The 389,340-nt window shown below is 71.6% G+C and carries 322 protein-coding genes, 5 pseudogenes and 1 riboswitch; of the genes and pseudogenes, 164 read left to right on the top strand and 163 right to left on the bottom strand.

Features of this window, described 5'->3' with window-relative positions; all coding sequences use genetic code 11:
* The 3 genes from DEIGR_RS15535 to DEIGR_RS15545 all read left to right on the top strand — a co-directional run.
* The coding region (locus tag DEIGR_RS15535) for a GGDEF domain-containing protein (protein WP_236704890.1) at positions 1 to 1,369 on the top strand (1,369 nt) is incomplete at its 5' end.
* A 705-nt stretch (positions 1,370 to 2,074) separates the two neighbouring features.
* Positions 2,075 to 3,133, top strand: a complete 1,059-nt coding sequence (locus tag DEIGR_RS15540) for an ABC transporter permease (RefSeq protein ID WP_058978830.1) — start codon at positions 2,075 to 2,077, stop codon at positions 3,131 to 3,133.
* A gap of 17 nt (positions 3,134 to 3,150) precedes the next feature.
* Positions 3,151 to 3,870, top strand: coding sequence for an ABC transporter ATP-binding protein (locus DEIGR_RS15545; protein ID WP_201785766.1), 720 nt, complete (start codon positions 3,151 to 3,153; stop codon positions 3,868 to 3,870).
* 84 nt (positions 3,871 to 3,954) lie between these two features.
* Here DEIGR_RS15545 and topA read toward each other — a convergent pair whose 3' ends face one another.
* The gene (gene topA, locus DEIGR_RS15550) at positions 3,955 to 5,895 is read right to left on the bottom strand and encodes a type I DNA topoisomerase (RefSeq protein WP_160329949.1); all 1,941 of its coding nucleotides are present in this window, start codon (positions 5,893 to 5,895) and stop codon (positions 3,955 to 3,957) included.
* A gap of 269 nt (positions 5,896 to 6,164) precedes the next feature.
* On the opposite strand from topA, the gene DEIGR_RS15555 reads away from it, so the two are divergent.
* Together DEIGR_RS15555 and DEIGR_RS15560 are read left to right on the top strand one after the other, a co-directional pair.
* Positions 6,165 to 7,436, top strand: coding sequence for a hypothetical protein (locus DEIGR_RS15555; protein ID WP_058978834.1), 1,272 nt, complete (start codon positions 6,165 to 6,167; stop codon positions 7,434 to 7,436).
* A complete protein-coding gene (locus DEIGR_RS15560; RefSeq protein ID WP_058978836.1) occupies positions 7,433 to 8,221 on the top strand; it encodes a hypothetical protein in 789 nt (262 codons plus the stop codon). The genes DEIGR_RS15555 and DEIGR_RS15560 overlap by 4 nt, the downstream gene beginning before the upstream one ends.
* A 93-nt stretch (positions 8,222 to 8,314) precedes the next feature.
* On the opposite strand, the gene urtE is transcribed toward DEIGR_RS15560, so the two are convergent.
* The 3 genes from urtE to DEIGR_RS15575 all read right to left on the bottom strand — a co-directional run bounded on the left by urtE (position 8,315) and on the right by DEIGR_RS15575 (position 10,379).
* Positions 8,315 to 9,019 (bottom strand): urea ABC transporter ATP-binding subunit UrtE, encoded by a 705-nt coding sequence (gene urtE / locus DEIGR_RS15565; protein ID WP_058978838.1) that lies wholly within the window; start codon positions 9,017 to 9,019, stop codon positions 8,315 to 8,317.
* Positions 9,020 to 9,094: 75 nt separating this feature from the next.
* Positions 9,095 to 9,865, bottom strand: a complete 771-nt coding sequence (urtD, locus tag DEIGR_RS15570; RefSeq protein ID WP_058978840.1) for an urea ABC transporter ATP-binding protein UrtD — start codon at positions 9,863 to 9,865, stop codon at positions 9,095 to 9,097.
* Positions 9,855 to 10,379, bottom strand: a complete 525-nt coding sequence (locus DEIGR_RS15575; protein ID WP_236704894.1) for an ABC transporter permease subunit — start codon at positions 10,377 to 10,379, stop codon at positions 9,855 to 9,857. The genes urtD and DEIGR_RS15575 overlap by 11 nt, the downstream gene beginning before the upstream one ends.
* A 76-nt stretch (positions 10,380 to 10,455) precedes the next feature.
* On the opposite strand from DEIGR_RS15575, the gene DEIGR_RS15580 reads away from it, so the two are divergent.
* Positions 10,456 to 10,803, top strand: a complete 348-nt coding sequence (locus tag DEIGR_RS15580) for a transposase (RefSeq protein ID WP_058978842.1) — start codon at positions 10,456 to 10,458, stop codon at positions 10,801 to 10,803.
* Between the two features lie 47 nt (positions 10,804 to 10,850).
* Positions 10,851 to 11,666, top strand: coding sequence for an IS3 family transposase (locus tag DEIGR_RS15585; RefSeq protein WP_083524014.1), 816 nt, complete (start codon positions 10,851 to 10,853; stop codon positions 11,664 to 11,666).
* A gap of 23 nt (positions 11,667 to 11,689) precedes the next feature.
* Here DEIGR_RS15585 and DEIGR_RS20490 read toward each other — a convergent pair whose 3' ends face one another.
* Both DEIGR_RS20490 and DEIGR_RS15595 read right to left on the bottom strand, forming a co-directional pair.
* Positions 11,690 to 12,364: an IS3 family transposase gene (locus DEIGR_RS20490; RefSeq protein WP_160329950.1), complete on the bottom strand. Its 675-nt coding sequence runs from the start codon at positions 12,362 to 12,364 to the stop codon at positions 11,690 to 11,692.
* A 61-nt stretch (positions 12,365 to 12,425) separates the two neighbouring features.
* A complete protein-coding gene (locus tag DEIGR_RS15595) occupies positions 12,426 to 12,668 on the bottom strand; it encodes a transposase (protein WP_160329951.1) in 243 nt (80 codons plus the stop codon).
* A gap of 111 nt (positions 12,669 to 12,779) precedes the next feature.
* Here DEIGR_RS15595 and DEIGR_RS15600 point away from each other — a divergent pair, with 111 nt between their 5' ends.
* From DEIGR_RS15600 to DEIGR_RS15615, 4 genes are all read left to right on the top strand, one after another.
* Positions 12,780 to 13,376, top strand: a complete 597-nt coding sequence (locus tag DEIGR_RS15600) for an ISAs1 family transposase (RefSeq protein WP_058978845.1) — start codon at positions 12,780 to 12,782, stop codon at positions 13,374 to 13,376.
* A 131-nt stretch (positions 13,377 to 13,507) separates the two neighbouring features.
* The gene (ilvD, locus tag DEIGR_RS15605; RefSeq protein ID WP_058978847.1) at positions 13,508 to 15,337 is read left to right on the top strand and encodes a dihydroxy-acid dehydratase; all 1,830 of its coding nucleotides are present in this window, start codon (positions 13,508 to 13,510) and stop codon (positions 15,335 to 15,337) included.
* Between the two features lie 310 nt (positions 15,338 to 15,647).
* Positions 15,648 to 17,306, top strand: a complete 1,659-nt coding sequence (locus tag DEIGR_RS15610) for a GGDEF domain-containing protein (RefSeq protein ID WP_058978849.1) — start codon at positions 15,648 to 15,650, stop codon at positions 17,304 to 17,306.
* Between the two features lie 255 nt (positions 17,307 to 17,561).
* Positions 17,562 to 18,722, top strand: coding sequence for an acyl-CoA dehydrogenase family protein (locus DEIGR_RS15615; protein WP_058978851.1), 1,161 nt, complete (start codon positions 17,562 to 17,564; stop codon positions 18,720 to 18,722).
* Between the two features lie 80 nt (positions 18,723 to 18,802).
* Here DEIGR_RS15615 and trxC read toward each other — a convergent pair whose 3' ends face one another.
* Entirely contained in the window at positions 18,803 to 19,219 is a 417-nt protein-coding gene (trxC, locus tag DEIGR_RS15620) for a thioredoxin TrxC (protein ID WP_058978853.1), read from the bottom strand.
* Between the two features lie 74 nt (positions 19,220 to 19,293).
* Between trxC and DEIGR_RS15625 the strand changes: the two genes are divergently transcribed.
* From DEIGR_RS15625 to DEIGR_RS15650, 7 genes are all read left to right on the top strand, one after another.
* Complete coding sequence (locus DEIGR_RS15625) at positions 19,294 to 19,863, top strand: DUF305 domain-containing protein (RefSeq protein ID WP_058978854.1); 570 nt, start codon at positions 19,294 to 19,296, stop codon at positions 19,861 to 19,863.
* A 16-nt stretch (positions 19,864 to 19,879) separates the two neighbouring features.
* Positions 19,880 to 20,548, top strand: a complete 669-nt coding sequence (locus DEIGR_RS15630; protein ID WP_058978857.1) for a response regulator — start codon at positions 19,880 to 19,882, stop codon at positions 20,546 to 20,548.
* A complete protein-coding gene (locus DEIGR_RS15635) occupies positions 20,545 to 21,663 on the top strand; it encodes a sensor histidine kinase (RefSeq protein WP_058978858.1) in 1,119 nt (372 codons plus the stop codon). The genes DEIGR_RS15630 and DEIGR_RS15635 overlap by 4 nt, the downstream gene beginning before the upstream one ends.
* Before the next feature lie 5 nt (positions 21,664 to 21,668).
* Entirely contained in the window at positions 21,669 to 21,818 is a 150-nt protein-coding gene (locus DEIGR_RS20920) for a hypothetical protein (protein WP_160329952.1), read from the top strand.
* A 58-nt stretch (positions 21,819 to 21,876) separates the two neighbouring features.
* Positions 21,877 to 23,100: a kynureninase gene (kynU, locus tag DEIGR_RS15640; RefSeq protein ID WP_083524208.1), complete on the top strand. Its 1,224-nt coding sequence runs from the start codon at positions 21,877 to 21,879 to the stop codon at positions 23,098 to 23,100.
* A complete protein-coding gene (locus DEIGR_RS15645; RefSeq protein ID WP_153013875.1) occupies positions 23,097 to 23,957 on the top strand; it encodes a tryptophan 2,3-dioxygenase in 861 nt (286 codons plus the stop codon). Before kynU ends, DEIGR_RS15645 begins: the two co-directional genes overlap by 4 nt.
* A 159-nt stretch (positions 23,958 to 24,116) precedes the next feature.
* A complete protein-coding gene (locus DEIGR_RS15650; RefSeq protein ID WP_058978860.1) occupies positions 24,117 to 24,923 on the top strand; it encodes a CopD family protein in 807 nt (268 codons plus the stop codon).
* Here DEIGR_RS15650 and DEIGR_RS15655 read toward each other — a convergent pair.
* Positions 24,892 to 25,443 (bottom strand): hypothetical protein, encoded by a 552-nt coding sequence (locus tag DEIGR_RS15655; protein ID WP_058978862.1) that lies wholly within the window; start codon positions 25,441 to 25,443, stop codon positions 24,892 to 24,894. The genes DEIGR_RS15650 and DEIGR_RS15655 overlap by 32 nt on opposite strands.
* A 105-nt stretch (positions 25,444 to 25,548) precedes the next feature.
* Positions 25,549 to 25,980 carry an Ohr family peroxiredoxin gene (locus DEIGR_RS15660; RefSeq protein ID WP_058978865.1) on the bottom strand — a complete coding sequence of 144 codons (432 nt, stop codon included), beginning with the start codon at positions 25,978 to 25,980 and terminating at the stop codon, positions 25,549 to 25,551.
* 81 nt (positions 25,981 to 26,061) lie between these two features.
* On the opposite strand from DEIGR_RS15660, the gene DEIGR_RS15665 reads away from it, so the two are divergent.
* Entirely contained in the window at positions 26,062 to 26,946 is an 885-nt protein-coding gene (locus DEIGR_RS15665; protein WP_058978867.1) for a LysR family transcriptional regulator, read from the top strand.
* Between the two features lie 81 nt (positions 26,947 to 27,027).
* On the opposite strand, the gene DEIGR_RS15670 is transcribed toward DEIGR_RS15665, so the two are convergent.
* The gene (locus DEIGR_RS15670; RefSeq protein WP_058978869.1) at positions 27,028 to 28,221 is read right to left on the bottom strand and encodes a S8 family peptidase; all 1,194 of its coding nucleotides are present in this window, start codon (positions 28,219 to 28,221) and stop codon (positions 27,028 to 27,030) included.
* A 271-nt stretch (positions 28,222 to 28,492) separates the two neighbouring features.
* Positions 28,493 to 29,482, bottom strand: a complete 990-nt coding sequence (gene rsgA / locus DEIGR_RS15675) for a ribosome small subunit-dependent GTPase A (RefSeq protein ID WP_236704898.1) — start codon at positions 29,480 to 29,482, stop codon at positions 28,493 to 28,495.
* Between the two features lie 173 nt (positions 29,483 to 29,655).
* On the opposite strand from rsgA, the gene DEIGR_RS15680 reads away from it, so the two are divergent.
* A complete protein-coding gene (locus tag DEIGR_RS15680; protein WP_058978872.1) occupies positions 29,656 to 31,473 on the top strand; it encodes an ABC transporter ATP-binding protein in 1,818 nt (605 codons plus the stop codon).
* Between the two features lie 4 nt (positions 31,474 to 31,477).
* On the opposite strand, the gene DEIGR_RS15685 is transcribed toward DEIGR_RS15680, so the two are convergent.
* Positions 31,478 to 31,699 (bottom strand): hypothetical protein, encoded by a 222-nt coding sequence (locus tag DEIGR_RS15685; RefSeq protein ID WP_058978874.1) that lies wholly within the window; start codon positions 31,697 to 31,699, stop codon positions 31,478 to 31,480.
* Positions 31,700 to 32,089, bottom strand: coding sequence for an SMI1/KNR4 family protein (locus DEIGR_RS15690; protein WP_058978876.1), 390 nt, complete (start codon positions 32,087 to 32,089; stop codon positions 31,700 to 31,702). It abuts the gene before it with no gap.
* A gap of 135 nt (positions 32,090 to 32,224) precedes the next feature.
* Here DEIGR_RS15690 and DEIGR_RS15695 point away from each other — a divergent pair, with 135 nt between their 5' ends.
* Positions 32,225 to 33,472: an MFS transporter gene (locus tag DEIGR_RS15695; RefSeq protein WP_058978878.1), complete on the top strand. Its 1,248-nt coding sequence runs from the start codon at positions 32,225 to 32,227 to the stop codon at positions 33,470 to 33,472.
* Between the two features lie 4 nt (positions 33,473 to 33,476).
* Here the strand turns inward: DEIGR_RS15695 and DEIGR_RS20495 are convergent, their stop codons facing one another.
* A complete protein-coding gene (locus DEIGR_RS20495) occupies positions 33,477 to 33,683 on the bottom strand; it encodes a hypothetical protein (RefSeq protein WP_153013876.1) in 207 nt (68 codons plus the stop codon).
* A gap of 456 nt (positions 33,684 to 34,139) precedes the next feature.
* Between DEIGR_RS20495 and DEIGR_RS21630 the strand changes: the two genes are divergently transcribed.
* From DEIGR_RS21630 to DEIGR_RS15700, 3 genes are read left to right on the top strand one after another with little or no spacing between them, the layout of a single operon-like run.
* Entirely contained in the window at positions 34,140 to 34,514 is a 375-nt protein-coding gene (locus DEIGR_RS21630; RefSeq protein WP_407638338.1) for a helix-turn-helix domain-containing protein, read from the top strand.
* Positions 34,435 to 34,611 (top strand): helix-turn-helix domain-containing protein, encoded by a 177-nt coding sequence (locus DEIGR_RS21635; RefSeq protein WP_407638339.1) that lies wholly within the window; start codon positions 34,435 to 34,437, stop codon positions 34,609 to 34,611. Before DEIGR_RS21630 ends, DEIGR_RS21635 begins: the two co-directional genes overlap by 80 nt.
* Complete coding sequence (locus DEIGR_RS15700) at positions 34,611 to 35,174, top strand: IS630 family transposase (protein WP_269083807.1); 564 nt, start codon at positions 34,611 to 34,613, stop codon at positions 35,172 to 35,174. The genes DEIGR_RS21635 and DEIGR_RS15700 overlap by 1 nt, the downstream gene beginning before the upstream one ends.
* A 311-nt stretch (positions 35,175 to 35,485) precedes the next feature.
* On the opposite strand, the gene tal is transcribed toward DEIGR_RS15700, so the two are convergent.
* A complete protein-coding gene (tal, locus tag DEIGR_RS15710) occupies positions 35,486 to 36,400 on the bottom strand; it encodes a transaldolase (protein WP_058979330.1) in 915 nt (304 codons plus the stop codon).
* A 168-nt stretch (positions 36,401 to 36,568) separates the two neighbouring features.
* Here tal and DEIGR_RS15715 point away from each other — a divergent pair, with 168 nt between their 5' ends.
* Together DEIGR_RS15715 and DEIGR_RS15720 are read left to right on the top strand one after the other, a co-directional pair.
* The gene (locus DEIGR_RS15715; protein WP_058978882.1) at positions 36,569 to 37,726 is read left to right on the top strand and encodes an acyl-CoA dehydrogenase family protein; all 1,158 of its coding nucleotides are present in this window, start codon (positions 36,569 to 36,571) and stop codon (positions 37,724 to 37,726) included.
* A gap of 48 nt (positions 37,727 to 37,774) precedes the next feature.
* A complete protein-coding gene (locus tag DEIGR_RS15720; RefSeq protein ID WP_083524211.1) occupies positions 37,775 to 38,410 on the top strand; it encodes a nucleoside/nucleotide kinase family protein in 636 nt (211 codons plus the stop codon).
* Between the two features lie 3 nt (positions 38,411 to 38,413).
* Here the strand turns inward: DEIGR_RS15720 and DEIGR_RS20925 are convergent, their stop codons facing one another.
* The 13 genes from DEIGR_RS20925 to hpaE all read right to left on the bottom strand — a co-directional run bounded on the left by DEIGR_RS20925 (position 38,414) and on the right by hpaE (position 50,542).
* Positions 38,414 to 38,575, bottom strand: coding sequence for a hypothetical protein (locus tag DEIGR_RS20925; protein ID WP_160329953.1), 162 nt, complete (start codon positions 38,573 to 38,575; stop codon positions 38,414 to 38,416).
* 150 nt (positions 38,576 to 38,725) lie between these two features.
* Positions 38,726 to 39,484, bottom strand: coding sequence for a phosphate ABC transporter ATP-binding protein PstB (gene pstB / locus DEIGR_RS15725; RefSeq protein WP_058978884.1), 759 nt, complete (start codon positions 39,482 to 39,484; stop codon positions 38,726 to 38,728).
* A gap of 96 nt (positions 39,485 to 39,580) precedes the next feature.
* A complete protein-coding gene (pstA, locus tag DEIGR_RS15730) occupies positions 39,581 to 40,441 on the bottom strand; it encodes a phosphate ABC transporter permease PstA (RefSeq protein ID WP_058978886.1) in 861 nt (286 codons plus the stop codon).
* Positions 40,441 to 41,436 (bottom strand): phosphate ABC transporter permease subunit PstC, encoded by a 996-nt coding sequence (gene pstC / locus DEIGR_RS15735; RefSeq protein ID WP_058978888.1) that lies wholly within the window; start codon positions 41,434 to 41,436, stop codon positions 40,441 to 40,443. Before pstC ends, pstA begins: the two co-directional genes overlap by 1 nt.
* A 146-nt stretch (positions 41,437 to 41,582) precedes the next feature.
* Entirely contained in the window at positions 41,583 to 42,608 is a 1,026-nt protein-coding gene (gene pstS, locus DEIGR_RS15740) for a phosphate ABC transporter substrate-binding protein PstS (RefSeq protein WP_058978891.1), read from the bottom strand.
* A gap of 295 nt (positions 42,609 to 42,903) precedes the next feature.
* Positions 42,904 to 43,692 carry a 4-hydroxy-2-oxoheptanedioate aldolase gene (hpaI, locus tag DEIGR_RS15745; protein WP_058978893.1) on the bottom strand — a complete coding sequence of 263 codons (789 nt, stop codon included), beginning with the start codon at positions 43,690 to 43,692 and terminating at the stop codon, positions 42,904 to 42,906.
* Entirely contained in the window at positions 43,689 to 44,501 is an 813-nt protein-coding gene (hpaH, locus tag DEIGR_RS15750) for a 2-oxo-hept-4-ene-1,7-dioate hydratase (protein ID WP_058978895.1), read from the bottom strand. The genes hpaI and hpaH overlap by 4 nt, the downstream gene beginning before the upstream one ends.
* Positions 44,502 to 44,631: 130 nt before the next feature.
* Positions 44,632 to 45,024, bottom strand: coding sequence for a 5-carboxymethyl-2-hydroxymuconate Delta-isomerase (locus DEIGR_RS15755; protein WP_058978897.1), 393 nt, complete (start codon positions 45,022 to 45,024; stop codon positions 44,632 to 44,634).
* Entirely contained in the window at positions 45,024 to 45,809 is a 786-nt protein-coding gene (locus DEIGR_RS15760) for a fumarylacetoacetate hydrolase family protein (RefSeq protein ID WP_058978899.1), read from the bottom strand. Before DEIGR_RS15760 ends, DEIGR_RS15755 begins: the two co-directional genes overlap by 1 nt.
* A 155-nt stretch (positions 45,810 to 45,964) precedes the next feature.
* A complete protein-coding gene (gene hpaD / locus DEIGR_RS15765) occupies positions 45,965 to 46,933 on the bottom strand; it encodes a 3,4-dihydroxyphenylacetate 2,3-dioxygenase (protein ID WP_058978901.1) in 969 nt (322 codons plus the stop codon).
* A gap of 1 nt (position 46,934) precedes the next feature.
* On the bottom strand, positions 46,935 to 48,428 hold the full coding sequence (gene hpaB, locus DEIGR_RS15770; protein ID WP_058978903.1) for a 4-hydroxyphenylacetate 3-monooxygenase, oxygenase component: 1,494 nt from the start codon (positions 48,426 to 48,428) through the stop codon (positions 46,935 to 46,937).
* 33 nt (positions 48,429 to 48,461) lie between these two features.
* Positions 48,462 to 49,025 carry an SMI1/KNR4 family protein gene (locus DEIGR_RS15775; protein ID WP_058978905.1) on the bottom strand — a complete coding sequence of 188 codons (564 nt, stop codon included), beginning with the start codon at positions 49,023 to 49,025 and terminating at the stop codon, positions 48,462 to 48,464.
* On the bottom strand, positions 49,022 to 50,542 hold the full coding sequence (gene hpaE, locus DEIGR_RS15780; protein ID WP_058978910.1) for a 5-carboxymethyl-2-hydroxymuconate semialdehyde dehydrogenase: 1,521 nt from the start codon (positions 50,540 to 50,542) through the stop codon (positions 49,022 to 49,024). The genes DEIGR_RS15775 and hpaE overlap by 4 nt, the downstream gene beginning before the upstream one ends.
* A gap of 172 nt (positions 50,543 to 50,714) precedes the next feature.
* Between hpaE and DEIGR_RS15785 the strand changes: the two genes are divergently transcribed.
* Positions 50,715 to 51,926, top strand: a complete 1,212-nt coding sequence (locus tag DEIGR_RS15785) for a PucR family transcriptional regulator (RefSeq protein WP_058978912.1) — start codon at positions 50,715 to 50,717, stop codon at positions 51,924 to 51,926.
* A gap of 263 nt (positions 51,927 to 52,189) precedes the next feature.
* On the opposite strand, the gene DEIGR_RS15790 is transcribed toward DEIGR_RS15785, so the two are convergent.
* Positions 52,190 to 52,942 (bottom strand): ABC transporter substrate-binding protein, encoded by a 753-nt coding sequence (locus tag DEIGR_RS15790; protein WP_058978914.1) that lies wholly within the window; start codon positions 52,940 to 52,942, stop codon positions 52,190 to 52,192.
* A 501-nt stretch (positions 52,943 to 53,443) separates the two neighbouring features.
* Entirely contained in the window at positions 53,444 to 53,833 is a 390-nt protein-coding gene (locus DEIGR_RS20500) for a hypothetical protein (protein ID WP_153013877.1), read from the bottom strand.
* Positions 53,834 to 54,150: 317 nt separating this feature from the next.
* Between DEIGR_RS20500 and DEIGR_RS15800 the strand changes: the two are divergent.
* Positions 54,151 to 55,361, top strand: a pseudogene (locus tag DEIGR_RS15800) (IS3 family transposase).
* Positions 55,362 to 55,999: 638 nt separating this feature from the next.
* Here DEIGR_RS15800 and DEIGR_RS19840 read toward each other — a convergent pair.
* Positions 56,000 to 57,007: a transposase family protein gene (locus tag DEIGR_RS19840; RefSeq protein ID WP_083524256.1), complete on the bottom strand. Its 1,008-nt coding sequence runs from the start codon at positions 57,005 to 57,007 to the stop codon at positions 56,000 to 56,002.
* A gap of 228 nt (positions 57,008 to 57,235) precedes the next feature.
* Here DEIGR_RS19840 and DEIGR_RS15810 point away from each other — a divergent pair, with 228 nt between their 5' ends.
* Positions 57,236 to 58,081 carry an IS5 family transposase gene (locus tag DEIGR_RS15810; RefSeq protein ID WP_058978918.1) on the top strand — a complete coding sequence of 282 codons (846 nt, stop codon included), beginning with the start codon at positions 57,236 to 57,238 and terminating at the stop codon, positions 58,079 to 58,081.
* A gap of 74 nt (positions 58,082 to 58,155) precedes the next feature.
* On the opposite strand, the gene DEIGR_RS15815 is transcribed toward DEIGR_RS15810, so the two are convergent.
* The 13 genes from DEIGR_RS15815 to DEIGR_RS15875 form a co-directional block, all read right to left on the bottom strand.
* Positions 58,156 to 59,829 (bottom strand): two-component system response regulator, encoded by a 1,674-nt coding sequence (locus tag DEIGR_RS15815; protein WP_058978920.1) that lies wholly within the window; start codon positions 59,827 to 59,829, stop codon positions 58,156 to 58,158.
* Positions 59,830 to 60,006: 177 nt separating this feature from the next.
* Complete coding sequence (gene pdxR, locus DEIGR_RS15820; protein ID WP_083524213.1) at positions 60,007 to 61,467, bottom strand: MocR-like pyridoxine biosynthesis transcription factor PdxR; 1,461 nt, start codon at positions 61,465 to 61,467, stop codon at positions 60,007 to 60,009.
* 74 nt (positions 61,468 to 61,541) lie between these two features.
* Positions 61,542 to 63,050 (bottom strand): CoA-acylating methylmalonate-semialdehyde dehydrogenase, encoded by a 1,509-nt coding sequence (locus DEIGR_RS15825; RefSeq protein WP_058978922.1) that lies wholly within the window; start codon positions 63,048 to 63,050, stop codon positions 61,542 to 61,544.
* Between the two features lie 67 nt (positions 63,051 to 63,117).
* The gene (locus tag DEIGR_RS15830) at positions 63,118 to 64,464 is read right to left on the bottom strand and encodes an aminotransferase class III-fold pyridoxal phosphate-dependent enzyme (RefSeq protein WP_058978924.1); all 1,347 of its coding nucleotides are present in this window, start codon (positions 64,462 to 64,464) and stop codon (positions 63,118 to 63,120) included.
* 143 nt (positions 64,465 to 64,607) lie between these two features.
* The gene (locus DEIGR_RS15835; RefSeq protein ID WP_229777937.1) at positions 64,608 to 65,375 is read right to left on the bottom strand and encodes a PucR family transcriptional regulator; all 768 of its coding nucleotides are present in this window, start codon (positions 65,373 to 65,375) and stop codon (positions 64,608 to 64,610) included.
* Between the two features lie 34 nt (positions 65,376 to 65,409).
* Positions 65,410 to 66,648: a hydantoinase/carbamoylase family amidase gene (locus tag DEIGR_RS15840; protein ID WP_058978927.1), complete on the bottom strand. Its 1,239-nt coding sequence runs from the start codon at positions 66,646 to 66,648 to the stop codon at positions 65,410 to 65,412.
* Positions 66,649 to 66,878: 230 nt separating this feature from the next.
* Positions 66,879 to 67,940 carry an ABC transporter substrate-binding protein gene (locus DEIGR_RS15845; RefSeq protein ID WP_058978928.1) on the bottom strand — a complete coding sequence of 354 codons (1,062 nt, stop codon included), beginning with the start codon at positions 67,938 to 67,940 and terminating at the stop codon, positions 66,879 to 66,881.
* A 47-nt stretch (positions 67,941 to 67,987) separates the two neighbouring features.
* Positions 67,988 to 68,962 (bottom strand): ABC transporter permease, encoded by a 975-nt coding sequence (locus DEIGR_RS15850; protein ID WP_058979336.1) that lies wholly within the window; start codon positions 68,960 to 68,962, stop codon positions 67,988 to 67,990.
* Entirely contained in the window at positions 68,947 to 69,819 is an 873-nt protein-coding gene (locus DEIGR_RS15855; protein ID WP_236704901.1) for an ABC transporter permease, read from the bottom strand. The genes DEIGR_RS15850 and DEIGR_RS15855 overlap by 16 nt, the downstream gene beginning before the upstream one ends.
* An 88-nt stretch (positions 69,820 to 69,907) precedes the next feature.
* Positions 69,908 to 70,750, bottom strand: coding sequence for an ABC transporter ATP-binding protein (locus tag DEIGR_RS15860; RefSeq protein WP_236704903.1), 843 nt, complete (start codon positions 70,748 to 70,750; stop codon positions 69,908 to 69,910).
* Positions 70,751 to 70,814: 64 nt separating this feature from the next.
* Positions 70,815 to 72,179 (bottom strand): dihydropyrimidinase, encoded by a 1,365-nt coding sequence (hydA, locus tag DEIGR_RS15865; protein ID WP_058978932.1) that lies wholly within the window; start codon positions 72,177 to 72,179, stop codon positions 70,815 to 70,817.
* 53 nt (positions 72,180 to 72,232) lie between these two features.
* Positions 72,233 to 73,612, bottom strand: a complete 1,380-nt coding sequence (preA, locus tag DEIGR_RS15870) for an NAD-dependent dihydropyrimidine dehydrogenase subunit PreA (protein WP_058978934.1) — start codon at positions 73,610 to 73,612, stop codon at positions 72,233 to 72,235.
* A complete protein-coding gene (locus DEIGR_RS15875; RefSeq protein ID WP_083524214.1) occupies positions 73,605 to 75,053 on the bottom strand; it encodes an NAD(P)-dependent oxidoreductase in 1,449 nt (482 codons plus the stop codon). Before DEIGR_RS15875 ends, preA begins: the two co-directional genes overlap by 8 nt.
* Positions 75,054 to 75,648: 595 nt before the next feature.
* Between DEIGR_RS15875 and DEIGR_RS15880 the strand changes: the two genes are divergently transcribed.
* Positions 75,649 to 76,356 carry a response regulator transcription factor gene (locus DEIGR_RS15880; protein ID WP_058978936.1) on the top strand — a complete coding sequence of 236 codons (708 nt, stop codon included), beginning with the start codon at positions 75,649 to 75,651 and terminating at the stop codon, positions 76,354 to 76,356.
* 170 nt (positions 76,357 to 76,526) lie between these two features.
* On the opposite strand, the gene DEIGR_RS15885 is transcribed toward DEIGR_RS15880, so the two are convergent.
* Both DEIGR_RS15885 and DEIGR_RS15890 read right to left on the bottom strand, forming a co-directional pair.
* Positions 76,527 to 78,683, bottom strand: a complete 2,157-nt coding sequence (locus DEIGR_RS15885) for a hypothetical protein (protein WP_058978938.1) — start codon at positions 78,681 to 78,683, stop codon at positions 76,527 to 76,529.
* A 45-nt stretch (positions 78,684 to 78,728) separates the two neighbouring features.
* Entirely contained in the window at positions 78,729 to 78,923 is a 195-nt protein-coding gene (locus tag DEIGR_RS15890) for a hypothetical protein (protein ID WP_058978940.1), read from the bottom strand.
* 304 nt (positions 78,924 to 79,227) lie between these two features.
* Here DEIGR_RS15890 and pelF point away from each other — a divergent pair, with 304 nt between their 5' ends.
* The 6 genes from pelF (at position 79,228) to DEIGR_RS15920 (ending at position 87,074) form a co-directional block, all read left to right on the top strand.
* Positions 79,228 to 80,688 (top strand): GT4 family glycosyltransferase PelF, encoded by a 1,461-nt coding sequence (pelF, locus tag DEIGR_RS15895; RefSeq protein WP_058978941.1) that lies wholly within the window; start codon positions 79,228 to 79,230, stop codon positions 80,686 to 80,688.
* Entirely contained in the window at positions 80,685 to 82,127 is a 1,443-nt protein-coding gene (locus DEIGR_RS15900) for a hypothetical protein (protein ID WP_058978943.1), read from the top strand. Before pelF ends, DEIGR_RS15900 begins: the two co-directional genes overlap by 4 nt.
* A 114-nt stretch (positions 82,128 to 82,241) precedes the next feature.
* The gene (locus DEIGR_RS15905; RefSeq protein ID WP_058978945.1) at positions 82,242 to 83,237 is read left to right on the top strand and encodes a GDP-mannose 4,6-dehydratase; all 996 of its coding nucleotides are present in this window, start codon (positions 82,242 to 82,244) and stop codon (positions 83,235 to 83,237) included.
* A gap of 67 nt (positions 83,238 to 83,304) precedes the next feature.
* Positions 83,305 to 84,072: a nucleotidyltransferase family protein gene (locus DEIGR_RS15910; RefSeq protein WP_058978947.1), complete on the top strand. Its 768-nt coding sequence runs from the start codon at positions 83,305 to 83,307 to the stop codon at positions 84,070 to 84,072.
* Between the two features lie 16 nt (positions 84,073 to 84,088).
* Positions 84,089 to 86,188: an Agd3-related carbohydrate deacetylase gene (locus DEIGR_RS15915; RefSeq protein ID WP_058978949.1), complete on the top strand. Its 2,100-nt coding sequence runs from the start codon at positions 84,089 to 84,091 to the stop codon at positions 86,186 to 86,188.
* Between the two features lie 70 nt (positions 86,189 to 86,258).
* Complete coding sequence (locus DEIGR_RS15920; RefSeq protein WP_058978950.1) at positions 86,259 to 87,074, top strand: endo alpha-1,4 polygalactosaminidase; 816 nt, start codon at positions 86,259 to 86,261, stop codon at positions 87,072 to 87,074.
* Positions 87,075 to 87,102: 28 nt separating this feature from the next.
* On the opposite strand, the gene DEIGR_RS15925 is transcribed toward DEIGR_RS15920, so the two are convergent.
* The 13 genes from DEIGR_RS15925 to DEIGR_RS15985 all read right to left on the bottom strand — a co-directional run bounded on the left by DEIGR_RS15925 (position 87,103) and on the right by DEIGR_RS15985 (position 95,979).
* Complete coding sequence (locus tag DEIGR_RS15925; protein ID WP_058978952.1) at positions 87,103 to 87,678, bottom strand: hypothetical protein; 576 nt, start codon at positions 87,676 to 87,678, stop codon at positions 87,103 to 87,105.
* Positions 87,679 to 87,787: 109 nt separating this feature from the next.
* Complete coding sequence (locus tag DEIGR_RS15930; RefSeq protein ID WP_058978954.1) at positions 87,788 to 88,486, bottom strand: histidine phosphatase family protein; 699 nt, start codon at positions 88,484 to 88,486, stop codon at positions 87,788 to 87,790.
* Complete coding sequence (locus tag DEIGR_RS15935) at positions 88,479 to 89,573, bottom strand: phosphotransferase family protein (protein ID WP_058978956.1); 1,095 nt, start codon at positions 89,571 to 89,573, stop codon at positions 88,479 to 88,481. The genes DEIGR_RS15930 and DEIGR_RS15935 overlap by 8 nt, the downstream gene beginning before the upstream one ends.
* Entirely contained in the window at positions 89,570 to 90,370 is an 801-nt protein-coding gene (locus DEIGR_RS15940) for an SDR family oxidoreductase (RefSeq protein WP_058978958.1), read from the bottom strand. Before DEIGR_RS15940 ends, DEIGR_RS15935 begins: the two co-directional genes overlap by 4 nt.
* A gap of 1 nt (position 90,371) precedes the next feature.
* Entirely contained in the window at positions 90,372 to 91,166 is a 795-nt protein-coding gene (locus tag DEIGR_RS15945) for an SDR family NAD(P)-dependent oxidoreductase (RefSeq protein ID WP_058978960.1), read from the bottom strand.
* 16 nt (positions 91,167 to 91,182) lie between these two features.
* Positions 91,183 to 91,581 carry a type II toxin-antitoxin system death-on-curing family toxin gene (locus DEIGR_RS15950; protein ID WP_083524215.1) on the bottom strand — a complete coding sequence of 133 codons (399 nt, stop codon included), beginning with the start codon at positions 91,579 to 91,581 and terminating at the stop codon, positions 91,183 to 91,185.
* On the bottom strand, positions 91,578 to 91,793 hold the full coding sequence (locus tag DEIGR_RS15955) for an AbrB/MazE/SpoVT family DNA-binding domain-containing protein (protein ID WP_058978961.1): 216 nt from the start codon (positions 91,791 to 91,793) through the stop codon (positions 91,578 to 91,580). The genes DEIGR_RS15950 and DEIGR_RS15955 overlap by 4 nt, the downstream gene beginning before the upstream one ends.
* Before the next feature lie 25 nt (positions 91,794 to 91,818).
* Positions 91,819 to 93,054 (bottom strand): acyl-CoA dehydrogenase family protein, encoded by a 1,236-nt coding sequence (locus tag DEIGR_RS15960; protein WP_058978963.1) that lies wholly within the window; start codon positions 93,052 to 93,054, stop codon positions 91,819 to 91,821.
* Entirely contained in the window at positions 93,051 to 93,401 is a 351-nt protein-coding gene (locus tag DEIGR_RS15965; RefSeq protein ID WP_058978964.1) for a hypothetical protein, read from the bottom strand. The genes DEIGR_RS15960 and DEIGR_RS15965 overlap by 4 nt, the downstream gene beginning before the upstream one ends.
* The gene (locus DEIGR_RS15970) at positions 93,398 to 93,823 is read right to left on the bottom strand and encodes a PaaI family thioesterase (RefSeq protein ID WP_236704905.1); all 426 of its coding nucleotides are present in this window, start codon (positions 93,821 to 93,823) and stop codon (positions 93,398 to 93,400) included. Before DEIGR_RS15970 ends, DEIGR_RS15965 begins: the two co-directional genes overlap by 4 nt.
* The gene (locus tag DEIGR_RS15975) at positions 93,820 to 94,287 is read right to left on the bottom strand and encodes a MaoC family dehydratase (RefSeq protein ID WP_058978968.1); all 468 of its coding nucleotides are present in this window, start codon (positions 94,285 to 94,287) and stop codon (positions 93,820 to 93,822) included. The genes DEIGR_RS15970 and DEIGR_RS15975 overlap by 4 nt, the downstream gene beginning before the upstream one ends.
* Complete coding sequence (locus DEIGR_RS15980; protein ID WP_058978970.1) at positions 94,284 to 95,060, bottom strand: SDR family oxidoreductase; 777 nt, start codon at positions 95,058 to 95,060, stop codon at positions 94,284 to 94,286. Before DEIGR_RS15980 ends, DEIGR_RS15975 begins: the two co-directional genes overlap by 4 nt.
* Before the next feature lie 130 nt (positions 95,061 to 95,190).
* Positions 95,191 to 95,979: a hypothetical protein gene (locus tag DEIGR_RS15985; RefSeq protein WP_058978972.1), complete on the bottom strand. Its 789-nt coding sequence runs from the start codon at positions 95,977 to 95,979 to the stop codon at positions 95,191 to 95,193.
* A 197-nt stretch (positions 95,980 to 96,176) separates the two neighbouring features.
* On the opposite strand from DEIGR_RS15985, the gene DEIGR_RS15990 reads away from it, so the two are divergent.
* From DEIGR_RS15990 to DEIGR_RS16030, 9 genes are all read left to right on the top strand, one after another.
* Positions 96,177 to 97,370 (top strand): hypothetical protein, encoded by a 1,194-nt coding sequence (locus DEIGR_RS15990; protein WP_058978973.1) that lies wholly within the window; start codon positions 96,177 to 96,179, stop codon positions 97,368 to 97,370.
* Positions 97,351 to 99,303, top strand: a complete 1,953-nt coding sequence (locus DEIGR_RS19845) for a glycosyltransferase (RefSeq protein ID WP_083524216.1) — start codon at positions 97,351 to 97,353, stop codon at positions 99,301 to 99,303. Before DEIGR_RS15990 ends, DEIGR_RS19845 begins: the two co-directional genes overlap by 20 nt.
* Entirely contained in the window at positions 99,300 to 99,611 is a 312-nt protein-coding gene (locus DEIGR_RS16000) for an STAS domain-containing protein (protein WP_058978975.1), read from the top strand. Before DEIGR_RS19845 ends, DEIGR_RS16000 begins: the two co-directional genes overlap by 4 nt.
* A gap of 8 nt (positions 99,612 to 99,619) precedes the next feature.
* Positions 99,620 to 101,167, top strand: coding sequence for an ATP-binding SpoIIE family protein phosphatase (locus DEIGR_RS16005; protein ID WP_058978977.1), 1,548 nt, complete (start codon positions 99,620 to 99,622; stop codon positions 101,165 to 101,167).
* 26 nt (positions 101,168 to 101,193) lie between these two features.
* Positions 101,194 to 101,496 (top strand): STAS domain-containing protein, encoded by a 303-nt coding sequence (locus DEIGR_RS16010; protein WP_058978979.1) that lies wholly within the window; start codon positions 101,194 to 101,196, stop codon positions 101,494 to 101,496.
* Positions 101,493 to 101,903, top strand: coding sequence for a response regulator (locus DEIGR_RS16015; protein ID WP_058978981.1), 411 nt, complete (start codon positions 101,493 to 101,495; stop codon positions 101,901 to 101,903). Before DEIGR_RS16010 ends, DEIGR_RS16015 begins: the two co-directional genes overlap by 4 nt.
* Positions 101,904 to 102,079: 176 nt before the next feature.
* Positions 102,080 to 105,151, top strand: coding sequence for a 6-pyruvoyl-tetrahydropterin synthase-related protein (locus DEIGR_RS16020; RefSeq protein ID WP_058978983.1), 3,072 nt, complete (start codon positions 102,080 to 102,082; stop codon positions 105,149 to 105,151).
* Entirely contained in the window at positions 105,148 to 106,110 is a 963-nt protein-coding gene (locus DEIGR_RS16025) for a hypothetical protein (protein ID WP_153013879.1), read from the top strand. The genes DEIGR_RS16020 and DEIGR_RS16025 overlap by 4 nt, the downstream gene beginning before the upstream one ends.
* Before the next feature lie 133 nt (positions 106,111 to 106,243).
* Positions 106,244 to 107,500, top strand: coding sequence for a hypothetical protein (locus DEIGR_RS16030; RefSeq protein ID WP_058978986.1), 1,257 nt, complete (start codon positions 106,244 to 106,246; stop codon positions 107,498 to 107,500).
* Between the two features lie 316 nt (positions 107,501 to 107,816).
* Here DEIGR_RS16030 and DEIGR_RS16035 read toward each other — a convergent pair whose 3' ends face one another.
* A complete protein-coding gene (locus DEIGR_RS16035; RefSeq protein WP_058978988.1) occupies positions 107,817 to 110,357 on the bottom strand; it encodes an ATP-binding protein in 2,541 nt (846 codons plus the stop codon).
* 279 nt (positions 110,358 to 110,636) lie between these two features.
* Between DEIGR_RS16035 and DEIGR_RS16040 the strand changes: the two genes are divergently transcribed.
* The 4 genes from DEIGR_RS16040 to DEIGR_RS16055 all read left to right on the top strand — a co-directional run bounded on the left by DEIGR_RS16040 (position 110,637) and on the right by DEIGR_RS16055 (position 116,532).
* A complete protein-coding gene (locus tag DEIGR_RS16040) occupies positions 110,637 to 111,497 on the top strand; it encodes a hypothetical protein (RefSeq protein ID WP_058978990.1) in 861 nt (286 codons plus the stop codon).
* 258 nt (positions 111,498 to 111,755) lie between these two features.
* Positions 111,756 to 112,685 carry a BadF/BadG/BcrA/BcrD ATPase family protein gene (locus DEIGR_RS16045; protein ID WP_236704907.1) on the top strand — a complete coding sequence of 310 codons (930 nt, stop codon included), beginning with the start codon at positions 111,756 to 111,758 and terminating at the stop codon, positions 112,683 to 112,685.
* Between the two features lie 187 nt (positions 112,686 to 112,872).
* Positions 112,873 to 114,099: a S8 family serine peptidase gene (locus DEIGR_RS16050; RefSeq protein WP_058978993.1), complete on the top strand. Its 1,227-nt coding sequence runs from the start codon at positions 112,873 to 112,875 to the stop codon at positions 114,097 to 114,099.
* Between the two features lie 9 nt (positions 114,100 to 114,108).
* A complete protein-coding gene (locus DEIGR_RS16055; RefSeq protein ID WP_058978995.1) occupies positions 114,109 to 116,532 on the top strand; it encodes a bifunctional diguanylate cyclase/phosphodiesterase in 2,424 nt (807 codons plus the stop codon).
* 33 nt (positions 116,533 to 116,565) lie between these two features.
* Here the strand turns inward: DEIGR_RS16055 and DEIGR_RS16060 are convergent, their stop codons facing one another.
* On the bottom strand, positions 116,566 to 117,537 hold the full coding sequence (locus DEIGR_RS16060; RefSeq protein ID WP_229782167.1) for a sugar-binding transcriptional regulator: 972 nt from the start codon (positions 117,535 to 117,537) through the stop codon (positions 116,566 to 116,568).
* 240 nt (positions 117,538 to 117,777) lie between these two features.
* Here DEIGR_RS16060 and DEIGR_RS16065 point away from each other — a divergent pair, with 240 nt between their 5' ends.
* The 3 genes from DEIGR_RS16065 to DEIGR_RS16075 all read left to right on the top strand — a co-directional run bounded on the left by DEIGR_RS16065 (position 117,778) and on the right by DEIGR_RS16075 (position 121,904).
* The gene (locus DEIGR_RS16065) at positions 117,778 to 118,608 is read left to right on the top strand and encodes an MIP/aquaporin family protein (protein WP_058978999.1); all 831 of its coding nucleotides are present in this window, start codon (positions 117,778 to 117,780) and stop codon (positions 118,606 to 118,608) included.
* 45 nt (positions 118,609 to 118,653) lie between these two features.
* A complete protein-coding gene (glpK, locus tag DEIGR_RS16070; protein ID WP_058979000.1) occupies positions 118,654 to 120,153 on the top strand; it encodes a glycerol kinase GlpK in 1,500 nt (499 codons plus the stop codon).
* Between the two features lie 200 nt (positions 120,154 to 120,353).
* Complete coding sequence (locus DEIGR_RS16075) at positions 120,354 to 121,904, top strand: glycerol-3-phosphate dehydrogenase/oxidase (RefSeq protein ID WP_058979002.1); 1,551 nt, start codon at positions 120,354 to 120,356, stop codon at positions 121,902 to 121,904.
* A gap of 336 nt (positions 121,905 to 122,240) precedes the next feature.
* Here the strand turns inward: DEIGR_RS16075 and DEIGR_RS16080 are convergent, their stop codons facing one another.
* Positions 122,241 to 124,367 carry a heavy metal translocating P-type ATPase gene (locus DEIGR_RS16080; RefSeq protein WP_058979004.1) on the bottom strand — a complete coding sequence of 709 codons (2,127 nt, stop codon included), beginning with the start codon at positions 124,365 to 124,367 and terminating at the stop codon, positions 122,241 to 122,243.
* Positions 124,368 to 124,490: 123 nt separating this feature from the next.
* On the opposite strand from DEIGR_RS16080, the gene DEIGR_RS16085 reads away from it, so the two are divergent.
* Positions 124,491 to 124,778, top strand: coding sequence for a PAAR domain-containing protein (locus DEIGR_RS16085; RefSeq protein WP_058979007.1), 288 nt, complete (start codon positions 124,491 to 124,493; stop codon positions 124,776 to 124,778).
* Between the two features lie 171 nt (positions 124,779 to 124,949).
* Here DEIGR_RS16085 and DEIGR_RS16090 read toward each other — a convergent pair whose 3' ends face one another.
* Positions 124,950 to 126,437, bottom strand: a complete 1,488-nt coding sequence (locus DEIGR_RS16090) for a sensor domain-containing diguanylate cyclase (RefSeq protein ID WP_058979008.1) — start codon at positions 126,435 to 126,437, stop codon at positions 124,950 to 124,952.
* Positions 126,438 to 126,531: 94 nt separating this feature from the next.
* Between DEIGR_RS16090 and DEIGR_RS16095 the strand changes: the two genes are divergently transcribed.
* The 5 genes from DEIGR_RS16095 to DEIGR_RS16115 all read left to right on the top strand — a co-directional run bounded on the left by DEIGR_RS16095 (position 126,532) and on the right by DEIGR_RS16115 (position 133,383).
* Positions 126,532 to 127,641: a substrate-binding domain-containing protein gene (locus DEIGR_RS16095; RefSeq protein ID WP_058979010.1), complete on the top strand. Its 1,110-nt coding sequence runs from the start codon at positions 126,532 to 126,534 to the stop codon at positions 127,639 to 127,641.
* The gene (modA, locus tag DEIGR_RS16100; RefSeq protein WP_058979013.1) at positions 127,638 to 128,438 is read left to right on the top strand and encodes a molybdate ABC transporter substrate-binding protein; all 801 of its coding nucleotides are present in this window, start codon (positions 127,638 to 127,640) and stop codon (positions 128,436 to 128,438) included. The genes DEIGR_RS16095 and modA overlap by 4 nt, the downstream gene beginning before the upstream one ends.
* Positions 128,439 to 128,657: 219 nt before the next feature.
* A complete protein-coding gene (locus tag DEIGR_RS16105) occupies positions 128,658 to 129,464 on the top strand; it encodes an ABC transporter permease (RefSeq protein ID WP_058979015.1) in 807 nt (268 codons plus the stop codon).
* 380 nt (positions 129,465 to 129,844) lie between these two features.
* Positions 129,845 to 131,809, top strand: a complete 1,965-nt coding sequence (locus DEIGR_RS19850; protein WP_083524220.1) for an HD domain-containing phosphohydrolase — start codon at positions 129,845 to 129,847, stop codon at positions 131,807 to 131,809.
* Positions 131,806 to 133,383 carry a GGDEF domain-containing protein gene (locus DEIGR_RS16115; protein WP_058979017.1) on the top strand — a complete coding sequence of 526 codons (1,578 nt, stop codon included), beginning with the start codon at positions 131,806 to 131,808 and terminating at the stop codon, positions 133,381 to 133,383. Before DEIGR_RS19850 ends, DEIGR_RS16115 begins: the two co-directional genes overlap by 4 nt.
* A 52-nt stretch (positions 133,384 to 133,435) precedes the next feature.
* Here the strand turns inward: DEIGR_RS16115 and DEIGR_RS16120 are convergent, their stop codons facing one another.
* From DEIGR_RS16120 to DEIGR_RS16130, 3 genes are all read right to left on the bottom strand, one after another.
* A complete protein-coding gene (locus DEIGR_RS16120; RefSeq protein WP_058979019.1) occupies positions 133,436 to 134,554 on the bottom strand; it encodes an ABC transporter permease in 1,119 nt (372 codons plus the stop codon).
* Complete coding sequence (locus DEIGR_RS16125; RefSeq protein WP_058979020.1) at positions 134,551 to 135,522, bottom strand: ABC transporter permease; 972 nt, start codon at positions 135,520 to 135,522, stop codon at positions 134,551 to 134,553. Before DEIGR_RS16125 ends, DEIGR_RS16120 begins: the two co-directional genes overlap by 4 nt.
* A gap of 127 nt (positions 135,523 to 135,649) precedes the next feature.
* Entirely contained in the window at positions 135,650 to 137,401 is a 1,752-nt protein-coding gene (locus DEIGR_RS16130; protein WP_058979022.1) for an ABC transporter substrate-binding protein, read from the bottom strand.
* Positions 137,402 to 137,520: 119 nt separating this feature from the next.
* Between DEIGR_RS16130 and DEIGR_RS16135 the strand changes: the two genes are divergently transcribed.
* Genes DEIGR_RS16135 through DEIGR_RS16150 form a run of 4 tightly spaced genes read left to right on the top strand, consistent with a single transcriptional unit; the run spans position 137,521 to position 141,417 of the window.
* Entirely contained in the window at positions 137,521 to 138,294 is a 774-nt protein-coding gene (locus tag DEIGR_RS16135) for a GntR family transcriptional regulator (RefSeq protein ID WP_058979025.1), read from the top strand.
* Positions 138,291 to 139,457 carry an anhydro-N-acetylmuramic acid kinase gene (locus DEIGR_RS16140; RefSeq protein ID WP_269083809.1) on the top strand — a complete coding sequence of 389 codons (1,167 nt, stop codon included), beginning with the start codon at positions 138,291 to 138,293 and terminating at the stop codon, positions 139,455 to 139,457. The genes DEIGR_RS16135 and DEIGR_RS16140 overlap by 4 nt, the downstream gene beginning before the upstream one ends.
* Complete coding sequence (gene murQ, locus DEIGR_RS16145) at positions 139,454 to 140,413, top strand: N-acetylmuramic acid 6-phosphate etherase (protein WP_083524221.1); 960 nt, start codon at positions 139,454 to 139,456, stop codon at positions 140,411 to 140,413. The genes DEIGR_RS16140 and murQ overlap by 4 nt, the downstream gene beginning before the upstream one ends.
* Positions 140,410 to 141,417 (top strand): serine hydrolase domain-containing protein, encoded by a 1,008-nt coding sequence (locus DEIGR_RS16150; protein ID WP_058979026.1) that lies wholly within the window; start codon positions 140,410 to 140,412, stop codon positions 141,415 to 141,417. The genes murQ and DEIGR_RS16150 overlap by 4 nt, the downstream gene beginning before the upstream one ends.
* A gap of 72 nt (positions 141,418 to 141,489) precedes the next feature.
* Here DEIGR_RS16150 and DEIGR_RS16155 read toward each other — a convergent pair whose 3' ends face one another.
* From DEIGR_RS16155 to DEIGR_RS19855, 8 genes are all read right to left on the bottom strand, one after another.
* A complete protein-coding gene (locus DEIGR_RS16155) occupies positions 141,490 to 141,792 on the bottom strand; it encodes a metal-sensitive transcriptional regulator (protein ID WP_058979028.1) in 303 nt (100 codons plus the stop codon).
* A 1-nt stretch (position 141,793) separates the two neighbouring features.
* Positions 141,794 to 141,997 carry a CopZ family metallochaperone gene (locus DEIGR_RS16160; RefSeq protein ID WP_058979031.1) on the bottom strand — a complete coding sequence of 68 codons (204 nt, stop codon included), beginning with the start codon at positions 141,995 to 141,997 and terminating at the stop codon, positions 141,794 to 141,796.
* Between the two features lie 295 nt (positions 141,998 to 142,292).
* Complete coding sequence (locus DEIGR_RS16165; RefSeq protein WP_058979033.1) at positions 142,293 to 147,503, bottom strand: DNA repair ATPase; 5,211 nt, start codon at positions 147,501 to 147,503, stop codon at positions 142,293 to 142,295.
* 135 nt (positions 147,504 to 147,638) lie between these two features.
* Positions 147,639 to 149,597: a hypothetical protein gene (locus DEIGR_RS16170; RefSeq protein WP_083524222.1), complete on the bottom strand. Its 1,959-nt coding sequence runs from the start codon at positions 149,595 to 149,597 to the stop codon at positions 147,639 to 147,641.
* Positions 149,598 to 149,654: 57 nt separating this feature from the next.
* Positions 149,655 to 150,251 carry an NfeD family protein gene (locus DEIGR_RS16175; RefSeq protein WP_058979035.1) on the bottom strand — a complete coding sequence of 199 codons (597 nt, stop codon included), beginning with the start codon at positions 150,249 to 150,251 and terminating at the stop codon, positions 149,655 to 149,657.
* A gap of 210 nt (positions 150,252 to 150,461) precedes the next feature.
* On the bottom strand, positions 150,462 to 152,027 hold the full coding sequence (locus tag DEIGR_RS16180; RefSeq protein WP_058979036.1) for a GGDEF domain-containing protein: 1,566 nt from the start codon (positions 152,025 to 152,027) through the stop codon (positions 150,462 to 150,464).
* 89 nt (positions 152,028 to 152,116) lie between these two features.
* Positions 152,117 to 152,626: a transposase gene (locus DEIGR_RS16185; RefSeq protein ID WP_083524025.1), complete on the bottom strand. Its 510-nt coding sequence runs from the start codon at positions 152,624 to 152,626 to the stop codon at positions 152,117 to 152,119.
* Positions 152,602 to 153,006, bottom strand: a complete 405-nt coding sequence (locus DEIGR_RS19855) for a transposase (protein WP_083524224.1) — start codon at positions 153,004 to 153,006, stop codon at positions 152,602 to 152,604. The genes DEIGR_RS16185 and DEIGR_RS19855 overlap by 25 nt, the downstream gene beginning before the upstream one ends.
* Positions 153,007 to 153,262: 256 nt before the next feature.
* Positions 153,263 to 153,339, top strand: a riboswitch (cobalamin riboswitch).
* 180 nt (positions 153,340 to 153,519) lie between these two features.
* On the opposite strand from DEIGR_RS19855, the gene DEIGR_RS16190 reads away from it, so the two are divergent.
* The 3 genes from DEIGR_RS16190 to DEIGR_RS16200 all read left to right on the top strand — a co-directional run bounded on the left by DEIGR_RS16190 (position 153,520) and on the right by DEIGR_RS16200 (position 155,620).
* Positions 153,520 to 154,389 carry an ABC transporter substrate-binding protein gene (locus DEIGR_RS16190; protein ID WP_058979038.1) on the top strand — a complete coding sequence of 290 codons (870 nt, stop codon included), beginning with the start codon at positions 153,520 to 153,522 and terminating at the stop codon, positions 154,387 to 154,389.
* Positions 154,390 to 154,499: 110 nt separating this feature from the next.
* On the top strand, positions 154,500 to 155,075 hold the full coding sequence (gene cobO, locus DEIGR_RS16195; protein WP_058979349.1) for a cob(I)yrinic acid a,c-diamide adenosyltransferase: 576 nt from the start codon (positions 154,500 to 154,502) through the stop codon (positions 155,073 to 155,075).
* Positions 155,076 to 155,281: 206 nt separating this feature from the next.
* On the top strand, positions 155,282 to 155,620 hold the full coding sequence (locus DEIGR_RS16200; protein WP_058979041.1) for a hypothetical protein: 339 nt from the start codon (positions 155,282 to 155,284) through the stop codon (positions 155,618 to 155,620).
* A 209-nt stretch (positions 155,621 to 155,829) separates the two neighbouring features.
* Here DEIGR_RS16200 and DEIGR_RS20505 read toward each other — a convergent pair whose 3' ends face one another.
* Complete coding sequence (locus DEIGR_RS20505; RefSeq protein WP_058979043.1) at positions 155,830 to 156,879, bottom strand: GAF domain-containing protein; 1,050 nt, start codon at positions 156,877 to 156,879, stop codon at positions 155,830 to 155,832.
* A 146-nt stretch (positions 156,880 to 157,025) separates the two neighbouring features.
* Here DEIGR_RS20505 and DEIGR_RS16210 point away from each other — a divergent pair, with 146 nt between their 5' ends.
* The 3 genes from DEIGR_RS16210 (at position 157,026) to DEIGR_RS19865 (ending at position 158,525) form a co-directional block, all read left to right on the top strand.
* A complete protein-coding gene (locus DEIGR_RS16210; RefSeq protein WP_058979045.1) occupies positions 157,026 to 157,388 on the top strand; it encodes an Hpt domain-containing protein in 363 nt (120 codons plus the stop codon).
* Positions 157,385 to 157,792, top strand: coding sequence for a response regulator (locus tag DEIGR_RS16215; protein WP_058979047.1), 408 nt, complete (start codon positions 157,385 to 157,387; stop codon positions 157,790 to 157,792). Before DEIGR_RS16210 ends, DEIGR_RS16215 begins: the two co-directional genes overlap by 4 nt.
* A gap of 64 nt (positions 157,793 to 157,856) precedes the next feature.
* A complete protein-coding gene (locus DEIGR_RS19865) occupies positions 157,857 to 158,525 on the top strand; it encodes a diguanylate cyclase (RefSeq protein ID WP_269083810.1) in 669 nt (222 codons plus the stop codon).
* Here the strand turns inward: DEIGR_RS19865 and DEIGR_RS16220 are convergent.
* Positions 158,431 to 159,654: an MFS transporter gene (locus DEIGR_RS16220; protein WP_058979049.1), complete on the bottom strand. Its 1,224-nt coding sequence runs from the start codon at positions 159,652 to 159,654 to the stop codon at positions 158,431 to 158,433. The two genes, DEIGR_RS19865 and DEIGR_RS16220, sit on opposite strands and share 95 nt — an antisense overlap.
* Before the next feature lie 166 nt (positions 159,655 to 159,820).
* Positions 159,821 to 161,920 carry a molybdopterin oxidoreductase family protein gene (locus DEIGR_RS16225; protein ID WP_058979051.1) on the bottom strand — a complete coding sequence of 700 codons (2,100 nt, stop codon included), beginning with the start codon at positions 161,918 to 161,920 and terminating at the stop codon, positions 159,821 to 159,823.
* Positions 161,921 to 162,150: 230 nt separating this feature from the next.
* Here DEIGR_RS16225 and nirB point away from each other — a divergent pair, with 230 nt between their 5' ends.
* The 3 genes from nirB (at position 162,151) to DEIGR_RS16240 (ending at position 165,965) form a co-directional block, all read left to right on the top strand.
* A complete protein-coding gene (gene nirB / locus DEIGR_RS16230; RefSeq protein ID WP_236704910.1) occupies positions 162,151 to 164,688 on the top strand; it encodes a nitrite reductase large subunit NirB in 2,538 nt (845 codons plus the stop codon).
* 96 nt (positions 164,689 to 164,784) lie between these two features.
* On the top strand, positions 164,785 to 165,153 hold the full coding sequence (gene nirD / locus DEIGR_RS16235) for a nitrite reductase small subunit NirD (protein WP_058979053.1): 369 nt from the start codon (positions 164,785 to 164,787) through the stop codon (positions 165,151 to 165,153).
* A complete protein-coding gene (locus DEIGR_RS16240; RefSeq protein WP_058979055.1) occupies positions 165,132 to 165,965 on the top strand; it encodes a uroporphyrinogen-III synthase in 834 nt (277 codons plus the stop codon). Before nirD ends, DEIGR_RS16240 begins: the two co-directional genes overlap by 22 nt.
* Positions 165,966 to 166,039: 74 nt before the next feature.
* Here the strand turns inward: DEIGR_RS16240 and DEIGR_RS16245 are convergent, their stop codons facing one another.
* Together DEIGR_RS16245 and DEIGR_RS16250 are read right to left on the bottom strand one after the other, a co-directional pair.
* Positions 166,040 to 168,562: a heavy metal translocating P-type ATPase gene (locus tag DEIGR_RS16245; RefSeq protein ID WP_269083811.1), complete on the bottom strand. Its 2,523-nt coding sequence runs from the start codon at positions 168,560 to 168,562 to the stop codon at positions 166,040 to 166,042.
* Between the two features lie 397 nt (positions 168,563 to 168,959).
* Positions 168,960 to 170,240 (bottom strand): AMP-binding protein, encoded by a 1,281-nt coding sequence (locus DEIGR_RS16250; protein ID WP_058979353.1) that lies wholly within the window; start codon positions 170,238 to 170,240, stop codon positions 168,960 to 168,962.
* Positions 170,241 to 170,460: 220 nt separating this feature from the next.
* Here DEIGR_RS16250 and pucL point away from each other — a divergent pair, with 220 nt between their 5' ends.
* Genes pucL through DEIGR_RS16265 form a run of 3 tightly spaced genes read left to right on the top strand, consistent with a single transcriptional unit; the run spans position 170,461 to position 172,735 of the window.
* Entirely contained in the window at positions 170,461 to 171,867 is a 1,407-nt protein-coding gene (gene pucL / locus DEIGR_RS19870; RefSeq protein WP_236704912.1) for a factor-independent urate hydroxylase, read from the top strand.
* Positions 171,864 to 172,217 carry a hydroxyisourate hydrolase gene (gene uraH, locus DEIGR_RS16260; RefSeq protein WP_058979059.1) on the top strand — a complete coding sequence of 118 codons (354 nt, stop codon included), beginning with the start codon at positions 171,864 to 171,866 and terminating at the stop codon, positions 172,215 to 172,217. Before pucL ends, uraH begins: the two co-directional genes overlap by 4 nt.
* Positions 172,218 to 172,222: 5 nt before the next feature.
* Positions 172,223 to 172,735: a MarR family winged helix-turn-helix transcriptional regulator gene (locus DEIGR_RS16265; protein ID WP_153013882.1), complete on the top strand. Its 513-nt coding sequence runs from the start codon at positions 172,223 to 172,225 to the stop codon at positions 172,733 to 172,735.
* A 740-nt stretch (positions 172,736 to 173,475) separates the two neighbouring features.
* Here DEIGR_RS16265 and DEIGR_RS16270 read toward each other — a convergent pair.
* The gene (locus DEIGR_RS16270) at positions 173,476 to 174,378 is read right to left on the bottom strand and encodes a ParB/RepB/Spo0J family partition protein (protein ID WP_058979063.1); all 903 of its coding nucleotides are present in this window, start codon (positions 174,376 to 174,378) and stop codon (positions 173,476 to 173,478) included.
* Positions 174,375 to 175,403 carry a type II toxin-antitoxin system prevent-host-death family antitoxin gene (locus DEIGR_RS16275; RefSeq protein WP_058979064.1) on the bottom strand — a complete coding sequence of 343 codons (1,029 nt, stop codon included), beginning with the start codon at positions 175,401 to 175,403 and terminating at the stop codon, positions 174,375 to 174,377. The genes DEIGR_RS16270 and DEIGR_RS16275 overlap by 4 nt, the downstream gene beginning before the upstream one ends.
* Positions 175,404 to 175,866: 463 nt before the next feature.
* Here DEIGR_RS16275 and lexA point away from each other — a divergent pair, with 463 nt between their 5' ends.
* From lexA to dnaE, 4 genes are all read left to right on the top strand, one after another.
* Complete coding sequence (lexA, locus tag DEIGR_RS16280; protein ID WP_058979356.1) at positions 175,867 to 176,502, top strand: transcriptional repressor LexA; 636 nt, start codon at positions 175,867 to 175,869, stop codon at positions 176,500 to 176,502.
* A gap of 2 nt (positions 176,503 to 176,504) precedes the next feature.
* Complete coding sequence (locus tag DEIGR_RS16285) at positions 176,505 to 177,749, top strand: Y-family DNA polymerase (RefSeq protein ID WP_058979066.1); 1,245 nt, start codon at positions 176,505 to 176,507, stop codon at positions 177,747 to 177,749.
* Complete coding sequence (locus DEIGR_RS16290; protein WP_058979068.1) at positions 177,746 to 177,988, top strand: DUF6504 family protein; 243 nt, start codon at positions 177,746 to 177,748, stop codon at positions 177,986 to 177,988. The genes DEIGR_RS16285 and DEIGR_RS16290 overlap by 4 nt, the downstream gene beginning before the upstream one ends.
* 85 nt (positions 177,989 to 178,073) lie before the next feature.
* Positions 178,074 to 181,211, top strand: a complete 3,138-nt coding sequence (gene dnaE / locus DEIGR_RS16295) for a DNA polymerase III subunit alpha (protein WP_058979070.1) — start codon at positions 178,074 to 178,076, stop codon at positions 181,209 to 181,211.
* Between the two features lie 20 nt (positions 181,212 to 181,231).
* On the opposite strand, the gene DEIGR_RS16300 is transcribed toward dnaE, so the two are convergent.
* On the bottom strand, positions 181,232 to 182,650 hold the full coding sequence (locus tag DEIGR_RS16300; RefSeq protein WP_058979072.1) for a replication initiator protein A: 1,419 nt from the start codon (positions 182,648 to 182,650) through the stop codon (positions 181,232 to 181,234).
* A 634-nt stretch (positions 182,651 to 183,284) separates the two neighbouring features.
* Here DEIGR_RS16300 and DEIGR_RS16305 point away from each other — a divergent pair.
* Complete coding sequence (locus tag DEIGR_RS16305; RefSeq protein WP_058979074.1) at positions 183,285 to 183,671, top strand: ArsR/SmtB family transcription factor; 387 nt, start codon at positions 183,285 to 183,287, stop codon at positions 183,669 to 183,671.
* 534 nt (positions 183,672 to 184,205) lie between these two features.
* Here DEIGR_RS16305 and DEIGR_RS16310 read toward each other — a convergent pair.
* A complete protein-coding gene (locus DEIGR_RS16310) occupies positions 184,206 to 185,879 on the bottom strand; it encodes an FAD-dependent oxidoreductase (protein ID WP_058979075.1) in 1,674 nt (557 codons plus the stop codon).
* A gap of 148 nt (positions 185,880 to 186,027) precedes the next feature.
* Positions 186,028 to 186,777, bottom strand: coding sequence for a FadR/GntR family transcriptional regulator (locus DEIGR_RS16315; protein ID WP_058979077.1), 750 nt, complete (start codon positions 186,775 to 186,777; stop codon positions 186,028 to 186,030).
* Positions 186,778 to 186,830: 53 nt separating this feature from the next.
* Here DEIGR_RS16315 and DEIGR_RS16320 point away from each other — a divergent pair, with 53 nt between their 5' ends.
* The gene (locus DEIGR_RS16320; RefSeq protein ID WP_058979079.1) at positions 186,831 to 188,492 is read left to right on the top strand and encodes an FAD-binding dehydrogenase; all 1,662 of its coding nucleotides are present in this window, start codon (positions 186,831 to 186,833) and stop codon (positions 188,490 to 188,492) included.
* Between the two features lie 13 nt (positions 188,493 to 188,505).
* Here the strand turns inward: DEIGR_RS16320 and nagZ are convergent, their stop codons facing one another.
* The 6 genes from nagZ to DEIGR_RS16350 all read right to left on the bottom strand — a co-directional run bounded on the left by nagZ (position 188,506) and on the right by DEIGR_RS16350 (position 194,990).
* Positions 188,506 to 189,966: a beta-N-acetylhexosaminidase gene (nagZ, locus tag DEIGR_RS16325; RefSeq protein WP_058979081.1), complete on the bottom strand. Its 1,461-nt coding sequence runs from the start codon at positions 189,964 to 189,966 to the stop codon at positions 188,506 to 188,508.
* Positions 189,963 to 190,997 carry an SIS domain-containing protein gene (locus DEIGR_RS16330; RefSeq protein WP_058979083.1) on the bottom strand — a complete coding sequence of 345 codons (1,035 nt, stop codon included), beginning with the start codon at positions 190,995 to 190,997 and terminating at the stop codon, positions 189,963 to 189,965. Before DEIGR_RS16330 ends, nagZ begins: the two co-directional genes overlap by 4 nt.
* Entirely contained in the window at positions 190,994 to 191,872 is an 879-nt protein-coding gene (locus DEIGR_RS16335; RefSeq protein WP_058979085.1) for a carbohydrate ABC transporter permease, read from the bottom strand. Before DEIGR_RS16335 ends, DEIGR_RS16330 begins: the two co-directional genes overlap by 4 nt.
* Entirely contained in the window at positions 191,869 to 192,768 is a 900-nt protein-coding gene (locus DEIGR_RS16340) for a carbohydrate ABC transporter permease (RefSeq protein WP_058979087.1), read from the bottom strand. Before DEIGR_RS16340 ends, DEIGR_RS16335 begins: the two co-directional genes overlap by 4 nt.
* Before the next feature lie 80 nt (positions 192,769 to 192,848).
* Positions 192,849 to 194,099 carry an ABC transporter substrate-binding protein gene (locus DEIGR_RS16345; protein ID WP_058979089.1) on the bottom strand — a complete coding sequence of 417 codons (1,251 nt, stop codon included), beginning with the start codon at positions 194,097 to 194,099 and terminating at the stop codon, positions 192,849 to 192,851.
* A gap of 33 nt (positions 194,100 to 194,132) precedes the next feature.
* A complete protein-coding gene (locus DEIGR_RS16350) occupies positions 194,133 to 194,990 on the bottom strand; it encodes a MurR/RpiR family transcriptional regulator (protein WP_058979091.1) in 858 nt (285 codons plus the stop codon).
* Positions 194,991 to 195,378: 388 nt separating this feature from the next.
* Between DEIGR_RS16350 and DEIGR_RS16355 the strand changes: the two genes are divergently transcribed.
* The gene (locus DEIGR_RS16355) at positions 195,379 to 197,490 is read left to right on the top strand and encodes a glycosyl hydrolase family 18 protein (RefSeq protein ID WP_083524229.1); all 2,112 of its coding nucleotides are present in this window, start codon (positions 195,379 to 195,381) and stop codon (positions 197,488 to 197,490) included.
* A gap of 54 nt (positions 197,491 to 197,544) precedes the next feature.
* Here DEIGR_RS16355 and DEIGR_RS16360 read toward each other — a convergent pair whose 3' ends face one another.
* The 4 genes from DEIGR_RS16360 to DEIGR_RS16375 all read right to left on the bottom strand — a co-directional run bounded on the left by DEIGR_RS16360 (position 197,545) and on the right by DEIGR_RS16375 (position 202,774).
* Positions 197,545 to 199,752 carry a xanthine dehydrogenase family protein molybdopterin-binding subunit gene (locus tag DEIGR_RS16360; protein ID WP_058979093.1) on the bottom strand — a complete coding sequence of 736 codons (2,208 nt, stop codon included), beginning with the start codon at positions 199,750 to 199,752 and terminating at the stop codon, positions 197,545 to 197,547.
* Positions 199,749 to 200,720: an FAD binding domain-containing protein gene (locus tag DEIGR_RS16365; protein WP_058979095.1), complete on the bottom strand. Its 972-nt coding sequence runs from the start codon at positions 200,718 to 200,720 to the stop codon at positions 199,749 to 199,751. The genes DEIGR_RS16360 and DEIGR_RS16365 overlap by 4 nt, the downstream gene beginning before the upstream one ends.
* Positions 200,717 to 201,271, bottom strand: a complete 555-nt coding sequence (locus DEIGR_RS16370; protein WP_083524230.1) for a 2Fe-2S iron-sulfur cluster-binding protein — start codon at positions 201,269 to 201,271, stop codon at positions 200,717 to 200,719. Before DEIGR_RS16370 ends, DEIGR_RS16365 begins: the two co-directional genes overlap by 4 nt.
* Before the next feature lie 138 nt (positions 201,272 to 201,409).
* On the bottom strand, positions 201,410 to 202,774 hold the full coding sequence (locus DEIGR_RS16375) for an MATE family efflux transporter (protein ID WP_058979097.1): 1,365 nt from the start codon (positions 202,772 to 202,774) through the stop codon (positions 201,410 to 201,412).
* A 110-nt stretch (positions 202,775 to 202,884) separates the two neighbouring features.
* Between DEIGR_RS16375 and DEIGR_RS16380 the strand changes: the two genes are divergently transcribed.
* The gene (locus DEIGR_RS16380) at positions 202,885 to 204,087 is read left to right on the top strand and encodes a trans-sulfuration enzyme family protein (RefSeq protein ID WP_058979099.1); all 1,203 of its coding nucleotides are present in this window, start codon (positions 202,885 to 202,887) and stop codon (positions 204,085 to 204,087) included.
* 54 nt (positions 204,088 to 204,141) lie between these two features.
* Here the strand turns inward: DEIGR_RS16380 and DEIGR_RS16385 are convergent, their stop codons facing one another.
* A complete protein-coding gene (locus DEIGR_RS16385) occupies positions 204,142 to 205,548 on the bottom strand; it encodes a phosphohexomutase domain-containing protein (RefSeq protein ID WP_058979101.1) in 1,407 nt (468 codons plus the stop codon).
* A 90-nt stretch (positions 205,549 to 205,638) separates the two neighbouring features.
* Between DEIGR_RS16385 and DEIGR_RS16390 the strand changes: the two genes are divergently transcribed.
* The gene (locus DEIGR_RS16390; protein WP_058979102.1) at positions 205,639 to 206,700 is read left to right on the top strand and encodes a mannose-1-phosphate guanylyltransferase; all 1,062 of its coding nucleotides are present in this window, start codon (positions 205,639 to 205,641) and stop codon (positions 206,698 to 206,700) included.
* Between the two features lie 275 nt (positions 206,701 to 206,975).
* Here the strand turns inward: DEIGR_RS16390 and DEIGR_RS16395 are convergent, their stop codons facing one another.
* Together DEIGR_RS16395 and DEIGR_RS16400 are read right to left on the bottom strand one after the other, a co-directional pair.
* The gene (locus DEIGR_RS16395; protein ID WP_160329954.1) at positions 206,976 to 207,977 is read right to left on the bottom strand and encodes a GGDEF domain-containing protein; all 1,002 of its coding nucleotides are present in this window, start codon (positions 207,975 to 207,977) and stop codon (positions 206,976 to 206,978) included.
* A gap of 266 nt (positions 207,978 to 208,243) precedes the next feature.
* Positions 208,244 to 209,188: a DUF808 domain-containing protein gene (locus tag DEIGR_RS16400; RefSeq protein ID WP_058979106.1), complete on the bottom strand. Its 945-nt coding sequence runs from the start codon at positions 209,186 to 209,188 to the stop codon at positions 208,244 to 208,246.
* Positions 209,189 to 209,519: 331 nt separating this feature from the next.
* On the opposite strand from DEIGR_RS16400, the gene DEIGR_RS16405 reads away from it, so the two are divergent.
* The 5 genes from DEIGR_RS16405 to guaD are packed head-to-tail and all read left to right on the top strand — an operon-like array spanning position 209,520 to position 215,662.
* On the top strand, positions 209,520 to 210,929 hold the full coding sequence (locus DEIGR_RS16405; RefSeq protein WP_058979108.1) for a xanthine dehydrogenase small subunit: 1,410 nt from the start codon (positions 209,520 to 209,522) through the stop codon (positions 210,927 to 210,929).
* Positions 210,926 to 213,295: a xanthine dehydrogenase molybdopterin binding subunit gene (gene xdhB, locus DEIGR_RS16410; protein WP_058979110.1), complete on the top strand. Its 2,370-nt coding sequence runs from the start codon at positions 210,926 to 210,928 to the stop codon at positions 213,293 to 213,295. The genes DEIGR_RS16405 and xdhB overlap by 4 nt, the downstream gene beginning before the upstream one ends.
* Positions 213,292 to 213,510 carry a hypothetical protein gene (locus DEIGR_RS16415; RefSeq protein ID WP_058979112.1) on the top strand — a complete coding sequence of 73 codons (219 nt, stop codon included), beginning with the start codon at positions 213,292 to 213,294 and terminating at the stop codon, positions 213,508 to 213,510. Before xdhB ends, DEIGR_RS16415 begins: the two co-directional genes overlap by 4 nt.
* Positions 213,492 to 214,373, top strand: a complete 882-nt coding sequence (xdhC, locus tag DEIGR_RS16420; protein WP_058979113.1) for a xanthine dehydrogenase accessory protein XdhC — start codon at positions 213,492 to 213,494, stop codon at positions 214,371 to 214,373. Before DEIGR_RS16415 ends, xdhC begins: the two co-directional genes overlap by 19 nt.
* Positions 214,370 to 215,662, top strand: coding sequence for a guanine deaminase (gene guaD / locus DEIGR_RS16425; RefSeq protein ID WP_058979115.1), 1,293 nt, complete (start codon positions 214,370 to 214,372; stop codon positions 215,660 to 215,662). The genes xdhC and guaD overlap by 4 nt, the downstream gene beginning before the upstream one ends.
* A 61-nt stretch (positions 215,663 to 215,723) precedes the next feature.
* Here the strand turns inward: guaD and DEIGR_RS16430 are convergent, their stop codons facing one another.
* Complete coding sequence (locus tag DEIGR_RS16430) at positions 215,724 to 216,152, bottom strand: response regulator (RefSeq protein ID WP_083524259.1); 429 nt, start codon at positions 216,150 to 216,152, stop codon at positions 215,724 to 215,726.
* Between the two features lie 161 nt (positions 216,153 to 216,313).
* Between DEIGR_RS16430 and DEIGR_RS16435 the strand changes: the two genes are divergently transcribed.
* The 10 genes from DEIGR_RS16435 (at position 216,314) to DEIGR_RS16480 (ending at position 224,643) form a co-directional block, all read left to right on the top strand.
* Positions 216,314 to 216,841 carry a molybdopterin-dependent oxidoreductase gene (locus tag DEIGR_RS16435; RefSeq protein ID WP_058979117.1) on the top strand — a complete coding sequence of 176 codons (528 nt, stop codon included), beginning with the start codon at positions 216,314 to 216,316 and terminating at the stop codon, positions 216,839 to 216,841.
* Between the two features lie 10 nt (positions 216,842 to 216,851).
* Positions 216,852 to 217,574, top strand: coding sequence for a hypothetical protein (locus DEIGR_RS16440; RefSeq protein ID WP_153013883.1), 723 nt, complete (start codon positions 216,852 to 216,854; stop codon positions 217,572 to 217,574).
* A gap of 3 nt (positions 217,575 to 217,577) precedes the next feature.
* Positions 217,578 to 219,677, top strand: coding sequence for a sensor histidine kinase (locus DEIGR_RS16445; protein WP_058979121.1), 2,100 nt, complete (start codon positions 217,578 to 217,580; stop codon positions 219,675 to 219,677).
* Complete coding sequence (locus tag DEIGR_RS16450) at positions 219,649 to 220,026, top strand: response regulator transcription factor (protein WP_058979362.1); 378 nt, start codon at positions 219,649 to 219,651, stop codon at positions 220,024 to 220,026. Before DEIGR_RS16445 ends, DEIGR_RS16450 begins: the two co-directional genes overlap by 29 nt.
* A 445-nt stretch (positions 220,027 to 220,471) precedes the next feature.
* Positions 220,472 to 221,860, top strand: coding sequence for an MBL fold metallo-hydrolase (locus DEIGR_RS16455; RefSeq protein ID WP_058979124.1), 1,389 nt, complete (start codon positions 220,472 to 220,474; stop codon positions 221,858 to 221,860).
* A gap of 2 nt (positions 221,861 to 221,862) precedes the next feature.
* Entirely contained in the window at positions 221,863 to 222,207 is a 345-nt protein-coding gene (locus tag DEIGR_RS16460; protein ID WP_236704914.1) for a rhodanese-like domain-containing protein, read from the top strand.
* Positions 222,204 to 222,521, top strand: coding sequence for a rhodanese-like domain-containing protein (locus DEIGR_RS16465; RefSeq protein ID WP_058979126.1), 318 nt, complete (start codon positions 222,204 to 222,206; stop codon positions 222,519 to 222,521). Before DEIGR_RS16460 ends, DEIGR_RS16465 begins: the two co-directional genes overlap by 4 nt.
* Positions 222,518 to 223,312 (top strand): sulfite exporter TauE/SafE family protein, encoded by a 795-nt coding sequence (locus DEIGR_RS16470; RefSeq protein WP_058979128.1) that lies wholly within the window; start codon positions 222,518 to 222,520, stop codon positions 223,310 to 223,312. The genes DEIGR_RS16465 and DEIGR_RS16470 overlap by 4 nt, the downstream gene beginning before the upstream one ends.
* A gap of 288 nt (positions 223,313 to 223,600) precedes the next feature.
* Positions 223,601 to 224,176 (top strand): YeeE/YedE family protein, encoded by a 576-nt coding sequence (locus tag DEIGR_RS16475; RefSeq protein WP_058979368.1) that lies wholly within the window; start codon positions 223,601 to 223,603, stop codon positions 224,174 to 224,176.
* Complete coding sequence (locus DEIGR_RS16480) at positions 224,173 to 224,643, top strand: YeeE/YedE family protein (RefSeq protein WP_058979130.1); 471 nt, start codon at positions 224,173 to 224,175, stop codon at positions 224,641 to 224,643. The genes DEIGR_RS16475 and DEIGR_RS16480 overlap by 4 nt, the downstream gene beginning before the upstream one ends.
* A gap of 36 nt (positions 224,644 to 224,679) precedes the next feature.
* Here DEIGR_RS16480 and DEIGR_RS16485 read toward each other — a convergent pair whose 3' ends face one another.
* From DEIGR_RS16485 to DEIGR_RS16505, 5 genes are all read right to left on the bottom strand, one after another.
* A complete protein-coding gene (locus tag DEIGR_RS16485) occupies positions 224,680 to 226,791 on the bottom strand; it encodes a fimbria/pilus outer membrane usher protein (protein ID WP_153013884.1) in 2,112 nt (703 codons plus the stop codon).
* Position 226,792: 1 nt separating this feature from the next.
* Entirely contained in the window at positions 226,793 to 227,500 is a 708-nt protein-coding gene (locus DEIGR_RS16490; protein ID WP_058979134.1) for a fimbrial biogenesis chaperone, read from the bottom strand.
* 54 nt (positions 227,501 to 227,554) lie between these two features.
* Positions 227,555 to 227,881, bottom strand: a complete 327-nt coding sequence (locus DEIGR_RS16495; protein WP_153013885.1) for a hypothetical protein — start codon at positions 227,879 to 227,881, stop codon at positions 227,555 to 227,557.
* A 147-nt stretch (positions 227,882 to 228,028) separates the two neighbouring features.
* Complete coding sequence (locus tag DEIGR_RS16500; RefSeq protein ID WP_153013886.1) at positions 228,029 to 228,523, bottom strand: hypothetical protein; 495 nt, start codon at positions 228,521 to 228,523, stop codon at positions 228,029 to 228,031.
* Between the two features lie 97 nt (positions 228,524 to 228,620).
* Positions 228,621 to 229,055 carry a hypothetical protein gene (locus DEIGR_RS16505; RefSeq protein ID WP_058979140.1) on the bottom strand — a complete coding sequence of 145 codons (435 nt, stop codon included), beginning with the start codon at positions 229,053 to 229,055 and terminating at the stop codon, positions 228,621 to 228,623.
* A 350-nt stretch (positions 229,056 to 229,405) separates the two neighbouring features.
* Here DEIGR_RS16505 and DEIGR_RS16510 point away from each other — a divergent pair, with 350 nt between their 5' ends.
* A complete protein-coding gene (locus DEIGR_RS16510; protein ID WP_058979142.1) occupies positions 229,406 to 231,442 on the top strand; it encodes a hypothetical protein in 2,037 nt (678 codons plus the stop codon).
* Positions 231,443 to 231,495: 53 nt separating this feature from the next.
* Here the strand turns inward: DEIGR_RS16510 and DEIGR_RS16515 are convergent, their stop codons facing one another.
* The 3 genes from DEIGR_RS16515 to DEIGR_RS16525 form a co-directional block, all read right to left on the bottom strand.
* On the bottom strand, positions 231,496 to 232,671 hold the full coding sequence (locus DEIGR_RS16515; protein ID WP_058979143.1) for an N-acetylglucosamine-6-phosphate deacetylase: 1,176 nt from the start codon (positions 232,669 to 232,671) through the stop codon (positions 231,496 to 231,498).
* 200 nt (positions 232,672 to 232,871) lie between these two features.
* Positions 232,872 to 235,148, bottom strand: coding sequence for a sensor domain-containing protein (locus DEIGR_RS16520; RefSeq protein WP_153013887.1), 2,277 nt, complete (start codon positions 235,146 to 235,148; stop codon positions 232,872 to 232,874).
* Positions 235,141 to 235,719, bottom strand: coding sequence for a PAS domain-containing protein (locus DEIGR_RS16525; protein WP_058979147.1), 579 nt, complete (start codon positions 235,717 to 235,719; stop codon positions 235,141 to 235,143). Before DEIGR_RS16525 ends, DEIGR_RS16520 begins: the two co-directional genes overlap by 8 nt.
* 240 nt (positions 235,720 to 235,959) lie before the next feature.
* On the opposite strand from DEIGR_RS16525, the gene DEIGR_RS16530 reads away from it, so the two are divergent.
* A complete protein-coding gene (locus DEIGR_RS16530; protein ID WP_058979149.1) occupies positions 235,960 to 238,092 on the top strand; it encodes a molybdopterin-dependent oxidoreductase in 2,133 nt (710 codons plus the stop codon).
* Between the two features lie 61 nt (positions 238,093 to 238,153).
* On the opposite strand, the gene DEIGR_RS16535 is transcribed toward DEIGR_RS16530, so the two are convergent.
* The gene (locus tag DEIGR_RS16535; RefSeq protein WP_058979151.1) at positions 238,154 to 240,595 is read right to left on the bottom strand and encodes a sensor domain-containing protein; all 2,442 of its coding nucleotides are present in this window, start codon (positions 240,593 to 240,595) and stop codon (positions 238,154 to 238,156) included.
* Positions 240,596 to 240,702: 107 nt separating this feature from the next.
* Here DEIGR_RS16535 and DEIGR_RS16540 point away from each other — a divergent pair, with 107 nt between their 5' ends.
* Positions 240,703 to 242,133 carry a hypothetical protein gene (locus DEIGR_RS16540; RefSeq protein WP_058979153.1) on the top strand — a complete coding sequence of 477 codons (1,431 nt, stop codon included), beginning with the start codon at positions 240,703 to 240,705 and terminating at the stop codon, positions 242,131 to 242,133.
* 29 nt (positions 242,134 to 242,162) lie between these two features.
* Here the strand turns inward: DEIGR_RS16540 and rocD are convergent, their stop codons facing one another.
* Positions 242,163 to 243,380 (bottom strand): ornithine--oxo-acid transaminase, encoded by a 1,218-nt coding sequence (rocD, locus tag DEIGR_RS16545; protein ID WP_058979155.1) that lies wholly within the window; start codon positions 243,378 to 243,380, stop codon positions 242,163 to 242,165.
* Positions 243,381 to 243,615: 235 nt separating this feature from the next.
* Between rocD and DEIGR_RS16550 the strand changes: the two genes are divergently transcribed.
* From DEIGR_RS16550 to DEIGR_RS16560, 3 genes are all read left to right on the top strand, one after another.
* The gene (locus DEIGR_RS16550) at positions 243,616 to 243,885 is read left to right on the top strand and encodes a hypothetical protein (protein ID WP_058979157.1); all 270 of its coding nucleotides are present in this window, start codon (positions 243,616 to 243,618) and stop codon (positions 243,883 to 243,885) included.
* A complete protein-coding gene (locus DEIGR_RS16555; protein WP_058979159.1) occupies positions 243,882 to 244,307 on the top strand; it encodes a GGDEF domain-containing protein in 426 nt (141 codons plus the stop codon). Before DEIGR_RS16550 ends, DEIGR_RS16555 begins: the two co-directional genes overlap by 4 nt.
* A 499-nt stretch (positions 244,308 to 244,806) precedes the next feature.
* On the top strand, positions 244,807 to 246,222 hold the full coding sequence (locus DEIGR_RS16560; RefSeq protein ID WP_058979161.1) for an endo alpha-1,4 polygalactosaminidase: 1,416 nt from the start codon (positions 244,807 to 244,809) through the stop codon (positions 246,220 to 246,222).
* 194 nt (positions 246,223 to 246,416) lie between these two features.
* Here DEIGR_RS16560 and DEIGR_RS16565 read toward each other — a convergent pair whose 3' ends face one another.
* Positions 246,417 to 247,814 carry an NCS2 family permease gene (locus DEIGR_RS16565; protein ID WP_058979370.1) on the bottom strand — a complete coding sequence of 466 codons (1,398 nt, stop codon included), beginning with the start codon at positions 247,812 to 247,814 and terminating at the stop codon, positions 246,417 to 246,419.
* 222 nt (positions 247,815 to 248,036) lie between these two features.
* On the opposite strand from DEIGR_RS16565, the gene DEIGR_RS16570 reads away from it, so the two are divergent.
* Positions 248,037 to 250,343, top strand: coding sequence for an HD domain-containing phosphohydrolase (locus DEIGR_RS16570; RefSeq protein WP_058979163.1), 2,307 nt, complete (start codon positions 248,037 to 248,039; stop codon positions 250,341 to 250,343).
* Between the two features lie 280 nt (positions 250,344 to 250,623).
* On the opposite strand, the gene DEIGR_RS16575 is transcribed toward DEIGR_RS16570, so the two are convergent.
* From DEIGR_RS16575 to DEIGR_RS16605, 7 genes are all read right to left on the bottom strand, one after another.
* Positions 250,624 to 251,460 carry an ABC transporter ATP-binding protein gene (locus DEIGR_RS16575; protein ID WP_058979165.1) on the bottom strand — a complete coding sequence of 279 codons (837 nt, stop codon included), beginning with the start codon at positions 251,458 to 251,460 and terminating at the stop codon, positions 250,624 to 250,626.
* The gene (locus tag DEIGR_RS16580; protein ID WP_058979371.1) at positions 251,457 to 252,461 is read right to left on the bottom strand and encodes a FecCD family ABC transporter permease; all 1,005 of its coding nucleotides are present in this window, start codon (positions 252,459 to 252,461) and stop codon (positions 251,457 to 251,459) included. The genes DEIGR_RS16575 and DEIGR_RS16580 overlap by 4 nt, the downstream gene beginning before the upstream one ends.
* Before the next feature lie 5 nt (positions 252,462 to 252,466).
* Positions 252,467 to 253,423, bottom strand: coding sequence for an ABC transporter substrate-binding protein (locus tag DEIGR_RS16585; RefSeq protein ID WP_153013889.1), 957 nt, complete (start codon positions 253,421 to 253,423; stop codon positions 252,467 to 252,469).
* Between the two features lie 15 nt (positions 253,424 to 253,438).
* Positions 253,439 to 254,416 (bottom strand): FecCD family ABC transporter permease, encoded by a 978-nt coding sequence (locus DEIGR_RS16590; protein ID WP_058979167.1) that lies wholly within the window; start codon positions 254,414 to 254,416, stop codon positions 253,439 to 253,441.
* Between the two features lie 88 nt (positions 254,417 to 254,504).
* Positions 254,505 to 255,455, bottom strand: coding sequence for a sucrase ferredoxin (locus DEIGR_RS16595; RefSeq protein ID WP_058979170.1), 951 nt, complete (start codon positions 255,453 to 255,455; stop codon positions 254,505 to 254,507).
* 2 nt (positions 255,456 to 255,457) lie between these two features.
* On the bottom strand, positions 255,458 to 256,399 hold the full coding sequence (locus tag DEIGR_RS16600; protein WP_083524234.1) for an ABC transporter substrate-binding protein: 942 nt from the start codon (positions 256,397 to 256,399) through the stop codon (positions 255,458 to 255,460).
* Positions 256,396 to 257,352, bottom strand: a complete 957-nt coding sequence (locus DEIGR_RS16605; RefSeq protein WP_058979171.1) for an ABC transporter substrate-binding protein — start codon at positions 257,350 to 257,352, stop codon at positions 256,396 to 256,398. Before DEIGR_RS16605 ends, DEIGR_RS16600 begins: the two co-directional genes overlap by 4 nt.
* A 129-nt stretch (positions 257,353 to 257,481) precedes the next feature.
* Between DEIGR_RS16605 and DEIGR_RS16610 the strand changes: the two genes are divergently transcribed.
* Positions 257,482 to 257,724, top strand: a complete 243-nt coding sequence (locus DEIGR_RS16610) for a hypothetical protein (protein WP_058979172.1) — start codon at positions 257,482 to 257,484, stop codon at positions 257,722 to 257,724.
* A gap of 58 nt (positions 257,725 to 257,782) precedes the next feature.
* On the opposite strand, the gene DEIGR_RS16615 is transcribed toward DEIGR_RS16610, so the two are convergent.
* From DEIGR_RS16615 to DEIGR_RS16630, 4 genes are all read right to left on the bottom strand, one after another.
* Positions 257,783 to 259,828 (bottom strand): beta-galactosidase, encoded by a 2,046-nt coding sequence (locus DEIGR_RS16615; RefSeq protein ID WP_058979174.1) that lies wholly within the window; start codon positions 259,826 to 259,828, stop codon positions 257,783 to 257,785.
* A gap of 1 nt (position 259,829) precedes the next feature.
* Positions 259,830 to 260,711: a carbohydrate ABC transporter permease gene (locus tag DEIGR_RS16620; protein ID WP_236704915.1), complete on the bottom strand. Its 882-nt coding sequence runs from the start codon at positions 260,709 to 260,711 to the stop codon at positions 259,830 to 259,832.
* Positions 260,708 to 261,598: a carbohydrate ABC transporter permease gene (locus tag DEIGR_RS16625; RefSeq protein WP_058979175.1), complete on the bottom strand. Its 891-nt coding sequence runs from the start codon at positions 261,596 to 261,598 to the stop codon at positions 260,708 to 260,710. Before DEIGR_RS16625 ends, DEIGR_RS16620 begins: the two co-directional genes overlap by 4 nt.
* Before the next feature lie 279 nt (positions 261,599 to 261,877).
* Positions 261,878 to 263,146: an ABC transporter substrate-binding protein gene (locus tag DEIGR_RS16630; protein ID WP_058979177.1), complete on the bottom strand. Its 1,269-nt coding sequence runs from the start codon at positions 263,144 to 263,146 to the stop codon at positions 261,878 to 261,880.
* Positions 263,147 to 263,408: 262 nt separating this feature from the next.
* Between DEIGR_RS16630 and DEIGR_RS16635 the strand changes: the two genes are divergently transcribed.
* Positions 263,409 to 264,410 (top strand): LacI family DNA-binding transcriptional regulator, encoded by a 1,002-nt coding sequence (locus DEIGR_RS16635; RefSeq protein ID WP_269083812.1) that lies wholly within the window; start codon positions 263,409 to 263,411, stop codon positions 264,408 to 264,410.
* A gap of 172 nt (positions 264,411 to 264,582) precedes the next feature.
* Here the strand turns inward: DEIGR_RS16635 and DEIGR_RS16640 are convergent, their stop codons facing one another.
* The 10 genes and pseudogenes from DEIGR_RS16640 to aceB all read right to left on the bottom strand — a co-directional run bounded on the left by DEIGR_RS16640 (position 264,583) and on the right by aceB (position 274,825).
* Positions 264,583 to 265,053 carry a hypothetical protein gene (locus DEIGR_RS16640; RefSeq protein WP_058979179.1) on the bottom strand — a complete coding sequence of 157 codons (471 nt, stop codon included), beginning with the start codon at positions 265,051 to 265,053 and terminating at the stop codon, positions 264,583 to 264,585.
* A gap of 46 nt (positions 265,054 to 265,099) precedes the next feature.
* Complete coding sequence (locus tag DEIGR_RS16645) at positions 265,100 to 265,858, bottom strand: HD-GYP domain-containing protein (RefSeq protein WP_058979181.1); 759 nt, start codon at positions 265,856 to 265,858, stop codon at positions 265,100 to 265,102.
* 74 nt (positions 265,859 to 265,932) lie between these two features.
* Entirely contained in the window at positions 265,933 to 267,660 is a 1,728-nt protein-coding gene (locus tag DEIGR_RS16650; protein ID WP_153013890.1) for an NAD-dependent malic enzyme, read from the bottom strand.
* Positions 267,657 to 268,421, bottom strand: a complete 765-nt coding sequence (gene allE, locus DEIGR_RS16655) for a (S)-ureidoglycine aminohydrolase (RefSeq protein WP_058979183.1) — start codon at positions 268,419 to 268,421, stop codon at positions 267,657 to 267,659. Before allE ends, DEIGR_RS16650 begins: the two co-directional genes overlap by 4 nt.
* A complete protein-coding gene (locus DEIGR_RS16660) occupies positions 268,418 to 269,782 on the bottom strand; it encodes an allantoinase (RefSeq protein WP_058979184.1) in 1,365 nt (454 codons plus the stop codon). The genes allE and DEIGR_RS16660 overlap by 4 nt, the downstream gene beginning before the upstream one ends.
* On the bottom strand, positions 269,782 to 271,017 hold the full coding sequence (locus tag DEIGR_RS16665) for an allantoate amidohydrolase (protein WP_058979186.1): 1,236 nt from the start codon (positions 271,015 to 271,017) through the stop codon (positions 269,782 to 269,784). The genes DEIGR_RS16660 and DEIGR_RS16665 overlap by 1 nt, the downstream gene beginning before the upstream one ends.
* A complete protein-coding gene (locus DEIGR_RS21640) occupies positions 271,010 to 271,447 on the bottom strand; it encodes a hypothetical protein (protein ID WP_407638340.1) in 438 nt (145 codons plus the stop codon). Before DEIGR_RS21640 ends, DEIGR_RS16665 begins: the two co-directional genes overlap by 8 nt.
* A 54-nt stretch (positions 271,448 to 271,501) precedes the next feature.
* Positions 271,502 to 272,410 (bottom strand): annotated as a pseudogene (locus DEIGR_RS21645) (malate synthase A); the annotation flags it as partial.
* A gap of 31 nt (positions 272,411 to 272,441) precedes the next feature.
* The gene (locus tag DEIGR_RS16675) at positions 272,442 to 273,260 is read right to left on the bottom strand and encodes an IclR family transcriptional regulator (protein ID WP_058979188.1); all 819 of its coding nucleotides are present in this window, start codon (positions 273,258 to 273,260) and stop codon (positions 272,442 to 272,444) included.
* Between the two features lie 2 nt (positions 273,261 to 273,262).
* On the bottom strand, positions 273,263 to 274,825 hold the full coding sequence (aceB, locus tag DEIGR_RS16680; RefSeq protein ID WP_058979190.1) for a malate synthase A: 1,563 nt from the start codon (positions 274,823 to 274,825) through the stop codon (positions 273,263 to 273,265).
* A gap of 178 nt (positions 274,826 to 275,003) precedes the next feature.
* Here aceB and DEIGR_RS16685 point away from each other — a divergent pair, with 178 nt between their 5' ends.
* Positions 275,004 to 275,744 (top strand): hypothetical protein, encoded by a 741-nt coding sequence (locus DEIGR_RS16685; RefSeq protein WP_058979192.1) that lies wholly within the window; start codon positions 275,004 to 275,006, stop codon positions 275,742 to 275,744.
* Between the two features lie 42 nt (positions 275,745 to 275,786).
* Complete coding sequence (locus tag DEIGR_RS16690) at positions 275,787 to 276,746, top strand: PIG-L deacetylase family protein (protein ID WP_058979194.1); 960 nt, start codon at positions 275,787 to 275,789, stop codon at positions 276,744 to 276,746.
* 25 nt (positions 276,747 to 276,771) lie between these two features.
* Here DEIGR_RS16690 and DEIGR_RS16695 read toward each other — a convergent pair whose 3' ends face one another.
* On the bottom strand, positions 276,772 to 277,044 hold the full coding sequence (locus DEIGR_RS16695) for a metal-sensitive transcriptional regulator (RefSeq protein WP_058979195.1): 273 nt from the start codon (positions 277,042 to 277,044) through the stop codon (positions 276,772 to 276,774).
* Positions 277,045 to 277,181: 137 nt separating this feature from the next.
* On the opposite strand from DEIGR_RS16695, the gene DEIGR_RS16700 reads away from it, so the two are divergent.
* On the top strand, positions 277,182 to 277,484 hold the full coding sequence (locus DEIGR_RS16700) for a GNAT family N-acetyltransferase (RefSeq protein ID WP_058979197.1): 303 nt from the start codon (positions 277,182 to 277,184) through the stop codon (positions 277,482 to 277,484).
* A gap of 96 nt (positions 277,485 to 277,580) precedes the next feature.
* Entirely contained in the window at positions 277,581 to 278,516 is a 936-nt protein-coding gene (locus tag DEIGR_RS16705; RefSeq protein ID WP_058979198.1) for a type I phosphomannose isomerase catalytic subunit, read from the top strand.
* Positions 278,517 to 278,653: 137 nt separating this feature from the next.
* On the opposite strand, the gene DEIGR_RS16710 is transcribed toward DEIGR_RS16705, so the two are convergent.
* Positions 278,654 to 279,028: an HU family DNA-binding protein gene (locus DEIGR_RS16710; RefSeq protein ID WP_058979200.1), complete on the bottom strand. Its 375-nt coding sequence runs from the start codon at positions 279,026 to 279,028 to the stop codon at positions 278,654 to 278,656.
* 300 nt (positions 279,029 to 279,328) lie between these two features.
* On the opposite strand from DEIGR_RS16710, the gene DEIGR_RS16715 reads away from it, so the two are divergent.
* The gene (locus DEIGR_RS16715; RefSeq protein ID WP_058979201.1) at positions 279,329 to 280,963 is read left to right on the top strand and encodes a long-chain-fatty-acid--CoA ligase; all 1,635 of its coding nucleotides are present in this window, start codon (positions 279,329 to 279,331) and stop codon (positions 280,961 to 280,963) included.
* 168 nt (positions 280,964 to 281,131) lie between these two features.
* Positions 281,132 to 282,134 (top strand): IS630 family transposase gene (locus tag DEIGR_RS19880; RefSeq protein WP_153013568.1). Its coding sequence is split into 2 segments (ribosomal slippage): positions 281,132 to 281,602 and positions 281,604 to 282,134, totalling 1,002 coding nucleotides; the frame shifts between segments, so codons are not numbered across the junction.
* Positions 282,135 to 282,179: 45 nt separating this feature from the next.
* Here the strand turns inward: DEIGR_RS19880 and DEIGR_RS16725 are convergent.
* The 5 genes from DEIGR_RS16725 to DEIGR_RS16745 are packed head-to-tail and all read right to left on the bottom strand — an operon-like array spanning position 282,180 to position 287,817.
* Positions 282,180 to 284,093 (bottom strand): ATP-binding protein, encoded by a 1,914-nt coding sequence (locus tag DEIGR_RS16725; protein WP_058979203.1) that lies wholly within the window; start codon positions 284,091 to 284,093, stop codon positions 282,180 to 282,182.
* Positions 284,090 to 284,515, bottom strand: coding sequence for a response regulator (locus DEIGR_RS16730; protein WP_058979205.1), 426 nt, complete (start codon positions 284,513 to 284,515; stop codon positions 284,090 to 284,092). The genes DEIGR_RS16725 and DEIGR_RS16730 overlap by 4 nt, the downstream gene beginning before the upstream one ends.
* Complete coding sequence (locus DEIGR_RS16735; RefSeq protein ID WP_058979207.1) at positions 284,512 to 286,812, bottom strand: ATP-binding protein; 2,301 nt, start codon at positions 286,810 to 286,812, stop codon at positions 284,512 to 284,514. The genes DEIGR_RS16730 and DEIGR_RS16735 overlap by 4 nt, the downstream gene beginning before the upstream one ends.
* A complete protein-coding gene (locus tag DEIGR_RS16740) occupies positions 286,809 to 287,420 on the bottom strand; it encodes a biliverdin-producing heme oxygenase (protein ID WP_058979208.1) in 612 nt (203 codons plus the stop codon). The genes DEIGR_RS16735 and DEIGR_RS16740 overlap by 4 nt, the downstream gene beginning before the upstream one ends.
* On the bottom strand, positions 287,398 to 287,817 hold the full coding sequence (locus tag DEIGR_RS16745; RefSeq protein ID WP_058979210.1) for a response regulator: 420 nt from the start codon (positions 287,815 to 287,817) through the stop codon (positions 287,398 to 287,400). The genes DEIGR_RS16740 and DEIGR_RS16745 overlap by 23 nt, the downstream gene beginning before the upstream one ends.
* A gap of 299 nt (positions 287,818 to 288,116) precedes the next feature.
* Here DEIGR_RS16745 and DEIGR_RS16750 point away from each other — a divergent pair, with 299 nt between their 5' ends.
* Complete coding sequence (locus DEIGR_RS16750; protein ID WP_058979212.1) at positions 288,117 to 290,858, top strand: EAL domain-containing protein; 2,742 nt, start codon at positions 288,117 to 288,119, stop codon at positions 290,856 to 290,858.
* An 84-nt stretch (positions 290,859 to 290,942) separates the two neighbouring features.
* Positions 290,943 to 292,154, top strand: a complete 1,212-nt coding sequence (locus tag DEIGR_RS16755; protein WP_058979214.1) for a sensor histidine kinase — start codon at positions 290,943 to 290,945, stop codon at positions 292,152 to 292,154.
* An 80-nt stretch (positions 292,155 to 292,234) separates the two neighbouring features.
* On the opposite strand, the gene DEIGR_RS16760 is transcribed toward DEIGR_RS16755, so the two are convergent.
* The 3 genes from DEIGR_RS16760 to ptsP form a co-directional block, all read right to left on the bottom strand.
* On the bottom strand, positions 292,235 to 294,046 hold the full coding sequence (locus tag DEIGR_RS16760; RefSeq protein ID WP_058979215.1) for a PTS fructose-like transporter subunit IIB: 1,812 nt from the start codon (positions 294,044 to 294,046) through the stop codon (positions 292,235 to 292,237).
* Positions 294,047 to 294,116: 70 nt separating this feature from the next.
* The gene (pfkB, locus tag DEIGR_RS16765) at positions 294,117 to 295,082 is read right to left on the bottom strand and encodes a 1-phosphofructokinase (RefSeq protein WP_236704916.1); all 966 of its coding nucleotides are present in this window, start codon (positions 295,080 to 295,082) and stop codon (positions 294,117 to 294,119) included.
* Positions 295,079 to 297,571, bottom strand: coding sequence for a phosphoenolpyruvate--protein phosphotransferase (gene ptsP / locus DEIGR_RS16770; protein ID WP_058979217.1), 2,493 nt, complete (start codon positions 297,569 to 297,571; stop codon positions 295,079 to 295,081). The genes pfkB and ptsP overlap by 4 nt, the downstream gene beginning before the upstream one ends.
* 207 nt (positions 297,572 to 297,778) lie before the next feature.
* On the opposite strand from ptsP, the gene DEIGR_RS16775 reads away from it, so the two are divergent.
* Entirely contained in the window at positions 297,779 to 298,546 is a 768-nt protein-coding gene (locus DEIGR_RS16775; protein ID WP_058979219.1) for a DeoR/GlpR family DNA-binding transcription regulator, read from the top strand.
* 77 nt (positions 298,547 to 298,623) lie between these two features.
* Positions 298,624 to 299,694: a hypothetical protein gene (locus tag DEIGR_RS16780; protein WP_058979221.1), complete on the top strand. Its 1,071-nt coding sequence runs from the start codon at positions 298,624 to 298,626 to the stop codon at positions 299,692 to 299,694.
* 51 nt (positions 299,695 to 299,745) lie between these two features.
* Here DEIGR_RS16780 and DEIGR_RS19885 read toward each other — a convergent pair whose 3' ends face one another.
* The 6 genes from DEIGR_RS19885 to DEIGR_RS16815 form a co-directional block, all read right to left on the bottom strand.
* Positions 299,746 to 305,097 carry an eCIS core domain-containing protein gene (locus tag DEIGR_RS19885; protein ID WP_083524239.1) on the bottom strand — a complete coding sequence of 1,784 codons (5,352 nt, stop codon included), beginning with the start codon at positions 305,095 to 305,097 and terminating at the stop codon, positions 299,746 to 299,748.
* A 54-nt stretch (positions 305,098 to 305,151) separates the two neighbouring features.
* A complete protein-coding gene (locus tag DEIGR_RS16795; RefSeq protein WP_236704917.1) occupies positions 305,152 to 305,754 on the bottom strand; it encodes a phage tail protein in 603 nt (200 codons plus the stop codon).
* Entirely contained in the window at positions 305,751 to 305,933 is a 183-nt protein-coding gene (locus DEIGR_RS16800; RefSeq protein WP_058979229.1) for a hypothetical protein, read from the bottom strand. Before DEIGR_RS16800 ends, DEIGR_RS16795 begins: the two co-directional genes overlap by 4 nt.
* Complete coding sequence (locus tag DEIGR_RS16805; protein WP_058979231.1) at positions 305,930 to 306,367, bottom strand: hypothetical protein; 438 nt, start codon at positions 306,365 to 306,367, stop codon at positions 305,930 to 305,932. Before DEIGR_RS16805 ends, DEIGR_RS16800 begins: the two co-directional genes overlap by 4 nt.
* Before the next feature lie 107 nt (positions 306,368 to 306,474).
* Positions 306,475 to 306,933 carry a phage tail protein gene (locus DEIGR_RS16810; RefSeq protein WP_058979232.1) on the bottom strand — a complete coding sequence of 153 codons (459 nt, stop codon included), beginning with the start codon at positions 306,931 to 306,933 and terminating at the stop codon, positions 306,475 to 306,477.
* Between the two features lie 54 nt (positions 306,934 to 306,987).
* Positions 306,988 to 308,607: a phage tail sheath family protein gene (locus DEIGR_RS16815; protein ID WP_058979233.1), complete on the bottom strand. Its 1,620-nt coding sequence runs from the start codon at positions 308,605 to 308,607 to the stop codon at positions 306,988 to 306,990.
* Positions 308,608 to 308,911: 304 nt separating this feature from the next.
* On the opposite strand from DEIGR_RS16815, the gene DEIGR_RS16820 reads away from it, so the two are divergent.
* The 9 genes from DEIGR_RS16820 to DEIGR_RS16860 all read left to right on the top strand — a co-directional run bounded on the left by DEIGR_RS16820 (position 308,912) and on the right by DEIGR_RS16860 (position 324,980).
* A complete protein-coding gene (locus DEIGR_RS16820; protein ID WP_083524240.1) occupies positions 308,912 to 309,745 on the top strand; it encodes a Pvc16 family protein in 834 nt (277 codons plus the stop codon).
* Complete coding sequence (locus DEIGR_RS16825) at positions 309,742 to 310,155, top strand: GPW/gp25 family protein (protein ID WP_058979234.1); 414 nt, start codon at positions 309,742 to 309,744, stop codon at positions 310,153 to 310,155. Before DEIGR_RS16820 ends, DEIGR_RS16825 begins: the two co-directional genes overlap by 4 nt.
* Before the next feature lie 20 nt (positions 310,156 to 310,175).
* A complete protein-coding gene (locus tag DEIGR_RS16830) occupies positions 310,176 to 312,245 on the top strand; it encodes a putative baseplate assembly protein (protein ID WP_058979235.1) in 2,070 nt (689 codons plus the stop codon).
* A gap of 133 nt (positions 312,246 to 312,378) precedes the next feature.
* Entirely contained in the window at positions 312,379 to 313,386 is a 1,008-nt protein-coding gene (locus tag DEIGR_RS16835) for a phage tail protein (protein ID WP_083524241.1), read from the top strand.
* On the top strand, positions 313,383 to 318,191 hold the full coding sequence (locus DEIGR_RS16840; RefSeq protein ID WP_058979237.1) for a serine/threonine protein kinase: 4,809 nt from the start codon (positions 313,383 to 313,385) through the stop codon (positions 318,189 to 318,191). Before DEIGR_RS16835 ends, DEIGR_RS16840 begins: the two co-directional genes overlap by 4 nt.
* A 208-nt stretch (positions 318,192 to 318,399) precedes the next feature.
* Positions 318,400 to 319,035 carry a CIS tube protein gene (locus tag DEIGR_RS16845; protein WP_058979240.1) on the top strand — a complete coding sequence of 212 codons (636 nt, stop codon included), beginning with the start codon at positions 318,400 to 318,402 and terminating at the stop codon, positions 319,033 to 319,035.
* Complete coding sequence (locus DEIGR_RS16850; RefSeq protein WP_058979242.1) at positions 319,032 to 320,831, top strand: VgrG-related protein; 1,800 nt, start codon at positions 319,032 to 319,034, stop codon at positions 320,829 to 320,831. Before DEIGR_RS16845 ends, DEIGR_RS16850 begins: the two co-directional genes overlap by 4 nt.
* Positions 320,831 to 322,753, top strand: a complete 1,923-nt coding sequence (locus DEIGR_RS16855) for an ATP-binding protein (RefSeq protein ID WP_236704918.1) — start codon at positions 320,831 to 320,833, stop codon at positions 322,751 to 322,753. The genes DEIGR_RS16850 and DEIGR_RS16855 overlap by 1 nt, the downstream gene beginning before the upstream one ends.
* Positions 322,754 to 322,997: 244 nt before the next feature.
* Positions 322,998 to 324,980 carry a hypothetical protein gene (locus DEIGR_RS16860; protein ID WP_058979244.1) on the top strand — a complete coding sequence of 661 codons (1,983 nt, stop codon included), beginning with the start codon at positions 322,998 to 323,000 and terminating at the stop codon, positions 324,978 to 324,980.
* 14 nt (positions 324,981 to 324,994) lie between these two features.
* Here DEIGR_RS16860 and DEIGR_RS20510 read toward each other — a convergent pair whose 3' ends face one another.
* The gene (locus tag DEIGR_RS20510; RefSeq protein ID WP_058979246.1) at positions 324,995 to 325,603 is read right to left on the bottom strand and encodes a winged helix-turn-helix domain-containing protein; all 609 of its coding nucleotides are present in this window, start codon (positions 325,601 to 325,603) and stop codon (positions 324,995 to 324,997) included.
* Positions 325,604 to 325,657: 54 nt separating this feature from the next.
* Between DEIGR_RS20510 and DEIGR_RS16870 the strand changes: the two genes are divergently transcribed.
* Positions 325,658 to 326,731: a serine hydrolase domain-containing protein gene (locus tag DEIGR_RS16870; protein ID WP_058979248.1), complete on the top strand. Its 1,074-nt coding sequence runs from the start codon at positions 325,658 to 325,660 to the stop codon at positions 326,729 to 326,731.
* 4 nt (positions 326,732 to 326,735) lie between these two features.
* On the opposite strand, the gene DEIGR_RS16875 is transcribed toward DEIGR_RS16870, so the two are convergent.
* Complete coding sequence (locus DEIGR_RS16875) at positions 326,736 to 328,529, bottom strand: acyl-CoA dehydrogenase (RefSeq protein WP_058979250.1); 1,794 nt, start codon at positions 328,527 to 328,529, stop codon at positions 326,736 to 326,738.
* A gap of 143 nt (positions 328,530 to 328,672) precedes the next feature.
* Here DEIGR_RS16875 and DEIGR_RS16880 point away from each other — a divergent pair, with 143 nt between their 5' ends.
* Both DEIGR_RS16880 and DEIGR_RS16885 read left to right on the top strand, forming a co-directional pair.
* The gene (locus DEIGR_RS16880; RefSeq protein ID WP_058979252.1) at positions 328,673 to 329,647 is read left to right on the top strand and encodes an NADPH:quinone oxidoreductase family protein; all 975 of its coding nucleotides are present in this window, start codon (positions 328,673 to 328,675) and stop codon (positions 329,645 to 329,647) included.
* Positions 329,644 to 330,186: a MerR family transcriptional regulator gene (locus DEIGR_RS16885; RefSeq protein WP_083524245.1), complete on the top strand. Its 543-nt coding sequence runs from the start codon at positions 329,644 to 329,646 to the stop codon at positions 330,184 to 330,186. Before DEIGR_RS16880 ends, DEIGR_RS16885 begins: the two co-directional genes overlap by 4 nt.
* Positions 330,187 to 330,349: 163 nt before the next feature.
* Here the strand turns inward: DEIGR_RS16885 and DEIGR_RS21345 are convergent.
* Positions 330,350 to 331,126 (bottom strand): annotated as a pseudogene (locus DEIGR_RS21345) (SDR family NAD(P)-dependent oxidoreductase); the annotation flags it as partial.
* On the opposite strand from DEIGR_RS21345, the gene DEIGR_RS16895 reads away from it, so the two are divergent.
* Positions 331,025 to 331,372, top strand: coding sequence for an ATP-binding cassette domain-containing protein (locus tag DEIGR_RS16895; protein ID WP_201785770.1), 348 nt, complete (start codon positions 331,025 to 331,027; stop codon positions 331,370 to 331,372). The pseudogene DEIGR_RS21345 and the gene DEIGR_RS16895 overlap by 102 nt on opposite strands.
* Before the next feature lie 3 nt (positions 331,373 to 331,375).
* Here the strand turns inward: DEIGR_RS16895 and DEIGR_RS16900 are convergent, their stop codons facing one another.
* A complete protein-coding gene (locus DEIGR_RS16900; protein WP_058979254.1) occupies positions 331,376 to 333,625 on the bottom strand; it encodes a putative bifunctional diguanylate cyclase/phosphodiesterase in 2,250 nt (749 codons plus the stop codon).
* A 215-nt stretch (positions 333,626 to 333,840) separates the two neighbouring features.
* On the opposite strand from DEIGR_RS16900, the gene DEIGR_RS16905 reads away from it, so the two are divergent.
* The 14 genes from DEIGR_RS16905 (at position 333,841) to DEIGR_RS16965 (ending at position 349,462) form a co-directional block, all read left to right on the top strand.
* Positions 333,841 to 334,431: a TetR/AcrR family transcriptional regulator gene (locus tag DEIGR_RS16905; RefSeq protein WP_058979256.1), complete on the top strand. Its 591-nt coding sequence runs from the start codon at positions 333,841 to 333,843 to the stop codon at positions 334,429 to 334,431.
* A gap of 207 nt (positions 334,432 to 334,638) precedes the next feature.
* Positions 334,639 to 336,147 carry a TolC family protein gene (locus DEIGR_RS16910; protein ID WP_083524247.1) on the top strand — a complete coding sequence of 503 codons (1,509 nt, stop codon included), beginning with the start codon at positions 334,639 to 334,641 and terminating at the stop codon, positions 336,145 to 336,147.
* Positions 336,144 to 337,205 (top strand): TolC family protein, encoded by a 1,062-nt coding sequence (locus DEIGR_RS16915; RefSeq protein WP_083524248.1) that lies wholly within the window; start codon positions 336,144 to 336,146, stop codon positions 337,203 to 337,205. Before DEIGR_RS16910 ends, DEIGR_RS16915 begins: the two co-directional genes overlap by 4 nt.
* A gap of 2 nt (positions 337,206 to 337,207) precedes the next feature.
* Entirely contained in the window at positions 337,208 to 338,449 is a 1,242-nt protein-coding gene (locus tag DEIGR_RS16920) for an efflux RND transporter periplasmic adaptor subunit (protein ID WP_058979260.1), read from the top strand.
* Positions 338,446 to 341,874, top strand: coding sequence for an efflux RND transporter permease subunit (locus DEIGR_RS16925; protein ID WP_058979261.1), 3,429 nt, complete (start codon positions 338,446 to 338,448; stop codon positions 341,872 to 341,874). Before DEIGR_RS16920 ends, DEIGR_RS16925 begins: the two co-directional genes overlap by 4 nt.
* Positions 341,875 to 342,067: 193 nt before the next feature.
* Positions 342,068 to 342,472 carry a transposase gene (locus tag DEIGR_RS19895; protein WP_083524026.1) on the top strand — a complete coding sequence of 135 codons (405 nt, stop codon included), beginning with the start codon at positions 342,068 to 342,070 and terminating at the stop codon, positions 342,470 to 342,472.
* Positions 342,472 to 342,957: a transposase gene (locus tag DEIGR_RS16930; RefSeq protein WP_236704801.1), complete on the top strand. Its 486-nt coding sequence runs from the start codon at positions 342,472 to 342,474 to the stop codon at positions 342,955 to 342,957. The genes DEIGR_RS19895 and DEIGR_RS16930 overlap by 1 nt, the downstream gene beginning before the upstream one ends.
* Positions 342,958 to 343,221: 264 nt before the next feature.
* Positions 343,222 to 344,592 (top strand): cobyrinate a,c-diamide synthase, encoded by a 1,371-nt coding sequence (locus tag DEIGR_RS16935; protein WP_058979263.1) that lies wholly within the window; start codon positions 343,222 to 343,224, stop codon positions 344,590 to 344,592.
* Entirely contained in the window at positions 344,589 to 345,491 is a 903-nt protein-coding gene (cbiB, locus tag DEIGR_RS16940) for an adenosylcobinamide-phosphate synthase CbiB (RefSeq protein WP_058979264.1), read from the top strand. Before DEIGR_RS16935 ends, cbiB begins: the two co-directional genes overlap by 4 nt.
* Positions 345,488 to 346,498: a pyridoxal phosphate-dependent aminotransferase gene (locus DEIGR_RS16945; RefSeq protein ID WP_058979265.1), complete on the top strand. Its 1,011-nt coding sequence runs from the start codon at positions 345,488 to 345,490 to the stop codon at positions 346,496 to 346,498. The genes cbiB and DEIGR_RS16945 overlap by 4 nt, the downstream gene beginning before the upstream one ends.
* Positions 346,491 to 347,900, top strand: coding sequence for a cobyric acid synthase (locus DEIGR_RS16950; RefSeq protein WP_153013893.1), 1,410 nt, complete (start codon positions 346,491 to 346,493; stop codon positions 347,898 to 347,900). The genes DEIGR_RS16945 and DEIGR_RS16950 overlap by 8 nt, the downstream gene beginning before the upstream one ends.
* On the top strand, positions 347,897 to 348,403 hold the full coding sequence (gene cobU, locus DEIGR_RS16955; RefSeq protein WP_058979267.1) for a bifunctional adenosylcobinamide kinase/adenosylcobinamide-phosphate guanylyltransferase: 507 nt from the start codon (positions 347,897 to 347,899) through the stop codon (positions 348,401 to 348,403). The genes DEIGR_RS16950 and cobU overlap by 4 nt, the downstream gene beginning before the upstream one ends.
* A gap of 80 nt (positions 348,404 to 348,483) precedes the next feature.
* A complete protein-coding gene (locus DEIGR_RS16960; RefSeq protein ID WP_058979269.1) occupies positions 348,484 to 348,852 on the top strand; it encodes a rhodanese-like domain-containing protein in 369 nt (122 codons plus the stop codon).
* A gap of 46 nt (positions 348,853 to 348,898) precedes the next feature.
* Positions 348,899 to 349,462 (top strand): methyltransferase domain-containing protein, encoded by a 564-nt coding sequence (locus tag DEIGR_RS16965; protein ID WP_058979270.1) that lies wholly within the window; start codon positions 348,899 to 348,901, stop codon positions 349,460 to 349,462.
* A 181-nt stretch (positions 349,463 to 349,643) separates the two neighbouring features.
* On the opposite strand, the gene cydB is transcribed toward DEIGR_RS16965, so the two are convergent.
* Genes cydB through DEIGR_RS16985 form a run of 4 tightly spaced genes read right to left on the bottom strand, consistent with a single transcriptional unit; the run spans position 349,644 to position 355,367 of the window.
* Positions 349,644 to 350,678, bottom strand: coding sequence for a cytochrome d ubiquinol oxidase subunit II (cydB, locus tag DEIGR_RS16970; RefSeq protein WP_058979272.1), 1,035 nt, complete (start codon positions 350,676 to 350,678; stop codon positions 349,644 to 349,646).
* Positions 350,675 to 352,090 (bottom strand): cytochrome ubiquinol oxidase subunit I, encoded by a 1,416-nt coding sequence (locus tag DEIGR_RS16975; protein ID WP_058979274.1) that lies wholly within the window; start codon positions 352,088 to 352,090, stop codon positions 350,675 to 350,677. The genes cydB and DEIGR_RS16975 overlap by 4 nt, the downstream gene beginning before the upstream one ends.
* The gene (locus DEIGR_RS16980) at positions 352,087 to 353,721 is read right to left on the bottom strand and encodes an amino acid ABC transporter ATP-binding/permease protein (protein ID WP_236704920.1); all 1,635 of its coding nucleotides are present in this window, start codon (positions 353,719 to 353,721) and stop codon (positions 352,087 to 352,089) included. The genes DEIGR_RS16975 and DEIGR_RS16980 overlap by 4 nt, the downstream gene beginning before the upstream one ends.
* Positions 353,718 to 355,367, bottom strand: coding sequence for an ABC transporter ATP-binding protein/permease (locus tag DEIGR_RS16985; RefSeq protein ID WP_058979276.1), 1,650 nt, complete (start codon positions 355,365 to 355,367; stop codon positions 353,718 to 353,720). Before DEIGR_RS16985 ends, DEIGR_RS16980 begins: the two co-directional genes overlap by 4 nt.
* Positions 355,368 to 355,506: 139 nt before the next feature.
* Between DEIGR_RS16985 and DEIGR_RS16990 the strand changes: the two genes are divergently transcribed.
* Positions 355,507 to 356,127: a GNAT family N-acetyltransferase gene (locus tag DEIGR_RS16990; protein WP_058979278.1), complete on the top strand. Its 621-nt coding sequence runs from the start codon at positions 355,507 to 355,509 to the stop codon at positions 356,125 to 356,127.
* Positions 356,128 to 356,173: 46 nt separating this feature from the next.
* Here the strand turns inward: DEIGR_RS16990 and DEIGR_RS16995 are convergent, their stop codons facing one another.
* The 3 genes from DEIGR_RS16995 to DEIGR_RS20515 are packed head-to-tail and all read right to left on the bottom strand — an operon-like array spanning position 356,174 to position 360,029.
* Entirely contained in the window at positions 356,174 to 357,022 is an 849-nt protein-coding gene (locus DEIGR_RS16995) for a hypothetical protein (protein ID WP_153013894.1), read from the bottom strand.
* Positions 357,019 to 359,823 carry a hypothetical protein gene (locus DEIGR_RS20930; protein WP_058979282.1) on the bottom strand — a complete coding sequence of 935 codons (2,805 nt, stop codon included), beginning with the start codon at positions 359,821 to 359,823 and terminating at the stop codon, positions 357,019 to 357,021. The genes DEIGR_RS16995 and DEIGR_RS20930 overlap by 4 nt, the downstream gene beginning before the upstream one ends.
* On the bottom strand, positions 359,820 to 360,029 hold the full coding sequence (locus DEIGR_RS20515; protein ID WP_153013895.1) for a hypothetical protein: 210 nt from the start codon (positions 360,027 to 360,029) through the stop codon (positions 359,820 to 359,822). Before DEIGR_RS20515 ends, DEIGR_RS20930 begins: the two co-directional genes overlap by 4 nt.
* Before the next feature lie 378 nt (positions 360,030 to 360,407).
* Here DEIGR_RS20515 and DEIGR_RS17005 point away from each other — a divergent pair, with 378 nt between their 5' ends.
* Positions 360,408 to 361,547: a GGDEF domain-containing protein gene (locus tag DEIGR_RS17005; RefSeq protein WP_058979284.1), complete on the top strand. Its 1,140-nt coding sequence runs from the start codon at positions 360,408 to 360,410 to the stop codon at positions 361,545 to 361,547.
* Between the two features lie 154 nt (positions 361,548 to 361,701).
* Here DEIGR_RS17005 and DEIGR_RS17010 read toward each other — a convergent pair whose 3' ends face one another.
* On the bottom strand, positions 361,702 to 364,026 hold the full coding sequence (locus tag DEIGR_RS17010; RefSeq protein WP_058979286.1) for a beta strand repeat-containing protein: 2,325 nt from the start codon (positions 364,024 to 364,026) through the stop codon (positions 361,702 to 361,704).
* Positions 364,027 to 364,188: 162 nt separating this feature from the next.
* Here DEIGR_RS17010 and DEIGR_RS17015 point away from each other — a divergent pair, with 162 nt between their 5' ends.
* Genes DEIGR_RS17015 through DEIGR_RS17050 form a run of 8 tightly spaced genes read left to right on the top strand, consistent with a single transcriptional unit; the run spans position 364,189 to position 372,438 of the window.
* Entirely contained in the window at positions 364,189 to 364,530 is a 342-nt protein-coding gene (locus DEIGR_RS17015) for a chemotaxis protein CheW (protein ID WP_058979288.1), read from the top strand.
* Complete coding sequence (locus DEIGR_RS17020) at positions 364,527 to 365,585, top strand: CheR family methyltransferase (RefSeq protein WP_058979290.1); 1,059 nt, start codon at positions 364,527 to 364,529, stop codon at positions 365,583 to 365,585. Before DEIGR_RS17015 ends, DEIGR_RS17020 begins: the two co-directional genes overlap by 4 nt.
* Positions 365,582 to 366,067 carry a chemotaxis protein CheW gene (locus DEIGR_RS17025; RefSeq protein WP_058979292.1) on the top strand — a complete coding sequence of 162 codons (486 nt, stop codon included), beginning with the start codon at positions 365,582 to 365,584 and terminating at the stop codon, positions 366,065 to 366,067. The genes DEIGR_RS17020 and DEIGR_RS17025 overlap by 4 nt, the downstream gene beginning before the upstream one ends.
* 55 nt (positions 366,068 to 366,122) lie before the next feature.
* On the top strand, positions 366,123 to 367,922 hold the full coding sequence (locus DEIGR_RS17030; protein ID WP_153013896.1) for a methyl-accepting chemotaxis protein: 1,800 nt from the start codon (positions 366,123 to 366,125) through the stop codon (positions 367,920 to 367,922).
* The gene (locus tag DEIGR_RS17035) at positions 367,900 to 369,687 is read left to right on the top strand and encodes a hybrid sensor histidine kinase/response regulator (RefSeq protein ID WP_058979297.1); all 1,788 of its coding nucleotides are present in this window, start codon (positions 367,900 to 367,902) and stop codon (positions 369,685 to 369,687) included. The genes DEIGR_RS17030 and DEIGR_RS17035 overlap by 23 nt, the downstream gene beginning before the upstream one ends.
* Entirely contained in the window at positions 369,684 to 370,625 is a 942-nt protein-coding gene (locus tag DEIGR_RS17040; protein ID WP_058979299.1) for a chemotaxis protein CheB, read from the top strand. The genes DEIGR_RS17035 and DEIGR_RS17040 overlap by 4 nt, the downstream gene beginning before the upstream one ends.
* Complete coding sequence (locus tag DEIGR_RS17045; protein ID WP_058979301.1) at positions 370,622 to 371,518, top strand: Hpt domain-containing protein; 897 nt, start codon at positions 370,622 to 370,624, stop codon at positions 371,516 to 371,518. Before DEIGR_RS17040 ends, DEIGR_RS17045 begins: the two co-directional genes overlap by 4 nt.
* On the top strand, positions 371,515 to 372,438 hold the full coding sequence (locus DEIGR_RS17050; RefSeq protein WP_153013897.1) for a diguanylate cyclase: 924 nt from the start codon (positions 371,515 to 371,517) through the stop codon (positions 372,436 to 372,438). Before DEIGR_RS17045 ends, DEIGR_RS17050 begins: the two co-directional genes overlap by 4 nt.
* Positions 372,439 to 372,754: 316 nt before the next feature.
* Here the strand turns inward: DEIGR_RS17050 and DEIGR_RS17055 are convergent, their stop codons facing one another.
* Positions 372,755 to 373,795 (bottom strand): zinc-dependent alcohol dehydrogenase family protein, encoded by a 1,041-nt coding sequence (locus DEIGR_RS17055; RefSeq protein WP_058979303.1) that lies wholly within the window; start codon positions 373,793 to 373,795, stop codon positions 372,755 to 372,757.
* A 133-nt stretch (positions 373,796 to 373,928) separates the two neighbouring features.
* Here DEIGR_RS17055 and DEIGR_RS17060 point away from each other — a divergent pair, with 133 nt between their 5' ends.
* Both DEIGR_RS17060 and DEIGR_RS17065 read left to right on the top strand, forming a co-directional pair.
* Positions 373,929 to 375,071, top strand: a complete 1,143-nt coding sequence (locus DEIGR_RS17060; protein WP_058979305.1) for an NADH-dependent flavin oxidoreductase — start codon at positions 373,929 to 373,931, stop codon at positions 375,069 to 375,071.
* 429 nt (positions 375,072 to 375,500) lie between these two features.
* Positions 375,501 to 376,529: a helix-turn-helix transcriptional regulator gene (locus DEIGR_RS17065; RefSeq protein ID WP_058979306.1), complete on the top strand. Its 1,029-nt coding sequence runs from the start codon at positions 375,501 to 375,503 to the stop codon at positions 376,527 to 376,529.
* Positions 376,530 to 376,607: 78 nt separating this feature from the next.
* Here DEIGR_RS17065 and DEIGR_RS17070 read toward each other — a convergent pair whose 3' ends face one another.
* Together DEIGR_RS17070 and DEIGR_RS19900 are read right to left on the bottom strand one after the other, a co-directional pair.
* Positions 376,608 to 378,275 carry a tetratricopeptide repeat protein gene (locus DEIGR_RS17070; RefSeq protein ID WP_058979307.1) on the bottom strand — a complete coding sequence of 556 codons (1,668 nt, stop codon included), beginning with the start codon at positions 378,273 to 378,275 and terminating at the stop codon, positions 376,608 to 376,610.
* A gap of 119 nt (positions 378,276 to 378,394) precedes the next feature.
* A protein-coding gene (locus DEIGR_RS19900) for an IS630 family transposase (RefSeq protein WP_153013898.1) occupies positions 378,395 to 379,403 on the bottom strand; the annotation gives its coding sequence in 2 pieces (ribosomal slippage) (positions 378,395 to 378,934 and positions 378,936 to 379,403; 1,008 coding nt in all).
* 150 nt (positions 379,404 to 379,553) lie between these two features.
* On the opposite strand from DEIGR_RS19900, the gene DEIGR_RS17080 reads away from it, so the two are divergent.
* The 5 genes and pseudogenes from DEIGR_RS17080 (at position 379,554) to DEIGR_RS17095 (ending at position 384,251) form a co-directional block, all read left to right on the top strand.
* A complete protein-coding gene (locus DEIGR_RS17080) occupies positions 379,554 to 380,741 on the top strand; it encodes an ATP-binding protein (protein WP_058979310.1) in 1,188 nt (395 codons plus the stop codon).
* A gap of 215 nt (positions 380,742 to 380,956) precedes the next feature.
* Positions 380,957 to 382,522: an IS21 family transposase gene (gene istA, locus DEIGR_RS17085; protein WP_153013899.1), complete on the top strand. Its 1,566-nt coding sequence runs from the start codon at positions 380,957 to 380,959 to the stop codon at positions 382,520 to 382,522.
* 7 nt (positions 382,523 to 382,529) lie between these two features.
* Positions 382,530 to 383,288, top strand: coding sequence for an IS21-like element helper ATPase IstB (gene istB / locus DEIGR_RS17090; protein ID WP_058979396.1), 759 nt, complete (start codon positions 382,530 to 382,532; stop codon positions 383,286 to 383,288).
* Between the two features lie 98 nt (positions 383,289 to 383,386).
* Positions 383,387 to 383,714: pseudogene (locus DEIGR_RS21350) on the top strand (helix-turn-helix domain-containing protein); the annotation flags it as partial.
* 225 nt (positions 383,715 to 383,939) lie between these two features.
* Positions 383,940 to 384,251, top strand: a complete 312-nt coding sequence (locus DEIGR_RS17095; protein ID WP_147363315.1) for a hypothetical protein — start codon at positions 383,940 to 383,942, stop codon at positions 384,249 to 384,251.
* Positions 384,252 to 384,263: 12 nt separating this feature from the next.
* Here DEIGR_RS17095 and DEIGR_RS17100 read toward each other — a convergent pair whose 3' ends face one another.
* Positions 384,264 to 384,932, bottom strand: a complete 669-nt coding sequence (locus DEIGR_RS17100; RefSeq protein WP_236704921.1) for a recombinase family protein — start codon at positions 384,930 to 384,932, stop codon at positions 384,264 to 384,266.
* Between the two features lie 42 nt (positions 384,933 to 384,974).
* Here DEIGR_RS17100 and DEIGR_RS19910 point away from each other — a divergent pair, with 42 nt between their 5' ends.
* From DEIGR_RS19910 to DEIGR_RS17115, 3 genes are all read left to right on the top strand, one after another.
* A complete protein-coding gene (locus tag DEIGR_RS19910; protein ID WP_083524265.1) occupies positions 384,975 to 386,573 on the top strand; it encodes a DUF4158 domain-containing protein in 1,599 nt (532 codons plus the stop codon).
* A complete protein-coding gene (locus DEIGR_RS17110) occupies positions 386,461 to 387,336 on the top strand; it encodes a Tn3 family transposase (RefSeq protein ID WP_058979317.1) in 876 nt (291 codons plus the stop codon). Before DEIGR_RS19910 ends, DEIGR_RS17110 begins: the two co-directional genes overlap by 113 nt.
* Positions 387,337 to 387,423: 87 nt before the next feature.
* Positions 387,424 to 387,654 carry a helix-turn-helix domain-containing protein gene (locus tag DEIGR_RS17115; RefSeq protein ID WP_058979319.1) on the top strand — a complete coding sequence of 77 codons (231 nt, stop codon included), beginning with the start codon at positions 387,424 to 387,426 and terminating at the stop codon, positions 387,652 to 387,654.
* A 23-nt stretch (positions 387,655 to 387,677) separates the two neighbouring features.
* Here the strand turns inward: DEIGR_RS17115 and DEIGR_RS17120 are convergent.
* Positions 387,678 to 388,888, bottom strand: a pseudogene (locus tag DEIGR_RS17120) (IS3 family transposase).
* Between the last annotated feature and the right edge of the window lie 452 nt (positions 388,889 to 389,340).

Consider the following 389,340-nt stretch of genomic DNA (forward strand, 5'->3'; position numbering starts at 1 on the left):
GCTGTCCTCCCATGACGCGTCCATCCGCCCGCCCAGCCCCACTCAGCCCAGCACCGACTCCCTCCTGCGCTTCCGCCCGTCCACCGACCCGGTGTCACCTGTGACGGCTGAGGAGCACGTGGCACCCAGGGCTGATGACCGTCTGGACGTGCTGTGCCAGCATCTCCTGCTCGACACGCCCGACGCACCGGTCGTTCAGCGTCCGCTGACCTGGGCGCAGACGCTGCTGCCGGACCACAGGGTGAAGATCACCGCTCCGGACGCCGACCCTCACACCGCCGGGCCTGCCGAGCCCCTCACCGGCCCCGGCCGAACGACCCTCGCCACTCTGCACGCCGACGGGACGCACCTCACACCAGCGCAGCGCCAGATCCTGCGCGGCGCGGCGCAGGCCCTCATGGACAGCGTTACCCGCCACGTCCTCCACGATCAACTGGCGCAGGCCACGACGTTCACGGCCGCCATGACGGACATCCACGCACTCAGCGCCGACCAGCACACACCCACCGAGACCGCCGCGGCCGCCATGCATGTCCTGCACCGCAGCATGCGCGTCGACTGGAGCGGCCTGCTGCACGTCCAGGACGGTCATCTCACCCTCGTGACCGACGCCGCCACACCACGCGGGGAGCACCTCACGGCCCTGCTCACCCGGCGTCTCGCGTACGGCGAGCCTCACACGCTGCCCACCACGCACACCTTTCACGACGACTACACGGACTCCGACGGCGCCATCGACCACCTGCTGAATGCCGGAGTCCGCAGCGCCGCGTGGCTGCCGCTGAGCAACGACAGTGATCAGGACCGGTTCGTGCTGCTGTTCACGCGCCAGGACGAGCCGGCCATCTGGACCGCGCAGGAACAACGCCTCCTGAGCGCCGCGGCCCGCAGCGTCAGCATCGCCCTCGAACGTGACGCGGCCATGCAGCACCTCGAACGCCTCGCGCAGACCGACCCGCTGACCGGACTCGGCAACCGCCGCGCACTTGACGAGACCCTGCAGACCCTCGAAGGGCAGGCCTTCACCCTGGGCGTCATCGACCTGAACGGTATGAAACGCGTCAACGACGAACACGGACACGCCAGTGGCGACGACCTGCTCCGGACCTTCGCGCGGCACCTGTGGCACGACACGGTCCGCGCGTTCCGCCTCGGCGGGGACGAGTACGCCCTGATCGACCCCGAAGGCACGCCCGACCGGTTGCAGCACCTGACCGATCACGCCGTGCGCGCCACGCAGGCCGCCGGATTCCCGATTACCGCCGCGCTCGGTACGGCGGGCGTACCCACCGATACCCGCAGCCCCAGCCGGGCGCTGCGACTCGCGGACACACGCATGTACGCCCACAAACGCGACGACGACCGCTGACGGAAACGACCCGCCTGTGCAGTTTGACCATTCGTCATCCATCGTTTTGGCAGTGCATCCGAACAACCGCGTCCAGCACACCCGGAAAAACACAGGCTCACAGGAAGGCCAGGAAGCCCCCTCAAAAACATTCTGAGGGGTAGAGGATAGGGCAAAACCACCAGGGTTCTTCTGGGCGCGAGATCTGATCAGACGTCTGCCCAGGCAGAGTACCAACGTTCTAGCTCCCAGATTATTACTAATCTGACTTAGTGCGAAATTTTCAGCCATCCTCAGTGTCGTACAGCACAGTGACACCCTCGGCCTGGCGAATCTGACCGATCAGGCCCTGCGGGTCCGGGCGGCGACCAGCACCAGGATCCTCGCCACCTAGCCCATGCCCTCGCTGTTCGCGCCTACGTCCCCTGGGCCCAGGCCACCACAACGCCGCAGCATGGTCTGGGGTACCACCTGCCAGAGCACGCGTCCCAGTACGTACGGCCAGTCTCGTCCTGCATGAGGTCACCCTCTTCATGTTGGACTTGACCTTTGGCCTTTGGCGGCAAGTGACTCGGGTGATCATATCTATTTTTTACATACAAGTTTCGGCACCTTCACAACCTGACAGAAAAAATGCCGTCGGGATAAATGTCCTTCCCGAACACTCCCGTCTTACCGTACGGTCAGGAGACTACTTACCGACCGGTAAGTAGGACAGGAGGTTCCATGTATCTGGCCCTGCGCGAACTCACCCACCACCGCCTCCGCTCCCTCCTCGTCGGGGGCATCGTCGCCCTGATCGCCTTCATGGTGTTCATGCTCACCGGCCTCACCCGCGGCCTCGCCCACGACAACGCCGCCCTGCTCATCGAAACCCCCGCCACGCACTTCGTCACCACACAGGACGCCGAAGGGGTCTTCAGCCGCTCCTTCATCACCACCTCCGACCTGCGCGCCCTGACCGGCACGCTCGGCCCGGACGCCACACCCCTCGCCCAGACCTTCACGAGCCTCAGCGCCCACACCCGGCAACTCAGCGCCGTGCTCATCGGCGTGGACCCCCGCGGCTTCCTGGCCCCCGCCCCCACCCAGGGCGCGCCCCTGTCCACCGGGAACGGAGCCGTGGTGGACGAGTCCCTGCAGGGCGACGGCGTGCGCCTGGGCGACACGCTCACCCTCCGCCCCGGCGGCGAGACCGTGCAGGTCACCGGGTTCACGCGCAGCGCCCGCCTGAACCACCAGCCAGTCATCTTCATCGACCTGGACCGCTGGCACGCCCTGAACCCACGCGCCACCGGCACCGTCAACGCCGTCGCCCTGCGCGGCCCGGCCGCCACACTGCCAGCCACCCTGACGCAGCGGACCCGCGCGCAGACCCTTCAGGCGCTGCCCGGCTACCGCGAAGAGCAGGGCAGCCTGACCATGATCCAGGGATTCCTGATCGTCGTGGCGGCGTTCGTGATGGCCGCGTTCTTCTACGTCCTGACCCTGCAGAAGACCCCTCAGTTCGGCCTGCTCAAGGCCATCGGCGCCAGCACCCGCACGCTGGCCGCCGCCCTCGTCACGCAGATGCTGCTGCTCACGGCCCTCGCCACCGCGGCCGCCACGCTCGGCACGCTGGGCGCCACCGCGCTGCTGCCCGAAGGACTGCCCTTCACCCTCACCCCAGGCGCCCTGCTCGGCGCGTCCGGTCTGCTGATCGCCGTCGCCGCCCTGAGCAGCCTGCTGAGCCTGCGCCGCATCGCCCACGTCGACCCGCTGATCGCCATCGGCGCGGCCAGCTGAACCCCTCAGGAGCGCCCGTGATCACTCCCCTGCACACGCCCGACCGACCGACGCCCTCCCCTGCCCCACTGCTGTCGCTGCGCGGCGTCACCCGCACCTACGGCGACGGCGCGGGCCGCGTCACCGCCCTGCACCCCACCACCCTCGACGTGCGCCCCGGCGAACTCGTGGCCATCCGCGGACCCAGCGGCAGCGGCAAGAGCACCCTCCTGGCCATCGCCGGAGCGCTGCTGCAGCCCACCGCCGGGCAGGTCCTCATCGCCGGAGAGGACGTCACCGCCCTGCCCGGCGCCGCGCGGCCCGCGTTCCGGCTCGCGCACCTCGGCTTCGTGCTCCAGAGCAGCAACCTGATTCCCTACCTGACGGTCCGTGAGCAGCTCACCCTCATTCCACACCTGGCACGCCGCGACGCCCGCGCCGCCACGCAGCAGGCCGACGCACTACTCGCCCGACTCGGCCTGTCGGACCGCGCCGACCATCACCCCGACGCGCTCAGCGGCGGCCAACGCCAGCGGGTCGCCATTGCCCGCGCGCTGATGAACGACCCGCAGCTCATCCTCGCCGACGAACCCACCGCCAGCCTCGACGGGCCCCGCGGACGTGAGGTCGTCGAGATGCTCGCGCGTGAAGTCCACGGGCGCGGCCGCGCCGCCGTCATGGTCACGCACGACGAGCGCGTGCTGGACCTGTGCGACCGGACCGTGCACATCACCGACGGGCACGTGCACGAGGACTGACAGCGGTTGCCAGGTGCTCGCTCCGCTCGGTCAGGAGTCTTGAAGGTGCCCTTCAAGACTCCTGAATTCTGCGGTGACCCGCCGTCAGGACCGCCCGGATGCCTTGCGGGGGAGGGCGGCGCGCCTCTTGCGGGGCGCCCCGCCCTCATCCGCAGGCCGCTCCCGCGCCGACCGGGCCTTCTTCGCCGTCCAGGTGCCCTGCAGGACCGCGTCCGCCTGCGCGGCGTCCAGGTCAGCGGGAATCACCGCCGGGGGCAGCGGCACGCTCTGCCCGCCCCGCACGAGGTGCGGCCCGCTGCCCGTCGCGCGCAGGCGCGTGCCTTCCAGGTGCGGGAGCGGCAGGGACGGCGCGTCCCGGGACGCCCGGCGGATCGTCTGCGACAGGCCCTCGGTCCAGAAGCGCGTCAGGTACGCCACCCGCGTGGTGCCGCCGGCGGCCACGTCGTCCAGTCCGGCCTCCATGGTCGCCGTGAAGTCCTTCTGCATGACCTCCGGCACCTGCCGCGCGAGGTACGTCGCCACGAGCAGCCCCACGGCGGTCACGGCCAGGTGCCGGCCCGTCAGGCGGACGTACTCCCGCGTCTGGAGCGTCGCGAGCGTCTGCGCGTACGTGCTGGGCCGCCCGATCCCGGCCTTCTCCATGGCCTGCACCAGCGTCGCCTCGGTGAAGCGGGCCGGCGCCGACGTCTTCTTGCCTTCCGGCGGCCGGGCCTTCAGGGGCACCTGCTGCCCCGGCTGCAGAGGCGGGAGCCGCTGGTCGTCCGGCTCGGCGTCCTCCTCCTGGAGAAGCTGCAGGAAACCCGGCTCCTTCAGGACGCGGCCCTGCGCGCCCAGGGTGGCCGCGCCGCAGGTCAGGGTCACGGCCGTCCGGTCGAACACGGCGTCGGTCATCTGGGAGGCCACCGTGCGCTGGTAGATCAGGGTGTACACCTCCAGATCGGCGCCACTCAGGCCTGCGGCGTCCGGGGCCCGCCAGATGGTCCCGGCTGGCCGGATCGCCTCGTGCGCCTCCTGGGCGGTCCGGTTGCGGGTCGCGTACTGCCTGGGCTGCGCGGGCACGGCGGCCGGGCCGAACAGGCGCGTGGCCTCCCGGCGCGCCTCCCTCAGCGCCTCCGCCTCGTCCGACAGGGCCGGAGAGTCGGTGCGCATGTACGTGATGAAGCCCCCCTCATACAGCCGCTGGGCGGTGTCCATGACCTGTTTCGCGCTGAGGTTCAGCCGCCCGCCCGCCTGCTGCAGCGTGCTCGTGATGAAGGGCGGCGCAGGCCGCGAGCGGGTCTCCGTGACCTTCACCGCGCTGACGGTGGCCTCCCGGCCGTCCAGGTAGGCGCTCAGGGCGCGGGCCTGCTCGTCCGTCATCTCCAGCACCTGCACGCTGCCCTTCAGCGCGCCGCCCTGGGTGTAGTCCCCGGCCCGCGCGATGGGGCGCCCCTGCGGGAACTCGCTGCTGCGCACGTGCGTGACGGTCGCCGTGAACCTCGGGCGGGTCAGGAGGTCCGCGCGGATCGACCAGAACGTCGCGGGCGTGAAGCGCATGCGGGCCATCTCCCGCTGCGCGGCGAGCATCAGCGCCGCGCTCTGCACGCGACCTGCGCTGAGTTTCCCACCCACGCTGCCCCACAGGAGCGGACTGACCCCGTACCCCACCAGCCGGTCGATGACCCGACGGGCCTCCTGCGCCGCGACGAGGTGCAGGTCCAGCGGCCGGGTGGCCCGCAGCGCGGCCTGCAGGGCGTCCCCGGTGATCTCCGTGAACACCATCCGCACCGGCTGCGCCACCCCGAGCAGCCGGCCGAGGTGATACGAGATCGCCTCGCCCTCGCGGTCCATGTCGGACGCGAACAGCACCCGGTCGGCCTTCGCCGCCAGCTGCCGCAGGTCCCGGACGGTCGCCTGCTTGCCGGCCGGCACGACGTAGATGGGCGCGAACGTCTCCGGGTTCACCCCCAGGTGCGCCCACGGCTCGGCCCGGTTCTCCGCCTTCGAGCCCGGCAGGTCCCGCACGTGCCCCAGCGACGCGCGCACCGTGAACCCCGCCCCGAGCAGCCCCACGATCTTGCGGGCCTCTCGACAATCACCAGGGTCGCCATGCCGCCCAGACTAACGGGACGCGGTGAGGCTGCTAGTCACAGCGGTATCCAGTTTCATTGAGGGGCCGACACCACGCCCTTCGATTCCACGTCCAACCGCTGGTGTTATCAGGTGCTCGCTCCGCTCGTTCAGGCGTATTACTCCTGAATGCTGCTGGTCAGATCAGCGCGCGTCCGGCCGGGAGCCGCGCTAGCCTGCGCGGCGTGACCCGCCCGCCACCCGACCTGATGACCCGCCTGCGCGCCCGACTGCGCGGCGAGATCAGCACCGAGATCCTCGAGGCGTACCAGCGGGCCGGGGCGAGCATCCACCCCATGCTGGACGAGGCCGAATCGCGGCGCTTCATGTTGCGCGGCACCGACCGCTCCTGGTGGGATCAGCCCCGGCATGAGCAGCTGGCCACCCTGTGCCTGTGGAACGCGTTCATCCTGCAGACGCTCGGCGACACGCTGCTGGAAGCGGACGCGGCGGCCGACCCGGACACGGTCGGCTTCGCGCCGCGCGTCACGACCGATCAGGCGCGGGCCTACTACGCGCAGGTCGCCGTCTGGCTCGAACGCAGCGTCCTCGCGCAGCGTGACCCGGCCTACGACCTGAATGTCGCCCTGCCGGTGAACCTCCCCGACTGGTCACCGGCCGAACCATGCCCTCGGGAGCATCTCGCGGCGCTCATGGCCGCCCTCGAACGGGCGCAGGCGCACCTGACGGGCGTGATGGTGGCCTTCGACGCCCAGCCGGTCCTCCCGGCGCACGCGGCGCACGCCACGCGCCTGCGTGCCCTGTTCGCGTCCACCGAGCTCGAAAGCCGCGCCCTGACGCAGATGTACGCCCCGAACGCCTCGGCCGAACTGCACGAACTGATCGAGGACCGGACCCGGAACCTGATGGCCGACATCTACCGCCTGGGGCAGTGGCTGTCCATGCCCATCCTGACGACCGCCGAACCGGCAGCGGCGCTGGACCGGACCCCAGCCGCGCCTCCGCCCCCCAGGGCAGCGGCACCTGCCGCGAGCCCGGCGCCCCCCCCATCCCCAGCCGCGTCCCAGGCGACGCCCGCAGCGGCCCCGGACACGCCTGGCCGGTGGCTGAAAGAGCCGTGGTGCGGCTCCGACGTCCGCATCCGTGACCAGCTCAAGCGCGACCCGCGCGCCATGCGCGCCCTCACCCGCTTCTGGCAGGCGCTCAAGAACCCAGGCGAGGCGCTGGCCCTGCTGAGGGAAGCCGAACGGTATTACAGCAGCGCCACCGCGGATCTCACGTACGCCACCCGTCCGGACGGGACGGCCCTGGGACACAGTGACGAGCCGCCCTACGCGCCGATCTACCGCGCCGTGAACACCTGCGAGATCGGCGTGTTCACGGTCAACCCGGGCGACGAGTTCACGCTGCTGCGGCGCGGCGCGCACCTCACCGTCGTGACCGGCCGGTTCGACTCGACGCCGGAACTCATCACCGACGCTCCGGAGCGCCCGTGACCTTCCCGTACCTGCACCCGGTGTCCTTCATCAGTGCGGCCCTGCTGGTCGCTGTGGGCCGCGTCCTGTACCGCCGCTCAGCGGACCAGCAGATCATGGCCCTGTACACGGTCGGCTGTGGCGGTGCATTCGCCGTCCTGATGGCCGTGCCGGTGGTGTTCAGTGTCGCGGCCCTGTACACCGATCCGGGCCGCAACGGCGTCATCAACGTGCTGCTCGCGCAGATCACGACCCTGCCCCTCTACCTCGCGGCCCTGATCGCGACCGACGGCAGCGGCACCCGGCGCGAACGGCTCGCCCGCCCCCTGAGCGGGTACCGCCCAGCGCGACTGGTCCGCGAAGGCCCGGCGGCCAGGACGCGCCCGAACCGGCCCTGGAGCGCCGCGCTGCTGCTCTGCGTGCTGATGTGCGCCGTGTTCGGCGTGCGCTTCGGCGAGCACCTGCGCGCCCGGACCCTGGTGGCCGATCAGGCGGGCAACGTGGGCCCCGTGACCGTGCTGAACGCCGAGGGGGCGCAGGTCGGCCGGATTCCCAGCGCGGGCCTCCTGCGTCCCGGCGAGAGTGTCTGCCCCAGCATCTCCGTCACCTTCACGGCGCCGGACGGCACGCGCATTCCACTGCAGATCGAGACGAACAGCGGGGACACGCTCCCGTCCTGGTCCGCGGGCAACATCATCGAGAACTCGTGGGTGTGCGACCTGTACGCGAACGAGCCGCTGACGGCACGCCTGCCCGACGCGCTGCGCGCCACCTGGATGGGCGCCACGCCACCTTCCGGGAACTGACCACGGACGCCGCCCCGGCGCCCCACCTCACGTCTGGTGGGGGTAGGGAAGCGCAGCTCCCTCCTGCGCCTCCCCACCCCCGCGCGGCCGCCTTTACACCCCCAGGTAGCGCTGGACGGCGTGGGTCGGCGTGTCGGCGGTGGCCCCGGTCTCGACGACGCGGCCCTTCTGCATGACGTAGTAGCGGTCGGCGAAGGCCCACGCGAAGTCGAGGTACTGCTCGACGAGCAGCACGGCGACACGCAGTTCGGTGCGGATGCGGGTCAGGGCCACTTCGATCTCCTGCACGACGCTGGGCTGGATGCCCTCGGTGGGTTCGTCGAGCAGCAGGTAGCGTGGTTGCGTGACCAGGGCGCGGCCGATGGCGACCTGCTGCTGCTGCCCGCCGGACAGGTTTCCGGCGCGGCGGCCGGCCATGTCGCGGCAGATGGGAAAGAGGTCGTACACGAGTTCGGGAATCTCACGCCGGGTGACCGGTCGGCCCGACAGTGCCGGGAGGCCCATCAGGAGGTTCTCCTCGACGGTCAGGTGCCCGAACAGGCCGCGCCCCTGCGGCACGTACGCCAGCCCGCTGCGGGCGCGGGTGAACGCGGCTTCCCGCTCGACCTGCGCGCCGTTCAGGCGCACCCCGCCGCCCGTGACCGGGTGCAGGCCGGTGATGGCGCGCAGCAGGGTGGTCTTGCCCACGCCGTTGCGGCCGATCAGGGTGACGGCCTCGGCGTCGGCGACGGTCAGGTCGACGCCGAACAGGACGGGGCTCTGTCCGTACGCGGCGGTGACGCCTTCCAGTTTCAGCATGGGGGCTCCTTTGAAGGGCGGATGACAGCAGGCGGATGGCAGAGGGCCGACAGGGGCGGGAGGAGCCCTGCGCGTTCAGTCATGGGCCACCAGTTCCCTGGGTCGGCCCAGGTAGATCTCCATGACGTCCGGGTCGGCGCGCAGGGCGTGCAGGTCGCCCTCGCGGAACACCTGTCCCTGGTGCAGCACCGTGATCGGGGCGTTCAGGAGTTCCACGAAGTGCATGTCGTGGTCGATCACGAGCACGGTGTGCCGCCCGGCCAGGGTGTGGATCAGGGCGGCGGTCTGCGCGGTCTCCTGCGCGGTCATGCCGGCGGTGGGTTCGTCCAGCAGCAGCAGTTGCGGGTCGGCGGCGACGACCATGCCGATCTCCAGCCACTGCTTCTCGCCGTGCGCCAGCGAGGCGGCGGGCACGTCGGCCCGTGCGGCCAGGCCGGTCAGGCGCAGCAGTTCGTCGGCGCGGTCCTGCTCGGCGCGGGTGGGGGATTTGAGGATGCCCAGCACACCCTTGTCGCGGCGGGCGGTGAGCAGCAGGTTCTCGCGGACGCTCAGGCCTTCCAGCACGCCGGGCGCCTGGAACTTGCGGCAGATGCCGAGAGCAGCGATGCGGTGTTCCGGCAGCTTCGAGATGACCTGCCCGGCGAAGCGCACCTCGCCAGTGTCGGGGCGTACCTTGCCGATCACGGTGTCGAGCAGGGTGCTCTTGCCCGCGCCGTTCGGCCCGATCAGGACGCGCAGGCTGCCTTTCGGGATGGACAGGCTCAGGTTCGTGATGGCCTTGAAGCCGTCGAAGGACACCGTGATGTCCCGCACGTCCAGCAGCGCTTCATGGGTGTCAGACGGCATCGCTCACCTCGCGTGTGATCGGGTTCTGGGGCATGGGGGCGGGCGCGCGGCGGCGGTTCCGGATCAGCCCGGCCACGCCCTGCGGCATGACCAGCACGACCAGCACGAACAGCGATCCCATGACGTACAGCCACGCGTCCGGCGCGGCGCTGGAGATCCGGTCTTTCGCGAGTTGCCCCAGCACCAGCCCGGCCGCCGCGCCGATCAGGCTCGCGCGGCCGCCCAGCGCCACCCACACGACGAGTTCGATGCTGAACGCCGTGCCGATCATGGCGGGCGAGATGGTGCCCAGGTGCAGCGTGTACAGCGCGCCGGACACGCCGGCGAGCAGGCCGCCCAGCATGAACGCCGCAATCTTGAACGCCGCCGGGTTGAAACCCAGGAAGCGCGTGCGGTTCTCGTTGTCGCGGATGGCGGTCAGAATCGCCCCGAACGGCGTGCGCAGCAGCAGCGCCGTGCCGCCCAGCGCGAGCGCCACGAACAGCAGCGTCACCCAGTACAGGCCGTTCGCCACGTCCGCGCCACGCAGGTTTGAACTGGATAGAGTTTGGTGGAGGGTAAGTTCAGTGTGATCCACACTGGAGGACAGAATGTCCGTACCCAAGCAGCAATTCACCGCTGAGTTCAAACAAGAAGCCGTCCGGTTGGTTCGCACGACCGGAAAGAGTTGCGCCCAGATTGCCCGCGATCTCGGCGTTCCCCCTCACTACGTCSTCCGGTGGAAGCAGCAGCAGGACACCCAGACGGCCTCCGGCCGCCCAGCCTTCACCGGGSGGGGAATCCCCGCCCTTTCACCACAGGAGGCTCGCCTTAAGGAACTGGAGCGGGAGCTGGAAATTGCRCGACMGGAACGGGATATCCTGAAAAAAGCSCTGGSCTGKCTTGGCCAGAACAGCMCCCGTATGGGGCTTGGCCGCTTCTTCGCCAAGCAACCCTGATCTTCAGGTTCATCGAGCGGCACCACGACGAGTTTCCAGTCGAGCTGATGTGCCGGATTCTGGACGTGAGCATCAGCGGGTACTACGCTGCGCGGGGAAGGCCGGAGAGCAAGAGGATCTCAAAAGACCGCGTGCTGATCGAGAAAATCAGGACCAGCTTCGAGGAAAGCCGGGGAACATACGGGGCGCTGCGCATCCAAGCCGACCTGAAGGCACAGGGAGAGCAGGTCAGTCGTCAGCGGATCAGGCGGCTCATGCGACAAGCACAGCTTGTCGCGCGTGGAAAGCGGAAGTTCCGGACGACGACGAAGGCGAAATCTTCGCGCCCAGTCGCAGAAAACATTCTTGATCGGGTGTTCACTGCGGACGGCCCGAATCAGAAGTGGGTCACGGACATCACGTATGTCCCCACCCGTGAAGGCTGGTTGTACCTGGCGACGGTCATGGACCTGTACTCGAGGAAAATTGTCGGCTGGGCGCTGAATGAGCGACTTCAGACGCCGCTGGTCACAGCGGCGTTGGAGATGGCGGTGGCTCGTCGGAACCCACCAGGCGGACTCCTGCATCATTCGGATCGAGGGAGCCAGTATACGAGCGATGTGTACCAGCAGGCGCTGGACAGATTGCAGGCCGTTCAGAGTATGAGCGAGGCAGGAGAATGCTGGGATAACGCTGTCCAGGAAAGCTTTTTTGCGACATTGAAGACGGAGATGGGGCTTGGCGAAGCGCAGTGGGACCGTGCCCAGACACGGACAGAGGTGTTCGAGTGGATTGAAGTGTTCTATAACCGTCGCCGTCGTCACTCGTCGTTGGGGTATCAGTCACCGACGGCCTTCGAGGAGCAGGCTTACATCCTGAACTGAGGCTCCACCAAACCCTTGACAGATCACCAGTTCAAAATGAATCTGGGTGCACCACGCGCCGCGATGACGTCCTGAAGCACGTCCTTCACATCCAGGGATGTGAAGGACTCCGCCACCCGCAGCGCCAGGGATTCACAAGTGAACTCGTCGGTCAGCGTCAGGATCTTCAGCGTTGTCCCCCCGAACGTCTGGTCGAACAGGAAGTCATACGGACTCCGATTGAATGGCTGACAAAGCCGTTCAATCCGAGCGGAGCGAGTGGGAGAAAAACGGGTTCCGGGCGTGGAGTTGGCAACCCGGTGTGGTTCCGGGTTGTCAACGAAACAGACGGAATCCGTATCATACGTCCACACGTGGTCGGGGTACGCGGCCTGCATGGGAACACTCGCCCCAGTGCGGATCTTCTTCCGGCGTGTGGTCGTGACCGTCAGGTGCTCCTCGCGCCAGATGCGCCGGACCTTCTTCCGGTTGATGCGATGTCCCTCCTGGACGAGCAGCGCGTGAATGAACCGGTACCCGCGTCGAGGATGCACAAGGGCCAGGTCGCGAATGCGCTGCCGGAGATCCCCATCGTGACGCGGCTTCGGACGGTCGTACCAGGTGGATCTGGGAATGCCCACTAGGAGGCAAGCCCGTTCGGGCTTGACCTGGGCGGCAACGAGTTGCCTCGCTGCTGCCCGTCTCTCGGCGGGCGTCACCGCTTTTTCTGGATCACCTCCTTCATGGCATCGATTTCCAGGCGTTGCTACCCGACTATGTTCAGCAGGCGGGCGTTCTCTTTCTCGAGCTGGCGAAGCGGCCAAGCCCCATACGGGTGCTGTTCTGGCCAAGACGCCGTTTGGCTTCGCCAGCGGTGGTCTCGCCGTACTTCTTCTTCCAGGCGTAAAAGGACGCCGGACTGCAGCCGAAGTCACGGCACAGGTCCTCGACTGACTTCTCGCCCTTTTTGGCGTCCTGGAGCAATTTGATGATCTGATCTTCGCTGAACTGCCGGTTTTTCATGGGGGCCTCGCTTCCCAGCCTACGGCTGGCGGGGGCGAGCCTGACGCTCTCCTTCATCCCGTCCAGTTTTCGGGGGCAGACCACACGACCCTCTTAGGTACAGGGTGGCTCGTGACGTTGGACGCCGCCTACACCGAGCGGGAACTCACCACTCGAAGCGACGAGGCAGGCGGAGCCTACCTCGTCCCCCTCAAGAACAACACCCGCTCGCTCAAGGAATGGGCGATGTTCGCGTTCACGTACCTGGCGCACGATCACGTCGTGGACGTCGAGCGGAGCAGTGGAGAAGTCTGGGAGCGGCGTACGTCAGTGATCACCCACGCGCAGGTCCCGGACGACATCAGGGAAGGGTTGTGTGGCGTGCAGACGTTGATCCGTCGTGAGCATCAGGTCACGCGCCGCGATGGCACACGACGGGTCGAGGTGCGGTATGCCGTCAGCAGCCGGCTGCTGACGGCTCAGGAAGCGGAGCGCATCTGGCGCGGTCACTGGGGCATCAAGAATGGAAGCCACCATTGCCGGGATGTCGTGCCGCACGAGGATGCGTGTCGGTTGCGCAAAGAAGCACAGGGACGGGCGATGCTCAATGGCGTGATGGTCGCGCTACTCAGTGGACAGACCCGTCAGGTGACGGCACTGGTGCGTCGCTTGACCCTTGATCCGCTGCTCGCTCTTCAACTCCTGATTCCAGACCTCGCGTCAAGATAAAAGCCTGGAACACTCTGCCCCCACTCCTGCCCGTTCCCCTGCGGCAACCCAGACCGAACGTGACCCTGACCGGCACCTGTTTGGATGCCTGCACGCCGCCACCCCGCGTAGAGCGCATCATCGGGAGCACGATGCCCACGTACCGTTCCCGCACCACCACCGAAGGCCGCAACATGGCCGGAGCCCGCGCGCTGTGGCGGGCCACCGGCATGCAGGAAGGCGACTTCCAGAAACCGATCATCGCGGTCGTCAACTCGTTCACGCAGTTCGTGCCCGGCCACGTGCACCTCAAGGACCTCGGGCAGCTGGTCGCTCGGGAGATCGAGGCGGCGGGCGGCGTCGCCAAGGAATTCAACACGATCGCCGTGGACGACGGGATCGCCATGGGTCACGACGGCATGCTGTACTCCCTGCCCAGCCGGGAACTGATCGCCGACAGCGTCGAGTACATGGTGAACGCCCACTGCGCCGACGCGATGGTGTGCATCAGCAACTGCGACAAGATCACCCCCGGCATGCTGATGGCCGCGCTGCGCCTGAACATCCCCGTGGTGTTCGTGTCCGGCGGGCCCATGGAAGCCGGGAAGATCCTCCTGAAGGACACGATGCACTCGCTGGACCTCGTGGACGCCATGGTCATGGCCGCCGACGACAGCGTCAGCGACGAGGAGGTCCTGAGCGTCGAGCGTAGCGCCTGCCCCACCTGCGGGTCCTGCTCGGGGATGTTCACCGCGAACTCCATGAACTGCCTGACCGAGGCGCTGGGCCTGTCCCTGCCCGGCAACGGGTCGGTGCTCGCCACGCACGCCGACCGGCAGGCGCTGTTCAAACGCGCCGGACACGTCATCGTGGACCTCGCCAAGCGCTACTACGAGGGCGACGACGAGTCCGCGCTGCCGCGCAACATCGCCACCTTCCAGGCCTTCGAGAACGCCATGACGCTGGATATCGCCATGGGCGGCAGCACCAACACCGTGCTGCACCTGCTGGCGGCCGCGCACGAGGCGGGCGTGGACTTCACCATGCAGGACATCGACCGCCTGTCGCGCCGCGTGCCGGTGCTGTGCAAGGTCGCGCCCGCCAAGAACGACGTGCACATGGAAGACGTGCACCGCGCCGGGGGCATCATGGGCATCCTGGGCCAGCTGGACGACGCGGGCCTGCTGAACCGCGACGTACACAGCGTCCACGCGCCCAGCCTGACGGACGCCCTGAACCGCTGGGACGTCAAGCGCACGGATGACGAGGCGACGCACACCTTCTTCCGCGCCGCGCCCGGCGGGGTGCCCACCCAGCTGGCGTTCTCGCAGGCCCGGCGGTACACCGCGCTGGACCTCGACCGCGAGAAGGGCGTCATCCGCAGCGCCGAGCACGCCTTCTCGCAGGACGGCGGGCTGGCCGTGCTGTACGGCAACCTCGCCGAGGACGGCTGCATCGTCAAGACCGCCGGGGTGGACGAGAGCATCCTGAAATTCACCGGGACCGCCCGCGTGTTCGAGTCGCAGGACGCCGCCGTGGACGCGATCCTCGACGGCACGGTGACCGCTGGCGAGGTCGTCCTGATCCGCTACGAGGGCCCCAAGGGCGGCCCCGGCATGCAGGAGATGCTGTACCCCACCAGCTACCTGAAATCCAAGGGCCTGGGCAAGGACTGCGCGCTCGTCACGGACGGCCGCTTCTCGGGCGGGTCGTCGGGCCTGTCCATCGGGCACGTGTCCCCCGAGGCGGCCGAGGGCGGCACCATCGGTCTGGTGCAGACCGGGGACGTGATCGAGATCGACATCCCCGAGCGGCGCATTCACCTCGCGGTGGACGACGCCGAACTCGCCGCGCGGCGCCAGCGGCAGCAGGAACTCGGCTGGCACCCCGCCGAGGCGCGCCCCCGCAAGATCACCGGTGCGCTGCGCGCCTACGCCAGCATGACCACCAGCGCGGCACGCGGCGCCGTCCGGAACATCTGACAGCGGGCGGTCTTCAGGTGTGGCGAGGGGCTCCCTCAGCCCACCTGGGCGCGACCGACCGGCTGAGCAGGCCGTCTGCCGCCTCGTCCGTCGGCGTGGCAGGCGGCCGCTGCGGTGACGGGCGGCTGGGCATGCCGTCACGTGGACGCCCCGCGCGGCTTACGCTGGGGGCATGATACGGATTCCGTTTGTTTCGCCAACAATCCGGAACTTCACCGGATTGCCGGCTGTACGTCCGGAGGGGCGTTTCTTTCCTTCTCGCCTCCGCTCGGGTTGAACCGGCTGTGCAGCCCATTCGATCGGGGTCCGCATGAGTGACGCGGCGCCCGCTCCAGGGTCAGGCACAGCGCAGGCCGTTCAGAACCTGACGCGGCACGTCGCGCGGGTCGCGCTGCAGTACGCCGGCCCCCAGGGCCTGCTGGACGAGGTCCGCGCGCGCCTGGACGGACTGGGCGGTCACCTGGGGCGCCCCGGACAGCCGGGCGGCACGCTGGTCGTGGCGCGGGGCGTGCCCGTCGCGCGGCTGTGCCTGCCGGACCCGGACGCCGCCACCGAGGCCGCACTGGAGGACCTGGCGCTGTTCCTCACCCCGCTGCTGGAGGCGCTGGCCCTCCGCGCTCTGGCGGCGGACCTGGGCCGCGTGAACAGCTGGGTGGCGCGCCAGGACGATCCCGAGGCGGCCCTGGACCGCGTGACGGACTTCCTGTGCACGCTGGGCGCCGCTGGCCTGCCCGCGGGAGTTGCGGGCGTGGAGGTCCGGCTCGTGCCGCATCCCGCCCCGACCCCCCTGAGTGGCCTGCTTCTCCCGCTGACCGGGCGGTACCGGGCGCGGCAGGCCCTGCAGGTGACCCCGGCGCCCCACTGGACGCTGGAGGAGCAGCGGGCCGCGGCGGCCGCCACCCGGCAACTCGCGCTGGTCACCGAGCGGCTGTCGGCCGAGCGGCGCCTGGAGACCCTGCTGAGCCTACAGCGGCAGCTGGACAGCGTGCCGGCCGAGGACCTGTACCAGCCGCTGCTGGACGCGGCGGTGCAGCTCGTGCCCGGCGCGCAGGGCGGCAGTCTGCTCGTGCGGCGGGGCGACACCTTTCATTTCGGGGCGGTGTCCGGGTACGACACGGGCCCGCTGCGGGACGTGACGTTTCCGTGGCAGCACACCCGTGACACCTGGTACGGCCTGGGCGCCGACGCGTGGCGCCGGGGCGTGCCGCGCGTTCTGGGGCGGGAGGGCGTGATCCGCAACGGCGTCGGGTACGACCGCGAGGGTGAACGGGTGGAGGGGCTCCTGCCGGAGGTCGAGCACCTGCAGAGCGTGGTGGCGGTCCCGGTCCTGTTCGGCGACGAGGTGTACGCCCTGATCAACCTGGATTCGTTCACGGACCCCGACGCGTTCGACGCGGACGCGCTGCGCGTCACGCAGGCGTTCGGGAGCATGGCGTCCCTGCTGATCCACGAGGCGCAGCGGCACGCGCAGATTCAGGCGGCGGCCCGCACCGACGCCCTGACCGGCCTGGGCAACCGCCGCGCGTTCAACGAGGCCCTCGAGCAGGCCGTGCAGGCCGCCGGGCGGGACGCGGCCCCGGCGCTGGCGCTGCTCGTGCTGGACCTGCGGGGCTTCAAGGGCATCAACGATCAGCTGGGGCACGCCCGGGGTGACGAGGGACTGCGCCGGGTCGCGGCGCTGCTGCGCGAGGAGGTGCGCGGCAGCGACCAGTTGTTCCGCTGGGGCGGCGACGAGTTCGCGGCGCTGCTGCCCGGCAGTGACCTGACGCAGGGACTGGGCGCCGCGCGGCGCGTGACGCAGGCGATGAACGCCCTGAGTATCGGGAGGTTGCCGCTGCGCGCCACGATCGGCGTGGCGTCCCTGCGCCCGGGCGGCACCGCCGAAACGCTGCTGCAGGACGCCGACGCCGCCATGTACGCCGCCAAGGCACGCGGCGAGCCGATCGCCGTGGCCGGAAGGAGCGACTGATACGGGATTCAATTGACCTGCTTCCGACTTGAACACGTTCCGTTGTCCCCTCTCCCCCTGTGGGACTCGGAGAGCTGCGCAGCAGAGAGGGAGGGACTCGAAGAGCTGCGCAGCAGAGGCGCGACAGGGCGGAAGGGTGAGGGGGCCACCGGTCGACTCCGGATGATGTGGACTCACTTGAACCCCGTATTACACAGGGGCCCCCGGACAGCAGCCCCGTCAGGCGCGGCGCGGGCGGGTGTGGTATCAACAACCATGTTCGATGAATTCGCCGTGCATGACCTCCTCTCGTCCGAGGAACGCCTGATCCGCGAGAGTGTCCGTGCGTTCTGCGAAGCGGAACTGCTGCCGCAGGTGGCGGACTGGTGGGATGAGGGCTCACTGCCGGTGCGGGACGTCATGCGCCGTTTCGGGGGGATGGGCCTGCTGGGGCCCACCACGCCCGAGGCGTACGGCGGGGCGGGCGCGTCCTACAGCGCGTACGGCGCGATGATGTACGAACTCGAACGGGTGGACAGTGGGCTGCGCAGCGCGGCGAGCGTGCAGGGCAGCCTCGTGATGCATCCCATCCACGCGTTCGGCAGCGAGGAGCAGCGCACGCGCTGGCTGCCGGGCCTGGCGAGCGGGGAACTGATCGGCTGCTTCGGCCTGACCGAACCCGACGGTGGCAGTGATCCCGGCGCGATGCGCACCCGCGCCCGCCGCGACGGGAGCGACTTCGTCCTGAGGGGCAACAAGATGTGGATCACGAACAGCCCCGAGGCGGACGTGGCGGTCGTGTGGGCCAAGGACGACGAGGGCGTCGTGCGGGGCTTCATCGTGCCGACCGACACGCCGGGGTTCAGCGCCCCGAAGATCCACCGCAAGCAGAGCCTGCGCGCCAGCGTCACCGGGGAGATCGTGCTGGACGAGTGCCGCATTCCCGCCGCGAACCTGCTGCCCGGCAGCGCCGGCCTGAAGAGCCCGCTGTCGTGCCTGACCTCGGCGCGGTTCGGGATCGCGTGGGGCGCCATGGGCGCGCTGGAAGCCGTGTTGCAGGCCACGCTGGACTACGCGGGCAGCCGCGTGACCTTCGGGCAGCCCATCGCGGCGCGGCAGCTCGTGCAGGACAAACTGGCCCGCATGGCCACCGACCACAGCCTGGGCCTGCTGATGGCGTGGCGACTGGGCGCGCTGAAGGACGCCGGGCGCATGAACTACGCGCAGGTCAGTTACGCCAAACGCAACAACGTCCGCGTGGCGCTGCAGGGCGCGCGACTGGCCCGTGAACTGCACGGCGGGAACGGCATCACGACCGAGTACCCGGTGATCCGCCACATGCTGAACCTGGAAACGGTGGACACGTACGAGGGCACGCACGACATCCACACGCTGATCATCGGGCGGCACCTGACCGGTCAGAGCGCGCTGGGCTGACCCGCAGGCCTCCACGGTGGGCCTCCAGCGGGCGGGCGCCGGAAGGGGACGGCCCGACGTGGCCCTGGGGGTCGGCGTGGTCAGTTCGCGTCGATCCAGGCGCTCAGCGTGGCTTTCGGCACGGCCCCCACCTGGCGCCCCACCAGCTTCCCGCCCCGGAACAGCAGCAGGGTGGGGATGCCCTGCACGGCGTGGTCGCCCGGCGCGCGGGGGTGCTCGTCCACGTTCACCTTCACGATCTTCAGCTTCCCGGCGCGTTCCCGGGCGAGGTCCTCCAGGACGGGGCCGATCACGCGGCACGGGCCGCACCAGGGCGCCCAGAAGTCCACCACGACCGGCACGTCCGCCTGCACGTCCCCAGCGAAGGTGGCGTCGGTGCCGTTGATCAGCCACGGCAGTGACGCGCCGCAGCGGGCACAGCCCGGCACCTGTCCGGCGGGAACGGTCGTCACGCGGTTCTTCGCGCCGCACGCGGCGCAGGTCAGCACGTCGCTCATGCCCCGAGTATGCGCGCCGCCCGGCCCCGGCACGCTTTACCCAAACTGAACACAGGCCCGCTAGGGTGCGCGGCATGAAACTGATGACCGTCCTGCTGGCCGCCGCGCTGTCCGTCTCGCCTGCCCTGGCGCAGACCGGTCACTCCGGTCACTCCGGTCACGCCATGCCCGGCATGACCGCCCCGCAGGGACCGAACCTGAACGCGCTGAGTGGTCAGGCCTTCGACCGGGCGTACCTGAGCATGATGATCGCGCACCACCAGGGGGCGCTGGACATGGCGCGCGCCGCGCAGCCGCGCCTGAAGGACAGGCAGGTGAAGACCTGGGCGGCGGCGGTCGTGAAGGATCAGACCCGCGAGATCACCCTGATGACCGGCTGGCTGAAGGCCCTGGGCGGCGTGGACCCTGCGGCCCGCTCGCACATGCAGGGCATGATGGCGGGCATGGTCGCCCCGCTGAAGACGGCGGCGGACGCCGACCGGGCGTTCGTGCAGGGCATGCTGCCGCACCACCAGGGGGCGCTGGAGATGGCGGGCGTGGCCCTGGCGCGCAGCGGCGACGCGCGGGTGCTGAAGCTCTCGCGGGACATCGTGCGGGCCCAGGCGGACGAGATGTACGCCTACCGGCTGTGGCTGCGGCGCTGAGCTACCCTGGGGCGGTATGGCACGCGTCCTGATCGTGGATGACGACCCGGCGATCCTGGAGATCCTGGGCGCATACCTGCGGGCCGACGGGCACGACGTGCGCGAGGCCGCGACGGGCGTTCAGGCGCGGGCGCTGCTGCCGGAGGTGGATCTCGCGGTGCTGGACTGGATGCTGCCGGGCGTGAGCGGGCTGGACGTGGCGCGCGAGCAGCGCCGCGCGCACCCGGACTTCCCGTTGATCCTTCTCAGCGCGCGCGGCGAGGAGGAGGACCGCCTGCGGGGCCTGGATGTCGGCGCGGACGATTACGTGACCAAGCCGTTCTCGCCGCGGGAGGTCGCCGCGCGCGTGCGGGCGCTGCTGCGGCGCAGTGGCGTGCGGGACGTGGTGGGGGGCGCGGGCCTGAGCGTGAACGCCCGCACGCGCGAGGTGACGCTGGACGGCGCGCCCCTGACCCTCACGCGACTGGAGTTCGAGCTGCTGCTGACCCTGGCCGGTCACCCCGGCATGGTCTGGACGCGGGAGCGGCTGCTCGACCGGGTGTGGGGCGCGGACGACCCGGTCGTGGAACGCGTGGTGGACGTGCATCTGGCGGGCCTGCGGCGCAAGCTGGGTGAGGACGCCGCCCGCCCGCGCTTCATCGAGACGGTGCGCGGCGTCGGGTACCGGTTCCGGGACGGCGCGTGAAGCTGTTCCCCCGGCTGCTGCTGGCGCACCTGCTCGCCGTGCTGGTGGCGCTGGGGGCGCTGCTGCTCGTGGCGGAACTCACGCTGCCGGGCGTGTACCAGCATCACGTGGATCAGATGGTGCGGGCCATGGGCGAGCCGGGCCGGGCGCTGCGGCCGGATCTGGAGGCCGGGATGCGCGGGGCGCTGACGGGCGCGCTGCTGCTGGCCCTGCCGTTCGCGGCGCTCGCGGCGGCGCTGTCGGCGCTGCTCACGTCCCGGCGGGTGGTGCGGTCCGTGGCGCTGCTGGGGCAGGGCAGCCGCGACCTGGCGGGCGGGGCGTACGCGCGGCGGCTGCCCGAGGGCGGGCGGGATGAGCTGGCGGATCTGGCGCGGAACTTCAACCGGCTCGCGGCGGCGCTGGAACGGGTCGAGCAGGACCGCGTGACGCTCATCGGCGAGGTCGGCCACGAGTTGCGCACGCCCCTGGCGGCCCTGCGCGGGTACAGCGAGGCGCTCAGTGACGGGATGCTGCCGCCCGCGCAGGTCGCCCCGGCGATCGAGCGGGAGGTGCGCTTTCTCGAGCGGCTGGCGCAGGACCTGAGTCTGGTGTCGCGCGCCGAGGCGGGCCACGTGGACCTGCACCTGGAGGCGGTACCTGTGCAGGCGCTGCTGGACGCGGCGCGCGAGCGCTTCGCGGACGGGTACGCCGCGCGCGGGGTGACGCTGCGGGTGGGTGGGTCCGGCGCGTGGGTGCAGGCCGATCCGGAGCGGGCCGGCCAGGTGCTGGCGAACCTGCTGCACAACGCCGCGCGGCACACCCCGCCGGGGGGCGTTGTGACGCTGGAGGTGGAGGTCTCCGGGCGGCAGGTCGCGCTGGTGGTGCGCGACACGGGCTGCGGGATCGCCCCGCAGCACCTGGAGCGGATCTTCGAGCGCTTCTACCGCGTGGACGAGGCCCGCACGCGTGACGAGGCGGGCGGCGTGGGCAGTGGCGTGGGCCTGACGGTCGCGCGGGCGCTGGCGCGGCGCATGGACGGCGACCTGCGGGCCGAGTCCGGCGCGGGCGGCAGCACCTTCACGTTGACGCTGCCCGGCGTCCCGGTGGGCGGGGCGGGGCCGGACACGCTAGATTAGCGGGCATGCCACCGCTGCCCGACCCGAACCTCCCCGCCCTGCTGAGGGTTCGGCTGGGTCGGGGCCGGGCGGCGGCGAACGAGATCGCCCCGAACCTGCACGGGTGGTGGTGCGCGAACCTGGGGCGCCCGCTGCGCCTCCTCCGGACGGACTGATTCCCGGCCGTGCCCCTGACAGCGCGACCAGCCTCTTTCCCCTGTCCCGGAGGACCCCATGACCACCCTGACCATTCCCGACCACCTGCTCGCCCTCGATGCCCGTGACCCCCTGGCGCACAAGCGCGGGGCGTTCCACCTGCCGCGCGGGGTGGTGTACCTCGACGGCAACAGCCTGGGCGCGCTGCCCCGCGGCGTGCCCGAGCGCTTGGCGCGCGCTGCGCAGACCGAGTGGGGCGAGGCGCTGATCCGCTCCTGGACTGCCGGGGCCGACGCCGGGCAGGACTGGATGGCGCTGCCCGACCGCGTGGCCGCCAAGATCGCCCGGCTGATCGGCGCCCGCCCGCACGAGGTCGCGGTGGGCGATTCCACCAGCGTGAACACCTTCAAGGTGCTCGTCGCGGCGCTGGGCGTGGCGCAGCCGGGCCGCCGCGTGATCCTGACCGACGCGGACAACTTCCCCACCGACCTGTACGTCGCGCAGGGCCTGAACGCGCTGCTGGGCGGCACGCTGGAGCTGCGCCGCGTGCCCGCCGACGACATCGAGGCGCACCTGACGGAGGACGTCGCGGCGCTGCTGCTCACGCAGGTGGACTACCGCACCGGGCGCAAACTGGACCTTGAAGCGATCACCGCGCAGGCGCGCGCGCAGGGCATCGTGACCGTGTGGGACCTCGCGCACTCCGCCGGGGCGTTCCCGGTGGACCTCAGTGGCGCGGGGGCGGACTTCGCGGTGGGCTGCGGGTACAAGTTCCTGAACGGCGGCCCCGGCGCGCCCGCGTTCCTGTACGCCGCCGAACGGCACCACGCTGCGGCCCCGGTGGCGATCAGCGGCTGGATGGGGCACGCCGACCCCTTCGAGATGGCCCGCGACTTCACTCCGGCCCCCGGCGCGCGCCGCTTCGTGGCCGGCACGCCGATGGTGCTGAGCCTCAGCGCGCTGGACGAGGCGCTCGACGTGTTCGCCGACGTGGACCTGGACGCGCTGCGCGCCAAGAGCCTGTCGCTGACCGACACCTTCATCGACCTGATGGAACCGCTGGCCGCGCGGTTCCCGCTGACGCTGGTCACGCCCCGCGAGCACGCCCGGCGCGGCTCGCAGGTCAGTTACCGCCACCCGCAGGCGCGCGAGGTCATGACTGACCTGATCCAGGCGGGCATCATCGGGGACTACCGCACGCCGGACATCCTGCGCTTCGGGTTCACGCCGCTGTACCACTCGCACGCGGACGTGTGGCAGGCCGCGCGGGGCGTGCAGGCGGTGCTGGAGGCCCGCGCGTGACCGCGCCGCTGCCGGACCGCCCCGGCGCGCCCGACCGCGACGCACCCGAGCAGGCGTACACCGACTTCACCCGCAGTCTCAGCTACGGCGACTACCTGCAACTCGATGTGCTGAAAAGCGCGCACCGCCCGGTCACGACCGCGCACGACGAGCACCTCTTCATCGCCGTGCATCACGTCTCGGAGGTCTGGCTGGACCTGATCATCCGTGAGCTGCGCGCCGCGATGGACCAGCTCGCGCGCGGCATCACCGACGCGCCGCAGAAGGGCCTCTCGCGCGTCGTGCGCGCCCAGGAGCAGCTCACGAACGCCTGGGAGGTCCTCAAGACCATGACCCCCGCCGACTACCTGCAGTTCCGCGACGCGTTCGGGCAGGCGTCGGGCTTCCAGAGCGCGTCGTACCGCATGGTGGAGTTCCTGCTCGGGAACCGACACGCGGTGCTGCTGCGCCCGCACGAGCACCGCCCGGACCTGATCGGGCCGCTGCGGGAGGCCATCGAGGCGCCCAGCGTGTACGACCTGACGCTGCGCCTGATGCACGCGCGCGGCCTGAGCGTGCCGGACGACGTCCTCAGCCGCGACCTGACGCTGCCCCCGGTGCTGAACGAGACGGTGCTGGAGCACTGGCTGACCGTGTACCGCCACCCCGAGACGTACTGGGACCTGTACGAACTCGCCGAGAAACTGCTGGACGTCGAGGACAACTTCCGCCGCTGGCGCTTCAACCACCTGACGACCGTGGAGCGCACCATCGGCTTCAAGCGCGGCTCGGGCGGCACGAGCGGCGCCGGGTACCTGCGCCGCGCGCTGGAGACCGTGCTGTTCCCGGAACTGTGGGAAGTCCGCACCCGCCTGTGATCCGGATTCCGTTTGTTTCGTTGACAGTTCGGAAGACCACCGATCTGTCAACTCCACGACCGGAACCCGTTTCTCTCCTACTCGCTCCGCTCGGGTCGAAAGATTTTGCAAACCTTTCAACCGGAGTCCGTATCATACGGACTCCGGTGAGGGCCTAGCGTGCCGCTGCTGGCCGCGCTGGCCTTCCTGGGTCTGAGCCTGCTGCTGGGCACCACGCTCGCCCTCGCCGCGCTGGACGTCCCGGTGCGGCTGCGCCTCCCGACGCTGGGGCTGACGCTGCTGGCGCTGGGCTGGGCGGGACAGGTGGCCGTGACGCTGGGCGCGCTGGGCCTGGGCTGGGCGGACGCTCCCGCGTTCCTGACCGACACGCTGACCGGTCGCGCGGTGCTGACCGGGCTGCTGGGGGGGGCGCTGCTCCTCGCGGCGCGGGTGGCGGGGGCGCCTGCGCCGCTGCTGCTGCCGGGCGCGCTGCTGCTCGTGTGGGGCGCGTCCGGTGTCGGGCACGGCGCGGGGCACACGCTGGGCGTGCGCGCCCTGCACGCCGCGCACCTGACCGCCATGAGCGCCTGGGTGGGCGGCGTGCTGGCCCTGACGGTCGCGCGGCCCCTCGCGGCGCGGGCCGCGGCGCGCTTCACGCCACTGGCCGCCGGGAGCGTGGCGGTCCTGGCCGTGACGGGCCTGCTGCTGGGCGCGGAGCACCTGCCCACCCTGGCCGAATGGACTGGCACCCGTTACGGGCAGACGCTGCTGCTCAAGCTCGCGCTGGTCGCGCTGGCGCTGGGCGCGGCGACGCTGGTCCGGCGGGCCTTCGCCGGGCGGGACCGGCGGGTGCGGACGCTGCTGGCACGCGAGGCGCTGCTGCTGCTGGCGGTGCTGGGCGTCACGGGCGTGCTCAGCACCACCGACCCGCACGAGCACCCGCCGCAGGCGACGCTCAGGGCTGCGCCTGCCCGTAGTTCAGGCTGAGGTCCAGCGTCTGCCGGGCGTTCAGCGTGACCGTCTGCGCGGTCGGGGCGCGCCAGGGCAGGGCGTCCACGCCGGTCACGGTGTACGTGCCGGGTTCCAGCATGACGCTGCGGCCCGCGGACGTGACGCCCGTCAGGGTCTGATCGAAGCCCGGGCCCTGCACGCGCACGTCCGCGCTGGCCGGTCCGGTCACGAGGACAGTCAGGACCGCGCGGATCGCCTGCCCGGCCGGCTGGTACGTGAAGGTCACCTCGCCGCCCCCGGTCACGCCCAGCTGCCGCGCGCCCGGCGTGTCCCAGCCGTCCACCGGCTGCGGCGTGAGGGTGTACGGACCGGGATCGACCGTGAGCGTCTCGCTGCCGCGCACCGTGACGGTGCGGACCGTGCCGCCGTTCTCGACGCGGACGCTGGCCTGCGCGGGACCCTCGACGCGCAGGGTGAGGGGCACGCCACTGTTCAGGCTGGCACAGGCGCTCAGGGCGAGGGACAGGGCCAGCGAGGCCGTCAGATGTAGACGCATGGCAGCAGAGTACCCTGCCCGCTACCGCAGTCCCGTCTTCACAGCAATGGGCAGAGGCGCCTCGGGAATCACCCCTGCGGCGCCTCTGCTGGCCTGCCTGTCCGGTCAGAAGGGCTGGGCGTGCAGTTCGAGTTCCACCGGGACGTTCCCGGCGACGGCGCGGCTGTAGGGGCACACGGCGTGCGCGGCGCGCAGCAGGGCCTCGCCGGTGTCCAGGGGGGTGTCGGGCAGGTATACCTGCATGAGGACCTTCAGGCCGTAGCCCTGCGCGTCCTGCAGGAGGCTGACGTGCGCGCGGGCCTGGGGCGTGCCGCCCACGGTGACGCCGTCGCGGCGGGCGACGCTCTGCAGGGCGCTCAGGAAGCAGGAGGCGTACCCGGCGGCAAAGAGTTCCTCGGGGTCGGCGCCCTGGGTGCTGGCGTTCGCGGGGCGCAGGGTGACCGGCAGGCGGTCGCGGCCGATCTGGGCCTCGCCGGTGCGGCCCCCCTGCACGTCGGAGGTGGCGGTGAAGAGGACCTTCGGTTCGGTGGCAGTCATGCGTGAATCGTAAGCCGCACATTGCCGGGATTCAAGGCGTCAATCTTCACGGATTTCGACCGGAATCGGTATAATACCGGGATGGATCTCCGGCACCTTCAGGCATTCATCACCGTGGCCGAGGAACGTCACTTCGGACGGGCCGCCGAGCGGCTCAACCTCGCGGCGTCCCCGCTGGGCCGGGTCATCCGCGCCCTGGAGGACGAGGTCGGCACGCCCCTGCTGACCCGCACGACCCGCCGGGTGGACCTGACGGCCGCGGGCGCGGCGTTCCTACCGCAGGCCCAGGCCATCCTGGCGCAGCTGGAACAGGCCGCGAGCCTCGCGCGGCGCACCGCGCAGGGCGAATCGGGCCGCGTGCGGCTGGGGTACATGGGGGCAGCGCAGGCCGCGCTGCTGCCCCGCCTGTGGCGCACCCTGCGGGCCACGCACCCGGACGTGCAGCTCGACGTGACCGAGCTGTGCACCCCGGACCAGCGGCAGGCCCTGCTGGCCGGGGAGCTCGACGCCGGGCTGATGGCGCTGCCCGTGTGGCACGACGACCTGCGTGCCCGCCCCCTGGCGAGCATTCCGCTGCTGGCCGCCCTGCCGCAGGAACATCCGCTGGCCGACCGGCCCAGCCTGTCCCTGCGGGAACTGGCGCAGGAGGACTGGCTGACCTGCACGCCCTACGCGACGACCCTGCCGCCCGAGCAGGTGCAGGCGCTGTGCATGGCCTTCGGTCTGGTGCCGCGCACCCGCGCCGTGGGCGGCAGCGAGAGCGCGGTCGTGGCGCGCGTGGCGGCCGGCGTGGGCGTCACGCTGGTGCCGCAGACCCTGCTCAACCCCCGGCAGGAGGGCGTGCGCTTCGTGCCGCTCGAGGACGGCGTGACGCTGGACGTGGGGCTGGTCACCCGCGCCGAACCGGGCAACCCGGCGGTGGGCGCGCTCCTGCTGGCCGCGCAGCACCTGACCACCCCCGCCTGATCCGGGCGGGGGTGGTCAACGTGGCTCAGGCGGAGTCGCCTGGATTGACCGGCCTGTGCAGACCGGTCAACCGGAATCGGATCAGCGGGTGTAGAGCAGGCGGTTGGGGCTGCCGTTCACGCCACTGACCACGTTGGTGGTGGCGCTGCTGATCACGGCGCTCGTCACGGCGCTGTTGGTGCTGCTGCCGGCGGCGATACGCAGGACGGCGGCGCCCGCGACGTGCGGGGAGGCCATGGAGGTGCCGCTGATGGTGTTCGTGGCGGTCGTGGACCCGATCCAGGTGCTGGTGATGGAGCTGCCGGGCGCGAACAGGTCCACGCAGGTGCCGTAGTTGCTGAAGCTGGAGCGCGCGTCGGTGTTCGTGGTACTGCCGACCGTGATGGCGCTGGCGGCACTGGCCGGGGAGACGTTACAGGCGTTCTGGTTCTCGTTCCCGGCGGCGACGACCATCACGAGGTTCTTGCTCGCGGCGGTGTTCACGGCGTCGTTCACGGCCTGGCTGAAGCCGCCCCCGAGGCTCATGTTGGCGACGGCGGTGGCGCTGCCCTTGTTGGTCACGGCCCAGTTCACGCCGGCGATCACGCCGGAGTTCGTGCCGCTGCCGGAGCAGTTCAGGACCTTCACGGCGACCAGGGTGACGCCCTTGGCGACGCCCCAGGTGGCGCTGCCGACGGTGCCCGCGACGTGCGTGCCGTGGCCCTGGCAGTCGCTGTTGTTGCCGTCGCCGGTGGTGTTCGTGCCCCAGATGGCGCGCCCGCCGAAGCTGGTGTGCGCGGTGTTGATCCCGGTGTCGATGATGTACGCCCTGACGCCACTGCCGGTGTAGTTGTAGATGTAGCTGCCGTCTGTGGGGCGGCTGCGCTGGTCGACGCGGTCGAGACCCCAGGTGGCGCCGGTCTGGGTGGCCGTGGCGTGCATCATGGCGTCCTGCTCGATGTACTTGACGCGCTTGTCGGCCTGCAGGCGGGCGAGGTTCTGGCTGCTGAGTTTGGCGGCGAAGCCGTTCAGGGCGGCGCCGTACACCTGCTGCACCTGCACGCCCTGCGGGTCGAGGCCGAGCGCGCCGATGAAGTCGCTCTGCGCGGTGAAGTCGGTCTGGACGTCGTCGTTGAAGACCACGACGTACTGCCCGGGGATCGCCTCGGGGTTGGAGGTGCCCAGGAGGGGCGCGCCGGTCTGCGGCTGGCTGGCCTGGGGGGCGGCGGTCTGCTGACCGCAGGCGGCGAGGAGCAGGCTGAGCGCGATCGGAACGAGAAGGGGACGTGCGTTCATGTGGGCCTCCGGTGGTCGCCTCGGGGTGGGATGGACTGCCATGAACGGCGCCGCCAGGACGCTGTTCAGGAGTGTGTGTTGTGAGGAACCTCCGGCATCATACGGAGTCGTGACGCCGGAACAGAGGAGAGCCCGACCCGAGCCGTGACGCCTGCTGGATCAGATGACTCCAACAGTCGTTTGGGTCCGTCCAGATCAGCCTGGAGTCGTGTCCGGATATGCCGAACAGCATGTTGGGTGGGGTACGAATTCACCCCACGCCCCCCCGGGCTTACTTCCTGCGTTTCGCTTTCGGCCGCCCCGTGGCGAACCCCTGCGCCGCGCGGTACGCCTCCACCCGCTCCTCGCTGATCTGGCCGCGCGCCACGGCACGCACGACGGCGCAGCCCGGCTCGCTGCCGTGCGTGCACTTGCGGAACCGGCAGTCGGCCGCCAGCGCCTCGATGTCCTCGAAGCCCGCCGCCGCGTCCTCCCGCCAGACCTCGATGTCCCGCAGACCCGGATTGTCCACCAGCACGCCGCCGCCCGGCAGGCGGTACAGCGTGCGCGCCGTCGTCGTGTGCCGCCCCTCGCGGGTGGCGCCCACCTCGCCCGTCTGCGCGGCCTCGCGGCCCAGCAGCGCGTTCGTCAGGGTGCTCTTGCCCATCCCGCTCGACCCGATCAGCGCCGCCGTCTCACCGGGACCGATCAGGGCGCGCACCCCGGCCACACCCTCTCCCTCCTTCGCGCGCAGGGGCAGCACCGGCACCGCCGGATCGAGCGCCCGCAGCTGCGCGAGCACCGCCTCGGGTTTGCGGGTCAGGTCCACCTTGTTCAGCAGCAGCGCCGCCCGCGCACCGCCCGCCCGGACCGCCTCCAGGTACCGCGACAGCCGCGCCTCGTCGATGTCCCCGTCCGGGGCCGTCATCACGAGCACCACGTCCACGTTCGCGCTGAGCAGCTGCATCCCGGACTGCACCGCGCGGGCCAGCTGGGTGCGCCGGGGCAGCACCGCGTGCACCCGCAGCGGCGCGTCCGGCACCGGCTCGGCCAGCACCCAGTCGCCCACCACGGGCGTCACGTCCGCCTGCCGCAGCGTCCCGGCGAACACGGACTCCTGCGCGCCGCCCTGCGTCCACAGGGTCGCCGTGTTGCGCCCCACGCCCGCCACCCGCCCCGGCAGCAGGGTCAGGCCGGGCGCGCCGAGCCGCACCTCCTGCGCGGCCTGCTCGAACTCCGGCGTCCAGCCGATCTCGCTGAGGTTCAGTTCCGGCCCGTTCAACGGGCACTCCGGGCGGCAACGGACAGGAAGGCAGTCATGCGGCCCAGGGTAGCCGCTGCGCCCGCCCCGTGCCCAGTCAGGTGGCACACTGTCCCACCCCGGCCGTCCGGCCAGGGGCCTCCCCCACCCTCTGGCGGGCGCACAGGGCCAGCGCGGTGCGGCATCCTGTACCGGTGAGGTTCGACGCACCACGCCCCCCCCTGCCCGACGAGAAACTCAGTCCGCGCGAGCGGCTGCGTGACCTGCGCGCCACGCTGGCGCTGGTGTGGCAGGCCAGTCCGCTGCACGCCGGGACGTACGCGGCGACCAGCCTCGCCGGGAGCGCGCTGCCCGCCGCGAACCTGTACGTCGGCAAACTGCTGCTGGACGAGGTCGCGCGCGCCGCGCAGGGTCAGGTCACGTACCGGGCGCTGCTGACCCTGCTGGCCGTGCAGGTCGCGCTGGTTGTCGTGGGGAACCTGATCAGCACCGTGCAGAACGCCTCGCAGCAGCTGCTCGGGGACGCCCTGCAGCACTCGGTCAGCCGCCGCATCCTCGACAAGGCCACCACCCTGAGCGTCGAGGCCTTCGAGAACGCCGACACCTACGACCGCCTCCAGCAGGCGTGGCGGGAGGTCGGCTCGCGGCCCCTGGGGGTCGCCACGCAGCTCGTGTCCCTGGCGGGCGCGGTCGTGACGCTGGGCTCGGTGGGCGCCCTGATGAGCACGCTGGGCCCCTGGGTGCTGCCGCTGGTGATCCTGGCGAGCATTCCCGGCGTGATCGTCAGCAACCGCTTCGGGGTGGAAGGCTACCGGATGCTGCGCCGCCAGACGCACGACTCGCGCGTGCAGAACTACCTGGGCAGCCTCCTGACGAGCGACGCGCTGGTCAAGGAGGTGCGCCTCTTCGGCTTCGAGGGGTACCTGCTGGGCCGCTGGCGCGAGTACTACCTGGGCTTCCGCCGCCAGCTCGTCACGCTGGTGCGGCGCCGCTCGGCGTGGGGCTTCGGGGCGGGGCTGCTGAGCGCCCTGCTGATCGGGCTGGCCAGCGCGCTGATCCTGCGCCGCGCCGCCGACGGGCAGATCAGCGTCGGGGATTTCAGCGTGTTCGTGCTCGGCATCACGCAGATCCAGGGCACGGTCAGCAGCCTGCTGAACGGCTTTTCCGCCATCTACCAGAACCTGCTGTACATGCGCAACCTCTTCGCGTTCCTGGAACTGCCCACCCGCGACCTCGACGCCGGGGAGGTCTGGAGCGGCCCGATCCATACCATCGAGTTCCGGGACGTCAGCTTCCGCTACCCCCTGACCGAGCGGGACGTCCTGCGGGGCGTGAACTTCACCGTGCGGCGCGGCGAGGCCCTCGCTCTGGTCGGCGAGAACGGCGCGGGCAAGACCACCATCGTGAAACTCCTGACGCTGCTGTTCGCCCCGACCGGCGGGCAGATCCTCCTGAACGGCATGGACGCCGCGCGGTTCAGTCCCCGCAGCGTGCAGAAGGAGATGAGCATCATCTTCCAGGATTTCGGGCAGTACCAGATGACCGCCCGCGACAACGTCGCCCTGGCCGAGGTGAGCCGCCTGGACGACGCGGCGGGCGTCGAGGCCGCCACCGACCGCGCCGGGGCCGAATTCGTCGGCACCCTCCCACAGGGCCTGGACACCCCGCTGGGGCGCCTGTTCCAGGGCGGGCGGCAGCTGTCCGGCGGGCAGTGGCAGCGCCTCGCCCTGGCCCGGCTGTACTTCCGCGACGCATCCGTGCTCGTGTTCGACGAACCCACCGCCGCCCTCGACGCCCGCGCGGAATTCGAGACCATCCAGGCGCTGCGTGAACAGACCCGGGAACGCATCACGCTGCTCATCTCGCACCGCTTCTCCACCGTCCGCCTCGCCGACCAGATCGTCGTCCTGAACGGCGGCGAGATCGTCGAGAGCGGCAGCCACGAGGACCTGATGACCCTCGGCGGGCGTTACGCCACGCTGTACGACCTCCAGGCGCGCGGGTACGCCTGAACGCTCAACTCCGCCGCAGGGCCGCCGCCCCACGCTGAAGGCAAAGGTCGATGGGGTGGGTGATCTCCGGATCGGTGAACCAGACGTCCACCCGTCCCGCCCCCCGCTCGACCTGCACCGTGCCGCGCGCCGCGTGCCACAGCAGGTCCGTCAGGAACTCGGTCAGGCTGACCGCCAGCTGCAGCCGCCGGGTTTCACGTGGGCCGCAGGAGATGATCTGCCCCACCTACCCGGCGGGGCCGGGACGCAGGTCCGCCGCGAGGTACGCGCCGCCGTGGTCATGCGCGAGCAGCACCCAGGCCGGGTCGAAGGGAACGGGCCGCAGCGTCCCCGGCGGCTCCACGGCCTCCACCGGCGGCCAGTCGGCACTGGCCTGCACCAGCTCACCGCTCCAGCCGGAATCCAGCGGCAGGGCACTCATGCCGTAGAACAGGCCGTGCTCTGCCCGCGTCAGGTATGGGCCGATCACCCGGAAGTACCGGCGCAGGTCGTCGGGCACCGGCACATTCAGGGTGTCCTCCAGTTCATCCAGGGCCGGACTGGTCGGCTGCTCGGGGAGCGCCTCACCGACGGCAATGGTGAGCCAGTCGCGCAGGACGGAGATCGGGTCGGTCATCGCGCACCAGTGTGGCGCGCGCAGCGGGGCTGGGGCGCCACACCTGCGCCAGGGATCGGTGGCGGGCGGGACAGAGCCGCGTGAGCATCGGGTTTCCCCATGTCCCACCGTCCGGGCGCGGCCTACACTGCGCTCATGCTTTCAGCGCGTGCGCGGTGGTACCCGGTGGTGGTCGTGGTGGTGACGGTGCTGGCGCTGCTGCTGGCGGCGGGGGCACGCAGCGCGCCGGGGGTGTTCCTGCTGCCCATGCAGGAGTCGCTGGGCCTCAGCCGGGGGACGCTGTCGCTGACGGCCAGCCTGGGCCTGCTGGTGTTCGGGCTGGCCGCGCCGCTGTCGGGCCGCCTGATGGACCGCTTCGGGCCGAGGCGCGTGGCGGGCGCGGGCCTGCTGCTCGTGGCGGTCAGTTTCGCGCTGAGTACGCGGGTGGGCAGCGCGCTGGGCCTGCACCTGACGTGGGGCCTGCTGAGTGGGCTGGGGACGGGACTGGTGGGGAGCGTGCTGGGCGCGACGGTCGCGACGCGCTGGTTCGTGCGCCGCCGGGGGCTGGTGGTGGGCCTGTCCGGCGCGGCGACGAGCGCGGGGCAGTTGCTGTTCATTCCGCTGCTGACCCGCTGGGCGCAGACGGTGGGCTGGGCGCAGGCGACGCTGATCGTGGCGGGCGCCGCGCTGCTGCTCGCGCCATTGCTATTTGCACTGCTGCGCGACCGCCCGGAGGACGTGGGCCTGCGCCCGGACGGGGAGGTGGCGGCCCCGGACGCCCCGCCCGCGGCGCCGCCCGTGCCGGACCCGGGCGTGATGGCGCGGGCGCTGCGGCACCGGGATTTCTGGCTGCTGAGCGTCACGTTCTTCGCGTGCGGCTTCACGAGCAACGGCATCATCGGCACGCACTTCATCGCATACTGCGGCGACCTGGGGCTGGGGGCGACGTTCGCGGCGGGCACGCTGGCGCTGATGGGCGCGTTCAACTTCGTGGGCACGCTGGCCAGCGGGTACCTGACCGACCGGGTGGATCCCCGGCTGCTGCTCGCGTCGTACTACGTGGTGCGCGGCCTGAGCCTGGCGCTGCTGCCGCTGGTGCCACCCGGCGCGGCCTTCACGCTCTTTGCGGTACTGTTCGGCCTAGACTACATCGCAACCGTGCCGCCCACCACCGCGCTGACCGCCGACACCTTCGGCCGGGCGAACGTCGGCACGGTGTACGGCTGGATCTTCTGCGCGCATCAGGTCGGCGCGGCCCTGGCGTCCTGGCTGGGCGGCGTGACCCGCGACGCGCTGGGCAGCTACGCCCCGGCGTTCCTGGCCTCGGCGGTACTGGCGGTCGCGGCGGGCGCGCTGGCCCTGCGCGTCACGCCTCCGGCACGGCGGGCGGTGCAGGCGGGCTGATGTTTCAGCGGTGCGCCTCCCCGGCCGCCGTGCGCAGCGTGCCGGGGGACGTTCCCGCCTGTTCGGCGGCCGGGTGGGGCAGGGCGTGCGAGAGGGCCAGCAGGGTCACCAGCAGCGTCCAGACGCCCACCAGGGCGCGCGCCGAGGGAGACAGGCCGGAAATCTGAGCAGCGGACTGGGCAGCGGGGGAAGCGGGAGCGCGGTGGGTCATGGGGCCCAGCCGGCGCGCTGGTGGCGCGACTGGCCATCCGCCGGGTGGCCCGGGTGGGCTGGTCAGTCGGCCGCCCGGCCCCGCCAGTCCGCCAGTACCGCCGCCCGCGCGCCGGGCGCACGCTCGGGCCATGCTCAGCCGCGCTCCCCAGTCGTCTGCCCGCGCCACCGCTCCGTCGGCCACGCTGCCCGCGTGGCAGGGCCGCGCCCTGACGTCCCTGATCATGGGCGCGGCCCTGGTGGGGGCGCTGCTCGCGCCGCACGCCAGCCCCGCCGCGTGGAACGCGCGGGAGGGTGGCATCGAGGCCTGCCTGGACGCCCTGACAGCGGTTTCCAGTCACATTGAAGGGCCAACACCACGCCCTTCAATTCCACTTCCAACCGCTGCCGGTGTCATACGGACTCCGATTAAAAGGTTTATGATTGTCAGATCAAACAGACACTCCTGACGGCTCCCCTGGCGCATGACGCCGACACTTTCTGGCACCTCTACACGACCAGCACCTGCGCCGTCGAGCGGCGCAGAGCCCAATTCATGGCCCTCCTCGCTGAAGGACGCCCCCTCCCAGAGATTCTCCAAGTGACCCGGTACAGCCGGGTCACCGCCTACGATCTGGTGAACCGCTACCGCGACCGGGGACTTGCCGGGCTGTGTGACGGGCGCCACACGAATCAGGGTGCACCCCGGCTATTGAGCGCTGAGCAACAACAGACCCTGGCGACCCGACTACACGCCGACTTCGAAGCAGGACATCGTCTGGTCTGGGAAAGACGTTCAGAACTGGCTTCAGGAGCAGTACGGACTGTCCGTTCACCTCGGGCGCACCTATGAATTCCTTCGAGCGGCTGGCTTTACCCCCCAACGACCCCGCCCCCGGCACGTTGGGGGCGATGAGGCCGCGAAGGAAGCATTCAAATCAAAGTCCTGATCGAGACGCTCCGCCAGGCGGAGCGTCTCTCACCGCGCGTCTCCCTGTGGTGTATGGACGAACATCGGATCGGGCTCAAGCCAATCCGCCGTCCAGTCTGGGCACCAACTGGGCAGCCGTTGACCTGTCCGGTTCAGCCTGGGTACGAGTGGCTCTACGTGTACGCGTTTGCCAATCCGGAGAGCGGCAAGAGCCTGTTTTGGTTGATCCCAGTCGTCAACAAACAGGCGTATGTGGCCGTCATGGCTGCGTTTGCCCGCATGGTCGGCGCCAGCGCCGACCATCGTGTGCTGGTCGTTCAGGATGGGGCCGGTTTCCACGTGCCACCCGATGATGGGCATCCGGAGGGCATTCAGACCGTGACGCTCCCGCCGTATTCGCCGGAATTGCAGCCAGCAGAACGGCTCTGGGCGTTGACGGATGTACCAATCGCGAACCGGGCGTTCGACAGCATTGAAGAGGTGGAATTGGCACTCTCCGAACGCTGCGTGTGGTTGGAAGCTCAACCTGATCTCATCACTCAGCAGACCCTCTTTCACTGGTGGCCTTTGTTAGCGAATTAATCGGAATCCGTATCAGGTGCTCGCTCCGCTCGTTCAGGAGTATTGAAGGGCACCTTCGATACTCCTGAATTCTGCTGTGAGTGGCCGCACGGATCTGGACGGGCGCCGGCTGGTTCCCTCCAGCGTGACGGTGGGCGAGGGGACGTTCAGCGCGCAGGTTCAGGCGGTGCGTACCTCGGCAGCCGGGTTCAACCGGGGCGAGCCGGTCACACTGACCTGCACGGTGCAGGGGTCGCACGTTCAGGTGACGAAGAGGCCGTCATGAGGCGGCGGCCCGTCCTGTCGGGAACGGGCCGCCGGGTGGGGTGGGCTCAGCCGCGCAGCAGCGCGCGGAGTTTCTCGGTGTCGGCGTGGAAGCCGCGGATGCCCTCGGCGAGCTTCTCGGTGGCCATGGGGTCGCTGGCGAGCGCCCAGCGGAAGTCCGCCTGCGTGAGGGTGGGTTCGGTCTGCGTGGCGCTCTCGGGGCTCAGGACGCGTTCGAGTTTCCCCTCGTCGGCGGCGAGTTCCCCGAGCAGCTGGGGGCTGACGGTCAGGCGGTCGCAGCCCGCGAGGGCCTTGACCTGCTCGGCGCTGCGGAAGGACGCGCCCATCACGATGGTCTCGTATCCGTGGGATTTGAAGTGGTGGTAGATCTCGCGCACGGATTTCACGCCGGGGTCCTCGTCGACGGGGTAGCTGTCCTTGCCCTCGGCCTTCTTGTACCAGTCGGTGATGCGGCCCACGAAGGGCGAGAGCAGGTACGCCCCGGCCTGCGCGGCGGCGATGGCCTGCGCGAGGTTGAACACCAGGGTCAGGTTGCAGTGGATGCCCTCGGCTTCCAGGACGCGCGCGGCCTGCACGCCTTCCCAGGTGGTGGCGAGCTTGATCAGGATGCGGTCCTTGCCCACGCCCTGCTGCGAGTACAGGTCGATGAGGTGGCGGGCCTTGGTGACCATGGCGTCCGCGTCGAAGGACAGGCGGGCGTCCACCTCGGTGCTGACGTAGCCGGGCACGAGCTTGGTGAGTTCGGTGCCGATGCGCACGGTCAGGAAGTCGATGGCGGCTTCCACGTCGCCCATGGCGCGCGCTTCTTCCAGGAGGTGCGCGTAGCCGCTGAGGGACGCGGCCTTGAGGATCAGGCTGGGGTTGGTGGTGCAGTCCTGCGGCTGGTACTGGCGGATGGCGTCCAGGTCGCCGGTGTCGGCCACGACGACCGTCATCTGCTTGAGCTGCTCGAGTGCGTTCATGGGTCTCTCCTTCCGGGCGCGCGACCGGGGGATGTCGGCGCGCGCGCGGCACACCACTGAGGGTGGCGCGTTTCCGAGCTTTCCACCCTACAGCAACTCTTCACGCATGCGCCCTGGACAGGCGGGGCGGGCCGCGCGTCCCCCCGGGTGCGGCGTAGCCTGCCGGACATGACCGCACCCGATTCCATCCTCAGCGAGGCCCAGGCGGCCGTGGTGGCGCGCGCCGCGCAGGCGATCCGGGAGCATGGCCCGGCGTGCGAGGCGGCGCAGGACGTGACCCCGCCGGCCGCACAGGCCCTGTCGGAGAGTGGCTACACGCGCCTGACGCTGCCCGAAGCGCGTGGGGGGCTGGGCGCCACGCTGACGCAGTTCGCCGGGGCGCAGCGGACGCTGGGCGAGGCTGGGGCGGGGCTGGCGCTGGTGCTGGCGATGCACGGGCACGTGACGGGCGCGGCCTTCCAGGGACGCACGCTGCCGGAGCCGCTGCTGGAGGCCCTGGCGCTGGCGAGTGTGCGCGGTGAGCTGCTGAACGCCCTGGCGAGCGAGCCGGAACTGGGCAGCCCGTCACGCGGTGGCCTGCCCCGCACCCGCGCGGAGGCGGACGGGACGGGCTTCGAGAGCGGCGGGTGGCGCGTCACGGGCCGCAAGACCTGGAGCACCGGCTCGCGCGCGCTGACCTGGGCGCTCGTCACGGCGGCCACACCGGACGGGCAGGTGGGCCGGTACTTCGTGAATCTGCGCGGGCCGGGCGTGCGGACAGAAGCGACCTGGGTGGACGCGCTGGCCCTGCGCGGCAGCGGCAGTCACGACGTGGTGTTCGAGGGGGCGCCCGCGCGGCTGCACGCGCCGCCGGCCCCGGCGCACCCGGCGAGCAGCGCGTGGTTCTGGGCGGCGGTGGCCGGGACGTACCTGGGGGTGGGCTTCGCGGCGCTTCACGCCCTGCGCGCCTACGCGCACGAGCGCACGCCCACCGCGCTGGGCGCCCCGATCGCCACACTGCCGCGCGTGCAGGAGCAGGTGGGGCGGATCGGGGCGGAACTGCTCGCCGCGCACACCTTCCTCCTGCACGCCACCCGCGCGTGGGACGAACAGCCCGGGCCGGGCGCCGTCCCGCTGATCGGCGCGGCGAAGGCGATCTGCACGAACGCCGCCGTGACCGCCACCGACCTCGCGGTGCGGACGGCCGGGGGCGCGGCCCTGACGGCGGGCCTGCCGCTGGAGCAGCTGCTGCGCGACGCCCGCGCGGGCCTGACCCACCCCCCGGGGGACGACAGCGCCTTCACGGCGTACGGCGCAGCGCTGCTGCGCGGCGACATCCCGGCCTGACGCAGACAGCGCGCCCGGAACAGCCGGCACACCGCTCTACGCTGGGGCATGCCTGAACCCGTGACCCTGACCCTGCCGCAGCTGGTGGACCGCGCCCGCACGCTGTTGATCCCCGGCGAGCGGCGCCTGCTGGGCCTGACCGGCAGTCCCGGCGCCGGGAAGTCCACGCTGGCGGCGGCCCTCCAGGCGGCGCTGGGGGAAGGGGCGGCGCTGCTGCCCATGGACGGCTTCCACCTCGCGAACGAGGAACTGCGCCGCCTGGGCCGCGCCGGACGCAAGGGCGCGCCGGACACCTTCGACGTGGGCGGCTGCGCGGCGCTGCTCGCCCGCGTCCGGGCGCAGGAGAGGGACGTGGTGTACGCGCCCCGCTTCGACCGGCACCTGGAGGAGAGTATCGGCAGCGCCCTGCCCATTCCGCGCGCGGCGCCGCTGGTGATCACGGAGGGCAACTACCTGCTGCTGGACGGCCCGTGGCAGGCCGCGTGCGAGCACATGGACGAGGTGTGGTTCCTGGCCCCGCCGGACGATCTGCGCCGCGCGCAGCTGATCGCGCGGCACGAGGCACACGGACGGGACGCGCAGGCCGCGCGGGACTGGGTGCAGGACGTGGACGACGCGAACGCCCGCCTGATCGAGGCGACGCGGGACCGGGCCGATCTGATCGTGACGCTGGACTGGACCTGATGGTCAGTGCAGGTCGTCGGGTTCGGTGGTCACGTCCAGCTCCGGTGCCGGGGTGTCGGGGCTGGGTGGGGGCGTGAGCGGCTGGCCCTGCGCCTGGGTGTCGGCCAGTGCGCCGAGCAGCCATTCGATCTGCTGGACGTTCGCCTGCTCGTGAGGGTCAGACATGCCCGCATGGTCGCACCGGACCGCGCGGCGCGTTGCCTCAGGTGACGCAAACGGGCCGCGCCGACCCTTCAGCCGGTCTTCATGACGGCCGCGCGGCCCCGACCGTGATGGTGGGGGCCGCGCGGGAACGCCGTTCATGAAGGGGGTGGGTCAGCCGAAGCGGCCCGTGACGTACGCCTCGGTGCGCTCGTCGCGCGGCGCGGTGAAGATCTGATCCGTGACGCCGTGCTCGACGAGGTCGCCGTTCAGGAAGAAGCTGGTCGTATCGCTGACGCGGGCCGCCTGGTGCATGTTGTGCGTGACGATGATGATGGTCGTGACCTTCTTCAGGTCGGTCATCAGGTCCTCGATCTTGGCGGTGCTGGCGGGGTCCAGGGCGCTGGTGGGTTCGTCCATCAGCAGGATCTCGGGTTCCACGGCCAGCGCGCGGGCGATGCACAGGCGCTGCTGCTGCCCGCCGCTCAGGCCGGTGGCGGGGGTCTTGAGGCGATCCTTGACTTCCTCCCATAGGGCCGCGCCGCGCAGGGAGCGCTCGGCGATCTCCATCAGGCGTTTCTGGTCGCGCATCCCGGCGAGTTTCAGGCCCGACACGACGTTCTCGAAGACGCTCATGGTCGGGAAGGGGTTGGGTTTCTGGAACACCATGCCGACGCGGCGGCGCATGGTGACGGGGTCCACGCCGCTGCCGTACACGTTCTCGCCGTCGAGCAGGATGGTGCCCTCGACGCGCGCGCCGGGCGTGAGGTCATGCATGCGGTTGATGGCACGCAGGAAGGTGGTCTTCCCGCAGCCGCTGGGGCCGATCAGGGCGTTGACGCTGCCGCGTTCCACGCGGAGGTTGACGTTCCGCACGGCCTGCTTGTCGCCGTAGTAGATGTTGACGTTCTGGGCGTCCAGGATGGGGGTCACGGAATTCTCCTTGTCACTTCGGTTGAACGGTGTTCAACCCGAGCGGATGCGAGTGGGAGGGGCTGGGGGCTGGCCACGGAGCAGACGGACGCCAGCTTATCTGCGGCGGCTGGCGCGGCGGGCCAGCAGACTGGTGAGGAAGATCAGGGTGATCAGCAGCAGCGCGCCGGCCTTGGCGAGACGCTGGTTCTCGTCGTAGGCGCTGGTGGCGCCGCGGTAGATCTCCAGGGGCAGGGCGCTCATGGGTTTGGTCGGGTCGAGGTTGATCTGGCTGTTGCCGAACGCGGTGAACAGCAGCGGCGCGGCCTCCCCGGCCACGCGGGCCAGGGCCAGCATCACGCCGGTCACGATGCCGCCGGCGGCGGCGGGCAGCACGATCCGCAGCGTGACGAGCCACTTGGGGAGACCCAGGGCCAGTCCGGCCTCCCGGACGGTCTGCGGGACGAGTTTCAGGACTTCCTCGGTGGTGCGCACGACGATGGGGATCATCAGGAAGCCCAGCGCGACGGCGCCCGCGAGGCCGCTGAAGCCGAATTTCAGGACGATCAGGCCGTACGCGACGAGACCCATGACGATCGCGGGAATCCCGGCGAGCACGTCGCTGATCATGCGGATGGTGGGCATCAGCGGGTGGCGGGGGTACTCGGCCAGGAAGATCCCGCCGGACACGCCGACCAGCACGCCCAGGACGCTGGCCATGGCGAGCATCTCGATGCTGCCCAGGATGGCGTTGGCGAGGCCGCCGCCGGTTTCCCCTTCGGGCGCGGGGACCTTGGTGAAGAAGTCGAGGTTCATGGCGCCCAGGCCCTCGCGGATCAGGTAAGCGAAGATCAGGATCAGCGGCGCGACGACGATCGCGGTGGCCAGGACGATCAGGCCGCCCATGACGAGGTTCTGGACGCGCCGCGCGGGGCTCAGCTGGTGCCGGGCGCGGCTGGGGGTGGTGGCGGCGCTCATCACTGGATCCCCTTAGGCGTCAGGCGCGCGATGATCAGGCGGGCGACGTAGTTCACGACGACACTCAGGAAGAACAGGCTCAGGCCGAGCGTGACGACGCTGGAGCGGTGCAGGGCTTCCTGCGCGTCCCCGAACTGGTTGGCGATCACGGAGGCCATGGTGCTGGCGTTGCCCCAGATGCTCTTGAGGATGTCCTGGCTGTCCCCGATGACCATGGCGACGGCCAGCGTCTCGCCCAGCGCGCGGCCCAGCGCGAGAATCACGCCGCCCATGATGCCCGCACGGGCGTACGGGAGGATCGCCCGCGAGATGACTTCCCATTTCGTGGCGCCCAGCGCGTACATCGCTTCACGCTGGTCCTGCGGCACGAGCCGGATGACGTCCCGCGCGACGGACGCGGTGTAGGGCAGGATCATGACGGTCAGGATGATGATCGCCAGGGCCAGGCCGCGCCCGGCGGCGCTGCTGGGCACGAAGAAGCATTCCAGGCTGGTCTGGTTGTTGTTCCACAGTTCGGTGCAGCGCGTCAGCGTCTGGACGTTCTCGGGGCTGGTGAAGAAGTTCGTCTGCCACCTGCCGAGGATCGGGGCGATCACGAACAGCGCCCACAGGCCGTACACGACGCTGGGCACCGCGGCGAGCAGTTCGATCAGGTATCCGACCGGGTTGGCGAGCCATTTGGGGGCGTACTCGGCGACGAACAGCGCGCTGGCGATCGCCAGGGGCACGCTGATGGCCAGCGCGGCGATGCTGGTCACCAGCGTGCCCGCGATCATGGCGGCCGCGCCGAACTCGCCGGTGACGGGATTCCAGACGCGGCTGGTGAAGAAGTTCAGCCCGAACTTCTGCAGGGCGGGCCAGGATTCGGTGCCGAGCTGGTAGACGCTCAGGACGAACACCAGCACGATCACGGCGGCCAGGGCGAGGATCAGGCCCTCGAACACCCGGTCACTGCCGCTGCTCAGCTGGCGTGGGGAGGCGGTACGTTTGCTCATGGTTTCGTGACCCCTTCGGGACTCATGGACCCAGTTCACCCGGTTTTCGTCAGGCGCAGGTCAGCCCGCACCATTGGGCCTCCGGGGCGGCAGACGAACGCGGCGTGCCCGGTGGGGGGGCACGCCGCGCGGTCAAGCGTGAATGCTCAGATCTTCTTGCCGCCGAAGGTCATCTTGCCGATGATGCTCTTGGCCTTGTTCACCACGGTGTCGGGCAGCTTGGCGTAGTCCAGGGGCTCGTTGTACTGCTGGCCGCTCGTGACCATCCAGGTCAGCAGTTTCTTCAGGGCGGCGGCCTGCGCCTGGCTGCGGCCGCTGTAGTTCTGCTCCTTGTAGAAGATCAGGTACGTGAAGCTGGCGATGGGGTACGCGTCGGCGTTGGCGCTGTTCGTCAGGCTCACGCGGGTGTCCGCCGGGATCACGACGCCCTTGGCGGCCAGTGCGGCGGGACCGTTGTCGGCCAGCACGAACTTCCCGGCGCGGTTCTGCACCAGACCGAAGGGCAGCTTGTTCTGCTTGGCGTACACGAGTTCCACGTACCCGATCGCGCCCGGGGTGCTCTTCACGACGCCTGCGACGCCGTCGTTGCCCTTGGCGCCGGTCCCGACGGGCCACTGCAGGCTGTTGCCCACGCCCACCTTGCTCTTCCACTCGCTGCTCACCTTGCTCAGGTAGTCGGCGAACACGTAGGTGGTGCCGGACCCGTCACTGCGGCGCGCGACCGTGATGGGCAGCGGAGGGATGGTCACGCCGGGGTTCAGCGCGGCGATGGTCTTGTCGTTCCAGGTCTTGATCTTGCCGAGGTAGATGTCGGCCAGGACCTTGCCGGTGAACTTCAGCGGCGCGGTCACGCCGGGGAGGTTGTAGGCGGGCACCACGGCGCCGATGGCGGTGGGGATGTGCAGCAGCGCGGCGGGCGCGGCCTTCATGCTCTCGTCGCTCATGGGGTTGTCACTGCCCGCGAAGTCGACGGTGCGTTCGGTGATCTGCTTCTGCCCGGCGCCACTGCCGACGGACTGGTAGTTCACGCTGACGCCGGTGTCACCCTTGTACTCGGCGAACATCTTGCTGTAGAGGGGGAAGGGGAAGCTGGCCCCGGCGCCCGTCAGGCTGGACTGCGCGCTGGCGGTGGTCACGGCGAGGGCGGCGGCGAGGACGAAGATCTTCTTCATGGGCCGCAGTCTGCCCGGCGATTGTCAGCCCCACGTCACGCGGTTTCCGGGTGCCTCATACGGACTCCGATTGAAAGGTTTGCAAAATCTTTCAACCCGAGCGGATGCGAGAAGGAGCAAAGCGGGTTCCGGGCGTGGAGTTGGCAACCCGGTGCAGTTCCGGGTTGTCAACGAAACAGACGGAATCCGTGTCAACCATCTTCCGGGCCCCCCAGAAGGCGCCGGACACGCGTCTGCACAGTGTGGCAGCGCGTGTCCGGCACGTCAGGAATGCATCAGGCCCCGCCCGGGCTGGTCAGTACGGGCCGCCCTCCTCTGTTTTTTGCCGTCCAGCCAAATCACGGGCGGCGCGGGCGAGCAGGGTGGTGTCCACGCCCGCCGCGATGAACGTGCAGCCTGCCGCGCGGTACTGGTCGACCTGAGCCTCGGTGCAGAGGATGCCCGCCGCCTTCCCGGCCGCGCGGGTGCGGGTCACGGCATCCAGAATCGCGGCCTGCACGTCCGGATGCGCGGGGTTGCCCAGGTGGCCCAGGCTGGCGCTCAGGTCCGCCGGGCCGATGAACACGCCGTCCACACCCTCGACGGCCAGGATGTCGTCCAGCGCGGCGAGTCCGGCGGCACTCTCGACCTGCACCAGCAGGCACACCTGCTCGTCGGCGCGGTGCAGGTAGTCCGGCACGGCGTTCCAGCGGGACGCGCGGGCGATCGCGCTGCCCACGCCCCGCACGCCACGCGGCGGGTAGCGGGTCGCGGCGACCAGTTCGCGGGCCTGCGCGCCGCTCTCGACCATGGGGACCAGCAGGGTTTGCACGCCCAGGTCGAGGTACTGCTTGATCAGGTGCGTCTGCCCGACCGGGGGCCGCACGATGGGGGTCACCGGGTACGCCGCAAGGGCCTGAACCACCGCCAGGGTGCTGCGCACGTCGTTCGGGGCGTGCTCGCCGTCGATCAGCAGCCAGTCGAAGCCCGCCCCGGCGACGATCTCGGCGCTATACGGGTCGGCCAGCGCCAGCCAGAGGCCCAGCTGGAACTCCCCGCGCGCCAGGGCCGCCTTGAAGGGATTGTGCAGGTCCGGGGCGCTCACCGCGCGAACCTCAGGGTGACGCTGCCCAGCGGGCCGTAATCCGCGTGGAAGATGTCACCGGGCGCGGCGTCCACCGGGCGCACGAACGAACCGGCCAGCACCGTCTCCCCCGCCCGCAGCGTGACGCCGTGCGGCGCGAGGCGGTTTGCCAGCCACGCCACGCCCTCGGCCGGGTGGTTCAGCACGCCCGCCGCCACGCCGGTCTCCTCGATCACGCCGTTGCGGAACAGCAGCGCGCCCACCCAGCGCAGGTCCACGTCGGTGGGCCGCACGGGCCGCCCGCCCAGCACGATCCCGGCGTTCGCGGCGTTGTCGCTGATGGTGTCCGTCACTTTCCGGGTCGCGCCCGTCTCGCGGTCCACGCGTTCGATGCGCGCGTCGATGATCTCGGCGGCGGGCACCACCCAGCGCGTGGCGTCCAGCACGTCCATCACGGTCACGTTCGGCCCGCGCAGGTCCTTCCCGATGATGAACGCCAGTTCCACCTCCACGCGCGGCACGATGAAACGCCCCGACGGGATGGGCTGGAGTTCGCTGAGCACCATGTCGTCGAGCAGGGTGCCGTAGTCGGGTTCGTCGATGTTCACGGCCTGCTGCATGGCGCGCGACGTCAGGCCGATCTTGTGGCCGATCACCCGGCGGCCCTGAGTGAGCTTGTGGCTGACCCAGGCGTCCTGCACCCGATACGCGTCCGCGATCGTCAGGCCGGGGTACTGGCCGGACAGCTGCCGCATGGGCACGCGGGACTGCTCGGCGGCGTGCAGGCGGCGCGCGGCGTCCTGCACCTGCGCGTCACTGAGGCCGCTCATTTCCCCTCCGGTTGCGTGGTGCCATCACCATGCAACCCGAGCAGAGCGAGTAGGAGACAGACGGCTCCCGGGCGTGGAGTGGATAAGTCGGTGAAGTTCCGACTTGTCCACGAAACAGACGGGAGCCGTTTCACGCGCCCACCCTGCGGTAGCGGGCGTGAATGTTGTTGTGCTTGAACGTGCCCGCCTCGCTGAACTCCGCGATCTCCAGCGACAGGGCCAGGGTGCGGGAGTCGAAGTCGGCGGCGAAGTGGCTTTTCAGCACCTCGAACAGTGCCGCGCCCGTCTCGGCCTGCACGGCCTCGCTGCGCCCGGCGGCGATCTTCAGGGTCACGTGCACAAAGGCGTCATCGTGCGCCCCCTCGGCCACCACGTACTCCGTCAGGCGGTGCGCGCGGGCGCGGATGCCGCCCGGCGGGTACACATCCGGACGGGCCAGCAGCACCCCGTTCAGGGCACGCAGCAGCTCCGGCACGCGCGGCGCCGTCAGGTTATCGGTGTACTCGACGGTCAGGTGCGGCATCAGATGCGCTGCCCTTCCTGCGCGATCAGCGGCTCGGCGTCCTCCGACTCCCACCCCACGTCGTTCTCCAGGGCGCCCAGCCCGTCGATCTCCAGGCGCATCACGTCGCCCGGCTTCACGTGCGACACGCCCTTCGGTGTGCCGGTCAGGATCACGTCGCCCGCCTGCAGGGTCATGAAGCGGCTCATGAACTCGATCAGTTCCGGCCCACGCAGGATCATGTCGCGCGTGTTCCCCTCCTGGCGCAGCTCCCCGTTCACGAAGGCCCGCAGGCCCAGGTTGTACGGGTCCGGCACCTCGTCCGCCGACACGAGGTACGGCCCCAGCGGCCCGAAGGTATCCCAGCCCTTGGCGCGCATGGGCGGACGGTAGTAGTTGCTCACGTAATCCCGCACCACCAGATCGTTCGCGATGGTGTACCCACCGATGTAGTCTTCGGCGTCCTTCGCCTTCACGCGCCGCGCGTCCCGCCCGATCACGATGCCCAGTTCCACCTCATAGTGCATGAACTGCGCCCCACGCGGGTACTCCACCGTCCCGCCGTGCGGCAGCAGACTCGTGTTCGGCTTCAGGAACATCACCGGCTCCTCCGGCGTCTTGAAGCCCAGTTCCGCATTGTGATCGGCGTAATTCAGCGCCAGCGCGATCACCTTCCCGGGAGTCACCGGCAGCAGGAACTGCACCTCGTCCGGACGGTGCGCCTCACCGGCCGCGTCGATCAACATGCCATCCCGGAGCACGCCACGGTGCTGCCGGCCACGGGCCATAAAATTCGCAGTTTTCATTGGGAACCTCGATTGGGAACGGAGTCGCGGGCGGACCCCTCAGTCCGCTGCGCGGCCAGCTCCCCTCAAGGGGAGCCAGAACAGCGCAGGAGAGTTTTTTAGCCTCCCCTTCGAGGGGAGGTGCCCCCGTCAGGGGGCGGAGGGGTTCACTCAACTTAAATCACGTGGACGGGCAGGCCCTTGAGGTCGCTCTCGCGGGGCTGCACCCAGCCGCCCTCGTAGGCTTCGAGCAGGGAGCCCTCCTCGAACCAGCTTTTCGGGGTTTTGGCGCCCCAGAGGGTCTGGCGGCGGGGGTCGTCGAGGTGCCAGCGGATCGGTTCGAAGTCCGGGTCGACGGTCAGGTAGTCGCAGGTGTACAGCTCGATGCGGTGCCCGTCGGGGTCGCGGATGTACAGGAAGAAGGCGTTGCTGACGCCGTGGCGGCCGGGGCCGCGTTCGATGTGTTCGGGCATGCGCGCGCCGGCGAGGATGTCGCAGGTGCGGATGATGCTCTGCATATCGGGCATCCAGTACGCGAAGTGATGCAGCCTCGGCCCCATGCCGTTGGTCAGGGCGAGGTCGTGCACACTGCCGCGCCGCTGGATCCAGGCCGCCCAGATGCGCCCGTGGTCGTCCTCGGTGTACTCGCTGAGGCGGAAGCCGAGGTGATCCATGTACCAGCGCATCACGCCCTCCACGTCGGGCGTCATGACGTTGATGTGGTCGATGCGTTGCAGGCCCGCGCCGCGGTGCAGGTGGTAGTCCTGCAGCAGCCAGGGGTGCTTGACGGACTGCGCGTAGAACGCGACGGGCACGCCGTACGGGTCCTGGAAGCGCAGCAGGCGCGGCCGGTCGAGTTCGGTCTCCCAGCGCCAGGGGATGCCCTGCGTATCGAGGAACGCGGTCAGGGCGTCCAGGTCGGCGTCCGTGCCGACACGGTACGCGAGGTGTTTGACGCCCGCCTCGGGGGCGAGTTCGAGTTTCAGCGTCCACTCGCGGTCCTCGTTGGCGCGCAGGTACAGAGCACCCTCGGTCTCGTGCAGGACGTTCAGGCCCAGCAGGTCCACGTAGAAGTGCCGGGAGGCGGCGAGGTCCGTCACGTAGAAGATGCCGTGCGCGATGCGGATGGTGTTCGGCGTCTGCATGTCAGTCCGCCGCCACGGTTTTGGACTGGTTGGGTTGAGGCTGGTGGATGAACTCGCGGATGCGCTGCACGTACGGTTTCTTGTCGTACACCTCGTACAGGGCGCTGTGCATGCGGATGGGGTCGCCGAAGAAGTGCTTCTCGTACAGGTTCTGCCGCGCGCCGAAGCTGCTCAGGGTCAGGTCCCACGCCAGCCGGAAGAGTTTCAGCCGCTCCTCGGCGCTGGCGTTCGTGGCCTGCAGGTGCTTCTCGATGAACGCCCCCAGCGGTCCCTCGCGGTCGGCCTTGCCGGGCATCATGATGATCCCGGACGCGCCGAGGAGCTGAATGATCTCGTTCAGGCGCGGGTAGATCGCCGGGTAGTAGTTCCGCGCGGCGTCCAGCGGGCCGCGTGCGGGCGTCATGACGCCGTACGCGTTGAGCTGCGCGCCTTCCACGGCGGCCACCTCCAGCGCCTTCATGATCTCCAGGGTCACGATGATCTCGCTGACCTTGCTCTGCACGTGCTGGAACCCCCCGCTGCCGACGGTGTCCACGATGCTCTGCGCGAGACCCAGGAACGCCTCGGTCTTGCTGACCTTCTGGTTCACGACCTGGTACGCCATGTGCAGCACGGCGTCGGTCCTGGCGTAGGCCTGGTTGGCGAGGGTCATGTCGTACATCAGGAACACGCGTTCCCACGGCACGAGGACGTCGTCGAAGATCACGAACGCATCCTGCTCGTCGAAGCGGCTGGACAGCGGGTGGTCTTCCACGTCGCGGCCCAGGTCGAAGGGTTCGCGGCACTGGAAGTACAGGCCCGGCGTGTTCGTGGGCAGCCCGAAGCCGATGGCGTAGCGGCTGCGGTCGCCGTTCTCCCGGATGACGGTCGAGGGGAAGATCAGGATCTCATCGGCAATCGGGAGGGTGGCGAGCATCCGCGCGCCGCGCACGATCACACCATCTGAAGTTTCCTCGACGATGCCCATGGCGATGTACGGGTCGGGCAGTTCGGACGCCTGCTTGCCGCGGTTCACCTGCGGGTTCGTCAGGGCGTGCGTGAGGCACAGGTCGTGGTCGCGCACGTACTCGAAGTAGCGGCGCATGTTCTCGCTGAAGTTCCGGCCCGAGCCCGGCTCGCCGCTGGACTCGCACCCGTCGAAGTACGCGCTCGCCATCCCGGCGGCCATGACGTTCGTGTTCATGTAGTCCGGCGCGCGGCCCAGCGTGCCCAGCGAGTAGTTCGCGCGAATGCGGTGCGCCTCGCCGATCCGGCGCAGGTCCTCCCTGGTGCGGGGCACCATGAACGCGGTCGCGTGGCGCTCACCGCCCTCCTCGAAGGTCAGGACGTCACGGTAGCGCGCGTCGTGTTGCAGGTCGTACAGCCCGGCCAGGGAATGGGCGATGTTGCGCGTGGCGGGGTGGGTGGTGGCGTCCTCCACCCGCTGCCCGTCGATGTACAGGTTGGGCGGGTTGTGGCGCAGGCGGTCGAGGAACTGCTGTCCGGTACGGGCCATGTCGGTACTCCTTGGGGTATGGGGGGCGTGCGTTCAGGTGCCGGGCGCTTCGGTCAGTTCGCCCGCGTCCATGACGAGTTCACCGGCGTCCAGCCGGTCGGCGAGGGCGTGCAGGTACGCGGCCAGGGTGGGGTGCTGCGGGCCGCTGGGGCCGACCTCGTGGTCCATGTCGATGACCTGCCCGGCCCGGCCGGCGGGACCCGGAGTGGTGTCGATGGCCGCGCCGTTGCCCGCGCCGTCGGCGTCCAGGGGAATCCAGCCGTGCGCCCACCAGCCGCGCCGGATCTCGTCGCGGCCCTCCGAGGCGTCGTGGTCGGCGTTCCCGGCGAACACCCCTCTGCCCAGCAGGTCGCGCCACGTGTCCGCCTCGGACTGGATGCCCGCCGTGCCGAGCAGCGTGCCGGTCGGCCACCCGCCCTCCTGGCTGCCGTCGTGGCGCAGCAGGGACTCGCTCAGTTCGGCGGGCAGCGCGAATCCCAGGAACCCTTCGAGCGCGGTGATCTGTTCCGGGGTCGCGCCGGGAAGGAGTCGGTCGGCGGCGTCCTGCGCGGCGTACCACGCCTCGATGCGCTCCCAGGCGCGCGCGAGCTCGCTCACGACTCCCCCGGTCCCGGCATCCCGAGCTGCTGGGCGCGGTGCCCGTTCAGGTTGATGGCGACGTTCTTCGTCTCCATGTAGAAGTCGAACGAGTAGTCGCCGCCGTCACGGCCGATGCCGCTGGCCTTCATGCCGCCGAACGGGGTGGGCAGGTGGCGGACGTTCTCGCTGTTCACCCAGATCATGCCGCTGTCCAGGCCGTGCGCGAAGGTGTGCGCGCGGGTCAGGTCGTTCGTCCACAGGTACGCCGCGAGGCCGTACGGCACGTCGTTCGCGAGGCGCAGGGCGTCCCCGTCCGTATCGAACGGGATGACGGTCAGGACCGGGCCGAAGATCTCCTCCTGCGCGATGCGCATGTCGTTGCGCGCGTCGGTGAGGAGGGTGGGGCGCACGTAGTTCCCGGTCTCCCCGATCCGCTCGCCGCCGACCTTGATGGTCGCGCCGTCCGCGCGGGCCGCGTCGAAGTACGAGCAGACCTTCTCGAACTGCCGGGGGTGGATCAGCGGGCCGACCTCGGTGGCGGGGTCGAGGGGATCGCCGACGCGGATGTTCGCCACGCGCGCCGCGAGCTGCTCGACGAAGGCGTCGTGCACGCCGCGCTGGACGAGCAGGCGGCTGGAACTGGTGCAGCGCTGACCGTTCAGGGAGTAGATCATGAAGATCGCGGCGTCCAGCGCGCGGCTCAGGTCGGCGTCGTCGAACACCACGACCGGGTTCTTCCCGCCCAGTTCGAGGTGCACGCGTTTGAGGGTGTCCGCGCCCTGTTTCTGGATCAGGCTGCCGGTGCGGCTCTCCCCGATGAACGCGATGGCTCTGATCAGGGGGTGCTCGGTCAGGGCCTTCCCGGCGCTCTCGCCGAAACCGTGCACGAGGTTCACCACCCCGGCAGGAATGCCCGCCTCGTGTATGATCTCCGCGAGGATCGTGGCGGTCACGGGGCTCCACTCGGCGGGCTTGTGCACGACCGTGCACCCGGCGGCCAGCGCGGGCGCGATCTTCCAGGAACTCAGCATGAACGGCGTGTTCCAGGGGGTAATCACGCCGACCGGCCCGATGGGCTGGCGGACGGTGTAGTTCAGGAAGCCGTCGGTGGGCAGGCTCAGGCCGTCCTGCGCGCCCTCGGCGCGGTCCGCGAAGAAGCGGAAGTTCTCGGCGGCGCGCACGGCGGCACTCTTCATGAAGCGGATGGGCTGCCCGGTGTCGGTGCTCTCGGCGACGGCGATGTCGTGCGCGCGAGCCTCGATCAGGTCGGCCACGCGGTACAGCAGCGCGCGGCGCTTCTTGCCGCTCAGGGCTTTCCAGGCGGGGAAGGCGGCGTGCGCGGCCTGCGCGGCGCGGTCGATGTCACGGGCGTCGCCGCTGGCCGCGCGGCCGAGCACGCGGTTGTCGGCGGGCGCGTGGAACTCGAAGGTGTCGCCGGACTGCGCGGGCACCCACTGCCCGCCGATGAAGTGGGGCAGGGGTGCGCGCAGCCGCTCGTGCAGGGCGTCCACGGGGGACGGAGTCGTGACGGTCATGAACCCTCCAGGGAAAGGCGCGACGGTGTGCGCCCGGAACGCGAATGGAACTGTCGTGAAGTGAGCTTCCCCGTAGCGTAGGCCCGCGCGCGGCGGCGGCTCAACGGCAGGGCGCACAGAAACCACAAGGTCTTTTGTATGATTCGACAATGCATGGGCCGGGAGGAACCGGGTGAGCGTGACGCTCGCCGCGCTGCGCGTGGCGCTGGGCCTCTCCGCGACCCCCGACCTCGACCCCCTGCCGGACGCGGAGGCGGCCGTGCGGGCCTTACCCGGCGCTCCGGCGGCGGACGTGCGCGCCGCGTTCGCGCGCCTCCAGGCAGCCGCGCTCCGCCCGCACCTGCCGGGCCTGCGGGCGCTGCTGGACGGCGCGCAGCGCGCCCTGAACCACCCGCAGCCGGAGGCGGCGCTGGCGCGCTGGCTGGCCGGCGTCACAGGAGGCGAGGTGACGGTGCGGGCCAGCTGGGGCGACGTGGTGGCGCACGCCGGGCGCGTTCCGGAGGAGGCAGCGGGGGCGGCGGTGCTCACCGAGGTCCCGCTGGCCTTCGAGCGCCGGCCGGTGGGCACCCTCCAGCTGCGCGCCGCGCCCGGCTGGGCGGATCTGGCCGCGCTGATCGCTGATCTGCTGCGCCTCGCGCGGCTGCAGGCGGCGGCGGCGGGCGCGGCGCGGCGGCGGGTGGGCGAGCGGCAATTCGAGGCGCTGCTCGCGGGGGACGCGGCGCACCTGCCGCCCGGCGAGGGCTTCACGGTGGCCGCGCTGCGCCTGGACGGCCCGCCGCCCCGCTCGGCCCGCGCGCGCGAGGCCCGCACGGCGCAGCTGGACGTGCTGTGCAGCGTCGGCGAGGGCTTCTTCTACCGCCGGGGCGTGACCTGCCTGACCGCCGTGCGCGCCCAGGACGACGGGGACGTGGCCGCGTGGCTGTGGCCCGGGCTGGACAGCGGCCTCCCGCAGGGCCTGCACGACGCGCTGCTGAACGCCACCCGGTCCGCTTTCCGCCTGGGCGTGAGCCGCCCGCACGCCGACGCCGGCGCAGTCGGGACGGCGCTGCGGGAGGCCACCCAGGCCCTGACCGCAGCCCCGCTGCGCGGCGCGGCCACCTTCGCGCAGCCCGACCCGCTGCAACCGCTGCTCGACAGCCCGGAGCGGGCCGCGCACGCTGCCGAGTGGCAGGCCCGGCTGCGCGCCGGTGACCCCGACGGCAAGCTGGCCGCCACCCTGCGCGCCTACCTGGGCCACGTCGGCCCGCTGGGGACCCTGGCGCAGGAGCTGAACCTGCACCTGAACACCCTGCGCTACCGCCTGCGCCGCGCCGAGGAGCTGCTGGGGGGAGGGCTGAACGACCCGGCGTTCGTCGCGCGGGTGTACCTCGCGTTCGGACCGTGAGCCGAGTGTCGGGTCCCGGGGACACTCACGCAGATCATCGCGGGGGTTGCCAACTCCGTTGAGGAGCGTGTCGGTGGTCCCAGAGTGAGCTGAACACCCCCGTAAAGACGCCCAGCAGGCATTGCCTTCCAGATGGACAGTGGCCCTCGACATGGGCGGAGGCGCACATGAAGCAGGGAAGCCCCTCACAGGGAACTGGGCAGAGGCCTAACAGGCGACTCCGGATGACGTGGAATCACCCGGAGCCCCTCGTCAGGCGGCGCTCAGCGGCAGCGGATGTCCTGACCGAAGTACGACTTGCTGATCTTGGCGTACGTGCCGTTGCCCTGCACGGTCTTCAGGGCGCCGTTCACGGCCTTCAGCAGGCTACTGTTTCCCTTGGCGACGGCCATGCCGAGCTTCTCCTGGAACAGCAGGTCACCCTGCTGCAGCTTGCCTTTGGCGGTCTTGAGCGCTTCGAGGCTGTAGAAGCGTTCGTTCACCATGGCGTCCACGCGGCCCGCACGCAGGGCCTGCAGGGCGTCGGCGTTGTTCGGGAAGGTGCGGACGTTCTTCGTGCCGACCACCTTGGCGATCTGACCGACGTAGGTGGTGCCGACCTGCGTGGCGACCGTCGTGCCCTTGAGCTGCGCGGCCGTTTTCGGGCCGCCGGGGCGGCTGACGATCACGCCGCCGCTGCAGTAGTGGGGCGTGCTGAAATCCACGGCCTTCTGGCGTTCGGGCGTGATGCCGTGCGAGGAGATCACGAGATCGAAACGGTCGCCGTTCAGGCTGATCAGCAGGTTGTCGAACGGCTGGCTGCTCCATTCGGCGCGCACGCCGAGCTGCGAGGCCACGGCGTTGCCGAGGTCGTACTCGAAGCCGCGCATGCTCAGGCCCTCGAAGTACGTGAAGGGTTTGAATTCGGCGTTCGTGCCGATGCGGATCACGCCCGCCTTCTTGATCTCGGCGAGGGTGCGGGCCTGGGCGCTGCCCAGCAGGGCGGCGCCGATCATCACGGGAAGCAGTCGGTTCATGGGGTCCTCCGCCGGAGCCGGTGTGGGCGCGGCGTCCGGGTGACATGCAGGGAATGGGCGGGGCGTCGCGTCCACGGCGCGGCCGGGACGCGAAGGGGGGATGATAGCTCACGGGCTGCGCGCGTGGCAGGGGACGAAAGGCTCACCGGGCCGTCACCCGATCAGGCCAGAGGGGATTCAGGTGGTGCCACGTCGTTCGGGGTTGCCCGGTGGCCCCCTCGCCCTTCCGCCCTGTCGCTCCACTGCTGCGCGGCTCCGCGTGCCTCAGAAGGCAAGCGGGGACGACGGAACGTGGACAACACGTCAATTCCATCCCGTATCCGGCGTGTCCCGCGCAACACTGTGGCGCCCCGGGTCAGGGGAGTGGACCGGGGAGGTGCCCAGCGGGTAGGGTGGCGGGGGGGCCAGTCAGTGCAGCGCAGTGGAATTGGTGAAGTCTGACAGCGGTTTCCAGTTCCATTGAAGGGCCAAGGTAGGACCACAGGACAGCGTGGAGTTGAATCATGCGGCTTGAACACATGGTTCGATCCGACGGCGGAGCAATTCCGCGACCGTCCAGGCGTGATCCGTCACACCTGCGGCCATCCCCGGCGTTCGATCCACCCACCGACCATTCACCTGCACCCGAAGTGACCGATGTGGACGAATGAGGTTGTACGCCGCCAACACCAGGAAGAAGTGACGTTCCAGTCGCTCGCCGTCGCTCCCGGCATGCCGGGAGCGACGGACCAGGGCCGGCAACCACGTCCGGAGGGTCGCATCCAACCGTTCCACGAAGGCGGTGTTCACGGTACCCGGCCGACCTTGCGATGCTTCGATCAGGTGCAGCGCCTCGAAGAGGTCACCGAACGCGATACGTCGCTCGATTCGGTCACGGGAGGTTCGTTTCACGACCTGCACGATGTGCAACTCCGCCCAGGGCACCAACGCTGGGCGCCCACGGCGCCCAGGGTGCCGCGGCGTCCGGAACATCCTGAGCACCTGTGTTTTCCACGCGCCGTATCCATCTGTTGCCCACAGCACCGGCGATTGAAGCTGTGCAGCGCAGTGCACCTGATTCACGACCTCGGCGATCAGGGCGTGCGTTCGCTCAGCAGCCAACGCACCCCACAGGAGCAGTCGTGAGGAGACACAGACGGCCGTTGCCAGCTGAACTGGATAGAGTTTGGTGGAGGGTAAGTTCAGTGTGATCCACACTGGAGGACAGAATGTCCGTACCCAAGCAGCAATTCACCGCTGAGTTCAAACAAGAAGCCGTCCGGTTGGTTCGCACGACCGGAAAGAGTTGCGCCCAGATTGCCCGCGATCTCGGCGTTCCCCCTCACTACGTCGTCCGGTGGAAGCAGCAGCAGGACACCCAGACGGCCTCCGGCCGCCCAGCCTTCACCGGGCGGGGAATCCCCGCCCTTTCACCACAGGAGGCTCGCCTTAAGGAACTGGAGCGGGAGCTGGAAATTGCACGACAGGAACGGGATATCCTGAAAAAAGCGCTGGCCTGTCTTGGCCAGAACAGCACCCGTATGGGGCTTGGCCGCTTCTTCGCCAAGCAACCCTGATCTTCAGGTTCATCGAGCGGCACCACGACGAGTTTCCAGTCGAGCTGATGTGCCGGATTCTGGACGTGAGCATCAGCGGGTACTACGCTGCGCGGGGAAGGCCGGAGAGCAAGAGGATCTCAAAAGACCGCGTGCTGATCGAGAAAATCAGGACCAGCTTCGAGGAAAGCCGGGGAACATACGGGGCGCTGCGCATCCAAGCCGACCTGAAGGCACAGGGAGAGCAGGTCAGTCGTCAGCGGATCAGGCGGCTCATGCGACAAGCACAGCTTGTCGCGCGTGGAAAGCGGAAGTTCCGGACGACGACGAAGGCGAAATCTTCGCGCCCAGTCGCAGAAAACATTCTTGATCGGGTGTTCACTGCGGACGGCCCGAATCAGAAGTGGGTCACGGACATCACGTATGTCCCCACCCGTGAAGGCTGGTTGTACCTGGCGACGGTCATGGACCTGTACTCGAGGAAAATTGTCGGCTGGGCGCTGAATGAGCGACTTCAGACGCCGCTGGTCACAGCGGCGTTGGAGATGGCGGTGGCTCGTCGGAACCCACCAGGCGGACTCCTGCATCATTCGGATCGAGGGAGCCAGTATACGAGCGATGTGTACCAGCAGGCGCTGGACAGATTGCAGGCCGTTCAGAGTATGAGCGAGGCAGGAGAATGCTGGGATAACGCTGTCCAGGAAAGCTTTTTTGCGACATTGAAGACGGAGATGGGGCTTGGCGAAGCGCAGTGGGACCGTGCCCAGACACGGACAGAGGTGTTCGAGTGGATTGAAGTGTTCTATAACCGTCGCCGTCGTCACTCGTCGTTGGGGTATCAGTCACCGACGGCCTTCGAGGAGCAGGCTTACATCCTGAACTGAGGCTCCACCAAACCCTTGACAGATCAAGCCACCGCACGCCCCGTTGGGTCCGACACCAGAGTTCGTCCGCCTGCACCTGCCCGAGATGCAACTGGCCCTGACAGACGAGGTGCTCGTGAACACGCTGCGCGTGTTCACCGGCTGTCCTCACCCAGTCGGCCAGTGTGCGCTCGTCGATCTTGAAGGCCATGACCACTGCTGGGATGGGGCAACCGAAGGTGAGGAGGGTCAGGACCAGTTGGACGATGTTCGGATCGGTCTTGAGTCGATAGAGCGGTGTGCCGTGCGTCGCGGTGAACGTCGTGTGGCAGCGATGACAGCGGTATCGAGCGTCGCGACGGGAATGAACGCCCACTCTGGTGGGCGACGGGCAATACGGGCATCGGGGCGTATCATCAGTGCGTCGGGAAGAGGGAGTTGGCTGCAGACCACTCCATCTTCCCGATCTCGTTGCTCATCACTCCACGCTGTCCTGTGGTTCTACCAGGGCCAACACCACGCCCTTCAATTCCACTTCCGACCGCTGGTGTTGTCAGGTGCTCGCTCCGCTCGTTCAGGAGTATTGAAGACCTGTTGCGCAGTAGCTGAAGGGTCGGCAGGGAGTCGGTCCACGACTCCCTGCTGAGCTGTCCCTGTGCTCAGGGCGTGCAGAGGTGGTGGCGGCGTTGCCAACGGAGATTGACGAGCCCAGCGACACACCCCCACATCACGCCGTGCTGTGAGGTCTGATTCCTGAAAAACTCCTTGCAGACGCGAAATTTCTTGATGCGGCCGATGGCATTCTCAGCGCTGATCCGCACCTTGGAGATCAGCCGATTCAGCTCACGTTGCTCCTTGCTCAACTCGCCGTTCTTCGGTCGTTTGGCGGGCACGATGGTTTCCCAGTCCGGATAGACCTTCTCCATTCCGGTATAGCCCCGGTCTCCCCACACCCGGACGTGCCTGGGCAGTCGGTTCATCAGTCGGGAACGTCGCAGCACCTTCATGTCGTGGGTGCGACCGCTGGCGGTCGCACTGAGGTGCACGATCTGTCCTTCGGGCGTCACCGCCACCTGAGTTTTCAGGGTGTGGGTCCTTTTCTTGACGCTGTAAAAGCGCTTCTTGTCCTTGGGCCGCCCGACCGCCTTCTTGCCGGGGTTCTCCCCCTTCTTCACTTTCGGCTGCCCGCGAGGTTGCTCAGTCCCATCCACGATCACGTCGGTCAGTTCGGGGAAGATATCCAGAAACTCCTCCAGCGAGCGTATTTTCCTCGGGTTCCTGCTCACCCCTCCAGGAGCGTTATCCGGCTCGGCCTGGAGCGTCCGGGGACGGAGGGGAGCAGGCAACGCCTGCTCCAGGACCGGCAGCAGGGCGTGGATGTTCCGGCAGATGTTCGCCGCGTCCAGATTGAACAGGATGCCCAGAACATGCATGGTGAAGGACTGTCGCAGATAGAGCAGCGTCACCAGCAGCCGCTGGCTGAGGTCGAGCTTGAAGGTGTTGCCCGCTCCGATGCGCCGGACCCGTCCGGCGCGGGCAAGGGAGCGGTGATGACTCCGTTCCCACAAGGGCTCCAGTTCAATCAGCAGCTGGTCGAACTCGGCAGGACTCAACCCCACCAGCCGTTCAAAGGACCGCCCCCTGGATTTCAGCTTCTCAAGCCGCAACACCCTTGAACCTACCTGCTCCGACCTCTACTGCGCAACAGGTCTTGAATTCTGCTTTGACTGTTCGGTCAGCGGACTGGGCGTGAGGACCTGCCGTTCGAAGTCCGCGGCGGGGAGGGGGCGGGCGAGCAGATAGCCCTGGAGGTAAAGTGCGTCTGAAAAACGTGCTGGCGCAGGTTTTCCCAAAGGCGTCGTGCGCGCACGGTAGAGGTCGGAGGTGGGGTACCCATGACCCGAGCTGCGTATCCAAACGATCTGACCGATGCCGAGTGGAGCGTACTTTTTCCCCTTCTGCCTCAAACGTCATCCGTTGGTCGTCCACGGAAGTGGTCACTGCGAGAGATCCTGGACGGGATCTTCTCCGTCCTGCGGGGCGGAATCGCTTGGCGGGCGACGCCACACGACCTCCCTCCAGGGCAGACGATCTACCACGATCACCGTCTGTGGCGAATTCATGGTGTCTGGCAAGCACTCCACACCACCCTGCGAGAGCTCGTCCGTCAGCATGAGGGTCGCCCAGCGACCCCCAGCGCCGCGATCATCGACAGCCGATCGGTGAAAACGACCGAAGCCGGTGGACCCCGCGGCTACGACGGTGGAAAGAAAGTCGATGGCCGTAAGCGTCACCTGCTCGTCGACACCCTGGGACTCGTCATGGCGATCAAAGTCCATGAGGCCGATATCCAGGACCGCACCGGTGCGGTCCTCCTGCTGCGCGACCTGCCCAATGTGTTCCCACGCATGGAGCACGTGTGGGCGGATGCGGGGTACACCGGTAAGCTGGCGAGCGACATCAAGACCCATCTGGGTTGGACGATGGAGATCGTCACACATCCTTGGTCCGGGTGGCAGGGGACCTGGGCACCAAAGGACGCACCTCCACGCGTCGTGGAGGTGCCAAAAGGGTTTGTGGTGCTGAAGCGGCGTTGGGTGGTGGAGCGAACCTTCGCCTGGTTGGGGAAGTCGCGGCGGATGGCCAAGGACTACGAAGCGCTGATCGAAACCGCCGAGAACTTGGTCTACGAAGTCATGATTCGGTTGATGGTGCGTCGCCTGGCAAAAGATACACCCTGACGGTTTTCAGACGCACTTTAATGACGAGCGTATCCACGCTGACAGGTCGGCGCTCGCCCGCAGCGGGCCGCCGGTCATCCGGTCTGCCCGGCCCGCTCCGGACTGAGGCGCACGCTCCCCCCGGCCCGCTTGGCGAGGTACATCGCGCGGTCCGCGAGGTGCAGCAGCGCGTCCACGGACCGCGCGTGCAGCGGCGCGACCGCCACCCCCAGACTGAACCGCACCTGCACCTCCGCCGCGCCCACCCGGAACGGCCGCTCGAGCACCTGCCGCAGGCGGCGGCGCAGGTCCAGCTCCAGGCTGTCGGTGTCGGGCCAGTCGGGGAGCAGCAGCGTGAACTCGTCGCCGCCCACCCGCGCCACGAGGTCCGACGCGCGGAACGCCAGGCGCAGGCGCCGCGCGACCTCGATCAGCAGTTCGTCACCACCCGCGTGCCCGTACGTGTCGTTCACCCGCTTGAAGCCGTCCAGGTCCAGCACCCCCACCGCCAGCAGCGACCCGCCCCGCTCGGCGCCGTTCAGTGCCCGCGCGAGCTGGTCCATGAACACCGAACGGTTCGGCAGGCCCGTCAGCGCGTCCTGCCACGCCTGCATCTGCAGCCGCGACTGATCCCGCGCCTGCATGAGCAGCAGCGTGACCAGCCCCACGACGTCGTCCAGCTGCGCCGGGACGGACTCGTCGCCCGGCGCGTCCACCAGCAGCGCCCCCAGCAGTTCCTGACCGTCGTCCGGCGCCACGAGCGGCAGGGCCCAGCAGCCGCCCCGGTCGTCCGGCACGAACGCGCGGCGCGCGCCGCGCCCGGTCACGTGCGGATACGTGGCCGTACTCACGCCCAGCGCGGACAGGTGCGGCCACGTCAGGAGCACCTGCCCGGCCAGGACCCGGCCCGTCACGCCCGGCAGGGTCGCGCCGATCAGGTCCTGCACGCCGCGCAGCACCTCCGCCAGGGGCCGCGACTCCACGAACCGCTGCAGCACCTCGTGCCGCGCCTGATCGAGCCGCGCGCGCGCCCCCTCGCCCGTCACGTCGCGGACCGTCACCGTGAACCCGTCCGCGCCGGGCGCGCACTCCAGGTCCAGTGCCCGGGGCGCGCGCTGCACCGACACCCGCTGGGTGACGCCCAGGTGCAGCGTGCGGTCCAGCAGCGCCAGCAGGTCCGCGGCGCCCTGCGTCAGGGGGCCCGCCTCGATGCCCAGCAGGCGCGATGCCGCCGGGTTCAGGTACTCCACCAGCCACTGCTGCCACTGCTGCCGGTCGTGCCGTGCGAACACCATGCCGTGCGCGGTGCTTTCCAGCACGGCCTGCATGCGCCGCCGCTCCAGGTTCACCTGCTCGCGCAGCGCGTGCTCGCGCAGGCTCTCGGTGATGTGCGCGTGCAGGATCTCCGGGCTGAGCTCACCCTTGTTCAGCAGGCGGGTCGCGCCGGCCTGCAGCACCCCGGCCGCCTCGGCGTGCTCGGCCGAACCCGTGATCACCAGCACCGGCACCCCGGGGCGGAACTGCTCCAGGAATTCCTGACCGGTCATGTCCGGCAGGTGAAAGTCCAGCAGCACGCAGTCGGGTTGCAGTTCACGCAGCATCCGCGCGCCCAGGTCACCCACCTCGACGTGATGACAGCGGATCCCGGCGTCCACCCGGGCCAGCAGCTGCTGGTAGTGCCAGGCGTCCTCCGGGCAGTCCTCCACGATCAGCAGGTTCAGACCCGCGGCGGGTCCGGACCTCGGTGCAGAGGCTGACGTCAGTGACATGACCCATGCTACTGACCGGCAGGTCGGCTCCGTACCACACATGCCCCACCCCCAGGGAGCCGCCGCCGCAGAGATGAGCCTGGCAGCGTCCTGGAGGTCGGAAACCCACCAGCAGACAGACTTGAGCGTTCGTTCATGGAACCCCGGGACATGACATCGCACGCCCCGGGGCAACGTTCACGCCTCCGATCCGCCCCCCGTGACCGCCGCGACCACCACCCGGGCGGCGCGCGTCACCTCCGGCACGCTCAGCCCACCGAACCCCAGCAGCACCCCATGCCGGTCGGGCCGACCCGCGTACAGATCGTCCACGGGCGTGACCAGCACCCCACGCGCCGCGCACGCCGCGACCACGCCCGGCACGTCCAGCCGCGCGTCCAGTTCCAGGAGTGCGTGCAGTCCGGCCTCCAGGCCCAGCAGGCGCGCGTGCGGGGACAGGGGTGCCAGGATCTCGCCCAGCGCCGCGCGGCGCCGCGCGTACTCGCGCCGCATCCGCCGGATGTGCGCCTCCAGGTGCCCGCCCGCGATCAGGTACGCCAGCGCCCGCTGCACCGGCCAGGACGTGTGCGCGTCCGCGCGGGTCTTCAGCGCCAGCAGCCGCTCCCGCAGCGCCGCGGGTGCCACGACGTACCCCACGCGCACCGACGGGCTGAGCACCTTGCTGAACGTGCCCAGGTACGCCACCCGGCCCGCCCGGTCCAGGGACGCCAGCGCGGGCAGCGGCGCCGCCCCGTAGCGGTACTCGCTGTCGTAATCGTCCTCCAGGATCAGCGCGTCCGCCTGCGCCGCCCAGTCCAGCAGCGCTAGGCGGCGCGGCAGGGACAGCCGCACGCCCAGCGGAAACTGGTGGCTGGGCGTCGTGTACGCCAGCAGCGGCGCGTCCGCCCCGACCGGCAGCGCCGACACGAGCAGCCCGTCCTCGTCCACAGGGACGGGCAGCAGCCGCGCGCCCCGCTCCGTGAAGATCTGCCGCGCCAGCCGGTACCCCGGGTCCTCGATGGCGACCGCGTCCCCGGGGGTCAGGACCGCCTGCGTGATCAGGTCCACGCCCTGCACGGCGCCCGACGTGATCAGCACATCCTGCGGGCCGCACACCAGCCCCCGCGCGCGGCGCAGGTACGCGGCGACCTCCGCGCGCAGCAGCGCGTCCCCCGCCGGGTCCGCGTAGTCGTCCGGCAGGTCGTCCAGCGCCGCCGCGCGCCACACCCGCCGCCACGCCTGCGTGTTCAGGAACGACGTGTCCGTCTGCCCCACCCGGAACGCCAGCGTGCCCGGCGGGGTGGGCGGCTCGACCAGCGCCGCCGGGACGTCGCGGCGCAACCAGCGGGCCGCCGCGACCGGCGCGGCCGTCACCCCGCCCGGCTCGGGCGGCAGGTCAGAGGCGACGAACGTCCCGGACCGGTCGCGGCCCACGAGGTACCCCTCGGCGAGCAGCGCATCGAAGGCGTCGAACACCACGCCCCGCCCGACGTCCAGCGCGCCCGCCAGCGCCCGCGTGGACGGCATCCGCTGCCCCGGCGCGAGCACCCCCGCGCGGACCGCGCCGCGCAGCTGCCGCGCCAGCTGCCGCGCCAGCCCGCCCGCCGCGCGGTCCAGGGTCACGGGCAGGTTCACGGGCGGGGCAGGCGAACGCGGCATGGAGGGTCATGCTCGCGCGGCCCGCCCCGCCCGGTCAATGGGTACAGTCAGAAGGGATGGTCAGCGGTTCTGGATCAGCGGTTCTGGGGGAAGCCGAGGTCCACGCGGCTGGTCGCCGGGTCGGGCCAGCGGGACGTGACGACCTTCGTGCGAGTGTAGAACTTGATGCCGTCCGGGCCGTACATGTGCGTGTCGCCGAACAGGCTGGCCTTCCAGCCGCCGAAGGAGTAGTAGGCGACCGGGACGGGAATCGGCACGTTGATACCGACCATGCCGACCTGACAGTCGAACTGGAACTGCCGGGCGGCGCCGCCGTCGCGCGTGAAGATCGCGGTGCCGTTCCCGAACTCGTTGTCGTTGATGAGCTTCAGGCCCGCCTCGTAGGTGGGCACGCGCACCACGCACAGGACCGGCCCGAAGATCTCGTCGCGGTAGGCGTCCATGTCGGGCGTGACGTGATCGAGCAGCGACACGCCCAGGAAGAACCCATTCCCGTCGAACGTCTGCGCCCGGCCGTCCACGACGACCGTCGCGCCCTGGTCGGCGGCGCTGCCGATGTACCCGGCGACCCGGTCGCGGTGCTCGCGGCTGATCAGCGGCCCCATCTCGTTCGCGGCGTCACTGCCGGGGCCGACCTTCAGGGCAGGCAGGCGCGAGGCGATGGCGTCCACCAGCCCGTCCGCCACGTCCCCGACGGCCAGCACCACGCTGATCGCCATGCAGCGCTCCCCGGCGGACCCGTACGCGGCGCTGACGGCGGCGTCGGCGGCCATGTTCACGTCCGCGTCCGGCAGGACCAGCATGTGGTTCTTCGCGCCGCCCAGCGCCTGCACGCGCTTGCCGTGCTCGGTGCCCTTCTGGTAGATGTACCGGGCAATCGGGGTGGACCCGACGAAACTGACCGCTGCGATGTCCGGGTGCTCCAGCAGCGCGTCCACCGCCTCCTTATCGCCGTGCAGGACCGTGAACACGCCGTCCGGGAGGCCCGCCTGCTGCAGCAGGTCCGCGATGAACAGGCTCGCCGAGGGGTCCTTCTCGCTGGGTTTCAGGATGAAGGCGTTCCCGCAGGCCAGCGCGTTCGCGATCATCCACAGCGGCACCATCGCCGGGAAGTTGAACGGCGTGATGCCCGCCACCACGCCCAGCGGCTGCTGGATGGAGTACACGTCCACGCCGGTACTCGCGCCCTCCGAGTACCCGCCCTTCAGGAGATTCGGAATGCCGCACGCGAAGTCCACGTTCTCGATGCCGCGCGCGATCTCGCCCAGCGCGTCCGCGTGCACCTTCCCGTGCTCACGGGTCAGGATGCGGGCCAGGTCGTCCCGGCGGGCGTCCAGCAGCGCCCGGAATCGGAACATGATCTCAGCCCGTCGGCTCAGCGGCACCGTACGCCACGACCGCGCCGTCTGCGCGGCCGCCGCGACCGCCGCGTCCACCTCGGCGCGGCTGGCGAGGTCCACGAGCCCTTGCACCTCCCCGGTCGCCGGGTTGAACACCTTCGCAGTGCGGCCCGACGTGCCGGGCGTCAACTTGCCCCCCAGCCAGTGGTTGATGGGAGCGGGCTTGGTCATCGTGTTCGTCATTGGGAATACCTCGGGGTGTGGGTTGTGGGAAACAGCCGGAGGGCGGTTCAGAGCTCACCGCCCCTCATCAGTCGGCGGCGACGGGTGAACCGATCATCTCGTCCACCAGGGCGAGGGCTTCCTCGTACGCGGCGAGGCCCTCGTCGAGTTCCTCGCGGGTGACGACGAGGGGCGGGCAGACCCACAGGAAGTTGAAGCGGCTGTACGCGTACACGTGCCTGCTTTTCAGGTGCGCGGCGAGGCGGCCCATCTCCGGCGAGGTGCCGTTGAACGGCGCCAGCGGCTCCTTGGTGGCCTTGTCCCGCACGAGTTCGAGGACGCTGAACAGGCCCTTGTAACGCACGTCGCCCACGCAGGCGTACCGCGCCTTCATGGCTTCCAGGCACTGCCCGAGGTACTCGCCCAGCTCGCGGGTGTGCTCGAACAGCCCCTCGTCCTCGTAGACCTTCAGGTTGGCGACGGCGGCGGCCAGCGAGACCGGATGCCCGCTGTAGGTCAGGCCTCCCGCCAGGAAGTGCGTCTCGAAGTACTCGGCGATGGCGTCACTGACGACCACCGCGCCCAGCGGCATGTACCCGCTGGTCAGGCCCTTGGCGCAGGTGACGATGTCGGGCTTGATGCCGTAATGCTGCGTGGCGAGCCACGTGCCGGTGCGGCCGAAGCCGCTCATGACCTCGTCGTCGATCAGGAGAATGCCGTACCGGTCGCACAGGGCGCGCAGTTTCGGGTAGTAGTCGTCCGGCGGGACGAGCAGACCGTTGCTGCCGGTGATGCCCTCGACCATGATCGCGGCGATGGTGTGCGGCCCTTCCATCTGGATGATCTCCTCGATGTGCGACACGCACTCGCGCCCGCAACTGTCCGGCGTCTTCCCGAACGGGCAGCGGTAGCAGTACGGGTCGAAGGCGCGCACGATGCCGGGCACGCCGGGTTCGACCGGCCAGCGCCGGGGGTCGCCGCTGGCGGTCATGCTGCCCATCGTCGCCCCGTGGTAGGAACGGTAGCGGGTGATGATCTTGTCGCGGCCGGTGTACAGGCGGGCCATCTTCATGGCGTTCTCGTTCGCCTCGCTGCCGCCCAGCGTGAAGAAGCTCTTGCCCAGGCCCGTGACCTCACGCAGTTTCTGCCCCAGTTGCGCGCGGACGTCCGTGGCGAAGCTCGGCCCGGCGAAGCACATGGTGTCCACCTGCGCCTTGATGGCGTCCAGCACGGCCGGATGCTGGTGCCCGACGTTGATGTTGATCAGCTGACTGGAGAAGTCCAGCCACGCGTTCCCGTCGCCGTCGAAGAAGTGGCTGCCCTTCCCGCCGGTCATGTGGATGGGGTTCGTCTGGGTCTGCACGCTCCACGAGAACAGGGTGTGGTCACGGTTCGCCTGGATGATGTCGTGCGTGTCGGGATGCGGGTCGGGCATGTGGGGCAACCTCCAGAATGACAGGGCGAACCCGGCAGTGTGCAGGGCGCAGACTTCAGAAAGAAGAGCGGAAACCGAATGTTACCCGAAGTGTAGTTTTATGCGTGCCAGCGCGGCAAGAGACAGTCTGTCCAGTCGCCCGCCTACGTCCGCTCGGCGGCGCTGAGCGCCTCGCCCGCCTCGCTGCGCGTCAGTTCCAGCGCCAGATGCAGACCCAGCTGCCGCCGGGGTTCGTCCAGGTCAGGCAGCATGGCGCGCAGCTGCTCCAGGCGGTAGTACACCGTCTGCCGCCGCACGCCCAGCCGCCGGGCGGTTTCGGCCATGTTGAAGTTCGTGGTCAACAGGGCGTCCAGCGTGCCCAGCAGCGTCGAGCGGGGCCGGGCGGGCAGGTTCAGCAGCGGCCCCAGCTGCGCGCGCAGGAACGCCACGCTGCGGCCCGTCTCGGCCAGCGCGTCGAGCAGCGGCGCGAGGCTCGGGTCCAGCGCCGGGCCGCCGTGGTTCAGGATGCGGGCGTGCGCCGCGCGGGTCAGGGCCGCGAAACTCACCTCGGACCGGAACACGATCAGCGGCAGCCCGTGCAGGCGCGACGCGCCCAGCAGCGCGGGCGGCACGTCGCGGAACACCTGCACGAGTTCCAGCGCCAGCCCGTGCGCGCCCCGCTGCGCCAGCGACGCCACGAAGCCCTCCAGTTCGCCGTCGTTCATGCGGGCCAGCAGCGACCCGGTCGAGAGGAGCAGTTCCCCGCCCGTCAGGAAGCGCGCGGCGTCCGCCACCTCCGACACATGCACCCAGGTCACGGGTTGCGTCAGGTGCGCGTGCCCGCTCACGACCTCCGCGCCCGCGAACGCTGGAAGCGTCAACAGTTCCGCCAGCGTCGGCAACATCGGATCCTCCAGTCGAACAGGGGTCATGGTGACTTCAGTGTGCGTCATGGCGGATGAGCTGTCAGATGCCTTTCGCAATCCAGTCCATGGTGCGGGTGGTGAGTTCATCCAGGGCCTGCACGCTCAGGGCGAGGTGGTCCTCGCGGGTGTCCTCGATCCTGTTGTGGCTGATGCCGCGCAGGGACTGCACGAACAGCATGACGGTGGGCACGCCCGCGCGGGCGACCTCGGCGGCGTCATGGAGCGGCCCGCTGGGCAGGCGGTGCGAGGTGGGCGTGACGGTCAGGATGCTGGCCTCGGCCGCGTCGATGAGCATGGGGTGGAACGGGATGGGTTCGATGTTCCAGAGATACCCGAAGGTGACGGTGCAGCCTGCGTCCTGTGCGAACTGCGTGGCGGCGTCCTGCGCGTCCTGCCACATGGCGGCCAGCTTGTCCGCGTCGAGGTGCCGCTGGTCGAGGGTGAGTTCGCAGGTCTCGACGACGCTGGTGACGATGCCGGGCAGGGTCCTGACGCTGCCGACCGTGCACACGCCCCCGTGCCGCGCGGCGATGTCGTAGATGGCCTGCCCGAAGCGTCCGGCGGCGAGGAACGCGTCCCTGCGGACGTTCATGGGGGTGCTGCCGCTGTGCGCGGCCTGCCCGTGGAAGGTGACCGTGTGCCGTTCGACGCCGACGGTGCCGAGGACCGCGCCGAGGGGCAGGTCCAGGTGTTCGAGGACGGGCCCCTGTTCGATGTGCAGTTCGAGGTACGCGGCGGCGTCCCTCAGTTCCGCGCGGGCGTCCGGGGCATCCGCGAGGGTGATTCCGACGCGGCTCAGGGCGTCTTCGAGGCTCACGCCGTCGCGGTCTTTCAGTTTGCGCATCTCGGTCACGTCGAGTTTGCCGCCGGCAGCGCTGGACCCGTACAGGCTGCGGCCGAAGCGCGCGCCTTCCTCGTCGGCCCAGTCCACGAGTTTCAGCGTGACGGGCGGCCGCCCGGCGTACTGCTCATTGACACGGCGCAGGACCTCCAGGCCCGCCAGGACGTTCAGGCACCCGTCCAGCCACCCGCCGTTCGGGACCGAATCGAGGTGCCCGCCGATCAAAAGGGCGCGGTCACTCTCGCCGGGCAGGGTCGCCCACCAGTTCCCGGCGGCGTCCATGTGCTGCGTGACGGGCAGCGCGTCCAGTTTCTCCTTCAGGAACGCGCGGGCGGCGACCCAGGTGTCCGTGAACGCCACCCGCTGCGCGCCGTGCTCGTCCCCGGTCAATTCACGCAGGGCTTTCAGTTCGTCGATGGTCCGTTGTGGATCAAGCATGCGTCTCCTTCGGAGACAGTTGAAAGTTGACGGTTGACAGGTGATGGAACCACCCTCTAGGAGCTCTGGGCTTCCGTTACACGTGTCCGGGAAAAGCGCCAGAACCCGCTCCACTTCTGCCCAGAGCTCCTCTTGCCTTCTCGCCCTGCTGCGCAGCTCTGCGAGTCCGCTCGGGGTGCTGATTGCATCATCACCCGGCAGCGACTTATCAACTTTCAACCATCAACCATCTACTTCTTCCCGGTGGCTTTTTCCCAGACCTTGTACGTGACGGCGGCGGGGGCCGGGTCGGCTTTCAGGATGCCGAGGCTCTTGAGCAGGGTCACGTTGGCTTTGTACGTGGCGGGGTCGAGGTACCCGGCGCGGCCCTTCAGGGTGGGTCCGGCGTTGTACAGCTTGGCGACCTCGGTCATCTGCCACGTCTGGTGGCTGGCGGCGCTGGAGCGCGTGCCGGAGCCCTTGCAGGTGTTGCCGCAGTTCACGAGGACGGTCTGCACGGCTTCCTTCTGGTTCTTCACGGCGTAGTTCCAGCCTTTCAGGGTGGCGCGCACGAGTTTGGCGGCGACATCCTCGCCGCTCATGCCGCTGCCCTTGAAGTTCCTGTTCGCCAGGGTGCGTTCGGTGGTGAACATCAGGTCCTCGAGGAGGTTGATGCCGTAGTCGCTGGCGTGGAAGATCTGGAGTTTGTCCAGCGGGTACCCGAGGCCGACGATCTGGTACACCTCGTTGTAGGTCATGGCGCTGACCAGGTCGACCTTGTCGGGGAAGACGATGCTGGGGTCGAAGGGGTACGTGACGGCCTGCACGCTGGGGTTGCTGACCGAGGAGTCGAGGCTGGTGGTCAGGCCGTACTTCTTCAGCAGGGCCACCGCCGGGTACTCGTTGCCGCTGGGCCACACGCCCACGCGTTTGCCCTTGAAATCGGCCGGGGTCTTGAGACCGGCGGATTTCAGGGACACGAGGGTGTACCCACTCTTCTGGAACAGCTGCGCGATGTGCACGACCGGGATGCCCTGCTGCCGGGCGGTCAGGAGGTCGGTGATCCAGGTGGTGCCGAAGTCGGCGGTGCCGGTGGCGACCGTCTGGATGGGGCTCTGGTCGCCGGTCGGGAGGAACTGCACGTCCAGCCCTTCGGCTTTGTAGTAGCCCTTGGCCTGCGCGACGAAGAACCCGGCGAACTGCGCCTGCGGGAACCACTTGAGCTGCACCTTGACGGGCACGAGTTTCTGCGCGGAAGCGGGACTGGCGGCGGCGAGGAGCAGGGTGGCCAGGATCAGGGTGCTGCGTTTCATGGGAACCTCCGGGGAGTGGGGAGCGCGTTCGGGTGAAACGGGATCGGTCAGGAGCGGCGGGGCAGCAGCCGCGCCTCGGCGGAGCTGACGAGCGCGAAGAAGGCGATACCGGCAATGGACGCCAGGACGATGGCGGCCCAGACGATGTCCAGCCCGAAGCGGCCCACCTCGATCTGAATGCGGAAGCCCAGGCCGTGCCCGTTCGTGCCGAAGAACTCGGCGACGATGGCGGAGATCAGGGCCAGGGTGCTGGCGACTTTCAGGGCGCCGAACACGAACGGCAGCGCGCCGGGCACGCGGACGTCCCGGAAGGTCTGCACGGGCGTGGCCGCGTAGGTGTGCATCAGGTCGAGGTGCAGTCGCGACGCGCTCTGGAGGCCGCGCACGGCGCCCACCACGACGGGGAACAGGACGGTGACGGCCACGACGACCGTCTTGCTGGGCCAGTCCAGCCCGACGGCTTTCACAATGACGGGTGCGAGCGCCACGATGGGAATCGAGGAGAACAGCGCGGCGTACGGCAGCAGGCCGCGTTCCAGGAACCGGAATCGCACGACGAGCAGCGCCAGCGCCAGCCCCAGCACCGTGCCCGCCAGGAAGCCCAGCAGGGCCTCCAGCACGAAGGTGGTGTACGTGTCCTGAAGCAGGACGGAGCGGGCGGTCCACAGGGCGCTCAGGACGCGGCCCGGCGTGGGGATCAGTCCGGCGGGAACGGCGTAGGCGCGCAGCAGCGCCTCGGTGCCCAGCACGGCCAGGATCAGCGTGAACGCGGCGGGCAGGGTGCGGGCGGCACGGGATTCGCCCTGCGCCGCGCCGCGCACGCCCACAGCGCCCACGGCCAGCAGGGCGAGGATGCCCGCCAGCCACGCCCGCGCGTCCGGGGGCGTGCCCTCGCCGGGGGCGGGGAGGGTCAGCGCGGCGAGCAGCAGGCCCCCCACGCCGACGAGCAGCGCGGCGGCGGTCAGCAGGGCCGCGCCGGGCCGGGCGGCGAGGGTGCGGGCGGGGGTCATCGTCTGGTCCATGGCGTCACCCACCTCTCCAGCGCGTTCACGAGGGCGACCAGCGTGACGCCCAGCAGCGCGCCGTACGCCATGATCACCCACAGGGCGACCGTGTCACTGGCGCGCGAGTTCTCGGCGAGCATCTTGCCCAGCCCGGAGAACGAGATGGTGCTGATCTCCGCGACGATGCTGCCCACCAGCGCGGACGTGACCGCCACCTTCAGCGCCGTGAACAGGTGCGGGAGGCTGGCCGGGAAGCGCAGCAGCCGGTACGTCTGCGCGGGGCTGGCATGGTACGTGCGCATCAGGTCCAGGTGCAACGGATCGGCGCTGCGCAGGCCCCGGCTCATGCCGACCGCGACCGGGAAGAACGCGATGTACGCCGCGATGATCGCCTTGGGCAGGAAGCCCTGCACGCCGTACTGCCCGAGCAGCACCGCCAGCATGGGCGCGATCGCCACGACCGGGACGGTCTGCGACGCGACCAGCCACGGCAGCGTGGCCCGCTCGAACGCGCGGCTGGCAACCAGCAGCAGCGCCAGCCCGATCCCGGTCACGGTCGCCAGCAGCAGGCCCAGCAGCGTCTCCCCGGCGGTGACGCCCACGTTGTACGGCAGCGCCAGGGGCGACGTGACCGGCGTACTCAGGCGCACGAAGCCCTGCGCGAGCTGCGCCGGGGCGGGCACCACCGGGTTGCGCAACTGCGAGGCGCAGGCCAGCGCCGTCCGGCAGTTCAGTTCCGCGCCGCTCGCCAGGGTCCGCCCCGCCGGGCCGACGTTCGCGGCGAGCATCAGCGGCCAGTACAGCGCCGCCGCGATCAACGCCACGATCAGCATCGGGCCCAGACCCGCCACGCGTGAGGGCCGCAGGGTGGTCACGGCGTTCCTCTGTGAGTGGGCAGTGGTGAGTGGTGAGTGGAACAGACCCACGGCCCACTCCCCACTTCCCACTTGCCACTCCCCCCGTTCACGCGTGCCCCTTCTTGAGCAGTTCGCGGATCTCGGTGGCGAGCGTGAAGAAGCGGGGGTCCTCGCGGGTGTCGTCGCTGCGGGGGTGGGGCAGGTCGATGTCCACGACGCCCTCGATGCGGCCGGGGCGGGCGGTCATGACGACCACGCGCGTGCTGAGGAACACCGCTTCCGGGATGGAGTGCGTCACGAAGATCACGGTCTTGCCGGTCTCGCGCCACAGCCGCAGCAGTTCCAGGTTCAGGTGCTCGCGGGTGATCTCGTCCAGCGCGCCGAAGGGTTCGTCCATGAACAGCAGGGGCGGGTCGAACGCCAGCGCGCGGGCGATACTCACGCGCTGCTGCATTCCGCCGGACAGCTGCCAGGGGTAGTTCCGCTCGAATTTCTCCAGGCCGACCAGTTTCAGCATCTCGCGGGCGCGGCCCAGGCGGTCCCCGGGGACGTTCATGACCTCCAGCGGCAGCAGCACGTTCCTGAGCACCGTGCGCCACTCCATCAGCGCGGGCGCCTGGAACACGTACCCGTACTGCCGTTCCCGCCGGGCCTCGTCGGCGGGGCGGCCCGCGATGAGCAGTTCCCCACCGGTCGGTTGTTCCAGGTCGGCCATCAGGCGCAGCAGGGTGGTCTTCCCGCAGCCGCTCGGGCCGATCAGGCTGATGAACTCCCCCTTTTGGATGCTGAGGTTGGCGTCCTTCAGCGCGACCGTCTCCCCGCCGGGCACAGGGAAGACCTTCTGCAGGTCGCGGATGGACACGATGGGCGGCTCGTTCGGAGGCGGACTGACCTGCGACGGGCTGGTCTGCGCCGCACTGGTCTGGGGGGTGGGGCTGGTGTACGTCACGGTTCCTCCTTGAAACTCCGGTCAACCTCGGGCCTGAACCCACTCACCACTTCCGACTTCCCACTTACCGCCTGAGCAACTGCCCGCGCGACGGGTCGCCCACGAACTCGCCCCCCTGCACGGCCACCTGACCGCGCACGGTGACGACCTCGGGCCGCCCGTCGATCTCCCAGCCCTCGTAGCCGCTGTAGTCGTTGTTCATGTGGCTGGTCTGCGCGCTGATGGTGCCGCGGTACGCCGGGTCGTAGATCACGAGGTCGGCGTCGCTGCCCACGCTGACCGTGCCCTTGCGGGGGTACAGGCCGAAGATCTGCGCGGCGCGGGTGCTGGCAGCGTCCACGAAGCGCTCGACGCTCAGGTTGCCCCGGCTGACGCCCTGGGTGTACAGGACGTTCACGCGGTCCTCGATGGCCGGAATGCCGTTCGGGATGAGGGTGAAGTTCCCGTCGCCCATGTGCTTCTGCTGCACGTCGAAGGGGCAGTGGTCGGTGGCGACGGTGGCGATGTCCCCGCGTTCCAGCGCCGCCCAGAGTTTCGGCTGGTTGCCCTTCTCGCGCAGCGGGGGCGACATCACGTACTTCGCGCCCTCCACGCCGGGCCGCTCGGCGTACGTCCTGTCGAGCGTCAGGTGCGGAATGACGACCTCCACGTCCAGGTTCACGCCGCGTGCGCGGGCGTCCAGCGCCGCCTGCAACGCGCGGGCGTTGCTGAGGTGCACCACGTACCCGTGCGCGCCCGTCATCTCCACGAACGTCGCGAAGTGCGCCGTGCCCTCCGCCTCCACGCTCTCCGGACGGCTCGGCTCGTGCCACTCCGGGCCGGTCTTGCCTTCCGCGAGGAGCTTCTGCTGCAATTCCGCGACCAGATCCGCGTTCTCGCAGTGCGCGGTCACGACCACGCCCATTTCCGCCGCCAGGCGGCACACCCGGTACAGCGCCGCGTCGTCGATCCCGAACGCGCCCCGGTACGCCAGGAACACCTTGAACGACCGCATGCCCTGACCCACCAGCTCGCGCAGGGTCGCCTCGGTCCGGTCATCCCAGCGGGTCACGCCGATGTGGAAGGTGTAATCGCAGGCGCTGTTCCCCTCCGCCATGCCCGTCCAGGTGCGCCAGCCGTCCATCAGGTCCTCACTGCCCGCCGGGGCGAGCATCTCGATGAACGTCGTCGTCCCGCCGATCAATGCCGCCTGCGACCCGGTCGCGTGCGTGTCCTTCGCGAACGTCCCCATGAACGGCAGGTGGATATGCACGTGCGGGTCGATGAAGCCGGGGAACACGAACTTCCCGCTCGCGTCGATCACGGTGGCCCCCTCGGGCACCGGGAGGTTCTCGCCGATCTGGGCGATGGTCTCCCCTTCCACGAGCACGTCCGCCCTGAAGCGTTTGCCGTCCGTGACGATCTCGCCGTGTTGAATCAGTAGGGTCATGTGTGCAGCCTCTCAGTGGGTGGGGTATGGACAGTGCTCGACCGGAGTCCGCCTCAGTGGATCTCGATGCCGACTTCTTCGCGGTAGGCCTGCATGGCGGCCCAGCTCTGGGCGATGTCGGGGCGCTGGGCGGTCAGTTCGTCCCAGGTGATGCTCTGGCGGCCGCTGGGGACGGTGACCATGGTGATGCAGCCGTCGACGGGGCAGACGTTGGCGCACAGGGCGCAGCCGACGCAGTCGTTTTCGCGGACGACGGGGCGGGGGCGGGTGTCGGCGACCTGTCGTCCGTTGGTTCTCATGTCGTAGCCGGGGTCGACGGTGACGCCGTCGGGGCTGACGAGGTCGATGCACTGGTGGGCGGTGTCGTTGCAGGCGGCGTAGCAGAGGTCGCAGCCGATGCATTTGTTCTGGTCGATGCGCGCGACGGACTGGTGGGACAGGTCGAGGCCGCCGAAGGTGCTCATCTGCGGCAGTGATTTGCCGGTCACGTCGGCGATGGTGTTGAAGCCGTGGTCGTCCATCCAGTTGCCCAGGCCGTCGGTGAGGTCCTCGATGATGCGGTAGCCGTGTTGCATGGCGGCGGTGCAGACCTGCAACGAGGTGGCGCCGAGGAGGAGGAATTCGGCGGCGTCGCGCCAGGTGGCGATGCCGCCCATGCCGCTGATGGGGACGCCGCTGCGCAGGACCTGGGGGTCGGTCATGAGTTCGGTCAGCATGTTCAGCGCGATGGGTTTGACGGCGGGCCCCGCGTAGCCGCCGTGCGTGCCGCGCCCGCCGATGCTGGGAGAGACGAGCAGGGTGTCGAGGTCAACGCGGGTGACGGAGTTGATGGTGTTGATGAGCGAGAGGGCGTGGGCGCCTCCGGCCAGGGCCGCGTGGGCGGGGTCGACGATGTGGGTGATGTTCGGCGTGAGTTTCACGATGACGGGCAGCCGGGTGACGCTGGTGACCCAGTGGGTGTTCAGCTGGCACATCTCGGGCACCTGGCCGACGGCGGCGCCCATGCCGCGTTCGCTCATGCCCTGCGGGCAGCCGTAGTTGAGTTCGATGCCGTCGGCGCCGGTGTCCTCGATCATCATGACGATGTCCTTCCAGGCCTGCGGGTCGGCGTCGACCATGGCGGACACGATGACGGCCCGGTCGGGCCAGAGGCGTTTGATCTCGGCGATCTCACGCAGGTTGACGTCCAGGGGGCGGTCGCTGATGAGTTCGACGTTGTTGATGGCGAGCATGCGCCGCCCGCCCAGCGTGAGGCTGCCGTAGCGGTTGCTGATGTTCAGGACGGGCGCGCCGATGGTCTTCCAGACGGCGCCGCCCCAGCCGTACTCGAAGGCGCGGTGGATCTGCGCGCCACTGTTGGTGGGGGGCGCCGAGGCGAGCCAGAAGGGGTTGGGGGAGCGGATGCCCGCGAAGTCGATGCTCAGGTCAGCCATGGTGGGCCTCCGTGACGGGCGCGTGGGCCAGGGGGGCGGTCTGGTTGGGTCCGGTGGGGACGGGACCGTGTGCCTCGATGTACAGCGGGTGCTCGCGGACCTCGGCGGGCGGCGTGGGTTTCAGGGTGACGTGGGGCGTGCGTCCCAGGGCGCGTTCGATGCTGGCGGCGGCGATCTTGCCGTCCTGCACGGCCATGACGGTGCTGGCGTTGCCGCGTGCGCGCACGCAGTCCCCGGCGGCGTACACGCGCGGGAGGCTGGTCTGCAGGGTGTCGTCCACGCGGATGTACCCGCCGTCCAGTTCCAGGCCCAGCGTGGCGGCCAGCGCGGGTTTCTCCTGCCCGATGGCGCTGATGACGGTGTCGCAGGGGATGACGAAGTCGCTGCCGGGGATGGGTTCGGGTCGGGCGCGGCCAGAGGCGTCCGGTGCGCCGAGGCCCATGCGGACGCAGCGCAGGCCCGTGACCTGCCCGCCTTCGTGCAGGACTTCCACGGGCTGGGTCAGGAAGCTGAAGGTGATGCCCTCGCTCAGCGCGAAGAGGTACTCGTGGTGGTAGGCGGTCATCTCGCGTTCGGTGCGGCGGTACACCATCAGGGTGTCGGCGCCGGAGCGGCGGGCGATGGTGGCGGCGTCCACGGCGGTGTTCCCCGCGCCGATGATGACGGCGCGCCTGCCGACGCCGGTGGGACGCTCCATCTTGCTGGCCTCGATGACCTGCAACCCGTCGAGGATGTGTTCCTCGCCGGGAATGCCCAGGGCGGGGACGGCGCCCAGGCCCAGCGCGAGGATCACGGCGTCGTGGGTGGTCAGCAGGTCGTCGAGGCCCGCGCGGGTGGTCAGTTCGTGTCCGGTGACGACGGTCACGCCCAGGTCGCGGGCGGCCTGCACCTCGCGCAGCGCGACCTCGACCGGTTCGCGCAGCACGATGATGCCGTAGGTGCTCAGGCCGCCGCCCAGCTCGCGTTTCTCGTACAGCGTGACCTCGTGCCCGGCCCTGGCGAGTTCGGCACTGGCGCTGATCCCGGCGGGGCCGCTGCCAACCACGGCGACGCGGCGCCCGCTGGCGGGGGCGGGCGTGAACAATTGAATGCCGCGTTCCTGCACGTGGTCGACGGCGTGGCGTTGCAGGCGGCCGATCTGGATGGGCGTGTGGTCCGGGCCGAGCACGCACGCACCCTCGCAGAGTTCCTGCACGGGGCAGACGCGGGCGCAGGTGCCACCCAGGAAGTTGCTCTCCAGGATGGTGCGGGCCGAGCCGCGCAGGTTCCCGGTGGCGATCTTGCGGATGAAGGTCGGGATGTCGATGTGGGTGGGGCAGGCCTGCAGGCACGGCGCGTCGTAGCAGTACAGGCAGCGGTTCGCCTCGACGCTCGCCTCGTGCGCGGTCATGGGCGGGAGGAGTTCCTGGAACGTGAGCTGCGGTGGGCGGGCGTCTTCCATGACTGACCTCTCTTCACGGCGGGGCGTGGGGAAGCGGGGTCGGTTCGCACCCTCACTGGAGTCGATTTAACCGAAGTGAAGATGAGCTTAAGCGAGCGGTGTGCATAAGGTCAAGCCTCGTCAGAATTTTTATGAACACGGGACGGCGGCGGTGGATTGGGGAATCAGATCTTATTCGATGCTTAGAAGGGAGAATTAGGACAGTCTGTCCAAACGAGACGGGGCCGGTTCGCGTAGTGCTATACTTCCTAATATGTATTTTTATGCATCTTTTTGAGATAGCCATTCTCGGTGTACGCTGAGGATGTCCTCCACATCGCCTCCGGCCGTTCGCGCGACATTCAGCTTTGCATGGTCACACTGAATTTTTACTCAGTACGCACCAAGATGCCTGTGTTATGGCACAGCCGTGCGCTGGAAGTGCTTTTTGTTCCAAATTTTCCGGACACTCTGCACGTCAGCCTTTTCGGAAACCCCCATACGAACGTCAAGACTTCCGATAGGTCAGGTCAACGTCAACTTCCAGCGCGCCCCATCCGCCAGCGGCGGGCCCGTGACACCGTGAGGGCAACGCCCTGCGCGCCGGAGCCCTCCCATGACCCAGACCAGCCCCAGCACCGATCACCTCCAGCGCCCTCATCTCCTGCTGATCGAGGACGACCGCGACGTGCGCCGCGTCCTGTGCGACGAACTGAGCCTGGAGGGCTTCCACATCCACGCCGAGGCCAGCGGGCAGCAGGGCCTCACGTACACCGCGCAGCACCCGCCCGACCTGATCCTCCTCGATCTGGGCCTGCCGGACCTGCCCGGCGCGGAGGTCACGCGGCGCCTGCGTGAACTCACCGACGCGCCCATCGTCGTCCTGACCGCCACCGACGCCCTGCAGGAACGCGTGCACCAGCTGTCCCTGGGCGCCAACGACTTCGTGATGAAACCCTACGATCCGCGCGAACTGCTCGCGCGGGTGCAGGCCCACCTGCGCCGCCACGGCCGCAGCGCCCCGCTGCGCATCGGGCGTTTCTGCCTGGACCGCCAGCAGCACCGCCTGAGCCTCGACGGGCGCGACCTGCACCTCTCCCCCACGGAACTGCAGATCGCGGCCGTGCTGCTCAGGGAACCGGGGCAGCTGTTCTCCCGCGCGTTCCTGGAACAGCAGCTGTGGCCGGGCACGCCCTACCGCAACGCCCTGAACGTGCACGTGTGCCACCTGCGGGCCAAACTCACCGCGGCGGGCGCCGGGGACCTGCTCGTCAGCGTTCGCCGGGGTGGGCTGGCCCTGCTCGGCGAGCGTGCCGACCCCTGACCGTCCTGTGGCCCTGCGTGCCCCGCGTGGGGTCATACGGAATCCGATTGAATGGGCTGCAAAGCCCGCTGGGTCCGAGCGGATGCGAGAAGGAGAGAAACGCCCCTCCGGACGTGCAGCCGGCAATCCGGTGAAGTTCCGGATTGTTGGCGAAACAAACGGAATCCGTATCAGTCGCGGCCAAGTTGCAGCAGCAGCGCCGAGCCCGCCCGCAGGTGCGTGACGGTCACGGCGACGTCCATGGCCTGCACCTGCAGTTCCGCCGGGCCGCCCGGACCGTCGCCCCGCACGGTCACCCAGCGGCCCTGCGGCGCCACGTAGTACGCGCCCCGCGTACCCGGCGGAACGTCCAGCGTGGGCGTGGTCCCCAGCAGGACGCTGCTGCCGCCCACCTGCCAGCCCAGCGCGAAGGACGCCTGCGGGCCCAGGTCCGGTCCGGCGCGCAGGGCGTCGATCCGCGCCGTCAGCTGCCACGGTCCGGGCGGCACCGGTCCCCAGGGCAGACGCAGGGTGGCCGGCCGGCCGAACAGGCCGTGCCGCAGGACCTGCAGGCTGCCCCCTTCGAGAATCACGCGGTAACCGCTGCCCGTGCGGCATTCCTGCCGCGGCCCGGACGGGGTGGGGGGGGCGGGGTCGCTCAGGGGCGCGGCCGCTCCGGCCAGCGTGATGCCCGCGCCGGTCGCGACGGGCGCGGCGTCCAGGCCGGACAGGCGCGCGTAGTGCGCGGCGAGGCGCGCGTCGGTGCTGGCGCGGGCCAGCCGCTCACGCACCTGCTGCCGTTCGGCGCGGCTGAGGGTCGCGGCGAGCGCCACCCGCAGCGGTTCGCTGGCGAAACACAGCGTCTCGTTGCGGTCCGACGGTCGGTAGTGCAGGTGCGGCAGGTGCACGGTCTCGACCGGGTCGCACGGGCGCAGCAGTTTCAGGTGCTCGGCGTGGGCCAGCAGGCCGGGGGCGTCGTCGAGCAGGGCCGCCGCGACCGCCGGTTCGATCGGGGCGTGCGCGACGGCCAGCCGGGCCATGGCGTCACGGAGCGTGTCCGGCAGCCAGCCCAGGTCGCGCAGCAGCAGGTCGCGCGCCTCGTGCAGCAGCGCCGGGCGTGAACTGCCCAGGTCGGCGTGATCGGCCAGCAGGCTGCGCGCCAGGGGTTCCCACCCGTCGGAATCCATGGCGACCCGCGCGGCGTACGCGTAGCGGCGTTCCTCCGGCCAGGCGTGCTGGCGGCTCGCGAGGGCGTCCATGATCTCGGTGGTGCCCAGGGGCGGCAGGTGCAGGGCGTGCACGCGGGACTGGTCGGTTCCGCTGAGGGCGGCGTGCGTGTCACGCAGCGCCGCGTCGTGCGCCGGGCACAGCACGAGCAGCAGGTCCACCGGGAGGTTCAGCGCGACGTGCACGTGCGGCAGGATCAGCCCGGGGTCCACGACGTCGTTCAGGACGACGATCAGCGGCTGGTTCAGGGGCGGCAGCAGGGACCACAGCCGCACGACGTTGTGCCGCGTGGCGTGCGGGGCGCGCAGCAACTCGAGCCGTTCGGCCGAGTCGGGCAGCAGGCTGCCGAGCTGGTGCAGCAGCGCCGCGAGCAGCAGGTCCGGGTCCGGCGGGCACGCCACGTGCAGGCTCTGCCACTGCCCCTGCGCGAGTCCGCTGATGACCTCGCGGCGGGCCTGGGCGCTGCGGCCGCTGAGCAGCGCCACCTGCGGGCAGCCGCGCGCGGCGCGCAGGGCGCCCAGCAGTGGGCGGTGCAGGTCCGGGCCGGTGAAACTCAGGTCCGGGCCGCTGGTGGGCGCGGCGCGCAGCGCCCAGCCGAGCTGCTCGGCCCGCGCGGAGATCAGGTCGGCGGCGTCGTGCTGCCCGGCGCGCTGCAGACGGGCGTGGGCGCTGCTCAGCTGGGTTTCGACGACCTGCGTGATCCGCCAGCGCTGGCCGTCCACCCAGGCGCGCAGGTCCGGGCTGCCCAGGTCCTCCAGGCCGCTCAGGGGCACGCCGGTGCCCAGGGACAGCCACTCGCCGACCTCGTCGGGGTGAATGCTGGCGGCGCGTTCGGTCCAGTGGTCGAGGTCGCTGGGCAGCGTGAGTTCCAGCATGGGTTGCCGTTCGGGGATCAGGTCCGGCAGGAGGTGACGCAGGCGGTTGAGTTCCACCCGCAGGTTGCGCAGCGCGTCCCCGGACTGCCACAGCAGTTCCGCGAGATGCTCGCGGTGGAAGGGGCGGCGTTCCAGCGTCAGGTACGCGAGCAGCGCGGCGCCCTTGGCGGACACCGGGACGGGCTTGGCGGCGCGGCTGAGGTACGTGTGGCCGAGGACGTGCAGGGTCAGGTCACGGGCAGGCATGTCTTCTCCCTCCGGAAGGCGCGCTGGGGGGGAAGCGCCGGGTGGTCAGGGTTTGCGGGGCGGGTCTGCGGGCGTGGTCAGGATCTCGTACAGTTCACGGATGTACCGGGCGCGGGCGCGGGTCCAGTCCTCGCCGGTGCGGCCGCCGTGATCGAGACTGCCGATGCTGGACAGGTCGGTCGCGATCTCGAGCGCGCGGGTATTGAAATCCGTCGTCACCAGATTCAACTTTTCGCTCATGTTTCATGCTATCAGAGTCCGCCGCCCCCCCCGCCAAGGGGACAGGCCCGGTGGCGTTGCAGGGCCGGCAGCGCCCGCCAGAGGCACTCCGGGACGCATTCGCCCGCCACGCGGCGGGTGGGGCGTTAACGCCCGTGTAGCGGCGCAGCGACCGGATTAACGTTCGTGAACGGCCCTCATAAATACCATGCGGCCATCATCTTCGCCTGATCACGACCGGCCCCCCGAGTCCCACCCGGTCGTGCGGAGGCCCGTATGACCCGCGCCCTCACTGACCCGGTCTCGTCTGCCCACTGGAGGCCACATGCACGTTGCTCTGCTCTGTGAAGGCACGTACCCGCACGCTGGCGGCGGCGTGAGCGTCTGGTGCGACCAGCTGATCCGCGGTCTGCCCGAACACCGCTTCCAGGTGTACGCCCTGACCGCCCAGCACGAGGTCACGCCCGGCGACCTGCCGGAAAACGTCCAGCGGCTCGAGAGCGTGCCGCTGTGGTCGCTGCAGCCGCTGCCGCGGCGCGCCCGGACAGGAGCGGGCCACGCCGACCGGCGGGACGCGCTGGACGGCTTCGCGCAGCTCATGTACGCGCTGTTCACGCCCGGCAGTGACCCGGAGGTGATGCTGGGCGGCCTGCGCCGGCTGCACACCTACGCGCAGGCCACGGACCTGGAGGCACTGCTGACCGGTCGGGGCCGCGCCGAGCAGATCTACGACCTCTGGAGCCGCGCCGCGCAGCCCACCCGCAGCCAGCAGCGCCCGGAGGGGGACCTGCTGCTGCAACCCACCCTGGCGGACGCCGTGCAGGCGACGCTGTGGCTGTCGCGCTTCCTGCGGCCGCTGAGCGTGCGCCCCCCGGCGGCGGACCTGACCCACGCGACCGGGAACGGCCTGTCGACGCTGCTGGCCTTCACGGCGAAATGGGCGTACGGCACGCCGTTCGTGCTGACCGAGCACGGCATCTACCTGCGCGAACGCTACCTGGAGCTGCGGTTCACGAGCCACAGCCCGGCGTTCAAGTCGTTCCTGCTGCGCTTCTACGGCTGCCTGACCCGCGCGGCATACCGCATGGCGGACCTGATCACGCCCGGCTCGCGGTACAACGAACGCTGGGAGGTCCGCGAGGGCGCCGACCCGGCGCGGATCATGGCGGTGTACAACGGCGTGAACCCGGCGGCCTTCCCGCCCAGCGCGGCCGAACCCGCGCAGCCCACCATCAGCTGGGTGGGCCGCATCGATCCCCTGAAGGATCTCGAGACGCTGATCCGGGCGTTCGCGCTGGTGCGGGAGCAGCTGCCCGGCGCGCAGCTGCGCATGTTCGGGTCCGTGCCGCGCGGCAACGAGGACTACGCCCGGTTCTGCCACTCACTGACGCAGGAGGTCGGGGTGCAGGGCAGCGCCACCTTCGAGGGGCACGTCCCGGCGGTCGTGGACGCGTATCACGCCGGTCACATGGTCGCCCTGACCAGCATCAGCGAGGGCTTCCCGTACACCCTGATCGAGGCGATGGCGACCGGCCGCGCGACCGTGTCCACCGACGTGGGCGGCGTGAGCGAGGCCGTCGGGGAAGCCGGGCTGGTCGTGCCGTCCCGCGATCCGCACGCCGTCGCGCGGGCGTGCGTGCAGCTGCTGTCCAGCGCGCCGCTGCGCGAGCGGCTGGGCCGCGCCGCGCGCCAGCGGGTGCTGTCGCAGTTCACGCTGGACTCGTTCCTGGACGTGTACCGCGGGCTGTACCCGCAGGTCGCGCGGCCCGCGCGGGTGCCCGCGTGAGCGCCACGCTGCGCCGCACGCCGGACACCGAGCGGCGCGAGCGCCTGCCCGCCGCGTGGTCGGGCCGGGACCGCCGCGCACCGGACCCGCTGGCGCAGCTGTCCCGCCGCCTGGAGGGCGCCTGCCAGGGCGCGGTGCAGCCGCTGGAACTCGCCGCGATCCTGGAAGCCGAGGGGTACACCGATCAGCTGGTCCGCACGCGCTTCGGCACGCCGGACGTGTTCGCGTGCGCGCAGCTGCTGTACCGGCGCGTGCCGTTCCGCCCGCCGGACGTGACGGCCAGCACCCTGCCGCGCCCCGTGCCGCTGGGACGCGACCTGACGCGCGGCGTGATCTACCTGATGCCCGCCCTGTGGACCCCGTTCGCGCTGCCGCTGACGCCCGGCATGGGCGCGGCGCAGGTCACGACCGCCGGACTGCTGACCGCCACGCTGTTCGGCTGGGGCTGGATGCAGGGCGTCGCGTACCGGGGTTACCAGGCGCTCGTGCGCGGCCCGGCGCCCGCCGCGCGGACCCTGGCGGTCGCGGGCGTGCAGGCGACGGTCCTGACGGCGGCGCTGGCCGCCGGGGTGGCCTGGATGCTGGACCTGCCGGTCCTGCTCACGGCGGGCGTGGCCCTGGCGATGGGCACGTACCTCGCGAGTGCCACGGCGCTGCTCGTGCTGGGGCAGGAGGCGCGGCTGCTGCTGACGGCCCTGCCGGTCGCGGCGCTGATCCTGGCGGACCTGAGCGGCGTGGTGCAGGCGCCGCAGTGGCTGACGCTGCTGCTCGCCGTGGGCGGCCCGCTGCTGGCGGCCGCTCAGACCGTGATCCGCGCGGGGCGGCCCGCGGCGGCGGTCGCCACCCGGTCCGGGCGGGCGCTGCTGTACGCGACGTACGGCTGGCTGTGCGCGGCGTTCCTGGCGGCGCGGCTGCTCAATCCGTGGCAGCCGGGCGGGGCGGACCTGAGCGGCATGATGGGCCTGTCCTGGAGTGTCGCGCCGCTGGTGCTGGGCATGGGGGTGCTGGAGTTCACGCTGCGCGGCCTGCACCGCGGCCTGGGCGACTGCGCGCGCCGCACCGACCCGGTGGGCGTGATCCGCGCGCGCGCCGCGCGGTTCCTGAGCGGCCGGGTCGCGCTGTTCACCGCCGGGCTGGCCCTGACGTACCTGCTCGTGGCGCTGCTGTCGCCGCGCCTGGGCGGTCCGGTGCTGGCGCCCGAACTGCTGACCGGGCACGTGCTGGTGGGCGGGGCGCTGCTGCTCAGCGGGTACCTGATCAACGTGTCGCTGCTGGGCGGGGCGCTGCTGGCCTGGGCGGGCGCGCTGGGCGCGCAGGTGGCGGTGCGGGAGGCGGGACTCGCGCCGGACCCGGCGTACCTGCTGGGCGCGGTGGTGGCGGCGCTGCTGTGCGGGCTGCTGACCACCTGGGCGGTGAGGGACGCGCGTCACCTCACGTAAGACCCACGCCGGACCTGCTGGCATGACGTGACAACGAAGTCTTGATGGCCGCGGCCCCTGGGGAGGTGCGCCGCGCCAGGTGGGTGCGTGCGCCCGTCGGAAGGGGGGAGGAACATGGGAAAACTGGTCGCCGTGACCGGAGCCGAGGGCTTCATCGGCTCGCACCTCGTGGAGACGCTCGTGCGCGGTGGCGCGCGGGTGCGGGCGATGGTGCTGTACAACAGCTTCGGCAGCTGGGGCTGGCTGGACGACCTGCCGCCCGAGATTCTGGAGCACGTCGAGGTCGTGCTGGGTGACGTCCGTGACCCGGTCAGCGTGCGGGAATTCATGCGTGGCGCGGACGTGGTCTACCACCTGGCGGCGCTGATCGCCATTCCGTACTCGTACGCGGCGCCGCACTCGTACGTGCAGACGAACGTGGTGGGCACCCTGAACGTGCTGGAGGCCGCCCGGGACCTGCAGACGCCCCGGCTGGTGCACACGAGCACCAGCGAGGTGTACGGCACGGCGCGCAGCGTGCCCATCACCGAGCGGCACCCGCTGCAGGGGCAGTCGCCGTACTCCGCGACGAAGATCGCGGCGGACAAGCTGGTCGAGGCCTACCACCTGAGTTTCGGCCTGCCGGTCGTGACGCTGCGGCCCTTCAACACGTACGGGCCGCGCCAGTCGGCGCGCGCGGTGATTCCCACGATCATCTCCCAGATCGCCGCGCGCCGCCCGGTCGTGCGGGTGGGGGCGCTGCGGCCCACGCGGGACTTCAACTACGTGCGGGACACCGCCCGGTCCTTCCAGGCGGTCGGGGACGCCCCGGCCGAGCGGGTCGTGGGCCGCACCCTGAACACCGGGACCGGCGTGGAGGTCAGTGTCGGGGACCTGATCCGCGTGATCGCCGACGTGATGGGCCAGCAGGTGCAGGTCGAGGAGGAGCAGCAGCGCCTGCGCCCCGAGGGCAGCGAGGTCATGCGCCTGGTCGGGGACAACAGCGAGCTGCGCGCCGCGACCGGCTGGGCCCCGCACTTCGACCTGCACGCCGGGCTGGAGGCCACCAGCCAGTGGTTCCTGGAGCCGCGCAACCTCGCGCACTACCGGCCCGATCAGTACACCATCTGACGCGCTCCCCTGCCCCCCCCGACGCCCTCTTTCGACGCGGGTCCGCGTGACCCGAGGAGGTCTGACCATGCACGCAGTGATCCTGGCTGGCGGTAAAGGCACCCGGCTGCGGCCGTACACCACCTGCGTTCCCAAACCCCTGGTGCCCATCGGGGACCGCTACTCGATCCTGGAGATCGTGATGCACCAGCTGGCCCACTACGGGTTCACGCACGTGACCCTGGCCATCGGGCATATGGGCACCCTGATCCGGTCGTTCGTGGGGGACGGCAGCCGCTTCGGGCTGCAGGTCACCTACCTGGAGGAAGCGACGCCGCTGGGCACCATCGGGCCGCTGCTGGGCGCGCTGGACAGCCTGCCCGAGCACTTCCTGGTCATGAACGGCGACGTCCTGACGAACCTGAACTACGCCAAGCTGCTGCGCGGCCACGCGGCGAGCAGCGCGCCCGTCACCGTCGCCACGTACGCCCGCGAGGTCCGCAGCGAGTTCGGTGTGCTGGACATCGACGGCGGGACCATCACCCACTTCCGCGAGAAGCCGGTGTTCAACTTCATGGTCAGCATGGGCATCTACGGCTTCAGCCGCGAGACGCTGGAGCGGTACCCGGCCGGGCGGCCCTTCGGCTTCGACGACCTAGTGCTGGATCTGCTCTCCCGCGAGACGCGCCCCGCCAGCTTCCCCTTCGACGGGTACTGGCTGGACATCGGCCGGCCCGAGGACTACGACCGCGCGAACGCCGACTTCGACCGCTACATCGGCATGCTGATGCCCGGCATGACCCTCGGCACGCCCGTCCCCACCCCCGACGCGTACCTGAACGGCGCGCCCGCCTGACCCCCGGAGGACCGTGATGAAGCACCTGAAACTCCTGGCGCTGAGCGTCCTGCTGGCCGCCTGCGCGACCCGCACCGCACCCAGCCCGGCGCCCGCCGAGGCGGAACTGCCCGTCACCGGGGATCACGTGGCCGCCACCCACGAAGGGCACGAGATCCACGAGCCGCTGCGTCCCGGCGCGGCCGGACCGCGCGGGGAGAACCTGCGGCCCCTGCCGGACCTCAGCGGGCCGCGCACGCCGCTGCCGCTGCGACCGCTGGCCGTCACGCCGAACACCGACGTGGTCGCCCTGCGCGTCCTGATCCTCGCGGGCAGCGCCGACAGCAACCTCGACACCGCGCGCGCCATGCTGGACCAGGCGGGCGTCCCGTACGACGTGACCTTCCCCGCGCAGACCCCCCTGACGCCGGACACGCTGGTCGCCCCGGACGGCAGCGGCCGTTACCAGGGCGTGATCCTCACCACCGGGAACCTCGCGTACGAGGCCAGTCCCGGCGTGTTCCAGAGCGCGCTGGACTGGGCCGGATGGAACCTGCTGTGGCAGTACCAGAAGGACTACCGCGCCCGGCAGCTGTCGCTGTACACCTACCCCGGCACCTGGCCGGAAGATTACGGCCTGCGCGACGCCGGCGTGGCGAGCAGCGCCGCGGACGTGAAACCCACCGCCGCCGCCGCCGGGGTGCTCAGCGACCTGCGGCAGGTGAACATCCCGGTGCGCTACGCGTACAACTACCCGTCCACGCTGGCCACCGTGACCGGCGTGACCACCACGCCACTGCTGCGCGACGCCAACGGCCGGGTGCTGGGCGTGCAGTCCACCACGGACGGCCGCGAGCGGGTCGCGCTGACCTTCGCGCAGAACCCGTACCTGCTGCACAGCACCCTGCTGGGGTACTCCCTGACGAACTGGCTGACCCGCGGCGTGCGCCTGGGCGAGTACCGCCGCTTCGCGCAGCTGGACATCGACGACTGGTTCCTGCCGGGCGACGTGTACAACGCCACGACCGGCGCGATCAAACCCGACGGGTTCCGCATCGCCGCCGTGGACGCCATGAACCTCCCCACGCAACTGGCGAACCTGCGGGCCCTGTACCCGGTCGCCCCGGCGCTGAACTTCACCATCGCGTACAACGGGGGCGGCGCGAACGCCAGCGCGCCCGCCAGCTGCGCCTCGTACCCCCTGGGCACGCCCGACACGCTGTCCAGCGCCACGAAATGCCTCGCGAACAGTTTCGACTGGGTCAGCCACACCCTCGACCACGAGTACATGGACTTCCTGACGTACGACCAGTCCATGGCGCAACTCGCCCCGAATCTGAGCGTCGCGCAGGCGTTCGGCCTGAAACTCAGCGCGCAGGGCCTCGTGACCGGCGACATGTCCGGCCTGGGCTACTACAACCCCGCCGGGGACGGCCCCAAGACGAACTTCGGGCTGGGGGCGTCGAACCTCGCCTTCCTGAACGCCGCGCAGGCGACCGGAGTGCGGTACCTCGCGTCGAACCGCTCGGTGGACGGCCAGTGGGACCCCAGCTGCACGAACTGCGGCCTGTACCACCCGCTGAACCCCTCTGTCTTCCTGGTGCCCCGCTGGCCCACGAACGTCTTCTACCACGTCACCAACCCCACCCAGGCCGTCACGGCGTACAACAGCGTGTACGGCCCGAACGGCACCGCCCCGTACTGGGACCACAACCTGACGTACAGCGAGTACCTGGACAAGGAAAGCGATCTGGCGCTGGGTCACGTGCTGTCCGGCAGCGCCTTCCCGCACTACATGCACCAGAACAACCTGCGGCAGTACGCCATCAACAAGAGCCTCGCCAGCGACTGGCTGGGCGCCATGCTGAAGAAATACGCCCGGTACTCCACGCTGCCGCTGAACACCTGGCGCTGGGACGACCTGGGCCCGTACATGCGCGACCGGACCCTGGCCCTGAAATCCGGCGTGAGCGGCCGCTGGAACCGCGCCACGAACAGCGTCACCCTCACCTCCGAACGCGGCGGTCCGGCCTTCGTGACCGGCGCGCTGGGCGGCACGCAGACGAGTTACGCCGGGCGGACCATCAGTCTCGTGACCCTGGGTGCCGGTCAGAGCGTCACCCTGCCCGTTCAGTGAGGCGGGCCGCGCCCGCCCGCGCCGGGGCCACGCCCGCGCACCTCCCGCCGCCCTGCCCCCCGGAGGCCCCATGACCGGACACCTCCGCCACCCCCTGACGTACCTGCAGCCGCCCGCCCGGCCGACCGGGACGCCGGACCGGCGCGCCCTGAGCGTGTACTACGGCCCGAACGCCCTGAACGTCCTGTGCCGCTACCGGCGCGTGATCGTGCAGCCCGGCCACTACCGCGTGGACGCCGTGCGCTGGCTGCAGGCACGCGGCGTGCAGGTCCTGGCGTACCTGAGCCTGGGCATGGACAGCAGCCCGCACGGCGACTGGCTGCGCGGCGCGCCCGACCCGCACTGGCACCTGCGGCCCGTGGACGCCCGTCACCCGGAGTGGCGCGCGCGGATCGAGGCGCAGGTCCTGGCGCACAGGGCCGTGTTCGACGGGTTCCTGCTCGACACGCTCGACAGCGCCAGCGACCCGGTGCAGGTGCGCGCCATGCTCAAGCTCGTGCGGCAGGTGCGGCAGTGGGCGGGCCCCTGCTACCTGATGGCCAACCGCGGCTTCGGGCTGCTGCCGCGCCTGGGCGGGACCATCAACGGCGTGCTGATCGAGGCGCTCTCGACGACCTGGGCGGACGGGTACCGCATGTACGAACGGCACGAGCTGGAGTACACGGCCGCGCTGGTCGCCCAGGCCCGCCGCCTGCACCTGGAGGTGTACGGCCTGGACTACGCCGTCACCACCCGCGCGCGGCGGTTCGCGCTGCGCCGCGCCGAGGCGCTGGGCGTCCCCACGTTCGTCAGCAACCGCGAACTGACCCTGCCCGGCGGCCTGCTGCCGCGCCTGGCCGCGCCGGAACGGCACGCGCACGGGTCCCTGAGCAGCACGTCCGCCTGAACGGACGTGCCTGCCGGGGGTCAGGGGGTCACAGGGCCGCGTCGATGCTGACGTCGTCCCAGTCCAGGGCGACGTCCTCGAGCGTCACGACCGGCACCTCGGCCAGCAGGGCGCGCAGGTGCTCGATCTGCTCGGTGATCTTCGGTGAGGACGGCGCGACCTCCTCGGGTTCCGCCTGACGCGCCCGGAACCAGAAGCGCGGCTTGCCGGGCTGCCTGGCCTGCGCGGTCCGTTCGTCCAGCAGCGCCACGAGTGCCTGCGTGGCCTGCACGATCTGCTCGTCCAGCGGCGTGGAGAGCAGTTCGGCGACCTTCTGGGTCTGCAGCAGGCCGCTGAGGGTCGCGGGATCGGCGCCCAGGTCCGCCACGCAGCGGGTCGTGAGGTGCTGGGTGTGGCCCATGTTCGACGCGAGCCCGACCGTGTTGCCGGGGCGGCGCACCCGGTCGCCCTGCACGGCGATCAGTTCGGGCAGGGCGTCGCGGCGCGGCACGGCGATCAGGCGCAGCCAGGGGCCACGGGCCCGGTGAGAGTGCAGGACCGTGATGACCTGCGCAGTGCGGTAGACCGCGTCGTCAGTGGCAGTCAGGGCCTCGCGGACGTTCATGCGCCCACCCTAGCGGGTGGGGCGGCACAAATCTCTTTCACTTGGGGGAACACGCTGCTGAGGATAGCGGCACTGTCGCGGCGCGTCACGTGCCTTGCTACGCGGCCGGTCACCGCCATGACCGCCCGGCGGGCGGCAGGTGCGCCTCCTCGTTGAAGCTGTCCAGGCTGACGCGCCCGGCCCCGAAGGTCAGGCGGGTGACGCTGGCGTTGCGCACCCGCCAGTTCAGGCGCAGGGCAGTGGCGTCCGGGGCGTCCAGCACGCGGGCGAGCGTCAGGCCGATCACGCCGCCGCTCGTGAACACCGCCACGCGGCTCCCGCCGGGTAGGGCCAGCGTGTCCGCCAGGGCCGCGAGGACCCGCGCGCGGAACGCCGCCCACGTCTCCACGTCCGGGTGGGTCAGGGTGCCCGCCTGCCATGCGGCCGCCACCGTCTCCAGCAGCGCCTGAAAGGTGCGGTTGCGCGCCTGGGGATCACTGGCGCGGAAGGCGGCGACCTGCGCGGCGAACGCCTCGTTCCGCGCGGCCAGCAGCGGCGCCAGCGTACGGATCAGGCCGTCCCCGTCGAACTCGGCCAGCCGGGCGTCCTGCACGGCGGCAGGCCAGCCGCTCGCCTGTTCGGCCGCCAGCTCCGCGCTGCGCCGCTGCCGCACGAGCGGACCGTGCAGGACGTGCGTGGGCACCCAGCCCTCAGCCCCGAACGCCGCGCCGACCGCGCGGGCCTGCGTCTCACCCAGCGGGGACAGCCGGTCGGTGTCCGCCTCGAACGGCGTGGCCTGCCCGTGGCGGATCAGGCGCAGTTCACTCACGCGCGTCCTGCGTCCGGATCAGCTCCCAGGCGCGGCGCATCAGCCACGCGGCCTGCTTGGCCAGCGGCGCGAACCGCGGATCCTGCGTCTGCCCCAGGCGGTAGCGCGCGAAGATCTGAATGACGATCACCGCGAGCTTGAAGTGCCCCAGCACCTCGAACCACGGCAGGGCGTCCGCCACGCGCCGCCCGCTGCGGGCCTCGTAGCGGGCCACGAGCGCGTCGCGGTCCGGGAAGCCCGGCGCGGCCGCCCCGACGCGGTTGGGCGCGCCGCCGGGCAGTTCCGGCATCGTCCAGTACGTCAGGGTCAGGCCCAGGTCCACCAGCGGGTCGCCCAGCGTGGTCATCTCCCAGTCCAGCAGCGCCACCACGCGGCCCGGGTCACGGGGGTCGAGCATCAGGTTGTCCAGCTTGAAGTCGTTGTGCACCAGCGCATGCGCCGTCTCATTGGGCGTGTGCGCCTCCAGCCACGCGATCACCAGTTCGTCGCGCAGCTCGGCGGGCGGGGGCAGGTCCCCGGTGTCTTTCAGCGCTTCGCGCGCGCGGCGCCAGCGGCCCGCCCAGCCGTCCACCTGACGGCGGTTGAAGCCCTCGGGTTTCCCCAGGTCGCGCAGGCCCGCCGCGTCGATATCCACCGCGTGCAGGTCGGCCAGCGTGTCGATCAAGGCTGCGCCCAGCCGCTCCGGGGCGCCGGGCAGCTCGCGGTACTCGGGCGGGAGGCTGGTCCGCACGACCGTCCCGCGCCGCCGCTCCATCAGGTAGAACGGGCTGCCGATCACGCCCGCGTCCTCCACGACCAGCAGCGGCTCCGGGGCCACCGGCAGCACCGGATGGATGCGCGAGAGCAGGTTCGCCTCGCGGGTCATGTCGTGCGCGCCCTTCGGGAGTGGCCCCAGCGGCGCGCGGCGCAGCACGTACTCCTGCTCGCCCAGCCGCAGCAGGTAAGTGAGGTTCGAGAAGCCGCCGGGGAACTGCAACACCTCCAGTGCGTCCACGTCGCCGGGCACCCGGCCCCGCAGAGCCTCCCGCAGCGCCTCCAGTGGCAGTTCCTCGCCGGGGCGGACAGGCGCGGCGTCCGGCGCGGTCAACGGCTCGCCTCCCCCGCCTCTGCCCCGCCTTGCTGGACGTGCAGCAGCGCCATGGCCTTGCCGCGCAGGTGTCGCATCTTCCCGATCCAGCCGTCGTAATCGGCGGCCTTGAGCTGAAATCCTTTCAGGGTGCTGGGGTGCGTGGTGATCAGGAACCCGCCTTCGCGCAGCACCTCCAGCGTCCTCGCGACCAGTTCGTCCGTCGTGATGGCCGTCTGCTGCAGCAGCGGCGCGTTCTGGATCATGGGCGTCCAGACACCTTCCGGGCACAGCGCGGCGACCTTGATGCCCCGGTCACCGTACGTGATGCTCAGCCACTCCGCGAACGCCAGCGCCGCGTGCTTGGTCACGGCGTACGGCGCGGAGTGCAGTTCCGTCAGCAGGCCCGCCGCCGACGCGGTGTTCAGCAGATACCCGTCGCCGCGTTCGAGCATGTGCGGCAGCACGTGCCGGGCCGCCCAGACGTGACTCATCACGTTCACGCGCTGGATCAGGTCCCACACGCGGTCCGGGGTGTCCGGCCCCTCGCCCACCGCGATGCCCGCGTTCGAGCAGAAGAGGTCGATACGGCCTTCATGCGCCAGCACGTCGTCGATCAGGCTCTTCACGCCCGCCTCCTGGCCCACGTCCGCCGGGATGAAGCGCGCGCCGATCGCGGCCGCCTCCTGCGCGCCCAGCTCCGCGTTGCGGTCCGACGCCACCACCGTCGCGCCCTCCTGCACGAACGCCGCCGCCAGCGCCTTCCCGATCCCCGACGCCGCGCCCGTCACCACGATCACCTTGCGTTCAAACTCCATGTCAGCCCTCCAGTGAATCCGGGAACGCGTGGCCCCCGGCAAGTTGTTCGGTCGTCTGCCGCGACAGGGCCCGCACGCGGCCCAGCCAGCGGTCATGCGAATTCGCGCGCGCCTGGAACGCCCGTACGGTCATCGGATGCGTCGTGATCAGGAACTGCCCCGACAGCAGGCCATTCACGGCCGCCTCCGCGACCTCCTCGGGCGTGATCGCCCCGGCCTGCAGGTGCGGCGCGCCCGCGATCAGGGGCGTCTGCACCCACTCCGGGCACAGCGCCGCCACGCCGATCCCCCGTTCGCCATACGTGATTGCCAGCCACTCCGCGAAGGCCAGCGCCTCATGCTTCGTCACCGCGTACGGCGCGGAATGCACCTCGGTCAGCAGGCCCGCCGCCGACACCGTCTGCAGCAGCGTGCCGCTCCCGCGCGCGAGCATGTGCGGCAGGACGTGCCGCGCGCCCCACACGTGACTCAGGACATTCACGCGCCACGACACGTCCCACAGCGCGTCGTCCGGCTCCAGGCCGTTCCCGACCGCCAGACCCGCGTTCGAGCACAGCAGGTCGACGCGGCCCTCGCGCGCCAGCACGTCGTCGATCAGGGCCTTCACCCCGGCCTCCTGCCCCACGTCAGCGGGCACGAACCGCGCACCGATCGCCGCCGCCTCACGCGCCCCGGCCTCCGCGTTCCGGTCGGACGCCACCACGACCGCGCCCTCCTGCACCAGACGCGCCGCCAGCGCCCGACCGATCCCGGACGCCGACCCCGTCACCACCGCCACCGCCTGATTCAAGTCCATGTGTACGCTCCTCGGTTCATCCCTCGGCCATCGGCACAACGAGTTGAGCCAGTCGAACCTCGACCTCGCGCGGATCGCTCAGTCTGCCCTGCGCCGTGTCCAGCACCAGGGTGAAGACGTCATCGTCTGAACCGCCCAGCAGCCAACCATTCATCGCCAGGAAGGTGTACGCCGCTGCGTACGCGGTGCGTTTGTTCCCGTCGACGAAGGCGTGATTGCGGGACAGGAAGTACAGGTACGCGGCCGCCTTGTCGGTCAGGCCGGGGTACAGTTCGACCCCGAACGCTTCCATCGCCGGTTGAGCGACCGCCGAGGCCAGCGCGCCCGCGTCCCGCAGGCCGGGCGTCCCGCCGAAATCGGCCAGTGCCTCGTCATGCAGGTCGGTGACGTCCTCCACCCTCAGATATGTCGTCACGCGTCACTCAATCGGGCCAGCAGCGCACGTTTCTCGGTCAGCAGCTTCGCCTTCGCCTCCTGAAAGAACAGCCCCCGGGCGGCGGGTTTGATGATCAGGCCGCCAGCGGACGGTTCGATCTCGATCTCGTCGCCGAATCCGTACAGTTCAAGGAGTTCCTTCGGGATGATCAGCGCCCTGGAGTTGCCGATGGTCGTGAGCTTCTTTCGCATGATCAATTATAACGGCGTTATAATCTCAGCGGCGTCCGCTGACGCCGTGGCGGCGCAGTTCTTCCTTGGCGACCGTCTCGGCGTGCACGATGTCCGGGCCGTCCGCGAGGCGCAGGGTGCGCGCCTGGGCGTACATCATCGCCAGGGGCGTGTCCTGGCTGACGCCCGCCCCGCCGAACACCTGGATGGCGCGGTCGATGACGCGCAGCGCGACGTTCGGCGCGACGACCTTGATCGCCGCGATCGGCCCGCGCGCCTCCTTGTTGCCGACGGTGTCCATCATGTGCGCGGCGTGCAGGGTCAGGAGTCGGGCCTGGTCGATCTCCATGCGGCTCGCGGCGATGGCCTCGCGGACGTGCTGGTGCCCGGTGAGGGGCTTGCCGAAGGCGGTGCGGGACGCGGCGCGCTGCACCATGAGGTCCAGGGCGCGTTCGGCCTGCCCGATCAGGCGCATGCAGTGGTGGATGCGGCCCGGCCCGAGGCGGCCCTGAGCGATCTCGAAGCCGCGCCCCTCGCCGAGCAGGAGGTTCGCGGCGGGCACGCGCACGTCCCGGAACGTCATCTGCGCGTGGCCGTGCGGCGCGTCGTCGTACCCGAACACGGTCAGCATGCGTTCCTTCGTGACGCCCGGCGCGTCCAGGGGAACGAGGATCATGCTCTGCTGGCGGTGCCGTTCGGCGTTCGGGTCAGTTTTGCCCATGAAGATGCTGATCTTGCAGCGGGGATCCCCCGCGCCGCTCGTCCACCACTTGTCGCCGTTCACGACGTACTCGTCCCCGTCGCGGGTGATGCTGGACTGGATGTTCGTCGCGTCGCTTGAGGCGACGTCGGGTTCGGTCATGGAGAACGCGCTGCGGATCTCGCCGTTCAGCAGCGGGATCAGCCACTGCTCCTGCTGCTCGGGCGTGCCGTAACGGGCCAGGACCTCCATGTTCCCGGTGTCGGGCGCGGAGCAGTTGAACACCTCGGGTGCCCACCACACGCGGCCCATGACCTCGCACAGGCCCGCGTACTCCAGGTTCGACAGGCCCGGCCCGAACGTGCCGTCCGGATCACTGGCGGGCGGCAGGAACAGGTTCCACAGGCCCTCGGCGCGCGCTTTGGGCTTCAGCTCGTCGATGATCGGGAGGTGCTCCCAGCGGTTCCCCGCGTCGATCTGCCGGGCGACCTCGGCCTCGTTGGGGTAGATGTGGGCGTCCATGAACGCGGTGAGGCGCGCGTGCAGGTCACGGGCGCGGGGGGACACGTCGAACATCGTCATAGGGGGACCTCCTCGGGGGTCAGGGGGCGGAAGCTGGCCTCGTCACCGTCGATGCCCAGCAGGAAGTCTCGGTAGCCCCGCCCGGACTCGCCGCGCAGGATCAGGCCCAGCGACATCAGACCGTCCAGGACCGCCTCGGCGCGCTCCAGCAGCTCCGGGTCGGGGTCCTCGGCGAGTTGCCGGGCCAGCCGGGCGTCCTCGTCGAACAGTGGGCGGTACGGGTCGAAGGCGGGCGAGGCGACGAAGGTGCCCGCCACGGCGAACATCTCCGTGTCGGTGACGGTCAGGGTGCCGAGCACCTCGCCCGTCGTGGGGCGTTCCAGGGTGTAGCGGCTGCCGATCTTCATGGCACGTCCGCGCGGACGATGGTGCCCAGCGCCGTGGCAACGAGTTTCTCCTGGCCGTCCTGCGCGGCGTAGAGGTCGCAGCGGGTCACAGCCTGCCGTTTCCCGGCGCTCAGGACGCTGCCGCGCCCGATCAGGGTGTCGCCCTGCGCGGGCCGCAGAAAGTTGATCTTGAACTCGCTCGTCAGGACGCTGGGACCCAGCGCGGCGGCCCCCATGAACGTCAGGGTGATATCCGCCAGGGTCGCCTGGAGGCCACCGTGCGCGAAGCCGTGATGCTGCGTCAGGTCGGGCCGCAGCGCGAGGCTCACCTCGACCCCTTCGGGCGTGAAGCGGGTCGCGCGGGCGCCCACGAGGGTGCTGAACGGCTGGGCGTCCAGCACACCCTGCGCCATGGCGAGCATGTCGGCGGGGGCAGTCGTCACAGGTACACCCGGAAGACGCTCTCGGCGGTGCAGGCGGGCTTGTCGGCCCCTTCGATCTCGATGGTGTTGGCGACCGTGATCTGCACGAACCCCTGGCCCGGCTCGGCGGACTGGAGGACGGCGCGGTTGCGCAGGCGTGACCCGGCGCGGACGGGCGTGATGAAGCGCACGCGGTTCAGGCCGTAGTTGACAGTCAGGCGCGCGCCGTCGATGTGTGGGGCACCGCCGTGGGTCATGAACTCCCCGGCCAGCAGCGACAGGGTCAGGAAGCCGTGGGCGATGGTGCCGCCGAACGGTCCCTGCGCGGCCTTCTCCTGGTCCACGTGAATGAACTGGTGGTCGCCGGTGGCGTGCGCGAAGGCGTCGATGCGGGTCTGGTCGACGGTGATCCAGTCGGACAGCGCGACTTCCTGCCCGACGTGCGCGGCCAGCTCGTCAGGCCGGATTCCGGCGGGCGCGGTCATACCACGCCAGCGCCGCCGTCCACGGCGATGTTCTGGCCGGTCATGTAGGCGCTGGCGTCGCTGGACAGCAGCAGCGCGAGGCCCTTGAGGTCCTGGTCAGTGCCGAGGCGGTGCATGGGCGTGGATTCCAGGATGGACTGCTCGCCGTACGCCAGGGTGCCCTTGGTCATCTTGGTGGGGAAGTAGCCGGGGCAGATGCTGTTCACGGTGACGCCCTTGTCGGCCATCTCGGCGGCCAGCGCGCGGGTGAAGTTCACGACGGCGCCCTTGCTGGTGTTGTACGCGACGGTGGGGGACATGCGGGGGTCGTTGCCCTGCAGCCCGGCGACGGACGCGACGTTCACGATGCGGCCCTTCCCGGCGGGGAGCATGCAGCGTTTCAGGACGCTCTGGGTGATGAGGAACAGGCCGTTCACGTTGACGTTCATGACCTTCATCCACGCGTCCAGGGGGTGGTCGACGGTGGGGGCGCCCCAGGTGGCCCCGGCGTTGTTCACGAGGATGTCGATCGGGCCGACCTCGGCGTGAATCTGCTCGATCAGGGGGTCGATGGTGTCGAAGGCGCCCAGGTCGTTGGGGTACACGTGCGCGGTGATGCCCAGACCCTGAAGGTGGGTTTTCGCCTCGTCGAGTTCGTGGGCCTTGCGGGCGGTCAGGACGACGGTCGCGCCGTACTCGCCGAGGGCTTCGGCGATCTGGAGGCCGAGGCCGCGGCTGCCGCCGGTGATGAGGGCGACCTTGCCGGTCAGGTTGAACAGGTCTTTCAGGGCCATGCGGGGTGAACCTCCGGGTGAGGGGACGTGCGGGGGGGGTTGAGGCCACCAGCATAGGCAGAAATGTACGTGAACGTCAATTTTGAACGCGAACGGACGCTGTGGGCGGGAGCGGTGTCACGGCCGGGGGTCAGGGCCGCCAGTCCAGCGTCGCCTCACGCGCGGCCCGCAGGCCCGCCACGTCCAGTTCCGCCCGCAGGCGGTAGCGTCCCGCCGGGAGGCCGTCCAGCACCGGCAGGAACGGCGCGGCGAGCAAGACCTCGCCCGGCCACAGGATGACTGGCGGACCGCCCGCGCACGCCTCGTCGTCCCGCAGGACCGTCACGTCCCGCCCCCGCGCATCCAGCACCCGCAACCGCACCACGAAGCAGTCCCAGTCGAGACGCAGCGGCCAGCGTCCGGTGTTCACGACGCGCACGTCGGCCGCCAGTGCCCCCCGCGCCGGGGAGGTGGGGCGCACGAAGACACTCAAGCGGGACTCGCGGGCCACCTCCCCGGCCGTGACCGTGACCCCGTCCGGACCGACCGCCGCTGACCCGGGCGACACCACCACCCGGTTCAGGAGGGGGTCGAGCCGCCCAGCGCCGTTCAGAGTGCGCTGGGCGTCCAGCAGCCGCTCCAGCGTGAACGCCGCCGGACGGACCTGGGTGACACCGGTCCGCGCGGCCTCGCGGGCCTCCCCACCTAGAGCCCCGCCCAGCGCGTCGGCCAGGGCACGCACGGGGGGCTGCCCCGGCCCGGCCCACAGCAGCGTCAGGCGCAGGCGGCCCGCGTGCACGTCCACGGCCGCGCCTGCGAACCCCGGAAAGCGGGACGCGAGGGCCGCCCAGTCCGGCGGCACGTCACTCCGGGCCTGCGCGCCCGGGTCAGTCGGGAGACACAGGCCGGTCAGGAGGATCAGGGCGTGCAGACGTCGCATGGTCACAGTGTCTCCGATCCGGCGTCCGGGGAAGTGCAGAGGTGCCCAGACCCGGCGCTCTGTTCTCTGTCAGAAGTCCCGCTCCGTGGACCGCATCCAAGGTTAAGGCATCTCTCATTTCGCGTCCCAGACGACTTTCCACCTGCATACCACCTCGTGAAAGCTCCCGGTGATGACCGGCGCGGCAGCATGAACACGTGAACGGACGCCGTGAATCCACGCAGGGCCTGCTGACGGTGGCGGCCATTCTGCTCAGCAGCGCGCTGAACTACGCGTTCACGCTGCTGCTGGGCCGCTGGCTGGACGCCGCGCAGTACGGGGCGTTCGCGTCGTTCACGTCGCTGTTCATGCTGTCGGCGGCGCTGCCGATCGCGTTCCAGCAGGCCACGTCCCGCCGCGCGCAGGGCGCGAACACCGCCGCGGCGCTGCGCGCCGGTGGGCTACTGGGCGCGGCGCTGCTGCTGCTCTCGCCACTGGCGGGCCTGCTGGGGTTGCAGCCCGCGTGGGTGGCCGCGTTCGCGCTGACCGTGCCACCGCTGGCGCTGCTGGGCGCGTGGCGCGGCGCGGCCCAGCGGGACGGCCGGGCCGCCGCGTTCGGCCTGAGCCTGCTGGCCGAGCACGGCCTGAAGATCGCGCTGACGGCGCCGCTGCTGCTGGTCCTGCCGGGCGCGGCGGCGGCGGTCGCGGCGACACTGCTGGGCATGCTGCTGGCGCTGCCGCTGGTCCGGCCCCGCCCGGCCCCTGGCGCGGCGGCCCCGGCCGCGGGGGCGGAAGGCAAGCGGCTGCTGGCGCTGGTCGCCGCCGCGCAGAGCGGGCTGCTGTACGGGGACGTGCTGCTGGCCGGGGCGCTGCTCGCCCCCGGTGACGCCGGGGCGTTCGCGGCGGCGGCGACCCTGGCGCGCGTGGTGTTCTTCGCCGGGTGGGCGGTGCAGGTCGCGGCGTTCCCGCTCGTGGCCCGCCGCGCCGCCGCCGGGGAGCCGCTGCGGCCCCTGCTGCTGGGTGCGCTGGGCGCGACGCTGCTCGTGGCGGGCGTCCCGGCGGCGCTGCTGGCGCTCGCGCCGGAGCTGTGCGCCCGCGTGGCGTTCGGCGGGGCGCTGCCGGGCGCGGCGGCGCTGCTGCCCGGCGCGGCGCTGGGCACCCTGGCGCTGACGGTGGCGGGCACGGCGCTCAATCATCTGCTCGCGTCGGGCGGGCGCGGCGCGCAGCTGCTGGCGGCGCGGGCGTACCTGCTGTCCGGCGCGGCGCTGATGCTGCTGGCCCTGGCGTCCGGTCATCAGGCCGCGCATCTGACGTTTCTCGCGGCGGTCGGCAAGGGTACGCTCCTGCTGAGCGCCGCGTCTCTCCTCATCCCTCACCCCTGGAGGTTCACCCGTGTCGTACCCCGCGTTTGAGCAGTGGCGTGACGTGCCACTGCCCCGAGTCACCCTGAGTATCGTCGTGCCCGCCTACAACGAGTCCGAGCGGATCCTGCCGACCGTGGCGGCGTTCGCGGTGGCGGTCAGCGCTACCGGCGAGCCGTGGGAACTGATCGTCAGTGACGACGGCAGCCGCGACGGGACCGCCGATCTGGTCGGGGCGCTGCCGTGGGCGAACCTGCGGGTGCTGCGGCACACGAACACCGGTAAGGGCGGCGCGGTGCGCCGGGGCGTCCGCGCGGCGCGCGGGGACCTGATCCTGTTCGCGGACGCGGACAACAGCACGCCCATCGAGGAACTGCCGCGCCTGATCGCGGCGGTCCGCGCCGGGGCGCACGTCGCGATCGGGTCGCGGGCCGCCGAGGGCGCCGAGGAGGTCGGCAAGAGCCCCCTGCGGCGCCTGGTGTCGGGGGGCCTGCGGCGCGTGACGCGGCTGCTGACCGGCGTGACGGCCGAGGACACCCAGTGCGGCTTCAAGCTGTTCCGGGGCGAGGTGGCCCGCGACCTGTTCCGGCGCGGGGTGCTCGACGGGTTCTCCTTCGACCTGGAACTGCTGTACCTCGCGGCGCGTGACGGTCTGCGGGTCGTGGAGGTCCCGGTCCGCTGGGTGGACGCCCCGGACAGCAAGGTGGACCCCGTGAAGGATTCCGTGAAGTTCCTCAAGGACGTGCTGATGCTGCGCCGCCTGCATGGCAGCGGCCACCCGCGCGCGGACGGGCTGCACCTGGCGGTCGTCACGGCGTACCCGCCGGGGCGGCGCAGCCTGAACGAGTACGGCCTGCACCTGTCGCGGGTCCTGGCGGACAAGCCCGAGGTGGGGCACATGACCATCCTGGCCGACCGGCTGCCAGATGGGCAGGAGGCCGCCGACGCCCCGAACGTGCGGCGCGTGTGGGACTTCAACGATCCCCTGTCGGCGCTGCGGGTGCTGCTGGCGCTGCGCCGCGCGCGGCCCGACGCGGTGATCTTCAACCTGCAGATGGCGAGCTTCGGGGACCGGCGCGTCCCGGCGGCGCTGGGGTTGCTGACGCCCGCCCTGGCGCGCGCGTTCGGGACGCCCAGCGTGACGCTGCTGCACAACCTGTTCGAGACGGTGGACCTGGACCGCGCGGGTTTCGGCGGGAACGCGCTGAAGGTGAAGGTGACGCGGGCGTTCGGGCGGCTGTTCACGCGGGCGCTGCTCGGCTCGAATCTCGTGGCGACGACCCTGCCGCGCTACGTGAAGCTGCTGCGCGACGAGTATGGCGCGCAGAACGTGTTCCTGGCGCCGCACGGGACGTTCCAGCTGCCCCTGCCGCCGCAGCCGTTCCCGGAGGTGCCGACCGTGATGACCTTCGGGAAGTTCGGGACGTACAAGCGCGTGGAGGTGCTCATCGAGGCGCACCGGGAGCTGCTCACGCGGGATCCGCGCGCGCGGCTGGTGATCGCCGGGAGCGACACGCCGAACGCGCCGGGGTACCTGGCGGGCGTGCAGGCGCAGTTCGCGGACGTGCCGAACATCACCTTCACCGGCTACGTGGCCGAGGAGGACGTGCCGCGCGTGTTCAGTGACTGCACGGTGGTGGCCTTCCCGTACAACGCCACGACCGGCAGCAGCGGCGTGCTGCATCAGGCCGGGGAATTCGGGCGTGGGGCGGTCATGCCGAACATCGGGGACCTCGCGGACCTGATCCAGGACGAGGGCTACCGCGCCGAATTCTTCGAACCCGAGGACCCGCAGTCCCTGGCGGACGCGCTGTGGCGGGTGCTGAGCGACCCGCGTCAGGCGGCGGCCCTGGGCGACGCGAACTGGCGGGTGGCGTCCAGCCTGCCCCTCTCCGACGTGGCAGACTGGTATCTGCTTCATATTGAAGACCTCACGGGCACCGCGCCCGGTCCCTCACCCCGCGCCCAGGAGGCCCAGGCATGACCCGTCCCCCCACCACCCTCGACATCCTGGTGCGCCGCGACGCGGACGACCTGCACCTGTCGCTCAGCGGTCGCCTGGACGCGCATCAGGTGCCCGGGTTCCTCGCGGCGGCCGAACCGCTCGCGGCGCGCACGACCCTGGACCTGGGCGGCGTGACGTTCATGGATTCCAGCGGGCTGGCGGCGCTGGTGCGGCTGGTCCGCACGGCGCGCGCCGCCGGGCAGGACCTCGGGATCGTGAACATTCAGGACGGCGTGCGGCTGGCCATGGAGATCACGGGCCTGTACGCCGTGCTGCCGATCCGCTGAGCGCGGCCATGGACGTGACTGCGCCCGACCCGTTCACAGAACTCCTCGATCAGGTCGCGGACCTGAGTGACCAGCTGGTGTTCCTGCAGCGCCTGATCCCGCAGGCGCTGGCCCTGACCGACGAGGCGCAGGCGACCGGACTGGTGCAGCAGGCGGCGGCGCTGATCAACACGCCGGGCGCCGCGCTGCACGTGCGGGGCGAGTGGCTGGGCGAGACGCCGGGCTGGCTGCGGGGCGTGCAGCCGCCCGGTCACGCGGCGGTCCTCCCGGCGGGCGCGGTGCATACCGGCGCGCCGTTCTGCGGGGCGTGGCGGCTGACGGCCGTGCTGGCGGTGCCGCTGGAGCAGGGGTGGCTGGCGCTGTGGGGCAAGCGGGACTTCCAGGCGGGCGAGCGGGAGCTGATCAGCACGCTGGCGCAGCTACTCGACGCGGCGCTGCGGGCCATGCAGGGGCGGCGCGAGGCGGCCCGGTACGCGATGCAGGAACGCGACCGGCGGCAGGCGCAGGCGGTGTGGCGCGCGGTGACGCCCGAGGCGCTGAGCACGCCGCCCGGGTATCACCTGCACCTGCATTCGCAGCCGGCCAGTGATTTCGGCGGGGATTTCCAGTTTCAGGAGGCCGAGTGGATCGTGGCGGGCGACGTGAGCGGCAAGGGCCTGCCGGCGGCGATCATCACGGCGATGTTCGCGTCGGCGTTCACGGTCGCGGCGCGGTCGGCGTCGCTGAACAGCACGCTGGGCGAGGCCCTGCACGATCACCTGGAACGCTCGGGGGCGTTCTGCACGCTCGCGGCGATGCAGGTGCGGCCCGACGGGCAGCTGCGCGTGCTGAACATCGGGCATCCGCCGGTGCTGCTGCGCCGCGCCGACGGGCGCCTGGAGGAGGTGCGGGCGTCGGCGCCGCCGCTGGGGACCTTCCCGCTGCTGCACGTGGACGTCGAGCGGGTGTGGCTGCATCCGGGCGACGCGCTGCTGGTGTACAGCGACGGTCTGTTCGAGGCCGAGGACGCCTCGGGCGTGCCGTTCGGCCTGGAGCGCACGCGGCAGCTCGCGTCGGAGGTGGCGCCCACCGCGTTCATCCGGCAGGCGGTGGCGGGCCTGCGCGGCTTCGAGGTGGGCGACGACCTGACGCTGCTCGTGCTGCAGCGGGACCCGGCGGCGCGCGGGGTGCAGCGGCGCCTGCCGGGCGACCTGCAGGCCCTGGCGACCCTCAGCGAGGCGCTGCGCGAGGCGGTGCCGCCGGACCACCCGGCGCTGATGCCGGCGGAACTGGCGATCACGGAACTGTTCGTGAACGCGGTGCGGCACGGCGGGGCGCGCGAGGTGACGCTGCGGGCGCACACCTCCGGCGCGGACATTCTGGTGACCCTGATGGACGACGGGTCACCGTTCGATCCACGCAGCGCCGCGCCGCAGGAGGGCGGGGAGCTGCGCGAGCACGGGTACGGGCTGCTGATCGCGCAGCGCTGCGCGCGGGAATGGCATTATGCTCGCAAGGCACAGTTCAACCGCCAGACGCTGCGACTGCGCGCACCCGACCTCTCCGCCCTCATCTGACCACGCCTGAAAGGATGCTGCCCCCGATGCCCCTGACCTACACCGTGAACGGCCCTGAACTGATCCTCTCCGGACGCCTGGACGCCCAGAACGCCCTGGATTTACGCGCCGCGCTCGCGGAGCACGCCGGGCAGACCGGTGACCTGCGCGTGGACATGGCGGACGTGCCGTTCATGGACAGCAGCGCCCTCGCGGCGCTGGTCAGCGCCCTGAAGGACCGGCGCCGCGAGGGCCGGTCGCTGCGCCTGACCCGCGCGAGTCCGGCGGTGCATGAACTGATGTCCCTGACCATGCTGGGCCGGGTCTTCGGTCTGGAGGATCCCAGGTGACGCGGCACCTGCCGGCGAACGTGACCCTGTTCGGGCACGTGCCGTCCAAGCACGTCCTGATCGTGGAGGACGCGCCGGGCATGCGGCTGCTGGTGCGGCACATCCTGCAGCAGGGTGGGCACAAGCCGCTGGAGGCCGAATCGGTCGAGGCGGCCTTCGGTGAGCTGTCGCGCGGCCCGGTGGACGTGATCGTCACGGACCTGATGCTGCCGGGCCGCTCCGGGCTGGACCTGCTGCGGGACCTGCGGGACCTGCCGGACGCGCCGCCGGTGATCGTCCTGACCGGCAGCGGCGAGGAGGTGCTGCGCGAGCAGGCCCTGAGCCTGGGGGCGCGCAGCGTCCTGTTCAAACCCTTCAGCCGGTACGAGCTGCTGGACGCCGTGTTCGCCGCCGGGATGGGCGGCTGACCGGAAGGCGGGTCGCCTTGACCCTGACGGGTCGGCTGACCCGGCTCCTGCGGCCGCGCCCCGGCTGGGCGCGTTCCGCTTGGCCGCCGCTCGTCTGGTCGCGGCCTGACGTCGCGCCGCCCGGGTCACCGGCTGGACCACCCGGTGGTCCAGCCGGTGACCCGGCGGGCGGGCCGGTGGAGCCACATCCCGGCGCGCGGCCCAGCCTGACCCTGCCGGGCGCGCTGCTGCCGCCGGGCGAGGACGAGCGGGCCGGGGGGCGGCTGCTGGCCTTCGCGCTGCTGCTGATGCTGGTCCTGCACGGCACGCAACTGATCAGCGGGTCGTTCACCCGCACCTACGACGCGCTGATTCACGTGTACTTCGGCGCGCACTACGCGAAGTCGTTCTTCGACCCGTGGGAGGCCGGGTGGTACACCGGGTTCTCGCTGACGTCGTACCCGCCGCTCAGTCACTACCTGATCGCGCTGCTGAGTGTCCCGCTGGGCCTGATGGGCGCGTTCGCCGCCACGCAGATCCTGGCGCTGACGGGCCTGACGGTCGGCATGTACCGCTTCGGGAAGGTGTTTGTCACGGCCCGCGCGGCCGGGTACGGCGCGGTACTGCTGGTCCTGTCGAGCGCCATCGCGGAGACCGTGCAGGTCTTCGGGCAGCTGCCCACCACCCTCAGCCTGGGGCTGCTGCTGAACGCCATTCCGTTCGCGGTGCGCTGGGTGCGGACCGGGCAGAAGACGTACCTGATCCGCGCGGCCATGTGGACGGCTGCGACCACCGCGGCGCACCACGTCACCACGCTGTTCGGCAGCGTGTTCTTCATCGCGCCGGTGCTGCTGGCCGTGGTGCTCGAGAGTGCCTCGCGGCCCCGCCCGGCCGAGGGCACGGGCAGCTGGTGGCGGGTCTGGCGGCGCCTCTACCGGGTGGCGCCGCGCGTGTACCGCGGCGGCCTGTACGGCGTGTCCGCCATCATGGCGCTGGTGCTGGTCGTGCTGCCCTACTGGCTCTGGAGCCGCGCCGATCCGATCACGCAGGTCCCGATCCCGCACGGCAGCCGCGCGAACTTCCTGGAACGGCGCGACTTCGGGTTCATGTTCTGGCTGGTGCCGTGGGCGACGCTGCTGCCCATCTACTGGGACGCGGTGCGGCGCGGCCTGTTCACGCACCGGGGGCTGCCCCGCTGGCCGATCATGGCCAGCATCCTGCTGCTGAGCCTGCTGGGTACCGGCGGCACGACGCCCATCCCGAAGGCGCTGCTGCGCGGCGCGTTCGACATCCTGACGCTGGACCGCTTCACGTTCTGGGCCTGCATGCTGATCCTGCCGCTGGCCGGTCTGGTCATCGAGTCGTGGCGGCACGGGGCGTGGCGGGTGTTCGTGCAGGCCCGCCTCGGCGCGCGGGTGCATCACGCGCTGGGCCTGCTGTTCGTGGCGGCCGCGCTGGCCCTGTCAGTGGGCGTGAGTTCCCTGACGTACTACCGCAAGTTCCAGCCGGACCGGATCGACGTGCGGCCCATCGTGCAGTTCCTGGAATCCGGCGGACGGGACCGCTACCGGTACATGGTGCTGGGCTTCGGGGATCAGATGGCGTGGCTCAGCGCGAACACCCGCGCGACCACCCCGGACGGGAACTACCACAGCGCGCGGCGCCTGCCGGAACTGACCGCCACGCCCGTGGAGCGCCTGGAGGGCGCCAAGTACACCGGCGTGCCGGGCCTGGGCAGCCTGCGGCAGTTCATGACGACCCCCGCGAAGTACAACCTGCGCTTCATGCTCAGCAACGACGCGTTCTACGACCCGGCGCTGCACATGCTCGGCTGGGTGCGGCTGGGGACCCTGCCGGGCGGGATCATGGTGTGGGAACGCCCGGACATCCCCGAGGTGCAGCCCCGCCTGCCCCGGCGGGAACTGCCGGTCTGGCAGCGGCTGATGTGGGCGCTGCTGCCGTCCGGCGCGCCGGTCCTGGCGCTGCTGTCGCTGCTGCTGCCGGTCCGCGCGCCGCGGGGCCGCTCGCGCTGGCCGTGGGTGCGGCTGCTGGCCGAGGACAGCCTGGACCCGCCGCCGCAGCAGGGGGCGTGGTGGCACTCCTGGGTGCGGCGACTGCCGTTCCGGTCGTGGCGTACGGCCCGGCTGCGCGCCCGGCGGCGCCCCCTGGCCCAGCGGCTGCTGAACACGGGGCTGCTGCTGACGCTGGTCCTGGGCGGCGCGGCGTTCACGTACCGCAGCCTCCAGCCGCCCGAGACGCCGCAGCGGGCCGTGCTGGGCTACTGGGACGACCTGGACTTCAAACGTTTCGGCGCGGCCTACAGCTGGATTGACCCGCAGGATGGCCTGACCGAGGAACGCTGGCGGCTGGACCTGTCGGTGGTGGGGGGCCTGCGCAGCGGGTACGCGAAACTCGATTCGCTGCGCATCCTGGACGTGACGTACAGCGGTCCGCCGGAGGCGCCGGACACGGTCGCCACCGTCCGGTCGCGCCTGACGTGGTTCACGTCCCTTGGCGACGTGACCGAGGAGGTCAGTCAGGACCTGCGCCGCACCGCGCGCGGCTGGCGACTGCTGGTCTCCCCCACCCTGAATGTCCGGCCGCCGCTGCGCTTCCAGGCGGTGCCGGGCGTGCAGCTGGCCGCGCCCCCCGCCCTGGACATGCCGGTGCCGCTGCGGGTGATCAGTCGGCGGCTGGTCGCGTTCCGCGCCGCGCCGGGCGCGCCGGAGCAGGTGGCGGTGGTGGGCGAGGTGCAGAACGCGGGCCGGACCGGGGCGTCGCTGACCATCTCGGCCAGTGTCACGGACGCCAGCGGGCAGGAACTCGCCCGGAACGACGCGACCGAGACGTTCCTGCCGTGGCTGAATCCCGGCGAGCGCACCCCGTTCCTGATCACCTTCGACGGACCCGGCATGACCGTGGACGTCCGGGACGTGGCGAGCTTCGCCGTGCGGGCCAGCGGCGTGGCGACCAGCCGGAACCTCGCGCGGGACCTGAACCTGTGGCGGCGCGGCGGGGCCGTGCGGGTGGAGAACACCGGTCCCGCCGAGGCGACCCTGACGAACGTGATCGGCACGCTCGACGACGCGGGCGGCGTGGCGTGGGTGACCCGCACCTACCTGATGGAGGCGGTGCCGCCCATGCAGTCGCGCGAGGCGACCCTGCCCCTGGCGCGGCCCGGCGGGTACCGCGTGCTGCTCGGCGCGGGCGGGGGGCGCGTGACGGCCTCGCGGCTGTTCGCGCACGCCTTCCACCGGGAGGAACCGTGAGAGGCTCCCGCAGCAGGAAGTGGGGCGCGCTGCTGGCCGTGCCGGGCAGCAGGAGGCTGACCGGGCTGGTACTGGGCAGGCTGGTGCTGGCCGGACTGGTGCTGGGCGGGCTGCTGGGCGGCTGCGCGCGGCCGCCGCAGGACGACCTGCGCCTCACACCCCTGCCGACGCTGACCCTTCAGGAAGGTCGGCTGCGTGTGACGGGCGAGGGACCGCTGCGCTTGGCCTGCGACACCCCGGCCGGGCCGGTCGTGCACATGCTGGCACGGGCGGGGCAGGTGCCGGTCCCACCCGGCGCGCTGGCCTGCGAGGCGTCCCGGCCCGGTCACGCCGAGGGCCGGGTGACCGTGGCCCTCACGCCCACGCCGACACCATCAACGCCCCCGTCAGCGCCGACACCTCTGCCCCCCATCCCTGCGGCGCGCGGCACCCTGCGCGTCACCCCTGTCACCCTGCGACTGGGACAGCGCGAGGTGTGGACAGTCACCGCCGACCTGCGCGGCCCGGACGGTCGCGTGGCACCCGACGGCACGCCGGTCACGCTGAGCGCCGCCTCCGGCGCCGAGCGGCTCAGCGCGGTGCGCCTGACCGTCAACGGCGTCGCCCGCTGGCAGCTCACGCCCGGCGCGCCCGGCCCGTTCACGTTCACCGCCCGGAGTGGCGACTGGCAGGGCCGCGCCGCCGCCGTCGCCGCCACCGGGGTGCTCGGCGGGCGGCCGCGCGCGGTGTTCACCGGGCAGGTCCTGACCCTCGGGCCGCTGCGCTGGCAGGACGGCGCCCTCCCGGACGACGGAACCCCGGTGCGGCTGCGCGCCCTGACCCGCGCGGGGACCGTGGTGTGGTCCGCGGACGTGACGGTCGCCGCCGGGCAGGTCCGCGCCAAGGTGCCCCGGGTGCGCGGCGCCGTGACCCTCAGCGCGGAACTCGCGGGCAGCGAGGTGAGGTTCGCGTGGCCCTGATACGGATTCCGTTTGTTTCGCCAACAATCCGGAACTTCACCGGATTGTTGGCTCCACGTCCGGAACCCGTTTTTCTCCTTCTCGCATCCGCTCGGATTGAACGGGCTGTGCAGCCCATTCAATCGGAGTCCGTATGAGACCCAGACCGCGCGCCGGTCGGGCCACGCGCCTCAAACGGCTGGCGTTCGTGCTGCTCGTGCTGGGCAGCGTGGGCGGCGCGCTCGGCGCCCTGCTGCTGTCCGCGCAGGTCTTCGACCGCCTGAGCCGCGCCTCCGCGCAGGTGGACGCCCTGAGCCTCGCGCGGCGCCCCGCGTCGAGCGCGACCCTGAGCTGGCAGGCGCCGCCGCCCGGCACGCGCCAGCCGGACGGCGTGACGCTCGAGGACCTGCGACAGGCGTACCTGCTGGCCTTCAGTGAACTGACGTACGCGCATGGCAGCGGAGACACCACCGGCCTGCCGGGCCGTTTCGGTGGCCGCGCCTTGCAGGAGGCGGTGGCGGCCACCACGCCACGCACCGGGGCGCTCGTACTCGACTGGGGGCACCGCGCCACGCCGCTGGGGCTGCTGGACGACCGGACCTTCCAGCTGCGGGACGACCTGTGGACGCTGCGCGCCCTGCCCGGCCCGGACGGCTGGCAGGAGCCGGTGGTGCGGCGGGAGACCCGCTCGGTGACCCTCCAGCAGAGCGGCGGGGTGTGGCGGGTCACGCACTGGCGCGTCACCGACTGGCGCGCCCCGCAGGCGCGTCCCGCGACGCCGCTCGCGCTGCGCGGCTGGCGCGCCGTGACCTTCCAGGACTGGAGCGACTGGACGCGGGACGAGTGGACGGCCACGCTGCGGCGCGTCCGGCAGGCCGGGCTGGGCCCGGTGGCGCTGGCCATGCCGGACGCGCCGACGCTGAACACCGGACGCGCCCTGGGCCTGGGCGTGCGGCTGGCCCGGCAGTCCGGGCTGGACGTCGTCGTGACCTTCGACACGCCCCTGACGCTGGCGTCCCTGCCGTCCCGGGTCACGGCGGCGGCGCAGGCGCGCGGCGCGCTCGCCCTGCTGCCCGGCCCGCTGCCAGACAGCTCGCTGAACACTGCCCGGGCGCTCGGGATCCTGCGGGCCGCGCAGCCCCTGCCGCTCGTCACGGGGGGCGCACCCGTCCGGACCGACGTCGCGGCGCTGATCGCCGGGACGCTCACCGACGCCCCCCCGGTCGGCCCGTCCGCGCCCGGCGTGGCGTTCCGCCTCCCGGCGCCCCCACGGCTGCCATGGAAGCAGGCCGCGTTCCTGGAGGCCGCGTCGGCCCTGCCCGACCGGGGCTGGCTCGCGCCCAGCCTGGACGCCCTGACCGACACCAGCGGGACGCTCACGCCGCTGGGCCGCGCGCTCCTGCGACGCTGAACGCGGGAGCGCGCGGCCGCTCAGAGCAGCATGCATACAGGATGAAAATGACTCGCCTGCGACTTGGACACGTTCCGTTGTCCCCTCTCCCCTGTGGGACTCGTAGAGCTGCGCAGCAGAGAGGGAGGGAGGAGCGAAGCGACGGAAGGGTGAGGGGGCCACCGGGCGACTCCGAACGCTGTAGAATCACTTGAATCCCGTATGAACGGACCGTCACTCCGCCTGGACGTGCAGAGCGAGCACCTCACCACACCAGCGGTTGGAAGTCGAATGGAGGGGCCGACATCACGCCCTTCCATGGAACTGGACCCCGCTGTCAGAGCGGGTCGGTGCGGGGCAGGGTGAAGGAGAAGGTGGCGCCCTGGTCGGGTTCGCTCTCGGCGTGGACCTGCCCGCCGTGGCGCTGGATGATGCGGCGGACGTTCGCGAGGCCGACGCCGGTCCCGCCGAAGTCCTCGGCGCGGTGCAGCCGCTGGAAGACGCCGAACAGCTTGTGGGCGTATGCGGGGTCGAAGCCCACGCCGTTGTCCCGGACGTTCACGCGCCACTCGCCGGGCAGCGCGTCGGCCCACACCTCGATCAGGGGTGCGGTGCGGGTCGCGGAGTACTTCACGGCGTTGGACAGCAGGTTGGTCATGACCTGGCGTAGCAGCGCGGCGTCGGCCTGCACGGTCGGGAGGGGCGAGACGCGCAGGGTGACGTCGCGGCCCTCGAGTTCGGGGGCGAGGCTGACCTGCACGCTGCCGACCAGGGCGCCGAGGTCCACGTCGCGCAGGTGCAGTTCCTGGCGGGTGACGCGGGACAGGAGCAGCATGGCGTCGATCAGGGCGTTCATCTGCGTGGCGGAGTCGCCGATGATGTTCAGGTACCGTTCGGCCTTGGGTTGGCCGCTCAGGTCGCCGAGGGTGCGGCGCAGCAGGTCGGTGAAGCCCGCGATGTGCCGCACGGGGGCGCGCAGGTCGTGGCTGACGGAGTACGCGAAGGCCTCGAGTTCCTCGTTGGCGACCTGCAGCGCGGCGTTGCTGCGGGCGGTGTCCTGCGAGGTGCGGCGCAGTTCGGTGACGCTCGCGGCGCGGTCCAGGGCGAGTTGCAGGCTGCGGGTGACGCCCTCGATCAGCGCGCGTTCGGAGGTCGTCCACTGCCGCGCCTCGTACTGGACGACGGCGAACACGCCGATCAGTTCACCGGCCTGCCGCAGGGGGACGGTGGCGGTGGCGCCCACGACGCGCGCGGCGGGTTCCAGGCGGTCGGTGTCCGGGTCGTAGCTGTCCTGGTAGTACGGCTGGCCGCTCTGCCAGGGAATCAGGAGGTTGCGGGTGTCCTCGAGGGGCAGGCCTCGGTCGACGGCGGCCTGCAGGTCCGGGTCGCGCAGGCTGCCCACCTGGGCGCGCAGGCGCCAGAGGTCCCCTTCGGGTTCGTAGTACACCGCGAAGCCTGCCGGGAGGAGGCTCAGGGTGATCTCCTGCGCGCGGCGGATCAGGGCGTAGCGGTCTTCCTGGGCGCCCAGGTCGCGGCTGAGCTGCGCGAAGGCCTGCAGGGAGCGGGCCTGCACCTGCAGTTCGGCGTGCTGGCTGGCCAGTCGGCGCTCGCGGGTGTCGCGGTCCACCGCCTGCGCGAGGCTGCGGCCCACGGCGCGGAACACGCTGCGTTCCCGCGCGGTCCAGTCCGGGGCGCGGCGGGTGCCCATGGCGAGCACGCCGACCGGGTGGCCCTGGTCCATGACGGGGTACAGGGCGAGGGCGCCGAACGCGTCGGCGCCGCCGACACCGGTGGTGAGTTCGCTGACGTTCGGGATGAAGTGCGGCTGGCCCTGCGCGAACGCGGCGTTCAGGCCGTCGCCGGTCAGGGTGACGCCGGTCCGCAGGTGCTGCGCGAGCCGGGCCGGGAGTTCGCCCTGGGTGACCTCGGCGCGCCAGGTGTCGCCCTGCGGGACGAGGTACGCGACCGTGAGACGCTCGAAGGTGTCGCGCAGGACCTGCGCGGCCTGCCCGGCGATGTCGGCGACGTTTCTGGAGTGCGCGGCGCGTTCCTTGAAGTCCACGAGGGCCAGCAGGGTGGCGCGTTCCACGGCCAGCTGGTGCGCGCGGGCCACGCGTTCGAGCGCCTGGCCGTAGGCGAGTGCCGCGCCGGTGAAGGCGCCGCGTTCGCTGGCGGTCCAGTGCAGGCGGTCGCGGCAGCCGACACTCAGGACCGTGATGGGCCATTCCGGGACGTGGAAGGCCTGCAGGGCCGCCACGCGGTAGTCGGCGCTGGCGGGAATGTGCTGATCGGCGGCGTTCCAGTCGTCGATGAACAGCGGGCCTGGGTGCGCCTCGGCGGCGCGCAGCGCCGGGGAGTCCCCGAGCAGACCGTCGGGGAGGGGGGCCTGGACGGCGCTGGTGGCGTTGTCCGACACGAACCGGACGGCCCCGCGGACACCGGCGCATTCGAGGACGCTGACGGTCACGTCGGGCAGCAGGGCGCGCAGGATGTCGGCCGCGCGGCGGTTGAGGTCACCGACCTCCAGGGCGGACCCGAGGCGCTCGGTGACCTGCAGGAACGCGCTGACCGCGCCGTCCGCGCCGAGGCTGGGGGGCAGCGCGCCGACGATGCGGGTGAGGCTCTGGTCGAGCAGGTCCGTCAGGGCCGCGCGGGCCGGGCCCGGGCCCGTGACCTGCAGGGTGGCGACCGGGGTGCCCTGCGTGGGCAGCGGCTGCCCCGGCTGGCCAGGGGCCCAGGGGCTGAGATGGGCGTGCAGGCCCGCCTCGCGGGTGCGGGGGTGGTCGAGGACTGACTGGAGGTCGTCCAGCGTCGCGGCCCGGGTGAGGGCCAGGATCAGATCTGGCCAGGGATCGGCGGGGCCGCGGGCGGTACTCATCTCCGTTCACGATACCGCGTGGGTGGGCGGCCGGGGCGCTGCGTGGCGGACAGGTGAAGGGTCGGGGGCGGGGTGGTCGCGCGCTCCGGTCCGGGCAACGGGCCGTCCCCGCACCTTCACACTGGTCCGTGGGTGAGTGTGGCGTGGCGTGCGGAGGGCGCCTCATTCCGTCCGGCGCGAAGCCTGACCGGGTCGGCCCTGCGGCGGGGTGGGCGTGCGGTGCGCTATGGTGTGCCAGGAACACACCATCCGCTCTGTTCAGGGCAGAATATGAACACTATGGCCAGAACCAAGACCAGAACCGAGACCACCCCCGCCCCCAGCCTGCACCTCAGCTTCGACGCGCTGATGGCCACCGCGGCCGTCGACAGCCAGATCGGCGCGCTGGTCGAGAGTGGCGCCGACGTCCAGACCATCGATCAGGCCCTGACCGGGGCGCTCGTCACCGCGCAGGGCCGCTGGGGTCTGGGCCTGCATCACCTGCGACACGAGGCCCGCCAGGACGGCGAGGACATCGTGTTTCTGGTGGACGGCCGCCCCGCCGCGCGCCTCAGTGAAGGGTCCGCCGCCCTGGCCGCCGCGTACGAGGCGATGCGCGCCACGGACGAGCGCGGCCTGAGCCTGTGGGGCGCGCTCGGCGACGGCTGGCGCGTGCCGGGCGACGCGCCCGCCGCCCGCCTGAAGGTCCTGATCGAGGACGCCCGCGATTTCGAGACCCACTGGACGGCCGCCCGCGGCGACGCCCACCACCGCACGTGGCGTCACGGCGACACGTTGACCGTCGAGGTCGCGCGGCCCGCCAGCGCCGAGGCGGCCCTGTCGGACGCGGCGTGGGACGTCATCACGAGCATCAAGGACCGGACCTTCCAGCGGGAACTGATGCGCCGCAGCGAGGAACTGGGCATGCTGGGCGCGCTGCTGGGCGCGCGGCACGCCGGGGCGCGCGGGAACCTGAACCTGATGCCGGACGCGCACTTCACCGTGCAGGCGGCCGTGCACAGCGTCACCGGCCCCGACGGCCGCAACGCCGAGACGCACCGGACCCTGCTGCGCGCCGCGACCGCCGAACTCGACGAGTTGCAGTCGCACACGACGCGTCAGCTGGCCGAGGTGCTGCGTCACGGCCTGAACAACCGCTGACCGCGCCCGTGACCGCAGAGGCGCGCAGGGAATCCCCCTGCGCCTCCGCTGCCGCTCTCCGGCGCTGAACCCGGTGGATCCGCTGGCCGGTGGGCGGTGTGGACCACCGGTCCGGGCCGTGGGGGGGCGCGGATGCCAGAATGCGCGCGTGATGCGGTGTCCGTCTGGTCTGTTGAGGTCTGTGCCGGGCCCTGGGTGCCCGTCTCCCCGGCCCGCCGGGGTCCGGTGCCGGTCGTGCGGCGCGCTCCGGGGGCGCGTGTGACCCCGCTGGTCGTGGGGTTGGACCTGGGGGGCAGCAGCAGCAAGTGGCAGGTACGCCGGGGCGCAGAGGTGCTCGGGGCGGGGGCGGGGCCGCCCGTGACGGCCACGCTGCTGGCCACGGAGGCCGGGCGCGTGAACCTGCGGGCGCTGCGGGAGGCGCTCCCGGCGGGGATCGGGGCGGTGTGGGCGGGCCTGCCGGGGTTCGGGGGGTCACGGCCGGACGCGGCGGCCCTGCACGCGCAGCTGGCGGCGGGCCTCGGGGTAGAGGCCGGGCGGCTGCATCTGGAGAGTGATCTGGATCTGGCGTTCCGCGCGCACCTGCGTCCGGGCGGGGGCGTGCTGGTGTATGCCGGGACCGGGAGCGTGGCGTATCACGTCGCGGTGGGGGGGCAGGTGCTGCGCGCGGGTGGGCACGGGTTCCACATCGATGACGACGGCGCGGGGTACGCGCTGGGCCGGGCGGCGCTGCGCCGGGTGACCGGGCAGCTCGACCGGGGGGACGCGCCGGGTGGGGCGCTGGCGCTGGAGGTGCGGGCCGTGACGGGCGGGCTGGACTGGGACGCGTTGCGGCAGTTCACGTACGGGCAGCCGGGCGCGGCGGCGGTGGCGCGGCTGGCGCCGGCGGTGGGTCGCGCGGCGGACGCGGGTGACGTGGTGGCGCGCGCGATTCTGCGGGACGCGGCGCAGGCGCTGGCGGCGCTGGCGGTGACGGTGCAGCGGCGCCTGCCGGAGGCGGTGCCGGTGGTGGCGACCGGGGGGGCGCTGCGGGTCAGTCCGCTGTTCGGGGCCGAGGTGCGCCGCGCGTGTCCGGGGGTGGTGATCCAGCAGCGGGATCACGCGGCGATGGCGGCCCTGGCGGCCGCGCAGCTGGTGCCCGAGGCGTGGGGCGGCGCCGCGATGCCCCCGGGCTTCACCCCTGGATCATGAAGGTCTCATGGGGGGAGTGGTCTTCACCAGAGCGTCATGTGCGCGAAATGTGTGAGATCGCCGCGCAGACTCCTGATACAACTGACGGTGTTCAGTCGGCTGGACCCTTCATCCGGATATCCGCGTTTATGAAGGTTCGCTCAAGCGTGTATACTCAGGACCACCCCCATTTCCGAAGGAGATCACCATGCGTAGAACCCTCACCTGCGCCGCCCTCACCCTGAGCCTTCTCGCCGCCTGCGGCACCACCTCCACGCCCGGCGTGCAGGCCGCGCGCCCCAGCACCCTCCTGACCGTCAGCGTGGACGCCAGCGTCAGCGACGCCACGCTGGCCCGGAAGTACGGCGGCACCGTGCAGCTGCGCACCGAGACCTTCGCCGTGATCGGCAACCCCCGCAGCCTCAGCGCCAGCGACCTGGGCGGCCAGACCGAGCAGAACGCCCAGGTCGTGCACGACCCCAGCAGCCTGTCCGCCGTCGCCAAGGCCATCTGGCCCGTGGCCATCAACGACTGGGCGGCCGTGAACGGCTACGCCGCCAGCGACTTCCACGACATGGCCGGTCAGACCGCGCAGCTCTGGAGCGGCGGCACCTTCCTGCCCTTCAGCGGCAACAGCCTCGCTTTCGGGAACGTCGCGCTGGACCACGCGCACCGCGCCGTCAGCGGCGGGCGCGAGGCCACCATCGCCATCATTGACGGACCGATGGACCTGGACCACAGCGCGCTGCGCGACTCCCTGACCGGCCAGAGCGACTGGCGTGACTTCGCGGGCAACGACAGCCTGCCCGGCCTGACCGGCGCGGAGAGCGGCGCCATCTACGGCCACGCGACGGCCGTCGCGGGCATGGCCCTGCAGGTCGCGCCCTTCGCGAAGATCATGCCCGTGCAGGTGCTCGACAGCGCGGGCAGCGGCGACCTGCTGAACCTCGCGTCCGGCATCGTCTGGGCCGTCAACCGCGGCGCGGACGTCATCAACCTCAGCCTGGGCACCACCGGCCAGTCTCCGGCCGTGAAGCAGGCGTTGCAGTACGCCAACCAGAAGGGCGTCATGGTCGTCGCCGCGTCCGGCAACGACGGCGCGAGCAGCATGCTCTACCCCGCGTCCCTGCTGGCGCAGGACAGCCTGGGCGTCGCGGTGGGCAGCGTCACCGCCGGTGGTCAGATCAGCAGCTTCAGCTCGACCGGCCCGCAGGCGATGACCTTCGCGCCCGGCGAGGACGTCTTCACGCTGTTCCCCGGCAACCGCGCCGCGCAGTGGTCCGGCACGTCCCTGGCCGCCCCGGTCGTCGCCGGGCAGCTGGCGTACCTGAGTGCCGGTGGCGTCAGCGTGAACAGCGCCTACGCGGCGGTGCGCAGCGCCGGGACCCCGCTGTCCGGTGCGTGGGGTACGGTCAACTTCGGCACAATTGAGTAAGCTCTTCTCATGCTCGACCCCGCGGCAGACTTCGGGCAGCTGATCCGCATCATCCAGTCCGGCGATCCGGACGCAGCTGCTCAGGCCATCCAGCATTACGACTTCTCCCGCCAGGGTCAGGAACACCGGTTCTACGCCCACGCTCTGCTGCATTACTACGCTCACCGCCACCAGCTGGCGGCCAGGGAGGCCGAACAGGCGGTCTCCCTGGCCCTCATTGCGCAGGATCACGAGCTGTACGCCAGCGCGCTGATCCTGCAAGGCACCTGCAGCGCCATCCTGTTCGCGACGGACGCCGCCACCGAGTCCTTCCACCGGGCGCTGGAGGTCTTCGACCGCAGTGACGATCAGGCGGGCCGGGCGCGGGCGCTGGTCAGCCTGGCGAACATCCACGCGGTGCGGGGCGAGAATCACAGCGCGCTGAATTTCGCCCAGCAGGCCCTGAGTGCCCTGAGTACCCCGAGGACCGGCGACCCCGGTTCTGGGCTGGCGATCACGATCAACAACGTGCTGGGCATGGTGTACTCGAACCTCGAGGCTTTCGAGACGGCCGAGCGGTACTTCCGGACCTGCGCGGCGCTGACGCTGGAGCAGGGTCACGCCTCGGCGTTCGTGACCGCCTCGGTGAACCTGCTGGAGTGCCTGTCCCGCGGCGGACGCAACGACGAGGCCTGCCGCGAGATCGAGCGGCTGATCGCCCACCCGGACTACCGGACGCTCATCACGCCGCACGTGCTGAACACCGCCGGGGAGATCGCGCTGCGGGCCGGGCGGCAGGCGCAGGCCGTGGCGCACCTGCAGGCGGCCCGGCAGGCGAGCGCGGCCACGCAGGACTACGAGGAGTACTGCCGGTCGATCATCACGCTCGCGCAGGTGGACGGGCAGCTGATCAGCGGGGAGGACATCCGGGAGGTCATCCGGATCAGCGAGACCGATTCGCGCGCCGATCTGCTCGAGCAGGGCCTGCAGGCCGCGGTGGGCTTCGGGGGCTTCAGTGACGACGAGAAGGTCCGCCGCTTCTACCCGCAGCTCGTGCGGGCGCTGCACCACCGCGCCGTGACGCTGCGAGAGCAGACCATCGGGGACCTGACGAAGAAGGCCGAGCTGGACAACGCCCGGCACCTCGCCGGGTACGAGCAGCAGCTGCGCGTCGCGGCCGAGGAGACCATCCAGCGGCAGGTGGAGGAACTCGAACGTGGGCGCCTGTCGGACGTGCTGACCGGCCTGCCCAACCGGATCATGCTCATGGCGCAGATGCTGGGCCAGACGCGGGAGGACGCGCCGTTCCTGCTCGTGACGCTGGACGTCAACCGCTTCCAGCTCGTGAACGACATGTACGGGCACGATCTCGCGGACGAGCTGCTGCGGGTGCTGGCGCAGCGCCTGAGCGGCAGCCTGCGTTCCGGCGAGCTGGTCGCGCGGGTGGGCGGGGACGAGTTTGCGCTGCTGCTCGAGCCGGGCGCGAACGCGCGCGCGCAGGTGGACCGGGTGCTGGCGGTCGTCACGCAGCCTGTCTCGCTGGGCGGGCAGTCGGTGCGGGTGTCGGTCTCGGCGGGGGCGGCGCTGTGGCCGCAGGACGCCAGGAGTGCCGAGGCGCTGCGCCGCGCGTCGGAACTGGCGCTGCTGGACGCCAAGGCGAACGCGGACGCCGTGCGGTTCTTCGACGCGCGCGCGCACGCCCACGCGGGGCTGGAGAGCGCCCTGGCGCACGCCCTGACCCGCGGGGAGTACGTGCTGCACTACCAGCCGCTGGTCGACACCCGGCACCGGCGGGTGGTGAGTGCCGAGGCGCTGCTGCGCTGGGAGAGCCCCGAGCACGGCCTGCAGTCACCGGCCGCGTTCATGCCGATCCTGGAACGCGGTGATCACATCATCGAGGTGGGCGCCTGGGTGCTGCGTGAGGCCTGCCGCGCCGCGCAGTCGTGGGGTGGGACGGACGTGCGCGTGGCAGTGAACCTGTCCGCGCGGCAGTTCACGAGCCCGGGGCTGCTCGACACGGTCCGGCAGGCGCTGCGGGAGACCGGTCTGCCGCCGCACCGGCTGGAACTGGAGATCACCGAGACGCTCATGATGCTCAACCCTGAACGCACCGAACGCGTCCTGCGGGACCTGCGCTCGGACGGCGTGCGGGTCATGCTGGACGACTTCGGGACCGGGTACAGCAGCCTGGGGTACCTGGCGCGCTTTCCGCTGAGCGGCCTGAAGATCGACCGGTCGTTCGTGCGGCAGATGATGCAGGACCCGCAGGGCAAGAGTGCCGCGATCGTCCGGGCGATGGTCAGCCTGAGCCGCGACCTGAACCTGGAACTGGTCGCCGAGGGCATCGAGAGCCTTCAGGATCTGGATGTGGTCATGGCCGAGGGAATCTGCGTCGTGCAGGGCTACCACTTCGCGCGGCCCGCGCCGGACTGGCGGCCGCCCGGCGCCGGGTGACGGCAGGCCCGCACTGGCGGGGTCCGGTGGCGGTCAGGGGCCGGGGGCGAGGAGGGTCCGGGCGGTGACCTCGTCGATCACGAGGGTGGTCATGAGTTCCCCGGCCAGCGCGGCGCGCAGCGCCTGCACCTTGCCCAGGCCGCTGACGACGCAGATGGCGTGCTGGGCGCGGCGGGTCAGGCCCAGGTCCGGGCCGCTGCTGCGGGCGTTGATGGGCAGGCCCGCGTGGCTGCCGTCCCCGCGGAAGAACACGGTGGCGATGTCCCCGGCGACGCCCTGGTCGCGCAGCGCGTGCAGGTCCGCGTCGTCGAGGTACCCGGCGGCGTACACGTGGCTGGGCACCTGCGCGCTGGCCGCGCCGACGGAGTACAGCAGCACGTCGGCGTGGTCCTGCAGGTCCAGGACGTGGCGCACGCTGCGTTCGCGCCACATGGCGGCGCGCGTGGCGGGGTCGTCGAAGAAGGTGGGGACCGGGAACAGGTGGGCGCGGGCGCCGTAGTTCGCGGCGAAGCGGGTGATGGTGTCGGTCACGAAGCCGCTCATGAAGTCCAGGGCGTTGGCGCTGCCGTTGAGCTGCACGAACTGGAGGTTGGTGACCGGGCGGGGCGTGAGGGCGCGGGAGACGGCGTCGAGGGTGGTGCCCCAGGCGAGGCCCACGATCTGCCCGGGGCGCAGGACCTGCCCGAGCAGGCGGGCGGCGGCCACCGCGACCCGTTCGAGCCAGACGTTCTCGGGGCTGCCGGGGGGGACGCTGACGACCTGGGGGTGCAGGAAGGGGTAGCGGGCGCGCAGCTGGGCCTCGAGGCTCTGCGGCTGGGCCTGGGGGTCGTGGATGCGGATCTCGACGAGGCCGGTGCGGCGGGCCAGGGTGAGCAGGCGGCTGACCTTGGGGCGGGACAGGCCGAGTTCGCGGGCGATGGCGTCGGTGGTGAGGCCCTGGTGGTAGTAGAGGCGGGCGACCTGCACGGCCTGCGCGGCGGTGTCGTCCGGGGTGGGGTCGGTCACGCGCCTGAGCATACCCCTGGCGGGCCGGGGCGGCGCGGCCGGGTGGGCCGGGGGGCGCGCTTCACACCGGGCGTCGAACAAATGTTCACGCTTGCTTGACATTCGTTCATAGCTTGGTGATGATACCCGTATCGACAACCCGATCCGCGCGGCGTCCGGCCGCGCCCACCCCACGTCCGGCCTCCAGCCGCCCCGCGCGCTGGCAGCCACCCCTGCAGGCGCACCGCCCGGAGGTCTAGCATGACATTCAAACCCTCACAGGAATTCATGGCCGAACTGCTCGGCACCATGGTCCTCATCCTGCTCGGCTGCGGCGTGGTCGCCATGGTCGTGCTCTTCCAGGCGACCGACCCGGCCATCCCCGGGCAGATCGTCAACGGCGGCTACACCAACATCACGCTCGGCTGGGGCTTCGCCGTCCTGATGGGCATCTTCATCGCGGGCACCATCAGCGGCGCGCACCTGAACCCGGCCGTGACCATCGCCCTGGCCCTGACCGGCCGGTTCCCCTGGGCGAAGGCGCCGCACTACATCGCCGGGCAGTTCATCGGGGCGTTCCTGGGCGCCGCGATCGTGTTCGCGGTGTACCACGCCAAGTGGCTGGGCTTCGACCCGGCGCTGGCGAACACCGCCGGGATCTTCAGCACCTTCCCGGCCGTGCCCGGCTTCTGGCCCGGCTTCATCGACCAGGTGGTCGGCACCGCGCTGCTCATGGCGCTGATCCTGGCTATCGGCGACAAGCTGAACAACCCGGCCGGGGCCGCCTGGGGCGCGCTGGCGGTGGCGTTCGTGGTCATGGCGATCGGCATCAGCTTCGGCGGGATGCACGGCTACGCCATCAACCCCGCCCGTGACCTGGGCCCGCGCCTGTTCGCGCTCGTGGCCGGATTCAGGAACACCGGCTTCGAGAACGGCGTGTGGCTGGTGCCCGTCATCGGTCCCATCGTGGGCGCCATCGTGGGCGCCCTGATCTACGACACGTTCATCGGCAAGCCTCTGCTGCGCGCCGGGGAGGCGCTGCCCGGCATCAAGGGCACCGACCCCGCGTACAACGCCGAACACCAGCGCTGAGCCCAGCTCCCCCGTCCCCGCCCCCCACCCATCCGGAGGTACCGCATGACCCAGTCCAAGTTCATCCTCGCGCTCGACCAGGGCACCACCAGCAGCCGCGCCATCGTCTTCGACCACACCGGGGACATCAAGGCCGTCGGGCAGAAGGAATTCCGGCAGATCTTCCCCCGCCCCGGCTGGGTCGAGCACGACGCGACCGAGATCTGGAGCACCCAGATCGGCGTGGCGCAGGAGGCGCTGTCCAAGGCCGGAATCCGCGCGTCGGACGTGGCCGCGATCGGGATCACCAACCAGCGTGAAACCACGCTGATCTGGGACCGTCAGACCGGGCGGCCCATCCACAACGCGATCGTGTGGCAGGACCGCCGCACCGCGCCCTACTGCGACGAGATCCGCGCGCAGCACGAGGCGACCTTCCAGCAGAAGACCGGACTGGTGCTCGACGCGTACTTCAGCGGCACGAAGGTCAGGTGGCTGCTCGACAACGTCGAGGGGGCCCGCGAACGCGCCAAGAAGGGCGAACTGGCCTTCGGCACCATCGACTCCTGGCTGGTGTACAACCTGACGGGCGGCGAACTGCACATCACGGACGCCACGAACGCCAGCCGCACCCTGCTGTACAACATCCACACCGGTGAGTGGGACGACGAACTGCTCTCGATCCTGAACGTGCCGCGCAGCGTGCTGCCCGAGGTGCGCAACTCCTCCGAGGTGTACGGTCAGACCGCCGAGGGCCTGCTGGGCGCGCGGATTCCCATCGCCGGGATCGGCGGGGACCAGCAGGCCGCGACCTTCGGGCAGGCCTGCCTGGACAAGGGCATGGCGAAGAACACCTACGGCACCGGCTGCTTCATGCTGATGAACACCGCGCAGGAGGCCGTGCCCAGCCAGAACAAGCTGCTGACCACCGTGGCGTGGCAGCTCGGCGGGCAGCGCACCTACGCGCTGGAGGGCAGCGTGTTCATCGCGGGGGCCGTGGTGCAGTGGCTGCGCGACGGGCTGGGCATCATCCGGGACAGCGGCGAGGTCGAGGCGCTGGCCCGCACGGTGGACAGCAGCGAGGGCGTGATGCTGGTGCCGGCGTTCGTGGGCCTGGGCGCGCCGTACTGGGACAGCTACGCGCGCGGCACGATGGTGGGCATCACGCGCGGCACGACGAAGGCGCACATCGCGCGCGCCGCGCTGGAGAGCGTGGCCTACCAGTCGGCCGAGCTGCTCGAGGCCATGCAGAAGGACGCGGGCGCGCCCCTGAAGGAACTGCGCGTGGACGGCGGGGCCAGCAACAACGACCTGATGATGCAGTTCCAGGCGGACATCCTGGGCGTACCGGTCGTGCGGCCTAAGGTGACCGAGACGACCGCGCTGGGCGCCGCGTACCTGGCGGGTCTGGCCGTGGGCTACTGGCAGAGCACGGACGAGATCGCCGGGCAGTGGCAGGAAGGCAAGCGTTTCGAGCCGCAGATGGAGGCGGGCGAGCGCGAGCGCCTGATGACCCGCTGGAAGAAGGCGGTCAGCCGCGCCCGCGACTGGGAAGACGAGCGCTGAATCTGCTCCCCTGACAGGACGGATGCGGCCGGGACGGGCACAGTGGTGCGTTCCGGCCGTTCCTGTCCCGGCCAAAATCTCGCGCCTTCAGGCGCCTGAATGAACCGTCGATGTAGTCGAGCCCACTGAACATCCGTTCACAACATGCGAACATGTGTTCATCCGGTGGACGCTCTCTCACCGCAAGGAAGGTTGACACCATGACCACAGACCCCCGCCAAGCCGCCCTGACCGCCGCCACCACGCCCGAACCCTGGGACATCCTCGTCATCGGGGGCGGCGCTTCCGGCCTGGGCACCGCTGTGGAAGCCGCCACGCGCGGCTACCGCACCCTGCTGCTCGAAGCGCACGACTACGCCAAGGGCACCAGCAGCCGCTCGACCAAACTCGTGCACGGCGGCGTGCGCTACCTCGCACAGGGCAACGTGTCCCTGGTGCGCGAGGCGCTGCACGAACGCGGCCTCTTGAAGCGCAACGCCCCGCACCTCGTGCGCGACCTGGGCTTCCTGATCGCCGCGTACAAGTGGTGGGCCGCGCCCTTCTACGGCATCGGCCTGAAGATGTACGACCTGCTCGCCGGGAAACTGAACCTCCAGGCCAGCCGCTACGTGAACAAGGCCCAGGCGCTGGCCCGCACGCCCACCCTGAAACAGGCCGGGCTGAAGGGCGGCATCCTCTACTTCGACGGGCAGTTCGACGACTCCCGGCTGGCGATCACGCTGATGCGCAGCCTCGAAGACCACGGCGGCGTCACCCTGAACCACGCGCCCGTCGTCGGCCTGATCAAGGAGGGCGGCCGCGTCGTCGGCGCCCGCTTCCGCGACGACGAGACCGGCCAGGAACACGAGGTGCGCGCCAAGGCCATCGTGAATGCCACCGGGGTGTTCGTGGACGATATCCGCCGCATGGAACGCAGCGACGTCAAACCCATGCTCTCCCCCAGTCAGGGCGTGCACGTCGTCGTGGACCGCCGCTTCCTGCCCGGCGACAGCGCCATCATGGTGCCGCGCACCGACGACGGCCGCGTGCTGTTCGCCGTGCCCTGGCACGACCACGTCGTGATCGGCACCACCGACACCCCCGTCCCCGAGACCAGCCTGGAACCCCGCGCGCTGCCCGAGGAGATCGACTTCATCCTGCGCACCGCCGCGCAGTACATGGACCCCGCCCCCACCCGCGCGGACGTCCGCAGCGTGTACGTGGGCCTGCGCCCCCTGGTGAAGGCCGCCGAGGGGACGGATACCAAGAGCCTGTCGCGCGACCACGTGATCCGCATCAGCGACGGCGGGCTGATCACCCTGACCGGCGGCAAGTGGACCACCTACCGCCGCATGGGCGAGGATACCGTCAACCGCGCCGCCGCGCAGGCCGGACTGCCCGAACGCCTGAGCCTCACGGCGGGCCTGAAACTGCACGGCGCGACCCAGGCGGACCTCCCGGACCACTGGAAGGTGTACGGCACGGACGCCGAGTGGGTGCAGACGCTGCCCGGCGCCAACCAGAAGATCCATCAGGCCCTCCCGTACACCGAGGCGGAGGTCCGCTGGGCCGCCCGCGCCGAGCAGGCCCGCACCGTCGAGGACATCCTGTCCCGCCGCCTGCGCGCCCTGCTGCTGAACGCGCAGGCCAGCATCGAGGCCGCGCCCCGCGTCGCCGCGATCCTCGCGGAGGAACTCGGCCGGGATCAGGCGTGGCAGGCCGGGCAGGTCCGCGCCTACACCGACGTCGCGCAGGGCTACGTGCTGCGCTGACCGCTTTCGCAGGAGGGGCCGCCCAGTGTGCCGGGCGGCCCCTCCTGCGGTCCCCTGCCCCGCCGTTCATACGGATTCCGTTTGTTTCGTTGACAGCTCGGAACACCACCGATCTGTCAACGACACGTCCGGAACCCGTTCTGCTCCTACTCGCTCCGCTCGGATTGAACGGCTTTGCAAGCCATTCAACCGGAGTCCGTCTCATACGGATTCCGTTTATTTCGTTGACAGATCGGAACGCCACCGATCTGTCAACTCCACGTCCGGAATCCGTTTCTCTCCCACTCGCTCCGCTCGGATTGAACGGCTTTGTAAGCCATTCAATCGGAGTCCGTATCAGTCCTGTTCACTTCCCCGGAAGCGCAGCAGGCGCAGCGCGTTCGCAGTGACGAGGGCCGTGGCGCCGGTATCGGACAGCACCGCGGGCCACAGGCCGGTGAGGCCCAGCAGTGTGGTGATCAGGAACACCAGTTTCAGTCCCACCGCGAACGCGACGTTCTGGCGGATGACGCGCATGGTGGCGCGCGACAGGCGGATCAGGTCGGCTGCGGCGCGCACCTGCGGGCGCAGCAGGGCCACGTGCGCGGTCTCCAGCGCCACGTCGGTGCCGCCCCCCATGGCCACGCCGACGTCCGCGGCGGCCAGGGCGGGCGCGTCGTTGATGCCGTCGCCGATCATGACCACCCCGCCCTGGCGTTGCAGGTCGCGGATCAGGCGCAGTTTGTCTTCCGGCAGCAGCTGCGCGTGGACCTCCAGCCCGAGGGTCCGGGCGACCGCCTGCCCGGTCCGGGTGTTGTCCCCGGTCAGCATGACGGGCGTGACGCCCAGCGCGCGCAGGTCCTGGATGGCGGCCTGCGCGTCGGGGCGCGGTTCGTCCCGCAGGGCGATCAGGCCCCGGACGGCGCCGTCCACGAGGAGCACCACGACCGTCTTGCCCTGGTCTTCCAGCTGCGCGACGCGGGCCTCGGCGGCGCTCAGGTCGGCGTGCTCGCGGGCGTAGCGGGGCGAGCCGACGGCGACGTCGGTGCCGTCCACGCGGGCCAGGGCGGCCTGACCCGGGAGGGCGCGGGCGTCCTGCGCGGCGGGCAGCGGAGTGCCCAGGGCAGCGTGCGCGGCCAGCAGCGCGCGCCCCAGTGGGTGGCTGCTGCCCTGCTCGGCGGCGGCGGCCAGCGTAAGCACCCCGGCGTCGTCCAGGCCGATGCCGGTCACGTCGGTGACCTGCGGGTGCCCGGCGGTCAGGGTGCCGGTCTTGTCGAACGCGGCGGTGCGGACGTTGCCGAGCGCCTCCAGGGCGGCGCCGCCCTTGATGAGCAGGCCGCGCCGGGCGCCGGCGCTGACGGCGCTGGTGATGGCCGCCGGGACGCTCAGGACCAGCGCGCAGGGGCAGCCGATGAGCAGCAGGGCGACGCCTTTGTACACCCACTCGGTCAGCGGGGCGCCCAGCAGGGGCGGGATGAACGCGGTGGCCGCCGCGACGAGCACCACCAGGGGGGTGTACACGCGGGAGAAGCGGTCGATGAAGCGCGCGACGGGCGCGCGGCTGGCCTCGGCCTGCTCGACGAGGTGGATGATCTGCGCGATGGTGTTGTCCTGCGCGGCGCGGTCCACCCGGACGCGCAGCACGCCGCCCGCGTTGATGCTGCCCGCGTACACCGTGTCGCCGGGCCCCTTGCCCACGGGGACGCTCTCGCCGGTGACGGGCGAGTCGTCGAGGCTGGACTGGCCGTCCAGAATGGTGCCGTCGGCGGGAACCCGGCCGCCGGGCTGGACCTGCACGGTCTGCCCGACCTTCAGCGCGTCGGCGGGGACATCCAGGACGCGGTCGCCGCGCAGCAGCAGCGCGGTCTTCGGGGCCAGCGCCGCGAGCGCCTGGATGCCGCTGCGGGCGCGGCCCACCGCGACGCCCTCGAGCAGTTCCCCGACGGCGAACAGGAACACGACGACGGCGGCCTCGGCCTGCTCGCCGATGAGCAGTGCGCCCGCGGCGGCCAGCGTGACCAGGGTGTTGATGCTGAAGGGATCACCGGCGCGCGCGGCGGCGAGGGCCTTGCGGGCCAGCGGGGCGGCGCCGAGCAGCGTGGCGGCGCCGTACAGCCACGGCGCGAGGGTCGGGAGGAGCTGCCCGAGAAGCACCGCGGCGCCGAGCAGCGCGCCGGTCGTGAGGACCAGTCGGCCCTGCGCCGCCCGGTACCACGCGGGGGGCGCGGGGGGCGCGGCGCCGGGACCGCCGAGGGCGTGGGCGGGGTGGCCCAGGTCGCGCAGGGTGGCTTCCAGGGTGCTGCGGCTGGTGCGGGTCTCGTCGAGGGTCAGGGTCAGCGACTGGCGGGTGAGGTTGGTGCGTGCGCCGTGTGCGCCGGGCAGGCGGTCCAGGGCGCCCTCGATGCGGCGCACGCAGGAGGGGCAGTCCATGCCCTCGACGAAGTAGTCGAGTTCGGTGGGCGTGGCGGGCCGGGCGCTGGTCATGCCTCACCATATCTGAGCAGATGCTCAGATGTCCATCCGGGCTGGAACCCACCCTCCCGCCCTTACCGCGCCTGCGCCACACCTGCGCCGCGCCCGGGCCGCCCGCCCCGTTACACTGCCCGCATGCCCCCAGCCGCCCGCGTCGGTGACCACCACACCTGCCCGCTGTACGACGGCAAGTCGCCGCACGTGGGCGGCCCCGTCAGCGCCGGCAGTCCCACCGTCCTGATCGGCGGCAGGCCCGCCGCGCGGGTGGGCGACCAGTGCGTGTGCGCCGGACCGCCCGACACGATCGCGCGCGGCAGCGCCACCGTCCGCATCGGCGGGAAACCCGCCGCGCGACTGGGCGACACCACCGCGCACGGGGGGCAGATCGTCGCCGGGGCGCCCACGGTCAACATCGGCGGCTGACCCGCTCCCGTCGGCCCGAACCCGCAGAGGTGATCATACGGACTCCGTCTGTTTCGCCAACAATCCGGAACCTCACCGGATTGCCGGCTCCACGTCCGGAGGGGTGTTTCTCTCCTTCTCGCATCCGCTCGGACCCAGCGGGCTTTGCAGCCCATTCAATCGGAATCCGCATCAGAGGCGGTGGACCGCGCGGCGGCGTTTGCTGTCGTACATGCGGGCGTCGGCCAGCTCCAGCAGTGCCGCGCGGTCGGCCTCGCTGCTGTGGGCGACGCCGACGCTCACGCCGACCAGCGGACTCAGCTGCCGGGTGGCCAGCACGGCGGCGTCCACGTATTCGAGCAGGTGATCGTCGCTGAGCGGATCTGCGATCACGACGAACTCGTCCCCGCCATAGCGGTACGCGGCGCCGCTGCGGCCCAGTTCGGCGGCCAGCGCGGCCGCGAAGATCCGCAGCAGCTTGTCGCCCTGCGCGTGACCCTGCGTGTCGTTCAGCTGTTTCAGGCCGTCCAGGTCCAGCAGGGCCAGCGTGAACGGCACCTCGGTCAGCGCGGCGTAGTCCTCGTCGAAGGCGCGGCGGTTCAAGATGCCGGTCAGGGCGTCACGGCGGGCCCAGGCGCGCGCCTGGTGGTGGTCTAGGGTCTGCTGCGCGGCGCGCCCCGCCGCCTCGAGCAGGCTGCGGTCGGCGGGCCGCCACTCGGGGACGGGGTGGTCGCGGCGGCGCGTGACGATCAGGTGCGTGACGCCCTGCGGGTCCTGCCCGGCGGGAATGACGGCCACCTGCGTGATGTCGCCGCTGACCGGCACGCCCTCCCGCGCGGCCAGCGCCGGAAGGTCATGGATGTAGAGCGGTGCGGGCGCGCGGTTGAGCCCCAGGGCGCTGATCGCGGCGGGCGCGCCGGGCGCGGCGGGCTGGTGCTGCGCGGGCAGGTCGGGGCGGACGTGGCTGACCTGCACCTCCACGTCGTCGCCCTGCGTGCGGCAGATGCCCGCCTGATCGGCGTCCAGGGCGTCGCCGAGGAGTGCGGCGACGGCCAGCAGCGCGTCGCGGGGTTCGAGTTCCAGGTCCAGCAGCTGGTGCACGCCGCTGAGCGCCTGCGCCTGCTCGAGGCTGCGCTGCAGTTCGGCGCTGTGTTCCCGCTGGGCGTGCAAGGAGAGGCTCAGGCGCTGCTGGTACGCGCGCAGTTCCAGTTCGGTCACGACGATCGCCGCGAGGTCCTGCAGGGCCTGCAGGTCGTCGGCGCTGAGCGGGTGGGGCTGGTGGTCGCTGACGCACAGCGTGCCGATCCGCTGCCCGCTGGGCATGACCAGCGGCGCGCCGGCGTACATGTGGATGTGGGGGTCGCCGGTCACCATGGGGTTGCGGGCGAAGCGCGGGTCGGCGGGTGCGTTCTCGATGACGGTGGGGTGGTCGTGCAGGATCGTCCAGGCGCAGAAGGAGTCCTGCCGATGCACGGCGCCGTCGACCAGGCCGACGCTGGCCTTGCTCCACTGGCGGGTCTGGTCGACGAAGTTGATGGTCGCGACCGGGGTGCGCAGCAGGTGCGCGGCGAGCCGCACGATCCGGTCGAACTGCGCCTCGCGGGGCGTGTCGAGGATGCCGTAGTACGAGAGCGCCATCAGGCGCTGGGCCTCGTCGGGTGGGAGTGGTGCACCGCTCATGCCGTCCCACTCTATGCGCTGCGCGCGGCGGATGCCACGGCGCCCGCCGTCACGTCCGGTTGACATGCTGTCACGTGAGCTTTACGCTCGGGGCATGAGCGACGCAGCGCACGGCCCGGGAATCGGCCCCCCGCGCAGCGGGGTCGCGGTGCGCTGCGCCGTGCGGGAGCGGCGCGAGGCGGCAGGCCTGAGCGTCTCGGCGCTCGCGGCGCAGGTGGGCCTCTCGCGGCAGGCGCTCAGCCGCGTCGAGTCGGGCGCGGCCGTGCCGGGCACGCGGCAGGCGCTGCTGCTGGCGCGCGCGCTGCGCTGCCGGGTGGAGGACCTGTTCAGTCTGGGCGCGGCGCACGTGCCGGCGCGCGTGCCGCCCGGCACCCCGTCCGGCACGCGGGTGCGGCTGGCCGACGTGGACGGCGCGTGGCAGGCGCTGCCGCTGTCGGGCGAGGCCGGGCTGCGCCTGACAGCGGACGGTGTGCTGCTGGCGTCCGGCGCGGTGGAGGTCCCGGGATCCCTGGACGACGCGCGGCGCACGGCGCTCGTGGCGGGCTGCGATCCGGCGCTGGGTCTGCTGTGCACGGCGCTGGGTGCGGAGGCCCGCGCGGCGTGGGTGCCGCGCGCCAGCCTGGACGCCGTGCAGGCCGCCGCCCGTGGCGAGGTGCACGCGGCGGGCCTGCACCTGGGCAGCCTGGCGCGGCACCGCGAGGTCGTGGCGCGTGACCTGCCGGGCGCGCGGCTGCTGCGGCTGTGGCACGCCGAGCAGGGACTGATCGTCGCGGCGGGCAATCCGCTGGGGGTGCGCGGCCCGGCGGACCTCAGGCGCGCGCGGCTGGTGACCCGCCCGGCGGGCGCGGGAGGCCGGGCGCTGCTGGACGGCTGGCTGCGCGAGGCCGGTCTGGACACGGCGGCGCGTGAGGCGCGGCACGCCCAGTCACGCCTGGCCGCCTCACCGCTGGAGGCGGCGGCGGCTGTGGCGCGCGGCGAGGCGGACGTCGCGCCCGGGCCGCGCTCCGCGGCGGGCGCGCACGGCCTGTCGTTCATTCCGCTGGTCGTGGAGGCCTTCGATCTGGCCATTCCTGAGCGGCACCTCGCGCATCCGGGCGTGCAGGTGCTGATCGCCGCGGCGGGCAGCGCGGCGTTCCAGGCAGACCTGCGCAGCCTGGGCGGGTACGACCCGGCCGATCCCACCCACCCCCTGGAGACCCCATGAACGTCACCCCGACCCGACCCGCATCCCGTCCTCGTTCCCGGAGTCATACCCGGCTGGCACTGCTGGCCGCGCTGCTGCTCGCGCCACCGGCGGGCGCGGCGTCCCTGACGGTGTTCGCCGCGTCGTCCCTGACCGACGCCTTCACCGAGATCGGCCGGGCCTTCGACGCGCGGACCGGGCACCGCACGACCTTCCAGTTCGCGGGGTCGCAGGTGCTGCGCGCGCAGCTGGAGGGCGGCGCCCGGGCGGACGTGTTCGCCAGCGCGAACGACGCGCAGTTCACGCCGCTGCTGGGGTCGGTGGTCGCGGCGCGTGAGGTGTTCGCCCGCAACCGCCTGACCGTGATCGCCCCGGCGGGCAGCGCCCGGGTGCGGTCCCTGCGTGACCTGACGGGCCCGGGGGTGCGACTGGTGCTGGCCGCGCCGAACGTCCCGGTCGGGGACTACACCCGGCGGATGCTCGCGGCGGTGGACCGCTCGGGCACGTACGGGAAGGACTTCGCGGCGCGCGCCCTGCGGAACGTCGTCAGCGAGGAGGGGAACGTGCGGCAGGTGGCGCTGAAGGTCAGTCTGGGCGAGGCGGACGCGGCGGTCGTGTATGCCAGCGACGTGACCCCCGCCCTGAAGAAGACCGTGCGGGTGGTGCCGCTGCCCACCCGCTTCAACCAGACGGCGGCGTACCCGCTGGGCGTGGTGCGGGGCAGCGCGAATGCCGACGCGGCGCGGTCCTTCGCGGCCTTCGTACAGGGGAAGGAGGGACAGGCGATCCTGCGCCGCTGGGGGTTCCTGAGTCCGTGATGAGCCCGTCGTCCGTGTCCCCCGCCGCCGTGTCCACTGCCGCCCAGCTGAACCGGCGGCCCGTCCTTCGCCGGGACGTCAGGTGAGACGGATTCCGTTTGTTTCGCCAACAATCCGGAACTTCACCGGATTGCCGGCTCCACGTCCGGAACCCGTTTCTCTCTTACTCGCCTCCGCTCGGACCCAGCGGGCTTTGCAGCCCATTCAACCGGAGTCCGTATGAGACGCGCGGGGCTGCCGTGGCCGGGCGTGCTGCTGGGGGCGCTGTTCGCGGCGTTCCTGCTGCTGCCCACGCTGGTGCTGCTCTCGCGCGGGCTGGGCGCGGATTTCTGGGTGACGCTGCGCAGCCCGGCGGTGCTGGACGCGCTGCGGGTGAGCCTGTGGACGACCGGGGTGACGCTGCTCGTCACGGTGGTGACGGGCACGCCCCTGGCGTTCCTGCTGGCCCGGCGGGAGTTTCCCGGGCGGGCGCTGCTGGACGCGCTGCTGGACCTGCCGGTGGTGCTGCCGCCCGTCGTGGCGGGCCTGGGGCTGCTGCTGACCTTCGGGCGGGGCGGGCTGCTGGGCCCGGGGCTGGAACTGGCGGGCGTCAGTCTGGCGTTCTCCCCGGCGGCGGTGGTGCTCGCGCAGCTGTTCACGGCGGCGCCGTTCTACCTGCGCGCGGCGAAGGCGGGATTCGCGGCCGTAGACCGGGACGCCGAGGCGGCGGCCCTGACGGACGGCGCGGGCCGCTGGGCGGCGTTCCGGTTCATCACGTGGCCGCTGGCGTTCCCGTTCCTGCTGGAGGGGCTGGTCCTGACCTGGGCGCGGGCGCTGGGGGAGTTCGGCGCGACGATCCTGTTCGCCGGGTCGCTGCAGGGCCGCACGCGGACGGTGACGCTGGCGATCTACGGGGCGCTGGACAGCGACCTGGGGCCCGCGCTGGTGCTGTCGGCGGTGATGGTGGTGGTGGCGTTCTCGGTGCTGCTCGCCGTGCGGGTGCTGGCGGCGCGGCGCGACCGGCTGGACACCAGCAGCCCAGGATGACCCACCCCCACGGCGGCGTGAAGGTGCTCCGGCCGCCACAGTCACCGCGGTTCTCCGGTGTGTCGAGGGGCTCCCTCGGGCCACCTGAAACGAGCTGATACGGATTCCGTTTGTTTCGTTGACAGATCGGAACACCACCGATCTGCCAACTCCACGTCCGGAACCCGTTTCTCTCCTGCTCGCTCCGCTCGGGTTGAAAGATTTTGCAAACCTTTCAACCGGAGTCCGTATGAGTCGCGGAGCTGCGGAGCAACGCGAGCAGCAGCGAACCGGGTCGCGGGTTCTGAACGGTGCCAGTGGAATCCGTATGCTCCCCCCCGACGCCCGGGGCGGAGTTTGCGCATGGCGTGGCCCGCGCGAGGGGCTACGATGTGGGCGGCATGACCGACTCCTTCGCGCATGACCTCCTGCTGAGCACCACGCGGTTCCTGCTGGCCCGGTCGGACCCGGACAGCCTGTGCCGCGACGGCCTGAGCTTCCTGGCGGGACAGCTGGGCGCGGCGCTGGGCATGCTGTACCTGCGCGAGACGGACGTCACGTACCGCCTGCACAGCCGAGTCGGCACGCACCCGCTGCTGCACGTCCACGAGTTGCAGATCATGGAACCCGGCTGGGAGGACCTGTTGCAGGCTGGCACGTGGATCAGCACGCCGGTGCCCGCCCCGGACTGGACCGGGCCGGAGGACCGCAACTACGCGCGGCTGGGCGCGCGGCACCTCGTGAATTTCGGCCTGTACAGCGGGCCGCGCCTGATCGGTACCGTGAACCTGCTGTTCGGCGAGCCGCGCCCGGACCTGGCGGACCTGGAGGTGCTGGGCACGGTGGGGGCGCTGTGGGGAACGCTGCTGGCGCGGCTGCAGGCGCAGCGGGAACTCGCGGGCCGCGAGGCGATGCTGCGCATGATCACCGACCAGGGCAGCGACCTGCTGAGCGTCGTGGACGAGCAGGGGGTCATCACGTACCAGGGGGCCGCCTCGGAGGCGCTGATCGGGTACCCGGCGGACTTCCTGATCGGCAGGCCCTATGACGGCGCGATCCACCGAGCGGACCTGCCGGGTGTCACGGCGGCGCTGGAGAACCTGCGGCGCGTGCCGGGCAGTTCCGTGAGCCTCTCGTTCCGGATCCGGCACGCGCAGGGCAAGCTGGTGTGGCTGGAAGCGAACGCCCGCAACCTCCTGCACGAACCGGCCGTGCGCGGCGTCGTGATCCACATGCGGGACGTGACGGCCGCGCAGGCCACGCAGCGGTACCTGGAGCGGCGCGTGCAGGACCTGACACTGATGCACGACACGGGGAGGCTGCTGCACCTGAGTCGCACGGTGCCCGAGGTGGCCGAGGGCCTGGTGGACCTGATCCAGGGGCGGCTGGGGTACCCGCACGTGCAGGTGGGCCGCGTGCTGGAGGACGGCAGTGTCGAGGCGGTCGCGCGGGAGCCCGGGGTGCGCGCCGCGCCGATCACCCGCCTCGGGCCCGGCGAGGGCCTGATCGGCGCGGCGGTGCAGGCCGGGCAGACGCTGTATGTCGCGGACGTGCGTCAGGACGCCCGCTACGCCGAACGGCACGCGGGCATGCGCAGCGAGGTGATCGTGCCCATCCACGTCGGCGGGCAGCTGTGGGGCGTACTGAACGTCGAGGCGCCGCAGGTCAACGCCTTTGACCACCGGGACATCCAGACGCTGGAGACGGTGGCCGGGCAGGCCGGCGCGGTCCTGGCGAACGTGTCTCTGCTGGACGACCTGCGCCGCAGCCGGGACGAACTGCGCGCCGCGTACGACGAGACGCTGGCCGGCTGGGCGCGCGCGCTGGACCTGCGTGACCGCGAGACCGAGGGCCACAGCCAGCGCGTGACGGACCTGACGCTGGCCCTGGCGCGGCGCCTGGGCGTCCCGCAGGAGGACCTGATCCACCTGTGGCGCGGCGCGCTGCTGCACGACATCGGCAAGGTCGGCATTCCCGACGCGATCCTGCACAAGCCCGGCCCGCTGACCGACGAGGAGTGGCAGGTCATGCGTCAGCACCCGCAGATGGCCTTCGACGTGCTGCGGCCCATCCGGTTCCTGCACCCGGCGCTGGACGTCCCGCTGGCGCACCACGAGCACTGGGACGGCGGCGGGTACCCGCACAGCCTGCGTGGCGAGCAGATCCCGCTGGCCGCGCGGATCTTCTCGATCGTGGACGTCTGGGACGCGCTGCGCAGCGACCGGCCCTACCGCCGGGCCTGGACGGCCGAGCGGGCGCTCGCGCACCTGGAGGCGCAGTCCGGGCGGCAGTTCGACCCGCAGGTCGTGCGGGCCTTCATGGCGCTGCTGGCCGATCAGCAGCCCGTGGACGGGGAGAGCGCGTGAGTGCCGTCACCGCCCAGGCCCTGCGGGAGGAACTCGAGGCGCTCGCGCGGGCCGCGCTGGACACCGACGACCTGGCCGAGCGGACCACGTACCTGCGGGACGCGGCGTACCTCGCGCTGGACCTGGGGGACGCGCCCCAGGCGATGACGCACGCCCTGGCGTGCCTGGACGCCGCGCGGCGCACGGCGGACCTGGCCCTTCAGGCGCGCGCGCACATGACGATCGCCCTGGTGATGGGCGACGTGCACGACGACGTGGGCGCCGCCACGCACTTCCGCGAGGCGGAGGGCCTGGCGCGCAGCGCCCGCGACGCGCGGGGCGTGGCCGCCACGAACGTGAACGCCGCTCACTACGATCAGGAACGCGGGCATTTCGCGTCCAGCGTGCTGCGCCTGCTGACGCTGCGGCGCTCGCCGTACGCGGCGGCACTGGAACACGACGAGCAGGGCAAGGGGCTCGATCAGGTGTTCCACGTGAATTTCGTGCGGGGCGCGGCGAGCGCGCTGCTGGGCCTCGGCGTGGACGCCGAACTGCGCGCCTCGCTGGAGGCCCGCCGGGACGAGATGAACGCGCAACTGCAGGAATCGGCCGCGGCGCTGCGGCGCCTGCACCGCCGCGAGGTGCCGCTCACGAATTCCCGTTGGCTGACCGACGTGCTCGAGTCGCTGCTCATCCACGCCCGCCTGACGGGGGACCCGCCACTGGCGCGGCAGCTGGCCGACGAGTGGGTGCAGCTCGCCGGGGACTGGAACGTGACGGCGCAGCTGGGGCGGGCGCTATTGGGCCGCGCGGAACTGCGCGCGCAACTGGGCGAGTGGCCCGAGGTCCGCGTGGACGCGGCGCGCGCTGCCGAGCTGTTCGGGGATGACCATCCCAGCCGGGCGCTGTCGGCGCGGCAGCTGCTGGCGCGGGCGTTCGCGGCGCAGGGCGAGTGGCGTGCGGCGTTCGAGGTGCAGCAGGCCCTCTCGGCGCAGGCCGAGCGGATCTACCGGGCGTTCATGCAGCAGAGTGCGCGGCTGCGCATCATCGAGCGGCAGGCGATCGAGGCGGAGGTCCGCGCGGCGGCGTTCGCGGAGGCGGCGCTGCGCGACCCGCTGACCGGCATTCCCAACCGGGCGGGGGCGCTGCGGCGACTGGATCAGCTGGTCCGCGCGGCGCGGCGCGGCCGGCCGTGCGCGGTGGCGCTGCTGGACATCGATCATTTCAAGTCGGTGAACGACCGGTTCGGTCACGCGGCGGGGGACGAGGCGCTGCGGCGCGTAGCGGCCACCGTGACCCGCTCGATCCGTGAGGTGGATCAGCTGGCCCGCTACGGCGGTGAGGAGTTCCTGCTGCTTCTGGACGGCCTGACCCTGCCGGAGGCGCGCCGCGCGTGCCGCCGCGTGGGGCAGCTGATCACCGAGATCGACTGGGAGGACGTCGCGCCGGGCCTGCGCGTGACGGCCAGTATCGGCCTGGCGGCCCTCCGCCCGGGCCTGGACCGCGAGGTGATCCTGCGCGAGGCGGACGCCGCCATGTACGCCGCGAAGGCCGCCGGGCGCAACACCGTGCGCCTCTCGGTCACGTCCGGCTGAGCCTCAGGCCGCGCGGGGGACCTGAACCGGGCCGCACGCCCGCGGGCGTGGCTCAGCGGCTCTGGGTGTCGGCGGCGTCGCGCAGGGCGTCCCCGACGAAGTTGAAGGCCAGGACGCTGATCACGATCAGCACGCCGGGCAGCAGCAGCCAGGGGTGCTGGCTGAGCGTCTCGAAGTTCTGCGCGTCTTTCAGCAGCAGGCCCCAGCTCGTCATGGGTTCCTTGATGCCCAGGCCCAGGAAGCTCAGGGCGCTCTCGCCCAGGATGTAGCCGGGCAGGGCGAGGGTGGCGGTGACGATCAGGAAGGAGCTGAGGTTGGGCATGATGTGCCGCAGGATCACGCGCAGGTCCGGCGCGCCGATGGCCCGGGCGGCCTGCACGTAGTCCAGGCCGCGCGCGCCCATGACCTGACCGCGCACCACGCGCGCCAGTCCGGCCCAGCCGATCAGGGCGAGCACCGCCACGATGCCCAGGTACACCCAGGTACTGGGCCACCTGGCGGGAATGATGGTGCTCAGGGCGAGCAGGATGGGCAGGCGCGGGAACGACAGCAGCACCTCCACCAGCCGCTGGATGAGGTTGTCCACCCAGCCGCCGAAGTACCCGCTGACGCCGCCCAGCACGATCCCGATGGTGAAGCTGATCAGGATGCCGATCAGTCCGACCGTGAGGCTCACCTGCGAGCCGACCAGCATGCGCGAGAGCAGGTCGCGGCCGAACTTGTCGGTGCCCAGCGGGAAGTAGTACCCGTCCCGCACGCCGAACAGGTGCCACTGGCTCCTGAAGACGCCCAGCAGCGAGTGGCGGCTCTCGGCCGGATCGTCGCCCCGCACGAGGAACAGGATGGGAATGGGCCGGGTGCGGTCCTCACTGAACGTGCTGGCGAAGGTCACGGGGTCGCGGGTTTTCCTGAATCCGTACACGAAGGGCCGCGTGAGCTGGCCGTCGTGCACGACGTGCACCGCCTGGGGCCGCTGGTAGGGGTACTCCTCGTGCTGGGCGGTGATGGAGTACGGCGCCAGGAAGCCGGAGAGCAGGGCCATCAGGTACAGCGCGGCGAGCACCCAGGCGCTGAGCACGCCAGCGCGGGAGCGGCGGAAGCGGCGCAGGGCCAGCTGGGCGGGCGTGAGGCGGGCGGGCGCGCGGGTCGGTGCGGCGGGCAGGGCAGTCATTCGAACCTCACGCGCGGGTCGGCCCAGGCCAGGGCCAGGTCGCTCAGGAGGTTGCCGATCAGGAGCAGCAGGGCGCTGAACATCAGCAGGGTCATGGCCACGAACTGGTCCTTGTTCAGCAGGGCGTCGTACAGGTACGGGCCGATGGTCGGGAGGTTCAGGACGATGCTGGCGATGATCGTGCCACTGATCAGGCTGGGCAGGCTCAGGCCCGCGAGGCTGATCAGGGGGTTCACGGCGTTGCGGACCGCGTGCCCCCACAGGACCCGCCGGCCGCCAGCGCCCTTGGCGCGCGCGGTGCGGATGAAGTCCTGCGACAGGACGTCCAGCATGGAGGCGCGCATCTGCCGCATCAGGCCCGCCACGCCTTCCAGGCCGATGGCGATCATGGGAATCCACAGGTGCGCGAGCAGATCCAGCACGCGGGCGACACTCCAGGGCGCGTCGATCATGTCCGGGCTGAACAGGCCGCCCACGTTCGTGCCGCCCAGGGCGAGCACCAGCGCGATCAGGAGCAGCGCCACCAGGAAGTCCGGCGTGGCGAGGCTCAGGTACCCCAGGAAGTTCAGGGCGGCGCTGCGTTTGCGGTGGCGGTGCAGCGCGGTGTAGATACCTAGCGGGACCGCCACCACCCAGGAGACCAACAGGGTCAGCACGGCCAGGAAGACCGTCCAGCCCAGCCGTTCCCAGATCAGGCTGCTCACGGGGCGGCTGTTGGCGAACGAGTACCCGAAGTCACCGTGGAGCACGATGCCCTTCACCCAGTTCAGGTACTGCATCCAGACCGGCTGATCCAGGCCCAGCTGCCGGGTCATGGCCTGCAGGGCCTCGGGAGTCACGCGCGGATCCTCGCGGTACTGGTCGAGGAAACTGCCGGGTTGCAGCTGGATGACCGCGAAACACACCACGCTGATGAGCAGCAGCGTGGGAATCATGCCCAGCACGCGGCGGACGGTGTACGTCAGCATTGCGGGGGAGTGGGGAGTGGGATGTGGGGAGTGGGTCGCATGGAAACCTCCGGGAATTCAAAGCGAGGGGGTGGGTGCAGGTCTGGCCACTCACGGCCGGTCACCCGCACGCCACCCCCCACACCCTCTATTTCTGGTAGATCAGCGGGACGGGGTTGTACCCGGGAATCACGCCGAGGTTATACACGTAGTTGCCGTACTTGTTACTGACGGCCCCGATGTTCTCGGGCTTGGCGATGGGCGTGACCGGCAGGTTCTGCGCGAAGATCAGCTGCCAGCGGGTGTACAGCGCCTTGCGGGTGGCGGCGTTGGGTTCCACGGCGGCCTTGTTGAAGATGTCGTAGATCTCCTTTTCCCACGGGGCCATCCTGGCGGTGTTGGCGGGGTCGCCGTCCCTGGCGGGCTGCGGCGCGCGGTGCCAGTAGTAGAGGCTGCCCCCGGGCTGCCAGATGGGGCGGCGCAGTTCCGGGTCGGGCTGGTCGCCGAAGGCGTGCAGGATCATCTCCCAGTCGCCGCTCTGGCCGGTGGCGAGCAGGCGGCTGCTGAGGATGCCCTTGAGGTTGACCTTCACGCCGACCTTGGCGAAGTCGCTCTGGAGGATCGTGGCGATGGGCGGGTACACGGCGCTGTCGGTGCCGTACGTCAGGTCGAGTTCGAGAGGCTGCCCGTTCGGGAGCAGACGGATGCCGGCCGCGTTGCGTTTCTTGAGGCCCATCGCGTCGAGCGCGCTGTTGGCGCCTTCGAGGCTGAAGCTGCCGAGCTGGCGGGTGGTGTTCGCGTAGAAGGCCTTGTTGGCCGGGGCGACGCCGTGCCCGGGCAGGCTGGCCAGTCCGTTGTACACGGTGTCGATGATGCGTTCGCGGTTCACGGCGCTCTGCATGGCGCGGCGGAAGCGCACGTCGCTGAAGACCTTGGCCAGGGCTGGATTCTTCGCGTCGAAGTTGTAAGCCACGAAGGGCGGGCTGCCGAACAGGGCGGTGGAGCGGTTGACCTTGAAGGGCGCGCCCGCGACTTCCTTCTGCTTCAGGTCGGGGAACTGCGCGCCGGTGACGTTCAACTGGTCGAGGTTCCCGGCCAGGAACTGCGCCACCTGCGCCTGCGGGTCGCGGATGATCAGGAATTCCAGTTTGTCCAGGTACGGCAGCTGCTTCCCGGCGGCGTCCACCTTCCAGTAGTTGGGGTTGCGGGTCAGGGTGACCTTCTGACCGGCCGTGTAGTTGCTCAGTTTGAAGGGGCCGGTGCCGACCACCTCGGTTTCCGCGACGTTCGTGGGCCAGGCGCTGTTGATGTCGCCGGGTTTGGCGCCGCTCTCCTGGCCATACTTGGCGAGTTTGTGCTGCGGCATGATGAAGTAGCGCTGCTGGAGCAGGAAGGCGGGTGCGGGGCGCGGCAGCGTGAAGCGCACGGTCATGGCGTCCACCCGGCTGATGGTGACGTTCTGGCCGCCCAGTTTGAAGTTCCCGGGGTCCCCGGCGCGGGACTCGGGGTTCATGATCATGTTCCGGTACGTGAAGATCACGTCGTCGGCGTTGAAGGCCTGCCCGTCGCTCCACTTGACGCCCTGGCGGAGCTTGAAGGTGTAGACGGTGCCGCCTTCGGTGATCGTCCAGCTCTCGGCCAGGGCGGGCTCGATCTTGTAGGTGGCGAGGTTGAATTCCACGAGGCCGTCGAACAGCTGCTGGGAGATCAGGCCCAGGTTGTTGTCGATGGCGCCGTAGTAGAAGAGGCTCTGGGGGCTGTCACCCAGGGGCAGGGTGTAGGTGCCGCCGCTCTTGCCGCTGACGACGCCCAGGCTGCCGTAGCCGGTGACCTTCTTGGGGGCGGCGTGGGCGGCGCCGAGCAGGGCGAGGGTGAGCAGGGTCAGGGTGCGTGCGTGCATAGGGAACCTCCGGGGGGCGGGGGTGGGCGCGTGGACATTGATTCCCGACAGCCTAAGACCAGTTGGCCGCCACTTGCAACCCTCTTGCAAAGTGGCATGGCAGTGGTACGCTGCGGGGGATGCCGCCCACGTCCGTCCACTGGACCATCCCGCTCGACAGCGCCAGCGCCACACCCGTCTACGTGCAGGTGGCACAGGGCCTCACGCAGCGCATCGAGAGCGGCCAGCTGCGCCCCGGCAGCGCCCTGCCGGCCGAACGCGACCTCGCCGCGCACCTGGGCGTCTCGCGCGTCACCGTGCGGCAGGCACTCGGGCTGCTCGCGCAGCAGGGGCTGCTCACGCGGCGGCACGGCAGCGGCACCTTCGTCACGCCGCCGCCCCGCCCCGGCGACCTCCCGGCCCGCACGCTGGGCCTCCTGTCCTCGTTCTCCGAGGACGTCCGCTCGCGCGGGCAGCGGCCCGGGGCCCGCATCCTGAACTTCGAACGGACCCGCCCCACCGCGCAGGAAGCCATGAGTCTGGCCCTGTCCCCCAGCGAGGCCGTGTACCGCATCCGTCGCGTCCGCACCGCCGACGGGGAACCGCTGGCGGTCGAGGACTCCACCCTGCCCGCCGCGCTGGTCGGCCCGCTCAGCGAGGCCGACGTGCACGACGCCAGCCTGTACGCCCTGCTCGCCGCGCGCGGCCTGAGCCCGGCGCGCGCCATCCGCCACCTGCGCGCCGTGAACGCCGACCTGACGCTGGCGCCGCTGCTGAACGTCACGGTGGGCGCCGCCCTGCTGACCACCGACCGCGTCTCCTGGCTGCAGGGAGGCCGCCCCATCGAGTACGCCCGCGCCCACTACCGCGGCGACCGCTACGACTTCGTGATGGAACTCCAGGGCGGCGCGTGACCGCCCCGCGCGTGCTGGGCCTGATGAGCGGCACCAGCGCCGACGGCATCGACGCGGCCCTGCTGGAACTGCCCGGCTGGCCGGCGCTGGGCGGGGGCGCGCCCCTGAAGCTGCCCGGCGGCGCGCCCCGCGGCCGGGTGGTGGCGCACACCTTCACGCCGTACCCGCCGGACCTGCGCGCCGCCGTGCTGCGCGCCATGCGGGACGAGGGCACGCCGGGCGAACTGACCCAGCTGCACTGGGCACTGGGTGAGGCCTTCGCGCAGGCGGCCGCGCCGCTGGCCCGCGACGCCGACCTGATCGCCAGTCACGGCCAGACCGTACAGCACCACCCCCGGCCGGACGCGGCGCGCGGCTGGCACCGCCCCGCCACGCTGCAACTGGGCGAGGCGGCCCTGATCGCGCAGGCCACCGGCCGGGCGGTCGTGAGCGACTTCCGCCCGGCCGACCTGGCCGCCGGGGGGGTGGGGGCGCCGCTGGTGCCGTTCGCGGACTGGGCGCTGTTCTCGCAGCCCGGCGTGACCCGGCTGCTGCTGAACCTGGGCGGGATCGCCAACCTGACCCTGCTGCCCGGCACCGATCCGGCGCGCGTGCAGGCCTTCGACACCGGCCCCGCCAACTGCCTGCTGGACGAGATCGCCGCCCGGGCGGGCCTCCCCTGCGACGAGGGCGGCGCGCTGGCCCGCGCGGGCCAGGTGCATGAACCCACCCTGCGCGCGTGGCTGGCCCACCCGGAACTCACCGCGCCCCCACCGAAAGCCACCGGGCGGGAGGTCTGGACGCTGCCGCGCCTGCCCGCCCCCGCCCCCCTGAGCACCGAGGATCTCGCCGCCACCGCCACCGAGTTCACGGCCCGGACGGTCACCGCCGCACTGCGCTGGCTGCCCGCCGCCCCGCATGAGGTGATCGTGGCGGGCGGCGGGGCGCGGAACCCGGCGCTGCGCGCGGCTCTGACGCGCACCCTGGCCCCGGCCCCGCTGATCACGTTCGCGGACCTGGGCTGGGACGCCCGGGGCTTCACCGACGCCACCCGCGAGGCGGCCGCCTTCGCGTTCCTGGGCTACGCGCACGCGCAGGGCTGGCCCAGCACCCTCCCCCACACGACCGGAGCGGCGCACGCCGCCCGCACCGGCAAGTGGAGCCCTGCTCCCGGAGCGTCATGACGCACCCGACGAACCCCGATGCCCGCCTGCCCAATCCCGGCCTGCCCGATCCTCACCTGCCCGGTCCCGCCAGCCTGCGGACCGAGGCCGTGAATGCCGCCCACCCGGACCTGGACCAGCTGGGCACCGCCGACCTCGTGCAGGCGCTGCTGGACGACCAGCGGCACGCCGTGGACGCCGCCCGCCGCGCCGGTCCGGCCCTGGGATCGGCCGCCGACGCCGCGCTGCCCCGGCTGCGCCGCGGGGGACGACTGCTGTACGCCGGGGCGGGCACCAGCGGCCGCCTGGGTGTCCTGGACGCCACCGAACTGACTCCCACCTTCTCCTGGCCGCCCGCGCGGGCCGTGCCGCTGATCGCCGGGGGTGAGCGCGCCATCCGCGAGGCGGTCGAGGGCGCCGAGGACGACCGCGAGGACGGGTACGCCGCCCTGCGGGGAGTCGGGGCGGGGCCGGACGACGTGCTGATCGCCGTGGCGGCCAGCGGCACCACGCCCTGGGTGCTGGGCGCCATGCAGGCCGCGCGGGAGTCCGGCACGCTCGTGATCGGCCTGGCGAACAACGCGGGCACACCCGTCCTGACCGGGGCCGACTGCGCGGTGCTGCTCGACACGGGACCGGAGATCATCAGCGGCTCGACCCGCCTGAAGGCCGGAACCGCGCAGAAGATCGCCCTGAATGCCCTCTCGAGCGCGCTGATGGTGCGGCTGGGCAAGGTGTACGGCAACCTGATGGTGGACCTGAAGGCCACGAACGCCAAGCTGGAGGCCCGCGCCGTGCGGCTGGTGCAGCACGCCACCGGCTGCGAGGAGCCCCGGGCCCGCGCCGCGCTGGTCGAGGCCGGTGGGCAGGTGAAGACCGCCATCGTCGCGCTGCGCCTGGGCATTCCCGCCGACGAGGCCCGCGCCCGCCTGGACGCCGCGGGTGGGCAGGCCCGCGCCGCCCTGGACGCCCGGTGATCCCGGACCGCACCGCGGCGCTGCTGCGCGCCGCCGTCGGGCCCGGCGGGCCCAGCGCGGCGGCCCTGGGGGTCGTCACGGCCAGCGGCGAGCGGGACACCCTGATCGTGGGCCACACCCGGCACGGCGGTCCGGCGCTGACCGGGGGCGAGTGGTGGGATCTGGCCAGCCTGACCAAACCGCTGTTCACCGCGCGCGAGGTGTTGCGTGCCGCCGAGGAGGGCCTGCTCGACCTGGACGATCCCCTATCGCGGCACCTGCCGGACCTGGGGTGGATGCAGGAGACGCCGCTGCGGGAGCGCACGCTGCGGCAGCTGCTCACCCACACCGCCGGGCTGCCGGCCTGGACACCGATGTACACCTGGGGCGACGCCGCGACCATCCGCGCCCGCTTCCTTCAGGAACCCTGGGCCATGACCGACCCCGGTTCCGTCCGGTACTCGGACCTGGGCTACGGCCTGCTGGGCCGCGTGCTGGAACGCGTCCGCACCTCCTCCCTGCGTGCCTTTCACCTCGACCCCGGCCTGACCTTCACGCCGGACGCCGGGCAGACGGTATCCACGGAAGTCTGCGCGTGGCGCGAGCGGCTCCTGACCGGCGAGACCCACGACGAGAATGCCGCCGCGCTGGGCGGCGTGGCCGGGCACGCGGGCCTGTTCGGCACCCTGAACGGCACGCTGGCGCAGGCCGAGCGGCTCCTGCGTGGCGGGTGGCTGTCCCCGGCGGCTCAGCAGCTCGCCATGACGCCGCAGGTGCCGGAACGGACCCTGGCGTTCGTGCACGCCTGCCCCGGCTGGAGCGGCGGCAGCCTGTGCAGCCCGCAAGCGGCCGGGCACACGGGCTTCACCGGCACCGGCCTGTGGATCGATCCGACGCGTGGGCTGGCGTGGGTGCTGCTCACGAACCGCGTGCACCCAACCCGCCATACCACGTTCGACATCCAGGGCCTGCGGCGCGCGGTGGGTAACACCCTGGCCGCGCAGGACACGCCCAGAGTCACGTGATACGGACTCCGATTGAACGGACTTTGCAGCCCATTCAATCGGAGTCCGTATCAGTCCCCCTGAAAACCGCTGTCAGGTGTACTTGAGGGCTTCCATGAGTTCCTCGATGATCTCCTCGCTGTCGCCGCGCTGGGCGGCGGTGGCGACGTGGGCCTGCAGGTGCCCGCGCAGCACGACCTCACCCGCGCCGCTCAGGGCGCCCTGCACGGCCTTGATCTGACGCAGGACGTCCACGCAGTAGGCGTCCGGGTCGTCGAGCATCCGGATGATGCTCTCGAGGTGGCCGCGCGCGATGTTCAGTCGGCGTGCGGCGCGCTTGCGGGCGTCCTCGGGCATGCACAGGTGCTGGGGTTCGTGGCAGGCGGGCTGGGGCATGTCAGGCGCGGACCTGCGCGGCGTAGCCTTCCTCGGTGACGGCGTGCACGAGGGCCTGCGGGTCGGCGTCGCCGGTGACGGTGGCGTGTCCGGCGGCGCGGTCGACCTGGACGGTCTGGACGCCGGGGACGTTCTGAAGTGCTTCGCGGACGGCTTTCTCGCAGTGGCCGCAGGTCATGCCGGTGACGGTCAGTTCAGTGGTCATGGCCGCATCGTAGGACCCCTGGGGGGGGGAGGTCAAGATGAGATGACGTCCGCTCGACTCGGTACAACATTGAACGTGTTTCAGATGGACTCGAGCCGGTGTCGCCCGGGCAGCGTGGCGACATCACCCGCCGGATCCCCCCTGGGGGGATTCGGGTTGAGTGGCCGTCTCCGTAGACTCACCCGCGACGGCCGGGCCGACCCCCCGGTTGCACGGGGACGTCGGGCCTGCCCGGCAGCGGGCCTCCGGGTACCCCCACGTCGGGGCGGCACGCCCCCTTCCGGCCTCGCGCCGTTCAGCGGTCCTCGCGCCGACCACCGGACGGGCCGGGGGCACTGACGGGCCGCGTCAGGTTCTGCCGCCGGCGGATGACCTCCGCGAGGTCCTGCACGGCGGCGTTCGTGGCCTGCTGCCCCTGCACGACGCTGGCCAGCGCGGTGAGCAGGGGCGTGACGACTCCGGTCAGCGGGTCGGAGTCGCCCGTAACGGGTGCGGGCGCCGGGCGGTCGCGCAGCGCGGCCAGGAGTGGGGCGAGCAGGGGTTCAAGTTGCGCGGCCAGCGGCTCGGCCGGAGCGGTGGGCGCCGCCGCCTGGGGAGCCGGAGCCGGTGCGGCTTGGGGCAGACTCAGGCGGTCCAGGCCGCCCGCGATGTCCGCGAGCTGCGCCACCATGCGCGCGCCGGTGTCTCCGTCGGCGGCGCCCATGCGGCGTTCGCGGGCGAAGTTCTCACGGATCTGCGCCCAGCGCGCCGCCTGCTCGGGGGTCAGCGTGCCGCGCAGTTCGGCGAGTTTCAGGAGGTTCTCCTCGGCGCCGGTCGTGAGGAGCTGCGCCTCGCCGCGGTAGTGGTCGCCGATCACGCCGTCGAGTTCCGCGTCGTTCATGACGGGGCTGAGCTTCTCGGCGACCTTGTTCATGTTGCGGTAGCTGCCCTGGAGCTTGAAGGGCGGTTCGGTGCGGTCGCGGTCGGCCTGGGCGGCGCTGGTGATGTAAGCGGCGTTCACGCGGGCCAGCGTGTCGCGGGCGCGCAGCAGCAGGCGCAGCGTGGCGAGAATCTCGGTGAGTTCCGCCTCGCTGTACGGGTGCGACAGCTCGCCGGGATACTCGTGACCCTGGGCGCGGGCGACGAGTTTCGGGACGTCGCTCAGGTCCCGTCCGGCCAGCGGCGCGAGCACCGCGTTGCTGGTCAGGCTGTTCTCCACGTACGAGAGCAGGAAGGCGTCCTCCATGCCGCCGAGCACGTCACCGAGGTTGTAGACGTCGGCGCGGTTGGCGAGCATGTCGGGGATGCGGAACACCTCGCCGGTCTCGGTGTACGGGTTCCCGGCCATGACGACCGCGAAGCGCCGCCCGCGCAGGTCGTAGGTGCGCGGCTCGCCGTTCCAGACGCCCTCGATGCGGCGGGTGCCGTCGGTCAGGGCGATGAACTTCTGCAGGAATTCCGGGTGGGTGTGCTGTATGTCGTCCACGTACAGCATGACGTTCCCGCCCATCTCCAGCGCGAGGTTGAGTTTCTCCAGTTCCTGCCGACTGGCCGCGTCCGGCGCCTGCGCCGGGTCCAGCGAGCGCACGGCGTGACCGAGGCTGGGGCCGTTCACGCGCACGAACACGAGGCCCAGGCGGTGCGCGACGTATTCCATCAGGGTGGTCTTGCCGTAGCCGGGCGGGGAGATGAGCAGCAGCAGGCCCATCAGGTCGCTGCGTTTGCCGTCCCCGGCCGCGCCGATCTGCTTGGCGAGGTTGTCCCCGATCAGGGGGAGGTACACGTCGGTGATCAGGCGGTTGCGCACGAAGGACGTCAGCGGGCGCGGCTGGAATTCCGCGAGGCGCAGCCGGGCCCGCTCGCGGGTCAGCACCGTCTGCCGCTGCGCCTGGAAGGCCTGCAGGCCGGGCAGGAACGTGCGGGCGTGCGCGGCGAGCCGCGCGAGCAGGTCGTCCGCCTGGAGGTGCAGCGTGCCGCCCTGGAGGCGCGGGTGGTCGCTCAGGAGGCCCGTGACGGTCGCGTCCAGCGTGACCGCGCGCGGCTGGGCGCGCAGGGCGTCCCCGGACAGGCGCAGGGCGACCGCCTCAGGCACGAAGCGAGCGTGGGCGTGCCACTCGGGCCGGGTGGTCAGGGCGTCCAGCCACGCGCACGTGAGCGTCCAGGCCTGGACCGGGTCGTCCCGCAGGGCGTCCAGGCTGACGCGCAGGGCGTCGGGGTGCCCGGCGGCGCGCAGCTGCCCGTCCAGCGCGGCGTTCAGGTCGGCAGCGGCCTGCGTGAACGGGAACGCCCCGCCCACGTCCGGTGCGGCCTCAGTCAGGAACGCGGCGGCCTCCGGGATCACGGTGTCGGGAACGGGCAGCGGCACGCGGGTCAGGAAGTCACGCAGCGCGCCCTCCAGCGCCGTGCGGGCGTCCGCGAGGGCCGCGCCGCTGCCCAGCAGGGCCTGCACCGCCCGCGCGGAGGTCAGGCGCGCCGTCCAGGTCGCGTCGGCCTGCGCCCAGAACGCGGCGCCCAGCGCGCGGGCCTCCGGCGGGGCGACGAGCGGCCCCGCGGCGTCCAGCAGCGGCAACAGCGCGTTCAGGATCAGCGCGGCGTCGTGATCGTGCACGCCCCGCTGGAACCCCTGGCGGTAGCGGGCAGCGGCGAAGGTGGCGACCAGTCCGGCCCGCGCGTCCGGCGTCAGGCCGCGCAGGGCGTCCAGGGTCAGGCCCTCCTGCCCCGCCCGCGCGGCGGCCAGGACCTCCCCGGCCAGGAATTCCGCGCGGGACAGGTCCGGGGATTCGCTCTCCACCGTCACGTCCCAGAACGCGCGGCCCGCGTCGAGCGCCGGGTCGCGCAGCGGCTCCATGAACTGCGTGCCGGTCAGGTGCAGCGCCAGGTGATCCCCGCGCGGCAGCAGCGTCAGGTCCAGCGCCTGGGTGTTCACGCTGAAGCGGTGGCGGCCCAGGCGGATCAGGGCGCCGCCGTCCCCTTCGAGGTCGGCGCGGTCGCGCAGGGTCCGCAGCGCCTGATCGCGCGCGGCCTTCAGGCGGGCCTCGATGTCCCCGGCGCGGACGCTGTCGCCCAGCTCGGTCAGTTTCAGGGTCAGGTCGCGCAGTTTCAGCACGAGCGCGTCCCCGGCGAAGAAGCCGTTCAGGGCGTCCTGATCGGTCAGGCGCGCCGCGCGCGCCGGGAGGCCTGCCAGGATGCGGTCGGCAGCGTCGGCGACGCCCTGCGCGCGGCGCTGCCGCTCGTCGAGCAGCGCCTGACGGCGGGACTCGAAGGCCTCCACGGTCTCCTCGCGCCGGGCGAGGATGTCCGGCAGGAACGCCTCATGCTCCCCGAACTGCCCCTCGAGTTCCTCCAGGGCCAGCAGCGCGCGGGACAGGCCCTCCTCGGCCTTCTCGGGCGTGTCGGCGGTGCCCAGCGCGCCCGTGACGGTCTGCGCGAGCAGGGCCAGCTGCGCCGCGAAGCGCGCGGTGAGTTCCCCGCTTCCCAGGCTGCGGCGCTGTCCCTCGGCGCGGGCGCGCACGCCGTTCAGGCGGCCGTACAGCGCCGAGACCCCCTCGACGACCTGGGTGCGCTGCACCGGGTCCTCGGCGGGCAGCGAGCCCAGCAGGTCCGACAGGACGTCCAGTTCGGTCGCCAGGGTGCCCAGCGCCTCCAGCGCCGCGGCGAGCTCGCGGGTGGTCCCTGCCGCCTCCACCTGCGTGTTCAGCGTGTCCAGCTGCGCGTGGAACGGGGCCAGGGCGGCCGGGTCGGCCAGGTAGCTGCCGGTCGCGCCGCCCACCCGCGCGTGCGCGGCCTGCACCTCCGCGAGCAGGGCGTCCACGGCGACCACGTCGATGGAACGGGTCTCGCGCACCGTCAGCAGCCGGGCGCGCAGCGCGGTCAGTTCCGCCAGGGCGGTCACGAACTCCGGCAGGCTGCGCCACCCCTCCGGGTCGAGGGTCGTCAGGCGGCGGCGGACCGCGCCCTGCACGTCCGCGAGGGTCTGGGCCGCCTGGGCGCGCAGGGCCTGCACCTTCTCGAACTCGTCGAGCACCGCCTCGGCGGCGGCGGTGACGTCACGCAGCAGCGTGCGCGCGCCGCCCGTGTGCTCGTCGTCGAGCCAGTGGTGCGTGTCCGGCAGGCGGCGGGCCTGCTCGGCCAGGGCGGCGTACTGGGCAGCGGTGACCTCCGGCGTCTGGGCGGCTCTCGCCAGGGCGAGGAGGTTCGACACGCCCCGCACGAGTTCCGCGTTCCCCAGCCGCCCCAGGAACGACGTGCCGGGCGGGCGCTGCGCGGCGAACACGTCACTCGTGAAGGGCGTCTGCCACACCTGCACCGCGTGCACCTGCGTGGGCTCGGCCTCGGCCTGGAACAGCACCATCCGCCCGTCGGGCAGCGCGGCGTCCCCATGGGCGCTGATGGGCGTCTGCACCTCGCGGCGGATCAGGTTGTACACGAGAAACGCGCTGCGGCCCGAATCCTGATCGTAGAAGACGAACAGCACGTCCTCCCCGTTCGGGCTGCGCACGACCCGGTCCAGGGCCATGCCGGGCGTGAAGCCCTCGAAGGCGCGGTGCTCGCCGCCCGGCAGGTAGTATCCGCCGGGGAAGACGATGCCGTGCTCCTCGGGCAGCTGCACGCAGCCGCGCGTGAGGGCGTCCTCGCGCGTGACCCGCCCGGTCAGCGTGTCGAAGATCAGGCCGCGCCACGTCTTCTCCCGGTACGGCAGGACGCGCAGCAGGATCAGGCGGCCCACCCGCGCGAACTCGAAGGTCGCGTCGTCCAGACCCTGGGTGCGCTCCTCGACCGGCTCGCTGTAGATGCCTTCACCGGTCTCGGTGTTGTTCTCGACCTTCACGGTCAGCGTGCCGCCCGCCGTCTCCACGAACAGCGTGTCCAGGATGTTCAGGTGCGGGAAGCGCCCACTGACCTCCTGGTCGCGCCCGGCGCGGGTCCACTCGAAATCGAAGGGCGGCAGCGGACTGAGGTCCCGTTCGCCGCGCGCATCGAGGTACCGCGCGCCCTCCCCGGTCAGGTCCCAGCGGAACACCCGCCGGTCGGTCAGGCGCTCCCCGATCTGGAACGACGCCAGCAGCCGCCCCGCGCGGATCTCCAGTTGCAGCAGCCGCGCGTGCCGGTAGTAGGCGTACAGTTCCTCGAAGTCCCGCACGAACGCCGAATCGGTCAGGAACGACCCCTCCAGCGCGGCGGGCTGCACGTCGAACGCGCCCCCCTCATGCGTCAGGCGGTACAGCGCGAACACGTCCGCCAGTTCCGTGCGGGCCTTCAGGCCGTGCGTGACGTTGAAACCGAACAGCATCACGTCCCCGACCTGCACCAGATCCCGCCCGACGCTGGCCTGCGCGGTGCGGATGTGCGCCCGGCCCAGCAGACTCAGGCGACTGTCGCCGTACTCCGCGACGCGCGCGGCGTTCAGGCCCTCGGCGGCCGCGCGGACCTGCGCGCCCAGCGCGTCCAGGCGGCGGCGCAGCACCTCGAAACTGCCGCCCGTCTCGGTGCCGGGCGTGCCCGCTCCGGCCAGTGGTTCCTGCGTCATCCTCTCCCCCATTCACTCCGGCGCGTTCGCCCCTCTCCCACGCCCGGTCTTCCGTGGGCGTGAGCCTGCCACGGTCCTCTCCTGCAGTCACTCAGCGGGGAGGTAGGCACCTGGCCCGCCCCCCGATCATCCGCCTCAGTTCGGGCGGTTCTCCCGCTGCACGTTCACGCCGAAGCGGCCCAGGACGCTCTGGAACAGCGGGCTCTTCTGCGTGAAGCCCTCCACGGCCTTGCCGAGGCTCAGGGCCCTGGTGAGGGCCTCGAACATGCCGCCCTCGCCGCCCACGAGGTCGATCCTGGCGTTCTTCAGGGCGGCGGCGATCACCTCGGCGTTCTCGCGGCTGATCTCCTTGCCGGCCTCGATGGACGCCAGGGCCTGCTGGAGGCTGGTTTCGAGCGCCATGCGGTATTCCTCGTGGCTGCGGGCGTCGGCGCTCATGCGGTCCATCGCGCCGAACTTGGCGGTCAGGCCCTCGGCCTCGGCGTTCATGCGGTCGCGGGTGGCACTCGCCTCGGCGGCGCCCAGGGCCTCTGTGGCGGTGGCTTTCGCCTGACCGAGGCGGGTTTCGCCGTCGGCCTGCGCGCCCAGCCGCTCGGCGAGGACGCGGGCCTCGTTCTGCCCCAGCTTGAGGTTCGCGTCGGCCTTGACCTCGATCACGCGGGCTTCGGCCACGCCGGTCTTCTCCAGGGCGCTGGCGTTCGCTTCCTGCACCATGACCTGCGCGAGGCCCGGCGCGGCCTGCTCGACCTTGACGGCGTCCGCAAGGATCTTCTTCGCCTCGGCCTGCCGGGACGCGGCGTCGAATTCCGCCTGCGCGATGGTGGTCAGCTCCGCCGCGCGGTGACGGGCGGCGGTCTCGGCAGCCTCGGCGGCCTTGACCTCCTGCACGAGCTGTTCCTGCGCCTGCGCCTCGGCCTGCATGACGCGCACCTGCTTGGCGCGGTCGGCGGCGCTCACCTCGCGCACCTCGTTGATGCGCTCCTCCTCGACAGCGACCGTCTTGTCGATGGCGATGCGCTCGCGGGTAATGTTCGCCACGTCCATGACGCCCTGCTCGACGTTCTTGTCGCGTTCGATCTCCTGGAGTTTCACCTCGCGGTCGGTGGTGACGGCTTCCATCTTCGCGGCGCGGGCGACGCGCTCGGCCTCGATGGCGATGGCGCGTAGCCTCGCCTGCTCGGCGATCTCGACCTGCCGCTGGCGTTCCTGCTCGCGGATCTCGACCTGTTCGGTCGTCTGGATGCGGGCCTGCTCGGAGATGAGGCGCTGTTCCTCGCGTACGCGCTGCGTCTCGGCGTTCTCGCGGGCCTGGATGGTCTCGATCTCGCGTTTCTGCCGCGCCTCGGCCTCGGCCTGCTGGCGCTCGAGGGCCAGGGTAGCCTCGCGGGTCTCGACGTTCTTCTTCGTGACGGCGAGGTGCTCGTTCTGCGAGAGTTCGTTCGTGACGACGTTCTGCGCGGCGGTCAGCTGCGTGATCTTGCGGATGCCCTCGGCGTCCATGATGTTGTTCTGGTCGAGCATGCTCTTGGGCGTCTGCTCCAGGTAGTCGATGGCGACGTCCTCGAGCACGTAGCCGTTCAGGTCGCGGCCGATCACGGCGACGACCGCGTCGCGGAACTCCTCGCGCTTCTCGAACAGTTCGATGAAGTCGAACTTCTTGCCGACCGTCTTCAGCGCCTCGCTGAACTTCGCGTTGAACAGTTCGTCCACGGCCTTGAGGTCGCTGGCGCGGTTGGCGCCGATGGATTTGGCGACCTTCAGGACGTCCTCGGTGGTCTCGTTGACGCGCAGGTAGTACGCGACGGTGATGTCCGCGCGGATGTTGTCCTTGCAGATCAGGCCTTCCTTGCCGCGCCGGTCGACCTGCAGGGTGATCAGGCTGATGCGCATGACCTCGGCCTTGTACAGCACGGGGATGACCAGCGCGCCGGTGAAGCGCACCTTGGGCCGCGCGGAGAGGTCGTTCACGATCAGCGCGGTGCCCTGCTCGACTTTCATGTAAAAGCCGCGCACGAGCGCCACGAGCACCATCAGGGCGACGAGCACGACCGCCAGGCCGATCAGGAAGGGCAGAACTACGGAAAGGTCAGGCATACGTCCTCCAGGCAGGAAAAGGGAAGTTCAGGGTCGGGAATCTAAGAGGTTGAGGGGTCAGGAATCGGTCGGGTCCGCGCGGCGGACGGTGAAGATGTGGGTGGCCGGGTCGTGCTCGACGAGGATCACGCGTTCGCCGCGCCGCAGGGTGTCGCCGTCGCTGCGGGCGTCGAGCATCAGGCCCGCGCCGCCGTCCTGAACGCTCACGCGACCGGTCGAGGCGAGGGTGCCGGATTCGACGACCGCCACGCGGCCCAGCAGCTGCGTGCGGGCTAGGGCGTCCTGCCCCTGCACGAAGCGCCGCAGGGGACGGGCGACCGCCCGCGCGGCCAGCGCGCCGAGGGCCGCGGAACCGAACAGCAGCGCAACGGCCACAGGGCCGCGCCCCGCGGGGGCGACGAGCGGCAGGAGCAGCAGCTGGCCCAGGTAGCAGCTCAGCCAGCCGGTCAGGGTCAGGGCCAGCGCGACGGGCAGCAGCGGCACGCCGTTCAGGCCGACCCGCACGAGCAGACTGTCGAGCAGGCCCTCACCCCCGCCGGAGATCCCGTCGATGGCGCCCAGCAGGGCCAGCAGCGCCGCCGCCGCGATCAGCGTCAGCAGGGCCGTCCAGGGCGCGGTCGGGAACGACAGCGCCACGTGCAGGAACTCGGTCACGCCGGGTCGCCAGGGGGAGCCATGCCGGGCACCCTAGCGTCCGGCGCGGCGCGGCGTTGCCTCATCTGAGCACCCACGGCAGGTGGGTCCGTGGCCAGGGAGGGCCAGAACTTCAGGAACCGCCACCGTGGGATGCTCATGCTCCTCAGTACGGTCTCATGTCCCCGGGGGTTCCCGGACTGCTCCGCCGAGCGGTGTCCTGCCCTGGGATCAGAGGGCCGCCGCGTCCAGCGGGCGCAGCAGCCCCCCCAGGTCCGCGCCGGGCGCGGCCCCCGGCGTCAGCGGCCAGCGGCACACGCGGTTGCGGCCCGCGCGCTTGGCGGCGTACAGCGCCTCGTCCGCGCCGCGCAGCAGCGTCTCACCGGAGAGCTCCGCGGCGCGCGCCGCGCCGATCGAGACGGTCAGCGTCCACGGGACGTCCGGGAAGACGCTGCGTTCCACCGCCGCCCGGACTCGCTCGGCGACGCCGTCCAGCGCGTGCGGGGGCAGGCCGCGCAGGATCAGCGCGAATTCCTCGCCGCCGTAGCGGTACGCGCGGTCCTCGCCGCGGCTGGCGCTGGCCAGCAGCCGCCCCAGCTGCGCCAGCACGGCGTCCCCGGTGGGATGGCCCAGCGTGTCGTTCACGCGCTTGAAGTGATCGAGGTCCACCAGCAGCAGCGCGTCGTGACCCGTGAGGGTCTGGAGGTCCTCCTGGAACTGACGGCGGTTGCCCAGGCCCGTGAGGGGATCGGTCAGGCTCTGGCGCTGCGCCTGCGCGTGCAGGGTGCGCAGTTCGTTCAGGTGGCGTTCCAGCGCGGCGTTGCGGGCGCGGGTGTCGTCCATGCCGCGCAGGACGTCCATCAGGCGCGCGGCGTGACGGGTCTGCCCGGCGTGCGCGTGCCGCTCGTGCTGCCGCGCGAGTTTCAGGTGCCGCAGCGCCCCCCGGTCATCCCCGGTGGCCTCCAGCGCCCCCGAGAGCTGCTCGTGCAGCAGCCCGGCGCGGTAGTGGCTGCCCAGGTCGGCGCGGTCCAGGACGCCCCGCAGCAGCCCCGCGGCGTCCCCGGGCGGCAGGTGCAGGCTCAGCGCCGCGACGACCTCCACCTGCACGTCCAGGTGCGGGGACGCCAGGAGCTCCCGCAGACGCGCGAGTTCCGCCTGCGGGGCCGGATAGCCGCCCAGCGCCGAGGCGCGCACGACGCCGTGCAGCGTCCAAGCCTCGATGCTGGGATGCTGCGCGATCATCGGGTCGGCCTGCGCCGCGCGGTAGCGGGCCAGGGCCGAATCGAACTGCCCGGCCTCCCGGTCGAGATCGCCGAAGTTGCCGTTCACGAGCAGGTCCCCGATCGGGTACCGGCAGCGCCGGAAGGCGTCCTGCGCCTGCAGCAGCAGCTCACGCGACCGCGCGGGATTCAGCTCGCGCAGCTGCACGGCCAGGTCGTGAATGCCCGACGCCCACAGTTCCGTCAGGTCCAGCGCCTCGCACAGCTGGATCTGCTCGTCCAGCAGGGCCAGCGCGAGATCCGGTTCGTTCAGGTCCCCGGCCAGGCACGACAGGACGCTCGCGGCGCGCGCCTGCCACACGCTAGGCCCCTCGGTCCGCAGGGTGCTGAGCGCCGCGGCGAGGTTCAGCGACGCCCGCTCGAAGGTCCCACTGCGCCAGTCGAGGTACGCGAGCACGACCTGCGCCTCGAGAACCGCGCGGCCCTCGGCGCTGCGGCAGGCCAGGTCGCGGGCCCGGTCGGGGTCCAGGTCGCGCAGGGTCCAGGCATGATCGGCGAGGTGCAGACTTGACGGCACGGGGTCCTCCGGCGGGACGTGGGCGGCGGGTGAGGGCAGGTCCTGATCCGAGTGTGCCGCGCCGCGCCTCTCAGAGGCTGTCTGGAAAGTCATTTTCGAGCTGGTGACGGCTGTTCACCAGCGAACGCCGCGAGTCTGCGAATCATAAGCCGAACAAACGACACAACGATGAACGCCGCCGTTGTACTCGGCAGCAGGTCATACTCCCGGTTCAAGCGACGATCAAACGACAACCACGCGAAGCTCCGCTCCACCACCCACCGCTTGCGCAGCACCTTGAACGTCCGATACCCCCTGAACGTCTTGATCTGTTCCTCCGTCAATTCCTGTCCCACAGGCAGCCAATACCTTCGGGTGTTGGCATCCGCACGCCGTACCACTTCCACGCTGAACCCCAGRGTGGTCTTCACCCACGCCTCCCACGGCCCGGCATACCCTCCATCCACGAACAGATGGAGTGACCACTGCGGCTGCGACAGGTGCACCTGTCGCAGCAACACCTTCCCACCCTCGCGGTCGCTGATGTTCGCTGCCGTGACGGTGACACCCAGCAACAACCCCTGCGTATCCACGATCAGGTGATGCTTTCGTCCGTTGATCTTCTTGCCCCCGTCGTACCCTCTGACCCCCCTTTTTGGGAGGTCCTCACACTCCGGGAATCCACGACGCCCGCCGTTGGGCGGGCGTTGCGGCCCATGGCCGTTCGAGTCTGGGTGCGCAGCGCGTCATTGACGCGCAGCCAGACGCCATCGAGCTTCCACTGCCGGAAGTAGCTGTACACCGTCTTCCAGTGCGGAAAATCGGCAGGCAACATGCGCCAGGACACGCCGCCACGTGTGATGTAGAAGATGGCATCAACGACATCCCGGCGATGGATGCGTGCTGGACGTCCGCCTGGTTTAGGCGCGGGAATCAGTGGGCAGAGGATGGCCCATTCAGCGTCACTGGTATCGCTGGGGTAGTGTCGGTGCCGAGTCATAAAAAACAGTACGCTGTTTTCGACACCACTCCCTCAACCCTCTTTCCAGACAGCCTCTCATACGGATTCCGTTTGTTTCGCTGACAATCCGGAACTTCACCGGATCGCCAGCTCCACGTCCGGAACCCGCTTTGCTCCTTCTCGCATCCGCTCGGGTTGAAAGATTTTGCAAACCTTTCAACCGGAGTCCGTATCAGGTCCCTTGCGGCGCGGCAGGTAAAGGTGGGCTGTGCTACCTTCATTCTCACCTGAGTGCGGGGAAGTCCGGTGAGAATCCGGCGCTGTCGCGCAGCGGTAAGCGTCGTTCTATGGAACGCGCGAGCCCGAATGCCCCTCAGGGACGCCCACCGACGTGGGCACCTCTCGCCGTCAGAGGGCCACTTTCAGGACGCCTGCGCCGCCCGGACACCGGGCGCGGAGCCGCTCCGGGCCCCACCGGGCGCCAGCGGCTCTGGAGCGTGCCGGTGCTGGCTGCCCGGGCCGCCCCACCCGCGCACCCGCCGGAGTTCTTTCATGCATATCCGCTTCCTGCTGGCCCTGGGCCTGCCGCTGTCCACGGCCGCCGCTGCCTCCTACCCGCTGACCGTCACGGACGACCTGGGCCGCAGCGTGACCCTGAAGGCCGAACCGCGCCGCATCATCGCCATGCTGCCCAGCCACACCGAGACGCTCGCCGCGCTGGGCCTCGCCGACCGACTGGTCGCCGTGGACGTCTACAGCAACTACCCGCAGGCGGTCGTGACGCGCCTGCCGAAGGTCGGCAGCGCCTACCAGCCGGACCTCGAGGCGATCCTGGCGCTGAAACCGGACCTGGTGCTCGCCGACGAGTCCGCCGGGTCACGCCTGACGCAGAAGCTCGCGCAGGCGGGCCTGACCGTGTACGGCGGGACGGCCCAGACGTACGGCGAGGTCTTCGAGAAGATCGCCACGCTGGGGAAACTCACGAACCGCGAGGCGAACGCCACGCGCCTGACCACGTCCATGCGCGCCGACCTGAACGCCCTGCAGCGCAGCGTGGCGGGCCTGCCGAAGGTCAGCACGTACTACGAGATCGACCCCAGCCCGTACTCGGTCGGACCGAACTCGTTCATCGGCACGCTGATCACCAAGGCGGGCGGGCAGACGATCGTCCCAGCCACGCTGGGTGACTTCCCGAAACTCGACCCGGAACTCATCGTGCAGCGCAACCCGCAGGTCATGGTGGGCCTCACGCTGGACGACGCCCGACTCCGGCCCGGCTGGGCGGGCCTGCGGGCCGTGACCGGCGGCCGGGTGTTCCGCCCCACCCCGGAAGAACGGGACGCCCTGAGCCGCCCGGGGCCGCGCCTGCCGCAGGCGCTGCGCGCCCTGATCCGCTACCTGCACCCGGAGGCGCGCCCATGACCGACCAGCCGCCCCCCGCACCGGACCGTCCCACCGGGCACCCCGCCACGCCCACGACCCCCGACCCGAGCACCGAGCACCTGAGCACCGAGGACCGTCGCGCGCGCGCCATGCGCGAGCTGACCGAGCAGCGCGACGCGTACCGCAAACCCGAGGGCGTCAGCAAGGGCCGCCGCGGCCTGCTGATCGTGAACACCGGGCACGGCAAGGGCAAGACCACCGCCGCGCTGGGCCTGATGATCCGCGCGCACGGCCGCGGCCTGCGCGTCCGGATGTTCCAGTTCCTGAAGCACGACACCGCGAAGTTCGGCGAGCACCGCACCCTGGACCTGCTGGGCATCCCGTACCAGGGTCTCGGCGACGGCTGGACGTGGCGCAGCCGCGACCTGGAGAACTCGGCGGCGCTGGCCGAGCACGGCTGGGCACTCGCCCGGGCCGCCATCCAGTCCGGCGAGCACGACCTGATCGTCCTGGACGAATTCACGTACCCCCTCAAGTACGGCTGGGTCCCCTGGGCCGACGTGGAAGCCACCCTGCGCGCCCGCGACCCCCGCCTGCACGTGGTCATCACCGGACGTGACGCCCTGCCGGAACTCGTGGCCCTCGCCGACACCGTCAGCGAGATCCAGCCGGTCAGGCACGCCTACGAGCAAGGCATCGGCGGGCAGACCGGCATCGAGTACTGACCGCGGCCACTCCGGCAGGGACGGGGCCGGGCACCGGGCCGACGCACGACGGTGGGGCTCCGGGTCCGCTCTGTGAGCGCCGCCCGGTCGGTCGCCCCCACCCGGGGGCAGGTGACGTGAAGGGAACGTACACACACTCACGCGTGAAAAAAACTACACTGCGTGGGCCGCTCCGTGAAGTTCACCTCATCTCACCGGAGGATTCCATGTTCAGAACCCTGACCCTGCTCGCTGCCCTCGGCCTCGGCTCCGCCCTGGCCGACCGGCCCGACACCGTGACCCTGCCCGACGGCGTGGTCGTCAAGGCCGACCTGCCCGGCTACCCACGCGGGAACGGCGGCAGCTACGGCGAGAACCACCCCAACAAGGTCCTGATCTGCCACGCCACCAGCGCCGTGGACACCAACGGCTACGTCGTGATCAGCGTCTCCCAGCAGGCCTACGACGCTCACATGGCGCACGAGCACCTGAACCAGAACGGCAACAAGCAGGAGCGGGACGAACTGTACTTCAACGGCTTCACCTGCACCCGCCCCCCCACCTGACCGGCCCCAGGACTCATCAGCGCAGCGGCGCGGGAGACGCTCAAGCCCTCCCCACGCCGCTGCGTTCGGCTGTCACAGCGGTGTTCAGAGGTGTTGAGGGGTGTGCTCAATGCCTCTGAACCGAGCAGAGCGAGAAGCCGTCAACAGCAGCGGTTGGAAGTGGAGCCCAGGGCGTGCCGTTGGCCCTTCAATGGAACTGGAAACCGCTGTCAGTGGACCGGCACGGGGACTTCCCGCTGGTGGCGGTTCCGCATGGCCTGCCGCACGATGCCCGCCGAGGCCTCCAGCAGCTCCCGCTGCCGCGCCGACCAGACGCGGTCCGCGCCGACCAGCGCGTACGCCGCCACGTACCGCGCGCCGCAGAACGACCCCAGCGGCACCCACGCCATGGCGTCCGCGCCGGCCTGCGCGACCGTCGTGGACGCCCCGTCGTGCCGGGCGTAGTCCTGCACGTACTGCGGCGCGTCCCGGTCCGCGACCTGCCACGCGACGCCCTCGCCACGCGGGAGTTCCCGGGGGAGCGCGGCGAGGAACGCCTCACCGGCCGCGCCGCCCGTCCATTGCGTCAGGGCCGTCATGCGGTCGTCGAGCCGCAGCAGCGCCGCGCAGTCCACCCCGGCACTCTGCGCGATCATCGGCAGGGCGAACGACGCGGTCTCCTCGACCGGGAGGTCCAGCGTCGTCAACTGACTGACGCCCAGCAGCGCCTCCGAGAGCGTCTGGGCGTCCTGCACGGACCGCAGCAGGCGCGCGTTGGCCTGCGCTTCCTGGATCAGGGTGCGCTGCGTGAAGCGCAGCTCGAGTTCCGACACGACCGACTGCGCCAGGTCGGTCAGCAGCGCCCGGTCGGCGTCCGGGAAGTGCTCGCGGGGCCGCTGGTCGATCACGCACAGGCTGCCCAGCCGGAAGCCGTCCGGGGTGACCAGCGGCGCGCCCGCGTAGAAGCGGATGTGCGGCGCGCCGGTCACGAGCGGGTTGTGTTCGAACAGCGGGTCGCGCGTGGCGTCCAGGATGACCATGACCCCCTCGGACTGGATGGTGTACGTGCAGAACGACACCGACCGGTCCGTCTGGCGCAGGTCCAGCCCGAAGCAGGCCTTGAACCACTGGCGATCCTGGTCGACCAGCGTGACCAGCGCGATCGGCGCGTTGAACAGCCGCGCGGCGATGCGGGTCACGCGGTCGAAGGCGTTCTCCGGCAGGGTGTCCAGCACGGCGTACCGCGCCAGTGCCGTCAAGCGGTCCGCTTCAGTGGTCATGCGGGCATCATGACACCGCGCGCCGGGCCGCTGCCGTGCAGTTTTCACCGCAGCGCGTCAATGAACCTGCGCGTGAGAAGTCTGCAAGAGTTGCGGCCGCACAGTCGGACCATGCCAGCAGACCTCTGCCACACGGGCGGGCGACGGTGACCGCCGCGGACTTCACCGAGCTGTCCGGGGCCGAAGCGGCCGGTCACCTCGCGCAGCTGCGGCGCCTGTGCCACGAGCCGGTCGCAGGGTGGCACGCGGCGTTCGTGGCGGCGCACACCCTCAAGGGCAGCGCCGCGATGCTGGACCTGCGCGGCATCCGGGACGTCGCGGCGCACCTCGAGCGGCTGCTGGGCGGCGGCGCGCCGGCCGGGCCCCCGGCGTGGCTCGCGGACGCCCGCGACGCCTGCGCGTGCCTGGAAGCGGAGCTGCTGGACCTGCGGCCCGGCGCGGCGCCCAGCGCGCCCGCCGAGCAGGTCGCGGCGCGCCTGGCACGCCACCCGGGCGGCACCCGCGCGTGAGTGCCGAGCCGCTGCACGTCCTGATCGTGGACGACAGCGCCCTGATGCGCGCCATGCTGCGTCAGGCGCTGCGGGACCTCGGGGCGCGCGGGGAGGCCCCGGCGACGCGGGATGAGGCGCGCGAGGCGCTGGGCCTGCGCGGTGGGCACACGGACGTGGACGTGCTCCTGCTGGACCTCGTGATGCCCGGCACGGACGGCCTGACGTTCCTGCGGGAACTGCGCGCGCACGCGCACCTGCAGGACCTGAGCGTGATCATGGTCACGGCGCTGCAGGAGGACGACCGGCTGGACGAGGCCTTCGCGGCGGGCGCGAACGACTACGTCACGAAACCCGTGCGGCCCACGGTGCTGTGCGCGCGGACCCTGCACGCGGCGCGGCTGACCCGGGCGGGCGCGGCGTGAACGCGAGGCGCAACTGGAGCACCTGACCGGATCGCTGCGCGCCCTGAACGACCAGCTGACCGCCCTGAGCGTCACGGACGCCCTGACGGGACTCGCCAACCGCCGCGCGTTCGACGCGCACCTGGACCGCGCGCTGTACCTGCACGCCCGCAGCGGCCTGAACGTCACGCTGATCATGCTGGACATCGATCACTTCAAGCGGTACAACGACACGCTCGGTCACCCGGCCGGGGACGCGTGCCTGCAGGAGGTCGCGGCGCTGCTGCGGGAGTGCACGCCGCACCGCACGGACCTGACCGCCCGGTACGGCGGGGAGGAATTCGCGCTGCTGCTGCTCGACACGGACCTGGCGGGTGGCCTGACGGTCGCGCGGCGCGTGGTGTCCGCGCTGACAGCGCGCCGCCTGCCGCACCCGGGCAGCCCGCTGGGGTTCGTGACGGTCAGCCTGGGGGTGGCATGTACGGCCGACACGCCCGACCTGCCGCTGGCCGAGGCGGCAGATCAGGCGCTGTACCGCGCCAAGCAGGCGGGCCGCCACCGCGCGCTGGCCTGGACGGTGGGCGTCCCGGGCGAGCCGACCTGCCCCGCAGTGAGGCCCGCCCGGACGGCGTCCAGGCAGGCCTGCGGGAGGGATCGGGTCAGGCGAAGTCCGGTACGCGGCCCAGCACCTTCAGGCGGACCATGTTCGCCACGAAGATCACGGTGCTCAGGGCGGTCAGGGCGAACAGGGTGACGAAGGCGGTCTGGCCGCCCAGGGTGGGTTTCAGTGCCGCGAAGGCGAGTGGGAGGATGAAGCCGCCCAGGCCGCCGAGCAGGCCGACGAGTCCGCCGACGACGCCCATCTGGCCGGGGTTCCACTGGGCGACGAGGGTGTAGGTGCTGGCCTTGCCGACGCCCATGCCGATGCCGACGATGGTGGTGAGCAGCATGAACGGCGTGACGCTCAGGTCGCGCAGCAGGGGCAGCAGTCCGGCCAGCATGACGGCGAACGCGGCGACGGTCACGGCGCGCGGCCCGAAGCGGTCGGAGAGGTAGCCGCCCAGGGGGCGCAGGAGGCTGGCGGGGAAGATGAACAGCGCGGTGAGCAGGCCCGCCTGCGCCAGCGGAATGCCATAGTGGTCGACGTAGTACTTGGGCAGGTAGAGGCTGTAGGCGACGTACGCGCCGAAGAAGATGACGTAGTACAGCCCGAAGCGCCACACCTGCGCGCGGGCCAGCGGGCGCAGCCAGTCGCCCAGGGTGCGGCTGGTGGGCGTGGTCCGGTCGGCGGGCGTGAGGCGGGCGGTGAGGGCAGCGCACACGAGCAGGGCGAGGCCGAACACGAACGGCACGAAGTGCCACCCGCCGGGAATGAGCAGGCCTGCCGGGACCAGGGTGATCATCAGCGGCGCGAGGAGCTTGGTGATGCTCGCCCCGGCGTTCCCGGCGCCGAAGGTGCCGAGCGCGAGGCCCTGACGTGAGACCGGCACCCACTGCGCGATCCAGGCGTTCCCGACGGCGAAGCTGACGCCCGCGAGACCCACGCCGAGCGCGAGGGCCAGCAGGGTGGTGTAGCCGTCCGCCCAGGCGAGCGCCAGGGCGAAGGCGGCGGTGATCAGGGTGGTCGCCAGGAAGACCCGTTTGCCGCCGTAGCGGTCGGCCCAGATCCCTGCCGGGAGGCGCAGCAGCGAGCCGGTCAGGACCGGGATGGCGGTCAGCAGCGTGAACTGCGCGTCGGTCAGGCCCAGTTCCTTGCGGATGGGCAGGCCGACGATGGCGAACATGACCCACACGGCGAACATCAGCGTGAAGCCCAGGGTGGCGGCGGTGACGACCCGGCGGGCGTCGGCGGTCAGGGGCGGAGCGGCGGGGGTGGTGGTCATGCGGGGCCTCCTGTGGGCAGTGCGGGCGGCAGGCAATAGGCGGGCGGGACCGGCGCGGAACGCGGGTCGGGGGGGGCCGTGCGGGACGGTGGGTGCGGGCAACCTGGGGTGGGCTCAGCGGCTGGGTGGCGGCATGGCGGGCTCCTTGGGGCTGGGGCGGGTGGGGTCAGGACACCGGGCTGAGGCTCGGGCGGGTGGGCAGCGGCAGGGTCAGGTGCGCGGGGTGCAGCGTGACGGGCGTGGTCTTGAAGCCGGGCATCCGCGAGTGCGGGTCCAGCGCGTGCGGGTCGGTCAGGAGGTTGGCGCTGTCGGGCCAGTGGAAGGAGATGAACACCGTGTCGCGCCGCAGGCCCGGCGTGAGGGCGACGGGCGCGGTAGCCTGCCCGTGCGCGGTGCGCAGCGTGACGAGGTCCCCGGCGTTCAGGCCGTGTTCGCGGGCGGTGTCGGGGTGGATCTGCACGGTCTGCTCGGCTTTCAGGGCGGGGTTGCGGCGGGTCTGGGTGCCGCTCTGGTACTGGTTGCCGAGTCGTCCGGTGGTGAGGTGCAGGGCGCGCGGGGCCAGGGTGGGGGCGCGCAGCTGCGGGACGTGCAGGGTGGCCAGCCCGTCGGGCGTGAGGAACGGCGGGGCGTAGACGTGCGGGGTGTCCGGCCCGGCGGCGCTCGTCACGGGCCACTGGGCGCTGGCGCGGTCGAGACGGTCGGCGCTCAGGCCGCTGTAGTCGGCCTTGCCGCCGCGCGTGGCGCGGAAGAATTCGTCCTGCAGCGCGCGGAAGTCGGGGTACGTAAAGCCGTGGGGGCGGCCCAGCGCGGCGGCGAGGTCGCACAGGATGCGCCAGTCCTCGCGGGCGGCGCCGGGGGGCGTGACGGCGCGGCGGCGGCGCTGCACGCGGCCCTCGAGGTTGGTGGTGGTGCCGTCCTCCTCGCACCACATGCTGCCGGGCAGGACCAGCGTGGCGATCTGCGCGGTCTCGCTGGGCAGGAAGTCGATCACGATCAGGTGCCTGAGTGCCTTCAGGTTCTGCGTGACCTGTCCGGCGCCGGCGGCGCTGACGACCGGGTTGCTGCCGATGACGATCAGGGCGTCCAGGCCACCCTCGCCCGGCTGGCCGCAGGCGTTCAGGAGTTCCTGGGCGCTGTGGCCGGGCTGCGGCAGCGCCTCAGCGGGTACGTTCCACAGGGCGGCGATCTCGGCGCGGTGGCGGTGGTCGCGCAGGCTGCGCGCGCCGGGCAGCTGGTCGTTCTTCTGCCCGTGTTCGCGCCCGCCCTGGCCGTTGCCCTGCCCGGTCAGGGGGGCGTAGCCGCCGCCGACCTTCCCGAAGTGCCCGGTCAGGAAGGCGAGGTTCAGCCACGCCTGGACGGTGTCGGTGCCCTGGGTGTGCTGTTCGGGGCCGCGTCCGGTGAGGATCAGTGGGGTGCGGGACTCGGCGTAGGCGCGGCCCAGCGTGAAGATGTCCTCCTCGGTCAGGCCGCAGTCGTGCGCGACGCGGGCGGGGTGGTAGTCGTCGGCGTGCGCGAGGACCTGCGCCATGCCGTGCGCGGGCGCGGTGGGGCGGATGCGGCCCCACTGTTTCATGAGGTGCAGCAGGCCCAGCGCGAGGATGCCGTCCGTGCCGGGGCGCGGCGCGAGGTGCCGCCCGGCGACCTTGCTGGTCGTGGTGGCGCGCGGGTCGATGGCGTAGATGGTCCCGCCTCGGTCCTTGATGCCCTTGAGGTACTGCATCAGGGGCGGGAGGGTCTCGGCGACGTTGGCACCCACCAGCAGCAGCAGGTCGCTGCGGATCAGGTCGTCCGCCGGGAAGCCCAGGCCGCGGTCGTACCCGACGGTGCGGTTCAGGGCCGCACTGGCGCTGGCCATGCAGTAGCGGCCGTTGTAGTCGATGTGGGGGGTGCGCAGGGCGACGCGGGCGAACTTGCCGAGCAGGTACGTCTTCTCGTTCGTCAGGCTGCCGCTGCCGAACACGCCGATCCGTTCGGGGGGCAGGCTGCCCAGGGCGTCCCGGACGTACGCGAGGGCCTCGTCCCAGCCGACCGGCGTGAGTTCGCCGCCTTTGCGCAGCAGCGGCGTGGTGAGGCGCTCGGGGTGGCGCAGGTCGTTCAGCGCGGCGAGTCCCTTCTTGCAGACGGTGCCGTGCGCGACCGGGCAGTCCTTCGTGGGCGTGACCTTCACGGGCAGGCCGCGTTCGAGGTGCAGGTCGAAGGTGCACTGCACGGCGCAGTAGGGACACGTCGTGCGGACGGTGGGCGTGTGCAGGGTCGCCTGACTCATGCGGTCACGGTGGCGGACCCCGAGCAGGAAGTCAAGGCCAAAATTCGATCTGTGTTCAACTTTTTCTGAACGATCTGCAGATTTTATCCAGTTTCACCAATTTGTCTGGTCGAATTTTGACCCTGTGTCCATTTTTCCTTGACAAATTGCATAAAGGCTCGTTAACTGTGGCGCAGCAGCCCCACCCGCCCCACCCCGGCGGCTGCCCAGTCCCTGACGGAGGCTTCACCGTGTCCACCCCCATCCCCCACCTCGTGATCGTCGGCAACGGCATGGTCGGCCACCGCCTGACCGAACAGCTGCGCCAGCACGCCTCTCACGACGCCCTGCGCCTGACCGTGATCAGCGAGGAGAGCCGCCTCGCGTATGACCGCGTGCACCTGTCGAGCCACCTCGACGATCCCCGCCCCGACCTGTCCCTGGCGACCGCCGAGGGCTACCGCGACTCGGGCGTGAGCGTCGTGACGGGCCGCGCCGACGCCGTGAACCTGCGTGCCAAGACCGTGCAGGTCGCCGGGCAGACCCTCGCGTACGACGCGCTGGTGTTCGCCACCGGCTCCTTCCCCTTCGTGCCGCCCGTCCCCGGCCGGGACGCCCGCGGGTGCTTCGTGTACCGCACGCTGGACGACCTGGACGCCATCCGCGAGGCCGCCCGCGGGGCGCGCAGCGGCGCCGTGATCGGCGGCGGGCTGCTGGGCCTGGAGGCCGCCGGGGCGCTGCGCAAGCTGGGCTTAGAGACGCACGTCGTGGAGTTCGCCCCGCACCTGATGCCCGCCCAGCTCGACGCCGAGGGCGGCGCGGCCCTGCGCCGCACCATCGAGGCCATGGGTATCGGCGTGCACCTGGGCAGGAACACGCGGCAGGTCAGCGTGGACGCACAGGGGCGCGTGACCGGCCTGGACTTCGAAGGCGGCACCCGTCTGGACGCGGACCTCGTGGTGTTCAGCGCGGGCATCCGCCCCCGCGACGATCTGGCCCGCGCCGCCGGGCTGAGCGTCGGCGAGCGCGGCGGCATCCTGATCGACGACGCCTGCCGCACGAGCGACCCGCACACCTACGCGGTCGGCGAGTGCGCCCTGCACGACGGGCGCGTGTACGGCCTGGTCGCGCCCGGCTACCAGATGGCGAAGGTCGCGGCCGTGAACGTCCTGCGTGACCTGGGCGTGCTGGACGCCCCTCCCGCGCACTTCCGCGGCGCGGACCTCAGCACCAGGCTGAAACTGCTGGGGGTGGAGGTCGGGTCCTTCGGCGACGCCAGGGGCGTGACGCCCGGCGCGCGCAGCGTGTCCCTGAGCGACAACGTGCGCGGCACGTACAGCAAGGTCGTCGTGTCCGAGGACGGACGCGTGCTGGGCGGCCTGCTGGTGGGCGACACCGCCCGCTACGCGGACCTGCTCGACCTGACCATGTCCGGCACGCCCCTGAGCGTCCCGCCCGAGACTTTGATCGTGCCCCCGCTGCCCGGCGGCGCGGTGACGACGTCCTCCGACGCGCTGCTGTGCTCCTGCGAGAACGTCCGCGAGAGCGCCCTGTGCGCCGCGATTCAGGGGGGCGCGCGGGACGTCGCCAGCTTGAAGAAGTGCACCGGCGCGGGCACCGGCTGCGGCGGGTGCGTGCCCAGCCTGCACGGGCTGCTGCAGACCGAACTGCGCCGCCTGGGCGAGACGGTCACCACCCACCTGTGCGAGCACTACCCGTACTCCCGGCAGGAACTGTTCGACCTGATCCGCGTCCGGGGGCACGCCACCTGGGACGAGGTGCTCGCCGCGCACGGCTCGGGTCTGGGCTGCGAGATCTGCAAGCCCGCCGTGGGCAGCATCCTGGCCAGCCTGCATGGCGAACTGGTCGTCGCGCCGCAGCACGCGCCGCTGCAGGACACGAACGACGCGTTCCTGGCGAACATCCAGAAGAACGGCACGTACTCGGTCATGCCGCGCGTGCCGGGCGGCGAGATCACCGCCGAGGGCCTGATCGCCATCGGCGCGGTCGCCAAACGCTACGGGCTGTACTGCAAGATCACCGGCGGGCAGCGCATCGACCTGCTCGGCGCGCACGTGGGCGACCTGCCCGCCATCTGGGAGGAACTGATCGCCGCCGGGTTCGAGAGCGGGCACGCGTACGGCAAGAGCCTGCGCACCGTCAAGAGCTGCGTGGGAAGCACGTGGTGCCGCTACGGCGTGCAGGACTCCACCAGTCTCGCCGTGCGCCTGGAACTGCGCTACCGGGGCCTGCGCAGCCCCCACAAGCTGAAAAGTGGCGTGTCCGGCTGCACCCGCGAGTGCGCCGAGGCCCGCAGCAAGGACTTCGGGATCATCGCCACCGAGAAGGGCTGGAACGTGTACGTCGGCGGGAACGGCGGCGTGACGCCCAAGCACGCCGTGCTGCTCGCCAGCGACCTCAGCGAGGACGAGGTCATCACCCTGCTCGACCGCTACCTGATGTTCTACGTCCGCACCGCCGACCGCCTGCAGCGCACCAGCACCTGGCTGGAAAACCTGGAGGGCGGCCTGGACTACCTGCGCGGCGTGATCATCGACGACCGCCTGGGCCTGTGCGCCGACCTGGACGCCGAGATGGCCCGCCACGTCGGCACGTACCGGGACGAGTGGGCGGCCGCCGTGGCGGACCCCGCGATCCGCGCCCGCTTCCGCACCTTCGTGAACAGCGACGCCCGCGACGAGGGCGTGCAGTGGGTCGACGAACGCGGCCAGATCCGCCCGGCCGACGCGCCGCACCTCTACCCCCTGCCGATGCTCGGCGGCGACTGACCCCCGGCCCCCGCTACCCGCGCACCCCGTGACCTGACACGCCACTGAACTCCGCCCCGCACCCTGAACCCCGCAGCCCCCGCAAGGAGACGCGCCATGACCCTCACCGCCCCCACCACCCACCCCCCGATCCCCTGGACGCGCGTGTGTGCCCTGCAGGACATCCTGCCCGGCACCGGCGTGTGCGCCCTGATTCAGGGCCAGCAGGTCGCGGTGTTTCGCGTCGGCGGGCGCGTCTACGCCACCGGCAACCGCGACCCGTACACCGGCGCGAACGTCCTGTCGCGCGGCCTGACCGGCAGCTACACCGTCAGCGGCGAGACGCGCGTGAAGGTCGCCTCTCCCCTGCTCAAGCACGCCTTCGACCTGGAAAGCGGCCTGAGCCTCGACGACCCCAGCGTGAGCGTCCCCGTGTACGCCACGCGCACCGAAGGAGGTGACGTATGGACTGGTTCGCTGGCTTAAGTGTCCTGAGTCTGGAATCCCGCCGCAGCGAGGAGATGGAAACCCTGATCCGCAAGTACGGCGGCGTGCCCCACGTCGCGCCGAGCATGCGCGAGATGAAACTGGACCTCACCGGCCCCCTCGCGCAGTTCGAACGCGACCTGCTGGCCGGGGACATCCACGCCGTCGCGTGCCTCACCGGCGTCGGCACCCGCATGTTCCTCAAGGAACTCGCCGCCCGTGATCCCCGCCACCTCGAAACCCTGCAGGGCGTGCCGTTCGTGTCGCGCGGCAACAAGCCCGCCCAGGCACTGAAGACCTTCGGTCTGAGCAGCGTGCAGGTGCCCAAGCCCAGCACCTGGCACGAGGTCACCGAGCACCTCCTGGCGACCCTGACCCGCGGTCAGCACGCCGTGATCCTCGAGTACGGCGAGGCGATCCCCGGCGCGATGCTGCGCGAACTCGGCTACGCGGGCATCCGCGTGACCAGCGTCCCCGTGTACCGCTGCGCCTTCCCGCAGGACCCCACCCCGCTGGCGAAGGCCGTGCGGGACGTGGTCCTGGGCGGGCCGGACATCCTGCTGCTGTCCAGCGGCACGCAGATCCTGCACTTCCTGAAGTACGCCGAGAAACTGGGCCTGCTGGAGGAAGCCCGCGCGGGTCTGAACCGCCTGGTCGTCGTCAGCATCGGCCCGGCGTGCAGCGAGGCCGCCGCCGACCTGGGCCTGAGAATCGACCTGGAAGCCAACCCGCACAAGATGGGCATCCTGGTCCGCATGGCCGCCGAGCACGCCCCCGGCATCATCGCCGCGCGCCTGGGCCGCGCGGGCTGACCAAGCCGGAGGCCCGGCCCCCGAGCAGGTGGGGGGCCGGGCCTCTGGTGTTTCCTTTCCCTGTTGCGTTGCCGTCAGGCCGTGGCCGTCTGCGCGGTCGTCCGGGGCGCGGCGTGCGGCGCCCGGAAGCCGCGCAGGCGCAGCGCGTTGCTCAGGACCAGCACGCTGGACAGGCCCATGGCGGCGGCGGCCAGCACCGGGCTGAGCTGCCAGCCCAGCAGCGGGAACAGCGCCCCCGCCGCGACGGGGATCAGCAGCACGTTGTACCCGAAGGCCCACAGCAGGTTCAGGCGGATGTTCGACAGGGTCGCGCGGCTCAGGGCGCGGGCGGTAGGCACGCCGCGCAGGTCGCCGCTCATGAGGATCACGTCCGCGCTCTCGGCGGCGACGTCCGTGCCGGTCCCGATGGCGACGCCCACGTCCGCCTGCGCCAGCGCCGGGGCGTCGTTGATGCCGTCCCCGACGAACGCCACGCGCGCCCCGCCCGCCTGGAGGGCCTGCACGACCCGCTGCTTGTCCTCCGGGAGCACCTCGGCCCGGACGTCCGTGATGCCGAGCGTGTGGGCGACGGCCTGCGCGGTGCGGCGGTCGTCCCCGGTGACCATCACGACCCGCAGTCCGGCCGCCTGGAGGGCCTGCACCGCCTCGGGCGTGCCGGGCTTGACGGGGTCCACGGCGGTCAGGAGCGCCGCCAACCGCCCGTCCACCGCGGCGAACATGGGGGTGTGCCCGGCGTCGGCCAGCGCCTGCGCCTCGGGGTCCAGCGCGGCCGTGTCCACGCCCAGGCGGGCCATGAACCGCGCGGCGCCCACCTGCACGCGCCGCCCCGCCACGGTGCCCTCGACCCCGAAGCCCGGCACGGCCTGCACGTCCGAAGCAATCGGCAGCGTCTGGCCCCCGGCGCGGGCCGCGTCCACGAGCGCGCGCGCCACCGGGTGCTCGCTGCCCGCCTCGACGGCCCCGACCAGGGCCAGCACCTCGTCCCGCGTGAACGCGGCCAGCGGGCGCACCTCGCCCAGCGCCGGGCGGCCCAGCGTCAGGGTGCCGGTCTTGTCCAGCGCGACCACCTGCACGCCCTGCAGGCCCTCCAGCGCCGCGCCGCCCCGGAACAGCACGCCCAGCTCGGCGGCGCGGCCCGTACCGACCATCACGCTGGTGGGCGTCGCCAGGCCCATCGCGCAGGGGCAGGCGATGATCAGCACCGCCACCGCACTGACGAGCGCGCGCGGCAGCGCGTCCGGGCCGCCCAGCAGCAGCCACGCCAGGAACGTCACGGCGGTGATGACCAGCACCACCGGCACGAACACCGCCACCACCCGGTCCGCGAGCCCCTGGATGGGCGGCTTGCTGCCCTGCGCCCGCTCGACCAGCCGGATAATCCCGGCCAGCGCGGTGTCCGCCCCGACCCGCTCGGCGCGGTAGTGCAGCGCCCCGCGCCCGTTCAGGGTGCCGCCCGTCAGTGCCGCGCCCGCCTCCTTGAGCACCGGGACGCTCTCGCCGGTCAGCATGCTCTCGTCCACGAACGACGAGCCGCGCTCCACGGCGCCGTCTACCGGGATCTTCTCGCCGGGCCGCACCAGGATCAGGTCCCCGACCCGCAGGGCCGCCAGCGGCACGTCCGTCTCGGCGTCGCCACGCAGGACGTGCGCGACCGGCGGCTGGAGGTTCAGCAGGGCGCGCATCGCGTCACTGGACCGCCCCTTTGCGACCGACTCGAAGTACTTGCCGAGCAGCACCAGCGTGATCACCACGCCGGACGCCTCGAAGTACACGTGCCGGGTCCCCGCCGGGAACAGCTGCGGCGCGAGCGTCACGAGCAGGCTGTACCCGAACGCGGCGGTCGTGCCGATCATGACCAGGGTGTTCATGTCCGGACTGCGGTGGCGCAGCGCCGCCCAGCCCTGCCGGTAGAATCGCCGCCCCGGCCCGAACTGCACGGGCGCGGCCAGCAGCAGCATCAGCACGTTCAGGGCTCGTTCGCCCACGGCCGCCATCAGGGCCATGTGCAGCGGCATGATCAGCATGGGCAGCATCGCGAGGAGCAGCAGCGGGACGGCGAACAGCGCGCTGAATCCCACGTCGCGGCGCAGCGCGGCCGTCTCGCGGGCGCGGGCGTCCTGCGGATCGGCGGCCCCGGCGTCCGTGACCGTGGCGGCCATCCCCGTGGCGTCCGGCGCCGCGGCGGGCGGTGGAACGCTGTACCCGGCGTCCGTGACGACCGCGTGCAGCGCCCCCGGCGAGGTCGTCCCCGGCAGGAACGTGACGGTGGCCCGCTCGGTCGCCAGATTCACACTGGCCGACAGCACGCCCGGCGCGCGCTTCAGGGCGCGTTCCACGCGGGACGAGCAGTTCGCGCAGGTCATGCCGCCCACGGCGAACTCCGCCTCCTGCGTCAGCGGTTCGTACCCGGCGTCCCGGACGGTGTCCACCAGGGCCTGCGGACCGACCTGCGCCGGATCGAAGGTCACGGTGGCCCGCTCGGTCGCCAGATTCACGCTGGCCTCCTGCACGCCCCCGACCCGCTTCAGGCTGCGCTCCACCCGCGACGAGCAGTTCGCGCAGGTCATGCCGCCCACCCCCAGTTCCACCGTCTGCACCTGACTCACATCGCCTCCCATCCCCCCAGGGGGGATACAGGAACAGCATAGGCCGAAGGGTGCAGGACCGCAAGAGCGCGCCTCTGATTCCAGAAGCCGTCACAGACCATCCGTCAGGCGGACCGGGTCGGCCGACAGCAGAGCGGCCGACACTCCCAGGCACCCTGAATGCCGCCTTCACGATCTGCACAGAAGGTCGTTCAGGTGGCCAGGCGCGCTGCGGGCGTTCAGGGACGCCCCAGGTGCAGCGCTGAATGGACTGATCAGACCGAAGACACCCGATGGTTCTGAACCGCGATCCCCCCCAGGGGGATTGAATGATCGCAGGGGAATCGGTGCACTCCGGACGGCGTGGCCCGCCCCGGACTCGGAACGGACCATGACCTGACGTCGCCGTTCAGCGGGGTGGGCGGTGATCGGTCACGCGGCGCAGTTTGCCGCCCTCGCTGCGGGGCAGGCTGCCGGGGTCGCACAGTTCGCAGCGGACGGTCACGCCCACCTGCGCCTTGATCTGCCGTTCGATCTCACCGCGCAGCGCGGCGCTGGCCTGCGGGACCTCCAGCTGCAGGGTCAGGTCGTCCAGCGTGCCGCTGCGGGTCAGGACGACGTGGTAGTGCGGACTGACGTGACCCAGGGTCAGCAGGACCGCCTCGAGCTGCGTGGGGTACACGTTCACGCCGCGCAGGATGATCAGGTCGTCACTGCGCCCCCGGACGATGTCCATGCGGCGCACGGTGCGCCCGGTGCTGTTCGCTTCGGGCAGGAGGCGGGTGATGTCGCCGGTCCAGTAGCGCAGGAGCGGCAGCGCCGTGCGGGTCATGGAGGTCAGGACCAGCACGCCCCACTCGCCGTCCGGGAGGGGCTCGCCGGTCTCGGGGTGGACGATCTCGGGGTAGAAGTGATCCTCCCAGAGGTAACTGCCGCGCTGCTCGCGGGCGTCCTCGTTGCTCACGCCGGGCCCGATGATCTCCGACAGGCCGTAGATATTCGTCGCGGTGACGCCCAGGCCCTCCTGCACGGCGGCGCGGGTCTTCTCTGCCCAGGGTTCGGCGCCCAGCACCGCGCAGCGCAGGCTGAGGTCGCCGGGGGGGACGCCGCGCCGCCGGAAGCCCTCGGCGAGGACCAGCGCGTAGCTGGGCGTGCAGGCGATCACCTCGGGTTGCAGGTCGAGGATCAGGTCCAGTTGCCGTTCCGTGCCGCCGCCGGACACCGGGACCGTGCACAGACCCAGCCGCTCGGCCCCGGCGTGCGTGCCCAGTCCCCCGGTGAACAGCCCGTAGCCGTAGGCGTTGTGGAAGGTCATGCCGGGGCGCGCGCCCGCCGCGTGCAGGCTGCGGGCGACGACCTCGGCGAACACGTCCAGGTCGTGCTGGTCGTACGCGACGACCGTGGGTTTGCCGCTGGTGCCGCTGCTGGCGTGGATGCGGCGCAGTGCAGCGCGCGGCGCGGCCACCAGTCCCAGCGGGTAGTAGTCGCGCAGGTCCGCCTTGCGGGTGAACGGGAACGCCGCGAGGTCCGGCAGGCGGCGCAGGTCGTCCGGGTGCAGTCCGGCCTGTTCCAGCCGGGCGCGCATGGGCGGCACCTGGGCCCACTGCAGGGCCAGCAGATCACGCAGCCGCTGCAGTTGCAGGTCGCGCAGCCCATCGGTGGGCAGGCATTCGAATTCGGGCTGGAACACGTCCGGCGCGGAGAGCGGCTGGTCGGCATGGGTCACGGGTCCTCCAGGGGTCGGCAGGCTGGGAGCGACTGGGTGGGTTGTGCTGCGGTCAGGCCGCAGTGTACGCCGCGCCGATCCAGGCAGCAGAACGGATTGGCATTGACAGGCAAGGGGGCGGGGACTACGCTGCACCTCACATCATTTCGCCGTCGAAATAATTCCGAATTCCCGGAGGTCCCCTGTGCCCACGCGGTCCATCGACCAGATCAATACCCTCAGCGACGCCGAGTTTCAGGCGCACTTCGCGGGGGTGCTCGAACACTCCCCACACTACGCCGCGCAGGTCGCCCGGGGCCGCCCCTACCCCGGCGCCGAGGCGCTGGCCGCCGCGTTCACCCGCGCGGCCCGGAGTGGCACGCCCGACGAGCAGCGCGCCCTGATCCGCGCCCACCCGGACCTCGCCGGGAAGGCCGCGCGGGCCGGTGACCTGACCCGCGAGAGCGCCCACGAGCAGGCCAGCGCGGGCCTCGACCGCCTGAGCGACGCCGAGTACGCCGAATTCCACGCCCTGAACGCCGCGTACCACGAGAAGTTCGGCCTGCCGTACGTCGTGTGCGTGCGCGAGCACGACAAAGCCAGCATCTTCGAAGGGGCCCGGCGCCGCCTGACGCACACCCCCGAACAGGAGGTCGAGGCGGCCCTGCACGAGATCGGCCGGATCGCCCGCCTGCGCGTGCTGGACCTGGTTGATCAGTCCACCGCTCTCTCCCCCACCCCGGAGGTTCCCATGGTCAAGGTCAGACTCGGCGACAACAACTACGGCAAGGCCGACGTGCGCCTGTTCAAGGTGTTCCGCGACCAGCCCCGCCACGACATCAAGGACGTGCAGGTACGCGTCGCCATGCAGGGCGACTTCGAGGCCGCGCACGTGAGCGGCGACAACACCGACCTCGTGGCGACCGACACGGTCCGCAACACCATCTACGCCCTGGCGCGCGACGGCCTGACCGGCAGCGTCGAGGCGTTCGGCAAGCACCTGATCCGGCACTTCGTGGAGCGCGGCCCGCGCGTCACGCACGCCCGCGCCACGTTCGTGGAACATACCTGGGACCGCATGCGCAGCGGCGGCGAGGCGCACGACCACGCCTTCGTGCGCCAGATGCCCAAGCACACCGCGACCGTCAGCGGCGACGGGCGGACCTTCACCGTCGAGAGCGGCATCGACGAGCTGTACATCCTCAAGACCACCCGGAGCGGCTGGGCCGGGTTCCACCGCGACCAGTTCACGACGCTGCCCGACACCACCGACCGCGTCCTGGCGACGACCGTCACCGCCCGCTGGACGTACCGCACCGAAGAACCCGACTCCGACGAGCCCGACTACGACGCCGTCTGGGCGCGGGTGTACCAGACGCTGCTGGACGTGTTTCCCGATCACTACTCGCACAGCATGCAGCAGACCCTCTACCGCCTGGGCGAGGCGGTCCTGACCCGCTGCGACGAGATCGACCGCATCCACTTCTCGTTCCCGAACCGGCACCACATCCTCTACCCGCTGGACCGCTTCGGGATGGACAACCCGGGCGTGATCTTCCACGCGGACGCCGAACCGTACGGCGTGATCGAGGGCTGGGTGGAACGCGCGTGAGCGGCGCGGGCCTGAGCACCCACGTCCTCGACACCGCGCGGGGCCGCCCGGCCGGGGGCATTCCGGTGACCCTGCAGCGGGTGGACGGCAGCGGGGAACGGGTTCTGCTGAAGCGGACGGTCACGAATGCCGACGGCCGCACCGACGAGCCGCTGATCGCGCGCGGCGAACTCCGGACCGGCACGTACGAGCTGACCTTCATCGTCGCCGCGTACTTCGCCGACCTCACCAGCCCGGACCCCTTTCTGGACGAGGTGACCCTGCGTTTCACCGTCGCGGACGCCTCAGCCCACTACCACGTCCCGCTGCTCGTCAGCCCCTGGTCCTACAGCACCTACCGGGGCAGTTGACGGGCGTGAACTCCCGGGCGTTCCTGACCCGTGTCGAGGAGGACTGGCAGGTGCGGCGACCCGACCTGGACGCCAGCCCCATGCTGCGCGTCCTGCGCCTGACCCGACTGGGCGGGCAATTGCAGGCGCAGCTCGACCGTCTACTGGCCGCGCACGGCCTGAACGCCGCCGGGTGGGACCTGCTGCTCACCCTGTACCGCAGCGCCCCCCCGCAGGGCCTGCGACCCGGCGACCTGCTCGACCGCTGCGCCGTGAACGGCCCCGCCACCTCCAACCGCATCGCGCGGCTGTCGGCACTGGGCCTGATCACGCGAGTGCCCCACCCGACCGACCGCCGACAGGCCTACGTCCGCCTGAACGCCGCCGGAACCGCACTGGTCGAGACCCTGCTACCCGAATTCCTGACACTGGAAGCCGGTCTCCTGCGGGTTCTGAATCCAGCCCAGCTGACTGAACTCGACCGGCTGAGCGACGTGCTCCTCGATCACCTCGAGCACCAGGACGCGCAACACACCTGAACGCAGCGGGCTCGCACAGACCGGACCACCGGGTGGTTCACCGTGCCGGAGGCCCCGCCAAGACGATCCGGTGGCAGGGGCCGACAGGTCATCCCCAGCCATGCGGCCAGCCGCCTCGGGTGTGGACCACCGGGTGGTCCAAGCATTCATGTCAGGCATGCAGAGGCGTTGAAGAGCAGTCCCGACGACCCTCCCCGAGTCGACGGACAGCGCCATGCGGGCGCGTGGGCACGCGGCATTCCACCTGGTCAAACGCGGGCGTGAGGACAATGCGCAGGGCGGGATGCGCATTCAAGGTCCATACACGCCCGGTCAACAGGGCCGTAGGTTCCGGCTCGCTGCTCACGCACAGCTCAGGGTGACTGGACCACCCGGTGGTCCACGCCCGGGCACGCACACGGTCCGACGAATCGCTGGTCCACAGAAGGGGTCTGCCTCGCGCTTCACGGATCAGCCGGGCCAGCTTTCCGCTCCATTTCTGACCGGGGATACATGCACCCGCAACTGGACCACCGGGTGGTCCACGGAACAGAAAGGGCTGTCGACCCCCTCCCTGCGGCTGTTCCAATCCCGGGCTCGGAACATGACCAGACCCATCACCGCTCACCCTCCACGTCATCGCCAGATCTGGACCACCCGGTGGTCCAGCCTGGGGCTGGTTCGTCTACGCACAGGCCGCAGCCAAGAGAAAGGCCTCCCGCGCATCCCAGCGGGAGGCCTTTCAGGACGTTCTCGTGGGGTCAGCGGGGGGCGGGATCGAGCAGGTCACGCAGTTCGTTCAGGAGCTGCTCGGCCCGCCGGGCGTCCGGGCCTTTCAGGCGGCTCAGGCGGGGCAGCAGGCGCCGCATCTGGTCGCCCTGCACGGCCAGCGCGGGCCGGGAAGGCTGGGTGGCCTGCTGCTCGGTCCGCACGAGGTCCCTAACCTGCCGCGCGGTGAGGCCCTCCTGCGCGGCGCGTTCCAGCAGGGCGCTGCGGATGTCCCCCTCGGGCAGCGGCACGAGTTCCGCGCAGACCTTGGCGTCCACGCGGCGCGCCTGGATGGCCTCGCGTTCGGCGGCGGTCATGCGCAGGATCAGGGCGCGCTGCTGGCCCCACACGCTGATCCCGGTGCCGTACATGTCGCGCAGGAGCCGCTCGACGCCCAGGTCGTCCTCGCGGCGACCCTTTCGGACGTGGTGCAGGTAGCTGACGATCTCGTCGGTACCGAGGTTCAGGCGGCGCGACAGGAACTGGAAGCCGACCAGAGTCTCGGTGACGAGGTCGAGGTCGTTGCGCTGCGCGTTCTCGATGATGGCGATCTCGTAGGCGCGGGCGTCGTCGGCGTCCACGTAGATGACGGGCACCTGCGTGAGCCCGGCCAGCGCCGCGGCGCGCAGGCGCCGCTCCCCGGCGACGAGCAGGATCTCGGCGCGGCGGCGGCGCACCAGCACGGGCTGCAGCACGCCGTACGTGCGGATGTTCTGCGCCAGGTCGGTCAGTGCCTCGTCGGTGAAGGCCTGGTCGCCCAGCAGGCGGCGGGGGTTGAATTCCGGCAGGACGCGGATGGACGCGGTGGGCAGCTGGGCGTCGGCGCTGCGGTCGCGCAGTTCCTCCATCATGTCCAGCGCGCCGAACGCGGCGGCGCTCACGCCGGGGCGGGTCATGGGGTCACCCCGGTCGCCTGGGGCTGCACGCCCAGTTCGTTCAGCAGGTCGCGGGTGACGTTGCGGATGTCCTGCGCGATGTCCGAGCCGGGCTTGTGGCGGACCAGGGGGCGGCGGGCGCGCTGGGCGTCCATCATCAGGACGCTGTCGCGGATCTGGCTGGAGACCGGCGCGACGCTCTGGTACTGCTTCATCATCTCGAGCAGGTCCTTGTAGACGTTGGTGCTGCTGCGCACGCGGTTGGGAATGAACATCCGCACGCCCAGTCCGGGCGCGTAGGGCCGCGCGCCCTTGACGAGTTTCACGATCTTGTCGAGGTTCTCGAAACCCTTGTCCCCGGAGATCGGGACGATCAGGTGGTCGGCGGCGGCCACGGCGGCGTTCAGCAGGGGCGTGATGCCAGGCTTGGTGTCGATCAGGATGAAGTCGTACTGCGGGGCGATATGGTCGACGGCCTCGCGCAGGTTGCCCATCTTGGTGAGGTCCGCGCCGATGCGCTGGTCGACCTCGTACAGGGCGTCGTTGGACACCCAGACGTCCACGCCGAGCACCGGTACCGGGGGGCCCAGGCGCGGTTCGGTGTCCTCGTCGAAGACGCTCAGGATGGTGTGCTCGCGGCGGTAGCCGGGCAGGTCGGCGCGGGCGACGCCCTCGACCGGGTCGTGCAGGCCGAGGTTCTTGGTCAGGGAGCCCTGGGGGTCGGTGTCGATGATCGCCACGCGGTAGCCCTGGTCGGCGAGGGTCAGGGCGAGTTCGCGGGTGATGGAGGTCTTGCCTTCACCTCCGGAAATGTTGCTGGTCACGATGCGGTGGGCCATGCGGGGCTCCTTGTCACTGGGGTCGGCGCGCGTGGCGCACAGGCGGCGGAGGGTCAGGTAGTCGCTCATGGGGATGATCGCGGCGACGGGATCGTTGTACTTCTCGACGATGACCCGGCCGCCCCGTTCGACCTGCCCGAGCACCTCGGCGAGGCTGCTGCGCAGGTCCCGTGTCTTGACGCTGGTGTCGCGCCCCGGTTGAGCCATAGGGGAACTATAAAAAGATGTACACCTTTTTTCAAGCTGAAATTCAGGTGAAACGGCTTCCGTTTGCTCCGCAACCCCACCGGAGCACCCGCTCGACGTCCGGAACCCGTGTTGCTCCCACGCGCCTCGCTCGGATGGAACGGGCTGCGCAGCCCGTGCAGTCGACGTCCGTCGGCGAGCAGGCCCAGGCCGGGCGAGTGGACCACCGGGTGGTCCAGCCCCAGACGGGTGGCCGCCACCCTGGAACATCCGCCTGGGACTGGCCGGGCATCCGCCGGGGCGAGCGACCCACCAGTGCAGCCTCGCCGCGGAGCGAACCGTCTGCGCACGCGCACATTCCATTCGTGCATGAGGGGCCGCCTCAGCACTGCTAAAGAGCGGGGCGTCTTGACGGGGAATCCTGTCATGGGTCACGATACGGGTAACTATCTAAGGATTCTTCGATAGTCGAGGAGTGACCCTGATGCCCCCCCGCCTGACCCCACTGCGCCTGAACCTCCTGCGCCTCGCCGCGCAGCTCACCCGTGCCGGGGGGCCGCCCAGCGCCGCCGAACTCGCCCGCGCCGCCGGACTCACCGAGGCGACCATGTCCTTTCACCTGCGGGCACTGGCCGAACTCGGGATGGTCGAACGCCGCGGCGCGCGGGGCCGCCTGCACCTGAGCGATCAGGCCCGCGCGGCCATTCAGGACGGCATTCCCATCTACGGTCAGGTGGCGGCCGGCGCGCCGATCCTGGCCGAGCAGGCGCCGGATCACGTCACGCCCAGCCTCGACCAGCTGCTCGGCGTGCGCGAGGGTGACTTCCTGCTGCAGGTGCGCGGCGACTCCATGACCGGCATCGGCGTGATGGACGGCGATTACGTGCTCGTGCGGCCCGCGCCGCAGGTACTCGACGGCGAGGTGGCGGTCGTGCTGATCCCCGGCGAGAACGCCGCGACCCTCAAGCGGGTGTACGTGTTCGGGGACGAGGTCGTGCTCGTCAGCGAGAACCCGGACCATCCCCGCCGGACGTACCCGGCGGCGGACGTGCGGGTGCAGGGGCGGATGGTGGCCCGGCTGGGGCTCGCCGGGCCGCGCCCCCTGACCCGGAGGGCCTGAGCGTGGCCGGGGCGCGGACGGTCGCCTGCGTCCTGCTGAGCCCCTGGCCGCTGGCGCACGTGCAGCGGCAGCACCCCGGCGTGCCGGTCGCGGTACTGGGCGAGGACCGGCGGGTCCGGCAGGCCTGCGCGGACGCCCGGGCAGCCGGTGTGCGGCCCGGGATGCGGGAGGCGGCCGCCCTGTCCCGCTGCCCGGAGCTGCACGCCGCGGTCGTGCCCGCCCCCGAGGCGCAGGCGGTCTGGGCTGAACTGCTCGAGCAGCTGTACGCCCGCTTCAGTGACCGCGTGGAGGGCCGTGAGGCGGGCCGCGCGTTCCTGACCCTCGGCGCGGCGGGCGCCCGTGACCTCGCCGCGGCGCTCCACGCCCCGGCAGGACTGGCCGCCAGCCGGGAAGTGGCGCTGCTGGCCGCGCTGCGCGCCCCGCCCGGCGAGCTGCGGACCGTGCCCGCAGGGGACGCGGCCGAGCAGGCGGTCCTGCGGACGACGCCACTGGCCCAGCTGGACGCCCTGGGCGTGCCGCCCGCCGCGCTGGAGCGGCTGCACTTCCTGGGCGTGCGGCACCTCGGGGACCTGATGGCCTGGAGTGCCGCGCAGCGCGAGGCGTTCCTGGGTGTGGACGTCGGGCGGCGCCTGAACCGCTTCCTGGCAGGGGAGAGGTCGGCCCTGGTGGACCGGTACCGGCCGGGGCAGGTCCTGGCGGCTGATCTGACCTTCGGCGCGCCCCTGATGGACGCCACGCAGGTGGACGCGGCCCTGCGGGACCTCACGGGCGACCTGATGACCGCGTTGCGGGGACGGGTGGCCGCCACCCTGACCGTGCAGGCCGACACGCTGGGCGGTCGCCTGGAAGCCACCCGGCAGCTGAAATGGCCGCTGGACGCGGCGGGAATGGCGCGCGTGGCAGGCCTGGCCCTGCACGGCACGGGCGCGCTCGCGCTGGGCCTCGACCGGCTGGGCGTGCAGCTGGGCGGCCTCGCGCACCCGGCGCGGATGGTGGGCCTGTGGGCGGGCGCCGCGGAACTGGAGGTCACGAAGGCGCTCCTGGCGCGCTTCCCGGACGGGCTGGTGCGGGTCGAGTGGCTGGACCCCTGGGCGTACGCCACGGACGCGCAGTACGCCTGGGTGGACTGGCTGACCGGAGAGGTGCGGGCCCGCGACCTGACACCCCGCCCGAACTGGAGGCCCCGGCCCGCCGCGCGGCGTGAGCAGGCGGTGCAGCGGGTCCTGGCCTTCTTCGAGGGCGCGTGAAGGCGTACGGGCAGGCCCTTCAGGTCGAGACCTGCGGGGACCGCCCGGCCCGCCTGATCTGGCGGGGGCGGACGTACCCGGTGGGGGCCGTCCTGGACGAGTGGCGGTTCGGGGGCCGCTGGTGGCTGGGCGAGCGGTCCCGCAGCTGCTTTCTGGTGCAGGCGGGCGCCCTGACGGCCGAACTGCAACGTGAGGACGGACCGGAGGGCCGCTGGTGGCTGGCGCGACTGGTGGACTGACCCGGGCTACGGGTGACCGCGCTGCCCGGCAGCCCCCCGGACGGCCGGTGCCGCGCCCGGGGGCCACGCGCCGTCTGGGGGCCGCGTGACGCCCGCGCGGCTGGAGGCCCTGCTGGCCTGCCAGTCGTTCTTCTCGGAGGGCCGCAGCACGGTCGGTCCGCGGCGACTGGTCCGCACGGCGAAGGCCGCCGGGTTCTCAGCCGTCGGTCTGGCGGACTGGTGCAGCGTCGCCGGAGCCGTGGACCTGTGCGACGAGGCGCGGGCGCAGGGACTGGCGGCCGTCGTCGGCGTGACCCTGCCCGTGCTGTTCCCGAATCCACCCAGGTCCTCCACCCCGGCCACGGCGTTCCCGATCGTGCTGCTCGCCCGCAGCCGCGAGGGGTACGAGAAGCTCTGTGAACTGATCACGGCCGTGAACCTGACGTGTCCGGACGGCATGCCGCTGGACGTCCTGCGGCACTCCGGCGGAGACCACCACCTCGTGTGCCTGACCGGCGGCCGGGCGGGTTTCCCGACCGTGCTGGGCGAGGGGCGGGAACTGGCCCGCGCCGCGATGTACCTGCGGCTGCTGCGGGGCATCTTCCCGTCCGCGCTGTACGTGCAGCTGTTCCACGGGCAGGCGCCGGGCGAGCAGCGGCGCCTCTCGTACCTGCGCGGTCTGGCGCGTGACCTGGAACTCCCCGTGGTCGCCGCACCCGACGTCAGCATGGGCACCCCGGACGAGTACCCGCTGCTGGACGCGCTGAGCTGCGCGCGGCTGGGCATCGACGTGGGCATCCCGCATGCCGGGCGGCCCCGCAACGACGCCCGGCACGTCGGTACGCCGGACGGGTGGGGGAGACTGCTGCCGTTCGGGGACGCGCTGCTGAACGCGGGGACGCTCGCGGCGCAGTGCGCGCTGGATCTCCTCCCGGAGCGGCTCAGCGTGCCCGAGCCGGCGCTGCCCGCGGGCCGGACGGCGCAGGAGGTGCTGGAGGACCGGGCCTTCGCGGCCATCCCGGCGCGTTACCTGCCGGACGCCCGGCCGGCCGCGCTCGAGCGGCTCAGGACCGAGCTGCAGACCGTGGCGGCGCTGGACCTGGCGGGCTTCTTCCTGACGGCGGCCGAGGTGACCGACTACTGCCGCGCGCACGGCATTCTCGCGGCGGGGCGCGGCAGCGCGGCGGGCAGCGTCCTGTGTTTCGTGCTGGGCATCACCCTGAGCGATCCGCTGGCGCATGGCCTGCTGTTCGAGCGTTTCCTGCACACGGGGCGCAGCAGCATGCCGGACGTGGACATCGACATCGCCAGTTCCCGGCGGGATCAGGTGCTGCGCTGGGTGGAGGACCGCTGGGGCCTGACCGGCACCGGGGAGGCGATGGTCGCCAACCGCGTCACGTACCGCCTGAAGAGTGCCGTTCAGGATCTCGGGCGGGCGCTGGGTCTCCCGCCGGAGTTGAGAGACCGCCTGAGTCGCTCGCTGGGGCGGGATTACGGGCACCTGCGGCCCCACCGGGCGCGTGAGGCGGCGGCGGTGTTCACGGAGGTGCTCGGGGACGCCCCGGTCAGGGACGCCCTGCTGACGCTGCTCGAACAGGTGGAGCCCGGCTTCACCCGGCATCTCGCGCCGCACAGTGGCGGGGTGGTCCTCAGCAGTGAGGCGCTGACCCGGTACAGTCCCCTGATGCGGTCCAGTGGCGGCATCCGCATGCTGACCTTCGACAAGGACGACGTGGAGCGACTGGGCCTGATCAAGCTGGACCTGCTGGGCCTGCGGATGCTCGCCGCGCTGGAACGGGCGCGCGAGGAGGTCCTGCGCCTGAGCGGCGAGTGGGTCGAGTACGGGCAGCTCCCGGACGATCCCGGCGTGTGGCGTGAGCTGGGCACCGGGGACACCATGGCCCTGTTCCAGATCGAGAGCCCGGCGCAGGTGCAGATGACGGCGCGGCTGCAACCGAAGACCATGACGCAGCTGGCGCACCAGATCGCCCTGATCCGCCCCGGGCCCATCCAGAGCGGCACCGTGCACCCGTACGTCCGCCGCGCCAGGGGAGAGGAGACGGCGCCCGACCTTCCGGAACCCCTGCGCTCGATCCTGGCTCCCACGCACGGCACGCTGATGTTCCAGGAGCAGATCCTCAGAATCGCCGCGCAGTACGCCGGGATGGACTGGCCGGACGCCGACCGCTTCCGGAGTCGCCTGAGCAGGGTCGAGGACGAGGCGGACCGCGCGCAGCTCCGGACGGCGTTCGTGGACGGGGCCGCCGCGACCGTCGGGGCGTTCCCCTGGGAGGCGGAGGCGGTGTTCGAGCAGTGCGCGGCGTTCCGGGGCTACGGCTTCGCGGAGAGTCACGCGCACGCCTTCGCGCAGCACAGTTACGCGAGTGCGTTCATGCGCCGCCACCACCCCGCGGCGTACTTCGCGGCGTTCCTGACCGAGGCGCCCGGCATGTGGCCCGCGAGCACCGTCGCGGCCGAGGCCGCCCGGCGGGGCGTGCGCCTGGCGGGTGTGGACGTGAACCGCTCCAGCACGGCGTACCGGGCGGAAACGGCGCAAGTTGTCCGTGTCCCCCTGACCGCCGTGGAGGGCGTCAGTCTGGACACGGCCCGCTCGGTCGTGCAGGACCGGCTGACGAACGGCCGGTTCACTGGCGTGGAGGACCTGTATGGCCGGGTGACGCTCAGCCGGGAGGCGCTGGAGGCGCTGGTGAAGGCCGGGGCGCTCGACACGCTGGACCGGCGGCGCAACCGGCGCGAGGCGTACTTCGTGCTGCAGACGGTCGCGCACGCGCGGCCACCGGGCACCCGGGCCCTGCTGACCCCGGCAGCGGCGCCGCCGGACCTGCCGGACCTGAGTGCCGACGTGCAGGCCGAGCTGGACGTGCGGCTGACCGGCACCACCCCGACCGGACGGCATCCGCTGGACGCGCACCGGACGCGCCTGCGGGACCTGGGCTGCGAACCTCTGGCCCACGTCAGGCACGGGACGGACGCGTGGATGGCCGGGGTGATCGTGGCCCGGCAGCGGCCCCCGACGGCAAAGGGGTTCGCGTTCTACGTGCTGGAGGACGCTGGCGCCCGGGTGCAGGTCGTCATCAGCCCGGACCTGTGGGAGGTCCACCGTGTCCTGCTGCGGGACGCGCGGGCGCTGGTGATGCGCGGCCAGGTGACCCGGCAGGGAGGCGCGGTGACCGTCCGGGCCGGAGCGCTGGCGGAACTGCGCCTGACGTTCGACCCGGCCTGACGTTCAACGGGGCCCGACGCTCAGCGCGGCGGATCGGACGGCTGTGCCAGCGAGAGGCTCAGGCGGGCGCGCAGGTCGCGGACCACGGAACTCTTCTGGCCGCTGCTGATCCCGCGGATCGCCCAGGCCTTGATCTCCAGCGGGTCCTCGAGGCCCTCGTCGAGCGCGAGGCGCAGGGTGTCGAGTTCCTGAAGCTTGAGGTCGTTGCGCAGCAGGAACGTCAGGGTGCGCATGACTTCCTCGACCTGCTTCTCGCGTGGCATGGCCCGCAGGCGTGCCTCTCCGTCCACTTCCTCCTCAGAGGCCCCAGAAGGCCCCTCGAACAGGTTGGGCTGGGGTGATGGGCGGGCAGGGGCCTGCTGAGTCTTCACGGGGGCTTTCAGGGCCGCTGCGGGCTCCTGCGGCAGCTCGTACTTGCCCGGGTTGCGCAGGACGTCCACGAAGAAGGCGGGTCTCGACCTGGGTTTGAATCCCGTGGAGAGCACGGCGCGGCAGCGGCTCACGGCTTCCTCGACGGTCTTCTCGCCGTGCTCACGGACGAGCTGCAGCGCGCGTGTCTGCGTGACGCCCAGGTCCGCGAGGTCCTGCAGCAGCGCCGGGTCCGGCGGGATGAACGCCTCACCGAAGGTGTAGTGCAGGAGTTTCTTCTTGCCGCGCCCCACGTACTCGACGTTCTTCAGGAAGCCCTTCTCGATCAGTTCCTCGTGCGCGGCGTCCAGCGTGCGCTGCGCCATGCTGGGCCGGTCGGTGACGATCTTGCACGCCTGCGCCCACTCCATCAGGCCCACCTGGTAGGCCATGGCGACCGCGTCGGGATTTTCTGGGTCACGCCGCTGGGCGTCCAGCAGGCGGTACAGGGCGCGGGTGGGGGGGCGCCGGAGGGTCTGCATGAACGACAGGTCCAGCGACTTGATGTACCCGGCGCGGACACTGCGGGAGATCTCCTGCGGCAGCGTGACCCGCAGGATGCTGCTGGCGTCCAGGCGGTCGGCCTCACCGGACGTGAACTCGATGCGGTCGATGTACCGGAAGTTCACGTTGGTCCAGCGCCCCCGCGGGTGGTCGCGCCAGCCCTCGGCGATGAAGTACGTGGTGGTCGTCAGGCGTTTGAGACTCTCGTCCAGCGCGGCGTAGTACCGGCCGCTGGTGTCGAGTCCGGCCATCTGCAGCAGCTGGTAGGGCGTGCAGGTCACGACGCCGTCCGGCGGGGAGCCCTGGTCGATGTACAGGTTCACGAGCGCCGCGCTGATGTCGGTGTCGATGCCGTGTGGTACGCCGTACTCGGGGAGGGCCTGACAGGTCACGCGGTAGCGGCGGTCGCCGTCCTCGAGTTCGACGGTCCAGTCCCGGTAGTCGGCCGGGATGCGTTCCTGCACGCTGATGAGGCTCAGCCGCGCGATGTTGAGCTCGTCGAATCGTTTGATGCCTTTGTCTGTCACTGCTCCCCCGGGTACCGTGTGTTGTTGTTTTTTATCTTTTAGATAATTCTTTTTTAAATATATATGTTGTCAACACCAAGCGGCTCGCCGCCATGCGTTCCATACAGCAGAAAATAGGGTTTTCGGCGCAAGTTGTCCGATAGTTTGGCGCAAGTTGTCCGATAGTTTGCCCCCCCGAACGGCGCAAGTTGACCGATAGTCGGCACCCGAACGGCGCAAGTTGTCCGATAGTTTCGGCGCAAGTTGTCCGATACCTAGGCAGGTCGAATAGCGCAAGTTGTCCGATACCTGTGGATAAAAACGGCGCAAGTTGTCCGATAGTTTGGGGCCAAACGGCGCAAGTTGTCCGATAGTGGGGCCGTACAGAAAATCCCTGCTGGAATATTGCGTCTCAGTGAAGGTCGATCGTAAGAACGGCGCAAGTTGTCCGATAGTGGGTGGTGACAAAACGGCGCAAGTTGTCCGATAGGTAGATGTAATGTTTCTGGCAGAATGGATTCAAATTTTTATCCTACATGCCAAATAATGGGCGCATTGATCGCAGATGCCGTTGTCAGACCGACGGCTCCGGATCCTACCCGTTGACCGTCGCCGCGAAGAATGCCCAGCCCGGTGACCGCGCTAGGATGACAGCATGAGTGCCCCCGCCCCTGTCGCCCTCGACGCGACCTGCGCCGAGGATTGCCTGCATCCGGACGCTGTTGCCCGCGCCCGGGCCGCGCAGCCCCCCGCGGCGTGCGTGGAGGAGGCCAGTGCGCTGCTCAAGGCCGTGGCGGATCCCACGCGACTGCGCCTGCTGACCGCGCTGTCGACCGGGGACCTGTGCGTGCATGATCTCGCCCTCGTGGCGGGCATCAGCGAGAGCGCCACCAGCCACCAGCTGCGCCTGCTGCGTGACCACCGGCTGGTCACGGCCCACCGGGACGGCCGCACGGTCTTCTACCGGCTGGCTGACCAGCACGTGACCCTGCTGCTCACGAACGCCATCGAGCACGCCAGAGAGCGGCCCGGTCTGCGCTGACCCCTGACCCGGGCGCCTGGAATGAAGAACACGCCACTGATACGGACTCCGATTGAATGGGCTGCAAAGCCCATTCAATCCGAGCGGACGCGAGAAGGAGCAACACGGGTTCCGGACGTGGAGCCGGCAATCCGGTGAAGTTCCGGATTGTTGGCGAAATAAACGGAATCCGTATGGGTCGGCATGCCCGTGCCCTGCGCGAACTGGGCCTGGACCACCCGGTGGTCCACGCGGCCTCCCCCTGCATCTCCAGCTGATACGGACTCCGGTTGAAAGGTTTGCAAAACCTTTCAACCCGAGCGGAGCGAGGAGGAGAGAAGCGGGTTCCGGGCGTGGAGTTGACAGATTGGTGGTCTTCCAATCTGTCAACGAAACAAACGGAATCCGTATGAGTTCGGGTCAGGGTATTCGGAATGACGTTCCGTGGTTGGTGCTGTGTGGAACGTCGGTGCCGGCATTCTGGCCAGGGCGGGAAGGCGCGGCGGGAGGTATCGGACAACTTGCGCCGTTTTCCGGTCCGGGGCGCTGCCGGGGTCAGGGGGCGCCGGTCCGGTCGTGGGTGGCCAGCGCCAGATACTGGTGCACGAGGGCGATGCTCATGCTCCCCTCGCCGACACTGCTCGCCACGCGCTTGACCGAGCCGCGCCGCACGTCCCCCGCGACGAACACGCCGGGCACGCTGGTCTCCAGCGGGAACGGGTCGCGCTTGAGGGGCCACACCCCTTCCGGCGCGAGATCCAGACCCGAGCAGACGTAGCCGCGTTCGTCGCGCAGCAGCGTGTCGCCCAGCCAGTCGGTGCGGGCGTCCGCGCCGATCAGCACGAACAGTGAATCGGTCTCCACATGCTCGTCCTCGCCGGTGGCCGAGTGGTGCACCGTCAGGGCCTTCAGGTGCGCGTCGCCGTGCAGGGCCGTGACCTCGCAGCACTCGCAGATCCGCACGTTCTCACGGGCGCGCAGCTGGTCGATCAGGTACTGCGACATGCCCTTCTCGACGTGATCGGCGCGGATCAGGATCGAGACGCGCCGGGCGTAGTTCGAGAAGAACATCGCCGCCTGCCCCGCCGAGTTCCCGCCGCCGATCAGGTAGACGTCCTTGCCGCGCGTGCCGGGCGCCTCGGTACGGGCCGCGCCGTACCACACGCCGCGGCCCACGAAGCGCTCCGTGCCGGGCAGGGGCAGCGTGCGCCACGACACGCCCATGGTGAGTACCACGCTGCGCGCCCGGACCCGCGTGCCGCCGTCGAGGAGCACCTCGTGCGTGCCCTGACCGGGACGAATCCCGGCGACCTCGCGGGTGGTGACCACCTCCGCGCCGAAGCGGCGCGCCTGCCGCAGCGCCCGCGCGCTCAGTTCCCCGCCGGACAGCCCGGTCGGGAAGCCCAGGTAGTTCTCGATGCGGCTGCTCGTACCGGCCTGTCCACCCGGTGCTTCCTTCTCGATCAGCAGCGTGCACAGGCCCTCAGAGGCGCCGTACACCGCCGCGGCCAGCCCGGCCGGGCCGCCCCCCACGATCACCACGTCGTACTCGGGTAGGGTCGGCTCGATCTGCAGGCCCACCTGCGCGGCCACGTCGCGCACGCTGGGCTGGCGCAGCACCGCGCCGCCGGGCAGGACCACCGCCGGCAGCGGGCCGCCGAGCACGCCCGCGGGCAGCGCACACGTCAGGGCAGAGGACGCCGGGTCCAGCCAGCGGAACACCACCTGGTTGCGAGACAGGAAGTCCCGCAGGCCGAAGCAGTGCAGGTCGTCGGCCGAGCCCACCAGCATCGTCACGGCCTGCGGGGTGTCCAGGGTGACGCGCTGCAGGTTCCCGACCCGGCGGGACATGTTCGCCAGGACCCGGCCCGCGAGTTCCTCGGCGTGCGCGAGGAGCGTCAGGAACTCCGGCCCCTCGATCCGCATGGCCCGGACGGGCGACTGCGCGCGCAGATCGACGGTCGCGGCGGTGCCCAGCAGCAGGGGCAGTTCACCGAACGAGTCCCCGGGGCGGTACGTGTCCACCGGCCGGGTCGCGCCCGCGACTTCCTTCGTGACGGCCAGTTCGCCGTCCAGCAGCACGAAGAAGGCGGCGGTGTCGCCCTCGCGGATCAGGTACTCGCCCTCGTTGACGTGCACGTCCGCGGCGTCCTGCGCGGCGGCGTGCAGCAGGGCCTCGGGAACCCCGTCGAACAGCGGCAGGTGCCGCAGGCAGTCGGTGGTGATCATGCGCCCGCCCCCCGGTGCGGGGCCTGAGGGGACGGGGCGGCGCGCTTCGGGCAGGTCGGCGGGACAGACGCAGTCCGGATCATGCCGCGCAGTGTACCCAGCGCGGGGCGCCGCAACTGTCGCCGGGCGCCCGGGGCAGGGGGGATCCTCAGGGCGCCGGTTGCCCTGCCGGGGCGACCGTACCGGCGAGGCTGACCGCCAGTTCCGCCAGTGCGAAATGCTCACGCATCCGCTCGGTGGCGGCCTCCGCGTCGCCGGTCTCGACGGCCTGCGCCAGTCGGTCGTGGACGGCGATGAGCGCGCCGAAGTGGGCGGGGTCGGCGTAGTGGGGGAGACCGCCGCGGATCGAGCGGGCCAGCAGCGCGTGCAGGGCGCCCACGAGCACGCCGTGCAGGGGGTTGCCGGTCGCGCCCGCCAGGAGGGTGTGGAAGTGCAGGTCGTGTTCGATGAAGGCGTCGGTGCCCGGTCCGGCCTGCCTCATGGCGCTGACGCTGCGGCGCAGCGCGGCCGCCTGCGCACCGGTGCGGTGCGTGGCGGCCAGGGCGGCGACCTGGAGTTCGAGGGCGCGGCGGATCTCGAGCACCTGCGCGGCGCTGGCGGGCTGACCGAGCAGGGCGTGTTCCAGCACGGCGGTCAGGGGGTCCGGGTGGGGCGCGGCGACGCGGGGCGCGCGGCCGTTGGCGACGCTGACCACGCCGCGGGCGGCCAGGGCGCGGTAGGCCTCGCGGATCATGCCGCGGCTGATGCCGAGCTGCGCGCTGAGCTGTCCCTCGGAGGGCAGGGGCGTGCCGGGCGGCAGGGCGTGGTCGCGGATCAGGGCCAGGAGGTGCGTTTCGGCCTGCTGGGCGCGGCCCGGTGCGGTGGGGGCGTCCGGCAGGTCAGGGGGCCGCGGGGTCATGGGGGCAGCATACCGCCCCTTGACGGCCCCACCGTCAACCTATTGAATAGGTCATGACGACCGTGCAGGCAGATGTGATCGTGGTGGGCGCCGGACTGGCGGGACTGGTCGCCGCGACCGAACTCGCGGGGGCCGGGCGGCGCGTCCTCGTGCTCGACCAGGAAGGCGAGCAGAACCTCGGTGGGCAGGCCTTCTGGTCGCTGGGCGGCCTGTTCCTGATCGACTCGCCCGAGCAGCGCCGCCTGGGCATCCGCGATTCGCTGGACCTCGCGCGGCGCGACTGGCTCACCACGGCCGCCTTCGACCGCCCCGAGGATCACTGGCCGCGGCAGTGGGCCGACGCGTACCTGCAGTTCGCCGCCGGGGAGAAACGCGCCTGGCTGCACGGGCTGGGCATGCGCTGGTTCCCGGCGGTCGGCTGGGCCGAGCGGGGCGGGGCCGGGGCGGACGCGCCCGGCAACAGCGTCCCGCGTTTCCACCTGACCTGGGGCACCGGGCCGGGGGTGCTCGAACCCTTCGAGCGGCGCGCCCGCGAGTACGCCCGCACGGGCCGCCTGAGTTTCGCGTTCCGGCACCGCGTGACCGGCCTGGTCCAGAGCGGCGGGGCCGTGACCGGCGTGCGCGGCGAGGTGCTGGAACCCAGCGGCGCCGCGCGGGGCGAGCGCAGCAGCCGCGTCGTGACCGGTGACTTCGAGTTCAGCGCACAGGCGGTGATCCTCACGAGCGGCGGGATCGGCGGGAACCACGACCTCGTGCGGCGGCACTGGCCCACCGAACGGCTGGGGGCCGCCCCGGCGTTCATGGTGAGCGGCGTGCCCGCCCACGTGGACGGCTTCATGCAGCAGGCCGCGCACGCCGCCGGGGCGAACCTCATCAACGCCGACCGCATGTGGCACTACACCGAGGGCCTGCGCAACTGGAATCCCATCTGGGAGAACCACGGCATCCGCATCCTGCCGGGGCCCAGCAGCCTGTGGCTCGACCCGTCGGGCCGCCGCCTGCCCTACCCGCACATTCCCGGCGGGAGCAGCCTGGACACCCTGGCGCACATCACCCGCAGCGGGTACCCGCACACGTGGTTCCTGCTCAACCGCGCGGTCATCAAACGCGAGTTCGCCCTGAGCGGCAGCGAACAGAACCCGGACCTGACCGGCCGGGACCTGCGCCTGACGCTGCGCCGCGCGGGGAAGGCCGTGCAGGCGCCGGTGCAGGCGTTCATGGACCACGGGCCGGACTTCGTGGTGCGTGGCACCCTGCCGGATCTCGTGGCGGGCATGACGGCCCTGACCCCCGACCATCCCGTGGACCTCGCGGCCGTGCATGCCGAGGTGGAAGGCCGTGACCTCCAGCTGCGCAACCCGGCCGGGAAGGACCCGCAGCTGGCCATCGTGCGCGGCGCGCGGGCCTTCTTGCAGGAGCGCCTGATCCGCGTGGCGAAACCCGCGCCGTTCCTCGATCCGGCGGGTGGCCCGCTGATCGCCGTGAAACTGAACGTCCTGACCCGTAAGTCCCTGGGCGGCCTGGAGACCGACCTGCACGGCCGCGTGCTGCGCGCGGGCGGTGAGGTGATGCCCGGCCTGTACGCCGCCGGGGAGGTCGCGGGTTTCGGTGGCGGCGGCTACCACGGGTACCGCGCGCTGGAGGGCACGTTCCTGGGCGGCTGCCTGTTCAGCGGGCGCGTGGCGGGCCGTGCCGCGGCCGAGGCGACCTGCTGACCACGCGGGCCGGTCAGCGGGTCGCCAGCATCTCCGCGAGCGCCTGAAGGTTCGGCCGGCGGAACCCGTGCGTGACCACGGCCGGCAGCGTCAGCGCGTGCGCGTCGTCCGGGTTCCACAGGCACAGGTGCCACGCGCGGCCCATGACGGTGGGGGCCAGCGCCCGGGCCTGCGCCGTCACGCCCCAGCGGCCCGTGCTCGCCAGCAGGACCGGAGCCTGCGGGTGGGCGTTCAGGACGCGGTCCGTGGCCGCCGGGTCGAGCAGGTCGGCGGTGACCAGCGCGGGAAGGTGCGGGCGCAGCGCGGCGTGCAGGTCGTCCAGGGTCACGACGTCGCCGTACGGGCCGCCCAGCGCCGTACCGGACGGCGCCAGGAGCAGCGTGGTCGCCCCGGGGTCGAGGTGGGGCCCCTGGCCCTGCACCCGCAGCGCCCGGCGTGCCCAGTCCAGCAGGGCCGCGTCGTCCGCCTGCCGCTGCGGCGCCGGGTACGGGCGCGGCTGGCCCGGGAAGCGCGCCCCGGCGGCGCGCAGGCGGCCCAGGGCCTCGTGCAGGCGCTCCCCGGGGACGATGCCGTCCGCCTGCGCGGCCCGCAGCGCCCGGACGTGCGCGTCCGTCACGGCCCGGTCGCCGTGCCCGCACACGAGCACCGCGTCGGCCCCGGCCGCCAGGGCCAGGCCCGCCGCGCGGCCCTGCGGCCAGCGCCGCGCGATGGCGCCCATGTCCATCGCGTCGGTCACGATCACGCCGCCGTACCCCCACTCGCCGCGCAGCACCCCGTCCAGCAGCGTCCGCGACAGCGTGGCGGGCCGCGCGGGGTCCAGCTGCGGGTACAGGATGTGTGCGGTCATCACGCTGCCCAGGCCCGCCTGCGCGGCGGCGCGGAACGGCACCCACTCGGCCTCCTCCAGGGCCGCGCGGGTCTTGTCCACCACCGGCAGGTCCTCGTGACTGTCCACGCGGGTGTCCCCGTGCCCTGGGTAGTGCTTCACGGCGCTCAGGACACCTGCCGCCTCGCTGCCCTGCGCCCAGGCGACTCCCAGCTGCGCCACGCGCTGCGGATCGGGCCCGAAGGACCGCTCGCCGATCACCGGGTTCAGGGGGTCCACGTTCACGTCCAGGCTGGGCGCGAAATTCCAGTTGATGCCCAGCTCCAGCAGGCCGCGCGCGGCGATCTGCCCGGCGTGGAACGCGGCGGCCTCTTCGCCCAGTTCGCCCAGCGCCTGCGGGGTGGGGGGCGGCGGCACGTCCAGGCGGCGCAGCACCGCCCCGCCTTCCTGATCGGTGGCGATCAGCACGTCGCGGCCCAGCGCGTCGCGGATGTCGGCGGTCAGGCGCGCGGTGCGCTGCGGCGTGGTGATGTTCCGCGCGAACAGACACACGCCCCCGACAGGATGGTCCCGCAGCCAGCGGGCGTCCTGTTGGGTCAGGTCCGCGCCCGCGAGGTCGATGATCAGCGTCGCTTCCGGCCGGGTCATCGGGTGCGGGTGACCTTGCTCAGGCGCGGGGGCGCGTCCGGATTCTCGCCGCGCTGCACGGCCAGATGCGCGGTGAGCAGCTGCGCGGCCAGCGCGGAGACCGCCGGGTCGGTCAGCGGGTGCCCGCTGTCCGGGGTGGGCAGGTCCGCCGCGCGGTCCGGGGTGCCCGCGCCGATCACGGTGACGGGCGTGCCGTACCCGCCCAGGGTGCGCAGCGTGTCCGCCGTGAAGGGCGCGGTCGCGTCGCGCGCCTGGAAGAACAGCGCGGGTGTCATGGGGTCGGCCAGCCGCGCCGGGCCGTGCGCGAATTCCGCCGTGGAGAACGGCAGCGCCGCCAGCCCCGCCGTCTCCTGGAACTTCAGGGCGACCTCGGCGGCCACGCCCGCGTGCAGGCCGCGCCCGAGCACCAGCAGCCGGTGCGGCACGTCACGGGCCAGCTGCGCCGCGAGGTCACGCGCCCGCGCCTCGGCCCGCAGGGTGGCCTCCAGCGTACCGGGCAGCGCGTCCAGGGCGCGGGCCAGCGCCGGGTCGGGCTGCCAGGCCTGCACGAGCCGCGCGCCCAGCACGAGCGCCGCGACGTAACTCTTCGTGGCGGCCACGGCGCGTTCCTCGCCCGCCTGCAGCGGCACGACCAGATCGGCCGCCTGCGCCAGCGGACTGCCCTCCACGTTCACCAGGGCGCAGGTGAGCGCCCCGGCGGCGCGGGCGCGGGTCAGCGCCTCGACCAGATCCGGACTGCCGCCCGACTGGCTGATCGCCAGGACCAGCGCCCCGCGCAGGTCGAGGTCGGCGCCGTACACGCCGCTGACGCTGGGCGCGGCGCTCATGACCGGGAGGCGCACCTGGGTTTCCAGCGCGTACTTCAGGGTGGTGGCGGCGTGGTCGGACGAGCCGCGCGCCAGCGTGACCACGTAGCTGGGAGCGAAAGCGCGGATGGCGCGCGCGGCGGCGTCCAGCGCGGCGCTGCCCGCCTGCCGCTGGGCGACCTGCGGGGCCTCGCGGGCCTCGGTCAGCATCAGGGGTTCGGTCATTTCACGGCTCCTTCCATGCCGCGCAGGAACAGCCGCTGCGCCGCCAGGAACACCAGCAGGACGGGCAGCATCATGATGATCGACCCGGCGGCGATGTTGAACGGGTCGTAGTTGAACTGCCCCTTGAGTTTCAGCACGGCCACCGCCAGCGGGGCCTTGTCGGGCGCGCCGGACAGGACCAGCATGGGCCAGAAGTACGCGTTCCAGGTGGTGACGGTCGTGAAGATGCCCAGCGCCGCGAGGCTCGGGCGGGTCAGGGGCAGCATGATCCGCGTGAGGATCGTCAGTTCGCTGGCCCCGTCCAGGCGGGCAGCTTCCAGCAGCGCCGCCGGGATGGCCAGGAACGCCTGCCGCATCAGGAAGATGCCGAACGCACCGGCGATGGTGGGCAGCACCACGCCCGCGTGCGTGCCCAGCAGGCCCAGGTTCTTCAGGGTCAGGGTGTTCACGATGAAGGTGGTCTCGCCCGGCAGCACCAGGGTCAGGACGATCAGGCCGAAGATCGCGCCCCGCCCGGGGAAGCGGAAGCGGGCCAGCGGGTACGCCGCCAGCGCGGAGACCAGCAGCGTGCCCAGGACGGTCAGGCCCGTGATGACCACCGAGTTCCACAGGTATTTGCCGAGGCTGAAGGTGCGGTACACGTCCACGAAGTTGTGCAGCGTGACGCGGCGGGGCAGCAGGCTCTGCGGGAACGCGTAGATGCTGCTCCCGGCGGTCTTGTCGGTCAGGGCGATGGCCAGCGTCCACACGAACGGGAACACCGCGAAGATCAGGATGACGCCCAGCAGCGCGTAGCGCAGCGCGGTGTTCACGGGCCGCCGCCAGGAGACCGGGCGGGCCACCCGGGCGGGGGCCGCGGCGGTGCGCGCGCTCACGCCTGCTCCTCGCGGTGGAAGAAGCGGAAGTTCAGCGCCGAGAGCAGCAGGGCCACGAGCGCCACGACCAGCCCGGCGGCGCTGGCCACCCCGTAGTCGAAGTCGAAGCCCTGGAAGGCCTTGGCGTACACGTACATCAGGGCGGTGTACGTGCTGTTCAGCGGTCCGCCGTTCGTGAGGACCAGCACCTCCTCCAGCACGCGCAGCGCGGCGATGGTCGAGAGCAGCGTGCACAGCAGGATGGTGGGCCGCATCAGCGGCACCGTCACCCGCCAGAAACGCTGCCAGGCGCTCGCGCCGTCGAGGATCGCGGCTTCCTCCAGTTCCTCGGGAATGGCCTGGAGGCCCGCCAGGTACAGCACCATGTAGTACCCGAAGCCGCGCCAGAACGTGACCAGCATGACCGCCCAGAACGCCCAGTGCTCGCTGTTCAGCCAGCCGAACGCCGCCTCGGGCGTGGTCAGGTGCAGCGCCTTCAGGAGCCAGTTCAGGGTGCCCTCGCGGTTGAACACCCATTCCCACATCACGGCGGCCAGGGACACGCTGGTGATCACGGGCACGTAGTACGCCGCGCGGAACAGCGCGATGCCCGGAATGTTCTTCGCGACCAGCACCGCGACCGCCAGGGACGCCAGTTGCAGGGCGGGCACGACCAGCAGGTACTTCACGCTGTTGGCCAGCGCCGTGCGGAACAGCGGGTCCCCCAGCACGGTCTCGAAGTTCCTGAGGCCCACCCACTGCGGCGGCAGGTGGTTGGCGAAGCGCGCGCCGCTGTACTCGGTGAAGCCCAGGTACGCGCCGTACAGCAGCGGGTAGAAGGTGAACACCGCCAGCAGGATCAGCGCCGGGGCCAGGAACGTGTAGGACATCAGCGACTGACGCCAGTGAACTTGCATGGAAAGCCATCCTTTGCGCGCGGCGGACAGGGGTGCGGGTGGCCGGCCCACGGTCGCGGGCGGGCCACCCGGATCAGGTTTTACTTCTTCAGGTTGGCGTTCCAGTACGTGGCGGCGTCCGCCAAGGCCTGCTGCGCGGTCTTCTTGCCCAGCAGCGCCGCCTCGATGTTGTCGTTGAAGTTCTTGTACAGGTCGTCGCTGTTGCCCGGCGCGCGGTAGCCGGGGTTGATCAGGCGGCCCGAGGCGCCCACCAGGGCGGTGGCGCGGGCGACGGGGTCACTGCCGCTGGTCTTGAACTGCGTGCTGGTCTGCGCGCCTTTGGTGGTGGGGACCACGGGCACGACCCGGGCGAAGGCCAGCTGGTTGGCGTTGTTCGTGAAGAACGCGGCGAGTTTCGCGGCGGCCTGCGGGTTCCTGCTGGCCTTGGGAATCACGAGGCCCATGCTGCCGCCGGTCTGCACGCCGGCCTTGCCGAGCGGGGCCTGCGTGACGACCGTCCTGGCGTACAGGGCGGGGTTGGTGTCCTTGATGCGGGTCAGGGCCTGCGGGCCGCCGATGATCATGGCCACGCGGTTTTGCGCGTACAGTTCGGTGGCGAGCTGGAAGGCCTCGCGGCGCACGGCGTCCTCGGGAACGTAACCGCCGCGGTAGAGGGTCACGTACTGCGCGAGCAGGCTGGCGTGCGCGGGAGTGTTGAAGGCCGCCTTCCCGCTGGCGTCGGTGACGGGGAGCCCCTCGGCGTAGAAGTAGCCCAGGAAGGACGCGGTATTGGGGTCTTTCAGGGCGGGTACCCAGGCGTACGCGCCGGTCTTGTCCTTGATGGTCTTGGCGTAGGTCAGCATCTCGCTGGCGGTGCGGGGGGCGCGGGTCAGCCCGGCTTTCTTGAACAGGTCCGGGTTGTACAGCAGGACGCCCTCGTTCAGCCAGCCATACCAGGGGTAGGCGTAGGTGTTCGAGCCGGACGTGAAGTTGCTCAGGCTCTGCGGGTAGAAGGTGCTGCGCAGCGTGGCGGGGCTGGTCAGGGTGTTCACGGCGGTCAGGAAGCCGTTCTGCGCGGCCTTCTGCGTCTCGTCGATGTTCAGGTTCACCACGTCTGGCGCGTTGCCGAGGTTCACGCTGGCGATGAAGTCCTGCACCATCGAGTCCTGCTTGTCGAACCACTGCACCTTGATGCCGGGGTTGGCCTTCTCGAACGCGTTGATGGTGTCCTTGATGTACCCGTCGAATTTGGGGCTGAGGTACCACGTCCAGAAGGTGACGGTGGTCTGCGCGCTGGCAGTCGAGGCGACGAGGGCGAGGCCGAGGGTCAGGGCTTTCACGCTACGTTTCATGGGGCTCTCCTTGTGGGTCGGGACGGGGCAGGGTCAGTACTTCTTCTCGACCACACTCTCGGCCGTGACGCGCAGCATGGCGGCGGCCTCGGGGCGGCGGGCGAGCAGGGCGGTGTACAGCAGTTCCAGCACCAGCGTCTGGCTGATCAGGGTGTCCATGACGGCGTCGGTCAGGGGGTCTTCCTGCCGGGACGTGAACAGCACGCGGCTGGCGTAGCGGGTGATGGGCGAGGAGGCGCGGTGCGTGATGGCGACCGTGTAGTGCCCGTGGCTCTGCGCCAGGCGCAGGTGCTGCACGGTGTCGATGGTGCTGCCGGAACTCGTCAGGCCGATCACGACGCCGCCGCGCGGCAGGGTGGAGATGCTGACGGCCGCGACGTGCGGGTCGGTGAAGGCCTGCGCGGTGATGCCCAGGCGCAGCAGGCGGTGCGCGAACAGCTGCGCGATCATGCCGCTGTTGCCCTGCCCGGTCAGGTCCACTCGGGGCGCGCGGGCCAGTTGCTCGGCGACCGCCTCGATGGCGTCGGGCGCGAGGAGCCGTCCGGTGTCTTCCAGGGTCAGCGCGGCCTGTTTGACCAGCCGGGCGGTGTGCCCTTCGAGGTTGGTGGGCCGGTCGCTGGTCGTGTCGCGGCCCGCGACGTCGGCGGCCAGCGCGATCTTGAACGCGTGGAAGCCCGCGAAGTCCAGTTTGCGGCACAGGCGGGTGATGGTGGCCTCGCCGACGCCGGCGCTCGTGGCGAGTTCGGTGATGGTCTGGTGGATGACGGTGTCGGCCTCGCGCAGGACGTGGTCGGCGACCTGCCGCAGGGACGGGGAGAGGCTGTGGGCGTGCAGGCGGATACGGCTGATGGCTCCCGGCGTCTGGGCCGGGCGCGTGGTGGTCTGACTCATGCGACTCCTGGGGGGGGCCTTGGTGGTGATGACCCACTGTAGATCCTGAAAATTATTTTTGTCAAGTTGGCCGTTTTTGTGATCAGGATTTTCAGCTTCGGGACGGGCCGGGATGCGAGCGGTCGCTCCATTCGCGGTGTCTGCACGCTTCCGCGGGTTGTCCGTTGCTGAAAAACACCGCACTGAAAGGTCGTGAAACGAGTCTGGACGGTGGAATAGGCCTGCGTGGCGGTGGGCGGCGGCCCTCTCGGCCGCCTTCCTGCTAGGTGCAATTTCTGAATGTGAAAAAAATTCCCTCCGAATCTTGACAGAATGAAAATCGATCCGCATGATGCTGGTGTTCCCTCAACCTGCCGCCCGCCCCCCCCATTCCCCCACGAGGTGAGGTATGCCCAAGACTGCCCTGTCGATCTCCGCTCTGTTCGCCCTGACGCTGGCCCTGAGTGCCTGCGGCGAGTCACCCCAGGCCAGCGACGTCCTGCGCTCCCAGGCCGTCTGCACCGCCTGGACCGAGGGCCCCACCTACACCGCCGGGCAGGTCGTCACCTACCAGGGCCTGACCTACACCGCCATCCAGACGCACACCGCGTACGCCGGGACCAACTGGAACCCCAGGGACACCCCCAGCCTGTGGACGGCAGGCGGCACCTGCGACAGCGGCAGCACCGACACCACCGCCCCCACCGTCAGCGTCAGCAGCAGCGCGGGCAGCGTGACGACCGCCTCGACCATCACCCTGACGGCCACGGCCAGCGACAACGTCGGCGTCACCAGGGTCGAGTTCTACGACGGCGCGACCCTGATCGGCACCGACACCACCTCGCCCTACACCCAGGCCGTCTCGCTGACCGCCGCGAACAACGGCACCCACAGCTACACCGCCAGGGCCTTCGACGCCGCCGGGAACAGCCGGGTCAGCGCCGCCACCAGCGTCACCGTGAACATCGCGGGCAGCGGCGACACGACCGCGCCCACCGTGAGCGTCACCGCCAGCCCCACCAGCGTCACCGCCGCCGGGAACGTCACCCTGACCGCCACCGCCAGCGACAACGTCGGCGTGACCAGGGTCGAGTTCTATCAGGGCACCACCCTCCTCGCCACCGACACCACCGCGCCGTACAGCGCCACGGACGCCGTCACCAGCGCGCAGAACGGCACCCGCAGCTACACCGCCAAGGCGTTCGACGCCGCGGGCAACAGCCGGGTCAGCGCCGCCGCCAGCGTCACCGTCAACATCGGCACCACCCCGCCCCCCAGCAGCGGCTTCAAGCGCGTCGCGTACTTCGCGCAGTGGGGCATCTACGGCCGGGGCTACCAGGTGAAGAACATCGACACCAGCGGCACCGCCGCCACCCTCACCCACATCAACTACGCGTTCGGGAACGTGTACAACGCGGGCGGCACCTACAAGTGCGACATGGTCACCCGCGCCGAGAGCGGCAGCGGCGACGGCGGCGACGCCTACGCCGACTACGGCAAGAGCTTCGATGCCGCCACCAGCGTCGACGGCGTCGCCGACGTCTGGAGCCAGCCCATCAAGGGCAACTTCAACCAGCTGAAGAAACTCAAGGCCAGATACCCGGGCCTGAAGACCCTGATCTCCCTGGGCGGCTGGACCTGGAGCCGCTACTTCAGCGCCGCCGCCAGCACCGACGCGTCCCGCAGGGCCCTGGTCAGCTCCTGCATCGACCTGTACATCAAGGGAAACCTCCCGGCCACGCCCGACGCCTCGGCCGGACCGGGCTCCGCCGCCGGGGTCTTCGACGGGATCGACATCGACTGGGAATACCCGGGCGGCGGCGGGCTGGCGTACAACACCGTCAGCGCCGCCGACCGGCAGAACTTCACGCTGCTCCTGCAGGAATTCCGCCGGCAGCTCGACGCGGTGCGCCCCGGACTGCTGCTGACCATCGCCGCGCCCGGCGGACCCGACAAGATCGCCAACCAGGACCCCGCCGGGTACAGGGCCGCCGTGGACTGGGTGAACATCATGACCTACGACTTCCGCGGCGCCTGGGACGCTGGCGGCCCCACCAACTTCCACAGCAACCTGTACACCGACCCGAACGGCCCGGGCAGCGGCCCCGCGAAGACCTACTCGGTGGACACCGCCGTGAACGCCTTCCTGAGCGCCGGGATGCCCGCGAACAAGATCGTCATCGGCGTGCCCTTCTACGGACGCGGCTGGACCGGCGTGCCCGGCAGCAACAACGGCCTGTACCAGAGTGCCAGCGGCCCCGCGCGCGGCACGTACGAGGCCGGGATCGAGGACTACAAGGTGCTGAAAAACGCCCCGGGCACCGTGTTCCGCAACGCCACCACCGGCCAGATGTGGAAGTACGACGGCACGACCTTCTGGAGTTACGACGACGAGCAGGTCATCGCCGCGAAGATGGCGTATGTCAAGAGCAGGGGCCTGGGCGGCGCGATGGCGTGGTCGCTGGACGGCGACGACGCGCGGGGCACCCTGGCGAAAGCCGTGGCGAACGGCCTGAAATAGGCGGCAGCGCAGGCGGGACGCCCAGGTCAGGGGCGTCCCGCTTCTCCTGCCGTCTTACGCTTCCCAGCCCGCCAGGATCTTGTCCAGCGTGATCGGGAAGTCCCGGACGCGCACGCCGCTGGCGTTGTACACGGCGTTCGCCACGGCGGCGCCCACCCCGCTGATGCCCAGTTCGCCGACGCCCTTGGCGCGCAGCGGGCTGGACTGGTCATCGAGTTCATCCAGGAACAGCACGTCCAGATCCGGGATGTCCGCGTGGACCGGCACGTGGTACTCGCCCAGGTCGTGGTTCACGAACAGGCCCAGGTCGTGGTCCACGTGCAGGGCCTCCATCAGGGCGCTGCCGATGCCCATGGTCATGCCGCCCAGGCACTGGCTGCGCGCGGTGACGGGGTTCAGGATCCGTCCGGCCGCGACGACGCTCAGGGCGCGGCGCACGCGGACCTCGCCGGTGTGGGCGTTCACGCCGACCTCCACGAAGTGCGCGCCGAAGCTCGCCTGCATGAACTGCTCGGTCAGGTCGCCGTAGGTCATGCGGGCCGTGGCCTCCACGCCCTCCTTCCCGGCCAGCTCGCTCAGTTCGGTGCATTCGGCGCCCTGCCAGACCTTGCCGCCCCGGAACACGGCGCTGGCGTTCTGGTACCCGGCCTTCTGCGCCAGGTCCCGCCGCAGTTCGTCGCACGCGGCGTACACCCCGGCGGAGCTGCTGTTCGCGCCCCACGAACCACCGGACCCGCTGGAGGCGGGGAAGTCCGAGTCGCCCAGCTTCACCTCGACCTGATGCAGGTCCAGGCCGAGCATCTCGGCGGCGACCTGTCCCAGGACGGTGTAGCTGCCGGTGCCGATGTCGGTCATCTGCGTCTCGACGGTCAGGGTGCCGCCCGGATTCAGGCGGACGGTCGCGCCGGACGGCATGACGAGGTTCGTGCGAAACGCCGACGCCACGCCGTACCCGACGTACCACTCGCCGTCCTGCCGTTCGCGGGGCGCGCGGGGCCGGTCGTCCCAGCCGAACGCCTTCGCGCCGGTCCGCAGCGCCGCCGCGAGTCGCCGGGACGAGAAGGGCCGCTTGGGGCCTTTTTCCGGGTCGAACTGCACGTCGTTGCGCAGGCGCAGCTCGACCGGGTCCAGACCCAGTTTCTCGGCGAGTTCGTCCATCGCGCCTTCCAGCGCGAGCATCCCGACCGCCTCGCCGGGGGCGCGCATGCTCGCGCCGGGCGGCAGGTCCAGCTCGCTCTGCCGGGTGCGGATCTGGCGGTGCTCGCCGCCGTACAGGTACTTGGTCTGCTCGCAGGCGGGTTCGCTGTCCCCGCCGGGCAGGTTCCCGGTCCAGGTGTCGTGCCCGACGGCGTGCAGCGTCCCGTCGGGGTCGGCGCCCAGGCGGACGCGCTGGATGGTCGCCGAGCGGTGCGAGGTGTTGTTGAAGATCAGCGGGCGCTGCAGGGTGGTCTTGACCGGGCGGCCCAGCATCCGGGCGGCGGCGGCGGACAGCACCGCGTCGGAGAAGAACAGCAGCTTCGTGCCGAAGCCCCCGCCCACGTACGCCGCGACGACCCGCACGTCCTTCTGCGGGATGTTCAGCGTCAGCGCCAGCCCGCGCCGCACCCAGTGCACGACCTGATGCGAGGTGTGCACGGTGAGCTGGTCGCCGTCCCACTGCGCGATGGTCGCGTGCGGCTCCATGGGCGCCTGCGACTGGTCGGGGGTGGTGAAGGTCAGGTCCACGCTGACCGCCGCGTCCGCGAAGGCGGAGTCGAAGTCGCCCACGACGCTGTCCACGGCGTCCTTGGGTTCCTTGCCGCTGTCCACCGTGTCGGCCAGCGTGAACTGCCCGGGTGTCACCTCGTACTCGACCTCAATGAGATTGGCGGCGGCGCGGGCCTGCTCGAAGGTCTCGGCCACCACGAACGCGACCGCCTGATGGTAGTGGCGGATCTCGGGGCCGCTCAGCTGCGGGGAGGCTTCCCGCTGCTGGGGGACGGGCGTGTCGCTCCTGGCCTGGGCGGGCATGTTCTCGTGCGTGAGGACCAGCAGAACGCCCGGCGCGGCCTCCGCCTGCGTGGTGTCGAGGCGCGTCACGCGGCCGTGCGCGATGCCCGCGCCCAGCACGAAGCCGTAGGTGGGCGCCTCGGGCAACTGGTACTCGTAGGCGTAGGGGGCCTGACCGCTGACCTTCAGCGGGCCCTCGATGCGGGTGAAGGGCCGCGTGACCACGCGCTCCTGATCGATGGGGTTGGGGGGGGACGCCTGCTCGAACTTCATGCCTGGGCCTCCTGGCCCGCCTGGGCCAGCACGGCCTTCAGGGTGCGGCGCAGCAGCGGCACCTTGAAGGCGTTTTCCTCGGTGGGACGCGCGCCCTCGAAGGCGCGGTCGATCAGGGCGTCGGCCCGCCCGTCCGCCCTGGCCCGGGCGTAGGCGTCCTCGGCGTCCGGGACGCGCCAGGGGCGCGGGGCGACCCCGCCGAAGGCCACGCGGACCCGGTCGCCGTCCACGATGGCCGCCACCGACACCAGCGCGAACGCGTACGACGCGCGGTCGCGGACCTTACGGTACAGGTGCGTGCCGCCCACCGGGGGGGGCAGGGTCACGCCGGTGATCAGCTCGCCGGGTTCGAGGGTGGTTTCGAGGTGCGGGGTGTCCTCCGGCAGGCGGTAGAACTCGTCCAGCGTCAGGGTGCGCGCCGTGCCGTCGGGTTTCAGGGTGTTCACCGTGGCGTCCAGCACGCGCAGCGCGACGGCCATGTCGGACGGGTGCTGCGCGATGCAGGCGTCGCTCGTGCCGATCACGGCCAGCGTGCGGCTCAGGCCGCGCAGCGCCGCGCAGCCCGTGCCGGGATCGCGTTTGTTGCACGGGAGGTTCGTGTCGTAGAAGTACGGGCAGCGCGCGCGCTGCAGGAGGTTCCCGCCGGTCGTGGCCTTGTTGCGGATCTGCCCCGACGCGCCCGCCACGATGGCGCGGGTCAGCACGGCGTAGTCGGATTTGACCCGCGGGTGGTTCGCCAGATCGGTGTTCGTGACCAGGGCGCCCACGTGCAGCCCGCCGTCCGGGGTGTCGGTCACGTCGCGCAGGTTCAGGCGGCTGACGTCCACGAGGCGGCTGGGCTGCTCGATGTCGAGTTTCATCAGGTCCAGAAGGTTCGTGCCGCCCGCGATGAATTTCGTGCCGGTGGCCTCGGCGGCCTGCGCGGCGGCCCGGGGCGTGTCGGCGCGGGTGTACGCGAAGGCCCTCACGCGCCGTCTCCGGCGGCGTGGACTTCGGTCACGGCCGCGATGATGTTCGGGTACGCGGCGCAGCGGCAGATGTTGCCGCTCAGGCGCTCGCGGAGTTCCTCGGCGCTGAACCTCACGGCGTCCAGGTCGGCGGTCACGTGGCTGGGCACGCCCCGCGCGATCTCGTCGAGCGTGCCGACCGAGGAGCACAGCTGCCCCGGCGTGCAGTATCCGCACTGGTAGCCGTCGTGGCGGACGAAGGCGTCCTGCAGCGGGTGCAGGTGGTCCGGGGTGCCCAGCCCCTCGACGGTGGTGACGCTCTGCCCGTCGTGCATGACCGCCAGGGTCAGGCAGCTCAGGACGCGCTGGCCGTCCAGCAGGACGGTGCAGGCGCCGCACTGGCCGTGGTCGCAGCCTTTCTTCGTGCCGGTCAGGTGCAGGTGCTCACGCAGGGTGTCCAGCAGGGTCACGCGCGGGTCGATGGTCAGTTCGTGCGTCTCGCCGTTCACGCTCAGCGTGACGGGCAGGCGCGGCAGGTCGGCGCCACTGGGGGCCTGGGGGGACTGGGTCATGCGGGTGAAACCTCCGGGAACTGGGGGGGACGGTCCGGCCGATCGCGCGGCGGACCCACAGCAGAGTCAGGCTGTCCCCCCACCATCCCTGATTTCCGCTCTGACTGCACCAGGACACGGTTCACCGTGACTTTATGCTCAGCCTGCCGGGGTGGCCCGGCCCGCGCCCGTGCGCCGCAGGAAGCGCGCGAGCAGCGTCATGCCCGCGAAGCACAGCCCGGCGGTCAGCCCGAACCACAGCCCGCGTGGCCCCAGGCCCAGCCCGAAGGCCAGTGCGGCGCCGCTGCCCAGGCCCAGCGCCCAGTAGGCGACCAGCGAGATCATCAGGGGCCAGCGTGTGTCCTGCAGGCCGCGCAACGCGGCGTTCGCGGTCACCTGCAGTCCGTCGAAGGCCTGGAACAGCGTGGCGATCAGCAGCAGGGCTGCCGCGCTCCCCACGAGCGCCGCGTTCGCCGGGTCGCGGACGTTCACGAACACGCCGATCACCAGTTCCGGCGTCAGGACGTACGTCAGGCTGACGAGCAGCATCACCGCGATCGCCAGCGCCATACCCAGCAGGCCCGCGCGGCGCGAGAGGCGCAGCTGCCCCGCCCCGGCGTGCTGCGCTACCCGGATGCCGGTCGCGGTCGCCAGTCCCAGCGGCACCATGAACACCGCCGTGATGACCTGCAGTGCCACGTTGTGTGCGGCCAGGGCCTGCGGCCCGAAGCGGGCCATCAGGAGGCTGGTCACCGTGAACAGGCCCCCCTCGGCCCCCAGGGTCAGGCCGATCGGCCAGCCCAGGCGCAGCAGGGCGCGCAGTTCGCCCATCACCTCGGCGCGCGGGAGGGCCGGGCGGGGCAGGCGGCGCCGCGCCACCCAAGCCAGCGTCAGGGCGCTGCCCCACGACGCGGTGATCGTCGCCAGGGCCGCGCCGCTCAGGCCCAGCGCGGGCAGCGCGCCCCACCCGTAACTGAGTGCCGGGCTGAGGAGTCCCGCCACGCCGACGGCGCCCAGCGCGACCGCCGTGACCACGCGCGGCTGCCCGGTGCCCTCCAGCGCGCCGCGCAGCGCACTGAACGCCAGCGTGGCGGGCATACCCAGCGCGTACAGCCGCAGGTAGGTGCCCGCCAGGTCCCCGTCGATCCCGGCCGGGGCGGCGCGCGCGATCAGATGCGCGGCCAGGAACGCGACCGGCAGGAACAGCGCCGAGAGGAGCCCGGCCAGCCACAGGCCGGCGTGGGCGGCGCGCGCCACGCCGCGCGTGTCCCCGGCGCCGTGCGCGGCGGCCACGCGCGGGGCGACCGCGAGCATGATGCCCACGAGCACGATGAAGCCCAGGTAGTACGTGGCGCTGCCGTACGCGACGGCGGCCAGCGGTCCGGCGCCCAGGCGGCCGATCACGGCGGTGCTGATCAGCGCCAGGGCGTTGAGGCTGAACTGCGACACGATCACGGGCGCGGCGAGGCGCAGCAGCTGAGCGGTCTCGGCCCGCAGGCCCGGTGGGGGAGGGAGGGCGGTCACCGCGCCAGGATAGCCGTCCGCCGGTCGCGGGCCGATCGGCTGCGCGGGACGGCGCGCGGCCCGGGCCGGACTGAACAAACGTCCGTTAGGCGCGCGCGGTACAGTGGGCCATGACCCACAACCCAGACCGCGCGTTCCGCACGCGCGCCGTGCACGCCGGGCACGGCCTCGACCCCGCCACCGGGGCGCACGCCACACCCATCTACGCGACCTCCACCTTCGGGTACGGCAGCGCCGAACGCGGCGCGCGCCTCTTCGCGGGCGAGGAGCAGGGCTACTTCTACTCGCGCCTGACCAACCCCACCGTCCGCGCTTTCGAGGAGAAGGTCGCCAGTCTGGAGGGCCTGCCCGACGCGGTCGCCTTCGCCAGCGGTATGGGCGCCGTGTCCGCGCTGTGCCTCACGCTCCTGAAGCCCGGCGACGAGGTGATCTTCGTCGCGCCGCTGTACGGCGGCACCACCGGCTTCCTGCACGAGGTCGCCGCGAAGTTCGGCGTGAGGGTTCACGAGGCCCCCGACGAGGCCGGGGTGGAGGCCCTGACCGGCCCCCGGACCCGCCTGATCTGGGTGGAGACGCCCACCAACCCCGCGCTGGGCATCGTGGACCTCGCGCGGATCGCCCGCGCCGCCCAGGCCTGCGGCGCCCTGAGCGTCGCGGACAACACCTTCAGTACGCCCGCCCTGACCCGCCCCGCCGAACACGGCATCGACCTCGTCATGCACAGCGCCACCAAGTACCTCGGCGGGCACGGGGACGCCATCGGCGGCGTCGTCGCGGGCCCCGAGGACCTGCTGGCCGAACTGCGCGGCATCGGCCTGCGGCACGTCGGCGCGTCGCTGGGCCCCTTCGAGGCGTACCTGTTCCTGCGCGGCATGAAGACCCTCCCGCTGCGCATGCACGCCCACTGTGAGGGCGCCGCTGCCCTGGCACAGGCGCTGGACGGCCACCCGGCCCTGACGGCCCTCCACTACCCCGGCCTGCGCACCCACCCCGGCCACGCGGTCGCCGCGCGGCAGATGAGCGGCTTCGGCGGCCTGCTCAGCATCGACCTGGGCACCCAGGCCGCCGCGTCCGCGTTCCTGAACCACCTGACGCTGTTCACGCAGGCCGTCAGCCTCGGCGACGTGGAAAGCCTCTCGTGCCACCCGGGCAGCACCACCCACCACCTCCTGGGCGAGGAAGCCCTGCGCCGCCAGGGCGTCACGCCCGGCCTCGTGCGTCTGAGTGTCGGGATCGAGGACCCCCGCGACCTCGTGGACGACATCCTGGGCGCGCTGGAGCACGTCCGGGCCGGGCAGCTCCAGCCCGGCTGAAGCAAGGAGATGAGGCGGCCCGGCAGATCGCACCGGGCCGCCTCTTTGCCGGGTTCAGCTCAGGTGCCTCATCGTCAGGGTCCGCAGTTGCCCCAGGATGCCCTGCACCTCGTCGGGACTCGGCGCTTCCACGTACAGCCGCACCACGGGTTCCGTTCCCGACGCGCGCACCATCCCGTACCCCCCGTCGAAGGCCAGCTTCACGCCGTCGAGGGTGATCACGTCCCGCACCGCGTGCGCGCCCAGGTGCGCGGTGTTCGCCACGTCGTCCATCAGCGCCGCGCGGTTCACCGGCCCCGGCAGGTGCAGGTCAATGCGGTCGTAGTGATGCCGGAAGTCCAGCAGCGCCTCGATCTGCCGGAACTGCTCGTCCAGCCCCAGCCCCGTCGCCGCGACCGTCTCCTGCAGCAGCAGCCCGTTCAGCAGCCCGTCCCGCTCGGGCACGTGGCCCTGCACGCCGATCCCGCCGGACTCCTCCCCGCCGATCAGCACCTGCCGCGCCGGGTCCGCCTCGCCCTCCAGGAAGTGATCGGTGATGTACTTGAAGCCCACCGGGGTCTGCACGACCTCCAGCCCGTGATGCTGCGCCAGGCGCTCGATGATGCCGCTCGTGGACACCGTCCGCACCACCCGCCCCCGCAGCCCCCGCCGCGCGAGGTGATGCAGCAGCACCGCGAAGATCTGATGACTGTTGAAGAACGCCCCGCCGGCCAGCACCGCCCCGATACGGTCCGCGTCGCCGTCCGTGACCATCGCGAACGCCGGACCCGACACACCCCGCATGACCTGCGCGGTCGCCTCCAGATTCGCCCCGATCGGCTCGGGGTTCACCCCGCCGAACAGCGGGTCCGGCGCCTGCCGCAGCCCGTGGAACGGCACGCCCAGGTGCTCCCGCGTGAACTGCTCGATCCAGCCGCCGGCCGCGCCGTGCATCGCGTCGTGGTACACCGGCAGGCCCGACGCGCGGATCGCCCCCGTGTCCACCAGCCCGGCCAGCGCCGACAGGTACGCCTCCCGCGCGCTGCCGTCCGTCAGCGAGCCCACAGCGCCCGCGGTCAGTGGCGTGTCGATGCGCGACTCCACCTCCTGCACGAGCGCGGGCGTGGCGCTCCCCCCGTACGGTCCCTTGAGCTTGTACCCCTGGTACTGACCGGGGTTATGACTCGCGGTGATCATCACGCCCCCGGCGTGCCCACCGTCCCGCGTCGCGTGCGACAGCGCCGGGGTGGGCGTCGGCCCGCCCAGCAGCGTCACGTCCAGACCCGAGTCCGCCAGGGTCCGCGCCGCCGCGCCCGCGAACGCCCCACCCAGGAAGCGCGTGTCGTGCGCCACCACCGCGCTGCGCCCGCCACCCGCCAGGAGTGCCGCTGCGTGCGCCTGCGCCACCCGCCGCACGTTCGCGAACGTGAACTCGTCGGCGATCACGCCGCGCCAGCCGTCCGTGCCGAAAGAGAGCTTCATGCGCGCAGCGTACCCTCCCGGGCGCGCGCAACTGAATTCATTTCCACCCGCGTGACGACCCTGTCAGGCGCCGCGCGACATAAGTGACCCATGACCTTCTACCCCGTGATCCTGGCCGGCGGCAGCGGTGAACGGTTCTGGCCCCTGTCCCGCAAGAGCAAACCCAAGCAGTTCCTCACGCTGGAAAGCAGCGGCCGCAGCCTCCTGCAGACCACCGCCGAGCGCCTCACCGCCGGGCAGGGCGGCCTGGAACGCCTGATGATCGTCACCGCCAACGAGCACCGCGGTCACGTCCTGGAACACCTGCCGGACCTGCCACTGGAGAACCTGCTCGTGGAACCCACCCCGCGCGACACGGCCGCCGCGATCCTGTACGGCGCGCTGACCGTCCACCGCGACGACCCGGACGCCGTCATGGGCGTCTTCCCCGCCGACCACCGCGTGGACGACCCGGACGCCTTCCACGCCGTCCTGGCCCGCGCCGTCGAGTACGCCCGCACCCACGACGCGCTCGTCACGCTGGGCATGACCCCCTCGTACCCCGCCACCGGCTACGGCTACATCGAACAGGGCGACGAGGACGGAGGCAGCGGCGTGTACCGCGTGCAGCGCTTCACCGAGAAACCCGACGCGGACCTCGCGCGGGACTTCCTGAACACCGGGCGGTACCTGTGGAACTCCGGGATGTTCATCTGGCGCGCCGAGGTGATCCTGAACGCCTTCGAGACGCTGGTCCCCGAACTGTACGGCCCGATGCTCGAGGCGTCCAGGCAGCGCGGCGGGCTGCGGCACGTGTACCCGACCCTCCCGAAGATCAGCGTGGACTACGCCATCCTGGAACGCGCCCGGAACGTCGCCGTGATTCCCGCCAGTTTCGGCTGGGACGACCTGGGCGACTGGAACGCCCTGGAACGCCTGCTCAAGGGCGACGGTGGGAACGTCGCCGTGGGCCGCCACGTCAGCCTGGATACCGGCGGCGCGATCATGTACACCACGGGCGGCGAGGACCTGATCGCCACCATCGGCCTGGAGGACGTGGTCGTCGTGCGCGCCGGGGACGTGACCCTGGTCGTCCGCAAGGACCGCACGCAGGACATCAAGAAGGTCGTCGCGCAGCTCAAGGACAACCCGGAACTGGCCCGCTTCGCCTGATACGGGACTCAAGTGATTCCACATCATTCGGAGTCGCCCGGTGGCCCCCTCACCCTTCCGTCGCTTCGCTCCTCCCTCCCTCTCCCACACGGGGAGAGGGAAAAACGGAACGCGATCACGGTGCAAGCAAGTCAATTTAATCCCGTATGAGGCGCGCACGATCAGGCTCAGGGGGCCACGGGGGAGAGCTCCGGTGGCCCCCGCTTCGCTGGCCTGTCACCGCCGTTCAGAGCGGGTGCCGGGCGGTTCGTGAAGGAGGAAGACGGCCGTCCGGTTCAGTGACCTGCGGGGACGGGCGTGGAGTCCTCCGCGGCGTGCAGGTGCACGCGGTTCTTGCCGCTGCGTTTGGCGCGGTACAGCGCCCGGTCGGCGCGGGCGAAGGCGTCCCGGAACGGTTCCCCGGCGGCCCAGTGCGTGCCCCCCAGGCTCAGCGTGACGTGCTGACCGGCCAGTGGGGTGGTGGCCACGGCGGCGCGCAGCGTTTCCCCCAGCGCCGCCGCGCCCCGCAGGTCGCCGGGGCTGACGAGCACGAATTCCTCGCCGCCCCAGCGGGCCAGCAGACTGCCGGGCGGCAGGTGTTCCTGCACGGTGCGGGCCAGCTGACGCAGCACGTCGTCGCCCATCGCGTGCCCGTGCGTGTCGTTCACGAGCTTGAAGTCGTCCGCGTCGAGCACCAGCAGGTTTTGCCCGGCGTGCGCCTGATCCTCGAACCCGCGGCGGTTGAGCAGCCCGGTCAGCGGGTCGTGCGTGGCGAGGTACGCGAGCAGATGCGCGCGCTCGACCACCTGTCCCAGCGTCTGGCGCATGACCACCCCGACGGCCAGCAGCGCGAACATGCCCAGGTTCACCCACTGCGTCAGCTGCCGCGTGCCGGGCGCCTCGCCGCTGAGCAGGTTCACCTCCAGCAGGTACGCGCCGAGCAGCAGGACCGCCAGACCCAGCGACCAGGCGGGCGGGAGGACCAGCAGCAGGCCCGTCACGATGAACAGCAGCACGCTGCCGAGCAGGTCCGCGTCCAGCGGCGCGCCGGGGTTCAGGGCGTACCCGATCAGGAAGTGCACGCCGCTGAGCAGCAGCAGCCCCGCGAAGATCCGCTCGGCGCGCGGGAGTCGCCGGGCGTCCTGCCAGACGAGCGCGGTCAGTACCGCGCCGCTCAGCATGACCGCGCCGTGCGTGACGGCCAGTCTAGTCGCGCCGGACCGGATCAGGTGCAGCAGCAGCAGGGTCAGTCCGGGCGCGGCGAACAGCAGGGCCAGCAGGTAACCGCGCAGTTTCACCCGTGTCACCTCGGCCGGTGGGCCGGTGGGTCGGGCGGAAGGTGCGGGTGGCGGTCTGGTCATGGCAGGCTCGTGCGCTCATGCTGGGCTGCGTCCTCTGACGGGAACCTGTCGTGCACGGCACGACCGGCCCGGTCAGGAGGACGCGTCCGGGCGACGCCGCCGGGTGGGACGGGGGAGCTCAGCCCGGCCGGTTCAGGACGGCCAGGGTCAGCCCGGCCGGGGTCAGCTCGGCCGGGGTCAGGTCGGGACGCTGCTCCCTGACGTCAGTGGGCGGCGGCGCCCCGGCGCGGGATCAGGTGCACGATTCCCGCGACGATCAGCCCCACGATCAGGCCCACGACGGCGCTGACGAGCGTATCGACCAGCCACGTGACCAGACCGGCGGCGGCCGGGATGGCCTCGGCAGCGCCGTGGGACAGGTCGTGCAGCAGGTCCTCCAGGGCGTGCCAGCCGAAGTCGGCGAGGCCCGCGATGATGATGTGGCCGCCCACCCACAGCATGGCGGCGGTGCCGATGACGCCCAGGGCGCCCAGGATGATGGGCATGCCCTTGACGAGGCCGCGGCCGATGGCGCGTCCGGTGCCGGTGCGGGCCTGGGCGAGGCGCAGGCCGATGTCGTCCATCTTCACGATCAGCGCGACCACGCCGTACACGAGCGCGGTGATGACCAGCGCCACGACGATCAGGATCAGGGCGCGTTCGAAGAGCGGTTCGCTGGCGACCTCGCCCAGCGAGATGGCCATGATTTCCGCCGAGAGGATGAAGTCGGTGCGGATCGCGCCGCTGATCATCTGTTTCTCGTGGTCGGCGCTGCTCAGCCGGGCCTCGGTGGCGGCCGCCTCCTCGTGCCCGCCGCGGACGGCCTCGATGAGTTTCTCGGCGCCCTCGAAGCACAGGTACGCGCCGCCGAGCATCAGGATGGGCGGCATGGCCTGCGGCAGGAACTCGCTGAGCAGCAGCGCGACCGGCAGGATGAACACGACCTTGTTGCGCAGCGAGCCGCGCGCGATGCGCCAGATGATCGGCAGTTCGCGGTCCGGGGTAAAGCCCGTGACGTAACGGGGCGTGACGGCGGTGTCGTCCACGACCACCCCGACGGCCTTCACACTGGCCTTCGCGGCGGCGGCGCCGATGTCGTCAATGGACGCGGCGGCGAGGCGGGCGATCGCGGCCACGTCGTCGAGCAGCGCGACAAGGCCGCCACTCATGGGCGGGCTCCGGCAGTGGGGGTGAGGTGCAGCATTCCCGCCCAGCGTAGCAGGGGCGCGCGCCCGGACACCGCAGGATCAAGGCTTCGTGGGGATGCCGCCCGGGCGGGTCCCCGCGACTCCACTGCACTGTCCTTTGCCTGCCCAGACACCTGCGCGGCCTGTGTGGTCCGGGGTGTATCCTGGGGCATCGGACAATCAGGCTGTCGTTCTGCATGGATAACCGTCAGCCCGCCCCCCAGTTCGCACGTCAGGCGTCAACCATGCGCGGTGTCCTCCATCCGGAGGTGCGGCGCAGTGTCTGGTGAGTTCAACGGGAGGGAAAGCGGTGATGGTGGAACTGACGATCAACGGAACGGCGCGGCAGCTGCCCAGCGCGGCGCACACGACGCTGCTGGGCGCGCTGCGCGCCGAGGGGCTGACCGGCTGCAAGGAGGGTTGCGCGGAGGGTGAGTGCGGCGCGTGCGCGGTGCTCGTCGCCCGCGCGGATGGTGAGGGCACGCGCTGGGAGAGCGTGAACGCCTGCCTGGCGCTGCTGCCCGCGCTGGACGGCGCGGAGGTCGTGACGAGCGAGGGCCTGGGCACCCCGCAGGACCTGCACCCCGCGCAGGAGGAACTGGCGGTGCGGGGCGGCTCGCAGTGCGGGTACTGCACGCCGGGCTTCGTGGTGAGCCTCGCGGCGGAGTACCTGCGGCCCGAGCGCACGCCGGGAGAGCACGGCGAGGCGAACGGCTTCGACGTGCATTCGCTGAGCGGGAACCTGTGCCGCTGCACCGGGTACCAGCCCATCGTGGACGCCGCCCGCGCGCTGGGCACGCCCGTGGAGGGTGACCCGCTGGCGGCGCGGCAGTCACAGCCCGCCCCCAGTGCGCGCCCCACGCGGCTGGAGGCGGCAGACGGCACCTTCCACCGCCCCGCGACGCTGGCCGAGGCGCTGGCCCTGCTCGCCGCGCACCCGGACGCGCGCGTGCTCGCGGGCGGGACGGACTGGGGCGTGGACGTGAACCTGCGCCGTGCCCGCGCGTCCGTGACAGTTGCGGTGGACGCGCTGCCGGAACTCCGCGCCTTCGAGACTGGCGGGGACGTAATCCGCCTGGGTGCGGCCCTGACCCTCAGCGACCTGGAACGCCGCCTGGGGGACCGGGTGCCGCTCCTGCAGGCGTGGTTCCCGCAGTTCGCGTCGCGGCTGATCCGCAATTCCGCCACGCTGGGCGGGAACCTGGGGACCGCCTCGCCCATCGGGGACAGCCCGCCGGTGCTGCTGGCACTGAACGCGGAGCTGGAACTCGTCGGGCCGGGCGGCGTGCGGGTCGTGCCGCTGCGCGACTACTTCACCGGGTACCGGCAGACGGTGCGCGCGCCAGGCGAGCTGATCCAGGCGGTGCGGATTCCCACGCCGCTGGCTCCCGTGACGGCGTTCCACAAGATCGCCAGGCGGCGCTTCGACGACATCTCCAGCGTGGCGGTCGGCTACGCCCTGCGGGTGGAGGGCGGCGTGGTCACGCAGGCCCGCATCGGGCTGGGCGGGGTGGCCGCCACGCCCCTGCGCGCGTATGACGCCGAGGCGGCGCTGGAGGGGCAGCCGTGGACGGCCGACACCGCCCGGCGCGCCGCCCGCATCCTGGGCGGCACCGGCACGCCCCTGAGTGACCACCGCGCCAGTGCCGGGTACCGCGCGGCGATGCTGGAGCAGAGCCTGCTGAAGTTCCACTGGGAGACCCGGGCGGAGGTGACGGCGTGAGCGGCCACGAGGTTCCCCCGGGCGCGGCCGTGGGGCGGGCGCTGGCGCACGAGAGCGCCGCGCTGCACGTGACCGGGCAGGCGCTGTACACCGACGACCTGGGCGTCCGGATGGCGGGGTTGCTGCACGCCTGGCCGGTCGGGTCGCCGCACGCGCACGCGCGGGTGCTGAGCCTGGACGTCTCGCCTGCGTTGCACGTGCAGGGCGTGGCGCGGGTCCTGACGCGCGCGGACGTGCCCGGCGTGAACGACGCGGGCGTCAAGGGCGACGAGCCCCTCTTCCCGGAGGAGGTGATGTTCGTCGGGCACGCCGTGTGCTGGGTCCTGGCCGACAGTGAGGACGCCGCCCGGCAGGGCGCGGCTGCCGTGCAGGTCACGTACGAGCCGCTGCCGTCGCTGATCTCACTGCGCGAGGCGATGGACGCGTCCTCCTTCCAGGGGGCGCAGTCCACCCTGCGGCGCGGAGACGTGACGGTGGGGTTCGCTCAGGCCGCGCACGTCTTCGAGGGCGAGTTCGAGCTGGGCGGGCAGGAGCACTTCTACCTCGAGACACACGCCTCACTGGCGCACGTCGATGAGTCGGGCCAGGTGTTCATCCAGTGCAGCACGCAGCACCCCAGCGAGACGCAGGACATCACGGCGCACGTGCTGGGCCTGGATGCGAACGAGGTGACGGTGCAGTGCCTGCGCATGGGCGGCGGCTTCGGCGGGAAGGAGATGCAGCCGCACGGCTTCGCGGCGATCGCGGCGCTGGGCGCGGTCCTCACCGGGCGACCCGTCCGGCTGCGGCTCAACCGCACGCTGGACCTCACCATGACCGGCAAACGCCACCCCTTCCACGCGGCCTGGACGGCGGGCTTCGACGCGGACGGACGCTTCACGGCGCTGCAGGTGCAGCTGACCAGCGACGGCGGCTGGAGCCTGGACCTGTCCGAGCCGGTCATGGCCCGCGCGCTGTGCCACGTGGACAACGCGTACTTCATCCCGCACGTCGAGGCCCGCGGGCGGATCGCGCGGACGAACAAGACCTCCCAGACGGCCTTCCGGGGCTTCGGCGGACCGCAGGGCATGCTGGTCGTCGAGGACCTGCTGGGCCGCGTGGCGCCGCTGCTGGGTCTGGACCCGCACGAACTGCGGCAGCGGAACTTCTACCGCCCGGGCGAGTGCACGCCGTACGGGCAGCCCGTCCGGCACGCCGAGCGCCTGGAGACGATCTGGACCGAACTGCTCGCCAGCAGCGACTTCCACGCCCGCCGCGATCAGGTGGCGGCCTTCAACGCCGCGCACGAGCACGTCAAGCGGGGACTGGCGGTCACGCCGGTGAAGTTCGGGATCTCCTTCAACTTCACGGCGTACAACCAGGCGGGCGCCCTGGTGCACGTGTACAAGGACGGCTCGGTGCTCGTGAACCACGGCGGAACCGAGATGGGCCAGGGCCTGCACACGAAGATGCTGCAGGTCGCCGCGACCGCGCTGGGCGTGCCGCTCGCCTCGGTTCGCCTCGCGCCGACGCGGACGGACAAGGTCCCGAACACCAGTGCCACGGCCGCGAGCAGCGGCGCGGACCTGAACGGCGGCGCGGTGAAGGACGCCTGCGACCAGATCCGCGCCCGCCTGTCGGAGGTCGCCGCCGGGCGGCTGGCCGTCCACCCGGACGACGTGCGCTTCGAGGCGGGCCGGGTGTTCCCGCTGGGTCACCCCGAACGGGGCCTGACGTTCCGGGAACTCGTGCACGACGCGTACCACCGCCGCACGCAGCTGTGGGCGGCGGGCTTCTACCGCACGCCGGACCTGCACTGGGACCGCGAGGCGATGCAGGGCGAGCCGTTCAAGTACTTCAGTTACGGCGCGAGCGTCACAGAGGTGGAACTCGACGGCTTCACCGGCGCGTACCGCGTCCTGCGCGCGGACCTGCTGCACGACGTGGGGGACAGCCTCTCCCCGCTGATCGACCTGGGTCAGGTCGAGGGTGGGTACCTGCAGGGCCTGGGCTGGCTGACGCTGGAGGAACTGAAGTGGGACGAGTCCACCGGAGCGGGACGGGGGCGCTTGCTCACGCAGGCGGCCAGCACGTATAAATTGCCTTCGCTCTCGGAGCTGCCCGCGGACTTCCGCGCCGCGCTCCTGCGGCAGGCCACCGAGACGGGCGTGGTGTACGGCAGCAAGGCGGTGGGGGAACCCCCGCTGATGCTGGCGATCTCCGCCCGCGAGGCCATCCGCGCCGCGTGCGCCGCCTTCGGCCCGCCCGGCACCCCCACCCTCCTCGCGTCCCCGGCCACGCCGGAGGCCGCGTTCTGGGCGCTGCACGCCGCCCGCACCCCCTCACCCCCCGACGCGCCCCGCGCGACCGAAGGAGTCCAGACATGACCGAAGCTGCCCTGCTCATCACGGCCCCCCTGCCCGCCAGCGCCCTGAGCGCCGCCGACCTCCAGTTCCTGCACGCCGACCTGCCCGTGGACGGCCCGCGCTTCCTGGAAGACGAGCAGTGGGACGCCGACGCGCTGGCGCTGCTGGAATGGGACGCCGAACTGCCCCTGAGCCCGCAGGACCTGCTGCCGCTGGAATGGACCCGCACGCCCTGAGTCCGGGTGCGGGCGGCCCGGCGTGGCTCGCGGCCCTCACGCGGCTCTCCGCGCGGGGCGAGGCGGCCGTGCTCGTGACCGTCACGGCGGCGCGTGGGCACACGCCGCGCGAGGCGGGCGCACGGATGGTCGTCAGCCTCAGCGGTGCGTGGGGCAGCGTGGGCGGCGGGAACCTGGAGGCGACCGCTGCGGAACGCGCCCGCGCGCTGATCCGCGCGCAGGCCCAGGCCCCCGAGACGCTGACGCTGCGCCTGACCGACCGCGCCGCGAACGAGCACGGGCGGCAGTGCTGCGGCGGCGAGGTCACGCTGCACCTCGACCCCGTCCTGCACGCGCGCGCTCAGGTGGCCGTGTTCGGCGCCGGGCACGTCGGTCTGGAACTCGCGCGGCTGCTCGCCCGGCATCCGGTCGGGCTGCACCTGATCGATTCACGCGCCGCGCAGCTGACCCCCGAGCGCCTGCTGCCCCTGCAGGACGCCGAGGCGCACGTCACCGCGCACCACGCGCCCATCCCGGAACTCGTGCTGGAGGACCTGCCGCCCGGCACGCACGTGCTGATCCTCACGCACGACCACGCCGAGGACGCCGCGATCCTCGACGCGGCGCTGCGCCGCCCCGGCTCCTGCTTCCTGGGCCTGATCGGGTCGGGCGCCAAGTGGATCCGCTTCCAGGCGCAGTTGCGCGACCTGGGCCACAGCCCGGAGGCGCTGGCGCGGGTGACCTCCCCGATCGGCCTGCCCGAGCTGAACGCCGGACCTCACCGCAAGCACCCGGCGGTGATCGCGCTGAGTGTCGCTGCGCAGCTGCTTCCCTACCTCACGCCCACGCCGGACCTGACCCCGGCGCCCGAAAGGACCCCATGACCACGCTGTACCGCGCCACCTTCCTGCACACTCCCGAAAACCCCTTCACGCACGCGGACGCGCTGCGCGCCGAATCCGACGGTGGCCTGCTCGTCGAAGGCGGCGTGATCCGCGCCCGTGGCGCGTTCGCGGACCTGCGCGCCGCGCACCCGCACGCGCCCGTCACCGACCTGCGCGGCGGGTTGCTGCTGCCGGGCTTCATCGACACGCACGTGCACCTGCCGCAGGTCCGGGTGATCGGTGGGCTGGGCCTGCCGCTGCTGGACTGGCTGGACCAGTGCGCGCTGCCCGAGGAGGCCCGCATGGCCGACGTCGCCTACGCGCGCGGCGTCGCGCGGGACTTCACGCGCGGCCTGCTCGGGGCGGGCACCACGACCGCGCTGGTGTTCGGGTCGCATTTCGCCGGGGCGGTGGACGCCTTCTTCGAGGAGGCCGCGCAGACCGGCCTGCGCGCCGTGGCGGGCCTGGTCGTCAGCGACCGCCTGCTGCGGAACGAACTGCACACCACCCCCGAACGGGCCTACGCCGAGGGCAAGGTCCTGATCGACCGCTGGCACGGCGTGGGCCGCGCCCTGTACGCGGTGACGCCCCGCTTCAGCCTCTCGGCGTCCGAGGGCATCCTGGACGCCTGCGCCGCGCTGATGCGCGAACAGCCCGGCGTGCGCTTCACGAGTCACATCAACGAGAACACCCGCGAGATCGAGGTGGTCCGCGAGCTGTTCCCCGGCGCGCGCGACTACCTCGACACCTACGAGCGGGCCGGGCTGATCGGCCGCCACAGCGTCCTGGCGCACAACGTGCACCCCAGCGACCGGGAACTGGGCGTGATGGCCGCCGCGCGCTGCACGGCCGCGCACTGCCCGTGCAGCAACTCCGCGCTCGGCAGTGGGTTCTTCCCGCTGCGCCGCCACCTCGCTGCGGGCGTGCACGTGGCCCTGGGCAGCGACGTGGGCGGCGGCACCGGCTTCAGCCTCCTCAAGGAGGGCCTGCAGGCGCACTTCATGCAGAACCTCATGCCGGGCGGCGTGCCCCTGAGCCCCGCGCACCTGCTGTACCTCGCCACGAAGGCGGGCGCCGAGGCGCTGGACCTGCCCGAGGTCGGCGCGTTCGAGCCGGGCCAGCAGTTCGACGCCCTGCACCTCGCGCCCGTGCCGGGCACGCCGCTGGACGCCGTGTTCCGCCACGCCGCCAGCCCCGAGCGCGCCCTGGCCGCCGCGTTCGCCACCGGCACCCCCGGCGACGTCGCGCAGGTCTGGATCGGCGGGGACGTGGCGCACACCCGCGCCTGATCCCGATCCCACCGTGAGGCGCGCCCCCGGGTTGTCCCTGGGGGCGCGCCTCACGGACCGGTCAGGCGCCGGACCGGTCGGGCCAGCTGGGCGTGCGGCTTTCCCGCCAGAACGACACGAAGGCGTCCACCTGATCCACGAACTTCTGGAAGCTGTTGCTCTTGACCATGTACGAACTGGCGTGCAGGGTGTACGCCCGGGCGACGTCACCCGGCTGGGAGGACGTGGAGAGCATCACGACCGGGATGGACAGCAGCGCCGGGTCGTCCTTGATGGCCTGCAGCACCTCGAAGCCCGACATGACCGGCATGTTCACGTCGAGGATCACCACGTCCGGCAGCGGCCCGCCGCGCAGTGCCCGCAGGGCCTCCTCGCCGCTGGCGCAGGTGCTGACGGTCAGGCGCTCGCCGTGCTCGGCGAAGACCTCCTGGGCGAGCATCAGGTCGGCGGGGTTGTCATCGACCAGCAGCACGCGGAACGGGCGGCTCACGCGCAACCCCGGGGGAAGGACCAGTGACTCATTCCCGCCAGTATACGAACTAGCGTGGGCGCGGCGCCGTGCGTTCCGGGGTGCCGCCGCCCCGGCTGCAAGAAAACTGCACGAGTGTTCCGGGTACGCTGCTGGAAACCCCGCACCGAAGGAGTGAACCCATGCGCCGTCTCCTGCTGTCCCTGACCCTGCTGACCCTGTGTGCCTGCGCGCGGCCCGCGTCCAGCCTGTACACCCCGGTGGAGGCCGACCCGCAGCTGGCCGCGCCGGGCCCGGTGGTCCTGACGGTCGTGAACGCCGCCGGGAAGGAGTTCACGTTCACGCGTGCCCGGCTGGCCGCGCTGGGCCTGGTGAGTTTCAGCACGCCGGACCCGTCGCGGAAGAACGAGGCGCACGAGTACACCGGTCCGCTCCTGAGCGCCGTGCTGCGCGAGGCCGGGATCGCGCAGGCGGCCACGCTGCACCTCGTGGCGCTCGACAAGTACAGGACCGACCTGAAGCTCGCGCCGATCCGGGACGTGCCGGTCATTCTGGCGCTGAAATCCGACGGGCAGCTGCTCGAACCCCGGAACTTCGGCCCGGTGTACATGACCTTCCCGTACGGCGGCGTGAAACTCGACCCGAACATCTACAACGCCGCGTGGGTGTGGCAGCTGTACCGGATCGAGGAGCGGCCGGGCGGCGCCTGAGAGGCCGGGCGTGACGGACAATCCGGCGCCGGGCGCCCCGCGGGAGCGGCGCTGGTCGGTGAGCCTGCTGCTGCTGAGCGTCGTGCTGGTCGTGACGCTGGGCGCGTTCGCGTTCACGTTCGTGCGCCTCAACCGCGTGGCGGGCCTGAGCAGCGTGTCCATCACCGGCTGGTCCTACGCGGAGTTCGTGCGGCAGGCGGCGGAACTGCGCGTGCTCGTGGCGGGCGCACCCGCGACGGACGCGGCGGACCTGGAGGTGCCGCTGGCGGTGCTGCAGTCCAAGGCGACGGTCGTGAGTGGCGAGCCGCTGCTGGACCGGATCGATCAGGCGCGCCGCGAGCGGCTGCTGGGCGCGGTCGAGCAGGCGCAGGCGCTGACCGTGGCTGACCTGCGCGGCCCGGGCGCGGCGCGGCAGCTGTCGGCGATCATGGACGGCGCCCAGGAGGGCTACGCGGGCGCGGTGGACCTGCTGGGCCGCGAGCGCAGCGGGATCGCGCGCGACCTGCGACTGGCCGAGGTGACCCTGGCCGCCCTGGCGGCGCTGCTGGCCCTGACCATCACGACCGTGATCCTGCAGGTGCAGGCGCGCGCGCGGCGGGACCTGCACCTCGAAACCGAGCGGCGCACCGAGTCCGAGCGGGCGCGGGCGGCGCTGGAACGCACCGCGCAGGACCTCCGGGCGGCCGAGGGGGCCCTGCAGCGCGAGCGGGATTTCGCGGTGCAGGTCATGTAGGCGATGGGCGAGGGCCTGTACGTGACCGGCGCGGACGGCACCTTCGAGTACGTGAACCCGGCGCTGGCGCGCATGGTGGGACAGCCGGCCGGGACGCTGGTGGGCCGCGCGGAGTCGGACGTGCTGGGCGAGCAGCCGGCGCAGGGCGGCGCGCGGGTGACGGCGGAGGTGTCGCTGCGCCGCCCGGACGGGGCGAGCACGCCCACCCTGCTGACGCGCGTGGCGCGGGGCGCGGGGGGCGTCACGGCGGTCCTGACGGACCTGAGCGCCCCGAAGGAGGCCGAGGCGCGCCTGCGGGAACTGTACGAGGTGACCGCGCGCGGCGCGCCGGACACGCGGCATGAACTGCTGGAGGTCGCCAGCCGCACCTTCCGCGCGCCGGGCGCGTTCGTGCGGGGCGGGGTGATCGTGGCGCGCGCCGGTCCACTGTCGGAAGGTCGGGCGCTGGAACTCGCGGCGCAGCCGCACGACCGCACGCCGGACACGCTGCGCGTCGCGGTGCGCACCCCGGGCGGGACCGGCACGCTGGTGTTCTGCCGCGCGGCGACCGGTCAGCCGTTCACGGCCGCCGACGAGGATTTCCTGCGGCTGATCGGGCAGTGGCTGGAGCAGGACGCCGCGCGGGAGGAGACGGCGCGGCAGCTGCGGCGCAGCGAGGAACTGAACAAGGCCGTGATCCGCTCCTCACTGGACGCGATCATCACCTGCGACGAGCGCGGCGTGATCACCGAGTTCAACCCGGCGGCCGAGCAGATCTTCGGCCGGTCGCGCGCCGAGGCGCTCGGGGAGTCCCTGGACGCGATGATCATTCCCGAGCGGATGCGCGCCGCGCACGGCCTGAGTCTGCAGCGCCTGTCGGAGGGCGGGCCCGGGCGCATCCTGGGGCAGCGGCTGGAACTGCCTGCCGTGCGCCGGGACGGGCAGGAATTCCCGGTGGAACTGTCGGTGGTGCGCCTGCCGACCGACATGCCCGAGTACGCCGGGTTCGTCCGCGACATCACCGAGCGGCGCGCGGCGGAGGCGCGGCTGCACCACCGGACCACGCAGCTGGACTCGGTGTTCAACGTCAGTCCGGACGGGTTCGTGACCTTCGGCGGCCAGGGTCAGGTGGTGGAGGTCAACCCGGCGTTCCTGGCCCTGACCGGCACCCGCCGTGAGGAACTGCTCGGGCTGAGTGAAGCGCAGTTCGAGCGGGCGCTGCAATCCCGGTGCGAGGTCGCGCGTCCCGCGAGCCGCCCGCCGCCCGGCGTGGACGTGCTGCAGGTGGTGCGTCCGGCGCGGCGGGTCCTGAAGCGCACGCGCCGCCCCATGGACGCCGGGGACGGCGTGGTGCTCGGGCACGTGATGTACTTCCGGGACATCACGCACGAGGCCGAGATCAGCAACATGAAGAGTGAATTCATGTCCACCGCCGCGCATGAACTGCGCACGCCCATGACGTCCATCTACGGCTTCACGGAACTCCTCCTGACGCGTGAACTGGACCCCGAGACCACCCGGGACCTGCTGGAGACCATCTACCGGCAGGCGGGGCAGTTGATCCTGTTGCTGACCGAACTGCTGGATCTCGCGCGGATCGAGGCGCGCGCCGGGCAGGACTTCCGCATCGCGCACGAGGCGGTCCGGCCGCTGATCGAGAACACCGTGCGGGCCTTCACGCCGCCGCACGAGCGTTCGCGCGTGTGGGTGCAGGTCGCGCCGAACCTGCCGCTGCTGCCGGTGGACGCCACGAAGTTCAATCAGGCGCTCGGGAACGTGCTGTCCAACGCGTTCAAGTACTCCCCGCAGGGCGGCGAGGTGCTCGTGCACGCCTGGATGGACCCGCTGCACCCGCTGCTGCACGTCTCGGTCACGGACCAGGGGATCGGCATGACGGCCGAGCAGCGGCACCGGGCGTTCGAGCGGTTCTACCGCGCCGACAGTTCCGGCAGCATTCCCGGGACGGGCCTGGGCCTGAGTCTCGTGCAGGAGATCATGCACTGCCACGGCGGACGTGCCACGCTGAGCAGCGAGCCGGGGCAGGGCAGTGTCGTCACGCTGACCTTCCCGGTCAATCCCGCCCCTCTGGAGAGCCATGCCCAAGAAAATACTGATCGTGGATGACCACGCCGACCTGCGCAAACTGATCCGCCTGACGCTGCTGGGCCCCGATTACCAGTTGCAGGAGGCCGCGAGTGGTGACGAGGCGCTCACGCGCACGCGCGAGTGGCGGCCGGACCTGCTGATCCTGGACGTCATGATGCCCGGCAGTCTGAACGGGTTTCAGGTGTGCGAGACGCTGAAGGCCGACCCTGACCTGCGCGGCACGGCCGTGATGCTCGTCACGGCCCGCGCGCAGAAGAGTGACCTGCAGGAGGGCGTCGCGGTGGGCGCCGACGCGTACCTGGTCAAACCGTTCAGTCCGATGGAACTGCTCGAGCGGGTGGGGACGCTGCTGGACCGCCGGGGCTGACCGGCGGACCCCGCAGGGCGTGGGGTGGGTGCCCACCGTCTGGATGCGGTCCGGTGTGTCCGTCGTGTGTGGTGCTCGCGGAGGGACCGGGGGCGGTGACGGTGGTGCGGCCCTCCGGCCTTCGTTGCGGGCTGGGGTGAGGGGCGTCGGAGGGGATGTTCTGCGCGGCGTTCGGTGGGGGAGGCGGTGGGGTCATCCGGACTCCGGTTGAAAGGTTTGCAAAATCTTTCAACCCGAGCGGATGCGAGAAGGAGCAAAGCGGGTTCCGGACGTGGAGCTGGCAATCCGGTGAAGTTCCGGATTGTCAGCGAAACAAACGGAATCCGTATCATCCGGTCCGGTGATGTGCGGTATCGCCCGTGCCGATAAGGCTGGCCGCACCCTTGCTGGATACCCTTGGGGGGTATACGATCCGTGCAGTTGTATCCCCCAAGGAGGGCCACCCATGTTCTTCGAACGCTTCTACGACACGGACCTCGCCCAGGCGTCCTACCTGATCGGCTGCCAGAAGACCGGCGAGAGCCTCGTCCTCGACCCCGTCCGCGACGTCCAGACCTACCTGGGCCGCGCCGCCCGCGAGGGCCTGCGCGTCACGCACGTCACCGAGACGCACATCCACGCCGACTACCTCTCCGGCAGCCGCGAACTCGCCGCCCACACCGGCGCCCAACTCCTCCTCTCCGATGAAGGGAACGCCGACTGGAAATACGCCTTCGCCGCCACGCCGCTCCACCACGGCGACACCTTCATGGTCGGTAACCTCCGCGTCGAAGTGCGCCACACGCCCGGTCACACTCCCGAGAGCGTCTCGTTCCTCGTGACCGATACCCCCCGGGGCGACACGCCCGTCATGTACTTCACGGGTGACTTCGTGTTCGTCGGCGACATCGGCCGCCCCGACCTGCTCGACGAGGCCGCCGGAGGCGTGGACACCCGTTTTGTCGGTGCCCGGCAGCTGTTCGCCAGCCTGCGCGACCAGTTCCTGACCCTGCCCGACGGCGTGCAGGTCTGGCCCGGCCACGGCGCGGGCAGCGCCTGCGGGAAGGCCCTGGGCGCCGTCCCGACGACCACCGTCGGCTACGAACGCGCCCTGGCGTGGTGGGCGCCCTACGTGGCCGCCGGGGACGAGGCGGGCTTCACGGCCGAGCTGCTCAGCGGCCAGCCGGACGCGCCGCTGTACTACGGACGCATGAAGATGCAGAACAGAGCCGGTCCGGCCCTGCTCGGGGACGTCACGCCGCTCGCGCCGCTCAGCGCCGCCGACCTGAAGGCCCGGATGGCCGCCGGTACGGTCCTGATCGACACCCGCCCCCGGACCGCCCATCAGGCGGACGCGGTGCCCGGCAGCGTGAACATTCCCGACGGAAACACCTTCGAGACGTGGTCCGGCTGGCTGCTGCGCCCCGAGGACGCCGCGTACGTCCTGCTGGCCCGCGACGCCGCGCACGCCGAGACACTGCGCCGCCGCCTGTGGATGGTGGGCCTGGATCAGGTGACCGGATTCGTGACGTCCACGGCGGGACTGGAGACCACGCCCGCCCAGCCGTTCCCGGCGGCGGAACTCGCTCAGCATGATGGGGCACTGATCCTCGACGTGCGGAACAAGACCGAACACCAGGCGGGGGCGATTCCGGGGGCGCAGCAACTGCATGCCGGTCGCCTCGCGTGGCAGCTGGACGCGCTGCCGCGGGATCAGGAGATCGTCGTGCACTGCCAGGGGGGCGCGCGGAGCGCGGCGGCGGCGAGCTTCCTGCGCGCCCGGGGCTTCCAGGTGAGCGAACTCGCCGGCGGGTACGACGCCTACACCCGCGAACGCGACGCGCAGCCGGTCTGACCGTGTTCCGCTTCCTGAAGACACTGCTGGGCTCGCCGGTCCCGGCGCTGACTCCCCGCGAAGCGCAGGACCTCACCCGGCAGGGCGCCCTGATCCTCGACGTCCGCGAACCCGTCGAACGCGCCCGGGGCTTCATTCCCGGCAGTCGACACGTTTCTCTGGGTGACCTGGGCCGCGCCGACCTTCCGCAGGGGCAGGTGCTGATCTGCCAGTGCGCCAGCGGGCACCGCAGCGCCCTGGCCGCCCGGCAGCTCCAGGCGCGCGGCTTCGACGTCCGCAATCTCCAGGGGGGCCTCCAGGCCTGGCAGGCCGCCGGGCTCCCCACCCGCAGAGGCAAACAGACATGACCTACACGGACCTCTTCCCGAACGAACTCGACATCCACCGCCGCGCGGGCGCCGCCCTGATCGACGTGCGCGAACCCGACGAGTACGCCCAGGGGCACGTCCCCGGCGCGATCAACCTCCCCCTGTCCGAACTCCAGGGCCGCGAGACCGAGGTGCCCGACGGTGCCGTCCTGATCTGCGCCAGCGGCAACCGGTCCTCACAGGCCGCCGCGTACCTCGCCGGACTGGGCCACCAGAAGCTCAAGAACCTGATGGGCGGCACCTTCGGCTGGATGCGCGAGGGCCGCGACCTGGCGACCGGCGACCGGCCATGATCCTCGCGTGGATCGGCGCGGCCCTGATCGGCTTGAGCCTCGGCCTGCTCGGCTCCGGTGGCAGCATCCTGACCGTCCCGGTGCTGGTGTACCTCGTCGGTGAGGACAGCAAGCTCGCCATTGCCGAGAGCCTCGCCATCGTGGGCGGCATCAGCCTGTTCGGGGCCATTCCCTACGCCCTGAAACGCCAGATCGACTGGCGCAGCGTTCTGTACTTCGGGGTGCCCGGCGTGACCGGCACGTACCTGGGCGCCGCGCTCAGCGTGTACCTCAGCGGCGTCGTGCAACTGACGCTCTTCGCGGCCGTGATGCTCCTCGCGTCCATCATGATGTTCCGCCCGGCCGCAGCGGGCTCCGGTCCGGCGCACGCCCGCTCGCCGCTGAAGATCGCCGCCGAGGGCCTCGGCGTGGGCGTCCTCACCGGCCTGGTCGGGGTGGGCGGCGGCTTCCTGATCATCCCGGCGCTGGTGCTGCTCGGCGGGCTGCCCATGAGTCTCGCGGTGGGCACCAGCCTGCTGATCATCGCCGCCAAGAGCTTCGCCGGGTTCTCCAAGTACCTGCATGTCCTGCAGGAGCAGAACCTCGCGGTGCACTGGCACCTGATCCTGATCTTCACCGTGATCGGCATCGCCGGGAGCTTCCTGGGCGCCCGCGTCGGCAAGAACGTGTCCAACGACGCGCTCAAGCGGGGCTTCGCGTCCTTCCTGGTCGTGATGGGCCTGTACGTCCTCGCCACAAACGTCCCCAAGGTGCTCAACCCACCCCCGACCGTGGAGAGCCGCGCCCACTGACCACCCCCACGCTCCGGAGGCGGCGAGGTCGGACAGGCCCCGCCGCCTCATCCATGCCTATCCATTGGGCTGCGCCCCGCTTCCCGGCGGTCCCACTGCACGCCACTCCATTCCACTGAGTTCGTTCCACTGAACGTCTCATACGGATTCCGTTTGTTTCGCTGACAATCCGGAACCTCACCGGATTGCCAGCTCCACGTCCTGAACCCGCTTTTCTCCCACTCGCTCTGCTCGGATTGAACGGCTTTGTCAGCCATTCAATCGGAATCCGTCTCATCCGAGGTGACCATGACTGACCTGCTCGACCTTCTGCGTTCCCCCTGGCCCTGGTGGCTGTCCGGACCCCTGATTGGCCTGACCGTCCCCCTTCTGCTGTGGATCGGCAACAGGGGCTTCGGCGTCTCCGCCAACCTGCGCCACGCCTGCGCCGTCCTGCTCCCCGACGCCGCCAAACCCAGCTTCTTCCGCTACGACTGGCGCGCCGAGCGGTGGAACCTGACCTTCGCCGCTGGACTGATCCTGGGCGGCACGCTGGCCGGACTGCTGCTCGCCAGTCCAGAACCCACCCGCCTGAGCGCAGCGGGCGTCGCGTCCGTGAACGCGCTGGGCGTGCAGGTCCGGCCCGGGCTGGTCCCGGCCGAACTGGGCGACCTCTCGAACCCTGGCGTGTGGCTGCTGCTGGGCGTGTCCGGCCTGCTGGTCGGGTTCGGCACGCGCTACGGCGGCGGCTGCACCAGCGGGCACGCCATCACCGGCCTGAGCACCCTGCAGGCGCCCAGCCTGATCGCCACCGTCTCCTTCTTCGCCGGGGGGATCCTCAGCGCGAACCTGCTGCTCCCCGCGTTTATGGCGGTGATCGCGTGAGCGCCCCCGCCCGCATTCCCGGCGTGCATGAGCAGCCCGCCGTCCGGGCCGCCGCCGGGCTGCTCGTGTACCTGATGATCGGCGTGTACTTCGGGGTGGTGCTGATCCGGTCCGAGGCGGCCAGCTGGTACCGCATTCAGGAGATGTTTCGCTTCCAGTCGTTCCACATGTATGGCCTGATCGGCTCGGCAGTGCTGACCGGGATGCTCACGACGTGGCTGCTGCGGCGCAGTGGCGCCCGCAGCCTGGACGGTCAGACGATCACGGTGACGCCGAAGGAACGCGGCTGGGCGCGCTACGTGCTGGGCGGCGCGACGTTCGGGATCGGGTGGGGCCTGGCGGGCGTGTGCCCCGGGCCGATCTTCACGCTGCTCGGCGCGGGCGTGTGGCCGATGCTGGTCGTGCTGGCCTTCGCCCTGCTGGGCACGTGGCTGTACGGCGCGCTGCGCAGACACCTGCCTCACTGACGTCGGCGGCGGGAACGGACCCGGAGCGCCGCCGGGTCACGGGCTGGACTGGCAGCGGACCTGCTCGGCGTCCGGCGCGATCTTCACCGCGCAGCGCCGCCCGTCCGGCCACACCAGCTCCCCGGTCAGGGTCACCGCCGCGCCGGGCAGCAACCCCGTCCCGAAGCTGTTCAGGTCCACCTGCTCCCCACCCTCCAGGAACAGGGTCGCGCCGGTCGCGTCCTCCCCGGACGCCGTCTGGAAATCCACGAAGCGCTGCCGCGTGAAATTCCCCGTCCAGTCCACCAGCAGCGCCCGGTCCGCCGTGCCCCCCACGATCAGGACGGCCTGCTTCACCCCGACCTCCAGGGGCAGCCGGGCCACGTCCACGCTGATCGCCACCGCCTGACCGGCCGGAGAGGAGAACACCAGGTCACCCCGCCCGTCCGTGCGGCCCCTGAACTGCCCGCCCGCGTACACCGCGAGGTTCGGCACGCCCGTACGCAGCAGGACGTACGTGTCGGTGCCCGGCGCGGCGCTGGCGTACACCCGGCCCGCCGCGACCACCACGCTGCCCTGCGCGCCCGCGCCCAGCTGACCGTCGGTGCTGCCACTGACCGTCACGTTCACCGGGCCGTCCGACTGCGTGTACGACCCGGACACCGCGCCGCCCGCGTACGCCACGCTGGCCCGGCGGCCCGGCGCGAACACGTACGACCCGCTCACGCTGCGCTCCCCGGTGGTGGACACCGCCCCGGCCACGCTCAGGCGACTGTCGGGCGTGAAGCCCACGTTCAGCCGCGCCTGACGCACGTTCGGACCGGCCGCGCCGCTCAGGGTGGCGGTCAGCTGCGGCGTCAGGCGACCCGTGACGGACGCGCGGCCCGACCAGCCCTGCACGCCGTCCACGCCAGCACCCAGCGACGCCGATCCGCCGGTGAACGCGTAGCCCAGCGTGGCCTCGGCCGCGCCGGACGCCCAGCGGTTCAGCGGCACCTGCGCGGCAAGTCCCAGTGACCACGGCCCGCGCGCCACGCGGTAGTTCGCCAGGCCCACCCACGGGTCCGTCGCGGCCTGCGCGTACTGCACGCCGCCACTCAGCACGTACTCGCCGCGCACGCCGGACGTGACCAGCAGCGCCCGCACGCGCGAATTCCCGCTCTGCACGCTGGCGTCCGCATCCAGCGTCACGGACGGCGTCACGCCGAACGCGACCCGGCCACCCGCGTACGGCGCGCCGTCCAGCTGCCCGACCTCCGCCGCCGCCCGCACCGCACCGGGCGGCAGCAGCGCCGCCGGGAACTCGTACTCGACCGTCACCTCGCGCGAACCGGCGGCGTCCTTCACCACGGCCCGCACCGATCCCCGCGCGCCCAGCAGCGGGATGTCCGTGAACCGCTGCCGTCCCGCGCCCAGCGTCCACGCGCCCAGCAGCTGCGCGTCACTGAACAGCTGAACCTCCGCCGGAAGCGGCAGGTCCACGCTCAACGCCGGGAGGTACCGCACCCCACCCCCGACCGTCTCCGCCTGCACGCCCCGGAACGCGCCGCCGCGCCCCCCGGTGAGTGCAGGCGCGTTCCACACCCCCTGCACGTACGTGTCCCGCGTCGGCTGGTACCGCACGCTGCCGCCCACCTGCACGTCCCGGTCCCGCGCGGCACTCACGTCCAGGCGCGCACTCAGCGGCCCGCGCGACCCGGTCAGCCCGACCACGCCGCCCGCCGCGACCCGCCCGTCCGGCGCGCGCGACACGGTCAGGTCATACGCGACCGCCCCGACCGGCAGACCCACCCCCACGCCGACCACCTCCGGCCGCGTCACCGCCTGCGACCGGCGCGGCAGCAGCTCCAGGTTCGGCGTGACCGTCAACACCTGCGCCTCCAGATCCAGGTTCACGCTCAGGTCAGCGCGCAGCAACGCCAGCTCCCCTTCCGGGCAGGTCACGCGCTCCTGCACGTACCCGTCCTCGCCGTCGCGCAGCGCGGCCGGGTCCAGCCACACCCGCCCGTCCGGCGTCTGCCGCAGCAGCGTCACGCCGCGACTCGCGCCGCCCACCTGCACGTCCACCAGCGACTCCGGCGCGGCGCACGCGGCCTCCTGCGCCGCCGCCACGCCGGTCAGCAGCGCCCCCAGCAGCACCCACCACGCCGCGCGGGTCACCCGGGTCACGTCAGGGGACATTCACGTTCACGCGCGTGACCTTCTGATCCGCATCCTGCCCGGTCAGCACCAGGGACGGCACGCCCGAGAGTTCCGCCGGGAGCGGCACCACCATCGTCGAGCCCGGCAGTACGTACTGATTCCCCAGATCCGCGCGGCGCTCCCCGGCCGTCACCTGCATCTGCCGCAACACCGCGTACCCCGAACCCGCATTCCGGAACACCAGCTGCACCCGGCCGTCCAGGCGCTGCGCCGTCACGCTCAGCGCCGGACGCGCCTCCAGCTTCTCCACGAACACCGGCAGGCTGAACACGTACCGCGGCGTCACGCTCGACCGGCCCTCGGGCGCCGCCTCGGGCTGCAGTTCCTGACGCAGCACCAGGCGGTACGTCACGGACGGCACTTTCGGCGTGCTCCGCAACGCGATCCGCACCACCTGCGACTTCCCGGGCGCCACCTTGAACCGCATGGGACTGACCAGCGCGTCCCGCGCGGGAGTCAGCACCTCCTTGCCGTCCTTCTGCGTCCACAGCATGACCTCCGCCGTGAACTCCACCGGTTTCTCCTCGGCGTTCGTGACCGTCGTGAACGTCGAGAGCGACTCGGCAGGATTTACCGCCATCGTCACCGGACTGAGCACGAACCCCGCCGCTGCGGCCCCCCCGACCCCAACCAGGGCCGCCACGACCACCAGCACCGCCAACACCTGTTTCCTCATGAGCGAAAACTCCCTTCCCTTGCCCGGACCGGGCCAAATGAATCGTCTCTTGTTTCAGAACGTGAACGTCAGGGTCAACGTGTCGCTGTACGCCCCACTGACCACGTTCCACTGACCCGCCGGGACCGTCACGCCGAACGTCACGCCGCTCAGGTTCCCCTGCACGGACAACCGGTCCGCGCCGGACACCGTGTACCGCAGTCTCGCCGCGCCGCGCCGCATGAACCCCGTGAACACCCCCGACGCGGACAGGCTGCCGTCCACGCTGGACAGCGTCACCCGCGCCCCATTGCAGTTGCCGGTCGTCTTGACCCCTACCGACCCCAGCAGCGGCGACACGATCGGGTACGGCCCGAGCGCCGTCCCTTCTGCACTGGCCACTCTGCACGTCGAACCCGACGACTGCGCCGCCCCCCCACCGGCCAGCAGCGCAGCCCCCAGCAGCACCGCGCGCCGGGCGCCGCGCCCGTCAGGCCGCGCCGGAACGCGGGCGACCTGACCAGAAACGCAACGTGAATGCATCTCGACTCAGAACTCCACGGAGAAGACCACCGAACCGGCATACTGCCCGGACGGCGCGTTGAACTGGGGCGTGCTGGGCCAGCCAGCGCGGACTTTCGTCGGGTACACCTGAGCACCGTTGAATGGCGACGCATTGTCGTTCATCACAGACGTCGAGAGGTGCACCATCCAGACGCGACTGTCGAGCGTTCCCCCAGCACTGCGGGTCAAGGTGGTGGTCAGTGCCGTACCGTAATTCAGGGCGACCGCACTCCCGTTGATTTTCCGGGTGGGCGCTGACGAGCCCCGGTTGCAGTACACGTCGATGGTCACTTCACCGACGAAGTTCGTGCCGTACGACACCGTCGCGTCGTAGTCACCCATGTTGATCTTTGGGTTCTGGTTGGCCGTGGCGATGACGCAGGCGCGGTTGACCTGCGCGCCGACCTGCACCGTCTGGGGAGTTCCGGCGGCCTGGGCGGGCAGCAGGAGCAGCGGGAAGAGCACACTGTATCTACGCATGTCAGTTCCTCATGAGGCGGATGGCATGGCCCCTGAACTGCTGTGCTGACAGCCCGCACCGCCGCTGGGCGGATGCGGGCCATCAGTTCACTGTGAATTAGAAGGTGACGTTGATGTCCAGGGTGGCGCTGTACGTGTTATTGGCCACTGCCCACTGACCGGTGGCAGCGGCCGCAGTGACGGAGAACGTCGTATCGGTTCCGCCAGCAGCGTTAACGAGGCCGTTATCGCTGCCAATGCTGTAGGTGGCCACCAGACCGTTCGCTCCGAAGTTCAGGGCGCCGGTTTGAGGGGTCAAGGTGGTGTCGAGGGTGGGCACCGTCCCGAGGTTGCATTTGAATTTTGCCGTGGCATTGGTGGCGCTGTTGGCCGCAATGCCGTTGATGGCGTCGTAGGTGAACGAACCGCGAGTCACGCCATCAACCTGGCAGGCGGAGACGACGGTGGCCGTCACCGTCACAGTCTGCATGAGGCTGGCGGCGCTGGCGGTGGTGGTGGTGAGGGCGGCGGCGATGAGCAGGAGTTTCTTCATGGGATCCTTCCTTCGGTCAATGGGGCGCCGCCCAGCTTCTCCCCTGAAGCTGTGACTGGAAGCGGACACCCCGTGGCCTGACCTGTGCCTCGCACTGTATGAGCGGATGCTGAATGCGGTCAAATGCCGTGCTGGACGGCACATTAAAGCTGGCGTTAAATGCTGGGGGCCGGGCGTTAAGGCGACAGGGCCGGGCGTGAATGCGGCGCTCAGGTGAGGCAGTGCCGCGTGGCGGAAATGCTTAGCATGAAAGCCTCTTGGTATCGAACGACGCTCAACTCGCTGCGGTGAATGTGACATTAACGGCGCTTGGCGCGACACGGGTGTGTCGTGACGCGACGGTGGTGCCCATGTCCCGGAAGTCCCTCATGCTGCTCACGTACCTGACGCTGAGCGGGCAGGCGCAGCACCGGGCGGCGGTCGCGCGGCTGCTGTGGCCGCAGGCGCACGGCCTGCAGAACCTGCGGGTGGACCTGACCATGCTGCGCCGTCAGGGGATCGAGGTGGCCCCGCCGAAGGCGCCGTTGCTGCACGCGGTCCTCCCGACCGACCTGGACGTCTGGGAGGCGGATCTGCATGCGCCGCTGGAGGAGTGGCTGGCGCGGGCACACGCGCCGCTGGATGGCCTGGACGACCCGACCCTGCCGGAGTGGACGGCGTGGCTGGCCGGGCAGCGGGAGGCGCTGCTGGGCCGTGTCCGGGCGGCGCTGACGCGGCGGCTGACGCGGGAAAGCCCGGACGCGGCCCGCGCGGCGCTCGTGCTCGCGGCCGCGGCGCGGCTGGGCGTGACCCTGGACGCGCCGCCGCACGGGCTGGGCGCGCCGGGTCCGGTGGCGGCGCTGCCGGACCGCGCCGCGCGGGACCCGCAGGTGCTGATGCAGGTGGGGCGTCCCGGCAGCGGGCGCTTCCCGGCCGTGCGGGCAGCACTGGACGCGGCGGGCTGGACGGCAGTGACGGTGACGGGCACCCCGTCGAGCGCGCACCTGCTGGCGGGACTGGTGTTGCAGGTGCGGTCCCACCTGCCCGCGGCGGCGCAGGCGGACGCGGACAGTCTGCTGCGCGGCGCGAGCGACCCGGAGCAGGACGTGGTGCGCCTGAGTCCGCTGCTGCTGCGCCTAGCGTGTCCGGTGGCGTTCGTGGTGCGGCGCGCCGAGTGCCTGGACGAGGCGGGCGTGCGCCTGCTGGCGTTCCTGCTGGGTACGTCCGCGCCGGTCACGGTGGCCCTGATCACCGCGCCGCACGCGGAGGCGGACCTGCGCCGCCAGCTGGAACGGCTGGGGGCCGGGCCGCGCCTGCTGGTGCAGCGCAGCCTCCCGCCTGCCCCGGACGCCTTCGGGCCGCTGCTGCCGGGCGGGGCGCCCGCCGGGGCGGCGCTGGAGGTCTGGCGGCAGTCGGAGGGCTGGTGGCCGGCCGCGCGGGCCATCGCGAGGCAGGTGGGCGCCTGGAACCGCCGGGTGCGGCTGCCGGCGGACCTGCGGGAGACACTGCTCGCCGAGGTTCACGCGGCGGTCGGGCCGGACCTGGCGGCGCACCTGTCGAGACTGGCGGGCCTGCCGTCACCGTTTGCGCTGGACGCCGCGGCCGCGGCGCTGGGTGAGGCTGGCGTGGGCGGCCTGGACGGGCGGACCCTGGCACGCCGGACGGCGCGGGCGGCCGTGCGCGCCGGTCTGCTGGAGCCCGTGCCGGAGCGCGTCGTGGCGACCTTGCCGGGGTTGCCGGTGACCCGCGCGGCGGACCGCGCGTTGCCGCTGGCGTTCCGCAGTGAACTGCACCGCGCGGCCCTCGCCGGGCAGCTCAGTGCGGCCGAGCGGCTGCACCTGCGGTCACTGCCGGGGGCGTCGGACGTGTGGGCGCGACCGGACGACCAGCCGCACGACCAGCCACGGGGACCGCGCGGCGCGCCGGAGGCCCGGGGTGGACAGGACCGGCCCGCGCTGTCCAGGCCAGCCGACGCCTCGGCCCTGGCGGCGCCGGATGAGACGGGCGCGTCTGACGTGCCGGGCAGCGTGTACCTGGGGGGCGGATACCACCTGCTGCGCGCGGCCGGGCAGATCAGCGTGGTGCGGCTGGGTGACCCGCACGGCCCGGCGCCCACCCTGCACCTGCGCCTGCCGGGCCCTGGCGCGCCGGGCCTGCACCGCTGGTCCCTGAGCGTCCACGTCCGGGCCGACGGCGCGCCGGACGCGGTGACGCTGCTGGCGCCCACGCCCGGCACGCCCGTTCCCGGGCGGTTCCGGTGCCTGCCGGACGCCTGGACGGACCTGAGCGGCCTGAGTGACGGGCCGGGCCTCGAACTGGTGTGCGGCGCGCGCAACCTCACGCTCACGGTGACGGACGTGTCGTACCACCCGGCGCTGGCGCTGTGCGCGGAGGACGAATCCGCCTGATCTCTGCTGCGTGGCTGTTCGCGGGGGGGGAGACCCACCGTCCGCCCCGCGGGTCAGGGGGAGAGGGTGCCAGGGGTGTGCGTGGCGCCGGGCACGTGGGCGGGGTGAACGCGCTGCCCGCCCACCCACACGTCCTGCACCTCCAGCGCGGCGTTCAGGGTCACGAGGTCGGCACGGAGCCCCACGCGCAGTTCGCCGCGGTCGTGCAGGCCCACCGAGCGGGCCGGAGTCAGGCTGGCCATGCGGCTCGCCTGGGGCAGCGGAATTCCGGCGGCGACCGCGCGGCGCAGCGCGGCGTCCATGGTCAGGACGCTGCCGGCCAGCGTTCCGTCGGGCAGCGTCGCGAGCGGGCCGCGGACCGTGACCGGCTGGCCGCCCAGTTCACTCTGCCCGTCGCCCAGACCGGCGGCGCGCATGGCGTCGGTGATCAGCATGACCCGCTCCGGCGCGGCGGCGCAGGCCAGCCGGAAGGCGGTGTCGTGCACGTGAACGCCGTCCAGGATGATTTCCAGGGTGGCCAGCGGGTCGCTCATCAGGGCGCCTGCGGGTCCGGGGGCGCGGCCCTCGACGCCGCCCATCGCGTTGAACAGGTGCGTGGCGGCCGCCTGCCCGCCGCTGGCGTGCACGGCCGCCAGCAGGCCGCTGACGGTGTCCGCGTCGGCGCGGGTGTGGCCCACCCCGACGCGGACGCCCGCACGGGCGAACCGCAGCGCGGCGGCGGTCGCGCCGGGCAGTTCCGGGGCGAGCGTCACGGCGCGCACCACGTCCAGGCGCAGGATCTCGTCCAGCCGGTCGGGCGTGGGGTCCAGCGTGAACGGCGGCTGCGCGCCGAGCCGCTGGGCGCTGATGAACGGCCCTTCCAGGTGCGCGCCGGGCAGGTCCGCGCCGCCCGGCACGCCCTGCCGGCGCAGGTCCGCGACGGCGTGCAGGGCGTCCATGACGCGCCCCCAGGGGTTGGTGATGGTGGTGGGCAGCAGCGTGGTCGTGCCGCAGCGGGCGTGCAGGCGCGCCAGGCGGATCAGGCCCTCGCGGCCGTCCATGGTGTCGCCGCCGCCGCCGCCGTGAACGTGCGTGTCCACGAAGCCGGGCAGGATCAGCCGGTCGGTGGGGGCGGCCGGGTCGGGCGTGACGGCAGTGACGCGCCCACCCTGGACGTGCAGCGCGCCGGGGGTGAGGCCGCCGGGCAGCAGCAGCTGGCCGCGCAGGACGGTGGGCTCGGTGGAAGTCACCCTCCGGTCTTAGCACGTCCGGGCCGGGGTGGGTGGGGGGCTGTGCGGCGCGCAGGCCCGTGCGGTCATACGGATTCCGTTTGTTTCATTGACAGATCGGAACACCACCGATCTGCCAACTCCACGTCCGGAACCCGTTTCTCTCCTGCTCGCTCCGCTCGGGTTGAAAGATGTTGCAAACCTTTCAACCGGAGTCCGTATCAGTCGCGCAGGGTGGCAACGGCCGGGACGGGGGTGGCGGGGCGGTCGCCGAGCAGCCGCACGGGCCAGGTCTGCTCGAAGGCGTCGAAGTCGGCCGGCTCGAGGGCCCGGGCGTACAGCCAGCCCTGGCCCAGGTCGCAGCCGGCCTCGCGCAGCGCCCGTTCCTGTTCGGGGGTCTCGACGCCCTCGGCGAGCAGTTCGATGTCCAGCGCGCGGGCCATCAGGACGCTGGCCATCACGATCGCCAGGCTCTCGCGCGCGGCCTGCGTGTCCTGCCCCAGGTCCCGCACGAACGCCCGGTCGATCTTCAGTTCGTCCACCGGCAGGGAGCGCAGGCTGAACAGTGAGGAGTACCCGGTGCCGAAGTCGTCCATGCTGACGCGCACGCCCAGGTCACGCAGTTCCTGCAGGACCTCGCGCACGCGGGTGGGGTTGTCGATAAGGCCGCTCTCGGTGACTTCCAGCACCAGCCGCTGCGGGCGCAGGCCGCTGTCTGACAGGGCCTGCCGGACGCGGCTACTGAAGGTCGGGTCGCTCAGCTGACGGCTGGAGACGTTCACGCTGACGCTCAGGTGCGGGTTGCTGAAGCGCGTCACTTCATGGCAGGCGGTGCGCAGCACCCACTCGCCCAGGCGGGGCATCAGCCCGGCGAGTTCCGCGACCGGAATGAACTGGTCGGGCGTGACCGGCCCGAGGACCGGGTGCGTCCAGCGCAGCAGCGCCTCGGCGCCGACGAGCTGCCCGGTGGCGAGGTGCACCTGCGGCTGGTAGGCCAACCGGAAGTGCCGGTCGCGCAGGCTTTCACGCAGCGCGCTTTCCATCGTGACGGACGGAATGCGGGCCGGGGGGGCGGGGGCGTACACCTCGCTGAACTGCTGGGCGCGTTTGGCGCCGTACAGCGCGGCGTCGGCCTGTTGCAGCAGCGTCTGCGCGTCGTGCGCGGTGGCAGGGGCGACACTCCAGCCCAGCGAGCCTTCCAGCAGCAGGGGCGTGCCGTTCGCCTCGAAGGGCTCGTCGAACAGGGCGCGCAGGTCCGCGCTGAGCACGCCGATCTGGTTGGGGTGGGCGAGCAGGCCGAACTCGTCGCCGCCCATGCGGGCCACGCCGCGCAGGTCGTGCCGGGCGGCCACGGCCGTGAGGCGCGCGGCGAGTTCCCGCAGCAGCTGGTCGCCGACGGCGTGCCCGAACCCGTCGTTCAGGAACCGGAAGCGGTCGAGATCCAGCAGGCCCAGCGCCAGCGGCTCCCCGGCGGTCAGGTGCGCCCCGGCGCACTCGCTCAGCGCGGCGCGGCTGAGCAGGTCCGTGAGGGGATCGCGGTACGCGAGGCGCTGCAACCGCTCCTGGTTGAGGTGCTGTTCGAGCAGCATCGCGGCGGACGGTTCGAGGTGGCGCAGGGTCGCGGGCAGATCGGCGGTCCAGGCGTGCGGAGTGGTGTGCGTGGCCAGCAGGGAGCCGAGCAGCTGACCGTCGCGGCCGTAGAGGGGCACCTCGATCAGCGCGCGGGCGGCGGGGCTCAGCGCGGCGTGCAGCGGGGACGTGCTGCGCGCCAGGTCCGGGCAGGTCTGCGGCAGGCCCTCCCGGTCCGGGTCGAGCGCCTGCCAGTGCTGCCGGAGGGTCTCGCCGTCCAGGTGCTGCGCGGCGACCGCGACCGCGTCCGGGAGGGCCCCGACCGTCCGCAGGGGCGTCCCGGCGATCATGAGGCCCAGCTGCCAGCCGACGTCGAAGCGGTCCGCACCCTGCAGCAGCAGGCACAGCGTCCCGGACAGCGGCGCGCCGGTCAGGGCGAGGCGGTGGGCGCGGGCGACGCGTTCCTGCTGCAGTTCGCCCTGCCGCTGCGCGGTCACGTCGCGCAGGCTGATGGCCCAGTGCGTGCAGGTGTCGCTCTCCAGGATGCCGCTGACATGAACTTCGAGCCACTGCTGGGCTTCGGGCAGGAACAGCGTGTCGCGGTAGGTGCTCCCGGCGGGCAGACCGGTGAGCTGCGCGAGCATGGCCAGGATGTTCACGGTGTTGCCCTCGGCCATGGGCCACTGCGGCATGGGCAGGTCGGGCAGCTGTTCCAGACCGTGGTGGCGCAGCAGGTCGAGCATGGCGGGGTTGCCGTACACGACCCGCAGGTGCTGATCGCCCGGGCGGGCGTCGAGCACCAGCAGCGGATCGACGGAGGTGTCCACCATGGTGCGCAGCAGGTTCATCTGTTCGGCCTGGCTGCGGTCCTGGGTCTGGTCCTCGCCGAAGCCGATCATCAGGCGTAGCGTGCCGTCCGGGTCACGCACGGGCAGGTAGGGTCCGGCGCAGCGTGAGGGGGCCGCTGGGGGTGGGAAAGGTCTCGGTGAACGAGACGCACTCGCTGCTGGCGCGCGCCTGCGCGAAGTGCTGCTCGCGGACCTCGGCCCGGTCGGTGGGGTGGCCGCGCCGCGTGACGTGCTCGCGGTCGGTCAGGCCGATGATGGTGCGGCGCACGTCCGCGCTCTGGATGGCGGCCGGGTTCACGTACACGTAGCGGCCCTGGTCGTCGAGCACGGCGACGTCCAGCGGCAGCGGATCGAGGATGGTCCGGGCGAGGTCGTGTTCGGCCAGCAGCAGCGTGACGGGGTCCGCCGCGCCGAGTGCAGTGGCGTGGCAGACCACGCTGCCCCGCGGACCGCGCAGCGTGACCTGTGCGGGCAGGGGCGTCCCGGGGGGGTGGTCCAGCAGCCCGTGCGGGGCGCGTTCGCCCGGGGGGAGGGGCAGGCCGAGCAGGTCGGTCAGTCCGGCACTGGCCGCCAGGACGGTGTGGTCCGCGCCGAGCAGCAGGACGCCGATGGGAGCACCGGGGTCCGCGAGGGGGGCCGGTGAGGGTGACATGCTTCAGTGTGCCCCAGGTCATCTCACGGAATTCTTGATTGCCGCTCAGGTGAAGCCTTGTGAGTTTCCACACCACTTCTCAGCTGGGGTTCATGAAGTCTGACCTGACCTGGACGGACGTCCACCCGGCGCGGCTGAAACGTGGGGCACGGGTTCCCCGGGTCTTCATGTCTTCCTGACGGGGCGTGCGATACTGCCCGTATCTGAACCCGGTTCACAATTCACCTGGAGGTGCCCCGAATGACCCTCAGTCCCCCGCTCCCCCCCCGTGACGGCGTGCACTACCGCGCCTGCAACCTCTGCGAGGCGATCTGCGGCCTGCGCATCACCGTGCAGGGCGGCCAGGTGACCGACGTGCGCGGCGATCCCGACGATCCGCTCTCCCGCGGGCACATCTGCCCCAAGGGCGCCGCCCTGCCGGACCTGCACGCCGACCCGGACCGCCTGAAGACCCCCATGCGCCGCGACGGGGACACCTGGCATCCCATGAGCTGGGACGACGCGCTGGACCTCGTCGCCCGGCGCCTGCGCGGCGTGCAGGCCACGCACGGCCCGGACAGCGTCGCGACCTTCCAGGGCAACCCCAGCGTGCACAACAGCGGCACGCTGCTCACCGCCGGGGCGTTCCTGAAGGCCCTGGGCACCCGCAACCGCTACAGCGCCACCAGCACCGACCAGCTGCCCCACCACTACGCCGCCGCCGAGATGTTCGGCCACCCGCTGCTGCTGCCCATTCCCGACGTGGACCGCACGGACTTCCTGCTGATGCTCGGCGCGAACCCGCTGGCCAGCAACGGCAGCATCCTGACCGCGCCCGGCATGCGCGAGCGCCTGCGCGCCATCCGTGACCGCGGCGGCCGCGTCGTGCTGCTCGACCCGCGCCGCACCGAGAGCGCCGCGCACGCCAGCGAGTACCACCCCATCCGCCCCGGCAGCGACGCGCTGTTCCTCATGGCGTTGCTGCACGTGATCCTGAGTGAGGGCCTCGCCCGCCCGGGACGACTGGCCGACGTCACCGACGGCCTGGAGGACCTGCACGACGTCGCCGCCCCCTACACCCCGGAAGCGGTGCAGGCCGCCACCGGCGTCCCGGCCGCCACCACCCGCGAACTGGCCCGCGCGTTCGCCCGCGCGCCGCGCGCCGCCGCGTACGGCCGCATCGGCCTGAGCGTGCAGGCGTTCGGCGGGCTGTGCCAGTGGCTGCTGAACACCCTGAACCTCGTCACCGGCAACCTCGACCATGAGGGCGGCGCGATGGTCCCGCGCCCCGCGTTCGACCTGCTGACCGGCGCCCGGCCCGGCCAGACCCACCACGGCCGCTGGCACTCGCGGGTGCGTGGCCTGCCGGAATTCGACGGCGAGCTGCCCAACGCCGCCCTGGCCGAGGAGATCCTCACGCCCGGCGACGGCCAGATCCGCGCGCTGGTCACCATCGCCGGGAACCCGGTCCTGAGCACCCCCGGCGGGCAGGACCTCGACCGGGCCCTGGCGGACCTGGACTTCATGGTCAGCATCGACCCGTACCTGAACGAGACCACCCGGCACGCCCACGTGATCCTGCCGCCCGCCACGGGACTGGAGGTCGAGCATTACGACGTGATCTTCCATCACTTCGCCGTGCGCGCCACCGCCCGCCTGAACCAGCCCGTCTTCCCGATCAGCGCGGATCAGCGCTTCGATCACCAGATCTTCGCGGGCCTCACCGGGCACCTGAGCGGCAAGGCGCTCGCCACGCCCGCCGAGCGGCTCGACGCGGGGCTGCGTCACGGCCCGCACCGCCTCACGCTGGACGACGTCCGCGCGCACCCGCACGGCCTGGACCTCGGGCCCATGCAGCCGGTCTTCCCGGAGCGGCTCCTGACCGCCAGCGGCCGCATCCAGGCGCTGCCGGACCCCATGCGGCGCGACCTGACGCGCCTGCACGCCGCGCTCGGCGCGCCGGTCGCGCCGCTCATTCTGATCGGGCGGCGGCAGCTGCGCAGCAACAACTCCTGGATGCACAACACGCCCCGCCTGATGCGCGGCCCGGACCGCTGCACCCTGCAACTCAACCCCGCCGACGCACAGGGCCTCACGGACGGCCAGCTCGCGCAGGTCACGTCCCGCGTCGGCACCGTCACCGTGCCCGTCGAGATCACGGCGGACGTCATGCCGGGCGTCGCCAGCCTCCCACACGGCTTCGGGCACGCCCGGCGCGGCGCGCAGCTGCGCGTGGCCCAGGCGCACCCCGGCGTCAGCCTGAACGACCTGACCGATCCGCTGCTGCTCGACGAACTCACCGGGAACGCCGCCCTGAACGGGACGCCCATTCAGGTGCAGCCTGCCCCGCAGGTCGCCGGGGCAGCGCCCACCGCTGGCCGCGCCGCCGACTGATCGGCCTCACCCCGCCCACCTGACCCGCGCCCACCGGGCTTCCCGCTCCGGTGGGGCGGGGTCAGGTGGGCAGATGCTCGTCCGGGTCGAACAGCTGCCAGCCGGACCGTCCGGCGCGTTTCACGACGTACATGGCCAAGTCGGCCGCGCGGTGCAGGTCCGCGCCGCGCAGCCGCTCGGTCGTGGCGACGCCCACGCTGGCGCTCACGTGCGCGTGCACCCGCCCGAGCACGACGGGCTGGCCGATCACCTGCACGACCCGCCGGGCCAGCGCGCAGGCGTCCTCGGTGCTCAGGTCCGGGTGGGACACCCCGAACTCGTCCCCGCCCAGCCGCGCGATCAGGGAGCCCGGCGGGGCCTCGCGGCGCAGGCGCGCGGCGATCTCGCGCAGCAGGTCATCCCCGACGTGATGCCCGTGAGTGTCGTTCACCGCCTTGAAGTGATCCACGTCGATCAGCAGCGCGGCGGCGCGCGGCCCACGCTGCTCCTGCGCGGCCCGCTGGAAGGCGCGGCGGTTGCTCAGGCCCGTCAGGTCATCCTGGAACGCCTGCGCGGTCAGCTGCTCGCGCAGCGTGATCGACTCGCTGACGTCGCTGAACGACACGACGACGCCGCTGCGGTCCTCCAGCGGCGTCGCGTTGATCGACAGCCACCGCCGCTGCCCGTCCCTGCGGGTGCGCGACAGGATCACCCGCCGCACGGGACGGCCGGTGCGCAGCGCCGTCACCGCCGGGTACTGCTCGAACGGCACCGGTTCGCCCCGTTCGTTCTGCAGCGCCCACACCGGGTCGTGCAGGGGCTGCAGCGACTGACCGGGCGGCAGATCCAGCAGGTCCTGCGCGGCGCGGTTCGCGGCGATCAGGCGCCCGGCCGCGTCGATCATGACCACGCCCTCGTCCAGCGCGGACACGATCGAGCGGGCCTGCGCCTCGCTGCGGTCCAGTGCGTCGCGCAGCTGCGCGCTGTGCACGATGGGCGCCAGGTGCGCCTGCAGCCAGCGCAGATGCTCGAGACTGGTGGCGTCCACCAGCCCGGCCGGCACGTCGAGTAGCGCGGCCGCGATCACCCGCTCCTGGTACTGCAGCGGCACGAGCAGCGCGCCGCGCGGCGGCTGTCCGGTGGGCGCGCCGGTCTCGCCGGGGGGGTGCAGCCAGCCCGGTCGGGCGCTGAGCGCCGTGACCTGCGGGTCGTCCAGGTGCGCGTCCAGCTGGGCGTGCAGGTGACCGGTCGCGCCGGACGTGGCCAGCGTGCGCGGCGCGCCGCCGCCGCTCGGCAGGCCCACGAGCAGCCCGCCGGTCGCGCCGGTCACGCGGGTCAGTTCGTCCAGCACCGCCGCGAAGGTGGGCCGCGCCGGGCCGCCCTGCACCGCCAGCGTCAGGAACCGCTCCGACGGGCGGTCCCACTCGGCGGCCCAGACCTCCTCGGTGACGTCCTGAATGGAGCCCGCCCAGCCCTGCCCGGCGCCGCGTTCCTCGGGGACGGGCAGCGCGACGGCCACCACGTGGCGGTACTGCCCGTCGATGCGGCGCATCCGGCCGCGCAGTTCGAACGGATCGCTGCCCTGGACGCCGCGGGCGATGTCCGCCTCCAGCCGGGGGCGGTCGTCGGGGTGGATCACGGCCATGAAGCCCCGGCCCACGTACTCCGCGTACGTCTGGCCGGTCAGGGCCTGCCAGTTGGGGCTCTCGCCCTGAATCTCGAAGTTCCGGTCGAGTTCCCACAGGGCGGCGTGCGTGGATTCCAGCAGCGTGCGGTAGCGCAGCTGCGAGCGGCTGACGTCGTCGAAGTGGGCCGCGCGGGCCAGGGCGGCGGCGCAGGCGTCCAGCGCCGCGTGCGTGGGCGGGGGCAGATCCTCGGCGCGGTGCAGCACCAGCGCGCCCAGCGGCCGCTGGGGGCTGCGCAGCGGCAGGATCAGGACGTCACGCGTGCCGGGCGGCAGCGGGTCGGGCCACCCGCCGGGCGCGTGGGTGCGCGCCGCGCCGCCGCGGAACGCCTGCGCCACCGGATGGGGATCCTGGACGGGCAGCGTGCCGAGCAGGTCCGGGCTGCCCGGTCCGGCCTGCAGGAGCCGCAGGGTGGCCCCGACCGGATCGAACAGCGCCAGCTGCGCGGCCAGGGCCTGCCACTGCGGGTGCGTGAGGATCACCTGCGCGACCTCGTCGATGTGCTGCGCGCCGTTGAGCGCCTCGGGCAGGGTGCGCGGTTCGCTGGGCGACGGTCGCGGCGGCCCCTGGAGTTCCAGGCCGTCGGGCCGCAGGTGAACCTGTAGGCCCCGGCAGGTTCCCTGGCAGGCGGGGGCGTGCGGGGCGCCGCTGCCGAGCAGGTGACGCAGGGCGCAGTCGGTGGGCAGCAGGTCCTGCAGCGCGGGCGGCTCGTGATCGGCGTGGTCGGGCAGGTCCAGCCAGCGGCGCGCCGCCTCGTTGGCGTACAGCACCCGTCCGGACCGGCTCACGGTCAGGTACCCGTCGAACATCAGTTCTGGCGCGCAACGGTCGGTGGGCATGGGGCTCCTGAGGGTCCAGTCTATGCCCTGCGCGGCCGGGTGCGCTCGCCCCGGCGGGTGGGTGCGCGGGGCGGGCGTGGGGGTGGGGACGTGCTTGAATACGGCGCATGAGGCTCCGCCGGACCGCGCTGCTCGTGACGCTGCTGCTGGGCGGCTGCGCGCGTGATCTCGCAGGCGGGCCGCAGGTGGGTTCCCTGAACACCGGGGCGGGCCTGCTGCGCTGGCTGCCGGATCAGGGTGGGCCGCGTAACCTGGAACCCTCGACGCGCGAGGCGCTCACGGACAGCCTGCTGCGCGGCGAGCGGGAAGTGGCGTTCGCGCTGCGCAGCGGGCAGCGGGAGGGCCTGCGGGACCTCTTCACGGAGGCCGCCCTGGAGGACGCGCGGGCAGTGGCCGCCTCGGGCGCGGCGCCGCACAGCTGGGGGCACCGCGTCACGCTGCGGTTCTACGCGCCGGACGGCGCCACGGTCAGCCTCACGGATCAGTACTGGTACGTCATCCCGGATCCCGAGTCGGCCGGGGCCCTGCGCGCCGCGCGCCGCACGCAGGACGTGGTCGCGCAGCTCGACGACGGCAACTGGCGCACCCATCACTGGCGGGTGCTGCGCGACGAACCCATGCCCGCCCCGGACCCGCCCGGGCCCGCGCCCCTGACGCGGGGCGTGCGGCTGGGCCCACCGGACCTGGACCGGCCGGAGCTGGACCGGCCGGAGCTGAACTGGACCGGGCGCCGCGCGGACGACTGGCAGCGGGACCTGCGCGCCGTGCGGGACCTGGGTCTGGACACCCTGATCCTGCCGCTGGACCTGCGCCCGGGCGCGCCGGAATCGTCCCGGACGGCGCCGGCACTCGCCGAGGCGGGACGCGCGGCGCTCGCGCAGGGCGCCGGGCTGCTGCTGGAGGTGCAGGTGGACAGCCTCTCGCCCCGCGCGCTGCGGGCCCTGCACGGCGCACTGGGCGCCGGTGAGCGGCCGGACGCACTGGTGGGCGTGCTGCTGCGCCCCGAGGTCCGGCCGGACGCGGCGGCCGTGACACTGTGGCGGCAGACCCTGCAGGCGCGGTTCGGGCCGCTGCCGCTGGGCACCGCGCAGGCGGAGCCGACGGCGGATTTCACGGCGGGGAGTGCCGTGACCTTCCGGGAGAACCGCTGGCCGCTGGGGCTGCTGCACGACCCGCGCCGCGTGTGGCAGCTGCGCGCCTTCGTCCGCGCTCACCCGCAGGGCAGCGTGCAGGTCGGGCGGCTGTACGGGCCCGGGGGGTTCCTGACGCCCGACGGGTCGTTCACGCCGCTGGCCCGCGCCCTGACCCGCCCACAGTCCCTGGACCGCCCGCAGTCGCCCGGACCGCTGGCGTTCGTGTGGGGCTGGGCGCTGGACCTGTGGCCGCTGCTCGCCTGCGCGGCGCTGCTGGGCGCGTGGTGGGCGACGCGTGGCCGCCGGGAGCAGCGCCGTCAGCACCAGGGCCGTCAGCAGCAGGGTCGCCTGGCGGGCAGCGGGCGTCCGCGCCAGTCTGGACGGCGCCGCCCCCCTCGCTCCTGATCGGCGCGCCGGGGGGCGGGGGGGTCACCTCAGCGCAGGACCTGCTCGATGCGGTCCAGGGCCCAGTCGAGGTCCTCGCGGCTGGTGACGAGTGGCGGCGCGAGGCGCATGGTCGTCTCGTGCGTTTCCTTGCAGAGCACGCCCAGGTCACGCAGCGCCTCGCAGAACGGGCGGGCGGGGCCGCGCAGGTCCACGCCGATCAGCAGGCCCCGCCCGCGGATCTCGCGCACGTAGGGGCTGTTCATGGCTTCCAGGCGCGCCCGGACGTACGCGCCGAGTTCCCGGGCGCGCGCGGGCAGGTCCTCGTCCTCGATGACCTGCAGGCTGGCCTGCGCCACGGCGGCCGCCAGGGGGTTCCCGCCGAAGGTGCTGCCGTGATCGCCGGGGCGGAACAGGTCCATCACCTCGCGGCTGGAGAGCACGGCGCTGACCGGGTACACGCCGCCGCCGAGCGCCTTGCCGAGGATCGCCACGTCGGGCTTGACGCCTTCGTGGTCGCAGGCGAGCCAGTGGCCGGTGCGGCCCAGGCCGGTCTGGATCTCGTCGGCGATCATCAGGACGCCGCGCCGGTCGCACAGCTCGCGCAGGGCGCGCAGGAAGCCCTCGGGGGGCGTGACGACCCCGGCCTCGCCCTGGATGGGTTCGAACAGCACCCCGGCGGTGTGCGGCGTGATGGCCGCCTCGATGGCCGCCACGTCACCGTAGGGGACGCTGACGAAGCCGGGCGTGAACGGCCCGAACCCGTCTCGGTACTGCGCCTCGCTGCTGAACGACACCAGGGTGGTGGTGCGGCCGTGGAAGTTGCCGTCCATGACGATCAGTTCCGCGCGGTTCTCGGGCACGCCGCGCGTGCGGTACGCCCATTTGCGGGCCAGCTTGATCGCGGTTTCCACGGCCTCGGCGCCGGTGTTCATGGGGATGACGGCCTCGAAGCCCAGGACGCGCGTGACGGTCTCGTAGAAGTCCGCGAGGCGGTCGTTGCGGAACGCGCGGGAGGTCAGCGTGACCTGCTGGGCCTGCTCGGTCAGCGCGCCGATGATGCGCGGGTGGCAGTGGCCCTGGTTCACGGCGCTGTACGCCGAGAGGCCGTCGAGGTACCGGCGGCCCTGCGTGTCCCACACCCACGCGCCCTGCGCGCGGTGGATGACGACGTCGAGCGGTTTGTAGTTCTGCGCCCCGAGACGGTCCTCGCGGCGGATCAGGTCGGCGGGTGCCGGGGTGGCAGTGGGCAGTTCAGTCAGGGTCATGGGGCTCCGTGGGGGCCGCAGCGGGCCGGGGAGAGGGGCGTGCGCCTGCGGTGGGCAGGCCGGGGGATGGTGTCACTGTAGAGGTCAGACTGGCTGAAGACCAGGTCCAGAAACGGCCTGAAATGACCAGCCAGAATGACGGTCGCGGCGGGGGGGCGTCCGGTTCGTGAAGGCCGCGTGCAGCGGCGCCCACATGACGCTCCGGGGCGCCCACCGCTACCATGAGGGTCATGTGATGCCGCCGCGGAAGCTCCTCGACCCGCGCATGGCGGAGGGCAGCGGCCTGACGCAACTGGGCCTGCGGCGCGAGCAGGTGCTGGGCCGCAGCATGGAGGACGTCCTGGGCGGCACCCTGAACCTGAGTGAACTGCGCGCGGACCTGGAGGATGGGCAGGAACGGCGGCAGGAGGTAACCCTGGCGGGGCGGGTGTACGACACGCAGCGGGTGCGGCTCCCGCGCGGGAGCCGCACGCTGGGCGTCGCGTTCGACGTGACGGACCTGTGACCGGGCTGGGGAACCGCCGGGCCTTCGAGTCGGACCTGCGTGAGGCGCTGGCGCGCGGGCCGCTGACGCTGGTGGCGCTGGACGTGGACGGCCTGAAGGAGGTGAACGACATGCTGGGGCACGCGCGCGGGGATGACCTGCTGCGGGGGGTGGCGCGGGTGCTGGCGGGGGGCGTGCCCCCAGGGGACGGCGCGTACCGGGTGGGGGGGGATGAGTTCTGCCTGCTGCTGCGCGGCGCGCCCGGGCAGATCCCGGATCTGGACGCGGCGTTCGCGGCGCTGGCCGGGGAGGGCTTCGGACCGGCGGGGGCGAGTGCCGGGTGGGCCAGCGCGCCGCAGGACGGGCAGGCTCCGGAGGTGCTGTGGCAGCTGGCGGATGAACGGATGTACCGGGAGAAGGCGCGGCGCCGTCCGGGGCGCTGACCGTGGTGTGCCGGTGTGTTGAGGTGTCCTGGCTGACTCGAGCGGCCTCGCCGCCCTGCGGCGCAGAGCGAGGGGCCGTTCATACCCGGTGGTCGGGCGTGGCGTGGAGGGGTGTGCCGTTCGCGCCGGGGTGAAACTGGACTCGGCTGTGAGGTCGCGACCGGCCCCAGTTTCTTCAGGAGTGAGTCTAAAAGAATCCTGTGACATGAGTTTGGTCTTTGGATTTCCTTCATCGTTTGCGCTCATCTGGACGGATCAGGGAGGAACGGCCGTTCCGGCGTGAAGGGCCGGTCAGCTTCAGCTCATGAACAGCGCTTCCATGGCATCCGGCCCCTCCGACGCCCGGAGCGGGCGCCCTGCTGCCTGTGGAATACTTCGCATTGCGGCGTGCCGGAGGGATCAGTCACGCTTCTCAGAAAACTGCTAGAAAGGGTATTTTTCACGCCCCCAGCCGAATTTTCCACAAGCTGAACGGCAGGTCATCAGTAGCCTGCAGGCCATGAAAGCCGCCCCCCTGAGCAAAGCCGCCCCCCTGAGCGCCGCCCTGACTGTCGCCGTCCTCCTCGCCGCCTGCGGACAGACCCCCTCCGCCCCCACCCGGACTGCCCCCACCCAGACCGGCGCCCCCGCCACCACCGCCATCGAGGCCGAACGCGGTCAGCTGGACACCGAGCAGCTCCAGGGCCAGACCGCCATCGACCCCCGCACCGGCAGCGGCGTGCTGATCAACGACGCCAGCGCCAGCGGCGGTCAGGCCGTGAAACTCAGCGCCACCGGCAGCGCCGTGCGCTTCCCGATGCCCAGCGGCACCAGCAGCAGCTACGCCGTCACCGTCCGCGCCCGCGGCGTCACCGCCGGCGGCGTCGCTCCCAGCGTGTCCCTGCGCGTCAACGGCACCGAGAAGGCCCGCGCGACCCTGACGGGCAGCAGCTACGCCAGCGTGTCCCTCGGCACCCAGACCCTCCGGGCGGGCGACACCGTGCGGATCGTCATGCTCAACGGCGACAGCACGGGCACGCGCGCCGCCACCATCGACTACCTGGATATCCAGAGCGCTGCGGCTGTCCCGGCTCCAGCGCCCACCGAACCGACCCCGGCCCCCGCCCCTGCCCCCGCTCCAACTCCTACGCCGACCCCCACGCCCACCACCGGCATCAAACTGCCCCCCACCGGGCTGATGAGCTGGGACTGGCAGATCGGCGCGAGCAGCGACAGCGCCGTCAGCGTTCCCGCAGGCGCGAAACTCATCGACCTGGACGGGTTCAACACCAGCGCCGCCAAGGTCGCGGAACTCAAGAGCAAGGGATACTACACCGTCTGCTACATCAACGCCGGCAGCTGGGAATCCTACCGCCCCGACGCCTCCAAGTACCCCGACTACCTGAAGATCCAGCAGGACCCCGACTGGGCCGGCGAGTACTTCCTGGACGTCACCGACGTGTTCAAGAGCGGCTCGGCCCTCGCGCCGATCCTGCAGGCCCGCTTCAAGATGTGCAAGGACAAGGGCTTCGACGCACTGGAACCCGACAACCTCCAGAACGACGAGAACGTCAGCGGCGGCCGCGTCACCACGCAGCAGCAGATCGACTTCAACGGCTGGATCGCCGACCAGGCCCACGCCGCCGGACTGGCCGTGTTCCAGAAGAACGGCCCCGACAAGATCCTCCTGAAGGACCGCACCGGCAAGATGATGGTCGAGAAGTTCGACGGCATCCTGAACGAGGAATGCCAGCAGTACAGCGAGTGCGGCCCCCTGGCCGAGTACACCAGGCGCGGCAAGCTCGCCCTGAACGTCGAATACAGCACGGCCCTGAGCTGCGCGACGTACACCTCGCTGGGCGTCAGCGCCATGAAACGCGACCTGGGTCTCGTCAGCCCCGGCATGAGCGGCTACCAGCGCCAGAGCTGCAACTGATACGGACTCCGGTTGAAATGTTTGCAAAAACTTTCAACCCGAGCGGAGCGAGAAGGAGAAAGTAGGGTTCCGGGCGTGGAGCTGGCAATCCGGTGAAGTTCCGGATTGTCAGCGAAACAGACGGAATCCGTATGACCTGTAAGAAGGCCGCCCGCCCCAGCATCCTGGGAGCGGGCGGCCTTCTCGCGCAGGGTTTACTCACCGCCGAGGAACGCGTAGCGGGCGAGCAGCAGCGCCGCCACGCCGTACAGGATCGGACTGACCTGCCGCGCGCGCCCCGCGAGGACTTTCACGGCGCAGTAGCTGATCACGCCGAAGCTGACGCCGTTGGCGATGCTGAACGTCAGCGGCATGGCGATGATCGTCAGGAACGCCGGGAGGCTCTCGCTCAGGTCGTCCCAGTCGATGTGCCGCACGCCGTCCATCATCAGGGCGCCCACCAGGATCAGCGCGGGGGCGGTGGCGGCCGCCGGGATCGCCGCCGCGAGCGGCCACAGGAACATGCTCAGCAGGAACAGCACGCCGACCGTCACGGCGGTCAGGCCGGTGCGGCCGCCCTCGCCGATGCCGCTGGCACTCTCGACGTACGCGGTCGTGGTGCTCGTGCCCATGAACGCCCCGAACATCGCCGCGAGGCCGTCCATGGCAAACGTCCGCCGCGCGCGGGGCATGTCGCCCTTCTCGTCCAGGTAGCCGCTCTTCTGCGCCAGGCCGGTCAGGGTGCCGGTCGCGTCGAAGAAGTCCACGAAGAAGAACGTGAACACCACGCTCAGCAGGCCCAGGCCCAGCGCCCCGGCGAGGTCCAGCTGCCCGACCAGACTGCCGGGCCACACCGGCGCGTCGATGATGCCCAGCACCCGCCCGTCGAAACCGGGGAAGGCCCGCAGGGCGCCGTCCGGGCCGCCCGCGAACACCGGCAGCTGCAACGCGACCGCGCTGAGGCTGGTGAGCAGGATGCCCCACAGGACCGCGCCCTTGACCTGACGGACCATCAGGGCCGCCGTGACGAGCAACCCCGCGACCGTCAGCAGCGCGCCCCGCGAGGTCAGCGAGCCCAGCCCGACGATGGTGGCGGGGTTCGTGACCACGATGCCCGCGCTGCGCAGGCCCAGGAAGGCCAGGAACGCGCCGATCCCGCCGGTGACCGCGAACTTCAATCCCAGCGGAATGGCCCGCACGATCGCCTGCCGCGCGCCCAGCACGCTGAGCAGCACGAACAGCGCGCCCGAGATGAACACGGCGCCCAGCGCCGTCTGCCACGGCACGCCCATGCCCTGCACGACCGTGAACGCGAAGAAGGCGTTCAGGCCCATGCCGGGCGCCTGCGCGAACGGGTACCGGGCCACGAGGCCCATGGCGAGCGACCCGAACGCCGCCGCGAGCGCCGTGGTCATCAGCAGCTGCACGAACGCGTTCGGGACGGGAATCGCGCCGGACAGCAGCTGCGGATTCACGAACAGGATGTAACTCATGGTCAGGAACGTGGTCACGCCGGCACGGACCTCCTGCGCGACGCTGCTGCCGTGCGCGCTCAGGCCGAAGTACCGGTCGATGAAGGACCGGTCGGTGGGGGGTGGGGTCGTCTGCGTCAAGGTGGGGTCGCCTCCTGTGGGGTCCGCCGGGCTGCGGCGGAAAAACACCATTAGATCATCCGCGGGTGTAAGGGCGCGCCCGGCTGTCTCCCGCGTGGGTGACACCTCGCTCACGCGCAGCGGACCGGGCAGGCCCACGCCGGGGGTGTGGGGAAATCTGCGGCGCGTGCGGCGCCGCGCGGGTCATACTGAACGGGTGTTCAGGACGCCAGACACACGCCCATGACCGATCCGACGCTGTCTCAGGACGCTGCCCACGCTGTCGCGCTGGGCATCCTGACGCACTTCCAGCGGCAGGCCGATCAGGGACTGATCGTGCTCGACGAGCGGCTGCACGTCGCGGACGTCACCGAGAGCCTCGAGGCGAGACTGGACCCGGCGGCCGAGGTGCGCGGCCAGCCGCTGCTGCACCTGATCCACCCGGACGATCAGGCGGCCGTGCCGGACGATCTGCTCGTGCGGCTGCATTCCGGGCAGGACGCGCACGCCGAGGTGCGCCTGAACACCCGCGGCGTGGCGGTGTGGTGCGAACTGGACTTCCTGCCGGTCACGCCGCCCCAGCCGGGCATGTGGGCGCTGGCGATCGTGCGGGACATCACGCCCCGCAAGACTGCCGAGCAGCACGCCCGGACCCTGGAGGCCCGCCGGGACGCGCTGATGGACGTGGCGATGGACGCCATCGTCAGTATCGACCGGCACGGGCGGGTGGTCGCGTGGAATCCGGCGGCGACCACTATGTTCGGCTACACGCTCAAGGAGGTGCTGGGGCAGCAGCTGTCGGCGCTGATCATCCGCCCGGCGGACCGGGACGCGCACCAGCGCGGCATGGCCCGCCACCAGCAGACCGGCGAGACGCGCGTGGCGGGGCGGCGCGTGCAGGTCACGGCGCTGCACAAGAGCGGCCACACCCTGCAGGTCGAGCTGATGATGAAGCCCGTGCAGATCGACGGGCAGCAGTACTACACCGCGTTCATCCACGACCTGACCGATCAGCTCGAGGCGCAGCGGCGGCTGCGGGAACAGGCGCTGCACCTGAACATGATGCAGGAGCAGCTCCCGACGCTGTCCTGGACGACCGACCCGGACCTGAACGTCCGCATGGTCAGCGGGCAGACCCTGCAGCGCCTGCGGCTCGATCCGCGCGCGCTGGTGGGGCGTCACGTGACCGCCCTGCTCGGCGGGGGCCGCGAGGAGGACATCGTCGGCGCGCACCTGAGCGCCCTGGCCGGTCAGCGCGGCCGGTACATGCAGCGGGTGCAGGAGCGGGTGTTCGAGATTCACGTGTCGCCGCTGCACGACACGTTCGACCGCGTGGTCGGCACGGTCGCACTGGCGCACGACGTGACCGACGGGCACCGCGAGCAGCTGCTGGAGGCCGCGCGGGCGCAGGTACTGCGGTCCATCGCGGTGGGCGCGCCGCTGCCGGACACGCTGCGCCTGCTGGCCGGACTGCTCACGCAGCTGCCGGGCGTGATCGCCGCGCAGCTCCTGACGGTGCACGCCGGGCGGCTGCGGACCGAGGCGAGCGTGGGCCTGCCCGGGGACCTGCTGGTGCACTTCACGGGCGACGTGGACCCGCAGGCCCTGCATCCCGCCTGGGCGGAGGCGCTGGCCGGGCAGGACGCGAGTGTCGCCACGCTGGAACACCCCAGCGCGTGGACGCCGTGGCGCGTGGCCCTGGCGGGCTGCGGCCTGCGCGCCTGCTGGCTGTTCCGCGTCGCGGACCGTCAGGGAGAAACGCAGGGGCTGGTCGCGCTGTACCGCGCGCTGCCGGACGCGCCGTCCGGACGCCTGGGCGACACGGTCACGCAGGCGGGGCAGCTGATGACGGTCGCGCTGGAGCAGGATCACCACCTGCAGACCATCCTCACCACCCGTGAGGAGACCCTGCGGACGCTGGGGGTCGCGCTGGAATTCCGGGATGACGAGACCGAGGGCCACACCGACCGCGTGGTGCGCCTGAGCCTGGAACTCGCGCGGCGCCTGGGCCTGAGCGAGGCGCAGCAGGACGACCTGCGCCGCGGGGCGTACCTGCATGACCTGGGCAAGATCGCCATTCCGGATCAGATCCTGCTCAAGCCCGGCCCGCTCAGCGCGGACGAGTGGGCCGTCATGCGGCAGCATCCGGTCACCGGGTACGAGATGCTCCGCCACACCCCGGCGTTGGGTCAGGCGTGCCTGGAGGTCGTGCTGCACCACCACGAGCACTGGAACGGCGGCGGCTACCCGCACGGCCTGAAGGGCGAGGCGATTCCGCTGCTGGCGCGAGTGTTCGCGGTGGTGGACGCCTTCGACGCCCTGACGAGCGCCCGGCCGTACAAGCAGCCCTGGCCGGAGGACCGCGCGCTGGAGGAACTGCGCGTCATGGCGGGCCGCGTCCTGGACCCCACCCTGGTCGAGGTGTTCGTGGCGCTTCGGGCGGAGGGACCGCCACCGGAGTCGGCCACCGACCTGCTCGCTCCCGCGCCGCCGCAGGCCGCGTCCGACGGGCCGACCGGAGCGGATGAGCCTGCCGGGCCGCGCAGCTGACCCTCACGTCACCTGAAGGTTCCCTGGGTGTCCGCTGAAGTTCCGCTCTATGACCCCTGAACGCCGCTGTCATCAGCCTCCGGGCACCGCCGGGCACACTGGGGGCATGACCCTGATCCTCGCCCTGTCCGCCATCGCGCTCCCCCTGGTCGTCCTGCCGGTCCTGTACCCCAACCGCGACCAGAGCGCCGAATGATCCTCTCCTCAGCGCGTCAGCGGGGCACCTGAAGTCAAGGGTGCCCCGCTCGCGTTGGGGTGGGTTGGGTGGGGGCGGTGAAGGTCAGCGGGTCAGGGCGTAGGGAATCACGTGGGGCCGCCCGGTGTCCGGGTCGGGCAGCAGGTGGGCCTTGAGGCCGAACACGTCGCGCAGCAGGTCGTGGGTCAGCACGTCCCCGGCCGGGCCGTGTGCGTACACGGCGCCGCCACTCATGGCGATCAGGCGGTCGCTGTAGCGCACGGCCTGGTTCAGGTCGTGCAGGACCATCACGACCGTCTTGCCCTGCTCGCGGTTCAGGCGCTGCGCGAGGTGCAGGACCTCCAGCTGGTGCGACGGGTCGAGGTACGTGGTGGGTTCGTCCAGCAGCAGGATGTCGGTCTGCTGCGCGAGGCTCATGGCGATCCAGGCCCGCTGCCGCTGCCCGCCGCTGAGCGCCTCCAGCGGGCGGGCGGCGAACACGCGCATGCCGGTCTGGTCGAGCGCCCACTGCACGGCCTCACGGTCCTCGGCGCGCCGGACGGGAAAGCGGCCCTGGTGGGGGTGGCGCCCGAACCGCACGAGGTCCTCCACGCTCAGCCCCTCGGGGGCCGTGGGGCCCTGCGGGAGGATGGCGAGGCGCCGGGCGATCTCGCGGCTGGGCAGGGCGTGCAGCGCCTGACCGTACAGTTCGATGTGCCCCGCCCCGCTGGGCAGCAGCCGCGCCAGCGCGCGCAGCAGGGTGCTCTTGCCGCAGCCGTTCGGCCCGATGATCGAGGTGACCTGCCCGCCCGCCACCGCGAGGTCGAGGCCGGGGATGATCACGTTCTGGCCGTAGGCGAGTGTCAGCGCGTGGGTGCTCAGCGGCTCCGGGGTGCGGGTGGCCGGATTGGGGGTGGCCCGTTCGGGATTGGTGGGGGTCATGCGGACTTCCTCAGCAGGTACAGGAAATAGGGGGCGCCGACCAGGGTGGTGAAGATCCCGGCAGGCACCTCCAGGGGGGGCAGCAGCGCGCGGCCCAGCGTGTCGGCGGCCAGCACGAGCAGCGCGCCCAGCAGCATACTGACCGGCAGCGTGCGGGCGTGCCGGGCGCCGACGAGCAGCCGCGCGAGGTGCGGGGCGAGCAGGCCCACGAAACCCAGGATGCCCGCGCCCGTCACGGCCGCGCCCGCCAGCGCCACGCCGACCGCCAGGGCCAGCAGGCGCGCCGGGTTCACGCGCGTGCCGAGCGCGGTGGCGACGTCCTCCCCGAGGTTCAGGACGTCCAGCGTGCGGCTCAGGAGCAGCGCGCCGGGCAGCAGGACCAGTGCCCAGGGCAGCACGCGCGTCAGGCGGGTCACGTCCGCGCCGTAGACCGTGCCGGTCAGGAAGCTCAGGGCGCTGCCCAGGCCGTCCGGGGCGCGCACGAGTACGAGCTGCTGCGCGGCGCCCAGCGCGGACGCGACCGCCACGCCGATCAGCGCGAGCCGCACCGGGTGCAGCGCCCCGCCCCGCTCCCGCGCGAGCAGCAGCACCAGCCCGAAGCCGCCCCATGCGCCCGCCAGCGCCGCCCAGGGCAACCCCCCGGCGGGCGCGGCGGGCCACGCGAGGAGGAACACCGTGGCGGCCAGTCCCGCCCCGGCGCCCACGCCGATCAGGTCCGGTGAGGCCAGCGGGTTGCGGATCACGCCCTGCATGATCGTGCCGCTCGCGGCGAACATCGCGCCGCACAGCAGCGCCACCCCGATCCGCGGGGCGCGCAGGTCCAGCACGAGCTGCCGGGTCAGGGCGTCCCCACCGCCGGTCAGGGCGGCCAGCACGTCCCGCGCGGGCGTCGGCACCGCGCCCAGGCCCAGCGCCAGCACCGCCAGGGCCGCGCACAGGGCCAGCAGGGCCGCGCCGACGAGCAGCGCGCGGCGGGCAGTGAAGCGGGCGGGGGCGCTCAGGGCGGTCACGGCGTGGACTTGAAGGTCGTGGTGGGCGCGGCGTCCTGCAGGAAGCGGCTCTCGATGGTCTGCGCGACCATCAGTTTCAGGGCGGTCGGGCCGCGCCCGCGCGTCCAGTCGTCCCGGTTGAACTCGTACACCCGGCCGCGCTTCACGGCGGGCAGTTTCTGCCACAGCGGGCTTCTCGCCCACGCGGCGGTGACCGGCGTCTCATCGGGCGCGGTGAACAGCACCAGCGTCTGCGGTTGCAGCGCCACGAGGCCCTCCAGGCTCAGTTCGTACTGCGTCTGGCCGTCCTTGACGGGCAGCTGATTCCTGCGCCCGACCGCTTCGAGGAAGCTGCCCGCGAAGCTCCCGGCGGTGTGCGCCGTGAAGGAGGTCGGCGTGACCACGCCCGCCACGAACGCCGGGGCGCCCTTCTTCGTGAAGGCGCGCGCCTTGGCGATCAGGCTCTTCTGGTCGGCGAGCAGCTGCTTCGCGGCGGCCTCGCGGCCCACCAGTCGCCCGATCAGCAGCGTCTGCTCGTTCAGCTGATCCAGGTCCGCGCGGCGGCTGGGGAATGCGGCGGTGGCCGCCACGCGGCTCAGGGCGGGCACGGTGTCCTTGTGCACGAGGCTGTCGGCCAGGATCAGGTCCGGGCGCAGCGCCGCGATCCCTTCGAGGCTGGGCTGCGCGCGGCTGCCGGTCGTGACGACGCCGCCCACGCGGGGCCGCAGGTAGGGGGGCGCGCCCCGGTCGCCGCCCTGCGTGCCGAGCGCCGCGCCGACGGGTTTCACGCCCAGCGCGAGCAGGGTGTCCACGAAGGAGTATTCCAGCGCCACGACCCGTTTGGCGGGGGCGGGCAGGGTCAGGGTGCCGCGTTCGTGCTGGACGGTGACGGGGGCCGCCAGGGCGGGCGCGGCGAGGAGGGTGGCCAGGGTCAGGGTGGTCAGGGTCTTGTTGTTCAGGGTTCGGTGGTTCATGGAATGGCTCCGGTGTCAGCGTCGCCCGATGCGCCGGGCGAGCAGGATGAAGAAGGGGGACCCGGCTGCGGCGACCAGGATGCCGACCGGGGTCTCGGCGGGCCGGTCGATCACGCGGGCGGCCACGTCGGCCAGCGGCAGGAACGCCGCGCCCAGCAGCGTGGACAGCGGCAGCGAGACGCGGTGGTCCGCGCCGCCCAGCGCGCGCGCCGCGTGGGGGATGATCAGGCCCACGAAACCCACCGGGCCGACCACGCTGACCGATCCGGCGGCCAGCAGGACGCCCAGGCCGGTGATCAGGGTGCGGTCGCGTTCGGTGCGGGCGCCGAGGCTACGCGCGACGTCCTCACCCAGGGTCAGGACGTTCACGCGCGGCGCGAGGATCAGCCCGCCGATCAGGCCCGCGAGCAGCCACGGCGCGACCTGTCCCAGCTGCTCCCAGGTGCGGCCCGCCAGCGAGCCGGACAGGGCGAACAGCGCGCCCTGCGCGCGGTCCTCGAACAGCAGTTGCAGCGCGCGGGTCGCGGCGCCCGCTAGGGACGCCACCGCCACGCCCGCCAGCGCCAGCCGCAGCGGCGTCACGCCGATGGAGCGGGCCGCGCCGTAGGCCGCCAGGGCCGCGAGGCCCCCGCCCAGGAACGCCGCCGGGACGAACGCGGCCGCCGGGGCCGCGGGCAGGAACACGACCAGGATCAGGATGGCCAGGGCGCCGCCGGCCTCCACGCCCAGGATGCCCGGGTCGGCCAGCGGGTTGCGGGTGACGCCCTGCAGCAGCAGGCCCGAGACGGCCAGCGCCGCCCCGGCCAGCAGGGCGATCAGGGTGCGCGGCAGGCGCAGGGTGTGGATCACGAGGCTGTTCACGCTGTCGTCCGGGTGCAGCAGCAGCCGCGCGGTCTCATCCAGGGCAATGTCGCTGGCCCCCAGCGCCAGGGACAGCAGGCCCGCCAGCAGCGCGGCGAGCAGCGCCCCCAGGAGGATCAGGACGCGGGTCACGGGGTGCTCCGGCGCGGGGGGTGGGTGGGGGCGGCGTCGGGCACGCGGGTGATTCTGGACCGGGTGGCGGCCCGGAATGCGGCGCGGCTCACAGTAGGGGGAGGGCCTGCGGGGCGGCCGGGTGAATCTCCATCTCGCCCAGAACGTACTGCCGCACCGGCGCGCGGTCGGGTTTGTGACTTGATCCGGGCAACAGGAGCGGTTCGGCGTCCGTGACGGCGGCGCGGTACGTCCGCGTGTGGCCCGCCACCGTGGCGGTCAGCGTGACGAGATCGCCGTCCACCTGCGCCTCCCGCTGGGCCGTGAGCCAGTCCCAGCCGTGCTGCACGAGCAGCGCCCGGTCGAGCACCTGCGCGCGCGCACTCAGGCCTGCGAAGCCGCGCAGGTGCCCGGCGACCTCGGCGGGGCTCAACTCGCGCCGCGCGACCTGCACGGCCAGCGCGGGCGTCAGGTGCGCCCACAGCAGGCCCGAGGGCAGCTCCACGGCCGTCGCGGCGAAGCGGTGGCCGCCGAAATGCCCGGTGCGCCACGCCCGTTCACCCGCATCCCGCAGCGCCGCGTGGACGGGCACGCCGTAGCGGCCGCAGGCGGCGTCCACGGTGCCGTGCGTGCAGACGTGCACGTCCGCGCCACGCTCCGGTGCCGGAACGGCCGCCCAGTCGCTCAGCCGCGCCGGTTCGATCAGCGTGTCGTGCAGCCCGCGCGCCCACTCGGTCTGCGGCAGGTCCGAGGCGTAGTCCTGCCTGCAGTACCCGCCGGGGCCGCGCACGTAATGCCGCGCGCGCAGCGGCGCGCCGGGGGCCAGTGGCGCACTCATGAGCAGCCCGAAGCCCGCGCCGCTCGACTCGACCTTCTCGCGCAGCGCGGCAAACACCGCCGACTGCGCGGGCGTCCAGGTGTCCACGCTGCGCAGCTGCGCCCAGACGGGCACGTCCAGTTCCAGCACCGTCACCTCCGCCCAGTGGGGCGCGGTGCCGATGGGGTCCTCTCCGGACGCGCGGGACACGTCGGCGCAGAGGGTGATGCTTGTGCGGCTCATGATCAGGGCCGCCTGAGCAGCGCGCCCTGCAGTTCCTGCGCCAGCGTCAGGGCGCTGAGCGGCCCGCCGAAGGTCCAGGTGCGCTCGTTCAGCGCCTGCGCCCGCCCGGCCTTCACGAACGGCAGCGCCTGCCACAGCGGGCGCGTGCTGGGTGCGGCGAACACGTCGTCCTCGCGCTGAGCGACATACAGGAAGTGCCGGGTGTTCACGGTGCTCAGCGCCTCCAGACTCACCTCGCTGAACCCGTAGGGCTGGTCGGCGGCGGTCCAGCCGTTCGTGAGGCCCACCGCGCCCAGGATCTCGCTGACCATGCTGTTGCGGGTGAACAGGCGCAGCGTGGCGCTGCCCGTGCGGGCGGTGTAGGCCTGCGCGACCACGACGCGGTCCCCGGCGACGCCCTGCGCCTTGAGGGCTTGCCGCACGCGTGACAGACGCGCGTCGAGGTTGGTCAGCACCTGCCGGGCGGTCCCCTCGCGCCGCAGGACGCGGGCCATGGTCGTGAAGGTCTGGCGCATCTCGGTCAGCTGGGATCCGCCGCTGTACGGATCAAACACCAGGGTCGGTGCGATGGCGCTCAGCTGCGCGTAGCTGCTCGCGGCGCGCAGCTTCGTGGTGATGATCAGGTCCGGTTTCAGTGCGCGGATGCGTTCCAGGCTGGGCTGCTGCCGCGTGCCGACGTCCTGCACGCCGGCGCCCAGGCTGACGGGCACGCGCACCCACTCGCGGTACCCGGTCAGGTCGGCTGCGCCGACCGGCTGCACGCCCAGGGCCAGCAGGTTCTCGGTGTAGGTCCATTCCAGGCTCACGACGCGTTTGGGCACGCCGGTCACGCAGGTCTGCCCCAGCGCGTGCGTGACGGTCTGGCCCGTGCAGGTGGCGGCGTGTGCGCCGCTCAGGGCACTCAGGAGCAGGGCGGTGAGCAGGCCCAGGGGTCGGGGGGTCACTTCACCTTCTCCAGAATCAGCTTCGTCAGGGCAGGGCTGTCGCGCAGCGACACCAGCGGTCCGGCCCAGGGGCTGTTCGCCTCCTGGGTGTACACGACGGTCTGGCCTTTCAGGCGCTGCCCGACGGCGCTCTGCAGGAAGTCCTGCGCGCCGTTGTACTGCCCGCCGGGCGGGAAGACGATGACCAGGGTGTCCCTGCTCAGGGCCAGCAGCGCCTCGTCGCTGACCACGCCGCCGACGCCCAGCACGTTCGCGTCGCCTTTCAGGCCGTCCTTGAAGCCCAGGGCGCGCACGTCGTCGATCAGGCGGGTCTTGGTGTACAGGTACGTGCCGCCGCCCTTGAAGGGCGAGACGACCACGGCCTTCGGGTACTTCCGGAACACCCCGGCGGCCTGGAGGGCGCGCGCCCCGGCGCGGTTGGTGTCGGCGACCTGCTTGATGAGCTTCTCGGCCTGTTCCTGCTTGCCGAACACGCGGGCGAGGTCGCGCAGGCCCTTCTTCCAGTAGCCGCTGCCCTGTTCGCTGTAGCCCACGGTGGGCGCGATGCGGCTGAGCTGGGCGTAGTTGCCGTTCCCGGCCCAGGTGGCGCGGACGATCAGGTCGGGTGTCAGTTTCAGGATCGTTTCGAGGTTGGGTTGCGTCCAGTTGCCCACGAATGTCGCGCCGCTCAGGTCGCCGCGCGCGAGGAAGGTGCCCCGGATGCGTTCGGGTTTGATCTTCCCGTCGGCGGTGAGGTCGCCGGGGCCGAGCATGGCGCTGCCGACGCCCACGAGGCGGCTGCTGACGCCCAGCGCGTAGATCCAGCCCAGGGCTTCCTCGTCCAGCGCGACGATGCGGGTGGGGTTGAGCGGCACGGTGGCCGCGCCCTCGTCGTGCTTGAGGGTGAGGGTGGCGGGGGCGGCCAGGGCGGCGCTGCCCAGGGCCAGGGTGGTCAGGAGGGTCCGGCGGAACATGCGGCTCACCCTAGTTAATCCGAGCGGAATAGTCAAGTTTTATCATCATGTCGTCTACCCCCACCGGAGGACACCCGTCATGTGAGGTTTCATATCGTGCAGCACGCCCCACGCGTCACACCATGACGCATGCTCGACCTCTCCCCTGACGCGGCGCAGCACCTGCGGAAGGCCGCCCGCCTCAACGACTCCGAAGCGTACACCCTGCGAGCCCAGGCCGACGCCGCCCCCACCCCCGCCGTCCGCGAAGCCCTGATGGCCCTCGCCGACCGCCACCTGCGCCTCGCCGTGCACCAGCGCCAGCTGGCCCGCGCCATGGACGACGCCCGCACCACCGGCCGCCACGGCGCCGAATTCTCCAGAAGCGCCTGACCAGCCCACCGGGGCCGTCCACGCCGCAGAGCGGTTGGGCGGCACCGGCACATGTGGATCAGGTGGGGATGGATGCCGCTGCGCGCGCCGTCAGCTCATGCAGGCTGAAGTCGACCGGGACACGCAGGAGGGCAGCGTCCGTGGGGTGCAGCGTGACGCTGGCACGCGGCTGGCCGCTCCGGGCGTCCGACGCCTGCGGCACCTGCACGGTCACGGCCTGCGGACCGAAGTGGATCAGGTGCAGCAGCCGCCCGTCCCCGGTGTCGCTGAGCGTCACGTCCAGGCCGTCGGGCAACTCGGCTATCGCCACCCCCGCTCCCTGAAGGGCGCCGCGCAGCAGGTCCGTCAGCGCCGCCGCGTCAGGGCGGGTGGAGAGGTAGTACGCGTAGCCCTGCCCGAAGGCGTGGCGGGTCACGGCGGGCTGCCCGGCGATGAAGTCCGCCTCGTACGTGGCGAGCACCTCCGCGCTGTCGGCATGTAGCACCTCGGTCCACTCGGTGACCGGTGTAACGCGACCGTCGGCCCACCGGACCTCACGCTCCTCGCCAGTCTGGAGGGGGGCCCATTCCTCCACCCAGGCGCCCAGCACGTCCTGCAGGAGGCCCGGGTACCCGCCGGGCACGACGTGATCGTCGCCGTCCACGACGCCGCTGTACGGCCCCATGACGAGCGTGCCGCCGCCCTCCACGAACGCGCGGATGCCCTGTGCCGCGTCCGGCGTCAGGAGGTACTGCTGCGGGAGGGTCACGGCGCGGTAGCCGCTCAGGTCGGCTTCCGGGTGCACGAAGTCCACGTTCACGCCCAGGGACCGCAGCGCCGCGTACCACGCGCCCACCACGGGCAGCAGCGGCGTCACGGCCGGCTGGCTGGCCTGCGACAGCGCCCACCAGGAGTGCCAGTCGAACATCACCGCCACGTCGGCCTTCACGCGCGCGCCGCGCAGGAAGTCCAGCCCCCTGAGTTCCTGCCCGAGGTCGCGCGCCTCCCGCCACACCCGGGAGCGTTCGGGCGGCACGTGGCCGACCAGGGCGCTGTGGTACTTCTCGGCGCCCGCCACGGACTGCCGCCACTGGAAGAACTGGATGCCGTCCGCGCCGCGCGCCAGGGCCTGCAGGCTCAGGGCGCGCATCAGGCCCGGGCGTTTGGGCGCGTTGCGTTCGCGCCAGTTCACGGCGCTCGTCGCCTGCTCCATCAGCAGCCAGCGCTGCCCGCCACGCAGGGAGCGCGTCAGGTCGAACACCATGCCCGCCTCCAGGTGCGGGGCCGCGCCCGCCGGGTCGGGGTAGACGTCCACGGCGGCGACGTCCTCCTCCTGCGCCCAGCGGAAGTAGTCCAGGCCCGGCAGGAAGCCCAGGAAATTCGTGGTCACGGGAATGTCCGGCGTGACCTCGCGCAGCACCTCGACCTCCGCGCGGTGCAATTCGAGGATGTTGTCGCTGGAGAAGCGCCGCCAGTCGAGGCCCTGGCTGGGGTTCGGGAAGCTGGGCGCGCGGCGGGGCGGCTGCACCTCGGCCCAGTCGCCGTAGCGCTGCGACCAGAAGGCGGTGCCCCAGGCGCGGTTCAGCTCAATCAGCGTCCCGTAGCGGGCGCGCAGCCACTCGCGGAAGCGCGCGGCGCACTGCGCGCAGTAGCACTGATCGATGTGGCAGCCGTACTCGTTGTTCACGTGCCACAGCCGCAACGCCGGGTGCGTGCCGTAGCGCTCGGCGACCGTGCGGGCCAGCCGGACGCTCAGCGCGCGGTAGTGCGGGTCGCTCGGGCAGTACAGCTGCCGCGCACCGACCTCCAGCCGCACGCCGTCCACCGTCACCGGGCGCGAGTCCGGGTACGCCAGCGACAGCCAGGGTGGGGGAGAGGCGGTCGCCGTAGCGAGGTTCACCCGCACGCCCCCCCCGTGCAGCAGGTTCATGATCTCGTCCAGCCAGCCGAACTCGAACGCCCCCTCGCGCGGTTCGAGCTGCGCCCAGGAGAAGATGCCCAGCGACACGAGGTTCACCCCCGCCTCCCCCATCAGGCGGACGTCCTCACGCCAGACCTCGCGCGGCCACTGCTCGGGATTGTAATCGGCGCCGTACGCGAGCGCGCCCAGATCGAAGTGGGGCATCTCAGTCCTTGACCGCGCCGCCCGCGATGCCCGCCACGAAGTGACGCTGCAACGCGAGGAACACCATCAGGAACGGCACGGTGGCGATCGCGGTGCCGACCATGATCCCGCCCCACGACACGCGCGTCAGGCCCACCAGGGTGCCCAGCGCGACTGGCATGGTGTAGCTGTCCTTCTGCGTCAGGACGATCAGCGGCCACAGGTAGTCGTTCCAGCTGGCCAGGAACAGCAGGATCGCCAGGGCGGCCAGCGCGGGGCGCACGACCGGCAGCGCGATCTGCCAGAAGATGCGCGGCTCGCTCGCGCCGTCGATGCGCGCGGCGGCCAGCAGGTCGTCCGGGACCGTCTGGAACGCCTGACGCATGTAGAAGATCCCGATGGTGTTCGCCAGGGTCGGCAGGATCACCGCCCAGTAGGTGTTGCTCATCTTCAGGTCACGGGCGACCAGGATGAACTGCGGGATGATCGTCACGAACGTCGGGATGGTCAGCGTCGCCAGGATCAACCCGAACAGGAGGTTGCGGCCCGGGAAGGTGTACTTCGCGAAGGCGAAGCCCGCCAGACTGGTCAGCAGCATGCTCAGCAGCGTGTATGCCACCGAGATCACGGTGCTGTTCCCCAGCGCCCGCAGGAAGTTCGTGTCGGCCTGCAGGCCGTCGAAGTTCTCCCTGAAGGCCCCGCCGAACCACAGGGGCGGGTTGGGGCTGAAGATCGCGGTTTCCGGGTGGGTGGAGAACACCAGCATGATCCACAGCGGCGCGAGGAACAGCAGCGCCAGCGGAATCAGCGCGAGGTGCAGCCACACGGCACTGACGCGGTCACGGGCGGCCTTGCCGCGCATGGGACGCGCGGCGGGAGCCGGGGCGGGTTTGATGGCGGTCATGAGTCCCTCCCGAACAGGCGCAGCTGCGCGAAGCTGAACACGGCGGCCAGCGCGGCCACGGCGTACGCGATGGCACTGGCGTACCCGAAGTTGAACGACCGGAAGCCCTGCTGGTACAGGTACGTGCCCAGCGTCATGGTGGCGTTGCCGGGCCCGCTGTTGGTGATCAGCGCGGGTTCGGTGAACAGTTGCAGCGTGCCGATCACGCTGAGCACGATGCAGAACAGCAGCGTGGGCCGCAGCAGCGGCAGGGTCATCTTCCAGAACTGCTGCCAGGGCGTCGCGCCGTCGATGGCGGCGGCCTCGTACACGTCCTCGGGGATACCCTGCAGGCCCGCGAGCAGGATGATCGCGTTGTACCCGGTCCAGCGCCACGTCATGGCCAGGATGATCACGGCCATGGCGGGTCCCGGCTGATTCAGCCAGTCCACCTCGGGCAGCCCGACGCCGGCCAGGGCGCGGTTCACGATGCCGAACTCGCCGTTGAACAGCAGGCGGAACACCGCCGAGTACGCCACGGTCCCCACCACCAGCGGCGCGAAGAACGCGAAGCGGAAGAGGCCACGCGCGCGCAGCAGTCGGCTGTTCAGCGCGACGGCCAGCATGGTCGCCAGGGACAGCATCAGCGGCACCTGGATCACCAGGATGATCACGGTGTTTTTCAGCGCGGTGCGGAAGAACTCGTCGGTCAGCAGGCGCTGCCAGTTGCTCAGGCCGTAGCCGGCCGCCGCGCCCAGGCGGGAATCCTTGAAGCTCATCAGGAAGGAACTCACGATCGGCCACGCCCAGAAGGTCGCGAAAATCAGCAGGTACGGCAGGATGAACAGGTACGGGGCCAGGGGCACGCGCGGGCGGCGCCGGGGCGCAGGGTTGGGCACGGTCGTCATGGGGTCCTCACTGGAACAAGTGGGGGCCGGATTCGCGGTCGCCGGGTGTGGCGGCGCGCTTCCGGCCCTGGAGGCGGCGAAACGAACTGAGGGCGGAGAGAACCTGCGGGCGGCGCGTCAGCGGGCGGTCGCCCGCACGGGGCTTATACGGATTCCGTTTGTTTCGCTGACAATCCGGAACTTCACCGGATTGCCAGCTCCACGTCCGGAAACCGCTTTGCTCCTTCTCGCATCCGCTCGGGTTGAAAGATTTTGCAAACCTTTCAACCGGAGTCCGTATTACTTCGCGACGGGCAGGCCGGTGGCGGCGCTGATCTTCTTCGCGGCGTCGTTCAGGGCGTCCTGGGCGGTCTTGTACTTGCCCTTGATGTAGTCGGCCTGCACGACGATCATGACCTGACGGGCGTCCTGGAAGTACTGGGTGCCGCGCGCGGCGGGCACGTCGCCCAGCGTGTCGAGGATGGTCTTCCACACCGTCTGGTTGCCCCAGTAGGGCTGCTTCTGGTTGACGTAGGCGTCCTTGCTGGCAGTCAGGAGGCTGGGGACCAGACCCTGGCTCCTGAGCATGGTGACCTGACCGTTCGTGGTGGCCAGGGCGTTTTCCATGAAGGCGTACGCGGCGGCCTTGTTCTTGCTGCTGCTGGGCAGGGCCAGGGCCGAGCCGCCCAGGTTGCTGGCGCGCACGCCACCGGCTTTGCTTGCGGGCATGGGGTACACGCCCCACTTGCCGGACTGGTCGGCGGCGTTCGTGCGGATGGTGCCCTCGTACCACGCGCCGAACATGGCGCTCGCCAGGCGGTTGGCCTTGAAGGCGGTGATCTGGCCGCCCCAGTCGCTGGTCATGACGACGTCATTGGCGAAGAGCTTCTTGACGGTGTCCAGCGCCTGCACGCAGCCGCTCTTGGCGATGGTGATCTGCGAGGCGGTGTTGTCGAAGTAGAAGCAGCCGTTCTGGTTGGCGAGCATGCGGAACCACTCGTCGTCCTGGCCGTTGCCGATGGCGCCCATCTTGACCTTGCCGCCGAACTTCGCGTTGACCTTCTTGCCCGCGGCGATGAAGTCGTCCCAGGTCTTGATGGCGGTCGGGTTCACGCCCGCCTGCTGGTACAGGTCGCGGCGGTAGAAGATCACGACGGGGCCGGAATCCCAGGGCATGGCGTAGCGCTTGTTGCCGACGGTCAGTTCCGTCCACTTGAAGGCGGGGAAGCTCTTGGCGTACTTGTTGGCGCCCAGGGTGTTCAGGTCGGTGAAGCAGTCGGGGAAGCGCGCCCAGAACACTTCGGCCTCGTTGTTCTCGATGGAGTACACGTCGGGCATGTCGGCGCCGCCCGCCGCGCAGCCGGCCAGGCCGCGGTCGTAGACGTTCTGGTTCCCCAGGTCGACGACGTTGACCTTCACGTTGGGGTACTTCTTGTTGAAGCTGGGGATGGTGCTTTCCAGCGCCTTGGCGGCGGCGTCCCAGGACCAGACGGTCACGGTGCCGGAGAGGCTCTGCGCGGAGGCGGCGCTGGCGAGGGCAAGGGCGGTGATCAGGGCAAGTTTTTTCATGGCGTCTCCTGGAGGGACGAGGCGGGTAACCGGTTGCCGCATGATGACGCACGCCGACTTCAGACTGTAGTAACCGGTTTCTGAATGACAGTGAAGTGAGGTGGACACCGTGCAGGACGAGGTGTGAATCAGGTGGGCGCTGCGGCGGGCGCCTGTGTCCATACGGACGGGTTTACTTGTGATACATCTGGAGCATACATTTGAGTAACCGGTTTCGCAAGGGGGGAACACCATCCGCAAAAAAGCCCCAACCATCTACGACATTGCCCAGCGCGCCCAGGTCTCCGTCGCCACCGTCTCCCGCGTCCTCAACGGCCACAACACCGTCAACGAGGTCCTGCGCGAACGCGTCGAACAGGCCATGCGCGAACTGCGCTTCCGCCCCAACCGCATCGCCCAGACCCTCTACCACCACCGCTCCAAGACCATCGGCTGCATCCTCCCGGACATCGGCAACCCCTTCTTCAGCCAGCTCTTCCTGCAACTGGAGATCGGCGCGTTCGAACGCGGCTACACCATGATCCTCGGCAACACCGTCAGCACCCGCGACATGGAACTCACCTACCTGCACGCCCTGACCGAACGCCAGGTCGACGGCCTGCTGTACCTCGGCGGCCTTACCAACGACCCCCACCCCGATCCGGACGCACTGCGCGCCCTGCACGACATCGCCGAACGCCTTCCCATCGTGGCCGTCAACGGCGACGTGCCCGGCGCGCCCCTGGCCTCCAGCGTCCGCTCGGACGAACGCGGCGGCACCCGCGACCTGCTGGACCTGCTCCACCGGCACGGCCACACCCGCGTCGCATTCCTCGGCGGACAGCTCGACGTCACCACCAGCGTCGAGAAACTCGACCTGTACCGCCAGCAGCACCCCGACGCCCCCAACCACTGGATCCAGCTCACCGGCCTGACCATCGACGCCGGACGCGTCGCCATGACCGCCCTGCTCGCCGCCGGCACGCCGCCCACCGCCTGCCTGTGCGTGAACGACCTCGTCGCCGCCGGCGCGCTGGCCGCCGCACACGAACGCGGCCTGACCGTCCCCGGCGACCTGTCCATCGTCGGCTTCGACGACATCTTCGTCGCGCAGGTCGTCACCCCGCCCCTCACCAGCGTCAACCACAACTACCCCGAAGTCGCCCGCCAGGCCCTCGACGCGCTCCTCGACGCGATCGAAGGGCAGAAACCCGAACGGCACATCAGCGTCCCCACCCGACTCATCGAACGCGACTCCGTCAGCGACCGCCTCGTTCCCCTCTGACAGCGGCGTCCAGTGATAGGGGCGTCCAGTGTCATTGCAGGGTACACCCTGGGGCTCCACGTTCAGCCGCTGTGAAGAGGGTGAACCGAGCACGGACCATGCCGCGACCTGGAACGCCCCGGAGCGTGCTGCTGGCCCCGGGGCGTTCCGTGCCCGTCCCACCGGCCGGGGGTCAGCGGATCGGGTCGATCTCGCTCAGGGAGGTGGAGGCACTCTGGAGGCGCTGCTCGCGCAGGTCCTGCATCTCCCGCTGGTTCAGGGCGTGTTCGGCCATGACGATGGTCTGGCACAGCAGCATCAGCGAGCCGCTGACGCTGCTGGACAGCGCGCGGGTGTCGCGCTCGCCGAGGACCACGCCGCGCTGCCCGTCGGTGAGGATCAGGACGTGCGGGCCGACCAGCATGCCCGCGCCGCCCCAGGTGCAGGCGCGGCTGCCCATCAGCTCGTCGCGCCAGCCGTCGGTGCTGCGCGGCGCGTCCCCGACCTGATCCTGCCCGGCGTGGGCACGCAGGTGCTGGATCAGGTCGGTGATCACCGGGGCGTCCTCGCGGCCCAGGGCGGTCAGGTGCGCCACCAGGGCGTCGCGGGTACCTGCCCCCCGCTGCCACTGCTGCGCGGCGTTCAGGAGCGTGTCGTCGGTCATGCCGTCACTATAGGTCGCGCGCGCGTGAGACGCGCCGCGTGGGTCGTCAGTCGCCCGGCTCGTCGGGCGTGTCCGGGGTGTGCGCCAGGTCGTACAGGTCCAGCGCGCCGCTGAGCAGGAACGCCTCGACGAGCTGCGGGTCGAACTGCGTGCCGCTGCCCGCGTGCAGTTCGCGCAGCACCTGTTCCAGCCGCAGCGGCGGGCGGTAGGGGCGCAGGGTGAGCATGGCGTCCACGGCGTCCGCGACGGCCAGCAGACGGCCCTGGATGGGAATGTCATGTCCACGCAGGCCCTCGGGGTACCCGGTGCCGTCGAAGCGTTCGTGGTGGTACAGGACGTACGGCCGCGCGGAGGTCAGGGCGGGGAACCCGCTGATCATGTGCGCGCCGATCACCGGGTGCCGCTGGATGTTGCGGTACTCGGTGTCGCTCAGGCGGCCGGGTTTGCACAGCACCGTGTCCGAGATGGACGTCTTGCCGATGTCGTGCAGCACCGCGCCCAGCCGGACTTCCTCCAGTTGCGTGTCGCTCCAGCCGAGCGTCCGGGCGATCATGAGGGCGCTGCGCTGCACGCGCTGCGTGTGGTCGCGGGTGTACGCGTCGTGCGCGCCCAGTGCCACCACGAAGGCGTTCACGACCGCCAGGGTCGCGGCTTCCAGTTCCGCCTCCTGCATCTTGTAGCGGTGGAACAGCGCGCCGAACTCCTCGGCGTACCGTTCGAGCTGCGCGGCGTAGAGGCGCAGTTCCTGCACCCGGGGGTCCTCGGCGGGCACCTCGGCGGCGGGCGGAACCGGAACGTCGCTCATGAGGGCAGCGTAGTCCGGGGGGTCATGCAGGATTCTTTCAGCACCCGCTCATGGGCGTGGTGTGCGGATTCGCGTCACTCGCGCGGCCGGAACGGCAGGTACTTCGGCTGCCAGAACTTGCGCCGGACGGTATCCAGCAGCGCCGCGTCGCTCTGGCCGCGCAGCGTGAACTCGGTGGCGACGCCGTCCGCGAGGGCCTGCCGGATCACGGCCACCGCGACGTGAATGCTCGCGTGACTCAGTTCGTCCACCGGCGGGTACGTGCGGCCCGGGTGGTTCGTCTGCGTGTACTCCGCCAGGGCGTACGCGGCGGCCGTGACCATCTCGTCCGTGACCTCGCGCACGCGGGCGAGGATCGCGCCGAAGCCCAGGCCGGGGAAGATGAACGCGTTGTTCCCCTGCCCGATCTCGTGCATCTCGCCGTGCAGGCTGACCGGGTCGAAGGGACTGCCGGTCGCCACGATGGCCTGCCCGCCGGTCCAGGCCAGGATGTCCGCCGGGAGCGCCTCCGTATTCGCGGTGGGGTTGCTCAGCGGGAACACCAGGGGGCGGGGCGTGTTGGCGTGCGCGGCCCGCACCGCCCCCTCGCTGAAGATGCCGGCCTGCCCGCTGAGGCCCAGCAGTACGGTCGCCTTCGCCTCGCGGATCACGCTTTCGAGGTCGGTGCCCGCCCAGCCGTCCGTCAGGGCCCTCGGCGTGGCGAGGTCGCGCTTGTAGTCCTCCATGTGGCGGTCGTCGGTCAGCAGCCCGCGCGAGTCGAGCACGAACACCCGCCCCGCGATCTCCTCGGGGCTCAGGCCGTCGCGGCGCATCCCCTCGCGGATCGCCAGGGCCACCCCCGCACCACCCGCGCCCGCCCCATGCACGACGACCACCTGATCGCGCAGCGCCTCGCCCTTCATCCGGCAGGCGTTCAGCACCCCGGCCAGCACCACCGCGCCCGTGCCCTGGATGTCGTCGTTGAAGCTCGGCACGACCCGGCGGTAGCGGCGCAGCACCTCGAACGCCGCGTCCTTGCTGAAGTCCTCCCACTGGATGATCGCCTTCGGGTAGCGCTGCAGCGTGGCCTCCACGAAGCGGTCCACGAAGCGCAGGTATTCGTCCCCGGTCAGGCGCCCGTGCTTCACGCCCAGGTACGCCGGGTCGTCCCGCAGGTCGGCGCGCCCGGTCCCGACGTCCAGTTCCACCGGGAGGGTCTTGTCCGGCCCCACGCCGCCCGCCACGGTGTACAGCGAGAGTTTCCCGATGCTGATCGCCATGCCCCCGAAGCCCTGATCCCCGATACCCAGGATCGCGCTGCTGTCGGTCGCCACGATGATCCGCACGTCGTTCAGCGGCACGTTCGCCAGCGCCGCCCCGGCCCGGTCGATGTTCCGGGTGCTCAGGGTCAGGCCGCGCGGGTAGCGGTAGATCTGGCTGAACTTCTGCACCGCCAGCCCCACCGTCGGCGTGTACACCACCGGCAGCATCTCCTCCACATGCGCGGACAGCAGCGCGTAGAACAGCACCTCGTTGCGGTCCTGCAGGTTGCGCAGGAACACGTGCCGGTCCAGCGGCTCGGTGATCTGCGCGTACTCCGCGTACTGCCGCTCGACCAGCGCGTCCAGCGTGTCCACCTGCGGGGCCAGCAGGCCGTCCAGGCCCAGCGCCTCCCGCTCGGCCTCGGTGAACGCCGTGCCCTTGTTCAGCAGCGGGAAGCGCAGCAGCGGAAAGCCACGCACCAGCGGGTGCAGGTAGCGGTGCCCGTCCTCGCCGCGGCGGACATCGTAATGGTCGGTCAGGGGCAGGGTGCGGCGGGTCACGGCTGGCCTCCGGTCAGGGTGAGGGGATGGCGGTTCATGTCCTTGAACAGCAGGTACTTGCTCCAGTCGCGGCCCAGTGCCCCGTACCACTGCGGGCAGTGCGCGCCCATCCAGATCACGTCCCCCGTCTGCACCGGGTAATAGGCCTCCTGAAGCTTGTACAGGCCCTCGCCCGAGAGCATCAGCAGACCGTGCTCCATGTAATGCACTTCCGTGTACGGCAGGGTCGCGCCCGGCGCGAAACTCATGGTGCTCATCATGAAATCGAACCGTGGATCGTCCGGCAGCAGCTTGCGCGCGATCAGCCGCTCGTCGCCCTCGAACGGCGCACCCGGATTCTCCCGCTCGTTCCCCCAGCACACCGGCGGGGCGTCCACGCCCGGCGCGCCCTGGTACGGCTTCTCGAACACCGCCACCCTCGCCGCGACCCGCGCCTCCAGCGTGTGCGCGACCCCCGCCGGGAAGAACCCGTGATCCGACTCGCGCAGCGTCCGCGACTCGCCGTCCACCTCCACCTGCACCTCGCCGCTCAGCACGAACACGAACCGCTGGTAGCCCAGCAAAGACTCGCGCGCCCGCGCCCCGGCCATCATCTCGGCCGTGAACTGCACGAACCTCGCCCCCAGCCCGATCACCGGCGCGATGTGCAAGACCACCGCGCTGCCGGGCCACTCGGCCAGCGCCGTGCGGACGAACGTATCGGGCGTGATCACCGCGTGCGCCTCACGCAACGCGGAACGGGTGACTCCCAGGTGTTTCATGCGGTCTCCTTCGCCGGGCGCAGCAGCTGCCCCCGCACGGACTCGTCGAATATCGCCCCGCCGGGCGCCCATGCGAACACGCGCTGCCCGCGCAGGTACGTGGCCTGCACCCGCCCCCGGAAGCTCTGGCCCCGGTACGGGTTGCCGTGGTGGCGGTCATGCAGCTCGGTCAGGGTGAACGTCTCGTCCAGCCGCACCAGGGCGAGGTCGGCGTCCGCGCCCAGCCGCAGCGCGCCCTTACTGCCCAGCCGGAAGCGCCGCGCGGGATTCAGTGAGGCGACCGCCGCGATCAGTTCCAGCGGTACGTCCCGCTGCCAGTACCCGCCGTCCAGCAGCACATTCAGGGTGGACTGCGCGCCGCTGATGCCGCCCCAGATGGCGAAGAAGTCCTCCCCGGTCTTCAGTTCGGGTGGGGCGGGGGAGTGGTCGCTGCCGACCGTGTCGATCCGCCCGGCCTTCAGCGCCGCCCACAGCGCCTCGCGGGTGCCCGCGTCCCGGATGGGCGGCGCGCACTTCAGCAGGGCACCGACCCGCTCGACGTCCTCCCCGGTCCAGTGGAGGTAGTGCGGGCAGGTCTCGGCGGTGACGTCCACGCCGCGCGCGCGGGCCTCGGCGGCCAGGGCGACGCCGCGCGCGGTGCTGAGGTGCACGAGGTGCAGGGCCGCGCCGGTCTCCTCGGCAAAGCAGATCGCGCGGCCCACCGCCTCGGCCTCCGTGACCGGCGGGCGCGACGCGAGGTAATCCCGCACGCCCGTCTGCCCGTGCTCGCGCGCCACCTGCGACAGCGTGCGGGTGAACGCGTCGCTCTCGGCGTGCGTGGCGACGACCAGCCCGGCACGCCGCGCGGCGCGCATGCCCTCGAACAGCGTCACGTCATCCGCAGCGGGGAACTCGTCCAGGCCACTGTGGCTCATGAACGCCTTGAAGCCGATCACGCCGCACGCCGCCAGCTCGTCGAGTTCGGTCAGGTTCAGCGGCGTCAGGCCGCCCCACAGGCCGAAATCCAGGCGGGATTTCGCCTCGCCGTGCGCGCGTTTCTCCGCGAAGGCCCGCGCGTCCAGCAGCGGCGGCGAGGAATTCAGCGGCATGTCCAGGAAACTCGTCGCGCCGCCCGCCGCCAGCGCGTGCGTGCCGGTCTCGAAGCCCTCCCAGTGCGTGCGGCCCGGTTCGTTCAGGTGCACGTGGGCGTCCACCACGCCGGGGAAGACGTGCAGCCCGGTCGCGTCGATCTCCTCGCGGGCGGGCGCGAACACGTCCAGCGCCAGACTCACGATCCGCCCGTCCTCCACGGCCAGATCGGCCCGCACCGGCCCGTGCGGCGTGACCAGCGTCCCGCCCCGGACGAGCAGGTCCAGCGCCATCAGCGCGCCCCCTCGCGCTCGGCCAGCGCGCGGACGAACGCGACGCCCACCCGCAGCGCGGCGTCCACGTCGCCTGCGTTCACGGTCTCGTCCGGGTGGTGACTCAGCGCGTTCGGCGAGCGCAGGAACAGCATCGCGGCGGGCATCCGCTCGGCGAGGATCATCGCGTCGTGCCCCGCCCCACTGACCAGATCGGGGGCCAGGAGGCCCTCCTGCCCGGCCGCCACGTGCAGCAGGTCACGGAAGGAGGCGTCCATCGGGATGGCGGGCTGCGCCATCTTGTGCGTGACGTCCAGGGTCACGCCCCGCTCCTCCGCATAACCCCGTGCGGCGTTCAGCAGCGTGTCCAGCGCCCCGGCCCGCACGGCGTCGTCCTCGTGCCGGAGGTCCAGCGTGCAGTGCGCTGCGCCGGGAATCACGTTGATCGCGCCGGGCCGCGCCGTCATTACGCCCACCGTCGCCACCAGTCCCGGCGTGGCGCGCGCCAGATCCTCTGCCGCCACCGCGAAGCGCGCCGCTGCCGCCAGCGCGTCCCGGCGGTGCCCCATCGGCGTGGTGCCCGCGTGCGCTGCCTGCCCCGTGAAGTCCAGCAGCACGCGGTCCTGCCCCACGATGGCACTCACCACACCCACCGCCGCGCCCGCCGCCTGCAGCACAGGCCCCTGCTCGATGTGGAATTCCAGGAACCCCAGCGCCCCGCCCTGCACGGCGGCGTCCGGCAGGGCCGCGTCGTCCAGGCCGTACGCGCGGATGGCGTCCAGCACGCTCACGCCCCGCGCGTCCCGCAGGGTCAGCAGCGGTTCCAGCGTGCCGGTCAGGGCGCGGCTGCCGATGAACGGCACGCCGAAGCGCACGCCCTCCTCCTCGCTGAACGCCAGGAGTTCCAGCGCGAACGGCAGCGCCTCACCCCGCAGCGCCTCCGCGACCGCGAAGGCCAGCGTCACGCCCAGCACGCCGTCGAAGGCCCCGGCGTTCGGCACGGTATCCACGTGCGACCCCAGGTACAGCGTGGGCGCGTCCGGCGTCGGCCCGGCCCGGCGCGCGCGGAGGTTCCCGGCGGCGTCCACGCGGACCTCCAGCCCCAGCTCGTACGCCCAGGCGGTCAGGAAGGCGGTCACGTCGCGGCTGGGCGCGCTGAGGAACGTGCGGGTGATCTCGCCCGGCACCTCGGTGTGGGCGGCCAGGGTCGCGCAGGCGTCGTGCGCGCGGCGCGACAGAAGGGGCAGGTCAGTCATGGAAGGTCCTTTCGGTGAGGGTCAGGCGGTGGGCTTCCAGGGGAACATACGCCGGGGCCGCGTCGGCCAGGACGACATGATCAAGCAGGCGCGCTTCGGGCGTGTCGTCGGGGCGCAGGGCGCGGCGCAGCGTCCGGTACGCGGCGCGGTCGAAGACGCTGCCGTCGTCCAGCGGCGCCCCCACGTGCACCCACTGCCACAGCAGCGCGCGGGCGAGTTCCGCGGTGGCGGTGTCCTCGATCCGCCCGTTCCGCGTGATCACGCCCCGCCCGGCGAACCACGCGCCGAACACGTCCAGCGCGAGGCCCAGCGTGTCGCGCACCTCGGCCGCCGGGAGTGGGCCGGGGTCGGGGAGGGCCAGCAGCCGCTCGCGCGTCACGGGGGCGGTCGGGGGCGGGGGAGGAGCGGGGGTCGCCAGTCCCTCGCGCACGGCGTCCAGCAGCTCCGGCAGGCCCGCCCACGCACCCTGGAAACCCTGCGCGGCCTCGCGGGCCTTGTCGGCCCGCACCGCCTCCAGCGCCGGGGTGGGGTCGCGCGGGTCGGGACTGACGGCCGCCGTCCCACCGACCGCCTGCGCGCCGCGGGCGCGGCACACGTCCACGAGCGCCTGCGCGTAGGCCTGCATGGCGTCCACGTCCATCCCCAGTCCGGCGCGTGGGGGGACGGGCGCGGCGCGGTCGGCGCCGGTGGTCTTCACGAGGCTGAACACGTAGTCCCAGCGGCCCGCGTTCAGCCCGAACGCCCACTCGCTCAGTTCGGCCAGCAGGGCGTCCATGTGCAGCAGGCCCGGCAGCGTCTCGATCTGCAGGCACACCCGCAGCGTGCCGGGATTCAGGCCCAGGTGCCCTTCTGCGACGCGCAGCGCGGTCGCCCAGGCGCGGGCCTGCGGCACGGACTCCAGTTTCGGCAGGTACAGGTGCGGCACCCGGCCCGGCCGCGCGGTCAGCAGCGCCGCCAGATCGCACAGCGCCCCCCGCGCGGGCCGCCCGGCGAAGGTCAGGCCCGGCTGCGGGGCGTACAGCGCGCGGGGCCGCGCCAGCAATGGCACGTCCGCCGCCAGCCACTCGGGCAGGGCCGCCCAGGCCGCCGCGACATTCGCCGGGGTGGGGGCGAAGGTGTCGTCGAAGTCGATTACGACGGCGTCCGCGCCGCTGCTCAGGGCGGCGCGCAGCGCGGGGAGGTCGCTGGCCTCCACGATCAGTTCCGCGCGGCCCGCGCTCAGGTCATCCGGGACGGGAGCGGCGCGGTAGTCCGGCACCGGCGGCGCGGCGTCCAGCGGGCCGGGCGCGTCCACGGCCGTCCACACGTCCGCCAGCGCGGCGTGCAGCGCCTCGGCCAGCGCGCGGGCGGCGGGGGAGGGGAGGTCGGGCGGGTTCACGGACACCACCGGCACGGATTGAGCATGCGCCGCAGCATAGACCCGCTCAGGCGTCCCGGTGGCCCAGGCGCACGGCGATCCGCGAGGCGGCCGCCTGCGCCGCTGCCAGGAAGCGCGGCACCTGCTCGGGCGTCAGCCGCGACGTGGGCGCCGAGACGCTCAGCGCCGCCGCGACCTGCCCGTCCGCGCCGGGCACCGGCACCGCCACGCAGCGCACGCCCAGTTCACGTTCCTGGTCGTCCAGCGCGAAGCCCTCCCCACGCACGCGGGCGACGGCGGCCAGCGCGGCGTCTACGGTCGTCAGGGTGTGGGACGTGTACGCGGTCAGGGTGGTGGCCTCCAGCGCCCGTCGCGCCTCGGCCTCGGGCCGCGCGGCCAGGAGCACCTTGCCCACCCCGGACGCGTGCAGGGGCGCACTCGCGCCGGTCTGCGTGAACATCCGCACGAGTTGCGGTCCCTCGACCTGATGCACGTACGCGGCCTCCAGCCCCGCCCCGTGCGGGCGCAGCACCGCGAGGTTCGCGCTCTCGCCCAGCTCGGCGACCAGGGCGCGCATCTCCGGCGCGGCGGCGGCCGTCAGGGCGTGGGCTGCGTCGAACGCCGCCCCCACCTGATACGCCCGCAGGCCCACCCGGAAGAGTCCCGAGGCTTCCTCCCATTCCACGAAGCCCTGCTGTCGCAGCGTCTCCAGCAGGCGGTACGCGGTGCTGGCCGACAGCCCGGCGGCGCGGGCCACCTGTGACAGTGGCGCCTCGCGCAGCGTGGCGAGTGCCCACAGGACGCTCAGGCCGCGTTCCAGGGTGCGCACGCCGCCCGGTGCGTCCGCGCCGCGCGGGCGGCCCCCGCGACCATTGGGTTCACTCACGCTCAGGCCAGGGCCTCGTAGCCGGGCAGGGTCAGGAAGTCCATCAGGGGCGTGCCGGTCGCGGTGGTGCGGAACAGCCGCGCGGCGTCCGCGTACCCTTCACCGAGCTTGGCGGCCTCGTCGTCGAACAGCTCGTCCCACAGCTCCGGGGTCAGGGGGCGGCCGTCCTCCAGGGTCACGCCGTGGTGCCGCCACTGCCACAGCTGCGCGCGGCTGATCTCGGCGGTCGCGGCGTCCTCCATCAGGTTGTGGATGGGCACGGCGCCCGAGCCGCGCAGCCACGCCGCGAGGTACTGGATGCCGACGTTCACGTTCATCCGCACGCCCGCCTCGGTCACGGTCCCGTCGGGCGGGGTGAGGAGGTCGGCGGCGGTGACGGTCAGGTCGGCCTGCTTGCCGCTGCCGATCTGGTTGGGGTCGGGCATCAGCCGGTCGAAGACCTCGGTGGCGAGGGCGACCATGCCGGGGTGCGCGACCCAGGTGCCGTCGTGCCCGTTCGTCGCCTCGCGTTCCTTGTCGAGGCGCACCTGTTCGAACGCGGCGGCGTTCTTCGCCTCGTCGCCCTTGACGGGAATGAAGGCGCTCATGCCGCCGATGGCGGGCGCGCCGCGTTTGTGGCAGGTCTGGATGGCGAGCTTGCTGTACGCCTGCATCATCGGGACGGCCATGCTGACCTTCGCGCGGTCGGGCAGGATCCGGTCAGGCTGCGTGCGGAGCTTCTTGATGTAGCTGAAGATGTAGTCCCAGCGGCCGCAGTTCAGGCCCGCCGAGTGCTCACGCAGTTCGTAGAGGATCTCGTCCATCTCGAACGCGGCGAGGATCGTCTCGATCAGCACCGTGCCCTTGATCGTGCCGCGCGTCAGGCCCAGCGTCTCCTCGGCGTGATTGAACACGTCGTTCCACAGCCTTGCTTCGAGGTGCGATTCCATCTTCGGCAGGTAGAAGTACGGCCCGGAGCCTCGCTTCAGGAGTTCCTGCGCGTTGTGCCACATGTACAGCCCGAAGTCGAAGAACGCGCCGTATAGAGTCTCGCCGTCGACCTGAACGTGCTTCTCGGGGAGGTGCCAGCCGCGGGGGCGCACGAGCAGCACGGCCGTCTTCTCGTTCAGCTGGTACGTCTTGCCGTTCGTGTCCAGGCGGATGGTGCGGCGCACCGCGTCGCGGAGGTTGATCTGCCCGTCCACGCAGTTGGCCCAGGTGGGGCTGCTCGCGTCCTCGAAGTCGGCCATGAACACCCGCGCGCCGCTGTTCAGTGCGTTGATGATCATCTTCCGGTCCACGGGGCCGGTGATCTCCACCCGGCGGTCCTTCAGGTCGTCCGGCAGCGGGTTGATGCGCCAGTCGCCGTCCCGCACGTTCTGGGTCTCGGGCAGGAAGTCCGGCAGCGCCCCGCCGTCCAGCGCCGCCTGACGGGCCTCGCGGGCGGCCATCAGGTCGCGGCGGCGCCCCTCGAAGCGGCGGTGCAGGTCGGCGACGAAGGCCAGCGCCTCGGGCGTGAGGATCTCACGCTGCGCGTCCGTGATGGGGGCGGTGATGGTCAGGCCGGCGGGCAGGGTCTCGGTCATGCGGGCACTCCTTGAGGGAACAGGGGGGACGGCTCTGAGTTTTTCACTGGATGAACTTGAATTTCATTTTACGGAAAAGCAGCGGGGCTGACCAGCCGGTGTTGTCTCCGCATGGGGAACAACGTGGGATGGCCGCGCTTGATCGCATCGTTGTGGAGACCCGCTCCCGTCCACGGCGATGAGCCCCCCCGCCCCCACCTCCGTGCGCCGCCACCTGCTGCTACCCTTCCTCGCCGCCTTCCTGACGCTGGCCTCCACCAGCTTCATCGCGGGCGGCATCGTCCACCTGGGCCTGGGCGAACACGTCCCCTACGACCTCGGGCTGGCCGTGCTGGGCGTCGTGTGCTTCACCGCCGTGAACGACCTCCAGGAGTTCGTACTGCGCCGGGCCGCGCGCCCCGCGAACCTCCCGCGCTTCCTGCTGGTGTCCTTCGTGCTGCCGGTCGGCATCGGCATGGTCACCGGGGGCGTGCAGCACTTCCTGGACAACCCGGCGTACTCCGCCGCCCTGATCCCCGCCGGGCTGGTCCTGGCCCTGCTGGCCTTTCTGGCGCGCGAGGGTGTCCAGCTGAGCAGCAAGCTGCCGCGTGTCGTGGGCGGCACGGTCGCCGCCGCCGCGCTGCTGTTCGCCGGACTGACCACCGCCGCCCGCGCCCTCGGCCAGCCGACCCAGACCGGACACGCCCACGGATCCAGCGCCGGGTCCGCCGACCACTCCGCCGCCGCGCCAGCCGCCACCTCCGCCACCACGCCGGAGACGGTCCCGGCCGCGCCCGTCCCCACCACGACGCCGGACTCCACGACCTCCGCAACCGCTGCCCAGCGGGTCCCCACGCCCGTGACGGCACCCGCCCACGACGAGGCCCACGGCGACACCCACACGGACGGTCACACGGACGGCAGCCACGACGGACACTGAAGGCCTGAACAGGCGGCCCGCTGACCGCTACACTCCCCGGTGATGACCCGCCCGCGCCGCGCGCCGCCCCGCCCCCTGCCCCGCTGGACCCTGCCCGCGACGCTGCTGGTCCTGCTGGGGCTGGCCGCGTGGATCAACGAGCCGATTCCCGGCGTGACGGGCCGCGAGGCGCGCGCGGTGGCGGCCCTGCCGGTCGCCCCGGCGTTCCGGTCGGGGCAGCGGGTGCTGCTGCTCTCGCCGCACCCCGACGACGAGACGCTGTGCTGCGCGGGCATGCTGAACCGGGCGCGCGCGGCGGGCGCCGAGGTGTTCGTCACCTGGATCACCGCCGGGGACGGCTTCGAGTTCGACGCGGCCCTGACCGAACGGACCCTGCACCCGCAGGGGCGGGCGCTGGGCGAGCGGCGCGTCGGGGAGGCCCGCGCGGCCGCCGTCGTGCTGGGCATCCCACTGGACCATCAGGTGGTCCTGGGCTACCCGGACGGGGGCCTGCGCTTCCTGAACGGCGTGAACTTCGACCGGCCCTACACGTCCCCGCGGACCGGGGCGTCAGCCACGTATCTGCGCGAGGCGCAGACGCCCGGCGCGCCCTTCACCGGCGAGGCGCTGGAGGCGGACCTGACGCGCGTCCTGCGCCGCATGCAGCCCGATGTGATCCTCATTCCCGCCCACGAGGACTTCCATCCGGATCATCACACCCTGACGCTGTTCGCGCAGCGGATCGCGGCGCGGCTGGGCCTGCAAGGTCGCCTGCGCTACTGGGTGGTGCACGGCGGCCTGGAGTGGCCGCTGCCCAAGGGCGCGCACCCGGCCCTGCCGCTGGTTCCGCCGCCGCTGGCCCGGCACCTGCCGTGGCAGCGGGTGCCGCTGGATGCGGAGGATCTGGCGGTCAAGACCCGCGCGGTCAACGCGTACGGCACGCAGACCGAGGTGCTGGGCCGCTTCATGCGGGCGTTCGAGCGGCGCAACGAACTGCTCAGCCCCTCGGACACCGCGCGCTGAGCGCAGGGGTACCGCGCCCGGGACGCTAGCGGCGCAGGAGTTTCACGGCCCGCACGACGTCCTGCGGGGTGATCGCCTCGCCGGGGCGGGCGCGGCACCCGGCGGCGTACTGCTCGAGAATCTGCTCCCCGGCGGCGTCCAGGGCGCTGCGCACGCCGGACAGTTGCGTCAGGATGTCGTGGCAGTCGCGGCCCTCCTCGATCATGCGCTGCAGGCCGCGTACCTGACCCTCGATGCGGCGCAGGCGCAGCAGGACGCGGGTGTCGGTGTCGGTCAGGGCGGGGGCGGCGTCGCTCATGTCGTGCGCCCAGCATACCGCCCCGGCGTATGCCCTGACGAGCCTGACCCGCCTGCCCGGCGACGCCTGCCGTGCGCCGGCGCGCGTGAAGGTCCGGTCAAGGCGCCCGGACTGCGCGGACGTGCACCATGACGGGCATGACACAGGTGCGCCGCAACGACGACACGCAACGCTACGAACTGACCGACGGGGACCGCACGCTGGGCTTCGCGGAGTTCCGCCCGGTCGGGAACGCCGTCATGCTGCCCCACACCGAGGTCGAGGAAGGCCACGAGGGCGAGGGGCTCGGCAGCCAGCTGGCCCGCGCCGCGCTGGACGACATCCGCGCGCAGGGAAAACTGGTGCTGCCCATGTGTCCCTTTATCGCGGCGTACATCCGCCGTCACCCGGAGTACAACGACCTGATCCACCCGCAGCAGCGGGCCGTGTTCGGCCTGTGACCCCCTGACGTTCTGCGCCGCGCCCCCCGTCCGGCCTGACCCCCGGCCCAGCTGAACCGCACCGCCAGTTGCGGACGGGCAGCTTATGCTGGCACGATGACCGTGCCCCCTGCTGCCTTGCCTGCGCTGTTGCCCCTGGCCCCCCGGTACCACGCCCGCGTGTGGGGCGGCGACCGCCTCGCCCCGCCGGTCGGCGGCACGCCCATCGGTGAGGCGTGGATCGCCGACGGGCGCAGCGTCGTCACGGACGGCCCCCTCGCCGGGCAGACCGTCGAGGGACTGATGCGCGCGCATCCGCAGGACCTGCTGGGCCGTCACGGCCAGCCGGACGCGGGGTTCCCGCTGCTGATCAAACTGCTCGACTGCCGCGACTGGCTGAGCGTGCAGGTCCACCCGAACGACGCGCAGGCCCGGGCGATGGTCGGGCCCGGCGAGCGCGGCAAGACCGAGGCGTGGCACTTCCTGCACGTCGAGCCGGGCGCGGAACTGCTGGCGGGCGTCACGCCCGGCACCACCCCCGAGGCCCTGGCGGGCGCCATCCGGCACGGCGGCATCCTGGACGTCAGCGAGCGGGCGCGGCCCGAGGTGGGCGACACGCTGTTCATCCCGGCGGGCACGCTGCACGCGCTGGGGCCGGGGCTGCTGCTGTACGAGGTGCAGCAGGCGAGCGACACGACCTACCGCGTGTACGACTGGGACCGTCCGGCCAGCGCCGGGCGCGCGCTGCACCTCGAGGAGTCCGTGGCGGTCACCCGCGCGGACCTGCGCGGCGACTGGCACGCGGCGACGCAGACCGGCGGCGTGGGAACCCTGGTGAGCTGCCCGGAATTCACGCTGGTGGGCGCGCGGGGCGGCGAACAGGTGGATCTGCGCGGGTCGTTCGGACTGGTGACGGTGGTCCAGGGCACCCTGACGCTCCACGCCGCGGGGCAGACGCTGGAGGTCGGGACGTTCGGGACGGTCCTCGTCCCCGCCTCGGCGGGCGCGGTGACCCTGACGGGGGAAGGCCGCGCCCTGATCGCCACGCCCTGATCGCCACGCCGCGCCTGCTGCGCCGGGACACGCGGTCGTCGGTGCGCCGGCGACTGCCGGTCCGCTGCCGTGGCGCCCGGGGCGCAGCAGAAGGGGGCCGCGCCTGTGCGGCGCGGCCCCCACCACTCAGGCGTGGATTACAGGTTGCCCTTGAGGGTGCTGGCGACCTTGAAGGCCACTTTCTTGCCGGCGGGAATCTGGATCTTCTCGCTGGTGCCGGGCTTCACGCCGGTGCGGGCAGCGGTGGCCTTGACGCTCAGGGTGCCCAGGCCGGGCAGGCCGACGCTCTGGCCGCCCTTGATGGCGCTCACGACGACGTCCAGCATGGCGCTGACGGCTTCCTCGCTCTGCTTCTTGGTCAGGCCGGTCTTATCGGCGACCATTTCCACGAGCTGGGTCTTGGCGACCTTGCTGCTCTCGGCCTTGGGGGCGGCCTTGGCGGCGGGAGCGGCCTTGGCAGCGGGCTTCTTGGCGGGGGCTTTCGCAGACTTTTTCGTCATGGTGAGCAGCATGACATAAGCCGGAGCGCTTGGGAAGGGGGGAGGGGGCCGGGGAATGCCCTCCAGCACGAACTTCCCCTGCCTTTGCGGTGAAAAACGTCGTCTGGGACGCGTCTGGTGTGGAATCCTTAATTCTCGCGTGCAGCACGGCGAAACCCCGGGATGCCCTCCGCCGGGGGGGGCGCGGCGCAGGTCGTCCTTCCCGGGAACCGGTTTCGCGCTATGCTCCGGCCATCCACAATTCACGCGGGCCACCTCCACCTCAGCCGTGCAGGCGGCCCGGTTCGTCCTCACCACCGGAGGTACTCCCGCATGACCCAGACTGCCCGTTACTGGCCCGAAGGCAAGCCGCGCACCCTGACCCTGCCCCGCACCGGCGTCATGCACAACCTGCGTGTCAGCGCCGAACGCTACCCGGACCGCGTCGCCCTGTGGCACTACGGCCGCACCTGGACGTACGCGCAGCTGCACGAGCAGGCCACCCGCCTCGCCGGGCACCTCGCCGCGCGCGGCGTGCAGCGCGGCGACCGCGTGGCCGTCTGGATGCAGAACAGCCCCGAATGGGCCATCGCCGCGTTCGCCGCGTGGCAGCTCGGTGCGGTCGTCGTGCCCCTCGCCCCCATGCTCCAGGCCCGCGAATTCGGCTTCTTCCTGCAGGACGCCGGGATCCGCACCGGCGTGGTCGGCGCGGAACTGTACGACCGCGCCCGGCAGGCCGGGCTGGGCCACGCGGTCGTCGCGAACGTCATGCGCGGCGCGCACGCCACCCCCGGCGTGCCCATCCCGGACGGCCTGGACGTCACCCCCGAACTGCACGGCGACGACGTGACCCTGGAGACCGCACTGCAGGCCGTGCCTGCACCGGAAGCGCCCGTCACGGCCGACGACCTGTGCATCATGCCGTACACCAGCGGCACCACCGGCCTGCCCAAGGGCTGCATGCACACGCACCGCAGCGTGCAGGCGAACGTCTTCGGCGCCGGCGCGTGGGTGGACGGCAACGTCGAGGACGTGTTCCTGGCGGCCCTGCCGTTCTTCCACGTCACCGGCTTCATCAACAGCCTCATGAGCGCCCTGAGTATCGGCGCGCAGGTCGTGATCATGTCCCGCTGGGACCGCGACGCCGCCCGCACCATCATCCGCGACCACACCGTGACCCTCTGGACGAACACACCCACCATGGTCATCGACCTGATGGCCTCCCCGAACTTCGACCCGGCGGACCTGCGCTCGCTGCGCAACGTCACGGGCGGCGGCGCCAGCCTCCCGGCGGCCGTCGGGCAGCGCCTGCTGGACCAGACCGGCATCCTGTTCCTCGAAGGCTACGGGCTGTCCGAGACCATGGCGCAGTCGCACAGCAACCCCAAGGGCCGCCAGAAACTCCAGTGTCTGGGCGTGCCGCTGTTCAACGTGGACGCCCGCATCGTGGACCTCGACAGCGGCCGGGAACTGCCGGTCGGAGAGACCGGCGAGATCGTCCTGCGCGGCCCGCAGGTCATGCAGGGCTACTGGAACCGCCCCGACGCGACTGCCGAGGCCTTCACCGAGATCGGCGGCGAACGCTTCTTCCGCACCGGCGACCTGGGCTACATGGACGACGAGGGGTACTTCTACTTCGCCGACCGGCTCAAGCGCATGGTGAACGTGTCCGGCATGAAGGTCTGGCCCGCCGAGGTCGAAAACCAGCTGCACGCCCACCCCGCCATCCAGGAAGCCTGCGTGATCAGCGTCCCGGACGACCGCAGCGGCGAACGTGCCCGCGCGCTGGTCGTCCTGCGCCCCGGCGCGAGCGCCACGCCCGCCGAACTGGAAGGCTGGGCGCGTGAACAGATGGCCACCTACAAGGTCCCGCGCGACTGGCAGTTCGTCGAAAGCCTCCCGCGCAGCCCGACCGGGAAGGTCGCGTGGCGTCAGTTGCAGGAAGCCGCCCGCGCCGCGATGGCCTGACCCGAACCTCCCCGGCGCCAGGGGCACGCCCGGGGCTCCACGGCCAACCGCTCGCTGTCCTGAGGTGCTCGCGCTGCGGCGCTGCGCTTGAGGTCCGCCCGATCCGGAGGTCTTGACGCAGTTATTGATTCCTGCGTTGGAGCGTAACGAGAGGGGTACGATGAGGGCATGCCGCCAGCCTGGCAACCCACCCGGTGGACCCGCGAACAGATGGAAGAACGGCGACTGTTCGCTGAGCCGTATCTCCGCGCAGGGGAGCTCAGCTCCACCCAGATCGCCGAACGGTGCGGCGTCAGCAGCAGTGCCGTTCGACGATGGCGACAACGTCTGCGCACACAGGGCTCTCTTGAAGCCACCATTGCTCCAGGCCGCACACCACGACTGACAGACGCTCAGATCGCCCAGATCATGACGATCCTCAGCGCGGGGCCGGGCCCCGCGCAGGCCCCGAATGCCCGCTGGACGTGCCCACAGGTGCGCGAGCTGATCGGCCAGACCTACGACGTGTGGTACGACGTCGATCACCTCAGTCGGCTCTTACGGCAGTGGGGATTCACACCACAGAAACCGATGAGGCGGGCACGAGAACAGGATCAGGAGGCCCTCGTCACCTGGGTGGACACCACGGTGCCCGAGTTGGAAAAAAAAAGTTGAGGCCGGAGAAACACTCGTCTTCATCGATGAGGTGGGCTTCAGCTTGAAGCCCACCGTGACCCGCACCTGGGCCCCCTGTGGTCAGACGCCCGTGTTGGTGTCCAAGTACCGCTGGGACAGCGTGTCGACGATTGGAGCGATCGCCACGACGGGACAGTTTCTGCAACACACGCATCCAGCGTCGATCAACGGCGCACACGTCCTGTCGTTTCTGTCGCATCTGTTGCGTCACATTTCTGGATCGATCACGGTACTGCTCGATAACGCCCGCATTCACAAGACGAAGGCGCTGGGCGCCTTCGTTGCAGCTGAACCTCGATTGTCGGTGGTGTACTTCCCGCCATACGCGCCTGAACTGAATCCGATTGAGCCGGTGTGGGCGTATGTGAAGCAGCATGTCCTCGCGAACTTCTGCCCGTCAGATCTTCAGACGTTGAAGGCCCGATTGCCCGTGGCGTGGCGGAAAGTGCGAGCGGCTGAGCTTCCAAGGCGCCTCCTGCATGGAGCTCGGCTGTGACCCAGTTGCGCAGGAATCAATAACAGCGACCTCTGAATCCGGCGGTCAGTCCGGCCGGTGGGGGAGGTCCGGCAGGGGCTGYGGCGGCGTGACGCTGGGGAGGTCCGGGTCGGCGTGGGGGGGCTGTTCGGGCAGGATAAAATGAAGTTCGGTGCCGTCGCCCGGCGGCGGCTCGAGCCAGATGCGGCCCCCGCGGGCCTCGACGATCCGGCGGCACAGGGCCAGTCCGATGCCGTTCCCGGCGTACTGGTCGCGGGTGTGCAGCCGCTGGAAGATCACGAACACCCGCTCGGCGTACTCGGCGGGCACGCCGATGCCGTTGTCGAGAAGCGTGAAATGCCACGTGTTGCCGACCTGCGCGGCGCTCAGGCGCACGCGGGGCGGCACGCCCGGCCGACCGAACTTCAGGGCGTTGCCGATCAGGTTCAGGAACAGCTGCGTGAACTGCGTGGGGTTGAGCGTCAGGGTGGGCAGCGGCCCGACCTCCACCTGCCCGCCGGTCTCGTCCAGCAGCGCCTGGAGTTGCGTCAGGACGTCCCGCACGAGGACGTTCAGGTCCGTGCGGGTGGGTGGGGTGGCGCGGGCGTGCAGGCGGCTGATGGCGAGCACGTCGTCGATCAGGGTGGACATGCGCTGGGCGCCGTCCACGATGATCTCCATGTACCGCTGAGCCCGGGCGTCCAGGTGCGGTCCGTACCGGCCCTGCAGCAGCTGCGTGAACGACCCGATGGTCCGCAGCGGTTCTTTCAGGTCGTGACTGGCGACGTGCGCGAACTGTTCCAGGTCGCGGTTGCTGCGTTCGAGTGCGGCGGTGCGGCCCAGCACCCGCTCTTCCAGGGTGTCGCGGTCGCGCTGCACGCGTTCGAGCAGCGCGGCGCGGACGAGCGCGGTGTGCAGCAGCTGCGTGAAGGTCGGGCTGAGCGGGCCGGGCGTGTCGCCGGTGCCGCGCAGCAGCAGGGTGCCCACCGGGTCCCCGTCGTGTGTCAGGGGGGTGACGTGCCAGCCGCCGATCTGCGCGGCGCTGCCCGGCGCGCCGCGCAGGTGGCCCAGCAGCGCCGCGTCCTGGAGTGCGGAGAGCGACTCGGGGAGGGGCTCGCCGGGCAGCAGCAGCAGCGCGTCGCTGTTCAGCAGGTCCGGCGCGGCGTCCCGCGCGGCGCGCTGCACCTCGCGGCGGGTCCGGGCGGCGTTCAGGGTGGCGGCCAGGGCGTACAGTCCGTTGAGCTGCCGGGCGTGTTCGCGTTCGCGGGTCTCGATCTCCCGCCGGGCGGTGTCGTCGTACAGGTACACCGTCTGCCCGCCCTCGGCGGGGAACACGCGGGCGTGCAGCCAGCGGCCCTGCGGCGTCAGGAGGTCCGCGCTGCCGCCCGCTCCGCCCCGCAGGACGTCCGGGAGGGCCGTGCCGTTCAGCCAGTCCAGCCGCAGCAGTGGCGTCCCGGCACTCAGGTCGTCCGCGCCGAGCAGCTGCCGCGCGGCCGGGTTGAGGTTCACGATGGTCAGCGGGGCGTCCACGAGCAGCACCCCGTCGGTGATGCTGCGCAGCAGCGCCGCCTGCTGCGTGCTGGCCTTCTCCAGCGCCCGGCTGAGCCCGTGGGTGTTCAGCGCCGAGAGGGCCGAGCGGCGCAGCGTGTCGGGCGTCAGTCGGCCCTTGACGAGGTAGTCCTGCGCGCCGGCCCGCATGGCCTGCACGGCGATCTCCTCGTCGCCGACGCCGGTCAGGACGACCACCGCGCAGTCCGGGCGGACCTCCTGCAGGAATTCGATGCCGGTCATGTCCGGCAGCTGGTAATCGAGCAGGATCAGGTCCGGCACGGTGCCGCGCAGCATCCCGGCGGCCTCCTCGCCCAGGCTGGCCTGACTGATCGTCACCTGCCAGTCGGGCCAGCCGCGCAGGTACCGCAGGTACGTGGCGGTGTCCTCCGGGCTGTCGTCCACGACCAGGACGTGCAGGGCGCGCGTCACGCGCCCTCCGCCCGGTTCGGGAGCTGCGCGGCGTCCAGCCAGAAGTCCAGCGTGCGGCGCAGCTGATCGGTGAACTGCGTGAAGTTCACGGGTTTGGTCAGGTAGCTGTTGGCGCCCAGCGCGTAGCACTCGTTCACGTCCCGCTCGCTGGCGGAGGTGGACAGCACCACGACCGGCAGCGTCCGGGTGCGCGGGTCGGCCCGCAGGGCGCCCAGCACCTCCCGGCCGTCCGTGCCAGGCAGGTTCAGGTCCAGCAGGACCAGGCTGGGCCAGTGCGGCGGCGCGCTGAGCCAGTCGATGGCGTCGTCGCCGTTCACGCAGCGGTCCAGCGGCAGCGTGCGCTCCAGGCGTCCCAGCGCCCACTGGATCGCCTGGAAGTCCTCGTCGCTGTCCTCGACGATCAGCAGCCGGTGTTCGCTCACGCGACCTCGCCGCCCTGCAGCGTGAAGTAGAAGGTGGTGCCCTCACCGACCGCGCTGACCGGCCAGATCTGCCCGCCGTGCCGCTCGATGATCTTCTTCACGATGGTCAGGCCAGCGCCGGTCCCGCCGCCGTACTGGTCGCGGCCGTGCAGGCGCTTGAAGATCCGGAAGATGTTCTCGAAGTGCCGGTCGCGGATGCCGATGCCGTTGTCCCGCACGAACAGCACCCACGCCTGGTCCGGCACGCCCTCGGGGACGATCAGGTCGCCGCGCTCGCCGGGAGGCAGGGCGCCCACCTCGATCCGGGGCGGTTTGTCGTTGTACTTCACGGCGTTCGACACGAGGTTGTTCAGGACCTCGCCCACCCGCACGCGGTCCACGGGCAGGGTCGGCAGGGCGCCGCGCGTGACCTCGGCCCCGGCCTGCTCGAACCGCGCGGACAGGATGTCCAGCACGTCGGCCAGCACGTCGTTCAGGTCGGTGTCGCGGACGTTCAGGTCCACGCGCCCCACCCGCGAGTACAGCAGCAGCGAGTCGATCAGGTCGTCCATGCGCTGCGTGAGCCGCACCAGCGTGTTCAGTTTCGCCACGCCGTCCTCGTCGAGCTGCTGCGCGTAGGCTTCCAGCAGGAACACCGAGTAGTTGTGCAGGCCGCGCAGGGGCTCTTTCAGGTCGTGACTGGCGATGTACGCGAAGGCGTCCAGGTCGGCGTTGCTGCGCTCGAGTTCCTGGTTGCTGCGCGTCAGGCCCTCGTTCAGGTCGCGCAGTTCCTCCGCGCGGCGCAGCACCAGGCTCAGCAGCGCCCGGCGCAGCGTCCGCGCCGCTGAGATCTCCTCGGTCAGCCACGGGGCGCTGCGGCCGCGGACCGTCTGCTGCCACGCCTCGAAGGACCGCCGGGGGCTCAGGCGGGCGCTGCCGTCCTGCGCCACCTCGGCCGGTTTGTTCGGATCGCCGCCCCACGCGACGGTCTGCAGTTCCTCCGGTCGGAACCACATGACGTAGTCCCCCCGCAGGCGTGAGAGTTGCACCGCCAGCAGCCCGCTGGCCGACTCGGCGTACGCGGACGCCGCCGGAAACAGTTCGCCCAGCGAGTGGGTGTGCAGCACCTCGCTGTCGGGCTGGGTGCGCAGCCAGTCCTGCAGGGCGCGCAGCTGCTCGGGGTCCGGCGTGCGGCCCAGCCGGATCACCTGCCCGTCCAGGCACACGGCGGCGCCGCCGGCGTCCACGAAGTCCAGCAGTCTGGAGTCCTGCCCGACGAGCGCTTCCAGGAGGTCCGGGGTGTGCGCCAGGCGTTCCATCAGCTGCGACTGCGCGGCTTTCAGGTGCAGCTGGTACGACTGGTCCTGCTTTTCCTGCCACGCGCTGAGCTGCACGCTGGCCACCTGCCCGATCAGTTCGCAGGCCGCGCGGACGTTCGGGCTCAGGGCGCGCGGGGTGTTGTGGTGGCAGGCGATCAGGCCCCACAGTTCGGGGCCGCGCAGCAGGCTGATGCTCATGGACGCCCCGACGCCCATGTTCCGCAGGTATTCCAGGTGAATGGGCGAGACGCTGCGCAGCACGCAGTAACTCATGTCCAGCGCCGCCTCGCCCGGCTGGGCCAGCATGGGGGCCGGGTCGTAGTTCACGTCCGTGATGATCCGCAGCATGTTCAGCACGTACAGCGCCCGCGCCTGCTTGGGAATGTCCGACGCGGGGTAGCGCAGCCCCAGGTACGGCGTCATGCCCGGCGCGCAGCGTTCGGCGATCACCGTGCCGGTCCCGTCGTCCGCGAACTGGTACACCATCACGCGGTCAAAGCCGGTCAGCGCCTGGATGTCCTGCGCGGCGACCTCGACGAACCGCGCCAGGTCCGGCGCGGCGTTCATGCGGGCCAGCGTGCCGCGCACCAGCGTGTACGCGTCGGCATGCACCAGCGCGCCGGGCAGCGGTTCGAATTCCAGCACGGTCAGGTCGTCCAGGCGGTGCGCGGTCAGGTCGAAGGGACCGCGGTCCCGGACGGGCGCGGTCAGCAGGAACAGCGGGTTGCGGTCCAGTTCGCCGGACGCCAGCGCCCCGTTCACCTGCGCGGCGAGGTCGGGTTCGAGCAGCGTGTCCAGCGTCGCGCCCAGCAGGTCGCCCGCCGGGGTGCCCAGCCGGTCCGGGACGTTCGCGCTGAACTGCACGATCCGGTCGCCGCGCAGCGCCACGAGCGCCCCGTGAGGCTGGACCGCGCCCGGCACGTGAATCGGTTCGCGGTCGCAGTTGGTCAGGTCCACCGGGGCGTCGAGCGCGGTGACGCGGGCTGGTTCGTGGGTCATGAGGCCTCCGTGTGGGCGTCAGGATGGGTGAACAGGTCGAAGGTCAGTCTGGCGGCCTGCACGGCCCGCGTGGCGAACTCGGCCGGGTCGCCCGCGGCGGCGTGACGGGCGTCCAGCAGTGTCCCGAAGGTCCGCCAGCGCGGCCCGACGGCCTCGCCGTAACTGGCGTGGAAGTGCAGGGTCGCGTCGGGGAAGCCCGCGCGGCGCAGGTGCCGCGTGACGACCTGCCCGCCGAGGGTGGCGCCCTCGAGGACGTACGCGCAGCCCCAGGCGTCCGCCTCGTCGGCCAGCCACGCGGGCGGCGGGAGATCGGGGTGCGGCGCGTGCCCCAGCGCCCGCAGGTCCAGGTCCAGCAGGGGGGTCTTGCGGCGCGCAGGCAGATCCAGGGCCGCCCAGTCGCTCGCGGGCAGCGCTCCACCCAGGACGCTCTCCAGGGCCGTTTCCAGTGGTGCCTGCCGGGCGCGCTGCCAGGCGAGCAGCGCCGCGTACTGCGCGCGGGTCAGCGTGGGCCGCAGCAGGTCCAGGGCCTGTTCGGCGCGGGTGTGCTGCGGGCGCGTCTCGCGCTTCAGGCGCGCCAGGAGGCCCTCAGCGCCGGAATCGACAGTCATGCCAGAACCGCACGAAACGGTCGATCTGCTGCACGAACCCCGGGAAGTCCCGACTCTTGACCATGTACGAACTGGCCAGCAGGTCGTACGCGCGGGCCACGTCGGTCGCGCTGTCGCTGGTGGACAGGATCACGACCGGCAGGTGCCGCAGGTCCGCGGAGGCGCGGATCTCGCGGATGACGTCGAAGCCGCTCATGCGCGGCATGTTCAGGTCCAGGATCACCACGTCCGGCAGCGTCCCGGCGCGGAGTTCGGCCAGCGCGCTGGGGCCGTCCTCGCAGGTCCGCACGCGGACGGTCGCGCCGTGTTCGGCGAAGGCCTCCTCGGCCAGCAGGCGGTCGGCGGGGTCGTCGTCGATCAGCAGGACATTCAGAACCTCCGGCGGGGCGGTCGTCATCGGGGGCATCCTCGCGTATTCATCGGTGCGGCGAGCCTACCAGGGTTGGACAGACGTGAGACAGGACAGGCGTACGAAAAAGCCCTGAAGATCAAGGCCGAATGAAGGCGGGCCCGGCTTCCCCCGAAGGGGGCACATGTCGGATTTCCACAGGTCCCGCGCCGCGCCCATGCCAGAATCCAGGCTGTCCGCCCCAGCCGCCGTTCCGCACCGATCCTGCCCCCACCGGGCCCGGACCACCCACCCAGTCCTTCCCCCCCAGACTCACGTCGTTCCCCGCCGCCCCAGGACGGTTCACCATGCAGCTGTTTCTCCCACCGTTCACGCTGTGCCTGCTCACGGTCCTCGCCGCGGGCGCGCTCGTCCGCGTGCAGGCGCGCGCGCAGATGCTCGCCGGAGGAGTGACCCGCCGCACGCAACTCCTGGCCGGCGTGATCCTCGGCTCGGGCCTGTGGGGCGCGCAGGTCGTCACGCTGCGCACCCAGGACCTGACCGCCCCGCCCGCCACCGCCGCCCTGCACTGGCTGGTCAGCGTGGGTATCAGCGTGGGCTTCCTGCTGTGGTACCGGCACCACGTCCTCGACCGGCCCCTGCGCGTGACGGGCGCGCTGATCCTCAGCGTCACCGCCACCCAGGCCGCCGGGCTGAGCGGCTACCCCGTCCCGCTGTCCACCGCGCACGCCCCGCAGGTCCTGACCCTGTTCGCCCTGGGCGCCCTGACCTCGCTGGCCGCCGCCAGTCTGGTCCGGCGGCCCGGCCTGAGCGGCGCCGCGCAGCTGGCCGTCGTCACCCTGGGCCAGAGCCTGATGATCACGCTGATCACCCTGGCCGCCGCGTCCCTGCTGCCCGCCGGGGCGCCCGTCCCCACCGACACCCTGCCCACCCTGGCGCTCGGCACGGCCGCCGCGCTGTTCCTGACCGTCGCCGCCGGACTGCTCGGCGACCTCCAGTACCGCCGCGCGCAGCGCCTCACGGCCCTGGTCGCCGAACGCACCGCGGAACTCCAGGCGGAACGCGACTTCCACGTGGCGCTGCTCGACAGCCTGAACGACCAGATCGTCATCGCCGACGCCGACGGGCGCCTCGCGCAGCACAACGCGGCCGCCGCGCGGCTACACCGCCGCCCACCCACCGGGACGCTCGCGCCCGACTGGGCCGCCACGTACGGCCTGCACACCCCTCAGTTCACGCGCCTGCTGCGCCAGGACGAGGTGCCCCTCTACCGCGCCCTGACCGGCGAGGTCGTCCGCGACGCCCTGATCGGCATCGACACCCCGGCGGGCCGCCGCATCGTCACCTGCAACGCCACGCCCGTCACCGGCGCGGACGGCACCGTCAGCGGCGCGGTCGTCGCCATGAACGACGTCACCGAACGCGAACGCGCCCAGCAGGAACTCGCGCGGACCGCCACGCAGCACGCCGAGATCATCGAGTCCCTGGACGAGGCGCTGCTGCTGCTCGACCCCGACGGCCGCATCCTGTCCCGCAACGGCCGCGTGGGCGAACTGCTCGGCGAGCACTGCGCGGCCGCGACCACCCTCGCGGACCTGCTCGCGCCGCTCACCGTGCGCGACACGCAGGGCCGCCCCCTGGGCGGACGCAGCCCGAACTTCCGCGCGCTGCTGGGCGGCGCCGCCCGCTCCACGCAGTCGATCATGCACGTCGAGCGGCCCGACGGACGGCACATGTGGCTGCACAGCCGCGCGCAGGCCACCCACCACAACGGCGAGCTGAGCGGCGTGCTGTACCTGTTCCGCGACGTGACCGACCAGCACGAACTGAACGAGCAGCTCGTGCGCGTCACGCGCTTCGCGCCCCTGACGGCCCTGCCCAACCGCGCGCACTTCGAGGACCTCGCCGCCACGCTGCCCGCCACGCCCGGCCGCACCCTGATCGTCACGCAGTGCCTGAACGTGACCGACCTGCGGGCCGTGCACGGCGCGCTCGCCGACGACCTGACCCTGGCGTTCACCCGCGCGCTGCGCGCCACCTACCCCGACGCGCTGCTGCTGGGCCAGCTGGACGACCACACCTTCGCGCTCGTCCTGCCCGCCCCCGAAACCCGCGTGCGTCCCGGACTGCTCGCGCCCCTGACCCTGGACCAGCGCCAGCCGCCGGTCTTTCCCCGCGTGCGCGCCTGCGCCCGCCCCTGGCCGTCCGACGAGGCCGTGCAGCCCGCCCTGCACGCCGCCGAGACCACCCTGACCGTCGCGCCCGAGGGCGCCCTCCTGACCGCCGAGGACCGCCACCTCGAGGACCGGCGGCGCCGTGTGCAGCTCGAGAACGCCCTGCGCCGCGCCCTGACCACCGGGGACTTCCAGGTGCAGTACCAGCCGATCATCGACCTGACCACCGGCGAGGTCGTCAAGGCCGAGGCGCTCGTCCGCTGGGAGGACCCCGAGGCGGGCCGCGTGCCGCCCGACGTGTTCGTCCCGCTGGCCGAACAGCTCGGGCAGATTCACGTCATCACCGACCTCGTCATGCGCGAGGCGCTGCGCGAGGCCCGGCGCGCCAGCGTCACCCTGCGCCGCCCGCTGCGCATCGCCGTGAACCTCTCGCCCAGCGAACTGAACGCCCCGGACTTCATGGACCGCCTGCACTGCCTCATGCACGAACACCCGGACGCCGCGCAGCACCTGACCTTCGAGGTCACCGAGAGCGGCGCCCTGGTGAACCTCGAGCAGACCGCCCGGCACCTCACCACCCTGCGCGAGTGGGGCTTCGGACTGGCGCTGGACGACTTCGGCACCGGGCACTCCGCGCTGAGCGTCCTGCAGCACCTGCCCATCCATCACCTGAAACTCGACCGGACGTTCGTGTGGGGCATCGAGGGCAACGTCCGCCAGCAGATCCTGACCGGCGCCGTCATGGAACTCGCCGCGCGCCTGAACGTCGAGGTGATCGCCGAGGGCATCGAGACCGCCACGCACGAGGCGATCCTGCGCGGCATGGGCTGCAGCCTGGGCCAGGGCTACCTGTACAGCCGCCCGCACGCCGACCCGGACTGGGCCGCGCTGGACGGCTGGCCGAACGTGTCGTGACCAGCCCGCCGGACCACTGGACAGCTGTGCGAATTGCGAGGCCCGGCACGCGCCGCATGAGAAACCCCAGGTATCATGAAGGCAATGACCGCGTCCGAAAGCACCCCCGCGCGGCCCGAAGTGGCCCTCGACCCCCCCCTGTTCAGCGGCGGGCAGGGCGACCTGCAGTTCACATACCTGCACCAGGTGCACGACCTGAGCCACGACTGCATCAAGATCGTCAGCCCCGACGGCGCGCTGCTCAGCATGAACCGCAACGGCCAGCAGGCCATGCAGGTCGACGACTTCGCCACCTGCCAGGGCGCCGACTGGCTCGGCTTCTGGCAGGGCGAGGCGCGCGAACCCATGCTGGCCGCCTTCGAACGCGCCCGCGCCGGGCACGGCGCCCACTTCTCCGGCTTCTGCCCCACCATGAAGGGCGAACCCCGCTGGTGGGACGTCACCATCGCCCCCCTGAACGAACCCGCCGGTGACGGCGCGCCCGGCCCGCTCGTCGTGATCTCCCGCGACATCACCGGCGAACACCAGGCGCGCGAACAGCTGCGCCTGCTGAACGCCACCCTGCACGACGAGGTCCAGCGGCAGACCGAGGCCCTGCGCCGCGAACGCCAGACGCTGCTGCAGACCAACGAGGAACTGGAGAACATCGCGTACTCCATGTCCCACGACCTCCTCACGCCCGTGCGGCACATGCTCAGCTTCGCCCGGCTGGCCCGCACCGCCGACGCCGACAAGCGCGAACGGTATCTCGGCATCATCGAACGCAGCGCCGAACACCTCAGCGGCATGATCGAGGGCGTCTTGCGCTTCAGCCGCGCCGGACGCCACGCCCCGCAGGTGCAGAGCGTGAACCTCGCCGCCATCCTGCGCGACCTGCAGGTCGAACTGACCGCCGGGCACCCCGTCACCTGGGACGTCGCCGAGCTGCCCACCGTCAACGGGGACGCCGCGCAACTCAAACAGGTGCTGCGCAGCCTGTGCCACAACGCCCTGAAATTCACCCGCGACCGACCCGACGCGCGCGTGCAGGTCCGCGCCGAGCAGCGCGAAGGCCACTGGCACGTGACCGTCACCGACAACGGCGTGGGCTTCGACCCGGCCTACGCCCACAAGCTCTACCGCCTGTTCCAGCGCCTGCACCACCAGACCGAGTACCCCGGCGCCGGCGCCGACCTCGCCACCGTCCGCCGCATCATCGACCGGCACGGCGGACAGGTGTACGCCAGCGGCGTGAGCGGCGAGGGCGCCACCTTCGGGTTCACGCTGCCCACCGACCCGGTCCACGCACCCACCTGACGCCCACCACCGACCGGCATACCAGAAGCGGAAAGGGGAGACCATCCACTGGTCCCCCCTTCTGCTTTTGGTGTCGCCGGTCAGTCGGCCGCGACCGGGGTGCGCGCGGCGTTCAGCGGCAGCCCGTCTGCTCCGAGGGGTTTTTTCAGGATGCCCAGCATCAGGGTGCTGACCACGGTGCCCGCCACGATCGCCGCGACGTACATGGGGAGGTTCGTGACGGCGTTCGGGATGAACAGCACGAAGATCCCGCCGTGCGGGGCGCGCAGCAGGCACCCGGCGGCCATGCTGATCGCCCCGGCGACCGCGCTGCCGACCATCAGGCTGGGAATGACGCGCAGCGGATCACGCGCCGCGAAGGGAATGGCGCCCTCGGTGATGAACGAGATGCCCAGCACGCCCGCCGCCTTCCCGGCCTCCACCTCGTCCTTCGTGAAGCGGTTCCTGAAGATCAGGGTCGCCAGGAACAGCGCCAGGGGGGGCGTCATGCCGGCGGCCATGGTCGCCGCGATCGGGCCGTAGACCTTGGCGCCCAGCAGACCGGTGCTGAAGGTGTACGCGGCCTTGTTGATCGGGCCGCCCATGTCGAAGGCCATCATGCCGCCCAGCAGCGCGCCCAGCAGGGCGGCGCTGGTGTTGCCCAGGCCCTGCAGCCACGCGGTCAGGCCGGTCAGGGCCGCCGCGACGGGCTTGCCGATCACGAACATCATCAGCAGGCCCACGCCCAGCGTGCCCAGCAGCGGCAGGATCAGGGTGGGTTTCAGGCCCTCCAGGGTGCGGGGCAGTTTGATGCTGCGGGTCAGCCACAGCACGAGGTACCCGGCCAGGAAGCCCGCGATGATGCCGCCCAGGAAGCCGCTGCCGGTCAGGCCTGCCAGGAAGCCGCCGATCATGCCGGGCGCGAGGCCGGGCCGGTCGGCGATGGAGAACGCGATGTACCCGGCGAGGACCGGGACGAACAGGCCGAACGCGCCGTTCGCGCCGATCTTGAAGAGGGTGTTGCCGAGCGTCCCGGCGTACTTGTCCTCGTAGATGAAGATGCCCTGATCCCCGAACTGGAACGACCCGATCGCGAAGGCCAGCGCGATCAGCAGACCGCCCGCGACCACGAAGGGCAGCATGTGCGACACGCCGGTCATCAGGTGCTTGTAGAAGGCGGGGGTGCCCGCGTTCTTCGCGGCTTTCGCGGCGGCCGCCTGCGCGACGTAGTCGGGACTGCTGGCGGCCGCGCCGCCCGCCGCCGTCACGCCGTGCACGGCCGCCTGCGCCTGCGCCGCCGTGATGACGGCCGCGCCGTCCTTGATGGCGGGCTTCGTGCCGGTCACGTACACGCGCTTGCCGGTGAAGCGCGACAGGTCCACGTTCGTGTCCGCTGCGATGACCACCAGGTCCGCGCGGGCGATGTCGTCGGGGGTCAGGGTGTTCCCGGCGCCGACGCTGCCCTGCGTCTCGATCTTCGCGGTGAACCCGAGTTTCCTCGCGCCGCCCTCCAGGCCCTCGGCGGCCATGAAGGTGTGCGCGATGCCGGTGGGGCAGGCAGTGATGCCCACGACGTGCAGCGGCCCGGCCTGCGGCGCGGCGGCGGGCGCCCCGGCGCTTCCGGCGCGGGCCAGCAGCGCGCCCGGATCACGGATGGCGTCCTGCGTTCCGGCGCGCACGATGGTCTTCCCGGCGAAGCGGGATTCGTCCACGGCCACGTCGGTGGCGAGGATCACCAGGTCCGCCTGCGCGATCTGCGCGGCGGTCAGGGTGTCCTGCGTGCCGACGCTGCCCTGCGTCTCGACGTGCAGGGTGTGCCCGGCCTGGGCGGCGGCGCGCCGCAGCGACTCGGCGGCCATGAAGGTGTGGGCGATGCCGGTGGGGCAGGCCGTGACAGCGACAATCTGAGCCATATGTTCTCCTGAGAGTGGGTTGTGGGTTGTGGGTTGTGGGTTGTGGGTTGTGGGTTGTGGGGGGCAGGGGTCAGGCGGTCAGGGACCCGGCGGGCTCGACCTGCACCTGCGCGGCCAGGGCGTCCAGTTCCGCGCGGGGCGGCAGGTGCGCGCCCAGGCGGGTGATGCTGCCCGCGCTGAAGGCTGTAGCGCGCCGCGCGGCGCTGTCCAGGTTCAGGCCGTCCAGGTGGGCGCTGATCAGTCCGGCGACCGTCGCGTCCCCCGCGCCGACGGTGCTCTGCACGGTCACGCGCGGTGGGCGGGCGAACACGGCCTCCCGGGCCGTGACCAGCAGCGCGCCGCGTTCACCCTGCGACACGGCGACCAGTTCGGCCCCGCGGCGGATCAGGTCGCGCGCGGCAGCCAGAACGTCGGCGTCGGTGGGCAGCGGGTGCCCGAGGGCCGTTTCCAGCTCGTGGATGTTCGGTTTGATCAGCTGCGGCAGCGTGTCGGCCGTCAGCGCGGCGCGCAGGGCTTCGCCGCTGGTGTCCAGCGCCACGAAGCGCCCCTGCTCGCGCAGGCGGGCGACCTCCTCGGCGTAGAAGCTCGCGTGGACGCCCGGCGGGAGGCTCCCGCACAGCGCCACGACCTCCACCCCGGCGGGCTGCGAGCGCAGCGTCGCCTGCAGGTGCGCCAGCGCGCGGGCGCTGACGGTCAGGCCCGGCAGGTTCAGGTCGGTGGTGTCGCCGCGCGCGGGGTCCACGATCTTCAGGCCCACGCGGGTCGCGCCGGGCACCCGCACGAACTCGTCGCTGACGCCCTTGTCGCGGAACAGCGTCTCGAACGGCGCGGCGTTGTCGCGGCCCAGCAGGCCGGTCGCGGCCACCGGGGCGCCCCAGTCGGCCAGGATGGCGGCCACGTTCACGCCCTTGCCGCCCGCGTCCTGCTGCGCGCCCTGCGCGGCGTTCACCTCGCCCCGCTGCCAGCCGCCCGCCTGCACGGTCAGGTCCAGCGCGGGGTTCAGGGTGACGGTCAGGACGCGCGGGGTGACGCTCACGCGCGGACCTCGCCGGGATTCAGGGTGCGGGTCAGGGCGCGCACGCTCGCCGCGTCGGGCTGCGTCAGCGCGCGGGCGGCCAGGTCGCGCAGCGCCGCGAGGTCATGCTGCCGCAGCGCGGCCTTCACCGCCGGGATCTGCGGGGCGCTGACTGACAGTTCCTTCACGCCCAGCCCGGTCAGGATCAGCGCGCCGACCTCGTCCCCGGCGGCGCCGCCGCACACGCCCACCCACTTACCGTGCGCCTCGGCGGCCCGCACGGTCAGCGCCACGAGTTGCAGCACGGCCGGGTGCATCGCGTCGGTCTGGCGGGCCAGCTGCGGGTGCAGGCGGTCCATGGCGAGGGTGTACTGCGTGAGGTCGTTCGTGCCGACGCTGAAGAAGTCCACCTCGGGCGCCAGCTGAGGGGCCAGCAGCGCCGCCGAGGGCACCTCGATCATCACGCCCAGCGGGATGCGCGGCGCGTCCAGCTCGGCGCGCACGTCGTCGAGCAGCGCGCGGGCGCGGCGGAAGTCCTCCAGGGTGCTGATCATGGGGAACATGACGTGCACGTTCGGGTGATCCCTGGCGACGCGCACGATGGCGCGCAGCTGCGGCAGGAACAGGTCCGGACGCTCGAAGCACAACCGGATGCCGCGCAGGCCCAGGAAGGAGTTGTCCTCGCGTTCCAGGCCCAGGTACGGCACGTCCTTGTCCCCGCCGATGTCCAGCGTGCGGATGATCAGGGTGCGCTCACCCAGGGCCTCGGCCATGGCGCGGTACTCGCGTTCCTGCTCGTCCTCGGCGGGGACGCTGTCGCGTTCGAGGAACAGGAACTCGGTGCGCATCAGGCCCACGCCCTCGGCCCCGGCGTCGAGTGCGCCGGGCGCGGCGGCGGCGCGGTTGATGTTCGCGGCGATCTCCACGCGGGCGCCGTCGCGGGTCGCGCCGGGGCGGTGCCGGTCGGCGCGGGCGCGGTCCAGTTCGGCCCGCAGCGTCTCCTGCCGGGCGCGGGCCGCCTGCACGTCCGCCGCCGAGGGGTTCAGGTACAGGGCACCCGCCTGCCCGTCCAGGATGGCGGGGGTGCCGTCCGGCACGTCCAGCAGGCCGGTCCCGGCGGCCACCACGGCGGGCAGGCCCAGCCCGCGCGCGATGATCGCGGTGTGGCTGGTCGGGCCGCCCTGCGCGGTCACGAAGCCCAGCAGGCTGCCCTCGCTGAAACGGGCGGTGTCGCTGGGCGTCAGGTCCGGGGCGAGCAGGATCGCGGGGGCCGTGCCCTCCAGGTGGTCCTCGCCCAGGCCCAGCAGGCGGCGCAGCACGCGGCGCTGCACGTCGCCCAGGTCGGTGGCCCGCGCGGCGAGGGTCGGGTCGTCGAGTTTCTGCAACTGCGCGATGCGCTCGCCGCTGGCCCGCTGGTACGCCCAGGCGGCACCGTGCCCGTCCAGCACGAGGTTCACGGCATCCTGCACGGTGCCCTCGTCGGTCAGGAGTTCACGGTGCGCGCGGAAGATCGCGGCGCGGTCGGCGTGCCCCGCCTGGGCCTGCTGCTCGATCAGGCCGTCGAGTTCAGCGGCGGCGGCGTTCAGCGCGTCGTCCAGCGCCTGCGCCTGCGCGGCGGCCTCGCCGGGCTGATCCGTGACGTGCAGTTCGGCCGGGCGGTACACGCGGGTCTGGCCGATCACCAGGCCGTCGCTGGCGGGAACGCCCTCGATGGTCGCCCCGACCTGTGTGGGGCGCCAGTCGGCCTCGCGCCGCACGGGCGCGGCCGGGGCGGTCAGGCTCAGGTCGTCGCCCAGCCCGGCGCGGATCGCGTCGGTCACGGCGCCCATCGCGGCCTCGCTGTCGGCCCGCACCGTCAGGACACTGCCGCGCTTCAATCCCAGGCTGAGCAGTTCCATCAGGCGCAGCGCGTCCGCGCTCTGCCCGCCATGCTCGACGCGCACGCGCGCGCCCAGGCGCCGCACCAGATTGGCGAGCATCGTGCCCGGGCGGGCGTGCATGCCCAGCGGGTTGGGCAGCGTGACCTGCGCGCTGAAGGGCAGCTCCGGTCCGCTGACAGGCGCGGCTTCCTCGGGGGCAGCGTCGCCGGTCAGGGCGCGCTGCACCAGGGCCGGGTCGGCGGTCGTCGAGAGCTGCTCGACCAGCGCGTCGTCGGCCAGCACGCGGGTCAGGCGGCGCAGGATGTCGAGGTGCTCGTCGCTGGCCGCCGCGATCCCCACCACGAGGCGCACGGTCTCGCCGCCCTCGCCCCAGGCGACGCCCTGCGGGAGTTGCAGCACGGCGATGCCGGTCTGGCGGATGAGGTGGCGGGTGTCGGGCGTGCCGTGCGGGATGGCGATGCCGCTGCCCAGGTAGGTGTTCGCCTGACCTTCACGGGCGAGCATGCCGCCCAGGTAGGCGGGGTCCACGTTCCCGGCGTCGGCGAGGAGTGCGGCGACCTGTTCGATGGCGGCCTGCTTGCTGCTGGCCTGCGCGCCAAGGCGGATCAGTGAGCGGGGGAGGTTGATCATGGTTGCTTCTCCTGTGCGGAGAGCGGGACAGCCACCCGCTCGCCTGCCGATTCCTGACGAATCGTGATCAATTTTGAGCAATTTCGATCATAGTTGACACGAGCCTGACCATCAAGTGCCCCGATCACCCTTGCCTGGACACCCGCACCACCACGGCAGAAACCCACCTGTGCGCCCCCCACACCCCACGCGCTACCATGAGCAGAGATGAACGCTCCCCTCGCGGAGGACCGCCTCCAGCGCATCCTCGACCTGCTCTCCCGGAACGGCCGCATGCGCACCACCGCCCTGACCGAAGCGCTCGGCGTCAGCGGCGCCACCACCCGCCGCGACCTCGACCTGCTCGCCAGCCGCGGCCTGATCCGCAAACTCCACGGCGGCGCGGCCCTCGCCAGCCAGGACCAGCAGTACACCGACCGGCAACAACTCCACCAGGACGCCAAGACCCGCCTCGCCCAGACCGCCCTGAACCTCATCCAGCCCGGCCAGACCCTCTACCTCGACGCGGGCACCACCGCCCAGGCCGTCGCCCACGCCCTGAAACGCGCGCCGCAACTGACCCGCACCCTGCGCGTCGTCACCCACGGCATCGACGTCGCCTACGAACTCAACGGCGAATGCCCCCTGTACGTCGTCGGCGGCGAACTCTACGGCAGCACGTACAGCCTCACCGGCCCCGACGCCCTCGACACCATCCGCCGCTACCGCTACGACCTCTTCCTGGTCGGCTGCACCAGCATCGACCCCACCCGCGGCCTGACCAACAGCAACCTCATCGAAGCGCAGCAGAAAGCCGCCATCATGACCCAAACCACACGCACCGTCCTCATCGCCGACCACAGCAAATGGGGCCCCACGGGCTTCGCCACCTTCGCCACCCTGAACCAGATCCACGACTGGGTCACCGACCACGCCGGACCCGTCGCCCGCTGCGCCTTCGAGGAAGCCGGCGTCACAGTCCACGACAGCGCCTGAACCGCTCCGGGTCGTCCCCCGCCGGGGGTGAGGCACCTGCGGTCACGCCCACGGGAGGCCCTCGCTACCATCACCCCATGAAACGCCTCCTGCTGAGCGCGCTCCTGGCCGTCACCACGGCGCACGCCGCGCCCGCCATCACCCCCACCCTGCGCATCCCGGGCGCCGCGCAGGTCAAGCTGACCGAGCAGGACGTGAACCTCATGTCCATGAGCCTGTTCACCGCCAGAAACCTGCTGTCCGGCATCGAATCCGGCGACCTCACCAGTTTCCCCTGCCTGGACGACGACGGCATCGTCACCCTGCTGGACCGCAACGACGTCACCGCGTACACCGCCGTCAGGACCGCCCTGAAGAGCCAGGGCTGGACCACCGCGCAGGAGGTCCGCTCCCCCATCGGCGAGGCCACCGCGTTCAGGCTCACCCGCGGCAACGTGAACCTCATGGGCATGTGGATGAAAAATCCCGACCGCGCCGCGACCCGCTCACGACTCGCCCTGTGCCAGCTGAAAACCGACTGGAAACCCCGCCCGGCCCCCGCCGACGCCGCACTGTCCGCCCCGGCTGCCGGACCTCTCGGCGCTGCCCTCCGGCTCACCATCCCCAACTGGTTCGACCCGGCCGGTGTCCTGTACGGCACGGTCACCCGCGACGACACCGAACATCTCGCCGTGCGCGGCACCATCAACCGCCGGGGCGAGGCCACCCTCACCCTCGCCCGTCCGCCCGCCCCGGCGCTGCGCTCCGCCGCGGACTGGCCCGCCGTGTTCCTCGACGACAACTGCACATCAGGCGTGACTGTCAGCAACCCGCAGGCGCAACTGGCTGCCGTCGACACGCTCCTGTTCGTCCCGCTGAACGAGAAAGCCACCGACCGACAGGTCCTCAAGGCCGGAGAAACCACCAGCTCGTTCTTCCTGGCCGAACGCTACCAGCCGACCGAATCCGCGTACGTCACGCTCGTGTACGCCTCGGCCCAGGTGACCCTGCGAGGAACCGCCAAGTGCCCATCCGGGGTCCGCCAGGTGAACCTGAACCTGCCCGCCGGGTGGTCCGTGATCTACCGCTTCCAGTCGAACGGCAGTGACGGCGCCGTCCGGCTCGTGAACGCACCCGCGCAGGCAGCGGTTCAGTACTGGGACCGCTGACCGCAGGGGCGATCCACCCAGGGTGACCGGGTGGATCGCCCCTGCCGAACTTCAGTTCAACCGCCGCAGTTCCTGACTCAGTCGTTCGCGCAGGCGGGCGTACACCTCGCGCGCCACCTGATCCAGGTCCACGCTGCTGCGCGGCTGGGCGCGGCGGCCCACCGCCTGATCCTCGGGCGGTCGGGCCGGTTTCGCGGCCGGGGCGGGCGCGCGGTCAGTGGCGGCCGCGTGCCACAGCGGCGAGGTGCCCGGGGGCGGTGCGGCGGGAAGCGCGGCGGACACCGACTGGACGGGCGCCGGTGCGGACGGAACCGCGGGTGCCCACGCGTCCGCACTCACGGACGGGCGCGCAGCCGGGTCCGGTGCGTCCCAGGCGGGCAGCGGCTCCCACGGGGCGGGCAGGCCCGGCGCGCGGCGCGGCGCATCCACCCTGGACTGGCGTGCGGGGTCGGCCTGCGCGAACGCGGCGTGTTCGGTGGCGAGGGCCACGCCTTCCTCGTCCACGGCGGCGGGACGGCCGGGGCGCGGACTGGCGTCCGGTCGCGGCGGCTGCGTGGGACGGGTCAGGGCTGCCGGGACGAACAGCGGATCGCGGGCGCGGCGGGCGTGCGTGACCTCGTGCGCGGCCAGTGCCAGCCCCGCCGCGCTGCCCAGCGGCACGTCGTGCGGCAGGAACACCGTCTCCCCGACCGTCAGGCCGTCGGCGCGGGCCGCCCGCAGCGCGGGCGTGACCTCGGGGCGGCGCACGACCCGGACGTCCGCGACGCTGGTCCCCAGCACGCCCCGCAGGGCGTCCTGCTCGCCGGGCGACAGGGGCGTGCCGTGCCCGTCGCGGGCCAGCGCGTGCTCCAGCGCCGCCAGGACCGCCTGATCCGTGCCCGTGCGGGTGCGGCCGGGCGTCGGGGCGGCCTTCAGGAGCTGGGGACCGGGTGCCGCGCGGCGTGGGGCACCCGGCGCCAGGAGTGGCGCGCCGGGCGCCAGCCGCGCCGGAACGGGCCGGACCCCCCGCTCCGGCGCGGCGTCCAGCGGGTCAGGGGCGGACCTGTCCGCCGAGCCGGTGCGTGTCGGGCGCACCGGCTCGAGGCGGGTCTCGTCGGCACCGGTGGCGGGCTGCATCCGGGCGCCGCGGTCCGCAGGCTCGGCGGCCCAGGCAGGCGGGGCGTCCGTCGCATCGGCCGCCCGGGTCGCCTCTGCCCGTGGGAGAGGGCCAGCGACTGGCGGTGTCCGGTCTGGACTCGGCGCCTCGGCGGGCCGTGGGGCAGGTGCGGACAGCCAGTCGACAGCATCTGGACGGTCCGGGCGCACCGGGCCGGGCTGCCACCCGGCGGGGTGCAGGACCGGCGCGGCGGACGGCACGGGGAGTGCGCCGGGTGGGATGGCCGGAGCGGTCGGCGTCACAGTCGCGGGCACCGGCCGGTTCGCTCGGATCGGTGTGAACGCTGCCGGGACGGGGGCCGCCACGGGTCGTCCCGGCTCTGGCAGCCACGCGAAGGGCGGTGCCGGGAAGGCCACCACGGGCGGGAGCGTGGCCTGCGCGGGCATCGGCAGGAGCGGCGCGGGCAGCGCGGCCCGTTGCAGCGCCGCCCCCCAGCCTCCCGGTGCGGACAGAGGACCGGGCGGGCGTGCGGAACCCTCCGGCACAGGTCGGGGAAGCACCGGCGCCAGCACGCCCGGGGCAGACGGTGGGACGACCGCGCCACCCGGGCGGTTCGTGGAGATCGCGTCGGCATCCGGGCGCGGTGTCGATCCGGTGGGACCCGTCGGCCGCCCCGGCCCGGGCGCGCGCCACCCTGCGGGTATCGGCGCAGCGGCGACGGCCCGGCTGTCCGCGTGCAGGCCTGCGGGGACGATCGCCGGGGTCGCCCTGTCGTCCGTCCCCGTGAAGGGCGCGGTGGCGTCCCCTGCTGCGGCCGCGCGGGCGGCGGCGTCCGTGGGCGCAGGGCCACCGGCGGGCGCACCGAGGAGAGTCGGCCGGATCAGCGCGGTGCCCGCATCGAGGGGGGTGTCGGGCAGGCGCGTGGTCGGTTCGGGCCTCCCCGACTGTCGTCCCGGCGTGGCGGAACGTACCGGTGCCCGGCGAGGGGAGGGGGCGACTGGGGGCACACCGCGACGTTCCGGGGCGTCACCCGGCGCCGCCCGCACTGCCGGGACCGGCGCCGCGGTGGTGGGGGTCAGTGTGGTGGGTGTGGTCTGTGCCGGTGTCATGATCGGCGGTCTGGTGAGCGACGCGACCGGGCGTGGGACGCCCAGTGGCCCTGCCTGTGTGGGGGCCTGCACGGTCCGCGCGGGCACCGCCCGACTGGGCCGTGGGGGACCGGTCCGCTCCGTCGGGGGGCTGCGGTCCACGGTGGCCTGGACATCCAGCCCACCCGCGGCCAGCGGCGCCTCCACCGGACGGTCCGGCGTCAGGGCCGCGCCCCGGTCCGGCTGGAGCGTGGGCAGCGACGGACCGGGCTGCGTGGCGACCGCGCGGGCCATCACGGACGCTGCCTGACCGGTCACCGGCATGCTGGGGTGCCGCTTTTCGCCATCCGCGGGGCCGACATCGGGTCGCCCGTGCAGCCGAGCGTCCGGGAATGTCGGGCGGCCCGGCGGCCAGGACGGGTCGCCGTCCGTGCGCAGGACGGAGCCCGGTGCATCGGCCGTCGGCACGGACGCCTCACTGACCGGTTCGCCCGGTGGGGGCACCGGGGTGGCCGGACCGGCCGGGTCGGGTGAGGTGACGACGTCCACGGCTGGCGGGGCGGCAGGCGCCGGATCGGCCCACGTGGGCGTGATCTGCCCTGCGGACAGCTGGACTTCAGGCCGCGCGACGCTGAGGACAGGGAGCGTCCCTGGCCGGTCGGCGGCTGGACCGGCCGGGTCAGGCTGAGCCTGGAGCAGCGGGGACGGCGCGGACTCCGGGTGAGGCCCTGGCGTCCTGACCGGCCAGGTTGTCGGAACTGGCGGGGGCGTCTGCACCGGTACGGTCGACTGTTCTGGCACGGTCGTCTGCACTGGCACGGTCGACTGCACCGGCACGGTCGCGCGGCTCAGGGCGTGGGCGACCTCCGCGCGGTTGTCCTCGGTGCGGTTGACCTCCGCGCGGGTGACCCTGGGCCCGGCCTGCGGGATCTGGCGGGCGACGGCGGGCGGCGCGACCGGGTCGAGTCCCGGCAGCGTCACCGGAGCGGACTGCGCCGGTGTGCGCAGGGCAGCGGGGACGGGCGTCACGGCGACGTCCGGTCTCTCCGCCACGGGTTCGGGTGGCAACGAGTCCGTCAGGGGATCGTAATTGACCTCGGCCCGGGCCGGATGGTCTGTCGGCTGCGCTCCCGGGGTGCCGCTGGGGGTCGTGGGCGGCGCTACCTGCGCCGGTGCCGGGACTGCTGCGTCCGTCCCGACGGGCAGGGGCGCGCTGTCCGGACGGACCGCTGCATCCGACGGGTGCAGGGCGTCCGGCGCCGCGCCGGGGCGGGAACCTCGCTCGGGTTCCTCGTCACTGTCCGCCGGGGACTGCCGCGCTGCCTGCGGCTCGCGGCCCTGTCGGCTGCGCGCCCGGACGCGGGTCGCACCCCCCGTCGCGGGCGGCGCGGGGTCCAGGCGGGGCGTGGGGGCAGGGCTCGGCGATTCGGCCGGTGCGGCGGTCGGGGTGACGTTGCGTTCCGGGTGGTGATCCTGCCAGTTTTCCAGCTGCCCGAACGGAATGGCGCTCTCGTCGGTCTCGCCCGCCGCCTCGAGTTCCGCGAAGCGGTTCAGGCGCGCCAGGATGTTCTGCGACACGTCCGTGGGGATGGGCGGCGCGACCTTCACCGCCTCCGGCTCCGAGGGTGGGGCGGGGGCGCGCAGGGGCACCGGGCGGGGGCGGCGCGGCAGACGCACGGGGATGTCGTTGTTCCCGCCGCGCATGAGCGCCTCGAGTTCCTGCCGTTCGCGCGCCTGCGCGTCCCGCTGCGCCTGCAGCTGCTCGGCCGCCTGGGCCTCGTCCGCTGCGCTGGATGAGGCTGCGGGGCTCTGCGCACGGTGGGCTGCCGTGCTGGCGTCCGCGTTGGGGGCATCGACGGCGTCGGCGTCAGCCGCGACGGGATGGGCGGCGACGGCATGGGCGGCGATGGAGTCAGGGGATCTGATCTCGCTCGCCCGGTCGGCCGCCGGGACCTCGACGGCGGGGCTGGCCAGGGTGGGTTCCGGCGTCGGGACGGCTGCCCGGGTTGACTGAGGAGCGTCGTCGGTGAGCGGGGAGGCCGTGGTGGGGGGCACGCCCGGCTCCTGGGCGGCCACCGGCCGGGCGACCTGCGGGCCCGCTTCGGCAGCCTCGCCCGGCGGGAGCGCGGTCCGCCCGGCGTCGGCTGGAGCGGCGCGCTGGTCCTCCGACCGGAGCGGCTCGGCGGCCGGGCGCGGCGGGACGGGGGCGTGCCCGGCCGCCGAGCCCAGTGGGGGCTGCGACGGCATCCCTGCCACTGGGGCTGTCTGGGCTGGATTTGTCCGGGCCGCAATGGGCTGAACCGGGGCGGGCTGGGCGTCAGCGACCGCCTCCGGCAGCGGGTGGACCGGCGCGGCAGGCGGTGCGGGCTGGGGCGCGTCGACGCTGGACGCCTCGGTATTCAGCGCCAGGGCCTCCATGAACGACGCGGCACGCAGCGGGCGCGCTTCGAGATCACGCGGGACCGCCGGGCTCGCCGCCGCGGAGAGGCCGGGCGTGGGCCTCAGGGACTGGTCCGCCCCGAGGGGGGGCAGGCCGGGTGGGGGCGTCTCGCTCAGGCCTGCGGCGAGCAGCGCCGCGTGATCCCCGTACGGGTCCACCGGGGCGGGCGTGAATCCGGCCGTGCCGCTCGGGTCCCAGGCGGCAGGCGCCTGCCCGGTCGGCTGAACGCCCGGCACACTGGGCAGAGCGGGCCGCGGGACACCCGGTGCCGAACCTGACTGGCTGGGCTGCACGCCGGACTGCACGCTGACCGGCGCGGTCGCGTGCAGGGGCGCGGGACCCGGCTGGACGGCGGCCGGGGCGACCTGGGACGCAGGGGAGGTCGGCGCGCCCGGCGTGAGCCCGGTCTGCTCCGCCCGGGTCTGCCCAGGCCAGGACTGCTCGGGCCAGATCTGCTCAGGCCCGGTCTGTTCCGGCCCGGTCGCCTCGGCCGGTGCGGCCCCGGGCCACGTCGGGTCGGACCAGCCGGGCGTGGGGAGCGCGGCGGCCGGGAGCGCGATCAGCCGGGCGGGAACGCGGCGGACCCGTCCGGGCAGGGTGGCGGCGGTCGCGCCCGGCTGGCCCGGCATGGGCAGGGCAGGGGCGGGCAGGATGGGGCGGGGCGGCGCGAGCGGCGCGCCCGGCAGGGCCGGTCCCCAGGCTGGGGCGGCGTCCTGTCGCGTGACGGCCATGCGCGTGGCGTGTTTCAGGCGGGCGAGCCGCTCGTCGGTGAAATTCACAGCGCTCCTTTCAGGGTCGCGGGGGAAACGGAAGGGGGTGGGGCGGGGCGCGCGTTACTGACTGAACTGCAGGAAGCCCGCGTGCGCGAGTTCCAGCGTCTCGACGGCCACCGCGTCCCCATTGCCGGTGAACTGCGGGCCGCTCCACTTCACGGGGTACGCCTGGAGCAGTTCGAAACGCGTCAGGACCGCGCCGCTCGTCTGGTACACGGTGACGGTCACGTTGCGGACGTCCAGGTAGCCCTGCACGATGTTCAGGTGCCACTGCAGCAGCTGCTGCCCGGCGACCACGCCGCGCTTGAGGGTCAGGTTGCCCACCTTGGACCGCACCGGGAGGCGCAGCACGCGGTCGTTCACGCCGCCCTCGACGAAATCCAGGGTCTCGGTCTCGATGGCCAGCCCGCTGACCTCGCTGAACGCCGCCTGCTCCAGACCGTCGATGGCGACGTGGTAGCGGTGGTTGGACAGCACCTGATGCGCGGACTTCTGCGGCGTGGTCGGCACCGGCAGCCCGAGGCGGCGGGCGGCGGCCTCGGCACTCATGGTGTGACTGGCGTGCACGCCGCGGCTGTCCACTCGGACCGTGGCTTGCCCGGCGGATGTGCCGACGCGGCCCACGCCGCCGCGCGCGGTGGCGGTGACGCGCGGGCGGGTCACGGCTGGCCTCCGCTGCGCCGGACGTGGTCGAGGCGCAGGTCCTCGAGCATCAGGGCGTACACGCGCCGCGTGATCTCGTCCAGGTCGGGCAGGTGCGGCCTGGGCGCGCGGGTGCCGACGGCCGTCTGCTCAGCCTGGGCCGGGCCGGGGGTCTGGGGGGCGGGAGCGGGGGCTCTCACGCGCCCGCCAGGTCGGCGCTCAGGTCGAGTTCCAGCACGGCGCCGCAGTGGGGGCATTCGGTCTCGACGGTGTCGGGCAGGAAGGTGTCGGGCAGGGCCGCCGGGAGGGGCGTGGCGGGTGCGTGGGTGGGCGGCGTGAAGGCGGCGGGGGCGTGGCCGCTGTTCAGGTGGGCGTACAGCTGTTGCAGGTGCGCGAAGTCCGCGGCGGGCAGGGCGGCCAGGACGTCGGGCGTGACGGGCGCGAAGGGGCCCAGGCGGGTGGTGACGCGCGCCAGGAGCAGCAGTGGGTAGTAGGCCTCGTTGCGCTGCACGCGCGGGTCGCCCAGGGGTTCGATCTCGTCGAGGGCGGTCGCGGGGCGCATGAGACCCTGGCGGTGAAGGTGCCCGTCGGACGTGAGGAGTCCGACGGGCAGCATGAAGGGCAGTTCGTTCACGCTCGGTTACCCCCGAAGCTGGCCCCCGGTGTGGGGCGGGGCCAGTCGATGGACTGGGAGGGGCGGTGCGGGGCGCGGGGTGGGCGCGCCCTGCACCGGGGTGGGGGTCAGCCGCCGACGGGCACGCGCTTGTAGCCTTCGTGCGTGATGGTCAGTTCCTCGATGGCGACCTCGTTGCTCTTGGCGTCGTAGGTGGGGCCGTTGAGTTTGCTGGGCCAGGCGCGCTCGAAGGTCCAGGCGGCGACGGGTTCGCCCTTCTGGTTGTGCAGGGTGATGGTGCCGCTGCGGCGGGCCTCGTCCATCTTGCCTTCCTCGACCTGCTGGCGCCAGCCCCACATGTCCATGTCGTTGGTGATGCCGCGCTTGAGGACGATGTCGTTGTACTTCATGGTGCCGGGTTCGCGGATCAGCACGGCGCGGCCCTTCTCGTCGGTGGCGCGGTATTCGACGACCTGGCTCTCGCTGCCCAGGCCGGTGCATTCACGGAAGGCGCCGACGACCTTGTTGTCGAACTGGACGCTGAAGTAGGCGGCGACGAGCGGATCTTTGCGGGTGGGTGCGGTCATGGGGTACCTCCGGGGTCAGGGAAACGAGGGGGCGGGGATGGGTGAATGGGGGCGTTACTGCCCGCCACCGGCGTACTGGCTGAAGCGGAACACGATGAACTCGGCGGGTTTGACCGGCGCGAGGCCGATCTCGATCTGCAGCATGCCGCGGTCGCGGAGTTCGGCGGGGTTGAGTTCGCCGTCGCACTTCACGTAGAAGGCCTCGCGGGGGGTGTTGCCGAACAGCGCGCCGTCGCGCCAGACGCTGGTGAGGAAGGAGTTGATGTCGCGGCGGATGCGGAACCACAGGTTCTCGTCGTTGGGTTCGAACACCGCCCACTGGGTGCCGCGCTCGATGCTCTTCTCGACGTAGTTGAACAGGCGCCGCACGGGCACGTAGCGCCACTGGGCGTTGCTGGACAGCGTCCGGGCGCCCCAGACGCGCACGCCCATGCCGGGGAACTCGCGGATGCAGTTCACGCCGATGGGGTTCAGGATGTCCTGTTCGCTCTTGGTGACCTGCAGGGACGGCCCGAGGATGCCGCGCACGATCTCGTTGGCGGGGGCCTTGTGCACGCCGCGTTCGACGTCGTTGCGGGCGTAGATTCCGGCCACGAAGCCGCTGGGGGGCACCATCATGGGGTTGCCGTCGGGACCTTCGACCTTCACCCAGGGGTAGTACAGGGCGGCGTAGCTGGAGTCGAAGTTGGTGTCGACGTTGCGCCACTTCACGACCTGCTGCGGGGTGAGGTCGGGTGGGGTGTCGAGCAGCGCGATGCGGTTGGCGTTGCGTTCGCAGTGGTCGATCAGGGCGCGCTGGACGCTCTTGACGCCGTCTTCGTTGATCATGCCCGCCTGGTAGGCGCTCATGAGGTCGGGCACGGCGATCATGCTGACTTCCTCGGCGATCTCGAGACTCTCGATGCCGCTGCGGCCGTCGACGCTGCCCACGAAGTCCTGCCCTTTGATCTCGCGGCCCTGCTCGATGACGTTGCTGTCGGCCTGCAGGACGTACGCGCCGGGTTCCGGGGCGCGCTCGACGAGGGGACCGGCGCTGCTGGTCTCCTCGATGGTGATCAGGGCGCTGTCCTTGTTCACGACCTCGGCGACGCTGCGGGCGTGCTTCTTGCCCATGCTGACGTTCGGGAAGGTCTCGGTGACGTCGTTGCGGGTGACCTTCAGGGTGAACAGGCCGTCGCTGCCTTCCTCGGGGTCGGTCTTGCCGTCCTTGGTCTTGGGGGCGTCGCCGGTCTTGATGGGGTCGGCGGGGAGCACCTCGATCTGGATGTCGCTCTGGCGGCCGTCGCGGGCGGCGATGCTCAGGCTGGGCACGGCCTTGCTGGCGCGGCTGGGCAGTTGCAGGGGGCGGGCGGCCTCGACGGTGCGTTTGGCCTGGGTGGCCTGGGCGGGCACGAGGCGCACCACGTAGCAGCGGGTGCCGCCGTTGTTGAAGTACGCGTAGACGCTCTGGGCGAGGTACGCGCCGTCCATGAAGGGGTTCTTCTCGCCGCGCGCGTCTGTGGTGCCGAAGATCTCCTTGAACTGCTGCCAGTTGGCCACGAAGACGGGCGTGTTGGCGGGGCCGCTGGGGGCGAAACCGACGAAGGCGGCGGTGGTGGTGCTGATGCCCTCGATGGGGCGGGGTCCACTCTGGATTTCTTCGACGTAGACGCCTGGGGATAGGTATTCAGCCATGGGTTCCTCCGGTGAAAGTGCAGTGTTTGACGACCCCCGCGGCTGCTGCGTGGGTGGGCGTTGAACGCTGAGGTCCACAGGCTTCCAGAACTGACCGGGCGTGTAAACCGCATGTGAGCAGACGCGGGCGGGTCTTCGTTTCTATACTGACCAGTCACACAGTTGTGCCCGAGGTTGGAACTTTGAAGAATAGCCTTCTACAACGTCATTTTCGAGTGAGATACCTCGCATTCCACCCGCTGGTGGCATCCGTGGGTGGGGCCCGTTTTCCCGGAAATCCGTCTAGACATGTGAGGCGGCGGGCGTGATCGCCGACGTCCAGCAGGCCCTGCGCGACCTGATCTACACCGAGGCGCAGCTGCCCCGCGACGCCATCGACATCCGCTTCGCCGCGCCCACCGGCAGCTGGGTCAGCAGCCTGACCCGCCCCACGCTGAACCTCTTCCTGCACGACCTGCGCGAGAACGCCGGACTGCGCTCCATGGAATTCAGCCACGCCCCGGGCCCCGGCGGCGTGCAGCGCCAGCTGGCCCCCCGGCGCATGGACCTGCGCTTCCTGATCACCGTGTTCTTCAAGGCGCAGCTGGACGAACTGGGCCGCGACGAATGGAACGTCCTGTGGCGCGTCCTGGCCGCCCTGCTGCGCCAGGACGAATGGGAGGACCGCTACCTGCCCGACGAGGCCCGCCGCCTGAACCTGGGCGTGCTGGGCAGCGTCACGCACGGCGACACGCCGCAGTCGGTCTTCACCAGCCTGGGCCTGAGCCTGCGCCCGCACCTGCAGTACACCGTCACCGTGCCCCTGGACCTGAACGTCGGCACCTACGCGCCGCTGGTCCTCGAACGCGACCTCGCCGTGCGCGGCGGCCCGGACAGGGACGCGCCGCTGGCCTCACAGCGCCGCCGCAGCTCCTGGCAGCTACGCGCCCCCGACGGGCGTCCCCTGGCCGACGCGCTCGTGCGCAGCGACAGCGGCGCGCGCGGCTACACCGACCCCACCGGCACCGTGCACCTCGACGCGCCGCGCGACGCGGTCGGCACCCTGCACGTCCTCACCCTGGACGGGCAGACCCACACCCTCACCCCGCACACCGAACAGGCCCAGCTGACCCTGGACGTCCCCGGAGGCCCCGCATGACCCGACCCCTCACCCGCCCCCCGGCCCGCGACGTGCTGGGCACCGGCCTGGCCTTCCCGTTCGGCGTGAACCCCCGCGGGCAGCTGGGCATGGTCAGCGGCGAACGCGCCGTCGCGCAGGCCATCATGACCCTCCTGATGACCGCCCCCGGGCAGCGCGTCATGCGCCCCGAGTACGGCTGCCGCATCCACGACCTGGTGTTCGCCCCCGGCGACGCCACCACCCTGGGCCTGGCGTCCTACTACGTCGACGAGGCCATCCGCCGCTGGGAACCCCGCGTGACCGTCGAACGCGTCCAGGCGCGCCTGGACCCCGCCGACCCCGGCCGGATCGTCGTGGACCTGCGCTACGTGCTGCGCGGCACCCCGGACACCCGCTCCCTGATCTTCCCCTTCTACCGCGCCCCCTGACCCCCCCCGGAGACCCCACCGTGCCGCTACCCACCGTGAACCTCGACGACCGCCGCTTCGACGACATCCTCGAAGAGGCCCGCCGCCTGATCCCGCAGTTCTGCCCCGAATGGACCGACCACAACCCCAGCGACCCCGGCATGGCCATCCTGGAGGTGTTCGCGTGGATGACCGACCTGCTGCTGTACCGCGTGAACCAGGTGCCGGACAAACTGCTGATCGCCTTCCTGGACCTGATCGGAGTGCAGCTCGCCCCGCCGCGCGCCGCGCAGGCCCCGGTCACCTTCTACCTGAGCGCCCCGCAGGACGCCCCGCTGGCCATCGCGCCCGGCACCGAGGTCGCCACGCTGCGCACCGAGGTGAACGAGGCGACCGTGTTCTCCACCGAACGCAGCGGCGTGATCCGCCCCCCGGTCCTGACCGGCCTGTACACCGCCAACACCCTCGCGCAGGTGCGCGGGGACGCCGACGACACGCGCGGCGTGCGGCACGACCTCGCGCAGCTGGGCCTGCCCGGCTACCGCTTCCCGATCTTCCAGCCGCAACCGCAACCCGGCGACGCGCTGTTCGTGCAGCTGCAGGACGACCACAGCGACCACGTCCTGGCCCTGCACTTCGGCGTGGAACTCGCCGGGGGCGCCGGCGTGAACCCCAACCACCCCCCGTACGTGTGGGAGGCGTGGCAGGGCGGCGTGAGCCGCTGGGCGCAGTGCGAGATCGAGTACGACGGCACCCAGGCCTTCAACGTGTCCGGCGAGCTGATCCTGCGCCTGCCCACCCTGCGCGAGGGCACCTTCTTCGAGGGACGCGGGTACTGGCTGCGCTGCCGCCTGACCAACGAGCAGATGCACGCCGGGTACCGCGTCAGCCCCGACCTGGAAACCCTGCGTGTGGACGCCCGCGGCGTCACCGTGCCCGCCCGGCACGCCACGGTCGTCAGGAACGAACTGCTCGGGCAGAGTGACGGCACGCCGGGTCAGCGCTTCACGCTCCTGAACGGCCCGGTCCTGCACCTCGACCCGGACCGCGACCTGATCGAGGTCCTCACGCCCGAAGGGGACAGCACCCTGTTCACGCCGGTCACGGACTTCAGCCTGTCCTCGCCGCTCGACCCGCACTTCACGTTCGACACCGCCACCCGCGAGGTCGCCTTCGGCCCCAGCGTCCTGCAACCCGACGGCAGCGTGTACCGCTTCGGCCTGACCCCCGCCCAGGGCGCGACCATCCGCATGACCCGCTACCAGTACGGCGGCGGCGCCGTCGGGAACGTCCCGGCCCGCAGCCTCAGCGTCCTCAAGAGCAGCCTGCCCTACGTGGCGCGCGTCACCAACCACGCCCCCGCCGTCGGCGGCCGCAACGCCCAGCAGCTCGAGGACGCCGTGCAGCGCGTCCCGCACCTGCTGCGCACCCGCACCCGCGCCGTCACCGCCGACGACTACGAACACCTCGCCGCGCAGGTGCCCGGCGTCGCCCGCGCCCGCTGCGTCACCCCGAACATGCACGCGCCCGGCCAGACCTACCCCGGCCAGATCCGCGCCCTGCACGTCCCGCCCGGCCAGGTCACGGTCGCCGTGCTGCCCGAGGTGCGCCCCGGCGACCCCGGCGTGGACGCCGACCCGCTGACGCCCGGCCGGGTCGCGCCCGAACGCCTGACCCTCAGCGCGGAACTGCGCGCGGCGGTGCAGGAGGAACTCGACCTGCGCCGCCCGGTCGGCACCACCCTCGACCTGCGCGCCCCGCAGTACGTGTGGGTCAGCGTCACCGCCACCGTCCGCGCCGCGCACGCCGCCAGCCGCCCCGCCCGCGAGGACGTCCGCCGCCGCGCCCTGCACGCCCTGTACACGTACCTGAGCCCCTACACCGGCGGTCCCGAAGGGCAGGGCTGGCCCTTCGGCCGCACCCTGACCCTCAGCGAACTGTACGGCCTGCTGCGCGCCGTGCCGGGCCTGGAAGTCGTCGAGGACGTGCAGGTCGTCCTGACCGAACCCGGCCAGCCCGAGACGCGCGAGGTCGTCACCGGCAGCCTCCCCATGCCCCCGCAGGCGCTGATCGTCAGCGACGTGCACCACGTCCGGGTGGAACAGGGATGAGACGGCTTCCGTCTGTTCCGTCAGCAACCCGGAACACCACCGGGCTGCTCACTCCACGCCCGGAACCCTATAGCCTCCTGCTCGCGTCCGCTCGGACTGAACGGTGTGCGCACACCGTTCAGTCGGAGTCCGTATGAGCGCCTCGTTGCAGGTCCGCCGGGGGGGCGAGGTGCTGCGGGTCCTGCCGCTGGCCCGCGCCCTGTCCATCGGCCGCACGCCCGACAACGGGCTGCCGCTGCGGGACCCGTCGGTCGCCATCCGCCACGCCGAGATCAGCGCCGAGGGCGGCGCGCTGCTCCTGACGCACCTCGCGGGCGGCGAGCACGTCACGTTCGTCAACGGCCACCGCCTCGCGCCGAACGAACCGCGCCGCCTGGAACCCGGCGACGAGATCCAGATCGGCCCGTTCACGCTGGCGTTCCTGACCGCCGCGCCCGAGACCCGCCCGGCGCCCGCCCCCGCCGGACGCGTGCGCGAACAGGGGGACCTCGCCTCCCGGCCCGCCCGCGCGCCGCTGCCCACCTACCCGCCGGAAGCCCCGGCGCGCGGCACGCTGGCGCTGTACACCGAGTTCCTCCCGCCCTTCTTCCAGGAATCCGAGTTCCTGTCGCGCTACCTGAAGATCTTCGAGGCGATCTGGGAGCCCCTCCAGCGCCGCCAGGACAGCGTCGACATGATCTTCGACCCCAGGGTCGCGCCGCCGCGCGTGCTCGCGTGGATGGCCGGGTGGCTGGGCGTCCCACTGGACCCCCACTGGCCCGAGGCGCGCCAGCGCGCGTGGCTGCGCGAGGCCGTCACCCTGTACCGCTGGCGCGGCACCCGTTACGGCCTGAGCCGCGCCCTGGAAACCGTGTACGGCCTGAGCCCGGTCCTGCGCGAGGACAGCGCCCAGCCGCACACCCTGACCGTGCGCCTGCTCGACCCGCCCGACGGGGACGACACCGCCAGCCGCGCGGCCGTCACCGCGTTCATCCACGCGCACGCCCCCGCGCACACCCGCGTGGACGTCGAGTGGGTCAGCGCCGACGCGGCCAGCCCCTCCCCGCCCGCCCCGGCCGACGCCGCCCCGCCCCCTGAACCCGAACCGGTCACCGCCCAGCCCACCCCGCCCCCCGCTGCACCCGACGGACCCCCCGCATGACCGACACGAAAATCTTCCACCACTACCAGCTGACCCGCCCCCTGGGCGGCGACTGGCTGGGCGCCATGCACGTCGCCACCGATCTCGACGAGGGCCGCGAGGTCGCCCTGCGCGTCCTGGACGAGACCACCAGCGGCCAGTCGTTCCTGCTCATGCAGCTCGAGCGGCTGCTGCTGCGCGTCAGCACCCTGAAACACGCGCACCTGCTGCCCACCGGGGAACTCCAGACCCGCGCCGGGCGCGCCTTCTACGCCATGGACCTCGGCCGCGCCGGCAGCGCCCGCGCGCTGCTGCAGGCCCAGGCGAAAGAAGCCCGGCCCCTGCCGCTCGTGACCGCCGTGGAACTCGTCCGGCAGGCCACCGCCGGGCTGGCGCACGCACACGCGCACGGCCTGATGCACGGCAACCTGAAACCCGAGAACCTGATCCTCCAGCCGGGCCGCGCGCTGCTCGGTCAGACCGGGTACGTCACGCAACTGTCGGACTTCGGCCTGGCGGAACTTCGCGCCGGGAGTTACGGCACGCACGACCGCGCCGTCGTGAACGCCCTGGCGTACATGAGCCCCGAACAGTGCCGGGGCGTACGCAACGAACTGCGCACCGACCTGTACGCCCTGGGCCTCGTGCTGTACGAACTGCTGACCGGCCTCGTGCCGTTCGACATCCGCGACGCCGCCGACGCCCTGGAAAAACACCAGCACGTCGCGCCCCGCCAGCCCAGCGCCCTGCGCCCGGAGATGCCCGAGGCCCTGGAGGAGGTGATCCTCACCTGCCTCGCCAAGGACCCCGAGGACCGCTACCCCGACGCCGCCGCGCTGGAAGGCGCGCTGCAGGGCATCCTGAACGGCCTGATGCCCGGCGGCCCGGAACCCACCGTGCGCCTGAGCGCCCTGCCGTTCCTGCCGCCCCCACCCCCGCTGGACGGCGTGACGCCCGGCACGGACCTGAATTTGCTGGTCTTCAGCGAACGCCACGACCTGCTGCGCACCCTGCCTGTGACCAGCGACACGCTGACCGTGGGCCGCGCCCACAGCAACAGCGTCGTGCTGGAACACGCCGGGGTCAGCCGCCACCACCTGAACGTCACCTTCCAGGCCGGTCAGGCCAGCGTCACCGAACTGACCGCCACGAACGGCGCCGTCATGGACGGCCTGCCCCTGACCCCCATGACCCCGCTGCGCTGGCCCGACCGCACCCCGCTGTACCTGCGGCCCTACTGGCTGGTGCTCGTCCCGCCCCGCCGCGCGCCCACCCGCGCCCGGATCGTGGTCACGCCCGACGTGGAGCGCCTGACCCTCACGCCCGGCCGCCCCGCGCAGCTGCACCTGAACCTCGCCAACACCGGCGTGACCGTGGACCACTTCCGCCTGAGCCTGGACGGCATCCCCGAGGACTGGGTGCTCGACGCGCACCAGGAAGTGCAGCTGAACCCCGGCACGCAGGGCAGCGCCACCCTGACCGTGCAGGCCCCCCGCGAGAGCCGCGCCCGCGCCGGAACGTACGACGTGACCGTCGTCGCCCGCTCCCGCGAGAATCCCGAGGAGACCGGCACGGCCCCGCTGAAGGTCGTCGTCACGCCGTTCCACGAGACGGTCGCCACGCTCCTGCCCCCCACCCGCCGCACCTGGCGGCACACGACCTACACCCTGAAACTGGAGAACAGGGGCAACACCGACCTGATCCTCGCGCCGCAACTGCGCGACAACGAGGGCGAGGTGCACGTCCTGCCCAGACTGCAGGACCTCGTGCAGCTGCCGCAGGCGCCCAACGCCGCCGGGCACGTCGTGAACCCCGAACAGCTGGCCCGCGAGGCCGCCCGGCAGGCCGCGATGGAGGCCCGCAACGCCGCCACGAGCACCGCCCGCCGCATCCTGATGGGCCAGGGCCGCATCCGCGTGACCGACATGCCCGCCCGCGTCACCCTGGCCGCCGGGGCGCGCAGCGAGGACACCATCAAGGTCCGCGTGCCGCTGCGCTGGTTCGGCAGTCCCAGCCAGCACACCCTGCAGGTGAACGTCCAGCCGGTCAACGACCAGAACGAGATCGAGGACCGCGTCGTCACCAGCGCCGAGGGGCAACTGCACCACCTCCCCCTGATCCCGCTGTGGCTGCTGCCGATCCTGATCCTGCTGCTGGGCGTCCTGATCTGGTGGCTGACCCGCCCCCCGCAGATCACGCAGTTCGACCTGTCCGGCAGCGACACCGTCGTCGCGCCGGGGCAGCCGTTCATGCTCCGGTGGGACACCAGCAACGCCCGGAACGTCAGCATCCTCGAACTCGGCGGGACCGGCCAGGACCTGAATGGGGACGGCCAGCTGAAAGTCGACGGCATCCAGAAGGACCAGAAGTACACCCTGGTCGCCCGCTCGCTGCTCGGACGGCGCGTGGAACGCTCGCAGGTCGTGCAGGCCCGCTTCGAACGGCCCGTCATCGAACAGTTCGACGTGACCCCAGCCCGCGTGTCCGGCAACCAGCCGGTGACCGTCACGTGGCGCGTGAAGAACGCCGCGCAGGTCAGCATCAGCGAACTCGGCAAGGTGGGCGCCAGCGGCACCCGCAAGTTCATCCCGAACAAGGACACCACCTTCACCCTGACCGCGCAGAACGGCAGCGAACGCGAAAGCGACCAGCGCACCGTCAGCGTCCTCGGGCCCGAAGTCAAGGAATTCAAACTCACGCCACCCAGGGTCAAGAAGGGCGAGAGCGCCGTCCTGTCCTGGAACGTCGTGAACGCCACCCAGGTCAGCATCGACGGCCTGGGCACCGTCGCCGCCACCGGCAAACGCACCGTCACCCCCCGCGACGAGGGCAACGCCACGTACGTCATCACCGCCACCGGCGCCGGCGGCCTGACCAAGAGCGCCAACATCCGCCTGGAACTCGTGACGCCCAAACCCGAATTCACGGGCTTCGAGGTCACCCCCAACCCCGTCGACAGCGACCAGCAGTTCAAGATCAGCTGGAAGACGAAAAACGCCACCGGCGTCAGCGTCCAGTACGGCGAGGGCACCGAGGAGAGCGGGCCATCCGGTGAGACCATCAAACAGGCGCCCCTCCTGAGCACCACCATCACCCTGACCGCCCGCAACGACGCCGGGGACCAGGTTTCCGTCAGCAAACAGCTGAACGTCAACCTGATCGATCAGACCGCCAGGGCCGCCGCCGAGGCCGCCAAGCAGGCCCAGCAGGCGGAGAAGGCCGCGCAGGAGCAGGAAAACACCAACGTCGGCAAGGTGTCGTTCACCGCCGAACCCCAGACGATCACCGGGGAGGGGGACGTGACCCTGAACTGGCAGGCCGACGGCTTCGCGGAAGTCAGTATCAAACCCCTGATCGGCAACCGCCCGAACGGACGGTTCGACCCGACCGGAACCAAACGCATCGAGAAGGTCAACACCACCCGCACCTACACGCTGGTGCTGTACCTGCGCAACAACAAACAGAAGACCATCGAACGCACGGTCAAGGTCGTCCCGCTGCCCGTGAAGATCAACGCCTTCACGCTGAGCCAGACGCAACTGAGCGCGCCCGGCACCGTCACGCTGAGCTGGGACGTCGCCAACGCCCAGAGCGTGCGCCTCGCCGGACTGAAAGGCCCACTCACGAACGGTCAGTGGCCCGCAAAAGGCAGCACCACCGTGCAGGTGGGCGCGACCCGAACCTTCACTCTGACCGCCGGAACCCAGGTGCAGCAGCAGACCGTGCGCGTCACGCTGCCCGCACCGGTCGTGCAGACGTTCACCCTCAGTCCCACGCAGATCACCGGGAAGGGCGTCGTCGTGCTGACTTGGAAGGTGCAGAACGCCACCGCCGTGCGCATCGACGGCGTGAAGGGCCCCAACCGTGACGGCAGCTGGCCCGCACAGGGGCAGACCCCCGTCCCGGTGAGCGCCACGCGCACGTTCGTGCTGCGCGCCGGCACCGCCAAGGCCACCCAGACGGTCACCGTGACCGCTGCCCCCACCCCGCAGATCACGGGCTTCACCGCCACCCCGAACGTCCTGACCGGACCCGGCGCCGTGACGCTCAGCTGGACCGCGCAGAACACCAGCGCCGTGCGCCTGAGCGGCCCCGCCGGAATGATCGGCACCACGCACCCCGCCAGCGGCAGAGCCAGCGTGCAGGTCACGAAGACCGGGACGTACACCGTCACCGCCGGCGGGCAGAGCCGCAAGGTCACCGTCACCGTGAAACCCGCGCCGCAGACCAACCCGGCGGTGACGCCTCCGACCGGTGGTACGGCCACGCCTCAGGTGCAGAGTGAAGGCACCAGGATCACGAACTTCCGGGCGAGCCGCAGCGCCATCAACGCCGGGGAGAGCGTCACCTTCAACTGGTTCACCATCAACGCGAAAGTCGTCCGTATCGAAGGGGTGCCCGGCGACCTTCCCCCCAGGGGGCAGGTCACGATCACGCCCAGCCAGACGCAGACGTACACCCTGACGGCCGACGATGTCGTGTACAAGACGCCCATCACGGTCCGCGTCCGCGACACCGGCGCCGACTACAGCGACCTGAGCGGCACCTGGACGCACCCGTTCGGCGTCGTGACCATGACCGTCACCGGCAAGTCCGGCACCGGGACGTTCAGCAGCAACCGCCCCGGCGTGCCCGGCGTGACCATCGAACTGGTCTTCAACGGGGACACCGTCACCGCCACCTCCCAGAAGAATCCGGATTTCAGTTTCGTCGCGTCCCTGCGTTCGGGCCGCAAGGCCATGCTGGGGACGTACACCCTGAAGGGCGAGCAGGAACGCTGGTGCATGTACCGTCCGGGCACGCCCAGACCCGCCGAGTGCAAATGAGGGCGGCTCAGGTGGTGCAGGCGCAGGTGGGTGCAGGTCAGGTCAGCAGCGTGCAGGTCATACGGATTCCGTTTGTTCCGCCCTCAACCCGTAACCACACCGGGTTGAGGGCTCCACGACCGGAACCCGCTTTTCTCCCACTCGCTCCGCTCGGATTGAACGGCTTTGTCAGCCATTCAATCGGAGTCCGTATCAGAGGAGGCTCATCATGATCGACATCGCAGGCAACAGTGGCGGCGGACAGTTCATCAAGGCGCAGATCGTCCCGATGGAAGGCAAGAGCAGCCGCTCGCCGATCGAGTGCATGTTCAACCCGCGTGAGTACGCGATCAGCCGCAGCGTGAACTGGAAGACCGAGAGCAACGACAACAACGACAACGGCAACAAGGTGTACCTGGGGGGCTCCCCGGCGAAACTGACGCTGGAACTGTTCTTCGACACGTACGCGCGGCGGCAGTCGGCGGGCGTGGTCGAGGACGTCCGCAAGTACACGGCGGCCCTGTGGGCGCTGAGCGAGATGCAGACCGGGGACGGCGAGAAGGGCGCGGGGAGCAGCATCAAGAAGGGCAAGCCGACCAGCGTGCTGTTCCAGTGGGGGCAGACGTGGCACTTCCAGGCGGTCATCACGGACATCGAGCAGCAGTTCACGCTGTTCATGCCGGACGGCACTCCGGTCCGGTCGGTCATGAAGACGACGTTCGAGCAGGCCGACACCGCCACGTCCTTCGAGGGGAAGGGGGGGCTGAAGAGTTACCACGTCAGTCAGGGCATCCGGGACGCCGCCGGGCAGCGGGGGTTCGTGGGTGACCTGCGCCGCGCGCCGTTCGGGAAGGGGCAGACGTGACGCGGGTGCAGCGTGACTCGCTGGAGGGTGCGGTCAGCACGCTGTACCTGAACCTGGACGGTCGGGACATGCCGCCCGAGCAGTTCCGGATGATCGACGAGATCACCGTGGACAGCAGCCTGCAACTGCCGGACGTGGCGACCGTCACGCTGCGCGACCCGGCCGGGGAACTCGTGGACGACACGACGTACAAGCTGGGGGCGCGCATCAAGGTGGTCGCGCAGGTGAAGGGCAACAAGGAGACGGTGTTCGACGGGGAGATCGTGGAGATCGAGCCGCGCTTCACGCGGGGGACGCAGCAGCTGCGGCTGCGGGCCTTCGACCGGCTGCACCGGCTGTCGCGCGGGACGCACACGAAGTCGTACCAGAACGTCAGTGACATGGATCTGGTGAAGAAGATCGCCTCGGAGGCCGGGCTGACCGCGAAGACCGGTCCGGCGAGCGTGGTGCACGGGTACGTGTTGCAGCACAACCAGTCGCATCTGGCGTTCCTGCGTGAGCGGGCCGCGCGGCTGGGGTACATCCTGTTCGTGGACGGCACGACCCTGCACTGCGAGCCGGTGCGGGGGCAGGATCCCATCACGTTGACGTGGGGGGACAACCTGAGTGAGTTCCTGCCGCGCCTGAGCAGCCTGAACCAGACGAGTGGCAGCACGGTGCGGTCGTGGGACCCGAAGCAGAAGCGCGCCGTGAGCAGCGAGAAGCAGAGCGGTGAGGGCAAGGCGAAGGTGCAGGAGGGGACCCGCAGCGAGGGGGTGGCGCAGGAGGCGTTCAGCATGAAGGCCCCGACCACCAGCAGCGCGCTGATCGTGCGGGATCAGGGCTACGCGGACGCGATCGCGCAGGCGCAGCGCAACCGCGTGGCGGAGGGGTTGCTGGAGGCGCGCGGGCAGGCGGCCGGGTACCCGCGCCTGACGGCCGGGACGCAGCTGGACATCCGGAACGTGGGGCAGCGCTTCAGCGGGTCGTACGTGGCGAGCAGCGTCCGGCACGTGTACCGCAACGGGGAAGGCTACAGCACCGAGTTCGCCGTGACGGGCAGCCACCCGGAGTCCCTGGCGGGAATGATCCGGCAGGCGACCGGCGGGGCGGGCGGCAGTGCGGGTGGCAGTGCAGGTGGCGTGATGACCCCCGCGCCGGGCCTGATGATCGGTATCGTGACCAACAACGACGACCCGGACAACCAGGGCCGCGTGAAACTCAAACTCCCTGCGCTGACCGAGGACGACGAGACCGACTGGGCGCGGGTCGTGAACCTGGGCGGCGGCCCGAACCGCGGCTCGCAGCACACCCCGGAGGTGAACGACGAGGTACTCGTCGGCTTCGAGCACGGCGACATCCACCACCCGTACGTGATCGGCGGCCTGTGGAACGGCACGGACGCCCCGCCGCGCCCCACCGGGAAGGTCGTCAAGAACGGCAAGGTCATCCAGCGGGTGTACCGCACGCGCCTGGGGCACGAGTTCATCTACGACGACCCGGAGGATCCCGATCCGCCGAAGATCACCGTGCAGAGCAGCAAGGGGCACGCCATCGAACTGAACGACGACAAGAAGAAACCCTTCGCGGAGTACCGCACGAAGGCCGGGCACCGCCTGACCCTGATGGACGACCCCAAGGGACCGTTCGTGGTCCTGCGGGACAAGAACGGCAACGAGGTGAAACTGGACAGCAAGAGCAACACGTTGACCATCACGAGCACCGGGCGTCTGGAACTGAAGGCGACGCGCGGCATAAGCATCGACGCGGGCGGCGGGAACGTGGACGTGAAGGGTGTCCTGATCAACCTCAACTGATGGACGGGACACGAATGCAGGCCCTGCACGCCCTGTGCGACGCCCTGAGTGCGCAGGTGCTGGACGTCGCGCTGAACGAACAGGCCGAACCGGACGTGCGCTACGTGGTGGCCCCGCCGGATCTGGGCGGGACGCGGCTGGCGGACGTGCAGGCGCGGCTGGACCTGACGGAGTTCGAGGTGGGCGTGCTGGCCCTGGCCCTCTCGACGGAACTGTTCCCCGAGCGGATGCTGGCGGCGTGCGCGGCGGCGCTGCAGATGGACAGCCTGTACGCGGCGTTCCTGACGCCGTCCCTGACGCGCCGGTGGCTGCTGGGCGACGACTGGTCGCAGGGCGAGGCGTTCAGCGCGGAGCGGCCCCTGCTGGCCTGCGGGCTGATCGAGTTCGGCGTGAGCGCGAATGCCAGCGTGCTCGAGGCGCTGACGCCACTGCGGCTGAGCGGGGCGCTGCTCGCGGACCTGCGCGGTGCGCCGGGTGTCCCGCCGGACCTGCGCGGGGTCCTGCGGGAGCTGCCGCCCGGCGGCCTGCTGAGCGACTCGCAGGAGGCGCAGCGGGAGACGCTGGCCCGGCACCTGAAGGGCGAGGACCGCGCGGCGCTGCTGGTCGGCACGAATGCGGCCGGGATGCAGGCAGTCGCCGGGCAGCTGCTGGGGGCGGGCGCGCACCTGCTCGACCTGCCCGTCCTGGCCTCCCGCCCCGCCGAGGAGCAGGAGGGCGTGCTGCGCGCCCTGAGGCGTGACACGCGCCTGCGCGGCACGCGGCTGGCCGTGGACGCCGCCACGCCCCTCCCGGACGCCCAGCCGCCGGAAGGGCTGGTGGACCGCGTGCTGGACGTCGCCGCTGGCGCGGTGGTGATCCTCGCCGCCGACCCGCTGCCACTGGAATCCCCCCGTGCGGTCCTGAGTGCCGAGGTGGGTGCCCCCACGCCCGCCGAGCAGCGGGAACGCTGGGCGCACGCGCTGGGCGTCGGCGGGGACCAGCCGCTGCTGCGGCAGCTGGGCGACCAGTTCCACCTGAACCTGGACCGCATCGACGCGCTGGCCCGCGACGCCCGCGCCGGACTGCCCGGCAACGCCAGCCACGCCGCCCGGCTGGAACGCGCCTGGGACGCGGCGCGCGGCGCGAACCGCCGCCTGATGGGCAGCCTCGCGCAGCGCATCGACACCCGCGCGACCTGGGCGGACCTGGTCCTCCCGGACGCCGAGCGGCTGGCCCTGGAGCAGATCGCCGCGCACGTCCGGCACCGCTCGGTGGTGTTCGAGGACCTGGGGCTCGCCCGGCCGGGCCGGGGCCGCTCGATCACGGCGCTGCTGAGTGGCCCCAGCGGCACCGGCAAGACCCTCAGTGCCGAGGTGCTGGCCCGCGACCTGAACCTCGACCTGTACCGCGTGGACCTGAGCAGCACCGTCAGCAAGTACATCGGCGAGACCGAGAAGAACCTGAAGAAGATCTTTGACGCGGCCGATCAGGGTGGGTGCGTGCTGCTGTTCGACGAGGCCGACAGCGTGTTCGGCAAGCGCGGCGAGGTCCGCGACAGCAACGACCGCTACGCGAATACCCAGGTGAACTACCTCCTGCAACGCCTGGAGACCTTCAACGGACTGGCGCTGCTGACCACCAACCTGGAGAGCAGCATGGACGTGGCGTTCATGCGCCGACTGCAGTTCGTGATCAACTTCCGCGCGCCGCAGGCGCCCGAGCGCGAGCGGCTGTGGCGCGGCGCGTTCCCGGCCGCGCTGGATACCACGGACGTGGACTTCGCGCGGCTGGCGCAGGCGGACGTGGCGGGCGGCAACATCCGCTCCGTGGCGCTGAACGCGGTCTTCATCAGCGTGTCGCGCGGGCAGGCGCTCACGCACGCCCTCGTGGAGGAGGCGCTGCGCCTCGAGTACCGCAAGCTGGGGCGGCTGGTGCTGACCTGAGCGCGCGTGACCGGCGCCGGGGGGCATGTCGTATGCTGGGGCGTTCACCCGCGCCCGCCCGACCGGCGCGGTCACGTTCCGGGCCGCGTCACGCGGCGGCCCGCCCCGCGGTGCTCCATAACGGAGGCCATCGTGCGGCGGGCTCAGGACAGCCGGGGAGACCCCCGCGCCCACCCCGGACGTGTGCCCTGCCTGTCCGCGCGGCCCCGCGCCGCGTTCCCACTCACCCGAAACGGAAGTCACCATGTACCTGCTTGCCCACGTTCCCGCCGCGCGTGCCACCCTGGAGCACGTCCACCAGCAGCTGACCGCCCAGGGGCTCACGCACCCCACCCTGGCCGTCCCGGGGCGCGAGGACGCGCTGCCCTTCGACCTGTTCACCGGCCTGCACGTCGTGGACCACGAGACCCGGCAGGCGCACCTGAAGTGCCTGCTGTGCCCGCCCGGCAGCGGCCACCACCTGCGCTACGAGTTCCGCGTGACCACCCTGAGCGGCGAGGTCATCGGCCCGATCGGGAGTTCCTGCGTGTTCGCCCGCGTGCTCGGCGAGGAACGGGGGCGGCAGGTGGGCGCGCACCTGACCGAGCAGGTGGGCGCGCACGTGCGGCGCACGCAGGTGCAGACGCAGGCCGAACGCCTCACGGCCGCCGGGAACTGGCGCGAGTACCTGCGCGCCCAGGGCCTCGACTGGGTCCTGACCGCCATGGCGGGCGGCGGCGGCCTGAGCGCCGAGCTGCGCGAGAAACTCCAGCGCCTCCAGGACGAGGGGAAGCCCCTGCCGCTGGCGGTGCTGTCCGAACTGCGGGTCCTGACCCGCGCGCGCGAGGACACCCCGGCGCCCAGCGCCTTCGCGCCCACGCCCGCCGCGTTCCAGGCGCAGGCGACCCCTGACCTCGCCCGGCCGAAGAAGACCCGCAAGGCCCGCGCGGGCGCCGGAAACCGCATGGACCACACCGAGTGGGAGGAGTACCTGCGCGCCAGCCGCCTCACGAACCTCGTGGGGCACTGGACGGCCGTGCAGGACAGCCTCGACCTGCCGGAGGACACCCGCGACTTCCTGCTGGAAACCATCCGCGGGCGCCGTCCCTTCCGTCTGGAGGACCTGACCCTGCTGCAGGGCCTCGCGCGGGACGAGGCGGTGCTCGAGCAGCTGCGCGACCTCGGGCCGCCCGAACGCCTGCGGCCCGCCACCCGCGCGCCACGCACCGTGCGCGTCATCGAACCCGAGAGCGGCCTGGAACTGCTTGACGTCCGCGACGACACGCACGTGCAGGGCGCCCGCGAGTGGCTGTGGGGTCTGAAGGCCGTGTTCGGCGCCGCGCAGTGGCGGCGCGTGGAGGCCGGGATCAACACCGGCGCGCTGCGCGCCGACGATTACGCCGCGCTGAGGCAGACCCTGCTGGCCCTGCCCGAACAGGCCGAACCCGGCCAGCCCCGCACCCCGAGGCAGTTCCTGACGTACGTGGCGCTGCTGCTGGGCCGCGAGAAACGCGTCGAGCGGGCCCGTGAACTGCTGCACCAGCGGCGGCAGACCACCAGCCTCCTCGTTCTGGACGGCCTGTGGCAACGCTACCGTGACGGGAAACCCATCCCCGAGAGTGAACTGATCGGCCGCGCGCTGAACGGCACCCGCAAGGACAGCCCCGCCGCCACCCAGCAGGCAAGCCAGAGCCGCAGGAAGGGCGCGCAGACGCCCGCGACGCCCCCGGCCCCGCCCGCCGCGCAGACGCAGAAGAAGGAAATCCAGAGAAAACAGAAGGCGCAGACCCCGAAGGCGCCGCCTCAGAAGGCCGATGCCCCGGCGCCCGGCGATCCGCTGGCCGCCGAACGCCCCGAGTACCAGGACGGCTGGGGCCGCGGCCTGTCCAGCCTCGTGCCCCCCACGCACCGCCGCGCCGTCAGCCGCGCCGTGCACCAGCCGCCCGGCAAACTCACGCCCGAGCAGGTACGTCTCGCGCGGCACGCGCTGGACGTGTACCGCCGCATCACCCGCGCCGGGACCCCCCCGAAGAAGGTGTTCACCAGCGCCGGACCCCGCACGCCCGAAGGCTACGCCGACGCCCTGGCCCGCCTGTTCACCGACCTGGGCGTCGGGCACCTGCGCGACCCGCTCGCCGCGCGCGGCCCCGCGTGGCTCCAGGCGACCTTCCCCAGCCCCCTGAAGCACTTCGAACGCACCGGCGAATTGCACCGCGACCTGGGCGGTATCCTCAACGCACTGACCTGAACGGGACTGCCAGCTCAGCCGGGCAGCAGGAACAGCCCCAGCGCACCCGTCTGGGTGTCCCCCGACCCGAATGGCCGGAAGTACCGCCGGGTCAGGGCGTCCAGTTCAGCCCGGAGCTGCGTCAGTTCGTCCGGCGTGAGGCGCAGCGGGACCCAGCGCGTGACGGTATCCGCCGCCGCGAACACCCGCGCGTACGTGTCCGCCACGCTCAGGCCCGGCAGGACCGGATCGACCTGCAACACCCCGTGGCCGAAATGGACCCGCAGGTGCAGGTCCGGTTCCGGCAGGTCCAGCCGGGCGAAGCTGCGCTCCAGATTCGCCTGGAGCGCGTGGTTCAGCCGCTCGTGCAGGTACGCGCTGAACGACGGGTACGGCGAGTCGCGGAACGGCACGTCAACCGTCGCGTGCGCCGGGGCGTAGCGGCGCACACTGCGGCCCGCGCGACGCTCGACACCAGCGACGGTCAGCAGGTCTGCCGCCAGCAGGCGCTGCACGCGGCGGTACGCCGTATTCGGTTTCGTTCCGGTCAGGTCCGCCAGTTCGGTCACGCTGCGCGGCCCCTCGTGACAGCGGGCCAGCAGCGCGCAGTGCTGGGGATCGAACAGCAGGTCGGCGCGGTTCACGCCAGCATGATCCCAGGTCTTGCCGATCACGTTGGCACGCGGGAGGTTCGGGGCGTGACCCCATCCCTGAACCTGGACCCGCTGATCGATCAGGCCCGCCGTACCCACTCCAGCGCCCTGTGCGTGATGCAGGGCGGACACACGCTCGTGGACGACACCTGCGGCTCGCGTGATCCGGTCGAGACCATGAGCGTCACGAAGGCCGTCCTGAGCCTCCTCGTGGGCCGCGCGGTGACGCTGGGACACCTGCCGGGCCCGGACGTGCCTGTCGCGGAGTTCTACCCCGAATGGCGTCAGGGTCGCCGCGCGCAGGTCACGCTGCGTCACCTCATGACCCACACCAGCGGCCTGCAGAACGTGCCCGCCGCGCCCGAGGAGATCTACCCCAGCCCGGACTTCGTGCAGCTGGCCCTCTGCGCGGAATTCCAGCACGCGCCGGGAGCGGCGTTCAGTTACAACAACAAGGCGGCGAACCTGATCTGCGGCGTGCTGCGCCGCGCGACCGGACAGCACGCCGACGACTTCGCCCGCGCGGAGCTGTTCGGCCCACTGGGCATCCACGACTTCAGCTGGGCGCGTGACGCGGCGGGTACGCCGCACGGCATGAGCGGCCTGAGCCTGCACGCGCGGGACCTCGCCCGGCTGGGGCACCTGACGCTGCGCGGCGGCGAGGACCTGATCACCCCCGACTGGATTCACGCCAGCACCCGCCCCGCCACGCCGCTGACGGCACGCATGGGCCTGCTGTGGTGGACGTGGTACCCGCAGGCGATGTACACCGTCACGGACGCGCACGTGCAGCACCTGCGGGACGCACACGCCAGCCCCGGACAGATCGCGGCCCTGACCGCCCTGCGCGGCACGCACCCGCGCCACGCCATCCACGCACGGATGCAGGAGGTGGGCTTCGACCCCACGCAGGTACCTGCCGGTACCCGCTGGGTGCACGAGGACCCCGGCCCGCGCCGGGGCTGGTGTCACGACGGCTGGCTGGGCCAGTCCCTCGTGGTGGACGCGGAGGCCGATCTGGTCGCCGTGCGGCTGATCGCCGCCGACCAGCCCGGAGCGGGCATCGCCGGGAGCGACTGGCCAGACTTCATGGACGCCGTGTTCAAGCTGACCCGCTGAGCGGTCAGAACCACTCGCTGTGCATGTCGGTGGTGGTGCGGTCGGCGCTGGCGAGCAGGTCGGCGTGCGCGCGGACTTTGGGGAGTTCGTGCGTGGCGTAGAAGCGCGCGGCGTGGAGTTTGCCGTGGTAGAAGTCCGCGTCGGCGCGGGCGGTGGGCAGGGCGCGGGAGGCGGTGGCCGCCTGACGGAGCCACATCCAGCCGACGACGGTGTGCCCGAGCATCTCCAGGGCGCTGTTGGCGTTGGCGAGGAACAGGTCCGGGCCGAGTTCGGCGGCGCGCGGCAGGATGGCCCCGAGGGCCTGGGTGTTCCACGTGATGGCCTGCCGCAGGGCGGCGCGGATCTCGTCCAGGCCCTCCAGGCCCTCGCTGGCGTTCAGGTCGGCCTCCATGCGCCCCAGCAGGATGTTCAGGCCGCGCCCACCCGCCTGGGTCAGTTTGCGGCCCAGCAGGTCGTTGCCCTGGATGCCCTCGGTGCCCTCGTGGATGGGGTTCAGGCGGTTGTCGCGGTAGTACATCTCGACGTTGAAGTCCCGCGTGTACCCGGCGCCGCCCATGACCTGAATCGCGTCGCTCAGGGCCTCCTGGCTGTATCGGCTGGGCCAGCTCTTCACGATGGGCGTCAGCAGGTCGAGCAGCAGTCCGGCGTCGGCGCGTCCACCCTCGGGGCCGGTCTGGGTGTCGTCCACGAGCAGGCTGGCGTACAGGCCCAGCGCGAGGCCCCCCTCCACGAACACCTTCTGCCGCAGCAGCAGGCGGCGCACGTCGGCGTGTTCGATGATCGCCACGGGGGGCGCGGCGGGGTCCTTCTGGCTGGCGTGGCGGCCCTGGCGGCGCTCGCGGGCGTACGCGAGGCTCTCCATGTACCCGGCGGTGCCGAGCATCACGGCGCCCATCCCGACGCCGATGCGGGCCTCGTTCATCATGTGGAACATCTGCGCCAGGCCGCGCCCCGGTTCGCCGACCAGTTCCCCGATGGTCTCGCCACCCTCACCGAAGTTCAGGAGGGTGTTCGTGGTGCCCCGGTAGCCCATCTTGTGGTTCAGGCCCGCCAGGACGACGTGATTGTCCTCTCCGGGGGTGCCGTCCTCATTCACGCGGTAGCGCGGCACCAGGAAGAGGCTGATCCCCTTCACGCCCGCCGGGCCGCCCGCGATGCGCGCCAGCACGAGGTGCACGATGTTCTCGCTCAGTTCGTGCTCGCCGCCGCTGATCCACATCTTCGTGCCGGTGATGGCGTACGTGCCGTCACCGCGCGGCGTGGCGGTCGTCGTGATGTCCGCGAGGCCCGAGCCCGCGTGCGGTTCGCTGAGGGCCATGGTGCCGAACCAGCGGCCCTCCAGCAGCGGGAGCATGTAGCGCCGCTGCTGCTCGGGGGACGCGAACACCCGCTGCAGGTTGGCGTTCCCGATGGTCAGGAACGGGTAGCCGCTCGTGGCGACGTTCGCCGCCTGAAAGTGGGCCTGCACGGCCTGCATGACCACCCACGGCAGTTGCAGCCCGCCGAGGTCCTCGTCGTGGTGGGCGCTGAAGAAGCCCGCGTCGCGGAAGGCGCGCATGGCGTCGGTCATCGCAGTGGGCAGCACCACCCTGCCGTCCACCACGTGCGGCTCATGCAGGTCGGCCTCGCGGGCGTGGTTCGCGAAGTAGCGTTCGGCGACGGAGTGGGCGACCTTCAGGACGTCCTCGTACACCTCGCGGCTGTGCTCGGCGAAGCGGGGGCGACTCGTCAGGTCGGCGGTGGGGAGTACCTCGAACAGCTGGAAACTCAGGTCGCGGCGGTTCAGGACTGGGGCCATGCGCGGGCCTCCTTCTGGGAATGGTGCAGGAATGGGGGAGAGGTGAGGGGCGGGAACCTCCCGAGCGTACGGGGAGTGAACGTGAACGTCAACTTTGAACGCCCGCGTTAAGATGGGCGCATTCCACCCCGGGAGGACCCACCATGCGCGCCCTGACCTGCACCGCCTTCGACGAACCCGAAACCCTGACCGTCACCGAGCAACCCACGCCTGGCCCCGGCCCCGGCGAGGTCCTGATCCGCGTACAGGCCGCCAGCGTGAACTACCCCGACGCCCTGATGGTCCAGGGCAAGTACCAGGTGCGCCCGCCCCTGCCCTTCACGCCCGGCGCGGAGGCCGCCGGAACCGTCGAGGCCGTCGGCGAGGGCGTCACTCACCTGACGGTGGGCCAGCGCGTCGCCGCGTTCACCGGCACCGGCGCCTTCGCCACGCACCTGATCGCCCCCGCCGCCGCCACGCTGCCCCTCCCGGACGACCTCGACCTGAACGTCGCCGCGACCCTGCCCCTGGCCTACGGGACCGCCATGCACGCCCTGATCGACCGCGGGCAGCTGAAAGCCGGGGAGACCCTGCTGGTCCTGGGCGCTGCCGGGGGCGTGGGCCTCGCTGCCGTCATGATCGGCAAGGCCCTCGGCGCGCGCGTGATCGCGGCCGCCAGCACCCCCGAGAAACTCGACCTCGCGCGGGCGCACGGCGCGGACGAGGTCATCAACTACGAAGGCACCGACCTCAAGGCGGCCGTGGCCGAGCTGACCGGGAAGAAAGGCGTGGACGTCATCCTCGACCCCGTCGGGGACCGCTGGGCCGAGAGTGCCTTCCGCGCCATCGCCTGGGGCGGGCGCTACCTCGTGATCGGCTTCGCGGGCGGCGAGATCCCCCGGCTGCCGCTGAACCTCCCGCTCCTCAAGGGCGCGTCCATCGTGGGCGTCTTCTGGGGCGAGTACGCCCGCCGCGACCCGCGCGGCAACGCCCGCCACCTCACCCAGCTGGCCAGTTGGGTCCAGAGCGGCACCCTGAAACCCGAGATCAGCCGCACGTACACCCTTCAGGAGGCGCCGCAGGCCATGCGCGACCTGCTGGAGCGGCGCGTGACCGGTAAAGTGATCGTCACGCCGTGACCACCTCCAGCCCCACCTACTACACCACCGCCGAACTCGCCCGCGCCGCGCAGGTCACCCGCCGCACCGTCATGCACTACGCCGAACTGGGCCTCCTGACCCCCGACCAGGTCACCGCCTCAGGCCGCGCGCTGTACGGCCCCTACGCGCTGCGACTGCTGCGCGACCTGATCGACCTGCGCGCCCTGGGCTTCACGCTGGAGGAAGCCCGCGACGCCGTCACGCTGCGCCGCGCCACACACGACATCAAGGGGGTGTACCGCCGCGACTGGACCCGCGCGGACATCCCCATCGACGACGAGCGGCTGCGCGCCCTGCAGGTCAAGCTGCGCACCGTGCACGACGCCTATGAGCGGCAGGCGGACAACCTCGCCCGCTTCGACCGCTGGCTCACCAAACGCTTCACCGGGGGGCAGCTGCCACACGCCCACGCGGCCGCCCATGACCCCGCCGCGCCCCACACCAGCGAACCGGACGGCCCGGACCCTGACCGGCCCGACCCCGACCAGCCCGGCCCCGCCACGCCCGAACGCGGTTAGCCTGACCGGGCGCCCGCCAGCGGTCCGGCCAGGGCCGACCATGGGCCTGGGAGGGAATGGGGGACAGGGTCAGACGCCCAGGGTCGCGCCGCCGTCCAGTGAGGTCCGCCAGGGTGATGTGCCGCGCCTCGTCCGAGAGGAGGAACAGGACGGCGTGGACGATGTCGGCGGGCTGCGCGATCCGCCCGAGCGGAATGCCGGTGCGGTACGTCTCGGGGTCGCCGGCGATCACGCGGTCCTCGGCGCCGGGCGCGGTCCACAACTGGCGCTGCATGGGCGTGTCGGTGCTGCCGGGCGAGATGAGGTTGCAGAGCACGCCGCTCCCGGCGAGTTCCAGGCCCAGCGTGCGGGTCAGGTGCGCGGCGGCGGCCTTGCTGGCCGCGTAGGCGCCCATCCCGGTCCGCGGAACGTGCGCGGCGTTCGAGCCGACCGTGACGACCGCTCCGCGACCGCGCGCGCGCATGACTCGCGTGGCCGCGCGGGACACGAAGAACGCACCGCTGGTGTTCACCGTGAACGTGGCGTGCCAGTCCTCGTCACTCAGGTCCGTCAGGGGGCCGGGGCGCAGGACGCCCGCGACGTTCACGAGGTCCGTCAGGGGCCCCAGGGTGGCCTCGGCGTGCGCGACGGCCTGATCGGCGGCGCGCGGGTCGGTCACGTCCAGCGGGTACGGCACGACGCCGGGCTGCGCGGCGAGGTCGGGCGGGATGGGCTGGCGGTCCGTGGCGAGCACCCGCGCGCCCCGCGCGGCGAGCGCCGAGGCGACCGCCGCCCCGATGCCCTGCGCGGCGCGGAAGGCCGCGATATCCAGACGTTCGGCGGCGGCGAGCAGCAGCGCGTGCACCTCGCCCGGACGCTGGCGCAGCTGCACGGCACGCCCGGCGACCGGGTGCTGCTGCTGGACGGACCCACCGCCAGCCTCGACCTCGCCCACCAGCACGCCACGCTGCGTCTCGCCCGCGACCTGTGCGCGGAAGGGGTCGGCGTGCTGGCCGTCCTGCACGACCTGAACCTCGCCGCGCAGTACGCCGACCGGGTGCTGCTGCTCGACGGCGGTCAGGTCCTGACCTGCGCCCCACCCGGGGCCGCCCTGACCAGCGAGCACATCCGCGCCGCGTACGGCCACGACGTGCTCGTCACCCGCCACCCCTGCCTGGACTGCCCGCTGATCGTCAGCGCGGGGTGACCGTCAGCGTGGCCTGATCGCCTGGAGTCGGCCGAGCAGCTCCTCGAGGCGTTCGGGCCGCGCGAGGTGGTAGCCCTGCGCGGCGCCGCACTCGAAGTCCCGCAGCATCTGCAGCATCGCCTCGTCCTCGACACCCTCGGCGACGGTGTGCAGCCCCAGGTCCCCCGCGAGGCGGATCGCGCTGCCCAGCAGGGCGCCGCGCGTGCCGCCCCGGGCGCTGTCGCGCAGGAACGACCGGTCGAGCTTCACGGTGTCCAGCGGCAGGTCCGCCAGCAGCGCGAGGCTGGAGTGCCCGCTGCCGAAGTCGTCCAGCGCGATCCGCACGCCGGCGGCGCGCAGGTCCTCCAGGTGACGGCAGGCGAGGTCCACGTTCTGCATGACGCTGGACTCCGTGACTTCCAGCGTCAGCAGGGTGGGCGGGGCGTTCAGTTCACGCAGGATCTCCAGCACGCGCGCGGCGAAGTCCGGGCTGAGCAGCTGGAGGGGGCTGACGTTCACGTTCACGCGCAGCGGCGCGATCTGCTGGGCGTTCCGGGCGTCCTGCACGGCGCGGCGCAGCGCCCATTCGCCCAGCGTGCCGATCAGTCCGGCGCGTTCGGCGACCGGGATGAACGTGCCGGGCGGCACGCTGCCCAGCGTGGGGTGCTTCCAGCGCAGCAGGGCCTCCATCGCCTCCCACTGGCCGGTCTGGAGGTTATGGATGGGCTGGTACAGCAGGGACAGTTCCCCGCGCGTGTCGGCGCCCTGCAGGGACGCCTCGAGCAGGTGACCGTACTGGCTCAGGCGCAGCATCTCCTCGTTGAACAGCCCGATCGGTTCGCGTTCGTCCAGCGCGTGCTGCAGCGCGATGTTCGCGTGCCGCAGCAGCGTCGGGACCGGCACGGCGTACGGGGATTCCACGTATCCGGCCGTGAATTTCAGCGGAATCTCGGCGTCCTTGAGCTGGAAGGGACGTTCCAGTTCCCGCAGGATCACGCGGGGGTCCGGGGTGTCCCGCCCGGTCGTGATGAGCGCCAGCCCGCTCGAGGACAGCCGCGCCACGACGTGCTGCGGCCCCAGCTCGCCCAGGCGGCCGGTGATCTCGCGCAGCAGCGTGTCCACCATGGCGTTGCCGTACAGACCGCTGAGTTCCTGCAGGCGCGGCACCTCGACGATCAGGGCGCTGCGGACCGGCGTGTTGTTCAGCCGTTCGAGCAGGCCGCTGCGGGTGAACGCGCCGGTCAGCTCGTCGCGCTGCGAGCGGTCCCGCAGCTGGCCTTCACGCTCCTGGAGGTGGTCGAGCAGGGCGTTGATGGTGCGGGCCAGCAGACCCAGTTCGGTGGGGTCGCGGCCGTCCAGGCGGTGCGTGGGGTCGCGCGCGATGCGCTGCGTGTCGCGCTTGTAGCCGTCCAGGACGTTCAGGACCCGGCGGTTCAGGAACAGCATGAAGGCGGCCACGCCGATCAGGGTGGTGATCAGCATCGTCAGGCGCAGCTGCTGCGCGCCGATCAGCCCGGCGGCGTGCACGGCGCGCGGAATGCTGAGGTCCAGCGCGAGCTGCGGCGGGCCGCTGGGCGCACTCAGGGGCGAGGTGGCGCGCACGCTGTCCCCCAGGAAGCGCACCTGCGTCTCGGGCACGGGCGTGAGGCTCAGCGCCGCGCTGAACACCTGCCCCTGGTACGTGAGTTCCTGCAGCACCTGCGGCGTGAGGGTCCGGGCGAGCAGCATGACCCCGCCGCGTCCCTGCCCGTCGTCGCGGGTGATGGGGCGCGCCGCGACGATGTACGCCTGCCCGCCGCGGCGGATGACCCCGGCCGAGCCGCCGGCCGGCAGGGGGCGGGGCAGGCTGGCGAAGAAGTCCGTGACGATCGCGGTGGCGTCCACGACGCGGTTGTCCCGCAGGGTCGCGGCGGACAGCAGGCGCCCGCCAGGCGCGGCGACGCCCCAGTAGTCGACCTTGCCGCCGATGAACGTGCCGGGCACGAGGTTGGCGGCCAGGTAGCGGTCGTTGCGTCCGGCGGCGTACTCGAAGGTCTCGGTCCAGAGGCTGAAGTTCAGCACGAACAGCCCGACGCGGTCTTCCTCGGCGTGCAGGTTCGCGCGGGCGATGTCGCTGAACTGCTGCACCTGCGTGCGTTCGATACTGTTGAACTTCTCGTTCATGAAGGCGGGCAGCAGCAGCAGCAGGATCACGCCCAGCGGGATCAGCAGCGCGGCCAGCAGCGCCAGCAGTTGCAGCCGCAGCGACACCGTCAGGCCGTTCCAGCGGGTCATCGGGGGTCCTGGGGCGGAAGCGGGCGCGGCAGCATGACGGGCAGGGAAGCTCCTTGGCGGGCGAAGGGGACGGCGGGAATTGGACGGGTGACCTTCAGTCTCAGCATAGGACGCGGGCATTTCGTGTGAGCCGCATGTCCCCTTTCTGAATGTGGGGGCAGTGGGGGGGGGTGGGACGCAAGTCCCCCGGTCTATTCCTGAGTATGAACTCAGTTATGGCCAGACCCCGACAGATCAGTGACGACGCGATCGTCGCCGCCGCGCAGGAGGTGTTCCTCGAACAGGGCTTCAGCGCCACTACCGCCGCCATCGCCCGCCGGGCCGGGGTGTCCGAGGGCACGCTGTTCAACCGCTTCGCCAGCAAGGAGGACCTGTTCGTCGCCGCCATCGGCCTGGACGCCCAGGCGCGCTTTCACACCGAGCTGCTGGAGGTGGTCGGCACCGGCGAGGTCCGCCGCAACCTCGAGCGGCTGCTGCTGAACATGCTCGGGCAGGCGGCGGACCTCGTCCCGAAACTGATGGTGATGTTCTCCCGCGGGCACGATCCCTCGCATAACCCGATCCTGATGCGCCTGGGTGACCCCATGCAGGTCGCCGCGCGCAACATCGCCACCTACCTGGAGGCCGAGGCCCGCCTGGGCCGCCTGCGCCCCCTGGACGCCGAGGTCACCGCCCTGAGCATCGTGGGCGCCCTGTCGCACTACGTGCACCGCGAGCAGATGATGCCCGGCCAGGGCAGCGGCCTGGAGGCCGGACGCTTCGTGCGCGGCCTGATGGACCTGCTGTGGCCCGGCATGGCCCCCTGACGCGGCCAGGAGCCCCCTGATGTGGACAGGAGGGCTACGCGCCGCCCCCGACGCCCGTCCTGAGACCGGAGTGAACGAGGCATGACAGTTATAACTAAGTATTCACTCGTTAATGGTGGCAGCCGCGCGCCACCCGCCCCCCACCGGGCATCACTGCCCACCTGAACGATCACCTGCCCCCACCCCCGCCCCACCCAGAGGACCGACATGACCCACGCCTCACCCCCCCGCCCGCTGCGCCGCGCTGCGCTGACCCTGGCCCTGCTGCTCGGGCCGGTCGCGGCCCAGAGTTCAGCGGCCCAAACTTCAGTGGCCCAGCCGACAGTGGCCCAGACGTTGCCGTCCACGACGGCCCCGGCACCGGCCCCCGCGCCCGCTGCGCCCGCCAGCGCCCTGGCCTCCCCGCTGGACTCGCTGCTGCTCGCGCTGCGCTCGGCCCCCGGCTGGCGCGCGGCGGACCTGACCTACCGCGCCGCGCAACTGCAGCTCGACAGCGCCCGACTGCGCGCCGGACTGAACCTCACGGTCGGCGGCAACGCCGCCCTCACGAAAGCCCCCTGGGAGGGCGGCGACTGGACCGGGAACGGCACCCTCACCCTGAGTGCCAGCCTGCCCGTGCTGCCCTGGTCGCCGCTGCTCGAGGGCGTGCGCAGCGCCGAACGGGGCGTGCAGACGGCCGCGCTGGACCTGCGTGGCGCCCGCGCGGGCCTGACCACGCAGCTGTGGCAGGCCTACGCGGGCCTGCGCGCCGCCGGCGACGCCCTGACCCTGGCCGACGCGCAGCTCTCCCTGAGCGGCCAGCTGCTCGCCGCCGGACGTGACCAGCGAGCCCAGGGCCTGCTCACCGAAAGCGGCCTGCTGGACCGGCAGGCGAACCTGGAGGCGGCGCAGGCGGGCCGCGACCGCGCCGCGCGGGCCGTCACGCAGGCCCGCGCGGCCCTGACCCGCCTGCTGGGCACCGACCCGCTGCCCGCCACGCCCGACCTGAGCCGCCCCCTGCCGGACCTGACCCCCGCCGGGGACGAGGCCACCCTGATCGCCCGCGCGCTGGAGCGGCGGCCCGAGGTGCGCCGCGCGCAGGCCACCCTGGCCGACGCGCAGGCCGCCCGCGACGCCGCCGTCCTGGCGGCCCGCCTGCCGGACGTGACCGCCAGCGTCACCGCCGGACAGCTCGCCAGCGCCTCCGGCGCGGCCGGACGGACCGTCAGCGGCAGCCTGAACCTCACGACCGGCGTGCTCGGCGCGCAGGTCAGCGTGCCGCTGCGCGAACCGAAGAGTCCGGTCAGCGGCGTGAACCTCGCCCTGAACGCCTCGATTCCCATCCTGGGCAGCACCGAGAGCGCCGCGCTGCGGCAGGCCGAACTGGGCGTGCAGCAGGCCACCCTGGCCCTGGACGTCGCCCGGCAGGGCGCCGAACTCGACGTCCGCACCCGCATTCAGGCCGTGCAGGACGAACGCGGCGCGCTGGACGCCGCCCGCACCCGCGTCCGAGCCGCCGAACTGACCGTGCAGGCCGCGCAGGCCCGCCTGGACGCTGGGCTGGCCACCCGCCTGGACGTCGCGCAGGCCAGGCTGAACCTCACGCAGGCGACGCAGGCGCTCAGCGCCCAGCTCGACCGCGTGTCCGTCGCGGGCGCCGCGCTCGCGCAGGCCACCGCCGACCTCGACCCGCTGCTCCTGACCATTCCCGCCCTGCCCACCGGAGGCCGCCCATGACGCGCACCCTGACCCTGATCCTCGCCCTGAGCGCCGCCAGCCCGCTGGCCCTGGCCCAGACCACCACCGCCCAGACCGCCCGCACGGCCCTGACCCTCAGTAGCGCCGTCACCCGCGCCGTCACGCAGGGCGTGGACGTCACCACCGCCCGCGCGAACCTCCAGAAGGCCCAGGCGAACCTGCGCGCCGTGCGCGCCGACCCCACCAGCCTCATCACCACCCTCACGCAGGCCGAGCAGGACGTCACCGCGCAGACGGCGTCGCTGAACGCCGCGAAACTCGGCGCGGCGCAGGCCGCCGTGAGCGGCTACGTGCAGGCCTTCGAGGCCGCCCAGCGGACCGCGCTGGCCCAGGCGCAGGTCAGCCTGTCCGAACGGCAGCTGAAGATCGCGCAGGCCCGCCTCGCGGCGCGCGTCGCCACCACCCTGGACGTCAGCCGCGCGCAGAACGCCCTGAACAGCGACCGCCAGGACCTCGCCAGCGCCCAGGCCACCCTGCCCGTGCTGGAAGCCACGCTGGCCCGCACCCTGAACCTCCCGGCCGGGACCGACCTGAGCCTCGCCGCGCCCGGCGGCGCCCCGAAACTCAGCGTGACGCTGGCCGCCCTCCAGGCCGGACTGGAAAAACGCCTGCCGTCCCTGGTGCAGGCCGCCAGTGGCGTGAACTTCGCCGCGCTGCAGGTGAACCTCGCGGACAACGACTACACCCCGGCCCGCACCCTGGAAGACGCCCGCACCGCGCTGGACAACGCCACGCGCAGCCTGGAGGACGCCGCGCGCGCTGCGCAGACCGGCGTGCGCGACGCCTGGCGCAGCGCGCAGGACGCCCAGGCCCGCGTGGCCGTCGCGCAGGAGGCCGCCGCGAACGCCCAGACCGCCCTGCGCAACGCCCAGGCCCGCCTGAAGGCCGGCACGGCCGCCGCCATCGAGGTCCAGCAGGCCCAGGTGCAGGCCCAGCAGGCCGACCTGAGCGTGCAGCAGGCCGTGGGCGGCGTGTGGCGCGCCCTGGCCGCCCTGGGCGCGGCCGCCGGGCAGGACGTGACGGGGCTGGTGAACTGACCGTGCGCCGCTCCGCCCTGCTCCTGCTGCCCCTGCTCCTCGGCGCGTGCGCCGCCGACAAGGACGCGGCGAAGAACGACCTGGACGCCGCGCCCGCCAAGACCACGACCCTGCAGGTCGCCACCACCCCCGCCCGCAGCGGCACGCTCGCCACGCAGCGCAGCGTCAGCGGCACCGTCGAGGCGCAGCGCGACAGTCAGGTCGCCGCGCAATCCGGCGGGACCGTGCAGCGCCTGCTCGTGCAGGAAGGCGAGCAGGTCAGCCAGGGGCAGGTCCTGGCGCAGCTGGACGACACCGCGCAGCGTCAGGCCCTCCAGAACGCCCGGCTGCAGGTCCAGCAGGCCGAGATCAGCCTCGCGCAGACCCGCCGCACCACCCAGAACAACACCGGCACGCTCAGTGCCGCCGTCACGGCCGCGCAGGCCAGCCTCGCGCAGGCGCAGGCGGGCGCGCAGAGCGCCGAGAACCTCTACCGCCTGGGCGGCATCAGCCTGTCCGACGTGCAGGCCGCCCGCGCGCAGCTCGCGCAGGCGCAGAGCGCCCTGTCGCAGGCCCGCGCGAACGCCGCGCAGAACGGCCAGAGCGCCCAGGGCAGCGTGCCGCTGCAGGAAGCGCAGCTGGCCCAGGCGCGCGTGAGCGTCCAGCAGGCCGAGCAGAACCTCGCCCGCACCGCGGTGCGCGCGCCCTTCGCGGGCACCGTCGCCGCACTGAACGTCGAGGTGGGCGAGTTCGCCGGGCAGGGCAGCGCCGTCGCGCGGCTCGTGGACCCCGGCAGCCTGCGCGTGAAGTTCAACGTGCCCGCCGCCGACGCCGCCACGCTCACCGAGGGCGCGGCGCTGAACGTCGGCTACGGCGGCGTGAACTACGTCGGCGTGGTGACCGGCGCGCCCGGCGTCGCCGGAACGAACCGGCTCGTGCCCGTCACGGCCCGAGTGCAGGGCGGCGCGAATCTGCCGGTGGGCGCCGCCGCGCAGGTCCGCTACCGCGTGCAGCTGGGTCAGGGCGTCCTGATCCCCAGCGGCGCCGTGCAGGCCGACGGCGGGGAGAACGTCGTGTACACCGTCTCCGGCGGCGTGGCCCGCCGCACGCCCGTCCGCGTGGTCGCCGAGAGCGGCGCGCAGGTCGCCGTGCGCGGCCTCGACGCGGGCGCGGCCGTCGTGAACCCCATCCCCGCCAGCCTGCAGGACGGCGCGCGCGTGCAGACCGGCGCCCAGGCCGCCCCCCGGACCGGAGCCACCCCGTGAGCACCCACGAATCCCCGGAATTCGACCTGCCGCGGGGCACCCTGCCCGACGGCACCCCCGAACCGAAGGTGCACCCGCTGGTGCGCTTCAGCGTGAAGAACTACGTGTTCTCGGTGGGCATCTTCGTGCTGCTGGTCCTCGCGGGTCTCGCCGCGACGTTCCGGCTGGGCGTGGAACTGCTGCCGAACTTCGAGGTGCCGATCCTCGCGGTGTCCACCGCGTACCCCGGCGCGAACCCCGACCAGGTGGACCGCGAGGTCAGCCGCCGCATCGAGGACGCCGTCAGCACCCTGGCGGGCGTGCAGGACATCAACACCACCTCGGTCAGCAACCAGTCGGCGGTCGTGATCACCTTCAGCGACGACACCGACGTGGACGCAGCAGCGAACAGCGTCTCGCAGGCGGTCGCCGCGATCCGCGGCACGCTGCCCGACGGTGCCCGCGCCCCGGTCGTGCAGAAGTTCGACCCGAACGCCACCCCGATCCTGACCCTGGCGCTGCTGGGCGGCAGCAACCCCCCCGCGCAGGTCACCACCTTCGCCGAGGACGTCCTCGTGCCGCGCCTCGAGCGCGTGGACGGCGTCGCGGACGTGAACGTCACCGGCGGTCCCGCCCGGCAGGTGCAGGTGCTGCTCGACCCGGCCCGGCTGCAGGCCTACAACCTCAGCCCCGCGCGGGTCACGCAGGCGATCGGCGCCAGCGCCCTGGACCTCCCGGCCGGGACGGTCTCGCAGGGCGGCACGCAGACGCAGTACGCGACCCGCAACACGCCCCGCAGCGCCGCCGACGTCGCCACCATCACCCTGGACAGCGCCAGCGGCGTGCAGGTCGGGGACGTGGCCCGCGTGCGCGACGCCGCCGAGGACGCCAGCAGCCTCGCGCGGTTCAACGGGCAACCCGCCGTGCTCCTCAGCGTCCGCAAGGCCAGCGGCACGAACTCCGTCGCGGTGGCCGACGCCGTGCGCGCCGCCATGCAGGCCCAGCCGCTTCCCAATGGCTACGAGCTGAAGATCGCCAGCGACACCACCCGCGCCACGCTGGGCAGCGTCAAGGACACCTTCAAGGAATTCCTGCTCGCCATCGGCGCGGTCGCCGTGATCTGCCTGCTGTTCCTGGGCCGCCTGAACACCGTGCTGTCGGTCGTGCTGGCCATTCCCATCTCGATCAGCGCCGCGCCGCTGCTGTACGCCACGCTGGGCTTCACGTTCAACATCATCTCGCTGCTGGCGATCATCGTCGCGATCGGCATCGTCGTGGACGACTCCATCGTCGTCGCGGAGAACGTGCAGCGCTACCGCGACCTGGGCTACAGCCGCCTGCGCAGCGTCCTGCTGGGCGGCAGCGAGGTCTTCAGCGCCGTGACCGCCGCCAGCTTCGCGCTGCTGGCCGTGCTGATCCCCCTGAGCCTGATGCCCGGCATCCTGGGGCAGTTCTTCAGCCAGTTCGGCCTGGGCATCGCCGCCGCCATCGTGCTCTCGTGGCTGGAGAGCCTGCTGTTCCTCACGGTGCGCATGGCGTACACCAACGACCCGCAGCCCGTCGGCTGGGCGCAGCTGCCCGGCGTGCTGGCCCGCTTCCCGGCGCTGCTGCAGTCCAGCCTGCGGGCCGTGCGGTCCGTCGGCGGCTGGACCGGGCTGATCCTGGCGGGCGCCGCCCTGTCCTTCGTGCTCAAGACTGCCGGACTGCCCCTCCCGGTCGCGATCGGCGTGGCGTCCCTGCTCGCCCCGCTGACCCTGGCCGTCACGCGCTACGTGCTGGGCCTGCTGTTCGCGCTGCTCGAAGCGGTCACCGGCACCCTGCACGGCCTGACGAACGGCGGCGTGCAGCGCACCGCCCGCGCGTACGCCCGCAGCCTGGACACCGCGCTGCGCCGCCCCTGGCTGGTCATGCTGATCGCCGGGCTGTTCCTGCTCAGCGCGCCGCTGGCCATGCGCGGCGTGGGTTTCGCCTTCACGCCCAAATCCGACGGCGGCATCGTCAACGTGAACCTCAGCCTGCCGGTCGGCACCGACCTGAACGCCACCAACCGCGTCACCGGCCAGCTCGAGGACGCCCTGCTGAAACGGCCCGAGGTGAAACTCGTCGAGACCAGCGTCGGCGCCGGGAACGGCGTCAGCGGCGCCAGCGCCAACGAGGCCACCCTCACCGTCACCCTGATCGACAAGGCCGAGCGGCCCGCCATCGACACCCTGATCGAGCAATACACCCGCCTCCTGACCCCCATCGGCACCCGCACGCCCGGCAGCGAACTGCGCGTCGGCGCGCAGGAAACCGGACCGGGCGGCAGCGCCGACATCTCCCTGGCCCTCACCGCGCCCAACCAGGCGCTGCTGGAACAGCGCAACCGCGAGGTCGTGCGGCTCCTCGCGCAGGACCCGAACCTCCGCAGCGTCGAGAGCAGCCTGAGCGCCACCCGCCAGGAACGCACCTTCACGCCCGACGCCACCCGCCTGACCGGCACCGGCCTGAGCGCCAGCGACGTCGCGCAGGCCCTGCGCACCTACAACGACGGCACGACCGCCGGTACGGTCCGCGACGGGGACCGCAGCGTGGACATCGTCGTGCGGCTCGACCCGGCCCTGATCAGCAGCGAGCAGAGCCTCCTGACGCAGACCGTGTACTCCCCGTCCCTGAACGCCAACGTGCCCCTCTCGCAGCTCGGCGCGTTCCAGCTCGCGCAGGCGCCCGCCACGCTGCTGCGCCTGAACAAGGCCTACACCGCCACCCTGAACATCAACGTCGTCAAGGGCGGCCCGAACCCCTTCGGGTACCAGCGTGAACTCATCAGCCGGGTCGAGAAGGCCGGACTGCTCGCGGGCGGCGTGACGCTCGGGAATGCCAGCGCCTTCGGCAGCGCGGGCCTCACCGGGGACCTCGTGTTCTACGGCCCGATCCTGATGCTCCTGGCGATCATCCTGACGTACCTCGTGCTGGGCAGCCAGTTCAACTCCTTCCGCTATCCCATCTACCTGCAGCTGCCCATTCCCATCGCGGTCGTCGGCGCGATCTGGACGCTGAACTTCTTCGGCGTGAACCTCGACGTGATCACCGTGCTGGGCATGGTCATCCTGCTGGGCCTGAGCACCAAGAACTCCATCCTGTACCTGGAATTCGTCACGGAACGCGCCCGGTCCCTCCCGCTGCGCGAGGCGCTGCTGGAAGCCGCCGAACTGCGCTTCCGCCCGATCATCATGACCACCCTGACCGTCCTGGTGATCAGCATTCCTCTGGTGCTCGGCCAGGGCGAGGGCGCCGAGTTCCGCCGCGGCCTGGGCATCGTGATTCTCGGCGGGGTCATCACGTCCACCCTGCTGACCTTCTACGTCGTCCCCAGTGTCTTCTGGGTGTTCGAACGCCGCCGCCTCCAGCCGGACGCCGGGGCCGTCACCCCGACCGGCCCGGCCCCGCTGGGCGCCGGGGACTGATACGGACTCCGATTGAATGGCTTATAAAGCCGTTCAATCCGAGCGGATGCGAGGAGGAGAGAAACGGATTCCGGACGTGGAGTTGGCAGATCGGTGGCGTTCCGATCTGTCAACGAATTAATCGGAATCCGTATGAGAGGCTGTCTGGAAAGAGGGTTGAGGGAGTGGTGTCGAAAACAGCGTACTGTTTTTTATGACTCGGCACCGACACTACCCCAGCGATACCAGTGACGCTGAATGGGCCATCCTCTGCCCACTGATTCCCGCGCCTCAACCAGGCGGACGTCCAGCACGCATCCATCGCCGGGATGTCGTTGATGCCATCTTCTACATCACACGTGGCGGCGTGTCCTGGCGCATGTTGCCTGCCGATTTTCCGCACTGGAAGACGGTGTACAGCTACTTCCGGCAGTGGAAGCTCGATGGCGTCTGGCTGCGCGTCAATGACGCGCTGCGCACCCAGACTCGAACGGCCATGGGCCGCAACGCCCGCCCAACGGCGGGCGTCGTGGATTCCCGAAGTGTGAGGACCTCCCAAAAAGGGGGGTCAGAGGGTACGACGGGGGCAAGAAGATCAACGGACGAAAGCATCACCTGATCGTGGATACGCAGGGGTTGTTGCTGGGTGTCACCGTCACGGCAGCGAACATCAGCGACCGCGAGGGTGGGAAGGTGTTGCTGCGACAGGTGCACCTGTCGCAGCCGCAGTGGTCACTCCATCTGTTCGTGGATGGAGGGTATGCCGGGCCGTGGGAGGCGTGGGTGAAGACCACCCTGGGGTTCAGCGTGGAAGTGGTACGGCGTGCGGATGCCAACACCCGAAGGTATTGGCTGCCTGTGGGACAGGAGTTGACGGAGGAACAGATCAAGACGTTCAGGGGGTATCGGACGTTCAAGGTGCTGCGCAAGCGGTGGGTGGTGGAGCGGAGCTTCGCGTGGTTGTCGTTTGATCGTCGCTTGAACCGGGAGTATGACCTGCTGCCGAGTACAACGGCGGCGTTCATCGTTGTGTCGTTTGTTCGGCTTATGATTCGCAGACTCGCGGCGTTCGCTGGTGAACAGCCGTCACCAGCTCGAAAATGACTTTCCAGACAGCCTCTGATACGGACTCCGATTGAATGGCTTATAAAGCCGTTCAATCCGAGCGGATGCGAGGAGGAGAGAAACGGATTCCGGACGTGGAGTTGGCAGATCGGTGGCGTTCCGATCTGTCAACGAAAAAAACGGAATCCGTATGACCCGCGACAGGCCAGCAGAGGGCAGGCCAGCAGAGGGGGGGAGGGCGCCGCGTGGTGACCTCCCCCCCTGCATGTCCCGCCACCGCTTCCGCTAGGGTGTGGGCCGCGTATGACCACCCCGTCACCTGTTCCCTCCATCCCTGCGGGGCCGCGCCGCGTGGTGCTGGCCGCCGCGTCCTCCGGCAGCGGCAAGACGACCGTGGCGGCGCTGCTGTGCCGCGCGCTGCGGGCGCGGGGACTGCACGTGCAGCCGTTCAAGCTCGGTCCGGACTACCTGGACCCGACGCACCTGACGCGCGCGGCGGGCCGTGAGGCGCGCAATCTCGACTCGTTCCTGCTGGGTCGCCAGAGGCTGCGTGAGCTGTTCGCGCGGGCGGCGGCGCAGGCGGACGTGAGCGTCCTCGAGGGCGTGATGGGCCTGTTCGACGGGCGCGACCCGACCACGGACGAGCACTCCACGGCAGACCTGGCGCTGCTGCTGGACGCCCCGGTGGTGCTCGTGCTGGACGCAGGGGGGTCGGCGCGGACGGTCGCGGCGGTCGCGTGCGGCCTGCGGGACTTCCGCCCGGAGGTGCGGGTGGCGGGCGTGATCCTGAACCGCGTGGCGGGCGCGGGGCACGCGGCGCTGTGCGAGGCGGCGCTGGCTCAGGTCGGCCTGCCGGTGCTGGGCTGGGTGGCGCGCGACGCCGGGCTGCACCTGCCCGAACGGCACCTGGGCCTCCTGAGCGCCGAGCAGGCCGCCTGGGACGAGGCCGCCGCCGACCGCGCGGCTGAGGGCCTGCGGCTGGATGCGCTGCTGGACGCCATCCACGCCCCGGCCCTGCCGGACGCGCCCGCCCCCGCCCAGGCGGGCACGCCGGTGCGGGTCGCGCTGGCGCACGACGAGGCGTTCCACTTCTCGTACCCCGACGCGCTGGACGAACTCCGCGCGCAGGGCGCCGAGCTGATCCGCTTCAGTCCGCTACGGGACGCGGCCCTCCCGACGGGCGTGGGGGGCGTGCTGCTGCCCGGCGGGTACCCCGAGGCGCACGCGCACGAACTGAGCAGCAACGTGCCCATGCGCGAGTCCATCCGTGATTTCGCCGCGTCGGGCGGCGCGGTCCTGGCCGAGTGCGGCGGCCTGATGTACCTCGGGGAATCGCTGGAGGTGGACGGGCAGGACGTGCCCATGTGCGGCGTGATTCCCTACCGCACCCGCATGACACCCCGCCTGACCCTGGGGTACCGCGACGCGACCGCGCTGCGGGGCACCCTGGTCGCCCCGGCGGGCGCGGCGGTGCGGGGGCACGAGTTCCACCACTCGGTCCTCACACACGCCCCCACCCGGCCCGCCTGGACCTGGACCGCGCACGACGGCACCGTCACCGAGGAAGGCTACGCGCACGGGAACGTCCTGGCCAGCTACCTGCACCTGCACCTGGGCGCCGACCCCGCCCTCGCCGCCCGCTTCCTGAACGCCTGCCGCGCGGTGACCGCTTGAGGGGCGCCCCGCGCCGGGCGCTGCTCCTGGCCCTCGCGCTGGACACGCTGGGGGAACCGCCGGCCCCCGCGCACCCGGTCGTGTGGATGGGGCACCTGCTGCGCCGCGCGCGCGCCGCGTGGCGGGGACAGACGCCGCGCGCGCAGCTGATCGAGGGGGGCCTGGGCTGGGCCGCCGGGGTGACGCTTAGTGCGGCCCTGGGTGCGGCCTGCGGGCGGCTGCCCTGGTGGGCGCAGGGCGTGGCCCTCAAACCGCTGCTGGCCCGTATGGCCCTGCTGCGCGCGGGCGCGGAGGTCGCCGCGGCGCTGGAGGCCGGAAACCTCCCCGAGGCGCGGCGACTGCTGTCCTGGCACCTCGTGAGCCGCGACACCGCCGACCTGACGGCCTCCGAGGTCGCGGGGGCGGCCATCGCCAGCCTCGCGGAGAACCTCAGCGACAGTGTCGTGGCGCCGCTGCTGCACGCGCGCCTGGGCGGCCTCGGCTGGGCCGCCGCGTACCGCTTCACGAACACCGCCGACGCCAGCTGGGGCTACCGCACCCCGGCGCTGGAGTGGCCGGGCAGGGTCGCGGCCCGCGCGGACGACCTGCTGAATCTCGCCCCGGCCCGCCTGAGCGCCGCGTGCCTGCTGCTCGCCGCCGGTGGGCGAGGCTGGCGGGTGTGGCGCGCGGACGCCCGGCGCACGCCCAGCCCGAACGGCGGGCACCCCATGAGTGCCGCCGCCGGGGCACTCGGCGTGCGCCTGGAGAAGCGTGGCGTGTACACCCTGAACGCCGCCGGGCGCGACCCCGACGCGGGCGACCTGCGCGCCGCCCTGACCCTGGTCAGCCGCGCGGCGCTGCTGGCGGCGCTGGTCTGCCTGCTGCCCCTGCCCACGCGTTTCAGGACGGTGCGGGCATGATTCCGCTGATTCCCCGCGTACCCCACGGTGGGCCCGGCGCGCAGCCCTTCACCGGGCTGGATTTCAGCGTGAACGCCAACCCGTACGGTCCCAGCCCGCGCCTGATCCAGGCGGTGCGGGACGCCGACCACGCCCACTACCCTGATCCGACCTACGGCTGGGTGCGGGAGCGGCTGGCCGCGTGGCACGGCCTGAGTCCCGCCGAGGTCACCCCGGCGGTGGGCGCCTCTGAACTCCTGCACCGCCTCGCCCGGCTGTGCCTGAGTGACGGGGGCTCGCTGCTGAGCCTGCACGCGCCGTTCGGGGAACTCGCCCGCGCCGCCGCGCTGCTCGGCGCGCCCGTGAGCGTGGTTCCCGAGGTGCCGGACACGCTGCCCGAGGGAACGCGCCTCGTGTACGTGGGGTACCCGCACAACCCGACCGGCCTCGCCCCCACCCCCGAGACGCTGCTGACCCTGGCGGGGCGCTGCCACGAGGTCGGCGCGCTGCTGATCGTGGACGAGGCGTACGCGCCCTTCGTCGCGCTGTCCGCCCCGCCGCGCCACCCCGCGCTGCTGCGCCTGCTCTCGCCCGGCAAGGCGCACGGGCTGGTCGGCGCGCGCCCCGCGTACGCGCTGGCCGCGCCGGACGTGATCGTCGCGCTGGACAACCTCGCCCCCGCGTGGCACGTCCCTGCCGGGACCGCCGGGGTGCTCGCGGCCCTGCCGCACGCCGCGCGTTTCCTGGCCGAGACGCTGCCCAGGGTCGCCGCGCACGCCGCCACCTTGGCGGACGACCTGCGCCTGCTGGGCCGCGTGGAGCACCACGGGACGCCGTTCCTGACGCTGCGGGTCGGGGACGCCCGCGCCCTGAGTGCGGACCTGCTCGCGGCGGGCGTGCGGGTGCGGGACTGCGCGAGTTACGGACTGCCGGACTGTATCCGCGTGAGCACGCGCCTGCCGGGCGAGAATCGCGTGCTCGTGCGCGAGCTGCACGCCAGACTGGCGGTGGGAGGACGACATGGGTAAGGCGATCATGGTGCAGGGCTGCACGAGCAGCGCGGGCAAGAGTTACCTCACGGCGGCGCTGTGCCGCGCGCTGTCGAACGCGGGCGCGCGGGTCGCGCCGTTCAAGGCGCAGAACATGAGCAACAACGCCGGGGTGACCCCGGCGGGCCTGGAGATGGGCCGCGCGCAGCTCGTGCAGGCCGCCGCCGCGCGCGTCACGCCGGACGTGCGGATGAACCCGGTGCTGCTGAAGCCGGAAGCCGATACCCGCTCGCAGGTCGTGCTGCTGGGGCAGGCCAACCGCGAGATCACGGGGCTGCCCTGGCGGGAGCGCAAGGCGCACCTGTGGCCGCATGTGCAGAGCGCGCTGCACAGCCTGATGGACGAGTTCGACGTGGTCGTCATCGAGGGCGCGGGCAGTCCCGCCGAGGTGAACCTGCGCGCGTCGGACATCGTGAACATGCGCGTGGCGCTGGAGGCCCGGGCAGCGGTGCTGCTCGCCAGCGACATCGACCGGGGCGGGTCGTTCGCGCACCTGCTCGGCACCTGGCACTGCCTGACCCCCGAGGAACGCGCGCTGCTGCGGGGCTTCATCCTGAACCGCTTCCGGGGCGACGCGCGGCTGCTGTCGCCCGCGCCCGAGTGGCTGCAGGAGCAGACCGGCGTGCCGACCGTGGGCGTCGTGCCCATGCTGGACATCCCGCTGCCCGAGGAGGACGGTGTGTGGGCCGAAACCGGAGCGGCGCGCGGCGGGGATCAGGACGACGGCTTCGTGGCGATCGCGCGCCTGCCGCGCGTGTCGAACCTCGACGAGTTCGCGCCGCTCGGGCCGCTGGCCCGCTGGGTGGCGACCCCGGCCGAACTGGACGGCGCGCGGGCGGTGATCCTGCCCGGCAGCAAGAGCACCGCCGCCGACCTCGCGTGGCTGCGCGCCACCGGACTGGCGGGCGCCGTGACCCGCGCCGCCCACGCGGGCGTTCCCGTGCTGGGCGTGTGCGGCGGCCTGCAGATGCTCGGCCGGGTGATCCGCGACCCGCACGGCGTGGAGGGGGCGCCGGAGGTGCCGGGCCTGGGTCTGCTGGATCTGGACACGACCTTCGCGCCGGACAAGACCACCACCCTAACCACCTTCACGGACGCCGAGACGGGCCTGACCGTGCAGGGCTACGAGATCCACCACGGGCAGACCGGAGCGGGGGCGGGCGTGCAGACGCTCGCGCCGGGGCGGCTGTGGCGGCAGGGCAACGTGCGCGGCACGTACCTGCACGGCCTGCTGGAGAACCCCGCGTACCTCGAGCGCTTCCTGGGCTGGGCGGGCCTGCGCCCCCCGGCGGGCCTGGACTCGCTGGACGCCCGGCTGGACGCCATCGCCGCGCGGGTCGGCGCGGCCCTCGACCCGCGCGTGCTGGAGGAACTCCTGTGACCCTGATCTTCGTGACGGGAGGCGCGCGCAGCGGCAAGAGCGCCTTCGCGGAGGCCCGCGCGGCGCAGGTGGGCGGCCCCGTCACGTACGTGGCGACCGCGCAGGCCTTCGACGACGAGATGCGCGACCGCATCGGACGGCACCGCGCCGACCGGTCCGCCGGGTGGGTGACGCGCGAGGAGCCTCTACACGTCCCGGCCGTCGTGGGAGGGGTACAGGGCACGGTGCTGCTCGACTGCCTGAGCCTGTGGGTCAGCAACCTGATGCTCGCGGACTGGACGGACGACGCCGTGCTGGCCGCCGCGGACGACCTGCTGCGCGCCGCGCGGGACCGGGGCGACGTGACCGTCATGGTCACGAACGAGGTGGGCTTCGGCATCGTGCCGGACAACGCGCTGGCGCGGCGCTTCCGGGACCTGCTGGGCTGGGTGAACCAGCGCGCCGCCGCCGCGTCGGACGAGGCGTGGCTGATCGTCAGCGGGCGGCCCCTGCGCCTGCCCTGAGTGCGGCGGGCGCATACCCCGGACTGGTATACTCGCGGGGACCGGTTTCCCCGCCCCTCGCCCCCAGGAGTGCCCCCCCCATGCGACCCACCCTGCTGATCGGCCTGCTCACCCTGAGCGCCTGCGCGCCCCGCGCCGCCACGTACACCACCATCCCCGTCAAGGACCTGCGCGCCGCTCAGGAGAAGGGCGAGTACGTCCTGGACGTCCGCACCGACGCCGAGTACAGGGAGGGGCACGTCCCCGGCGCGGCGCTGCTCCCGCTGGCGGACCTGGGCGCCCGCATGAACGAGGTCCCGAAGGACCGCCCGGTGTACGTCATCTGCCGCAGCGGCAACCGCAGCGCCCAGGCCAGCGCGCAACTCGTGAAGGCCGGGTACACCCGCGTGTTCAACGTGGACGGCGGCATGAACGCCTGGATGTCAGCCGGGTACCCCACCCAACGCTGAGCACGCCAGGCACTGAACCCGCCGCGCCCCATGCCAGACTGCGCGCATGTCCGAACCCCTCAGGGTCATCATCGGCGCCGGCGCCCAGACGTGGCCCGGCTGGATTCCCACGCAGCGTGACCAGCTCGACCTGACCGACCGCGCCACCTTCGAGCGGTACTTCGGGAACCGCCGCGCCGACGCGCTGCTGTGCGAACACGTCTGGGAGCACCTCACCCCGGAGCAGGGACGCGAGGCCGCGCGCCTGTGCCTGGACTACCTGAAACCCGGCGGATGGCTGCGCTGCGCCGTCCCCGACGCGAACTTCCCCGACGAGGCGTACCAGCAGCTCGTGCAGGTCGGCGGTCCCGGCCCGGCCGACCACCCGGCCGCCGACCATCAGGTCGTGTACGACGCCCCCACCTTCCGCGCAGTCTTCGAGAACGCGGGCTTTGATGTGGACCTGCTCGAATACTGCGACGACACGGGCCGCTTCCACTACCACGCCTGGGACGTCTCGAGCGGCCCGGTGTACCGCTCACTGCTGCTCGACCACCGCAACCGCGACGGACACCTGGGCTTCGTCTCCCTGATCCTGGACGCCCGGAAACCCGGCGGGACCCCGGACTGAAACCGCGTCCTGCCGGGGATGGGCACCTGACTCATGCGGGATTAAATTGACTTGCTTCCGACTTGAACACGTTCCCTTTTCCCCTCTCCCCCTGTGGGAGAGGGAGGGAGGAGCGAAGCGACGGAAGGGTGAGGGGGCCACCGCGCGACTCCGAATGATGTGGAATCACTTGAATGCCGTATCAGTCGTGCCCGCCGGGGATCTTCTCGTCGTGCGCGCGGATGCGCTGGCGGAACACGTAGAAGTTCCAGGCCTGGTACCCGATGATCAGTGGCAGGAACGCGGCGCCCACCCAGGTCAGGAGCCGCAGGGTGTACGGTTCGGACGCCGTGTTCTGCACGGTGAGGTTGTACGCGTCGCCCAGGGTGCTGGGCAGGACGTTCGGGTAGAGGCTGCCGAAGATGGTGGCGGTGGAGAAGACGATGGTGAGGCCGGTGGCGGCGAAGGCCAGCGCGTCGCGCCCTAGGGTGAGGGCCAGCCAGATCAGGCCGAGGTTCACGGCGGCGGCGAGGGGGAACAGCCACTCCTGGAGGCCGAAGGTGCCGAACAGGCCGGTGCGGATGAAGCCCTGGTACACGAAGGCGAGGACCAGCGCGGAGGCGACGGCGCCCCAGATCAGCGCGGCGCGGCGGGCGCGGCCGTGCAGCACGTCGTCGTCGTCGAGGCGCAGCAGCAGGTACGTCGCGCCGTGCAGGACGAACAGGCTCAGGGTGGCCAGTCCCCCCAGGACGCTGAAGGTGTTCACGGAGTACAGCAGGCTGCCGTCGAAGCGGCCGCTGGCGTCGATGGGCAGGCCGCGCACCATGTTCGCCATGATCGCGCCCCACAGGAAGGCGGGCAGGAGGTTCGTGACGAAGCTGGTCACGTCCCAGAAGGTCCGCCAGCGGCGGTGGTTGATCTCCGCGCGGTACTCGAAGGCCACGCCACGCCCGATCAGGGCGAGCAGGATCAGCGTGAATTCGGGGTACAGGGCGGTCATCAGCGTGCCGTACCAGTGGGGGAACGCGGCGAAGATCACCCCGGCGGCCAGGATCACCCAGACCTCGTTCGCGGCCCAGAACGGGCCGACGGTGCGGATCATGGCGCGCCGTTCGGCCTCGCTGCGGGCCAGGAAGGGTTGCAGGGCGCCCACGCCGAAGTCGAAGCCGTCCAGGAAGAAGTAGATCGCGAAGATGGCGGCGGTCAGGATGAACCACAGGGTGGGGAGGTCGGTCATGCGCGCGCTCCTTCGGGGACGTAGTCGGGGGCGGGGACCGAGGGCGTCTCGACATCCGGTTCATGCATCCCGGCGCGGGCGGTGCGGGTCAGCAGGAACACGTCCAGTCCGATCAGCGTGAGGTACACCACCCAGAAGGCCGCCAGCGACAGCAGCACCCACATGGGGTTCAGCTGACTGACGGCGTCCCCGGTGCGCAGGAGGCCCTGCACGATCCACGGCTGGCGGCCCATCTCGGTGGCGATCCACCCGCTGAAGTTCGCCAGATGCGGGGCCAGGGGCATGGCCAGCAGCAGCGGGTACAGCCGCCCCGGATCGTCGAGTTTGCCCTGCCGCCAGCGCCACACGTACACGAGGGTCACGAGCAGCATCAGGAAGCCCAGGCCGACCATCGCGCGGAACGACCAGTAGACCGGCCACACCCACGGCGTGTAGTTGCCCGGGCCGTACTTGGCTTCATACTCCTTCTGGAGATCGTTGATGCCTTTGGCTTTCTCGGTGAAGTTGTTGAACGCCAGGAACGATCCGACGTACGGCACGCTGAGTTCGAAGCGGTTCTCCCGCGCGCCGTTGCTGGGCAGGGCCACGAGGCTCTCGGGCATCTGGTTGCCTTCGGGGGTGTCCCACAGGGCGCTGAACGCGGCGTACTTCATGGGCTGGTCGCGCACGGCGCTCTGGCCCTGCTCGTGCCCGGCGAGGATCACGCCGCCCGAGCCGATCAGGGCGGTGATCAGCGCCACGCGGAAGCTGACGCGGAACGCCTCGACGTTCGCGCGGCGGCGCAGGTGGTCGGCGCTGACGGCCAGCACGAAGAACGCGGCGACGGTCAGGCTGCCCGCCCAGATGTGCGCGAACCATTCCAGGCCCTTGGGGTTCGTGACGATCGCCCAGGCGTCGGTCATGACGGCGCGGCCGTCCTTGAGCTCGAAGCCGACTGGGTGCTGCATCCAGGCGTTGGCGATGATGATCCAAAAGGCGCTGATGGTCGTCCCGGCGGCGACGATCCAGATGCTCGCGAGGCTGGCCCAGGCGGGGATGCGGTCCTTGCCGAACCACCACAGGCCCAGGAAGGTGCTTTCCAGGAAGAAGGCCATCAGGACTTCCAGCGCCAGCGGGATGCCGAAGATGTTCCCGACGAAGTTCGAGAAGCCCTGCCAGTTCATGCCGAACTGGAATTCCTGCACGATGCCGGTGACGACGCCCACGGCGAAATTGATGAAGAACAGATGCCCGAAGAATCGCGTGAGGTTCTCCAGTTTCGGGTCGCGGCTGCGGTAGGCGAGGGTCTGGAGCACCGCGATGATCAGGGCGAAGCCCACGGTGAACGGCACGAAGAAGTAGTGGAAGATGCTGGTCGTGGCGAACTGGAAGCGGGACAGGTCCAGCGTGGAGAAGCCCAGGATCTCGTTCATATGACCTTCTTTCGGGTGGTGGGCAGCGGGTGGAGGTGGCCGTCCTGAAGCCGGTAGACCTGATCCGTCAGGATCAGCGGGGCGGGCCGGTGCGTGACGAGCAGCAGGGTCCGCCCGGCGCACTCGCGGCCCAGGACGCGCAGCACGCGGGCCTCGGTGTCCGGGTCGAGGTGCGCGGTGGGTTCGTCCAGCAGCAGCACGTCCGAGCGTTTCAGAAGCGCGCGGGCCAGGCTCACGCGGGCGCGCTGCCCGCCGGACAGGCGCGTGCCGCCCTCGCCGACCCAGGTGTCCAGCGGCAGGTCTTCCAGGCCCAGGTCGTCCAGCAGGGCGCGCAGCCGCCCGGGGGGCGCGTGCGGGTCGCCGAGACGCAGGTTCTCCGCGACGGTGCCGTCCAGCAGCGGCGCGTCCTGCTCGTGCAGGCTCAGGCGGGCGCGCAGGTCCACCAGGGCCAGAGTGCGAAGGTCCGTCCCGCCCAGCGTCACCTGACCGGCGGTGGGGTCGAGGTCGCGGCTGATCAGGCCCAGCAGGGTGCTCTTGCCCGCGCCGCTGGGGCCGGTGACGGCCACCCGCGCGCCCGGCGGGAGGCTCAGGGTCACGCCGCGCAGCAGGTCGCGCCCGCCGCGCGTGAGCCCCACGCTGTCCAGGGTCAGGGTCACGGGTCCGGGCGGCAGGGCTGAGGGAGGGTCCGGGTCGGTCACGGCGGGTTGCACGTCCGAGAGTTCCGCGTCCCGCTCCTGCGCCGCCCGGGCCGCCGCGTGCGCGCCGGGCACCAGCGCCAGCGGGGTCAGCGCATCGAAACTCGCGGCGGCCAGCAGCACGACCGCGGCCAGCCACGCGCCGCCCAGCGCGCCCGTCTCGACCAGGGTCAGGCCGCGCGTGAGGACCAGCGTGAAGCACAGGGCGAACAGCGCCTCGCGGCCCAGCGTCAGGCCGGTCTGAAGGCGACCCTGCGCCCCGGTCACGCGGCGCAGCTGCCCGTTCAGGGCGTCCAGGCGCGGCGCCCACAGCCGCGCCGCGCCGTCCGCGCTGGCACTCAGCGTGTCGAGCAGCGCCGCGCCGTGCTCGCGGGCCACCCTCGCCTCCTCGCGGGCCAGGTCCGCCGCCCTCTTGCGGGCCAGCCAGGGCAGTGCCGCCGCCAGCAGCAGCGGGCCCAGGACGCTCAGGCCCAGCCGGGCGTCCAGGCTCAGCAGCCACCCACCGGCCAGCAGCGCCGCGCCCGCGAAGCCCAGCAGCGGCAGGGTCACGCGAAGCGCCGCGAACTGCCGCGCGTCCAGGTCCGCGCCGCTGCGGGCGAGCAGGTCGCCGCCCCGTTCACGCGCCAGCAGGTCCCGCCCGAACCGCGTGACGTGGTCGAACAGCGCCGCCCGCCCCGCCTCTCCGGCCCGCAGGGCGGCGGCGTGCCCGGTCAGGCGTTCGGCGTAGCGCAGACCCGCGCGGCCCACGCCCAGCGCCCGCACCAGCGTCACGAGCAGCGTCAGGCTCAGGAACACCTCGGGCCGCAGCGCCGCGCGGGCGATCAGGCGCCCCGAGGCGCCCGCCAGCGCCACACCCGCCAGAGTGGCCGCGACGCCCAGCAGCGCCGGGAGGACGAAGGGCCGCCAGCCTCCGGCCCGGTTCATGGGGTGGGTCATGGGGCCTCCAGGGTCAGGATGCGCCAGCCGGGCGGAGGGTCGCGGTGCGTGACGAGCAGCACCGTCCGCCCCCGCGCGGCCCGGCCGATCAGCGCGTGCAGGTCCCGCGCGGTGTCCCCGTCCAGGTGGGCGGTGACCTCGTCGAGGAGCAGCAGGTCCGCGCCGGAGAGCAGCGCGCGGGCCAGGGCCAGCCGGGCCGTCTCCCCGCCGGACAGTCGGGTGCCGCCCTCGCCGAGTGGGGCGTCCAGCGTTCCGGGCAGCGCGGCGATCACGCCGTCCAGTCCGACCTCGCGCAGCGCGGTCCACAGCGCCCTGTCGTCCGCGTCGGGCGCGGCGAGGCGCAGGTTGTCGCGCACGCTGGCCGCCAGCAGGCGTGGGGCCTGCGGCACCAGGGCCACCCGGCGCGCCCAGCGGGCCGCGTTCAGGTCATCCAGCGGGACGCCGCCCACGGTCACCTGCCCGGTGTGCGCCACGTACTTTCCCAGCGCGTGCAGCAGCGCGCTCTTGCCCACGCCGCTCGGGCCGCGCAGGGCGACGTGCTCGCCACTGGCGACCGTGCCGGTCAGGGTGGCGGTCACGCCTGTCAGGTCGGCCCGCGCGCCATGGAAGGTCAGTTCGGGGGCATTGGGTGGTGCGTCCCGCGTCCCGTCGGGCGCGCCGGGCACCGCGTCCAGCGCGGCCAGGTCGCGCGCCAGCGGTTCGGCGTCCAGCGCCGCGTGGCGATCCGCGCCGAGCTGCCGCAGCGGCCCGAAGAACTCCGGGACGAGCATCAGCGCCGCCAGCGTGGGGGCCAGCGTGGCCTCGCCACCGAAGAGGCGCACGCCGATCCACACGGCCACCAGCGCGGTGGCGAGGGTCGCGGCGAACTCCATCACGAAGCCCGACAGGAACGCCACGCGCAGCACCCGCAGCGTCGCCTCGCGGTGCGCGCCCGCCGAGCGGACGAGCACGTCCCGGTAGGTGGGTACCGCCCCGAAGGCGTGCAGGGTCGGGAGGTGCCGCGTCAGGGTCAGCAGCCGCCCCGCGAGCCGGGTGTGCCGGGTCCACTGCGCCTGCGTGGCCGCGTGCGTGGCGAGCCCCACGAGGTACAGGAACACCACGGTCAGCGGTCCGGTCACGACGAGCAGCGCGGCGGTCGCCGGGTCCAGCAACGCCGTGACGCCCAGTGCGACCAGCGCGCAGATCGCGGCGTGCGCCCGGCCCGGCAGGAAGCGCGCGTAGTACGGCGCGAGGCGCGGCCCCAGGTCGCTGCTCAGCGTGACGAGGTCCGCCGCGCGCCGCCCCGAGAGGGCCACCGGGCCCAGCGCCAGCAGCCGCGCCGTGAGACGATCCCGCTGCCACGCGGTCGCGTGGGCGGCCAGCCGGGCCGACAGCGCCTCGCGCGCCGCGCCCGTCAGGGCCCGCACGCCCAGGCCCAGCGCGGCGCCCAGCACCTCGCCGATATCCGGCAGTCGGGCGGGCGGCGTGAGCACCCCGGCGATGATCCGCGCGGCCAGCACGAAAGCCAGCGCCGTCCCCAGCGCGCCCAGCAGGCTCAGCGCGGCGCCCAGCGCCAGGGGGCGGCCCAGGCCGGGCGGGGCGTTCAGGGCGCGCCGGACCGGGTCCGGTGGGCGCGGGCGGGTCAACCGGGGCGTGATGGACACCATGCGCCCAGACTGCGCCTCCGGTCCGCGGACACGCGAGGGGCGCACGTCCTGAATTTCACATGCGCGCCTCACCGCGTCTGAAGCGCACCTTCATGCCGACCCGCCGCCCCGCCAGCCCGGCCCGGCGTACACTGCGCCCGTGCCGCCGATCCGCCCCGCCCGCCCCGACGACGCCCGCGCCGCCGGGCACGTCGCCTACGAGACGGGCTTCTTCGGCGCGAGCGCCGCGCGGTACTTCCCCGCCCCGGACCTGTTCGCCCGGCTGTGGGTCGGTCCGTACTTCGCCGGGGCAGGCGCCGGGCTGTTCGTCACGCACGACGCCCGCGGCGTGACCGGGTACGTGCTCGGCAGCCCCGACCCCCAGCGGTACCGCCGCGCGCTGCTGCGCGTCCTGCCCGGCGCTTGGCGGGACACGCCCGCCCGGGCGCTGCCCGCCGTGACCCGCTACCTGCTGCGCGCCGCGCGCCACCCCGCCCCGCACGCCCCGCCGGACCGTTACCCCGCGCACCTGCACCTGAACCTGCTGCCCCGGGCGCGCGGGCAGCGCCTCGCGGACCCGCTGCTCGACGCGCACCTCGGCACCCTGCGGACGCTGGGCGTGCCCGGCGTGCAGCTGAGCACCACCAGCGAGAACCGCGCCGCGCTCGCCGCGTACCGCCGTCACGGGTTCGAGGTGCGCGAGCGCCGCCTCACGGACCTGTGGACGCCCTGGCTGGGCCACCCGGCCGAACACGTCGTCATGACCCTCGACCTCACCTGACCCCGCTGCCCGCTGCCCGCTGCCTGCTGCCCGCTGCCCGCTGCGGTCAGCGGAGTTCCTCCGCCTGCACCCGCGCGCCGGGCGGGAGCGGCGCCGGGCTGCGCGCGCGGCCCTCGACGGGCGTGAGCGGCACCTCGACGTTCCAGTCGCCGTCCCGGGCGGTCACGGTCAGCGACTCGTCGGGCGTGACCGGGTTGCCCAGCGCGTCGCGGATGTCGCGGTACGCGCCCCGGTCGCCCCGCAGGTTCCGGGCCGGGCCGGGCAGGACGTCGACCTCCCCGACCTCCCCGGCGGCGTCCCCGGTGGTCGCCACGACCCGCAGCAGGCCCGTCACGCGACCCGGCGGGAGGAACGTCCAGGCGGTCAGGTGCGTGGGCGTCACGCGGCGGCGGAGCGTCACGCCGTCCGGGCGGCGGATCACGACGTCCACCGGCAGATCCGTCACGTTCCCCTGCGCGTCCAGCGGGTGCAGCACCAGCGCCGGTGGCCGCACCTGCGACACCCGCACGCCGCGCGCACCGACTTTCAGGGTCAGGGGCGTGACGGGCGCGCCGGGCGCGCGGCGAAGCTCGCCACTCAGGCGCCGCCCGGCGTACTGCACCTCGAACGGGGTCAGGCCCGCGCGGACGTACGGCGCCGTCAGGACCAGCTGCCCACCCTGCGCGGCGCGGCCCGGCACCCGGACTGCCCCGGCAGGCGTGAACAGGGTCAGGGTCGCGCGGTCGCCCCGCCGGACGCCCGCGCCGGACAGCGTGACGGTCACGCCCGTGACGTCGGCGCGCGCGGCGAGCCGCGGGGCGGCGCGGTCCGGCGCGGCGCGGCAGCCGCTCATAAGGGCAACCAGCAGGAGGGCCACCGGCGGCCAGCGGGGGGTGTGGACCGGCCTGAGGGTCACGGGCGCTCCGGGGCGGGCAGCGTCACGAAACTCAGCCGGTACGCGCCGCCCCCCGGCAGCGGGAACACGCCGGGCGGCACCGGGCGCGGCTGCACCGTCACGAGGTCCGTGTGGGGCGGCGCGGGGACCGCCAGCACCTCACGCGTGGCGGGCGGCGCGGCCGGCAGCGTAAACGACCAGCTCGCCCCGGGCGGCAGTTCCGGACCGGCGGCGGCATACACCCAGCTCACGCCCCGCCCGTCGAACAGGGTCAGCAGCGCCATGGGCGTCGCGACCGTGCCGTTCGAGGCATTGCGCGCCTGCACCTCTATCCGGCCGCCGCGCACGCGGCTGCGGCTCACGAGTGGGCGGTCCAGGTGCCGTCCCGTGACGACCGCGCGGGCGCCGACCTCCACGCTCAGGCGCCCCGCACCGCCTGCGGTCAGCAGGTCGTCCAGGGTCACGCCCGGCAGGGGCGGCAGCTGCACGCGCAGCGGACTGCGTTCCCCGCTGCGGAGCTTGTGCTGCGCGAACAGGCCCACGTTCGCCTGCGCGACCCGCTCGCCGTTCACGCGCAGGATCACCGTGACCGTCAGGTCCGCCGGGCGGGCGTCCGCGCACAGCACCTCCGACAGGTACCACACGCGCCCCCGCGCGTCGCGTGTCAGGCGGCCCGGCAGGACCTGCAGCACCGGGCGGTCCAGGACGTCGGCGGGCGCCGTGACGTTCGTGGTGATGCGGCGCGGCGCGCGGTAGAACACCACCTCCGGCTGCGGGCTGCGGGTGGGGCGCCGCAGCGTGACCGACCCGGTCCCGCCCTCGCGGACCTGCCAGCCGCGCGCGCCCAGCGTCAGGTCGAGGCGCCGCGTGGCCCGCCGGTCCCCCAGCGGCGTCCACCAGCGTTCATGCACCGTGGCCTGCGCCCGGCCCGGCCCGGCCGCTGTGACCTGCACCCGCGCGCCGTCGAGGCGACTGTACGGCCCGCGCAGGCCGCCGGTCGTCGCGGGCTGCGCCGTGACGCTCACCAGATACCGCTGCGCCGCCCACCCGGGCCGGTACGCCTGCGCCAGCAGCAGCGCCAGCGCCGCGCCGCACAGCGTCAGCGGCACCAGGATCAGGTCCGCGGGGCGCGCCACCCCGGCCGGCAGCGGCGGATCGGTCCGCCACGCCGGGACGCCCAGCGGCAGCAGCAGCGCGCTGACCAGCAGCGCCAGCAGCGGCGCCGCGCCCCACAGCGCGCCCAGCGGGGCCGGCAGCGTGGGCCGCGCCAGCCGCGCCGGGACGGGCGGGATGTCCTCGCGCTCCCAGACGACCACGCCGTTTTCCAGCGTGCCGATGTTGTGCCAGCCGTGCATGAACAGCAGCGGGTCGAGCACGTCACTGCGGGCGTACACGAACTTCAGATGAGCCCGGTCCGGATGCGTGAGAACCTCCGGCAGGCGCCCCAGGCCCGGCAGGTCCAGCCGTTCGGGCAGCGCCGCGCCCGCGCCGGGCGGCGCCAGCGGCTGCGGCAGGTCCGGCGGGAGGTGCCACAGGCCCGACGGGGTCGCCGCGCGCGTCTGCGCGCTCAGGCGGCCCAGCTGCGTCCCGAAGCCCACCGTCAGGTACCGGTAGCGCCAGTGTTCGTCCTTCTCGATGAAGTTCAGCAGCGGCGTGAGGTTCAGCGGCGGCCCTTCCAGCACCCGCGTGGCGTTCAGGGCGTTCAGGCTGACGCTGCCCAGGATCACCAGGGTCGCGCTGACCAGCAGGGCCAGCGGGGGCCGCGCGCCACCCCGCGCCGCGTCCCAGCCGCGCAGCGCCGCCAGCGCCGAGAGCGGCGTGAGCAGCAGGGCGCCCAGCAGCGCCAGCGTTTCCGGCGCCGCCCGCCACGGCACCGGCAGCAGCAGTGAACCCAGCGCGGCCAGCAGCAGCAGCGTGCCCGGCAGCGCCGCGCGCACGCTGTCCGGCGCGGCCCTCCAGTGCGTGCCCAGCCGCTGGGCCGGTGTGCCCGCTGCGCCGCCCGCCCAGCGGGTGCGGACCGCGCGGACCAGGGCGGGCGCGGCCCACGCCAGGGACGCCAGCGGCAGCGCCCACGTCAGCCACGCGCTGCGGCCCAGGCGCAGATCGGGCCGGGGGACCCGCGTCACCTCGCCCACCCACAGCGCGTCCGGCAGCGCCAGCAGCAGCAGCGTGCCCGGCACCGCCAGCGCCGCCAGCACGGACCGGCGCCGCGCCGCGCCCGCCACGCCGGGCAGCAATGCCAGCGTGCCCAGCAGCAGCAGGGGCGCGGCGCTGTGCGCGGCCCCCGCCGCCAGCAGGCCCGCCGCCCACCCCAGCAGGTCCCGCCGCCGCCCGCGCCCCACCCACGCGAGCAGGGCGGGCGCGGCGTTCAGTGCCAGGCCCGCCCCGAGGACCGCGCCCAGCTGCCCGAACACGCTGACACTCAGGGTCAGGGCGCTGCCCAGCAGGGTCAGCAGGGTCACCACGCCCGCCGCGCGCGGCCCGGCGCCCAGCAGCAGCGTGAAGCGGTACGTGCCGTACAGCAGCGTCAGGACCGCCAGGAACTGCGCGGCGGCGTACGCGCCCTCCAGGCCCAGCGGTCCGCTGAGCGCCCCGATCAGCTGCGGCAGCAGCGGCGAGACGCCCGTCAGCGGCACCCCGCCGTACCAGCGGTCGTCGAACGGGTCGAGGGGCGCGCGGGCGTACGCGCTGGCCAGGAACAGCCACTCGGCGGCCTGCGCGGACTTCAGGCCCGTGCGGGTCAGGACCAGCACGCCGTGGTACGCGCCGGTCAGCAGGAGGGCCAGCAGCAGCAGGCGCGTGCGGCGCCGGGACGCGGTCATGCGGCCCGCACCCGGCCCGGACTGAGCGTGGCCAGCACCGGGCGCTTCCGGCGGTTCGAGCGGTGCTCGCCGCACACCGGCCACGCGCGGCCCCGCGCGGCGGCCGGGCAGGGCGAGACGCCGCGGTCCACAGCAGGGGGGAAGGGGCGTGCCGTCGGCCCGTCCACGCCCCCGACCACCGCGGTCAGACCGTCCGGGCGGCTCATCGGCGACCAACCGACCGGGCACCCGCGACCGGCCACGAGGGCAGGCGCCCCGCGGCGTGATGGTGCCCCCGGGGCGCAGCTGGCAACCGCTGTGAGGCTCACGCCCCCAGCCTACCGCCCGCACGCGGCCTCGCGCCGCTCCGGCCCCCCGGTCACTTCGGCGTGCCCCCCCGCCGGGGGCAGCCGCCGGTCAGGCAAGTGCGCCGCGCGCCCGGGCCGGCATGTGCCAGATTGAGGCGTAGCCGATCCTGTACCCGGTTCAAGCCGCTCCGCTCTGCATGACTTCCGCGCCCGGCGGCGCCCCTGATTCGCCTTCCCGACCGCGCAGGACGCTCCACCTGACCGGGGCCGCCTGCCCGGTCACTGACAGGAGTTCCCTTGATCTCTGCGGCGCTGCCCAACCTGTTCGTGAACCTGTGCGTGCTCGTGACGCTGTCGTTCGTCCTGAGCCTCACGTACCGCGACTGGCCCCCACCGCCGGGACGGACGCTGCGCTGGACGCGACTGGCGTTGACGGCCCTGATGGCCGCCGCGCTGTTCCTGCTCGCCACGCCCGGCGACGGGGGCCGCGTCAGCCTCGCGCTCGTGCCGGTCGTCCTGATGGCGCTGCGCTACGGCTGGTCCGGCGGCCTGAGCACCGGCCTGCCCGTCACGCTCCTCGCCGCGCTCGACGGCCCCCCGGCGCTGCTCAGCGCCACCCTGTCCCTGCTGAGCGTCACCGCCCTGACCGTCCGCGCGCGGCACCTGCTCGACCTGAGCGACGTCAGCGGCTCCCTGCACCGGCACGGCTGGGTGGCGCTGCTGCTGTTCCTGCCCGTCACGTTCCCGCAGCCCGGTCACGTCCTCGAGTGGCTCGCGGCGTACCCGACGGTGCTCGTCATGCACGCCGTGGGCTTCCTGATCACCGCGACCATGCTCACGTCCCGCGTCGCGCTGATCCAGAGCACCACCCGCTACCGCGCCGAGGCGCACCAGGACGCCCTGACCGGCCTCGCGAACCGCCGCCAGTTCGAACTGGACCTGCCGTTCACGCAGCCCGGCGACGCCCTGCTCCTCATTGACCTCGATCACTTCAAACGCGTGAACGACGAGTACGGCCACCCGGTCGGGGACGCCGTGCTGCGCGCCGTCGGGCAGGCCCTCACGGCCGAACTGCGCGGCCGGGACCGCGCGTACCGCTACGGCGGCGAGGAATTCGCCGTGATCCTGCGCCGCGTCCCCCCGTCCGAGGTGGACCGCGTCGCGCGGCGCATGGCCCGCACCGTCGCCGAGCTGCCGCCTGTCCAGGCGGCCGGGGTGCAGGGACCGCCGGTGACCGTGTCGGTGGGCGGCGCGACCTTCGGCCTGTGGTCCCGCACCCGGACCCTGTGGGACGCCGACGAGGCGCTGTACACCGTCAAGGGCGCGGGGCGCAACGGCGTGCGCATCGCGGGCCAGTCGGCCGCGCCGTCCACCGGGGCCGCGCGCGGGTCAGGTGACCGGCCGGTCGAACCGCGCGAGCAGGAACTCCAGCGCTGACCGCGACGTTCAGACGCCAGGGAGGCCCTCGGCACACCTGACACGAGCGGAGGGCGAGGCCGTCCACATCTTCCGCAGAGCTGATGGCTGTGCCGTTGACCTTCAAGGAACCTGAACGCTGCTGTGGCACGCCTGACGCCAGGTCCGACCGGGGTCAGCGGACCTGCACCTGGAAACAGGCCGCGCCGCTGTCCCCGGCGGGAACGTTCCCGACCCGCACCGTCAGGAGCTGCCCGACGAGGCTGCCGGAGTCCGCGTCGTTGGCGCTGGTCAGCAGGGTCACGCCGGACCGCGTGAACTGCACGCCCAGGCCCGCGCCGTACGCGCCGGTGCGGGGGGTGGTCGTGGCGGGCGCGTTGTCGGTCAGGACGAAGTTCGTCGCGGCGCCGCCGCTGTTCAGGTACGAGATGCAGTATTCGAGGATCTCGCCCGGCTGCGCCACGCTGGAGGTCCCCGCGCTGCCGCCGCGCGTGACGTTGCGCACGGTCTTCGTGAGCGTCACGCTGGGCGGGAGGTTGGCGGCGACGGTCACCGTGTCGGTGTCGCTGTTGTTCCCGGTCTGGGCGCTGGCCTCGCCGCCGCCACTGACGGACGCCGAGTTCGTGAACGTCCCGGCGCCGCTCGTGACGGTCAGTTGCACGTCCGGGTAGCTGCTCCCGGCGGCCAGGGCGTCACTGCGGGTGCAGCTCAGGGGGCTGAGGGTGCAGGTCCACCCGGGTCCGGACACGGCCACGGCGCTCATCCCGGCGGGCAGCGTGTCGCTGAGCGTCACGGTCTGCCCGGTCGTGGGGGCGGGACCCGCGTTGCTGACCCGCAGCGTGAACGTGCCGTTCGCTCCGGCCTGGAAGGACCCGAAGTGGAACTTGTCGACGCTCAGGTCCGGGCCGGCGACGGTGATCAGGGCCGGCTGGTCACCCGCCGCGACGGGGTCGCTGTCGCTGGTGTCACTGACCGTGGTTCCCAGCGTCTGCTGCCGGTACGTGACGGTGCCCGTGTTGCTGATCACGGTGCCGCCCGCGGTGCCCGCGTTCACCGTCACGCGGAAGCGCACGCGGCTCTCCTCGCCGGGCAGGACGGTCCCGCCGCTCAGGGCGGTCGCGCCGGTCCCTATGCGGAACGTGACGGTGCGGGTCGCGGCGGCGTACTCGGCCTGGTCGTCCCCGCCCGCGTCGGTCTTCGCGCCAGCGTTGGCGCCCGTCACGACCAGCGAGCCGGGAACGAAGGTCGTGCCGGGGGGCAGCGGGTCGGTCAGGGTGACGTTCAGCGCCCCGTCGTTCCCCTGGTTCCTGATGACCAGTTCGTACTCGAGGGTATCGCCGGGGATCAGGGAGCCGCCGTTGAGGTCCGTGACGCTCTTCGTGAGGGCGTCTTTGATGTTCGGCACGAAGATCTCGGTGGCCAGGGTGACGACGCCGGGGAAGATCACGTCGCTGCTCGTCCCGACGACGCGCACCACGGCGGAGGTGCTGCCGTTCGGGAGGGCGGTGTTCGGCGTGAAGGTGTCGATGTCCACGCCCAGGGTGTTCGTGAAGGCGGGCGTCTGCCCGGCCGTGACGTTCGCGCCGCCCCCGGCGACGCCGGTCGTGGCCGAGATCGTCGAGTTGAACACGTCGTTGACGGAGTTGACGGTGTTCGAGACGGTACTGAGGCTGGTGGTGTTCGGCCCGAAACGCAGGCTGCCCTGCGGGTTTGCCGCCGCGCCCTCCTGCGAGCCGCGGTCGCCGTCCCACGCGACCACGCCGATGGTGCTCCTGACCGCGCCGACGCTGGGGGTGATGAAGCCGCTCACGCTGATGTCCAGTGGTGCCAGCGGGTCGCTGGCCTGCAGGAACCCGTCGAACACCGCGAGGTTGCGGGTGGGCAGGCTGGTGTTGCGGTACGCGACGACCAGCGACCACCCGGCCCAGCTGCCGGAACCGGCAGAGCTGGCGACGTTCCCGACGGTGTACGTGCCGTTCCCGCCGGCCTGCACGAGGGCAGTGACGTCCACGAACGACTGGTAGTTGCTGCCGATCACGGACGTGCGGCTGGCGGTCAGGGCGACGCTGGTGCCGGTCGCGGGGGTCGCCAGCCGCACGGCGGCGCGGTTCGCTGCGCTGGAGCTGATGCCGCTCCAGTACAGCCCGGCGAACAGGACGCTGCTGCCCGTGCCGACGTTCAGCGTGGCCGAGCTGGAGTTCGAGGTGGCCGCGTCGGTGTCGGTATCCGTGGGCAGCATGTACACGCCGTTGTTCGTGGCGGTGCCGCCGCTGCGGGCGGTGTTGCAGGCGGTGATCTGCGCTGTGGTCGCGGGTGCGGCGGTCGTGCAGTAGTAGTTCACGTTGCCGATCAGGACGATGTCGCCGTTCGTGGCGGTGTTCGCGTAGCGGGAACTGAAGGTGGTCTGGCCCGCCGCGTGCCCGCACAGGCCCCACACCGCCAGCAGCGTCGCCAGCAGCTGGACTGCGGCGCGGACTGACCCGGGGATCACCATGTTCATACTTGATCATGAGCGTACCGGGTCGCGTATGCCAGAAATCTCACATGGCATACGGTGGTCGCCTGCACGCCGCGCCCCACAGCGACACCGGATCGCCCGCGCGCCGGACCACATGGGAGATTTTCGTCCCTCACCGGGCGGCGCGGCAGGTAAGCTGAGCACGTGACCCCACCCGCCGCGACCCCGGCACCCCAGGCCCTGCTGCTACGGGTGGGTCAGGCGCGGTTCCTGCTGCCACTGGACCACGTCGAGCGCCTGTACCCCATGGTGCACCTGCCGCCCGGACCGCCCCGCGTGCACCTGCGCGGCGAGACGCTGCCCGTCCTCGACCCCCGCCCAGACTGGGGGCAGCCGCCCGCCCCGCCGGACGCGTCACAGCGGCTGGTGGTCGTCCGCACGCCGGACCGCGCGGCGTGGTGGGTGGACGAGGCCGGTCCGATCCTGCCGGTCACGCCGGACCACCCGGCGGTCCTGGACGGGCAGGTGGTGAGCGTGCTGTGGTGAAGTTCGACGATCTGCTCGAGCGCACGGCCGGACTGCGCTGGAACGAACCGCTCGAGCGGCTCGCCGGGGCGCGGCTGCAGCGGCTGGCGGATCCGCACGGGTCCCTGGCGGGCCTGCGGCAGGCGGCGGGGGCCCGCGCGGACGTCGCGGCGGAGGTGGCGGCCGCGTTCACGGTGGGGGAGACGTGGTTCCACCGGTTCGGTGAGCAGCTCGACGCGGCCGCGCTGGCCCTGCGCGCCCTGGGGCGCCCCGCGCGGGTCTGGAGTGCCGGCTGCTCGACCGGCGAGGAGGTCTACGCGCTGCTCGGCGCGTGCCTGCGGGCCGGTGTGGACGCGCGGGCGCTGGGCACCGACCTGAACCCGGACGCGGTCGCGGTCGCCGCGGGCGGCGTGTATACGCAGCGGGCCCTGCGGGACGCGCCGCCGGACCGGGTGGCGCGGGTGTTCGCGCCGGACGGCCCGCAGGTGCGCGTGAAGCCGGACGTGCGGGCCCGCGCGCGGTTCGGCGTACACAACCTGCTGCGGCCCGCGCCGGAGGCGGGCTTCGACGTGATCTCCTGCCGGAACGTGCTGATCTACTTCACGCCCGGCGCGGCGCAGCAGGCCTGCGAGCACCTGATCGGCGCCCTGGCGCCCGGCGGGCTGCTGCTCCTCGCGCCGAGCGACCCGCGCCCGCCGGTCACGGAGACGCTCGAGCAGGTGCGGGTGGGGGGCACGGTGCTGCTGCGCCGCGCCCCCCACCCACTGCCCGCCCGCGTTCCCGCCCCGCCGCCGGTCCTGCCCGCGTCCCGGCCCGTTACACCGCCGGAACCGTCCGCCGAGCCGGATCTCGCGCAGGCACGTCAGCGGGCCTTCGTGTCCCCGCACGACCCGCAGGCGCAGCTGGATCTGGCGCGGGCGTTCCTGCGCGCCGGTCAGCCCGCGCGGGCCGCGGCGAGCCTGCGGGCCGCCGAGGCGCAGCTGGGCGGGCGCGGCGAGTCGTGGGAGACCGCTCACCTGCGCGCGCAGTCGGCGCAGGTGCAGCGCGCCGTGCGGGACGCCGGGGGTGACGCGTGAACCGGCTCGAGGCGCGCGCCGCCGAACTGGCCGCCCCGCCCCGCGCCCAGCGGCCTGCCGTGGACGCCGTGCTCGTGACCGTCCGCGGGGAGACGTTCGCGGCGCCGCTGCGGCAGCTGCGGGCGGTGCTGCCGGCGGCCTTCACGCCGCTGCCGCTGGGCGCCCCGCACGTGGCGGGCGTGCAGCCGGTCCGCGGCAGTCTGGTGGGGGTCGTGCGGGCCGACGCGCTCCTGACCGGTCAGGCGGGCGGGTCGCCCGGGCCGCTGGCGCGGGTGCTGCTGGCCGCCACGCAGCCTGAACCGTGCGGGGTGCTCGTGGACGCGGTCGGCGAACTGGTGTGGGTGGGGGACGCGGGCTTCCCGGCGACCTTCGGCACGCCCGGCGTGCGTGGCCGCACCGCCGACGGGCTGGCCTGCCTGGACCTGGAGGCCCTCGTGCGGCACCTGCCGGCCGCGTGGCCGGCCCGGCCGCCGGATCCCTGACCCCTGCCGCCCGCCCGCGCGACCCTCGCCCCCTGCCCATCCTGCTGGAGTGCCCATGCCCATCCGCCTGAAACTCACCGGTGTCCTGCTGCTGCTGCTGCTGCCCCTGCTGCTCACGGGGGTCATCTCCGTTCGCGCGCTGGACCGCGCGGCCCTCACGAGCGCCGACCTGAACCGTGGCCTGATCCAGGCGCGGACCCTGACCAACCTGCGCGCCGCCGCGAACCGCGTGACCCTCCTGAGTGCCGAGCAGCTGCTCGTGCCGGGCGGCGCGTGGCTGGACATGCAGGACGCCCGCAGTGACGCCCTGAAGGAACTCTCGGCGCTGCCCGACAGCGCCCGCCTGACCGCCGTGCGGCAGGACTGGGCGGCGTTCGACCGGGAACTGAGCGCCATCCTGGACGCGTCCGCGCCGCGCGCGCAGACCCTGCGGCGCTTCGAACGGAACTTCGAACCGGCCCGGCAGCAGTTCAGCCGGTCCGTGAACAGTTACCTGGACGCGCAGGAGGCCACGCTGGGCGCCCAGCAGGCCGGGCTGGCCGCGGACCTCAGGCGCGCCCACGAGACGGTGCTGCTGACCGGCCTGATCGGGGGGCTGCTGGCCGTGCTGGCCGCGTGGTGGATCGTGCGGCGGCTCGTGCACGCCGTCGAGGCGGTGGAACGCTCGGTGGGCCGCCTCGCCGACGGGTACCTCGACGACGTGCCCGAGACCCGCAGCCGCGACGAGGTGGGCCGCATGCTGCGCGCCCTGGGCCGCCTCGTGGCGCACAAGCGACGCCTCGTGCAGACCATGGACCTCCTCAGCCGCGGGGAGCCGCAGCCGCCCTTCCCGCTGCGCCACCCGGACGACACGCTGAGTCTCGCCGTGCAGAACCTCAACCGGCACGCGCAGGAGACGGCGGCCGCCGCGCTGGCGGTCGCGGGCGGCAATCTCGCGCAGGACGTCCCGCTGCGCTCGGACCGCGACGCGCTCGGCGGGGCGCTGCGCGACATGATCGCCCAGCTGCGCGCCTTCGCCCTGCAGAGCCAGGACGCCAGCGCCCAGCTGAACCTCGCCAGCCAGAGCCTCGTGGCGGCCACCGCCCAGCAGAGCACCAGCGTCCACCAGCAGTCCGCCGCGATCGCCGAGACCACCGCCGCGGTCGAGGAGGTCCGCACGACCAGCCGGCACGCCGTGGACCTCGCCGGGCGCGTGTCCCGGCAGGCGGACGCCGCGCGGGTCGTGGCCGAGCAGGGCGTGCAGGCCACCCGCGACGCCGGGCAGGGCATGCACGCCCTGCAGGGCCGCGTGGATGACATCGCGCAGAACATGCTGCACCTCTCGCGGCACTCGCGGCAGATCAGCGAGATCGTCGAGACCGTCAGTGAACTCGCCGACCAGTCGAACCTGCTCGCCCTGAACGCCGCCATCGAGGCGAACCGCGCCGGGGAGCACGGGCGGGGCTTCGCGGTCGTCGCGCAGGAGATCCGCACGCTGGCCGAGCAGTCCAAGGAGGCCGCCGGGCAGATCCGCCGCACCCTCGAGGACGCGCAGCAGGCCACGAACGCCGCCGTGCTCGCCACCGAGGAGGGCAGCAAGCAGGCGCAGGTGGGCACCACCCTGATCGACCGGGCCGGGCAGACCATCGAGGAACTCGCCCGCGTGAACGACGACGCGGCCCGCATGGCCTCACAGATCGCCGAGGCGGTCGAGCAGCACGCCCTGAGCATGGAGCAGATCGCGGTCGCCATGAACGACATCAACGAGGCGACCGCGCAGCACCTGAATGTCACGCAGGACAACCAGCAGGTCGCCCGGCGCCTCCAGGACCTCGTGACCGACCTGAACGGGCATGCCGGACGCTACCGCACCTGACCTCGCCCGGGCGCTGCGCGCCGAGCTGCGCGCCGCCCAGCCGGACCTGGGGGCGGGCGGCCCGGCCGCGGCCCGCGCGCTGCACTCCCTGCACGCGGCCGCCGCCACCGCCGGGGACGAGGGCCTGCGCGCCGCCCTGCGCGCCGCGCAGGCGGCCGCCGCCACGGCCACCCCGGACGCCCTGCGCGACGAACTGCGCCGACTGGGCCTGCTGACCGACGCGCCGGTCAGCCCGGAGCCGCCCGCGACCGTCCGGGTGGACGTCCGCAAACTCGACGCGCTGCTCGCGCTGGCCGGGGAACTCACGAGCGCCCGGCTGCAACTGAACGAGCGGCTGGGCCGCGCCCGCAGCGGCGAACGCGGCGCGTGGCGCGCCGTGCGCGCCGCCCAGCAGGCCCTCGCGACCCTCACCGACGACCTCGCTCGGGAGGTGCTCGCCGCGCGGCTCGAACCGGCCCGGCCGTTCCTGCAGTCCTTCGAGCGGGCCGCGCGCGACGCTGCCCGGCAGGCCGGAAAACGCGCGCGGCTGCACGTCGACGCGGCCGACGCCGAACTCGACCGGCACGCCATGGACCGCCTGCGCAGCCCGCTGCTGCACCTGATCCGCAACGCCGTCGATCACGGCATCGACCCGCCCGGGGCGCGCGCGGCGCGCGGCGTTGACGACACCGGCACCGTCACCCTGTCCGCGTTCAGCGCCGCCGGGCAGGTCACGGTCACCGTCCGCGACGACGGGCCCGGCGTGAACTACGCCGAGGTCGCCCGCGCCGCCGGCCGCCCCCACGAACCGGGTGACCCGGCCGCCGAGGCGGAACTGACCGAGCTGCTGTTCACGCCCGGCTTCAGTTCCCGCCAGGAGGTCACGGACCTCTCCGGTCGCGGCGTGGGCCTGGACGTGGTGCGCACGCAGGCCCGCGCGCTGGGCGGCGACGTCACGCTGCGCAGCGGCCCGCAGGGCACGACCGTCACCGTGCAGTTCCCCCTGACGCTGGCCACCACCCGCGTGGCGGTGGTGCGCGTCGCCGGGCAGCTGCTGGGCGTCCCGGTGCGCTGGGTGGACCGCGCCGGGCGCGCCCGGGTCCAGCCGCACGAGGGCCGCCCGGCCGTGCGGATCGGCGAGCGGGTCGTGCCCGCCGCGTCCCTGGCGGCCGCACTGAACCTCGGCCCCGCGCGGGACGGCGCGTACCTGCTCGTCCGGCAGGGCGAGGCGAGCCTGGCGCTGCTCGTGGACGCCCTGATCGGCGAGGAGGAACTCGTCATCAAGCCGCTGGCGTTCCCGCTGGCGGGCGCCCCGCACCTGGAGGGCGCCGCGCAGCTGCCCGACGGGCAGATCGTGCCGGTCCTGAACGTCCGCGCCCTGCGCCCGGCGGCCACGAGCCGCGTGCCGGACGCGCCGCCGCGCGCGCCCCGCGTGCTGCTGGCCGAGGACACCGCCGTCACACGGCAGCTGCTGCGCGGGATCCTGACCGGCGCGGGCGTCGACGTGACGGCCGTGGAGAACGGCGCCCTGGCCTGGGAGGCCGCGCAGCGCGCCGCGCCGGACCTGCTGCTCACCGACGTGGAGATGCCGCAGCTGGGCGGCCTGGACCTGACCCGGCAGGTGCGCGCGCACCCGCAGCTGCAGCACCTGCCGGTCGTGCTCCTCACGTCCCTCGGGCACCCGGAGGACCGCGAGCGCGGCGCGGAGGCCGGTGCGGACGCGTACCTCGTCAAGGGCGACTTCGACGAGGCGGCGCTCGTGGCCACCCTGAGGCGGCTGCTGTGACGCTCGTGGTGCTGCTCGCCCCGGCCGAACTGGGCCGCGCCCGCACGCTGCCCAGCCCGCGCCGCCTGTGCACGTCCGTGGCGGCCGCGCTGACCGAACTGCGCCGCGCGCCGCCCGCCGCGACCCTGCTGCTCGTGGACCCCGCCCCGGACCTCGACTGGGCCGACCTGCGCGAGCAGCTCAGGCCCCTGCGGACCCGCATGATCGTCGCCGGGGGTCACGCGCCGCCCGGCGTGCGGCAGGTGCCCACCCTGGAGGCCGCCCTGCCGCTGCTGGGCCGCCCCGCCGCCCCGAACGGCGGCCCGGGTCCGGGCGACCGTCCGGGGGCGCCGGTGGACGCGGCCCCGACGACCTCGCACCTGACAGGCACCCCACTGCCAGCCACGTTGCTGACCGTCACGCCGCTGACGCTGATCGGCGCGAGTACCGGCGGCCCGCGCGCGCTGCAGGACCTCCTGAGCGGTCTGCGGCCCCGCGGCGCCGTCGTGATCGCCCAGCATCTCTCGGAGGGCTTCAGTGACAACCTCACGCAGTGGCTCGGGACGCTCACGTCCGCCCCGGTCCTGAACCCCGCGCCTGGCGAGCCGCTGCGGCCCGGCACGATCACCGTCGTGTCCGGCACGCACGTCACGCTCAGCGGCGACACGCTGCGCGTCCACCCCGGCCAGCCGGGCCGCGAGTACCTGCCGTCCATCGACCGGCTGTTCCAGTCCGGCCTGACCTGGCGCGGCCCGCTGAACGCCGTGCTGCTCAGCGGGATGGGCGACGACGGCGCCGCCGGACTGGCTGCGCTGCACGCCGCGGGGGCCCGCACCGCCGTGCAGGACCCGGACAGCGCCACCGTGCCCTCCATGCCCGCGCAGGCCCTGGCGCGCGTGCGCCCCAGCGTGCTGGCCGACCCGCGCGGCCTGCGGGCCTTCCTGGAGCGGCACGCGTGACCGACGCCCCGCACGACTTCGTGCCGCTCTTCGCGGAGGAGGCCCGCACGCAGCTCGACGCGCTCGACGCGGCCCTGCACCGCCTGGAGGACGACGCGCACGACGGGCCCGCCATCCGCGCGGCGTTCCAGGCGGCGCACTCCATCAAGGGCGGCGCCGCCATGCTCGACCTGCGCGGCACCGGGCAGCTCATGAGCGCCTTCGAGGACCTGCTCGCGCACCTGCGCGCGGGCCGACCCCATCCGCCCGGCTGGCTGAGCGCCGCGTTCGGCGCGCGCGACCGCCTGATCCGCCAGCTGGACGACCTGATGCCCGGCGCGCCCCCCCACCCGGACGACGAGGCGGTCACCCGCACCCTGCGCGACCTCCTGCACCTCGCGGTGACGCCCGCGCCGCCCACCGGCCGGGCCGGACCCGGACCGCTCACCCCTGACCCGCCGGACCCCGGCACGGCCGCGACTGCCCCGCCCCTTCAATCCCCGCCCGCCCACACCCGGCCTGCCCACACTGTTCCCGCCCAGACCTTGCCCGCCCAGGCCGGTCCCGCGCCGACTGCCCTGCCGGTCGCGGTCGTCATCGACGTCAGTGCCCTCAGCCGCGACGTGCTCGCCCGGCACCTGCGCGCGCTGGGGTACGACACCCACACCTTCGACCACGTTCCCCCCCCGCTCCACGCCGCCCTGGTCCTGATCTCCGCCGCCCTGCTGCCCGGCGCGCTGCCCGCCGGGTGGCCCGCCGCGTCCCTGCACGTCCTGAGCGAGGACCCGCAGGCGCGCGCCGACGCCCGCGCGCGCGGCCTGCCCGCCAGCGCCCGCCCGGCGCACGACACTCCCCTCACCTCCCTGCCCGGTCAGTGGACCCCGGCGCAGCGCCCCACCTCGGACGCCCCATGAACATTCTCGTCATCGACGACAGCGCTCTGATCCGCGCCATCCTGACCCGCACCCTCACCCCGATCGGCGCCGTGCACGCCCCGGGCGACCTGCAGGGCGCCCGCGACCTCCTGGGATTCCACAGCGGCCAGTGCGACATGGACGTCGTGCTGCTCGACCTGGAGATGCCTGAACGCGACGGCCTGAGCTTCCTGCGGGACCTGCGTGCCCACCCGCACCTGGCGGACCTGAGCGTGATCATGGTCACCAGCACCCAGGAAACCGAGCGGCTCGACGACGCCTTCGCGGCCGGCGCGAACGACTACGTCACGAAACCCGCCCATGACAACGTCCTGCGCGCCCGGACCCTGAACGCCGCCCGCCTGACCCGCGCGCTGCGCGCCGCCAAGGACCGCGAACGCGACCTGGCGGCCGCGAACGTCCAGCTCGAGCAGCTGTCCCTCACCGACGCCCTGACCGGCCTCGCCAACCGCCGCGCGTTCGACCAGCAGTACGCGCAGGCGCTGGCCCTGGCGCAGCGCAGCCGCATGCCCTCGACGCTGATCATGGCCGACATCGACCACTTCAAACGCTTCAACGACGCCCTCGGCCATCCCGCCGGGGACGCGTGCCTGCAGCAGGTCGCGGCCGTCCTCCAGCGCAGCTGCCACCGCCGCACCGACCTCGCGGCCCGCTACGGCGGCGAGGAATTCGCCCTGCTGCTCCTCGACACCGACCTGCGCGGCGCGCAGGAGGTCGCCGGACGCATCCACGCTGCGCTGGAAGAGGTCGCCATCCCGCACCCGGACCACCCGCTGGGCCGCGTGACCCTCAGCCTGGGGCTGGCCAGCACGGCCGCCGCCGACCTGAAGGGCGCCGCCGACGCCGCGCTGTACCGCGCCAAGGCCCAGGGCCGCAACACCACCGCCGAGGCCCACTGACCGCATTCAGATGAGACCGCCGCAGCCTCTGCCTGCCCAGGTCATACGGACTCCGATTGAATGGGCTGCAAAGCCCGCTGGGTCCGAGCGGAGGCGAGAAGGAGAACAACGGGTTCCGGACGTGGAGCCGGCAATCCGGTGAAGTTCCGGATTGTTGGCGAAACAAACGGAATCCGTCTCACAGCAGAATTCAGAGGTATTGAGGGTATCCCTCGATACCTCTGAATCGAGCGGAGCGAGCACCTGATCAAAACAGCGGTTAGAAGTGGAATTGAAGGGCGTGGTGTTGGCCCTTCAATGCAACTGGAAACCGCTGTCAGAAGCGGTCGATGACGCTCACGCCCGTGCCGGGGAAGCGATCCATGGTCACCAGCGCCTCGATCCCCTCGGACAGTGTGAGGCGCGCGCCGATCAGCTCGGCGGGCCGCAGCTGCCCGGACTCGATCAGGCCCAGCATCCCCGGGTAGGTGTGGGCGGCCATGCCGTGACTGCCGTAGAGTTCCAGTTCGCGGGCGATCACGGCGTCCATCGGCAGGGCCGGGCGGCTCTGATCGCCCAGCAGCAGGCCCACCTGCACGTGCCGCCCGCGCCGCCGCAGGTTCGCGACCGAGTTGAACGCCGTCTGCGGGTGTCCCAGCGCGTCCAGTGACACGTGCGCGCCCCCGCCCGTGAGGTCCCGCACCGCCTGCACGGTGTCGGGGACGTGGCGGCTGTTCACCGTGACCTCCGCGCCCAGTTCACGGGCGCGAGCCAGCTTCGCGTCGTCGATGTCCACGGCCACCACGCGCGCGCCCAGCGCCCGGCCGATCATGACCGCCGACAGGCCCACCCCGCCGCAGCCGTGCACGGCCAGCCACTCGCCGCCCCGCACCCGGCCCTGCTGCGCGACCGCCCGGAACGACGTGGCGAAGCGGCAGCCCAGGCTGGCCGCCGTCACGAAATCCAGGCTGTCGGGCAGGCGCACCAGGTTCTGCTCGGCGTGGTGAATGCCCACGAACTGGGCGAACGAACCCCAGTGCGTGAAGCCCGGCTGGAACTGCCGCTCGCACACCTGCTGGTGCCCGGCCTGACACTCCGCGCAGCGGCCGCAGCCCGCCACGAACGGCAGCGTCACCCGGTCGCCGGGCCGCCAGCGGCGCACGTCCGCGCCGACCGCCACGACCGTCCCGGCGATCTCGTGCCCGGGGACATGCGGCAGGCGGATGTCCGGGTCGTGGCCCATCCAGCCGTGCCAGTCGCTGCGGCACACGCCGGTCGCGCCGACCTCCAGCACCACGCCGTCCGGGGTGGGGACCGGGTCGGGCACCGTGCGGAGTTCGGGTCGGGTCCGGAACTGCTCGTAGAGGGCGGCGCGCATGTGCGTCAGCGTACGCGCGCGCCCCGGTGTGCAGGTGCGCGTGGTCTGGACGCCGCCCGGAGCGGCCGCCGGGCCAAGTCATTGACGGGTAAATCACTTTACAAAACAAAGCGCTGCGTCTATGGTGGCGGGCATGTCCGACCTCAGCCACCTCTTCGAGCCCTACACCTTCCGCAGCGGCGTGCAGGTCCGTAACCGCCTCGCGCTGGCCCCCATGACCACCATCTCGGCCGACCCGGACGACAACGTCTCCGCGGCGGAACTCGAGTACATCGCCCGCCGCTCGACCGGCGTGGGCCTGGCCATCACCGCCGTCGCGTACGTCACGCCCGGCGGCAAGGGCTTCCCCGGCCAGATCGGCGCGGAACACGACGGCCGCCTGGACAGCCTGCGCGCCCTGGCCAGCCGCATCAAGGCGCAGGGCGCACGCGCCGTCCTGCAGATCTTCCACGCCGGGCACAACGCCCCACCCGAACTCGTCGGCGGTGACGTCACCTCCGCCAGCACCGTGCCCTCCCCGCAGCCGGGCCGCGGTGACGTCCCGGTCCGCGCCCTGAGCGGCGACGAGATCCGTGCGATCATCGCGGATTTCGGCCACGCCACGCGCCGCGCCGCCGAGGCCGGCTTCGACGGCGTGGAAATCCACGGCGCGAACGGGTACCTGATCCAGCAGTTCGTCTCCGGGCACAGCAACCGCCGCGACGACGAGTGGGGCGGCCCCATCGAGCGGCGCCTCGCGTTCCCCCTGGCCGTCATCGCCGAGGTCCGCCGCGCCGCCGCGCAGGCAGGCCCCCCCTTCCTGATCGGCTACCGCTTCTCGCCGGAAGAACCGCACGAGCAGGGCCTGACCATGCACGACACCTTCGCACTCCTCGACGCCCTGCGCGCCCAGGAACTGGACTACGTGCACGTCTCCCTGCAGGACTACGCCGGCATCCCCCGGCGCGGCGGGCACCCCGAACGCAGCCGCCTCACGCAGATCGCCGAGCGCCTGGGCGACACCCCCCTGATCGGCGTGGGCAACATCTGGACGGCGCAGGACGCCGCGCACGCCCTCGACCTGGGTGCGACCTTCGTCGCGCTGGGCCGCGCCCTGCTCCTCGAACCCGAATGGGTGCAGAAAGTCCAGGCCGGCCGCACCGACCTGCGCGGCACCTTCAGCCCCGACGACCGCGAGGCCCTGACCCTCCCGGAACCCATGTGGGGCATGCTGACCGGCTTCATGCTCAAAGACCGCCTGCAGGCCGCGCCGCACCCCGAACCCGTCACGGGCTGACCCAGAGGCCACCGGTCCTGGCGGCATCCGGCCTGCCTGGGCGCGGCTGCCCCTGGTGATAGCCGCGCCCGCAGGGCCGTGCGGCGGGCCGGTGTCATGAGCAGCTCCACCAGGCCGCCCGGTAGGGCCCGGACTGCGGTCAACCAGGTGCTGGAGACGATACGGAGAGTGTGGCGCCGTGAGGCCCTTCTCCCGAGGGCCGGATCATACCGGACCTCTTATCCCCGGACGACGTCACGCCCGGATCAGGCCAGGACATCCGGTTCAGTCCGCATGCCAGTGTCGTGGAGCGCAGGTGGGCCGTCAGTCACGCTTCGGCCAGCCAGTCCCGAACTGATCTGACATGCACGGCATCAGGTTTCTTATCCAGAATGAACTTTTTCACCTCCGCTGTTCGCTGATGTGTCAGGTGTTCCGTACGGTTCACGCATGACCACCCACGAACGCCCCGGACCCACAGCAGGTCAGCCGGACCGCTCCGCCACGGCCAGCATTCCGCGCAGCTGGCACAAATCCCAGCGGCTGACCGCCCTGCTCGCGGAACTCCAGGCCCGGCCGCAGACGACGGCGCAACTCGCAGTGACGTTCGGCGTCGGGCAGCGCAGCGTGCAGCGCGACCTCGACGCCCTGCGGCGCATGGGTCATCCTGTGCACGAACAGCCCCCCGGGCACTACGTCATTCCCCGCAACGGCACCCTGCTGCGCCCCACCGAAGTGCTCGCCGCCTTCACGGCGCTGCGCCTGGCCCATCACCACTCACCTGCGCTGGGTGGACACTACCGGCAGGCCCTCACCACCCTCTCCCTGGCGTTGCCGGAACGGGTGCGGCACACCCTCAACGCCAGCCTGCGGGGTGGCGGCGGCACCATGTTCACGGACCGGCAGATGGAAATCATCGGCGCGGCCTGGCTCGACGGCCGCGTGCTGCGCTTCGATCACCGCGAGGGCAACGGCATCCTGCGGACCGGACTGGACCTGTGCGTGCACTTCGTCGAGATCGCCCGCACGAACCTCGCGCCGTTCGTGATCGGCCTCAACCGCGCCAGCGGCCGCATGGAGACCTTCAAGCTGTCACGCATGACCAACCTGCACCTCCTCACCGAGTGCTACGAACCGGACCCCACCTTCGACCCGCAGGCGTACCTGTCCGACGCGTGGGGCGTGATCGGCCCGGGCGAGGGCGTCACCGTCACCGTGCGTTTCGACCCGGACGCCGCGTACCGCGTACTCGAGGGCGGGTTCCCGCAGGCCACCCTGATCCGCGGGGACGGCTTCGTGGACATCGAATTCTGCGCGGGGGTGGACGAGACGGGCCTGCCCCGCGAACTCATGCCGTTCCTGCTGTCCTGGGGGGCCCGCGCCGAGGTCCTGTCGCCGCCCGAGGTGCGCGGCGCGTGGCTCGCGGAGATGCGCGACGCGCTGTCCCGTTTCGATCACCCGGTGCAGGCCGCCGACTGACCGCCGAGGTGCAATGGCGTTGAGGGGTCCGCTCAGGGCCGCTGCACCGGGCAGAGCAGGAAGCCGCGGAACGATCTGTCAGTCCTCGCCCCCCAGCAGGAGGTCCTGTTCACGGTCCGTGACCCACGGGAAGGCATGCACGCCGCGCAGGAAGGCCGGAATGGGTTCCCCCACGCGCTGCAGGTTGAGGACGTCGTACGACCACGCGGCGCCGGGGTCGAGGCGGTAGCGGCCGTGCGCGTGCGTGACGCTGCCCGGCCAGCCCAGCCCGCCGCGCAGCTGCTGCACTGCCCGGGACGCCCGCTGCGCCCGTTGACGGGGTGTGCGGGGCGCGTCGTCCCGGACGGCGTCGGCCAGGGATTCGGCGTCCAGGGTGCCGCCCGCGTCAAGCAGCGCGACCAGGGCGACCAGCGCGAGGTCCGGGAGGGTGACGGGCCGCCCGTTGACGCGCACGTCCGGGTACCCGGCGGCGCGGACATCCACCCGCAGGGTGTCCTGGCGTGGCAGGGGGTGCGGTGCGTCCGGCCCGAGCAGCGTGAACAGGTCCGGCAGGGCGGAGGCTTCCTCGCGCAGCCACAGCAGGCGGGGATTCAGGGGCCGCAGCAGCTGCGCGGCGCGCGCGTGGTCCCCCTGCCGCCGGGCGAGTTCCGCGCGGACGATCTCGGCGCGGTCGGCGTCCTCGCTGACCAGCGGACCCGCGCGGCCGAGCAGGTCGGTGACATGCGCGGCTTCCAGGCGCGGGAGGCTGACGTGCGCGGCGGCGAGGTCCACGAACACCCAGCTCTGACCGCTGTCCCGCTCGGCCGGAAGGGTCACGGCGGCCTGCGTGAGCCACTCGATGGCGCGCAGGTTCTGGCCGCGCATGCGGGCCGTGTGGCCCAGACCCCGGCGGGCCTGTTGCAGGTGATAGAGGTTCCCTTCCTGCTCGGCGCGGGTCAGGGTCTGCGTGTACAGCGCCTCGGCGCGGTTCCAGTCGCCCCCCGCGCGCAGCACGGCGGCCAGTCCGTTGCGGCCCGACCCCCGGTGCGCCGGGTCGAGCCGCACGCACGCCTCGAAGCAGTCCTGCGCCTGATCCAGTTCGGCGTGGTGCAGGTGCGCGTAGCCCTTGGTGCTCATCACCCAGCCTTCCATGGCCTGACCGCGCGCCTCGAGCGCCGCCGTGGCCAGGAGTTCGATGGCGTGCGCGTGCCGCCCGGTGAACAGCTGACACACGCTGAATTCCACGGTGGTCAGCGTGCGGGCGCGGCCGTCGCTGAGGCGGATGGCGGCGCGGTAGTCGTCCTCCCAGCCGGGTGTTTTCAGGTGGTGCCGGGCCTGGGCGCGGGCGCGCAGCGCGAGCCCCTGCTCGTAACCGGTCAGGCGCGAGGTGTCCCGCAGGGCAAGTTCAGCGTGATGCAGGGCGTCTTCGTGGCGTTTATCCTGCGCGAGGCGCCACGCGAGCATGACATGCGCGCTGGGTGCCGTGACGGGCCGCTGCGCGTAGGTCCGCGCGACCCGTTCCAGTTCCGGCTGCCGGGGGACGTTCACGTGCAGGCGCAGGTGCAGCCGCGCCGCCGCGAGGTCGTCCGGTTCGGCGGGGGGCATGCTCTCGAACCAGCCCAGCAGTTGCGTGAAGCGCTCGCCGGTCCGCGCAGCGTGAAAGGCGGCCTCGATGGTCCGGCGAGCCAGGTCCCACTGCCCGCTCCCGATCAGGGCCGCAATGGACTCGTCGAAGGCGCTGTCACGTTGCGTGGACCGGCTGGGCACGCGCGCATCCTAGGCCACCAGACTGCACGGTCAGATGAGTCCCGCGTTCCTGAGTGAGGGAACACCGGCCCTTCTGATGACTGGCATTTGTGCTCACCGGGTCTCCGTCCAGCCACTACCTATTGATAGCGGCATAAATTCGCATTCATGAGCTGATGAGGCAAGTCGATATACCGAACCCGCTGCCAAGCCGTCACAAGCTTTGCTTGCAGCTCCGAGACCGAGCGGGCACAGAAGTTCCCCAGCATATTGCGCTTCACATACGCCCACACCAGCTCGATCGGGTTCAACTCCGGCGCATAGGGTGGCAAAAACACCAGCGACAGGCGTTCGTGGAGACCCACGAACGCCTGTGTTGCCTTCGCCCGGTGGATCCCGGCGTTATCCAGCACCACCACGATCTCCCCCTGAACGTGGCGGAGCAGGTGCTGGAAGAATCGGATGACGTCCCCACTCCGAATCGCCCCAGACTTCGTCTGCTGGAAGAACCGCCCATCCGACGTGATCGCACCGATGGTCGAGAGTTTCTCCCAATTGGCCGGGAGCGTGACCAGGGGCGTCACGCCCCTGGTCGACCACGTGCGCCGTCGTACGCCTTTCAGCGAGAACCCGACCTCATCCAGATACACCAGGGTCGCGCCCTCAGCGACCTTTTTTTCCCAACTCCGGTGCGACCTGTTCTTTCCAGGACGCGATCCGGAGTTCATTGCGCTCTGCCGCCCGCCCATCCGGCATTTGCGGCGTGAAACCCAACTGGCGAAGGATTTTTCGGACGTGGTCGTGGTGATACCACACGTCAAAGTGACGTCCGATCAGATCAGTGACCCGACGTGTCGTCCACGTCGGATCAGGGAACCCGTGGTGCACCGCACCCTCCCGCAGGAAGGTGCGCAATTGTTCGTGTTGTGCCGCTGTGAGCCGCGAGGTTGCGCCACTGGCAATGGTGGCCTTCAAGCCACCATTGCGTCGTAGTCGTGCTTTCCAGGTGTAGACCGTATGGACGGAGACACCGAAGTGATTCGCAATCTCTTGGTTCCGATGGGTTCCGCGTTCAATCCATGCGAGAGCGGCGAGGCGGCGCTCCTCGAGTTGAGCGCGGGAGTAGTGGGTCGGTTGCCAACCGGGCATGTGGCCAGTCTATCAACTCAGATCTTCGCCGTGATCAATATATGTGTTTTACAGATACGAGATGTGATCCTGATTCGATCCCCGCCTGTTGCGTGATAGATACCTCACTGCCATTCGACAGGTCTGAGCCGGCGCAGAAGAACAGATCGAATGGGTGACGATGACCTGCCGACTGTGCCGGGCGGCCTGGACCTGCTGCGGCTGGCCTTCGAGAACCTGTTCGGGAACGCCATCAAGTACACCGCGGGCCGCGTGCAGGCACGGATCGAGCTGGGGGTCACGACTGCCTGCCCTGACCCAGTGGTCTACATGCAGGAAGACGGGGTCGGATTCGATCCGCGGTACGTGGATCGCCTGTTCGACGAGAAGGCATTCCAAGTGATCGGAATGAGTCTCGTGAACGTGCAGCAGATCATCGAACGGCACGGCAGGACCGTCTACCAAGAGTTTCCAGGCAGGAAAAAAGCTCGACGAGAACGAAGGCCCAAGAGGGAGGGGATTGAACTTCCCCGGTCTCATGGGCCTTCATGCGAAGTGACTATGCCTCGCACCCCCAGCCTATCGCGAAGCGTCATCACGGCGCTGCTGAACCGAGCCACCAGCATCAGTGCCGTCGTCCCCTACGGCACCGTCGGGAAAAGCACCCTGTGCCAATCCCTGGCGCAGGAGACCTTCGCGTCCACAGCTGATCTCAAACGTCGAGCCAGGAACGCGCCCGATGGCGCGTTCCTGGCCGTTGATTTCGTCATGGTGCCTCACGCCGGGGTGGAGATGGAAGGCGTGACCTACCACTACAGCGGTCAGGCCCACACCCGACTCGGTCATCAATTCACCTCAGCGGCCCTCGTCAAGTTCGGCGAAGATCCGGTGCCGCTCCTGGAGCGCTTCAAGGTCTCCCAGAGGCTCGAAACATCCCAGTATCCCTATCGCACCGCCACGCAGGAGATGATCCACACCGTCAACGCGTGCCGCACGGCCGGTGTGCCGATCGCGGGGCTCTTGCTGGACGGAGAGTTCGGTCGAGATGCCGCCGTGACTTTCAGTCAAGAAACCCAGATCGCCGTGCTCATCCGGGCGAAAGCGTCGATGACGGTGCAGTTTGAGGGTGAGTCCCTCACCCTCGATGCCCTGGGCCAGAAGTTTCCGCCACAACGTTGCCACCCGTACGACGCGTTCGGGTGGCGAGTCCGTCGCCTGCGCGTGTCACGTGAGGTGGGTGACTTCGATGTCCTCATCGTGTGGCGCAAGGTGCATGGTGAATGGACCCGGTTTTTCCTGTTCAAGACCTGTTGCGCAGTAGAGGTCGGAGCAGGTAGGTTCAAGGGTGTTGCGGCTTGAGAAGCTGAAATCCAGGGGCGGTCCTTTGAACGGCTGGTGGGGTGCGTACGCTGGTGAAATCCGGCGGGCGGCGCTGGAGTTATCCGGCACGTCCCGCTGGATGAAATCGGCACCCTGCGCTGGGCGAATCCGGCACCCTCTGCTGGATGTCGGCACCCGACACGTACACGAGACTCCCTTGGTCATCCTGAAGGATGACCAGAAAGCGAGCGTCTATGCGAAAAATCAGAGAAGTCTTGCGCTTGAAGTTGGACCTCAAACTGAGCGACCACCAGGTCGGGCAGAGTGTCGGTCTGGCGCGCAACACGGTTCAGGACTACCTCATCCGAGCGAAACAGGCCGGGCTGACCTGGCCACTTCCCCCTGACCTGGATGACCACCAGCTTGAACAGCAACTGTTCAAGCAACAGGATCAGGCGGCGCAGCGTGCCGTGCACATTCCCGATTGGGCTGCACTGGACCGAGAACTCCGGCGCAAAGGCGTTACACGCCAACTCCTGTGGGAAGAATATCGGCGCCAGCATCCCGATGGCTGGCAGTACGCGACGTTCAACGAACACTACCGTCACTGGAAAGCCGCGAGCGGTTTGACCATGCGTCAAACCCACCGAGCAGGGGAAAAACTCTTCGTCGACTACGCCGGACTGACCGTGCCCATCACGGATCCAAAAACCGGAAAAGTAAGTGCAGGACAGGTGTTTGTGGCGACCCTGGGAGCCAGTGACTATACCTACGCGGAAGTCACACGCACGCAGAGCGTTCCGGACTGGATTGCCTCGCATGTCCGTGCCCTGGCGTTTTTCGGCGGTGTCCCGGACATCATCGTTCCTGACAACCTCAAGGCTGGCGTGCACCACGCCAGCCGCTACGAACCTGAGCTGAACCGCACCTATCAGGAGTTTGCCCAGCACTACGATGTCGCGATCATTCCGACCCGGGTTCGTAAGCCCAAAGACAAGGCCCTGGTCGAAGTGCATGTGCAAATCGTGGAACGCCGGATTCTGGCGCCCCTTCGTGATCGGGTGTTGTTCAGCGTGTCGGAAGCGAATGCACTGATCTGGGCGCTGGTCGAGGCACTGAATCAGCAACCGTTTCAGAAACGACCCGGCAGTCGGCGCAGTGAGTTCGAAGCCCTGGATCGCCCCCTACTCCGCCCTTTACCCATCCAACCGTTCGAAATTGCGGAGTGGAAGCAGGCTGTGGTGGGGCTGGATTACCACGTCGTCGTCCTGGGGCACGCCTATAGCGTGCCCCACCTGCACGCCAGGACGCGGGTGGATGTTCGCCTGACTCCGCAGCTCATCGAAATCTACCGGGCAGGACAGCGGATCGCCGTGCACCACCGGGTGTCAGAGGAGCACGGCAGGACGATGCGGCACACGACATTGGCGGAACATATGCCGACCCATCATCGGCAGCTCGCTGCTCTGAACGCGGATGCCTTGATCCAGCAAGCCCAAGCCATTGGTGAACAGACCGCCGCGCTGGTCTGCGCCATTTTCGATGGTGAACAGCATCCTGAACAGCAAAAACGCACGGTGTTGGGCATTCTCCGGTTGCACCGTGAATATGGCGCGCGGCTTCCAGCCGCGCGCCGCCGTGCCCTGTTTTTGCAGGCCCACAGCCTGCAGAGCGTCCGTTCCATCCTGAAGCACCGCCTGGACGAGGCCGAACTGCCCGCGGCCTCTGAGGTGCTGCCCGTGGCGGTTCACAGCAATCTCCGTGGCCCGCAGTACTTCGCCGATCTCGACGAACCCGACACGGACCGCGTGTTGAATTGAGGTTTTGATGCTCCTGCACCCTGTGATTCAACAACTCCGCACGCTCAAACTCGATGGCATGGCCCTGGCGCTTCAGGAACAGCAGGAACAGGCCAGCATCCGCGAACTGAGCTTCGAAGAACGCTTGACCCTCCTGTTGGAACGCGAGCGCGTGATTCGGGATACCAAAGGCATGCAGCGCCGCCTGTCGGCGGCGCGGCTGAAACAGAACGTCAGCATGGAGGAGGTGGATGTCAAACATCCACGTGGGCTCGACGCCAAACTGTTCAGGTCACTTCACAGCGGGCAATGGATCGCCGAAAAGAGAGGTGTCATCATCACCGGCCCGACGGGGGTCGGCAAGACGTTCATTGGGTGTGCCCTGGCACACCAGGCCTGCCGCCAGGGGTTTACCGCGCTGTACGCACAAACAGGACGACTGCTTGGGGACATGACGCTGGCCAAAGGCGACGGGCGGTACCTGAAGTTGCTCGCTCACCTGGCCAAGGTGCAGGTGCTGATTCTGGACGACTGGGGGCTGGATGTGCCGACGCCAGAAGGCAGAAGAATTCTCCTGGAGATTCTGGATGACCGCTATGAGCGGTCATCCACCATCATCACCAGTCAATTTCCGACGTCGGCCTGGCACGCCAATCTGGGTGATCCGACACTGGCGGACGCGATCTTGGATCGCGTCCTGCATCACGCCTACCGGATTGAATTGAAGGGAGAAAGTCTGCGGAAGAGGTCGCGTCACTTGACCCCATCAGCCGTCAGCCTTTCATAATGGACACAGCTCGTCTGCCGTGGGGGAGAGTGCCGGATAACCTCAGCATGAGGTGCCGGATAACTCCAGCGGCGACTGCCGGATTAGCCAGCATACGCATGGGGTTGAGTCCTGCCGAGTTCGACCAGCTGCTGATTGAACTGGAGCCCTTGTGGGAACGGAGTCATCACCGCTCCCTTGCCCGCGCCGGACGGGTCCGGCGCATCGGAGCGGGCAACACCTTCAAGCTCGACCTCAGCCAGCGACTGCTGGTCACGCTGCATCTATCTGCGACAGTACTTCACCATGCACGTTCTGGGCATCCTGTTCGATCTGGACGCGGCGAACATCTGCCGGAACATCCACGCCCTGCTGCCGGTCCTGGAGCAGGCGTTGCCTGCTCCCCTCCGTCCCCGGACGCTCCAGGCCGAGCCGGATAACGCTCCTGGAGGGGTGAGCAGGTAGAACCACAGGACAGCGTGGAGTGATGAGCAACGAGATCGGGAAGATGGAGTGGTCTGCAGCCAACTCCCTCTTCCCGACGCACTGATGATACGCCCCGATGCCCGTATTGGCCTGACTACACGATTGGCAAAAAATTGTACGCTAAGCGAAAAGCCTTCACTCAGTCGGTGTTTTTCGCTTAAGGGGAATGCGATGTCTCGAACTTACGTGACTCTCCTGCTGGGGAGTTCGCTCCTGCTCATCACGACGTCCTGTCAGGACCGGCGGTCACATCAATTGAAACGGCTGACAGCTGCAGAAGCCATTCAGGTGTGCCAGAACGGCCTGCAACAGATGCTGGAGAAGGACAGCGTGGAGTACGGGGCGATTCAAGCCAGTGTGCTGGGGCAACCCCAAGTCTCGGGGCAGGATTGGTCCATAGATTTTGCGTTGGTCCCAGGTCGCCCGAAACGATACATGCAGTGCGTCGCCAAATTCGGCGGGGGTGTCTCCATCACCCTCAAAAACGCACTCCAGTAATGGGCTTGACCTTTACCCAGTCGAGTTTTTTCTATCGTTCACCCGGTGACTGATGTCCATCACGGTGTTTTTGCTCAGATGAAGTTCCGCTGCGATCGCCCGATAGGACTTGCCCTCTCGTTTCAGCGCCATGACCCGAGTTTCGTAGCGGTCCGCTTTCACTCGCTGTCCTTTCTGGCGCCCGAACTTCACGCCTCGTTCCTGCGCCGCCGCGATTCCTGAACGGATGCGTTCCCGCAGGAGGTCGCGTTCAAACTCCGCCAGCGCGGACATCAAGGACGCGAACAGTTTGCCCTGGGGCGAACGGAGGTCGAACTGCAAGCCGGTCTGCGCCACGAGACTGACCCCGTACGTTTCCAACTCCTGCAGCGTGTGCAGGAGGTCGGTCGTCGACCGACCCCACCGGGTCAATTCCGTGACCAACACCGCTTCAATCCGGCGGTCACGCGCGAGTTGGATGACCTTCGTCCGCTCACTCCGTGCAGTGACCGTTCCGGAGGCCGTCTCCGTGAAGACGGCCACCACTTTGAATCCCCCTCGCTCGGCGAACGCCTGAAGGTCACGCGCCTGGCGCTCGCAGGATTGATCGCCAGTCGAGACCCGGCAGTACAGGGCGGCACTCCGCAGCTGTCCCATTTGAACCCTCCTCATTTCAGAGGTGAAAAACGTCGTGTCGGTCACGCGCAGAAGGTGTCCCACTGAAGGTATACCTTCAGTGGGACAATGCCCCCCAGTCGAATTCGCCCCGCGCTGCTCACCCCGGCCCAGCGCCTGCAATTCACCGCGTTCCCGGACCTCACGGAGCACCTGATCGCGCGGTACTACACCCTAACCGACGAGGAACTGACCTGGGTGCTGGACCGCCGGCGTGACGCCAACCGACTCGGCTTCGCGGTACAACTCACGGTGCTCAAGCACCTGGGACGGGGCCTGGACGTCGGTGAAATACCCCCTGAGGCCGTGCTGGCCTGTCTGGGCGAACAGCTGAACATCGATCCGGCCAAATTTGACGTGTATGCCCGCCGGGACGCCACCCGGCGGGAGCATTTCGGCGAACTCTGCGACCAGCTGGGGTACCGGGCACTGTCGGTCGACCTCAACCGGGCGCTGCGCGCCTGGTTGATCCCCATGGCGGTCGCGACCCCGCAACCCTTTGCCCTGATGAGCGCCCTGCTGGACGAACTCCGCCGCCGGAAGATTCTCGTGCCGAGAATCAGCGTCCTGGAGCGCATCGTGACCCAGGCCCGCACCCAGGCGGAGCAGGCCGTGCACCACCTCCTGGGAGAGATCGTCGCGGGGCACGAAGACGCGCTGGACGCGCTGCTGCAGGTTCCGCAGGATCATGCGATGGCGCCCTACACGCGCCTCAAACAGTGGCCCAGTCAGGCCAAACCCTCGAACTTCCTGAAGTTGATCGAGCGGCTTCACTTCGTCCGCCAGTTCCCCGTGAATGACGGGCGACTCGCAGCACTCCCGGAAAGTCGCCTGAGCGGGCTGGCGGCGGAAGGGAAACGGCTCAGTGCCGCGAGTCTGGCCGAATACGCGCCGGCCAAACGGCGAGCCGTGATCTTCGCGCGTCTGGTCGATGTGGCCCAGACCCTGACGGACGACCTGCTGGACATGCACGACCGGCTGATGCTGACGTACCTGCGGGAGAGCGAGCGGGCCAGCATGCAGGAATACCAGGCGAGTGGGCAGGCGCTCGTGGAGCGCCTGCAGACCTTCGAACAGGTCTGCGCCGCCCTGGTCCATGCGCGCACCGAACACCTCGATCCGTATCAGGCCGTCGAACGCGTGCTGCCGTGGGGCCAGCTGGTCGCCTCGGTGAATGACCATGACGCGGCACAACATCTGCGGCAACTGGATCCCCTGCAGCATCTGGCACGGTCGTTTCAGAGGGTCATACGGACTCCGGTTGAAAGGTTTGCAAAATCTTTCAACCCGAGCGGATGCGAGAACGAGCAAAGCGGGTTCCGGACGTGGAGCTGGCAATCCGGTGAAGTTCCGGATTGTCAGCGAAACAAACGGAATCCGTATCAGAACGTATGCCGGCCGTCTGCTGGAGGCGCTGGAGTTCCGGGCGACGCCGTCCGCGACGCCGCTCCTGCGGGCCATCGACGCGCTGAAAACGATGTACAGGGACGGGAAGCGAACGCTTCCCGACGCGGTCCCACTGCGATTTGTGCGGCCCAGATGGGCCGCCTTCGTGATGGACGACCGGAAGATCAACCGCCCGTACTACGAACTGTGCGTCCTGGACGAGCTGCGCCTGACGCTCCGAGCCGGAGACATCTGGGTGGATGGCAGTCGGAAGTACCGTGATCTGGAGGAGTACCTGCTGCCCCAGGACGTCTGGCAGGACAAACTGGCTGAACTGTCGCTGGGGTTGCCCGAGACCTTCGACGCCTACTGGCAGGAGCGAGGAGCACGGCTGCGCGAGACCCTGGAAGACGTCAGCACGGGCCTCTCCAGAAAGGAACTGGTTGACGTCTCTGCCACGCGGGGCCGAATCAAGGTCACACCACAGAAGAAACTGGTTCCACCGCAGGTGGAACCACTCGCCCGGCAGCTCGCGGCCCGCATCCCACGCGTCAAAATTACCGATCTCGTTCAGCAGGTGGCCGCCTGGACTGGCTGCGCGGACTGTTTCACGGATCTGCGCTCCGGCAGCACCGTGCAGAAGCGCCACCACCTGCTCACCGCCCTGCTGGCCGAGGGGCTCAACTTGGGCATGACCAAGATGGCCGAAGCCGTGACCGACCCCGACATCACCGCCCGGCGGCTGATGTACCTGGGGGACTGGTACCTGCGCGACGAGACCTATACAGCGGCGCTGGCCGAAGTAGTGAACTTCCAGAACACGCAGCCGCTGGCGGCCTACTGGGGCGACGGCACCACGTCCAGTTCCGACGGGCAACGGTTCCCCGTCGGTGGGCACGGTCGAAAATTCGGTCACCTGAACGCGAAATACGGGCGGGAACCTGGAATCCTCTTCTACACACACGTCTCGGATCAGTACGCACCGTTCCATACCAAAGCCATCACGGCCAACGTCCGGGATGCGCTGCTGTCGTCGGCGGACTAAAAATGACCAGTAGTGGCGGATAGGAATTGACCATGCCCCGGTTCAAGCCCCCCACGATCTGCGATTCACTACGAATCGGAGGTCGGCATGCTCGGAGGCGCACAGGTGCGGCACATCATTGAGCTCAAGGCGGCAGGTCAATCCATCAGCGGCATCGCCAAAACGCTGGACATCAGTCGAAACACCGTCAAGAAATACCTGCGTGAACCCGGCCTCCCTCAGCCGCGTCCCCGGAAACCGCGAGGCAGCAAACTGGCCCCCTTCACAGGGTTTTTGACCACGCGGATCGAGGCAGGCGTCCTCAACGCCGTGGTGTGATCTGTCAAGGGTTTGGTGGAGCCTCAGTTCAGGATGTAAGCCTGCTCCTCGAAGGCCGTCGGTGACTGATACCCCAACGACGAGTGACGACGGCGACGGTTATAGAACACTTCAATCCACTCGAACACCTCTGTCCGTGTCTGGGCACGGTCCCACTGCGCTTCGCCAAGCCCCATCTCCGTCTTCAATGTCGCAAAAAAGCTTTCCTGGACAGCGTTATCCCAGCATTCTCCTGCCTCGCTCATACTCTGAACGGCCTGCAATCTGTCCAGCGCCTGCTGGTACACATCGCTCGTATACTGGCTCCCTCGATCCGAATGATGCAGGAGTCCGCCTGGTGGGTTCCGACGAGCCACCGCCATCTCCAACGCCGCTGTGACCAGCGGCGTCTGAAGTCGCTCATTCAGCGCCCAGCCGACAATTTTCCTCGAGTACAGGTCCATGACCGTCGCCAGGTACAACCAGCCTTCACGGGTGGGGACATACGTGATGTCCGTGACCCACTTCYGATTCGGGCCGTCCGCAGTGAACACCCGATCAAGAATGTTTTCTGCGACTGGGCGCGAAGATTTCGCCTTCGTCGTCGTCCGGAACTTCCGCTTTCCACGCGCGACAAGCTGTGCTTGTCGCATGAGCCGCCTGATCCGCTGACGACTGACCTGCTCTCCCTGTGCCTTCAGGTCGGCTTGGATGCGCAGCGCCCCGTATGTTCCCCGGCTTTCCTCGAAGCTGGTCCTGATTTTCTCGATCAGCACGCGGTCTTTTGAGATCCTCTTGCTCTCCGGCCTTCCCCGCGCAGCGTAGTACCCGCTGATGCTCACGTCCAGAATCCGGCACATCAGCTCGACTGGAAACTCGTCGTGGTGCCGCTCGATGAACCTGAAGATCAGGGTTGCTTGGCGAAGAAGCGGCCAAGCCCCATACGGGTGCTGTTCTGGCCAAGACAGGCCAGCGCTTTTTTCAGGATATCCCGTTCCTGTCGTGCAATTTCCAGCTCCCGCTCCAGTTCCTTAAGGCGAGCCTCCTGTGGTGAAAGGGCGGGGATTCCCCGCCCGGTGAAGGCTGGGCGGCCGGAGGCCGTCTGGGTGTCCTGCTGCTGCTTCCACCGGACGACGTAGTGAGGGGGAACGCCGAGATCGCGGGCAATCTGGGCGCAACTCTTTCCGGTCGTGCGAACCAACCGGACGGCTTCTTGTTTGAACTCAGCGGTGAATTGCTGCTTGGGTACGGACATTCTGTCCTCCAGTGTGGATCACACTGAACTTACCCTCCACCAAACTCTATCCAGTTCAAACCGAGTTAACCCCATCCCAGTACCACATCATCTACGTGATGCCGCAACTGTCGATGTTCATGTACCTCGTGCTGTCCAGGGACCGCGCCAACCTCGCCATGGCCCGCTTCAAACTCAAGGTAATTGCCGGAACCATGACCCTCTGACCGCACATTCCAGAGGTGGACAGGACGCCCGTGCATATGTCTGAACCCCGCCGACCCGTCGAGATGCGCCGCACAGCGAGCACCTGAGACACGAAGCGGACAACGGTGTATCGCTGGAGACAAGAGCATGCCCTGGGGCCCACTGGACATCGCTCTGACCTCCTCGGTCACCCACCGCCGGGGGGGGCCGCTCCTTCAGCACTTGATCAACGGACGTAGAGTGGTTTTCAGGGCTGGACGACCTAA

It is taken from the genome of Deinococcus grandis, assembly GCF_001485435.1.
In the GTDB taxonomy this organism is placed as follows: domain Bacteria; phylum Deinococcota; class Deinococci; order Deinococcales; family Deinococcaceae; genus Deinococcus; species Deinococcus grandis.

What these genes read in the sequence shown, in the direction of transcription:
- DEIGR_RS15925 (WP_058978952.1), bottom strand. Translation starts at nt 87,678, where the DNA reads ATGAACGTCCGCGAGGCCCTGACTGCCACTGACGACGCGGTCTACCGC.
- DEIGR_RS16845 (WP_058979240.1), top strand. Translation starts at nt 318,400, where the DNA reads ATGATCGACATCGCAGGCAACAGTGGCGGCGGACAGTTCATCAAGGCG.
- DEIGR_RS15670 (WP_058978869.1), bottom strand. Translation starts at nt 28,221, where the DNA reads ATGAACGCACGTCCCCTTCTCGTTCCGATCGCGCTCAGCCTGCTCCTC.
- pstC (WP_058978888.1), bottom strand. Translation starts at nt 41,436, where the DNA reads ATGAGCAAACGTACCGCCTCCCCACGCCAGCTGAGCAGCGGCAGTGAC.
- cobO (WP_058979349.1), top strand. Translation starts at nt 154,500, where the DNA reads ATGCGCGAGCTGACCGAGCAGCGCGACGCGTACCGCAAACCCGAGGGC.
- DEIGR_RS15815 (WP_058978920.1), bottom strand. Translation starts at nt 59,829, where the DNA reads ATGTCACTGACGTCAGCCTCTGCACCGAGGTCCGGACCCGCCGCGGGT.
- DEIGR_RS15830 (WP_058978924.1), bottom strand. Translation starts at nt 64,464, where the DNA reads ATGCCCGACCCGCATCCCGACACGCACGACATCATCCAGGCGAACCGT.
- DEIGR_RS16435 (WP_058979117.1), top strand. Translation starts at nt 216,314, where the DNA reads ATGCGCCGTCTCCTGCTGTCCCTGACCCTGCTGACCCTGTGTGCCTGC.
- pstS (WP_058978891.1), bottom strand. Translation starts at nt 42,608, where the DNA reads ATGAAGAAGATCTTCGTCCTCGCCGCCGCCCTCGCCGTGACCACCGCC.
- DEIGR_RS16125 (WP_058979020.1), bottom strand. Translation starts at nt 135,522, where the DNA reads ATGCTGACGTACACCGTCCGCCGCGTGCTGGGCATGATTCCCACGCTG.
- DEIGR_RS16465 (WP_058979126.1), top strand. Translation starts at nt 222,204, where the DNA reads ATGACCTACACGGACCTCTTCCCGAACGAACTCGACATCCACCGCCGC.
- DEIGR_RS15715 (WP_058978882.1), top strand. Translation starts at nt 36,569, where the DNA reads ATGACCGCACCCGATTCCATCCTCAGCGAGGCCCAGGCGGCCGTGGTG.
- rocD (WP_058979155.1), bottom strand. Translation starts at nt 243,380, where the DNA reads ATGACCCTGACTGAACTGCCCACTGCCACCCCGGCACCCGCCGACCTG.
- DEIGR_RS16620 (WP_236704915.1), bottom strand. Translation starts at nt 260,711, where the DNA reads ATGACCGCCATCAAACCCGCCCCGGCTCCCGCCGCGCGTCCCATGCGC.
- kynU (WP_083524208.1), top strand. Translation starts at nt 21,877, where the DNA reads ATGACCACCCTGACCATTCCCGACCACCTGCTCGCCCTCGATGCCCGT.
- DEIGR_RS16550 (WP_058979157.1), top strand. Translation starts at nt 243,616, where the DNA reads ATGCCGCCGCGGAAGCTCCTCGACCCGCGCATGGCGGAGGGCAGCGGC.
- DEIGR_RS16815 (WP_058979233.1), bottom strand. Translation starts at nt 308,607, where the DNA reads ATGGCTGAATACCTATCCCCAGGCGTCTACGTCGAAGAAATCCAGAGT.
- DEIGR_RS16690 (WP_058979194.1), top strand. Translation starts at nt 275,787, where the DNA reads ATGACCCGCCCGCGCCGCGCGCCGCCCCGCCCCCTGCCCCGCTGGACC.
- DEIGR_RS16780 (WP_058979221.1), top strand. Translation starts at nt 298,624, where the DNA reads ATGAAACGCCTCCTGCTGAGCGCGCTCCTGGCCGTCACCACGGCGCAC.
- DEIGR_RS15595 (WP_160329951.1), bottom strand. Translation starts at nt 12,668, where the DNA reads ATGAAAAACCGGCAGTTCAGCGAAGATCAGATCATCAAATTGCTCCAG.
- DEIGR_RS16570 (WP_058979163.1), top strand. Translation starts at nt 248,037, where the DNA reads ATGACCGATCCGACGCTGTCTCAGGACGCTGCCCACGCTGTCGCGCTG.
- pdxR (WP_083524213.1), bottom strand. Translation starts at nt 61,467, where the DNA reads ATGCCGCGTTCGCCTGCCCCGCCCGTGAACCTGCCCGTGACCCTGGAC.
- DEIGR_RS15630 (WP_058978857.1), top strand. Translation starts at nt 19,880, where the DNA reads ATGGCACGCGTCCTGATCGTGGATGACGACCCGGCGATCCTGGAGATC.
- nirD (WP_058979053.1), top strand. Translation starts at nt 164,785, where the DNA reads ATGACCCTCACCGCCCCCACCACCCACCCCCCGATCCCCTGGACGCGC.
- DEIGR_RS16740 (WP_058979208.1), bottom strand. Translation starts at nt 287,420, where the DNA reads ATGACTGTCGATTCCGGCGCTGAGGGCCTCCTGGCGCGCCTGAAGCGC.
- DEIGR_RS16535 (WP_058979151.1), bottom strand. Translation starts at nt 240,595, where the DNA reads ATGCCCACCGACCGTTGCGCGCCAGAACTGATGTTCGACGGGTACCTG.
- DEIGR_RS16760 (WP_058979215.1), bottom strand. Translation starts at nt 294,046, where the DNA reads ATGGCTCAGATTGTCGCTGTCACGGCCTGCCCCACCGGCATCGCCCAC.
- DEIGR_RS16385 (WP_058979101.1), bottom strand. Translation starts at nt 205,548, where the DNA reads ATGAAGCTCTCTTTCGGCACGGACGGCTGGCGCGGCGTGATCGCCGAC.
- urtD (WP_058978840.1), bottom strand. Translation starts at nt 9,865, where the DNA reads ATGCCGTCTGACACCCATGAAGCGCTGCTGGACGTGCGGGACATCACG.
- DEIGR_RS16455 (WP_058979124.1), top strand. Translation starts at nt 220,472, where the DNA reads ATGTTCTTCGAACGCTTCTACGACACGGACCTCGCCCAGGCGTCCTAC.
- urtE (WP_058978838.1), bottom strand. Translation starts at nt 9,019, where the DNA reads ATGCTGAAACTGGAAGGCGTCACCGCCGCGTACGGACAGAGCCCCGTC.
- DEIGR_RS16360 (WP_058979093.1), bottom strand. Translation starts at nt 199,752, where the DNA reads ATGAAGTTCGAGCAGGCGTCCCCCCCCAACCCCATCGATCAGGAGCGC.
- DEIGR_RS16560 (WP_058979161.1), top strand. Translation starts at nt 244,807, where the DNA reads ATGAAAGCCGCCCCCCTGAGCAAAGCCGCCCCCCTGAGCGCCGCCCTG.
- DEIGR_RS16530 (WP_058979149.1), top strand. Translation starts at nt 235,960, where the DNA reads ATGACCCTCAGTCCCCCGCTCCCCCCCCGTGACGGCGTGCACTACCGC.
- DEIGR_RS19850 (WP_083524220.1), top strand. Translation starts at nt 129,845, where the DNA reads ATGACCGACTCCTTCGCGCATGACCTCCTGCTGAGCACCACGCGGTTC.
- DEIGR_RS17035 (WP_058979297.1), top strand. Translation starts at nt 367,900, where the DNA reads ATGCCGGACGCTACCGCACCTGACCTCGCCCGGGCGCTGCGCGCCGAG.
- DEIGR_RS16595 (WP_058979170.1), bottom strand. Translation starts at nt 255,455, where the DNA reads ATGAGCCGCACAAGCATCACCCTCTGCGCCGACGTGTCCCGCGCGTCC.
- DEIGR_RS20495 (WP_153013876.1), bottom strand. Translation starts at nt 33,683, where the DNA reads ATGACCCACCGCGCTCCCGCTTCCCCCGCTGCCCAGTCCGCTGCTCAG.
- DEIGR_RS16405 (WP_058979108.1), top strand. Translation starts at nt 209,520, where the DNA reads ATGGTGGAACTGACGATCAACGGAACGGCGCGGCAGCTGCCCAGCGCG.
- DEIGR_RS16810 (WP_058979232.1), bottom strand. Translation starts at nt 306,933, where the DNA reads ATGACCGCACCCACCCGCAAAGATCCGCTCGTCGCCGCCTACTTCAGC.
- DEIGR_RS16840 (WP_058979237.1), top strand. Translation starts at nt 313,383, where the DNA reads ATGACCGACACGAAAATCTTCCACCACTACCAGCTGACCCGCCCCCTG.
- DEIGR_RS16575 (WP_058979165.1), bottom strand. Translation starts at nt 251,460, where the DNA reads ATGACCCCCACCAATCCCGAACGGGCCACCCCCAATCCGGCCACCCGC.
- DEIGR_RS16065 (WP_058978999.1), top strand. Translation starts at nt 117,778, where the DNA reads ATGACATTCAAACCCTCACAGGAATTCATGGCCGAACTGCTCGGCACC.
- DEIGR_RS15665 (WP_058978867.1), top strand. Translation starts at nt 26,062, where the DNA reads ATGGATCTCCGGCACCTTCAGGCATTCATCACCGTGGCCGAGGAACGT.
- DEIGR_RS15695 (WP_058978878.1), top strand. Translation starts at nt 32,225, where the DNA reads ATGCTTTCAGCGCGTGCGCGGTGGTACCCGGTGGTGGTCGTGGTGGTG.
- DEIGR_RS16445 (WP_058979121.1), top strand. Translation starts at nt 217,578, where the DNA reads ATGGGCGAGGGCCTGTACGTGACCGGCGCGGACGGCACCTTCGAGTAC.
- guaD (WP_058979115.1), top strand. Translation starts at nt 214,370, where the DNA reads ATGACCACGCTGTACCGCGCCACCTTCCTGCACACTCCCGAAAACCCC.
- lexA (WP_058979356.1), top strand. Translation starts at nt 175,867, where the DNA reads ATGCCCCCCCGCCTGACCCCACTGCGCCTGAACCTCCTGCGCCTCGCC.
- DEIGR_RS19855 (WP_083524224.1), bottom strand. Translation starts at nt 153,006, where the DNA reads ATGACTCGGCACCGACACTACCCCAGCGATACCAGTGACGCTGAATGG.
- DEIGR_RS16605 (WP_058979171.1), bottom strand. Translation starts at nt 257,352, where the DNA reads ATGTTCCGCCGGACCCTCCTGACCACCCTGGCCCTGGGCAGCGCCGCC.
- DEIGR_RS15910 (WP_058978947.1), top strand. Translation starts at nt 83,305, where the DNA reads ATGCACGCAGTGATCCTGGCTGGCGGTAAAGGCACCCGGCTGCGGCCG.
- DEIGR_RS16640 (WP_058979179.1), bottom strand. Translation starts at nt 265,053, where the DNA reads ATGACCGACGACACGCTCCTGAACGCCGCGCAGCAGTGGCAGCGGGGG.
- DEIGR_RS15905 (WP_058978945.1), top strand. Translation starts at nt 82,242, where the DNA reads ATGGGAAAACTGGTCGCCGTGACCGGAGCCGAGGGCTTCATCGGCTCG.
- DEIGR_RS16160 (WP_058979031.1), bottom strand. Translation starts at nt 141,997, where the DNA reads ATGACCACTGAACTGACCGTCACCGGCATGACCTGCGGCCACTGCGAG.
- DEIGR_RS16615 (WP_058979174.1), bottom strand. Translation starts at nt 259,828, where the DNA reads ATGCCCCACTTCGATCTGGGCGCGCTCGCGTACGGCGCCGATTACAAT.
- DEIGR_RS15660 (WP_058978865.1), bottom strand. Translation starts at nt 25,980, where the DNA reads ATGACTGCCACCGAACCGAAGGTCCTCTTCACCGCCACCTCCGACGTG.
- DEIGR_RS16130 (WP_058979022.1), bottom strand. Translation starts at nt 137,401, where the DNA reads ATGCACGCACGCACCCTGACCCTGCTCACCCTCGCCCTGCTCGGCGCC.
- DEIGR_RS15960 (WP_058978963.1), bottom strand. Translation starts at nt 93,054, where the DNA reads ATGACGATGTTCGACGTGTCCCCCCGCGCCCGTGACCTGCACGCGCGC.
- DEIGR_RS19910 (WP_083524265.1), top strand. Translation starts at nt 384,975, where the DNA reads ATGCCCCCCAGTCGAATTCGCCCCGCGCTGCTCACCCCGGCCCAGCGC.
- xdhC (WP_058979113.1), top strand. Translation starts at nt 213,492, where the DNA reads ATGGACCCGCACGCCCTGAGTCCGGGTGCGGGCGGCCCGGCGTGGCTC.
- cydB (WP_058979272.1), bottom strand. Translation starts at nt 350,678, where the DNA reads ATGACCGACCTCCCCACCCTGTGGTTCATCCTGACCGCCGCCATCTTC.
- DEIGR_RS16170 (WP_083524222.1), bottom strand. Translation starts at nt 149,597, where the DNA reads ATGCCTGACCTTTCCGTAGTTCTGCCCTTCCTGATCGGCCTGGCGGTC.
- DEIGR_RS15880 (WP_058978936.1), top strand. Translation starts at nt 75,649, where the DNA reads ATGACCCAGACCAGCCCCAGCACCGATCACCTCCAGCGCCCTCATCTC.
- DEIGR_RS16030 (WP_058978986.1), top strand. Translation starts at nt 106,244, where the DNA reads ATGAGACCCAGACCGCGCGCCGGTCGGGCCACGCGCCTCAAACGGCTG.
- DEIGR_RS16750 (WP_058979212.1), top strand. Translation starts at nt 288,117, where the DNA reads ATGCAGCTGTTTCTCCCACCGTTCACGCTGTGCCTGCTCACGGTCCTC.
- DEIGR_RS16875 (WP_058979250.1), bottom strand. Translation starts at nt 328,529, where the DNA reads ATGGCCCCAGTCCTGAACCGCCGCGACCTGAGTTTCCAGCTGTTCGAG.
- modA (WP_058979013.1), top strand. Translation starts at nt 127,638, where the DNA reads ATGAACGTCACCCCGACCCGACCCGCATCCCGTCCTCGTTCCCGGAGT.
- DEIGR_RS16000 (WP_058978975.1), top strand. Translation starts at nt 99,300, where the DNA reads ATGACCCGTCCCCCCACCACCCTCGACATCCTGGTGCGCCGCGACGCG.
- DEIGR_RS16860 (WP_058979244.1), top strand. Translation starts at nt 322,998, where the DNA reads ATGTACCTGCTTGCCCACGTTCCCGCCGCGCGTGCCACCCTGGAGCAC.
- DEIGR_RS16880 (WP_058979252.1), top strand. Translation starts at nt 328,673, where the DNA reads ATGCGCGCCCTGACCTGCACCGCCTTCGACGAACCCGAAACCCTGACC.
- hydA (WP_058978932.1), bottom strand. Translation starts at nt 72,179, where the DNA reads ATGACCCTACTGATTCAACACGGCGAGATCGTCACGGACGGCAAACGC.
- DEIGR_RS16340 (WP_058979087.1), bottom strand. Translation starts at nt 192,768, where the DNA reads ATGCAAGTTCACTGGCGTCAGTCGCTGATGTCCTACACGTTCCTGGCC.
- DEIGR_RS15945 (WP_058978960.1), bottom strand. Translation starts at nt 91,166, where the DNA reads ATGGACTTGAATCAGGCGGTGGCGGTGGTGACGGGGTCGGCGTCCGGG.
- DEIGR_RS16735 (WP_058979207.1), bottom strand. Translation starts at nt 286,812, where the DNA reads ATGACCCACGAACCAGCCCGCGTCACCGCGCTCGACGCCCCGGTGGAC.
- DEIGR_RS16400 (WP_058979106.1), bottom strand. Translation starts at nt 209,188, where the DNA reads ATGAGTGGCGGCCTTGTCGCGCTGCTCGACGACGTGGCCGCGATCGCC.
- DEIGR_RS17050 (WP_153013897.1), top strand. Translation starts at nt 371,515, where the DNA reads ATGAACATTCTCGTCATCGACGACAGCGCTCTGATCCGCGCCATCCTG.
- DEIGR_RS15755 (WP_058978897.1), bottom strand. Translation starts at nt 45,024, where the DNA reads ATGCCGCACCTGACCGTCGAGTACACCGATAACCTGACGGCGCCGCGC.
- DEIGR_RS16475 (WP_058979368.1), top strand. Translation starts at nt 223,601, where the DNA reads ATGACTGACCTGCTCGACCTTCTGCGTTCCCCCTGGCCCTGGTGGCTG.
- DEIGR_RS15835 (WP_229777937.1), bottom strand. Translation starts at nt 65,375, where the DNA reads ATGACCCCTGTTCGACTGGAGGATCCGATGTTGCCGACGCTGGCGGAA.
- DEIGR_RS20515 (WP_153013895.1), bottom strand. Translation starts at nt 360,029, where the DNA reads ATGAGCCGCCCGGACGGTCTGACCGCGGTGGTCGGGGGCGTGGACGGG.
- DEIGR_RS15845 (WP_058978928.1), bottom strand. Translation starts at nt 67,940, where the DNA reads ATGAAACGCAGCACCCTGATCCTGGCCACCCTGCTCCTCGCCGCCGCC.
- DEIGR_RS16470 (WP_058979128.1), top strand. Translation starts at nt 222,518, where the DNA reads ATGATCCTCGCGTGGATCGGCGCGGCCCTGATCGGCTTGAGCCTCGGC.
- DEIGR_RS15985 (WP_058978972.1), bottom strand. Translation starts at nt 95,979, where the DNA reads ATGCGACGTCTGCACGCCCTGATCCTCCTGACCGGCCTGTGTCTCCCG.
- istA (WP_153013899.1), top strand. Translation starts at nt 380,957, where the DNA reads ATGCGAAAAATCAGAGAAGTCTTGCGCTTGAAGTTGGACCTCAAACTG.
- DEIGR_RS16155 (WP_058979028.1), bottom strand. Translation starts at nt 141,792, where the DNA reads ATGCCCCAGCCCGCCTGCCACGAACCCCAGCACCTGTGCATGCCCGAG.
- DEIGR_RS15610 (WP_058978849.1), top strand. Translation starts at nt 15,648, where the DNA reads ATGAGTGACGCGGCGCCCGCTCCAGGGTCAGGCACAGCGCAGGCCGTT.
- DEIGR_RS16135 (WP_058979025.1), top strand. Translation starts at nt 137,521, where the DNA reads ATGCCGCCCACGTCCGTCCACTGGACCATCCCGCTCGACAGCGCCAGC.
- allE (WP_058979183.1), bottom strand. Translation starts at nt 268,421, where the DNA reads ATGAAACACCTGGGAGTCACCCGTTCCGCGTTGCGTGAGGCGCACGCG.
- DEIGR_RS17115 (WP_058979319.1), top strand. Translation starts at nt 387,424, where the DNA reads ATGCTCGGAGGCGCACAGGTGCGGCACATCATTGAGCTCAAGGCGGCA.
- DEIGR_RS17060 (WP_058979305.1), top strand. Translation starts at nt 373,929, where the DNA reads ATGTCCGACCTCAGCCACCTCTTCGAGCCCTACACCTTCCGCAGCGGC.
- DEIGR_RS16950 (WP_153013893.1), top strand. Translation starts at nt 346,491, where the DNA reads ATGGGTAAGGCGATCATGGTGCAGGGCTGCACGAGCAGCGCGGGCAAG.
- DEIGR_RS16500 (WP_153013886.1), bottom strand. Translation starts at nt 228,523, where the DNA reads ATGCGTAGATACAGTGTGCTCTTCCCGCTGCTCCTGCTGCCCGCCCAG.
- DEIGR_RS17010 (WP_058979286.1), bottom strand. Translation starts at nt 364,026, where the DNA reads ATGAACATGGTGATCCCCGGGTCAGTCCGCGCCGCAGTCCAGCTGCTG.
- DEIGR_RS15980 (WP_058978970.1), bottom strand. Translation starts at nt 95,060, where the DNA reads ATGGCCCTGAAAGACCTGTTCAACCTGACCGGCAAGGTCGCCCTCATC.
- DEIGR_RS16225 (WP_058979051.1), bottom strand. Translation starts at nt 161,920, where the DNA reads ATGAGTCAGGCGACCCTGCACACGCCCACCGTCCGCACGACGTGTCCC.
- DEIGR_RS15540 (WP_058978830.1), top strand. Translation starts at nt 2,075, where the DNA reads ATGTATCTGGCCCTGCGCGAACTCACCCACCACCGCCTCCGCTCCCTC.
- aceB (WP_058979190.1), bottom strand. Translation starts at nt 274,825, where the DNA reads ATGACCGAGACCCTGCCCGCCGGCCTGACCATCACCGCCCCCATCACG.
- DEIGR_RS16085 (WP_058979007.1), top strand. Translation starts at nt 124,491, where the DNA reads ATGCCCCCAGCCGCCCGCGTCGGTGACCACCACACCTGCCCGCTGTAC.
- DEIGR_RS16090 (WP_058979008.1), bottom strand. Translation starts at nt 126,437, where the DNA reads ATGAGCGGTGCACCACTCCCACCCGACGAGGCCCAGCGCCTGATGGCG.
- DEIGR_RS16120 (WP_058979019.1), bottom strand. Translation starts at nt 134,554, where the DNA reads ATGACTGCCCTGCCCGCCGCACCGACCCGCGCGCCCGCCCGCCTCACG.
- DEIGR_RS16105 (WP_058979015.1), top strand. Translation starts at nt 128,658, where the DNA reads ATGAGACGCGCGGGGCTGCCGTGGCCGGGCGTGCTGCTGGGGGCGCTG.
- DEIGR_RS16825 (WP_058979234.1), top strand. Translation starts at nt 309,742, where the DNA reads ATGACCCGACCCCTCACCCGCCCCCCGGCCCGCGACGTGCTGGGCACC.
- DEIGR_RS16005 (WP_058978977.1), top strand. Translation starts at nt 99,620, where the DNA reads ATGGACGTGACTGCGCCCGACCCGTTCACAGAACTCCTCGATCAGGTC.
- DEIGR_RS16315 (WP_058979077.1), bottom strand. Translation starts at nt 186,777, where the DNA reads ATGACCCCGCGGCCCCCTGACCTGCCGGACGCCCCCACCGCACCGGGC.
- DEIGR_RS16040 (WP_058978990.1), top strand. Translation starts at nt 110,637, where the DNA reads ATGGCCAGAACCAAGACCAGAACCGAGACCACCCCCGCCCCCAGCCTG.
- DEIGR_RS15615 (WP_058978851.1), top strand. Translation starts at nt 17,562, where the DNA reads ATGTTCGATGAATTCGCCGTGCATGACCTCCTCTCGTCCGAGGAACGC.
- ilvD (WP_058978847.1), top strand. Translation starts at nt 13,508, where the DNA reads ATGCCCACGTACCGTTCCCGCACCACCACCGAAGGCCGCAACATGGCC.
- DEIGR_RS15975 (WP_058978968.1), bottom strand. Translation starts at nt 94,287, where the DNA reads ATGACCGCGCCCGCCGGAATCCGGCCTGACGAGCTGGCCGCGCACGTC.
- DEIGR_RS16945 (WP_058979265.1), top strand. Translation starts at nt 345,488, where the DNA reads ATGATTCCGCTGATTCCCCGCGTACCCCACGGTGGGCCCGGCGCGCAG.
- DEIGR_RS16330 (WP_058979083.1), bottom strand. Translation starts at nt 190,997, where the DNA reads ATGACCGAACCCCTGATGCTGACCGAGGCCCGCGAGGCCCCGCAGGTC.
- ptsP (WP_058979217.1), bottom strand. Translation starts at nt 297,571, where the DNA reads ATGATCAACCTCCCCCGCTCACTGATCCGCCTTGGCGCGCAGGCCAGC.
- glpK (WP_058979000.1), top strand. Translation starts at nt 118,654, where the DNA reads ATGACCCAGTCCAAGTTCATCCTCGCGCTCGACCAGGGCACCACCAGC.
- pelF (WP_058978941.1), top strand. Translation starts at nt 79,228, where the DNA reads ATGCACGTTGCTCTGCTCTGTGAAGGCACGTACCCGCACGCTGGCGGC.
- DEIGR_RS20505 (WP_058979043.1), bottom strand. Translation starts at nt 156,879, where the DNA reads ATGACCACTGAAGCGGACCGCTTGACGGCACTGGCGCGGTACGCCGTG.
- DEIGR_RS16665 (WP_058979186.1), bottom strand. Translation starts at nt 271,017, where the DNA reads ATGACTGACCTGCCCCTTCTGTCGCGCCGCGCGCACGACGCCTGCGCG.
- DEIGR_RS15825 (WP_058978922.1), bottom strand. Translation starts at nt 63,050, where the DNA reads ATGACGAACACGATGACCAAGCCCGCTCCCATCAACCACTGGCTGGGG.
- DEIGR_RS15790 (WP_058978914.1), bottom strand. Translation starts at nt 52,942, where the DNA reads ATGAACCGACTGCTTCCCGTGATGATCGGCGCCGCCCTGCTGGGCAGC.
- DEIGR_RS16390 (WP_058979102.1), top strand. Translation starts at nt 205,639, where the DNA reads ATGACCTTCTACCCCGTGATCCTGGCCGGCGGCAGCGGTGAACGGTTC.
- DEIGR_RS20930 (WP_058979282.1), bottom strand. Translation starts at nt 359,823, where the DNA reads ATGACCGCGTCCCGGCGCCGCACGCGCCTGCTGCTGCTGGCCCTCCTG.
- DEIGR_RS16355 (WP_083524229.1), top strand. Translation starts at nt 195,379, where the DNA reads ATGCCCAAGACTGCCCTGTCGATCTCCGCTCTGTTCGCCCTGACGCTG.
- DEIGR_RS19895 (WP_083524026.1), top strand. Translation starts at nt 342,068, where the DNA reads ATGACTCGGCACCGACACTACCCCAGCGATACCAGTGACGCTGAATGG.
- DEIGR_RS16710 (WP_058979200.1), bottom strand. Translation starts at nt 279,028, where the DNA reads ATGCTGCTCACCATGACGAAAAAGTCTGCGAAAGCCCCCGCCAAGAAG.
- DEIGR_RS15625 (WP_058978854.1), top strand. Translation starts at nt 19,294, where the DNA reads ATGAAACTGATGACCGTCCTGCTGGCCGCCGCGCTGTCCGTCTCGCCT.
- DEIGR_RS15840 (WP_058978927.1), bottom strand. Translation starts at nt 66,648, where the DNA reads ATGCTTGATCCACAACGGACCATCGACGAACTGAAAGCCCTGCGTGAA.
- DEIGR_RS20925 (WP_160329953.1), bottom strand. Translation starts at nt 38,575, where the DNA reads ATGTCTGACCCTCACGAGCAGGCGAACGTCCAGCAGATCGAATGGCTG.
- DEIGR_RS16975 (WP_058979274.1), bottom strand. Translation starts at nt 352,090, where the DNA reads ATGAACGAGATCCTGGGCTTCTCCACGCTGGACCTGTCCCGCTTCCAG.
- DEIGR_RS16965 (WP_058979270.1), top strand. Translation starts at nt 348,899, where the DNA reads ATGTCCGAACCCCTCAGGGTCATCATCGGCGCCGGCGCCCAGACGTGG.
- DEIGR_RS16695 (WP_058979195.1), bottom strand. Translation starts at nt 277,044, where the DNA reads ATGAGCGACGCCGCCCCCGCCCTGACCGACACCGACACCCGCGTCCTG.
- tal (WP_058979330.1), bottom strand. Translation starts at nt 36,400, where the DNA reads ATGAACGCACTCGAGCAGCTCAAGCAGATGACGGTCGTCGTGGCCGAC.
- DEIGR_RS16350 (WP_058979091.1), bottom strand. Translation starts at nt 194,990, where the DNA reads ATGAGTCAGACCACCACGCGCCCGGCCCAGACGCCGGGAGCCATCAGC.
- DEIGR_RS16755 (WP_058979214.1), top strand. Translation starts at nt 290,943, where the DNA reads ATGACCGCGTCCGAAAGCACCCCCGCGCGGCCCGAAGTGGCCCTCGAC.
- DEIGR_RS15885 (WP_058978938.1), bottom strand. Translation starts at nt 78,683, where the DNA reads ATGCCTGCCCGTGACCTGACCCTGCACGTCCTCGGCCACACGTACCTC.
- DEIGR_RS16055 (WP_058978995.1), top strand. Translation starts at nt 114,109, where the DNA reads ATGCTCGACCCCGCGGCAGACTTCGGGCAGCTGATCCGCATCATCCAG.
- DEIGR_RS15655 (WP_058978862.1), bottom strand. Translation starts at nt 25,443, where the DNA reads ATGCGTCTACATCTGACGGCCTCGCTGGCCCTGTCCCTCGCCCTGAGC.
- DEIGR_RS16935 (WP_058979263.1), top strand. Translation starts at nt 343,222, where the DNA reads ATGACCACCCCGTCACCTGTTCCCTCCATCCCTGCGGGGCCGCGCCGC.
- DEIGR_RS16630 (WP_058979177.1), bottom strand. Translation starts at nt 263,146, where the DNA reads ATGAAAAAACTTGCCCTGATCACCGCCCTTGCCCTCGCCAGCGCCGCC.
- DEIGR_RS16610 (WP_058979172.1), top strand. Translation starts at nt 257,482, where the DNA reads ATGCTCGACCTCTCCCCTGACGCGGCGCAGCACCTGCGGAAGGCCGCC.
- DEIGR_RS16075 (WP_058979002.1), top strand. Translation starts at nt 120,354, where the DNA reads ATGACCACAGACCCCCGCCAAGCCGCCCTGACCGCCGCCACCACGCCC.
- DEIGR_RS16095 (WP_058979010.1), top strand. Translation starts at nt 126,532, where the DNA reads ATGAGCGACGCAGCGCACGGCCCGGGAATCGGCCCCCCGCGCAGCGGG.
- DEIGR_RS16835 (WP_083524241.1), top strand. Translation starts at nt 312,379, where the DNA reads ATGAGCGCCTCGTTGCAGGTCCGCCGGGGGGGCGAGGTGCTGCGGGTC.
- DEIGR_RS16715 (WP_058979201.1), top strand. Translation starts at nt 279,329, where the DNA reads ATGACCCAGACTGCCCGTTACTGGCCCGAAGGCAAGCCGCGCACCCTG.
- DEIGR_RS15890 (WP_058978940.1), bottom strand. Translation starts at nt 78,923, where the DNA reads ATGAGCGAAAAGTTGAATCTGGTGACGACGGATTTCAATACCCGCGCG.
- DEIGR_RS16915 (WP_083524248.1), top strand. Translation starts at nt 336,144, where the DNA reads ATGACGCGCACCCTGACCCTGATCCTCGCCCTGAGCGCCGCCAGCCCG.
- hpaD (WP_058978901.1), bottom strand. Translation starts at nt 46,933, where the DNA reads ATGCAGACGCCGAACACCATCCGCATCGCGCACGGCATCTTCTACGTG.
- DEIGR_RS16645 (WP_058979181.1), bottom strand. Translation starts at nt 265,858, where the DNA reads ATGAGCGACGTTCCGGTTCCGCCCGCCGCCGAGGTGCCCGCCGAGGAC.
- DEIGR_RS17030 (WP_153013896.1), top strand. Translation starts at nt 366,123, where the DNA reads ATGCCCATCCGCCTGAAACTCACCGGTGTCCTGCTGCTGCTGCTGCTG.
- DEIGR_RS16685 (WP_058979192.1), top strand. Translation starts at nt 275,004, where the DNA reads ATGAGCCCCCCCGCCCCCACCTCCGTGCGCCGCCACCTGCTGCTACCC.
- DEIGR_RS16190 (WP_058979038.1), top strand. Translation starts at nt 153,520, where the DNA reads ATGCATATCCGCTTCCTGCTGGCCCTGGGCCTGCCGCTGTCCACGGCC.
- DEIGR_RS16240 (WP_058979055.1), top strand. Translation starts at nt 165,132, where the DNA reads ATGGACTGGTTCGCTGGCTTAAGTGTCCTGAGTCTGGAATCCCGCCGC.
- DEIGR_RS16585 (WP_153013889.1), bottom strand. Translation starts at nt 253,423, where the DNA reads ATGAACCACCGAACCCTGAACAACAAGACCCTGACCACCCTGACCCTG.
- murQ (WP_083524221.1), top strand. Translation starts at nt 139,454, where the DNA reads ATGACGCACCCGACGAACCCCGATGCCCGCCTGCCCAATCCCGGCCTG.
- DEIGR_RS16080 (WP_058979004.1), bottom strand. Translation starts at nt 124,367, where the DNA reads ATGACCAGCGCCCGGCCCGCCACGCCCACCGAACTCGACTACTTCGTC.
- DEIGR_RS15875 (WP_083524214.1), bottom strand. Translation starts at nt 75,053, where the DNA reads ATGGAAGACGCCCGCCCACCGCAGCTCACGTTCCAGGAACTCCTCCCG.
- pstA (WP_058978886.1), bottom strand. Translation starts at nt 40,441, where the DNA reads ATGAGCGCCGCCACCACCCCCAGCCGCGCCCGGCACCAGCTGAGCCCC.
- DEIGR_RS16050 (WP_058978993.1), top strand. Translation starts at nt 112,873, where the DNA reads ATGCGTAGAACCCTCACCTGCGCCGCCCTCACCCTGAGCCTTCTCGCC.
- DEIGR_RS16910 (WP_083524247.1), top strand. Translation starts at nt 334,639, where the DNA reads ATGACCCACGCCTCACCCCCCCGCCCGCTGCGCCGCGCTGCGCTGACC.
- DEIGR_RS16660 (WP_058979184.1), bottom strand. Translation starts at nt 269,782, where the DNA reads ATGGCGCTGGACCTGCTCGTCCGGGGCGGGACGCTGGTCACGCCGCAC.
- DEIGR_RS16900 (WP_058979254.1), bottom strand. Translation starts at nt 333,625, where the DNA reads ATGACCCGCTGGAACGGCCTGACGGTGTCGCTGCGGCTGCAACTGCTG.
- DEIGR_RS16775 (WP_058979219.1), top strand. Translation starts at nt 297,779, where the DNA reads ATGAACGCTCCCCTCGCGGAGGACCGCCTCCAGCGCATCCTCGACCTG.
- hpaH (WP_058978895.1), bottom strand. Translation starts at nt 44,501, where the DNA reads ATGAGCGGCCTCAGTGACGCGCAGGTGCAGGACGCCGCGCGCCGCCTG.
- DEIGR_RS16980 (WP_236704920.1), bottom strand. Translation starts at nt 353,721, where the DNA reads ATGACCCACCCCATGAACCGGGCCGGAGGCTGGCGGCCCTTCGTCCTC.
- DEIGR_RS16525 (WP_058979147.1), bottom strand. Translation starts at nt 235,719, where the DNA reads ATGTCACCCTCACCGGCCCCCCTCGCGGACCCCGGTGCTCCCATCGGC.
- DEIGR_RS16905 (WP_058979256.1), top strand. Translation starts at nt 333,841, where the DNA reads ATGGCCAGACCCCGACAGATCAGTGACGACGCGATCGTCGCCGCCGCG.
- DEIGR_RS17080 (WP_058979310.1), top strand. Translation starts at nt 379,554, where the DNA reads ATGGGTGACGATGACCTGCCGACTGTGCCGGGCGGCCTGGACCTGCTG.
- DEIGR_RS16505 (WP_058979140.1), bottom strand. Translation starts at nt 229,055, where the DNA reads ATGAAGAAACTCCTGCTCATCGCCGCCGCCCTCACCACCACCACCGCC.
- DEIGR_RS17110 (WP_058979317.1), top strand. Translation starts at nt 386,461, where the DNA reads ATGGACGACCGGAAGATCAACCGCCCGTACTACGAACTGTGCGTCCTG.
- DEIGR_RS15955 (WP_058978961.1), bottom strand. Translation starts at nt 91,793, where the DNA reads ATGCGAAAGAAGCTCACGACCATCGGCAACTCCAGGGCGCTGATCATC.
- DEIGR_RS16700 (WP_058979197.1), top strand. Translation starts at nt 277,182, where the DNA reads ATGACACAGGTGCGCCGCAACGACGACACGCAACGCTACGAACTGACC.
- istB (WP_058979396.1), top strand. Translation starts at nt 382,530, where the DNA reads ATGCTCCTGCACCCTGTGATTCAACAACTCCGCACGCTCAAACTCGAT.
- DEIGR_RS15760 (WP_058978899.1), bottom strand. Translation starts at nt 45,809, where the DNA reads ATGAAAACTGCGAATTTTATGGCCCGTGGCCGGCAGCACCGTGGCGTG.
- DEIGR_RS16415 (WP_058979112.1), top strand. Translation starts at nt 213,292, where the DNA reads ATGACCGAAGCTGCCCTGCTCATCACGGCCCCCCTGCCCGCCAGCGCC.
- DEIGR_RS16370 (WP_083524230.1), bottom strand. Translation starts at nt 201,271, where the DNA reads ATGACCCAGTCCCCCCAGGCCCCCAGTGGCGCCGACCTGCCGCGCCTG.
- DEIGR_RS16165 (WP_058979033.1), bottom strand. Translation starts at nt 147,503, where the DNA reads ATGACGCAGGAACCACTGGCCGGAGCGGGCACGCCCGGCACCGAGACG.
- DEIGR_RS17055 (WP_058979303.1), bottom strand. Translation starts at nt 373,795, where the DNA reads ATGCGCGCCGCCCTCTACGAGCAGTTCCGGACCCGACCCGAACTCCGC.
- DEIGR_RS20920 (WP_160329952.1), top strand. Translation starts at nt 21,669, where the DNA reads ATGCCACCGCTGCCCGACCCGAACCTCCCCGCCCTGCTGAGGGTTCGG.
- DEIGR_RS15720 (WP_083524211.1), top strand. Translation starts at nt 37,775, where the DNA reads ATGCCTGAACCCGTGACCCTGACCCTGCCGCAGCTGGTGGACCGCGCC.
- DEIGR_RS15920 (WP_058978950.1), top strand. Translation starts at nt 86,259, where the DNA reads ATGACCGGACACCTCCGCCACCCCCTGACGTACCTGCAGCCGCCCGCC.
- DEIGR_RS15585 (WP_083524014.1), top strand. Translation starts at nt 10,851, where the DNA reads ATGTGCCGGATTCTGGACGTGAGCATCAGCGGGTACTACGCTGCGCGG.
- DEIGR_RS16705 (WP_058979198.1), top strand. Translation starts at nt 277,581, where the DNA reads ATGACCGTGCCCCCTGCTGCCTTGCCTGCGCTGTTGCCCCTGGCCCCC.
- DEIGR_RS16305 (WP_058979074.1), top strand. Translation starts at nt 183,285, where the DNA reads ATGAGTGCCCCCGCCCCTGTCGCCCTCGACGCGACCTGCGCCGAGGAT.
- DEIGR_RS16310 (WP_058979075.1), bottom strand. Translation starts at nt 185,879, where the DNA reads ATGATCACCACCGACTGCCTGCGGCACCTGCCGCTGTTCGACGGGGTT.
- DEIGR_RS15690 (WP_058978876.1), bottom strand. Translation starts at nt 32,089, where the DNA reads ATGACCGACCCGATCTCCGTCCTGCGCGACTGGCTCACCATTGCCGTC.
- hpaB (WP_058978903.1), bottom strand. Translation starts at nt 48,428, where the DNA reads ATGGCCCGTACCGGACAGCAGTTCCTCGACCGCCTGCGCCACAACCCG.
- DEIGR_RS15810 (WP_058978918.1), top strand. Translation starts at nt 57,236, where the DNA reads ATGACCCGAGCTGCGTATCCAAACGATCTGACCGATGCCGAGTGGAGC.
- DEIGR_RS16035 (WP_058978988.1), bottom strand. Translation starts at nt 110,357, where the DNA reads ATGAGTACCGCCCGCGGCCCCGCCGATCCCTGGCCAGATCTGATCCTG.
- DEIGR_RS16200 (WP_058979041.1), top strand. Translation starts at nt 155,282, where the DNA reads ATGTTCAGAACCCTGACCCTGCTCGCTGCCCTCGGCCTCGGCTCCGCC.
- DEIGR_RS16510 (WP_058979142.1), top strand. Translation starts at nt 229,406, where the DNA reads ATGTCCCGGAAGTCCCTCATGCTGCTCACGTACCTGACGCTGAGCGGG.
- preA (WP_058978934.1), bottom strand. Translation starts at nt 73,612, where the DNA reads ATGGCTGACCTGAGCATCGACTTCGCGGGCATCCGCTCCCCCAACCCC.
- DEIGR_RS16985 (WP_058979276.1), bottom strand. Translation starts at nt 355,367, where the DNA reads ATGGTGTCCATCACGCCCCGGTTGACCCGCCCGCGCCCACCGGACCCG.
- DEIGR_RS15940 (WP_058978958.1), bottom strand. Translation starts at nt 90,370, where the DNA reads ATGGAGTTTGAACGCAAGGTGATCGTGGTGACGGGCGCGGCGTCGGGG.
- DEIGR_RS16010 (WP_058978979.1), top strand. Translation starts at nt 101,194, where the DNA reads ATGCCCCTGACCTACACCGTGAACGGCCCTGAACTGATCCTCTCCGGA.
- hpaE (WP_058978910.1), bottom strand. Translation starts at nt 50,542, where the DNA reads ATGACCGTCACGACTCCGTCCCCCGTGGACGCCCTGCACGAGCGGCTG.
- DEIGR_RS16490 (WP_058979134.1), bottom strand. Translation starts at nt 227,500, where the DNA reads ATGAGGAAACAGGTGTTGGCGGTGCTGGTGGTCGTGGCGGCCCTGGTT.
- DEIGR_RS17065 (WP_058979306.1), top strand. Translation starts at nt 375,501, where the DNA reads ATGACCACCCACGAACGCCCCGGACCCACAGCAGGTCAGCCGGACCGC.
- trxC (WP_058978853.1), bottom strand. Translation starts at nt 19,219, where the DNA reads ATGAGCGACGTGCTGACCTGCGCCGCGTGCGGCGCGAAGAACCGCGTG.
- DEIGR_RS16275 (WP_058979064.1), bottom strand. Translation starts at nt 175,403, where the DNA reads ATGGCTCAACCGGGGCGCGACACCAGCGTCAAGACACGGGACCTGCGC.
- DEIGR_RS16320 (WP_058979079.1), top strand. Translation starts at nt 186,831, where the DNA reads ATGACGACCGTGCAGGCAGATGTGATCGTGGTGGGCGCCGGACTGGCG.
- nagZ (WP_058979081.1), bottom strand. Translation starts at nt 189,966, where the DNA reads ATGACCCGGCCGGAAGCGACGCTGATCATCGACCTCGCGGGCGCGGAC.
- DEIGR_RS16220 (WP_058979049.1), bottom strand. Translation starts at nt 159,654, where the DNA reads ATGACCACCACCCCCGCCGCTCCGCCCCTGACCGCCGACGCCCGCCGG.
- DEIGR_RS16270 (WP_058979063.1), bottom strand. Translation starts at nt 174,378, where the DNA reads ATGACCCGCCCCGGCGTGAGCGCCGCCGCGTTCGGCGCGCTGGACATG.
- DEIGR_RS16540 (WP_058979153.1), top strand. Translation starts at nt 240,703, where the DNA reads ATGAGGCTCCGCCGGACCGCGCTGCTCGTGACGCTGCTGCTGGGCGGC.
- DEIGR_RS16625 (WP_058979175.1), bottom strand. Translation starts at nt 261,598, where the DNA reads ATGACGACCGTGCCCAACCCTGCGCCCCGGCGCCGCCCGCGCGTGCCC.
- DEIGR_RS15915 (WP_058978949.1), top strand. Translation starts at nt 84,089, where the DNA reads ATGAAGCACCTGAAACTCCTGGCGCTGAGCGTCCTGCTGGCCGCCTGC.
- DEIGR_RS15965 (WP_058978964.1), bottom strand. Translation starts at nt 93,401, where the DNA reads ATGAAGATCGGCAGCCGCTACACCCTGGAACGCCCCACGACGGGCGAG.
- DEIGR_RS16380 (WP_058979099.1), top strand. Translation starts at nt 202,885, where the DNA reads ATGACCCACAACCCAGACCGCGCGTTCCGCACGCGCGCCGTGCACGCC.
- DEIGR_RS16450 (WP_058979362.1), top strand. Translation starts at nt 219,649, where the DNA reads ATGCCCAAGAAAATACTGATCGTGGATGACCACGCCGACCTGCGCAAA.
- DEIGR_RS15850 (WP_058979336.1), bottom strand. Translation starts at nt 68,962, where the DNA reads ATGGACCAGACGATGACCCCCGCCCGCACCCTCGCCGCCCGGCCCGGC.
- DEIGR_RS16855 (WP_236704918.1), top strand. Translation starts at nt 320,831, where the DNA reads ATGGACGGGACACGAATGCAGGCCCTGCACGCCCTGTGCGACGCCCTG.
- DEIGR_RS16345 (WP_058979089.1), bottom strand. Translation starts at nt 194,099, where the DNA reads ATGAAACGTAGCGTGAAAGCCCTGACCCTCGGCCTCGCCCTCGTCGCC.
- DEIGR_RS16960 (WP_058979269.1), top strand. Translation starts at nt 348,484, where the DNA reads ATGCGACCCACCCTGCTGATCGGCCTGCTCACCCTGAGCGCCTGCGCG.
- DEIGR_RS16745 (WP_058979210.1), bottom strand. Translation starts at nt 287,817, where the DNA reads ATGACGACCGCCCCGCCGGAGGTTCTGAATGTCCTGCTGATCGACGAC.